The organism is uncultured Arthrobacter sp., from assembly GCF_964021775.1.
Classification (GTDB): Bacteria; Actinomycetota; Actinomycetes; order Actinomycetales; family Micrococcaceae; genus Arthrobacter.
Genome location: NZ_CAXHZI010000001.1, coordinates 1 through 400,987, shown reverse-complemented (window position 1 = coordinate 400,987; position 400,987 = coordinate 1). Strand labels below are relative to the sequence as shown.

Annotated in this window: 375 protein-coding genes, 1 tRNA gene and 5 pseudogenes; 216 read left to right on the top strand and 165 right to left on the bottom strand. The window is 68.0% G+C overall.

What is annotated here, in order from left to right:
* Nucleotides 1-25: 25 nt before the first annotated feature.
* Entirely contained in the window at nt 26-805 is a 780-nt protein-coding gene (locus ABIN76_RS01905) for a VOC family protein (RefSeq protein WP_346958039.1), read from the top strand.
* A 76-nt stretch (nt 806-881) separates the two neighbouring features.
* Here the strand turns inward: ABIN76_RS01905 and purM are convergent, their stop codons facing one another.
* The 3 genes from purM to ABIN76_RS01890 form a co-directional block, all read right to left on the bottom strand.
* Entirely contained in the window at nt 882-2,051 is a 1,170-nt protein-coding gene (gene purM, locus ABIN76_RS01900; protein ID WP_346958023.1) for a phosphoribosylformylglycinamidine cyclo-ligase, read from the bottom strand.
* The gene (purF, locus tag ABIN76_RS01895) at nt 2,048-3,781 is read right to left on the bottom strand and encodes an amidophosphoribosyltransferase (protein ID WP_346958022.1); all 1,734 of its coding nucleotides are present in this window, start codon (nt 3,779-3,781) and stop codon (nt 2,048-2,050) included. Before purF ends, purM begins: the two co-directional genes overlap by 4 nt.
* A 77-nt stretch (nt 3,782-3,858) precedes the next feature.
* Nucleotides 3,859-4,185, bottom strand: a complete 327-nt coding sequence (locus tag ABIN76_RS01890; protein ID WP_346958021.1) for a hypothetical protein — start codon at nt 4,183-4,185, stop codon at nt 3,859-3,861.
* Between the two features lie 195 nt (nt 4,186-4,380).
* Between ABIN76_RS01890 and ABIN76_RS01885 the strand changes: the two genes are divergently transcribed.
* On the top strand, nt 4,381-5,229 hold the full coding sequence (locus tag ABIN76_RS01885) for a methyltransferase domain-containing protein (protein WP_346958020.1): 849 nt from the start codon (nt 4,381-4,383) through the stop codon (nt 5,227-5,229).
* A 91-nt stretch (nt 5,230-5,320) separates the two neighbouring features.
* Here ABIN76_RS01885 and ABIN76_RS01880 read toward each other — a convergent pair whose 3' ends face one another.
* From ABIN76_RS01880 to ABIN76_RS01860, 5 genes are all read right to left on the bottom strand, one after another.
* On the bottom strand, nt 5,321-6,268 hold the full coding sequence (locus ABIN76_RS01880; RefSeq protein WP_346958019.1) for a hypothetical protein: 948 nt from the start codon (nt 6,266-6,268) through the stop codon (nt 5,321-5,323).
* A gap of 165 nt (nt 6,269-6,433) precedes the next feature.
* Nucleotides 6,434-6,910: a thioredoxin-dependent thiol peroxidase gene (bcp, locus tag ABIN76_RS01875; protein WP_346958018.1), complete on the bottom strand. Its 477-nt coding sequence runs from the start codon at nt 6,908-6,910 to the stop codon at nt 6,434-6,436.
* A gap of 105 nt (nt 6,911-7,015) precedes the next feature.
* Nucleotides 7,016-8,224: an MFS transporter gene (locus ABIN76_RS01870; RefSeq protein WP_346958017.1), complete on the bottom strand. Its 1,209-nt coding sequence runs from the start codon at nt 8,222-8,224 to the stop codon at nt 7,016-7,018.
* Nucleotides 8,221-9,057 carry a TIM barrel protein gene (locus tag ABIN76_RS01865; RefSeq protein ID WP_346958016.1) on the bottom strand — a complete coding sequence of 279 codons (837 nt, stop codon included), beginning with the start codon at nt 9,055-9,057 and terminating at the stop codon, nt 8,221-8,223. The genes ABIN76_RS01870 and ABIN76_RS01865 overlap by 4 nt, the downstream gene beginning before the upstream one ends.
* 30 nt (nt 9,058-9,087) lie before the next feature.
* The gene (locus ABIN76_RS01860) at nt 9,088-9,249 is read right to left on the bottom strand and encodes a hypothetical protein (protein WP_346958015.1); all 162 of its coding nucleotides are present in this window, start codon (nt 9,247-9,249) and stop codon (nt 9,088-9,090) included.
* 38 nt (nt 9,250-9,287) lie between these two features.
* Here ABIN76_RS01860 and ABIN76_RS01855 point away from each other — a divergent pair, with 38 nt between their 5' ends.
* On the top strand, nt 9,288-10,271 hold the full coding sequence (locus tag ABIN76_RS01855; protein ID WP_346958014.1) for an aldo/keto reductase: 984 nt from the start codon (nt 9,288-9,290) through the stop codon (nt 10,269-10,271).
* 25 nt (nt 10,272-10,296) lie between these two features.
* Here ABIN76_RS01855 and ABIN76_RS01850 read toward each other — a convergent pair whose 3' ends face one another.
* Nucleotides 10,297-10,821: a DUF488 domain-containing protein gene (locus ABIN76_RS01850; RefSeq protein ID WP_346958013.1), complete on the bottom strand. Its 525-nt coding sequence runs from the start codon at nt 10,819-10,821 to the stop codon at nt 10,297-10,299.
* Nucleotides 10,822-10,983: 162 nt separating this feature from the next.
* On the opposite strand from ABIN76_RS01850, the gene ABIN76_RS01845 reads away from it, so the two are divergent.
* The gene (locus tag ABIN76_RS01845) at nt 10,984-11,634 is read left to right on the top strand and encodes a uracil-DNA glycosylase (protein ID WP_346958012.1); all 651 of its coding nucleotides are present in this window, start codon (nt 10,984-10,986) and stop codon (nt 11,632-11,634) included.
* 62 nt (nt 11,635-11,696) lie between these two features.
* Nucleotides 11,697-12,017, top strand: coding sequence for a hypothetical protein (locus ABIN76_RS01840; RefSeq protein ID WP_346958011.1), 321 nt, complete (start codon nt 11,697-11,699; stop codon nt 12,015-12,017).
* 119 nt (nt 12,018-12,136) lie between these two features.
* Here the strand turns inward: ABIN76_RS01840 and ABIN76_RS01835 are convergent, their stop codons facing one another.
* Together ABIN76_RS01835 and ABIN76_RS01830 are read right to left on the bottom strand one after the other, a co-directional pair.
* Complete coding sequence (locus ABIN76_RS01835) at nt 12,137-12,613, bottom strand: hypothetical protein (protein ID WP_346958010.1); 477 nt, start codon at nt 12,611-12,613, stop codon at nt 12,137-12,139.
* 313 nt (nt 12,614-12,926) lie between these two features.
* Entirely contained in the window at nt 12,927-13,763 is an 837-nt protein-coding gene (locus tag ABIN76_RS01830) for an alpha/beta hydrolase (protein WP_346958009.1), read from the bottom strand.
* A gap of 178 nt (nt 13,764-13,941) precedes the next feature.
* Between ABIN76_RS01830 and ABIN76_RS01825 the strand changes: the two genes are divergently transcribed.
* On the top strand, nt 13,942-14,103 hold the full coding sequence (locus ABIN76_RS01825) for a hypothetical protein (protein WP_175322402.1): 162 nt from the start codon (nt 13,942-13,944) through the stop codon (nt 14,101-14,103).
* Between the two features lie 126 nt (nt 14,104-14,229).
* Nucleotides 14,230-15,150: a 2-hydroxyacid dehydrogenase gene (locus ABIN76_RS01820; RefSeq protein WP_346958008.1), complete on the top strand. Its 921-nt coding sequence runs from the start codon at nt 14,230-14,232 to the stop codon at nt 15,148-15,150.
* Between the two features lie 19 nt (nt 15,151-15,169).
* Here the strand turns inward: ABIN76_RS01820 and ABIN76_RS01815 are convergent, their stop codons facing one another.
* Complete coding sequence (locus ABIN76_RS01815) at nt 15,170-15,982, bottom strand: MBL fold metallo-hydrolase (protein ID WP_346958007.1); 813 nt, start codon at nt 15,980-15,982, stop codon at nt 15,170-15,172.
* Nucleotides 15,983-16,104: 122 nt separating this feature from the next.
* On the opposite strand from ABIN76_RS01815, the gene ABIN76_RS01810 reads away from it, so the two are divergent.
* On the top strand, nt 16,105-16,392 hold the full coding sequence (locus ABIN76_RS01810; RefSeq protein WP_346958006.1) for an antibiotic biosynthesis monooxygenase: 288 nt from the start codon (nt 16,105-16,107) through the stop codon (nt 16,390-16,392).
* 40 nt (nt 16,393-16,432) lie between these two features.
* Here the strand turns inward: ABIN76_RS01810 and ABIN76_RS01805 are convergent, their stop codons facing one another.
* Nucleotides 16,433-16,870, bottom strand: a complete 438-nt coding sequence (locus ABIN76_RS01805) for a VOC family protein (protein WP_346958005.1) — start codon at nt 16,868-16,870, stop codon at nt 16,433-16,435.
* A gap of 143 nt (nt 16,871-17,013) precedes the next feature.
* Between ABIN76_RS01805 and ABIN76_RS01800 the strand changes: the two genes are divergently transcribed.
* Nucleotides 17,014-18,051: a DUF808 domain-containing protein gene (locus tag ABIN76_RS01800; RefSeq protein ID WP_346958004.1), complete on the top strand. Its 1,038-nt coding sequence runs from the start codon at nt 17,014-17,016 to the stop codon at nt 18,049-18,051.
* A gap of 143 nt (nt 18,052-18,194) precedes the next feature.
* On the opposite strand, the gene ABIN76_RS01795 is transcribed toward ABIN76_RS01800, so the two are convergent.
* Nucleotides 18,195-18,866: a hypothetical protein gene (locus tag ABIN76_RS01795; RefSeq protein WP_346958003.1), complete on the bottom strand. Its 672-nt coding sequence runs from the start codon at nt 18,864-18,866 to the stop codon at nt 18,195-18,197.
* Between the two features lie 295 nt (nt 18,867-19,161).
* On the opposite strand from ABIN76_RS01795, the gene ABIN76_RS01790 reads away from it, so the two are divergent.
* Both ABIN76_RS01790 and ABIN76_RS01785 read left to right on the top strand, forming a co-directional pair.
* Entirely contained in the window at nt 19,162-20,901 is a 1,740-nt protein-coding gene (locus tag ABIN76_RS01790; protein WP_346958002.1) for an ABC transporter ATP-binding protein, read from the top strand.
* On the top strand, nt 20,898-22,937 hold the full coding sequence (locus ABIN76_RS01785; RefSeq protein ID WP_346958001.1) for an ABC transporter ATP-binding protein: 2,040 nt from the start codon (nt 20,898-20,900) through the stop codon (nt 22,935-22,937). The genes ABIN76_RS01790 and ABIN76_RS01785 overlap by 4 nt, the downstream gene beginning before the upstream one ends.
* Nucleotides 22,938-22,942: 5 nt before the next feature.
* Here the strand turns inward: ABIN76_RS01785 and ABIN76_RS01780 are convergent, their stop codons facing one another.
* The gene (locus ABIN76_RS01780) at nt 22,943-23,947 is read right to left on the bottom strand and encodes an IS481 family transposase (RefSeq protein WP_346958000.1); all 1,005 of its coding nucleotides are present in this window, start codon (nt 23,945-23,947) and stop codon (nt 22,943-22,945) included.
* Between the two features lie 468 nt (nt 23,948-24,415).
* On the opposite strand from ABIN76_RS01780, the gene ABIN76_RS01775 reads away from it, so the two are divergent.
* The gene (locus tag ABIN76_RS01775) at nt 24,416-24,691 is read left to right on the top strand and encodes a hypothetical protein (RefSeq protein WP_346957999.1); all 276 of its coding nucleotides are present in this window, start codon (nt 24,416-24,418) and stop codon (nt 24,689-24,691) included.
* Between the two features lie 15 nt (nt 24,692-24,706).
* On the opposite strand, the gene ABIN76_RS01770 is transcribed toward ABIN76_RS01775, so the two are convergent.
* Nucleotides 24,707-25,999: an ISL3 family transposase gene (locus ABIN76_RS01770; RefSeq protein WP_346957998.1), complete on the bottom strand. Its 1,293-nt coding sequence runs from the start codon at nt 25,997-25,999 to the stop codon at nt 24,707-24,709.
* A 604-nt stretch (nt 26,000-26,603) separates the two neighbouring features.
* Here ABIN76_RS01770 and ABIN76_RS01765 point away from each other — a divergent pair.
* Nucleotides 26,604-27,488, top strand: a complete 885-nt coding sequence (locus ABIN76_RS01765; RefSeq protein ID WP_346957997.1) for a DUF3037 domain-containing protein — start codon at nt 26,604-26,606, stop codon at nt 27,486-27,488.
* A gap of 565 nt (nt 27,489-28,053) precedes the next feature.
* Here ABIN76_RS01765 and ABIN76_RS01760 read toward each other — a convergent pair.
* The 4 genes and pseudogenes from ABIN76_RS01760 to ABIN76_RS01745 all read right to left on the bottom strand — a co-directional run bounded on the left by ABIN76_RS01760 (nt 28,054) and on the right by ABIN76_RS01745 (nt 32,434).
* Nucleotides 28,054-28,464, bottom strand: a complete 411-nt coding sequence (locus tag ABIN76_RS01760) for a nucleoside triphosphate pyrophosphohydrolase family protein (protein WP_346957996.1) — start codon at nt 28,462-28,464, stop codon at nt 28,054-28,056.
* Complete coding sequence (locus ABIN76_RS01755; protein WP_346957995.1) at nt 28,457-30,898, bottom strand: protein kinase; 2,442 nt, start codon at nt 30,896-30,898, stop codon at nt 28,457-28,459. The genes ABIN76_RS01760 and ABIN76_RS01755 overlap by 8 nt, the downstream gene beginning before the upstream one ends.
* Nucleotides 30,899-31,114: 216 nt before the next feature.
* A pseudogene (locus ABIN76_RS01750) lies at nt 31,115-31,743 on the bottom strand (phosphatidylinositol kinase).
* Between the two features lie 25 nt (nt 31,744-31,768).
* Nucleotides 31,769-32,434 carry an MSMEG_4193 family putative phosphomutase gene (locus ABIN76_RS01745; RefSeq protein ID WP_346957994.1) on the bottom strand — a complete coding sequence of 222 codons (666 nt, stop codon included), beginning with the start codon at nt 32,432-32,434 and terminating at the stop codon, nt 31,769-31,771.
* Nucleotides 32,435-32,526: 92 nt separating this feature from the next.
* On the opposite strand from ABIN76_RS01745, the gene ABIN76_RS01740 reads away from it, so the two are divergent.
* From ABIN76_RS01740 to ABIN76_RS01700, 9 genes and pseudogenes are all read left to right on the top strand, one after another.
* A complete protein-coding gene (locus tag ABIN76_RS01740; RefSeq protein ID WP_346957993.1) occupies nt 32,527-33,915 on the top strand; it encodes a sigma 54-interacting transcriptional regulator in 1,389 nt (462 codons plus the stop codon).
* A gap of 18 nt (nt 33,916-33,933) precedes the next feature.
* The gene (locus ABIN76_RS01735; RefSeq protein ID WP_346957992.1) at nt 33,934-35,937 is read left to right on the top strand and encodes a VWA domain-containing protein; all 2,004 of its coding nucleotides are present in this window, start codon (nt 33,934-33,936) and stop codon (nt 35,935-35,937) included.
* A 35-nt stretch (nt 35,938-35,972) separates the two neighbouring features.
* Nucleotides 35,973-36,098 (top strand): MerR family transcriptional regulator, encoded by a 126-nt coding sequence (locus ABIN76_RS01730; protein ID WP_346957991.1) that lies wholly within the window; start codon nt 35,973-35,975, stop codon nt 36,096-36,098.
* 8 nt (nt 36,099-36,106) lie between these two features.
* Entirely contained in the window at nt 36,107-36,457 is a 351-nt protein-coding gene (locus ABIN76_RS01725) for a hypothetical protein (protein ID WP_346957990.1), read from the top strand.
* A gap of 81 nt (nt 36,458-36,538) precedes the next feature.
* Nucleotides 36,539-37,017, top strand: a pseudogene (locus ABIN76_RS01720) (GNAT family N-acetyltransferase).
* 40 nt (nt 37,018-37,057) lie between these two features.
* Nucleotides 37,058-37,942, top strand: a complete 885-nt coding sequence (locus ABIN76_RS01715; RefSeq protein WP_346957989.1) for an aminoglycoside phosphotransferase family protein — start codon at nt 37,058-37,060, stop codon at nt 37,940-37,942.
* A gap of 180 nt (nt 37,943-38,122) precedes the next feature.
* Complete coding sequence (locus ABIN76_RS01710) at nt 38,123-38,980, top strand: phosphatidylinositol-specific phospholipase C/glycerophosphodiester phosphodiesterase family protein (protein ID WP_346957988.1); 858 nt, start codon at nt 38,123-38,125, stop codon at nt 38,978-38,980.
* A 37-nt stretch (nt 38,981-39,017) separates the two neighbouring features.
* A complete protein-coding gene (locus ABIN76_RS01705; protein WP_346957987.1) occupies nt 39,018-40,082 on the top strand; it encodes a hypothetical protein in 1,065 nt (354 codons plus the stop codon).
* A 775-nt stretch (nt 40,083-40,857) separates the two neighbouring features.
* Nucleotides 40,858-41,385: a hypothetical protein gene (locus ABIN76_RS01700; protein ID WP_346957986.1), complete on the top strand. Its 528-nt coding sequence runs from the start codon at nt 40,858-40,860 to the stop codon at nt 41,383-41,385.
* Here ABIN76_RS01700 and ABIN76_RS01695 read toward each other — a convergent pair.
* Nucleotides 41,382-42,275 carry an alpha/beta hydrolase gene (locus tag ABIN76_RS01695; protein ID WP_346957985.1) on the bottom strand — a complete coding sequence of 298 codons (894 nt, stop codon included), beginning with the start codon at nt 42,273-42,275 and terminating at the stop codon, nt 41,382-41,384. The genes ABIN76_RS01700 and ABIN76_RS01695 overlap by 4 nt on opposite strands.
* Nucleotides 42,276-42,471: 196 nt before the next feature.
* On the opposite strand from ABIN76_RS01695, the gene ABIN76_RS01690 reads away from it, so the two are divergent.
* Genes ABIN76_RS01690 through ABIN76_RS01680 form a run of 3 tightly spaced genes read left to right on the top strand, consistent with a single transcriptional unit; the run spans nt 42,472 to nt 44,418 of the window.
* Nucleotides 42,472-42,795 (top strand): YciI family protein, encoded by a 324-nt coding sequence (locus ABIN76_RS01690; RefSeq protein ID WP_346957984.1) that lies wholly within the window; start codon nt 42,472-42,474, stop codon nt 42,793-42,795.
* Nucleotides 42,792-44,027: a sigma-70 family RNA polymerase sigma factor gene (locus tag ABIN76_RS01685; protein WP_346957983.1), complete on the top strand. Its 1,236-nt coding sequence runs from the start codon at nt 42,792-42,794 to the stop codon at nt 44,025-44,027. The genes ABIN76_RS01690 and ABIN76_RS01685 overlap by 4 nt, the downstream gene beginning before the upstream one ends.
* Before the next feature lie 52 nt (nt 44,028-44,079).
* Nucleotides 44,080-44,418 (top strand): hypothetical protein, encoded by a 339-nt coding sequence (locus ABIN76_RS01680; RefSeq protein ID WP_346958038.1) that lies wholly within the window; start codon nt 44,080-44,082, stop codon nt 44,416-44,418.
* A gap of 19 nt (nt 44,419-44,437) precedes the next feature.
* Here the strand turns inward: ABIN76_RS01680 and ABIN76_RS01675 are convergent, their stop codons facing one another.
* From ABIN76_RS01675 to ABIN76_RS01650, 6 genes are all read right to left on the bottom strand, one after another.
* A complete protein-coding gene (locus tag ABIN76_RS01675; protein WP_346957982.1) occupies nt 44,438-45,841 on the bottom strand; it encodes an MFS transporter in 1,404 nt (467 codons plus the stop codon).
* A gap of 79 nt (nt 45,842-45,920) precedes the next feature.
* Nucleotides 45,921-46,865, bottom strand: a complete 945-nt coding sequence (locus ABIN76_RS01670; protein WP_346957981.1) for a hypothetical protein — start codon at nt 46,863-46,865, stop codon at nt 45,921-45,923.
* A gap of 109 nt (nt 46,866-46,974) precedes the next feature.
* Complete coding sequence (locus ABIN76_RS01665) at nt 46,975-47,787, bottom strand: alpha/beta hydrolase (RefSeq protein WP_346957980.1); 813 nt, start codon at nt 47,785-47,787, stop codon at nt 46,975-46,977.
* 98 nt (nt 47,788-47,885) lie between these two features.
* Nucleotides 47,886-49,397: a cytochrome b/b6 domain-containing protein gene (locus ABIN76_RS01660; protein WP_346957979.1), complete on the bottom strand. Its 1,512-nt coding sequence runs from the start codon at nt 49,395-49,397 to the stop codon at nt 47,886-47,888.
* 182 nt (nt 49,398-49,579) lie between these two features.
* A complete protein-coding gene (locus ABIN76_RS01655) occupies nt 49,580-50,563 on the bottom strand; it encodes an electron transfer flavoprotein subunit alpha/FixB family protein (protein ID WP_346957978.1) in 984 nt (327 codons plus the stop codon).
* A gap of 10 nt (nt 50,564-50,573) precedes the next feature.
* Nucleotides 50,574-51,350, bottom strand: a complete 777-nt coding sequence (locus tag ABIN76_RS01650) for an electron transfer flavoprotein subunit beta/FixA family protein (protein WP_346957977.1) — start codon at nt 51,348-51,350, stop codon at nt 50,574-50,576.
* 197 nt (nt 51,351-51,547) lie between these two features.
* On the opposite strand from ABIN76_RS01650, the gene ABIN76_RS01645 reads away from it, so the two are divergent.
* Nucleotides 51,548-52,903, top strand: a complete 1,356-nt coding sequence (locus tag ABIN76_RS01645; protein ID WP_346957976.1) for an MFS transporter — start codon at nt 51,548-51,550, stop codon at nt 52,901-52,903.
* A 76-nt stretch (nt 52,904-52,979) separates the two neighbouring features.
* Nucleotides 52,980-53,108, top strand: a complete 129-nt coding sequence (locus tag ABIN76_RS01640) for a hypothetical protein (protein ID WP_346957975.1) — start codon at nt 52,980-52,982, stop codon at nt 53,106-53,108.
* Nucleotides 53,109-53,125: 17 nt separating this feature from the next.
* Here ABIN76_RS01640 and ABIN76_RS01635 read toward each other — a convergent pair whose 3' ends face one another.
* Entirely contained in the window at nt 53,126-53,698 is a 573-nt protein-coding gene (locus ABIN76_RS01635) for an MOSC domain-containing protein (RefSeq protein WP_346957974.1), read from the bottom strand.
* Nucleotides 53,699-53,841: 143 nt separating this feature from the next.
* On the opposite strand from ABIN76_RS01635, the gene ABIN76_RS01630 reads away from it, so the two are divergent.
* The 3 genes from ABIN76_RS01630 (at nt 53,842) to ABIN76_RS01620 (ending at nt 57,128) form a co-directional block, all read left to right on the top strand.
* Nucleotides 53,842-54,408: an XRE family transcriptional regulator gene (locus tag ABIN76_RS01630; RefSeq protein WP_346957973.1), complete on the top strand. Its 567-nt coding sequence runs from the start codon at nt 53,842-53,844 to the stop codon at nt 54,406-54,408.
* Nucleotides 54,409-54,579: 171 nt separating this feature from the next.
* Nucleotides 54,580-55,809: an acetylornithine deacetylase gene (argE, locus tag ABIN76_RS01625; protein ID WP_346957972.1), complete on the top strand. Its 1,230-nt coding sequence runs from the start codon at nt 54,580-54,582 to the stop codon at nt 55,807-55,809.
* Nucleotides 55,806-57,128, top strand: a complete 1,323-nt coding sequence (locus ABIN76_RS01620; protein WP_346957971.1) for an MFS transporter — start codon at nt 55,806-55,808, stop codon at nt 57,126-57,128. The genes argE and ABIN76_RS01620 overlap by 4 nt, the downstream gene beginning before the upstream one ends.
* Nucleotides 57,129-57,293: 165 nt before the next feature.
* Here ABIN76_RS01620 and ABIN76_RS01615 read toward each other — a convergent pair whose 3' ends face one another.
* The gene (locus ABIN76_RS01615) at nt 57,294-57,596 is read right to left on the bottom strand and encodes a hypothetical protein (RefSeq protein ID WP_346957970.1); all 303 of its coding nucleotides are present in this window, start codon (nt 57,594-57,596) and stop codon (nt 57,294-57,296) included.
* A gap of 212 nt (nt 57,597-57,808) precedes the next feature.
* Between ABIN76_RS01615 and ABIN76_RS01610 the strand changes: the two genes are divergently transcribed.
* The 12 genes from ABIN76_RS01610 to ABIN76_RS01555 are packed head-to-tail and all read left to right on the top strand — an operon-like array spanning nt 57,809 to nt 71,652.
* On the top strand, nt 57,809-60,718 hold the full coding sequence (locus ABIN76_RS01610) for an FAD-binding and (Fe-S)-binding domain-containing protein (RefSeq protein WP_346957969.1): 2,910 nt from the start codon (nt 57,809-57,811) through the stop codon (nt 60,716-60,718).
* A gap of 31 nt (nt 60,719-60,749) precedes the next feature.
* Nucleotides 60,750-61,430 (top strand): GntR family transcriptional regulator, encoded by a 681-nt coding sequence (locus tag ABIN76_RS01605; protein WP_346957968.1) that lies wholly within the window; start codon nt 60,750-60,752, stop codon nt 61,428-61,430.
* Nucleotides 61,431-61,487: 57 nt separating this feature from the next.
* Complete coding sequence (locus ABIN76_RS01600) at nt 61,488-62,300, top strand: SDR family oxidoreductase (protein WP_346957967.1); 813 nt, start codon at nt 61,488-61,490, stop codon at nt 62,298-62,300.
* Nucleotides 62,293-62,904, top strand: coding sequence for a carboxymuconolactone decarboxylase family protein (locus ABIN76_RS01595; RefSeq protein WP_346957966.1), 612 nt, complete (start codon nt 62,293-62,295; stop codon nt 62,902-62,904). The genes ABIN76_RS01600 and ABIN76_RS01595 overlap by 8 nt, the downstream gene beginning before the upstream one ends.
* Before the next feature lie 49 nt (nt 62,905-62,953).
* Complete coding sequence (locus ABIN76_RS01590; RefSeq protein WP_346957965.1) at nt 62,954-63,967, top strand: TAXI family TRAP transporter solute-binding subunit; 1,014 nt, start codon at nt 62,954-62,956, stop codon at nt 63,965-63,967.
* A gap of 6 nt (nt 63,968-63,973) precedes the next feature.
* Nucleotides 63,974-64,489 (top strand): hypothetical protein, encoded by a 516-nt coding sequence (locus ABIN76_RS01585; protein WP_346957964.1) that lies wholly within the window; start codon nt 63,974-63,976, stop codon nt 64,487-64,489.
* Nucleotides 64,486-66,648, top strand: coding sequence for a TRAP transporter fused permease subunit (locus tag ABIN76_RS01580; RefSeq protein ID WP_346957963.1), 2,163 nt, complete (start codon nt 64,486-64,488; stop codon nt 66,646-66,648). Before ABIN76_RS01585 ends, ABIN76_RS01580 begins: the two co-directional genes overlap by 4 nt.
* Entirely contained in the window at nt 66,645-67,550 is a 906-nt protein-coding gene (locus ABIN76_RS01575; RefSeq protein WP_346957962.1) for a dihydrodipicolinate synthase family protein, read from the top strand. The genes ABIN76_RS01580 and ABIN76_RS01575 overlap by 4 nt, the downstream gene beginning before the upstream one ends.
* An 11-nt stretch (nt 67,551-67,561) precedes the next feature.
* Nucleotides 67,562-68,323: an SDR family oxidoreductase gene (locus tag ABIN76_RS01570; RefSeq protein WP_346957961.1), complete on the top strand. Its 762-nt coding sequence runs from the start codon at nt 67,562-67,564 to the stop codon at nt 68,321-68,323.
* 16 nt (nt 68,324-68,339) lie between these two features.
* Nucleotides 68,340-69,236 (top strand): fumarylacetoacetate hydrolase family protein, encoded by an 897-nt coding sequence (locus tag ABIN76_RS01565; protein WP_346957960.1) that lies wholly within the window; start codon nt 68,340-68,342, stop codon nt 69,234-69,236.
* 36 nt (nt 69,237-69,272) lie between these two features.
* On the top strand, nt 69,273-70,487 hold the full coding sequence (locus ABIN76_RS01560; protein WP_346957959.1) for a CoA transferase: 1,215 nt from the start codon (nt 69,273-69,275) through the stop codon (nt 70,485-70,487).
* 4 nt (nt 70,488-70,491) lie between these two features.
* Nucleotides 70,492-71,652 carry an acyl-CoA dehydrogenase family protein gene (locus ABIN76_RS01555; protein ID WP_346957958.1) on the top strand — a complete coding sequence of 387 codons (1,161 nt, stop codon included), beginning with the start codon at nt 70,492-70,494 and terminating at the stop codon, nt 71,650-71,652.
* Nucleotides 71,653-71,755: 103 nt separating this feature from the next.
* Here the strand turns inward: ABIN76_RS01555 and lhgO are convergent, their stop codons facing one another.
* Complete coding sequence (gene lhgO / locus ABIN76_RS01550) at nt 71,756-72,988, bottom strand: L-2-hydroxyglutarate oxidase (protein ID WP_346957957.1); 1,233 nt, start codon at nt 72,986-72,988, stop codon at nt 71,756-71,758.
* Between the two features lie 48 nt (nt 72,989-73,036).
* Between lhgO and ABIN76_RS01545 the strand changes: the two genes are divergently transcribed.
* Nucleotides 73,037-73,738 carry a GntR family transcriptional regulator gene (locus tag ABIN76_RS01545; protein WP_346957956.1) on the top strand — a complete coding sequence of 234 codons (702 nt, stop codon included), beginning with the start codon at nt 73,037-73,039 and terminating at the stop codon, nt 73,736-73,738.
* A 143-nt stretch (nt 73,739-73,881) separates the two neighbouring features.
* Here the strand turns inward: ABIN76_RS01545 and ABIN76_RS01540 are convergent, their stop codons facing one another.
* The gene (locus tag ABIN76_RS01540; RefSeq protein ID WP_346957955.1) at nt 73,882-74,496 is read right to left on the bottom strand and encodes an ANTAR domain-containing protein; all 615 of its coding nucleotides are present in this window, start codon (nt 74,494-74,496) and stop codon (nt 73,882-73,884) included.
* Between the two features lie 150 nt (nt 74,497-74,646).
* On the opposite strand from ABIN76_RS01540, the gene ABIN76_RS01535 reads away from it, so the two are divergent.
* Complete coding sequence (locus tag ABIN76_RS01535) at nt 74,647-75,087, top strand: hypothetical protein (protein ID WP_346957954.1); 441 nt, start codon at nt 74,647-74,649, stop codon at nt 75,085-75,087.
* A 58-nt stretch (nt 75,088-75,145) separates the two neighbouring features.
* Here ABIN76_RS01535 and ABIN76_RS01530 read toward each other — a convergent pair whose 3' ends face one another.
* Nucleotides 75,146-75,793, bottom strand: coding sequence for a M15 family metallopeptidase (locus ABIN76_RS01530; RefSeq protein WP_346957953.1), 648 nt, complete (start codon nt 75,791-75,793; stop codon nt 75,146-75,148).
* 158 nt (nt 75,794-75,951) lie between these two features.
* Here ABIN76_RS01530 and ABIN76_RS01525 point away from each other — a divergent pair, with 158 nt between their 5' ends.
* Entirely contained in the window at nt 75,952-76,797 is an 846-nt protein-coding gene (locus ABIN76_RS01525; RefSeq protein WP_346957952.1) for a GPP34 family phosphoprotein, read from the top strand.
* A 96-nt stretch (nt 76,798-76,893) separates the two neighbouring features.
* On the opposite strand, the gene ABIN76_RS01520 is transcribed toward ABIN76_RS01525, so the two are convergent.
* The 12 genes from ABIN76_RS01520 to pxpA form a co-directional block, all read right to left on the bottom strand.
* A complete protein-coding gene (locus ABIN76_RS01520) occupies nt 76,894-78,090 on the bottom strand; it encodes an FAD/NAD(P)-binding oxidoreductase (protein WP_346957951.1) in 1,197 nt (398 codons plus the stop codon).
* 197 nt (nt 78,091-78,287) lie between these two features.
* Nucleotides 78,288-78,632, bottom strand: coding sequence for a cupin domain-containing protein (locus tag ABIN76_RS01515; protein ID WP_346957950.1), 345 nt, complete (start codon nt 78,630-78,632; stop codon nt 78,288-78,290).
* Between the two features lie 149 nt (nt 78,633-78,781).
* A complete protein-coding gene (locus tag ABIN76_RS01510; RefSeq protein ID WP_346957949.1) occupies nt 78,782-79,810 on the bottom strand; it encodes a DUF6454 family protein in 1,029 nt (342 codons plus the stop codon).
* Nucleotides 79,811-79,920: 110 nt separating this feature from the next.
* Nucleotides 79,921-80,580, bottom strand: a complete 660-nt coding sequence (locus ABIN76_RS01505; RefSeq protein WP_346957948.1) for a Type 1 glutamine amidotransferase-like domain-containing protein — start codon at nt 80,578-80,580, stop codon at nt 79,921-79,923.
* A gap of 259 nt (nt 80,581-80,839) precedes the next feature.
* On the bottom strand, nt 80,840-81,769 hold the full coding sequence (locus ABIN76_RS01500) for a serine/threonine-protein kinase (protein WP_346957947.1): 930 nt from the start codon (nt 81,767-81,769) through the stop codon (nt 80,840-80,842).
* Entirely contained in the window at nt 81,766-82,161 is a 396-nt protein-coding gene (locus ABIN76_RS01495; RefSeq protein ID WP_346957946.1) for a hypothetical protein, read from the bottom strand. The genes ABIN76_RS01500 and ABIN76_RS01495 overlap by 4 nt, the downstream gene beginning before the upstream one ends.
* Before the next feature lie 79 nt (nt 82,162-82,240).
* On the bottom strand, nt 82,241-82,747 hold the full coding sequence (locus ABIN76_RS01490) for a MarR family transcriptional regulator (protein ID WP_346957945.1): 507 nt from the start codon (nt 82,745-82,747) through the stop codon (nt 82,241-82,243).
* Nucleotides 82,748-82,860: 113 nt separating this feature from the next.
* A complete protein-coding gene (locus ABIN76_RS01485) occupies nt 82,861-83,847 on the bottom strand; it encodes a biotin-dependent carboxyltransferase family protein (RefSeq protein ID WP_346957944.1) in 987 nt (328 codons plus the stop codon).
* Complete coding sequence (locus tag ABIN76_RS01480; protein WP_346957943.1) at nt 83,837-84,742, bottom strand: allophanate hydrolase subunit 1; 906 nt, start codon at nt 84,740-84,742, stop codon at nt 83,837-83,839. The genes ABIN76_RS01485 and ABIN76_RS01480 overlap by 11 nt, the downstream gene beginning before the upstream one ends.
* Complete coding sequence (locus tag ABIN76_RS01475; RefSeq protein ID WP_346957942.1) at nt 84,739-86,094, bottom strand: acetyl-CoA carboxylase biotin carboxylase subunit; 1,356 nt, start codon at nt 86,092-86,094, stop codon at nt 84,739-84,741. Before ABIN76_RS01475 ends, ABIN76_RS01480 begins: the two co-directional genes overlap by 4 nt.
* Nucleotides 86,094-86,333, bottom strand: a complete 240-nt coding sequence (locus ABIN76_RS01470) for an acetyl-CoA carboxylase (protein ID WP_346957941.1) — start codon at nt 86,331-86,333, stop codon at nt 86,094-86,096. The genes ABIN76_RS01475 and ABIN76_RS01470 overlap by 1 nt, the downstream gene beginning before the upstream one ends.
* A 36-nt stretch (nt 86,334-86,369) precedes the next feature.
* A complete protein-coding gene (gene pxpA, locus ABIN76_RS01465) occupies nt 86,370-87,125 on the bottom strand; it encodes a 5-oxoprolinase subunit PxpA (protein ID WP_346957940.1) in 756 nt (251 codons plus the stop codon).
* 120 nt (nt 87,126-87,245) lie between these two features.
* Here pxpA and ABIN76_RS01460 point away from each other — a divergent pair, with 120 nt between their 5' ends.
* Nucleotides 87,246-88,691: a PucR family transcriptional regulator ligand-binding domain-containing protein gene (locus ABIN76_RS01460; RefSeq protein ID WP_346957939.1), complete on the top strand. Its 1,446-nt coding sequence runs from the start codon at nt 87,246-87,248 to the stop codon at nt 88,689-88,691.
* 6 nt (nt 88,692-88,697) lie between these two features.
* Here ABIN76_RS01460 and ABIN76_RS01455 read toward each other — a convergent pair whose 3' ends face one another.
* Nucleotides 88,698-89,738: a LacI family DNA-binding transcriptional regulator gene (locus ABIN76_RS01455; protein WP_346957938.1), complete on the bottom strand. Its 1,041-nt coding sequence runs from the start codon at nt 89,736-89,738 to the stop codon at nt 88,698-88,700.
* 287 nt (nt 89,739-90,025) lie between these two features.
* On the opposite strand from ABIN76_RS01455, the gene ABIN76_RS01450 reads away from it, so the two are divergent.
* The 8 genes from ABIN76_RS01450 (at nt 90,026) to ABIN76_RS01415 (ending at nt 98,302) form a co-directional block, all read left to right on the top strand.
* Nucleotides 90,026-91,111 (top strand): asparaginase, encoded by a 1,086-nt coding sequence (locus ABIN76_RS01450; RefSeq protein ID WP_346957937.1) that lies wholly within the window; start codon nt 90,026-90,028, stop codon nt 91,109-91,111.
* The gene (locus ABIN76_RS01445; RefSeq protein ID WP_146336574.1) at nt 91,108-91,998 is read left to right on the top strand and encodes a polysaccharide deacetylase; all 891 of its coding nucleotides are present in this window, start codon (nt 91,108-91,110) and stop codon (nt 91,996-91,998) included. Before ABIN76_RS01450 ends, ABIN76_RS01445 begins: the two co-directional genes overlap by 4 nt.
* The gene (locus tag ABIN76_RS01440) at nt 91,995-93,389 is read left to right on the top strand and encodes an MFS transporter (protein WP_346957936.1); all 1,395 of its coding nucleotides are present in this window, start codon (nt 91,995-91,997) and stop codon (nt 93,387-93,389) included. Before ABIN76_RS01445 ends, ABIN76_RS01440 begins: the two co-directional genes overlap by 4 nt.
* Entirely contained in the window at nt 93,386-94,153 is a 768-nt protein-coding gene (locus ABIN76_RS01435) for an SDR family oxidoreductase (protein ID WP_346957935.1), read from the top strand. The genes ABIN76_RS01440 and ABIN76_RS01435 overlap by 4 nt, the downstream gene beginning before the upstream one ends.
* A gap of 19 nt (nt 94,154-94,172) precedes the next feature.
* Nucleotides 94,173-94,895: an SDR family NAD(P)-dependent oxidoreductase gene (locus ABIN76_RS01430; protein ID WP_346957934.1), complete on the top strand. Its 723-nt coding sequence runs from the start codon at nt 94,173-94,175 to the stop codon at nt 94,893-94,895.
* A gap of 369 nt (nt 94,896-95,264) precedes the next feature.
* On the top strand, nt 95,265-96,368 hold the full coding sequence (locus tag ABIN76_RS01425; protein WP_346957933.1) for an NADH:flavin oxidoreductase: 1,104 nt from the start codon (nt 95,265-95,267) through the stop codon (nt 96,366-96,368).
* A gap of 141 nt (nt 96,369-96,509) precedes the next feature.
* Entirely contained in the window at nt 96,510-97,325 is an 816-nt protein-coding gene (locus ABIN76_RS01420) for an alpha/beta hydrolase (RefSeq protein ID WP_346957932.1), read from the top strand.
* Nucleotides 97,322-98,302, top strand: coding sequence for a GGDEF domain-containing protein (locus tag ABIN76_RS01415; protein ID WP_346957931.1), 981 nt, complete (start codon nt 97,322-97,324; stop codon nt 98,300-98,302). The genes ABIN76_RS01420 and ABIN76_RS01415 overlap by 4 nt, the downstream gene beginning before the upstream one ends.
* Here the strand turns inward: ABIN76_RS01415 and ABIN76_RS01410 are convergent.
* Nucleotides 98,299-99,369 carry a LacI family DNA-binding transcriptional regulator gene (locus tag ABIN76_RS01410; protein WP_346957930.1) on the bottom strand — a complete coding sequence of 357 codons (1,071 nt, stop codon included), beginning with the start codon at nt 99,367-99,369 and terminating at the stop codon, nt 98,299-98,301. The genes ABIN76_RS01415 and ABIN76_RS01410 overlap by 4 nt on opposite strands.
* A gap of 204 nt (nt 99,370-99,573) precedes the next feature.
* On the opposite strand from ABIN76_RS01410, the gene ABIN76_RS01405 reads away from it, so the two are divergent.
* From ABIN76_RS01405 to ABIN76_RS01385, 5 genes are all read left to right on the top strand, one after another.
* Nucleotides 99,574-100,431, top strand: a complete 858-nt coding sequence (locus ABIN76_RS01405; RefSeq protein WP_346958037.1) for an ABC transporter substrate-binding protein — start codon at nt 99,574-99,576, stop codon at nt 100,429-100,431.
* Between the two features lie 107 nt (nt 100,432-100,538).
* Nucleotides 100,539-101,327 (top strand): amino acid ABC transporter permease, encoded by a 789-nt coding sequence (locus tag ABIN76_RS01400; RefSeq protein ID WP_346957929.1) that lies wholly within the window; start codon nt 100,539-100,541, stop codon nt 101,325-101,327.
* Nucleotides 101,324-102,103 (top strand): amino acid ABC transporter ATP-binding protein, encoded by a 780-nt coding sequence (locus ABIN76_RS01395; protein ID WP_346957928.1) that lies wholly within the window; start codon nt 101,324-101,326, stop codon nt 102,101-102,103. The genes ABIN76_RS01400 and ABIN76_RS01395 overlap by 4 nt, the downstream gene beginning before the upstream one ends.
* Nucleotides 102,103-103,143 carry a Gfo/Idh/MocA family oxidoreductase gene (locus ABIN76_RS01390; protein WP_346957927.1) on the top strand — a complete coding sequence of 347 codons (1,041 nt, stop codon included), beginning with the start codon at nt 102,103-102,105 and terminating at the stop codon, nt 103,141-103,143. The genes ABIN76_RS01395 and ABIN76_RS01390 overlap by 1 nt, the downstream gene beginning before the upstream one ends.
* Nucleotides 103,144-103,215: 72 nt before the next feature.
* Nucleotides 103,216-104,337 carry an FAD-binding oxidoreductase gene (locus tag ABIN76_RS01385; RefSeq protein WP_346957926.1) on the top strand — a complete coding sequence of 374 codons (1,122 nt, stop codon included), beginning with the start codon at nt 103,216-103,218 and terminating at the stop codon, nt 104,335-104,337.
* 100 nt (nt 104,338-104,437) lie between these two features.
* Here ABIN76_RS01385 and ABIN76_RS01380 read toward each other — a convergent pair whose 3' ends face one another.
* The 4 genes from ABIN76_RS01380 to ABIN76_RS01365 all read right to left on the bottom strand — a co-directional run bounded on the left by ABIN76_RS01380 (nt 104,438) and on the right by ABIN76_RS01365 (nt 107,776).
* Nucleotides 104,438-104,638, bottom strand: a complete 201-nt coding sequence (locus ABIN76_RS01380; protein WP_346957925.1) for a hypothetical protein — start codon at nt 104,636-104,638, stop codon at nt 104,438-104,440.
* Between the two features lie 315 nt (nt 104,639-104,953).
* The gene (locus ABIN76_RS01375) at nt 104,954-105,958 is read right to left on the bottom strand and encodes a PDR/VanB family oxidoreductase (RefSeq protein ID WP_346957924.1); all 1,005 of its coding nucleotides are present in this window, start codon (nt 105,956-105,958) and stop codon (nt 104,954-104,956) included.
* A 59-nt stretch (nt 105,959-106,017) separates the two neighbouring features.
* Nucleotides 106,018-107,106: an aromatic ring-hydroxylating dioxygenase subunit alpha gene (locus ABIN76_RS01370; RefSeq protein WP_346958036.1), complete on the bottom strand. Its 1,089-nt coding sequence runs from the start codon at nt 107,104-107,106 to the stop codon at nt 106,018-106,020.
* A gap of 88 nt (nt 107,107-107,194) precedes the next feature.
* Entirely contained in the window at nt 107,195-107,776 is a 582-nt protein-coding gene (locus tag ABIN76_RS01365; protein ID WP_346957923.1) for a PadR family transcriptional regulator, read from the bottom strand.
* 268 nt (nt 107,777-108,044) lie between these two features.
* Here ABIN76_RS01365 and ABIN76_RS01360 point away from each other — a divergent pair, with 268 nt between their 5' ends.
* Both ABIN76_RS01360 and ABIN76_RS01355 read left to right on the top strand, forming a co-directional pair.
* Nucleotides 108,045-109,388: an MFS transporter gene (locus tag ABIN76_RS01360; protein WP_346957922.1), complete on the top strand. Its 1,344-nt coding sequence runs from the start codon at nt 108,045-108,047 to the stop codon at nt 109,386-109,388.
* 141 nt (nt 109,389-109,529) lie between these two features.
* Nucleotides 109,530-109,880, top strand: coding sequence for a DUF3846 domain-containing protein (locus ABIN76_RS01355; protein ID WP_346957921.1), 351 nt, complete (start codon nt 109,530-109,532; stop codon nt 109,878-109,880).
* Nucleotides 109,881-110,013: 133 nt separating this feature from the next.
* On the opposite strand, the gene ABIN76_RS01350 is transcribed toward ABIN76_RS01355, so the two are convergent.
* From ABIN76_RS01350 to ABIN76_RS01340, 3 genes are read right to left on the bottom strand one after another with little or no spacing between them, the layout of a single operon-like run.
* Nucleotides 110,014-110,952, bottom strand: a complete 939-nt coding sequence (locus ABIN76_RS01350) for an acetamidase/formamidase family protein (RefSeq protein ID WP_346957920.1) — start codon at nt 110,950-110,952, stop codon at nt 110,014-110,016.
* Nucleotides 110,949-112,382, bottom strand: a complete 1,434-nt coding sequence (locus ABIN76_RS01345; protein ID WP_346957919.1) for an APC family permease — start codon at nt 112,380-112,382, stop codon at nt 110,949-110,951. Before ABIN76_RS01345 ends, ABIN76_RS01350 begins: the two co-directional genes overlap by 4 nt.
* Before the next feature lie 37 nt (nt 112,383-112,419).
* Nucleotides 112,420-113,331: a proline iminopeptidase-family hydrolase gene (locus tag ABIN76_RS01340; protein ID WP_346957918.1), complete on the bottom strand. Its 912-nt coding sequence runs from the start codon at nt 113,329-113,331 to the stop codon at nt 112,420-112,422.
* Between the two features lie 89 nt (nt 113,332-113,420).
* On the opposite strand from ABIN76_RS01340, the gene ABIN76_RS01335 reads away from it, so the two are divergent.
* On the top strand, nt 113,421-114,182 hold the full coding sequence (locus ABIN76_RS01335; RefSeq protein WP_346957917.1) for a GntR family transcriptional regulator: 762 nt from the start codon (nt 113,421-113,423) through the stop codon (nt 114,180-114,182).
* Nucleotides 114,183-114,381: 199 nt separating this feature from the next.
* Here ABIN76_RS01335 and ABIN76_RS01330 read toward each other — a convergent pair whose 3' ends face one another.
* Entirely contained in the window at nt 114,382-115,920 is a 1,539-nt protein-coding gene (locus ABIN76_RS01330) for a chitinase (protein WP_346957916.1), read from the bottom strand.
* Nucleotides 115,921-116,190: 270 nt separating this feature from the next.
* Between ABIN76_RS01330 and ABIN76_RS01325 the strand changes: the two genes are divergently transcribed.
* From ABIN76_RS01325 to ABIN76_RS01305, 5 genes are all read left to right on the top strand, one after another.
* A complete protein-coding gene (locus ABIN76_RS01325) occupies nt 116,191-118,512 on the top strand; it encodes a glycosyltransferase family 2 protein (RefSeq protein WP_346957915.1) in 2,322 nt (773 codons plus the stop codon).
* Between the two features lie 71 nt (nt 118,513-118,583).
* Nucleotides 118,584-119,003, top strand: a complete 420-nt coding sequence (locus ABIN76_RS01320) for an STAS/SEC14 domain-containing protein (RefSeq protein WP_346957914.1) — start codon at nt 118,584-118,586, stop codon at nt 119,001-119,003.
* An 81-nt stretch (nt 119,004-119,084) separates the two neighbouring features.
* Nucleotides 119,085-121,025, top strand: coding sequence for an ATP-binding protein (locus ABIN76_RS01315; RefSeq protein ID WP_346957913.1), 1,941 nt, complete (start codon nt 119,085-119,087; stop codon nt 121,023-121,025).
* Between the two features lie 52 nt (nt 121,026-121,077).
* Nucleotides 121,078-121,428, top strand: coding sequence for a metalloregulator ArsR/SmtB family transcription factor (locus tag ABIN76_RS01310; RefSeq protein WP_346957912.1), 351 nt, complete (start codon nt 121,078-121,080; stop codon nt 121,426-121,428).
* A gap of 51 nt (nt 121,429-121,479) precedes the next feature.
* Entirely contained in the window at nt 121,480-121,977 is a 498-nt protein-coding gene (locus tag ABIN76_RS01305) for an SRPBCC domain-containing protein (RefSeq protein WP_346957911.1), read from the top strand.
* 108 nt (nt 121,978-122,085) lie between these two features.
* Here ABIN76_RS01305 and ABIN76_RS01300 read toward each other — a convergent pair whose 3' ends face one another.
* Nucleotides 122,086-122,625 carry a TspO/MBR family protein gene (locus ABIN76_RS01300; protein WP_346957910.1) on the bottom strand — a complete coding sequence of 180 codons (540 nt, stop codon included), beginning with the start codon at nt 122,623-122,625 and terminating at the stop codon, nt 122,086-122,088.
* 133 nt (nt 122,626-122,758) lie between these two features.
* Between ABIN76_RS01300 and ABIN76_RS01295 the strand changes: the two genes are divergently transcribed.
* The 3 genes from ABIN76_RS01295 (at nt 122,759) to ABIN76_RS01285 (ending at nt 126,465) form a co-directional block, all read left to right on the top strand.
* Entirely contained in the window at nt 122,759-123,538 is a 780-nt protein-coding gene (locus tag ABIN76_RS01295) for an SDR family NAD(P)-dependent oxidoreductase (protein WP_346957909.1), read from the top strand.
* 288 nt (nt 123,539-123,826) lie between these two features.
* A complete protein-coding gene (locus ABIN76_RS01290; protein WP_346957908.1) occupies nt 123,827-125,515 on the top strand; it encodes a long-chain-fatty-acid--CoA ligase in 1,689 nt (562 codons plus the stop codon).
* Nucleotides 125,516-125,517: 2 nt separating this feature from the next.
* Nucleotides 125,518-126,465, top strand: a complete 948-nt coding sequence (locus tag ABIN76_RS01285; RefSeq protein ID WP_346957907.1) for an MBL fold metallo-hydrolase — start codon at nt 125,518-125,520, stop codon at nt 126,463-126,465.
* 97 nt (nt 126,466-126,562) lie between these two features.
* Here the strand turns inward: ABIN76_RS01285 and ABIN76_RS01280 are convergent, their stop codons facing one another.
* A complete protein-coding gene (locus ABIN76_RS01280) occupies nt 126,563-128,620 on the bottom strand; it encodes a glycosyltransferase family 2 protein (RefSeq protein WP_346957906.1) in 2,058 nt (685 codons plus the stop codon).
* A gap of 220 nt (nt 128,621-128,840) precedes the next feature.
* Nucleotides 128,841-129,074 (bottom strand): hypothetical protein, encoded by a 234-nt coding sequence (locus tag ABIN76_RS01275; RefSeq protein WP_346957905.1) that lies wholly within the window; start codon nt 129,072-129,074, stop codon nt 128,841-128,843.
* A gap of 201 nt (nt 129,075-129,275) precedes the next feature.
* Here ABIN76_RS01275 and ABIN76_RS01270 point away from each other — a divergent pair, with 201 nt between their 5' ends.
* Complete coding sequence (locus ABIN76_RS01270) at nt 129,276-129,881, top strand: DUF1992 domain-containing protein (RefSeq protein WP_346957904.1); 606 nt, start codon at nt 129,276-129,278, stop codon at nt 129,879-129,881.
* Between the two features lie 125 nt (nt 129,882-130,006).
* Here the strand turns inward: ABIN76_RS01270 and ABIN76_RS01265 are convergent, their stop codons facing one another.
* The 4 genes from ABIN76_RS01265 to ABIN76_RS01250 all read right to left on the bottom strand — a co-directional run bounded on the left by ABIN76_RS01265 (nt 130,007) and on the right by ABIN76_RS01250 (nt 134,395).
* Entirely contained in the window at nt 130,007-130,648 is a 642-nt protein-coding gene (locus tag ABIN76_RS01265) for an NAD(P)-binding domain-containing protein (RefSeq protein ID WP_346957903.1), read from the bottom strand.
* Nucleotides 130,649-130,712: 64 nt separating this feature from the next.
* On the bottom strand, nt 130,713-131,030 hold the full coding sequence (locus tag ABIN76_RS01260; RefSeq protein ID WP_346957902.1) for a DUF6221 family protein: 318 nt from the start codon (nt 131,028-131,030) through the stop codon (nt 130,713-130,715).
* A gap of 52 nt (nt 131,031-131,082) precedes the next feature.
* Nucleotides 131,083-132,957 carry a Na+/H+ antiporter gene (locus ABIN76_RS01255; RefSeq protein ID WP_346957901.1) on the bottom strand — a complete coding sequence of 625 codons (1,875 nt, stop codon included), beginning with the start codon at nt 132,955-132,957 and terminating at the stop codon, nt 131,083-131,085.
* A 49-nt stretch (nt 132,958-133,006) separates the two neighbouring features.
* Nucleotides 133,007-134,395, bottom strand: a complete 1,389-nt coding sequence (locus ABIN76_RS01250) for an ammonium transporter (protein ID WP_346957900.1) — start codon at nt 134,393-134,395, stop codon at nt 133,007-133,009.
* A 369-nt stretch (nt 134,396-134,764) separates the two neighbouring features.
* Here ABIN76_RS01250 and ABIN76_RS01245 point away from each other — a divergent pair, with 369 nt between their 5' ends.
* On the top strand, nt 134,765-136,258 hold the full coding sequence (locus tag ABIN76_RS01245; RefSeq protein WP_346957899.1) for a cytosine permease: 1,494 nt from the start codon (nt 134,765-134,767) through the stop codon (nt 136,256-136,258).
* Between the two features lie 113 nt (nt 136,259-136,371).
* Here ABIN76_RS01245 and ABIN76_RS01240 read toward each other — a convergent pair whose 3' ends face one another.
* The 5 genes from ABIN76_RS01240 to ABIN76_RS01220 form a co-directional block, all read right to left on the bottom strand.
* On the bottom strand, nt 136,372-137,823 hold the full coding sequence (locus ABIN76_RS01240) for a S8 family serine peptidase (protein WP_346957898.1): 1,452 nt from the start codon (nt 137,821-137,823) through the stop codon (nt 136,372-136,374).
* 119 nt (nt 137,824-137,942) lie between these two features.
* Nucleotides 137,943-138,914 carry a CapA family protein gene (locus ABIN76_RS01235; RefSeq protein ID WP_346957897.1) on the bottom strand — a complete coding sequence of 324 codons (972 nt, stop codon included), beginning with the start codon at nt 138,912-138,914 and terminating at the stop codon, nt 137,943-137,945.
* Between the two features lie 79 nt (nt 138,915-138,993).
* Nucleotides 138,994-140,511, bottom strand: coding sequence for a carboxyl transferase domain-containing protein (locus ABIN76_RS01230; protein ID WP_346957896.1), 1,518 nt, complete (start codon nt 140,509-140,511; stop codon nt 138,994-138,996).
* 1 nt (nt 140,512) lies between these two features.
* Nucleotides 140,513-141,754 carry a CoA transferase gene (locus tag ABIN76_RS01225; RefSeq protein ID WP_346957895.1) on the bottom strand — a complete coding sequence of 414 codons (1,242 nt, stop codon included), beginning with the start codon at nt 141,752-141,754 and terminating at the stop codon, nt 140,513-140,515.
* Nucleotides 141,755-141,819: 65 nt separating this feature from the next.
* Nucleotides 141,820-143,223 carry an SLC13 family permease gene (locus ABIN76_RS01220; protein WP_346957894.1) on the bottom strand — a complete coding sequence of 468 codons (1,404 nt, stop codon included), beginning with the start codon at nt 143,221-143,223 and terminating at the stop codon, nt 141,820-141,822.
* Between the two features lie 131 nt (nt 143,224-143,354).
* On the opposite strand from ABIN76_RS01220, the gene ABIN76_RS01215 reads away from it, so the two are divergent.
* Nucleotides 143,355-144,056: an FCD domain-containing protein gene (locus tag ABIN76_RS01215; protein ID WP_346957893.1), complete on the top strand. Its 702-nt coding sequence runs from the start codon at nt 143,355-143,357 to the stop codon at nt 144,054-144,056.
* Between the two features lie 30 nt (nt 144,057-144,086).
* Here ABIN76_RS01215 and ABIN76_RS01210 read toward each other — a convergent pair whose 3' ends face one another.
* Entirely contained in the window at nt 144,087-144,338 is a 252-nt protein-coding gene (locus ABIN76_RS01210) for a DUF2630 family protein (protein WP_346957892.1), read from the bottom strand.
* Between the two features lie 229 nt (nt 144,339-144,567).
* Between ABIN76_RS01210 and ABIN76_RS01205 the strand changes: the two genes are divergently transcribed.
* Nucleotides 144,568-145,134, top strand: a complete 567-nt coding sequence (locus ABIN76_RS01205) for a type 1 glutamine amidotransferase domain-containing protein (RefSeq protein WP_346957891.1) — start codon at nt 144,568-144,570, stop codon at nt 145,132-145,134.
* A gap of 157 nt (nt 145,135-145,291) precedes the next feature.
* Nucleotides 145,292-145,705: a VOC family protein gene (locus ABIN76_RS01200; RefSeq protein ID WP_346957890.1), complete on the top strand. Its 414-nt coding sequence runs from the start codon at nt 145,292-145,294 to the stop codon at nt 145,703-145,705.
* Between the two features lie 18 nt (nt 145,706-145,723).
* Here ABIN76_RS01200 and ABIN76_RS01195 read toward each other — a convergent pair whose 3' ends face one another.
* Nucleotides 145,724-145,960, bottom strand: a complete 237-nt coding sequence (locus ABIN76_RS01195) for a hypothetical protein (RefSeq protein WP_346957889.1) — start codon at nt 145,958-145,960, stop codon at nt 145,724-145,726.
* Nucleotides 145,961-146,095: 135 nt separating this feature from the next.
* On the opposite strand from ABIN76_RS01195, the gene ABIN76_RS01190 reads away from it, so the two are divergent.
* The 3 genes from ABIN76_RS01190 (at nt 146,096) to ABIN76_RS01180 (ending at nt 148,012) form a co-directional block, all read left to right on the top strand.
* A complete protein-coding gene (locus ABIN76_RS01190) occupies nt 146,096-146,443 on the top strand; it encodes a cytoplasmic protein (RefSeq protein WP_346957888.1) in 348 nt (115 codons plus the stop codon).
* A gap of 88 nt (nt 146,444-146,531) precedes the next feature.
* Nucleotides 146,532-147,332 carry an alpha/beta hydrolase gene (locus ABIN76_RS01185; RefSeq protein ID WP_346957887.1) on the top strand — a complete coding sequence of 267 codons (801 nt, stop codon included), beginning with the start codon at nt 146,532-146,534 and terminating at the stop codon, nt 147,330-147,332.
* The gene (locus tag ABIN76_RS01180; protein ID WP_346957886.1) at nt 147,329-148,012 is read left to right on the top strand and encodes an alpha/beta hydrolase; all 684 of its coding nucleotides are present in this window, start codon (nt 147,329-147,331) and stop codon (nt 148,010-148,012) included. The genes ABIN76_RS01185 and ABIN76_RS01180 overlap by 4 nt, the downstream gene beginning before the upstream one ends.
* A 2-nt stretch (nt 148,013-148,014) precedes the next feature.
* Here ABIN76_RS01180 and ABIN76_RS01175 read toward each other — a convergent pair whose 3' ends face one another.
* The gene (locus tag ABIN76_RS01175) at nt 148,015-148,749 is read right to left on the bottom strand and encodes a GAF and ANTAR domain-containing protein (protein WP_346957885.1); all 735 of its coding nucleotides are present in this window, start codon (nt 148,747-148,749) and stop codon (nt 148,015-148,017) included.
* 309 nt (nt 148,750-149,058) lie between these two features.
* On the opposite strand from ABIN76_RS01175, the gene mgtA reads away from it, so the two are divergent.
* The 3 genes from mgtA (at nt 149,059) to ABIN76_RS01160 (ending at nt 153,675) form a co-directional block, all read left to right on the top strand.
* Entirely contained in the window at nt 149,059-151,806 is a 2,748-nt protein-coding gene (gene mgtA / locus ABIN76_RS01170) for a magnesium-translocating P-type ATPase (RefSeq protein WP_346957884.1), read from the top strand.
* Nucleotides 151,807-151,905: 99 nt separating this feature from the next.
* Nucleotides 151,906-153,258 (top strand): phosphoribosyltransferase, encoded by a 1,353-nt coding sequence (locus tag ABIN76_RS01165; RefSeq protein ID WP_346957883.1) that lies wholly within the window; start codon nt 151,906-151,908, stop codon nt 153,256-153,258.
* A gap of 3 nt (nt 153,259-153,261) precedes the next feature.
* Nucleotides 153,262-153,675, top strand: coding sequence for a DUF302 domain-containing protein (locus ABIN76_RS01160; RefSeq protein WP_346957882.1), 414 nt, complete (start codon nt 153,262-153,264; stop codon nt 153,673-153,675).
* 223 nt (nt 153,676-153,898) lie between these two features.
* On the opposite strand, the gene ABIN76_RS01155 is transcribed toward ABIN76_RS01160, so the two are convergent.
* From ABIN76_RS01155 to ABIN76_RS01140, 4 genes are all read right to left on the bottom strand, one after another.
* Nucleotides 153,899-154,159, bottom strand: coding sequence for a DUF6480 family protein (locus tag ABIN76_RS01155; protein ID WP_346957881.1), 261 nt, complete (start codon nt 154,157-154,159; stop codon nt 153,899-153,901).
* A 116-nt stretch (nt 154,160-154,275) separates the two neighbouring features.
* Nucleotides 154,276-154,953 carry a hypothetical protein gene (locus ABIN76_RS01150; protein WP_346957880.1) on the bottom strand — a complete coding sequence of 226 codons (678 nt, stop codon included), beginning with the start codon at nt 154,951-154,953 and terminating at the stop codon, nt 154,276-154,278.
* Nucleotides 154,950-155,735, bottom strand: coding sequence for a hypothetical protein (locus tag ABIN76_RS01145; RefSeq protein ID WP_346957879.1), 786 nt, complete (start codon nt 155,733-155,735; stop codon nt 154,950-154,952). The genes ABIN76_RS01150 and ABIN76_RS01145 overlap by 4 nt, the downstream gene beginning before the upstream one ends.
* Nucleotides 155,732-156,196 carry a universal stress protein gene (locus ABIN76_RS01140; RefSeq protein WP_346957878.1) on the bottom strand — a complete coding sequence of 155 codons (465 nt, stop codon included), beginning with the start codon at nt 156,194-156,196 and terminating at the stop codon, nt 155,732-155,734. Before ABIN76_RS01140 ends, ABIN76_RS01145 begins: the two co-directional genes overlap by 4 nt.
* 148 nt (nt 156,197-156,344) lie before the next feature.
* On the opposite strand from ABIN76_RS01140, the gene ABIN76_RS01135 reads away from it, so the two are divergent.
* Both ABIN76_RS01135 and ABIN76_RS01130 read left to right on the top strand, forming a co-directional pair.
* The gene (locus tag ABIN76_RS01135; protein WP_346957877.1) at nt 156,345-157,217 is read left to right on the top strand and encodes an NAD(P)-dependent oxidoreductase; all 873 of its coding nucleotides are present in this window, start codon (nt 156,345-156,347) and stop codon (nt 157,215-157,217) included.
* Between the two features lie 11 nt (nt 157,218-157,228).
* Nucleotides 157,229-158,260 (top strand): aldo/keto reductase, encoded by a 1,032-nt coding sequence (locus ABIN76_RS01130; RefSeq protein ID WP_346957876.1) that lies wholly within the window; start codon nt 157,229-157,231, stop codon nt 158,258-158,260.
* On the opposite strand, the gene ABIN76_RS01125 is transcribed toward ABIN76_RS01130, so the two are convergent.
* Complete coding sequence (locus ABIN76_RS01125; RefSeq protein WP_346957875.1) at nt 158,257-158,985, bottom strand: FCD domain-containing protein; 729 nt, start codon at nt 158,983-158,985, stop codon at nt 158,257-158,259. The genes ABIN76_RS01130 and ABIN76_RS01125 overlap by 4 nt on opposite strands.
* Before the next feature lie 133 nt (nt 158,986-159,118).
* On the opposite strand from ABIN76_RS01125, the gene ABIN76_RS01120 reads away from it, so the two are divergent.
* The 7 genes from ABIN76_RS01120 to manD all read left to right on the top strand — a co-directional run bounded on the left by ABIN76_RS01120 (nt 159,119) and on the right by manD (nt 166,515).
* Entirely contained in the window at nt 159,119-160,408 is a 1,290-nt protein-coding gene (locus ABIN76_RS01120; RefSeq protein ID WP_346957874.1) for a sugar ABC transporter substrate-binding protein, read from the top strand.
* 128 nt (nt 160,409-160,536) lie between these two features.
* Entirely contained in the window at nt 160,537-161,502 is a 966-nt protein-coding gene (locus ABIN76_RS01115) for a sugar ABC transporter permease (protein WP_346957873.1), read from the top strand.
* Nucleotides 161,499-162,389, top strand: coding sequence for a carbohydrate ABC transporter permease (locus tag ABIN76_RS01110; protein ID WP_346957872.1), 891 nt, complete (start codon nt 161,499-161,501; stop codon nt 162,387-162,389). The genes ABIN76_RS01115 and ABIN76_RS01110 overlap by 4 nt, the downstream gene beginning before the upstream one ends.
* Before the next feature lie 7 nt (nt 162,390-162,396).
* On the top strand, nt 162,397-163,545 hold the full coding sequence (gene dgoD / locus ABIN76_RS01105; RefSeq protein WP_346957871.1) for a galactonate dehydratase: 1,149 nt from the start codon (nt 162,397-162,399) through the stop codon (nt 163,543-163,545).
* Nucleotides 163,546-163,550: 5 nt separating this feature from the next.
* Nucleotides 163,551-164,225 carry a bifunctional 4-hydroxy-2-oxoglutarate aldolase/2-dehydro-3-deoxy-phosphogluconate aldolase gene (locus ABIN76_RS01100; protein WP_346957870.1) on the top strand — a complete coding sequence of 225 codons (675 nt, stop codon included), beginning with the start codon at nt 163,551-163,553 and terminating at the stop codon, nt 164,223-164,225.
* Nucleotides 164,222-165,214: a sugar kinase gene (locus ABIN76_RS01095; RefSeq protein WP_346957869.1), complete on the top strand. Its 993-nt coding sequence runs from the start codon at nt 164,222-164,224 to the stop codon at nt 165,212-165,214. The genes ABIN76_RS01100 and ABIN76_RS01095 overlap by 4 nt, the downstream gene beginning before the upstream one ends.
* A gap of 71 nt (nt 165,215-165,285) precedes the next feature.
* Nucleotides 165,286-166,515: a D-mannonate dehydratase ManD gene (gene manD, locus ABIN76_RS01090; protein WP_346957868.1), complete on the top strand. Its 1,230-nt coding sequence runs from the start codon at nt 165,286-165,288 to the stop codon at nt 166,513-166,515.
* A 111-nt stretch (nt 166,516-166,626) separates the two neighbouring features.
* Here manD and ABIN76_RS01085 read toward each other — a convergent pair whose 3' ends face one another.
* Both ABIN76_RS01085 and ABIN76_RS01080 read right to left on the bottom strand, forming a co-directional pair.
* Nucleotides 166,627-166,836 carry a hypothetical protein gene (locus ABIN76_RS01085; protein WP_346957867.1) on the bottom strand — a complete coding sequence of 70 codons (210 nt, stop codon included), beginning with the start codon at nt 166,834-166,836 and terminating at the stop codon, nt 166,627-166,629.
* 117 nt (nt 166,837-166,953) lie between these two features.
* The gene (locus ABIN76_RS01080) at nt 166,954-168,051 is read right to left on the bottom strand and encodes a DNA alkylation repair protein (protein WP_346957866.1); all 1,098 of its coding nucleotides are present in this window, start codon (nt 168,049-168,051) and stop codon (nt 166,954-166,956) included.
* Nucleotides 168,052-168,174: 123 nt separating this feature from the next.
* On the opposite strand from ABIN76_RS01080, the gene ABIN76_RS01075 reads away from it, so the two are divergent.
* Nucleotides 168,175-168,954, top strand: coding sequence for a phosphatase PAP2 family protein (locus tag ABIN76_RS01075; RefSeq protein ID WP_346957865.1), 780 nt, complete (start codon nt 168,175-168,177; stop codon nt 168,952-168,954).
* Between the two features lie 29 nt (nt 168,955-168,983).
* Here ABIN76_RS01075 and ABIN76_RS01070 read toward each other — a convergent pair whose 3' ends face one another.
* Nucleotides 168,984-169,271, bottom strand: coding sequence for a MerR family transcriptional regulator (locus tag ABIN76_RS01070; protein WP_346957864.1), 288 nt, complete (start codon nt 169,269-169,271; stop codon nt 168,984-168,986).
* A gap of 148 nt (nt 169,272-169,419) precedes the next feature.
* Between ABIN76_RS01070 and ABIN76_RS01065 the strand changes: the two genes are divergently transcribed.
* The 4 genes from ABIN76_RS01065 to ABIN76_RS01050 all read left to right on the top strand — a co-directional run bounded on the left by ABIN76_RS01065 (nt 169,420) and on the right by ABIN76_RS01050 (nt 172,490).
* Nucleotides 169,420-169,845, top strand: coding sequence for an Hsp20 family protein (locus tag ABIN76_RS01065; RefSeq protein ID WP_346958035.1), 426 nt, complete (start codon nt 169,420-169,422; stop codon nt 169,843-169,845).
* A gap of 122 nt (nt 169,846-169,967) precedes the next feature.
* A complete protein-coding gene (locus ABIN76_RS01060) occupies nt 169,968-170,342 on the top strand; it encodes a J domain-containing protein (protein ID WP_346957863.1) in 375 nt (124 codons plus the stop codon).
* 66 nt (nt 170,343-170,408) lie between these two features.
* Nucleotides 170,409-170,798, top strand: a complete 390-nt coding sequence (locus ABIN76_RS01055; protein ID WP_346957862.1) for a hypothetical protein — start codon at nt 170,409-170,411, stop codon at nt 170,796-170,798.
* A gap of 126 nt (nt 170,799-170,924) precedes the next feature.
* Entirely contained in the window at nt 170,925-172,490 is a 1,566-nt protein-coding gene (locus ABIN76_RS01050) for a family 1 glycosylhydrolase (protein WP_346957861.1), read from the top strand.
* Nucleotides 172,491-172,510: 20 nt separating this feature from the next.
* Here the strand turns inward: ABIN76_RS01050 and ABIN76_RS01045 are convergent, their stop codons facing one another.
* Nucleotides 172,511-173,593 (bottom strand): phosphatase domain-containing protein, encoded by a 1,083-nt coding sequence (locus ABIN76_RS01045; protein WP_346957860.1) that lies wholly within the window; start codon nt 173,591-173,593, stop codon nt 172,511-172,513.
* Between the two features lie 50 nt (nt 173,594-173,643).
* Nucleotides 173,644-174,426, bottom strand: a complete 783-nt coding sequence (locus ABIN76_RS01040; RefSeq protein ID WP_346957859.1) for a DUF72 domain-containing protein — start codon at nt 174,424-174,426, stop codon at nt 173,644-173,646.
* A gap of 100 nt (nt 174,427-174,526) precedes the next feature.
* Here ABIN76_RS01040 and ABIN76_RS01035 point away from each other — a divergent pair, with 100 nt between their 5' ends.
* The 4 genes from ABIN76_RS01035 (at nt 174,527) to ABIN76_RS01020 (ending at nt 178,712) form a co-directional block, all read left to right on the top strand.
* Nucleotides 174,527-176,290, top strand: a complete 1,764-nt coding sequence (locus tag ABIN76_RS01035; protein ID WP_346957858.1) for a glycoside hydrolase family 15 protein — start codon at nt 174,527-174,529, stop codon at nt 176,288-176,290.
* 144 nt (nt 176,291-176,434) lie between these two features.
* Nucleotides 176,435-176,737, top strand: coding sequence for a hypothetical protein (locus tag ABIN76_RS01030; protein WP_346957857.1), 303 nt, complete (start codon nt 176,435-176,437; stop codon nt 176,735-176,737).
* Nucleotides 176,730-177,458, top strand: coding sequence for an HAD family hydrolase (locus tag ABIN76_RS01025; protein WP_346958034.1), 729 nt, complete (start codon nt 176,730-176,732; stop codon nt 177,456-177,458). Before ABIN76_RS01030 ends, ABIN76_RS01025 begins: the two co-directional genes overlap by 8 nt.
* 78 nt (nt 177,459-177,536) lie before the next feature.
* Nucleotides 177,537-178,712, top strand: coding sequence for a zinc-dependent alcohol dehydrogenase (locus tag ABIN76_RS01020; RefSeq protein ID WP_346957856.1), 1,176 nt, complete (start codon nt 177,537-177,539; stop codon nt 178,710-178,712).
* 62 nt (nt 178,713-178,774) lie between these two features.
* Here ABIN76_RS01020 and ABIN76_RS01015 read toward each other — a convergent pair whose 3' ends face one another.
* A complete protein-coding gene (locus tag ABIN76_RS01015; RefSeq protein WP_346957855.1) occupies nt 178,775-179,719 on the bottom strand; it encodes a CHAD domain-containing protein in 945 nt (314 codons plus the stop codon).
* Between the two features lie 150 nt (nt 179,720-179,869).
* Here ABIN76_RS01015 and ABIN76_RS01010 point away from each other — a divergent pair, with 150 nt between their 5' ends.
* A complete protein-coding gene (locus ABIN76_RS01010) occupies nt 179,870-180,631 on the top strand; it encodes an SDR family oxidoreductase (RefSeq protein ID WP_346957854.1) in 762 nt (253 codons plus the stop codon).
* Between the two features lie 31 nt (nt 180,632-180,662).
* On the opposite strand, the gene ABIN76_RS01005 is transcribed toward ABIN76_RS01010, so the two are convergent.
* Genes ABIN76_RS01005 through ABIN76_RS00995 form a run of 3 tightly spaced genes read right to left on the bottom strand, consistent with a single transcriptional unit; the run spans nt 180,663 to nt 183,722 of the window.
* On the bottom strand, nt 180,663-181,046 hold the full coding sequence (locus ABIN76_RS01005; RefSeq protein ID WP_346957853.1) for a sterol carrier family protein: 384 nt from the start codon (nt 181,044-181,046) through the stop codon (nt 180,663-180,665).
* Between the two features lie 3 nt (nt 181,047-181,049).
* Nucleotides 181,050-182,066: an asparaginase gene (locus tag ABIN76_RS01000; RefSeq protein WP_346957852.1), complete on the bottom strand. Its 1,017-nt coding sequence runs from the start codon at nt 182,064-182,066 to the stop codon at nt 181,050-181,052.
* Between the two features lie 36 nt (nt 182,067-182,102).
* The gene (locus tag ABIN76_RS00995) at nt 182,103-183,722 is read right to left on the bottom strand and encodes a molybdopterin-dependent oxidoreductase (protein WP_346957851.1); all 1,620 of its coding nucleotides are present in this window, start codon (nt 183,720-183,722) and stop codon (nt 182,103-182,105) included.
* 321 nt (nt 183,723-184,043) lie between these two features.
* Here ABIN76_RS00995 and purD point away from each other — a divergent pair, with 321 nt between their 5' ends.
* Both purD and ABIN76_RS00985 read left to right on the top strand, forming a co-directional pair.
* A complete protein-coding gene (gene purD / locus ABIN76_RS00990) occupies nt 184,044-185,369 on the top strand; it encodes a phosphoribosylamine--glycine ligase (protein ID WP_346957850.1) in 1,326 nt (441 codons plus the stop codon).
* A 2-nt stretch (nt 185,370-185,371) separates the two neighbouring features.
* Nucleotides 185,372-186,319, top strand: coding sequence for a phosphoribosylaminoimidazolesuccinocarboxamide synthase (locus ABIN76_RS00985; protein ID WP_346957849.1), 948 nt, complete (start codon nt 185,372-185,374; stop codon nt 186,317-186,319).
* Between the two features lie 57 nt (nt 186,320-186,376).
* On the opposite strand, the gene ABIN76_RS00980 is transcribed toward ABIN76_RS00985, so the two are convergent.
* A complete protein-coding gene (locus tag ABIN76_RS00980; RefSeq protein WP_346957848.1) occupies nt 186,377-187,642 on the bottom strand; it encodes a helix-turn-helix transcriptional regulator in 1,266 nt (421 codons plus the stop codon).
* Nucleotides 187,643-187,771: 129 nt separating this feature from the next.
* Here ABIN76_RS00980 and ABIN76_RS00975 point away from each other — a divergent pair, with 129 nt between their 5' ends.
* On the top strand, nt 187,772-187,990 hold the full coding sequence (locus ABIN76_RS00975; RefSeq protein WP_346957847.1) for a hypothetical protein: 219 nt from the start codon (nt 187,772-187,774) through the stop codon (nt 187,988-187,990).
* A 134-nt stretch (nt 187,991-188,124) separates the two neighbouring features.
* Here the strand turns inward: ABIN76_RS00975 and ABIN76_RS00970 are convergent.
* The 5 genes from ABIN76_RS00970 to ABIN76_RS00950 all read right to left on the bottom strand — a co-directional run bounded on the left by ABIN76_RS00970 (nt 188,125) and on the right by ABIN76_RS00950 (nt 195,626).
* A tRNA-Pro gene (locus tag ABIN76_RS00970) sits at nt 188,125-188,201 on the bottom strand.
* Nucleotides 188,202-188,306: 105 nt separating this feature from the next.
* Complete coding sequence (locus ABIN76_RS00965; protein WP_346957846.1) at nt 188,307-190,139, bottom strand: ABC transporter ATP-binding protein; 1,833 nt, start codon at nt 190,137-190,139, stop codon at nt 188,307-188,309.
* Entirely contained in the window at nt 190,136-191,953 is a 1,818-nt protein-coding gene (locus ABIN76_RS00960) for an ABC transporter ATP-binding protein (RefSeq protein ID WP_346957845.1), read from the bottom strand. The genes ABIN76_RS00965 and ABIN76_RS00960 overlap by 4 nt, the downstream gene beginning before the upstream one ends.
* 413 nt (nt 191,954-192,366) lie before the next feature.
* Complete coding sequence (locus ABIN76_RS00955) at nt 192,367-193,314, bottom strand: metallophosphoesterase (RefSeq protein ID WP_346957844.1); 948 nt, start codon at nt 193,312-193,314, stop codon at nt 192,367-192,369.
* Nucleotides 193,315-193,316: 2 nt separating this feature from the next.
* Nucleotides 193,317-195,626, bottom strand: coding sequence for a transglycosylase domain-containing protein (locus tag ABIN76_RS00950; protein WP_346957843.1), 2,310 nt, complete (start codon nt 195,624-195,626; stop codon nt 193,317-193,319).
* A gap of 37 nt (nt 195,627-195,663) precedes the next feature.
* Here ABIN76_RS00950 and ABIN76_RS00945 point away from each other — a divergent pair, with 37 nt between their 5' ends.
* Genes ABIN76_RS00945 through ABIN76_RS00935 form a run of 3 tightly spaced genes read left to right on the top strand, consistent with a single transcriptional unit; the run spans nt 195,664 to nt 197,320 of the window.
* A complete protein-coding gene (locus tag ABIN76_RS00945) occupies nt 195,664-195,819 on the top strand; it encodes a DUF4177 domain-containing protein (protein ID WP_175321496.1) in 156 nt (51 codons plus the stop codon).
* 2 nt (nt 195,820-195,821) lie between these two features.
* Nucleotides 195,822-196,391, top strand: coding sequence for a RidA family protein (locus ABIN76_RS00940; RefSeq protein ID WP_346957842.1), 570 nt, complete (start codon nt 195,822-195,824; stop codon nt 196,389-196,391).
* Between the two features lie 17 nt (nt 196,392-196,408).
* Nucleotides 196,409-197,320, top strand: a complete 912-nt coding sequence (locus ABIN76_RS00935; RefSeq protein WP_346957841.1) for an NUDIX hydrolase — start codon at nt 196,409-196,411, stop codon at nt 197,318-197,320.
* Between the two features lie 416 nt (nt 197,321-197,736).
* On the opposite strand, the gene ABIN76_RS00930 is transcribed toward ABIN76_RS00935, so the two are convergent.
* Nucleotides 197,737-198,414: a Crp/Fnr family transcriptional regulator gene (locus ABIN76_RS00930; RefSeq protein ID WP_011693220.1), complete on the bottom strand. Its 678-nt coding sequence runs from the start codon at nt 198,412-198,414 to the stop codon at nt 197,737-197,739.
* A 194-nt stretch (nt 198,415-198,608) separates the two neighbouring features.
* Here ABIN76_RS00930 and ABIN76_RS00925 point away from each other — a divergent pair, with 194 nt between their 5' ends.
* Nucleotides 198,609-199,793: a MarP family serine protease gene (locus ABIN76_RS00925; RefSeq protein ID WP_346957840.1), complete on the top strand. Its 1,185-nt coding sequence runs from the start codon at nt 198,609-198,611 to the stop codon at nt 199,791-199,793.
* A 20-nt stretch (nt 199,794-199,813) separates the two neighbouring features.
* On the opposite strand, the gene ABIN76_RS00920 is transcribed toward ABIN76_RS00925, so the two are convergent.
* From ABIN76_RS00920 to acs, 5 genes are read right to left on the bottom strand one after another with little or no spacing between them, the layout of a single operon-like run.
* Nucleotides 199,814-200,860, bottom strand: coding sequence for a DUF2332 domain-containing protein (locus ABIN76_RS00920; protein WP_346957839.1), 1,047 nt, complete (start codon nt 200,858-200,860; stop codon nt 199,814-199,816).
* A gap of 2 nt (nt 200,861-200,862) precedes the next feature.
* The gene (gene aroQ / locus ABIN76_RS00915; protein WP_346957838.1) at nt 200,863-201,336 is read right to left on the bottom strand and encodes a type II 3-dehydroquinate dehydratase; all 474 of its coding nucleotides are present in this window, start codon (nt 201,334-201,336) and stop codon (nt 200,863-200,865) included.
* 57 nt (nt 201,337-201,393) lie between these two features.
* Nucleotides 201,394-201,816 (bottom strand): SRPBCC family protein, encoded by a 423-nt coding sequence (locus tag ABIN76_RS00910; protein ID WP_346957837.1) that lies wholly within the window; start codon nt 201,814-201,816, stop codon nt 201,394-201,396.
* On the bottom strand, nt 201,813-203,069 hold the full coding sequence (locus ABIN76_RS00905; protein ID WP_346957836.1) for an NAD(P)/FAD-dependent oxidoreductase: 1,257 nt from the start codon (nt 203,067-203,069) through the stop codon (nt 201,813-201,815). The genes ABIN76_RS00910 and ABIN76_RS00905 overlap by 4 nt, the downstream gene beginning before the upstream one ends.
* 40 nt (nt 203,070-203,109) lie before the next feature.
* Nucleotides 203,110-205,146, bottom strand: a complete 2,037-nt coding sequence (gene acs, locus ABIN76_RS00900) for an acetate--CoA ligase (protein ID WP_346958033.1) — start codon at nt 205,144-205,146, stop codon at nt 203,110-203,112.
* A 445-nt stretch (nt 205,147-205,591) separates the two neighbouring features.
* Between acs and ABIN76_RS00895 the strand changes: the two genes are divergently transcribed.
* From ABIN76_RS00895 to ABIN76_RS00885, 3 genes are all read left to right on the top strand, one after another.
* Nucleotides 205,592-206,953, top strand: coding sequence for a hypothetical protein (locus tag ABIN76_RS00895; RefSeq protein WP_346957835.1), 1,362 nt, complete (start codon nt 205,592-205,594; stop codon nt 206,951-206,953).
* Between the two features lie 91 nt (nt 206,954-207,044).
* Entirely contained in the window at nt 207,045-207,815 is a 771-nt protein-coding gene (gene nth, locus ABIN76_RS00890; protein WP_346958032.1) for an endonuclease III, read from the top strand.
* Nucleotides 207,812-208,492 carry a CoA pyrophosphatase gene (locus tag ABIN76_RS00885; RefSeq protein WP_346957834.1) on the top strand — a complete coding sequence of 227 codons (681 nt, stop codon included), beginning with the start codon at nt 207,812-207,814 and terminating at the stop codon, nt 208,490-208,492. The genes nth and ABIN76_RS00885 overlap by 4 nt, the downstream gene beginning before the upstream one ends.
* Before the next feature lie 65 nt (nt 208,493-208,557).
* Here ABIN76_RS00885 and ABIN76_RS00880 read toward each other — a convergent pair whose 3' ends face one another.
* Complete coding sequence (locus ABIN76_RS00880; protein WP_346957833.1) at nt 208,558-208,818, bottom strand: YegP family protein; 261 nt, start codon at nt 208,816-208,818, stop codon at nt 208,558-208,560.
* Nucleotides 208,819-208,985: 167 nt separating this feature from the next.
* On the bottom strand, nt 208,986-210,695 hold the full coding sequence (locus ABIN76_RS00875) for a bifunctional 3'-5' exonuclease/DNA polymerase (protein WP_346957832.1): 1,710 nt from the start codon (nt 210,693-210,695) through the stop codon (nt 208,986-208,988).
* Between the two features lie 135 nt (nt 210,696-210,830).
* Here ABIN76_RS00875 and ssd point away from each other — a divergent pair, with 135 nt between their 5' ends.
* The 7 genes from ssd to ABIN76_RS00840 all read left to right on the top strand — a co-directional run bounded on the left by ssd (nt 210,831) and on the right by ABIN76_RS00840 (nt 216,108).
* A complete protein-coding gene (ssd, locus tag ABIN76_RS00870; RefSeq protein ID WP_346957831.1) occupies nt 210,831-211,988 on the top strand; it encodes a septum site-determining protein Ssd in 1,158 nt (385 codons plus the stop codon).
* A 56-nt stretch (nt 211,989-212,044) separates the two neighbouring features.
* Nucleotides 212,045-213,265, top strand: a complete 1,221-nt coding sequence (locus ABIN76_RS00865) for a TadA family conjugal transfer-associated ATPase (protein ID WP_346958031.1) — start codon at nt 212,045-212,047, stop codon at nt 213,263-213,265.
* Nucleotides 213,266-213,468: 203 nt separating this feature from the next.
* Nucleotides 213,469-214,113 carry a hypothetical protein gene (locus ABIN76_RS00860; protein ID WP_346957830.1) on the top strand — a complete coding sequence of 215 codons (645 nt, stop codon included), beginning with the start codon at nt 213,469-213,471 and terminating at the stop codon, nt 214,111-214,113.
* Nucleotides 214,114-214,120: 7 nt separating this feature from the next.
* Entirely contained in the window at nt 214,121-214,732 is a 612-nt protein-coding gene (locus ABIN76_RS00855; RefSeq protein ID WP_346957829.1) for a type II secretion system F family protein, read from the top strand.
* Nucleotides 214,733-214,871: 139 nt separating this feature from the next.
* Nucleotides 214,872-215,171 carry a DUF4244 domain-containing protein gene (locus tag ABIN76_RS00850; RefSeq protein ID WP_346957828.1) on the top strand — a complete coding sequence of 100 codons (300 nt, stop codon included), beginning with the start codon at nt 214,872-214,874 and terminating at the stop codon, nt 215,169-215,171.
* A 167-nt stretch (nt 215,172-215,338) separates the two neighbouring features.
* A complete protein-coding gene (locus ABIN76_RS00845; protein WP_346957827.1) occupies nt 215,339-215,716 on the top strand; it encodes a TadE family type IV pilus minor pilin in 378 nt (125 codons plus the stop codon).
* A complete protein-coding gene (locus ABIN76_RS00840; protein WP_346957826.1) occupies nt 215,716-216,108 on the top strand; it encodes an Rv3654c family TadE-like protein in 393 nt (130 codons plus the stop codon). The genes ABIN76_RS00845 and ABIN76_RS00840 overlap by 1 nt, the downstream gene beginning before the upstream one ends.
* 12 nt (nt 216,109-216,120) lie before the next feature.
* On the opposite strand, the gene ABIN76_RS00835 is transcribed toward ABIN76_RS00840, so the two are convergent.
* Together ABIN76_RS00835 and ABIN76_RS00830 are read right to left on the bottom strand one after the other, a co-directional pair.
* Nucleotides 216,121-218,532: a DEAD/DEAH box helicase gene (locus ABIN76_RS00835; RefSeq protein WP_346957825.1), complete on the bottom strand. Its 2,412-nt coding sequence runs from the start codon at nt 218,530-218,532 to the stop codon at nt 216,121-216,123.
* A 71-nt stretch (nt 218,533-218,603) separates the two neighbouring features.
* Nucleotides 218,604-219,296, bottom strand: a complete 693-nt coding sequence (locus ABIN76_RS00830; RefSeq protein ID WP_346957824.1) for a GNAT family N-acetyltransferase — start codon at nt 219,294-219,296, stop codon at nt 218,604-218,606.
* Between the two features lie 143 nt (nt 219,297-219,439).
* Here ABIN76_RS00830 and ABIN76_RS00825 point away from each other — a divergent pair.
* Nucleotides 219,440-220,327: pseudogene (locus ABIN76_RS00825) on the top strand (rhodanese-related sulfurtransferase); the annotation flags it as partial.
* 21 nt (nt 220,328-220,348) lie between these two features.
* Here the strand turns inward: ABIN76_RS00825 and ABIN76_RS00820 are convergent.
* The 4 genes from ABIN76_RS00820 to ABIN76_RS00805 all read right to left on the bottom strand — a co-directional run bounded on the left by ABIN76_RS00820 (nt 220,349) and on the right by ABIN76_RS00805 (nt 222,549).
* On the bottom strand, nt 220,349-220,888 hold the full coding sequence (locus tag ABIN76_RS00820) for a DUF6023 family protein (protein WP_346957823.1): 540 nt from the start codon (nt 220,886-220,888) through the stop codon (nt 220,349-220,351).
* A 62-nt stretch (nt 220,889-220,950) separates the two neighbouring features.
* Nucleotides 220,951-221,496, bottom strand: coding sequence for a hypothetical protein (locus ABIN76_RS00815; RefSeq protein WP_346957822.1), 546 nt, complete (start codon nt 221,494-221,496; stop codon nt 220,951-220,953).
* A 40-nt stretch (nt 221,497-221,536) separates the two neighbouring features.
* Nucleotides 221,537-221,992, bottom strand: a complete 456-nt coding sequence (locus tag ABIN76_RS00810) for a hypothetical protein (protein WP_346957821.1) — start codon at nt 221,990-221,992, stop codon at nt 221,537-221,539.
* A 104-nt stretch (nt 221,993-222,096) separates the two neighbouring features.
* Nucleotides 222,097-222,549, bottom strand: a complete 453-nt coding sequence (locus tag ABIN76_RS00805) for a hypothetical protein (RefSeq protein WP_346957820.1) — start codon at nt 222,547-222,549, stop codon at nt 222,097-222,099.
* A 74-nt stretch (nt 222,550-222,623) separates the two neighbouring features.
* Here ABIN76_RS00805 and ABIN76_RS00800 point away from each other — a divergent pair, with 74 nt between their 5' ends.
* Entirely contained in the window at nt 222,624-224,273 is a 1,650-nt protein-coding gene (locus tag ABIN76_RS00800; RefSeq protein WP_346957819.1) for a methyltransferase, read from the top strand.
* A gap of 45 nt (nt 224,274-224,318) precedes the next feature.
* On the opposite strand, the pseudogene ABIN76_RS00795 reads toward ABIN76_RS00800, so the two are convergent.
* Nucleotides 224,319-225,488, bottom strand: a pseudogene (locus ABIN76_RS00795) (MFS transporter); the annotation flags it as partial.
* A gap of 186 nt (nt 225,489-225,674) precedes the next feature.
* Between ABIN76_RS00795 and ABIN76_RS00790 the strand changes: the two are divergent.
* Nucleotides 225,675-226,334 carry a winged helix-turn-helix domain-containing protein gene (locus ABIN76_RS00790; protein WP_346957818.1) on the top strand — a complete coding sequence of 220 codons (660 nt, stop codon included), beginning with the start codon at nt 225,675-225,677 and terminating at the stop codon, nt 226,332-226,334.
* A 144-nt stretch (nt 226,335-226,478) separates the two neighbouring features.
* On the opposite strand, the gene ABIN76_RS00785 is transcribed toward ABIN76_RS00790, so the two are convergent.
* From ABIN76_RS00785 to ABIN76_RS00770, 4 genes are all read right to left on the bottom strand, one after another.
* A complete protein-coding gene (locus ABIN76_RS00785; protein WP_346957817.1) occupies nt 226,479-227,273 on the bottom strand; it encodes a PRC and DUF2382 domain-containing protein in 795 nt (264 codons plus the stop codon).
* Nucleotides 227,274-227,588: 315 nt separating this feature from the next.
* Nucleotides 227,589-228,539 (bottom strand): SRPBCC family protein, encoded by a 951-nt coding sequence (locus ABIN76_RS00780; RefSeq protein WP_346957816.1) that lies wholly within the window; start codon nt 228,537-228,539, stop codon nt 227,589-227,591.
* 252 nt (nt 228,540-228,791) lie between these two features.
* On the bottom strand, nt 228,792-229,745 hold the full coding sequence (locus ABIN76_RS00775) for a carbohydrate ABC transporter permease (protein WP_346958030.1): 954 nt from the start codon (nt 229,743-229,745) through the stop codon (nt 228,792-228,794).
* On the bottom strand, nt 229,742-230,689 hold the full coding sequence (locus tag ABIN76_RS00770; RefSeq protein ID WP_346958029.1) for a sugar ABC transporter permease: 948 nt from the start codon (nt 230,687-230,689) through the stop codon (nt 229,742-229,744). The genes ABIN76_RS00775 and ABIN76_RS00770 overlap by 4 nt, the downstream gene beginning before the upstream one ends.
* A 234-nt stretch (nt 230,690-230,923) precedes the next feature.
* Between ABIN76_RS00770 and ABIN76_RS00765 the strand changes: the two genes are divergently transcribed.
* Nucleotides 230,924-232,282 (top strand): extracellular solute-binding protein, encoded by a 1,359-nt coding sequence (locus ABIN76_RS00765; protein ID WP_346957815.1) that lies wholly within the window; start codon nt 230,924-230,926, stop codon nt 232,280-232,282.
* 87 nt (nt 232,283-232,369) lie between these two features.
* On the opposite strand, the gene ABIN76_RS00760 is transcribed toward ABIN76_RS00765, so the two are convergent.
* From ABIN76_RS00760 to ABIN76_RS00745, 4 genes are all read right to left on the bottom strand, one after another.
* Complete coding sequence (locus ABIN76_RS00760; RefSeq protein ID WP_346957814.1) at nt 232,370-232,909, bottom strand: HPP family protein; 540 nt, start codon at nt 232,907-232,909, stop codon at nt 232,370-232,372.
* A 26-nt stretch (nt 232,910-232,935) separates the two neighbouring features.
* Nucleotides 232,936-233,397, bottom strand: coding sequence for a hypothetical protein (locus tag ABIN76_RS00755; RefSeq protein ID WP_346957813.1), 462 nt, complete (start codon nt 233,395-233,397; stop codon nt 232,936-232,938).
* Nucleotides 233,394-235,916, bottom strand: coding sequence for a nitrate reductase (locus ABIN76_RS00750; protein ID WP_346957812.1), 2,523 nt, complete (start codon nt 235,914-235,916; stop codon nt 233,394-233,396). Before ABIN76_RS00750 ends, ABIN76_RS00755 begins: the two co-directional genes overlap by 4 nt.
* 396 nt (nt 235,917-236,312) lie before the next feature.
* A complete protein-coding gene (locus tag ABIN76_RS00745; RefSeq protein WP_346957811.1) occupies nt 236,313-236,567 on the bottom strand; it encodes a hypothetical protein in 255 nt (84 codons plus the stop codon).
* Nucleotides 236,568-236,903: 336 nt separating this feature from the next.
* On the opposite strand from ABIN76_RS00745, the gene topA reads away from it, so the two are divergent.
* The 6 genes from topA to ABIN76_RS00715 all read left to right on the top strand — a co-directional run bounded on the left by topA (nt 236,904) and on the right by ABIN76_RS00715 (nt 243,495).
* A complete protein-coding gene (gene topA, locus ABIN76_RS00740) occupies nt 236,904-239,642 on the top strand; it encodes a type I DNA topoisomerase (protein WP_346957810.1) in 2,739 nt (912 codons plus the stop codon).
* A 141-nt stretch (nt 239,643-239,783) separates the two neighbouring features.
* The gene (locus ABIN76_RS00735) at nt 239,784-240,233 is read left to right on the top strand and encodes an SseB family protein (protein ID WP_346957809.1); all 450 of its coding nucleotides are present in this window, start codon (nt 239,784-239,786) and stop codon (nt 240,231-240,233) included.
* A 63-nt stretch (nt 240,234-240,296) separates the two neighbouring features.
* Nucleotides 240,297-241,316 (top strand): Ppx/GppA family phosphatase, encoded by a 1,020-nt coding sequence (locus tag ABIN76_RS00730; RefSeq protein WP_346957808.1) that lies wholly within the window; start codon nt 240,297-240,299, stop codon nt 241,314-241,316.
* Between the two features lie 136 nt (nt 241,317-241,452).
* Nucleotides 241,453-241,794, top strand: coding sequence for a YciI family protein (locus ABIN76_RS00725; RefSeq protein ID WP_346957807.1), 342 nt, complete (start codon nt 241,453-241,455; stop codon nt 241,792-241,794).
* Nucleotides 241,795-242,021: 227 nt separating this feature from the next.
* Entirely contained in the window at nt 242,022-242,855 is an 834-nt protein-coding gene (gene proC / locus ABIN76_RS00720) for a pyrroline-5-carboxylate reductase (protein WP_346957806.1), read from the top strand.
* Between the two features lie 55 nt (nt 242,856-242,910).
* On the top strand, nt 242,911-243,495 hold the full coding sequence (locus tag ABIN76_RS00715; protein ID WP_346957805.1) for an HhH-GPD-type base excision DNA repair protein: 585 nt from the start codon (nt 242,911-242,913) through the stop codon (nt 243,493-243,495).
* A gap of 1 nt (nt 243,496) precedes the next feature.
* On the opposite strand, the gene ABIN76_RS00710 is transcribed toward ABIN76_RS00715, so the two are convergent.
* Both ABIN76_RS00710 and ABIN76_RS00705 read right to left on the bottom strand, forming a co-directional pair.
* On the bottom strand, nt 243,497-244,183 hold the full coding sequence (locus ABIN76_RS00710) for a TrkA family potassium uptake protein (RefSeq protein WP_043423362.1): 687 nt from the start codon (nt 244,181-244,183) through the stop codon (nt 243,497-243,499).
* On the bottom strand, nt 244,176-245,609 hold the full coding sequence (locus ABIN76_RS00705) for a potassium transporter TrkG (RefSeq protein ID WP_346957804.1): 1,434 nt from the start codon (nt 245,607-245,609) through the stop codon (nt 244,176-244,178). The genes ABIN76_RS00710 and ABIN76_RS00705 overlap by 8 nt, the downstream gene beginning before the upstream one ends.
* Before the next feature lie 103 nt (nt 245,610-245,712).
* Here ABIN76_RS00705 and ABIN76_RS00700 point away from each other — a divergent pair, with 103 nt between their 5' ends.
* Entirely contained in the window at nt 245,713-246,936 is a 1,224-nt protein-coding gene (locus tag ABIN76_RS00700) for an acetoin utilization protein AcuC (RefSeq protein ID WP_346957803.1), read from the top strand.
* An 88-nt stretch (nt 246,937-247,024) separates the two neighbouring features.
* Nucleotides 247,025-247,585: a metalloregulator ArsR/SmtB family transcription factor gene (locus ABIN76_RS00695; protein ID WP_346957802.1), complete on the top strand. Its 561-nt coding sequence runs from the start codon at nt 247,025-247,027 to the stop codon at nt 247,583-247,585.
* Between the two features lie 99 nt (nt 247,586-247,684).
* Here ABIN76_RS00695 and ABIN76_RS00690 read toward each other — a convergent pair whose 3' ends face one another.
* The gene (locus ABIN76_RS00690) at nt 247,685-249,082 is read right to left on the bottom strand and encodes an alpha-hydroxy acid oxidase (RefSeq protein ID WP_346957801.1); all 1,398 of its coding nucleotides are present in this window, start codon (nt 249,080-249,082) and stop codon (nt 247,685-247,687) included.
* 293 nt (nt 249,083-249,375) lie between these two features.
* Between ABIN76_RS00690 and ABIN76_RS00685 the strand changes: the two genes are divergently transcribed.
* The 3 genes from ABIN76_RS00685 (at nt 249,376) to ABIN76_RS00675 (ending at nt 251,197) form a co-directional block, all read left to right on the top strand.
* Entirely contained in the window at nt 249,376-250,488 is a 1,113-nt protein-coding gene (locus ABIN76_RS00685; RefSeq protein WP_346957800.1) for a 3-deoxy-7-phosphoheptulonate synthase, read from the top strand.
* A 204-nt stretch (nt 250,489-250,692) separates the two neighbouring features.
* Nucleotides 250,693-250,905, top strand: coding sequence for a helix-turn-helix domain-containing protein (locus tag ABIN76_RS00680; RefSeq protein ID WP_346957799.1), 213 nt, complete (start codon nt 250,693-250,695; stop codon nt 250,903-250,905).
* Between the two features lie 193 nt (nt 250,906-251,098).
* A complete protein-coding gene (locus ABIN76_RS00675; RefSeq protein WP_003792170.1) occupies nt 251,099-251,197 on the top strand; it encodes a 30S ribosomal protein bS22 in 99 nt (32 codons plus the stop codon).
* 184 nt (nt 251,198-251,381) lie between these two features.
* On the opposite strand, the gene ABIN76_RS00670 is transcribed toward ABIN76_RS00675, so the two are convergent.
* Entirely contained in the window at nt 251,382-252,200 is an 819-nt protein-coding gene (locus ABIN76_RS00670; protein WP_346957798.1) for an HAD-IB family hydrolase, read from the bottom strand.
* A 119-nt stretch (nt 252,201-252,319) separates the two neighbouring features.
* Between ABIN76_RS00670 and ABIN76_RS00665 the strand changes: the two genes are divergently transcribed.
* Both ABIN76_RS00665 and ABIN76_RS00660 read left to right on the top strand, forming a co-directional pair.
* On the top strand, nt 252,320-252,592 hold the full coding sequence (locus ABIN76_RS00665; RefSeq protein WP_346957797.1) for a glutaredoxin family protein: 273 nt from the start codon (nt 252,320-252,322) through the stop codon (nt 252,590-252,592).
* A 124-nt stretch (nt 252,593-252,716) separates the two neighbouring features.
* Nucleotides 252,717-253,412: a redox-sensing transcriptional repressor Rex gene (locus tag ABIN76_RS00660; protein ID WP_346957796.1), complete on the top strand. Its 696-nt coding sequence runs from the start codon at nt 252,717-252,719 to the stop codon at nt 253,410-253,412.
* A gap of 77 nt (nt 253,413-253,489) precedes the next feature.
* Here the strand turns inward: ABIN76_RS00660 and ABIN76_RS00655 are convergent, their stop codons facing one another.
* From ABIN76_RS00655 to ABIN76_RS00645, 3 genes are all read right to left on the bottom strand, one after another.
* Nucleotides 253,490-254,281, bottom strand: a complete 792-nt coding sequence (locus tag ABIN76_RS00655; protein ID WP_346957795.1) for a hypothetical protein — start codon at nt 254,279-254,281, stop codon at nt 253,490-253,492.
* 215 nt (nt 254,282-254,496) lie between these two features.
* Entirely contained in the window at nt 254,497-255,081 is a 585-nt protein-coding gene (locus ABIN76_RS00650) for a hypothetical protein (protein ID WP_346957794.1), read from the bottom strand.
* A 129-nt stretch (nt 255,082-255,210) separates the two neighbouring features.
* A complete protein-coding gene (locus ABIN76_RS00645) occupies nt 255,211-255,759 on the bottom strand; it encodes a YceI family protein (RefSeq protein ID WP_175321455.1) in 549 nt (182 codons plus the stop codon).
* A 214-nt stretch (nt 255,760-255,973) separates the two neighbouring features.
* On the opposite strand from ABIN76_RS00645, the gene ABIN76_RS00640 reads away from it, so the two are divergent.
* From ABIN76_RS00640 to ccsB, 5 genes are read left to right on the top strand one after another with little or no spacing between them, the layout of a single operon-like run.
* Nucleotides 255,974-256,639, top strand: a complete 666-nt coding sequence (locus tag ABIN76_RS00640; protein ID WP_346957793.1) for a histidine phosphatase family protein — start codon at nt 255,974-255,976, stop codon at nt 256,637-256,639.
* Nucleotides 256,636-257,253 (top strand): TlpA disulfide reductase family protein, encoded by a 618-nt coding sequence (locus ABIN76_RS00635; protein WP_346957792.1) that lies wholly within the window; start codon nt 256,636-256,638, stop codon nt 257,251-257,253. Before ABIN76_RS00640 ends, ABIN76_RS00635 begins: the two co-directional genes overlap by 4 nt.
* A 16-nt stretch (nt 257,254-257,269) precedes the next feature.
* The gene (locus ABIN76_RS00630) at nt 257,270-258,025 is read left to right on the top strand and encodes a cytochrome c biogenesis protein CcdA (protein WP_346957791.1); all 756 of its coding nucleotides are present in this window, start codon (nt 257,270-257,272) and stop codon (nt 258,023-258,025) included.
* On the top strand, nt 258,025-259,860 hold the full coding sequence (locus ABIN76_RS00625) for a cytochrome c biogenesis protein ResB (RefSeq protein WP_346957790.1): 1,836 nt from the start codon (nt 258,025-258,027) through the stop codon (nt 259,858-259,860). Before ABIN76_RS00630 ends, ABIN76_RS00625 begins: the two co-directional genes overlap by 1 nt.
* A complete protein-coding gene (ccsB, locus tag ABIN76_RS00620) occupies nt 259,860-260,963 on the top strand; it encodes a c-type cytochrome biogenesis protein CcsB (protein WP_346957789.1) in 1,104 nt (367 codons plus the stop codon). The genes ABIN76_RS00625 and ccsB overlap by 1 nt, the downstream gene beginning before the upstream one ends.
* A 460-nt stretch (nt 260,964-261,423) precedes the next feature.
* Here ccsB and ABIN76_RS00615 read toward each other — a convergent pair whose 3' ends face one another.
* Nucleotides 261,424-261,849, bottom strand: coding sequence for a PLD nuclease N-terminal domain-containing protein (locus ABIN76_RS00615; RefSeq protein ID WP_346957788.1), 426 nt, complete (start codon nt 261,847-261,849; stop codon nt 261,424-261,426).
* Between the two features lie 80 nt (nt 261,850-261,929).
* Here ABIN76_RS00615 and ABIN76_RS00610 point away from each other — a divergent pair, with 80 nt between their 5' ends.
* Nucleotides 261,930-262,238, top strand: a complete 309-nt coding sequence (locus tag ABIN76_RS00610) for a DUF4229 domain-containing protein (RefSeq protein WP_346957787.1) — start codon at nt 261,930-261,932, stop codon at nt 262,236-262,238.
* A 70-nt stretch (nt 262,239-262,308) separates the two neighbouring features.
* Here the strand turns inward: ABIN76_RS00610 and ABIN76_RS00605 are convergent, their stop codons facing one another.
* From ABIN76_RS00605 to ABIN76_RS00575, 7 genes are all read right to left on the bottom strand, one after another.
* On the bottom strand, nt 262,309-263,190 hold the full coding sequence (locus ABIN76_RS00605; RefSeq protein WP_346957786.1) for a 1,4-dihydroxy-2-naphthoate polyprenyltransferase: 882 nt from the start codon (nt 263,188-263,190) through the stop codon (nt 262,309-262,311).
* Between the two features lie 57 nt (nt 263,191-263,247).
* The gene (locus ABIN76_RS00600; RefSeq protein ID WP_346957785.1) at nt 263,248-264,411 is read right to left on the bottom strand and encodes an AMP-binding protein; all 1,164 of its coding nucleotides are present in this window, start codon (nt 264,409-264,411) and stop codon (nt 263,248-263,250) included.
* Between the two features lie 10 nt (nt 264,412-264,421).
* Nucleotides 264,422-265,375 (bottom strand): 1,4-dihydroxy-2-naphthoyl-CoA synthase, encoded by a 954-nt coding sequence (locus tag ABIN76_RS00595; protein WP_346957784.1) that lies wholly within the window; start codon nt 265,373-265,375, stop codon nt 264,422-264,424.
* A 21-nt stretch (nt 265,376-265,396) separates the two neighbouring features.
* Complete coding sequence (locus ABIN76_RS00590) at nt 265,397-265,837, bottom strand: VOC family protein (protein WP_346957783.1); 441 nt, start codon at nt 265,835-265,837, stop codon at nt 265,397-265,399.
* A gap of 84 nt (nt 265,838-265,921) precedes the next feature.
* On the bottom strand, nt 265,922-266,671 hold the full coding sequence (locus ABIN76_RS00585; RefSeq protein ID WP_346957782.1) for a CPBP family intramembrane glutamic endopeptidase: 750 nt from the start codon (nt 266,669-266,671) through the stop codon (nt 265,922-265,924).
* Between the two features lie 135 nt (nt 266,672-266,806).
* Nucleotides 266,807-268,705 (bottom strand): hypothetical protein, encoded by a 1,899-nt coding sequence (locus ABIN76_RS00580; protein WP_346957781.1) that lies wholly within the window; start codon nt 268,703-268,705, stop codon nt 266,807-266,809.
* Nucleotides 268,702-269,175, bottom strand: a complete 474-nt coding sequence (locus tag ABIN76_RS00575) for a hypothetical protein (RefSeq protein ID WP_346957780.1) — start codon at nt 269,173-269,175, stop codon at nt 268,702-268,704. The genes ABIN76_RS00580 and ABIN76_RS00575 overlap by 4 nt, the downstream gene beginning before the upstream one ends.
* Nucleotides 269,176-269,561: 386 nt before the next feature.
* Between ABIN76_RS00575 and ABIN76_RS00570 the strand changes: the two genes are divergently transcribed.
* The gene (locus tag ABIN76_RS00570; RefSeq protein WP_346957779.1) at nt 269,562-271,022 is read left to right on the top strand and encodes an amino acid permease; all 1,461 of its coding nucleotides are present in this window, start codon (nt 269,562-269,564) and stop codon (nt 271,020-271,022) included.
* Between the two features lie 197 nt (nt 271,023-271,219).
* Here ABIN76_RS00570 and ABIN76_RS00565 read toward each other — a convergent pair whose 3' ends face one another.
* Both ABIN76_RS00565 and ABIN76_RS00560 read right to left on the bottom strand, forming a co-directional pair.
* Entirely contained in the window at nt 271,220-271,990 is a 771-nt protein-coding gene (locus ABIN76_RS00565; RefSeq protein WP_346957778.1) for a dienelactone hydrolase family protein, read from the bottom strand.
* Between the two features lie 114 nt (nt 271,991-272,104).
* Nucleotides 272,105-272,281 carry a CsbD family protein gene (locus tag ABIN76_RS00560; protein ID WP_346957777.1) on the bottom strand — a complete coding sequence of 59 codons (177 nt, stop codon included), beginning with the start codon at nt 272,279-272,281 and terminating at the stop codon, nt 272,105-272,107.
* Between the two features lie 143 nt (nt 272,282-272,424).
* On the opposite strand from ABIN76_RS00560, the gene ABIN76_RS00555 reads away from it, so the two are divergent.
* The 4 genes from ABIN76_RS00555 (at nt 272,425) to ABIN76_RS00540 (ending at nt 276,107) form a co-directional block, all read left to right on the top strand.
* Nucleotides 272,425-273,081, top strand: a complete 657-nt coding sequence (locus ABIN76_RS00555; protein ID WP_346957776.1) for a pentapeptide repeat-containing protein — start codon at nt 272,425-272,427, stop codon at nt 273,079-273,081.
* A gap of 124 nt (nt 273,082-273,205) precedes the next feature.
* Nucleotides 273,206-274,417, top strand: a complete 1,212-nt coding sequence (locus tag ABIN76_RS00550; protein ID WP_346957775.1) for an acetyl-CoA C-acyltransferase — start codon at nt 273,206-273,208, stop codon at nt 274,415-274,417.
* Nucleotides 274,417-275,232 carry an enoyl-CoA hydratase/isomerase family protein gene (locus ABIN76_RS00545; protein WP_346957774.1) on the top strand — a complete coding sequence of 272 codons (816 nt, stop codon included), beginning with the start codon at nt 274,417-274,419 and terminating at the stop codon, nt 275,230-275,232. The genes ABIN76_RS00550 and ABIN76_RS00545 overlap by 1 nt, the downstream gene beginning before the upstream one ends.
* Before the next feature lie 2 nt (nt 275,233-275,234).
* The gene (locus tag ABIN76_RS00540; RefSeq protein ID WP_346957773.1) at nt 275,235-276,107 is read left to right on the top strand and encodes a 3-hydroxyacyl-CoA dehydrogenase family protein; all 873 of its coding nucleotides are present in this window, start codon (nt 275,235-275,237) and stop codon (nt 276,105-276,107) included.
* A gap of 13 nt (nt 276,108-276,120) precedes the next feature.
* On the opposite strand, the gene ABIN76_RS00535 is transcribed toward ABIN76_RS00540, so the two are convergent.
* Nucleotides 276,121-276,561 (bottom strand): SRPBCC family protein, encoded by a 441-nt coding sequence (locus tag ABIN76_RS00535; protein WP_346957772.1) that lies wholly within the window; start codon nt 276,559-276,561, stop codon nt 276,121-276,123.
* Between the two features lie 131 nt (nt 276,562-276,692).
* On the opposite strand from ABIN76_RS00535, the gene ABIN76_RS00530 reads away from it, so the two are divergent.
* The gene (locus ABIN76_RS00530) at nt 276,693-277,301 is read left to right on the top strand and encodes a GNAT family protein (RefSeq protein ID WP_346958028.1); all 609 of its coding nucleotides are present in this window, start codon (nt 276,693-276,695) and stop codon (nt 277,299-277,301) included.
* On the opposite strand, the gene ABIN76_RS00525 is transcribed toward ABIN76_RS00530, so the two are convergent.
* The gene (locus ABIN76_RS00525; RefSeq protein WP_346957771.1) at nt 277,298-278,143 is read right to left on the bottom strand and encodes an SGNH/GDSL hydrolase family protein; all 846 of its coding nucleotides are present in this window, start codon (nt 278,141-278,143) and stop codon (nt 277,298-277,300) included. The genes ABIN76_RS00530 and ABIN76_RS00525 overlap by 4 nt on opposite strands.
* A gap of 211 nt (nt 278,144-278,354) precedes the next feature.
* Here ABIN76_RS00525 and ABIN76_RS00520 point away from each other — a divergent pair, with 211 nt between their 5' ends.
* Both ABIN76_RS00520 and ABIN76_RS00515 read left to right on the top strand, forming a co-directional pair.
* The gene (locus tag ABIN76_RS00520) at nt 278,355-279,092 is read left to right on the top strand and encodes a tyrosine-protein phosphatase (RefSeq protein WP_346957770.1); all 738 of its coding nucleotides are present in this window, start codon (nt 278,355-278,357) and stop codon (nt 279,090-279,092) included.
* Between the two features lie 9 nt (nt 279,093-279,101).
* Nucleotides 279,102-281,822 carry a hypothetical protein gene (locus ABIN76_RS00515; protein WP_346957769.1) on the top strand — a complete coding sequence of 907 codons (2,721 nt, stop codon included), beginning with the start codon at nt 279,102-279,104 and terminating at the stop codon, nt 281,820-281,822.
* A 76-nt stretch (nt 281,823-281,898) separates the two neighbouring features.
* Here ABIN76_RS00515 and ABIN76_RS00510 read toward each other — a convergent pair whose 3' ends face one another.
* Nucleotides 281,899-283,107, bottom strand: coding sequence for a globin domain-containing protein (locus tag ABIN76_RS00510; RefSeq protein WP_346957768.1), 1,209 nt, complete (start codon nt 283,105-283,107; stop codon nt 281,899-281,901).
* A 221-nt stretch (nt 283,108-283,328) separates the two neighbouring features.
* Complete coding sequence (locus ABIN76_RS00505) at nt 283,329-285,236, bottom strand: adenylyl cyclase (protein WP_346957767.1); 1,908 nt, start codon at nt 285,234-285,236, stop codon at nt 283,329-283,331.
* Between the two features lie 286 nt (nt 285,237-285,522).
* Here ABIN76_RS00505 and ABIN76_RS00500 point away from each other — a divergent pair, with 286 nt between their 5' ends.
* Genes ABIN76_RS00500 through ABIN76_RS00480 form a run of 5 tightly spaced genes read left to right on the top strand, consistent with a single transcriptional unit; the run spans nt 285,523 to nt 291,281 of the window.
* Nucleotides 285,523-286,815: an extracellular solute-binding protein gene (locus tag ABIN76_RS00500; RefSeq protein ID WP_346957766.1), complete on the top strand. Its 1,293-nt coding sequence runs from the start codon at nt 285,523-285,525 to the stop codon at nt 286,813-286,815.
* A gap of 3 nt (nt 286,816-286,818) precedes the next feature.
* The gene (locus tag ABIN76_RS00495) at nt 286,819-287,808 is read left to right on the top strand and encodes a sugar ABC transporter permease (protein WP_346957765.1); all 990 of its coding nucleotides are present in this window, start codon (nt 286,819-286,821) and stop codon (nt 287,806-287,808) included.
* Complete coding sequence (locus tag ABIN76_RS00490; RefSeq protein WP_346957764.1) at nt 287,805-288,731, top strand: carbohydrate ABC transporter permease; 927 nt, start codon at nt 287,805-287,807, stop codon at nt 288,729-288,731. The genes ABIN76_RS00495 and ABIN76_RS00490 overlap by 4 nt, the downstream gene beginning before the upstream one ends.
* On the top strand, nt 288,728-290,179 hold the full coding sequence (locus ABIN76_RS00485) for a family 1 glycosylhydrolase (RefSeq protein WP_346957763.1): 1,452 nt from the start codon (nt 288,728-288,730) through the stop codon (nt 290,177-290,179). Before ABIN76_RS00490 ends, ABIN76_RS00485 begins: the two co-directional genes overlap by 4 nt.
* A 43-nt stretch (nt 290,180-290,222) precedes the next feature.
* On the top strand, nt 290,223-291,281 hold the full coding sequence (locus ABIN76_RS00480; protein WP_346957762.1) for a LacI family DNA-binding transcriptional regulator: 1,059 nt from the start codon (nt 290,223-290,225) through the stop codon (nt 291,279-291,281).
* An 80-nt stretch (nt 291,282-291,361) separates the two neighbouring features.
* Here ABIN76_RS00480 and ABIN76_RS00475 read toward each other — a convergent pair whose 3' ends face one another.
* Both ABIN76_RS00475 and ABIN76_RS00470 read right to left on the bottom strand, forming a co-directional pair.
* Nucleotides 291,362-292,087, bottom strand: coding sequence for a DUF4397 domain-containing protein (locus ABIN76_RS00475; protein ID WP_346957761.1), 726 nt, complete (start codon nt 292,085-292,087; stop codon nt 291,362-291,364).
* A 113-nt stretch (nt 292,088-292,200) separates the two neighbouring features.
* Complete coding sequence (locus ABIN76_RS00470) at nt 292,201-292,629, bottom strand: hotdog fold thioesterase (RefSeq protein ID WP_346957760.1); 429 nt, start codon at nt 292,627-292,629, stop codon at nt 292,201-292,203.
* A gap of 161 nt (nt 292,630-292,790) precedes the next feature.
* Between ABIN76_RS00470 and paaZ the strand changes: the two genes are divergently transcribed.
* From paaZ to ABIN76_RS00455, 3 genes are all read left to right on the top strand, one after another.
* On the top strand, nt 292,791-294,902 hold the full coding sequence (gene paaZ, locus ABIN76_RS00465) for a phenylacetic acid degradation bifunctional protein PaaZ (protein WP_346957759.1): 2,112 nt from the start codon (nt 292,791-292,793) through the stop codon (nt 294,900-294,902).
* A 272-nt stretch (nt 294,903-295,174) separates the two neighbouring features.
* A complete protein-coding gene (locus tag ABIN76_RS00460) occupies nt 295,175-295,582 on the top strand; it encodes a VOC family protein (RefSeq protein ID WP_346957758.1) in 408 nt (135 codons plus the stop codon).
* Nucleotides 295,583-295,751: 169 nt separating this feature from the next.
* A complete protein-coding gene (locus ABIN76_RS00455) occupies nt 295,752-296,132 on the top strand; it encodes a hypothetical protein (protein ID WP_346957757.1) in 381 nt (126 codons plus the stop codon).
* Between the two features lie 133 nt (nt 296,133-296,265).
* Here the strand turns inward: ABIN76_RS00455 and ABIN76_RS00450 are convergent, their stop codons facing one another.
* The 3 genes from ABIN76_RS00450 to ABIN76_RS00440 form a co-directional block, all read right to left on the bottom strand.
* Nucleotides 296,266-296,877 carry a TetR/AcrR family transcriptional regulator gene (locus tag ABIN76_RS00450; protein WP_346957756.1) on the bottom strand — a complete coding sequence of 204 codons (612 nt, stop codon included), beginning with the start codon at nt 296,875-296,877 and terminating at the stop codon, nt 296,266-296,268.
* Nucleotides 296,878-296,976: 99 nt separating this feature from the next.
* Nucleotides 296,977-298,314 (bottom strand): phenylacetate--CoA ligase PaaK, encoded by a 1,338-nt coding sequence (gene paaK / locus ABIN76_RS00445; protein WP_346957755.1) that lies wholly within the window; start codon nt 298,312-298,314, stop codon nt 296,977-296,979.
* A gap of 14 nt (nt 298,315-298,328) precedes the next feature.
* Nucleotides 298,329-298,850 carry a hotdog fold thioesterase gene (locus tag ABIN76_RS00440; RefSeq protein WP_346957754.1) on the bottom strand — a complete coding sequence of 174 codons (522 nt, stop codon included), beginning with the start codon at nt 298,848-298,850 and terminating at the stop codon, nt 298,329-298,331.
* A 91-nt stretch (nt 298,851-298,941) separates the two neighbouring features.
* Between ABIN76_RS00440 and pta the strand changes: the two genes are divergently transcribed.
* The 3 genes from pta to ABIN76_RS00425 all read left to right on the top strand — a co-directional run bounded on the left by pta (nt 298,942) and on the right by ABIN76_RS00425 (nt 302,938).
* The gene (gene pta / locus ABIN76_RS00435) at nt 298,942-301,071 is read left to right on the top strand and encodes a phosphate acetyltransferase (protein WP_346957753.1); all 2,130 of its coding nucleotides are present in this window, start codon (nt 298,942-298,944) and stop codon (nt 301,069-301,071) included.
* Nucleotides 301,072-301,079: 8 nt separating this feature from the next.
* Entirely contained in the window at nt 301,080-302,249 is a 1,170-nt protein-coding gene (locus ABIN76_RS00430; RefSeq protein ID WP_346957752.1) for an acetate kinase, read from the top strand.
* A gap of 125 nt (nt 302,250-302,374) precedes the next feature.
* Nucleotides 302,375-302,938, top strand: coding sequence for a GNAT family protein (locus tag ABIN76_RS00425; RefSeq protein WP_346957751.1), 564 nt, complete (start codon nt 302,375-302,377; stop codon nt 302,936-302,938).
* Between the two features lie 234 nt (nt 302,939-303,172).
* On the opposite strand, the gene ABIN76_RS00420 is transcribed toward ABIN76_RS00425, so the two are convergent.
* Both ABIN76_RS00420 and ABIN76_RS00415 read right to left on the bottom strand, forming a co-directional pair.
* A complete protein-coding gene (locus ABIN76_RS00420) occupies nt 303,173-305,551 on the bottom strand; it encodes a hypothetical protein (protein WP_346957750.1) in 2,379 nt (792 codons plus the stop codon).
* Nucleotides 305,552-305,558: 7 nt separating this feature from the next.
* Nucleotides 305,559-306,344, bottom strand: a complete 786-nt coding sequence (locus tag ABIN76_RS00415) for a peptidoglycan-binding protein (RefSeq protein WP_346957749.1) — start codon at nt 306,342-306,344, stop codon at nt 305,559-305,561.
* Between the two features lie 482 nt (nt 306,345-306,826).
* Between ABIN76_RS00415 and ABIN76_RS00410 the strand changes: the two genes are divergently transcribed.
* Nucleotides 306,827-308,011, top strand: coding sequence for a metallophosphoesterase family protein (locus ABIN76_RS00410; protein WP_346957748.1), 1,185 nt, complete (start codon nt 306,827-306,829; stop codon nt 308,009-308,011).
* 132 nt (nt 308,012-308,143) lie between these two features.
* On the opposite strand, the gene ABIN76_RS00405 is transcribed toward ABIN76_RS00410, so the two are convergent.
* From ABIN76_RS00405 to ABIN76_RS00395, 3 genes are all read right to left on the bottom strand, one after another.
* A complete protein-coding gene (locus ABIN76_RS00405; RefSeq protein ID WP_346957747.1) occupies nt 308,144-310,345 on the bottom strand; it encodes a S9 family peptidase in 2,202 nt (733 codons plus the stop codon).
* A gap of 39 nt (nt 310,346-310,384) precedes the next feature.
* On the bottom strand, nt 310,385-311,434 hold the full coding sequence (locus tag ABIN76_RS00400; protein ID WP_346957746.1) for an LCP family protein: 1,050 nt from the start codon (nt 311,432-311,434) through the stop codon (nt 310,385-310,387).
* 63 nt (nt 311,435-311,497) lie between these two features.
* Complete coding sequence (locus tag ABIN76_RS00395) at nt 311,498-312,196, bottom strand: low molecular weight phosphatase family protein (protein WP_346957745.1); 699 nt, start codon at nt 312,194-312,196, stop codon at nt 311,498-311,500.
* Between the two features lie 194 nt (nt 312,197-312,390).
* Here ABIN76_RS00395 and paaA point away from each other — a divergent pair, with 194 nt between their 5' ends.
* The 7 genes from paaA to galU all read left to right on the top strand — a co-directional run bounded on the left by paaA (nt 312,391) and on the right by galU (nt 318,402).
* On the top strand, nt 312,391-313,434 hold the full coding sequence (gene paaA, locus ABIN76_RS00390; protein ID WP_346957744.1) for a 1,2-phenylacetyl-CoA epoxidase subunit PaaA: 1,044 nt from the start codon (nt 312,391-312,393) through the stop codon (nt 313,432-313,434).
* Nucleotides 313,431-313,850: a 1,2-phenylacetyl-CoA epoxidase subunit PaaB gene (gene paaB, locus ABIN76_RS00385; RefSeq protein WP_346957743.1), complete on the top strand. Its 420-nt coding sequence runs from the start codon at nt 313,431-313,433 to the stop codon at nt 313,848-313,850. Before paaA ends, paaB begins: the two co-directional genes overlap by 4 nt.
* On the top strand, nt 313,847-314,776 hold the full coding sequence (paaC, locus tag ABIN76_RS00380) for a 1,2-phenylacetyl-CoA epoxidase subunit PaaC (protein ID WP_346957742.1): 930 nt from the start codon (nt 313,847-313,849) through the stop codon (nt 314,774-314,776). Before paaB ends, paaC begins: the two co-directional genes overlap by 4 nt.
* 2 nt (nt 314,777-314,778) lie before the next feature.
* Nucleotides 314,779-315,372, top strand: a complete 594-nt coding sequence (gene paaD, locus ABIN76_RS00375; RefSeq protein WP_346957741.1) for a 1,2-phenylacetyl-CoA epoxidase subunit PaaD — start codon at nt 314,779-314,781, stop codon at nt 315,370-315,372.
* Between the two features lie 15 nt (nt 315,373-315,387).
* Nucleotides 315,388-316,614: a 1,2-phenylacetyl-CoA epoxidase subunit PaaE gene (gene paaE, locus ABIN76_RS00370; RefSeq protein ID WP_346957740.1), complete on the top strand. Its 1,227-nt coding sequence runs from the start codon at nt 315,388-315,390 to the stop codon at nt 316,612-316,614.
* Between the two features lie 24 nt (nt 316,615-316,638).
* Entirely contained in the window at nt 316,639-317,418 is a 780-nt protein-coding gene (locus ABIN76_RS00365) for an enoyl-CoA hydratase/isomerase family protein (RefSeq protein ID WP_346957739.1), read from the top strand.
* A 93-nt stretch (nt 317,419-317,511) separates the two neighbouring features.
* Nucleotides 317,512-318,402, top strand: coding sequence for a UTP--glucose-1-phosphate uridylyltransferase GalU (galU, locus tag ABIN76_RS00360; RefSeq protein ID WP_346957738.1), 891 nt, complete (start codon nt 317,512-317,514; stop codon nt 318,400-318,402).
* Nucleotides 318,403-318,750: 348 nt separating this feature from the next.
* Here the strand turns inward: galU and ABIN76_RS00355 are convergent, their stop codons facing one another.
* The 4 genes from ABIN76_RS00355 to ABIN76_RS00340 form a co-directional block, all read right to left on the bottom strand.
* Nucleotides 318,751-319,737 (bottom strand): GDP-L-fucose synthase, encoded by a 987-nt coding sequence (locus ABIN76_RS00355; protein ID WP_346957737.1) that lies wholly within the window; start codon nt 319,735-319,737, stop codon nt 318,751-318,753.
* Nucleotides 319,734-320,765 (bottom strand): GDP-mannose 4,6-dehydratase, encoded by a 1,032-nt coding sequence (gene gmd / locus ABIN76_RS00350; protein ID WP_346957736.1) that lies wholly within the window; start codon nt 320,763-320,765, stop codon nt 319,734-319,736. The genes ABIN76_RS00355 and gmd overlap by 4 nt, the downstream gene beginning before the upstream one ends.
* A complete protein-coding gene (locus tag ABIN76_RS00345) occupies nt 320,762-322,036 on the bottom strand; it encodes a glycosyltransferase family 4 protein (protein ID WP_346957735.1) in 1,275 nt (424 codons plus the stop codon). The genes gmd and ABIN76_RS00345 overlap by 4 nt, the downstream gene beginning before the upstream one ends.
* A 513-nt stretch (nt 322,037-322,549) precedes the next feature.
* Nucleotides 322,550-323,011, bottom strand: a complete 462-nt coding sequence (locus tag ABIN76_RS00340; RefSeq protein ID WP_175321412.1) for an Lrp/AsnC family transcriptional regulator — start codon at nt 323,009-323,011, stop codon at nt 322,550-322,552.
* 159 nt (nt 323,012-323,170) lie between these two features.
* Between ABIN76_RS00340 and pdhA the strand changes: the two genes are divergently transcribed.
* Genes pdhA through ABIN76_RS00325 form a run of 3 tightly spaced genes read left to right on the top strand, consistent with a single transcriptional unit; the run spans nt 323,171 to nt 327,195 of the window.
* On the top strand, nt 323,171-324,445 hold the full coding sequence (gene pdhA / locus ABIN76_RS00335; protein WP_346957734.1) for a pyruvate dehydrogenase (acetyl-transferring) E1 component subunit alpha: 1,275 nt from the start codon (nt 323,171-323,173) through the stop codon (nt 324,443-324,445).
* Nucleotides 324,442-325,554, top strand: coding sequence for an alpha-ketoacid dehydrogenase subunit beta (locus tag ABIN76_RS00330; protein ID WP_346957733.1), 1,113 nt, complete (start codon nt 324,442-324,444; stop codon nt 325,552-325,554). Before pdhA ends, ABIN76_RS00330 begins: the two co-directional genes overlap by 4 nt.
* Nucleotides 325,555-325,560: 6 nt before the next feature.
* On the top strand, nt 325,561-327,195 hold the full coding sequence (locus tag ABIN76_RS00325; RefSeq protein ID WP_346957732.1) for a dihydrolipoamide acetyltransferase family protein: 1,635 nt from the start codon (nt 325,561-325,563) through the stop codon (nt 327,193-327,195).
* A gap of 9 nt (nt 327,196-327,204) precedes the next feature.
* On the opposite strand, the gene ABIN76_RS00320 is transcribed toward ABIN76_RS00325, so the two are convergent.
* On the bottom strand, nt 327,205-328,137 hold the full coding sequence (locus ABIN76_RS00320) for a LysR family transcriptional regulator (protein ID WP_346957731.1): 933 nt from the start codon (nt 328,135-328,137) through the stop codon (nt 327,205-327,207).
* A 173-nt stretch (nt 328,138-328,310) separates the two neighbouring features.
* Here ABIN76_RS00320 and hisD point away from each other — a divergent pair, with 173 nt between their 5' ends.
* From hisD to ABIN76_RS00280, 8 genes are all read left to right on the top strand, one after another.
* Nucleotides 328,311-329,630: a histidinol dehydrogenase gene (hisD, locus tag ABIN76_RS00315; RefSeq protein ID WP_346957730.1), complete on the top strand. Its 1,320-nt coding sequence runs from the start codon at nt 328,311-328,313 to the stop codon at nt 329,628-329,630.
* A 27-nt stretch (nt 329,631-329,657) separates the two neighbouring features.
* A complete protein-coding gene (locus ABIN76_RS00310) occupies nt 329,658-330,473 on the top strand; it encodes an ABC transporter substrate-binding protein (protein WP_346957729.1) in 816 nt (271 codons plus the stop codon).
* Between the two features lie 81 nt (nt 330,474-330,554).
* Complete coding sequence (locus ABIN76_RS00305; protein WP_346957728.1) at nt 330,555-331,208, top strand: amino acid ABC transporter permease; 654 nt, start codon at nt 330,555-330,557, stop codon at nt 331,206-331,208.
* Complete coding sequence (locus ABIN76_RS00300) at nt 331,201-332,037, top strand: amino acid ABC transporter ATP-binding protein (RefSeq protein ID WP_346957727.1); 837 nt, start codon at nt 331,201-331,203, stop codon at nt 332,035-332,037. Before ABIN76_RS00305 ends, ABIN76_RS00300 begins: the two co-directional genes overlap by 8 nt.
* A gap of 137 nt (nt 332,038-332,174) precedes the next feature.
* Complete coding sequence (locus tag ABIN76_RS00295; RefSeq protein ID WP_346957726.1) at nt 332,175-332,990, top strand: MBL fold metallo-hydrolase; 816 nt, start codon at nt 332,175-332,177, stop codon at nt 332,988-332,990.
* A 289-nt stretch (nt 332,991-333,279) separates the two neighbouring features.
* Entirely contained in the window at nt 333,280-334,590 is a 1,311-nt protein-coding gene (locus ABIN76_RS00290; protein WP_346957725.1) for a MinD/ParA family protein, read from the top strand.
* 16 nt (nt 334,591-334,606) lie between these two features.
* A complete protein-coding gene (locus ABIN76_RS00285) occupies nt 334,607-335,341 on the top strand; it encodes a GAF and ANTAR domain-containing protein (protein WP_346957724.1) in 735 nt (244 codons plus the stop codon).
* A 58-nt stretch (nt 335,342-335,399) separates the two neighbouring features.
* On the top strand, nt 335,400-336,614 hold the full coding sequence (locus ABIN76_RS00280; RefSeq protein WP_346957723.1) for an MFS transporter: 1,215 nt from the start codon (nt 335,400-335,402) through the stop codon (nt 336,612-336,614).
* Here ABIN76_RS00280 and ABIN76_RS00275 read toward each other — a convergent pair.
* Nucleotides 336,516-337,682, bottom strand: a complete 1,167-nt coding sequence (locus tag ABIN76_RS00275) for an NAD(P)/FAD-dependent oxidoreductase (protein WP_346957722.1) — start codon at nt 337,680-337,682, stop codon at nt 336,516-336,518. The genes ABIN76_RS00280 and ABIN76_RS00275 overlap by 99 nt on opposite strands.
* An 82-nt stretch (nt 337,683-337,764) precedes the next feature.
* On the opposite strand from ABIN76_RS00275, the gene ABIN76_RS00270 reads away from it, so the two are divergent.
* Nucleotides 337,765-338,379 carry a TetR/AcrR family transcriptional regulator gene (locus tag ABIN76_RS00270; RefSeq protein WP_346957721.1) on the top strand — a complete coding sequence of 205 codons (615 nt, stop codon included), beginning with the start codon at nt 337,765-337,767 and terminating at the stop codon, nt 338,377-338,379.
* A 26-nt stretch (nt 338,380-338,405) separates the two neighbouring features.
* Here the strand turns inward: ABIN76_RS00270 and ABIN76_RS00265 are convergent, their stop codons facing one another.
* Entirely contained in the window at nt 338,406-339,389 is a 984-nt protein-coding gene (locus ABIN76_RS00265) for a phosphatase PAP2 family protein (RefSeq protein WP_346957720.1), read from the bottom strand.
* 77 nt (nt 339,390-339,466) lie between these two features.
* On the opposite strand from ABIN76_RS00265, the gene ABIN76_RS00260 reads away from it, so the two are divergent.
* The 5 genes from ABIN76_RS00260 to menD all read left to right on the top strand — a co-directional run bounded on the left by ABIN76_RS00260 (nt 339,467) and on the right by menD (nt 348,119).
* Entirely contained in the window at nt 339,467-340,807 is a 1,341-nt protein-coding gene (locus tag ABIN76_RS00260) for a glycoside hydrolase family 32 protein (protein WP_346957719.1), read from the top strand.
* Nucleotides 340,808-340,833: 26 nt separating this feature from the next.
* Complete coding sequence (locus ABIN76_RS00255; RefSeq protein WP_346957718.1) at nt 340,834-341,868, top strand: o-succinylbenzoate synthase; 1,035 nt, start codon at nt 340,834-340,836, stop codon at nt 341,866-341,868.
* Between the two features lie 170 nt (nt 341,869-342,038).
* Nucleotides 342,039-344,129, top strand: coding sequence for a PhoX family phosphatase (locus ABIN76_RS00250; RefSeq protein WP_346957717.1), 2,091 nt, complete (start codon nt 342,039-342,041; stop codon nt 344,127-344,129).
* 439 nt (nt 344,130-344,568) lie between these two features.
* Nucleotides 344,569-346,344: an arginine--tRNA ligase gene (gene argS / locus ABIN76_RS00245; RefSeq protein WP_346957716.1), complete on the top strand. Its 1,776-nt coding sequence runs from the start codon at nt 344,569-344,571 to the stop codon at nt 346,342-346,344.
* The gene (gene menD, locus ABIN76_RS00240; RefSeq protein WP_346957715.1) at nt 346,341-348,119 is read left to right on the top strand and encodes a 2-succinyl-5-enolpyruvyl-6-hydroxy-3-cyclohexene-1-carboxylic-acid synthase; all 1,779 of its coding nucleotides are present in this window, start codon (nt 346,341-346,343) and stop codon (nt 348,117-348,119) included. Before argS ends, menD begins: the two co-directional genes overlap by 4 nt.
* A 98-nt stretch (nt 348,120-348,217) precedes the next feature.
* Here menD and ABIN76_RS00235 read toward each other — a convergent pair whose 3' ends face one another.
* The 4 genes from ABIN76_RS00235 to ABIN76_RS00220 form a co-directional block, all read right to left on the bottom strand.
* Entirely contained in the window at nt 348,218-349,015 is a 798-nt protein-coding gene (locus ABIN76_RS00235) for an amino acid ABC transporter ATP-binding protein (RefSeq protein ID WP_346957714.1), read from the bottom strand.
* A gap of 8 nt (nt 349,016-349,023) precedes the next feature.
* Nucleotides 349,024-349,815 (bottom strand): amino acid ABC transporter permease, encoded by a 792-nt coding sequence (locus tag ABIN76_RS00230; protein WP_346957713.1) that lies wholly within the window; start codon nt 349,813-349,815, stop codon nt 349,024-349,026.
* Between the two features lie 104 nt (nt 349,816-349,919).
* On the bottom strand, nt 349,920-350,726 hold the full coding sequence (locus tag ABIN76_RS00225) for an ABC transporter substrate-binding protein (RefSeq protein ID WP_346957712.1): 807 nt from the start codon (nt 350,724-350,726) through the stop codon (nt 349,920-349,922).
* 292 nt (nt 350,727-351,018) lie between these two features.
* Entirely contained in the window at nt 351,019-352,398 is a 1,380-nt protein-coding gene (locus tag ABIN76_RS00220; RefSeq protein ID WP_346957711.1) for an isochorismate synthase, read from the bottom strand.
* An 87-nt stretch (nt 352,399-352,485) separates the two neighbouring features.
* On the opposite strand from ABIN76_RS00220, the gene ABIN76_RS00215 reads away from it, so the two are divergent.
* The 5 genes and pseudogenes from ABIN76_RS00215 (at nt 352,486) to ABIN76_RS00195 (ending at nt 356,943) form a co-directional block, all read left to right on the top strand.
* Entirely contained in the window at nt 352,486-353,277 is a 792-nt protein-coding gene (locus ABIN76_RS00215; RefSeq protein ID WP_346957710.1) for a demethylmenaquinone methyltransferase, read from the top strand.
* Between the two features lie 12 nt (nt 353,278-353,289).
* A complete protein-coding gene (locus ABIN76_RS00210) occupies nt 353,290-354,630 on the top strand; it encodes a geranylgeranyl reductase family protein (protein ID WP_346957709.1) in 1,341 nt (446 codons plus the stop codon).
* Nucleotides 354,627-355,727, top strand: a complete 1,101-nt coding sequence (locus tag ABIN76_RS00205) for a polyprenyl synthetase family protein (protein WP_346957708.1) — start codon at nt 354,627-354,629, stop codon at nt 355,725-355,727. The genes ABIN76_RS00210 and ABIN76_RS00205 overlap by 4 nt, the downstream gene beginning before the upstream one ends.
* 383 nt (nt 355,728-356,110) lie before the next feature.
* Nucleotides 356,111-356,197 (top strand): annotated as a pseudogene (locus tag ABIN76_RS00200) (hypothetical protein); the annotation flags it as partial.
* Nucleotides 356,198-356,820: 623 nt separating this feature from the next.
* Entirely contained in the window at nt 356,821-356,943 is a 123-nt protein-coding gene (locus ABIN76_RS00195; RefSeq protein WP_346957707.1) for a hypothetical protein, read from the top strand.
* Nucleotides 356,944-357,235: 292 nt separating this feature from the next.
* On the opposite strand, the gene ABIN76_RS00190 is transcribed toward ABIN76_RS00195, so the two are convergent.
* Both ABIN76_RS00190 and ABIN76_RS00185 read right to left on the bottom strand, forming a co-directional pair.
* Nucleotides 357,236-357,664 carry a hypothetical protein gene (locus tag ABIN76_RS00190; protein ID WP_346957706.1) on the bottom strand — a complete coding sequence of 143 codons (429 nt, stop codon included), beginning with the start codon at nt 357,662-357,664 and terminating at the stop codon, nt 357,236-357,238.
* A 14-nt stretch (nt 357,665-357,678) separates the two neighbouring features.
* The gene (locus ABIN76_RS00185) at nt 357,679-358,350 is read right to left on the bottom strand and encodes a trimeric intracellular cation channel family protein (RefSeq protein ID WP_346957705.1); all 672 of its coding nucleotides are present in this window, start codon (nt 358,348-358,350) and stop codon (nt 357,679-357,681) included.
* A 60-nt stretch (nt 358,351-358,410) separates the two neighbouring features.
* Between ABIN76_RS00185 and ABIN76_RS00180 the strand changes: the two genes are divergently transcribed.
* From ABIN76_RS00180 to ABIN76_RS00155, 6 genes are all read left to right on the top strand, one after another.
* Nucleotides 358,411-359,148, top strand: a complete 738-nt coding sequence (locus tag ABIN76_RS00180; protein ID WP_346957704.1) for a CbiX/SirB N-terminal domain-containing protein — start codon at nt 358,411-358,413, stop codon at nt 359,146-359,148.
* A 74-nt stretch (nt 359,149-359,222) separates the two neighbouring features.
* Complete coding sequence (locus tag ABIN76_RS00175) at nt 359,223-360,968, top strand: nitrite/sulfite reductase (protein ID WP_346957703.1); 1,746 nt, start codon at nt 359,223-359,225, stop codon at nt 360,966-360,968.
* Nucleotides 360,965-361,714, top strand: coding sequence for a phosphoadenylyl-sulfate reductase (locus tag ABIN76_RS00170; RefSeq protein ID WP_346957702.1), 750 nt, complete (start codon nt 360,965-360,967; stop codon nt 361,712-361,714). Before ABIN76_RS00175 ends, ABIN76_RS00170 begins: the two co-directional genes overlap by 4 nt.
* A 149-nt stretch (nt 361,715-361,863) precedes the next feature.
* Nucleotides 361,864-362,793 carry a sulfate adenylyltransferase subunit CysD gene (gene cysD / locus ABIN76_RS00165; protein WP_346958027.1) on the top strand — a complete coding sequence of 310 codons (930 nt, stop codon included), beginning with the start codon at nt 361,864-361,866 and terminating at the stop codon, nt 362,791-362,793.
* The gene (locus ABIN76_RS00160; protein ID WP_346957701.1) at nt 362,793-364,217 is read left to right on the top strand and encodes a GTP-binding protein; all 1,425 of its coding nucleotides are present in this window, start codon (nt 362,793-362,795) and stop codon (nt 364,215-364,217) included. The genes cysD and ABIN76_RS00160 overlap by 1 nt, the downstream gene beginning before the upstream one ends.
* Before the next feature lie 108 nt (nt 364,218-364,325).
* Nucleotides 364,326-365,333: a hypothetical protein gene (locus ABIN76_RS00155; protein WP_346957700.1), complete on the top strand. Its 1,008-nt coding sequence runs from the start codon at nt 364,326-364,328 to the stop codon at nt 365,331-365,333.
* A 47-nt stretch (nt 365,334-365,380) separates the two neighbouring features.
* Here the strand turns inward: ABIN76_RS00155 and ABIN76_RS00150 are convergent, their stop codons facing one another.
* Nucleotides 365,381-365,707: a GYD domain-containing protein gene (locus ABIN76_RS00150; RefSeq protein ID WP_346957699.1), complete on the bottom strand. Its 327-nt coding sequence runs from the start codon at nt 365,705-365,707 to the stop codon at nt 365,381-365,383.
* Between the two features lie 191 nt (nt 365,708-365,898).
* Between ABIN76_RS00150 and ABIN76_RS00145 the strand changes: the two genes are divergently transcribed.
* The 8 genes from ABIN76_RS00145 to ABIN76_RS00110 all read left to right on the top strand — a co-directional run bounded on the left by ABIN76_RS00145 (nt 365,899) and on the right by ABIN76_RS00110 (nt 374,781).
* Nucleotides 365,899-367,065: an RtcB family protein gene (locus ABIN76_RS00145; protein WP_346957698.1), complete on the top strand. Its 1,167-nt coding sequence runs from the start codon at nt 365,899-365,901 to the stop codon at nt 367,063-367,065.
* 224 nt (nt 367,066-367,289) lie between these two features.
* Complete coding sequence (locus tag ABIN76_RS00140) at nt 367,290-368,456, top strand: ABC transporter substrate-binding protein (protein WP_346957697.1); 1,167 nt, start codon at nt 367,290-367,292, stop codon at nt 368,454-368,456.
* 46 nt (nt 368,457-368,502) lie between these two features.
* Nucleotides 368,503-369,228 carry an ABC transporter ATP-binding protein gene (locus ABIN76_RS00135; protein ID WP_346958026.1) on the top strand — a complete coding sequence of 242 codons (726 nt, stop codon included), beginning with the start codon at nt 368,503-368,505 and terminating at the stop codon, nt 369,226-369,228.
* Nucleotides 369,218-370,156: an ABC transporter permease gene (locus ABIN76_RS00130; protein WP_346957696.1), complete on the top strand. Its 939-nt coding sequence runs from the start codon at nt 369,218-369,220 to the stop codon at nt 370,154-370,156. Before ABIN76_RS00135 ends, ABIN76_RS00130 begins: the two co-directional genes overlap by 11 nt.
* A 99-nt stretch (nt 370,157-370,255) precedes the next feature.
* Nucleotides 370,256-370,552 (top strand): antibiotic biosynthesis monooxygenase, encoded by a 297-nt coding sequence (locus tag ABIN76_RS00125; RefSeq protein ID WP_346957695.1) that lies wholly within the window; start codon nt 370,256-370,258, stop codon nt 370,550-370,552.
* Between the two features lie 239 nt (nt 370,553-370,791).
* On the top strand, nt 370,792-372,093 hold the full coding sequence (cobA, locus tag ABIN76_RS00120; RefSeq protein WP_346957694.1) for a uroporphyrinogen-III C-methyltransferase: 1,302 nt from the start codon (nt 370,792-370,794) through the stop codon (nt 372,091-372,093).
* An 88-nt stretch (nt 372,094-372,181) separates the two neighbouring features.
* Nucleotides 372,182-373,636, top strand: coding sequence for an FAD-dependent oxidoreductase (locus ABIN76_RS00115; RefSeq protein ID WP_346957693.1), 1,455 nt, complete (start codon nt 372,182-372,184; stop codon nt 373,634-373,636).
* A gap of 155 nt (nt 373,637-373,791) precedes the next feature.
* On the top strand, nt 373,792-374,781 hold the full coding sequence (locus ABIN76_RS00110) for a DNA topoisomerase IB (protein WP_346957692.1): 990 nt from the start codon (nt 373,792-373,794) through the stop codon (nt 374,779-374,781).
* 5 nt (nt 374,782-374,786) lie between these two features.
* On the opposite strand, the gene ABIN76_RS00105 is transcribed toward ABIN76_RS00110, so the two are convergent.
* Nucleotides 374,787-375,614: a DUF1206 domain-containing protein gene (locus ABIN76_RS00105; protein WP_346958025.1), complete on the bottom strand. Its 828-nt coding sequence runs from the start codon at nt 375,612-375,614 to the stop codon at nt 374,787-374,789.
* A 212-nt stretch (nt 375,615-375,826) separates the two neighbouring features.
* On the opposite strand from ABIN76_RS00105, the gene ABIN76_RS00100 reads away from it, so the two are divergent.
* Nucleotides 375,827-376,363: a hypothetical protein gene (locus ABIN76_RS00100; protein WP_346957691.1), complete on the top strand. Its 537-nt coding sequence runs from the start codon at nt 375,827-375,829 to the stop codon at nt 376,361-376,363.
* 101 nt (nt 376,364-376,464) lie between these two features.
* On the opposite strand, the gene ABIN76_RS00095 is transcribed toward ABIN76_RS00100, so the two are convergent.
* Nucleotides 376,465-377,907: a PucR family transcriptional regulator ligand-binding domain-containing protein gene (locus tag ABIN76_RS00095; RefSeq protein WP_346957690.1), complete on the bottom strand. Its 1,443-nt coding sequence runs from the start codon at nt 377,905-377,907 to the stop codon at nt 376,465-376,467.
* A 159-nt stretch (nt 377,908-378,066) separates the two neighbouring features.
* On the opposite strand from ABIN76_RS00095, the gene ABIN76_RS00090 reads away from it, so the two are divergent.
* Both ABIN76_RS00090 and gabT read left to right on the top strand, forming a co-directional pair.
* Entirely contained in the window at nt 378,067-379,497 is a 1,431-nt protein-coding gene (locus ABIN76_RS00090; RefSeq protein ID WP_346957689.1) for a gamma-aminobutyraldehyde dehydrogenase, read from the top strand.
* Between the two features lie 95 nt (nt 379,498-379,592).
* A complete protein-coding gene (gene gabT / locus ABIN76_RS00085) occupies nt 379,593-380,948 on the top strand; it encodes a 4-aminobutyrate--2-oxoglutarate transaminase (protein WP_346957688.1) in 1,356 nt (451 codons plus the stop codon).
* Between the two features lie 115 nt (nt 380,949-381,063).
* On the opposite strand, the gene ABIN76_RS00080 is transcribed toward gabT, so the two are convergent.
* Nucleotides 381,064-381,906 (bottom strand): hypothetical protein, encoded by an 843-nt coding sequence (locus tag ABIN76_RS00080; protein ID WP_346957687.1) that lies wholly within the window; start codon nt 381,904-381,906, stop codon nt 381,064-381,066.
* A 189-nt stretch (nt 381,907-382,095) separates the two neighbouring features.
* Here ABIN76_RS00080 and ABIN76_RS00075 point away from each other — a divergent pair, with 189 nt between their 5' ends.
* Nucleotides 382,096-382,968 carry a universal stress protein gene (locus tag ABIN76_RS00075; protein WP_346957686.1) on the top strand — a complete coding sequence of 291 codons (873 nt, stop codon included), beginning with the start codon at nt 382,096-382,098 and terminating at the stop codon, nt 382,966-382,968.
* 144 nt (nt 382,969-383,112) lie between these two features.
* On the opposite strand, the gene rarD is transcribed toward ABIN76_RS00075, so the two are convergent.
* Entirely contained in the window at nt 383,113-384,168 is a 1,056-nt protein-coding gene (gene rarD / locus ABIN76_RS00070; protein ID WP_346957685.1) for an EamA family transporter RarD, read from the bottom strand.
* Between the two features lie 216 nt (nt 384,169-384,384).
* On the opposite strand from rarD, the gene ABIN76_RS00065 reads away from it, so the two are divergent.
* The 9 genes from ABIN76_RS00065 (at nt 384,385) to ABIN76_RS00025 (ending at nt 395,165) form a co-directional block, all read left to right on the top strand.
* Nucleotides 384,385-385,833 (top strand): FAD-dependent oxidoreductase, encoded by a 1,449-nt coding sequence (locus ABIN76_RS00065; protein WP_346957684.1) that lies wholly within the window; start codon nt 384,385-384,387, stop codon nt 385,831-385,833.
* A 115-nt stretch (nt 385,834-385,948) separates the two neighbouring features.
* The gene (locus ABIN76_RS00060) at nt 385,949-387,385 is read left to right on the top strand and encodes a GAF domain-containing protein (protein ID WP_346957683.1); all 1,437 of its coding nucleotides are present in this window, start codon (nt 385,949-385,951) and stop codon (nt 387,383-387,385) included.
* Between the two features lie 165 nt (nt 387,386-387,550).
* Entirely contained in the window at nt 387,551-389,074 is a 1,524-nt protein-coding gene (locus tag ABIN76_RS00055; protein WP_346957682.1) for an aldehyde dehydrogenase family protein, read from the top strand.
* 103 nt (nt 389,075-389,177) lie between these two features.
* Nucleotides 389,178-389,585 (top strand): DUF779 domain-containing protein, encoded by a 408-nt coding sequence (locus ABIN76_RS00050; RefSeq protein WP_346957681.1) that lies wholly within the window; start codon nt 389,178-389,180, stop codon nt 389,583-389,585.
* A gap of 209 nt (nt 389,586-389,794) precedes the next feature.
* Nucleotides 389,795-391,369 (top strand): amino acid permease, encoded by a 1,575-nt coding sequence (locus tag ABIN76_RS00045; protein ID WP_346957680.1) that lies wholly within the window; start codon nt 389,795-389,797, stop codon nt 391,367-391,369.
* A gap of 278 nt (nt 391,370-391,647) precedes the next feature.
* The gene (locus ABIN76_RS00040; RefSeq protein ID WP_346957679.1) at nt 391,648-392,637 is read left to right on the top strand and encodes an ABC transporter substrate-binding protein; all 990 of its coding nucleotides are present in this window, start codon (nt 391,648-391,650) and stop codon (nt 392,635-392,637) included.
* A 92-nt stretch (nt 392,638-392,729) separates the two neighbouring features.
* Nucleotides 392,730-393,494 carry an ABC transporter permease gene (locus ABIN76_RS00035; protein WP_346958024.1) on the top strand — a complete coding sequence of 255 codons (765 nt, stop codon included), beginning with the start codon at nt 392,730-392,732 and terminating at the stop codon, nt 393,492-393,494.
* Nucleotides 393,491-394,264, top strand: coding sequence for an ABC transporter permease (locus ABIN76_RS00030; RefSeq protein ID WP_346957678.1), 774 nt, complete (start codon nt 393,491-393,493; stop codon nt 394,262-394,264). The genes ABIN76_RS00035 and ABIN76_RS00030 overlap by 4 nt, the downstream gene beginning before the upstream one ends.
* A complete protein-coding gene (locus tag ABIN76_RS00025; RefSeq protein WP_346957677.1) occupies nt 394,254-395,165 on the top strand; it encodes an ABC transporter ATP-binding protein in 912 nt (303 codons plus the stop codon). The genes ABIN76_RS00030 and ABIN76_RS00025 overlap by 11 nt, the downstream gene beginning before the upstream one ends.
* A gap of 183 nt (nt 395,166-395,348) precedes the next feature.
* Here ABIN76_RS00025 and ABIN76_RS00020 read toward each other — a convergent pair whose 3' ends face one another.
* From ABIN76_RS00020 to ABIN76_RS00005, 4 genes are all read right to left on the bottom strand, one after another.
* On the bottom strand, nt 395,349-397,379 hold the full coding sequence (locus tag ABIN76_RS00020) for a DUF6541 family protein (protein WP_346957676.1): 2,031 nt from the start codon (nt 397,377-397,379) through the stop codon (nt 395,349-395,351).
* 7 nt (nt 397,380-397,386) lie between these two features.
* Complete coding sequence (locus ABIN76_RS00015; protein ID WP_346957675.1) at nt 397,387-398,592, bottom strand: polysaccharide pyruvyl transferase family protein; 1,206 nt, start codon at nt 398,590-398,592, stop codon at nt 397,387-397,389.
* Nucleotides 398,593-398,684: 92 nt separating this feature from the next.
* Nucleotides 398,685-400,193 carry a catalase gene (locus ABIN76_RS00010; protein WP_346957674.1) on the bottom strand — a complete coding sequence of 503 codons (1,509 nt, stop codon included), beginning with the start codon at nt 400,191-400,193 and terminating at the stop codon, nt 398,685-398,687.
* A 24-nt stretch (nt 400,194-400,217) separates the two neighbouring features.
* Nucleotides 400,218-400,685 (bottom strand): Fur family transcriptional regulator, encoded by a 468-nt coding sequence (locus ABIN76_RS00005; protein WP_346957673.1) that lies wholly within the window; start codon nt 400,683-400,685, stop codon nt 400,218-400,220.
* Nucleotides 400,686-400,987 lie beyond the last annotated feature (302 nt).

Below are 400,987 nucleotides of genomic sequence, written 5' to 3'. Positions count from 1 at the left end.
GTGCCGTCACTGGGAAGCAGGCCCAATCCATACACACGTTTTGTCCTATAACCCCGAGGTCTGCTGGGCCGACCTCCAGACGTCGGATGTGGCAGCCGCCAAGGAGTTCTACGCGGAAATCTTCGGCTGGCGGTACGAGGACCTGCCCACCCCGGACGGTCGCAGCTACGCTAAGGCGTTCCTGGGCGAGGAGCTGGTGACGGTCATTGCGCCGCAGAACCCGCACCAGCTTCAGGCTGCTGCGGCGGGCCAGTGGAACGTCTATTTCGCCGCCGACGACGCCTCCGGGCTCGCCGCCGAACTGCCGCACGCCGGAGGGACGCTGGAGTTCGGCCCGGAGGCCGTGGCGGACACCGGCGTGATGGTCTTTTTCGCCCCGCCCGGCGGAGGCACCACGGGCGTGTGGCAGGCGGGCACCCACTTCGGCGCGGCACGGAGCGAGGAGCCTGGGGCTTTGGCCTGGGTCGAGCTGCTCACTCCCGAGCCGCAGGCCGCCGTCGGGCTCTTCCAGCAGCTGTTCCGCCACGAGGTGACCGAATACCCGCAGGACGACGGCGGAACCTACACGACCCTGATGGTGGGCGGCGCCGAGGTGGCCGGGATCGCCACGGTTCCCGCGGCTGAGCGCAACCTCGAACCGGGTTGGCAGGTGTATTTCGGCGTCTCAAGCGTGGCTAAGGCCGTGGCCGCCGCGCGCGCGGCCGGCGGCGTCGTCCTGGTAGAACCGGAAGAGGACGACGAGGCCGGTGCCATTGCCACGCTCCGGGACCCGCAGGGCGGCGTGTTCAGCGTTCTGGAGGTTTAAACAGATCGAGTGCTCTATAACTGCCGTTCTCAGGTCGCAAGACGGCAGTTATGGAGCACTCGAGGAGGTCTCAGGCTCAGGCGTAGGCGTTGACCATCCGCACGGCGCCGCCGTCGACGCCCTTGGCACCCTGGACGTAATCCGGTCCGGTCTTCACGACCGAGTCGGAGTTCTCCCCGACCGTGCCCATGATCCACGAGGGCAGGCCGCGGGCATTCAAGTGGTTCACCGCGGCATCGGCGGCCTCCGGCGAGACGATCGCCACCATGCCCACGCCGACGTTGAGGGTGCGCTCAAGGTCGGCCAGCGGGACGTTGCCCAGCTGGGAGACGAGCTTGAAGATGGCCGGCAGTTCCCAGGTGGCGCGGTCGACGGTGGCCAGCAGGCCCTGCGGCAGGACGCGGGCCAGGTTGGCAGCTAGCCCGCCGCCGGTCACGTGGCTGAAGCCGTGGACGGCCTGGCCGGCGGCGGAGCCGTCCACCGGGAAGGTGCGGGCCAGGTCCAGGCAGTCCGCGGCGTACACGCGGGTCGGCTCCAGAAGCTCCTCGCCCAGGGTGCGCTCGAATTCGGAGACGTGGCGGTCCAGCGCCCAGCCGGCGTGGTTGACGACGCGGCGGACCAGCGAGTAGCCGTTGGAGTGCAGGCCGGAGGAGGCCATGCCGATCACTACGTCGCCTGCCCGGACGCGGTCCGGGCCCAGCAGCGACTCGGCTTCGACCACGCCGGTGGCGGCGCCGGCGACGTCATACTCGTGCTCACCCAGCAGACCCGGGTGCTCGGCGGTCTCGCCGCCCACCAGGGCGGTGCCGGCGACCGAGCAGGCGGCCGCGATGCCGCGGACGATGTCCGCGATGCGTTCCGGGACCACCTTGCCGCAGGCAATGTAGTCGGTCATATAGAGCGGCTCGGCGCCCACCACCACGATGTCGTCCACCACCATGCCCACCAGGTCGAAGCCGATGGTGTCGTGGATGTCCATGGCCTGGGCGATGGCAACCTTGGTGCCCACGCCGTCGGTGGAGGTGGCCAGGAGGGGCCGCTTGTAGGTGAGCAGCTTCGACACGTCGTACAGGCCGGCAAAGCCGCCGACGCCGCCGATCACCGAGGAGTTGTGGGTGGCCTTGACGGCGTCTTTCATGAGTTCGACGGCGCGGTCGCCCGCTTCGACGTCGACGCCGGCGGAGGCGTAGGTGATGCCGGTGTTGGCGGCGTCGTTGGTGTCAGCGGCCGGGGAGGCGGAAGTCATACTGGCTCTTTCTTGTCGGCATCAAGCTTGTCGGCGGGTACGCGGTCGGCGTCGGTGAGCAGCTCTTCGAATTCGGCATCCGGTCCGGGATCGCAGCCGGTCGCACCGGCCTTCTCGGCCGGGTCCTGATCGGCGGGGATGGCGGCGTCGGACGCAGCGTTGGCGGCGGCGTCGGCCGCGGAGGAACCGGCGGAGGGGTTCCCTGCGGCGGAAGCAGCCGTCGCGGAAGCCCCGGCGGAGGCCCCGGTTCCGGGCAGACCGCCGAGGTCGGTGCGTTCCAGCAGGTTCTTGCCGAGCTTGCCGGCGCCCGGCAGCTCGATCGGATACTGCCCGGTGAAGCAGGCGGTGCAGAGGCGTTCGCGCGGCTGCCGGGTGGCGCCGATCATGCCGTCCTCGGAGATGTACGCGAGCGAGTCCGCGCCGATGGCCTGCGAGATTTCCTCGATCGTGGCGCCGTTGGCGATCAGCTCCGCGCGGGAGGCGAAGTCGATCCCGTAGAAGCAGGGCCACTTCACCGGCGGGGAGGAGATCTTCACGTGCACGGCGGCGGCGCCGGCCTCCCGGAGCATCCGCACGATGGCGCGTTGGGTGTTGCCGCGGACGATCGAGTCGTCGACCACCACCACGCGCTTGCCGCGGATCACGGACTCGAGTGCGTTGAGCTTGAGCCGGATGCCGAGCTGGCGCAGGGTCTGCGAGGGCTGGATGAAGGTGCGGCCTACGTAGGCGTTCTTGACGAAGCCGTGCGCGAACGGGATGCCGGATTCCTCGGCGTAGCCCACGGCGGCCGGGGTTCCGGATTCCGGCACGGGGATGACGATGTCCGCTTCCTGGGTGTTCTCGCGGGCCAGCTGGCGGCCCATTTCCACGCGGGACTCGTACACGGAGCGGCCGGCGATCGCGGCGTCCGGGCGGGCGAGGTACACGTATTCGAAGACGCAGCCGGCCGGCGTCGGCTCGGCGAAGCGCTGGGAACGGACGCCCTGCTCGTCGATGGCGATGAATTCGCCAGGTTCGATCTCGCGGATGAAGCTTGCGCCGACGGTGGCGAGGGCGGACTGCTCGGAGGCCACCACCCAGCCGCGTTCCAGCCGGCCCAGGACCAGCGGGCGGATGCCGTAGGTGTCGCGGGCGGCGTACAGGGTGCCTTCATCCATAAAGACGAAGCAGAAGCCGCCCTTGATCTGGGGCAGCAGCTCCAGGGCGGTCTGTTCGAGGGACTTGCCCTCCTCGCCCTCCAGCAGGGCGGTGACCAGGGCGGTGTCCGAGGTGTTGCCCTGCTTCATTTCGCCGGTGAGCTGGCCGCCGTTGCGGTCCACGATCATGGCCTTGAGCTCGGCGGTGTTGGTCAGGTTGCCGTTGTGCGCCAGGGCGACCGTGCCGGTGGCCGTCGCGCCCAGGGTGGGCTGGGCGTTGGCCCAGTGGCTCGCCCCGGTGGTGGAGTAGCGACAGTGGCCAACGGCCAGGTGCCCGGTCAGGGTGTTCAGCGTGGTCTCGACGAAGACCTGGGACACGAGGCCCATGTCCTTGTAGACGTTGATCCGCTTGCCGTCGCTGGTGGCAATACCAGCCGACTCCTGACCGCGGTGCTGCAGCGCGTACAGCCCGTAGTAAGTGAGTTTTGCTACCTCTTCGCCGGGAGCCCAGACCCCGAAGACGCCACATGCGTCCTGCGGGCCTTTTTCGCCAGAGAGAAGATCATGAGAAAGTTTTCCATCGCCGCGTGCCACTGGTCGATTATCTCACGTTGTGCGCTAGGACTTTTCCGGGGGCCGGTTTATGACCTACCGGTTGCTGGCCGAACCGCTCAGGCGCGGTCCTCGCCGTCGGTGTCCGGCACCGAGTCCGGGACGGACTCGACGACGGCGCGCTCGGCGCGGCGGACGCTCAGCCGGTCCAGCACCAGCGCGACGGCGGCGCCCAGAATCGCGCCGCCGGCGATGCAGAAGGTCAGGAAGAAGCCGAAGACGGAGTTGGCGTCGTAGCCCTCGTCGCCGGGCAGCCCGTAGGCGATGATGGCCGCCACCACGACGCCCAGCAGGCCGCCCAGGATCAGGAACGGCACGTACTTCGGAGCGCGGCGGACGGTGACGGCGCGGCGTTCGGGCGCAACAGGGGTGTCTTCAGGAGCCATGCCATTAAGCCTACTGCCCGCGCGGCCCCGCGGTTTCGCCGGCATTTCCGCGGCGGTTCCGGACCGCTGCTACGCGGATCCGCGGGGCACATGTCCGTATCTGTGGCGGAAATCCGGGGCCCTAGCGGGAACGCCGACGGCGGCGCACACTAAGGGGTGGGGGAGGGTGCGGTCCGGACCGGTAAAGGACGCACCATGTCAGTAGCAGCGGACAGTATCCCTGACCGGCAGCGCATCATCTGGGACCAGTTCGCGGCGGGCTGGAAGAAGTGGGACGCCGAACTGCTCGACTGGCGGGCCCCCTTTGGCGACGCCGTCATCCAGGATGCCCGGCTGCATCCGGACTCCATTGTGCTCGACGTCGCGTCAGGGACCGGGGAGCCCGGGCTCACGGCGGCCGCGCTGGTGCCGGACGGCGAGGTGGTGCTGACGGACATCTCGGCCGGCATGCTGCACGTCGCGGAGGAGAAGGCATCCACCCGCGGGCTGGCGAACGTGAGCTTCACCGCCTGCGACGCCGCGGAGCTGCCCTTTGACGACGCCACGTTCGACGCCGTGCTGTGCCGTTTCGGCTTCAATTACTTTCCCGACATCCGGTCCGCCGTGCGGGAGATGGTGCGGACGGCCAAGCCGGGGGCGAGGATCAGCGCGGCCGTCTGGGGCCGGACCGCGGAAAATCCCTGGGCCACCCTGGTCCTTGGCACTCTCGCGCAGCACACGGAGCTGCCGCATCCGCCCGGTGTGATGCCGGGACTGTTCCGCTGCTCCACCCCGGGCTTCATGACCCGGCTGTTCCGGGACGCCGGCCTGGTGGACGTGGCCGAGCGCAAGGTCAGCACGGACCTGGTGCACGACTCCCCGGAAAGCTACTGGGAGTTCATCACTGACATTGCCATCACGGTGGCCACGGGCCTGGCTAAGGCGGACAAGGAGGCCCGGTCGCTGATCCGCTCCGACGTGTTCCAGCTGCTGGGCCGCTACGAGCACCAGGGCGCGCTCAGGCTCCGGTCAACGGCGACGATTGTGGCGGGCACCCGTGCCTAGGCTCTGGTCCGCACCGGTTTCCGCACCGGTTTCGGACCGATGCACGCCGGATCCGGGCCGCGGTTTTCCGAGCCGGCGCGGGACACAGGGATCACCGGCGGCAGGCCGGCCGGACCAGCCGCGGGACCCGATGGGCGGTGAGAAAAGCCTCGAATCTCGCCGGCCGGGAGATCTCTGTCCAGGTCCAGCGGATGACCCGCCGCCCGGTCGCCCGGATCCGGTCCTCGCGGGCCTTCTCGTCGACGACCACCTCGGAGGGGGTCCGTCCCTGCAGGTACTCGGCCTTCTGGTACTTGACCCGGCCGTCGAATTCCCCGCACAGCCGCTCCTCAGGCCACTCGAAATCCGTGTAGGCGGCCAATCCGCGGGCGTCGCGGATGGGGGTCTGCAACCGAGGGGGCTCGAACCCCAGCCGGTGCATCAGGGCGCGGCTCACCGACTCCCCGGGGGATCCCGACTCCGGGTCTGCGAACTCGATCGCGGCGCGGATTCTGCGTCCCGCGGCCGCGCTGTAGTTGGACCCGATGCCACCGTAGAGCTCCTGCTTGCCCAGTGCGGGCAGCCCGGGCTGAGGCCGCAAAACGTGGTCGAGCGCCGCGACGGCCTGTTCGAATGACTCGAACGCCGCCAGGTCCAGGACGGTCCGGAGCCGCCCTGTGACCAGCAGCCCCCGGCGTTCTTCGATCTGCAGGGTCAGCGGATCGGTGTAATGCCGCCGCACGCCCGCCAGCGAGCGGCCGCCGTCGTCGTCGGACGTGCAGGCATGCACCAGGGTGGGGCGGCCCAGCACGGGAAGGTCCCACAGTGCGGCCGAGGACTTCCGGCAGAACACGGTGCGGCTTTGCAGCGTCGAGGCGGCCGCCTGAATCAGGAGCGGGTACCGGTCCCAGCCCGGCAGCGCGTCCCAGGCCGCCGACTGGACGTAGACGCCCCGCCTGATGCGGCGCAGCTCGCCTGCCGCAGCCCGGCGGCACAGTTCGCGCGCGTCCCGGCCGAGCCGTGCCGGGTCGCTGCTGAGGATGAGCGCGGGAAGTTCCATAAGCCGATGCTGGCGTTCCGGACGGTCGCCGGCAACGGGCCGGACGGCGGATGTGGACAAGTCCCGCTGCGGTCGCGGATTTCCGCTGCGCTTTCGGACGGAGGCAGACCGGATACGGGGCGCGCCGGTCCGGAGCCGGCGCGAGAATCCGGAACTGGCGTGGTCCTAGATGCCCAGCTCAGCCTTCAGCGCGGCGACGTGGCCCTCGGCCTTGACCTGGTACTTGGCCAGCTTCACCTTGCCCTCGGGATCAAGGACGACGGTGGAGCGGACGATGCCCTCCCTGACCTCGCCGCGGACCAGTTTTTCGCCCCAGGCGCCGTAAGCGAGGGCCACGGCGTGGTCCTCATCGGCCAGCAGCGGGAAGGTCAGGGCGTAGTCGCCGGTGAAGTGCGCAAGCGCCTCGGGGCCGTCGGGGGAGATGCCCAGCACCTCGTAGCCCGAACCCTCCAGAGAGGCCAGGTTGTCGCGGAAGTCGCAGGCCTCGGTGGTGCAGCCCGGGGTGGCGGCCTGCGGGTAGAAGTACACAATGACGTTCTTACCTCGGTAGTCGGCCAGCGCGACCGGTTTGCCCTCGGCGTCGGGCAAGGTGAAATCGGGTGCGGGGGTTCCGGGCTGGAGCTTGACGGGGTTCTGGCTCATAGGAAGTCCTTCGGGGAGGGCTGGAATGGAATCTGTGGTGCACAACACCGGTGGCGGAATCACTATTCCGCCTGCCTGCCTAAGGCCCGCAGGCTGGGCAGACCCTCAGGCCGGGCCGCTGATGACCCGGGCCCGTCCGGCCAGCAGCCCCACCAGCGAGAGGACCGCCATGATGCCCGCGGTCACGAGGAGCGGCAGCGTCCAGCCGTCGGTGAGGTCGTGCAGGGCGCCGAACAGGACCGGCCCCACCGCGCTGAGCCCGTAGCCGACCGACTGTGCCATGCCGGACAAGGCCGCCGCCTGCGGGTGGTTCACGGTCCGCAGGCTGAACAGGGACAGGGCGACGACGATCAGGCTCCCGCAGCCCATGGCCCCCAGGACGATCCACAGCAGCACGAGCTCCGGCGCCAGGGTCAGCCCCAGGAACGTCGCCACCGTGAGCGCGCCGCTGGTGAAGGCCACCAGCCGCTGGTCGCGTCCGCGGTGCAGGATCCCGCCGGCGGCAAGGCTGGCGAACACGCTGATCAGCAGGAAGACGGACAGGTGGATCCCGGCGGTCGTGGCCGGGACGCCGCGGCTTTGCTCGATGGTGGGCAGCCACGCCATCAGGACATAAAAAGCGATCGACTGCAGCCCCATGAAGATCGTCACCTGCCAGCCCAGAGCGGAGGTCCAGGGTGAGCGGTAGGCAATCTTCGGCGCGGCAGCGTGGGCAGCACCGGACCGGTGACGCCGCAGCCACGGCAGGAGCACCGCCATGGCGACCAGCGCCAGCCCCGCCCAGATTCCGAGGGCCAGCCGCCAGCCCGCGGGCGATGTCTGCGCAACGGGAACGACGACGGCGGCGCCCACCGCTGCGAATGCGGCCTGGGCGGCGGTATAGCCCCCGGTGACCTGGCTGACCCGCAAGGGAAAGTCGCGCTTCACCAGCGAGGGAACCAAGACGTTGAGGAAGGCGATGGCGAGCCCGATCAGCGCGGTGCCGGCCCAGATGACACCGGCCAGCGGCAGGGAGCGCAGCACGATGCCCGCGGCCAGGATCAGCAGGGACGTCCAGAGCGCCCGGTCCAGGCCAACCCTGGCCGCGAAACCGGGTGCCAGCGGTGAGAACACGGCGAATGCGATGAGCGGAAGGCCGGTGAGGAACCCGGCTGCGGCGCTGGAAAGCCCGAGGTCGCTGCTGATGTTTCCCAGCACGGGTCCGACGCTGACAAAGGACACCCGGAGGTTGACCGCAATGAGCAGCACGCCGATGAAGGCGATGCCGATCCTGGTGGTGCGGTCGGCCGCGTTCCGGGTGACGGTCGGCGTCACGGCCTGTCCTTCCGGCCGGACGCGGGCTGCTGGGACGCCGGGCCGGACACTGCGCGGGCCCACTCGAAGGCCGTTTCAGCCGGCGCTTGGTATTCCAGGCCGATGCGGCCGTCGTAGCCGAACTCGCGGCTGCGCGCGATCCAGTCCGCCAGCGGGAGCTGGCCCGTTCCGGGGGCTCCGCGGCCGGGGGCGTCCGCGATCTGGACGTGGCCGAAGTCCTTGGCGTGCTGCTCGATGACGGCCCCGACGTCGTCGCCGTTGACCGAGAGGTGGTAGAAATCGGCGAGCAGCCTGATGTTGGCCGCGCCGGTCTCCTCCTTCACCCGGGCGATCACGCGCAGGGCGTCGTCGGCGGTGCGGAGCGGGTAGTCCGGGGCGCCGCTGACCGGTTCGAGCAGCACGGTGCCGCCGATGCGGGCCACGGCGGCGGCCGCGGCGGTCAGGTTTTGCACGGCGAGGTCGTCCTGGGCCTCGGGGGCGTGCCCGGGCAGCCGGTTGCCGTAGAGGGCGTTGAAGGAGGTGCAGCCGAGCCGTCCGCCGATCCCGGCCACGACGTCGATATTGTCCCGGAACTCCGAGGAGCGGCCCGGCCAGGACACCAGCCCGCGGTCGCCGGCGGGCATGTCGCCGGCGTTGAAGTTCAGGCCGACCAGCTGGACCCCGGCGTCCGTGATCGCGCGCTCGAAGCGGCTGAGTTCGGCGTCGCCCGGGACGGAGCGTGCGAACGGCCACCAGAACTCGACGGCGTCAAAACCGGCAGCCTTCACCGCGGCCGGCCGCTCCAGCAGCGGCAGTTCGGCCAGCATGATGGAGCAATTCACGGAAAAGGTCATGAGGGGTTCCTTCAGATGCAGGCGGTGGCCTTACCGCTTCGTGGGGTCCTTGCGGGCAGCCAGGCCGATCAGCGCCCCGACGGCCACCCCGATCAGCAGCCCGGTGAATGGCTTGTCCGCCGTGGCCACGCCGGCGGCAAAGCCGAGGGCGGCGCCAACCAGCATTCCGATCCACAGCCTCTCGTACTTCACTGCCTCAGGCTAGCAAGGCAACACCCTATAGTCGGATCATGGAACAAAGAATCTTGGGCAAGACCGGTCGGAACGTCTCCATTGTCGGGCTGGGCACGTGGCAGCTCGGCGCGGACTGGGGCAACGTGGACCCGGCGCAGGCGCAGGCCATCCTGGCCGCCTCCGCGGAAGCCGGCGTCACGTTCTTCGACACCGCGGACGTGTACGGGGACGGCCGCAGCGAGCAGGCCATCGGCGGTTTCCTGGCGGACAACCCCGGCCTGGACATCACGGTGGCCACCAAGATGGGGCGCCGGATGGAGCAGCAGCCGGAAAACTACAACCTCGCCAACTTCCGCGAATGGACGGACCGGTCCCGGCGGAACCTCGGCGTCGAGCAGCTCGACCTGGTCCAGCTGCACTGCCCGCCCACCGCCGTCTACAGCAACGCCGAGGTGTACGACGCGCTGGACACCCTGGTGGCCGAGGGCGTCATCCGGAACTACGGCGTCAGTGTGGAGCGGACCGACGAGGCGCTCGAAGCCATGCGGCACGACGGCACGGCCACCGTGCAGATCATCCTCAACGCCTTCCGGCTCAAGCCGCTGGACGAGGTGCTGCCCGCGGCGGCGGCCGCCGGCGTTGGCATCATCGCCCGTGTGCCGCTCGCCTCGGGGTTGCTGTCCGGCAAGTACACGGCGGACACCTCCTTCGCGGCGGACGACCACCGGAACTACAACCGCAGCGGCTCGGCGTTCGACGTCGGGGAGACCTTCTCCGGCGTCGACTTCGAAGAGGGCCTCAAGGCGGTGGCCGAGTTCCAGGAACTGGTGCCCGACGGCGTCAGCACCGCCCAGGCGGCCATCGCTTGGATCGCGGCGCAGGAGGGCGTCAGCACGGTGATTCCGGGGGCACGGAACGTCGAGCAGGCGCGCGCGAATGCCGAGGCGGCGTCGGTCAGCGGCATTGACGCAACGTTCGACGTCGGCGTCCACGAAATCTACGACCGGTACTTCCGCGCGTCGATCCACCCTCGCTGGTAGCCGGCGCTCTGGTAGCGGGCCGGCGCTACTCCGCCGGGTACCAGATCCGCTGGCCGTCGACGCGGGCGAACGAGGTCAGGGTGTGGGGTTTGGCGGACTTTTCGCTCATGATGTCCAGGACCTCGACGTTCCGGACCAGCAGCGCGTCACCGATCAGCGACCGGTGGCACCGCCAGGGGACGGCCTCCGCGCACATGATGGCCGCATCGTTGGTTCGCCCGCGTTCCAGCAGCTGGCCGACGGCGGTGGAGAACTCGTCGGTCTGCATGTAGTCCGCGTAGCCCCGGAACGATGCGTTGCGCCACGCACCGTTGGGGCTGTCCTTGGTGGCGTGCCGCAAACCGCCGAGCGATTCCATCCGCCGGTAGGTGATGCCGTTGGCCCGCACGCTCGCCGCGAGTTCATCCGCGTTGAACTGCGGGTTGTGCCGCGACTTGGGGACGGTGCGCACGTCGATGAGCTTCTTGATGCCGTGGGCCTTGAGGATGCCGATGAATTCGTCGATGGGATGAGTGGAGTGCCCCACCGTATAGATGGTCGTGTCCGTCATGTCCCCATGCTAGGGCGGTACGGGCTGTGCGTGCGCGGGCGCGGCGCCGCGGGCGCGGCGCCGCGGGCGCGGCGCTTGCGGGCCGTGCGTGGGCGGGCAGGGCGCGGATAGTCTGGTGGACCGAGAAGCTGCCAAGGGAACGGGCCCGGAGATGACTGAGAGATGACTGCACCCTCGATCGATGAATTTGTCGGACGGCTCGCGTCCGTGCGGACCGGGCCGGGGTGCGCCAACTTCTTCGACCACTCCGAGCCCGCGAACGAGCAGCGCCGGCGGAACGTGGCGATCTACCTGCAGGAAATGCGGGACCGTTCACCGAAGGTGCTGCTGGTGGGCGAGGCCCCGGGCTTCAGGGGCATGCGGCTCACCGGCGTCCCGTTCACCAACCGCACCATCCTCGCGGGGCCTGCCAACGCCTTTGGCCTGTTCGGGCCGGGCAAGGGTTACGTGCTGCCGCCGGACGCTGCCGGTATTGCCGCGGAGCCGACGGCGACCGTGATGTGGGAGGTGCTGGCGGAGTTGGAGTTCCTCCCGCTGCTCTGGAGCGCCTGCCCCTGGCATACGCATGTCCCGGGGCGGCCGCTGTCCAACCGCACTCCCACGGCATCGGAAGCTGCGCTGGGGACCCCGTTTTGGCAGGCGCTCGCCGCGGAGTTCGGGATTGAGGCGGTGGTGGCTGTGGGTAACGTGGCGCACCGCAGCCTGCAGCGCAGCGGCCTGGAGGTGCCGAAAATCAGGCACCCGGCCCACGGCGGGCGGGCCGGGTTCAAACGCGGGCTGGAGGAACTGATCGCGGCCGGCGTCGGCCGCTGAGTCCGGGGCGTGCCTGCCCGCTAGTGTGGGGAGACGTGTATCCGCGGATGAAAGGCAGTGCCATGAGTGATCCGAACCAGCCAGCCAACGACCCCGCCGGACTGCGGGGTCCGGGCGACCCCGAGGCCGCCAAGGAGCGCCAGCAGCAGTCCCAGCCCGACGCTGCGGAAGCCCGCCCGGAGCAGACCGAGCCCGCGCCCGAGCCCGCGAAAATCCCCGGGGAACAGGCCGACTCCGGCAGCGCCGGCAACATCCGCGAGGAACAGCTGACCCAGGCCGCCGGCACGGTCCCGGCCGCGTACGTGGGGTCCGGAGACCCGACGTCGGGCGACAAACCGGAAGACGCCGTCGACTCCGCCGGCGGCTGGGACGACGAAACGTAGCCGTCCCTCCTCGCCGCAAAGGGCACAGAAAAGCCAGGGGGATCGCTCCTGGCATTTCGGTATGGCAAGCAACGACCGGGCATCAGGGTAGGGCGCCGGCCGGGACCTGGGTTACGGCGTCAGCGCCAGAGAGTTGCCACCTGGCTCTTCTCCCAGCGGGTCCAATCGGACCAGTGGTTGCCGACACGGACGCGGAACGACACGAGCTGGTAGACCTTCTCGGGGCCGCGGCGGTCCTGGACACGGTCGTAGCTATGGACGGTGGACGAGTCGTGGCGGTGGTTGAAGGACTCCCGGAACGTTGAGCCGCCCAGGAAATCGTCGTGCCGGCGGCCGCGCTCGTCTTCATAGCGCAGCTGCCTGATCTGGACGGTCTTGTTGTCCCGGCAGTCCACCTTGATGCGGAAATCGACCCAGTGGCTGCGGTCGGTGGGCTTCAGCGGGTCCACGGTGCAACCACGCAGGTGTGTCGAGGCATCGGCCGGTGCGGCCAGGGCGACAGGGCCGCCGATCAGCCCCAGGGCGACGGCCGAGACTAGAGTGAACTTGGCCGTCCGGGGGCGGGTTTTGCTTGGTGATGGGGTAGTGATGGACATTTCTTTGGTGCTCCTACACAGAGGATGCGGTTCTACGGGTCGGGCAGCGAGTGCCGGCTGCGGCCACGGCGGTGATGTCGTGCACGTGGCGGCACGCGTGTCCGGTGTTGATTAGCACGCCCGTGTTAAATCCGGGCTACAGCCGGGCACTGCTCTTGGAGTTCCCGGTAAGTTAATCGTCCGCCCATGGACGCGTCTGCGCCAGACCCCCGCGGCGCTATTCGAAAAACCGCTGCGGAAACGGACGGACGCACCCCGGGCCCGGGGTGCGTCCGTCCGGAATCGGCGCGGAAAGTGCGACGGCGGCGGGAGGCTACTTAGCCAGGAAGCCGAGCAGCGCCTCGTTGACCTCGGCGGCGTGGGTCCAGAGCATGCCGTGCGGGGCGCCGTCGATCTCCACGTACTCGGCCTCCGGCAGGGCCTTGGCGAAACGGCGGCCGGTGACATCGATCGGCAGGATCTGGTCCGCGGTGCCGTGGACAATCAGGGCCGGGACATCAATCTTGGGGATGTCGCCGCGGAAGTCGGTGAGCCAGGTGGGCTGTGCGGCCGCGGACGCCGTCGGGCCGCCCGCGGTGGCGAGGTTCCAGCCGGCCCGCATGACTTCCTCGCTGAGCCGCGGCGTGCCCAGGAAGGTCTCGCTGTTGTAGAAGTTCTTGAAGAAGTCGGTGAAGAAGGCGTAGCGGTCGGCCGTGACCGCCTCCATCAGGCCGTCGAACACGGACTGCGGGACGCCGTCGGGGTTGTCCTCCGTCTGCAGCAAGTACGGCTCCAGCGAACCCAGGAACACCGCCTTCGCCACCCGCTCCGAGCCGTAGCTGCCCAGGTAGCGGCCCACCTCGCCGGTGCCCATCGAGAAGCCCACCAGCACGGCGTCGTTCAGGTCCAGGCTGGTCATCAGGGTGTTCAGGTCGGCGGCGAAAGTGTCGTAGTCGTAACCGTCGGTGGGCTTGCTGGACTGGCCGAAGCCGCGCCGGTCGTAGGTAATCACGCGGTAGCCGGCGTCCAGGAGCGCCGCGGTCTGCTTCTCCCAGGACGAGCCGTCCAGCGGGTAGCCGTGGATCAGGACCACCGGCTGTCCCGTCCCGTGGTCTTCGTAGTAGAGCTCGACGTCGGTGCTGTTCTCGGTTCCAACCTTGATGTATGCCATGAAGCGATCCTCTCGGTACGGTGTGAAGTCAGTGCGTGCGTCCCGTCGACGGGCCCCACTGTAGGGAACTAACGCGTCCGGGCGGCAGGGTGTTCCATGGAGTTGCACAAAATACCCCCGGGGGTATACTGGAGCTACAGACCACCGAGGTCGCAGACCTACAAAAGGGAGACACCAGATGTGCCGTCAGGTTGCATGCAAGAAGTGCGGTAAGACCACTTGGGCCGGTTGCGGCCAGCACGTTGACCAGGTTATGCGCGGCGTCAAGAGCGCCGACCGCTGCAAGGGCCACGCCGACGAGCCCAAGACCGGCTTCTTCGCCAAGCTCTTCGGCCGCTAGGCACTGCCGGGCCCGGACGGTGGGAAAACTCCCCTCCGTCCGGGCTTCCTCTTTGCCGGGCCGCCGACGACGACGGCGGCCGTCACCTTCCGCCGTCGGCCGCGCCGGCCTACTAGGCTGGCAGCTATGCCGAAGAAGATTACTGTCAGCCTGCCGGACGCAACCCTGCGCGACTACCTGAAGCCCCACCCGGATGTCACCATCCTCGAATGGGACCTGACCGGGGAGCCGCCGCGGCCGGAGATCGACATTGTCGTCCCGCCGTACATGGGCGGTTCGGCGGCCCTGGGCGCACTGGAGGCCGTGAAAACCGGTCTGGTGCAGAGCCAGTCGATCGGCTACGACGGCGTTCGCGACGTCCTGCCCGCCGGCCACGTTTTTGCCAACGCCGCGGGCGTCCACGAGGCGTCCACTGCCGAACTGGCCCTGGCGCTGATCCTGGCCAGCCAGCGCGAATTCCCCCGGATGCTGCAGAACCAGCAGGAGGGCCGCTGGGAGACCCGTCCCACCGCCAGCCTCGCGGACCGGCGCGTGCTGATCGTCGGCTACGGCGGCGTCGGCAAAGCGATCGAGGACCGGCTGCTGGCCTTCGAAACCACCGTGACCCGGGTGGCCAGCAAGGCCCGCTCCGACGCTCGCGGCCAGATCCACGGCATCGACGAGCTGCACAGCCTGCTGCCGGAGCACGACATCGTGGTGGTGGTGGTCCCGCTCAGCGACTCCACCCGCCACCTGATCGACGACGCGTTCCTTGCTGCCATGCCCGACGGCGCGTTGCTGGTCAACGTCGCCCGCGGCCCGGTTGCGGACACCGAGGCTCTGGTGAAGCACACTTCCTCCGGCCGGATCCGCGCCGCCCTGGACGTCACCGACCCCGAACCGCTGCCCGAAGGCCACCCGCTGTGGGGCACCCCCGGCGTCATCATCAGCCCGCACATCGGCGGCGCATCCTCGGCCATGCGCCCGCGGATGGGGAAGCTGCTGCAGCGGCAGATCGAGCTGATGCTGGCGGACGAACCGCCGGCGAACGTGGTGATCGGCGGGTAAACGGATGCCCCGGGGGGCGCTACTTCGGCGTCCCTCTGTGGGCGAGCTGCTGTACCTGCCCTTGATGCACGTCCGCCAGCCATTCCAAGGGGGCGGAGGGGCCTAACCGCGGGTCGTCCGGCTCAGCGCCGTCGCGCACGGCCTCCACATACGCGCGGTCCTGGTTGAGCCGCGCCCGCAGCTGCTCGGCTCCGCCGACTGAGCCGTGACCGGGGACGACGGCGATGACCTCGCCGGCCACGCCCTCCAAGAGCTGCAGCGCGGCGAGGTAGTCAGCGACCGGATCCGCAGCCTTCAGATCGAGGAAAGGAATCAGGGTGTCGGAAAGCATGTCGCCGGCAACGAGGACGCCGTTCTCCTCGATCAGGAGCGCCGCGTGGCCCGCGGCATGGGCCTGGTGCTCGATGATCCGGACGTTGGGGCCGTCCCAGGGAATCTGCGCGGCTCCGGCAGGCAGGCCGGTGATGAGGCCCAGGAGTTCCATCGGGATCTCTCCGGCGAAGTCCGGCGGCAGCACTCCGGCCACGCGGGCCTTCCAGTCCGGCTGCGCCAGCAGGTCCTGGATCGGTGCCGCGCAGCGGGCAGTGGCGTAACGGGGCGCGTCGCCGAAGTCCGGGTGCCAGAGCACGTGGTCCCAATGCGGATGCGTTGAAAAGCCTGCCACGACGGGCTGGCCCAAGTCGCGAAGGTCGTTCGCGAGGTCGGCCATTTCGGAGCTCGTGATACCGGGGTCGATGAGCAGCACGCCGGCCCGGCCCTGCACGATGACGGAGTTGCTCTGCAGGAACTCGCTCTGGTGAACCCAAACTCCTTCAGCGACATGCTTCAGCACGGCATGCCTTCCCCTTGTGGTTTGCACTGGTGTTCGAGACGGTATTCCGGGCGGTCGTCGATCGCAAGCACTATAGGCAAGGCTGATGGGTGGCGCGGTACCCGGCAATGTAAGGATGACTTATGAGCAACGTCTTCCTCACTGGGCAACTTGTTTGCAGTGACCACGAGCAGGCCACGATGGTGGCGCAGCACCTGCCCCTGCACATCAAGCTGACGCGCGCCGAGCAAGGATGCCTTTCCTTCGAAGTGAAACCCACTCAGAACCCGCTGATCTGGCAGGTCGATGAGCAATTCCAGGACGCCGCGTCGTTCCGTGCACACCAGAAGCGGGTCGCCGAGAGCGAATGGGGCAGGGCAACTGCAGGCATCGCCCGACATTACGAGATTGAGGGCATGGAGCCCGTCTGATTCATGGCGGGGGTTCCGCGACGCTTCGGGGGCCCGGCCCTCAGGTTTTCTTCAGCTCCTCGGCGAGCATCACGAGGATGCCGCTCGGCCCGCGGAGGTACGTGAGCTTGTAGGCATCCTTGTAGGTGGCCACGCCGCGCAGCGGATAACAGCCGTGCCGCGCGGCAATTGCCAGGGCTTCGTCAATGTCGGGGACCGAGAACGCGACCCGGTGCATGCCGATCTCGTTGGGCCGGGTGGGCGCCGTCTCGATCGCCTCGGGGTGGATGTATTCAAAGAGCTCGAGGCGGCCGTGACCGTCCGGCGTTTGGAGCATGGCAATGTTGGCGTGATTGCCGTCAAGCCCGACGGCGGTGTCGGCCCAGTCGCCGCTGACGGTGTCGCGGCCGACGACCGCCAGGCCGAGGTCGGTGAAGAACGCGATCGCCTCCTCGAGGTCGCGCACGGCGATGCCGACGTTCTCAAGTCTGATGTTCATGCTCTGCACGCTACCCAGCCGGCCCGGTCCAGATCCAGAGTCGACGGGCTGCCCGCCACATATAATTCGAGCATGCCGATCACGCGCCCTGACCAAGGCAACCCCGTCCAGCCGTCCGCCCCCAAGCAGTCGGGAAGTGAGCTGTGAGCGGCGGTCTCGTCGCCCTGCTGGACGACATCGCAGCCCTGGCCCGCATCGCGGCCGCCTCGGTGGACGACGTCGCTGCCGGAGCGGCCAAGGCGGGCGCCAAGGCCGCGGGCGTCGTCATTGACGACGCCGCCGTCACCCCGCAGTACGTGTCCGGCGCGGACCCGTCCCGCGAACTGCCGATGATCAAGAAGATCTTCTGGGGCTCGCTGCGGAACAAGCTGTTGATCATCCTGCCGGCCCTGCTGCTCATCAGCGCCTTCATCCCGGGCGTCATTCCGTTCATCCTCATGGCGGGCGGCACCTACCTTTGCTACGAGGGTGCCGAGAAGGTCTGGCACAAGCTGCGCGGACAGCACGATGCCGAAGAAGGCACTCCGGCGGTGGACCGGGGGCCGGAGGCGGAGGCCAAGGTCACCAAGGGCGCCATCACCACGGACTTCATCCTCTCCTGCGAGATCATGGTCATCGCCATGAACGAGGTGGCGGCCGAATCCCTGTGGGTTCGGGCCTCCATCCTGGTCGCAGTGGCGATCGCCATCACGGCGGCCGTGTACGGCGCCGTCGCACTCATCGTCAAGATGGACGACATCGGCCTGCACCTGACCACGAAAGACTCCGCGGGCTCCCAGCGCTTCGGCGAGCTGCTCGTCCGGGGGATGCCCGCCGTGCTGACCACAATCACCGTCGTCGGGACCGTCGCCATGCTGTGGGTGGGCGGCCACATCATGCTGCAGGGGGCCCACGACCTCGGCTGGCACGCGCCCTACGACCTGGTCCACGCCCTCGAGCACCCTGTCGCCGGGATCGCCGTGGTGGGCGGTTCCCTGGCCTGGCTCGTGAACACCCTGTGCTCGGCCGTCCTCGGGCTCGCCTGGGGCCTGGTCGTCATGGCCATCCTGAAGCCGCTGCTCAAGGCGCTGCCGTTCGGCAAGAAGAAGGGCGGCCACAAAGACGGGCACCAAGAGGGCGACGTCCGCGCCGCCGTCGACGGCCATCAGCCGGCGAAGCACGACGCCGATCCCTCCTCCTAGCTCGAATCCACCGGCAAGAACGGCCCGCCGCCGCTCTGGGCGCGCCACGCCGGGACGCAAGCAGGGACGGGCCTAAGCCCGTCCCTGCTCGGCGGAAGTTGTTGGGCGGGCGTTGGGCGCCTTCCCGGAGATGGTCGTTCCTGTTACGACAGCTCGGCGCAGAGGTCGCGCTGTGTTCCGGAAGCGCTGATCAGCGTCGTGAAGCCGGTGTCCAGGTCAAAGGTGTAGACGATGCGCCCCGTGTACTGGATTGCTGACGGCTTTGTTACGCCAGGAACGTTGGACACATCGTTTGAGAACAGGATCAAGCCGTTGCTTCCCCTCGCCGTGATGGTCACGACGTTGTCAGCGTTGGGGGCCGACGTGTGCTCAGACGTTCCGTTGGTTTCGAAGGTCACGGAATTCCCGGTGGCCACGTTCGTGTAAGTCAGGAGGTAACCCTTGCCCGAGATGATCTGGCTGCCGTTGGCGAATGTCTTGATGCGCGCCTTGGCGCCGGTCCCGGCAACCCCCAGCGCAAAATTGCAGCCCTCTCCGGCCGGGACCACCACGTCAGAGGGAAAGTCCGGCCGGGTTGGCGGAGGTGCGGCGACAGCTGCCGATGATCCGGCGAGCAGCGCGGCGGTAAGCAGGGCACAGGGGGCAAATCTTTTCATGAGTATCTCCGGTGTTCGGAGGGCCGTCTGGGGCCCCAGATATGAAAGGCAGAGGTGCGCAGATGGATGCGCTTCTTGGATGCGATACTCCGTGTGCTTCTTCACGGCGGTGAGGGGCTCCCCGGCTTCGCCCGGCCTTCTCGACAGCTTGAGATCCACAATGGTCCGGCGAATGGAGGAGCCGTTAACTCAGTCACATGCTTATCTCAGAGACCTTGAGAATACCTTTGGGGCGTAGAGCGCCACACACACTCTTCACCCAGGTGGGGGAGGTCCCGGAATAGGAGATGACCCGGTTCGGCGCGCCGACACCTTGCCGCTGTCCGTCGATTTCTTCGACTTGTTTGGCGACTTCCGGCCAATTCGCCCTGAGAGGAACCCGTTCCGCTCCCAGCAACCGGACGTAAACTGGCGTTCGAATCACCGTGCGTGAACTAGAGACCGTGGAGACCGGATGCTCTGGAAACTGCTCGTCGAATACCTGCGGCCGCAGCGCCGGCGGCTGCTCGCCGTCGTCGTCTTCCAGCTGGCCGCGTCCATCGCCTCGCTGTACCTGCCCACCCTGAACGCGGACATCATCGACCAGGGCGTGGCGCGCGGGGACACGGACTACATCCTGCGCGTCGGCGGCGTGATGCTGATGGTCACCCTGCTGCAGATCGCCTGCACCATCGCCGCCGTCTACTTCGGCGCGAAGGCCGCGATGGCGCTCGGCCGGGACGTACGCGGGGCGATCTTCACCCGGGTGGCGGAGTTCTCCGAGCAGGAAGTGACCCGCTTCGGAGCGCCGAGTCTGATCACCCGCTCCACCAACGACGTCCAGCAGGTCCAGCAGCTGGTGCTGATGTCCGCCACGCTGATGGTCACCGCGCCGATGCTGAGCATCGGCGGCGTCATCATGGCGGTACGGCAGGACGTGCAGCTGTCCTGGCTGATCGCGGTCAGCGTGCCCGTGCTCCTCATCGCCGTCGGCCTGATCGTGACCCGGATGGTGCCGCTGTTCCGGCTCATGCAGACCCGGATCGACACGGTCAACCGGGTGCTGCGTGAACAGCTCACCGGCATCCGCGTGGTGCGCGCCTTCGTCCGCGAGGACATCGAGACCGCCCGCTTTGGCCGCGCCAACGAGGACGTCACGGACACCGCGCTGCGCGCCGGCCGGCTGATGGCGCTCGCGTTCCCCACCGTGATGCTGGTGCTCAACGTCTCCTCCGTGGCCGTGATCTGGTTCGGTGCGTTCCGGATCGAGGACGGCTCCATGCAGGTGGGCACCATGATCGCGTTCCTGAGCTACCTGATGCAGATCCTGATGTCCGTCATGATGGCCACCTTCATGGCGATCATGATCCCGCGCGCCGCCGTCTCCGCGGACCGGATCGGCGCGGTGCTGGGCACCGAATCCAGCGTCCGGCCGCCGGAGCACCCGGTCAGCCTGGCCGGCCGTACCGCCCGCGGCGAGCTCGAGATGCGCGACGTCGGATTCGCCTACCCGGGTGCCGAGGTGCCGGTCCTCTCCGACGTGAGTTTCACGGCCCGCGCGGGGCAGACGACAGCCATCATCGGGTCCACCGGCTCTGGCAAGACCACGCTGGTGAATCTGATGCCCCGGCTCTTCGACGCCACCTCCGGCTCGGTCCGGATCGACGGCGTGGACGTCCGCGAGCTGCACCCGGACCTGCTCTGGGGGCACATCGGCCTGGTCCCGCAGAAGCCCTACCTGTTCTCCGGCACGGTCCGCAGCAACCTGCTCTACGGCAAGCCCGACGCCACCGAGGACGAGCTCTGGCGCGCACTGTCCATCGCGCAGGCCGAGGACTTTGTCCGCGAGATGGAGGGCGGGCTGGACGCGCCCATCTCGCAGGGCGGCACCAACGTCTCCGGCGGGCAGCGGCAGCGCATCGCGATTGCCCGGGCGCTGGTGAAACGGCCCGAGCTCTACATCTTTGACGACTCGTTCTCCTCGCTGGACACCGCGACGGATGCCCGGCTGCGGCAGGCGCTCCGGCAGCACACGGCCGGCGCGACGCTGGTGATCATCGCCCAGCGGGTGTCCAGCATTGTGGACGCGGACCAGATCCTGGTGCTCGACGACGGCCGGATCGTCGCACACGGCACGCACGAGGAGCTGCTGGAGACCTCGCCGACGTACAACGAGATTGTGAACTCCCAGCTGGCGGCGGAGGAGGCGGTATGAGCGGACACGTGAGCAGCGGCGAGTCCCAGACGCCCGCCGGGGGATCCGGCGACGGCGGGAAGCCGGCCGCCGCCGGCACGGAAGCTCCGCTGCGGATACCGCGGCCGCGGGGCGGGCCCGGCCATGGCGGCCCGTTCGCCGGGATGAACATCCCTGCGGAGAAGGCGATGAACTTCGGCCCGTCTGCGAAGCGGCTGCTGGGCGAACTCCGCCCCGAGCGGATCTGGCTGACGCTGGTACTCCTGCTCGCCGTCGTAAGCGTGACGCTTTCCGTGATCGGGCCGCGGCTGCTGGGCGAAGGCACCAACCTGATCTTCGCCGGCGTCGTGTCCAAACAGCTGCCCGCCGGGGTGAGCAAGGCGCAGCTGATCGCGCAGCTGCGGGCCGCGGGGGAGAACCAAAAAGCGGACATGCTCAGCGCCATGGCGCTGACGCCCGGGACCGGGATCGACTTTGCCGCGCTGTCCTCCGTGCTGCTGTGGGCGCTGGTGCTGTACGTGCTGGCGTCGGCGTTCATGTGGATGCAGGCATATATCCTCAACGGCGTGGTGCAGCGGACCGTGTACCGGCTGCGCCAGCGGATCGAGGCGAAGATCAACCGCCTGCCGCTGCGCTACTTCGATACCGTGCAGCGCGGCGAGCTGCTCAGCCGGGTGACCAACGACGTGGACAACATCTCCCAGAGCCTGCAGCAGTCCATCAGCCAGGCGGTAACCTCGGTGCTGACCGTGGCAGGGGTGCTGGTGATGATGGTGATCCTCTCGCCGACGCTGGCCATCATCGCCCTGGTGACCATTCCGCTGACCCTGGTGACGACGGCGGTGATCGCCAAGCGCTCGCAGAAGCTGTTCGTGGCGCAGTGGAAGAACACCGGCGAGCTGAATGGTCAGATCGAGGAGACCTACACGGGACATGCGCTGGTGAAGGTGTTCGGCCGGCAGCGCGAGGTGGAGGAGACGTTCCGGCAGAAGAACGTGGAGCTGTATCAGGCCAGCTTCGGCGCGCAGTTCATTTCCGGGCTGATCATGCCGGCCATGACGTTCATTGGGAACCTGGTCTATGTGGGGATCGCCGTGGTGGGCGGGCTGCAGGTGGCGTCCGGGGCGATGCAGCTGGGCGACGTGCAGGCGTTCATCCAGTACTCGCGGCAGTTCACCCAGCCGCTGGCCCAGCTGGGCTCGATGGCGAACCTGCTGCAGTCCGGGGTGGCGTCGGCGGAGCGGGTGTTCGAGCTGCTGGACACCGAGGAGCAGTCGGCTGATCCCGTGCCGGCTCAGGCTCCTTCCGGGGGCCGGGGGCGGCTGGTGTTCGAGGACGTGTCGTTCGCGTATTCGCCGGACAAGCCGCTGATCTCCAAGCTGAGCCTGGTCGCGGAGCCGGGGCAGACCGTGGCGATCGTGGGCCCGACCGGGGCGGGGAAAACCACGCTGGTGAACCTGATGATGCGCTTCTACGAGCTCGACGCCGGGCGGATCACCCTGGACGGCGTGGACGTGGCCCTGATGTCCCGGCACGAGCTGCGCTCGCGGATGGGTATGGTGCTGCAGGACACCTGGCTGTTCGGCGGGACCATCCGGGACAACATCGCCTACGGCCGGCCCTCGGCCACCGAAGCGGAGATCCTGGAGGCGGCGAAGGCGACCTACGTGGACCGGTTCGTGAAGTCCCTGCCCCAGGGCTACGACACGGTGCTCGACGACGAGGGCGCCAACGTCTCCGCGGGGGAGAAGCAGCTGCTGACCATCGCCCGGGCCTTTCTGGCCCGGCCGTCGGTGCTGATCCTGGACGAGGCGACATCGTCCGTGGATACCCGCACGGAGGTGCTGGTGCAGAAGGCCATGAGCGCGCTGCGCTCGGACCGGACGTCGTTTGTCATTGCGCACCGGCTCTCCACCATCCGCGACGCCGACCTCATCCTGGTGATGGAGGCCGGCCAGATCGTGGAGCAGGGCACACATGCCTCACTGCTGGAGGCGGGCGGGGCGTACGCGGCGCTGTACGAGGCCCAGTTCGCGGCTCCTGTGGCGGAGGTCTAGGTGTACTAACCCGGGACGTTAGTGACGCGGCTGGCGGGTGAGGCGCCTTTGAGGGCGGTGTGTGGCCTGTGGTGATTGTAGTAGTCGATGAAGTCCTGGTAACAGGCTTGGCGTTCTGTTTCTGACCGGTAAGGGCGCGCGTAGGCCCATTCTTCCTGGAGGATCCGGTTGAAGCGTTCGACCTTGCCGTTGGTTTGTGGCCGGTAGGGCCGGGTGCGTTTGTGTTTGATGCCTGCGTCGGCAAGAACTGCGGCGAACGCACGGGACCGGTAGCAGGAGCCGTTGTCGGTGAGTACCCGCTGAATTCTGACGTCGTGGGCAGCAAAAGCGGCGATGGCGTTGCGCATGAACGCGGACGCTGTGGCCTGGGTTTCGTCGGGAAGGATCTCGGAATAGACGAACCGGGAATGGTCATCGACTGCATGGTGAATGAAGGAATAACCCCGGACCTGCCCGCGGTCCGTGCGGCGGCCCTCGGAGAGGTTCCGGGCCCGGGAATTCGCCTCACCTCTGACGCGCCCATGGATCCGGTGTCCACCGCCGTTCGGGATCCGGCCCACCTTCTTTACGTCCACATGGACCATCTCGCCGGGCTGGGCGTATTCATAGCGGCGGGCATGGTCCCGGCCACGGACCCGGGCCCCGGTGGCCGGATCGGTGAACCGCAACGGCGGACAGAGGTACCGCGTCAGGATCCGGTGAACCGTCGAGATGTTCAGGTGCAGGTGATACGCGATCCGGGCCGGACCCCAGCGCCTGTTCACCCGCAGTCCCAGCACCCGCCGCTCCGTGCGTACGCCGGTACGGTGAGGGCAGGAACGCGGCCGGCTCCGGCGGTCTTCCAAGCCCGCTTCGCCGTAGTCCCGGTACCGATGGGACCAACGAGCTGCGGTCGGCACGGAGACATTGAACCGTTCAGCCGCCCTGCGCAAACTCCAACCATCATCAACGATGCATCGAGCCAGCCGAAGACGGCCCGAATGGGCCAGAAACGCGTTACGGTGGGACACGAGGACCTCCTGGATTGTGTTCGCTCTCGACAAGCACCACACAACACCCGGAGGTCCTCTTATTGCGTCAAATCAAACCACGTGTCATCAACGTGCCGGGACAATACATCTAGGGGGCGCTCCGATGGACCGGCATGGGACCCGCGAGCAGAGCGGCGGAACTTCTTGAGGCGGCGTCTGGTAATCCAGGGGATCGATTCATGCGGCGCCGCAGCGGACCTATTGGACCAATTGGCTTCCGCTGAGTACGAGTTGGTGTCGCGCAGCCGGAGAGCCCTGGCTGGGCCGGTTAGACTACGTCATGGCAACGGCTTGGTCCGCTGATGGACCGGGTACGCATATGTTGAAACGAACAGTTGGAGATGGGAACTAGCCTTGTTAGGCACTGGGGGAGTGGACTGGTTATCTCGAGACTCTTGGATTGGCCTATTGGCCAGTAGGCCTCGGCCCGAACCTGACGGGTTCGTTGTGGCAGCTTTTCAGGTCGCCGATTCAGGGTGCAAGCCATTTCTTGGTCTAGCCGACGATGGCAACCAGTACTGGATCAAGCATGTTGGCAATGACCACGGCATTCAGTCCTTGGTCGTTGAGCGGGTGGTGGCAGCCGTAGGCGACATGATTCTCGCCCCTGTCAGACCGATCGCATTGCTGGAAATTCACCCTAAAATGGCCTTGGACGAGACGCTCCGTGCGGCCTTCGTCCGCCCGGGGTTAGCGGCTCTTCACGGTTCATGGGGAAAGTGATTCCCCGGATGAGTGTCATGCCGCCGTCCGGACGGCACTTCTCATGAGGATAATCGATTTATAGTTCCCGGCGTTTCGGTAGCCGCGCGCGGTTCGTTTGATGTGCTTGATGCTGGTGTTGTTGGCCTCGACCCTGCCGGTGGTTGCGCCGGTGACGATGAGGACTTCGATCTCGTTCCACCATCGGCAAACGGTGCGGTAGAGCTTGTTCGTTTCCGGCCGTCCGGCCGCGTCCACGAGCACTTTGAGTTCCTCTTTCGCGGCGGCCGCGTCGGCCAGGGAATCGGTGCGCAGCAGCGCCCTGAGCTGTTCTTTGACCTTCCACACCGCTTGCAGCCTGCCGGTCGCGTCGTCGGCGGCGAAGACCTCCTCCAGCCGGTGGGCTGCCTTCTCGGTGAGTGTGTCGCGGGCGCGCAGGAGCAGCATGCGGTGGGCCCAGGCCTTGTCCACGCCGCGTCCGCGGCGGCCCTTGACCTGCTGGGAGAGGTTCTGCCGGGCCTCTGTCACCGCCTGGTTGGCCAGGGACACCAGATGGAAGTGATCGACGGCAACAGCGGTGCGGGGCAGCCACATCCTCAACGCCTTGCGGAACGCAGCTGACGGGTCGATCGCGACCACCTGCACGCCCAGCCGCCAGGCCAGCGGGCGGGCGAAGAGCCAGTCCCCGACGCCCCTGTGGTCCCGGCCGTCGACCACGCCCAGGACCTGCCCTGTGTCCAGGTCAACGATGGTTGTCATCCACGGCTCATGCCGGATCCACGTGCTCGACCCGGGGTCGCGGAAGAATCTCACGGACCGGAACCGGTGTTCATCGATGCCCAGCATCCGCGGCCTGAGCTCATCCACATCCGGCAGGGTAAGAAGACAGGCTTCGGTCAGCGCGGCGCGGACCATCCACCAGGACACCGCGAACGCAGCGGCGGTCTCGGACACGGCCCGGCCGGAGCTGATGACCGCGTCAACGACGTGGTCCCGGAGCCTGCCGGTGGACCGGGCCCGGCGCGGGACTTGGGCAGTGGATTCGAAGAATGAGAGCCGGGAACACTTGGGTTCCTCGCAGTACCAGCGGTACTTGGACCAGAGCACTTCGAGGGCGCCGGCGACGGGGATGTCCCGGATGCGCTGGAAGCGCCGTTCCTTCCGCCGCGTCGCCACGACACCGCAGCTCGGGCAGCCCGGTGGCTGATCCGTTTCGACAATGACCCGGCGCCTGCCGTCGTCCAGAACGGTCGCGGAGATGACACGGTAGTCAGGCAGGTTGAAGATGCTGGTGGCAGCGTCGGACGCCACAACGATAGGCTCAGTCAAGGCTCGTGGTCCTGTTCCTGGTTTGAATGCTAGACACACTCATCCCAGCAGGGCCACGGGCCCCTTCTTTATCTACGACACGGAGTCATTTCCCCACGAACCACGAAGAGCCGGGTTAGCCCACGCTTCGCTCCACCTGGATGACGCAATTGAGAAGGAAGAGCTCACAAATACAAGGGATGACGGTAACCGCTACCGTCAACCCAGGTTCATCGCGCTATGGGAGCTATTCGCAGGGGAGGATCCCCAGTGGTTGTACTGCAAAGACGATGACTTCTCAGTTTGGACTTTCGACCATGGGTTCTGGGTAACTGGGGGCGAGTTAGGGAACTGGTCCGGAGACGATCTCGCGGGCATGGCGGCCGTCACCTCCCCATGGGAACACTCCGTTGCCGCTATGGATGCAGCCACTTTCCACGATGTCGCCAACTCCATTGAAAGCTTGACCGTGGACGATCTCATCGGAGCGGTCGCGACAGTTCCGATAGTATGGGGCGTCCCGGACCGAGACCTAGAGACTCTCGCATGGTGGGTCTATTGTCGGAGACAACAGACGGCTCAGAGCATGCGAGTTCTAAGCAAGTCGGCGTCTAGGAGGTGAGAGATGTTCTACAACTATTGGATTATCCGTTACCTACCCAACGTGGTCAGGGGCGAGTTTGTTAACATTGGTCTCCTCGTCGGAAGCGACGACGCTGACTGGGGTTTTCGTGAGGTAACACACCTGCGTCGGGCCAGCCGGCTGGGTGGTGATCCGAGCATTGCTCGATATTGGCTCAGTGAGCTGAAGCGAATGGTCGACAGCGCGTCGGAGGGTGCAGAGCGAACTCAGCGGAAAACGCTGTGGACGCCCGCATCACACCGCTCCGAGACGATTTCCGAAGCAACTGTCCAGCGCCTGCGCGGACGACTAAATAACGCTGTTCAGATATCCTCCGGCCGGACCGTGATGTCTGATTCAGCGGACGATGCCCTGGATCTCTTGTTCGACGTACTAATCGAGGATCCGATGGTGACCCGCCGGGCTCAATTTAGGTCTCACATATCCCGGGAAATCGAAGAGTCTTTCTACCGATCCGTAGGAACCCGTAGTTCCGCCCGTGTCGCTCGCGGTCCGTCAATATCAGTTGGGAAATCGGCGAAGAAAGCGGATCTAGCAATTGCGGACGATCGCGTAGAGCAATTAACAAAAGCATGGTCCTTCAACCTTACTGACGTTGAGAAGGTGGAGACAGAGATCCAAGCCTGGGCATACTTCATGGAGCACATCCAGGATCACGGGGGCATGATGACCACTGTGGATGGGCGTAAAGTGTCCGTGCCGGAGGACGTCAATTTTCGTGTGATCTACGAGTCACCAACCGACGTGCAGCGCAGGCGGCATGTAGATGCCGCACTCGACATCTGGCAGCGGATACCGCATTTGAAGGTTTTTTCTGAAGACCAAACTCAAGAATTTGTGCGGGACACAGTGCTGCTACTTTCGTAGCCGGATCGTTCCCTCTATGACCGGTGAGAGTATTTAGGACTCGTTCCGCTGTGCCTGCCTGTAATGGAACCTTCTCATGGTCTACTCGACCAGCGGCCCGGAGTCGCGAGGACTTGCCCCGCGGCTCCAGCAGCCCGTTCTGGTCCAGCCGCACATGCGGGATATCGAGATGTGCGAGGATGAGTCTGCGTTGGATAGAGCCAACACCAGGCGCGGCCCCCGAGTATTCCTGCACCCGTTGGCCGCGCCTCCGTTCCGGGCCTTCAAGTCCCATGCGGCGACCTACCTCGGCACCACGGGGCTGCTGAGCATGAGCCCGGGGTAATCCCCGTGCTTACTTGGCGCAGAAGGAACCGGGGCCACCGTGGCGTCTCGTATGGAATCGGCGTGGTTCCGAACTCATCCTTCTTATGGAGAGCAAAATGTAGAGCAGTGGGCTCAGTCGGAGGTGTTGGGGGCGCGAGAGCGTACGCGCTTCTACTGGGCGCAGTTTCTCCGCCGCGCTGGCAGACATCATGGGTTGTCGCTGTGGTGGTTTAAGTAGGACACCTGCAGGATGAAGTAACTACTCGTCGGGGTGGAGATCGAGAGCTTCCCGAATCGCTGGGGGGACGTAGCGATCACCCCTGAGTACAGCCCCATCTTTCCCCAACCGAACAGAGCCATCAAGGTTCGATTTGGACATGTTAGCCTCGTGGATTGCGGTAAATACCCGATCAAAATCGATGCCAAGCTGAAGTGCTGCACCTAGCGCGACATACACCACGTCAGCAATCCCATCCGCGACCTTTACTATGTCCCGTTCTTCAATACCGACGAGGAACTCATCGACCTCCTCCAGTAGTTTCGCCCGAATTAACTCGATCTCTTGGTGGTCGACATCGATAGTGGGTGCGGTCCGGATAGGACGCCCCACCATGTTCAGGAAATCGCGAACTTGATCTATTTGTGACATGCTGGTTTCCTTCTTAATCACGAGCATATTCGTCGCGCAAAACGGCGAGTGCAGCAGAATAAGCCCGGTCCAAATTCCCGGCCTCACTCAGGGTCTGATGGAGTCGCGGATGTATAAAGACGCGCATTCTCTTTACGTGCAGCTCAAACGACTCGCGTTGTTTCTCGAGGAATGGAGAAATCTTGAACAGATCTCCAATTGCTTCTCGACCATCATCCGTATATACCAAGATTTGACCTCCAGCTTCCTCGCGGTTCGGTCTTGGTATATCTAATAAAACCTCACCAGGGCGAACGTTCAATCCAGGATGGACCTGTTGTAGCGCGTCCCTGATCAGATCGGTCACGGTTGAGTCGTCAAAGGCAGACATTCTCCGCAGCTGCTGAAACACGCGCCGGTCAGGGGATCGGGATTGCAGGCGAGAGTCACCCGAAATCGTCACGAGGCGCTTGTAGATAGCGCGTTGTGACTGATGAATTGCAGCCATTGGATTGACAGAGCGGTCCGAAGATGCCTTGCCAATCTGCATCTTCTCAAAGCGAGCGTTGATCCAGGACAGAGCTTCTTGGCCGCTCAGATGAAACGTGTCGGTTAAGTAGTCATCGAAGGGGAGCTCTTCAGCCTTGAGGAGCTCGCCGATCTGATACTTTAGCATTGCCTGAAGTGCCCGGTTTGTACGATGCCAGTATGCCGTCTGAATGCTCCAGTAGCGAGTCAGAACACCCATTTCGAGATAGGAAATAGCCTTTTCCTTTACTCCCACCAATATGGAGGAACCGAACGTCGTCCAGTCGTCGTGGTGTGGAAGTACCAAGGACTCGAAAATGGCGGCAGGCTCGATGGCACGTCCAAAGGGGAGGCCTGTTGCGACGCTGTCGCCAGAAAGATAGGCCAGTTTGTCGACGTCAACTGGGCCAGCATGAAGTCCGCTGAGAAGTCCCTCGAGAGGAGTCCTGGGCTTTGATTGTCTCTCTCGTATCTCAGCCCAAGATGCGGGTACGGTCGATTCGAAGATCTCCTTTAGCGTTGCGCCGCTTCCGTCTTTCATTCCAGCAATTCGCGAGCCTGTTGAAATGTCGGACAAGCCCATTATCCGATCCAGCAATGCCCCATCGTTAACCAGGCCGGCCGACTTGATTAACGCATTATGCTTTTCGTCAATTATAAAGTCTTCGAACATGTGAAGGAAATGGTAGTGACCCAATGAGCTAACAGCAGACGAGAAAAGGGCAACTTCAATGTCTTTCGGTGAGGCCGCAATGCGAAAACGCCAGTCGGAAAGAAGGTTAGTTAGCGCAGACCTCGTGAGCTCGTAGCCGTGCAGTGCGTGTACGAATCGTGTATTGCTGGCGCCAGGCAGGACATAGTGCAAAAGATCAAGTTGGGGAAGGTGATGCAAGCGCTGAAAAACCGGATGAGAAGTTATCCTATCAACTCGGCTGGTTGTCGCCACCCTGGTGTTTCGAAATGGTATAACGACTCCACTCGGAAGAATGGGCGAAAGCTCCGGAACTCCCAAAGGTGCCATTTTCGAATCAATAAGCTGCCTGAATGCCTGCAGTACTTGACTGGCGCTGCGGTACTTACCCGAAGACTGCGCTCCATGCAGATTGTCGGAAATATACTTCAATCCCATTATTTGAGGCGCATCGATGGACTCCGCGAGCTTCTCTACAATTGCGGAGTTACTGAGTAGCTTTGAGATTATTACCGATAGGGAGTGCAAGTCTTGATAAGGAAAGTGCCGACGTAGCTCACTCTTGAATATTACGTTGTTCGTCCAATTTGCCACTACCAGTTTTAGGGCGGGGTGCACATAGTCGGTCGTGGTGTAGAAGTAGATTTTTTCTCTATTTTCGGCAGAAGGGGGCTCCGCAGGAAAGTACTTACTTGAGCCGAGATCAACAATTGTTGTGATGATCTGACGTTCGTTTCCAAAAATTCTTTCGGTAACTAAGACGTTCTCAGGCTTGATGTCAGCATGCATGACCCCGCGGCTATGCATGTAGGAGAGTGCTTCTAGCAGTTGAGTGACAGATTCCAAAATGTCGGATCCTGACGTATCCTCGCCTGTTGCAAACTCAAGCAGGTCTCGACCGACTACGAATTCGGTTGCCATGTACGGGTACGTTTTGCCGTCTTCTAACGTGATATCGGCAAAATCGGATATGCTCACAATGTTTTCATGCCGCAGTTGTGACAGTTGAATGACCTCATTGCGGAAGCTCGCGATGAATTTATCGTGGTCTACGGAACTAGACAAGTCATCTCGCGGCACTATGAACTTGATGGCGCGCGTTAAGGTCCCGCGATATTTGGACTTGAAAACCATACTTGACCCCCCCTCGCCGACAGGTTCCCAGATCGAATTCGAACCGGAAACTTTCTTCTCGATGGAGTACTCAGGAGGCAACGCGGTGATCAGTTGATCTATCAAGTCGGCGCGAGAAGTCATGCACTTATCCATCCAATTTGAGGGGCGGCCGGCGTCGCTTCGATTCCGGATTACGCAGTCGCTGTAAACGCTACCCCATGGTGACGACCGCCTGACCCGAGCTGGCACCATTCGGATGCCTCCGGCGCACTTTCGACATCTACGTCACCGAGGATCTTCGGGTTCCCGCAACGTGGGCCCGGACGCTAAAGCCGACGACCCCACTGAGCGGGCCGTTTACACCAGCGGCCAGGGATACCGCATGCCCGTCCGGTCTACCGGCAGCGCTCCCGCGACCAGCATCCGCTGGACACGGCGCTGCAGGGCGGTGACCTCGTCGTCGTCGAGCAGTGCCGCCAATTCGGCGGGGACGGCCTCGGCCAGCGGGGCGATGTCTTCAAGAGCCCGTGGTCGATGCCCCACACCCGGCCGTCAAAGCCGCGCAGTACATGGCCGCTTTTGCGGTCCGTGTTATTGGCGATGTAGTCGAACAGGGCGATCCGGGCCAGTTCGCTGTGGGTCTCGGGTGCGTCCTCGAACAGGGTGAAGTAGTGCTCCTGGAAATCGCAGTCGATGAACCACTGCAGCGACCCCGCGCCCAAGGGAGCGTCTTCCCGGATCACCGTGGGCGGGACGAAGCCCCAGCCCAGCGATTCGCTCAGCAGGTAGGCGGCGCGTTCACGTTTGTAGAGCCCGGGTTCGAAATCGGAGAGCGGACGTTCGCCGGCCTCCGGCTTGTAGACCGCGTACCCTTCGTCCTCGCCGCAGGTGACCTGGACCAGGAACGTCTGGTTGCTGCTGCGCGGGATGAGGCCGAGCAGCTCGATGCTGCCCTCGGTCAACAGGGTCAGTTCCCGGCCAGACACGGTCCCTCCCGCCTCGGAAGCCAAGTCATGACGCCCGGAGCCCACTCAACGGTTCCGAGGACGAATTCACCATCAGCACCGCGGGATCCTGGCCCTCCACGAATGAAACAGCAGACACCGAGCCCGGGCTGATCACAATCCGCTGGAACAAGTCCAGCGGCGTGCCCAGGGCATGGGCCACCGCGGCCTTGATGGGATCGGCGTGCGAGAAGCACACCACCACGCCCCCGGCGTGGGCCGCGGACAGCGTCTCCATCGCCCCGACGATCCGGGCCTGCATCTCCGGGAAGCTCTCGCCGTCCGGGAAGCGGAACTGGGACGGGCTGTGCTGCACGGTCTGCCACTCCGGCAGCGCCGCCAGGTCCGCGATCGCGGAACCGGTCCAGCCGCCGAAATCGCACTCCAGCAGCCCGTCGTCGTGTTTCACTGCCAAACCCGTGCGCGCCGCCGTCGGCTCGGCCGTCTCGCACGCGCGCTCCAGCGGAGAGGAATAAAGGGCATCCACCGGTAGGCCGGAGAGGCGCTCCGCGACCCGGTCGGCCTGGGCCCGGCCACGGTCGGACAGATGCAGTCCCGGCGCCCTGCCCGGCAGCACCATGCCCGTCGTCGGCGTCTCCCCGTGGCGAACCAGAAGCAGGAGCGTGCCCTGCCGTGGGGGTTCCGCCGAAGGTCCAGGCGTTGGTGCAGTCATCAAGATTCAGCCTAAGCCGGGCAACAGCCCAAAGCGCAGGAATCTCAGGAAATTCCTCGATTACTCGCCGGGTTCAGGTCTACGGTGGAGGAGTGAGTGATCGCCCCGAAATCTTCACTGTTGGTGAACTGCGCGCCTCCGGCCACGTCCACAAGGACCTGCGCCGCGAGATCCGCGACAACCTGCTGGCCGCGCTCGCCGCCGGCCGCGACCCCTGGCCCGGGATGTACGGCTTCAGCCGCACCGTCCTGCCCCAGCTCGAACGCGCCCTGCTGGCCGGGCACGACGTCGTCCTGCTCGGCGAACGCGGGCAGGGCAAAACCCGGCTGCTGCGCACCCTGGCCGGGCTGCTGGACGAGTGGTCGCCCGTGATCGAGGACTCGGAACTGAACGAACACCCGTACGAGCCCATCACCGAGCACTCCCGCGCCCGTGCCCTCACCGAGGGGGACCGGCTGCGGGTGGCGTGGCGCCACCGCTCGGAACGGTACGTCGAGAAGCTCGCGACGCCGGACACCTCCGTGGCGGACCTGATCGGCGACGTCGACCCCATGCGGGTGGCCGAGGGCCGCCGCCTGGGCGACCCGGAAACCATCCACTACGGGCTGGTCCCGCGCTCCAACCGCGGCATCATCGCCATCAACGAACTCCCCGACCTGGCCGAGCGGATCCAGGTCTCCATGCTCAACGTGATGGAGGAACGCGACATCCAGATCCGCGGCTACGTGCTGCGGCTGCCGCTGGACGTCCTGGTGGTCGCGTCCGCCAACCCGGAGGACTACACCAACCGGGGCAGGATCATCACGCCGCTGCGGGACCGCTTCGGCGCCGAGATCCGCACCCATTACCCGATCGAGCTCGACGACGAGGTGGCCGTCATCCGGCAGGAGGGCCACCTGATGGCCGGCGTTCCGCCCGTCATCCTCGAAATCCTGGCCCGCTACACCCGGGCGCTGCGGCAGTCCCCGGCGATCAACCAGACCTCCGGGGTGTCCGCGCGGTTCGCGATCGCCGGCGCCGAAACCGTCGCCGCGGCCGCCCTGCGCCGCGCCAGCGTCCGCGGCGAGGACCAGGCCGTCGCCCGGATCATCGACCTCGACGCCGCCGTGGAGGTCCTCGCCGGGAAAATCGAGTTCGAATCCGGCGAAGAAGGCCGGGAACAGGACATCCTGGACCACCTACTGCGCATGGCCACCGCCGAAGCCGTCCGGGCGCACTTCCACGGCCTCGACATGGGCGACCTCGTCGCCGCCCTCGACGGCCACACCACGGTCACCACCGGGGAGCTGGTCACCGCGCGGGAGTTCCTCGACAACCTCCCGTCACTCAACGGATCAAGCCTCTACGACGACATCGGGGAGCGCCTCGGCGCGGAAAACGACGGGCAGCGCGCCGCCGCCGTCGAACTGGCCCTCGAAGGCCTCTACCTCGCCCGGCGGATCTCCAAGGACTCCGACGACGAGGCGACCGTCTACGGGTAACGCAGCTAAGGAGGGCCCATGACCGCTCACCACCGGTCCCGGTACAGCCGCTACGCGGGCGGGCCCGATCCGCTCGCCCCGCCGGTGGACCTGGCGGAGGCGCTAGACGCCGTCGCCGAGGACGTCATGGCCGGCTACTCGCCCCGGCACGCCCTGCAGGAATACCTGCGCCGCGGCGGCCGCAACCGGGAAGGGCTCGACGAGCTCGCCGGCCGCGTCCAGCAGCGGCGCAAGGACCTGCTGGGCCGGCACAAGCTGGACGGTACCCTCAACGAGGTCCAGAAACTGCTGGACACGGCGGTGCTGGAGGAGCGCAAACAGCTGGCCCGCGACGTCCGGATGGACGACACGGACCGCGCCTTCCGCGAGATGCAGCTGCAGAACCTGCCCACCTCCACGGCGGCAGCAGTCAACGAACTCGCCTCCTACGACTGGCAGTCCAGCACCGCCCGGGAGGCCTACGAGCAGATCAAGGACCTGCTGGGCCGGGAGATCCTGGACCAGCGCTTCGCCGGCATGAAGCAGGCGCTCGAAGGCGCCACCGAGGAGGACCGCGCCGCCGTCTCGGAGATGCTGGGCGACCTCAACGAGTTGCTCGACAAACACCGCCGCGGCGAGGACACGAACGAGGACTTCCAGGATTTCATGGCCAAGCACGGCCAGTTCTTCCCGGAGAACCCGCAGTCCGTCGAGGAGCTGGTGGACGCCCTGGCCCAGCGCGCGGCCGCCGCCCAGCGGATGCTGCGCTCCATGTCCGCCGAGCAGCGCGAGGAACTAATGCGGCTTTCCGCCCAGGCGTTCGGCTCGCCGGAGCTTATGGCACAGCTGGGCCAACTCGATGCCAACCTGCAGGCGCTGCGCCCTGGGGAGAACTGGTCCGGCTCGGAACGCTTTGAGGGCGAGGAGGGGCTGGGCCTCGGCGACGGCACCGGCGTGCTGCAGGACCTCGCCGAACTGGACGAGCTCGCCGAACAGCTATCCCAGTCCTACAACGGCTCCCGCCTGGACGACCTGGACCTGGACGCCCTCGCCCGCCAGCTCGGACAGGACGCGGCGGTGTCCGCCCGCACTTTGGCGGAGATCGAGCGGGCCATGCACGACGGCGGTTTCCTCCAGCGCGGCGCCGACGGCGACCTGAAGCTCTCCCCACAGGCCATGCGCCGGCTGGGCCGGTCGCTGCTGCGCGACACCGCCAAGCAACTCTCCGGCCGGCAGGGCCGCCGCGACACCCGCGCCGCCGGGGCAGCGGGGGAGCAGACCGGCTCCAGCCGGCCGTGGGAGTTCGGCGACGCCGAACCCTGGGACGTCACCCGGACCATCACCAACGCGATGCGCCGCACCATCGCCGACGGCGGGGACCCGCGCCACGGCCTGCGCCTGGCCGTGGACGACATCGAGGTGACCGAGACGGAGGCGCGCACGCAGGCCGCCGTCGCCCTGCTGGTGGATGTGTCCTTTTCGATGGCGGCCGAGGGGCGCTGGGTGCCGATGAAACGGACCGCGCTCGCCCTGCACCACCTTGTGTCCACCAAGTTCCGCGGCGACCGGCTGCAGCTGATCAGCTTTGGCCGTTACGCGCAGACCATGGACATCGGCGAGCTCACCGCCCTTCCGGCCTTCCGGGAACAGGGCACCAACCTGCACCACGGGCTGTTGCTGGCCGGCCGGTTCTTCCGCCAGCACCCGTCCATGCAGCCGGTCCTGCTGGTGGTGACCGACGGCGAACCCACCGCGCACCTGGAGGCCGACGGCGAGTCGTGGTTCAACTGGCCGCCCGACGCCGAGACCATCCGCGTGACGGTGGCCGAGCTGGACCGCCTCGGCCGGGCCGGCACCCAGGCGACGTTCTTCCGGCTGGGCCACGACCCGGGCTTGGAGCGGTTCGTCGCGCGGATGGCCCGCCGGGTCGACGGCCGGGTGGTGGCGCCGGACACCGGAGACCTGGGCGCCGCCGTCGTCGGGGAGTACCTCCGTGCGCACTTCCGCGGCCGGGCGTACGGCGACGAGGACTGGGCCGGATAGGGACTCAGGACTGTGGAAGGCACGAGAACTGAGTCATGTTGTCCATTGGAGCGTTCGCGCAGATCGGCCAGGTCACCCACCGAATGCTGCGGCACTGGGACAACTCAGGCCTGTTGGTTCCCGGGGTCGGTCTCTTCCATAAACCGGATCCTGGTTGTTAATCTTGGCCATGGTCGATGTATTCATTTGGTTTTTCGCGATCCTCATGGTCCTTGGCCTGCTCTGGCTGATCCGGGTGATCGTCCGCTGGACGCCGCCTAGCGCACGCCCGGCGACTGTGCGGCTGCCGCCGCCCGTGATGCAGCCGCCGCCCGTGATGCAGCCGGCGCCTCCGGCCGCTGCGCCGGGCTACCTGCCCAAGTGGGACGGCACGCGCCGGTGGGCGGTCCATGAGGACAAGGCAGCGTGGGACGGGGCCTTCGAGGCTCTTGTGAGCCCGCCGGTGCCGCCCAAGCCGACCCCGACCCCGGACGAGGCCGCCGTCTTCGCCCGGCTGCGGGACAGGCTGGACCATCTGTAGGGTCAACCGGCGACCTTGCCTCGCCGAGCCGGAGGTCTGCGTGGGAGTAGCAGCTCAAAGGCTGCTCCTCATGATGAAGCCATGACTTCCGACGATTCTGCAGGCAGCCGGAGGCCGAGGAGGGCGACACCGGACGACGCCGCCGTCGTTGCCGGGTTGCTCCATGATTTCAACACTGAATTCTCGACGCCGACGCCCGGCGCTCAGGAGCTCGAATCACGATTGACGCAACTCCTGGCGGGCGATGACGTGGTGGTCCTGCTGACCGGCGAGCCAGCGAGCGGGGTTGCGGTACTGAGTTTCCGGGCCAACGTCTGGTACCGGGGGCCGGTCGCGATCCTCGACGAACTCTACGTCCGCCCGGAGCTCCGCGGTCATCGCCTGGGAAGCGCTCTCCTGGACGCGGCCCTCGAGTTGGTGCGCGACCGTGGCGGCGCACTCCTTGAGATCAACGTGGACGGCGAGGACGCCGATGCACGCCGTTTCTATGAAGCTCGCGGGTTCACCAATACCGAACCCAACCAGACAGACCAATGCTTTACTACTATCGCGAGCTCTGAAACGGGGCCCGTCGTTAACCACGGAAGAAGGGTCTCCTGAATGGCCGGAATGCCACCAGCCACGCTGGAAGTGAATGACGCCGTCGTCCAGTGCCTCGTCCGGGACCAGCGGCCCGACCTCGCCGATCGTCCCCTGGTGCGGGTCGCGAACGGCTGGGACAACGCGACCTTCCGGCTCGGCGACGACCTGGCCGTCCGGCTGCCGCGCAGAGCGGAGGCCGTGCCGCTGATCCTTCATGAGCAGCGCTACCTTCCGGACATAGCCCTCCGCTCCCCGGTGGCGGTTCCCGTCCCCGTCCATGCCGGCCGGCCGACGTCGGACTTTCCCTGGCCGTGGAGCATCGTGCGGTGGGTACCCGGAGCCGCCGCGACGGACGTCGGCCCCGCAGGCCGCGGGCCGGCCGCTGAAGGCCTAGCGGATTTCCTCCTCGCCCTTCACGTGCCCGCCGAACCCGGCGTGCCGGTGAATCCTGTCCGCGGCGTGCCGCTGCTGGAGCGTGACACTGTGGTGGTGGAACGGCTCCGGGACGGCGAACGCTACCCGCAGGCGGCTGCGCTGAGAGCGGTGTGGGCGCAGGCCTGTGCAGCCAAGGTCTGGGACAGTCCGCCGATGATGCTCCACGGGGACCTCCACCCGGGCAATGTCCTGCTGGCTGAGGGCGGCTCGCTCGCCGGCGTAATCGATTTCGGCGACGTAGGGGCCGGGGACCCGGCTGTCGATCTTGCGGTGGGATGGCTGATGTTCGACGCCGGCGCCCGCCACCGCTTTATGGACGCCTTTGGCCCCGCAGTGGACGGGGACACCTGGACCCGGGCCCGGGGCTGGGCTCTCGCCCTGTCCACCGCCCTGCTGAGCAACTCCGACGACAATCCGCGGATGTTCTCCGTGGGGGAGTTCGGGATCCGGCAGATCCTGGAAGGCTGACCCCGGGAACCAAAAGGCCTCCCTCGGCCCCACACGCCAATGGTCCTTCCCCGTTCACCCGCCAGCCACCAGTACGCCCTCCGGCGTTCTCCCGAGGCCAGCAGTCTTTTCACGCCCCCCTTTTGCCCGGCGCGTCCCATGTGCCCGGGCGGAGAATGCCCTGCCTTCAAGGAGTACTCCGTGTTCGTGAAAAGCACCCTCGCCGCCGTCGCCGTCCTTGCCTCCCTGGCCGGGACAGCAGCGGCCCCTGCCCAGGCAGAGGCGACCAAGCCGGCTCCCGTCGTCGTCGGCCAGCCGCTCGCCCAGGCGCACGCGCACAACGACTACGAGCAGGACCGCCCCCTGTTCGATGCGCTGGAGCATGGCTTCACCAGCGTGGAAGCGGACGTGTGGCTGGTGGACGGCGAGCTGCGGGTGGCCCACGACCGGGAGGACGTCCGGCCCGGCGTTACCCTCGAGAGCCTCTACCTCGATCCGCTCCAGGACCTGGTCCGCGGCCAAGGCCACAGCGTCTACCCGAAATGGGGCGGCAGCCTGCAGCTTCTGATCGACATCAAGAGCGACGGCGAATCCACCTACGCCGCAATCGAGCAGGAACTGGCCAAGCACCGCGACATCATGAGCCGCTACAGCCACGGCAGCACCAAGACCGGCCCGGTCGCCGCGGTCATCAGCGGAAACCGCCCGCTGGCCACCATGCAGGCACAGGAGACGCGGTTCAGCTTCTACGATGGCCGCTCCGCGGACCTCACCTCCGGAATTCCTGCCGGCCTGATGCCGCTGGTCAGCGACAACTGGACCAAGCTCTTCACCTGGCAGGGCGTGGGCCCCATGCCGGAGGCCGAGCGTGCCAAACTGCGGGCCTACGTGGCCGATGCGCACGCCAACGGCTACCGCGTCCGCTTCTGGGCCACCCCGGACATGCCCGGCGCCGCACGCGACGCCGTCTGGAACGAACTCTTCGACGCCGGCGTGGACCACATCAACACCGACGACCTCGCCGCGCTGCAGCAGTTCCTGACCGCCCGCGGGGCCTGAGCCGCGCACCCCGACCCCGCAAAAGAGGAACACCGCCATGCCTTCAAAGACCATCACAACGACGACGGCGGCAGCCGTCCTGGCGCTCGGCCTCCTTGCGTCCCAGCCCGCCACCGCCGCCGACAGCACCGCCGACGGCACCGCCACCGGCACCGCCGACAGCCGGGCGTTCTCGTTCGGCGTGATCGGCGACATCCCCTACGGCGAGGCCGAAATCGCGAAGTTCCCCGCCCGCATCCAGGACATCAACAACGACGGCGCGCTGAAGTTCGTCACCCACGTGGGCGACATCAAGAACGGCTCCTCGGTCTGCTCGGACGAGTACTTCGCGAACATCCGCACGCAGTTCGACTCCTTTGAGCACCCGCTGGTCTATACCCCGGGCGACAACGAATGGGTGGACTGCCACCGCGCCAACAACGGCGCCTACAACCCGCTGGAACGGCTGGACAAGCTGCGGGAGGTCTTCTTCGACGAGCCCGGCAAGACCCTGGGCGCCACCATGCCGGTCAAGACCCAGGCGGACCTCGGGCTACCGGAAAACGTCCGCTTCACCCAGAACCGCGTGGCGTTTTCCGTGCTGAATATCCAGGGCAGCAACAACTCGCTGCAGCCGTGGACCGGTCTCGGCGAAACCGCCGCCACGCCCGGGCAGGTGGCCGAAGTAGAGCACCGGACGGACGCCGTCGTGGCCCAGATCCACGACACGTTCGCTGACGCCGAACGCCGCAACGACCGCGCCGTCGTCCTGATGACCCAGGCCGACATGTTCGACCCCTCCCAGCTCGCCGCCGCGACCGCCAACCCGGACACCGTGTCCGGCTTCCGCGAAATCGTGCAGGCCATCATCGACGAAACCAACAGCTTCGACGCCCCGGTTTACCTCATCAACGGCGACAGCCACGTCTTCGCCGAGAACCGGCCGCTCGCGGAGGGCTCACCCTGGCTGGACATCTACGGCCAGCCCGCCGCCGACGACCTGCAGCGCATCACCGTGGACGGATCCGCCAACGCCACCAACTACGTCAGGTTCACTGTCGCCGGCAACGACGCCGATGGCGCGGGCGTTCTGGCCTGGGAAAGGGTCCCCTTCAGCCGATAGGCGCCGACGCAGGCGGACGACGGCGGGCGGTCCCGCCGTCGTCCGCTTAGGTGACTTCTTCTCAACTCACCGGGCGGGTTGATCGGGCCTGCTTGCTGCCGCGATGATGCCGTTTGCAGAACGGGAGACTTTCGTCCAGCTTGAACCGGCCCCATGCACCGCCCCCGACCTCGACGGGTACGGTCCCGGCGCCGATCGACCAGTCACCTTAGCCGGGCAGGTAGCGTCACTGCGCGCGCACGTCGAGAACGAACACGGGGGCGGACCCGTCCACCTCGTCGGACACTCGATAGGAAGCGTGCACGCCTTCACCTTGGCGGATCGATCGCCTTGGCTGGTCGCCTCCGTCACCTCCGTCGAGGGCAACTTTTCCCTCGCCGATGCGTTCTGGTCAAAGTCCATCTCCGCCCTGTCCGAGGACCAAGCCCGGTTGTCGATCGAATCTCGGCTCTCTGATCCACGCGGATCCTGACCGGTGACAATATCCCGGTCGCCGAGGGAGACCTGGCACGGGCCCGCGAAGCCCTTGCCTATCAGCCGTGGCGAACGGTTTGGGAGTCGGCGAAGGCGATCGTCGGCGCCACTTCGGGACCGGACTATGAGCAGCTGCTCCGAAGCGTCTTCGCGTCCAGGCCGGTTCATCTGCTCGCCGGACAGAGGTCGGCGGAAGACTGGCACACGGCCCCCCGGGGACTGGGATAAGCTCGCTTGCGATCGGAACAAGCATCGATTTCAACTCTGAGCGGCGGACAATTCCTTGGATCTACTGGGCGGCATGAGCCTCGACAACCTGCGCCTCTTCCCCTGGGTTGCGGCCATCGTCTTCGTGCTCGCGGCAGGCCTATGGCGTCCGCGCCGGTTCCATTGGACCGCGCTTGGATCCGTCCTGCTCTTCGCCGCCCTCAAAGCAGGCGCCGGGATCTACGTCCTGAACCACTTCGATGATCCGCGCTGGTCCGGGGGAGAGCAGCGGCTGAGCGCGCCGTCGTTTGCCGGGACGCCTGTCGTGGGCCAGTTTCTGGGTCCCTTGGATTCCGCCCTGAACGGTGTGGTCGGCGGCGTGAACGAGTTCCTGGCATTCAAGCAGGCCCTTCCTGTCGCCTTGGACTTCCTGGCCGTGTCCGGCTGGGCGCTGCTGGTGTCGTTCCCGCTGGCCGTTCTCGCCGCCGGCATCAGTTTCGCCATGGCCAGGCGCCGGGCGGCGGAGTTCGCAAGGTACCGCGCCACCGTCGACCGGCTCGAGGAGGAGCTTGAGCAGGTCAAACGGCAGGTCGCGTTGATGAATCCGGTCAATACGTCCTAATCGAGCAGGCTCACCACGGCCTGTGCGAACGCGCCCGGGTCCTCCTGCGGGACGTTGTGTCCAATGCGCGGCAGCAGGATTTCCCTGTAGGGGCCGGTGAAACGGTCCCGGCCGGCGCTCGCCGCCGGGCCGCCGACGCCGTCGTCCCCGCTCTCCAGCACCACCGTGGGAACGGTGATGCTCGGCTCCTGGGCGATCAAGTCCTCGAGCCGCTGGTACTGAGGGTCGCCGTCGGCCAGTCCGTAACGGTGGCGGTAGGAGTGGATGACGACGTCGGTGAAGTCGGGGTTGTGCAGGCTCGGGGCGCTGGCGGGAAACTCCCCGCGCGCCCCGGCCCAGGAGGGCGACCAGGTGCGCCACAGCAGCTCGCACAGTTCGTCCCGGTTCCGTTCCAGCCCGCGGCGGCCGCGCTCAGAGTGGAAGTAGTACTGATACCAATAGCTCCGCTCCCATTCCGGGTTCATGGGATCGCCGGACCGGGCCAGGTTGTGCATGTTGTACCCGTTGACGGTGACGAGGCCGGCGACGCGGTCGGGTTCCAGCGCCGCCACGATGCACGCGGCCCGGCCGCCCCAGTCGTAGCCGGCAACGACTGCCTTCTCGATGCTGAGGGCATCCAGAAAGTCGATCAGATCCTGTGCGAGGGCCGCCTGCTGTCCTGAGCGCATGGTCGCGGGGTCGAGGAAACGGGTCGGGCCGAAGCCGCGGAGGTATGGCGCCAGCACAAAGGCGCCCTCCCCGGCGAGGATCGCGGCGACGTCGTCGTAGGCCCGGACGTCGTAGGGGAATCCGTGCAGCAGGACGACCGGCGTTCCGCGCGGATCGCCGGTGGACTCGTAGCCGACGTCCAGGACGGGGGTTTGGGCGCGGCCCGAGGAGGTAAAGCTCATAATGCCGGGTCCTTCCACTTCGAGTGGGTGGGTCCTAGGCTACGGCATCCGGGCCGTGGGGTTCAGGGCCGAGCCTGGGTAGGCCAAACTGCGGTGGGGCTGCTGCCATTTCCTGTCGGATCGGGGCAGAGTTGTTCGTAGTAAGGGTGAACGGCTGCCCAGGAGGGGCGCCCCAAACCGCAGGAGATGATCCGAGATGCAGTATTTGCTGTCCGTGATTCACGACAAGCTTGAACTCGCCCCGTCCGACGAGATGGCAGCCATCGACGTGTTCAACGATCGTCTCCAGGCCGACGGCCACTGGATCTTCGCCGGCGGTCTCGGATTCCCGGACACGGCCACCGTCATCGATAACCGTGGCGGGGTTCCCGTGATGACCGACGGGCCCTTCGTGGAGTCGAAGGAGTACCTCGCCGGGTTCTGGATCATCGAGGCACCCGACCTCGACGTCGCGCTCCAACTCGCCGCCGAGGGGTCGAAAGCCTGCAACCGGAAGGTCGAGGTGCGGCCGTTCCTGTGAACGGTCCCGACGTCGGCGGCGCCGTCACCCGGGCCTACCGCGAGAACTGGGCCCGGCTGGTCGCCGCCCTGACCCGCCGTTTCGATGACCTCAACCTCGCAGAGGAGGCGGCAGCCGAGGCGTTCGCGGTTGCCGTCGAGCGGTGGCCGTCCGACGGCGTGCCCGTCAACCCCGGCGCGTGGCTGACCACCACGGCCAAGCGCAAGGCCATCGACCGGATCCGGCGCGAGAACAAACGCGACGGCAAACACCTGGAGGCCCAGTTGGTGTTCGACGACGACCCGCCAGCGCCGCTCGGCGCTATCGACGACGACCGGCTCCGGCTGATGTTCACCTGCTGCCACCCGGCGCTCTCGGTGCCGGCCCGCGTGGCGCTGACCTTGCGCATGGTGGGCGGGCTGACCGTGCCGGAGATCGCCCGGGCCTTCCTGGTGCAGGAGAGCACCATGGCGCAACGGATCACCCGCGCGAAGGCCAAGATTAAGGCTGCCCGCATCCCGTATCGGGTGCCGTCCGCGGAGGACCTGCCGGGACGTGTCTCCGGCGTCCTGGCCGTGCTCTACCTGGTCTTCAACGAGGGGTACCTGGCGACGGGCCCGGACACGGATCCGGTGCGCGCCGACCTGACTGCCGAGGCGATCCGGCTCACCCGCCTGCTCCGCACGCTCCTGCCTGAGGACGGCGAGGTGGCCGGTCTGCTGGCCTTGATGCTCCTGACCGAGGCCCGCCGCCCCGCCCGGATCTCGGCCGGCGGCGAACTGGTCACCCTGGACGAGCAGGACCGGGGAGCCTGGGATGCGGCGGTGATCGCGGAGGGCCACCGTCTGGTGCGGGAGAGGCTGGCCTCGGGGGCGGCGCCGGGCCCGTATCAACTCCTCGCGGCGATCAACGCCGTGCATACCTCGGCCCGCGACTTCCGCGACACCGACTGGTCCCAGATCGTCGCGCTCTATGACCAGCTGGCAGCCCTCGACCCGTCGCCGATCGTCGCGCTGAACCGGGCTATCGCGGTGGCCGAGTTGGATGGCCCGGACGTGGCGCTGGCCGCCGTCGACCGGCTTGACCGCGACCTGGCCGGCTACCACGCCTACCACGCCGCCCGCGCCGAGCTGCTGCGGAGGCTTGGCCGCACCCAGGAGTCACGGCTGGCGTATAACAAAGCCATCGAACGGGCGGGTAACTCGGCCGAGGTTGCGGCGCTACAGCGCCGCCGGAACGCGCTGCCTGACTGATCCAGGGCTGCTGCCGCGGCGGCTCCGTGCCAGACTTTCAGCCATGGAACCCATGGATTGCCTGGTCATCTACGTCCCCACCGACGCTGCGCACACCGTCCGGCAGGCCATTGGCGATGCCGGCGCGGGCCGGCTGGGCAACTACTCGCACTGCTCGTTCAGCCTGGAAGGGACCGGGCGCTTTACGCCGCTGCCGTGCGCGACCCCGGCCATCGGCGCCGTCGGTTCCCCCGAGGAAGTCCCGGAAACCCGGATCGAGGCCATTTACCCGCGGTCCCGGCGCAGCGCCGTCGTCAGTGCCGCGCTGTCCGCGCACCCGTACGAGACGCCGGCGTTCATGACCTTCCCGGTCGATGCCAGCCTGCCGGACGGAACGGGTCCCGCCCGATAGCGGCCGCTCGCCCGCGCCGTCACACTGTGCCGGCGTCGGTCTGGGCGTCCGTCCCCGCATACGACGCCGAGACCCGGCGGTAGACCGGGGCCAGGAAGGCCAGCAGTGCAGCCGCGATCAGTATGACGCCTGAGATGAGGAACACCAGGGCGATGCCGCGGGATGTGCCGACGCCCAGCAGCGGGGCCAGTTGGGCGGCACCGTCGGCTGACCGCGCGTATGGGATGATCCAGACCTGGGCGATCGGCGCGATGAGGAACGCTGTGAGCGGCGCTGCCGCGGATTCGAACGCCATGGCAAATCCGAACACCCGCCCCTGCCGGTGCAGGGGCACCACCCGCTGGATGACTGTCTGCTCGGCGGCCTCGACGACAGGGACCAGGACGAGGTACAGCCAGATGCCGGCAACGTACAGCCACGCCCACTCCCGGAGCGTGAAAACCGCACCGAGGAGGCCCATCAGGACCACCGCGAGGAGCATCGTGCGCAGCGGGTTGGATCCCAGTCCGAATTTGTTGACCAGCGCCCCGCCCACAATGAAGCCGGTGGCGCCGAGCGCCAGATAGGTCCCCCACAGTTCTACCGGAAACATCTCCAGGCCGTAGGGGTCCATCAACGCCATGTAGACGCCGCCGATGAAATTGTTGAACGTGGAGAACAGAATCAGCGCGAACAGTCCGGCAACGGCCGCGATGGCGGCGAGGGAGCCCCGCAGGTCAAAGCCGCCCTGCGCGTCCGTGGCGGCCGCGCGGACCTCCTCGGGCATGCGCAGGGTGAGCACGTGTGCGAACGCCAGCGCGGTGAGCACCACGGCCACGACGATTGTCCAGCCCATGCCCAGTAGCCCGACCGACACCCCGGAAAACACCGAGGTGACGATGAACATCAGCCCCTGCACCATGCCGACCAGCCCGTTGGCGTTGGCCCGCCGGTCCGGGTCGATCAGGATGGTCACCGTGGCGGCGAGCGCGATGTTGCGCATGTTCTCCACCACGGCGCCGAGCAGGACGATCAGCATGAAGGCCCAGAACCACAGCTGCGTTAGGTCCAGCAAGGAGTCGGCGGGCGTCAGCAGGAACATCACCCCCGAAAGCGCAAACATCGCCAGGGTGAAGGCGGCGGCGAAACGCATCACAGCCAGCTTGCGGTAGCGGTCGACGTAGGTGCCGAAGCTGATGCTGGACAGGGCGATCAGCAGCATGTACGCGCCGCCGACCACCCCGGTGGCGATCACGTTGCGCGTCTCCAGGTACACCCAGAACGTCAGGGCAAACCACAGGTAACTGGTGGTGATATTGGCCAGGCCGGTGTTGAGCAGGATCCCGTGGAAGGTGCGGGACCGCTGCTGGGGACTTCGCATGGGGGTGTCGACGGCATCGGGTGCCACAGCGGTGTGCGGCGGGACCGGTTCGTGCTCGGTCATGCGTCCCAGTGTAATGACGACCGGCCGGTAGGAACACGGCCGCGACCCGGCGGAAGCCGGCTACGCTGCGGCGGCGGTGTCAGTCCGTGGGCACGGCCGTACGACGGCGAACTGCAACGGAGCGGGCACCCAGCCCTGCCAGGGCGACGGCGAGGGCCAGCAGGACTGTGGGCAGTGCTCCGCCGGCAGGTCCAAGGGTGGCCGCCAGGATCTGCCGGCTCATCAACAGCATCTCCTGCAGATCGCCGGCTGCCACCCGCGTTCCGAGGACGTAATTGACGGAGATAAACAGGGCGGGAACCACCCACAACAGGACCAGGTCCACCAGCCACACCACGGCATGCCGCGCAGGACGAAGGCCGCACCACGCCAGGGCGCAGCCCACCAGGATAGCGGGGATCCAGCGAGCCGCCGTCGGCACCGCTGCCGGGATGTTGAGGGGCCCGACGACGCCGGCAACCCACTCCACCGGCCACGACGCAAACGACACCGCCACGAGTCCGACGCCCAGTGCCACCAGGGCCCGCGACCGGGAAGAGACCAGCAGGAGGGCGACGAGGGCGGCAGCGAGGGATAAGACCACGCCCGCCAGCAGCCCGGCGAAGTAGAGGCGGCCCATCGTGCCGCCCGCCAGTCCGCCGTCGAGCACGGTGAAGGACTGGACGGTCGCCGTGAACTGGACACCGAGAACTCCGGCTGCCGCGCACCACGACGCCAGCCGGCGTCGGGCGGGGGACCAGAGACGCACCGCGAGTCCGGCTGCCGCGCCGCCCACGGTGAGCAGGGCCACGATGGTGGTGAGTTCGTACTGGCTGAGCGGCAGAAGCGACAACGGCATCTGGTTTGGGGCGGCCTCGGAGGCCCACAGGTTCTGCAGAGGCAGTTGCGCCCCGGTGATCAACCAGGGTCCCAAGCCGAGCAGCCCTGCCAGGATGCCGATCAGCCCGCCCCGCACTGCGTCGCGGGCGGGGCCGTGGCCTGGCCGGTTGTCGGAGACCGTCAGGTCCGTCGCTTGCTGGCCCACGGAGGCTCCTTGGTATGAGGGTCAGGGGAACCAGCGCAAGAGACGCGGGTCCGTCCGAATACTATATCGAATGGATTAACCGACTCCGGGTAACCGCTAAGCGCCCGTTTCAAACTGCGGAGTGCTCACGCACCCGCGCGAGCCATTCAACGATCAGGGCTTGAGCCAGGGCGGGCTGCTCATGCAACAGGGCATGGCCGGCGCGATCGAGGGCGGCAAGGGTGCAGCGGGGGTACTGCCCGGCGACGTCGGCCGGGGCCGCGTACCCCGCGGTGGAATCCTGCCGTCCGGCCAGAACCAGGACCGGATGAGGATAGGTCTTCGACGTATCTGAGCGATCACCCAGCTCCCAGCGCGAAAAGATCCGCATCAGCGCGGACTCGTCAACGAGCGGCGCTGACGGGGCAACGGCTTCCCGGAACCGGCGCAGCGTTTCAGCCGTCTGGACCACGAAGTAGTCACGGTAGGAGGCCTCGAGCTCCGGGCTGAGCGCGACATCAAGGCCTGCCGATGACACAAGGACCGTGTGTTCAGGCACGCTGCCGGTGCGGGCGCCCACCGGGCAGACCAGCGCGAGCCCGATGACCTGCTCCGGTCTCTGCTGGGCAATGGCACGGGCCAAGTACCCGCCATAGGAGTGGCCCAGGACAAGGAGAGGCCCGTTGCCGATGGTGGTGTCGATGAAGCCGAGCAACAGGTCCAGGACATCATCGTTGCTGGCGATGGTGGCGGGCGCCGGGGTGAGGCCCATCCCCGGCAGGTCCGGGTACAGGCGCCGAAACCCGGGTGCAGCAGTGAAGACCGGTTCAAGGGCGTGGGCGACTTCACGGTGGTCCACACCGGCGCCGTGCAAAGCGAGAACCGGCGTCCCGCTGCCGGACTCGACGTAATGCACAGGAACCCCGCGGACCGTAGCCTCCATCCAGCCAGTGTAGAACGGACGCCCCAGCGCGGCCCGGCCCGGAGCCCGACGGAAGCGGCACCGTGGAGGGTCCGGCGCCGTCGGGACTCCCGCCTGACCTACCGGCTGCTCACCTGGCCGAACAGCTTCGCAAGCGGCGCGAGCACCAGCGGACGCGCGGCATACCACCCGGAGGCGGTGACGGCGATGGCGGTCGCGAAGAGCCAGAAGCCGGTCCAGTTCACCACGTCGGTGCCGCCGAACATGTGGTTCAGATTGCGCAGCGCACCGGTGGCGAAGACCAGGAACACGTGGACGATGATGAACAACACGAAAAACAGCATCGTGGGGAAGTGCACCGCGCGCGCGGCTTCCACCGGGTAGATCCTGTTCAGCCTGGTCGCGTTCTTCGGCCAGAACTCGCTCATGCGCACCCCCGTGATCGCCGCGAGCGGGGCCGCGATAAACACCACCAAGAAGTACATCAGCTGCTGCAGGCTGTTGTAATTCACCCAGCCGTTCTCCACGGGCCAGTCCAGGGTCATGTACTGCAGCAGCGCAGAGAGCGCGTTCGGGAACACCTCCCAGCTGCTCGGGACAATCCGCAGCCAGCGCCCGGAGGCGAACAGCAGCACCGCGAAGATAAGGCCGTTGGCCAGCCACAGGATATCCAGCATCTGGTGCAGCCACAGGTTGATGCTGATCTTCTTGCCGCCGCCCTTCGGCGTCCAGAACGCTGGCGGCTTCTGCTGGGTCCGCACCTGGTAGCCGGAGCGGATGATGAGGACCATCAGGAACAGGTTCAGGAAGTGCGTCCACTGTGCCCACCACGGGAAGCCGGACTCGGCGGCCTCGGGCAGGGGGTATTCGCCGGGGTATCTCCGGAGGAACTCCGGCACGCCGGGCAGGGTGGTCACCCCGCGCGCGGCGAGGATAAGGATCGCGGCGGCGGCCACGGAGCCGACGGCGAGGAGTACCACGCGCTTGATCCACTGGCCCAGGGTGCGGGAGCCGTAGAGCCTTGCTGCGGCCCGGGGCCGCACGGGCTTTTCGGCGAGGACGGGCGGTGCCGCCGCGGTCGGGACGGCTGCGACCGCGGGGGATTCGGCGATGACCGGTTCATTCGGCGTCGCCGGCGGCTCTGCTTCGGCAACGGTCTCAGCGACGACGACGGCGGCTGCTGCGGTGGCCGGACCGGGAGCCGTGGCAACAGGCGCGGGAACCTTCTGGGCCTCAGGAGCGGGAACCGGGACGGCAGCGGCTGCCGGAGCCAGTCCGGCCGGAGGCCATGGATCCCCACCGGGAACGCGAGGGAGCCCGCGGCGAAGCTGAATGTGTCCCGCCGTCGGGACCGCCGGTGCAGCGGAGGGAGAAGGCGCAGGCGGCGCTGCGGCCGGGACTGCTTTCTCAACGGCAGGAGCAGGTGCAGGTGCAGAAGGCGCGGACGCGGGCTCGGCTACTGGGGCGGGAGCCTCGGGCTCGGGCATCACCGATGCCGGCGCCTTGCCGGCCGGCGGCCAGGGCTCGCCGCCCGGCACGCGCGGCAGTCCGCGGCGAAGCTGCCGCGCACCGGCGCCCGCGCTCACCGTAGGAACGGTTGCCGCAACGGCGTTGGTTGCAGGAACGTCCACCGTAGGAACGTCCACTAGCAGCGGAGTGGACACCGCTGTCGTATTTGATGCTGCTTCCGGGCCGGCAGCAACCGGTGGGGCGGCAACCAGGTGTGCGGGCGCCTTGCTCGCCGGCGGCCAGGGCTCGCCGCCCGGCACGCGCGGCAGTCCCCGTCGAATGGATCCGGACTGGGTCGCCATCGCTACTTCTTCCGGGCCTCGAGGGCGCTGATCAGCTGGGGCACAACCTTGAAGACGTCGCCCACCACACCAAAGTCGGCGATCTCGAAGATCGGCGCGTCCGCATCCTTGTTGATGGCGACGATCGTCTTCGCGGTCTGCATGCCGGCCCGGTGCTGGATCGCGCCGGAAATGCCCAGTGCGATGTACAGCTGGGAGGACACGGACACCCCGGTCTGGCCCACCTGCTGCGTTTGCGGAACGTAGCCGGCGTCCACCGCGGCCCGCGACGCGCCAACGGCGGCGCCGAGCGTGTCCGCGAGCTGATCGACCAGGGCGAACTGTTCCGCCGAGCCGAGGCCGCGGCCACCCGCGACCACTTTCGCGGCGCCGCGCAGCTCCGGCCGTGTGGTGGCCGCAACGGCCTCCTCGAACGAGTCGATCCTCGCGGCCGGCTTCCCGGAGGGCGTCACCGCCAAGGTCTCCGACGCCGGCGGCTGGGCCGTGGCCCGCGCCTCGATGGAGCCTTGGCGCACGGTGATGACCGGCGCGCCGAACGTGGCCGTTGCCGTGACGTTGTAAGCCCCGCCGTACACGGAGTGGTGCGCCACCACGCCCTCGTCATCACGGGACACGCCGACGGCGTCAACGCACACCGCTGCCCGCGCACGGACGGCGTACCGGCCGGCCAGGTCGCGCCCGTTCAGCGAATGCGAGACCAGGATGGCGTCCGGCTGAACCTGCTCCGCCGCGGCGGCCAGCGCGTCGACGCCCGGCACCCCGAGCACGGACGGGTCCGGTGTCTCGGCGATCAGCACACGCGCGGCACCCAGATCCGCGGCCTCCGCGGCGGCGGCGCTCCCGGCGCCCGGTGCGGCGAGGACCAGGGCGACCGGTGTGCCGGCGCCGGCGGCAGCGCCGAAGAGTCCGGCCGCAGCTTTTTCGAGTTCACCGGACGCCCGGGTTTCCACGACGACGAGGATGGCGTCACGAGGGAAGTCAGTCATGTCGTTTCTCCTACGCCAGTCGGTTTTCGATCAGGAATTCGGCGAGCTTCTCGCCGGCGTCACCCTGGTCAACGAGCTTCACGCCCGCCGCGCGCGGGGGCTTCTCCGCCACGGTCAGCATGATCGACCGCGCCGCGTCCGGGTCCTCGGCGCTGACCCCCAGGTCTGCGAGGCTCAGCACGTCCAGCGGCTTCTTCTTTGCCGCCATAATGCCCTTGAAGTTCGGGAAACGCGGCCCGGGGAGTGCCTCGGTAATCGAGATGACCGCGGGCAGGTCCGCCGATACCTGCTGCACGCCGGATTCAACGCCCCGGGTGCCGGAGACGGTGCCGTCGCTGATGTGAACGGCGCTAAGGCCGGTGGCAAGCGGCACCTCAAGCAGTTCTGCCAGCATTGCGGGGACCATGCCGCCGGAGCCGTCGGTGGAAACGTTGCCGGTGATCACCAAGTCAAACCCCATCCGGCGGACCGCCGCGGCGAGGGTCTCGGCGGTCAGCACGAGGTCTGCGCCGCGGAGCGCCTCGTCACAGATGTGGGTGGCGCTGCCCGCGCCCATCGCCAGCGCCTTGCGGATCGTTGCCGTGGCGCCCTCGGGAGCCAGGGACAGGACCGCGACCTCGGTGCCCTCGTGCGCGTCGGCGTAGGTCAGCGCCAGTTCCAGGGCCCGCTCGCCGATCTCATCAATGACTGTTTCGCTGGCTTGGCGGTCGGCAAGGCCGGTTTCAAGGTTCAGTTTTCGGTCCCCGTAGGTGTCGGGGACTTCCTTGACTAGGACGACAATCTTCATCGATGGCTCTTCCTGTGGCGGGCACGTCCCTGCAGGAGAGACGTGTCGGATCTCCCTAGAGTCTACGAAAGGGGGTACCTTTTTGCCCGACCGGGCCCGTGTCGTCAGCGGACGACGGCGGGGCTCCCGCCGTCGTCCGCTTGAGAGTGCGCCGAAGCGGGCCCGCCGCCGTCGCTATGCTGTAAGCCAACGCGACGATGGGGGGACAGGTGGGAGCATCTGCCGGGAGCTCGTCTGCCGCGGAATCAAAGCTCCGTCGCTATCCGCCCTTCGTGCGGTTCTGGCTGGCCTCAACGGTGTCCGATTTCGGCACCTATATAACGTCCGTGGCACTGTCTGTCCTGATCCTGGTGACGATGGACGGGACAGCCCTTGACCAGGGCCTGGTGAATGCTGCGCGCTGGGCGCCGTATCTGCTGTTCGGCCTGGTGGCGGGGGTGTGGATCGACCGGCTTCCGCGCCGCACAGTGCTTATTGGCGGAGACCTCGGCCGCGGCCTCATCCTGGCGGGCGTGGCCCTGGCGGCGGCAGCCGGATTGCTTTCCGTTCCGGCCTTGATAGTCCTGATATTCGCCTTTGGAGTACTGGCGCTGACAAGTGACGCCGCGTATCAGAGCTTCCTCCCGCAACTGGTCCCCAGGCCCCTGCTGACCAAGGCCAATGCCCGGCTGCAGCAAAGCGATACCGTGGCACAAACCACCGGTGGTGCGGTAGCCGGCGGTCTGGTCGCCCTGGTGACAGCGCCCTTCGCCTTGTTGCTGGATGCTGTCTCCTATTTCCTCTCCGCCGCCGTCCTCCTGACCCTGGAGCGGCCATCGCGGGCCCCGGTTCGAAGCACACAGCGGCTCCACCGGAAGGTCGCGGAGGGTCTTCGCTGGGTCTACGGGCATCCATACCTGACGCCCCTGGCGTGCAGCACCCACATCTGGTTCATCGGCTCATCCATCCTCGGGACGGTGCTGCCGGCGGTGGTTCTGAACGACCTTGGATTGGGCGCCGCCGGGCTGGGCCTGATCATGGGGTGCGCCGGGATTGGGGCGGTCATCGGCACCACAGTTTCCACCCGGGCGGGCCACCGCTTGGGTACGGGCAAAACCATGGTTATGGCACGGATTGCCCAGCCGATGGCGATCGCGGTGGTGGCCCTCGCGCCCATCGTCGCCGGCGGGACACACTCGGGCGAGTCATATGGCTCCCCGCTGCAGTGGACCGGGGACATGTGGGCAGCCTTCGCTCTTATGGGCGCCGGGCAACTGCTCTTTGGGGGGGCGATGGGCGTCGAAGGGCCACTGGAAATGGGATTTTGCCAGGCTGTCACCCCGGACAGCCTGCTCGCCCGGATGAGTGCCACGATGCGTTCAGTGAACCGCGGAATGATCGTCATCGGTGCCCCGCTGGGCGGGCTGATCGCGACCATGGCGGGTGCCGGTACCGCGCTCTGGGTTTCCGTCGCGGTTCTTCTGCTGGCCTCGCTGGTGCTCCTTGGCTCCAGGTTCCGGAGCGCACGGACCGAGGACCAGCAACTCTCCGACGAGGAAGCACTCACGCACTGAACAGAGGCCGGGCCCACGGCGCCGGCTGGGATGACAAGCGTCCCGTTCCCGGGGCCCTTTTCGCCGACGGCGCCCGGTGGATGTGCTGGGATTCAGCGCCGGCGGGCACACCGCCGTCGCGCTGGACCAGCTCACTGTGGACGGCGGGGACCTGCGCGCCATGCACGCCACCGTCCCACAGCTGCTGCGGTTCCTCAAGGATTAGCGCCAACGGCGGTCGAGCTACGGCAGCCGCGACGGGCGCAGAACGGTGGCGTCGCCGGCGCGGTCAGGATCCAGCGGCACCGGGCTGATCAGCACTGCCGGGCCGCGGTACAGGACGCCGTCGGACAGCACCTGGCACCGCACACCGCCGCGCCCGCGCATGGCCTTGTGCGCGCCCGAGGCGAGCATCTCATCCATCCACGCGCACGGGTGGGCCGGCCGCCCGGCCTTGAGCCGCACCAGACCTCCGCCGGATTCCAGCGCAAACTCGTGGCCGAGCAGCGGCGCCAGATGCGCTCCCCGGACGACGACGTTGCGGCGCGTCAGCAACGGGTCAAGGGGCGCCGTCCCGAGCTCGGCGGCGATGGCTTCGAGGGCCTCGACGGCAAAAACAGTGACGGCGGCATCCATGTGGGCGGCCTTGCCGAAGAACCGGTCGCCGACGATTCCCTTGCCGGCCACAAGCGTCGCCTGGTCGGCGTCCGTGGTGGGGACGTCGGCTGCGCCCTCGCGCGCCCGCCCGAAGTACGCGTGCGCCGGCGACACGAGCAGATGCAGAATCTCGACCTCGTACCGGTAGCTGGCGGTCATGGCACCAAACTATCGCCTCGGGGGTTCAGCCCGGTACCGGCAACCCGCTTCCTCTTCATTATCTTGACGATATCTTCACTATGACGGACGATCGGGGAATGGAACATCACGGCCTCGGCCCAGCAGCAATGGAGCTCCCTGGCGTGGAGGATCAGGCGGAGCGCGCGATGACCGCCGTCGGGGCACTGGTCCTCCAGCTGAGGCGGGACGCCGGGTACAGCATCGGCAGCCTGGCGGCAGCAGCCGGCCTCAGCCCGGGCCTGCTCAGCCAGATCGAGCGCGGCCAGGGCAACCCGTCGCTGACCACGCTGATCAAGTTGTCCCAGGCCCTGAAAGTGCCGGTGGGCCGCTTCTTTGACACCAAGGACCAGGGCGGGGCACTGGTCCGGCGCGCTGACCGGCGGCGCCTCGAAGTCGCCGAGGACAACCTCATCTATGAACTCCTGACCCCCCACATGAGCGGCCAGCTCGGCATGCTGCGCGCGCAGATCGCCGCCGGGTGGGACAACGAGGACGCCCCCTTCAAGCATGCCGGCGAGGAGTGCGTGACCATGGTGCAGGGCAAGCTCCATGTCTGCGTCAACGGCGTGGGGTACGACCTGGAGGAGGGCGATTCGCTGACCTACGACTCCTCGCTGCCGCACTGGTACCGCAACTCGACGTCGGAGGACGCCGTGCTGATCGGCGCCATGACACCGCCGTCATTCTAGGGAAGCCTGTCGCGGCTGTTCAATTTAATGAACAAATCGCGTCTTAAGTGTTGACAGGGGTGGCGGACCGCCCAAATACTGAGGTGAGCGCGCGGTGCCAGCTGGCGGCCGACGCCAGCCGCAGCCGGCCGATAAGGCCAGGCCCGTCCACCACTCCAAGGGAACCTGCCCATGACGTCAACCACCGCTACGGCAACCGCCGTCCCGTCCACCGCAGCGCCGAGTGCAGCCGCGCTCGCCTGGACCGAGAAGCTTGTCTCCTTCGATACGACCAGCCGCAATTCCAACCTAGAGCTGATCCACGGCATGGCGGACGAGCTCACCGCCCACGGCATCACGCCGCTGATCGTCCCCAGCCCGGACGGCAACAAGGCCAACCTTTTCGCCACCATTCCGGCCCACGACGGCACCGTCACCGGCGGCATCATGCTCGCCGGCCATACCGACGTGGTCCCCGTGGACGGCCAGGCGTGGGATAGTGACCCGTTCGCCCCCGAGGTCCGTGAGGGGCGGCTCTACGGCCGCGGCACTACCGACATGAAGGCCTTCAGCGGCGTGATCCTGGGCTTCCTGCCCGAATTCCTGTCCCGTCCGCTGGCGGAACCGCTGCACTTTGCCTGGACCTATGACGAAGAGGTGGGGTGCCACGGCGCCGTCGTCCTCCTTGCCGAGCTCGCGGCCCGCGGGATTCATCCCCGGGTCGGTTTCGTCGGGGAGCCGACCAGCATGCGCCCGGTCTCGGCGCACAAGAGCAGCCAGCTCTACCGCGTCACTGTCAGCGGGATCGCTGCCCATTCGTCCATGACCTCCACCGGCGTCAACGCCATCGAATACGCGGCCAGGTCTATCGCCTTCATCCGCTCCCTCGCCGACGAACACCGGCTGTCCGGCCCGTTCGACGAGAGCTTCGTGGTCCCGTACACCACCGCCAATGTCGGCGTCGTCAGCGGCGGCGCCGCCGTCAATACGGTGGCCGAAAAATGCGACTTCGAGTTTGAGTTCCGGACCATTCCGGGCGTCGACCCGGCGGCCGTGATATCCCGCATCGAGGACAACCTGGCCGGCCTCCGGGCCGAAATCCAGCAGGAAAACCCCGCCGCGGACATCCGCATGGCCCCGCTGGGCACGGTTCCCGGACTCAGCCCCGAGGGCCCGCGCATCGCGCTGGGACTGGCCCAGGAGCTCACCGGCCACGCGGTCGAAGAATCCGTGGTCTACGCCACCGAGGCCGGCCTTTTCCAGCAAGCCGGAATCGACACCGTGGTGTGCGGCCCCGGCAACATGGACCAGGGCCACACCGCCAACGAATACATCGAGCTGACCCAGATCGCCGCCTGCGAGGACTTCCTGCAGGCCCTCGCCACCCACCTCTCTACTACTGAACGGACCGCCAAGCCATGAGCCACCAGACCGCCACCGGTGCGGGATCGAGTCAAGAGGTCCTGGAGCCCCGTTCGCCGGCCGACCTTGCCCTGCAGCAAAGTAACGCCCGCAAAGCCGTCGTTGCAGCCTCCATCGGCAACGGCCTCGAGTGGTTCGACCTGATCGTCTACGGCACGTTTGCCGTCACCATTTCCAAGCTGTTCTTCCCGACCACCAGCGAAGCCGCGTCGCTGCTGTTGACCTTCGCCTCGTTCGGCGTTTCCTTCATCATGCGGCCGCTCGGCGGCATCATCATCGGCCGCTACGCGGACCGGGCTGGCCGCAAAGCAGGCATGCTGGTTTCCATCCTCGTCATGTTTGTCGGCACCCTGCTGATTGTTGTCGCACCGACGGCCGCCGCGATCGGCGTCGCGGCCAGCATCCTGGTGCTGATCGCCAGGCTGCTGCAGGGTTTCGCCACCGGCGGGGAATTCGGCACGGCAACGGCCTACCTGATTGAGTACGCGCCCAGCCGGAAGGCGTTCTACGGCAGCTGGCAGGTGGCCACCCAGGGCGGCGGCATCCTGCTGGCCGGCATCTTCGGCTTCGTCCTGAACACCTACCTCAGCACCCAGTCGCTGGACTCCTGGGGCTGGCGGCTGCCGTTCATCTTCGCGCTGGCGATCGGACCCGTGGGCTGGTACATCCGCTCCAAGATGGAGGAAACGCCGGAATTCCTAGCCACGGAACGTTCCGCCGCGCCCCTGCGGGAGACGTTCATCGGCAACGGCGGCCGGCTCTGGGCCATCGTGGGCGTCGTCTCGCTCGGATCCGTGGGCGTCTACATCGCCCTGTTTATGCCCACCTACGCGATCGTGAACCTCGGGATGCCCAAAGCCGTGGCCTTCCTCTCCACCCTGATCTTCGGTGTGGTCATGAGCCTTGGTTCCCCGTTCATCGGCATGCTCGCGGACAAAGTCGGGCCCGCCCGGGTCATGACCTGGGCCGCCGGGGGAACCATCGTCGTCGGCATCCCGGCGTTCCTGGGGCTCATCGCCGCGCCGGAGCTGCCCACCATGATCGTGGTGGAACTCGTCCTGTCCGTGCTGGCCACCGCCTACTTCGCGCCGCTGCCGGCCATTATGTCCTCGATGTTCCCGGCCCGCATCCGGTCCACGGGGCTCTCCCTGGGCTACAACATCGGCGTCACCGTCTTTGGCGGGTTCGCCCCCTTCATCCTCACCTGGCTGATCGGCAGCACCGGCTCCCTGCTGGTGCCGGGTTACTACCTCGTCGCCATTGCCGTCATCGCCGCGGTGAGCCTGACTATTTCCCGGAAGGTGTACCGCCAGGCCTGACCGAAGTGTCCCCTCGAGCGGCTCCTGGCCGCGATTTCGGGCGCAGAATGTATATATGGAACGTCCCCGGCAGCTGCCGGGGGCGTTCCTGGCTTCGAGGTAATCCGGGGCCGGATTCAGGCCGAAGTATTCTCAAGAGTCCGGTCCCGGCGCTACGGCAGAGGATTATGTTGGTCCCTCGGACCCAGCAGTGGTGCGTTCGATGATCTCGTGGCAATGGCGTGGACCTTGCGGTTCGAATCCTGACTCAGCTTGTTCATGAGTTGACAAGCCTGGGTCAACGATCACGCCCCAGACACCGACAGGCGTGGTTCGTTCGAGGATGTAGTCCGCAGAGAAAAGCAACTTATGCTGCCGGCCCTTGCGGTCACGGATGGACACGTAGATGGGCAACGGGCCGCCGACGGCAGCCACCCGTTCCCAGTAGGCCTGGACTTTTGGCCGGTCTTCAGGCTCGATGTGTCGCATGGCCATCTCCATGGAGGGGACCACTTCACCCTGTAGTTCGGACCGCCTCGGCGACGATCGCCACGGAGCAGGTTTTCCCCGCGGTGTTCCGCACGCTGCGCACCAACCCGGCTACAGTGCTGACGGAAGCCGCACGAATGAACGGTACCCCCCAGGTGCCTGTCCCGTCGGTAGCACAAGTCCGTACCGGCCCAATGAGGAGCCTTTTCGCCGTGACACTGGAAACACCGATCCCGCTGCCCACGCACGCCGTTGTTGCTGAGCTCCGCGCCGTGCTCGAAGGAACCGTCGATGACTCCTCGCTGGCGCGGGCACAATACGCCACCGACGCCTCCAACTACCGGGTCGTTCCCGAGCTGGTAGTGCTGCCCAAGAGCCGCCGGGACATCGAGGAAGCGGTGGCCATCGCGCGGAAACACCGCATGCCTGTGACGGTGCGCGGCGGCGGAACCTCCTGCGCCGGTAACGCGATCGGCCCTGGCATGGTGCTGGACGTCTCCTGCTACCTGAACCGCGTCCTGAGCATCGACCCCGAAGCGGCCACCGCGGTGGTGGAGCCCGGGGTGGTGCTCAGCGACCTCCAGAATGCAGCCGCCCCGTTCGGGTTGCGGTTCGGCCCGGACCCGTCGACGGCCACGCGCTGCACTCTCGGCGGCATGATCGGAAATAACGCCTGCGGGCCGCACGGACTGTCCTACGGCCGCACTGCGGACAACGTTGTGTCCATGACCTGGCTGACGGGCTCGGGTGACATTGTCACCGCCAGCTCTGGCCCGAAGGCCCTCGAGGCCGTGCCGGGGCTGGCCGCCTTCGTGTCGGAAAACTTGGCCGTCCTGCGGACCGAGTTCGGGCGGTTCGGCCGACAGATCTCCGGTTACTCCCTGGAGCACCTGCTGCCCGAGCAGGGCCAAAACCTCGCGGCCACCCTGACCGGTACCGAGGGAAGCTGCGGGGTGCTTCTCGAAGCAGTGCTCAGGCTCGTTCCGAAGGCGGTGGCCCCCGCCCTGGCCGTGCTGGGCTACACGGACATGGCCACCGCAGCCGATGATGTTCCGGCACTGCTTCCCTTCAGCCCGCTGGCCCTGGAAGGGCTGGACGCGACGCTCGTCGACGTCGTGCGCCGGGCGCACGGCCCGGCCAGCGTTCCGGCACTTCCCGCCGGCGGCGGCTGGCTGATGGCCGAGATCGGCGGCGCCACGGCCGAAGAAGCCCTGGCATCCGCCGAACTTCTGGTCGCCGCCTCCAAGGCGGATGCTGCGGTAGTGCTGCCGGCCGGCCCCGAAGCCACCCGCCTCTGGCAGATCCGGGCGGACGGCGCGGGACTGGCCGGACGCACCGCTTCCGGGCAGCAGGCCTGGCCCGGATGGGAAGATTCCGCCGTCCCGCCGGAGAGGCTGGGCAACTACCTTCGCGGCTTGGAACGGCTGATGGATGAAGAAGGGCTTTCCGGCCTGGCTTACGGCCACTTCGGAGACGGGTGCGTTCACGTCCGCCTCGACTTCCCGCTGGACAACGACGGGGTGCTGATGCGCCGCTTCCTCGAGCGTGCCGCGCTCCTGGCAGTCGAGCACGGCGGATCGCTCTCAGGTGAGCACGGCGACGGCAGGGCGCGCTCCGAACTGCTCTCCACCATGTACAGCCCGGCAGCACTCCGGGCTATGAGTGACTTCAAGGCCCTTTTGGATCCGGAAGACATGTTTAACCCCGGGGTCGTGGTCCGGCCGTCGCCCCTCGACGCCGACTTGCGCCGGCCCCAGGCGCTGTCCCTGCGCGCCAGCGACGGATTCGCCTTCTCACACGACGGCGGGGACATCACCAAAGCCGTGCACCGTTGCGTCGGGGTCGGAAAGTGCCGTGCGGACCTGGGCCCGCAGGGCGGTTTCATGTGCCCGTCCTACACCGCGACCCGCGAGGAGCAAGACTCCACCCGCGGCAGGGCCCGGGTGCTCCAAGAGATGCTGAACGGCGGCGTCGTGACCCTCGGCTGGTCCTCACCGGAAGTGCATGACGCGCTGGACCTGTGCCTGAGCTGCAAAGCCTGCGCCAACGACTGCCCCACCGGCATCGACATGGCCATGTTCAAGTCCGAGACCCTGCACCAGACCTACAAGGGACGGATACGTCCGCTGAGCCACTACACGCTGGGCCGCCTTCCCCAATGGCTGCGGCTCTCCGCGCCCGCGGCGCCCCTGGTCAACCTCGTCGGCCGCCTTCCGCTGCTGCGCAGGACCATGATGGCGCTGATGGGAGCCGACAGCCGCCGGTCCCTACCGCCGCTGCCCCGTGCTCCGTTTCGAAAAACGCAGGAAGGCCGGAACCGGAACCATGGCCCGAGGGGCGGGCACAAGGTCCTGCTCTGGGTCGATTCGTTCTCCGACGCGCTGGCACCCGAGGTCGCGCGCGACGCCGTCGACGTCCTCGTGGCCGCCGGCTGCGACGTCGAACTCGCCGCCCCCGGGGCGTGCTGCGGACTGACGCTCATCTCCACAGGCCAGCTGACGGCCGCGAAGGCGAAGCTGCGCGCCACGGTGGACCTCCTGCTGCCGCACGTCCGGGACGGCCGGACGGTAGTGGGCCTGGAGCCCAGCTGCACGGCGACGCTGCGCTCGGACCTGGTGGAACTCCTCGCCGACGATCCCGGCGCCGCGGAGCTGTCGGCCGCCGTGAAAACGGTCGCGGAACTCCTGCTCGCAATCGACTGGACTCCGCCGGCCGCCGTGGAAAAACTCCTCGTTCAGCCGCACTGCCACCACTATTCCGTGATGGGCTACGGGGCCGATGAGGCCCTGCTGGCAGCCATGGGATGTGACATCGAAACGTCGGCCGGCTGCTGTGGGCTGGCCGGCAACTTCGGCATGGAAAAGGGGCACTACGAGGTGTCTGAGAACATCGCCCGGAGGGGGATTCTCGCCAAGGCAGAGGCCCTGCCGGATCACAGCATCATGGCGGACGGTTTCTCGTGCCGCACCCAGATCCGTGACCTGGCCGGGTTGGAAAGCCGGCACCTGGTCCAAGTCATCGCGGACGCTCTGCGCGCCGAGCGGCATCGCGCTTCTGCCTTAAGCGGATGCGCGTCAGACGGGCATGAAAACGGCGACGGAAGGCCGCCAGCTAGAATTTAGGTGTGAAAGCAGATGCGTTTGCGGCGGCCGCATGAGCAAGGACGCCGCGAAAGAGTTTAGGCGCCCTCCCACCGCTCAGGCTTTCGTCCTTGCCGAGCTTCGGCGCGCAATCATCGCAGGGGAATTCCTGCCCGGACAGCCGCTTCGTCAAAACACGCTGGCCGAGCGATTCGGCGTCAGCAGGGTGCCGGTCCGCGAAGCATTCAAGGTCCTCGAAAGCGAGGGCCAGGTGGTTTACGAACCCCACCGCGGCCACAAGGTCGCCAGCCTCTCGCTCACGGACCTCCTTGAGGTCTACCGACTCAGGCAGCTGTTGGAATCAGAGGCCGCCCGGGTTGCCGTCAAAAAGCGGAGCGACGGTGTGCTCGCCGCGATGAGGGCGACCGCCAGTGAGGTGGAAACGGCCAGCGCGGCCGGCGATCTGCTCAAGATGACCGACGCCAACCGGCGGTTTCACTTCGAATTGCTGGCAGCGGCTCGCATGCCGCGTCTGGAGCGAATCGTCCAAGTCTTGTGGGACGCGACTGAGGCTTACCGGTTCGTCTACTACGGGGCGGAACATAACCGGGCCAGGGTGGAACGCGAGCACGCCCGCATTATCCAGGCCTACGCTGACGGTGACGCGGAGCTGCTAGTCGCGCTGCTGGACGAGCACCGCGAACACGCTGTCGATGCCCTCCGGACTTTCCTGGACGCCCCGAGCCGCCCCTAATGTAACGATTCTGTGACACGGGTTACACCGCTTCACTATATTGGATACATTATCCAAATGGTCTTCCCAGTACCCCGCAATGATGCGGACAGCGCAGGCGTGCCAGCCGTCCAGCCAGACGTCACGGCGTCCGCGAACGACTGGCTCGGGTTGAACGGTGCCCGCGTGCTCGTGGCGGGCGCCGGCGGGATAGGGGCAGCCTGCGTTGCGGCATTCGTGGCCGCGGGGGCGAGTGTGCTCGCGGTTGACCGCGATGAGTCCCGGCTGGCCGCTCTTGATCCGGCCGCGGCCACGGATCGGGTCGACCTCACTTCCACCGAGGGTTGCGAGAACGCCGTTGCGGCTGCCCGGGAACGTCTCGGCGGACTGGATGTGCTGGTGCACTGCGTCGGCGTCAACCACCGGGTGCCGATTCTCGAAACTGCGGACGCGGACTGGAGCCGCATCCTCGAGCTCAACCTCACCAGCGCCTTCCGGCTCGGCCGCGCGGCGGGCCGCGTCATGGTCGAGGCCGGCTTCGGCCGCCAGATCTACTGCTCGTCGGTCTCCAGCCTCCTGGCACATCCCGATCACGGTCCCTACGCCGCCAGCAAGGGCGGCATCAACCAGCTGGTCCGGGTCATGGCCCGCGAATGGGCCTCCCACGGGGTCACGGTCAACGCCATCGCCCCCGGCTACGTGGACACGGAACTGACCAGGGCGCATCTGGACCGCCCCGGGGTGCGCGAGCACTACACCTCGATGGTCCCCGCCGGCCGGCTCGGTACGGTCGACGACCTTACCGGTCCTGTTCTCTACCTGGCTTCCCGCCAGGCGGAGTTTGTCACCGGCCATGTCCTGTACGTGGACGGGGGCAGGACCCTTGTCTGAACCCAGCCGGGGCGGCCGCTTTCCGCTCCTCGCCCCGCATGAACTCTCGGTTCAGCAGCGCGATCTGTATGACGCCATCGCCGGCCCGCCGAGGGGAAACGGGCCGTTTGCCCTTGCCGACGACGCCGGACGCCTCACCGGGCCCTTTAACGCGCTGCTGCACTCGCCTGCGATCGGAAACGCCGTACAGGCACTGGGCGCCGTCCTGCGTTTTGGCGGGTCGCTGCCGGCCCGCACGCGGGAACTGGTCATCTGCGCCGTCGCCGCGGAACTGGAGTCCGCCTACGAATGGTACGCGCACAGCCGGGTTGCCACGGGCGTCGGCATCACCGGCACCGAGCTGAAGCAGCTGCATGACGGCGGAGTCCCGGACACGCTGAGCACGGACGAAAGAGCGGCGCTGGGCCTGACGCGGGCGCTGCTGCGCGGCACCGCCGTTGGCGAGGACATCCACGCGGCCGCCCTCGAACACTTCGGACACGGCGGCATCACGGAGCTCTCCGTGCTGGTGGGCTACTACCGCCTGCTGGCAGGCATCCTCGCCGCCGGAGACGTTCCCGCCCCGCCGGCCGCCACCGGAGAACCCGTACGCCAGACCAATTAACACCCACCAACCCAGTCATCATCATGATCAAAAATAGGGAGAAACAACCATGACCGCTATGACCATCACTGCCCGGAGGCGTATGCAGCGCCTATGCGCAGCAGCAGTTCTTGTACCGGCAGTTTTCCTTTCCGCGTGTGGCAGCCCAGCTCCCAGCGGCGGTGGCGGCGGCGGTGCAGGCGGCCAGGGCGGCACGTTGTCCATCGCCACGGGCGGCACCGGCGGGGTCTACTATCCGCTGGGTGGTGGTTTTGCCACGGTGATCCGGGGCCACGTCAAGGGCTATGACGCCACCGTCCAGGAGACGAACGCATCCGTGGACAACATGCTGCTGCTCGGTAACGGCTCGGCACAACTCGCCTTCGCTGTGGGCGACGTGGTCTCCGATGCCGTCAAGGGCGAGGGTGAATTCAAGGGAAAGCCCCAGGAGATCTGCTCTCTAGGCAACATCTACAACAACTTCATGCAGGCCGTCACCGTCAACGACAAAGGGATCAAGAGCGTAAAGGACATGGCGGGCAAAGTCATCTCGGTCGGCGCCCCCAGCTCCGCCACCGAGGTAGGGGCCCTGCGCATCCTTGAGGCCGCCGGAATTGACCCGAAGTCGGGCATCCAGCGCCGCCAGCTTGGCGCGGCGGAGACCATCGCCGCGCTGCGCGACGGAACAATCGATGCAGGATTCTGGTCCGGCGGACTGCCCACCGGGGCGTTGATCGACCTTGCCGGCGACGGCGACATGAAGCTGCTTCCGATCGGGGAGTACGCGGAGCCGCTCGCGAAGAAGTACGGCGCGTACTACGAGAAGAAGGACATCCCGGCCAACACCTACGAAGGGCAGACCGAGGCCGTTCCGGCGATCGCTTCGCCGAATATCCTGGCCGCCAGCACAAAGATGGACAAGCAGCTTCAGCAGGACATCACCGCCGCACTCTTTGACAACAAGGAGGCCTTGATCAAAGTCCATCCCGCAGCGCGCGAGATGGATAAGACCACCGCGGGGAAGGTTGCCTTCGTGGAGACCTGCCCGGGTTCGAAGGCTTACTTCGACAAGTCCGGAAGCTAGCACCGCATGCGTAAGCCAGCCGCCGTCGTCGTCGGCCTCGTTTGCCTCGGGATGCTGGGAATGGGCGGCATTGCTGCGGCCGACGGGCCGCCCGAGCCCCAGCGTGCACGCGCCATGGTGATCAGCAACGACGGCGGCGTGCTGGCCAGCGTGCCCCTTGCCGGAGACACCTTCTCGGTGAGTTACCGCAACTCCATCTACGGCACCCTTGCGGAGGAGCGATACACCGTCCAGCACGACGGAAGCTACCGCCTGGTGCAGTTGGCCGCCGACCAGCTGGCAGTGCTTGAAGAGTACTACGCCGTCCCCGGACCACCGTCCGCGGCCGCGGACTCGGACCGTAGGAAATGGGTGACCAACCCTGATCCCGGACACCCCGCGAAATTCAGCCGATTGTCGCTGGCTGCAACAGATCTCGGACGCCGCACCGTCTACATCCCCGGTGCCCCGCCGCTTGAACTATGGAAGTTAGTTGAAGACAGCGACCCGTTCGTTGTGCTATCCATCAAGGAGACCCCATGACTGAGACCCCCAACGGCAACGGAGCCGTTGACGCCCGCACCTCGCCTGAACACCCGGGGAGCACCACGCGGACGGGGAGCACCGTGCGGACGGCCTCGGACACCGCCGACGCCGCCAACCCCCTGAACCTCGCGGAAGATGGGGTGATTGACGAAGAGGCGTTGATCGCGGAGTTTGAGGCAGAGAAACCCGCCCGTCACCTGAGCGGGATGCCTGGCACCGCGGTGAAGATCATCGGTGTGGCTCTGTCCCTGTTCTCTTTGTACTGGGTCTTCAACCCAATGCCCACCCAGTTCTACCTGCCCGCGTTCCTGATGATCGCGCTGCCCATGACGTTCCTGGTGTATCGCGGATGGGGCCGCTCCGCCCTGGCTAAGGATTCAGGACGCAAAGACAACCCGCCCATCCTCGACTGGCTGCTCGCCGCGCTTGCCGTGGTTCCGTTCGCCTACATCATCTCCGATTGGGACGGCTTCTTCCGGCGCGCGATCACGCCGACCTACCTGGACCTGGCCATGGGCGTCATCGCCATTCTGGTCACCTTGGAAGCATCCCGCCGGACGGTCGGCATTCTCGTCCCGCTGGTTGTGCTGGCCTTCTTCGCCTACGCGGCGTTCGGGTCCTTCATCCCTGCACCGTTCAACACATCGTCCTTTAACTGGATTCGGCTGGTTGGACACAACGTCATGGGCACACAAGGACTTTTCGGAGTTCCGACGGAGGTCGCGGCCTCATACATCATCTTGTTCACCATCTACGGGGCCGTCCTTGGCGCCTCGGGTGCAACCAAATTCTTTATCGACCTCTCGTTCTCCGCCTTCGGACAGTCAAAGTCGGGCCCCGGCCGGACCGTGACCCTGGCGGGCTTCCTGCTGGGCACCGTCTCGGGTTCCGGCGTCGCCACCACCGTGACCCTCGGCGGTATCTCCTGGCCCCTGCTGCGCAAGGCTGGCTACCCGAAGGAACACGGCGGCGCCATCCTGGCGGCTGCCGGCATCGGCGCCATCATGTCCCCGCCCACGCTCGGTGCCGCAGCCTTCATCATCGCCGCACTGTTGAACGTCTCATACCTGCAGGTGCTCATCTGGGCCACCATTCCCACCGTCCTCTACTACTTCGGCATCATCCTCGCCATCGAAATGGACGCCCGGCGGTTCAAGACCAGGGCGGTGGATTTCGACGTCAAACCGGTCGGCAAACTGCTGCTGCGGTTTGGGTACCACTTCAGTTCCCTCATCGCGATCGTGGTGTTCATGTCCATGGGCATGACACCGTTCCGGGCCGTGGTGTACGCCACCGGACTTGCGTTTGTGCTTAGTTTCCTGGACCGCCAGTCCTGGCTGACGCCCAAGCGCATCTGGGACGCGCTCGCCGTCGGAGCCATGGGGGCCCTGTCCGTGATCCCCGTCATGGCAGCCGCCGGCTTGATCGTCGGAATCATGACCCTCACCGGCCTGGGTCTGAAGCTTGCGAACATCATCGTGGATTTCGCCGGCGGCAACCTGCTCCTGACAGCCATCTTCTCCGCCATTTCCGTCACCCTCCTGGGACTTGCCGTGCCGGTAACGGCAAGCTTCATCATTTCGTGGGTGATCATCGGACCCGCATTGCAGGACGTCGGCGTTCCGGCATTCGCCGCCGCGATGTTCATCTTCTACTACTCGGTGCTCAGCGAGGTGTCGCCGCCGACGGCACTGTCGCCGTTCGCGGCGTCGGCCATCACCGGCGGCAAACCCATCAAGACGATGTGGCTGACCTGGCGGTACACGCTCTCGGCGTTCCTGGTGCCGTTCATCTTTGTGCTGTCCGAGGGCGGCGTCGGGCTGCTCCTGCAGGGCGACCCAGGGTCGATTGCTCTGGCATTCACCGTCTCCCTCCTGGCTGTTGCCGCCCTGGCCGTGGCTACCGGGGCCTGGCTCATCGGCCCGGCCCGCTGGCCCGAACGGATTCTTCTCGGCGTCGGGTCACTGCCCATGCTGGTCATGGATCCCCTCTACATCGGCATCGGGGCAGCGATCATCGCCGTAGGCGTCCTGGTACATATCCTCGGGCTACGCCGGCATCGCCCGGACGCGGCGGGTGCAGCCGCGGCCGGATCCCCAACCGGGAAGAACAAGGCTTCCAAGGCTCTTGACCGAAAGGACAACGCACCACTATGACGACACAGATCCCGCACCTCGCCCCCGGGCTCTGGGGAGTCCTGGCCACACCGTTCAGCGGACCGCATTTTGCCGTGGACACCGACTCGCTGCGCCGCGAAGTGCAGCTCTACACGGCAATACCGGCCACCGGAATGGTGGTGCTCGGCGTCTTCGGCGAGGGCGCATCCCTGGATGCCGCGGAGCAGGCCCTCGTTGTGCGCACCGTCGCCGAGGCGGGAAAGGGCGCGCCCCTTGTGGTGGGCCTTTCGGCCCGGTCAACGGCCGTGGCGCTGGAGCAAGCCGGGACCGCGGTTAAGGCGGCGGGCAGCACCCTCGCAGCCCTCATGGTGCAGGCCAACAGCTCCGATCCGGAGGTGCTCGCCGCCCATCTGACCGCCGTGCACCGGGCCACCGGAGCGGGCATCGTGCTGCAGGACTACCCCGTGGCTTCCGGCGTGAACATCACTGCGGCGCAAATCCTCGAAGTCCTGGCGCAGTGCCCGTTCATCGTGGCCGTCAAATCGGAGGCCCCCCCGACGGCCTCCGCCATTGCCCGACTGACGCGCGCCACTTCCGTGCCCGTCTACGGCGGACTTGGGGGAGTGGGGCTGCTGGATGAGCTGGCCGCCGGCGCGGCCGGCGCCATGACCGGATTCTCGCACCCCGAAGGACTCCAGGCCGCGTTGACCGCATGGGCCGACGGCGGCTTCCCCGCCGCCCGCGAGGCCTTCGCCCCGTGGCTGCCGCTGGTGAACTTCGAGGCCCAGCCCGGCGTCGGACTGGCCCTGCGCAAGGAAGTACTGCGCCGGCGCGGCATCATCGCCGAATCCATCGTGCGGCCCCCCGCGCCGAAGCTGCCGCAGGAACTGGCTGACCTGATCGATGCCCACCTCGACGCCGTCCGGGTGGTGACTTCCTGATGGAGACCGGTTTGAAAGGAAAAAACGTCCTGGTTCCGGGCGCAAGCTCGGGCATCGGCCTCGCCGTCGCCCGGGCATTGGCCGCGGAAGGCGCCAACGTCGTGTTGGCGGCGCGGCGCGGGGACCTGGTCCGGGCGGAAGCTGCCCGGCTGGCTTCCGCCGTCGGTGTCGGCATTGACCTGACGGACGACGGCGCCCCCTCAGCCCTGGTGGAGGCCGCGGTGGAGGCCTTTGGCCCCATCGATGTGCTCATCCTCAACAGCGGTGGACCGCCTCCCGGCGGTGCTGCGGACGTCTCCGCTGAACAGGCCCTTGAGGCTGTGCACCAGTTGCTTCTGCAACACATTCAACTCACCACCCTGGTGCTTCCGGGCATGCGGGAGCGCGGGTGGGGGCGCGTGGTGGCAGTCGGTTCGAGCGGGGTGCAGCAGCCCCTACCCAACCTTGCGTTGTCCAACATCGGGCGGGCCGGGCTCGCCGGGTACCTGAAGACCCTGGCGGCGGAGGTGGCAAAGGACGGCGTGACCGTCAACATGGTGCTCCCCGGCCGCATCGACACCGACCGCGTCGGCTCACTGGACGCAGCGGCGGCCAAACGCACCGGCCGCTCGCCGGAGGAAGCGAGGGCGGCCTCGGAGGCAACGATCCCCGCCGGCCGGTACGGCACGCCCGAAGAGTTTGCCGCTGTCGTCACCTTCCTCGCGAGCGGACCGGCCTCCTACGTGACCGGGGAGCAGATCCGCTGCGACGGCGGACTCGTCCGTTCCTACTAACCGAAAGAACAATTCCATGACTTCCCGCATCCTCCATCTCTGCACCATCCGCGACGGATCCACCCCTGATGGGGCCGACCCCGGGCAGGCCCGCGAAGAGGCGGCCGTCGTCCACCCGCGACGCGGAGCCGCGTTGGTCCGCGAACTGCTCCCGGGCTTTACCGGCGACATCCTCGATGTCCTGACCGGGGACCTGCTCGGGGAACTCGAAACGGCCGCAGCCAACGCCGATGACGCCGTCTTCCGCGACCCGGAGCACCTCAGCTACGGGGCCCCGTACCGCCGTCCCCGCATGCTGTGGGGGATCGGCCTGAACTACGTGGAGCACGCCTCCGACCTGACCGAAGCCGTGCCCGACGAGCCTGCGTCGTTCATCAAGGGGGACCATACCGTTATCGGCCCGGACGAGAACATTCCGATCCCGGAGCAGAGCCAGCGCACCACCACCGAAGCGGAGATCGCCGTCGTGATTGGTCGATACTGCCGCAATGTCGAGCCCGAGGAGGCGCTGTCCTATCTCGCCGGCGTCGTACCGGTCCTGGACCAGACCGCGGAAGATATCCTGCAGCGCAATCCGCGGTTCCTCACCCGCTCCAAGAACTTTCCGGGGTTCTTCTCCTTCGGCCCCCGGATCGTGCCCCTCGCCGAGGTGGAGGAGGCCGCCGGTTCCCTGGCCGAGGTCACGGTATCCACCGTGGTCAACGGGGAGGTGCGTCGCAGCAACACAGTGTCGCACATGCGCTACGACCCGGCCTACCTGATCAGTTTCCACAGCAAGGTCATGCCACTCTTCCCCGGTGACATCATCTCCACCGGAACCCCCGGAGCCGTGCATATCGAACCCGGGGACGTCGCCGAATGCCGCGTGACGGGGCTCGGAACCCTCAGCAATCCCGTGACCGCCTCCAACTGAACCTGCACGACCACAACATAAGGAGGCTGACGCTCGTTGAGCAGCACCCAATCTTTCCCCCACGCCCCTCCCGCCGCCGCACCCCTGAACGGGATCAAGGTGGCGGACTTCTCCCGAGTCCTCGCCGGACCCTTTGCCACCATGATGCTCGCTGACTTTGGCGCCGATGTGATCAAGGTGGAGAGCCCGGGCGGTGACGACACCCGGGCCTGGGTGCCCCCCGTGGACGAACACGGCGCGGGCACGTACTTCTCCAGCGTCAACCGGAACAAACGCTCGGTGGTGTGCGACCTGCGCACCCAGGAAGGACTCGCGCAGGCGCGCGACATAGCGCTCGCGGCAGACGTCGTTGTTGAGAACTTCCGGCCCGGCGTCATGCAGCGCTTCGGCCTGGACTATGACACCCTCCGTGCGGAGCGCCCGGACCTGGTCTACTGCTCCATCACCGGATTCGGCAGCAAGGCCGGCGCGCACCTGCCCGGATACGACCTCCTGGTCCAGGCCGTGGGGGGATTAATGAGCGTCACCGGGTCCCCGGAGTCGGAACCGAGCAAGGTAGGGGTGGCGCTGGTGGATGTGGTGACTGGCCAAAACGCGGTGGTGGGCATCCTGGCCGCGCTGCGGAGCCGCGACCAGACCGGCAGGGGACAGCGGGTGGACGTCAACCTTCTCTCCTCGCTGCTTGCCGGCCTCGTCAACCAGGCCTCCAGCACCCTGGCCACCGGCGAATCCCCGCAGCGAATGGGCAACGCCCACCCCAGCATTGCGCCGTACGAGACGCTGCAGACCGCGGACGGGCCGCTCGCCCTGGCGGTCGGAACGGACAAGCAGTTTGCCGCCCTGGCGCGGGTGCTCGGCGTTCCCGAACTGGCCGACGACAGCAGATTCCGCGGGAACTCGAACAGGGTGGCCCACCGGGTCGCGCTGAAGGCGCTGCTTGAGGAGCAGCTCCGGAAAAAGCCAGCGGTTGAATGGTCAGGCCTGCTCAGCGCGGCGGGCGTACCCGCCGGCAAGGTCAACTCGATCGTGGAAGCGATCCAGCTGGCCGCCGACCTGGGGCTGGAACCCGTGGTGGAAATTGCGGACGGGTCCAGCCCTCGCACCTCCCGCCAGGTGGCCAACCCGATCCAGCTTTCGGAAACACCCGCCACCTACCGGCGGCTGCCGCCGCTGCTCGGCGAACACAGCGGTGCGAGCTTCCCGGAGCGGAACCGCCGGGCAGCCCTCCAAACCCACCCCACCGGAAAGTAGAACCATGACTGACACTTCAGACCTCATCGGCATCGACACACTGCTCACGGCGGAGGAAGTCGCCGTGCGGGAGAAAGTCCGCGGATTCGTGGACACGGCCATCAAACCCAATATCGCCGACTGGTACGAGCGCGCGGAGTTTCCGCTGGACATAGTCCCGCAGATGGCGGAACTCGGCCTGCTCGGCATGCACATCAAGGGCTACGGGTGCCCGGGCCGGACCTCGGTGGAGTACGGCCTGGCCGCCATGGAACTGGAGGCCGGCGACTCGGGTCTGCGGACGTTTGTCAGCGTCCAGGGTTCGCTGGCCATGAGCGCCATTGCCAAGCACGGATCGGAAGAGCAGAAGCAGGAGTGGCTTCCGCGGATGGCCGCCGGAACCGCCATTGGCTGCTTCGGACTCACCGAGCCTTCCGCCGGATCCGACCCCGGAAACATGCTGACCTTCGCCAAGCGCGACGGCGACGACTGGATCCTCAACGGCTCCAAGCGCTGGATCGGGCTGGCCTCGGTGGCGCAGGTGGCCATCATCTGGGCCATGACCGACGACGGCGTCCGCGGTTTCGTCGTCCCCACCGACACCCCCGGCTTCAAGGCCACCCCCATCCAGCAGAAACTCTCCATGCGCGCGTCCATCCAGTGCGACATCGAACTGACGGACATTCGGCTGCCAGCCAGCGCCATGCTGCCCAACGCCAAGGGCCTCCGCGGCCCGTTCGAGTGCCTCAACGAGGCCCGCTACGGCATCATCTGGGGCGCCATGGGGGCGGCGCGTGACAGCTACCTCACGGCCCGGGACTACTCGCAGCAGCGCATGCAGTTCGGCAAGCCGCTCGCTGGCTACCAGCTGACCCAGGAGAAACTCGTTAACATGGCACTGGAGATCAACAAGGGCACGCTCCTTGCCCTGCAGCTGGGCCGGCTGAAGGACGCCGGAGTGCTCCAGCCGCACCAGATCTCCGTGGGCAAGCTGAACAATTGCCGCGAGGCGATCCAGATCTGCCGCGATGCCCGGGCCATGCTCGGCGGGAACGGCATCACCCTGGACTATTCCCCGCTGCGCCACGCCAACAACCTGGAAAGCGTGCGCACCTACGAGGGTACGGACGAGGTGCACACGCTGATTCTGGGCAACCACATCACCGGTATCGCGGCCTTCCGCTGAGAAGGTCGTGACCCCGGGACCACCCGCGTGTGATCTCCTTTGACCAGGAAGTCCGTGCCTCCTTTTCGGAAAGCACGGACTTCCTGTCGTTGGGCGCCGTCGGTTACCGGGCCCCGGCCCGGCCGGGGACGGAGCGCCCGTCGAGCGCCTGGTTGACAATGTATTCGGCGATGGCCAGGGAGGAAGTGGCTCCCGGGGAGGGCGCGTTGCGGACAAGGACCAGATCCTGGCGGCGGGCAATCACAAAGTCATCCACGAGCGACCCGTCACCGTTCATTGCCTGGGCGCGGACACCCCGCGTGCCGGGAACGATGGACGCACCCTCGAGCGAGGGGACGAAACGCATTGCCTCGGCGATGAACTTGCGTTTGCTGACGACCGTGTGGAACTCCCGCGCCGCCGACGGCACGTTCTTGCGGGCGAAGTTCCAGAAACCCGGGAACAGCGCGTAGTCCAGGACGTCGCGCACATTGACGTCCTTCCAGGAGTACGATTCCCGGCCGAAGGAGATGAATGCGTTTGGTCCCAGCATCATTTCGCCGTCGATTCGCTTGGTGAGGTGCACACCAAGAAAAGGATGCTGCGGATCGGGAACCGGATAAATCAGTCCCTTGACCTGATTGCGTGCCTCCGGGCCGAGCAGAAAGTACTGCCCGAAGAACGGCACGATGCGCGGGGTGGACGGTTCCCCCGTCGACGCGGCCAGCCGGTCGGATTGGAGCCCGGTACAGGCGACCGCGAGGTCGTAATGTTCACTTCCGTCCTTGGTGTGGACCACAACGCCCTGCCCCTGCTGCGCAAGGGAGCTGACTTCCTGTCCCAGCCTGATCTGCCCGCCTGCGTGGCGGACGTCGTCGGCGAGGGCGTTGGTGACAGCGGCGTAGTCAACGATGGCCGTTTCAGGCGAGTGCAGTGCCGAGACCCCGACGGCGTTCGGCTCTACGTCCTTGATCTGCTCTGCGCTCAGCATCCTGGCACCGGGCACACCGTTAGCTTGTGCCCGGACGAAGATGTCTTCAAGCCGCCGGTTTTCTTCGGCAGTCTGAGCGATGACCAGCTTTCCGCACTGATCGTAGGGGAGGTTCTTGGCGGCGCAGTATTCCTTCAGCAAGTCGACTCCACGGCGGCACAGGGTGGCCTTGAGTCCGCCTGGCTCGTAGTAGAGACCGGCATGCACCACTCCGGAGTTGTGGCCCGTCTGGTGGTAGGCCAGTTTCTCCTCCTTCTCGTAGACCGTAACCGACGCGCCGTCGAGCTGGTTAATGAGCTCACGTGCAACGGCGACACCGATGATGCCACCGCCGATGACGGCACAGCGCAATGGCTTCGCGACCATGTAAATCCTCATAACTGGGAGGGAAGTTGTCCATGCGAGAATGTGCTCGTGGACAACCTCGAACGTGCAGACAATCTGACAGATCAGGCCATCACGAGGCTCAGAACTGCGATATTGGGCGGTGAGTTGAAGCCGGGCGAGCTGTACTCCGCCACCCAGCTGGGCGAATGGCTTGGAGTGTCCAGAACGCCAATACGGGAGGCGCTGCAACAGCTGGCGACGACCGGCCTCGTTGTGGTCGAGCGCAATAAAGGGATGAGGGTTCGCTCCACAACTCTCGAAGACCTCGTCGAGGTGTTCCAGGTCCGACTGATGCTCGAGGTACCAGTGGCCCGGCGAGCTGCCGCGGTCCGCACCGCCGCCGATATCTGCAGGGTCACAGAGGCGTTCGACGCTTTTCAGCAGAGCTCCGAAACCGGTGATGCCGCCGCCACCTTGCGAACCGACCGCGACTTCCACCTCGCGTTGCTCAGTACGTCAGGCAATCACAGGGTGGTGAAAATGCTGGAAGACCTCCGTAACGTCGTCCTGCTCACCGGAGTGGAAACAGTTCCCAGGTCGCGGTCCTCCCGTGAAGCCTTTGAAGACCACCGGGACGTCTATGAGGCCTTCGTGGCGGGGGAACCTGAGAAAGCCGGACAGGCCATGCGGCGCCATATTGTCAATACCGCCCGGTTGCTTGTCCCGCGCGAAGCGCAGGAACGCGGCATTTCCGCGGTCGACGTTGAGGCGCTTCTCAACTGGACCTGACTCGCCAAGTCAACGCTAGGAGGAGGGGGCCTGGGATCAGCTACTCTGCAGATCTTCATCAGCACAAGCTACTCCTGTTGCATGTTGCATGCAACAGGGGTCGGTTCCGGTCCGAGGCAAGGTCCCGGTGCTACAGCAGGGGCTTAGGTTGGTCCGTCGGACCCAGCAGTGGTGCGTTCGATGATCTCGTGGGCAATGGCGTGGACCTTGCGGTTTGTGTCCTGGCTCATCTTGTTCATCAGCTCGTACGCCCGGTCGGCGTCGATTCCGGTGCGTCCCATGAGGATGCCCTTGGCCTGCTCGATGGCCGCCCGATTGAGCGCTGACGCGGCGACCGCCTCGGTGGCGAGCTGGTGGCGGTCGGTATGGATGGACTGGGTGAGGTCCACGATCACGCCCCAGACGCCGACGGGCGTGGACCCGTCGAGGATGTAGTCCGCGGAGAAGAGCAACTTATGCTGCTGGTCCTTGCGGTCGCGGATGGACACGTAGATGGACAACGGGCCGCCGACGGCAGCCACCCGCTCCCAGTAAGCCTGGACCTTGGGCCGGTCTTCAGGCTCGATATGGGGCAGGGCCATCTCCATGGACGGGACAACGTCGCCCCGTTCATACCCGTAAATGCGGTACAGCCCATCCGACCAGCGGAATGTCTCGTCTGCGAAGTAGTACTCGACCAGTCCGGTGGGGCAGTCGAGGAATTCGTCATGGGGAATTCCTCGCGCCACGGATCCGGGATATTTGTTGTTGGATGTCATTGACGGGGCCGTTCGACGCGCTATTGCCCCGGCAACCCCCTGCCTGAGCATGAAAAGACCAGAATATAGCAGGGAGTGGCCGGATGTGGACGTCCGGGATTGTCTGCCGTGAGGATGAATGTAGAGACGAAGAAGGGTGGAGGCGCCGGCATGTACGACCGTGAGCGCGACAGGCGGGATGATGCGGCCTACGCCGAACATAAGAAAGCCGTCGCGGAGGGTGAGAAGCGTGTCCTCCGACGGACAAGGTCCGGAGAGTTGCACAGCTACCCCGTGGAGGAGATCGGGTTCAGCCCGGGCAGGGGGCAGGCGCAGGTAAGCACCTGGCAGGGAATGGCATTGCTTGCCGCGTTTGCCGCTGGCGCAGTTGTCTTCTCGGGGGTGCTCTTTCTGGGGCCGCTCGGACACGGGGAAGCTCCGCTGTGGGGCGCCCTGGTTCTCACTCTTCTGGCAGGTGGTTTTACCTTCTACGCGTTCGGCCTGGCGCGGGACGAATTCAACGCGGCGAGGCTGCGGAAGCTTCGCGGCTCGCCAGCGCCTGGCAGCGGCACGGTCGACACCAGTCTGCTGGAACTGGGCCAGAAAGACTGAACCCCGGGAAACGGATCACCTCGGGATCATGAGGCTGGCTGTTAGTCCCGTTCCGGCCCTAGAGGTAATCCGGGGCCGGCTCCAGGCCGAAATATTGCTCAAGGGTGGGGAAGTCGTTCATCTCCTGGGCGACGACCTTGCCCACATAGCGCAGGTGCCACGGCTCGTAGGTGTAGCCGGTAACCTCCTCGGCGCCCGCGGGGTAGCGGATGATGAATCCGTACGTCATGGCGTGCTCCGCCGCCCACTTGCCGGCCGGGGTGGTGGCGAAGCAGGCCTGCAGGGCACAGACTCCGCTGGCGTTGCCGATGTCCATCGCCAGGCCGGTCTGGTGCTCGCTGAAGCCGGGCCGGGCGGCCAACGTGTCCGCCGTCGCCTGTCCGTACTGTCGCACGTAGCTGTCATAAAGGCTGGCCTGCTGGCTGTAGGAACGGTAACCGCTGACCGGAATGATGTTCACACCGGCACCCTTGGCGGCTTTGGCTAACAGCTTGTAGGCGTCCGCGGCTTCTGACCGCAGCCGTTCCCCCTGGACCCTGACCAGCCGCGCCGGCACGTACGTGGCCGGGTCCAGCGGCCGGTGCTTGTTGACCACCACCTGAAGGCTGGAGGCGGAGTCAATGTCGTAGCCCGACGCCGACAATGCCGTCACGGGCGGTGCGATCATGCCGAGCGCGAGCATCAGCCCCGCCACCGCAGCTGTCATCCTGCTGATTCTTTTGAGCACCGTTGCCTCCCAGAAATGTCCGGAACAGATGCGGGGAACCCTACAGGTCTGTCCGGCCGACGTCGAGGGTGTTTGGCTTGGAGGATCCGGGACGAAATCCTCATGTGGTGGCTGCCCAACAGGCCCACCATGATCGTATGAACCCTGAAACCCCGAAGACGCCGGAGCTGAACCTTCCCCAGGCTTTCCTCCTGCTGGCAACGAACGACCAAAACGGCAAACCCGAAGTGCCGGTGTTCGCCCTCAGAACCACGTTGGCCGGGGCAATCCTGGCCGAGCTGGAGCTAACCGGTGCCATCGGGCTGCAGGGAAAGAATGTCCGGGCCACCGCCGCCGCCCCGCCCACCGAGTTCCAGCACGAGCTGGGCCTGATCCGCGGCAAATCGCGGCCCCACACGCCCAAGCGCTGGGTGGCCATGCTGGAGGGCCGCGCCGAAGTGCAGCGTGTCTACGAGGGGATGGCGTCTTTAGGCATCGTGGAACCCGTCGGCGAGAAACACCTTGGCCTGTTCAAGTCCACGCGGTACCCGGAGAAAGACCACGGCCCGGAAGCTGCGCTGCTGAAAAAGATCGAAGCCGCGCTCAGTGGCGCCCCGGCCGATGCCGGCGGGGCGGCCTCCACGGCAGCGCACGACGCCGGGACTCCCGGTTCCGCGTCGGCCCCCACCGCGGCAGCGCCCGAGGCCGCGGCCGCCCCCGAGGCGGCGGCCCCCGCAGCCGGAAACCCGGAAGCTGGCGCCCCCGACGCCGGCACACCTGCGGCGAAGGCCCCCGAGGCCGGGAAACGCGTCGCCGCAGCGCCGTATCCCCGAACCACGGCACTGATCGCCCTGCTGCAGGCGGCCGGCCTGTTCGGCAAGCTCTTCCCGGCAGCAGATCGAAGCTACGCCGACGAGCTGGCAAAGGACTACTGGCCAGCCCGGGCCGTGGAGGACGAACTTCGGATGATCAGGCTGGCGCAGGAAGAAGCCGCCACCCTCTGATGCTGATTGGCTCCCGGGTAGCGACGGTACGGGACAGCACGACGACGGCGGGGGACTCCCGCCGTCGTCGTGCTGCCTGCTGAACTCAGCCCGCCCTCAGGCGCGGCCCTTCAGGATCAGGTTCCAGTACATAAACGGCAACCCGTAGCGCTTCAGCAGCCACATATCGGTGCGTTCCTTGGTGGTGTCGATGAACGGGATGCTGGGTGCGGGCTGGAGGCTGTAATCGAACTCCGCCAGCAGCATCTTCCCCCGCGCCGTCGTCAGCGGGCAGGAGGCGTAGCCTCCGTACTGGGCCGCCGGCACTGCGCCTTCGAGGGCGGCCAGCAGGTTCTTCACCAGCACCGGGGCCTGCTTGCGGATCGCCGCTCCGGTCTTCGAGTTCGGCGTGGACCCGGCGTCGCCCAGGGCGAAAATTTCCGGGTACCGCTTGTGCTGCATGGTGTGTTTGTCCACGTCCACGTAGCCTGCGGGGTTGGCCGGATCGGCCAGCGGGGTGCGCTTGAGCCAGTCCGGTGCCGACTGCGGCGGCACCACGTGGAGCAGGTCGTAGTGCAGTGACTCCTTGGTCCCCGCCGCGTTGTCCGTAATCTCTGCCATCCCGGCAGCGGGGTCCACCGAGGTCAGCTCGCTGTTGAAGCGGACTTCGATGCCGTACTTGGCCACCACCCGCTCAAGCTCGTCGGCGAACACCTTGACCCCGAACATGCCGGGCGTGGGCAGGACCATCACCACCCGGATCTTGTCCAGGACGCCCTGCTTCTGCCAGTAGTCGGCTGCCAGGTACGCGATCTTCTGCGGAGCTCCGGCACACTTGATGGGCCCCGAGGGCTGGGTGAAGATGGCCGTCCCGGACTTCAGGTTCCGGATCAGGTCCCAGGTCTTCGGCGCCAGGTCGAACCGGTAGTTGCTGGATGCCGTCGGGGAGTCCATGGCTTCTGCCATGCCGGGGATCTTGTCCCAGTCCAGCTGGATGCCGGGGCTGACCACCAGATAGTCGTACGTGACGGTCCCGCCGGAGGCGAGCTCGACGCTGCGCCGGTCCGGGTCAATGTCGGCCGCGGCGTCCTTGATCCAGGCCACCCCCTGGGGCATGACGGAGGCCTGCGGCCGGACCGTTTCCGCCTGGCTGGCGGAACCTCCGCCGACCAGGGTCCACAAGGGCTGGTAGTAGTGCCGGTCGCTCGGCTCGATCACCCCGATGTCGGTCCGCCCCGCGCGGCGGAGCCGGGCTGCAACGCTCAGCCCCGCGTTGCCGCCTCCGATGATCAGGATCTCGTGGTGCATGCTCATGGATAAGACGCCTCTCTAGGAGCCTGGCGTCGCGTCGCCGCCGACGCCGGGTATATCGGGGGATTGAGCGGGCCGCGGAGGCCGGCGGGGCGGGGCCGGCAGCATCTTCGCCTGCGCGTCCGGACTCCGGGGCCTCCGTGCTTTTCAATCACTGTGATATCACTCACTATATACCCCCGGGGGTATTTCCGCACACCCTACTCGTTCTTCACGATGTCGACCGAGATTTCCACCGCCGGAACGGTTCCCCTGTTCTCCAGCCAGTGGGTGGTCTCCCGGTCCTCGGGCCAGCCTGCACCCGGACCGTAGTCGGTAGCGACCCCGTTCCGGTGGTCGGTGATGGTTCCCTGCAGGATGTAAACCAGGCCCGGCCGGTCCCGGTGGTCGTGGAGCGGGCCGAAGACGCCTCCCGGCTCGATGGTCACCATCCGCATCCGGAGCTGGCGCCCCGCCATGCCCTCGATCTCGGCGCCAAGGTCGAGCGTTGCAAGTAGCTCCGCAGTCACACCTTTGGTCTGCTGTTTTCCCTGTTCTTCGCTCACCGTGCGCTCCTCTCCGTCGCTGTACCGCTTTCAGCCCGGTTTACTCCGCAGGCGGCTGCGGCATCAAGACCATGCCCGTGCAGGGGCCAGAAACGCCCCCGGCGGATGCCGGGGGCGCTTTCGTGGCTCAGCCGAGCTACTTCGGTGGGCTACTTCGCTGCGGTAACGGTGGCCTCGTAGGTGAGGATTTCGGTGCCATTGCCCTCCTCGCCGTTGTCGGGGGCCACCTTCAGGGTGACGTGGCCGCCGTCGGCGGTCATTTTGAAGGGGTTGCGGGTGGCCACGTGCCCGGCGGTGGACCACTGCTGGAAGGGGACGTCGCGGATCACGCTGCGGGACTTGAGATCGATCATTGCCATACCGCCGAGTTCATAGGTGGCGCCGGTTCCGCCGGCGGCCGGCGTCTGCGGGAGGTTGGTGACCCCGCCGCACAGCATCTTCGAGTTGGGCACGTACTGGCAGTCCTGGTAATCGATGAAGTAGTTCGGGTTCTGCCAGGTGGAGAGCTGCTTGCCGCGCAGGTCCCATTCGGCAAAGCGCCGCGAGCCCCAGGTGTTGCCGACCAGATGGCCGGTCTGCTTGTCCATCACGATGCCGCCAAAGTGGTCCTTCACCTCGAACTGCTTGTGCACGTCGAGGGTGGTCGCGTCGACCCGGTAGATGATCGCGCTGCTGTCGGGCCGGTACTGGGCAACCGGGACCCAGACGTTGGTGCCGTCGAAGTCGATGCCGCCGGGGTGGTACGTGTCGCCCTCGCCCAGGATGATGTCCTTCTGCAGTTTCCCGGCCTTGTCCATAACGAACAGGTGCCCGACTCCCTTGCCCGGCGTGCGGTCGAAACCGCCCTGCGGGGAGGGGAACTTGGTGGTCGGTTCGATGATCTGGACGGCTGAGAGGAAGATGTGGTCCCGGCTGAAGGCGATTCCTTCGGTGTGGTAAGTGGGGAAATCCAGCTTCAGTTTGCCGGTCTGCTGCCAGTTCGTGGCCCGGTCGACGCCGCCGAACGCCGCGGCCAAGGCGGTGTTCGTTTCGCGGTGGGCGCCGGAGCCGGCGTCGCTCCCGCCGTGCCGGGTGCTGGGGCCGGCGGCCTGGGCGGCGGCCGTTCCGCCGATTGCGGACGCTGCCAGGACGATGGCGGCGGCGGCCGTGAGGATGCCTCGGGTGCGAGTAGCGCTCATGGGGGAGCCTCTCAAAAGTTGGATCTCAACAGGACCCCGCCACCGTACTGACCGGTAATGAACCGTTCGTGGAGTGCCGGTGAACGGCAAGAGGCATCACCGGCTCCTGCCTACCCGAATTTCCTCCATTGACCTTCCGAAACCACCTCGACGGAGCCGTCGACGACCTTGATAGCTGTCTGTTCGTCGATCGCATAGGACGGAACTCCGAGGTCGGCGGCCCACCGCTCTGCCTGCGCCAGGGTGTTGGTCGGGAAAGCGTCCAGATGCGGGAAGATCGAAAAGTCCACCGCCCCCAGGGTGCGATCGCCTTGCGCGGCCGGCCACGCTACGAAGGACTGCCCGATCCGGGGCGTCATCACCATGCTTCCGGCGCTCACCCCCACCCAAACCGTGTCAGTCAGCGACGGCAATAGGTCGGCCAGCCCGGACTCCCGCATCCAGTGGCAGAGGTACGTCGCGTCTCCGCCGTCGACCAGAAGCGCGTCGGCCTCCCGGAGCCAGGGGACCCAGCGCTCCGCCCCGATGGTGGGCAGCGCCGTGAGCTCGAGGACGCCGAGCGATGCCCAGCCCAGGCCGGACAAATGGCGGGAGCCGGGCCCGGCGGCCAAGAGGCCCCGCACGGATGCCGGTCCGCACATCGGGTGACCCCACTGCGCTGTCGGGACCACCAGGGCGTGGCTCTGGTCGATCGGCTTGCCGAGAAGCTGCACGAGCGCCGAGCGGATGCTCGGGTTCGTCACGCCGCCGGAGGTAAGTAAGAGCTTCACGCGTGCCCCCTGGGGTCGCGGGTGTGGATGCCGGGCCTGCCGGACTTCCGAAGAGATGCGGTCATCGGCCCAGTTTGCCAGCGGGGCGAGGCGGGGGCCAGATGCGGGCGCCGCGAGATTCCCGCACCGTTCGATGACCAGTGTGCAGCTCGCCCAAGTCTGGCCGTGAGGTATGCGCTCTAGGCCCCGTCTTACTTACGACGGCGCTTCGGTGCGCCCGGCGCCCGAGCGGTGGAGGTCGTGCTGGCCCGGCTAGGTTCTAGCGGCTGATTCTTTTCAGCGCCCGGTGGGCTTCAGCAGCGGTCGGCCGGTTGGCGGGGTCCGCGTCGGTCATGGAGTGCAGCAGCATGGACCAGCGGCGGCGGACCGTGTCCGGCAGCCGGGGTGCGCGGAGGGTGCGGGCCACCATGGACTCCAGTGCGGGCCCGGGGAAGGCCTTGATGCCGGTGAGGCACTCGAAAGTGACCAGCCCCAGGGCATAAATGTCGCTGGCGCTGGTGGTGGTTGTTCCATGCACCGCCTCAGGGCTCAGGTAGTGCGGGGTGCCGGAGCCGGCATGGTTCGGCCGGTGCCTCGAGCTGGTGGCAATACCGAAATCCGTCAGTTTCGCCCGTCCGGTGGGGTCTGTGCCGGCGGAACGGTCCACCAGGATGTTGGCGGGCTTGACGTCGTTGTGGACCACTCCCTTGCGGTGGACGTGGGCCAGCGCGCTCGCGACGTCGCTCATCCAGGCAGCCACGTGGGGCGTCCCCAGATGCCCATCCTGCAGGACAGACCGCAGGTCAGGTCCGCGCACCAGCTCGGCAACAAGGTAGTCCCGGCCGGAGCCGGGGCCACCGTCTGCCGGCACCCTGCCATGGTCCTTGATCCGGACGATGTTTCGATGGTGCAACGGCGTGTGGAGGGCCTGCTCCCGGCTGAACGGCGACGCTGCGTCGCCGGATTCGGCCCGGAAAATCTTGATGGCCACGTCGGTGCCGAGGGTGGCGTCGGTTGCCTGGTAGACATTGGCTTCGGAGCCCCTGCCCACCAAGGCGCCCAGCCGGTAGCGCCGGCCCAACAGACGGTCGTCCCGGACGGTTTCGTAGTGGGTGTCTCGGCCGGCTGGGTTGGCGGCGAAGCCGGACGCACGAGCGGGGCTGGCCCGGGCCAGGGCAGGCCGTCGGGGGATGATGGCAGTGAGTGTCACCGTAAGAGATCTTGCAGTTCAGCCGGGGTCAGCCCGGCTGCCAGGCCCAGGGCCGCGTGCTCTGCCCCGAGGTCCGACGCTGTCTTGAGCGCGGTCTCGAAGTGCTCATGGGCCGCGTCCAGCTCCCATTGCAGGCTCTCGACCCGAGCCGAGGCCAGGCGCACGGCGGCCAGCGGATCGGCGGCAACGTCGGCGTCGAGGCGGTAGCCGCACCGGCAGGTCCACTCGGCGAAGCCTGACTGCAGCTGCGCCCACGGCAGGGACAAATCCTCTGCCGCCGCCATGTTCATGGCCGTGCCGCAGTGGACGGGAGTCCGGGGTGCGGGGGTGGTGGCTTCCGGGCCGGCGGGCAGAATGTGCTCCGATGTCTTACGTTCAACTACGGCCGTCATCAAATCCACCATTCTAGTAACTAGTTCACAATGTAGCTAGTCTAACTAGTATTCAGTGGTTGTCCAGTTCCGCCCGGAATCAGTCTCCAGCGACGTCGATGGCGTCCACGGCTTCGCGCATCCGCACCAGGAACTGCAGGACCGCCGTCGTCTCTTCCGGGCTTAGGGATTCGGCAATCTCGATCATCCGCCCGTGCATATTGCCCAGGGTATGGCGGACTTCCTCGTCAGCCCCGCGGGTCGGCCGCAGAATGATGGCGCGGCGGTCGGAAGGGTGCGGCTCGCGCGTGATGTAGCCGCTGGAGGCCATCCGATCGACCAGTGCGGTCATGGAGGCTGAGGTCATGCCCAGCCGGGCGGCGAGCTCTTTGGGCCGGACTTCCTGGCCGGCGGTCTCAGCCTCAAGCAGGTAGCGGAGCGCCAAGAGGTCTGTTTCCCCCATCGCCATGGACGTGCGGGTGCGCCGCCTCATGGCGGTCTCCGACGCCCGGTACTCCCGCAGCGCGTTCAGGACGTCGACGGCGGAGGGCTGCTCGTTTCGCCTGGGCGGGTACCAATAGCCTTCGCTTTCACCAAGGGGAGTCACGCGAATTCCTTCGATAGCCTAGTTGTAAGGTTTTCTAACCAACAGATACTAGCGCAGAATTCCATGCGATTGGGCGACGATGCTCCGGTTTCAGTTTTAGCCTGTGCCAGGCATCAACCGCCGAGGCCCAGGGCTGCGCGCGCGTTGTTCTTGCGTTCAGCGAGTTCCTTGCGCGCGGCCAAGGCCTCGTCCATGCTGACGGCGACGAACCTGGTGGACGTGCCGGGGGCGGCGCGGGCCACCAAATCCATGTCGGCGCTGATGACTGTTCCCACCATGGCGTAGCCGCCGCCGGAGACGGCATCACGGTGCAGGATGATCGGCTGGGTGCCGCCCGGAATCTGGATGGACCCGACGGCGTAGCCGGCATCCACGATGTTGGACGGGTCGGAACCGGCCCCGAAAGGCTGTTCCCGTTCCTTCCACTTAACGCCGGGACCGGAGTACCGCAGCCCCATCCGGTCGGCCACCGGAGTCACCTTCCACTCGCCGTTCAGTAGGTTGTCCAGTCCCTCGTCGGTGAGGCGGTGGTCGTAGAGCCCCAGCACAATCCGGACGGTCTGCTCCTTGCCGAAGGCGGGCCGGAACTCTTCCGGAACGGTATCGGCGTCGGGCACGGCTCCGTTGTTGAGCGGGCTGCCGACGGGAATCCGGTCGCCGGCCTCCAGCTTGCGGCCGTGGAATCCGCCGATTGCGCCCAGGCTGTAGGTGGACCGGCTACCGAGCACCTCGGGCACGTCGATGCCGCCCTGGACCGCGATGTAATACCGGGTGCCGCCCTGGATGACGCCGAAGCTGAGTTCGTCGCCGGCCTTCAGTTGCAGCCGGGTCCACTGCGGCCGGGGTTCGCCGTTGACCTTGACCTCGACCGGTGCCCCGGTGACGGCAAGAACAACATCCTGGTCGGTGGTGAGTGCCGGGCCCAAGTAGGTGCATTCCAGGACCGCTTCCTTGGCGGTGTTGCCCACCAGCGCATTGCCCAGTTCGGCGGAGTACTGGTCCAGTGAACCGCTCTGGGGGATGCCAACGTTGTAGTGGCCGGTGCGTCCCTGGTCCTGGACCGTGGTGGCAAGCCCGGGGCTCTTGATATCAAATGCCATTGAGGGCCTCCATGAGTTCCTTGTTGTAGCCTTCGGGATTCGCCAGCGCTTTGGACAGATCGAACGTCACGGGCGCCTGCCGGTAGCGGAACGTCCCCGCCGCGATCTCGGCCTGGATGCTGTTGTACTCGGCCTCGGTCACGGGCTTGAACTTCACAATGTCGCCCGGCCGGAAGAACACCATAAAGTCCTTGAAATCGGCCAGGGCCTGCGCCGGATCGAAGATCGGAGCGGCAGCGACGCCGAACATCTGGTACCCGCCCGCGCCCCGCACCGAGTAGATGCAGCCGAAGCAGCCGCCGTGGCCCACGGTCAGGGCGGGAGTATCCGTTCGGGGGCTCAGGTATTTGGGGACTTCCAGCTGCTTCTCGCGCTCAACCAGCTGGAAGAGGAACGGCAGGCCGGCGACGAAGCCGACCATGGACACAAGCCAGGGCTGCTCGTGGTGCCGTTTGATGAACTCCGCGGCGTCCTTGAGGTTGTTGACTCTGGCGGCGTAGTCAATGTCGCTGCCGCCCGGCTCCTGGTGGAATCCTTCGCGGAAGCGCTCTGCCACTTCGGTCGTGAAGGGATCGTCGTACCAGACTGGCACCTCGATGATCCGGGTTTCGAGGGCCTGCTGCTGGTGGTGCACCAGGTCTCCTTCAATGGCCCGGACGGTCTCTTCAAGGGTCGACGGCGGCAGGACGTCGGGATCGAATCTCACCAGCAGCGAGGCGTTGGCAGGGCAGACATCCACGATGCCGGGCAGCTCCAGCTCTGTAAGCTTCTCGGCGATCGACATGACCCTGAAATTGGCGGCCAGGCTCATGGACTCGGAGACCTCGACGAACAGGAACTCGTCTCCGCCCCAGGTGTAGCGGGCCTCCAGCTCGGCGGGTGCGGGGCTGCTCATGGTGCCTCCATCAGATTGTCGACGGTTTCTATGAACTTTGAGTGGTGCTTGACGGCGGCGAATTCGAGCCGGTCCAGCAGCTTCTTGAGCACGGGAATGGTTGTTTTGACCCCTTCGATCCGGGTCCCGTACAGGGCCTCCAGCGCCCCTTCGATGGCGGCTTCGCGGGTGTCCTTGTGGACAATGAGCTTCGCGAGCATGGAATCGTAGTACGGGCTGACCGTGGACCCTGCCTCCACTCCGGCATCGACGCGGATCCCGTCGCCTGCAGGCCATTCCAGGGCCGTGATCAGGCCTGGGCTGGGGAAGAAGTTGTTGTGCGGGTCCTCGGCGTTGATGCGGCACTCGATGGCGTGGCCGCTGAATTTTATGTCCTCCTGCCGGACCGACATGGCGCCGGTGGAGGCGATGAGCAGCTGTTCACGGACCAGGTCGACGCCGGTGATTTCCTCGGTGATGGGATGCTCCACCTGGATCCGGGTGTTCATTTCGATAAACGCGGCCTCGTGGCCCGCCGGGTCGTAGAGGAACTCGACCGTTCCGGCGCCGCTGTAGCCGCACTCCCGGGCGAGTTCCACCGAGGATTCGCGGATGGTCCGGCGGACGGCGTCGGGAAGATCCGGGGCCGGGGCTTCCTCAATGACTTTCTGGGAGCGCCGCTGCATGGAGCAGTCGCGGTCTCCGAGATGGATGAAGTTGGTACCGTCGCCAAGGACCTGTACCTCCACATGCCGGGCGTGCTTCACGAAGCGCTCCAGGTAGACGGTCGGATCTCCAAAGACCGATGCCGCTTCGCCGCGGGCCATCTCGATGGTCTCCAGCAGTTCGCCTTCGTTGTGCACAAAACGGATGCCGCGGCCCCCGCCGCCGGCGGAGGCCTTGACCACGAGCGGGTAACCGATGCCGCGGGCCTCTTCCACGGCGTCGGCGTCGGGGTCGAGCGGCCCGTCGGAGCCGCGGAGGATCGGGACTCCTGCCTTGCGGGCAGATTCGCGGGCCAGGGACTTGTTGCCCATCATCTCGATCGCGCCGGCGTCGGGCCCCACCCAGGTGAGGCCCGCTGCTGCGACCTTCCGCGCAAACTCGGCGTTCTCGGAGAGGAATCCGTAGCCGGGGTGGACGGCGTCGCAGCCGTTGTCCACGGCCGCGGCGATCACGGCGTCCTGGTTCAGGTAGCTGGCGGGTGCAGGGGCCGGCCCCACCACAACAAAGTTGTCCGCCGTGCGCGCGGCCAGGGAATCGGCGTCGGGCTCACTGACCACCAGGAGCGTCTCGATGCCCATTTCGCGGGCTGTACGGGCGATCCGCACGGCGATTTCACCGCGGTTGGCGATGAGCAGCTTCTTCATCATTAGCCTTCTCGGATGACGATAATGGTGTCGCCCGGATTGACCATGTCGCCCTCGTTGACCTGGAAGGATTCGAGGGTTCCGGCCACATCGGACTGGATTTCGGTGAACTGCTTCATGATTTCGATGATGCCGACGGTCTGGCCGACTTCGATGGTGTCGCCCTCGTTGGCGAAAGGCGGCTTGCCCGGGCCGGGCTTGCGGTAAAAGACTCCGGGGAGGGGGGAAACAATGTTTGCCATGGGGTGCTCGCTTTCAGATGGTTGGATAATTTGGCTCTAGCCCAGGACCGCACGCACGGCGCTGGCCACGGCAGTGGAATTGGGTGCGTCGGAGTGAACGCAGACGCTCCGGAAGGGGATGTCCAGTTCGGTGCCGTCCACGGCCAGTACCGGCTCGCCGGCCAGGGCACGGCTGACGCGCTCGGCGGCGGCTGCGGGATCGGTGGGAACCGGGCGGCGCTGGATCAGCAGCTCGCCTGCCGGACCGTAGTTGAGGTCGACATAGAGTTCCGGCACGAATTCCACGCCCATCGCCCGGCACACTTTTTCGTGGGCCGTGCCGGCGAGTCCGTAAAACGGAACTCCGTACTGCAGCGCCGCTCCGGCAGCGGCCTGCATCAGTTCCTCGTCGCCGGCCAGCATTCCGTACAGGGCGCCGTGCGGTTTGATGTGGTTCAGCGTGAGCCCGTGCTTGCCGAGGAACGCTGTCAAAGCCCCGGTCTGGTACAGGATCATCGACTCGACCTCGTCGGGGCTGAGTACCATCCGGCGGCGGCCGAAACCTACGACGTCGGGGAGGCCGGGGTGCGAACCGACAGCCACCCCGTGCTCGGCCGCGAGCGCCACCGTGCGGTTCATCACGTCGGGATCGCCCGCGTGGAACCCGCAGGCGACGTTGGCAACGTCGATGATGCGCATGAGTTCTTCGTCGTTGCCGAACTCGTGGAGGCCCAGGCCTTCACCCATGTCGGAGTTCAACAGCACGCGCCCTTGAGCGCGGGGAGCGGTGTCGGGGGTCTCATTTGTTTGCATGGTGCAACGCTACTCAGCATCCGGGGCCGCCGATATTGTGCAGTGCGACGAATCGGACGGGCCGACTTATGATGACTGCACTATCTGAAGGGTTTTGCCCGCCGCTTATGGGAGGCTGCCGTGCGCATCTCGGACCTGATCGGCGACGCCGATCTCAACATCCGCCTTCGTGTTCCGGGCGCCGAAGGCCGCCTGAACCGGCCGATCACCTGGTGTGCTCCGACGGAACATATGGACCCCACGCCCTTCCTCAGTGTCAATGCCCTCGTGCTGACCAACGGCATGGGCCTGAACGTCAGGGACTTCAGGATCTGGGACGCCTATGTGGAACGGCTGGTCTCCGTGCCCGTCTCGGGACTCGCGTTTGGCCTGGGCGCCGCGCACCGCGAGCTGCCGGAGGGCCTGTTACGGGCCTGCGAGGCGCACGGCCTGCCACTGCTGGAGCTCCCTCCGGAGGTGCCCTTCGTGCTGGTCATGCGCCACGTGGAGCGGATCATTGCCACCGAGCGTTATGAGGAACTGCGCAAGGGTTGGGAGCTGGCAGACGAGTGCACCCGTCTGGCGGCCGACGGACGGTCCCTGGCGGAGGTGCTTGAGCGGGTGGCGGGCGCCGTCAACGCAAGGGTGGCCGTCATCGATCAGAATGCCTTCGAACTCGTTGCCGCAGGCACGGCCCACGGGGATACGGCGCGGACCACTTTGCGCCTGCCAAGCGGGGCCGCGGAGCAATTCAGGCTTGCCATCGAGGGGATTGGCAGTGACATCGTGCTGCAGCCCGTCCTGGGTCCCGTCGCCGCCGTGATCGGCCTGCAGCTGAGCTACACCCTAGGCTCCCGCTCGCCCCTGCATTCCCGGGAGGCGGCGCGCTTCATGGAGGCCCTCTACGCGGGCCACGGCGAGCCCTCCCGGCCGCTGCGACGCTATGCCCTCGAGTCCGGTTTCGATCCCGACGGAGACTGGAGCGGGGTACTCATCGCCAGTTCGGGGGAGATCGCGCCCGCCAAGCTGCGTGCCATAGCGTGGCGCGCGCGGGTGGGGCTGCAGGGCTCTTTCAGCACCGTGCGGTTCATGGAGGAAACCGGGCTCACCACCTTGTTGCTGCAGCGCCCGCACGGCACGGCCGACCTGCTTGACGCCGTCAGGGACTTCTTTCTGGATGCCCCGGAACTGTCCGTGATTGTCACCGAGACCGCGAACCTCGGCGAACTGCCGCTGGCGCTTCGGCTTGCACGGCGCCAGGTGGGGCGGCCCGGCGTGCACAAAGCGCCGCTGGCCGACCTCGCCGGCATTGTGCAGGGGCTGCCCAGCCCTGGTCTGGTGGCTATGTGCCAGCGCCTCCTGGCACCCTTGTCTTCCGACGGCGGCACTGCGCTGCGGGAGACGTTCGACGCGTACCTGCGGCACAGCGGGAATTCGGCGAAAATCTGCGACGAGCTCTTCATCCACCGCAACACCCTCAGCTACAGGCTGAGGAAGATCCAGGAGCTCCTGCAGCTGGACCTTACCGACGGCGAAGTCCGCGCCACCTACATGCTGGCGCTGGGCATCGTCGCAGCAGCGCATTGAGCAAGGTCAGCCTGCGTTATCCCAGGCGCTGCTTTCCCGCACACACAAGGTGGGTGTAAGCCGCACGGGTTCGACGTCTTCGCCGTCGAGCACACGCTTCAGCAGTTCCATCGCCGTCCGGCCGATATCCAGCATGGGGGAGCGGACAGAGGAGAGCGGGATGGGAAGCTCCGCGGCGACGGACGTGTCGTTGAAGCCCACGACCGCGACGTCACTGCCCACGGTGAGGCCGTGGGAGCGCAGCACGCCCATGGCGCCGATGGCCGCGAAGTCGTTGACCGCGAAGATGGCAGTGGGGTGCGGCTTTCTGCGCGCCAGGATCGTTTCGGTGGCTTCGCGGCCGCCCGCCGTGTCGAAGCGGGACCAGACGACGGCTTCCTCGGGAAGCGCGCCGCCCAGGGACTTCCACCGGTGCGCGAACCCGGCTGTCCGGTCCACAGCCGTGCTGGCGTATGGTTCGCCTGCAATGACGGCGACGTTCCGGTGGCCTTTACTCCACAGGTGGTCGGCCACGAGCTGGCCGCCCAGGACATCGTCGCAGGTGGCCGAAGGGTAGCCGGTAACCCGCCGGTTCATAAGCACGAAGGGAATGTTGCGGGCGCTGAGCTCCCGGAGTTGGCTGCCGTCCAAGTGGGCATCGCCGATGATCAGCCCATCCACGCGGCGGGCCAGCATGGTGTCCGTCTTCCGGCGCTGCTCCTCCGGGTCATCGCGGGAATTCATGACGAAGGTGGAGTAGCCGAGCTCGGCCGCGGCCTCCTCAATCCCCTCGTACATGATGGCCAGCACAAGGTCCGAGAGCCGGGGGACAATCACGCCCATCAGGCGGGTCCGCCGCGTCCGCAGGCCGGCGGCCTGGGGATTGGGGGAGTAGCCCCGCTTCCGCGCCAACTCGCGAACCCGTTCAGCCGTCGCCACGGAGGCGGCGCCGCGGGCAACGTCGGATCCCGAATGCAGGATCCTGGACACAGTGGACGGGTGGATGCCGAGCTCGTTGGCGAGGTCCTTCAGCGTGACCGTGCGGCCATCGGCCGTGATTTCTTCCATTTGTTCCCCTGCCGCAGCTCAAGAAGGCGTCCTACAAGACTGCCCGATGCGGTGCGGATCTTCAGCCATAGGGCCCTTGACGTGTCCCAAGTCACATTCTATAGTCACTTTAACCTCTTACCCAATCGATTGGGTAGCCCGGCGGGGCGGATTCGACACTAAAAGTGTTTACACCTGAAACGCCGGGCAGCACGTGGGGGAAACATCGCGAAGATACTTTTTAGCCAAGAACCCAAACGATTGGGTAGGCATTCGCTGCGGCGGATGCAAGGAGCAACGGAGTCAACATGACCGTCACAGATTCGGGGAGCGCGCACGTGGTGCTGCTGGCCACAGGAGGCACCATCTCCTCCCGCGGCTCCGAGACCGGCGGAGCGGTGGCGTCGGACACGGGAGAGCAGGTTTTCGCCAGCGTGGGCGGCCGGGCCGCCCACCCGGTTCGCGTGGTGGACATCTTCCGGAAGGGTTCGTACCTGCTGACCATCGACGACATGATCGCCATCTGCGCCAAGATCCGCGAGGCCCTGGCGGACCCGCAGGTTCTCGGGGTGGTCGTCACGCACGGCACGGACACGATGGAGGAAACGGCCTACCTGGCGGAACTCACGCACAATGATGCCCGACCGGTCGTCTTCACCGGCGCCCAGCAGGCGGCCGACTCCAGCACCCCTGACGGCCCGGGAAACCTCGCCCGGGCGATCGCCGTCGCCGGCTCTCCCGCAGCCCGTGGGAAGGGGGTGCTCCTGGCCTTTGCCGGGACCATCTTCCCTGCAGCCGGGGTGCGGAAGTGCCACACCACCAGAGCTGAAGCCTTCGCCAACCCGGACTTTGGAACGGCCGGAACGGTCAGCGAAGCGGGTGACGTCAGCCTCACGACGGTGCGGCCCACGGTTGATGCGCTGCCGCTGCCTGGTGCCGGGGCCGGTTCGCCCCGCGTGGACCTGATTGCCGCCTACCCCGGGGCGGACGCCACCCTGTTGCGAAGTTCCCGCCAGGCCGGGGCGGCGGGGATTGTCCTCCAGGGAACGGGTACGGGCAACGCCAACCGCGAGATCTGCCGGGAGGTCGCCGCGGCCACCGCGGCCGGCGTCGTGGTGGTGACCAGCACCCGGGTGGAAGCCGGCGCCGTCGTGCCGATCTACGGCGACGGCGGCGGCGACGATCTGCGCGCGGCGGGCGCCGTATCCTCCGGGCTGCTCCGGCCATCCCAGTCGCTGGTCCTGCTCAGCCTGCTGCTCCGCCTCGGCACCTCCGCCGACCACATCGCGGAAACCTTCGCCCTGCGTGGCAGGGTCCCGGACTCAAACCACCCCGAAGCCAGTACCCAACAACCCAACTCCAACAAAAAGCCCAGTGAAAGGTTGATCTCATGACTAAGGACATCCAAGTCGCGTTCGGCGTCGACGTGGACGCCGTGGCCGGAATGCTCGGCTCCTACGGAGGCGAAGACTCTCCGTGTGACATCTCCCGCGGTCTGTTCAGCGGCGAAGTAGGCGGCCCCCGCCTCATCCGCCTCTTCGAGAAGTACGGGCTGCCGGCAACCTGGTTCGTCCCGGGCCACTCGATCGAGACATTCCCGGACCTGACCCGGATGATCGTGGACGCCGGGCATGAAATCGGCGTGCACGGGTACTCGCACGAGAACCCCATCGCCATGACCCGGGAGCAGGAGACGGCCATACTTGACCGGTCGATCGAACTCATCGAGAAAGTCTCCGGCCGCCGCCCCACGGGCTACGTCGCCCCCTGGTGGGAATTCTCGCAGGTGACCAACGAGATCCTCCTCGAACGCGGGATCAAGTACGACCACTCCCTGATGCACCGCGACTTCGAGCCTTACTACGTCCGGGTCGGTGACAGCTGGAAGAAGATCGACTACACCAAGGACGCCGAAACCTGGATGGAGCCGCTGGTCCGGGGCAAGGAGACCGATCTGGTCGAGATTCCGGCCAACTGGTACCTCGATGACCTGCCTCCGATGATGTTCATCAAGGCGTCCCCGAACTCGCACGGCTTTGTCAGCCCCCGCGACATCGAGCAGATGTGGCGCGACCAGTTCGACTGGGTTTACCGGGAAATGGACCAGGCCGTCTTCACCATGACCATCCACCCGGACGTCTCGGGCCGGCCCCAGGTCCTGCTCATGCTCGAACGCCTGATCGAACACATCAACTCCCACGAAGGCGTCAGCTGGCTCAAGTTCGACCAGATCGCCGACTCCTTCCTCGCCCGCAGCCCCCGAAAGGAAAACCAGTCATGACCATCCAGCAGCCCGCCGTCGACCTGACGAACCCGGCACCCGACGAGAAACGCCGTTTCCCGGTCTTCTCCAAGCGCAATACGACCACCGCCACGGTGCTGGCCCTGCTGGCTTGGACCATTGCCGTTTTCGACTACGGACTTTTCGGTACCCTCCTGCCGGCCATGCAGGAAGAGTTCGGCTGGACCGCAACCGAGGCCTACGCCATCAACACCTGGATCGCCGTCGGTACCGCGATCGTCTGCTTCGGCATCGGCCCTGTCATTGACCGGCTCGGCCGGCGCAAGGGCATGATGACCACCATCGGCGGCACCGCAATCGTCTCCGGCCTGACGGCGCTGATTCCGACCGGAATCCCGTTCCTGAGCAACGGCCTGCTCGTGCTGGTCCGTTCCTTCGGCGGGCTCGGATTCTCGGAGCAGGCAGTCAACGCGACCTACATGAACGAGGTCTACCAGGTCACCGAGGTCGCCGATAAGCGCAAGCGCCCCGGTTTCCACTACTCCTTCATCCAGGGCGGCTGGCCGCTGGGCTTCCTGCTCGCCAGTGCCCTCGCCCTCGCGTTCCTGCCCTCCCTCGGCTGGCGCGCCCTGTACCTGATGGCCACCATCCCGGCAGCGATCATCGTGTGGGTCATTGCCAAGAAGCTCAAGGAGACTCCCCAGTTCGAACTGCACCACAAGCTGACCGAACTTGAGAAGAGCGGCCAGTCCGGGGACGCCCACGCCCTGGCCCACGCGTACGGCGTCGAACACTCGTCCGCAGCCCCGCTGAAGCGCATCTGGGAACCGCACCTGCGCCGGAACACGATCGTCTTCTCGCTGGCCTGGATCTTCAACTTCTTCGGGATCATGATCTTCAGCATCCTCGGCAGCTCGGTGCTCAAGAACGCCAAGGGTGTGGAGCTTTCGGATGCGTTCTGGATGCTCATCGTCATCAACATGCTGGCGTACTTCGGCTACGTCTTCCACGGATGGCTCGGGGACAAGATCGGCCGCAAACGGACCATCATCGGCGGCTGGATTCTCTCCGGCCTTTCCTTCACCGTCATGCTCAGCCCCATCGCCACGAGTCCCGTCATGATCATCGTGACCTACGGCGCCGGCCTGTTCTTCCTGGTTGGGCCGTATGCCGCAATCCAGTACTTCATGGCTGAGTGCTACCCCGTCAGCTGCCGTGCCACCGGCACCGCGTTCATCGGTGCCATGAGCCAGCCCGGCACCATCCTGGGCGGCGCACTGTTCACCGCGGCGGCAGCCAGTGGGGGTACCGGCGCAGCAGCCCTGTGGGTCGGTGCGGCCGGAACGCTGTTCTCCGGCCTCTTGATGATCGCTGCGAAGCCCCCGGCAGAGGCACTGCTCGAGGACCACCCGCACGAGGTCGACGCATGACCCGGGATATGAAGGTGGCCGTCATCACCGGGGCCGCCAGCGGGATTGGCCGCGCGCTCGCCGTGCACTACGCCAAGAATGGTGTGCGGTCGGTGATCGGCACCTTCCCCGGCGATCCCCACGACCCGGAGGAAACCCTGCGCCTGGTGAAGGACGCCGGGGGCCAAGCGGTGATCCATGAAGTGGATGTCCGCAGCACCCCGTCGGTTGACGCTTTTGCCGAACGCGCCGTCCAGGAGTACGGCCGCCTGGATTACGCCGTGGCAAACGCCGGGGTCCTGCGCAACTCGCCCCTGGGCGAGCTGACCGACGAACGCTGGGACGACATGCTCGACGTCGACCTCACCGGGGTGCTGCGGACCCTGCGCGCGGGGTCCGCGCGGATGACCGAGGGCGGTGCGATGGTTGCGGTGTCTTCAATTGCCGGCGGTGTCTACGGGTGGGAGGAGCATGCCCACTACGCGGCCGCCAAGGCCGGTGTGCTTGGGCTGATCCGCAGCGTGGCCGCCGAGCTGGGACCGCGTGGCATCCGTGCCAACGCTGTCATCCCCGGGCTCATTGAGACGCCGCAGTCCCTGGACCCGGTGAACTCGCTGGGGCCCGAGGGCCTGCAGCGCGCCGGGCGGGACATTCCATGGGGCCGGGTCGGCCGGCCCGAGGAGGTTGCCAGCGTGATCGGCTTCCTGACCTCCGATGACGCCGCTTACGTCACCGGCCAGTCGCTGATAGTCGACGGCGGCCTCACCATCAAGATGCGTGCCTGAAAAGCCCTGGAAGGAACGAATGAACAACACTGACACCTCCCCTCACCGATCGGGCCGGGCTGTGGTGGTCACGGGCGGCGCCAGCGGCATCGGCAAGGCCATCGCCGACGCCTTCACCGCCAACGGCGACAGAGTGGCAGTCCTGGACCGGTCCGGCGCGGCGGGAACCATCGCCGTCGACGTCTCGGATGAAGCGAGCGTGAAAACCGCCTTCGCCGCCGCCCGCGAACAGCTGGGCGGGATCGACATCCTCGTCAACAGCGCGGGCCTGCTGACCGAGTCGCGGCTGGAGGACATGACCCTGGCAATGTGGAACGAGACCGTCTCCGTCGACCTGACCGGCGTTTTCCTCTGCTGCCGGGAGGTGGTGGGGGAGATGCGGCAACAGAAGTGGGGCCGCATCATCAACATTGCCTCCCAACTGGCGATCAAGGGCGGCACCGGGCTCAGCCACTACAGTGCCGCCAAGGCCGGCGTGGTGGGGCTGACCAAGGCCCTGGCCCTGGAAACCGCCGGCGACAATGTGCTCGTCAACAGCATCGCCCCGGGTCCGATAGAAACTCCGCTGGTGGACGGGATCTCGGAGGACTGGAAAGCGGCCAAGCGGGCGGGGCTTCCGCTGGGGCGCTTCGGAAAACCGGCGGAGGTGGCACCCACGGCTCTCCTGCTGGCCAGCGACCCCGGAGGCAACCTCTTTGTGGGGCAAACCCTCGGACCCAACTCCGGCGACGTAATGCCCTAAGAAGGGAGGGCCACATGTGCGGCGCCTGCGGACGAACCGTTGTGCCCGATCCCGTCCTGGGACCGGTCAGAACCCTGCGGCAACACCTGATTGTCGCGGCCACGATCAACAGTGTCTGCCAAGGTCTGCCGGGAGCCCCCAAGGTGACCGCGCTCAAGGAGGGCTGGATGATGACCGGCGCTTCCGGGGGCTCAAGGCAATGCCAGACCCTTGAAGAACTCTGGGCTGCTGTCCTCGACTGTTTTACTGACGCCTCGGTTCTTGGACGCCTGCGCAGGCGCCGGGAAGACTACGCGGCCGACCCGTCCAACGCAGGGCTGCCCGCGCGTGCGGCCGCCCTGCTCGAAGCATCTAGCCTAGGAGCTCTTCATGACTGACTTCACCCCGCTATGGTCGCCACTTCAGATCGGTTCCACCCACCTCGACAACCGGGTGGCGCTGGCTCCGATGACAAGGATCAGTGCCACCGAAGACGGGCACGCCACGGAACGAATGGCGTCCTATTACCGGAAGTTTGCCCGCGGCGGTTTTGGGCTGTTGATTACGGAAGGGATTTACCCGGACACCGCGCACAGCCAGGGCTATCACTTCCAGCCCGGCATCGCGACCGAGGAACAGGCCAGGTCCTGGGCCACCGTCGTCGACGGCGTCCACTCGGCCGGCGCGCGGATGTTCGCCCAGCTCATGCATGCGGGGGCGCAAAGCCAGGGAAACCGGTTTGTCACGTCCTCGATCGGACCATCGGCAGTGGCCCCCAAGGGGGAGCAACTGCCGTTTTACCGCGGTGAGGGCCCGTATCCCGTTCCGTCGGAAATCACTCCGGCGCAAATGGCCGATGTCCGGAAAGGCTTCGTCACGGCGGCGCTGAACGCCCAGCGGGCCGGTTTTGACGGTGTCGAAATCCACGGGGCCAACGGGTACCTGCTGGATCAATTCCTCACGGACTACCTGAACCAGCGCACGGACAGCTACGGTGGATCACCGGAGAACCGGGTGCGGTTCGCTGCGGAGATCTGCCGCGACGTCCGGGACGCCGTCGGCCCCGACATGACCGTGGGCATCCGGATCTCCCAGTCCAAAGTCAGCGACCATGACCACCGGTGGGGCGGAACCGCGGACGAAGCGAACGTTATCTTCTCCACGCTGGGGGCCACCGGCGTCGACTTTATCCACACCACGGAATACGAGGCGAGCGAGCCCGCCTTTGAGGATTCGGAGGAAACGTTGGCCGCGCTGGCCAAGGCGTATTCGGGAGTGACAGTGATCGCCAACGGCAAACTCGACGATCCGGAAACGGCCGTGTCCATGTTGCGTGACGGTTCCGCCGACGTCGTCGCGCTCGGCAAGGCCGCCCTGGCCAACCGGAACTGGCCGCACCTGGTCCGGAACAACCTCGAATTCGACGAACTGGACCCCAGCGTGTTCGCTCCCCTCGCCGACGTCAAAGACTGGGAGCTGGAGGGGCCGGCCTAATCCTGCGCTTTCCGCCCCGTTGCACTGCATGACGTGCGGCGATGCGGCATCGGCCCGGTACCCCGCCGGGCTACGATGGGAGCCGACCAGTCGAAGAGCCGTGCCAGGCTAGCGGCTGAAGTGAAAAGGTTGGGTTGGCAGATGGCGTCTGGGGCAACAGCACGGAACAACGTGCACGTGTACGGGCCGGAAGCCGGCCCGGTCCTGGTGTTCGTCCATGGTTTCGGCACCGACCAGGGTATGTGGGGCAGGATCCTGCCCTGGTTCACCGACCGGTACCGGGTGGTCCTGCTGGACCACGTGGGGTCCGGGGGATCTGACCAGTCCGCCTACGATTCGGACACCTACTCCGGGCTCCACGCGTATGTCGATGACCTGATGGAAGTCTGCGCGGAACTCGGGGTGGAGGACGCCACCCTGGTTGGCCACAGCGTCGGGTCCATGATGGCGGTCAGTGCCGCCGCCCGGGACCAGGGCAGCCGCTTTCGCCGGCTCGTCCTGCTCACGGCATCGCCCAGCTACCTCAACCACCCCGAGGACGGCTACGTCGGAGGGTTCACCCGGGAGGACCTCGACGACGTCTTCGAATCCCTGGACGCCAATTACCTCGTCTGGGCCGAACAGATGGCACCGGTCTACATGAACGCGCCCCACGCCCCGGAACTGGACCGCGAAATCCAGGGCAGCTTCGGCCGGATCAGCCCGCGGATCGCACGTGATTTCGCCCGGGTGGCGTTCCTCTCCGACGTCCGGCACCTGCTGTCCGGCGTCACCATTCCCGTGCTGGTCCTGCAAAGCACCGACGACGTCGTCACGCCGGACCACGTGGGCACCTACCTGCACCGGGAACTGCCCGCCAGCACGCTGGTGCGGCTGGCCGCCACCGGCCACTTCCCACAAAGCAGCGCGCCGGAGGAAACCGCCACCGCCATCCTCGAGTACCTGAAGCAGCCATGAGCCAGACGACCACCCGGGCCGTCGACTACAGGCAACTCTTCCACCAGGCACCCGCCGGCTACGTCGTGGCCGGCCCTGACGGGACCATCCTTGCGGCGAACGCCACCATGTGCGCCTGGACCGGCATCGACGTGCTCGACGGCACGCGGCTGCTGGACCTGCTGCCGGCCGGCGACCGGCTGATGTACCGCACGCATGCCGGGCCGAAGCTGGAACGCGACGGCCACCTGGCCGAGCTGTCGATCGAACTGCTGGGGCCGGACGGGCAGCGCAAGCCGGTGCTGCTCTCGGTCACCCGGACATCTGACGGCGGCGAGCCGCGGGACCTGATGATCTTCTTCGCCGCGCCCGAGCGGCGGCGGTACGAGCGCGAACTGGCCGGCGCCCACCGGCAACTCGAGGACGCCGCGGCGGAGCGCGCCAAGCTCCTGAAGGAAGCGCGCCACCGGGCCCTGCACGACCCGCTAACCGGCCTTTCGAACCGGCGGCGGCTGCAGGAAAGCCTGCTGGCGGCCCTGGCCCGCGCCGGCGAGCAGCAGCACCGCGTAGGCCTGCTGTTCTGCGACATCGACAACTTCAAGCAGGTGAACGACACCCAGGGCCATCCGGCCGGGGACCAGGTCCTGGAACACGTCGCCCGGATGCTGACCGGGGCCGTGGGCGGCGCTGATACCGTGACGCGCTACAGCGGTGACGAGTTCGTGGTGCTGGTTCCCGGGCTGGAGCATCCGGGGGAGCTGGAGACGGTGGCCGGCCGGGTCCGGGACTGTCTGGCGGCGCCCGTCACCATTGAGGGGACCGTACTCCGGCTGGGCATGTCCGTCGGCTTGGCGGAAACGGCCGTGCCGGCGGACGCCGACTCGGCCGGGCACCGGGACCTGGCCAAAGCACTGCTCTCCGGTGCCGACCAGGATATGTATCGGGTCAAGACCGCAATGCGCGTGGGCCGGCGGGAAGCTCCCGCCGTCGTCGTTTAACCCCTCGCCGGTGCCGCGACGGATCCCCGGCGGATCAGCTCGGCCGTAAACACCGGCGCGGCGGCGGGCGCCTTCCGGCCCTCCATCTGCCGGATCAGGGCTGCGGCTGCGGCTGCGCCCATGTCATACACGGGCTGCGCGATGACCGTGAGCGGCGGCGTGGTGAGCCGGGTCCAGGCGAAGTCGTCATACATGAGGAAGGAGACATCCTCCGGAATCGACAGGCCGAGCTCCTGGATAGCCTCGACGACGCTCAGCCCGATCAACCCGTCGGAGGCGATGATCGCGGTCGCCGGGTCCGGGCGCTGCAGCAGCTCGCGGGTGATCTTCCGGATCGACTCGTCATCGCCGGCGTTGAGGCGGATCAGATCCTCCGGCGGTTGCAGGCCGGCGTCAGCGAACGCACGTTGCAGCCCGGCGCGACGGTCCGAGATCTGGGACGAGTCCAGCGGCATGCCTTCACGGTACGGTTCGTCCGTCCGGAGCGTGGAGATGAAGGCGATTCTGCGGTGGCCGGCATGGATGAGGTAACTCGTGGACTCATGGGAGATGTCCTCCATGTCGACGGCGACGGTGTCGACGTCGAGCCCGGGCGCCTTGCGGTCCAGCAGGACCAGCGGGCGGCCGGACTCGTGAACGCGCCGTAGATGTTGCGTCTCGACCGAAGACGCCGGTGCCACGATCAACCCGTCCACACGCTTGTCCAGCAGCACCCTGACGGCATCGATTTCCGCGGCCGTGTCCTCGTCCGTGTTGATCAGGATGACGTTGTAGCCACTGCGCTTGGCGGTGTCCGTGATGCCCCGGGTGGCCAGCCCGAAATGGGGGTTTTCGATGTCGCCCACCACCACCCCGATGGTGTGCGATTTTCCCGTGTTCATGCTGCGGGCGAGCTCATTGGGCCGGTAGTCCAGCTCCCCGGCGGCGGCTAGCACCCGCTCGCGCACATCCTCGCTCACAGCGCCGTAGTTGCCCAGGGCGCGGGCGGCCTGGGCTTTGGAGACCTGGGCGGCGCGTGCGACGTCGGCGACGGTGACGTCGCGGCGCCGGGAAACATCACTCTTCATGACGGCCTTTCGTAGCGGACCCTTGACGCCCCATGTGGCTTCGATTACGTTTCTAGCAATCGATGTGAGTCCGGTCTCAATCCTAGGGAGTGAGACCGGACTCAGCAAGACCCGCATCGACCCTCACCCACTAAGGGGCGGACCGCCCACCTCCTCCGCTCCTCACCCCACGATTGGAAAAACGCTGTGAACACAGGAAACAAGTTGCGCCCCGGGGCGCTCATTGCCGCTGCTGTTGCCGCGGTTCTCGCACTGTCCGGCTGCGGCGGAACCTCTTCCGCCTCGTCGTCGCCGGCGGACAACCCCTACGGCCTGATCGAGCCCGGCACCATCCGCGTGGCCAGCCTGGGTGACTCCAAGCCCTACACCTTCGCCGACGCCCAAGGGAACTTCACCGGCTTCGACGTCGAACTCTTCAAGGATGTCGCCCACCGGGCAGGCATCGACAAGGTCGTCTTTACCGGTCAGGACTTCTCCGGGCTGCTCGCCGCCGTCTCCAACGGCCAGTTCGACGCCGGCGTCGCGGCGATCGGCATCACGGACAAGCGAAAGCAAACCGTCGACTTCTCCGACGGCTACCTGGCCGGCTACCTGACCGTCATCACCACCAAGAACTCGGGCATCGCCAACGCCGACGCGCTCGCCGGAAAACGCCTGGGCGTGGTGCAGGGAACGCTTCAGGAGGCCTACGCCGTCAAGAACTTCACCTCGGCCAGCCTGGTGCGCTTCCCGGACAACAACACCGCTATCTCCGCCGTGAACAGCGGATCCGTGGACGCGCACTTCCTGGACTACGAGGCCGCCAAGGCCTACGAGGAGAAGTACGGACTGGTCAGCGCCGCGGACATCCCGTCCTTCGACGCCCCCGCCGGGTTCGCCGTGGCCAAGGGCAAGACGGCCTTCAAGGACGCCCTAAACAAGGGACTGGCCGCCGCCATGGAAGACGGCACCTGGAAGAAGCTGTACCAGAAGTGGTTCCCGGGATCGCCGATGCCCAAGCAGTACCTGCCGAAGGCCGAGCAGGCGGCAAGCCCCTCGCCCAGCCCCACGTCCAGCAAGTAAGCCACCAGGCGGACACCTCCGGCAGCCACCGCGCTGCCACCTGACCGGGCGGGCCGCACGGCGCGGCCCGCCCGGGATCCACAAGCTACCTACGTCTGAGAGACACCATGGACTGGTTAAGCACCATCACCCGCACCTTCTTTGACTTCGGCGCAATGGCCGAAGTCCTGCCCCAGCTTCTGGGAGTCGGACTCCTCAATACCCTCATCATCTCCATTGCCGCCACCATCCTCGGCGTCGCCCTCGGCATGGTCGTCGCCGTGATGGGGATATCCCCGTCCGCCTGGCTCCGCGTTCCGGCCCGGATCTACACGGACCTGTTCCGCGGGCTTCCGGCCATCCTGACCATCCTGCTGATCGGCCAGGGATTTGCCCGCTTGAGCCAGTCGATCTTCGGTCCGTCCCCCTACCCCCTGGGGATCATCGCCCTGAGCCTAATTGCCAGTGCCTACATCGGCGAGATCTTCCGCGCCGGCATCCAGAGCGTGGACAGGGGCCAGGGCGAAGCCTGCAGGGCGCTGGGCATGAGCTACGCGAAATCGATGGCCCTGGTGGTTGTCCCGCAGGGTGTCCGCCGGGTCCTGCCCGCGCTGGTCAACCAGTTCATCGCCATCGTGAAGGACTCCTCGCTGGTCTACTTCCTAGGCATGCTGGTCTCCGAACGGGAACTGTTCCGCGTCGGCCAGGATGCCGCCGTCCTCTCCGGCAACCTCTCCCCGCTGGTCCTGGCCGGGATTTTCTACCTGGTGGTCACGGTGCCCCTGACCCACCTGGTCAATTACTTCGACAACCGCTTCCGCACCGGCCGACGCCGCCCCGCCGCCCCCAGCAGCGGCCTCAAGGAAGTCAACGAACTCGCCGCGGCTTCACCGCTGACCACCGGGAGCAACACATGAGCCTCGCAAGCAATACCGCCAGCAACACCGCGCCGGACATCGAGACCTTCCACGGGTCCAGCCTGGAACTGAGAAACCTGACCATGGCCTACGGGGATATCGAGGTGCTCCGGAATGTCAGCCTCAACGTCGCGCCGGGCACCACCACCTGCATCATCGGGCCCTCCGGCTCCGGCAAGTCCACCCTGCTCCGCGGGGTCAACCGGCTGCACGAACCCAAAAGCGGGGACGTGCTCCTGGCCGGCGAGAGTGCCCTGCAGGTTAAACCGGATCTGTTGCGGGCCCGCATCGGCATGGTCTTCCAGCACTTCAACCTCTTTCCGGACCACACCGCCCTTGAGAACGTCGCCCTGGCGCTGTGGAGCGTCAAGGGAATGCCGAAGGCCGAAGCGCGGGAACGTGCCCGCCGCCGTCTCGCCGAGGTGGGCCTCGCCGAGCGCGCCGACCACCGTCCCCGGGACCTATCAGGCGGACAACAGCAGCGTGTCGCAATTGCCCGCGCCCTGGCCATGGAACCGGAGGTCATGCTCTTCGACGAGGCCACCAGCGCGCTGGACCCGGAACTGGTCAAGGGCGTGCTGAACCTCATGGCAGGCCTGGGCCGCCGCGGCATGACCATGCTGGTGGTCACGCACGAGATGGGGTTCGCCCGCAAAGTCGCCGATCAGGTCGTCTTTATGGACGAGGGCGAAGTCGTCGAATCCGGCACCCCCGCCCAGCTCTTCGACAACCCCCAAAGCGAACGGCTCCAGCGGTTCCTCTCGGAGGTGCTCTGATGGGGAGCGGCGCAGCGGAGCCCATCCGCACCGCCGTCGTCGGCTTCGGAGTCTCCGGCAAGGTCTTTCACGCCCCCCTGATCGCGGCGCATCCCGGCTATTCGCTGGACGCCATTGTCACGGCGGATCCGGCCCGCGCCGCGGAGGCCGCCCGGCTCTACCCGCACGCCCGGATCGTCCCGACGCCGGAGGCACTGTTCGCGCTCGCCGGAAGCCTGGACCTGGTTGTTCTCGGGACGCCCCCGCAAACCCACTACGACCTCGCCGCAACGGCAATGGACCGCGGACTTCACCTCGTGGTGGACAAACCATTCGTCACCAGCCCGGCCCAGGGCGATGCTCTCATCTCCCGGGCTGCCCACGCCGGCGTGCAGCTCACGGTCTTTCAGAACCGGCGCTGGGACGCCGACTTCCTGACACTCCGGGAACTAATTCGGGAAGGCGCGCTGGGCGAGGTCCGCAGCTTCGAGTCGCGCTTTGAGTGGTGGCGGCCGGACGGTTTCGGGAACTGGCGGGACACTGCCGCGGCTTCCGACGGTGGCGGCATCCTCAACGACCTGGGCGCCCACCTGATCGACCAGGCTGTCCAGCTGTTCGGTCCCGTAGCGGAGAGCTACGGGGAAACCGCCAACCACGGGCACCCGGACGGCGCCGACACCGAGGCCTTCGTGTCCCTGCTGCACGAATCCGGAGTCCGGTCACGGCTCTGGATGAACGGCATGGCGGCCCGGGTTGGCCCGCGCTTCCACGTCTTGGGCTCGGGGGCCGGGTACACCAAGTGGGGTCTGGACAGCCAGGAACCCGCGCTGGCGGGCGGCATGTCGCCGTCGGACCCGGCCTACGGCGTCGAGCCCGAGGACTCTTGGGGGGTCCTCGGCGTCGACGGAACCGCCGAGGCGGTTCCTGCCCGGCGCGGCGCCTACCCCGAGTTCTATACCCGGCTGGCCGCGGCGCTCCGGGGGGACGGCCGGCTGCCGGTCGACGCCAGGGAGTCACTCGAGGTCCTGAGGGTTATCGAAAACCTCCGCGCTTTCGCCTAGCCATACCTCGCGCCGCCCCGACAGGGTCCGCGCGAAATTTCAAGCACCCCTTATGCATAGAAAGGAAGACCCATGTCCTCCACGCCCTCAACTAAACGCGTCGCTATCATTGGCGGCGGCATCCTCGGTGTCTCCACCGCCGTCCACCTGCTCCGCGAAGGCGCCTCGGTGATCCTCCTGAGCGAACGCGGCCTGGCCAGCGAGGCCACCGGCCGCTCGCTGTCCTGGCTGAACTCCGCGGGAGAACGTTCCACCCCGTACCACCAGCTCCGGGTCGCCGGCGTGGACCGCTACCGGACCCTCTTCGCCGCGGATCCGGACCGGGACTGGCTGCAGTTCGGAGGCGGCCTCATGTGGCACGCCGCGGGACAACAGGCCGCCACCGACGCCCGCCATGACTACGAGACGTCCATCGGCTACAACTCCAAACTCCTGGCGCCCGAGCAGCTCCCTTCCGCCGTTCCCGGCGTCGACCCGGCTGCCGTGCCCGAGAGTGCCATCTTCAACCCCGGCGAGGGGTGGGTCAGCCTGCCCGATCTGGTGGAGTTCCTGATGGAGGACTTCCACGCCCTCGGCGGGGAACTTGTGCTCAATGCCGGCAAGGTCTCCGTCACGGTCGATGCCGGGCGGGCAAGCGGCGTGGAGACGGCCGCCGGCGACACCTACCCTGCGGACGCCGTCCTGGTGGCGTGCGGCGCCGCGACGCCCGCCGTCGTCGCACCCCTGGGCGTTGACATCCCCAACGGTTCCCCGGTCTCCATGCTGGTGCTGACCAAGCCCGTGGACCACGGACTGAAGGCCGTGCTGAACACCCCGCGGGCAGCCGTCCGGCCGAACCCCGGAAACGCCCTGGCCCTGGACCACGACTGGTACGAAGAACACATCACCGAACACGCCGACGGATCCTTCAGCATCCCCGACGACGTGGTCCAGGAACTTGCTGATGAAGCGTCCAAGCTGATCGCCGGCCATCCCGAGCTGAAGCCGGCCTCGTGGAAGATCGGGTACAAGCCCATCCCTGGCGACGGCGAACCGGTCCTAGGTGAACTCGGCCAGGTGCCCGGCTGCTTCGTGGCCTTTACCCACTCGGGCGCTACGCTGGGCCTTATTGCCGGCGAACTCCTCGCGGGCGAGATCGTGACCGGGAAGAAGCACCCCATGCTGGCCAGCTTCCGGCCGGGCCGGTTCTCCTGACCGGTGGCCGGCTGAGCCGCCAGCACTGACCGCGAAGACGCGACGACGACGGCGGGAAAGCTCCCGCCGTCGTCGTCATTCCTGCGTTGTAAGGGTGCTGCTAGGCGGAGGCCGAATCCAGGTTGGCCGCGCCGTTCAGGCTGAGGGTGAAGGTGTTGGGGCCGCTGGCGTGGACCGCGATGTTGGACTTCGCGGTGTTGTGCCGGACCGAGAGGTCGTGGACCAGGGCGTCCAGCTCGTGGTGCATCGTGGAGCGGTCCCAGAGCTTGTGGGTGACAGCGTTGGCAGTTTCAAACGTCATTGTTCAGTGCTTCCATTTCTGAATCCGGGTGTCCGGCTGCCGCACCGATGCGGAGCCGCCGTAGGCCAACCCAGGAACACCTGAGACCGTGGGCAGCTCTGCGAGCTCACCGGTTTGGCCTCATTGCGTCCACCAGGATGGTGCCCCTGCCCCGCTTCGGACGCGCGGCGTCAAAGCGGGGATCGGGGCTGTGCCGGCGGGGGAGTTGACGCCCCTGCCTGCCTTTTTATGATGCACAGCGCCGGGCGGCCCGCTCAAGCCAGACGGCGATTATTGCAGGTGAGACTCATCACAGAAGGGCGGGCGCCCCCGCAATCACACGTCGATGGTGACGACGGCGCGTTCGCCGGTGGTGTCCGCCCGCGCTCCGGTGGCGGAGCTGACGGCCCGGGACACGCAGCAGCACATCTTCGCCGCGGCGTGCTGCTGCCGCTCGCTGTAGAACACATCGCGGTGGTCGACGCTGCCCTGCAGGCCCAGCAGCCGGACTTCGCAGAGGCCGCATTCGCCCTTGCGGCAATCGAACATCATGTCCACGCCTGCGCCCTCGAGCGCTTCCAGCATGGACTCGCCGGGACCGACGGTCGTCTCCACGCCCAGCCGGGGCACGCGCACGACGAATTCCTCCGGGTCGAACCAGCCGCTGTTGCCGAACGTCTCGTACCGCAGGTTCGGCAGGCTCAGCCCGCGTGCGACCCAGCCGCGCTTCACCGCGTCCATCAGCCGGATGGGCCCGCACATGTAGAGTTCGGTCTCCGGGCCCACCCCGTCCAGCAACGCGTCGACCTTCAGCGCCGTGCCTTCGTCATCCACGTGCACCCGGAGCGCGTCGCCGTGCAGCGCTTCCAGCTGGGGCAGGTACGCCATGGCGGACCGGCTGCGGCCGGCGTAGACGAGGGTGTAGTCCGCCTTGATGTTGCGCAGCACCCGGGCCATATTGACCATCGCGGTGATGCCGATGCCGCCGGCGAGGAGCACGTAGCGCGGGGCCCCCACCCGGAGCGGGAAGTTCTGCAGCGGCTGGGTGATCTCCAGCTGGTCTCCGACCTCCAGGCTCTGCATAAAGACCGAACCGCCCCGGGACTGCGGTGCCCGGTAGACGCTGATGGCCACGAGCCGGCCGTCCTCGCTGCAGTCCACGACGGAGTAGGAACGCTTGTGCCGTTCGCCGTCGATGGTGACCATAACGTCGATGTGCGAGCCGGGCTCGGCCTTCTTTGGGAGCGACTGGGACAGGACCAGCCGGCGGGTTTCCGCGGTGACCGCCTCCGCCTCGACGACGGTGCCGGTCTGCCAGACCTCTGTGTTGCTTGCTGCCATGACTTTCTTCTAACTTCTCGCTGGGGCTTGGTGGCTCCGGGCTGGCCGCCCGGGGGCGGTCAGACGGTGGGGATGAGCCGGCCCTCGGCGGCGAGCTGGCGCTCGATCAGCCTCCGGACCCACATGCCGCCGGCGTCGATGTTGAGGTTGTAGAACTCGTAGTCCGGGTTGGCGTCGATCGCCTCCTGCTGGGCCTTGAGCATGGCCTCGTCCTCGCCGAAGACGCCGTTGACGCCGTTGCGGAGCTGGGTTGTGATCAGCTGGCTGTCCAGCCGGTAGTTCCGCATGAAGGCCCAGAAGTAGTGGCAGGTCTTGGCGGTTTCGGGGGAGATGGTGTTCATGACGAAGCCGTTGACGCCCTGGCTGCGGTCACCTTCCGGCGCCCCCGTGCCTGCCTTGGCGACGCCGACGTCGATGTTGATGGTCGACGGCGACTGGAAGGTGATGATCTGCCAGCGGTCCACCTTGCCCTCGAAGCCCGGGAACTTGTCGCGCATGTTCTTGAGCCAGAACGGCGGCGCATCGATGTCCAGCATCCAGCGGGACACGGTGACGGTGTTGCCCTCCTGGGTGACCTTGAAATCGGACTCGCTCAGCTCGTCCTGCCCGATCGAGGAGGAGTGGACGAACTCCTCGTGGGTGAGGTCCATCAGGTTGTCCAGCACCAACTGGTAGTTGCAAGGGGCAAAAATGGTCTCGCCGTCACCGGCCCATTCCTCCGAGCTCATCTGGTGCATGTCCGGGACGAGGGTGGGGTCGGCCTGGGTGGGATCGCCCAGCCAGACCCAGACGTACCGGTACCGTTCGATCACCGGGAAAGATGGCACGGTGGCGCTCGGGTTGATGGTTTCCTGCGCCGGCATGGAGACGCAGCGGCCGGCGGAGTTGTAGACGATGCCGTGGTACGGGCACTGGATCGTATCGCCGGCGAGCGTCTTCCCCATGGAGAGCGGGGCCAGCCGGTGCCAGCAGGCGTCCGCGAGTGCCACCGCCTTGCCGTCCTCGGTGCGGTAAAGGGCGAGCGGCCGGTCCGCGATCCGCCGGGACATCGGCTTCCGGGTCACCTCATGGTCCCAGGCGGCCACGTACCAGGAGTTCAGCGGATACCCCAGCACCTTGTTCGTGGTCGAACTAACGGACTGCATCATCGCGGTCATGTCATTCCTTCGCTATATCTATCTACATAGGTAGTGGTCTGCGTCACAGCATAACTATGTTGATAGATAGTGGCAAGGCCTAGGGGTTGAGCCTGTCGATCAGCTCCAGGCCGCGCTCGGCCCAGTGGACCTCGGCGTTGGCGCGCTCGATCATGCCCTCATAGGTGAAGATCTTGTAGCCGGCGATCTTGGCCCGGTCGGCATCCGGGGCCGTTTCGAGGCGGGCGGCCAGGATGGGATTCGTCCGGTCCTGCAGTGCGGCAATCATCTCCTGCCATTGCTGCGCGCGGGACGAGTGGTACGCAATGTGGGCGTGCAGCTGCGCCCGGGCCGCGTCCGGTTCGGCCCACTCGAGGTAGGCCGCCTTGAGGTGGATCGGGTCGCGCTCGCGGGTGTAGTCCAGCGTGGTGTTGATCCAGGCGCGGAACGCCTCAACCCCCTCCGGGGTGATGTGGTAGCGCTTCTTTTTACCCTTCTTGCCCCAGGGCTCCTCGACGCCGCGCAGCAGGCCGTCCTTTTCCATCCGGCGCAGCTCGGGGTAAATCTGCGAGTCCGGGGCGTGCCACACGTAGCCGACGGATTGTTCGAAGTGCTTGAAGACGTCGTAGCCCGTCAGGGGCTGGGACGTCAGCAGTGCCAGCAGGGCGTAGCGCAGGCTCACCTGCCACCGTTCCTCTCGGGTAGGGTCCGCCGGCCGCGGCGCGGCCACCGGGGTGCAGCTTTCTTAACACTCTTGTCAACTAACTATGTTCATAGTTACGCTGTGTCTCACGCCACATCTAGCTATCAGTATAGATAGTTGTCCGGACGCCGGCCCTTCGACGACGAGGTCCGGCAGCGGGCATCGGCCCCCCGAGCGGCGCACCCTGCCTCTCGGCACGCAACTTTGTACCCGCCCGGACTGTCCGCGGCCTCCAGAAAGTAGTCCCATGCAACTGCAAGAACGCATCGACGCGTCCCGCATGTCCCTGTACCAATGGCTGATCGTCGGACTGTGCATCATCCTCAACGCCCTCGACGGCTTCGACGTCCTGGCCATGGCCTTCACGGCCAACAGCGTCACCCGCGAGTTCGGCCTCAGCGGCGCCGAGCTGGGGGTCCTGCTCAGTTCCGGCCTGGTCGGCATGGCCATCGGATCCCTGGGCCTGGCGCCCTTCGCCGACGTGATCGGCCGCCGGCCGATGGTCTTGGTCTCGGTGGGCCTGGCGACCGCCGGCATGCTGCTCGCCTCCCTGGCGCACTCGGCGATGGAGCTGGGCATCTGGCGTGTTGTCACGGGCCTGGGCATCGGCGGCATCCTCGCCTGCACCAACGTGATTGCCAGCGAATACTCCTCCAAGCGGTGGCGCGGCCTGGCCATCAGCATCTACACGGCCGGCTACGGCATCGGCGCGACCCTGGGCGGCGCCGCCGCGGTGTCCCTGCAGGCAAACTTCGGCTGGCGCGCGGTCTTCGTTTTCGGCGGCATCTGCACCGGCGTCGTCCTGCTCCTGCTGGCGGTCCTGCTGCCGGAGTCGGTGGACTTCCTGACCAGCCGCCGCCCCCGCAACGTCCTCGAGCGCCTCAACAAGATCGCCCGCAAGATCGGGCAGCCCGAGGTGACGGAGATCCCCGCCCCCGCTGCGGTTGCGCAGCGCAGGAACAAACTCTCCGAGCTCTTCACCGCCGGCAACCGCCGCTCCACCTGGCTCGTCTGGCTGGCCTTCTTCGCCACCATGTTCGGGTTCTACTTCGTGAACAGCTGGACGCCGCGGCTGCTCGTCACCGCCGGCATGACCGAGAGCCAGGGCGTCATCGGTGGACTCATGCTCACCCTCGGCGGCACCTTCGGGTCCCTGCTCTACGGCCTGCTCACCATCCGCTGGAACAGCCGCAAGGTGATGATCGTGTTCGCCGTCCTCTCGGCCGCCACCATGGTGATGTTCATTTCTACCGCCGGCATCCTTGCCCTGGCGTTCGTCGCGGGCGGCATCGTGGGCATGCTGATCAACGGCTGCATCGCCGGCATGTACACCATCACTCCGGCCCTCTACGGCGCGTCCGTCCGGAGCACCGGCGTCGGCTGGGCGATCGGAATCGGCCGCGTCGGCGCGATCGTTGCCCCGCTCATCACCGGCGCCCTGCTGGACGCCCACTGGACGGCGTCCATGCTCTACATGGGTGTGGGGGTTGTGGTCCTCGTGGCCGGCGGCGCCGTCGCGGCGATGCGCCCGGCCACGCCGGAGCCTGCCGCGCACGACGACGCGGCGGAGGAAGTGCCGCTTTCCGTCTGACGCGGCGGCCGGGCCGGCCGGCAACCGGCACCAAAACATGAGAGGACGACGGCGGGAAGCTCCCGCCGTCGTCCTCTTGCGTTCTACCCGGTCTTAGGGAACACGGCGAAAGACACCGGTGTTATTAACAACGGACCCAAAATGACTACGAAATACACAGCACTGATAATCCCGGCCCGGATCAGCGAACCTGTCCGGCTGGACGCCATCGAGACCGACCAGCGCACCCTACAGGGCCTGGTAGGCGGAGACCTTGAAACAGTCACCCGCGGGAACTGGCACGTCTACCTCAACGCTGAAGGCGTGACGGCCAACCTCCCGGCGAACCTGCGCGCCGCACAGTTGATGTACGACTGCGGGCTGGACTTGTCCGGCGTTGCGCGAGGCACCGCCGTCATCCTCGGCCACGGCGACCACGGCCAGGACGCCGACGTCCCGCAGCACCTGATCCGGCTGGCGGAGGAGTTCTTCGATACGCCGCTGGTCGCCTGACCGGTTGGGCTGTTCAGTAACAGCGGACTTCCCGTGACCGGACCTGCTGCGCGAAAGAGAATGTGCCTTCAACGAGGCTGAGCCTGCCGCGGGATCGCGACAGGCTCAGCCGTTCGAGGGTTGCAGTTCAGTACTACGGCTGCAGCACGCTCTTGGGCAGCCGGTGAACCGTGACTGCCCCCACCGGGGTGAACGGGTGAAGAGGATCCGGCGTCGAAGATCCGGTTGGGCCTCCGAGCCGGGAGTCGCCGACGGCACTCAGCACTGCGTAGGCGTCGTCCGGCTGCCAGCCGTGGTTCGTGAGGAGGAAGTGGAACATGTCCTCGTAGCCGCGGGTGATGCTTTCCTGCACCGGGTCGCCCAGGCCGACGAAGAACCAGTCTTCGCGAGTTTCAATCCTGGGGGCGCGAAGATTCATCTCTTTGACAAGTTCGATGCTGATGACGGCTGTACCCTCGGCCTCGATGGCCACGAAGGATGATTCCCCCTCCGCCATGAGGGCATGGATGTCTCCGATCGAAAGGTAGGCGCCCTCCACCATGACGGGAAGGTAGACCTTCGAACCCGGCCGGCACCCAGTGAGGTCCATGTTGCCGCCCCCGGCGAAGCTGGGCATGACCGTCGAGTTCTCCCCCTCGGCCGGGGCAGTGCCGATGCAGCCGATCATGGGCTGGGCGTCGAAGACGTGGCGATCGGTCACGTGCACGCCGGCTGCATCTATCGGGATTCGGCGGGTGAACATCTTTTCGCCCATCACGTGCCGCAGCGCTCCCGTTCCCGGCAGGCTAACGGACCAGCCGAAGTCTTTGAGCAAGATCTCGTGAATGGTGACGATCAGGGCGTCTCCCGGCTCGGCTCCGTCCACGAACACCGGTCCGGTGACCGGATTGATGCCGACGGTGAGCCGGTCCAGGTCGTGGTGTTCGTGCAGCTCCGCGTAGACGGCGTCGCTCGTCTCGAAAGCGATCCGCTCTCCAGTTCCGGGTGCGATCCGAAGCGCGGGCTCCTCCTTCGCGGAGAAGGAGAATTTCCCGTGGGATTTGTCGAGGAAATGATCGGCGATGACGCTCACAGCTGGGACTCCGTTCCGCTCATTGCAGGCTCGGGATTGGTGCCGTTGTTCTCTGCCAGGTCCGGGGTTCGGCCGGTGAATTTGTAATATGCGAAGACTGCAGCGCCCACGACCAGCCAGATGGCGCCGCCAATTTTCGCCTCGGGCGCCGCATTCAGCAATACGTAGCCAATGATCAGGAAGCCCAGGATCGGAACCACGAGATGCAGCAGGTAGTTCTTCGATTTCTTGCGAACGACGTAGTGGACGATTACCGAAAGGTGCAGAAGCAGGAACCCGAACAGTGCGCCGAAGTTCACGAGAGCGGAAATGACGTCGATTTGCCCCACGAAGAACAGGACGAGAATCGCCGAGATGGCGGACACCAGGATGATGGCGTTCCGGGGCACCTGGCGGGTGTCGATCCGGGACAGGAACTTCGGCAGCTGACGGTCCCGGCTCATTGAATACAGCAGCCGCGAGGTAGCGGCCTGCGCTGCCATTGCGTTTGCAACACCGATAGCGAGCACGTTCACTACAAAGAATGCCGTCATCCAGCCACTGTTGGAGGCGGCCTCAACGACCGTGAAGAATGCATTGCCCACCTCGTCGTCGCTGAACGAGTCCCGGCCCGCGGCCAGTGCGCTGGCCAACCACGTCTGCAGGATGAACAGGAAAGCCACGAGGAACAGGGCCAGGATCATGGCCCGGCCAGCGGCGTTGCGGCCGCCCGTGGCCTCCTCTGCCATGGTGGAGATGCCGTCAAATCCCAGGAAACTCAACACGGCGATGGACAGCGCGGAGGCGATCAGCGGCCCCGTGACTTTGCTCGCGTCCCAGATCGGGTTCATTGTCAGCTCGGCGCCGGGGACGGTGTGACCGGCCAATGCATTGACGGCGATGACGACGAAGATCACGACAAAAATCAGTTCAATTGCAAGGAAGATGCGGTTCATCCGTTTGATCGAGCTGATCCCGAGCAGGTTGACGACGGTGTTGACCGCGACAAAGATCAGCGCCCAGAGCCAGCGCGGTGAATCGGGGAAGATCCCCACCATCGACTCGGCAGCGAACACGTACAGCAGTGTAGGGACGAGAAGGTAGTCCAGCAGTATTGCCCAGCCGGCGAAGAACCCGGCCGTGGGATGGATTCCGCGTCCCACGTAGGAAAAAACGGAGCCGGCGAGGGGGATGGACTTTGCCATCTGCTGATAGGCGAGGGCGGTAAAGATCATGGCGACCAGGCCGATCACGTAAACGAGCGGGACCATGCCTCCCGCCGCGTTGTAGACGACGCCGAAGATTGCCCACGGTGCGATCGGCACCATAAAGACGAGCCCGTAGACGAGGAGGTCCGTGGTGGATACCGACCGCTTTAGTTCCTGCTTGTAGCCGAAGGCCTCGAGTTGCTGTTGGGCGCTGAGTTCAGGGGGGCTGGATGAGTTTGCCATCGAAATCTTTCTGGGAGTGAGGGAGTAGTAGTTGGCGCTAAGAGGGGACTTGGTGGTCGTGGCGGGCCAGGTGCGCGGCAATGACGCTCCGAAATGCCTCGGGCTGCTCGAGGTGCGAGCAGTGGCTCGCTCCGGGGAAGACGTGACTGGCGGCATCCGGAATATTGGCGATGAACGGCGCCCAGGTAGCGGGGGTTGCCTCGTCAAATTCGCCGGCTACTACCAACGTCGGGGCGGTTACCCGGTGGAGCCGGTCGATGATGCTCCAGTCGCGAAGCGTTCCGATGACGTGGAACTCGTTAGGGCCGTTCATCGTGTGGTAGACCGTCGGTTCGGCCTCCATTTGGGCCACGCTCTCCTCGAAATCTGCTGGAAAGGGCGTGATGCGGCAAACATGCCGCTCGTAGAACGCGGAAGCCGCAGCAAAGTATTCGGGTGTCGTCACCGTGCCCGCGTCCTCGTGGAACGTCAGCGCGTCCTGGACTTCCCGGGGCAGCTGCTCCCTGAGCTCCGTGGCGGCCTCAGCCCAGAGTCCCATCGAGGCGGGCGAGTTGCAGATGGAAAGGCTTGCCAGCCCCGGTGGCTGGCGCACGGCGATTTCCGCGCCCAGCATCCCACCCCAGGACTGCCCGAGAAGATGAAAGTCGCCGAGACGGAAGTGCGCGAGGAGGTTGAGGAACTCGTCGACAAACAACTGCGGGACCCAGAAGTCCGCCGGAGCGTCGGGCAGATGCGAGCTGTTTCCACAGCCCAGCTGGTCGTACAGGATGACGGTGCGCCCGGTGGACGTCAATTCCTCAAGGTTTTTCAGGTAATTGTGGGCCATGCCCGGGCCGCCGTGAAGCACAACGAGGGGGAGCGCGCCCGGCACCGGGATGTCTGGGGTGAAGCACGCGGCCCAGGTCTCCCATTGGCGGAACGGAATTCGGTGGGTTGTGAGGGTTGTCACTCTGGATCCTTTGGTCGGACGTGAGGATCATCTTCGCGCACTAATGGTCTAATTCCAAGACCTTTTAGGAATATGTATAAGTTGGTGCCATGGGCAAGAGCAAAGACGACAGTCCCGAGGGGGCGCTGGACATGCCTCTGGCCGCTGTTAGCAGGGCCGATGAAATCACCGACCGCCTAATCACAGCGATCGCTGTGGGCGAGTACTTGCCCGGCGCGCGCTTGCCATCGGAGCGGGATCTGGCCAAATCCTTGCACGTTGGAAGAATGACGGTTCGAGCCGCCATCGGCCGGTTGGTTGATCAGGGACTGCTGTCTACCCAACGCGGCCGTGCCGGCGGGTCGTTCGTCCGGGAACAATGGACGGCGGTGTCCAACGCCTCCGTGCAGAGAACACTCTCGTCCCGCTGGGAATCATTGCGCGACACCTGCGAGGCCATGGGCCATCTACATGGCGCGATCGCCCGAGCAGCAGCGGAGAACCGAACCGATGCTGATACCGCTGTTCTGCGGGAACGGCTGGAATCCTACCGGGTGGCCGAATCGGGCAGCGCCTCGCAGAAGGCCGACGCGCGCCTCCACATGGCTATTGCAGAGGCCGCCCACAACGTGACCCTGACGCGGATTCTCTTGGAACTCGAGGCCCAGATCGGGCTCGCTGCGCCAGCCCATCTCTGGGGTTTCGCTGAGGGAATGCGTGAGATGGAGCTCCGCGCGCTGGCTGATCATGAGCGGCTCGTTGATGCCATCTGTGCGCAGCGCCAGGCGGAGGCGGGAACGATAGGTGTTACGCATGCACGGATCGATATCGAGCTGCTGGAAGCTGCGCTGACCCGGGCCGGCTCCAACTAGGGGACCCAAATCGTGGCTGTCGACTGTCCGACCGGGGAAACGTCCCTACGCTTGGTGCGCAGCGTACTGCCCAACGTTGCGTCCAAGAGCAGGCACGAACAGCCTGTCATGGCCCCGGTGTCCCTCGTCCTGGCCGTACTGGCGTTCAGTATCGCCCTGGGCTAGCGGCGCCTTCCACCCTGGCGCTCCCGCGCAGCGCCTACTTGCCCGTCGCCGTCGCCGTCGGCTTGGCCGTCGGCGTCGCGGACGCCGTCGCCGGCGGTGACTGGAGCTGGGTGGCGGTGAGTTTCATCCAGGGGGAATCCGGGGCGCCCTCAAGCATGGCCTGCGGGCTGTCGGACTGTGTCCACCACTTGGCCTCGAAGGCGTAGCCGTCGAACAGGATCCGCGAGCCGCGCTGGTAGACCGTTTTGGCGGACCAATCCGGGTAGGTGCCGGCCGGAATGGTCGTCCGCGGACTGGGCCGGTCTCCCGGCAGTACCGGGCCGATCAGCTTCCACGGGGCGGCGGCGCCCTGCACCACGGGGTTGTCCGGGCTGTCGCCCTGCGTCCACCATTTGGCTTCGTAGACGTTGGCGTGCCACACCGTACGGTCGCCGACGACGTAGCGCGCGGTCTCGTTCCAGACCGGGTAGGGGCTGGTCGAGGGGTCGTCCGTGGCTGTGGCCGTCGGGGTGGCGGAGGCGGACGGCGCCTGAGCCGCGGCCGAACCCGTGGGAATGACGTCGGCGCCCAGGACGGTGGCGAAGGAAGCGTCGCCCTGCTTGACGCCGCTGCAGCTGTCGGAAACCTTGGTGACGTCCGGGTAGTTGCTGCCGCAGGTCCGGTCGCGGTTGAGCGACCACATGGAGACCCGGCCCACGCCCTTGGATTTGGCATAGGCGTTGAGGGCAGCGGCGTCGTCCAGGGTAAAGATCTCCCCGGCGATGTCGTTCTGCCCGATCATCGGGGTGATGCCGAGCTTGCGCCAGGCCGTGTCCGTACCGAGGTCCTCGCCGTTTTTGCGGAAGAGCGACTGCAGTTGCGTGTGCGCTGCGTCGGCCGCGGAGGCGGACGCCTGGTACATGGTCTGGCCGGCGGCCTTGCTGCCGCCGAAGTCCATTGTCATGATGTTCACGCCGGCCAGTTCGACGCCGGCGCCCAGCGTGCGGGAGACGAGGTCCCGCCCCGCCTGCGTCAGTCCTGCCGGGTCAGCGGGGAGGGTCAGCCACACCTCGAGGCTCTTCCCGCTGCTCTTGCGGTCCTGTTGGAGGGCGGCCACGGCCTTGGCGCGCCGGTCGATGGACGCCGTGTCAGAGAGTGCTGCTCCCTCCACATCAAGGTCGATCGAGCGCAGGTCGTAGCGTTCGACGACTTCGCGGTAGGCACTGGTGAGCTTGTCGGCGTCGGTGCACCCGACGGCTAGTTCGTCGTTGCTCAGGCCGCCGAATGACACGGAGACGGTGCCGCCCACCTGGCGCAGCCTGGCGATCCGCCGGTCCAGGTCCAGATCCGTTTCGGCCTGGGCAAGGCTGTAGAAGGCTCCCCACGACGGCGCGCAGGGATCCTGCTTGTCCGAAACAATGAAGGACAAGACGGCACCCCTGGCCTCGGGGCTGGTCGGCGATTCGAACGCAAACCTGGGCGTGGCCGTCACATCGACGTAGCCGGAGAACACCGAGGGGATCGAGGACGCTGCATTGGCGTCCTGGAAGGAGCGGAGCCCCAGATACGACCCGCCCGTGAGGGCCACCAGCACCAATACGAGAATTCCGAGCCGCAGTTTAGAGAGACGGCGCCCGGGAAAGCGGTTCGACACAGATATACCCCAATGCTTGTCAAAGTGTGGTGCTCCAACCCCTCCACGCGGATTCGCGGCCAAATATTCTGCCGCTGGCCAGGTGATAAAGCCGGGGGACAAGTTATTTGGGGTCGTGCGCTTAGTATAAGGGCAGGCCGCACCCCGAATTGACGGGAAGGCGGCCTGACGTGTGTCCGCTGGGGGTGCACATGATGTGGATGGGGATGCATGTCTGACCTCTTGACCGTTCCGCGGCCTGACGACACTACGGCCGACGAGCAGGCAACGAAGAGCCGCAAGCGCCAATGGGGCGCGGAGCGCCGCTCGGAACCGCTGGCGATCGTGCACCCGGAGCCCTCGCGCCGCAAAATCATTTGGGGCCGCATCGGCATCGTGGTGACGGTGCTGGCCTGGGCCGCCTACGTGGTGACCACGGTGCTCAGGGCGCTGATCAACGATCCGACGGCGGGCTTCCGGTTCCGGGCGGAGGCAGTTTCTTACGTCGTCGTCGTAACATTCCTGACTTTTTCGGCGCTGATGTACCTGCTGGCCCGGCAGGGCGCCCTGAACCGCTTCCGTGAGCACCGCCGGGTTCCCCGCGGGGAACTGGACCGCCACTTCGCCGATTACGAGGACGCGGTCACGGTCCTCGTCCCTTCCTATGCCGAAGAGCCGCAGGTGGTCCGGGCCACGCTCTGGTCCGCTGCGCTGCAGGAATTCCCCGATCTGTCCGTCGTCCTGCTGCTCGACGACCCGCCGTCCCCCACGGACCCGGACGACCAGGAACGGCTCCAAGCCACGCGGGACCTCGCGGCCAGCATCACCCGGACGCTCAAGGAGCCGTCCGAGCGCTTGAACGCCGCGAGCGACGCCTTCAACCGCCGGAGCGGCGAAGGGAAGGCCGGCGGGGAGCTGCCGGCGCTGATCGAGGAGTACGAGTACGCCGCCGGCTGGCTGGAGGGCATGGCCGAGGCGGAGCGGGTTGAAGACCACGTCGATGAATTCTTCGTGGATCTGGTGCTGATGGGCCTGGCCCGCGAGCTGCGGCTGGTCCTGACGGCCCTGTATGCGGCCAAGGCACAGGGCGCCGAGCCCGAGCCGGCACGCATGCGGGAGCTCTACGCGCGGCTGACCTGGATCTTCAACGCCCGCGTGTCGACTTTCGAGCGCAAGAAGTATGCGAGCCTGTCGCACGAGGCGAACAAGGCCATGAACCTGAACTCCTACCTGAGCCTCATGGGGCACCGGTGGCAGAAAGAACAGACGGCCGACGGGACGGTGCTGCGGCCGGCGGTTAAATCCGCCGCTGACGACCTCGTGATCGAGGACAGCACCTACGTCCTGACCCTCGACGCCGATTCGCTGCTACTGCGGGACTACTGCCTGCGCCTGGTCCACTTCCTGGAATCGCCCGGCAACGAACGGGTCGCCGTCACGCAGACGCCGTACTCCTCGTTCCGCGGCGCGCCGACGCGCATCGAACGGGTCGCCGGAGCCACCACCGATCTGCAGCACATCCAGCACCAGGGGATGACCCGGTACGGCGCCACCTTCTGGGTGGGCGCCAACGCCGTGATTCGCAAAATCGCGCTTGAGGACATTGTGGAAGTCTCCTCCGAGGGCGGATTCGAGGTGCGGACCTACATCCAGGACCGGACCGTCATTGAAGACACCGAATCCAGTGTGGACCTGGGCCGCGAAGGCTGGGACCTGGTGAACTATCCCGAGCGGCTGAGCTACAGCGCCACACCCCCGGACTTCGGCTCCCTGGTGGTGCAGCGCCGCCGCTGGGCCAACGGCGGGCTGCTGATCCTGCCGAAGCTGTGGGACACCATCCGGCACCGCCGCGGCCTCGACAAGGATGTCCGGGCGCGTGAAATCATGCTGCGCGTCAACTACATGGCGTCCCTCACCTGGGCCAGCTTCGGCCTGCTTTTCCTGCTGGCCTACCCCTACGACAGCCGGCTCCTCAGCCCGCTGGTGTTCGCCGCGGCGCTGCCGTACTTCCTGGCCATGGGCAGCGACCTGCGCGAATGCGGCCACCGGTTCAGCGACATCTTCCGGATCTACGGGTTCAACCTGGTGCTGATGCCGGTGAACCTGGCCGGCGTGTTGAAATCGCTGCAGCAGGCGCTGACCGGGGACAAGATCCCGTTCGCGCGCACCCCGAAGGTCAAGGACCGCACGGCCGCCCCGGCGCTCTTCGTGATCGCGCCGTATGCGATCGTGGCGTTCTCCCTGTTCACCGTGTACCGCGATTTCATGCAGCAAAACTGGACCAACGCGGCCTTTGCGGCGTTCAATGCGGTCATGGCCGCGTACGCGATCCGCGCCTACATGGGGATCAGGAACTCGATCGTGGACATCTTCCTCGGGGTGCTGAACTGGCTCTACGTCAAGCCGAAGCGGGCCGCGCCGGCACCGCCGCAGATCATTCCGAAGTCCCCGGAGGAGGTCGACTGGGCGTCGATCCTGTACCACGGCGACCGCCGCCTCAACCGCGACCTGCGCGGCAAAAAGGACCGGCGCAAGCGGGCCGGTGTCCGCTGACTGCCGGTTTTCTGCCCGGGCCGTGCCGTGTTGCCGCCGTTCACGGCACGGCCGCGCCTAGACTTGGCCAGATGATGCCAGAACCAATGCTCGCTGCCGACGGGAAGAACTCCCTGCGCATCAGCGACGGCATCCTTGAGTCCGTCTGGACCCCCGGTTCGTTCGTGGACGTCGACGACGCCCGCGATGCCATGAGCGCCACCGAACGGATCAGCCAGGGCAGGCGGCTGCCGATGCTGTCCGTCATGACCGACGTGGAGATCAGCGCCGCCGCCCGGTACGAGTTCGCCAAGTCGGTCGACGTGGTTGCGATCGCGGTGCTGGGATCGAGCGCGGTGGACCGCGTGGTGGCCGCGGCGACCAGCCGGGACACCCGGTACCCGCACGAATTCTTCACCTCGCGGGTAGAGGCCGTGGCCTGGCTGAACAGCTTCGTGAACACCCCTGACGCAGAGGTGCTTCCGGAACAGCCCGCGACCATAACTCCCTAGGCCGACCCTTGCCGGGACTGCTACTGTCCGGGTAAGAGCGGCATCACAGCAACAGCTTCAGTTGTGAGCGAGGGAATCAGCATGACGGTTGCCGAAATCCAGGTCGACCAGCGCGTGATCGGCATCGACTCGCGGCGCTTCGCCTCGGTGGAGAAGGCGCTGGTGGAGCTGATCACCAACAGCGACGACAGTTACGCCCGGCTCGAAAAGACCGCCGCCCACGTGAGCGGCCGGATCCTGGTGCGGTACGAGCGGCACCTTACCGGGGCCGTGCTGATGGTCAGCGACCAGGCCGAGGGCATGACCTTTTCGCAGGCCGGCCGGATCGTCAGCTACGGCGGCGCGCACAGCCCGCTCGCGCGCGGCGAGGGCGACGGCCGCGGCTACTTCGGCCGCGGCCTCAAACAGGCGATCTTCGGCCTGGGCCACGGCTGGATCGAGACCATCCAGGCCGGGCGCTTCACCCGGATCGACGTCTTCCGCGGGCAGAACGGCGGCTACCTTTACGACGACGGCGGGGAGGACCGCCGCGCGTTCCCGGCCGACTACGCCCGGCTGGGCCTCGACGAAGCACCGGCCGCCAGCGGCACCCGGGTAAGCATCGTCGTCGACAATCCCCGCGTCCGCATCACCCAGTACAGCACCCTGCTGCAGTCCCTGTCCGACAACTTCTACCTACGCGCGGTGCTGGACCGGCGGAACGTGGAGCTGGAGCACGGGCAGCCGGGCTCCGGCGAGAACCGCCGCGACCCGGTCCGGTTCCAGGGACCTCCGGCGGACCTGCTGCTGGGGCCGGACCAGCCGGGAAGCGTCAGTTTCGAGGGTCAGGCGTACCCGTTCTCCCTCACGCTCAAACGCGCCACGGACACCGAGCTGACACTCAAAGGCGACGAACGCACCAACGGACTGGTGGTGCTCTCCGGGAAGGCGGCCCTGGATTGCCAGCTGTTCGCTTTCGAAAACCAGGTGGGCACCGAGTACCTTTTCGGCTCCGTCACCTGTGACGCCCTGACCGGGATGCTGGGCCGCGGCCGGGCGATCATCAGTGACGAGCGTGAGGGCCTGAACCCCCGGGACCCCTTTGTGGCCGCGTTCTCCCAGGCCGTCAGCCGGATGATCGCCGGGGCCGTGCAGGCCGAGAAGGAAAAGCTGACACACCTGGAGCGGGCCACCACCTCCGGCCGCACCGCCGAGATGATCGAGCAGCTGCTGCAGCACATGAGCGAGGCGGCCGTCGTCGACCTGGGGCTGGAAACGGCACCGGCGCCGAGCAGCGGCGACGGCCGGCCGGCGGGGGAGCAGCCCGCGGCGCTGCGCTTCACCACCCCCTTCTACTACCGCCCGCCGGGGCACCCGTTCCACATCGCACTGCTCGTGGACCCGGCGCAGTTGCCCGACGGCGGGACGCTCACCTTCGAGCTGGAGCTGCCCGGCTCGCTGCGGATCGACCCGGCCCCGGCCCCGGTCGCCGTCGGCGCGCTGGGGGACACGGGGCGGCTGGAATGGACCGTGACCGGGGAGCAGCCCGGCGACCGGGGCGAGCTCACCGTCCGGGCGGGCGACTACTGGGCGCTGTGTGAAATCGTCATCGCCGACCACGCGTCGCAGCATGTAGCCGACCAGCCGCCGCACCCCGCGGTAGCCGCCGTCGAGGCCGCGCCGGCGCCGCACCGGGAAGCCCACCGCCCAAGCCGGGACCACGGCGTCGACCTCTTCACCGGCTACGAATTCCGCAGCCTGCATAACAGCCCGGACCGCGCCGTGTACAGTGCCGCGGACCGCAAGGTCATCATCAACACCGCCGCGCCGACCGTGCAGCTGTACGTCGATGGCCGCGGACGGTTCCGCGATTCGGCCCGGCTGCTGCTGGCCGAACTCTTCCTGGACGTGATCGCGGACGAGCTCGCCCGGCGCCGGGCCGAACAGCACGGCCACGCCGGAGACCTTGAGGCGTTCAAGAGCGCCAAGCGGGACATCATCCGCCGTTACGGCAGCGACATCCACCGGACGTTCCTGGGGTGAGCTGCCGGTGCGCCATTGACACCCCCGAACGGCCGGCCTATCCTACAACCAAATGGTTGTAGATCAGTTGAACGATGAAGCGGTGGACCGCCTGTTTCAGGCTCTTGCCGACGCCACCCGCCGGGACATTGTGCGGCGGGTGACCGCGGGGGAGTACTCCGTCTCCGGGCTCGCCGCGCTCTACGCCATGAGTTTCGCCGCCGTCCAAAAGCATGTGGCGGTGCTGGAACGCGCCTCCCTGGTGACCAAGGAGAAGCGCGGAAGGGAGCAGATTGTGCGGGCCAACCGCGACGGGCTGCAGCAGGCCCGCGGCCTGCTCGACGAGTACGAGGTCATCTGGCGGCAACGGACCGAACGGATCGCCGACCTGCTGGCCGAAACGGATCCGCAGGCGGGCCAGTGAGTGGCAGGTAAGGCAGAAACCAGCGAAACAGAAGGATAGGAAGGGTTGATCATGACAGTCATTAGTTCAGTCAAGAATCTTGAAGCACTCAGCCTCAGCGTCGTCGCGGAGTTCGATGCCGGCGTCGAGCGTGTCTGGCAGATCTGGGAAGACCCGCGCCAGCTCGAGCGCTGGTGGGGCCCGCCCACCTGGCCGGCCACCTTCGAGAAGCATGACTTCGTCCCGGGCGGGGCGGCCAGCTACTACATGACCGGACCAGGCGGGGAGAAAGCCCGCGGCTGGTGGCGGTTCGTCGCCATCGACGCCCCGCACAGCCTGGAGTTCGACGACGGATTCTCGGACGACAACGGCGACCCGGTCGCGGAGATGGGCGCGATCCACGGGACCGTGACGCTGGAACCGATCGGCGACCGGACCCGGATGACCGTGCTGTCCACCTTCGAGACGGAGGAGCAAATGGAGAAGATCGTCGCCATGGGTATGGAGGAAGGCATGAAGGGGGCCTTGGGCCAGGTCGACGCGATCCTCGCCGAGCACGCCAACGCCTGACCGATGGGCCATCGCGGCACAGCGTTAAGGCGGGAGGACGGGGCAGGAGGACGACACCGGGGTGGGCCCCGCCGTCGTCCTCCCGACTGTGGCGGGCCGGCTGCCTGCTTAGTTGTTGACGGCCGCGTACAGGTTCAGGCTGGCCGAGAACACCAGCCACGAGACGTATGGCAGCATCAGCACCCCCGCGGTCGTGCTGATCGGTCCGAAGTGCAGCACGGCCACGGTCGCAAACACGGCATGGGCGGCGATCAGCAGCAGAGCCAGCCACAGGGCCGCGGTGCCCATCATCGGGTACAGGCCGAAGAACATCAGCGGCCACGCCAGGTTCAGCAGCAGCAGGGCGCCGTAAACCTTGAGCGCATCCCGGCGCGGGAAGAGCCGCTGCCGCCACACCAGCCACGCCGCCACCGCCATGGCCGCGTACAGCACCAGCCAGGCCGAACCGAACATCCACCCGGGCGGGGTCCACGGTGCCGTGTCCGCGGACGCGTACCAGGCGCCGTTCATTCTGATCGGCAGGGAGCCCAGCAGCGATACGGCCCAGGAGGCCGCCAGAAAGCCGATCAGGGCCGCAATCTGGCGCCGCCGCGGGCCGGTGCCGGGGGCAAGGGTGCCCGGGGCGCTTTGTTCAACGTTCAAGAGCACTGAATCACTGTGGACAACCGCGGACCCTTCCGTCAAACTGCGACGTCGGAACCGTCCCCCGCCGCCCTGTCCGGAGGGCGCTGCCCCGGTTAGGCTGGCGCTGTCAGGATCGTTTTACGTCTGGAAGGACATCATGGGCAACGAAGCTTCATGGCAGGAAACCATCACTCCGGGGCGTTTCGCCGGTAAGACCGTCATCGTCACCGGCGCCGGCTCCGGCATCGGCCTGGCCACTGCGCTGCGCGTCGCGAAAGAGGGCGGCAGGGTCATCGCGGCGGACATCAGCAAGCAGCGGTTGGATGACCTGGTGGCCGAGAACGCCGGCCTGGACATTGTGCCGGTGGCGGGCGACATCTCCACCGAGGAAACCGTCGCCGCAGTCGTCTCCGCAGCGGGCGGCCGCGTGGACGCCCTCGCAAACGTCGCCGGCATCATGGACAACTTCGCCCCGATCCACGAGGTGGACGACGCCGTCTGGGAGCGGGTCTTCCGGATCAACGTCACCGCACTGATGCGCCTGACCCGGGCCGTGGTCCCGCTGATGCTCCAGGCGGGCACCGGGTCCGTGGTCAACGTCGCCTCCGAGGCCGGGCTGCGTGGATCCGCAGCCGGCGCTGCATACACCGCGTCCAAGCACGCCGTCGTCGGGCTGACCAAAAACTCCACGGTCATGTACGGGCCGAAGGGCCTTCGCTTCAACGCGGTGGCCCCCGGCGCCACGCTCACTAACATCGTGGCCGACTGGGGCTCCCAGCTCGCCGCCGAGCGCCTTGGCCCGCTGATGGGCGCCAACATCCCCACGCCCGCCACCGCGGCGCAGCTGGCAGCCTCGATCACCTTCCTGCTCAGCGACGACGGCACCAACGTCAACGGCGCCATCCTCGCGTCCGACGGCGGTTGGTCCGCGCTGTAGGTGTCGCCCCGCCGAACTTGGGGGGGGCGCTCCCTCAGGTCCTGCGGAAATCTGGGGGACGCTCCTCAGGTCCTGCGGAAATCTGGGGGGACGCTCCCTCAGGTCCTGCGGAAAACTGTCGGACGCTCCCTCACGTCAGCTGAGGGAGCGTTTGTCGATGCGGCGCCTCAGCTGAGGGAGCGTTTGTTGATCCGGCGCCTCAGCTGAGGGAGCGTTTGTTGTTTGGCTGCCGGAGCTGAGGGAGCGTCGTGATTCGCTCCCGCCCGAAGTTCGCGAAATGATGTGGGCATGGAGCACACTGACCAGCAGCCCTGGGTGAAGAACTACCAGCCGGGGGTCCCGGCCGAGATCGAACTGCCCACGGAGTCGCTCGTCGCGATGTTGGAGCGGTCCGTGGCCGAGGCCGGCAGCGCCCCCGCCCTGGAATTCTTCGGCCGCCGGACCAGCTACACGGAGCTCGGCGAGCAGGTGGACCGGGCCGCCGAGGGCCTGCGCCGGCTCGGTGTCCGCGCCGGGGACCGGGTGGCCCTGATCCTGCCGAACTGCCCGCAGCACGTCGTTGCCTACTACGCGGTGCTGCGTCTGGGCGCCGTCGTCGTCGAACACAACCCGCTGTACACCTCCCGCGAACTCCGCCACCAGTTCGAGGACCACCAGGCCCGCGTGGTGATCGCCTGGGACAAGGCTGCGGCCGCCATCCGCGAGTTCCCCGCGGACATCGAAATCGACCACGTGGTCTCCGTGAACCTGCTTGACGCGTTCCCCGCCATCAAGCGGCTCGCCCTGTCCCTGCCGTTCGGGAAGCTGCGCGAAACGCGGGCCTCGCTGACCGCCCCCGCACCGGGCACCATGCCGTGGAAGCACCTCCTGGGCCACGGCCGGATCGACCCCGCCCACCCGCGCCCGGCGGTGCAGGACCTCGCCGCGATCCAGTACACCTCCGGGACCACCGGCCGGCCCAAGGGGGCGATGCTCACGCATTTCAACCTGTACTCCAACGCGCTGCAGGGCGAGGCCTGGATGGCCGGCGCGGAGTACCGCAAGGAAATCTTCTACGCGATTCTGCCGATGTTCCACGCCTTCGGCATGACCCTGTACCTGACCTATGGCATCCGCAAGCAGGGCCTGCTGGTCCTGTTCCCGAAGTTCGACCCGGACCTGGTGCTGGACGCGATGAAGAAGTCGCCCGCCACCGTGTACTGCGCGGTCCCGCCGATCTACGAGCGCACCGCGATGGCCGCGAAGGAGAAGGGCGTCTCGCTGCGGTCCTGCAAGTACTGCATCTCCGGCGCCATGAACCTGCCGGACCACGTGGTGGAGCTCTGGGAATCTGTCTCCGGCGGCCTGCTGGTGGAGGGCTACGGCATGACCGAATCCTCCCCGGTGGCGCTCGGCAACCCGTTCCACCCCACCCGCCGCACCGGCACCATCGGCGTGCCGTTCCCGTCGACCCTGATGAAGGTGGTCGACCTCGACGACCCGACCGTAGAGGTCCCGCAGGGCCAGCCGGGCGAGCTGTTGATCAAGGGCCCGCAGGTCTTCCAGGGCTACTGGAACAACCCGGAGGAAACCGCGAAAACCCTGACCGCCGACGGCTGGCTGCGCACGGGCGACGTGGTGACCGTGGACCCGGACGGCTTCACCACGGTGGTGGACCGGGCCAAGGAACTCATCATCACCGGCGGTTTCAACGTTTCGCCCACCGAGGTGGAGGCCGTGCTGCGACTGCACCCGGACGTCCGGGACGCCGCCGTCGTCGGCAAACCGCTGGAGCGCGGCGGCGAACTGGTGGTGGCCGCCGTCGAACTTGAACCCGGCACCGCCCTGGACGAGGACGCCCTGCGCGCCTACTGCCGCGAGCACCTCGCCGGCTACAAGGTCCCCCGTCGGATCGTCCCGGTCCCGGACCTGCCGCGCTCCATGCTCGGCAAGATCCTGCGCAAGCAGGTCCGCGAACAGGTCCTGCCGGGGCTGTAGTGATGGGCAACCCTACAGCGATCGACTTCGCCGCCGGGGCGCCGCGGCCCGGTGACCTCAACGTGTCCTGGATCCACGGCTCGGAGTCGGCCAAGCACAACACGGACCCGGAGATCCAGGTCCACGCCTACGACGAGCACACCTTCGTGCTGCGCCAGAACATGGCCGTCAATTACGAGGCACCGTTCATGTTCCTGCTCTTCGGCAATACCCGGGCCGTGCTGATCGACACCGGCGCCACGGCCTCCACGGAGTTCTTCCCGCTGCGCCGAGTGGTCGACGCCCTGGTGGACGAGTGGTTGGCGGCGCACCCGCGCGAGGGCTACGGGCTGCTGGTCCTGCACACGCATCCGCACGGCGACCACGTGGCCGGGGACGTCCAGTTTGCGGGCCGGCCGGACACCCTCGTGGTGGACGCGGGGCAGCGGTCCGCGCGGGAATTTTTCGGATTTGAGGACGACGGCGGCGCTCACGCACGCGCCGGTGTCGCCGACGCCGACGCCGTCGCCGGCAGCGGTGCCGATGACGCCGACGGCCAGCTTGCGCGGGTGGACTTGGGCGGCCGGGTCCTGCTGTGCTGGCCCAGCCCGGGCCACCACAGCGCGGCCGTCACGTTCTACGACCTCTATACCGGCGTCCTGCTCACCGGGGACACCGTCTACCCCGGCCGTCTCTACATCCACGACTGGCCGGCGTTTGTGGACACCGTGGACCGGCTCCTCGCATTCTGTGCCGCGCATCCCGTCAGCCACGTCCTGGGCTGCCACATCGAGATGTCACGGGAGCGCAGCGTCGACTACCCGATCTACACCACCTACCAGCCGGACGAACCGCCGCTGCAGCTGACGGTGGAGCAGCTGCGGGAACTGCGCCGGGCCATCGACGTCGTGGGCGGACGCCCGGGCCGCCACGTCTTCCCCGGCTTCATACTCTGCCTCGACGACGCGTGAAGTGCCCGCGCGAGATGACAGTTCGCGGCAATGTTTGCGCACAACACTGCCGCGACCTGCCATCTCGCGCGAAGGCTGAGGGCACGGACGCCTGCGGTCAGCGGCCCCGCAACGACGCGGCCGCGGGAACCCCGGGCGGGAACTCAGGCAGCGCCCCGGCGGGAGTGTGGAAGATCCACAGCGACAGCGCCCGGTAGGCGGCCCAGTCGCCGTCGGCCGCCCGCAGCGACGCGATCTGGGAGCCGTCTGCCTGCTCGGTGGTCCGGATGATCCGCAGCGGGACCGGTGCGGCCGCCGGCAACCGGAGCGCTACCGTCCCGGAGGCCGGAAGCGTGCCGTGCGGGAACCGGACGGCGGCGCCACCGACAGAGATGTCCAGCAGCTCGCCGCGGACGCCCCCGGCCTCCACCGGGGCCGTCACTTCCACCCGGTAGGCGTTACGGCGCGAAGTAGCGAATTCGACCGCCCGGATCCGGCGCGTGCCCAGGATCAGCACCGCACCGGCAAGCACCAGCCAGGCTCCCGAGGCCACCGTTGAGCCCGGGCTGGTGCGCCACGGCACCAGCCCGGCCAGCCCCGCCGCGGCGTAAAGCAGGACCGCGGTGATGAGGACCACCATCACGATCAGGATGCGTGGCGTCCTGCCGCGGAGGCGCAGGTCGGTGGCGCCCTTGGGCGTGACCTGGAACTCCAGGACGTTCCGGGACAACAGCCACCAGAGGCAGGCCAGCCCCACCGGGACGCGGAAGATCCGCAGGGCAAAGGCGGTCGGCCAGTGGATTTCGTTACGCATCAGCTGCTTGGAACCCCACAGCCGCACGGTGAACATGACCAGGAAGACGCCTAGGAACAGGACCGGGCCGGCGGTGGAGGTCTGGGCTCCGGAGAGCATGATCAGCACCGGAATCAGGAAGGCCACCAGGGTGGCGATGCCCTCCAGCCACCACAGCGTGCCGTTTAGATACTCGTGGTAGTTCCGCCACGACATCCAGCCCTTCGCGGCCCACAGTTTCTCGTGGACCAGGATCTGCATCGCCCCCATGCCCCAGCGCCGGCGCTGCAGCAGGTACTGGTCCGGTGTTGCCGGCGCCAGCCCGACGGCGAGGGTCTGGTGGTGGTAGACCGTCCGCCAGCCACGCCGGATGAGTTTCAACGTGGTGTGCATGTCCTCGGTAATGGTCTCGGTCGCCACGCCGCCCACCTCTTCCAGCGCGCTCACCCGCAACAACGACGTCGACCCGCACCAGAACGGTCCGGCGCCGGGGACGTTGCGGGACGGCATGAGGACGTTGAAGAAGGTGCCCTGCTCGCCGGTGATCCCGTCGTCGTCGAACGCGCCGCCGTTGTAGAAGGACTGCGGGCCCTGGATCAGGGCGATCTCCGGGTCCTCGAACCAGCCAAGGGTGGCGGTGAGGAAGGTGGGAAGCGGAACGTGGTCGCAGTCCAGCACGGCAATGATGTCGATGCCTGCGCCGCCCGCGGACTTTTCCGCGGCCATCAGGCCCAGGGCGTGGTTCATGTTGCCGGCCTTGGCGTGGTCGTGGACGTCGCGGCGGACGTACCGGGCGCCGTATGCGGCGCACAGTTCCTCCACCCAGGGCCGGTCGCCGTCGTCGAGAACCCACGTTTCATGTGCCGGAGCCAGCTCACACGCCGCCGCCACCGTGGGAGTGAGGACCTCGATCGGCTCGTTGTAGGTGGGAATCAGGACGGCCACGCGCATGCCGTTCGGGGCCTCGGTCACGGGCGCCGGGGGGTGGCTGTCAATGTTCCAGACGGACCACGCCTTGAGGACGAGCCCGGCCAGCGGCAGCGCCTCGAACGTCAGCAGAATCCAGGCGATGGTCAGGTTCCACTCGCCGGAGGGCAAGGTGAACAGGACGCGCCAGGTCAGGTACAGGACCAGGGCGGCGATGGCCGCGACGCCGCCCACTCGGGCCAGCCGCCGGGACCTGGGCGCTTCCGGGCCGGGCGGTCCCAGCCGGGCAGCCCAGCCGGCAATGCCCGCGCGGGTCAGCGACGTGGCGTCCCGCGGCGCGGGGCGTACCGGCGCGGCGTTTGGCTGCGCGGCGTTTGGCGGGGCGGTGGTCCCGCCGCCGGGCGGTGCTTCAAACGGCGCGCTCTCGTCGCGCAACCCTAGGGCCTCACGGGGCACCTGATCTCCCTCAGCTGGATCGGTAGCTCAAATCCGATCATAACCACGGGCGCGGGCACCCAGCCGGGGGCGCCGGAATCCTTGCAGAATACTGCGCCCGCGCTGTGGGTCCGGCCGCGGCGGGCTCCGGAGAATCCGCGCGAGATGGCACGTCGCGGCAATGTTTGCGCACAACACTGCCGCCACCTGCCATCTCGCGCGACGCTGAGGGCCCGCTGCCCTAATGGACCGCGATGGTTTCGGCCTCCTCGGGCCTGACAAAATCGCAGGCACCCTGGTGGCGCACGGGCAGGGTGCAGGTGCGGCCGGTCGGGAGGTGGACGTTGGCGCAGCAACCGGCCATGGCCACGTCCTCCCGGACATGCGTGACGTGGGTGCTGCTCAGGTCTGGGGGCGGTGCCGCGCCGGTGGCGGGCAGGGGGCTTTCGGACGGATGGGGCTCATGGCTGTTCACGGCGGCGACTCCTTGGGATCTGCTGGGCAGGAAGGATGCTGTGTTTATCCGACGGCTCCAGCCTTGCACGGGCGGGTTAACACCGCGTTACGGCGGTGTTAGGTTCCCGTCTCGCCCGGGCCGCGCCTTTTGCCGCCGCCCGGATGTGCGCATACTTGAAGGCAGATCCGCGACTCCGGGCAGCGGGAAGGATGGTGGCTTATGGGCGACGTGGGACGCTCGGCGTTCCGGCGCCGGGTGGAACGGGCCGCCGAGTTGCGCTCCATCCGGGCCAGCGGCAGCACGGTCCAGGAGAACGACGAGCTCAGCGCCGCCGAGGAGGAACTCCGGCAGAAGCGCGCGAAAGTAGACGACGCCGCGAAGGCCGAGTACCTGATCCGTGATGCCATGGCGCAGGGGAAGTTCGACAACCTGAAGTACGCCGGTAAGCCCATCCCCGGGCTCGGCGAGGTGTACGACCCGGACTGGTGGGTGAAGGGCCTGCTCCAGCGGGAAAACATCACCGGCCTGGGCCCGACGGCGATCCTGCTCCGCACCGAGGACGCCGGACTTGAGGCTCGCCTCGACGCCCAGTTCACCGAGAAGCAGGTCCGGGACATCCTGATGGACTTCAACGCCCGGGTGGTCGACGCCCGCCGCCAGCTCCAGGGCGGACCGCCGGTCATCACCAAGACCCGCGACGTCGACGCCGAGGTGGCCGCCTGGCGCGACCGGCGCGCCAGGGCAGCCGCCGCCGCTGCGGTACCGCCCGCGCCGGAACCCGCGCGGCCCTGGTGGCGCAGGTTCTGGAGGCGCCGGCTCCGGTGAACTGACGCCGGCACAGGCCCGCGGCTGGAAGATGTGCGCGAGGTGGCACTTCGCGGCAGTGTGCGGCGCGGATACTGCCGCGAGCTGTCACCTCGGCGCGACGGTAGGGCGCCTCAGCCCGGCCCTTAGATGGTGCGGGGAGCCTTCGCGAGATTCTCCCGCAGTTCGGCCGCGTTTTGGCGGGCAACATAGGCCGGGCGGTCCCGTTCCACCCGCCAGCTTTCCGAGAGCGGGCCGACGTTGACGGTGTCGAAGCCGAATTCGTCGTAGAGCCGGGTGACAAGCTCGGCCGCCTCCGGGAAGTCGCTCGCCGTGGCCAGGGCGCGGCGGTTTTCCGTGCCGGCGGGCGTTCCGTCGGTGGTGATGTCTGTGTACATGATGTGGTTGAAGCCCTTGGCCACCTTCGAGTCGGGCAGGTGCTCCTGTAGCAGCCCCGAGGTGGTGGCCTCACCGTTGTCCAGCGCCGGGAACCGGCCGTCGCGCTCCCAGTAGTAGTTGTTGGTGTCGACCACGATCTTGCCCGCCAACGGCTCCGCCGGGATGTCCTTGATGTTCTTCAGCGGGACGGTGACGACGGCGAAGTCGGCCGCCGCGGCTGCGTCTGCCGCGGTCGCCGCGCGGGCATGCGGCCCGAGTTCAGCGACGAGGTTCGCGAGTGTTTCGGGCCCGCGGGAGTTGCTGATCACGACGTCGTAGCCGAGCTGCACTGCCTTCCGGGCGACCTGGCTGCCAATGTGTCCTGCACCGATGATTCCGATTGTTGTCATATCCGGACCAACGGCATTGCTGCCCCAGTTATTTCAACGTTCGACGGCGGTGTCGGACCGCAGCTCAGGGCCGCAGCCAGCCCTGCTCGAAGTCGGGGTGGTCGTAATAGGGCAGCGCCAGGGCCTGCAGGGAGCGTTCCATCCAGTCCAGCGACCGCGGCGCCCAGTGCGCCTCCTGGAGCGAGTCGCTGACCATCGCGGCCAGTGCCGACTGCCGTGCCGCCTCGACGACGCCAATCAGCCTCCGTTTTGCCTCGCATTCGAGCAGCAGCCGTTGTTCGTACCATTCGCCGGATTTGGAGACGGTCCGGTCGCTGAGCAGTGTCCGGGCCGCGGTTTCGTCCTCGGAAATGCGCTCGGACAGGAACTCAACTATGTCCACAAACCGAGGGTACGCGCGGCGGACCGGCTTGGCATCACCCAGCGGCTTGGCGTCACCCCAGCAGGTCGTCCTCGTAGCACCAGCGCCAGTCCTCGCCCGGTTCGACGCTCCGCATCACGGGATGGCCGGTCGCCTCGAAGTGCCGGCTGGCGTGCGTCCCGGGGGAGGAATCGCAGCAGCCCACGTTCCCGCACGCCAGGCACATCCTGAGGTGCACCGGCGTCGTGCCTTCCCGGCGGCAGTCCGCGCAGAAGGGGTCCGGCGGAACCTCCGGATCCGGCGCGGACTCGAGGTGCCCGCATACCCCGCCGGGCCTCGCGATCCCTTCGCCGCCGCCCTCGCCGGCCGTGTCCAGCTCGTCGAGCGAGACGTCCAGCATGGACTCCTCGACGTCCAGCCGCTCCAGAACCTCGCTGAGGACCTCATGGGCGTACTCGCCGCCGCGCCGCAGTTCCAGAACCTTGGCCCGTTCCGCGTCCAGCATGGCCAGCCGCAGCTGGGCGTAGCGCTGGCTGGGGGTCGCCGCCTCCGACGTCGGCCGGCCCAGCCGCTCCCAGGCCGCCAGCCCGCGCTCCTGGGTCCGCCGCTTCAGCATGGCCACGACTTCCGGCGGGTCGTTGTCGGTGCGCAGTTCCTGCAGCCGCTCCACCCCGGCCGCGGTGGCCAGCTGCATCAGGGAAGCCTGGTTCAGGGCATCCTCACGCTGGTCCGGGCCCTGCACGCCGAGGAACCGGACCAGCGCCGGCAGGGTGAAGCCCTGCAGCGCCAGGGTCCCGCCCACCACCACCATGGCCGCCAGGATCAGCACGGAGCGGTGCTCCAGGTCCGCGGGCAGCACCAGCACCGCGGCCAGCGTCACCACCCCGCGCATCCCGGCCCATGACACGATCGCGGCGAATTGCCACGGCGGCGCCGGGTCCGCCCGCCGGATGGACGGGATCAGCCGGGGCAGGTAGGTTGCCGGGAACACCCAGACCGGCCGGAGCAGCAGCACCGCCAGCAAAATCACTGCGCAGCCGGCCCAGATCCGGCCGGCGCCCAGCGAGTCGTCCTGGATACCCTCGATGATGGTTCGGACCTGCAACCCGATCAGCAGGAACACGGAGTTCTCCAGCAGGAACTGCACCGTGTTCCAGTTGCTGCGCTGGCTCAGCCGGGCCGCGCCGTTGGGCATCGACGGCGCCTTCATCCCCATGACGAGCCCGGTGACGACGACGGCGAGGACGCCGGAGGCGTGGATCGCCTCGGCCGGGAGGTACGCGACGAAGGGGGCCATCAGCGAGGTCGAGGTGTTGATCGCGACGTTGCGGATCCGCTTCCGGAGCTCGGTCAGCACATAGGCGGCGGCCAGGCCCACCACCAGTCCGCCGCCGGCCGCGAGCAGGAATCCGCCGGCGATTCCGGCTGCGGACACGGACCCGGCGATCGCCGCGATGGCGGCGCGGAGGCAGACCAGCGCGGTGGCGTCGTTGACTAAGGATTCGCCCTCGAGGATGGTGACGATCCGGCGGGGCATGCCCACCTTCCGGGCGATCGCGGTCGCGGCGACGGCGTCGGGCGGGGCGACGACGGCGCCGAGGGCTATCGCGGCGGCCAGCGGGATTTCCGGGAACAGCCACCAGACGACAAAGCCGACGGCGATGGTGCCGAAGATGACGTAGCCCACCGAGAGCAGCCCGATGGCGCGGCGGTTGGAGCCGAAGTCGAACAGCGAGGTCCGCAGTGCCGCAGCGTAGAGCAGCGGGGGCAGCAGCCCGACGAGGACCAGCTCCGGATTGAGCTCAATATCCGGGACAAAGGGGAGGAAGGACCCCGCGACGCCGGCCAGCACCAGCAGCAGGGGAACGGAAACGTTGAGCTTCCGGCCCAGTGCGCTGCCGGCGCAGACGACGGCCACGAGAACCAGCAGTCCGAGGGCGAGTTCCATGAGGCCATTCTGTCAGGCGGTGCGGCCGGGCTTCGTGCCGGCCGGGGCGTTACACGAAGCTGTCTGCCTTGGCGCGCTCCGGCTGTCCGTGCGGCGCAGCAGCCGCCTGCGCAGTAACGGCGGCAGGCGCGGCAGCGGCAGCGTGCCCGGCGGCGTCGTGGGCATGATGGTGGGCCTGGACGTGGTGGCCGAACGGGTTGAAGCGGCTGTGCGCCAGGCCGTCGAATTCGTAGGCGGTCTCGGCGTGCTCCGAGCGGTCCACGCCCGCCACCTCGGCCTCGTGGCTGACGCGGAAGCCCATGGTCTTGTGGATTGCGAGTCCGATCACCGCCGTGGCCAGGCCGGACAGCGTGACCGTGATCAGCACGGCAACCGTCTGGGCGATCAGCTGGTGCAGACCGCCACCGTAGAAGAGGCCGCCGCCCTGTCCGTCGGCCGGCAGGGCAATGAAACCGAGCGCCAGCGTGCCGATCAGGCCGCCGCCCAGGTGGACGCCGACGACGTCGAGCGAGTCATCGAAGCCGAACTTGTATTTCAGGTCCACAAAGATGCAGCAGGCGGCGCCGGCCACCAGGCCGAGGCCGAGGGCGCCGAGCGGGCTGACGTTGGCGCAGGACGGCGTGATCGCAACCAGGCCGGCCACCACGCCGGACGCTGCGCCGAGCGAGGTGGGGTGGCCGTGGCGGAGCTTTTCGACCGCGAGCCAGCTCAGCATGGCGGCCGCGGGGGCTGCGAGCGTGTTGATCCAGATCAGGCCGGCCTGCTCCACCGTCGTCGCGGCGCCGGCGTTGAAGCCGAACCAGCCGAACCAGAGGATGCCCGCGCCGAGCATGACGAAGGGGATGTTGTGCGGGCGGTGTGCCGGATCCTTGCCGAAGCCGTGGCGGTTGCCCAGGATCAGGACCAGGACCAGGGCGGCGGTGCCGGAGCTGATTTCGACGACGGTGCCGCCGGCGAAGTCGATCACCTGGCCGAAGACGGAACTCACGGCACCGCCGGCGCTCATCAGGCCGCCGCCCCAGACCATGAAGGCCAGCGGGCAGTAAACCAAGGTGATCCAGACCGGGACGAAGAGCGACCAGGCGGCGAATTTGGCGCGGTCCGCGATGGCGCCGCTGATCAGCGCGACGGTGATGATCGCGAAGGTGGCGCTGAAGCCGGCCTTGATCAGATCGGGGGAGCCCATCAGCCGGGCCAGGCCGACGTCGGCAAAGGGGTTGCCGAAAATGCCCAGGACACCCGAGCCGGTGGTCATTGAGTAGCCCCAGAGCACCCAGACCACACCGACGATGCCGGCCGAGACAAAGCTCATCATGATCATGTTCAGCGAGGCCTTGGCCCTGGTCATGCCGCCGTAAAAGAGGCCGAGGGCCGGGGTCATCAGCAGCACGAGGGCCGCTGAGACCATGATCCAGACGTTTGCCGCGGTGAGTTCCACCTGCGTGTCCCTTCTCAACAATTCGCCGTACCGGGACACCTCGCCGCCGGTCCCCAACCGGGTTTAATCCTCGCGTCGCTGTGTTTCAGGCAGTCGGGAACTACGTTGCGGGGACGTTACAGGAATTGCGGTTTCGTGAAGCTCGCGTGTCAGCTGTGTTTCCGGCATGTAAACGACGGCTATCCGGCACGATCCAGTCGGGGCCGGGAGTGGGCCCGGCTGCTGAAGAACCGGGCGGGAACGTCCGGGGCCCTCAATCCACGACTGTCCGGAATCCCGGACAGAACCGTCGCCTGCCCCAGTGATGCAGGTCACGGGACGTGCTCAGATGGACGGACAATCCCAACCTGATCTTTAGTGAGGACCAGCATGCAAGCTTCGACACGAACGGATACCGCCGGGGAGCGCGTCGAGCGCCGCTCCATCGACTTCGTTCCGGAAAATGAACGGCACGGCTCTCCCGGGCAGCAGTTCACGCTGTGGTTCGGGGCGAACATGCAGATCACCGCAATCGTCGACGGCGCCCTGGCCGTGCTCTTCGGCGCCGACGCGCTCTGGGCAATCCTGGGGCTCCTGGTCGGCAACCTCCTTGGCGGCACGGTGATGGCATTGCACGCGGCACAAGGGCCCAAGCTCGGCCTGCCCCAGATGATCTCCAGCCGCGCCCAGTTCGGCGTCTTCGGGGCGGTGATTCCGCTGGTGCTGGTCATCATCATGTACCTCGGCTTCGCGGCGACCGGGACCGTCCTCGCCGGCCAGGCCATCGACCAGATCACCCGCACCGGCACCCCGGCCGTGGGCATGGTGATCTTCGGCGCCCTCACGGTCCTCGTGGCGACCCTCGGCTACAAGTACATCCACCTGCTGGGCCGCATCTCCACCGTCGTCGGCGTCCTGGGCTTCACCTACCTGGGGATCCGGCTGTTCGCGAGCCAGGACGTGGGTGCGCTGCTGGCCTCGGGCACGTTCGAGTTCCCCACCTTCCTGCTCGCCATTTCGCTGGGCGCCGGCTGGCAGTTGACCTACGGCCCCTACGTCGCGGACTACTCGCGCTACCTGCCCTCAAAGACCCCGGCACGTAAGACCTTCCTGGCCGCGTTCCTCGGGACCGTGCTCGGCTCGCAGTGGTCCATGACGCTCGGTGCCCTGTTCGCGTCGCTGGCTCTGCCCAAGGGCCAGCGGTTCCTCGACGGACAGGTAGCCTTCCTGGGCAACCTCAGCGGCGGCGGACTGGTCGCCGTCGTCATCTACCTGGTGATCGTGACCGGGAAGCTGACGGTCAACACGCTGAACGCCTATGGCGGTTACATGACCATGCTGACGTCCGTCTCGGCCTTCACCCGCAGGTCCGCCGCCGCGTCGCGCACCCGGTTCGTCTATGTGATCGGCTTCATCGGACTCACCGTGCTGATCGCCATGCTGGCCTCCCCGGACTTCCTCGCCAACTTCAAGAACTTCGTGCTGCTGCTGCTGATGGTCTTCATCCCTTGGAGTTCCATCAACCTGGTGGACTACTACCTGATCTCCAAGGAGAAGGTGGACATCCCGGCCCTGTACGACCCGAACGGCCGCTACGGGCGGTGGAACAAGACGGCGCTGCTGTCCTACGCCGTTGGCATCGTCGCCCAGATCCCGTTCCTGGCACAGACGCTGTACACCGGCCCGATGACCGAGGTGCTGGGCGGATCGGACATCTCCTGGCTGGTGGGGCTGGTGGTCACCGCCCTGGTGTTCTACCCCCTCGCCAAGCGCAACTCCAACGCCCCGGCAGCAATGATCTACCCGCACGACGGCGGCCCGCTCACCGCGGAGCCGGAGCGGACACCGGAGGCCGGCCGGCTCACCGGCACCCCCACGGCCTGACCCGGCGCCCGCCGAGCACCGGCCGGGCACACCGGCCGCAGCGTGGACCCGCCGCAAAAGGGAGGTCCCGGCCGCACCCGCGGCCGGGACCTCCGTCATACCGGTAGACCGGGTCAGAGCCGGTTGATCTGGGTCAGGTAGCCGTAATACTTCGGACCGGACGGCCGGAGCGGATCTCCAACGAATCCGAAATCCTCATGCCGGTTGTTGTACGCCGCGGCGATATCCAGGAACTGCTCTCTGACTTCCGCGCCCGACCCCTGGCAGGCACCGTTGTTGATGCACAGTGCCACCGCACCTGCCACCGCGGGACTGGCGAAGCTGGTGCCGTTGTTGATGCCGTATCCGCCGGGCACGGTGGACAGGATGCACACCCCTGGTGCCGCGATCGTGTGCCGCTTGTCCTTGGCGTTGACCGCGAAGTTCGAGAAGAACGCCGGCCGGTCGTCCAGCTGGCCAAGTCGCCGCCAGTCGTCCTTGCCGCAAAGGCTGGGAGCCAGGCCCTTCGGTTTTCCGTCGAAGTCCGCCATGGCGGTCGCCGTCAGCACCTCGTGGTACGCCGCCGGCACGGTGCCGGCGAGGTCCGCGGCGGAGTTTCCGGCCGCCACCGCGTAGGTGACGCCGGCCCTGACCGAGCGGCAGATCGCGTAGTGCATCGGGTCCGTGCCCTTGCCGCAGTTGGCCGTGTCGGACCCCGAGCCGCCGATGCTGATGTTGGCGACGTCGATATCGTTGTCCTCGTTGTCGTCCTTATGGGTCGAGGTGACCCAGTCGATGGCGCAGATCAGGCTCTCTTCGGTGATGGAGCCGGTGTTGGACACGACGCGGACGGACCAGAGCGGGGTGCCGGGCGCCGTGCCGATGATGCCGGAGCCGTTATTGCGGGCTCCAATGACGCCGGCAACCGACGTGCCGTGGCCCATCACGTCAACAGGTGTCACTTCAACGGGTTTCCCGGACGTGCAGTCGATCCCGCCGACGACGTTGAGGTCCGGATGGCTGCCGTCGATGCCGCTGTCGATGACCGCGACGTTGACGCCGGAGCCGTGGTCATTGCCGGCGCCGGCGCGGACGGCGTCCCTGGCTTCCTCCGGATCGCCGCCGATCCGCTGCCACCACAAGGGAGCCACCTCGGTATTGGGCGTCTCGGGCTCCTCCGGCTCGTCGAAGTGCCGGCCGAGCGTCACGAAATCGACGCTCGGATCGGCCGCGAGCTTCCGGGCCTGGGTTGCCGTCATGGCGCCGGAGTAGCCGAGCACGGCGCTCCGGTAGACGTTGGCGGCCTTGAATCCGAACTTGCCCTGCTGCGCGGCGGCCAGCGCGCCGGCATCCCCGGCACCGTCCTTGAGCACGACGATGTAGCTTTGAACCGGTTCGGCGGCGGCCGAGGGCGCGGCGGCGGCGATGCCCCCGCCGGTAGCCAGCGCGAGCGCGGCCAGTCCGCCCACCCAGCTCCGTCTCCGCCTGCGGAGCGGCGGGGGAGCGGCGGCGCCGGGCCGGGGCCGGCCGGGATCCACGAATGTTTTCTGCACGGGCGGAAAGAGTTTGCGGACAGTGGTAAACATCGTGGCCTCCCAGTAAGCATGGTGCTTTTCGAGTGCCCCCCGTCCATATGGTAGGCCCTGTGGCGCGGAAAGATCAGGGGCAATCGGACCCCGGCGCCGGCAGCGGGCCCCAGCGGCGGCTAGTCCAGCGGGATTTCCAGGCCCTTTACGCCGGCGTTCCAGGTGCTGCCGGTGCCCAGGTCCGTGCACAGCCGGGACATCCGGGCCGCGATGTCCCGGGCGTCCCGGCCCGCCATCCGGGCCTGGAAATCGGCGATGACGGTGGGAAACAGGCGCAGCCGCCGCGGTGCCCCGCCGTCGGTCTCCAGCAGAAAGATAAAGGAATGGTCGTTGCGCTCCTGGGGGTCCACGGCGTAGTCGTCGATGAAATCCCCGGCGCCGTAAATCACCGGACGGTTCCGGTACACCTCCACGCCGCGGAAGATGTGCGGCGAATGCCCGAATATGACGTCGGCGCCCGCATCGATCAGGCGCTGCGCCATGGCCCGGTGTTCCGGCGGGGCGTCGGAGCCCCAGTTGCCGCCCCAGTGCGCCGACACGATGAGCAGCTGAACGCGGGACTTGGTCCGCCGCAGCAGCTCCAGCAGCTCCTCGACGCGCTCGCCGTGCTCCGCCGCGGGGACGTAGTAGACGCCGGGGGAACCGGGCGCCGCCTCCCAGTCCGGCTGGTTGTCCGTGAATGCCACAAAGCCGACGGCGGTGCCGCCCACCCGCCGGACTGCGGGCCGCAGCGCCGCAAGCCGGTCCGTACCCGCGCCCGCGTGCAGGATCCCGTGCCGGTCCAGCGCGCCGAGCATCTCCCGGAGCGCGTCCGGCCCGTAATCGAGCACGTGGTTGTTGGCCAGGGACACCAGCCCGAGCTGCGCTTCGACCAGGCTGCGCACGTTGGCCAGGTCGGTCCGGAACGTGAAGACCTTCCCGGGTTCGGGCGCTCCGCCGTCGGCAATGACGCATTCCAGGTTGGCGATCCGCAGGTCCGCCCGCTGCAGGACCGGCAGGGTGTCGCCCCACGGATACGCCGGCCCGGCGGTCTTCAGCTGCTCGTTCACCAGCCGGCCGAGCATGACATCGCCCAGGAATGCGATCTGCATGGCACCAGCATGGACCGCCCGGCCGGGCAACGGAAGGACGACGGCGGTCCGCTCCGCCGTCGTCCTCTGCCGTGCTGCCCTAACCCCGGAGCCGGCCGCCCAGGTTCCGGAACTTCTCCAGCCGGCGGGGCAACAGATCGCCGATCCCGGCGGCCGAAACCAGCGACAGCTCGTATTCGATGGCCTGTCCCATCCGCTGGCAAAATGCCCGGGCCTCCAGGGCCGCATCGTCGCGTTCGTCAACGATGTGGTCGATCAGCCCGTTGGCGTGCAGCGCCGCCACGTTGACGCCCTGGGCGTCCGACATGGCCGGAGCGAAGTCGGTGGTCCGGTGCACGATAGCGCTGGCGCCCTCGGGCGGCAACGGCGACAGCCAGGCGTGCTGGGCGGCCACGGTCCGGTCGGCCGGCAGCAGCGCCAGCGCCCCGCCGCCGGCGCCCTGGCCCAGCAGCACCGAGACGGACGGCGACTGCAATCCGATCAAGTCGTGCAGGGACCGGGCGATTTCACCGGCCAGGCCGCCTTCTTCGGCCTCCTTGGACAACGCGGCGCCACCGGTGTCGATCACTGTCAGCAGCGGCAGGCCCAGCTCTTCGGCCAGCCGCATGCCGCGCCGCGCCTCGCGGAGCGAGGCTGGCCCCATGGCGGTCTGCTGCGACGGCCGCGGCCGGGTGTGGCCGAGCACGACGCAGGATTTCCCGCCGAAACGGGCCAGTGCCAGCAGCAGCCCGGGATCCTTTTCGCCCTGGCCGGTGCCGTTGAGGGGCAGCACGTCCCGGGCGCCGTGGACCAGGAGCTGGCGGAGGTCCGGCCGCCGGGGATTCCGCGAGATCTCGATCGAGGCCCACGCACTGGCGTCCGACGGTGCCACGGCCAGGGACGGCGGGGGACCCACCGGTGCCGGTGCGCCGGCGCTGAGGATATCCAATGCCCGGCTGACGATATCGGGCAGCTGCCCGGGCGGGACCACCGCGTCCACGAGCCCCTTGTCGAAGAGGTTCTCCGCGACCTGGACGTTCTCCGGGAAGGGTGTACCGTGCAGCGCCTCGTAGACCCGCGGGCCCAGGAATCCCAGGAGCGCGGCCGGTTCGGCGACGGTGATGTGGCCCAGGGAGCCCCAGGACGCCATCACCCCGCCTGTGGTGGGATGGCGCAGATACACGAGGTAAGGAAGTCCGGCCTGCCGGTGCGCCCGGACCGCGGCGGTGATCTTGACCATCGATAGGAACGCCAGCGTCCCCTCCTGCATCCGGGTACCGCCCGACGCCGGCCCCGCCAGCAGGGGCAGGCCTTCCGCGGTGGCCCGTTCGACGGCGCTGACGATCCGTTCGGCGGCGGCGGCCCCGATGGAGCCCGCCAGGAACCGGAATTCGCTGACAATCACCGCCACCCGGCGCCCGCGGATCAGCCCCTCGCCGGTCAGGACGGACTCGTCCACGCCGGATTTCCCGCGCGCCGCCGCCAGCTCGGCCTGGTACGCCGGGCTGGGGTCCGGGTCCGTCACCGGCCGGTCCCAGCTCCGGTAGGAGCCCGCGTCCAGCACCGTGGCTACGAGCTCGGTGGCATCGAGGTGCCGGACCTTTTGCTCCGCCAGCATGTCAGCGGCCGCCCTGGGCCGCAGCGCCGGCCGACGACGGAACGCCGGTGGCGCTGTCCAGCCAGCGGCGGATCTGTTCCCCGTCCTGGTCCAGCAGCGGCGGTGCGGTGTGCGAGGTCAGGGTGGTCTCCTGCGCGTCGCCCTGGTCGAAGAACCGCAGCGGGGGACCAGGCAGGCTGATCTTTCCCAGCACCTTGTGCTCGACGTCGACCACTAGGCCCTGGGAGTGGACCTGCTCCCACTGGTAGACCTCGTCCAGGGTCCGGACCTTGCCGGCCGGGATGCCCGCCTCGTTGAGCTTGGCCAGCAGCGGTTCGGCTTCGTACCCGGCGAAGGCGTCCTCCACCGCCTCGATGACTTTTTCGCGGTTCCGTACCCGGTCCGCGTTGGTGGCGAACTCGGGCCGGGCCGTGTCGATGCCGAACGTGGTGGCGAAGGTATTCCACAGCTTCTCGCTGCCGACGCTGATCTGGACCCTGCCCTGCCGGCAGTGGAACAGCCCGTACGGGGCGATCGAGGGATGGTGGTTGCCCTGGGCGCGCGGCACCTCGCCTGCCACGGTCTGCCGGGTGCCCTGGAAAGCGTGCACCCCGATCAGGGCCGAGAGCAGGGAAGTCCGGACGATCTGGCCCTTGCCGGTCCGTTCGCGCTGCAGCAGCGCGGCGAGAGTGCCGAACGCGCCGTACATCCCGGAGAGCAGGTCAGCGATCGGCACCCCCACCCGCTGCGGGTCGTCCGGGCCGGAGCCGGTGAGTGACATCAGCCCGGCTTCCCCCTGCAGGATCTGGTCGTAGCCGCTGCGCGATGCTTCCGGACCGTCGTGTCCGAACCCGGTGATGGACAGGATCACGAGCTGCGGGTTTACCGCATGCATGTCCGCCGTCGAGAACCCGAGGCGGTCCAGCACGCCGGGGCGGAAGTTTTCCACCACGACGTCGGCCCTGCCGATCAGTTCGCGCAGGACCTGCCGCCCGTCGTCGCTCTTCAGGTCCAGTGCGATGGACTCCTTGTTGCGGTTGCAGGACAGGAAGTACGTGGCCTGCAGGTCGTCCTCGGGGCCCACGAAGGGCGGTCCCCAGCCGCGGGTGTCATCCCCGGTCCCGGGGTTCTCTACCTTGATCACGCGGGCCCCCAGGTCGGCCAGCATCATGCCGGCGTGCGGCCCGGCGAGGGCTCGGCTGAGGTCCACCACGAGGTAGCCGGACAGCGGTCCCTCGGCGGGGTGGTCGGATTCCATGCTCATAATCGGTCCTTTGTTTTGCAGTTCCAGCTGGGCAGTGTCGGCGCCGGCGGCCGGTCGGGGGACGGCTACATCCAGCCCGGGACGACCATCACCAGCCACGCGATGGCGGGCCCGGCGACGACGACGATGCCGCTGTAGGCGAGGATCTGCTTGTAGAACTTGTCCTTGTCCACGTCCTCCGGTGCGTTGGCCAGCACCAGGGCGCCGTTGGTGGAGAACGGCGAGACGTCCACGATGGTGGAGGAAACGGCGAGTGCGGCGATGACACCGATGGCGCCGATTTCACCGCTGGCCAGGAACGGCACCGCCAGCGGGATGAGGGCGGCAAGGATGGCAGTGGAGGAAGCGAAGGCGGAGACGATGCCGCCGACGTAGCAGATCAGCAGTGCGGCCAGCAGGGGCATGCCGAGCTGGGCGACGCCGTTGGAGACGAACTTGATGGTGCCGGCCTCTTCAAGGACGCCGACGAAGGTCAGCATGCCGCAGATGAGCAGCACGGTGGACCAGCTGATCTTGTTGACGGCACCCTTCTGGGCCTCGGGGGAGACCAGGGCCAGGATGATGGCGATGGTGATGGAGACGAATCCGATGTCGATCCCGAAGCCGAGCGAGATGACGGCCAGGGCGATCAGGCCGGCGACGGTGACGAGCTGCGGGAGGGTCGCCCGGGCGCCGGCGGAGGCGCCGGCGGAGGTGGCGGCGGTACTGTCGGCGGACGAATCCGCGCTGCTGCCCTTGGCGGAGACGCTGGCGGGGGAGATGTCAGAACCGGAGCCCTGCAGGGTGACGCCGGCCGCGCGGGCGCCGACGCTGACCTTCATGCGGGTCTCGGCCGCCTGCTCGATGAGCTGGCCGGTCTTGGAGGAGAGCAGCTTGTTGCCGCCAAGGACAATGAACAGCACGAGCGCGATGACGAGGTTGAAGAAGAAGCTGGCCAGGAAGATGGCCATCGGGCTCGCCGCGAGGTCCGTCTTGGCGATGATGCCGTTGACCGTGACGCCGTAGACGGCGATCGGGGAGAAGCCGCCTGCCTGGGCGCCGTGGATCACCATCATGCCCATCATCAGCGGGTTGATCTTGTGCTTTGCGGCGAAGCTCAGCGCGATCGGCGCGATGATGGCGACGGCGGCCGGGGAGAGTGCGCCCACGGCGGTGATCAGCGCGGTGATGGCGAACATGACCCACGGAATGAGGGCGACCTTGCTGCCCACCATCCGCACGGCGCCCCTGACCAGAAGATCAATGGTGCCGTTGTTCTGCGCGATGGCGAAGAGGTAGGTCACCCCCACGATCGTCAGGAACAGCCCGCCGGGGAAATTGGACAGGATCTCGCTGGTGGACATGCCGAGGAAAACCGAGCCAAGCAGGAAGGCGCCGACGAAGGCCAGCGCACCCATGTTGAGGGGCAGCACCGTGGCCAGCAGGAACATCACCGCCAGAATGATGATGGAAAGCACGGGAGCGGACATCTTTGTTCCTCCGGGGACTAGTGTGATGTGGATTACAGGACTACTGGCCTAGCCTCTTAGACAGTAGGTGAGTTTGTCAATACGCCTCCGGGATAGAATGGTCATGTCGCTATGACGGGAGGATGTTGAAGATGGCAAAGAAGTCTGAGGTCCCGGAGATTTCCCGTGTGTCCAGGCCGCGTCTCTACGAACAGCTCGTGGCCCAGCTCCTGGACTTTATTGAATCGGCCCAGCTTGGCCCCGGCGACCTCCTGCCGGCCGAGCGGGATCTGGCGGAACGGCTTGGCGTCTCCCGGGCAACGCTGGCGCAGGCGCTCGTGGCGCTGGAGGTGCTTGGCGTGATTGACGTCCAGCACGGCACCGGTGCCGTGCTGGTCTACCGCCCTAATGTGCCCGCGGTGATCAAAGGTCTGCGTGAGCACCGCAGCAGGCTTCCGGATATCGTCGAGGCCCGCAGCACCCTGGAGGTCAAGCTCGCTGAACTCGCGGCCGCGCGGCGGACGGACCAGGACATGCAGGCGATTGACGCGGCGATCGACGCGATGGCCGAGGAGGTGGCCGCCGGCTCAAAGGGGGCGCGCGGCGATGAGCTGTTCCATCAGGCCGTCACGGCCGCCGCGCACTCCGCAGTGCTGGGCCAGTTGATGGCCTTCATCGCGGAAATGATCCTTGAAACGCGGCTCGAATCCCTGGGGCAGCCGGGGCGCCCCGAGCAGTCCATCGCCTCGCACCGGAAAATTGCCGACGCGATCCGGGCGCAGGATGCCGCCGGCGCTGCCGCGGCCATGATGGCCCACATCGACATGGTGTCCGACGTCGACCTGCTCAAATAGTTTGCCGCCTAGGTCCGGGCGGCTACGGGCTTAGCCGTTGTAGCCCTCGACCTGCGTCACGGGACGCGCCTCCGCGTCGTCCGGGTTCTCGCCGTACTGCCGCTTGGCCCGGCGCTGCCGCAGCAGGTCCCAGCACTGGTCCAGGTCCTCCTCAAGCTGCCGGAGCCGCAGCCGGTCCGGGACGTGGTCATGGTCGGGGGTCGCGGATTCGGCCCGCTCCCGGAGCTCGCGCTCCTCGTCCACCAGGGAGGTGATGCGCTGGAGGATGTCACGTTCGTCCATGGTGTCCTACTTCCTGCGGTCCTGAGCTGTGCGTACCCGCCAGCGTAATCACGGGCGGTCGCCGTGACCAGAGGGCGGCGGTGCGCGGACGCATGCATCCCACGACATAGTCAGCTTGCTTATTATTTTCCGGCTTCCTAGAGTTGAGCTTGTAAGGCACCAATCTCTCCGCGTGGGACATGAGCGGCCGCACGGCCGCCGGACCCTCGCGCTGGCCAGAGGAGGACACATGTCGGAACACAACATTGCAGGCAAGAAGGTCGCGTTTCTGCTGACGGATGGCGTCGAGCAGATTGAGTTGACCAGCCCGTGGAACGCGGTCAAGGACGCCGGCGGCGAACCCACCCTCGTGGCGCCCAAGAGCGGAAAGCTGCAGGGCTATGACGGGACGGACAAGGGCGAGACGTTCGACGTCGACCTGACCGTCGACCAGGCCAACGCCTCCGACTTCCACGCGCTGGTGATTCCCGGCGGCGTCGTGAACGCGGACCACCTGCGTGCGGACAAGGACGCCCAGGCCTTCGCCCGCGGCTTCTTTGAGCAGCACAAGCCGGTGGCCTCGATCTGCCACGGCCCGTGGCTGCTGATCGACGCCGGCGTGGTGAACGGGCGGAACCTGACCTCCTACTACACGCTGGAGACCGACCTTAAAAACGCGGGCGCCAACTGGACCGACGAGGAAGTGGTGGTCGATCAGGGCCTCGTCACCAGCCGGAACCCGGACGATCTGCCGGCCTTCAACAACAAGCTGCTGGAGGAGATCGCCGAGGGCGAGCACGCCGGCCAGACCGCGTAGGGGCCGCCGCAGCCCGCCGTCCGGGTCAGCTGCCCTGGCGGCGGGAAAGCCCTATGAAGCGGGCCCGCTTTCGGGCAGGATATGCCTGTAAGCTGCGCCGGTTCGGGCGTTGCCGTTCGTCAGTCCCGCCGCCACCCGCTACCAAGGAGTCCCGGATATGACCACGCTCAACCCCTACCTTGGCTTCCGCGACAACGCGAGGGAGGCCATGACCTTCTACCAGTCCGTGTTCGGCGGAGAGCTGAACATGAGCACTTTCGCCGAGTTCCAGGCCAGTGAAGACCCCGCCGAGCAGGACAAGATCATGCACGCCATGCTGACCGGTGAAAAGGGGCTGGTGCTGATGGGGGCCGACACTCCCAACAGCATGGACTACACGCCCGGCAACAACTTTTCGGTATCCCTCAGCGGAGCCGACGAGGCTGAACTCCGCGGCTATTGGGACAAGCTGTCCGACGGCGGCACTGTGACCGTGCCGTTGGAGCGGGCACCGTGGGGCGATACCTTCGGCATGTGCAAGGACAAGTTCGGGGTGGACTGGCTGGTCAACATCGCCCCGGCGGCCGGCTAAGGCCGCCGGGGCGGCGGCTCAGTCCGGCGTGGTGTCGGTGGTGAGGCCGCGGTCGTCGGCTGTCTTTTCGTCGTCTTCTTCAGCGGGCCCGGGCACCTTCTGCGCGTCGCCCTCGCCGGGGGCGTGACCTTCCGATGTGCCGGGCGGGGGCGCCGCCCCTTCTCCCGGGCCGCCAGCTTCGCGCGGGACGGGCTTCGCGCCTTCTTCCACCCCGTCGCTGACGATGTCTTCGGGATCGATTGGCTTGTTGCTCATGCATTCCTCCGATGTTGGCCTGCGGGGACTTCGACCCGCGATGTCTCCTCCAAGCTACAGCGGGCGCCGCACCCGAGTACAGGCCGCGGTCGGTGGGCTCTGGCGCCCCGCGCCGGCCGGGTCTAGAGTCACGCCATGGACCAGGATCCCGTGGCGACAAACCCCGAGCTGTACCGGGTGCTCTTCGAAAACGAACGCGTTCGCGTGCTTGAGTACAGGGACCGCCCGGGGGAAAAGACGGTGGCCCATTCGCACCCGGACAGCGTGATGGTGACTCTGAGCAGTTTCCGCCGCCGGCTCTCGTCCCACGGCCGGGAGGTCGACGTCGAACTCCCCTCCGGGCTGGCGCGCTGGCTGCCCGCGCAGTCCCACTCGGGTGAGAACACCGGCGACACCGAGACGCACACCATCTTCGTTGAGCTGAAGGAGCCTGCCCCGGAGCCGAAAGCCGGGGACGAGCCTCTCGGTCCCGCGCCAAGCTAGCACCGCCAGCCTGCCCGGCCAGCACCCAGCGTCTGTCAGTATGCTTACTAGGTACTGACCAGAGGCGTTGACAGAAACGAGATCCACCATGAGCAGGCCCGCGCGCATTGAGGTCGAGGCCGCAGGCCACCTGGGCCACGTCTTTGCCTCCCGGCGGCCCGCCGGGGCGGCCGTGGGGGCGCCGGCCGTCGTGCTGATCCACGGGATCGGGGTCTCGCACCGCTACCTGCAACGGCTGCACGGGCAGTTGTCCGAGTCGGTCGACACTTACTCGATCGATCTGCCGGGATTCGGGGCCACCCCCACGCCGGAGCACACACTCACCGCTGCGGAACAGGCTACCTACATCCTCGGCGCACTGGAACAGCTGGGAGTCCTGGAGTTCGTCGCCGTGGGGCACTCGATGGGCGTGCAGTTCGCCGTCGAAGCCCAACGGCAGCAACCCTCGCGGATTCCATACCTGGTGCTGATGGGCCCGGTGGTCAATGACCAGCGGCGCACCTTGGCGCAACAGGCCCTGGCCTTGGGCCGCGACTGCCTGTTCTTCGAGAGCCCGTCCTCCAACGCCCTGGTGCTGACCGACTATTTCCGCTGCGGGCTGAGCTGGTACCTGAAGAATCTGCGGATCATGATGGACTACCGCCTCGAGGAGCGGATCCGCGGCGTGGATGCCCCGGTCCTCGTGCTGCGCGGCGCGAACGACCCCATTGCGCCGGCGGACTGGTGCCGGCGCCTCGTGGACCGGGGAGCCAGGTCACAGTTCCTGGAGATCGACGGTACCGGGCACGTGGTCCAGCACAACCGCGCCGCCGAGGTGGCCGCCTCCATCCTCGCCTTCGCCGGCATTGCAGCCGACGAAAGCGAAGCGCCCCAAGGGTTCACCGCGTGAGCACGCTGGCGCAGATCGCCGGCTGGTGGGTCCGGGACTATGCCTATGCCGCCGGCCGGCAGCTGCGCAGTGCGGTGTCCCGGGTCAGCCCGGACGAGTTCCTCAGCGGCACCGGACGGCCCGTCGTCGTCATCCCCGGCATCTACGAGGACTGGCGTTTTATGCTGCCGCTGATCCGGGAGATGCACGCCGCGGGCCATCCCGTGCATGTGGTGACCGTGCTGCAGCGCAACCGGCTGGCCGTGCCGGACGCTGCGGCGCTGATCGCCGACTACCTCCACGAGAGGGACCTGAGGGACACGATGATTGTGGCGCACAGCAAGGGCGGGCTGATCGGCAAGTACACCATGATGTTGCTGGACCAGACGCGGCGCATCACCCGGATGGTGGCGGTGTGCTCCCCGTTCCTGGGTTCCCGGTACGCCAGCTACATGCTGCTGCCGAGCCTGCGGGCGTTGTCGCCGCGCAACGCGGTGACCGTCCAGTTGTCCCGCGAGCAGAGCGTCAACGAACGCATCACCTCTGTCTACGGACTGTTCGATCCGCACATCCCGGAGGGCAGCGTGCTTCCCGGGGCGCGGAACGTCCAGCTGGATACCGGCGGCCATTTCCGGATTCTCGCCGACGAGGACACCATCCGCACCGTGCTGGAAGAAGCGGCCGCGCCGGCCGCGGTGTGAGGCTAGTCCTCGAAGTGGGTCCGCGCCGGGCCCCGGCCCAGGCCGTCCACGATCGCGGAGGCGACCGCGTGCAGCTTGACGTTGCGGGTGCTGGAGGCGGCCCTGAGCAGATCGAAGGCCTCCGCCTGGCTGCAACGGTTCTGCGCCATGATGATGCCCACCGCGACGTCGATCGCGGTGCGGGTCTCCAGGGTCGCCTTGAGGTTCTCCGCCGTGTCGCTGAAATTGGCGAAACGCACGGCCAGTCCGAGCGCCATGGTCGTCTGGCTTACGAAAATACTGGCCAGCTCCTGGGCACGTTCGTCGAAGCGGTGTGGCCGGTGTGAATAGAGGTTCAGCGCGGCACGGGTTTCGCCGTCGAGCAGGAACGGCACGGCGAGAATAGAGCGCATACCGTGCTCGCGGACCCGCGCAGCGCACTGGGGCCAGCGCGTGTCATCGTCCAGGTCGGCAATGTGCACCGTCTCCTGTTCCCGGGAAGCCGTCACGCAGGGGCCGTCGTTGAAGCCGTACTGGATTTCGTCCATGGCCTGCGCGGCCGGGCTGCTGCTGGCCACGGTGGCAGCCTTGCGCTGCCGGAGCAAGGTGATCCCGCATAGGATTTCGTCGCCCGGTTCGGAAAGGATGCGCGCCGAAACCCGGGCCAATTCGCCGAGGAATTCCTCCACATCGGCGCTATTCAACACCAGCTGCTGCAGGTGCTGGTTGATCGATGTTGCCGTTGACTCGCTTACCACTATTCCTTGATGCCGTTTCGCTCGGGTCGAATCGACCCGGCGGGGCGGCGCTCCACAGCACGGAATATGGCGGTGGTAGCGGCAGCAAAGCCGGATCGAAGAACTATCCAACGGCCTTCTGCTAAACCGTACCGAAAAAAATTATATACAGGACTTTGCCCGCCTTTTGCCGCGGGATTCGCCAGCCCGCCGGCCGGGTTTTCCGGCCGGCGGACCGGCACCGTGCGCCGGCAGGCCGAGCCCCCAATGACTCGCCACGGCTCCCGACGTAGTGTTAGCCGTATCGCGAGGTAATCGGACGGATTCTGTATGCCACAGCTCGAAACGCGGGAGTCCGCCTCCCCGCCGCTGACCATTGCCGACGCCGCCCGTGCCGACGGTGCCACGGTGCTCGGCCGGCTGGGTTCGGGCCCCGGCGGCCTGGCTGACGCGGCGGCCGGCGAACGGCTCGCAGTGCTGGGGCCGAACGCGGTCCGGACGCACGCGGCAAGCGGCTGGTCCGTGCTGGGCCGGCAGTTCCGCAGCCCCATCCTGATCCTGCTGCTCGTCACCGCGGGGCTCTCGCTCTCCCTCGGGGACGCCACCAACTCGATCGTGATCGGCGTGATCCTGCTCGTCAGCGTGGGCCTGGGGTTCAGCAACGAATTCCGGGCCGAACGCGCGGCCGAGGCACTGCATTCGCGCGTCACGCACACCGCCGTCGTGCTCCGCGACGGGACCGCCCGCGAGGTGGACGTCACCGCCCTGGTGCCCGGCGACGTCGTCCAGCTGGGACTCGGCGCGATCGTCCCGGCCGACCTGCGCCTGCTGGCGGTCAAGGACCTGCTCTGCGACGAAAGCATCCTGACCGGGGAGTCGCTGCCGGTCGGCAAGGATCCCGCGCCCGTGGCCGGCGGCGCGGCGCTGGGGGACCTGACGTCCTGCCTGTTCATGGGCACCGTGATCCAGTCCGGCAGCTGCACCGGGGTGGTGGTGGCGACCGGCGGCCGGGCGGAATTCGGCCGGATCGCCCTTGGCCTGGGCGAACGTCAGCCGCAGACCGAATTCCAGCTCGGTCTCAAGCGCTTCTCCTTCCTGCTGCTGCAGGTGGCGGTCGTCCTGACCTCGCTCATCTTCATCGCCAACCTGCTGCTCCAGCGCCCGGTCATCGATTCGCTGCTCTTCTCCCTGGCCATCGCCGTCGGAATCACCCCGCAGCTGCTGCCCGCCGTCGTCAGCACCAGCCTGGCCACGGGCACCCGGCAGCTGGCCAAGCGCAAGGTGCTGGTCAAACGGCTGGTCTGCATCGAGGACCTCGGCGACATGGACATCCTGGTCACGGACAAGACCGGCACGCTCACGGAGGGCCGGATCAGCTTCACGGCCGCCCTTCCCGTGGCCGCCGGCCTGTCTGCGGATCAGTTGTTCACCCTGGGGCTGCTCGCCACCGAGGCGGACTACGCGGAGGCGAAGCGCTCCGTCGTCGGGCAGAACCCGCTGGACGCCGCGCTCTGGGAGTCGCCGGGCGCCGCGGCGTTCGAGCCGTCGCGCTTCGAGCGGCTCGACGTGATCGATTTTGACCACCAGCGACGGCGGACCAGCGTGCTGGTCCGCGACGCCGGCGGCCCCGCCCGGATCATCACCAAGGGCTCGCCGGAGGACGTCCTGGCGCTGTGCGGCGCCACGCCGGCCAGCGTGCAGGCCCTGCTGGATGAACAGTTCGACGCCGGCTCCCGCGTGGTGGCGGTGGCCACCCGGGCCGCCGCCGGCATGGAGGACATGGCGCCGGCCGACGAGAAGGACCTGGTCCTGGCCGGGTTTCTGGTCTTTCTCGACCGGCCCAAGGCCAACGCGCGCGAGTCCCTGGACCGGCTGGAGGCACTCGGCATCACGGTCAAGATCGCCACCGGGGACAACGCCAAGGTGGCCGAGAAGGTCTGCGACGAACTCGGCGTGCTCTCCGGCGGGACCATCACCGGCGCCGAGGCGGAGGCCATGTCCGACCCGGAACTGAGCGCCGCCGCCCGCGAGGCCAGCATCTTCGCCCGCGTCTCGCCGGAGCAGAAGGCCCGGATCATCCGGCTGCTGCGGCAGAGCGGCGGAGCGGTCGGGTTCATGGGCGACGGCGTCAACGATGCGCTCGCGCTGCACCAGGCCGACATCGGCGTCTCCGTCGACAGCGCCACCGACGTCGCCAAGGACGCCGCCGACGTCGTGCTGCTGGACAAGGACCTGGGCGTGCTGGCCGACGGTGTCATGGAAGGCCGCCGGATCTTCGCCAACACCATCAAGTACGTCCTGATGGGCACCTCCAGCAACTTCGGCAACATGTTCAGCGCCGCAACGGCGTCCGTGGTGCTGAGCTTCCTGCCGATGCTGCCGGGGCAAATCCTGCTCAACAACCTGCTGTACGACACCGGCCAGCTGGCCATCCCCGGTGACCGGGTGGACAAGGAGCAGCTGCTGGCACCGGCCCACTGGAACATCGCCTTCATCCGGCGCTTTATGTTCCTCTTCGGCCCGATCAGCTCGGTCTTCGACTTCGCGACGTTTGCCCTGATGCTGTTTGTCTTCGACGCCGTGCCGGGGGAGTTCCGGGCCGGGTGGTTCATCGAGTCGATCGCGACGCAGACGCTGATCATCTTTGCGATCCGGACCCGCCGGGTGCCCTTCCTGCGCAGCCGCCCGTCCCTGGGACTGCTGGGGGCCTCGCTGGGGGTAGTCGCCCTGGGTGTGTACCTTCCGCTGTCCCCGCTCGCGGCAGTGCTGGGCTTCGACCCGCTGCCGGTCCCCTTCTTCCTGGCCCTGCTGGGCATGACCGTGGTGTACCTGGTGCTGGTGGAACTGGCGAAGCAATGGTTCTTCTCCCGGGCGGCCCAGCAGCCCGCCGCGCCCGTGCTGCCCAGGGTCCGGCGCCGGGGCAAGGACCACCACGTTGCCCGCCGCGCCGCGCGCTTCAGCACCACGGCGGCGGCCACCCGGCACGCCCGCCGGTCCCCGCTGGCGCCCCGGCGGGGCAGGCCCGTCCGGCGCAAACGAAACCGGGTACAAGGGCCCTCACATCCCCGGAACTCCTGACGGATAGTGAAGGAAGCGGGCCACCTGGTCCGATGCCCGGCTTGGGGGCGCATCACAGGACGAGTCCGACTGCCGGCGCCCGATTGGAAAGCCAAGACAATGAGCATTTTTGAAGACCGGGTCGACGCCGGGCGGCAACTGGGGCGGCGCCTGTCGGACCTGCGCGGCCAGGACATTGTGGTCCTCGGCCTTCCCCGCGGCGGCGTCCCGGTCGCGTTCGAGGTTGCCGCCGCCCTGGACGCGCCGCTGGATGTGATTGTGGTGCGGAAACTGGGGCTGCCGTACCAGCCTGAACTGGCCATGGGGGCGATCGGCGAGGGCGGGGCCAGGGTGCTGGAAGAGCACGTGCTGGCTCAGTCGCGGATCAGCGAGCGGGAGCTGCAGGCCGTCGAGGAGCGCGAGCGGGCCGTGCTCGAGGACCGGGTGGCGCGGTTCCGGAAAGGCCGCGGCCGCCAGGACCTGACCGGCCGCATCGCGGTGATCGTCGACGACGGCATCGCCACCGGGTCCACCGCCCGGGTTGCCTGCCGGATCGCCCGGAAGCTTGGCGCCGCGCGCGTGATCTTGGCTGTGCCGGTGGCGCCGGCCGACACCCTCGCCAGTCTGAGCGAACCCGACGAGGTGGTCTGCCTGGCCACGCCCCGGCACTTCTCCGCCGTCGGCTACCACTACCGTGATTTCTCGCCCACCGAGGACGACGAGGTGGTCCAATTGCTCGACGCCGCCGCCCGGCGGCTGCAGGATTCCCCCCGGTCGGCTGCCGGGACGGCGAATGGTTCCGATGAGCCTGTGGAATTCGACGAAGAAGTGGAAATCCCGTCCCGGGGCGTCCGGCTCCAGGGCCAGCTGCACCTTCCCGTGCCGGCCCGCGGTGTGGTGGTTTTCGCGCACGGCAGCGGCAGCAGCCGGCACAGCCCGCGCAACCGCTTTGTGGCCAGCGTGCTCCAGCGCGCCGGCCTGGGCACCCTGCTGCTGGACCTGTTGACTCCGGCGGAGGAACGCAACCGCGCCAACGTTTTCGACATCGAGCTGCTGGCGCGCAGGCTGTCCTCGGCGACGGACTGGCTGGGCACCCGCGAGGACACCGCTTCCTGCGCCATCGGGTATTTCGGCGCAAGCACCGGGGCAGGAGCTGCGCTGTGGTCCGCGTCCGAACCCTCCGCGCGGATCGCCGCCGTCGTTTCCCGCGGCGGACGCCCCGACCTGGCCGGACCGCGGCTTTCCGCCGTCCGCGCGCCCACGCTGCTGATTGTGGGCAGTTTCGACTACGAGGTGCTGGAGCTCAACCGCAAGGCCAAAGCCATGATGCGGTGCCCCAACCAGCTGGCCGTGGTGCAGGGCGCGACCCACCTGTTCGAGGAACCCGGTACGCTGGCCGCGGCAGCCATCCTCGCCAGGGACTGGTTCGCCAAGTACCTGCTGACCGTGACCGAACCGACAAGCCAGGAGTGATCCATGAGCTACACCTACACCACCGTCGTCCCGCTGGGCTGGGCAGACGCCGTCGAGAAGACCCGCGCCGCCCTGGCGGAGCAGGGTTTCGGCATCCTCTCCGAAATCAACGTCCGCGACACGTTCGCGGCCAAACTCGGAGACGACGCCGCGCAGGCTCTGGGCGACTACGTGATCCTGGGCGCCTGCAACCCGCATCTGGCGAGCCGCGCCCTTGCCGCCGAGCCGGAAATGGGTGCCCTGCTGCCGTGCAACGTGGTGGTCCGCCGCGGCCCGGGTGCGGCCGAAACGACGGTGCACGCGATCGATCCGCAGACCATGGTGCAACTCAGCGACAGCCCGGCGGTCCGCGAGGTGGCGGACGACGCCGGCACCCGGCTCCGCGCGGCCATGGCCCAGTTGGCTGCAGACTCCTAGGGCCGGTGCCCATCCAGGCCACAGTTGTTGGCGTTTTCGGGGCCCAGAACGGCCACAACTGTTAGCTAGTCCGGTGCGGTCCGGCGTTCCTGGGACCGCCGGAACGTTCCCGCCCAGTTCTTCCGCTCCGGCGCCGCGGACAGCCGCGGCCCCGCGCCGCAACCGAGGCGCCCGTGGGCCCCGGCCGCCAACAACTGGGCGGGAACGTTCGGGGCGGGGGGTGTTACTCGCTGTGCCCCTGATCGCGGCTCATCTGGCCCTCGGCCGGCGGCGTCTCGCCCGGCGGGACACCACCGCCGGGCTCCAGCCCGGTAATTTTGCCGCTGAGCGGATCCGGATTGGGCGAAGCTCCCTGGTCCGCAGGCTGGGAGTCCTGATCGCCACACTGGGTGGCACCCGGCACGCTCTGCGGACGCGCGGAGCCGCCGCCGGGCTTGGGCGGATCCGGGTTGGCCGGGTCATTTTCCGGATGGTACGTGCTCATGGTGATGCCTTCCCTAGTTTCGGTAACTCTGGACGCTTAATAAGCATGCTGATTATCCTAGCCGTCCGGCACGGATCCGGCCATGAACGTGAGACAGAGGCAGCAGATGGGAGTTCCTAGGCGCCGTGCGCCTTGTGCTGCCCATCGTGGCGGGCGCGGTAGGCGTACACCAGCAACGCAATCCCGGCCAGGATCATGACGGCGGGGACAGCGAACTCGGCAGCAAAGAGCAGCGCCGTGGCCTGGAGCGCAAAGATTGCCCCCAGCACGGCAAGGACCGCGGCCGGGATCAGCGGCCACTTCATCCGGACCGGATGACCGCCCGTCCGGACCGGGACGAGCGAAATGAGCGCGAAGGTGGCCGCCAGGCCCAGGAACAGGACAGCGGCGACGGGTGTGCCCTGCAACTCTTGCGGGAGCGCAACAATGGCTGCCAGCGTGAGCATCACCCCGGCGGGGATCAACGCCCACCAGTTGGCCCGTTCACGCAGGTAGACCGCGGCGAATCCGGCCGCCATAAACAGGAACAGGAAGGCTGCGCCCGCACCTCCGTCCAGAAACTGCGTGGCGGTGATGACCGCGGCCAGGCCGAGGAACACCGAGCCGGGGATCGCCGCCCACCAGTTCTCCCGGCCGCGGATGAAGAGGGACAGGAACACCACCCCGACCGCCGCAAAGATCAGGGCCGGCAGGTAGACGGCGCTCCCGACTATGCCGAGCAGGTCCAGCAGCAACAGCAGTCCGACCGCCATCAGGACAACGCCGGCGATGATGCTCGCCTGTGCCGATTTCACCGGGCGCCTCCCGGCCGGTGGCGGCGCCTGCCGCGGGGGTGCCGGCGTTCCACCCGGGAACGGATGCCCAGCAACATGCGGCGCTCCATCAGAAACTGCAGCGGTTCTAGCACCACGCGCAGCGCAACGCCCAGCGGCAGCGGTGCATAGTCGTAGCGGGTCCGGGACAGCAGCCGGGTGCTGCGGGCACCCAGCGGCTGCAGCACAAAGGTCCAGCCCACTTCCAGCCGCGGCCCGGCCGCCCGCGCACCGTCGCCCGCGCCGGTGATCCGCCCGGTGCGGGGGTCCATGGTGCCGCCCAGCGCCAGCACCGCCGGCGGCTCGAGCCGCCGGACCGGGATGCCGCCGCCGGGGGACAACGGAATGGTGTCACCGACGGCGAGGTGCTGGAATTCGGGCAGGATCCGGTCGGCGCTGTGCATGCCGAGACCGGCGGCATTCTCCAAAGCGTCGTAGCTGTACATGCCGCCGCGGCCCGCCCCGAGCTGCACGAGCCACGGCCATACAACGGCCGGCGGGGCGGCGATGCTGACGGCCCGGGTGCTTTGCAGCCGCGGGGTCGGCACGAGTTCGTCGCCCGGCAGGGGACCGGCGGCCTCCTGCGTCGTGGCGCCCCAGCGCAGCAGGCGCGGCCGGACGGCGATGACGTAGCCTGCCGCCGCGGCGGCGGCAGCCAGCGCCGCGAGCGGCCCTTTCAGCCCGGCCGCAAACGGCGGGCGGGCCGCGGTCTGCGCCGTTCGCCCGCTTATTCGCGCCGCGGCCTGCGCCGATCGCCCGCTCATTCGCCGGGCTTGCCTTCGCCGGCCTCCTGGCCGACCACCAGCACCGGGCAGTGGGCGTGCGCCGCGCAGGCGCTGCTGACCGAACCCATCACCTGGGCAAGGAAGCCGCCCTGGCCGCGCCGTCCGACGACGAGCAGCTGCGCGTCCCGGCTCTCGTCCACCAACACCTTGGCTGGCGGCCCGAACTTGACCTGCCGCGTGAGCCGTTCGGGGCGGGCATCACCGAAAGCCCGCTCCAGTGACTGCTCCACCAGGCGTTTGGCGGTCTCCTCAAGTTCGCCGGTGGAGGCGGTGCGCTCCTCCGGCAGGTGGGACGCGAGGAAGAAATCCGAGGTCCCAAGGCACGTGATCACCTCCAGCGGGGCGTTCAGGCTGGTGGCCATCCGCCCGGCGAGCCGGAGTGCCGTCGTTGAAAACTCGGAGCCGTCCACGCCCACGACTATCCGCTGATCTCCGCTCATGGCCCCCACCCTGCCCCCTCCTTCCGGCAGTGCCTAGGGCCAAAGGTCACCGCGCCGGCGCGGCCCCGGCGGGCGCGGGGGTGCACCCGGGCGCGGTCCGTTCTAGGGTGGGGGGACGGCAGCCGCCCCCAGCACCGAGGAGAGCCTGATGAGAATTGCAGTTACCGGAGGAAGCGGAAAGCTCGGCAGGAACGTGGTCCGCAGGCTTACCGACGACGGCCACCAGGTCACCAACCTGGACCAGGCCGGCGAGCGCGAGCACGGATTCACCCGGGTGGATCTGCGGAACTACGGGCAGGTGGTCGACGTCATCCTCGGCCTGGATGACCGGCATGAGGGCTTCGACGCGATTGTGCACCTGGCGGCCATCCCGGCCCCCGGTCTCGCCCCGGACGCCGCAACCTTCGAGAACAACATGCAGTCGACCTACAACGTGTTCCAGGCCGCGCGCCGCGCCGGCATTAAAAAGATCGTCTACGCCTCCAGCGAGACGGTGCTGGGACTGCCGTTCGACGTCGACCCTCCCTACATCCCGGTGGACGAGGAATATCCGGCCCGCCCGGAAAGCACCTATTCGCTGGTCAAGCACCTCGAAGAGCAGATGGCGATCCAGCTGACCCGCTGGGACCCCACGCTGAGCATCACCGGGCTGCGGTTCTCCAACGTGATGGACCCGGAGGACTACGAGGAGTTCCCGTCGTTCGACGCCGATGCCCGGCTGCGGAAGTGGAACCTCTGGGGCTACATTGACGGCCGCGACGGCGCCCAGGCTGTGGCACGCGCGCTGGAGCACGGCAAACCGGGCTTCGAGGCCTTCATCATCGCCAACGAGGACACCGTGATGAGCCGTCCCAGCAGCGAACTGGCCGCCGAGGTGTTCCCGAACGTCAGGGTGGTCAAGGACCTCGGCGAGCACGAGACGATGCTCTCGATCGACAAGGCCAAACGGCTGCTGGGCTACGCCCCGGAACACAGCTGGCGGAACTACCACTCGCTGCGCACCACGCCCACCGAAGACTGAACGGGAGTTCCATGGAATACCGCACCCTGGGCGCCAGCGGCGCCGTCGTCTCCAACTATGCCCTGGGCACCATGACCTTCGGCGCCGAGGCCACCGAGGAACAGTCCCACGCGATCCTGGACGGCTACCTCGACGCCGGCGGCAACTTCATCGACACCGCCGATGTCTACAGCTCCGGGGTTTCCGAGGAAATCATCGGCCGCTGGCTGGCCGCGCGGGCAGAGGCCCGGGACCGGGTGGTGCTCGCCACCAAGGGCCGCTTCCCGATGGGACAGTCCCCGAACGACGTCGGCACCTCCCGCCGGCACCTGAACCGCGCGCTGGACGATTCGCTCCGGCGCCTCGGGGTGGAGCAGATCGACCTCTACCAGCTGCATGCCTGGGACCCCATCACGCCCCTGGAAGAGTCCCTGCGCTTCCTGCACGACGCCGTCAGCAGCGGGAAAATCGCGTACTACGGCTTCTCCAACTTCCTGGGCTGGCAGCTGACCAAGGCCGTCCACCTGGCCAGGGCCCACGGCTGGAGCGCACCGGTGACGCTGCAGCCGCAGTACAGCCTGCTGGTCCGCGAGATCGAGTCGGAGATCGTTCCGGCATCGCTCGACGCCGGCATCGGCCTGCTGCCTTGGTCGCCGCTGGGCGGCGGCTGGCTCTCCGGCAAATACACCCGGGACCAGCCGCCCACCGGAGCCACCCGGCTGGGCGAGAATCCCGAGCGCGGCATGGAGGCCTGGGAGGCCAGGAACGCGGACCCGCGCACGTGGGAGATCGTCGACGCGGTGCATGAGATCGCCGGCCGGCACGGGGCGAGCGATGCCCAGGTGGCCCTGGCCTGGCTGGCGGAGCAGCCGGCGGTGACCTCGGTGATCCTGGGGGTCCGCAGCCCGGAGCAACTGGCCGACAACCTCGCCGCCGCGGACCTGGCGCTGACCGGGGCGGAGCTGAGCCGGCTGAGCGAGGTGAGCCGTCCGCGCGTCGGGGTCTACCCCTACGGCCCGATGGCCCAGGAGCAGCGGAGCCGGAAGATCGCCGGCGGCCGCTAAAAGCCCTGGTGGCTGGACCAGATGTCGCCGATTTCCTCGGTGGACTGCTCCACGATCCGGCGCATGGACGCGTGGGCGGCGTCCGTCTCGCCGCGCTGGATGGCGCTGGCCACGTCCACGTGCAGCTGCAGCGCCTCGTGCTGCGGCAGGTGCGGCATCAGGCCGTGCTCGGTGCGGCCGGTGAGGACCTCGGCGACCAGGTTGTGCAGCTGGGAAAACATCGGGTTGCCGGAGGCCTGCAGCACGGCGGCATGGAACTCGATGTCCAGCCGCAGGAACTCGTCCTGGTTGCCCCGCTGGCCGGCGGCCCAGAGCCGTGCGGCCTGGGCGACGAGATCGCTGCCGGTGTCCCATGAGGCCCGCTCGGCGGCGAGCCGGGCGGCCTGCGGCTCGATCGCGCCGCGGAGTTCGTTCAGGGCGCGCAGCTGGTCCACCCGCCGGGACGACGCCAGCCGCCAGCGGATCACCTGCGGATCGTAGAGGTTCCACGATTCCTCGGGTTGCACCACGGTCCCCAGCCGGCGCCGTGATGCCAGCATGCCCATGGAGGAGAGCACCCGGGTGGCTTCGCGCACGACGGAACGCGACACGCCGTGCTGCGCCTCTAGCTCATCCAGCCGCAGGATCGAGTGCGGCGCCAGGCTCCCCTCGGCAATGGCGAGCCCCAGCGTCTGGACGAGCACGGAGTGCAGGTCAGCTGAAGACTCCGCCTTTGGGGTTTGCATGAATAAATCATACGGGTGGACGCAAGGGGTTGTTTAAGTCTGCTTTATTTCTCTAAGATCGCTCCAGAGCAGATGTAAAGATGCATCCGCGGATGGCTGGAACTGATCCGGCCCTGAAGACAAGGGAGTCGTAATGAAGCGACGTTCAATTGTGAAGTACGCGGCCGTTGCCGCGGCGCTGTCGCTCGGGCTGACCGCCTGCGGCGGCGGTGGTGGCGATGCCAAGGCCGGCGGCACGGTCCGGGTCACGCTGGCCAACCACGTGTGGACCGAGGGCATCAAGGCAGCCATTCCGGAGTTCGAAAAGTCCACCGGCCTCAAGGTCGAACTCACCCAGCTCGGCGAGGACCAGCTGTCGGACCAGTACAACGTCAAGCTCAACGCCGGCAGCGATGAAATCGACGTCATGATGTACCGCCCCCTCCAGGAGGGCAAGGCGTTCGCCAAGAACGGCTACCTCGCCGACCTGACCAGCAAGGTCTCCGGCGACGCGAACTGGGACTGGAAGGACTACCAGGAGGGCCCTGTCAAGGCCAGCACCGTCGACGGCAAGGTCGTCGGCGTGCCGATCATCACCGAACGCGAAGTCCTTTACTACCGCAAGGACCTGCTGCAGGCCGCCGGCGTCGAGGTTCCCAAGACCATGGACGAGCTCCAGGCCGCCGCGAAGAAGATCGCCGCAGCCAACCCCGACACTGCCGGCTTCGTGGCACGCACCGCCAAGTCCGCCGCCGTCACCCAGTTCTCCAGCTTCCTCTACAGCTTCGGCGGCGACTTCACCGACGGAAACGGCAAGTCCACCGTCGGCAGCGAGGAGGCCAAGAAGGCCTACTCCTTCTACGGCGGCCTGATCAAGAACTACGGCCCCAAGAACGTCAGCACCGACATGAGCTGGCCCGAAGCGATGGCCATCTTCACCCAGGGCAAGGCGGCCTTCTACACCGAGGCCGATTCGCTCTACAAGAACGCCACCGATCCGGCCAAGTCCAAGGTCGCGGACAAGGTCGGCTTCGCCGCACTGCCTGCCGGTCCGGCCGGTTCCAAGCCGTACAACATCCCGTCCTGGGGCCTCGCCATCAACCAGGCCTCCGGCAACCAGGACAACGCGTGGAAGTTCATCCAGTGGGCCACCAGCAAGGAACGCACCCTCGCGGCGCAGAAGGCCGGCGTCCCCGGTCCCCGCGCCTCGGTCTGGGCTGACCCGGCCGGAACCTCCACCTACCCGAAGGACCTGGCCGAGGCCATCGCCACGAGCGCCAAGAACGGTGTGGGCCACGACCGGCCCGAGGTCATCACGGTGGGCAAGGCCCGCGAAATCGTCGGCGCCCCGATCGTGGCCTCGATCACCGGAGCCGACGCCTCGGCTGCGGCCGACGCGGCCAACGAGGACTTCCAGAAGTTCCTCGACAGCGAAAAGAAGTAGCGCCCCGGCGCCCGGCGCCCACTGCTACACGCGCACTGTTTGACGCATCAAGCCCGGCGGGACGGCTGCCCAGCCGCCGTCCCGCCGGGCCACGCTCTTCACTTCACCCCCAACTCCTTAGGTGAACCATGTCTGTACTGAACACCTCCCGCGGCGACACCACCCGCGCCGGCGGCCGCGCCGCGGCCCGCACGCCCGGCCCGCGGCAAAACTTCTCCGCCTGGGCCAACCGGCACCGCAAGTGGCTCTTCGCCGCGCCGGCCATGATCTTCGTGGGCGTCCTGATCGTCTTCCCGCTGGCCTGGACCCTGTACCTGAGCCTCACCGACTCGCAGGGCTCGGTCCGCGCCGCCTCCGAATTCGTCGGCCTGGAGAACTACCTGACGGTGCTCTCCGACGTCGACCGCTTCTGGCCCGCCGTCGGCCGCACCATGTCGTTCACCGGTGTCGCCCTGGTCTGCGAGGTTGTTCTGGGCATGGGCATCGCGCTGCTGTTGTGGCGCCCCTTCCGCGGCGAAAAGTGGGTGCGGGTCGCCATCCTGCTGCCGCTCGTCGCCACCCCCGTGGCCGTCGGCATGATGTGGCGGCTGATCTTCGACCCCAACATCGGCTTCGTCAACCAGTTGCTCAGCATGGTCGGCATCCCGGCGCAGCCGTGGCTGGCCGGACAGGACACCGCGCTGGGCACCACCATCTTCATCGACGTCTGGCAGTGGACCCCGATGGTCGTGCTGATCCTGCTCGCCGGCCTGACCTCGCTCTCCGAAGAGCCCGACGAGGCCGCCCGGATGGACGGCGCCAACGCGTTCCAGCGCTTCTTCTTCATCACCCTGCCGCTCATGATGCCGACCGTGATCGTCGCCATCCTGCTGCGTGGCATCGACGCCCTGAAGACCTTCGACATCCTTTACGCCACCAAGGGCAAGGGTGGCGGCTCCTTCCACGAGGTGGAGACCCTCAATGTTTACGCCTACGGCCTGAGCTTCGACTACAACCAGTACGGGCTCTCCTCCGCGGTGCTGATCCTGTTCTTCATGATCATCATCGGCACCATGTGGCTGCTGACCATGCGCAAGAAAGCGGTAAGCAAATGACCGTCCAGACCCAAAACACCCCCTCCCAGACCGCCGCCGCGGCGACGGCGACGGCCCCGCGCCGCCGCAAGCCGCTGGCCACCCGCGCCTACAAGGTCTTCCGGGTCGTCGCGCTGGTCGCGGTGGTGCTGTTCCTGATCGCCCCGCTGTTCTGGATGCTGCTGGCCTCCTTCAAGACCAACGTGGACATCTACGACACGGCCAAGTCGTTCCTCTTCACCCCCACCGGCGAGAACTACGCCAACGTGCTGCAGCGGAACAACTACTTCATCTTCATCTTCAACAGCTTCTGGGTGGCGTTCGTCTCCACCGCCCTGTCGCTGGTCCTCGGCGTCCCCGCGGCCTACGCGATGAGCCGCTTCACCATGCACCGCTCGGCCCTGGTGGTCCTGATGGCCCGCGTCATCCCTGGTGTCTCCCTGCTGGTGCCCTGGTACTACGTCTTCTCCAACCTGAAGATGGTGGGCGGCTTCGAGGTGCTGATCCTCAGCCACATGTTCGTCGCGCTGCCGTTGATCGTCTACATCATGATGAGCTACTTCGACTCGCTGCCGCTGGAGCTGGAGGAATCGGCCCAGGTGGACGGCCTCACCCCGATCGGCGCGTTCCGCCGCATCACGCTGCCGCTGTCCGTCTCCGGCATCGCCACCGCCGGGATCCTGTCCTTCATCTTCTCGTGGAACAACTTCATGTTCGCCCTGGTGCTCTCCGGCTCCAAGACCAAGACGCTGCCGGTGGCGATCTTCGACTTCGTCTCCTATGCCAGCATCGACTGGGGCGGGCTGATGGCGGCCGCGACCGTGGTCACCATCCCGATCATGATCATTGCGCTCTTCACGCAGAAGTACATCGTGTCCGGCCTGACCGCCGGCGCGACCAAGGGCTAGGCAGCAGATGACACGCATCAGCAGGATTGAAACCTTCCTCGTCGCGCCGCGCTGGCTCTTCGTCCGGATCGAAACCGACAGCGGGATTGTCGGCTGGGGCGAGGCCAGCTGCGAGGGCCGCAGCGAGACGGTGCGCACCGCCGTCGACCAGCTCTCCGAGCTGCTGATCGGCAACGACGCACTCCGGATTGAGGACCACTGGCAGGTCATGACCAAGGGCTCCTTCTACCGCGGCGGGCCCATCCTCGCCAGCGCCGTCTCCGGCCTGGACCAGGCCCTGTGGGACATCGCGGGCAAGCACTTCAACACCCCTGTGCACCAGCTCCTGGGCGGCCACGTCCGGGACCGGATCCGGATGTACGGCTGGGTGGGCGGGGACGAACCCAACGAGGTGGCTGACCAGATCAGCGCGCAGCTGGAGGTCGGACTCACCGCGGTGAAGATGAACGCCAGCGGCCGGATGAGCCCCGTCGCCTCGGTGGCGGAACTCGACGGCGTCGTCCGCCGGGTCGCCGCCGCCCGCGAGGTGCTCGGCGACCACCGCGACGTCGCCGTCGACTTCCACGGCCGCTTCAGCCTGGCCAACGCCCGGCGGGTGGCGCCGCTGCTGGAACCGTACCGGCCGTTCTTCCTCGAAGAACCCGTGGTTCCGGAAAACACCCACCTGCTCCGGGAGTTCACCTCCTCCACCACGACGCCGGTCTCCACCGGTGAACGGCTCTACAGCCGGCAGGAATTCCTGCCCGCGCTGCAGGCCGGCATCGCCGTGGCCCAGCCCGACCTCTCACACGCCGGCGGCATCACCGAGGTCCGCAAGATCGCCTCGCTCGCCGAAATCTACGAGGTCCAGCTGGCCCCGCACTGCCCGCTGGGTCCGCTGGCGCTCGCAGCCTGCCTGCAGGTGGGCTTCGCCACGCCCAACTTCCTGATCCAGGAACAAAGCATCGGCATCCACTACAACCAGGGCGCCGAAGTCCTGGACTATGTGGTGGACAAGTCCCCGCTGAAGTTCGTGGACGGCCACATCGAACGGCTGACCGGCCCGGGCCTGGGCCTCGAGATCGACGAGGCCGTAGTCCGTGCCGCGGACAAGCGCGGCCACGCCTGGCGCGGACCGGTCTGGCGCCACCCCGACGGCGCCTTCGCAGAATGGTGAACGATATGACCTCCTCCCTGACCCCCGGAGACCTGCTGGCCGGCATCCGCGAGACCCGCCTGGTGGCGATCGTGCGCGGCACCGACGGCGGGGCCGCCGCCCGGGCCGCCCTCGCGGCCATGGAGGAAGGTTTCCGCTACGTCGAAATCGCCCTCACCACGCCGGACGCACTGGCGGCCATCCGCTCGGTTCGCGCCGCGGCACCCGCCGGCTGCTTTGTCGGGGCCGGCACCGTCCTCACCGCCGCGGATGTCGACGAGGTCGCCGACGCCGGCGGCCAGTTCATGGTGACACCCTTACTGGCCACCTCCATCGATGAGTCCGCCCGCCTGGGGATCCCCGTCCTCGCCGGGGCACTGACCCCCAGCGAGGCCTATGAGGCGATGAACCGCGGCGCCACCGCGGTGAAGCTTTTCCCCGCCTCCATCGGCGGCCCGCGCTACCTGAAGGCGCTCCGCGACCCCTTCCCCGGCATCCCCTTCATCGCCGTGGGCGGCGTCGGGCTGGACGAGGCCGCCGGGTACTGGGACGCCGGGGCGATCGCCGTCGGACTCGGCGGACCGCTGTTCGGCGACGCCGGCTCGGGCGGGAACCTTGCCCCGGTGCGCGAGCGGGCCCGCGCCTTCGTCGGCCTCGCATCCGGTTATGGCCGCCGGACGGCGGCGGAGTCCGCGCGGTGACCGTCGACCTGCTCACCCTGGGTGAATCGATGGTCTCGCTGCGGTCGGCGGGGCCGCTGTCCGCCGGCGGCAGCCTGGGCATGCACGTGGCCGGGGCGGAGTCCAACGTCGCCGTCGGCGTCGCCCGGCTGGGCCACAGCGTCGCCTGGGCCGGCGTCATCGGCGCGGACCCGCACGGTGAATTCATCCTGCGGCAGCTGCGCAGCGAGGGCATTGCGGTGCAGCACCGGGTGGATGCCACCCGGTCCACCGGGGTGATGTTCCTCGAGCGGCGCACCGCGGACATCAGCCGGGCCTACTATTACCGTGCCGGTTCCGCCGGCTCCACGATCAGCCGCGAGGACGTGGACCGGGCCTTCGCGGCCGGTCCCCGTGTCCTGCACCTGACCGGCATCACCGCTGCCCTCGGCCCGGAGGCCCGGCGTGCGGTCGAGTACGCGGCCGCCCGCGGTGCCGCCGAAGGCCTGGTGGTTTCGCTCGACGTCAACTACCGCAGCAAACTGTGGTCCCGCGACGAGGCCCGCGCCGTCCTTACCCCGCTCGCCCGGCACGCCAGTGTCCTGGTGGCCTCCGACGACGAACTCGGACTCGTCGCGGACGGCGGAGCCTTCGGCAGCGGCGCGTTGGGCGGCAGCCCCGGCGACCGTGAGGCCGCCGAACTGGCCATGGCCGCCGAGCTGCTGGACCGCGGCATCCGGGAAGTTGTGGTCAAGCGCGGTGCCGCCGGCGCCGGGGTCCACACCGCAGGCGGCCGCTGGGAAGCCCCCGCCGTCCCGGTGACCAGCATCGACACCGTGGGCGCCGGAGACGCCTTCACCGCCGGCTATCTCTCAGCCCTGCTCGACGGCGGCGACGTCGCCGCCCGGCTCAAGCGCGGGACCCTCGCCGGGGCCTTCGCGGTCAGCACCGCCGGCGACTGCGACGGCCTGCCCAGCGCCGCGGAACTGGCGCTGCTGGGCGCCGCCCCGGACGGAAGCACCCAGCGCTGAGACACCCCTGCACCTCCCGGACCCTATCCCCGGACATCCTCCCGACCGACACCGAAAGCCTGGATCAGACCGTGAAAATCATTGCCGCCGAAGTTTTTGTCACCAGCCCCTCCCGCAATTTCGTGACGCTGCGGATCACCACCGAGGACGGGGTGACCGGGATCGGCGATGCGACCCTCAACGGCCGCGAACTGGCCGTCGCGGCGTACTTGAAGGAACACGTCGCGCAGTTGCTGATCGGCAAGGACCCGCACCGGATCGAGGACACCTGGCAGTTCCTCTACCGGTCCTCGTACTGGCGCCGCGGTCCGGTCACGATGGCCGCGATTGCCGCGGTGGATATGGCGCTCTGGGATATCAAGGGCAAGCTGGCCGGCATGCCGGTCTACCAGTTGCTGGGCGGGGCGTCCCGGAACGGCCTGCGCGCGTACGGCCACGCCTCCGGCTCTGACCTGGAATCGCTGTTCGACTCGGTCCGGGAGCACCTGGAGCTCGGCTACAAGTCGATCCGGATCCAGACCGCCGTGCCCGGCATCAAGGCCGTGTACGGGGTCGCGGCACAGGCGCAGGCCTCGGGGGAGCGGTACGACTACGAACCGGCCGGCCGCGGCGCGTTCCCGCAGGAAGAGGACTGGGACACCCGCGCCTACCTGCGGCACCTGCCGACGGTGTTCGAAGCGGTCCGGAACGAGTTCGGCCCGGAAATCCCGCTGCTGCACGACGGACACCACCGGATGACGCCGATCCAGGCCGCGAAGCTGGGCAAGGCGCTGGAACCCTACGACCTGTTCTGGCTGGAGGACTGCACCCCGGCGGAGAACCAGGAGGCGCTGCGCCTGGTCCGGCAGCACACCACCACACCGCTGGCCATCGGTGAAATCTTCAACACCGTGTACGACTACCAGACGATTATCAAGGAACAGCTGATCGACTATGTCCGGGCCGCGTCCACGCACTTTGGCGGGATCTCGCCGCTGAAAAAGGTGATGGACTTCGCCGCGCAGTACCAGATCAAGTCCGGCTTCCACGGCCCCACGGACATCTCCCCGGTCGGGTTTGCCGCGCAGCTGCACGTGGGCCTGGCCATCCACAACTACGGGATCCAGGAGTACATGCAGCACTCGGATGCAACCAACGAGGTCTTCGAACAGTCCATGACGTTCGTGGACGGCTACCTGCACCCGGGGGAGACGCCCGGCATCGGCGTTGAATTCAACGAGGAGGCTGCCGCGGCCTACCCGTACCAGCAGGCTTACCTGCCCTACAACCGCCTCGTCGACGGCACCGTCCACGACTGGTGAGCCGCCGCTGATGCCAAAAAGGTCCCGGGCGGCGATTCGCAGCTCAGCCGCCCGGGACCTGGTCTGGTAAGCGGCCGGGGCGCGTCGTCCCCGGCCTGCCGCGCCCTCGGCCTAGCGGACGACTTCCCGGGTCATCCCGAAGGGGACCTGGTCCGAAAGTGCCGCCGTGTAGTGCCCCGGCTTGTGCCGGGTCAGCAGGATGCCGTGGGTGCCGGTGAGCATGGCGAGCCGCTGCAGCCCCTGGACGGCGTCGTTGAGCCGGTCGTCCAAGAGTTGGCGGTTGTCGACCTGGATCTCGATGCATTCGCTTGCTGTCGTCATCGCACTGTCTTTCCTGGAAGTGGTTGCCGCGGCGTCCGACGGCTGAAGCGAGGATAACGTCTGATTTAAATGTGAGTCAAATCACCACGCGGGTGCGCCGCCTGCAGCTTCCGTACCTTAAGTCAGCACCGTGAAACCGGCCGCCGGATAACGCACCCCGTTGACCTGCGGCTGCAGCGCGTGATCGCCGGGGTGGTGGACCCGGGTGGTCATCTGGCGGAAGGCATGGCGCTTTGAAAATGTCCTGGATTCACCCGGCCCGAGGACGGCTATGCCGAGCTTGAACACTTTGTCCGCGAGGACGCCGTTGGCTTTGGCGTAGTGCACCACGTAGTCGACGGCGATGCGGGCCTCCGCCGGGCCGGTATTGGCGACGTCGAAATCGAAGCCCAGGTCCCCCGGCAGTTCAACGACGGTGCGGTCGAGCCGGGGAGCCGTCACGGCGAGCGACGCCGGCGCGAACCCGAGCAGCTCCAGCGCGCCGGGATGGGCATTCTTGACCAAGGTCCGCAGGCCGTGCCGGACCACCCTGGCGGTGTTCGCGTCCGGCTCCGCCAGCCAGCGCGCTGCGGTGGCGACCACTTGGTCGGGGGCATGCCGGGCCAGGTCGTTCAGGTGGTTGGCCACCGATCGCCGGACGTCCTCGACCGGGTCGCGGTACAGGGCGTCGAGGATCGGCAGGGTTGCCGCCGGCCGGGCCGTGAGCCCGGGAACACGGATTGCCCACGGCAGGTACGCCCGGGTGCCCTCGCTGGCGAGCCGGCGGACCTGCCAGTCCGGGTGGGTGGTCCAGCGCTGGATGACCGCCAGGGCCCGGTCCAGGTCCGCGGCCAGGAGCCGCCGGATGGCGAACTCTCCCGTGAGCCGAGGAGTCAGCTCGGCGAGCAGCGACAGGCAGTCCTCGAAGTCGCCGGGAACCCTCCGGGCAAGGGCGAGGGTGGCGGCCGACTCGCTGACCGGCCAGATCATCCAACCGGTGAAGTCCGGGTCCTTCAGCGCCCGGCGGAAGACCGCCGCCGCAGCGGGGTAGTCGCCGGGAAGGTCAGTAAGCATGGCGGCGCTGAGCAGGTCGGTGCGTCCGCGCAGGCCCAGTCCGTCCAGCTGTCCGGCCGTGCCGGCCAGGTGCGGGAAGCGGCGGCCGGGGGAAGCGGCGGCAAGGATCCGTTCCAGCGAGCCGACCACCCCGGGGTTGATCAGTTCATTCATGACACCCATGGCTTCAGGCTACCGGCGGGCGCGGCGCGGGACCGGCTGCCGGTCCGACGCGCCCGCGGCGCCGGAACCGGGATATTCTTCACGTTGGGAATGTCCACACACGGCGCAGAGGCGGCTACGGGAATGGCAGAGCAGAAAACCGGAAAATCCGGCTGGTGGCAGGTCTTCCACGACAAGTTCGTGGTGGAGGAGCGCTACATGAGCGTGGATGCGCGGCGGAATCTGTACCGTATCGCCGTCGTTCTTATGGTCGTCGGCGTCGTGGCGTTCACCACTATCCTGGTCAGCGTGCTGCAGCACGGCGGTATCACCGCCGTTGACGAGCCGGTGCGCTCCGGGCTGGTGGCGCTGCGCGGGGAGCCGGCCACGACCATCATGATCATCCTGGCCATTGTCTTCGGCCCCATCGGCCTGCCGATCATCATCCTGGTGTTCACGGTGGCCTGGGGGCTGCTGGCCAAGCACGCCTGGCGGCCGATGGTGCTGGCCGGTGGCATGCTGACCGGAGTCATCCTGGCCCAGATCATCGGCCGGTCCGTCGGCCGGCAGCGCCCGCCGGTGGACCTCATGCTCTTCGGGGCGGACTCCACCTTCTCGTTCCCGTCAGGCCACGTGCTGGGCGCCTGTGACTTCCTGCTGATCACCACGTTCCTGGTCTTCTCCCGCCGCAAGAACCCGAAAGCCGCCGTCGCGGGCTTCACCGTGGCCGGCATCGGGATCTTCTTCGCCGCGCTCAGCCGGCTTTACCTGGGCTACCACTGGACCACCGACGCCCTCGCCTCGCTGTCCATCTCGTTCGTGATTCTGGGCGCCGTGATCCTGCTGGACACCTGGCGGACCGCCAGGATCCCCGGGGAGCGGATCACCGGTGAGCTTTCCAAGCAGGAGACCGGCGCGGAGTAAGCGCCGGCGGATACGGGGCGCGCTGCCGGTCAGCGCGCCCCGCGTCGTTTAAGCTCCGCACGGAGCTTGGCATTAGCCGCTTCCAGTTCCAGCACCTTGGCGACGCCGGCGAGGTTCAGGCCTTCGTCCAGCAGCTCACTGATCCGGCGCAGCACCACCAAATCCGTCTCGCTGTACTGCCGCGTTCCGCCCGCCGTGCGGTCCGGCGTCAGGAGGCCCCTGCGCTCGTACAGCCGGATGCTTTGCGGTCCGGTCCCAACCAGCTGAGCCACCACGGAGATGGCGTAAACCCCGACGTCGGCTTCACGTTCCGCCATGGCTCACGTCCTTATCGTTTGGTCCAAGAATTTCCTGTTGCATCAGTTTGGCACTGGTGCTATAAAAAATCTATATCCATCACCACAGATAATGGGTGGCTGGATAGGCAGGAAATTTCAAGCCTCTTGTATGAAGGAGTGGGAAATGATGTTGATGCGTACGGACCCGTTCCGTGAATTGGACCGGCTGACCCAGCAAGTCTTCGGAACGGCGGCGCGGCCCGCCGCCATGCCGATGGATGCGTGGCAGGAGGAGGGCGAATTCGTCGTCGCGTTCGACCTTCCCGGCGTCAATGTCGACTCGGTTGATCTCGACATCGAACGCAACGTCCTGACCGTCAGGGCCGAACGGCGCGAACCGGCGCAGCCCAACGTTGAGTTGATCGCCTCGGAACGGCCGCGCGGGGTCTTCAGCCGCCAACTGATCCTGGGCGACACGCTGGACACCGACAAGGTCAAGGCGAGCTACGCCGACGGCGTCCTGACGCTCCGGATTCCGGTGTTGGAGCAGGCCAAGCCGCGGAAGATTGAAATCACGCACACGCAGGACAAGATGCAGGAAATCGGGAAGTAACAGCGCCGCGGCGGAGGCTCCGGACCGCTGACGGTGCGGGGAACAGCCCGGCCGCAACCTGCGGCCGGCTGATCCCCGGCGGATCAGCCCGAACCCCGCCCGGCCAGCCAGGAGGTGAGCCGATGAACCGCGACCCGCGCGGCTTCTATGCCGCGTTGCACGTCGCGCCGGATGCGACCCCGGCCGAGATCCAGCGCTCCTTCCGCGCACTGATGCGCCGCCGCCATCCCGACGTCGAAGCGTCCGCCGGTGCGGGGGCCGACGGCGGGGAGGAGGTGCGCCGCATCCTCGAGTCATTTGCGGTGCTGCGGAATCCGGACGCACGGGCCGCCTACGACGCCGCCGGTTCCGCGGCTCGGCAGGCCGGGCCGGCAGACGCCGGGGGCACCGCCGCCGGCACTTCCGCCGTCGGCCGGGACATACCGGTGCGGCACCACCGAGGCCGGCAGCCGGTGCTGCGCGTGACCCCGGTGCGGTGGGAGCGGGGTCCGGAGTAACGCGGGAACCGGACGCTGTGCCGGCGCCGCACAACAGGCAGGAACACAAGAAAAAGGAGTACAGCCATGAGCGCATGGCGGCGTTACGACTCGCACCTCATTCCGGCCTTCCACGAACGGTTTGAGGAGCGCTGGGGCGAGGGCACGGCACCGTTCCTGGACCCGGAGGCCCATGAACTGCCCATGCCACGTGCGCAATGGATCAACGTGGACACCGGTGCGGCCCTGGCGGTGGTGCCCATCTGGGCCGCCGAGGACCGCCAGCACCGCTCGTTCGGGGTGTTCTATTTGCCGCCCGCTGGGGACATCTGGGTACTCCGACCAGGGTTCACCGGCTACTTGGAACCCGCGGCAGACGACGCGGAACAGCTGCTAAGCCTGCGGAACGACGCGTTCAAGAAAGCCGTCGCACACGCGAAGGAGTTCCTCTTCGGGCCGGAGGCCGGCAGCTACTGAGCAGCTACTGACTTGGGCCGGGCGGGGGCGCCCCGGCGGGTGGATGGCCGCGCCGGTTATGGCGCGGGCCCCCACCGGGGCCTAAAATCAATCAACCACCAGCGCAACTGCATAGGGGATCCGCCAATGAATGCTTCCGCCCACGATCTGGCCGCCCTGCTGCCGCCCGGATTCACCATGGGCGTGGCAACCGCCGCCTTCCAGATCGAAGGGGCGCTGGACGAGGACGGGCGGGGACCCTCCGGCTGGGATGTCTTTGCGGCCACCCCGGGCTCGATTGTCAACGACCACAGCCCCGCAATCGCCTGCGACCACTACCACCGGATGCCCGAAGACGTGGCGCTGATGAAGGAACTGGGGATCGATTCGTACCGGTTCTCGCTGTCCTGGCCCCGGATCCAGCCCGGCGGCAGCGGCCCGGTCAATCCCAAGGGATTGGACTTCTATGACCGGCTGATCGACCTGCTGCTGGCCAACGGCATCACGCCGATGGCCACGCTGTACCACTGGGACACCCCGCTGGAACTGGACGAGGTCGGCGGCTGGATGAACCGGGACACCGCCTACCGGCTGGGGGAATTCGCCGCCATCGCCGCGGCGGCGTACGGGGACCGGGTGGCCCGCTGGGTGACCATCAACGAACCGGCCACGGTGAGTGCCAACGGCTACATGCTGGGCGTCCACTCCCCGGGGGAAGCCCACATGCTCAAGGCGCTGCCGAGTGTCCACCACCAGCTGCTCGGCCACGGGCTGGCGATGCAGGCGCTGCGGGCCGCGAAAGTACCCGGCGAGATCGGCCTCACCAACGTCTATTCGCCAATGGTCCCGGCCTCCGGCAACCCGCTGGACAAGGTCAGCGCAGGGCTGATGGACATGGCCCAGAACCGCTTGTACGCGGATCCGGTGCTGCTGGGCAAGTACCCGGACGCCATCAGGGCCGCCACCTTCTTCTCCTCCTTCAGCCCGTCCAGCGAGGACATGGAGCTGATCTCGCAGCCCCTGGACTTCTACGGGCTGAACTACTACATGCCCACCCGCGTGGCCGCCGGGCCCGGCGAGGGCACCGTGCCCAAGGGTATGGCCGAGGCCATGGGCAACGACCTGAACGGCGGCGGCTCCGGCACGCCGTTCCACATCCAGAGCTTCCCGGACACCGAGATCACCGCCTACGGCTGGCCGATCAAGCCGGATTACATGGCGGTCGCGCTGGTGGAAATGGCGGAACGCTACCCGGACCTGCCGCCGGTCTACATCACCGAGGGCGGCGCCAGCTTCGAGGACCTGGAAATCCACGACGCCGAAGGCCGGCTGATCGTCCCGGATGAGCGGCGCGTGCGCTACCTCGCCGAGCACATCGGGGCGGCCATCGAGGCGACCTCGCCCGGCGGCCCCGCCGAGTCGATCGAGCTGCGCGGCTACTATGTGTGGTCGCTGCTGGACAACTTTGAATGGTCCGCCGGCTACAAGCAGCAGTTCGGCCTGCTGCACGTGGACCGGGACACCATGGTGCGCACGCCGAAGGCCTCCTACTACTGGATCCGGGAGCTGATGGCAGCCCGGAACCGGTCCACCGCCGGGGACGCGGCGGAAGGCGCCGGGGCCGGCGAAGTGGCGGAAGGTGCCGGTGCTCCGGGCGCGGCGGAAGCTGCCGGCGTCGACGTCGAAACTCCCGCAGCCGGCGCAGGAGCCTGAGCGGGGAGCGCGGCGGCCGGCTAGAGGATCTCCAGCTCCTGCAGGCGCTTGGCCATGCCGGCGCCGTCGGGCGAGTAGACCCACGGGACACTGGAACCCGTGTGGTCGCCGTTCTCGGAATGTCCGCCGGCCAGTACGGCCTCGCCGGTGGAGAGCTGGCGGATGCCGATCGCGGCCACCTTGTCGCCGTGGTCCCGGGCGAACTGTGAATAGATGGCCTCGTCGTGCTGGCCGTTGTCGCCGAACAGGAGCCAGCGCATGTTGGGGAACTCCTTGGCCAGCAGTTCCAGGTTCCGGCGCTTGTGGTCCTGGCCGCTGCGGAACCAGCGGTCGTGGGTGAGGCCCCAGTCGGTCAGCAGCAGCGTGCCGGAGGGGTACATGTTGCGGGTGATGAAGCGTGCCAGCGTGGGCGCGGCGTTCCACGGCCCGGTGGAGAGGTAGATCACCGGCGCCTCGGGGTGTTCGACCAGTAGCCGGTCCATCAGCACGGCCATGCCCGGAGTGGCCATCCGGGCCCGCTCGTTGAGCACAAAGGTGTTCCACAGAGCCAGGAACGGCCGGGGGAGTGCTGTGACCATGATGGTGTCGTCAATGTCGGAGACGATGCCCAGGGTGGTGTCCGGGGAGATGACATAAATCATCGCCTCCGCCGGCTCGGTGCCCTCGGCCCGCAGTACGGCGCGATGCCAGCCGGGCGTGAGCGAAACCTGGACCACGGTGTCCACGAGGCCGCCACGGTCAGCGTGCACGGTAGTGGTGGTCCCGCCGATCTCGATGTCCACCTCAATAAACTGGATCGGCACGGACGTAAAGGCCCGCCAGCCGCGGACATTCTGGTTGCCGTTTTCCGCCGCCTGCGCCGCCCGGCTGCCCGGGGCGGGCTTGCTGGTGAGCAGCACGCGGCCGAGGACCCGGACCCACTCGGTGGAACCGTAGCCCTGGTACGCGATGGTTTGCGGGGTGAACTTCCAGCGCCTGGCCGCCTTCAGGCGGAGATGGTTGACCGTGTCCGAGACCAGGTGGGCCAGCCGGAAGGCCTGGCTGCCCGAGACCTTGTTCTTCCGCGGTGGTTCCTGCGCTGACTGCTGAGACGCCAATTCCATGCCTCCACTCTCCCACAGAGGCGGCCTGCTCCGGCGATTGCGTCAGCGGCTCAGGCGCCCAGCAGTTCGCGCAGCCGGGTGGCGTTGCGCACCGCGTTGCCGCCGCCGTCGTTGTTGAAATACGCGTAGACCTCCTTGCCCGCCGCATGCCATTCGCGGATCCGGTCCGCCCACCAGCCCAGCTCCTGGTCCGAGTAGGAGCCAGCGTAGAGGTGGTCCCGGTCCGGACCGTGCAGCCGAACGTACACGAACGGGGCGGTGGCCCGCAGGATGCAGGGCAGCTGCGCCCCGCTCATGACGCAGTAGGCGGCGCCGTGCCGTTCCAGCAGCTCATACACCGCCGGGTGGTCCCAGCTGGCGTGGCGGAACTCCACGCTGACCCGGATCCAGCCCGGCAGCGCGGCCAGGAAGTAGTCCAGCCGGGCGTCGTCGCGGGCGAAATCCGGCGGCAGCTGCACCAGCAGCACGGCACGCTTGTCCCCCAGTTCGTGCCAGCACCGGGTGATCCGCTCCACCCAGGCCTCCGGGCCGTAGAGTTTCTTGCCGTGCGTCAGTCCCCGCGGGGCCTTGACGGACATGGTAAAGCCCTCGGGCAGCCGGCGCCGCCAACTTGCAAAGGACACCTCCCGCGGCCAGCGGTAGAAACTCGCGTTCAGCTCCACCGTAGTGAAACGGGAGGCATAGGTGGCCAGCCGGTCCCGGGCCGGCAGCCCGGGCGGGTAGAGCACGTTCTCCCAGTGGTCGTAGCTCCATCCGCTGGTCCCGATCTGCGGCACCCCGGCGGAGAGGTGCGGGCCGCCGTCGTGATGCGCCCAGGATTCCTGTTCCGGCATGCTGGGATCGTAACCGGAGCAGCGCCGCCCGGCCCAGCCCCGCACGCTGAGCACGCCCGGCTCCTCGTCCGGCCGTGGGTCCTGTGGCAGGGTAAGAGCCATGGCACGCATCGAGGATTACGCAATGGTCGGCGATCTGCACACCGCCGCATTGATCAGCACCGAAGGCTCCATCGACTGGCTGTGCCTTCCCCGCTTCGACTCGCCGGCCTGCTTCAACGCCCTGCTGGACAGCCCCAAAGCCGGTCGCTGGCTGCTCGCGCCGGCCGCCGGCGGCGAATGCACCCGGCGGCGCTACCGCAAGAACACCCTCGTCTTGGAAACCGAATGGGAAACCCCGGAGGGCAAGGTCAAAGTCATCGACTTCATGTCGCCCCGGGACGGCGCGGCGGACATTGTGCGGATCGTGGTGGGGGTCCGCGGGACCGTCCGGATGCGCGGGGAGCTGGCCCTGCGGTTCGACTACGGCCACATTGTCCCCTGGGTCCGCCGCGATGAGCACGGCATCCACGCCGTCGCCGGCCCCGACGCCGCCTACCTGGTCACCGACGCGCCGCTGCGCGGCGAGCACATGCAGACCGCCAGCGACTTCACCGTCAAGGCCGGGGAACGTGTTCCGTTCGTGCTGACCTGGGCGCCCAGCCACCTCGGCCGGCCGCGGAGGGTGGATCCGGAAGCCGTCCTGGCAGCCACCGAATCGTTCTGGCGCCAGTGGACGGAAAAATGCAGCGCCACCGGCCCGTACCGCGACGCCGTGCTGCGCTCGCTGATCACGCTCAAGGCCCTGACCTTCGCCCCGACCGGCGGCATCGTGGCGGCCGTGACTACGTCCCTGCCGGAGGAACTCGGCGGGGAACGCAACTGGGACTACCGCTACTGCTGGCTGCGCGATGCGACCCTGACCCTGCAGGCCCTGCTCGCCTCGGGCTACTCCGAGGAGGCCGCCGCCTGGCGGAACTGGCTGCTGCGCGCGGTGGCCGGCGACCCTGCGGACCTGCAGATCATGTACGGCCTGCACGGCGAGCGCAGGCTTCCGGAAATGACGCTGGACTGGCTGGCCGGCTACGAGGGGTCGGTGCCTGTGCGGATCGGCAACGGCGCGGCCGGCCAACTGCAGCTTGACGTCTGGGGCGAGGTGCTGGACTGCCTGGCCCTGACCCGGACCTCCCTGCTGCTGGACGGCGACGATTCGTGGGACGTCCAGGTGGCGCTGATGGAGCACCTGGAGACCGCGTGGGACCGGCCGGACAACGGCCTCTGGGAAATGCGCGGGCCGCGCCGCCATTTCACCCACTCCAAGGTGATGGCCTGGGTGGCGGCGGACCGCATGGTCAAGGGCGTCCGGGATGCCGGCTTGCCCGGACCGGCGGACCGCTGGGAAGAACTCCGGGACCGCATCCACGCCGACGTTATGGCCAACGGTTTCGACGTCGAACGCAACACCTTCGTGCAGTCCTACGGCCGTCCGGAACTGGACGCCGCCCTGCTGCTCATCCCGCGGGTGGGGTTCCTGCCGCCGGACGACCCGAGGGTGGTAGGCACCATCGAGGCCGTGCAACGGGAGCTCACGCACGACGGCTTCGTGCTGCGCTACCGGCAGGAGCAAAGCGACGACGGGCTCGCGGGCGGCGAGGGGGTCTTCCTCGCGTGTTCCTTTTGGCTGGTGGACGCGCTGATCGGCGCGGGCCGGCGGCGCGAGGCCCGGGAGCTGTTCGAACGTCTGCTCGCGCTGCGCAATGACGTCGGGCTGCTGAGCGAGGAATGGGGCGTCGAGGAGGCCCGGCAGCTGGGAAACACACCCCAGGCGTTCAGCCACTTCGCGCTGGTGCGCAGCGCCCTGCACCTCCAGGGGGACGGCCTCTGACGGCGGGCTCTTCAACGGGCTCCGGCACCGCTGACGGCGGCGCTATCCGCCGGATCGGATCCCGTCCGCGGACTTTCCTCCAGAGCTTAGATAAGTATACTTACTAATATCCCCGCACGGGGTGCAGGATTGAAGGAGTATGCAATGGCTGGATATTTCGAGCTCGTGGATGCGCCCGACGGCGGCTACCGGATTCGAATGATGGACGCTACCGGCGGCCTGATGGCCGTCTCGGTCACCTTCCCCACCAAACGGGCGGCCGTGGCCGGCATCGCCCAGGCGCGGGAGATCGCCGGCACCGGCCTGATCCGTGACCGCAGCGGCGACGGCCAGTCGGCAGTGATGGCCTCCATGGCCAAGCGGCGCACCGGCGGCGGCGCAGGACGCGGCTCGTCCCTCTCTGGCGGCACCCTGGCGGCCACGAAGCGCACCCGTGCCCATCACTGATACCCCGCCCGCCGCCCCGCACCAGCCCGCCGGGACGCACCAGGCCGCCGTCCTGTTCGACGTCGACGGGACGCTGGTCGACTCCTCCTACATCCACGCGCTGGCCTGGTGGCAGGCGTTCCGGCAGGCCGGCTATGACGTCCCGATGGCCAGTATTCACCGCTCGGTGGGGATGGGCGGGGACCGGATCCTGGACCGCCTGCTGCCCGAGCACCGCGACAAGGGCGGCGATGCCGACATCATGACTTCCCACGCAGCCGTGTTCTCCACGTTCTGGCCCTCGCTGCGCCGGCTCGACGGTGCGCGGGAGCTGCTGGCGCAGTGCTTCGACTCCGGCCTCGCCGTCGCACTGGCCTCCTCGGCCCGGGACCGCGACCTGGAGATGCTGCGCGCCACCATCGACGCCGATGCCTACATCCACGCCGCCACCAGCTCGGCCGACGCAAAGGAAAGCAAGCCCGCGCCGGACATCCTCGTCGCGGCGCTCCACGCCGTCGGCGTCCCCGCCGCGAACGCGGTGTACGTTGGCGACGCCGTCTGGGACATTTACGCCGCCGGCAAGCTGGACATCCCTGCGATCGGCCTCACCTGCGGCGGCACCAGCGAAGCCGAACTCCGCGAAGCCGGCGCCGTGGAGGTCTACGAAAGCCCGCGGGCCCTGCTGGAGAACCTCGCCGGCAGCGCCATCGGCCGGCTCGCCGCGCGGGTCCACGGCGGCTGACGCCTGGCGGCCGTAACCGGCCGCCCCGATTCTTCCTTCCAAATTTTCCCCTCCAGACCGCGACCGAAAGGCAAGCACATGAAGGCACTCACTTGGCAGGGCAAACGTTCCGTGAGCGTTGAAGAAGTTCCCGATCCGGTGATCCAGGAGCCCACCGACGCGATCGTGCGGATCACGTCGACGGCGATCTGCGGCTCCGACCTGCACCTCTACGAGGTCCTCGGCCCCTACATGCACAAGGGCGACATCATCGGCCACGAGCCGATGGGCGTCGTGGTGGAGGTGGGCAGCGCCGTCACCAACCTGGCCAAGGGCGACCGCGTGGTCATCCCGTTCAACATCTCCTGCGGTCACTGCTTTATGTGCAGCCAGGGACTGCAGTCCCAGTGCGAAACGACCCAGGTCAAGGAAAAAGGCTCCGGAGCCTCGCTCTTCGGCTTCTCCGAGCTGTACGGCTCCGTGCCAGGCGGTCAGGCGGAATACCTGCGGGTCCCGCACGCCGACTACGGACCCATCAAGGTGGGCTCGGAACTCCCGGACGAACGCTACCTCTTCCTCTCCGACATCCTGCCCACCGCCTGGCAGGGTGTGAAGTACGCGGACGTGGCCGAGGGCGGCACCCTCGCCGTTATGGGCCTGGGCCCGGTGGGACAGTTTGCCTCACGGATCGGCAAGCACTTCGGCCTGCGCGTCATCGGCGTCGATCCCGTGCCGGAGCGCCGGGCGATGGCGGAACGGCACGGCGTCGAGACCCTGGACTTCTCCAAGGGCGTCGCCGACGAACTCCGCTCCATGACCCAGGGCAGGGGCGCCGACTCCGTGGTGGACGCCGTCGGGATGGAAGCCCATGATTCGCCCGTGGCCTCGTTCGCCCAGCACGCGGCCGGGCTGCTGCCGGACAAGCTGGCCCAGAAAGCCTTCGAGACCGTGGGAGTGGACCGGCTGTCCGCCCTCCACACCGCCCTGGACGCGGTCCGGCGCGGCGGCACCGTCTCGCTGAGCGGCGTGTACGGCGGCACGGCCTCCCCGATGCCGCTGATGCACATGTTCGACAAGCAGATCCAGCTGCGGATGGGCCAGTGCAACGTCCGCCGCTGGACCGAGGACCTGCTGCCGCTGGTGGAAGCCGACGCCGACCCGCTGGGCGTTATGGACCTCGTGACCCACCAGGCCAGCCTGGACGAGGCCCCCGCGATGTACGAGAAGTTCCAGAAGAAGCAGGACGGCTGCATCAAGGTGGTGCTGAAGCCCTGACGGGTTGCCGGCGGCGCCCGGGAACGCTCCCCGTGGGGGGCGTTTCCGCGGCTGCGGCCGCCTCAGCGGGCGGGATACTTCCTTTTCCAGAGTTTCAGGAAGGCCCGCTCCGAGGCGGCCGCCAGGCTCTCCTCGTTGGCGTGCAGCCGGCCGTAGCTGAAGCCGTTCTCCCCGCTGCGCAGCGCCCGGCCGCCCAGCTCGGCCAGCCGCTCCCGCGCCACGACGCTGTCCTGGTGCAGGCCCAGGAGCTGCTGGATTTTCCGCGCAGATTTCGCGAGCCGCTTTAAGCGCCGGTGCCGCTTTTTCCCGGCCGTCAGGGTGGCGGCCAGTTCGGCGGAGTACCGCAGCCGCTTGGCCGCCTTCCGGACCTCGTGCAGGCCGGCATCCCGGGTGGGGCCGCCGTCGCCGGGGGCGCCGTCCTCGTCTGGGGCGCTGCCGCCGCCGCGGGTCCCGCCGTCGTCGTCAGCCGGGGGGAGGGACGCGACAGCGCGCGCCAACCGGCGCTGGTCCTTGGCAACCAGCCTGCCGATCCCCGCCCCCGGAGCTCCGGTCGCCTTCGGTGCCGCCGGCGCGTCGCTGAGGAAGTCCTCGAGGGCCGCCAGCAGGCGGGTGTACCGCTCGCTCCGGAGCCCGTCGAGTGCCGCGTCGAATCCGGCGGCGGCCAGGGAGTCGAGTTCCTCGTCGATCCTGAGCGCCGCCGGGCCGAAACGCAGCGCCTCCGGCTCCTGGGCGAGCAGGGCGGTCAGCCTGGCATGGACGACGCCCGGGTCCCGGGCAGCCCCGAGGAGGCCCGAGAGCCAGCGCAGCTCGTCCCGGAGCGGCTCCACGGCCCCGGCTTCGAACAGCGGCCGGCCCGAAGCGAGCAGCGAGCGGAGGCGGCGCGCGGCGACACGCATCTGGTGGACGTCGTCGGGCTGCCTGGCGAGAACTCCGGGAGCGCGCCGGCGCAGCTCAGCGAACTGCTGCCCGAGATAGGCCAGCAGGACCTCGCCCGCGGTGGTTGCCACGCTTTACTCTACTTCCTGCGCGCAAGGCCCCGCGCGGCCCCGCGAGGTGGCAGATCGCGGCAATGTTTCCGCCGGACACTGCCGCGACGTGCCATCTCGGCATAGGCTGTCCGGGACCGGATTCCAGCACGCCACCCCAGGGAGCCCCCAATGACACGCCAGCACCACCCAGGCCGGGTCGCCGTCGTCACCGGAGCAGGCTCGGGGATCGGCAGGGCGGTGGCACGGCTCATGCTCGCGGACGGCTACCGGGTGGTGCTGGCCGGCAGGCGTGAGGAACCGCTGCTGGAGACCGGCGCCGGCCACGCGCAGGCGCTGGCCGTCCCCTGCGACGTCACCCGGCCCGACGACGTCGAGCGGCTTTTCGCCGCGGCGCTGGAGCAGTGGGGGCGGGTGGACGTGCTGTTCAACAACGCCGGCGTGTTCGGCCCCGCCGCCTCGGTGGACGAGATCAGCGTCGAGGACTGGGAAGCCACGGCCGCGGTGAACCTGACCGGTTCCCTGTTGTGCGCGGCCGCCGCGGTGCGGGCGATGAAGGCGCAGTCGCCGCAGGGCGGCCGGATCATCAACAACGGTTCCATCGCCGCGCACTCTCCGAGGCCGCGGACCGTGGCCTACACGGTCACCAAGCACGCGATCACCGGCCTGACCAAGAGCATCGAGCTCGACGGCCGCGGGTTCGGCATCAGCTGCGGGCAGATCGACATCGGCAACGCGGCCACGGAGCTGATGGACCAGATTGGCGTCGGCGACGGCGCGCTCCAGGCCGACGGCAGCCGCCGGACGGAGCCGACGTTCCCGGTGGAGGACGCGGCCCGGGCCGTGCTGCTGATGGCTGGCATGCCGGCCACCGCCAGCGTCGGCTCGCTGGTGATCACCGCCGCGGGGATGCCCTTCATCGGGCGGGGCTGAGCCGTGTCGGCGGCAGCCGGCCGCTGACCGTCTAGAGCGGCAGCAGGCCGGACAGGTCGGCGCGCAGTCCTGAGGCGGCCACCTTGCCGGCCTCGACCGCGTCCGCCCAGCTGAGCCGGCCGCTGACCATAGCGAGCCAGGTGGCGGCGTCGCACTCGATGACGTTCGGGGGAGTGCCGCGGGTGTGCCGGGGGCCCTCCACGCACTGGGTGACGCCGAACGGCGGGACGCGGACCTCCACCGAGTTCCCGGGGGCCCGCGCGGTGACCTCCTCGAGGGAGTATCGCACCGCCGTCGCAAGCGTGGTGCGCGGAACCGCCGGGGCGGTGTCCTGTGCCGGGGCGGTGGCTTCCCGCCAGGCGGCCAGCGCCGCACGGCCCTCGTCCACCGGAATCCGGCGCCGCTGTACAGCCACGGCCTAGTCCAGCAGCGCCGAGACGGCGTGGCCGAGGCGGATCTTGCCGACCGGCCGGCCGCCTCCGAGCACCGGGTCGACGACCTTGTCCAAAACGCTTGAGACCTCCGGGATCTCCACGGCGCCCGCGGCGGCAAGTAAGGTCAGGCCCACCAGGGTGGTGGCGCGGACATTGCCGTCGAGGACCTTGATCGCCACCGAAACGCCCTGCGGGGTGGCCATGACCAGCACGCCCTCGGCGCCGACCTTGGCGATGATGCCGAGCTCGTCCATCACGATCGTGTTGGCCTGGCCCCGGCCCTGCACCGCCCACGGGTAGTCCAGCATGGAGGTGGCAATGGTGGCGGCGCGGGCGTTGGAGTTCTTGTCCCCGGGCGCCTTGGCCAGGCGGGAGAAGGCGCGGGCCAGCCCGGTGAGCGAGACCGCGGCCACCGGGGCGCCGCAACCGTCAATGCCGAGGTGGGCGATCTTCTCGCCGCAGTATTCCTCGATCACGGAGCGGATGCGCTGCTGCAGGGGATGGTTCGGCTCCAAGTAGCTGTGCGTGTCCCAGCCGTTTTCGGTGCAGGCCCAGAGGAACGCGGCGTGCTTCCCCGAGCAGTTGAACGCCAGCCGCGATTTCCCTCGTTCGGTCTGGACCAGCCACGTCCGGGCGGTCTCGTCCTCGGGCCAGGCGGCGGGGCACTGGAGCTGGTCCTCTTTGGCGCCGGCGGCCTTGAGCATGCCTTCCACCACGTCCATGTGGTCGAGGGACCCGACGTGGCTGCCGCAGGCTATCGCCACCTGCGCGCCGCGCAGCGGAACGCCGGACTGCATGGACGCCAGCGCCTGCAGGGGCTTGAGCGTGGAACGGGCGTAAATCGGGGTGGTGATGTCCCCGAGCTCGGTGACGACGTTGCCGTCCGCGGCCATCACGACGGCGGAGCCGATGTGGCGGGACTCGATGAAACCGCTGCGTTCCACGACTGCCAATTCGACGGCGGACTCAACAGTGAAGGTGGCATGCGGGTTCAGGGGCATGCTGCCAGTCTATGGTGCGTTGGCGGCCCAGCCCGGTTACTCCACGGTGACCATGACGGACTGCCAGCCGGAGGCGCCGTCGGGCACGGGATCGGCGCGCTTGTCCGTCTGGACCTCGCCGGTACCGTCGGTGGCGCGGGCCTTGATGTAGTGCGGTCCCGGGGTGGCCTCCCATTCGAGGGACCACTGCCGCCAGGTCACCAGGGAGGCCTCCGTGGACAGCACGGCCTCGGTCCAGGGGCCGTTGTCAATCTGCACCTCGACCTTGGTGATGCCGCGGGTCTGCGCCCAGGCGGTGCCGCCGATCACGATCTTTCCGGCGGCGACCTTGGCGAAGGACTTGGGGACCTCCACCCGGGCCATGGTCTTGATCGGGCCGCGCTCGGACCAGCCGCGCTGCGTCCAGTAGGCCTTGTTGTCCGCGAACTTCGTCACTTCCAGGTCCACCACCCACTTGGTGGCCGAGACGAAGCCGTACAGCCCGGGAACCACCATCCGCACGGGGTAACCGTGCTCCAGCGGGAGGGCCTCGCCGTTCATACCGATGGCCAGCATCGCGTCGCGGTCATCCTGCAACACCTCCAGCGGCGTGGAGGCGCTGAAGCCGTCAACGGAGGTGGAGAGCACCATGTCCGCGCCGTCCTTGGGCCGGGCCATCTTCAGTACGTCGCGGATGGGCATGCCCAGCCACTTGGCGTTCCCGGCCAGGTTCCCGCCGACCGGGTTGGACACGCAGGTCAGCGAGACATGCGATTCGATCAGCTGCGCGTCCAGCAGGTCTTGGAAGCTGAGCCGGACCTCCTGTTCGACCAGGCCATGGATCCGCAGCTCCCAGGACTGGGCGTCGATTTCCGGCACGCTGAGCGCGGTGTCGATCCGGTAGAAGTCCTTGTTAGGCGTCAGCCACGGCGTGACGCCCGGGGCTTTGGACTGGACTCCGGCGGGCACAGGTGCTGCAGCCTTGGCCGGGGCAGGCAGTTTCAGGGCTTCGCGGGCTTGGGCCACGTTGCTGCGCGCGGCGCTGAGCAGCCGTCCGCCGGTCGCGGCCGCGGCGGCAGCGACGGCGGTGATCCCGCTGGCGGTGAAGAAGGCGCGGCGGCTGGTGGCGGGACGGTCAGGCTCTTCGGCGCCGAGGTCTGAGGCCACCTCCGGCCACTGGCGCATCCGCCACAGCTTGCTGATCAGGAACCGGAGCACCACCAGGCCGGCCACGGTGCCGATCAGCGAAGGAATGGCATCCAGCGGTTTCACGCTGGCCCGGGTCACCACGCTGGCCACTATCACCGCTCCGAGCAGCAGCACTCCGGCCACGCCCAGGATCCACTTGCGGAACGCGACGATGCCCAGCACGCAGGCCAGCAGCAGGATCGTTAGTCCCATGCCCACGAACAGGGCAGCCTTGTCATTGGTGCCGAACGTGGCGATGGCGAAATCCTTCATCCACGGAGGGGTGAAGTCGATGAAGGTCGAGCCCAGGGCGATCAGCGGCGTCGCTCGGGCCGTAAAGAAGGCGCCGATCAGTTCCGCGACGGCCAGCACGACGCCGGCCGAGACCACCCCGGCCAGCGCGGCCAAGGCGGTGGGGCCGGAGAGCAGGGCTGGCCGCTTCTTGCGCTGCGTGGTGGTGCCGGGCTTCAGGTTGCTGGGCGTCTTCATACAGGATGTTCGGAGCGGTGGGCCCCGCGGATTGTCCGCGGCCGGCACTGGGCATGTCGAGTGGGTGCGGCGGGGATTGGGCATGTCCCGTGGCCGGCCTGGGCACAAGTGGCGGGGACGAGGCGCGTGGACTGGACATGCCCTCCCTGCGGCGTGAGCACTGGACATATGCGCATTATGTGCAGTGGGTGCGGCGGGGACTGGGCATGTCCTGTGGCCGGCCTGGGCATAAGTGGCCGGGACGAGGCGCCGGGACTGGGCATGTCCCGTGGCGGTCACAGCTTAGGAGCCTGCACGGTCCACAAAGTACCCTTGGGAACTGTGAAGGTACTTGTCATCGGCCCCGGCGGCCGCGAACACGCCATTGTCCGATCCTTGCTCGCCGACCCCAATGTTTCCGAGGTCCATGCGGCCCCGGGCAACGCCGGTATCAGCAAGCTGGTCCCCACACACGCCATCGACGCGAACGATCCCGACGCCGTCGCCGCGCTGGCGACCAAACTCGCCGTCGACCTCGTGGTGGTCGGCCCCGAAGCCCCGCTGGCCGCCGGCGTCTCCGACGCGGTCCGCGACGCCGGGATCCCCGTCTTCGGTCCCAGCAAAGCCGCCGCCCAGCTCGAGGCCTCCAAGGCGTTCGCCAAGGAAGTCATGGCCGAGGCCGGGGTGCCCACCGCGATGGCCCGGGTGGCGTCTAACGCCGAGGAAGCCGCCGACGCACTCGACACCTTCGGCGCCCCCTACGTCGTGAAGGATGACGGACTCGCCGCCGGCAAGGGCGTCGTCGTCACCCGAGACCGGGACGAGGCGCTGGCCCATGCGCAGAGCTGCTTCGACGCCGGCGGCACCGTGGTGATCGAGGAATTCCTCGACGGCCCCGAGGTCTCCGTGTTTGTCCTCTGCGACGGCAGCACCACGGTGGCGCTCTCCCCGGCACAGGATTTCAAGCGCATCTACGACAACGACGAGGGCCCCAACACCGGCGGCATGGGCGCCTACACCCCGCTGGACTGGGCCCCCGAAGGGCTCGTCCAGGAAGTCATCGACCGGGTCGCGCAGCCCACCGTCAACCAGATGGCCCACCGCGGCACCCCGTTCGTCGGCGTGCTGTTCGTCGGCCTCGCCCTGACCTCCCGCGGCACCCGAGTCATCGAGTTCAACGTCCGCTTCGGCGACCCCGAAACCCAGGCCGTCCTCGCCCGGCTCAAGACGCCCCTCGGCGGCCTGCTGATGGCCGCGGCGAAGGGCGAACTGGACAAAGTCCAGCCGCTGCGCTGGTCCCGGGAGTCGGCGGTCGCCGTCGTCGTCGCCGCCGAAAACTATCCCGGCACGCCGCGGACCGGGGACCGGATCCGCGGCCTCAAGAAGGTCGAGGCGATCGAGGGCGTGCACGTCATCCACGCCGGCACCAAACTCGACGACGAGGGCAAGGTGGTCTCCGCCGGCGGCCGCGTCCTCGCCGTGGTGGCGCTCGGGACGGACCTCGTTGAGGCCCGCGAACGGGCGTACGACGGCGTCGAGCTGGTCCAGCTCGACGGCGGCCAGTTCCGCACCGACATCGGCGGCAAGGCCGCCCGCGGCGAAATCAAGGTGACGGCGCCCGGCACAGCCTCTGCTGTCGCTGCCGCCGCCGCGAAAGCGAAGGGCTGAGCATGAACGCCACGGAATCCGTCGGGCCCGCCGGCGGCCTGCAGACCGAGACGCTGGACCTGCCCGGTTGGAAGCATGTCTATTCCGGCAAGGTCCGCGACCTGTATGTGCCGGCGGACGCGTCCATTACCGAGCGAGTCGGCCACGAGTGCGTCCTGGTGGTGGCCAGTGACCGGATCAGCGCCTACGACCACGTGCTCGCCAGCGAGATCCCGGACAAGGGCCGCATCCTCACCCAGCTGAGCCTGTGGTGGTTCGAGCAGCTGGGCGTGGAGCACCACGTGCTCGCGTCCACGGTCGACGGCGGCGTACCCGCCGCGGTCGAGGGCCGCGCCATGATCTGCAAAAAGCTCGACATGTTCCCGGTGGAATGCATCGCCCGCGGCTACCTGACCGGCTCCGGGCTGGCCGAATACCGGCAGTCCGGCACCGTGTGCAGCATTCCGCTGCCGGCGGGCCTGGTGGACGGCTCCCGGCTCGCCGAGGCCATCTTCACCCCCTCCGCGAAGGCCGAGGTGGGCGAGCACGACGAGAACATCACCTATGACGCCGTCGTCGGCCTGGTGGGCGAGGACACCGCGGGGCGGCTCCGGGAGCTGACCCTGCAGATCTACACCAAGGCCGAGGAGATCGCCCGCGGCCGCGGCATCATCCTGGCCGACACCAAGGTGGAGTTCGGCATCGACGCCGCGACCGGCGTGATCACGCTCGGCGACGAGGTCCTGACCCCGGACTCCTCGCGTTTCTGGGACGCCGCGACCTACCAGCCGGGCCAGGCGCAGCCGTCGTATGACAAGCAGTATGTCCGCGACTGGCTGACCTCGGCCGCGTCGGGCTGGGACAAGTCCTCCGACACGCCTCCGCCGGCACTGCCGGCCGACGTCGTCGACCGCACCCGCAGCCGCTACGTGGAGGCCTACGAGTTGCTCACCGGCCGGACCTTCGCCTAGCGTCCTTCGGATAGCTGACGCCGGCTGGCCGGCGTCGTCTTGCCGGGGCCGGGGGAGCTAGCTTCCCGCGGCCGCGGCTTCGGCGCGGCGCTGGGCGAGCCGGATTTCCAGCACGGCGTCCATGGCCTGCTGCACCCGGTCTGAGGCGCCGGCGGCGCTGAACTCCTTCTGGGCTTCATCCAGGTAAACGAGGGCCTCCTCGGATTCGCCGGCGGCCTTGAGCGCCTTGCCGAGCAAAAGCGACACCTCGCCGGCTGTGTGCTTCGCGAGGACGTTGCGTTCCTGGTGGATCTCCCGGAGTTTTTGGACCGCTCCCACGATGTCCCCGGTGAGGTAGAGCCAGCGTGCCCGGATGAAGGCCACCTCCAGCTGGTCGGTCTTGTTGCCGCCGACGATGGAGAGGGCCAGTTCGGCGCGTTCGATCGAGGACAGGGTTTCCGGTTCGACGATCCCCGACGACAGGCGGACGGCGGCGGAGGCTTTGTTGAACCTGGCCCAGAGGTCGATGTCGTTCGCGGGGGAGAGCAGCTTGGCGGCCTTCTCGTGGTACTTGATGCCCTCGGCGTAGTCATGCCGCATAAAGGCCACGTTTCCCACCACCCAGGCGACTTCGCCGGCGAGCTGGGACATGGATTGGTCGTCCATTTGTTCGTTCATGTCCTGGCAGTATTTCCAGGCCTCATCGAGCCGGCCGCTTTCGGCGAGGGCACCGATGAGTGCCCGCAGCGCCCCGATGATCAGGGTGGAGCCCTTAGGCAGCTGGGCGCAGAGCCGCACCGCTTCCTGGGCGTTCTCCACCGCAGCGGTCAGCTGGCCCTGGCCCTGGGCGGCTGCGGCCAGCATCTGCCGGGCCCGTACGCCCAGGCCGGCCGATTCGGCAGCCATCGGGTGGTCCAGCAACCGCTGGACGATCGCCTTGCATTCGGCCCACATGCCCTGCTTGATTAGGCATTCGGCCTGCATGTAGGTCATGTTCCACCAGGCGCTGGTGTTTTTTGCCTCCAGCGCGATTTGGGCGGCTGATGCAGCATGGACTGCCGCGAGCGGGTAGTCCCGCAGATCCCAAGCCTGCCGGGCATACAGTCCTGCCAGCACGTATTCGGCGTCGCTGACGGAGACAGGCTGGCTCCAGGCTTCCAGGGCTTTCGGCGCGAGCTCAAGCCGGCGGGCGAGCTCCTCGATGACCTCCGCGGTAGGTTCCCGGCGCCCGGTTTCGAGCAGCGAGATGTAGCTGGGCGAGAACAGATCCTTCCCCAGTTCCGCCTGCGTGAGCCCACGCTCCAGCCGTTCCGCGCGGAGTTTTTCTCCGAATCCGTTCCCCACGGATACCACCTCATTCCGGACACTTCATATACTAAATGCTTGACAGTCTCTGTGGAAAACATTTTACAATGTGTGTCAACAAGGGCAGTGCTGACTTGGTAACGACTCCGACTCAAAATGAGGAACTCTATGTTGAAGAAGATTGCAGCCGGCGCGGTTCTCGCAGGCGCCCTGGCTTTCTCCGCAGCGGCTCCGGCCGTTCTGTCCGCAGGTTCCATCGCCGATACCACCAACATCACCGCCGTTGGCAACTGGCCGGACCCCATGCGTACGGCATCGGCCGTCGGCAACTGGCCGGACCCGATGACCTACTCCACCAACGTCGGCAACTGGCCCGACCCGATGTAACCAACGCTCCGACAGCCCCGGGACGCCCGCCAAGGACGTCCCGGGGCTGTTTTTTGCCCTGAACCCCGCGTCGATTGCCGCACCCCGGTTGAAAGCACAAAAGAGGGCCCTCCATTGGAAGGCCCTCTTTTGACTGGTCGGGATGACAGGATTTGAACCTGCGACCTCGTCGTCCCGAACGACGCGCGCTACCAAGCTGCGCCACATCCCGATCCGTTACTTCAAAAGCAACTTCACAAGAGTATCCGATTCCTGCCCCGGATGCGAAATCGGGCCCGGGAGCGGTGACATCGGAGGCGCGCTCGGGGTAGTCGGCTCAGACCAGCGAGTCCTTCCAGGCGCCGTGCAGCTTGGCGAATCGCCCGCCGCCGCCGATCAGCTCCGCGGGGGTGCCGTCCTCCACCACGCGGCCGTCATGGACCACCAGCACGCGGTCGGCGGTCTCCACAGTGGAGAGCCGGTGCGCAATGATCAGCGCGGTGCGGCCTGCCTCGCCGGAACTGACGCCCTGCAGCAGGCTGGCCAGCCCGGCCTGGACCATCCGTTCCGAGGGGATGTCCAGCGAGGACGTGGCCTCATCCAGGATCAGGACGGCGGGCCGGGCCAGGAAGGCCCGGGCGAAGCTGATCAGCTGGCGCTGCCCGGCTGAAACCCGGCCGCCGCGTTTGTTGACGTCGGTGTCGTAGCCCTCGGGCAGCGCCGTGATGAACTCGTGGGCGCCCACGGCCTTCGCGGCGTCCTCGATTTCCTGCCGGGAGGCCTCGGGCCGGCCCAGCGCGATGTTGTCCGCCACGGAGCCGCTGAACAGGAATGCCTCCTGGGTGACCATCACGACGTTCCGGCGCAGGTCCGCCGTCGTCAGCTGCCGCAGATCCACGCCGTCGAGCGTGAGTGAGCCGGAGGAGACGTCGTAGAACCGCGCGATCAGCTTGGCCAGCGTCGACTTCCCCGCGCCAGTCTCGCCCACCAGGGCGACCGTCTGGCCGGCGGGGATGTGCAGGTCCATCGCGGGGATAATGACCGGGCCGTCGCCGTAGCGGAACTCGACGTTCTCGAAATCAATTCTGCCCTTCGCCGCGGGCAAAGCTACCGGGTTCTGCGGCGGCCGGACGGTGGGCACTTCCTCCAACAGCCCGGAGACCTTCTCCAGCGCGGCCTGCGCGCTCTGGAACGAGTTGTAGAACATCGCCATCTGGTCCACCGGCTGGAAGAAGCGCTTGGCGGAGAGGATCAGCGCCAGCAGCACGCCCACGGCGAGCTCGCCGGTGAGGACCCGGAAGCCGCCGGTGAGCAGCACGACGGCGACGCAGACGTTCCCGATCAGCACCAGGCCGGGCTGGAAGACGCCGTTGAGGTTGATGGAGCGGACGGTCACTTTCCGGTAGTCCTCGGAGAGCTCCGCGTAGCGCTCAGCGTTCTGGCGCTCCTTGCGGAAGGCCTTGACGGCGCGGATGCCGGTCATGGTCTCGACGAAGTGCACGATCAGCCGGGCCGAGACGACGCGGGATTCCCGGAACGCGATCTGCGAGTGCTTCTGGTACCAGCGGGCCAGGAAGTACATCGGCACGCCGGCGGCGAGCACCAGCAGCCCACTGCGCCAGTCCAGGGCGAACACGGTGATGGCGGTGAAGACCATAAACAGCATCCCGGAGGCGAGCGAGCTGACCCCGGAATCAAGGAGTTCACGCAGGGCCTCAAGGTCCGAGGTCTGCCGGGCGATGATGCGGCCCGAGGTGTACTTCTCGTGGAATTCCAGGCTCAGCCGCTGGGTCTGCCGGAAAACCCGGACGCGCAAGTCCAGCAGCATCGCCTGGCTCAGCCGCGCCGTCGAGGTGACGTACAGTGCTGTCAGCCCGGCCGTCGCCACGGCCGCGGCGAGGTAGGCGGCGCCGGCCCACACCAGCGGGACGTTGTCCCCGGCGCGCAGGGCGGGCAGGGCATGGTCGATCCCGAAGGCGATCAGCGCCGGCCCGGCCACGCGGGCGGCCTGGGACAGCACGACGGCGGCGATGGTCAGCCAGAAGCGCCGGCGGACCGGGCGGATCAGCGAGCCGAGCAGGGCCAGCGAGCGGCGGCGGACGGCCCTGCTGTCGGACTTGGACAGGTGCGCATTGTCCTCGTTGGCGGTGCCGAAGGTGGCAGTGCTCATCGGGACACCTCCTCGGCCTCGAGCGCGGACAATTCGGAGTCGAGGTCCCGCGGTTCCGGGTCCAGGCTGGCGATGACGTAGCGGTAGTGGCTGTTCTCCGCGAGCAGTTCGGTGTGGGTTCCGACGGCGGCAATCCGGCCGTCCTCCAGCAGCGCCACCCGGTCGGCCAGGGCGACGGTGGAGGGCCGGTGGGCGACGATGAGGGTGGTGGTGTCCGCCAGCACCTCGCGCAGCCGGGCCTCGACGAGCTCCTCGGTGTTGACGTCCAGCGCGGAGAGCGGGTCGTCCAGGACCAGCACCTTCGGCTGGGCCGCGACGGCCCTCGCCAGGGCGATGCGCTGCCGTTGTCCGCCGGACAGGCTCAGGCCCTCCTCGCCGATCAGCGTGTCAAGGCCCTCCGGCAGGGAGTGCGCGAAGTGGGCCTGGGCGGTGTCCAGCGCCTCGGCCAGGATCTGCTCGCGGCGCTCCGCGGACTCGTGGCCCGGGACCCCAAGCAGCACATTGTCACGGACGGAACTGGAAAACAGGGTGGTGTCCTCGAACGCGACGGCGACGACGCTGCGCAGCTCCTCCACGCTGAAGTCCCGCAGGTCCACGCCGTCGATCGTGACCGAGCCCGCCGTCACCTCGAACAGGCGCGGCACCAGCTGCAGCAGGGCGCTCTTGCCGCTGCCGGTGATGCCCACCAGGGCCATGGTCTCGCCGGGCCGTATGTCCAGGCAGATGTCCTTGAGGATCGGCTTGTCCGGCGCGTCTTCGAAGGCGAAGGTGGCGTTGTGGAAGCCCAGGGCGCCTTTGAGGTCTGTGGGGCGGCGCGGCTGCGGCGGGCTGGTGATGGTGTTGACCGAGTCCATCACCTCGAAGTGCCGGTCCACCGCGGTCTTGGCGGTGAGCGCCATGGCCAGCAGCATGCCGCAGAACTCCACCGGGGCGGCGATCACGGCGGCGGTGGCGAAAAACGCCACGAGCGCGCCGATGCTCAGCTGCCCGTCCGCCGCCAGCATGATGCCGACCACCAGCCCGGCGCCGAGGGCCAGCTCGGGCAGCAGGGTGACGACGAGGCTGAAGGCTGCCAGGTGCTTGGCCTTGGCGATCTCCGTCTGGCGGAGCTCCTCGGCCTGTTCGTTGAAGTTTTCCAGCGCCTCGCGGCTGCGCCCGAAGGCCTTGAGCACGCGGATGCCGTGGACGGACTCCTCGACCGTGGTGGCGAGGTCACCCGCCTGGTCCTGGCTGCGGCGGGCCACCTTGCTGAAGCGGGTCCGGAAGCGGAAGCCGTAGATCATGATCGGCACGGCGGCGGCCAGGAAGATCAGGGCGAGCTGCCAGCTCATCGAGAACATCACGACGGCGCCGATCACCACGGTCAGCGTGGTGACCACGAGCATGATCGCACCGAACGCCATCCAGCGCCGGAGGAAGTTCAGGTCCGTCATGGCGCGCGAGAGCAGCTGCCCGGAGCCCCAGCGGTCATGGAAGGAGACGGTCAGGTCCTGCAGGTGGTCGTACAGCGAGACCCGCATCCGGGTTTCCACTGTGGTGGCCGGGTTGATGACGAACTGGCGGCGCAGCGCCACGAGCCCGGCCTCGGCGATACCGAGCAGCAGGATCACCGCGGAGGCTATCCAGACGGCCTCGCTGCTGCCGCCGGGCCGCAACCAGTCGTTGACGAGCACGCGCAGCACCTGCGGGATGGCCAGGGCGACCAGGCTGGCCAGCAAGGCGCAGAGCAGCCCCAAAACCAGCCGCGGCATGATCGGTCTGACGTGCGGATAGAGACGGCTGATGGATGAGAAAAACGGAGTCTGCTTGGCCATGCCTGCTTCTTAGGGGCAACTGCGAAGTGGATTACGCAACTGGATGTAGTTTCCTGTAGCAACTACCCTAGGCCATCCCGTGACCCGGTTCACAGGATATCGCGCCGTTCGCACATCTGGCCCAGTAATTATGTTCCGCAATGCTGCCTGTCCGCACGCGCGGGTCCCGCGGCCAGGTCCTGCTGAACGCGCTTGGGGACATGCCCATACTTGGACGCCGAGAGTGGGCATGGTGCCGTTATGTCCGTCGCCGGTCGTGAAGACTGGGCATGTCCCCTGGAAAGCCCGCTCCGGGAGGGGACATGTCCATCCGGAGCACGTGTCCGGAACAGGCGCGCCCGGAGCCAGGCGCTTAGGGATGCCCGGCGAAGGCGCCCGGCGCCGGCGAAGGCGCGCAGGGACGCCCGGCGGGCTCAGGGGCGGGCGGTCAGGGTGAGCAGGACAGCTTCGGGCTTGCAGGCGATCCGGACCGGGGCGAAGCGCGAGGTGCCGATGCCACCCGAGACGTTCACCGGCGTCGTACGTCCCTTGCTTTCCCAGTCGTGCAGGCCCTTGGCCCGCCAAGTGGGCAGGTCGCAGTTGGCAACAAGCGCCCCGTAGCCCGGAACGCAGATCTGGCCGCCGTGGGTGTGGCCGGCCAGCAGCAGGTCCGCGCCGTCCTCGGTGAAGTGGTCCAGCACGCGCTGGTAGGGTGCGTGGGCGACGGCGACGCGCAGGTGCGGTTTGGCGTCCTGGCCCCTGGTGCCCCGGGGCCAGCCGGCGTACCGTTCCAGGCGCAGGTGCGGATCGTCCACGCCGGAAAAATCCACCCGCAGGCCGTTGATCACCAGCGACTGGCAGCGGTTTGTCAGGTCCACCCAGCCGCCCATGCCGAAGCCGGAGCGAAGCCGCGGCCAGTCCAGCGCTATGGGATCCGGCCGGGACTTGGACGGTCCCAGCAGGTAGGAGGCGGGGTTCTTCAGCTGCGGCGCGAAGTAGTCGTTGGACCCGGGGACGAAGACGCCTGGGAAATCCATCAGGGGCCGCAGGGCCTCCAGCACGGGGTCGACGGCTTTGACGTGGCTGAGGTTGTCGCCGGTGTTCACCACCAGGTCCGGTTTCAGCCCGGCGAGGGATTGCAGCCACGCGGCCTTGCGGTGCTGGCCGGGCACAAAGTGGATGTCGCTCAGGTGCAGCACACGCATCGGTCCGAACCCCGGCGGCAGGATGGGGAGGCTCTCCTCCCGGAGCACAAACTGGTTCTTCTCCCACAGCCCGTAGCCGGTCGCGGCGGCCCCCGCGGCGGCTCCAAGGGCGGTGGTGACGGCAAAGCCGCGCCCGATGCTTCGGGCGCGGCTTGCCAGGGCAGATCCGCCGGCCATGGCTACTTGTTCTTTCCGGGCTTCGTCGGGCCCGAGGTTGCCGGCGGTTCGGACGGCGCGGGGTTCTGCGTCGCCGGAGCCGGGTTGTTGTTGGTGTTGCCGTTATTGTTCGTGTTGCCGGACTCCGTGTTGGGCTGCTGGTACGACGGTGTGTCGCCATAGAGCAGGTTCGACGGCGGCTCCGGGAACGGCTCGGTTCCGTGCGACGGGGCGATCTGGGCCATGAACTTGGAGAACATCGGGCCGGCGATCATGTAGCCGTCGATGCCCTGGTAGAACTGGCCGTTCACCGTGATGTTCTGCCCGGCGCGCCCCTGGCTGCCGAGCGGGTCGCCGAACCAGGCGGCCGTCGCGAGCCCGGTGGTGTGGCCGACCACCCAGGTGGAGCCGTTGTTGTTTGAGGTACCGGTCTTGGCAGCGATCGGGAAGTTGGTGACGGTGGAAATGCGCGGCTGGATCAGCGAACCCGACCCGCGGTTCAGGACCTCCTGCAGCGCATAGTTCACGCCCTTGGCAACCTCCGGCTTGATGGCGTCCCGGCAGTTCGGTGCCTGGGCTGGCAGCTTGGCGCCGGACGCATCCGTCACCGAGGTGATCGCCATCGGCGCGCAGTACCGGCCGTCGTTCGCGAAGGTGGCAAACGCGCTGGCCATGGTCAGCGGGGCCGTCTGGGTGGAACCCAGCAGGTTGGGGAGCCGTGACATGTCGACCGGATTGTTGTCCAGGCCGTTGTGGATGCCGACCGCGTCCACAATCCGCTGGATCCCGCAGAAGTCGAGCTGCGCGGCGGCAGCGAAGGTGATCGTGTTGATCGAGTTGTAGAGGCCCTTCAGGACCGTCATGGGCCGGTAGTACCCCTCTTCGGCGTTCTGCAGGTCGTCCGCGGCGTTCCCGCCGGCGTCCTTCTCGGCTGTGCTGTAGGCGCCCACGGTGTTGCCGCACGAGTTCCGCCAAGGGAAACCGGTCCGGTACTCGCGCACCGAGCCATCCACAATGGTGTTCATCGACTTGCCCTCGTCCAGCCATTCGGCGAAGGTGAAGGGCTTCATAGTGGATCCGGGTTGTGCGCCGCCGAGGCCGCCGAGGTCCTGGCCCTTCTCATCGTACTTATCGACGTTGAAGTTGATCTGGGTGTCGAACTTCCCCTTGGCCGGCAGCCACCTGGTGTTCTGCGCCATGTTGGTGATCTTGCCGGTGCCCGGTTCAACGGAGACCAGCGCGGCGCCCCACTTGTCCGGGTTCGCGCCAGCGGCGGCATCCACCTGCGCCTGGGCTGCCTTCTGGGCCGCCGGTTCCAGCGTGGTCTTGATGGTCAGGCCGCCGCGGAAGACTTTCCGCTCGCGTTCCTTGGCGTCTGCGCCGTAGGCCGGGTTGTTGAGCAGCAGGTGCAGCACGTAGTCGCAGAAATATGGGGCGGTGGGGGAGTAGGCGCAGCCCTGGCGCGGCTGGGTCACCTTGGTCTTGACCGGGGTGGCGACGGCGGCGTCGTATTGCGCCTGCTTGATCTTCCCTTGGGTGAGCATGGCCTTGAGCACAAGGTCGCGGCGGACCTTGGCGTTGTCCGGGTTGGAGATCGGGTCGTAGAAGGACGGACTGTTCACCACGCCGGCCAGGAGCGCCGCCTGCGGCAACGTCAGGTTCTTGGCGGACGTGCTGAAGAACAGCCGGGACGCGGCTTCGATGCCGTAGGCATCGCGGTTGAAGAACACGATGTTCAGGTAGCCCTCAAGGATTTGCTCCTTGGTGAACTTCTTCTCCAGGGCGATCGCCAGCTTCATCTCGCGAAGCTTGTCCCCGACGCCTTTGTTAACGCCGTTGAGCAGGACCTGGTCGCCCTTGCCCTCGGACTCCAGGGAAGAGTTGATGACGTTGTTCACGTACTGCTGGGTGATGGTCGAGGCACCCTGCTTGTTGCCGCGTGCGGTGGCGACCAATGCACGCAGAATACCGGTGGTGTCCACGCCGCCGTGTTCGTAGAAGCGGCTGTCCTCAATGGCGATTACCGCGTCCTTGATGAACGGCGACATCTGGTCCAGCGAGACGCGGGTGCGGTTCTCTTTATAGATCGTGGCGATGACGCTGCCGTCCGAGGCCAGGATCTTGGTCGACTGGCTGGGCGGCTCAACCTTCAGTTCGGCCGGCAGGGCCTCGAAAAATTTGATCGAACCGCTCGCGGTGTTGCCGGAGACGGCTGCCGCGGGGACCAGGAGTCCCGCCACCAGGACGCCACAGATAGCGCTCACGCCCAGGAAAAGGACCAGCTTTCCGAGGGTGGTGGCCGTGTCGAATAAAGGGTTCTTACCAGTCGCCATGTTTTCCACTTTACCGGCAAGGACTAGGCTTTACTTCATGACCAAATGGGAGTACGCCACGATTCCGCTCATTATCCACGCCACCAAGCAGATCCTGGATCAGTGGGGCGACGACGGCTGGGAGCTGGTGCAGGTTGTTCCGGGCCCCGATGGAAACGGCCTGGTTGCCTACCTGAAGCGGGAGAAGAACTAGCCATGAGCACCCCCGAAACGGCGGCCCCGGCCAAGGGTTCGAGCCCCGCCGGCGCGGCGGAAAGCGCCGGCCGCACCGGCGCGTCGTCCGCCGTCGAACAGCGCCTCGCCGAGCTTGGACTGGAGCTCCCGGAGGTCGCCGCCCCGGTGGCCGCCTACGTCCCGGCCGTGATCTCCGGCAACCACGTTTACACTTCCGGCCAGCTGCCGTTCATTAACGGCAAGCTCGAGGCCACCGGCAAGGTCTCCTCCGGGACCGAGGCCACCTCGGACGAGCCGACCGTGTCGCCGGAAGCAGCCAAGCGCTACGCCGAGGTCTGCGTTGTCAACGCCCTGGCCGCCGTCAAGAGCGTGATCGGTGATCTGGACCGCATCACCCGGATCGTCAAGGTGGTCGGTTTCGTCTCCTCCGATCCCTCCTTCACCGGCCAGCCCGGTGTCATCAACGGCGCCTCCGAGCTCCTGGGCAAGGTCCTTGGCGACGCCGGCCAGCACGCACGTTCCGCCGTCGGCGTTTCAGTTCTGCCGCTCGACTCTCCGGTCGAGGTCGAACTGATCGCTGAATTCGCCTAGAGGGCCGGTCGTTTCCCTTGCCGCACTTAGCTCGACGCCTGTTTGTCCTCCCCCCGGACCTGGAGGGGGCTGCCCGCAGCTGGATTGAACACGGCGAGCGGACCCCCCGCGCCCCCCGTTTCGCCTCCTCCGTGGTCCTGCTGCGGGATTCGCCCACCGGCCTGGAGGCCTGGCTGGGCTACCGGCCCGGGTCCTCGCCGCTGGGCGTGCTCGCTTTTCCGGGCGGCTCGCTTGAAGCGTCCGACGACGACGCGGTGGGCTGGCTAGGGCCGCCGCCGCAGTGGTGGGCCGAGCAGATGGGGACGCCCGACGTCGGGCTGGCGCGACGCCACGTGGTGGGCGCCATCCGCGAGCTGTTCGAGGAGACCGGGGTCCTGCTGGCCGGTCCGGATTTGTCCACCACGGTGGAGGGAACCTCCACGCCCGAGTGGATGCGCGCCCGGGAGGCCGTGGCAGAGCAGGAAAAGTCGTTCACCGATGTGCTCGCCAAGCGCGGGCTCTCGGTGCGGACGGACCTGCTCAAGCCGCTGGTGAACTGGCTGAGCCCCGACTTCGCCCACCGCCGCTTCAACACCCGGTACTTCGCCGCGACGGTCCCGATGAACCAGCAGCCCTCGCTGCTGGCCAGCAAGGGGGTGTGGGGCCGGTGGGTGTGTGTCCGCAAGGTCGTTGCCGGGCGTGACACCACAGCCCTGGGCGACGAGGTGGGCCAGCCGAACACGGTGGGACTGACGCTCGGTCAGCTCCTGGTCCCGGGCTCGGAGATCATGCTGGAGAAAATGGCCGCCGCGAACGGCTGCATCGCCTACCTCAGCTACAAACGCAAGGCCCACGCCTACCAGCCGACCCTGGTGGAGGAAGACGGCAGGCTCATGCTGGAGGTCGAGGCGGCCAAGACCGTCGCCGGGGAACCGCAGCGCGAACGCTGACCGGCCCGGCCGATATGGGCCCGGGGCATGTCCGCCGGAGCCTCGGCTCGACCACCGGACATGACCCCCGCGCGGCTTGAGCGTTGGACATAGTGGGTTTATGTCCACGCCCGACGTCCAAGGATGAGCATGTCCCTCGGTGCTTCGGTGCTTCGGTGCTTCGGTGCTTCGGTGTGACCACGGGACATGCCCCCCGCGCGGCATGAGCGTTGGACATAGTGGGTTTATGTCCACGCCCGACGTCCAAGGATGAGCATGTCCCTCGGTGCTTCGGTTCAAAGGATGAGCATGTCCCTCCGGAGGGGGCCCGGAGAACACCTGCCACCTGCACCCACCCTAGCCCGGCTTAAACACCGAAGGCCGGCCCGTTTCGACGGGCCGGCCTTCGGCATGCACTGTAGAGCTGCGAGGAACCTTTAGCGGGAGCGCTGCCGGAGGCGCTGCATGTCGAGGATGACGACGGCGCGGGCTTCCAGGCGCAGCCAGCCGCGCTGGACGAACTCGGCGAGGGCCTTGTTGACGGTCTCGCGGGAAGCGCCGACCAGCTGGGCCAGTTCTTCCTGGGTGAGTTCGTGGGCCACGAGGACGCCGTCCGTGGCGGGGCGGCCGAAGCGGTCGGCCAGGTCCAGCAGCGCCTTGGCCACGCGGCCGGGGACATCCGAGAAGACGAGGTCGGAGAGCGAGTCGTTGGTGCGGCGCAGGCGGCGGGCGAGGGCCTGCAGCAGCTGGGCCGAGACCTCCGGGCGGGTGCGCAGCAGGGCGTTGAGGCTCTCGTTCTTCAGCCCGGCCAGTCGGGTTTCGGAGACGGCGGTGGCCGTGGCGGTGCGGGGACTCGGGTCGAACAGCGCCATTTCGCCGAAGAGTTCGCCCGGGCCGAGGATGGCGAGCAGGGATTCGCGGCCGTCGGGGGAGGTGCGGCCGAGCTTCACCTTGCCGGAGACGATGAAGTAGAGCTGGTCACCCTGGTCGCCTTCCCGGAAAACCGAGGCTCCGCGTGAGAGGTCCACCTCGGTGAGCTCGTCCGTCAGCAGACGGAACGCCTCGTCGTCGAGCGTGGCGAAAAGGGGTGCGCGGCGCAATACCTCGATATCCATGAAATCTCCTGACTTACTGTGTCGGCTGGGGCGCTTCCGCCATTGTTTCAGAATTTTGCGGCTTCTGTGACGTAGTTGGCACCGAAACGCGCGAAACGGCGGGCGCGTGACGGGCGGCCCCTGCCGCGGGCGCCCGCCAAACTGTCAGCCTGCGCCGGTAGAATGGGGGTCTTACCAGTCATTAAGGAGCCCCGGTGTTCGGCTTGACCATCTTGGACCTGGCGTTGATCCTGACGCTCTTGTCCTACCTGATCTACGGGCTGCGCAACGGCTTCCTGGTGACACTTGGCGGCATCGCGGGATTTGCGGCAGGCGCCGTGGCCGCCTTCGTATCCGTGCCGATCGTCAGCGACCTCGTCGGCGACCCGGGCTGGCGGCTCACCGCGATCATCGCCGCCGCTGTCCTGCTGATGATGGTGGGGCACGGGCTGGGCACCATGATCGGTCGGCGCCTCCGCAGCGTGGTCAGGATCAGCCCGCTCCGGCTGGCCGACCGCGTCGTCGGCGGCGGCGTCAACCTCGCCGTGTCGGCGCTCGTGATGTCCATGCTGGCGTTCAGCATCAGCGCCCTCGGTGTCCCCTTTGTTTCCCAGCAACTGGCCGATTCCAAGGTGATCGGGTTCATCGACGGCGTCACTCCGACGCCGCTGAAGACGTCCATGGCCCAATTGCGCTCCGCCGTCATCGGTGACGGGATTCCTACCCTGTTCGAAGGCGACGTCGGAGGCCGGCCCGTGCCGGTCCCGGACGCCAGCACGGACACCCCGGCGCTGAACAAGGCCGCCGCGTCCGTCCTGAAGATCGCCGGAACCGCCTACCAGTGCGGCCAGAACCAGACCGGAACCGGCTTTGTGGTCTCGCCCGGCCGGGTTGTGACGAACGCCCACGTGGTGGCCGGCGTACCGGAGCCCGTGGTGGAGGTTCCGGGCGGCGGGGCGCTCCCCGGCCGGGTCGTCTACTTCGACAGCCAGCATGACCTCGCGGTGCTGGCCGTGGACGGGCTGCGCTCCGCGCCGCTGCCCCTAAGCCGGAACCTGCCCTCCGGCAGCCCGGCGGCTTTTGCCGGCTACCCGCACGGCGGTCCGTTCCAGTCCAAGCCGGCTACGGTGCGGGACATCACCACCGTCCTGGTCCCGGACATCTACGGCAACAATGCCGCCGCCGAGGACGTGTACCGGCTGGCCGGCGACGTGCAGCCGGGGAACTCCGGCGGCCCGCTGCTGACCATGGACGGCAAGGTGGCCGGCGTCGTGTTCGCGAAATCCACCTCCGAAGCCTCGCTCGGTTTCGCCATCACCATGAACGACCTTGACCCCGTGGCCGCGCGGGCGCCCGGGCTGGGCAGCGCTGTCTCGCCCGGCCAGTGCATCAAGAAATAAGCGGTAAGTAAGGGGCCGCGTCAGGTACTGGCCGCTTCGATCCACTCCAGGCTCTGGCCGTGTGGGCCGGCAATGGCCACCGGCAGTCCGTCCTCCAGCAGCAGGAATCGGCCGCGGAGGCGTGAGTCGTCCATTTCCGGGACCACGCTGGACCCGTCTTGTTGCAGGATGACGGTGTGGCCCTCGTTAGAGATCCAGTGGCAGCCCCGGCCCGCGGCCAGCAGGGCGATGGTGTCGCGGAAACGTTCGCGGCCGGCGGCATCGAGATAGGCCATGACCGCACTGTGGAAGACCACCAGAGCGGCGTCCGGCGGGGCCTGCGCCGCCAGCGACACCAGTCGTTCATTGAGGTCCCCGGCGACCAGCAGCGGCGGATCGGCCCGCGCGACGGCGATCGCCTGGCACAGCCGCTCGCGGCGGAAGTCCTGCTCCGGCCAGATCAGCGCCTCCAGCCAGGCGACGTCGTCGGGGTTGCGGATGTCCAACGGGTTCAGGTCGATGCCGGCCCGCCACACCACCGCGGGCAGCGCGGCGGGCAACGGCACCGGCCCGGTCGTGGCGCAGCGCAGCACGGGGTAGCTTCCGGGCGGCGAGGCGGCGGGCGCCAGCCGGGTCACGGCCCCGGCTCCGCCGTCGAATTCGTAGCCGTAGCGGTCAGGGAACAGCGCCAGTCCCGCCGAGGCGCCGACCTCGATGAGGGCCAGCGGACGTCGCTCCGCGGCGGCGATCCGGGCCAGGGAGGGCAGCAGTGCGGCGCAGCGGCCGGTCTCGTTGGTCTGCGTGGACCGGGACAGGACGATCCGCGAGACGTCGTCCCAGCGGCTGTCCAGGAAGCGCCGGAATTCGGGGTAGGGGCTGATCCGGGCGCCAAGGAAGCGGGCGGCAGCGAGCATCAGCAGCGGCTGGCGCTTGGTGTGCGGCCAGCCGTCGATGCGCCGGATCAGTTCCGGATCATCCGCGATGCCCAGCGACCATTCGGCGTAGCAGGCGGAGTTGCCCGGCGCATCAATGGTGCCGAAGTGCCGGTACCAGTCCGCGGTCCCCGAGGGCTCCGGCGCGGGGGACATGCTTAGACCCGGCCTGCGTCCAGCTCGGCGAGGTATTCGACGGCGAAGCGGTACCCGAGGATGCCCGCGCCGGCGATCACGGCCTTGCTGATGTCCGACAGGTAGGAGTGGTGCCGGAACGTCTCCCGGGCGTGCACGTTGGTGATGTGGACCTCGACGGCGGGCAGCTGCACGGCCGTGATCGCGTCGCGGATGGCCACCGAGGTGTGCGTGTAGGCGCCGGCGTTCAGCACGATGCCCACTGCCTTCCCGCGGGCGGCATGGATGGCGTCCACCAGCGCGCCCTCATGGTTGGACTGGAAGCACTCGACGTCGAAGCCGTGCGCGGCACCGGCGTCCTTGGCGAGCTGTTCGACGTCGGCCAGGGTGGCGGTGCCGTACTTTTCGGGCTCACGGGTGCCCAGCAGGTTCAGGTTGGGTCCGTTCAGGACCAGGATGGTGCCGCGGCGCGCGTCGGCGGGGGTGGCTTCGCTCATGCCTGCCAATGTATCGCGTTGTCCCGGACCGCATGCCGATGTTTCCTGCGGCGTTCATCAATCATCGGTCGGCCGGCGCCGGCCAGGCGCCCGTGAACCGGCTGCGAGCTGCCCTATCCGGCGCAGCGCCAGGGCGCAGACCGGCAGGTAGGCAGGCGCCCACCAGGGGACGGTGAAGGTGACCAGGCAGCTGCCGGACTCCGGGACCACCCGGTGGCCGGTGGCGGGGATTCCGGCGACGGACCAGGACCAGTACCGGCCGGCCTCGAACGCCGTCACCGTGTACGGCAGCGACAGTCCGAGGACGGTGCGGACCCTGCCGCGGCTGCCGGGCGCGAGTCCCGCGGGGGCGGCGCCCGCCGGGTCCGGTTCGACGCCGCTGATGGACGGCCCCCACGCCGGCCACTGCGCGGTGTCCGTGAGCAGCCGCCACACCACTTCCGCGGGTGCGGCAACCCGGCGGGTGACGGAGAACGTCACGCCGGCCGGCCGAGGACCGCCAGCGCGGCGCGGTGGCCGCTGACCAGGGCGCCCTGAATGGAGGCCGTTTCCCGGTGGACGCCGCAGACAGTGATCCTGTCCGGCCCCTCCACGGGCTGCCGGGGCTTCAGCGGCGGCGGCTGGGCGGGCAGCGCCTGTGGGACTTCGTGCCTCGCCACCAGCTCCCAGTCGGCCGTGGAAGAACCGAAAAGTTCCCCGGCGTGGCGAAGGACCTCAGCATCGGTGGGTACCGGCCTGCCCGGGCCGAACAGCGCGGACGTCTGGATCAGGTGCCGGCCGGCAGGCGCGTAGCTCGGTGCCGCGTTGGAAATGACGGCAGCGTTGACCAGTGGTCCGCCGGGGCGGGCGCGGCCGTCAAGATAGAGCATGTTGGCGTCGCTGGGGGCCGAGTCGGCGGCGAACCAGTGTGTGAGCGCCCCCTTCATGGCCGGCGCATCGGTCCCGGCGAGCCGGGCGGCGTCGACCGGATCGGCGGCGAGCACCACGTGGCGGGCCCGGATCACCGCATCCGCTGCGGTGACCAGGGCCGTATCTCCGTCCAGGGTGATTGACTCCACCCGGGTCGAGGTGCGGACCGGCGCGGTGAGGGCGTCCGCCAGCTGCTGCGGGAGCGCCTGCATGCCCTCGCGCGGCAGCCCGGGAACACCGGTGGCAAAGACGCGCGCCAGTTGCAGGGCGAAGTCGTTGGAGGTGGTGCCCTCGTCCTCCAGCAGCACCCCGGCGAAGAACCGGTCCACCACTGTGCGGATTCCGCCCGAACAGCCGGCCCGGTCCAGGCCGTCGCGCAAGGCAACATCCGGGCGGCCGGGCCGCCGGCCGCTCCGCCGGAGGGGCCCGGGAACGGCCGGCGCGGCCCAGCGCAGCAGCCCCGCGACGGAGTTCGGGCCCAGGAGACCGCTGCGCAGCGTCTGCAGGATCAGGCCCGGCTCGCGCAGGGGGTGGGCCAGCACCGCCAGGGAGTCCTGCCGCCGGACCCGGACGCCGGCACCGAAGGCCTGCAGCCCCAGCGCGTCGACGTCGACCCAGCGGCGGACCGCCGGGTACGCGGGGTTCAGCACCTGGAAGCCGCGGTCCACCAGGAAGCCGTCGACCCGGTCGGTGCGGATTCTGCCCCCGACGGCGTCGGAGGCTTCCCACACCTGCACCTCGCGCCCGGCGGCCTGCAGCTCCCGGGCGCACTGCAGGCCGGCGAGGCCCGCACCGACAATGAGGACCTCGCACGATTCCGTCATCGCAGCCTGCCTTCCGTGCAGCCCCGGACCGGGTCCCGGCTCACTTCTTGAGTGAGTGCGCGATCTGTGCCATCACGGTGTTGTCGGCCAGGGTGGTGGCATCTCCCACTTCGCGGCCTTCCGCGACGTCCTTGAGCAGGCGGCGCATGATCTTGCCGGAGCGGGTCTTGGGCAGTTCCGGGACGATCAGGATGGTCTTGGGCTTGGCGATCGGCCCGATCTCCTTGCCCACGTGGTTGCGGAGCTCCTGGACCATGGCGTCACCGGAGTCCACCGCGTCCCCGCGCAGGATCACGAACGCCACAACGGCCTGGCCGGTGGTCTCGTCCGCTGCGCCCACGACGGCGGCTTCCGCCACGGCCGGGTGGGACACAAGGGCGGACTCAATCTCCGCGGTGGAAAGCCGGTGGCCGGAGATGTTCATGACGTCGTCCACCCGGCCAAGCAGCCAGATGTCACCGTCGTCGTCCTTCTTGGCGCCGTCGCCGGCGAAATACATCGTGTCGAAGCGGGACCAGTAGGTCTCCTTGAAGCGTTCCGGGTCGCCCCAGATGCCGCGCAGCATGGCCGGCCAGGGTTCGCGGATGACGAGGTACCCGCCGGCGCCGTTGGGCACGGACTCTCCGGCTTCGTCGACGACGTCCACGGCGATGCCGGGCAGCGGGACCTGGGCGGAGCCCGGCTTGGTGGCGGTCACGCCGGGCAGCGGGGCAATCATCTGTGCGCCGGTTTCGGTCTGCCACCAGGTGTCCACGATCGGGGCGGGGTGTTCCTTCTTTTCCCCGTTCTTGCCGGCGTTGGCGCCGATGACCTCGCGGTACCACATCCACGCCTCGGGGTTGATGGGCTCACCCACCGATCCCAGGACGCGGATGGAGGACAGGTCTGACTTCGCCGGGATTTCCTTGCCCCACTTCATGAAGGTCCGGATGGCGGTGGGGGCGGTGTAGAGGATCGAGACCTTGTACTTCTCCACGATTTCCCACCAGCGGCCCTGGTGCGGGGAGTCGGGGGTGCCCTCGTACATGACCTGGGTGGCGCCGTTGATGAGCGGGGCGTAGGCGACGTAGGAGTGGCCGGTGATCCAGCCGACGTCGGCGGTGCACCAGTAGACGTCCGTTTCCGGGTGCAGGTCGAAGACCGCCCGGTGCGTGTACGCCGTCTGGGTCAGGTAGCCGCCGGTGGTGTGCAGGATGCCCTTGGGCTTCCCGGTGGTTCCGGAGGTGTACAGAATAAAGAGGGGGTGCTCGGCGTCGTGGCCGACGGCGGTGTGCTCGGCGGACGCGGTGCCGACCGTGTCGGACCACCAGTGGTCCCGGCCCTCGTGCCAGTCGACGTCCTGGCCGTTGCGCTTGACCACAACAACGTTCTGCACGGTGTGCCCGGAACCGTCGCCCTCATGGGCGAGCGCCTCGTCGACGGCGGGCTTGAGCGCACTGGGCTTGCCGCGGCGGTAGGTGCCGTCGGCTGTGACGACCAGTTTCGCCTCGGCGTCGTCGATCCGGGAGCGGAGCGCCTCGGCGGAGAAGCCGCCGAAGACGACGGAGTGGATGGCGCCGATCCGGGCGCAGGCCAGCAGCGTGATGACGGCCTCGGGGATCATCGGCAGGTACACGGCTACGCGGTCGCCCTTGGCTACGCCGAGGGATTCGAACGCGTTGGCTGCCTTCTTGACCTCTTGGGTGAGCTGCGCGTAGGTGTAGCTGCGGGTGTCGCCGGGCTCGCCCTCGAAGTAGATGGCAACCCGGTCCCCGTTGCCGGCCTCGACGTGCCGGTCCAGCGCGTTGTACGCGGCGTTGATCTCGCCGCCGACGAACCATTTGGCGAACGGCGGGGTGGTCCAGTCCAGCGTCTGGGTGAAGTCCTTGCTCCAGCTCAGCAGCCCGCGGGCCTGCTTGGCCCAGAAAGCCGGCCGGTCGGCGTCGGCCTCCGCGTACTCGGCGGCGGTGACCACGGCGTTGGCGGCGAACTCAGCGGAGGGGGCGAACTTCCGGTTCTCCTGCGACAGGTTTTCGAACGCATCGCCCTGCCGGGGCGCCTGGGTTGCGGTGGTGGTGCCGGGGGTCTGCTGGGACATGGTGAACCTCATCATTCATCGATCCGTGCTGCACGGAACGTCCGTTACACCGCGGCGCCGTGCCGTCTGCGCGGCGTCGGGCATCGGCTGGTCACGGACGTGCCGCAAGAGCTGTTCCGAAATACACACTAACGCGTCGCCCGGACAGAACGTGTGCCCCGTCACAAAGGGAGCCGTGAGCGGTGTTTGTTAAGCGCCAAGTGGTGCAAGGGCCGGGCCGCGGGCACGGTTTAGCCGCGCTTTCACCGGGGCTTTACGCGCAGGGCGAAAGGGCCCGCACGCTGGTGCCGGAGTGGCGGCAGCCCAGCTAGTGATCGGACCTCCACTTGGCTAGGCTGAGATGAAGTTGTGACATCCGATGGGGGCAACAGGACCGCTGGCGGTCCTGTTTTTGCCTGCCGTTAGGCGGCACTGTCCAGGGTGCGGCCACGCTAAGGAGAACAGAATGAACGAGCAAAGCAACGGGCGGCTCCACGCGCCCTCCCGCAACGAGGAGCAGGCCGGTCCGGCGCAGGCCAGCGGGCAAGGGGACCAGCCGCGCTTCACGGTGGACAAGCCGAACTCGAAGAACAACGAGGCGGTCGCGGGGCCCTTCACGGTCCGCGACCTCACCGTCTTCGGCTCCACGCTGGTGCTGTTCATCGCCTCGCTGATCCCGATGTTCGCCGCCCGGTACAACCTGTGGAACCTGGGCAGCCTGTTCTTCCTCGGCCTGGGCGTGCTGCTGCCGGTGATTGTCGCCGCGCTTTTTGTGGCGCGCAGGGTCAGCCCGGGTACGAAAATCCGGATCGGCTCCCTCTCGATCGACCAGTTCGCCTCCGTCGTGGCGTCTTTCAGCCTGGCGTTCTTCTTCCTGGCGACCGCCGGTGCGTTTGTACCCAGCCTGCTGCTGGGCCTCGTGGGTGCGCTGGGACTCTTTACCGCCACCGTGCTCGCGCGGCTGATCCCCAGCCTTGGCGGTGATTTCCTGCACCGCGCCGAAGCCCCTGCCCACGTCGTGGCCCGGGAAGCGGCGGTGCCGGTCCGCAAGCCGCGCGCCCCCAAGCCTGCCAAGCCCGCCGGCGAGGCGAAGAGCTCCAAGGACGGCAGCAGCCCCCTGGCTGGCTGGGCCAAACGGATGGCACCCGGCAAGCAGTCCGGCGGTGCCCAGACCGCGCCGCAGGAGCACGGAGCCCACGGGGCATCAGTAGGTACGGCATCCGGTGCCGCCGGTGCGGCTGGCACTGGCGCCACCGCAGCCTACGCCCGTCCGGCGGCTGCCGAGCAGGCCACCCAGGCGCACAGCGTCCTTCCTTCTGCGTCCCCGACGCCGACGGCCGCCCCCGCCCCGGCAGCCGAAGCCGCCCCGGTAGCCGCTGAGCAGACCCAGGCGGCTGCCGCGCCGGCGGCGTCCGCTCCGGCCGAATCCGCGGTCACCTCTCCGGCGCCTGCCGCGCAGGCCGCCGGCCCGGAAGCAGCCCAGGGCGTGGCGGCCCCGGCCGCCACCGCAGCGGCACCCGCATCCGCAAGCCACGAGGCCCCCACCGCGCTCACCCCGCAGGTCCGTTCACAGGAGCCGATCGGCGCGACCGTGGACCCGGCGACCCGGCCCGAGACCGAGTCGGCCCAACCGGCCTACGAGGCATTCTGGTTCGCCGTCGCCCAGCCCCGCACCGCGGTGGACGAGCGCAGCGGCGCCCCGGCGTTCGTCGTCGAACCCGGCGGCTGGGTCCTCGCCCTTGAGGACCGCGGCCACGAGTTCCTGGTCCAGCACACGGACGGCCGCGTCGGTGTACTGCGGGACCTCAGCAACATCGAACGCGGCTAGCCGGACCGTGGCTACGGCACCCGGCAGCGCACCCGGCAGCGCGGCGACGCCCGGCAACGGCAAGCCCCGGCCGCGGGCGGCAGGGGAGACGCTGCTGGGGCTCAAACGCCGCGCCCGCCGGATCAACAGGGCGCTGGCCGAGCAGTATCCCTACGCCCACGCGGAACTGGATTTCCGCAGCCCGTTTGAACTGGTGGTCGCGACTGTGCTCTCGGCACAGACCACGGACGTGCTGGTCAACCAGATCACCCCGCTGCTGTTTGCCCGGTACCCGGACGCGCGCAGCATGGCCGAGGCGGAGCCTGCGGAACTGGAAGCGATCATCAAGCCCACCGGGTTTTTCCGGGCGAAATCGCGGAACCTGATGGCGCTGTGCACCAAGCTCGTTGACGACTACGACGGCGAGGTGCCCGGGCGGCTGGAAGACTTGGTCAAGCTGCCCGGCGTCGGCCGGAAGACCGCGAACGTCGTCCTCGGAAATGCCTTCGGCATCCCGGGGATCACGGTGGACACCCACTTTGGCAGGCTGGCCCGCCGCTTCGGCTGGACGGATTCGGAGGACCCGGTCCGGATCGAGTCCGACGTCGCCGAACTGTTTGAACCGAAGGACTGGACCATGCTCTCGCACCGGGTGGTGTTCCACGGACGGCGCGTCTGCCATTCCCGCAAACCGGCGTGCGGCGCCTGCGCGGTGGCGAACTGGTGCCCCAGCTACGGGGCGGGCGAGACGGATCCGGAGAAGGCAAGGAAGCTGCTGAAGTACGAGCTGGCCCCGGGGCAGGAAGAGCTGCTCGCGAAGCTGCTGGCCGAGACGCACCGCGCCGCCGAAATCCGGATGGAATCGCAGCGGAGGCCGCGATGACCGCCCGCCAGGACCTGATTGACCTGGTGGCCGCGGTGCAGGCCGGCACCGCGCCGGCGGCGGATCCGCGCTGGCGCGAACTGGTGGTCGAGCCGGGACAACGCGTGCGCCGGGCCGCCGTGCTGATGCTGTTCGGCTCGCTGGATGACGTCCCCGCGACGTCCGTGAAGCTGCTGGCACCGGCGGATCTGGATGTGCTGCTGCTCCAGCGCGCGCAGACCCTCGATGACCATCCCGGCCAGGTCGCTTTCCCCGGCGGCGGCATCGACCCCGGCGAATCCGTCATCGAAGCCGCCCTGCGCGAGGCCGAGGAGGAGACCGGGCTGGACCCGGAAGGGGTGGAGGTCCTGGGCGCCATGCCCGAGCTGGCCCTGCCCCGCGGAAATTTCCTGGTCACGCCGGTGCTTGGCTGGTGGGCTTCCCAGTCGCCCGTCCGGGTGGTGGACTACGGCGAGTCCTCCCAGGTCTTCCGGGTGCCCGTCCGGGACCTGCTCGACCCGGACAACCGGGTCATGGCGACCGTGAGCCGGGCCGGCCAGACGTTCCAGAGCCCGGCCTTCACCGTCAACGGAGTGGTGGTGTGGGGCTTTACCGGGATGATCCTCAACCAGCTGTTCGACCAGCTGGGCTGGGCGGTCCCGTGGGACCGCACCCGGCTCCACGGCATCGACGCATAGCCCCTCTTCCGGTGGTTCGGGGCCGGTGCGCGGGGATCGGGTAACGGCGCCGGCACCGGGTCCCGCTAGCGGACGGCCCGCCGGTTGTCCGGCCGCTGGTAGTCGGGTTTCGCCGCCCCGGCGGCGGAGTTGCCGGCTGCCTTCCCGGCGGAGCGGTCCACGACCAGTCCGGTGGCCGCGTTCTCGCGGACCGCGGTGATGCCGGCGGCCGCCCCCTTGATGGTGTTAAAAAGCGGTGAAACAGCAACTACTGTCCCGTCCGGTGCCGTCAGCCTGAAGAAATACGACTCGTCTCCGGCCGCTGCAATCTCGAATACGCCAGCCACTCTGCTGCCTTCCCGGATCCCTGCCTCGTTGCATGTGCGCCGGCGGAACAATCGGGATTACCACCGGCTTTTTCGAGCGTAACGGGGCCCGCAGAGCGGGCGCAACGCTACTGGCGGGTACGTTACCCCGGGCGTCCTGGCCGCCGTCGGGGTCCGGTTTCGCGGCGCTATTTGGCGTTGTCGTAAGAGTCGACGACGGCGACGCTCACCGGAAATTCCACCGGGATCCGGCCGAACAGCAGCTCCTTGGCGGCGGCCGCTGATTCCTCGATCGCCCGGATACAGGCCTCGACGGCGTCAGCCGGGCAATGGACCATCACCTCGTCATGCAGGAAGAAGACCAGCTCCCCGGCCGGGGCTCCGTCCGCGCGCAGGGTCCGCAGCCGCCGTCGCAGTTCCGCCAGCCAGCAGGCCGCCCAGTCAGCAGCGGAGCCCTGCACCACGAAGTTCCTGGTGAACCTCCCGCGCGAGCGGGCCAGCGCCTCGGCCCGGCGCTGCTCCTCCGCGGTGGCGGACTGCTGGGCGCGCAGCCAGCGTTCCGACGGCGGCGGGCTGCTCCGGCCCAGCCGGGACGTGACGGTCTTCCCCGCCTCGCCCTCGCGGGCGGCCTGCTCCACGTAACCGACGGCGCGCGGGTAGGTGCGGGTCAACTGCGGCATGAGCCGTCCGGATTCGCCTGTAGTGGCGCCGTAGATCGCGCCGAGCAGCGCAACCTTGGCCTTGGCCCGGTCGCCGCCGAAGCCCTGCGCGGCGATGCCGGCGTAGAGGTCCTTGTCGCGGGCGGCCTCCGCCATTTTGGAATCCTGGGCCAGCGCCACCAGCACACGCGGCTCCAGCTGCGAGGCGTCGGCGACGATCAGCTTGTGGCCGGGGTCCGCATGGACGGCGCCACGGATCTGGCGGGGGATCTGCAGGGCTCCGCCGCCGCGCGATGCCCAGCGCCCGGACACCACCCCGCCCACCACGTACTCCGGCTGGAAGCGCCCATCCTTGACCCAGGCGTCCAGCCACGCCCAGCCGTTGGCGGCGTGCAGCCTGGCGAGTTTTTTGTAGGCCAGCAGCGGTTCGATCGCCGGGTGGTTGGATTCCTTCAGCTCCCACTGGCGGGTGCTCTTCACCTCGATGCCGTTCCGGTGCAGGGCCCGCATCAGTTCCTGCGGGGAATCCGGGTTCAGCGCCGGCGACTGCAGCAGGCGGCGGAGTTCGCTGTTCAGGGCCTCCAGTTTGGCCGGCCGGTGCCCCTGGGGCGGACGCGGGCCGAGGTAGTCCGCGAGGATCTGCTCGTGCAGCTCCTCGCGCCAGGGCACGCCGGTGTGCTGCATCTCGGCGGCGATCATGGCGCCGGCGGATTCGGCGGCGAGCAGCAGTTGGAGCCGCTGTTTGCGGCGGTCACCGTCCGGCGCGACGCCGGCCAACGCGTCCTGCTGCGCGGCGTATTCGGCGCGCAGCTGTTCGGGCGTGTGCCTGGGCGCCGAGCGCAGGCCGGGGTCCTCGAACAGGGCCCCCTGGTCCGCTGGCGGGGGAGGCGGCTGCAGCGACCGCGGCGGCTGCTGCACGTCGTCGTCCTGGGTCAGCTTCTCCGCGGTCCGGGCATAGTCGGTGTGCGCGGTGAACGCCGAGTGGGCAAGGATGGCGCCGCACAGGGTGAGGTCATAGCAGCGTTCCAGCTCGACGCCCGCCGCCAGCAGGGCCGGGTACCAGTCCTGCGTGCGGTGCCAGATCCAGCGCGGGCGCTGCAGTTCCAGCTGATGCACGACGCCGGGCAGTTCGGCCGCGCTGACCAGGCGCGGTTCCGGGGCGGCGGGGTCGGGGGCTCCTGCCGGGGTGAGGCGTTGCAGGGCTGAGCCGTCGGCGTGGGCGGCGAGCAGCAGATGCATAGGCTCAATTCTGCCCTGTCCCTCTGTCAGCGGAGGACCGGCTAGCATGGGTCTGCCCGGGGGAATTGGCCGCGGTTTTCCACATAGCCGTCGGCGGCAGGTCCCTGCGGCGTCCGATGCGCCCAAGGTGGTGGCATGAGCCGACACCAGCTATCCGAGCCCGTGAACGTCCAACCCGTAACCCGGGCCGAGCAACCCGGGCCCCAATCCGGGCCCGAGACCCGGGCCCAAGCCGACGCGTGGCTTCCCGAAGAAGCGGCGGAGACGCTGCTGGTCACCGGATCCGAGGTCCTGCGCGGCGAGGTGGAGGCGATCGTGGCAGCGGCCGGGCGGCGGCTGACACTGGCGCGGGACGCCGCCGAAGCGGCCCCGTTTTGGGACTCCGCGGTCGCGGTCCTCGTCGGCAGCGACGTGCCGGAACTGCCGCTTCGACGCCGGGCACCGGCGGTCCTGGTGGGATTGAGCGGCGAGGGGGACAGCCTCTGGCAACTGGCCGCGGCCATGGGGGCCGAGCGGGTTGCTGTCCTGCCCGAAGGCGGTTCCTGGCTGGCCGAGTACCTCAGCCGATCGCACGCCCCGGACCCAGGCGGGCACGTCCTCGGAGTCATTGGCGGCTGCGGCGGAGCCGGGGCCTCCACCGCCGCGATCTGGCTGGCCCAGGCCGCCGCGGGGATGGGCGCCCGCGTCCTCCTGGTCGACGGGGACCCCTGGGGCGGCGGCCTTGAACTGGCCCTCGCCGCCGAAGAAGAACCCGGGCTCCGCTGGCCGGATCTCGCAGAGGCCAGCGGCAGCATCGACCCGGACCAGCTCCACGAGGCGCTGCCCGAAGCGGGCGGCTTCTCCTTCCTGTCCTGGCCGGGCAACCGGGAACGGCCCCAGGCCATCGACCCGGCCGCGGTCGCCGGTGTGCTCGACGCCGCGCGGCGCTGCTACGAGCTGGTGGTGCTGGACATCGGCCGCGGACGCGAGGCACTGCGGACCTTTGCCTGGGAGTGCGACCGGGTCGTCGTGGTGCTGCCCGCCCAGCTCCGGGCCGCGGTGGCATCCGCCCGGTTGGTGCCGGAGCTTCCGCCGGTGGAGACCGCCCTGGTGGTCCGGGCGAAACCCGGGGCCGCCTTCGACTACCAGCTGATTTCACAAGCCGTGGGGCTCCCGGTGCAGGGCGTTATGCCCGAGCTCCGGGGGACGGCCGCCGCCACGGAGCTCGGGCGTCTGCTGGACACCGGCGGTCGGCGCAGCGTGCAGCGCTTCACCGAAGCGGTCCTGGCCTTCAGCGGGGCCGGGTTCGCGTGAGCTCCTATCTGCCGGCGGAGCCGCCGGACCCGGCAAGCCCGCCGTTCCGCGCGCAGCTGCGCCCGCCTCAACGGCGGGTGGATGCGCGGCTGCTCGAGGCGGTCCGCGAATCGGTCATGGCCGACGCCGGCCCGGTCACCCCGTCACGGGTTGCCGCGGCCGTGCAGGCCAGCGGCAAGCTCCTCGGCACCGCCGGCGCCCTGGCCGCCGTCGAAAGCATCAGCGCCGAACTGAACGGGTTGGGACCGCTGCAGCTGCTGACGCGCGACCCGCTCGTGACGGACATCTTCGTCAACAGCCCCGGCTCCGTGTGGCTGGACCGGGGCCGCGGCCTGGAACGCGCTCCAGTCGCCTTTGCCAACGAGGCCCAGGTCCGTGCGCTGGCCGCCCGGCTGGTAGCCGCAGGCGGCCGGCGGCTGGATGACAGCTCGCCCTGCGTGGATGTCAGGCTCGACGGCGGCTATCGCGTCCACGCTGTCCTGCCGCCCATCTCCACGTCGGGAACACTGCTGAGCGTGCGGATTCGCCGCGAATCCGTCTTCTCCCTGGACGAGCTCGGCCGGGCCGGCATGTTCGGCCCGTTCCTTCAGGACGTCCTCACCCGGATGGTGGAGCGCCGCCTGAGCTTCCTGCTGAGCGGGGCCACGGGTTCCGGGAAAACGACGCTGCTCGCCACGCTGCTCGGGCTCTGCGAACCGGGGGAGCGGCTCGTCCTGATTGAGGACGCCTCCGAGCTGAATCCGGTCCACCCGCACGTAGTTTCCCTTGAATCGCGCCACAGCAACCTTGAAGGCGGCGGCACGGTTGATCTCGGCGAGCTGGTGCGGCAGGCCCTGCGGATGCGGCCCGACAGGCTCATCGTCGGGGAGTGCCGCGGCGCCGAGGTCCGCGAGCTGCTCGCCGCGATGAACACCGGGCATACCGGCGCCGGCGGCACCATCCACGCCAACACCGCGGCCGCGGTCCCGGCCCGGTTGACGGCGCTGGGCGCGCTCGCGGGGATGGGGCCGGACGCCGTCCGCCTGCAGGCCGCCAGCGCGCTCGACGCCGTCGTCCACCTGGAACGCACGCGGTTCGGGCGTCAGGTGGCGTCCGTGGGGCTGGTCGGGGAAAACAGGTCAGGCCTGGCCGTCGACGTGGCGCTGGAGACCGTCGGCGGCGAGGTCCGTGCCGCTCCCGCCTGGCCGGAGCTGGCAGCCCGCCTGGGCCTGGACCCGGCCACGGCAACCGGAACCGGCGGGGCCACAGCGGTGCCCGGAAAAAGCGGGACACCGTGACCGCCGCCCTGGCCGGGATACTGGCCTTGGCGCTGTGGCTAGCGTTCGCGCCGCGGGGCGTGGCCCGACGGCGGATGCGGCGGGCCCTCCCCGAGGCCTTCGCGGGGACCGCCCGGCGGCCGTCGCCCGGGCATCCCGGCCGCACCCGGCGTGGGCATCTGGCGGCTGGGCGCAAAAACACCGGAGCCGCGCCGGGGGTCCCCATGACCGTGCTGGTCCAGCAGCTGGCCGCACTGCTGAAGGGCGGCCGGACGCCCGCCCGGCTGTGGGAGGAACTCTGGCTGCTCTACGGTGACGAGCACCCGCCGGACGGCGGCCCGGGCGCCGCCGTCAGCCGCCACCGGGGCTCGGGCCGGACCGGCGCCCTGGCTGCTTCGTCGCGGGAAATCCGGGCCGCTGCCCGCGTCGCGGCCCGGACGGGATCCCCGGTCTCCGCGGCAATCCGCGCGGCGGCCGCCCGGGAGGCCGGGAGTGCTGCCCGCCGCGGCGCCGGCCGGACGGAGCAGGCGGTCTGGGTGGAACTGGCGGCCTGCTTCGACGTGGCCGAGGCCAGCGGTTGTCCGCTCGCCGACGTCCTGACACGGTTCGCCGCCCATCTGGAGGCCGAGGACGACGCCGAAGCCGCCCGGCAGACGGCACTGGCCGGGCCCAAGACCACCGTCCGGATCCTGACTTGGCTGCCCTTCCTGGGACTCGGGCTCGGCCTCCTGCTCGGCGTGGAGCCCCTAGCCATCCTGTTCGGGACACCCCTTGGCCTGGCGGCGCTCGGCGCGGGGCTCGCCCTCACCGCCGCGGGCCGGATCTGGTCCGCCCGCCTCGTCCGGTCCGCGGCCGGGGCGCAGTGGTAACCCCGCGGTGATCCCCAACCTCGGCGGTCTCACGGTCACCGCCCTGCTGGCTGCCGCCGTGGTCGTGGCGCTCGCGGACCACCATCGCTCCGCTTTGCGCTGGAAACGGCTGGGCCTGCGTGCGCCCGGCAAGGCGGTCGCCGGAGTCAAAACCGGCGCCGAGGACACTGCGGCCACCGACGCAGGACTCCGGGACCCGGCCATGATGCTGGAACTGATCGGCGCCATGCTGGATGCCGGAGCCGGCCTGGGCCGATCGCTTGAGCTTGTTGCCGCCCACGCCGCCCCCGGTCTTGGCCGGCCGCTGGGTCCGGTCGTCTCCGCCCTGGCGATCGGCGCGGACTGGGAGACGGCCTGGCGGAGCTCCCACAGCTTCCCCGCGCAACTGCTGGCGCTGCGTGATGCCCTCGGATTCGCTGCGCTGACCGGGGTGCCGTCCTCGGCGATTCTGTACACCCAGGCCGCCCGGCTGCGGCGCGAGCATTTCCGCGCTGCCGAGCGGCGGGCCGCCGCGTTGGGCGTGCAGCTGGTCATACCGCTGGGCCTGTGTTCGCTGCCGGCCTTCGTGTGCCTGGGAATTGTTCCGGTCCTGCTCGCCATGCTCCCCAACTCCTCCTGACCGCTGCCCGGTCGTTGCGACTGTTCCTCCACAGCCGGACTTTTCCACTTGGCCGCCCCGCGGCCTTACCGGCGCCGCGCCTGGACGCGAGATTGGAATCAGCCGGTCTGTGCGCCGGAATCTCCCGAGAGGAAAGCCCATGACATTCCACCGAAATGCTCCCGCCGGCCCTGACCGCGAGCCCGCCGACACTGGGACCGCTGAGGTGCGGGAAATCTACCCCGGCGCCCGGCAGGACCCGCCGGTGCAGGTCCCCTCCCGGAGACCGTGGAGACGGAAGATGTTCCCCGGTTCCGAGACGGGGATGGCCACCGCCGAATACGCCATCGCCACCCTCGCTGCCGTGAGTTTTGCGGGTCTGCTCGTATTGATCATGCGCAGCGACGAGGTCCGGGGGTTCCTGCTGAACCTCATCCGCACCGCCCTGGCGCTGCCGTGACCCGGCCGCCGCGGGGTGCCGCCACCTGCAGCCGGGCTGCCCGCGTCGGCGGGCGCCCGGGCGCCCGCCGGCCGGACCCGCCGCCGCGGCCGGTACGGCCGGAGAAACCCGACGCGCCGTGGCCAGGCTGGCGTCCCGGCCGGGGCGCGGCACAGTCCCGGGGTGCGGTGACCGCGGAGTTTGCCGTCACGCTTCCTGCGGTTGTGCTGCTCCTGGGTCTGTTGCTGGCGGGGTCCGCGGCGGGACTGACGCAACTACGCCTGGAAGAAGCCGCCCGGGCCGGCGCAAGGGCGCTGGCGCGCGGTGAAAACGCCGCCGCTGTCGGGGGCATCGTCCGGCAACTCGCGGGGGATTCGGTCCTGACGGCAGTTGCCTCCGATGGCGTCTGGCTCAGTGTGAAGGTGTCCGGAACCGTCAGCGGGGCGGTGGGAACGCTGGTCCCGTGGACCCTCACCGCGACGGCCTGGGCGCGGAGTGAATCCCCGGGCGCGGCGGAGGCCTCCGTTCCGGGGACGGCGCCGTACGTCCTGGGCCGGGGCGCGTAATGCCGGCCCTGGCCCGGGAGCCGGAGCTGGGTGCGGGCAGCGTGCTCGCGCTCGGCCTGGGGATGGTGCTGCTGCTGGCGATGACCGCCGTCGTCCTGCTCGGCCAGGCGGCCGTGTCGGCGTCGAAGGCCGCCACGGCCGCGGATCTGGCGGCACTTGCGGCCGCGGACGCGGCCCGTGGACTCTCCGCCGGCGAGCCGTGCGCCGTCGCCGCCGAGGTTGCCGGCCGGCACGGTGCGGGGCTCCTGGCATGTTCGGTCGAATCCGGCAACACCGTCCAGGTCCGCACCGAACTTCACTTCCGCACGGTGTTCGGTCCGGCCACCGGACTCGCCAGGGCCGGGCCGCCCCCGGTGGAGGGCGGCGGAACGGCAGAACCGGGCACGGGGTAGGCGGTTGCCGGCCTAAACCGGTTGGCCGGCGGGTTGCTCCGCGGGCGGAGCGCCCTGCTCCCCGGCCGGGCCGCCCATGAGATCGGTGGCGTCGGTCAGCAGCATCTCAAGCAACGTGACGGCGGCGTCCTTGTCCAGCGGGTTGTTCTTGTTGCCGCACTTGGGGGACTGCACGCAGGACGGGCAGCCGGACTCGCATTCGCAGGCCTTGATGGCGTCGCGCGTCGCGGAGAGCCACACCCTGGCTTTGTCGTAGCCGCGCTCGGCGAAGCCGGCGCCGCCGGGGTGGCCGTCGTACACGAAAATGGTGGGCACCCCGGTGTCCGCGTGGATGGCCGTCGACACCCCGCCGATGTCCCACCGGTCGCTGGACGCCACCAGCGGCAGCAATCCGATCGCTGCGTGCTCGGCCGCGTGCAGCGCCCCCGGGAACTGCGCCTCGATCAGCCCGGCCCCCGTCAGGGACCGGTTGTCCATCACGAACCACACCGCCTTGGTGAACAGGTCCCGGGCGCCCAGCTGCAGCGGTTCCTCGCCGAGGATCTCGTTCGAGATGAGCGCCTTGCGTTGGAAGGAGACCACCTGTGTCGTTACTTTCACATCGCCGAAATGCACCGCCACGTCGCCCCATTGGGTGGTGCGGAGCGTCTCCAGGACCTCGATCTGGGTCACGTCGCGCGCAGTCGTGTAGTAGTCGGGGTTGGCCCGCCGCACCACGACGCAGTGATCGTCTTCGTTCAGGTCCTCGACGACGTAGCTTTCGCCCTGGTGGACGTAGACGGCGCCGGTGTGCGCCTGGTAGTGAGTCTGGGGTGAATCCATGGTGCCGAGCAGGGACCCCGTGTCGGCATCCACGATGCTGACCGGTCCGCCGCCGTCGGCGCGCAGGTTCACCATGGCCGCGGCGCTCTGGGGGTGGGTCCAGAACCAGCCGGCCGGACGTTTACGCAGGTAGCCCTGGGCGACCAGCTGGTCCAGCAGTTTTTCGGCGGTCGGGCCGAAGAGTCCGAGCTCCGCGTAGCCCAGCGGCAGTTCCGCCGCGGCAGCGCAGAGGTGGGGTCCGAGGACATAAGGATTGGAGGGGTCGAAGACCGTGGCCTCCACTGAGACGTCGAAAATTGCCTCGGGGTGGTTCACCAGGTAGGTGTCGAGCGGATCGTCACTCGCGACGAAGGCGGCAATGGCGTCCTGTCCGGCGCGGCCGGCCCGGCCGATCTGCTGGAACAGCGACGCCCGGGTTCCCGGCCAGCCGGCCACCAGGACGGCGTCGAGGCCCGAGATGTCGATGCCGAGTTCAAGCGCGGAGGTGCTCGAAACGCCCAGCAGCTCACCGGAACGCAGCGCCTTTTCCAGGGCACGCCGTTCCTCCGGCAGGTACCCGGAGCGGTACGCCGCGACCCGCTGGGGCAGGCTGGGATCCACCTCGTCGAGGAGCCGTTTGGTGATTGAGGCGATGGTCTCGGCCCCGCGGCGCGACTTGATGAACGCGATGGTCCGGATCCGGGAGGAGACGAGGTTGGCCAGCAGGTCCGAGGTTTCGGCCACGGCGGTCCGGCGTTCCTTAGCGCCATTTTCGCCGCGCAACTCGGTCAGGGCGGGTTCCCAGAACGCCACGGTGGTGGCGCCGTGCGGCGAGCAGTCTTCGGAGACCGCCCGGACCGGAGCGCCGATAAGCCGGCCGAAGGAGGTCCCGGGGTCGGACGCGGTCGCCGAGGCGGCGATGAACACAGGGCCGGGATGGGAGGCGCCGGGACTGTAATAAGCACAGATCCGCCGCAGCCGGCGCATCAGGTTGGCCACATGCGAACCAAACACACCACGGTAGCTGTGCGCCTCGTCGATAATCACGTAGCGCAGCCGCCGGAAGAAACGGGCCCACCAGGCATGGTTGGGCAGGATGCCGAAGTGCAGCATGTCCGGATTGGCGAGGATGACGTTGGCGTGGTCCCGGATCCACCGGCGGGACGCGGGGTCGGTATCGCCGTCATAGGTCTCGGCCCGGACGGTGGGGAGCCTCAGTGAGCGGATGGCGGCCAGCTGGTCGGCGGCCAAAGCCTTGGTGGGGGAGAGGTAGAGGGTAACGGCGCCGTCGTCGTGGATCTTGCCGGGATCGGCGAGGACGCGCAGCTCGGAGCGGTGGACCGCGTCCAGCGCCGGCAGCTGATAGGCCAGGGATTTGCCGGAAGCGGTCCCGGTGGCGATCACAACGTGTTCGCCACCGTGGGCGAGTCCGGCGGCCTGCACCTGGTGGCGGTAGGGCTCGTGGATGCCCAGCGAACCGTAGGCCTGCACCAGATCCGGGTGGACCCACGCCGGCCACGGCTCATTGACGGCCTGACGGGCCGGAATCGTGCGCACATGCCGCAGCTGCTCCGGGTCCGGGCCGCGGCCCAGCAACGGGATCAGGGACTCGTGTGGATTCACTCCAACATTGTTTCACCCGGGCTCAAATCGCCCGCCGGCGCCCGCTCCAAAGCCGGAACAAGGGGCCGGAGTCACCCCACCGACAGGTCGGCGCCCTCGTCCGAGGAGGAGAGCATCAGCACATGGCACACCGTGGTCCAGCCGAGATGGGAGTACAGCTGCTGGCCATCCAGAGAGGCCAGCAGGAGGCCCCCTTCGACGTCGTGCTCGAACGCCTGCGCTGCCAGCGCCCGCATGATGAAGCTGCCGAGCCCCCGCCGTTGGAACCCGGGCTCGGTGACAATCTTGTCGAAGACGGCGGTGTGGTCGGCGACGAACACCCGTCCGCTGGCGGCGACCTCCTCGCCGGCGTACACGACGGCGTGATGGACCCCGTCCTCGGTCGACGGCACCCAGCGGAGATCGTCGTCCGGAAGCCAGGGATCCTCTGAGTCCTGGGTCTCCATGTCCACGACCATCATGGTCTGCGACGCCGACGTGACGTTCAGCCCGTTTTGTTCCGCGAGAGCGGTGTAGCGCGGCACGTCGTTGGTGAGGATGGTGAGGATCCGGGCCGGGACCTCGGCGGTTTTAGCGGCCAGATCGGCGAACTCGGCGTCCGAGGGATCGTGGGCGAAATACTCCCATTCGTGGGTCGTGTCCGCCCGCAGCGCCGCAGGAAAGCGGCCCTCCCTGCGCGTCTCATAACCCCGGCAACCGGCCCACCCGGCAACCCAGACCTCCAGGAGGTGGGTGGTGTCTTCAACCATGGCGTCAAGACTCATGAGATGAGCGTATTCCAGCCCTGCCGCAAGCAACAGGGGCCGGGTTCGGTGGGGCCGCTTGCTTACCCAATTGTGACCGTGGCGAGCTCGCACCGCGAGGCAGCGCTGCCCGGGGTTTTGCCCCGACCAGTACGCTTAAATACGTGGCTTTGAATCGAATTGTGCTCTTTTACGGCTTTACCCCGATCGCCGACCCGGACGCCGTGCGGCTTTGGCAGCGTGCCCTCTGCGAAAAACTCGGGTTGACCGGCCGGATCATCATCTCCAAGGACGGCATCAACGCGACCGTCGGCGGCGAGATCGGCGCCGTTAAGCAGTACGTCAAGACGACCCGCGAATACAAGGGCTTCCGCGGCATCGACGTGAAGTGGTCCGACGGCGGTGCCGCTGACTTCCCCCGGCTCAGCGTCAAGGTGCGCGACGAGATCGTCTCCTTCGGCGCGCCGGGTGAGCTCAAGGTGGACGAACACGGCGTCGTCGGCGGCGGGACGCACCTTGCGCCCGAGGAACTGCACCGGCTTGTGGAAGCGAAGAAGCAGGCCGGGGAAGATGTTGTGTTCTTCGACGGACGCAACGGCTTCGAAGCCCAGATCGGAAAATTCAAGGACGCCGTCGTCCCCGACGTCGCAACGACCCACGATTTCATCAAGGAGCTCGACTCCGGCAAGTACGACGCCCTCAAGGACAAGCCGGTCGTCACCTACTGCACCGGCGGCATCCGCTGCGAGGTACTCTCCAGCCTGATGGTCAACCGCGGCTTCAAAGAGGTCTACCAGCTCGACGGCGGGATCGTCCGCTACGGCGAGGCGTTCAAGGACCAAGGGCTCTGGGAGGGCTCACTCTATGTCTTCGACAAGCGGATGCACCTGGAGTTCAGCGAGGACGCTAAGACCATCGGCCAGTGCGTCCGCTGCGCGGCGCCCACGAGCAAGTTCGAGAACTGCTCCAACCCCAGCTGCCGCACCCTGACTCTGTACTGTGCAGACTGCGCCTCGGACCCGGCGACGCTGCGTTGCCCGGACGGCTGCGCCCCGGCTCCGCAAGGATCGGGCTCAGATCCGGCTCACGCGGTAGGCGAAATTCGCCGGGGCCAGTGACTCTATCCGGACCCGCAGCACCGCGTCGGCGGCGAGCTGGACCACGTTGACCCGCGGACTGCCGCAGCGCAGGCTGAGATCCACCAGGACACTTTCCTTGTCCCGGATGGTGAACGAAACCCGGCGCGTACTCCGGCAAACCAGGGTCAGCGCATACGTTCCGCTCGGCAATTGCGTGGTGGTCTCGTGCCGGATCTCGCCTGCGTCCAACAGGCCGGAAGCGGTGTGGAAGACCTGTCCCTGGGTTTCCGGCAACACCTCTACCAGCCATTGGTCCAGCTCCGCCCCGATTACCGGCCGGTTCCTCCCGGGGTCCTGCGGGAGCGCGGCGTCCGTGAACGTTGCCGCCTGGGACGGCGAAGGACGGGAGAACCCGTCGTCGTACTCATACTCGCAGGCGGCCAGCCCCGAAGCGCAGGCAAGGACAGCGGCCAGCGCGACGGCGGCCGCGGCGCCGCGGCACCGCCGCAGCGCGGGTGCCTGCGCGGTGGGCATACTCCGACTCTAGGCCCGGCCGCGGCGCCGGACCAGAGTGACGTAGCCGGGCGGTCGCGGCTCTAAGGCGGCGGTTCGCGGATGACTCGGAATCCGACCGCGGCGCCGAGACCGGGGTCAGTGGAGTTCTTGACGATCTGCACCGTGGCCGGCCCGGATTTCAGTGCTACGGAAGCCTCGACAGCGCGTCCGCAGGGGACGTTGAGCTCCAGTCTGCCGCCGTCGCGGCGGCCATCCTGCGAGATCGTCAGGAGCGCGCTGGGCGTGCCGGTGCAGGCCGCCGTCACGTAGTACGTGCCCTCGGCGAGGCCCTTGAAGGAGCCGCGGAAGCCGAACCCCGCCGAGGCGCCCATCACCATCGCAGCGGGGGACGTCCCGAGGATATGCTCAACCGCAGCCTGGTTCCGGACCGCCCTGGCGGCAAGTTCCGGGTCCTGGGTCGGCAGAGGCGGTCCAGGCACCGTTGAGCGGGCCGAAGACGCGGTTTCAGAAGACGGACTCCCGACGTCGTCCGCCACCTCACAGCCGGACAGCGCCGCCACCGACAACGCGAGCACGATCAGCGGCGTCGCGGCACGGGCCGTTTGCCTACCCCCAGTAGCAACCATGCCCCGAGCCTAGTGGCAGCCGGGGACGGGGCCAGTCACATCAGGCCGCAGGCACCACGTGGTAGGCAAAAATGAGCGGGGCGTCCACGCTGGAGGCGCTGACCTTCAGTTTTCCGGCTGCCGGCACCTTGATCCTGGCGGTCTCCCGGCTCCCGTTGCAGGCGGCCCCGGCCTCCGTCAGCCGTTGGCCGTCGAGGGAGACCTCGAAGAATTCTTTGCCGCCGCCCTCGCAGGTCATGGTCAGGGTGTAGCTGCCGGCCGTGACGGTGGCATCCTTGGCGACCGGATTCCGGTCCCGGATCTTGCCCGCATCAGCCAGGACGGCCCCGCTGGCCGACGGCAGGGCCGTGGCCTGCCACGAGTTCACGTCGGCCGATTCAATGGACCCGGCCGGGGAGCACGCCGAGGCGCTGAGCACGACGGCGGCGCCGGCCGCGGCGGCCAGGGTGCGGCGGAGAACGCGGGGGCGGGACGGCAGCGGTGGAACGGAAAGCATGACTCCAACTTACCCGCTGGGGTGCCCCGCCCCCGCCCCGCCGTCCCCGGCTCCCTTGGGGGCAGCCGGGTCGACGAGTCCCGCCCCGCCGTCATCCGGGGGTGCTAGCCGGCACTCAGCTCCAGCACGCGTCCGCGGTGCAGGGCCAGGTACACCCGGTCACGCAGCTTGTTGGCAGCCTGGTCCGTCAGGGGCCGGTCCAGCGGCTGCAGGACCATCCGGAGGAGCACGTTTACCTGGTCCTGGGTCAGCCGGAGGCGTTCGACGGCCCTCGTCGGCAGCTCGGCTGCCGGTGTCACGGCCAGGATCTCGAGTGCTGCCAGGATCTCGGCATCGGCGCCCAGGGCCGTGCGGGCAAAATCGCCGAGCAGTTCGACGTCGGCGTCCGCCGCGGTGCCGAGCACGAGGGATAGATCGCTCCGGACCTCCGGCATGGCCGACATCGGCCGGTACGGCGCCAAGTCCTGCAGCTGCGCCTTATCCTCCGGATGCGTGGAACGCAGAAGCCGGATGTCCCGGATCCCCTTGCGCAGCATAACGGCCCGGTCCAGCCGCATGCCCAAGGCGAGCCCGGCCCAGCGGCGGGGCACCGCCCGCCGCGCGGAAGCCGCGCCACGCCTAAACTTGTCCGGTGACCCCATCATCGTTCTTCACCGCCGGTAACACCCCCGACGCGCCCCGCAGCGACCTCCCGGACCTGCTCGAGAGCCTGGCCGAGGACCTGCGCCGCATCGGCTACACCGTTGACGGCGTCGCGGGCCTGCTGGGCCCGGCCGCGCACAGCGCACTCAGCCGCGACCAGCTCATCCCGGCGCTGATCGCCACCGAGGCCGCAGCCCACGCGGAACGGACGACGGCGGCGCTCGCCGCCGTCGTCCGCTTCTGGCTGCTGGCCGAACCGCAGCGCGCCGCAACCCTGGACGCTGCCCTCCCCGCCACCGGCACGGAGGGCCTGCTGGAACTGGGACTCGCCGAGCCGGCCGCCGGGGGACTGGTCCAGGCGAAGGTGGACCTGCGCCCGTACGGCTGGGAGGGGGCCCCGGGGGAAGGCGCCCAGGGGGAAGAAACGCTCAGCAGCGGCGGGGCAGAGCTCTGGGTGGCCAGCGACCTCGCCGCCCACCAGCGCGCGGGCGTGCTGCGCCACGACCACGTGCTGGGGATCGGGCAGGCGTCCACCACCCTGGTGCAGGTCACTGCCCGCCGGCACGTGGCCCGCGCCCTGGACCTTGGTACCGGCTGCGGCATCCAGACCTTCCACCTTCTGCACCACTCCGAACACGTCACCGCCACCGACATCTCCCTACGGGCCCTGGCCTTCACGCGCTTCAACCTGATGCTCAACGCGGCGGCGCTGCAGCTGGACCCCGCCCATCTGGAGGCCCGGGTGAGCCTGCGCCAGGGCTCGATGCTCGATCCGGTGGCGGGGCAGGAGTTCGACCTGGTGGTCTCCAACCCGCCGTTCGTCATCACCCCGCGCAGCGTCGGGGAGGCCTCCGCGGACCAGTTCACCTACCGCGACGGCGGCCTGCCGGGCGATGACATCGTCGCCGCGCTGGTCCGGGACCTCCCGGCCGTCCTCGCCCCCGGCGGTACCGCCCAGCTGCTGGGTAACTGGGAGATCCCGGCGGGCGCCGACTGGGCCCAACGGCCGCAGTCCTGGGCCAGCCCGGACGCGGACGTCTGGTTCATCCAGCGCGAGCAGGTCGGCCCGGAACAGTACGCCGAAACCTGGCTGCAGGACGCCTCCGAAGCCCGCGACCGGCGGCTCTACCAGGAGTCCTACGCCGCCTACCTGGGCGACTTCGCGTCGCGGAACGTCGGGGCCATCGGCTTCGGGATGATCTGGCTGCGGCGCCCCGCGGCCGGCTCCCCGGTGCTGAGGCGCTTTGAGGAGATCACCTACCCGATCGAGCAGCCCGTCGGTCCCCACCTGGGCGAAGCCGTCGGGCGCGCCGACTGGCTGGCTGCCCACGACCTGCCGGCCGCGCACCTGCTGGTGGCCGAGGATGTTACCGAGGAACGGCACCAGCGCCCGGGCGCCGAACACCCCGGCGTCATCCTGCTGCGCCAAGGCGCCGGGCTGCGCCGCACCAACCTGCTGAGCACCGAGCTGGCCGGCTTTGTCTCAGCGTGCGACGGCGAGCTCTCCGTCGGGCAGATCATCGGTGCCCTTGACGCCCTGCTGGGCGGGTATGAGGGATACGACAGCGGTGTGTTCCGCCAGGGGCTCCTCGACGAGGTGGGCAACCTGGTCCGCGACGGCTTCCTGCTTCCCGCCTGAGCCTGACGGCGCCGGAACCGACGCGGGGGCCGGCGCCGCGGCCTCCGCGACCGGGGCGGGCGCGCCTTCGCGGCCGAAACGGGGCAGCACGTAGGCGGCGACAGCCAGGGCCACCAGGACGCCGGCCACCCCTGTGACCAGGAAGCTCTGCCGGACCGGCAACAGCGCACCCAGCAGGCCACCGATCGCCAGCGCGGCAATGGAGACGGCGCGGGTCATGCCGCCGATGATCGCCATCGCCTGGCCCCGCCCGCTTTCCGGAATCCGCAGGATCGCGATAGCGCCAAAGCACGCGTTCAAGGCTCCGCAGGCCGAACCCATCGCCGTGTACGCCACGAAGAGCAGCCCCACCGTGGGCACCAAAGCCATCACCCCCAGGAACGCGGAGGTCAGCGCCATTGAAACGAGCAGTACCCGCAGCCGGGCCGGCGGCGTCTTGATCCGGCCCGCCAGCGCGGCGCCTGCCGCCATGCCGAGGCCAAAAGCCGCTGCGAGCAACCCGTACTGCGTCTCGGTGGCACCGAGTTCGCCGCGGGCCAGGAAGACCTCCAGCACGTTCGTAGCCTCGCCGACGACGATGAAGAACAGTGCCCCGAGGACCAGGGCCCACACCAAGCTGTCCCGCCGGATCAGCCGCAGACCGTCCAGCAGGGCCGGAGCCTCCCGCCCGGCCAATTCGGCCGCGGTGCCGCGCCGGGTCCGGATCAACAGAGCGCCGACGCCCATGGCCAGATAGCACGCGCTCGCCACGGCAAACACCATTCCCGAGCCGCCCCAGCCGCTGAGCAGTCCGCCCGCGGCAGGCCCGGCCATGCCGGCGATCATGATGGTGGCCTGCATGGTGCCCATCGCGCGCGGGGTGCGCTCCTCGCCAACGATCCGGGGCAGCAGCGCCTGCCAGGTCGGGCCCGCCACAGCCTGCGCGGCGTCCAGCAGGAACGTCATGGCGAACAGCACGGGGATCTGGTTGTCCAGGTATTGCAGGCCGAGGCCCATGCCGGCTACGGCGGCGGCACTGAGCGCGGAGGCGGCCGTCGCGAGCGTGCGGGAATCCCTGGTGTCGGCGAGCCGGCCCGCCCACGGTGCCAGCAGCACCAGCGGCAGCGCCGAGCACAACAGGTAGCCCGCCACGAGCCACGGCCCGGCCGCCGCCGTCGGGCCAGCCGCCGCGACGTTCTGCAGGTGCAGCATCACACTGACGACGACGGCGCCCATGCCGGCGGTGGCCAGGAAGCGGGAGCTGCTGGCGAGCAGGAAGTCGCGGTTGCGCCAGAGCGAGGGCCCGCCGGCCGGGCCCGACCCTGTATGAAGTATATGTTTCATAACGGCAAAGTATCCCGTGTAGGGAATCAGTGTCAAGCATTCCTTTCATAGTTTGGCGGGCCTCGGTAGACTGGGAAGGTGAATGCAGAAACCCCGAAGGCGGAGCTGTCCGCTGACACCGCCGCGCCGCCAGCCAAGCGCAGGCCGCGCCCGGAAAAGAAGGTCGAGATAACCGACCCGAAGGCGATCCGGGCCCTGGCCCACGCCGCGCGGCTGGAGGTCATTTCGGAGCTGTATTCCACCCAGGTCAGCCGGACGGCCACCGAACTCGCCGCCCAGACGGGCCTGACGCCGAGCGCGATGAGCTACCACCTGCGCGCCCTGCAGAAATGGGGCATAGTGGTGCCGGCCGCCACCGCCGGTGATGCCCGGGAGCGCCGCTGGAAAGCAGCCGGGACCGACTTCACGATCAATTCGGGCGGCGGCGTGGCGAGCCCGGAATTCGCCGTGCTCGATCTTGAGCTGGACGCCTACCGCCGGCGCGTCAACGCCTACGCCAGGACCCGCGACGAGCAGCGGCAACGCGGCGAAGCCGTGGACGGGACCTCGTCCGTGGTGCTGGCCAGCAACCTGCTGTACCTGACCCCGGTGCAGCGTGCGGAGCTGAACGAGCGGCTCTTCGACCTGCTCCGGGACTATGAGCTCGAGGACCCGGACCAGGTGCCCGAGGGAGCGGAGCGGATGGCCACCATGTGGTCGATGATTCCGGATGACCGGGGCAAGGCCGCCCGTGACTGACCGCCCGTGACTGACCGGCCGCGACTGACCGCCCGTGACTGACCGGCCGCGACTGATTGGCCAAAGGCGTTAAAAGGCCGGGGCGGGGACACTTAGTCCCCGCCCCGGCCTTGCTATGAAGTTGTCCCGGATCTGACGGCCCCTTTAGCGGCGGGTGTCGTCGACGCCGTCGGTATCGATGCGTTCCTTGCGGACTTCCTCGTCGACCCTGACCTCATCGGTCACGGTGTCCTTATCGAGACGGACGCGTTCCACCGGGACGGTTTCCTTGTCCACGACGGGGCGTTCCTCGTGGAGGATGACTTCGTGCTCCTCCTCGCTGATGTCCGGACCGGACAGGGCCTCGCCCCGGTTGGCGTCCGTGATCGGTTCGCGTTCGAGCCGGACTTCCTCACGCTGGACGGGGACGGTCCGGGTGACGTTCTCGGTGGTGACGTACTTGCGGAGCCGAACCCGGCCGGTTTCCTGCTTCTCGGTACCGACATGGAGGCGTTCCTCGGAGCGGGTCATGGCATCGTCCGTCGTCGGACCGGAGGTGTCGTGGCCGACGGTGCCGGAGGTGTCCTGCCCGGCGAAGCGGTTCTCCTGATTCGTGGTGGCGTCCGTGTACGTCCGGCCGTCGCCGCTGAGCTGGTAGTGCTGGTAGAGACGCTCTTCCTCGGTGGGTTCGAGGTGTCCGTCGACGTCCACGCGGGGTGCGTCCCTGACCACGTCCTTGGTGTAGGGGACGACCACGTCATCGCCCCTTACCTGGGCTCCTTCCAGCGGGACGAAGGTCTCCGAGGAGCCAAACAGGCCTGTCTTGGCTGTGACCCAGGTGGGCTGGCCGTTCTCGTCGTCGGTGTACACCTGGCCGATGGAGCCAATCTTGTCTCCGTCGGTGGAAAGGATGTTGCCATTGCGGTTCAGCAGGTCGTCGATGTGTTCCTTGGCGATCATGGTGTCTCCTTGGGTTGTCGATCATTTACTGCGGTTGGTGGCCCGGCCGGGAGCCTGGGTGGCATGCCGGCCGGCGGGGTGTGACCGGAATCGTTGCGGCTGCCCTGCGGGATTTTCCCTGCGGTGGCGACCCTTCTGTCCGGCTTCGACAGGACTACCATAAGCATGCTTACTACCTGGTTGGCAAGCATGCTTACTAATTTTTTTTGCGTGCTCAACTCTCGAACCACAGCAAAAAGCCTCCGGCCGGGTCCAAGACCCCGGGCGCGAAGGCTTCCTGCCTGTCAGGCTGCGCCGGCGTCCGCCGGCGCCTGGTCAGTGCTGGCCGAGGCTGCCGCCGGCAGGCGGAAGCGTGCCGGGGCCACCCTCGGTCCGTGCCCTGCGTTCCGCCTCGCTCGCGGTGTCGCTGAGGGCGGTCTCGTCAGAGTCGCCCTCAACATCGACCAGGCCGTTCGTCTGGTCGAAGGGTTTGGCGGTGGAACGGGTGCCCACGTCGCTGGCGGTCCCGGTCCCATCCTGGGTCAGCCCGGCACCCTGTCCGAGTCCCTCGTCCGGGAAAACGCTTCCCGCGGTGCCGGTCGGCGGCACCGCGGCGGCCGCCCCCGGGCGCGGCGCGGCCGGCGGCACGACGGGCGCATCGGTCGGCGCCGCGTCGCCCTCGGAGCCCTTGTCTCCGGAAGCAGCGGCCACGCCCGCGGCCGCCGCGGCTGCGAGGCCTACGCCGGCAATCACTTTGCCGGAGACGCCGGCTTTGCCGCTGTCGCCGCGTGAGGCGGCTGCGTCGTCGACGCCGGGGGTTCCCGCCGGTACGCCTTCGCCAACTGTTCCGCGCCAAGCGCCGGTGGCATACCCCTCGTCCTCGATGAATGCCTTGAAGCGCTCGAGGTCGCTCTCGGCCTGTTTCTCCACGACGTTGAGCTTGTCACCGATCTTCTCCACCACGCCCTCGGGCTCGTAGTCGAGGGAGAGCCGCACCGATGTCTGGCCGCCGCCGAGATCTTCAAACGTGACGGACCCTGCGTTGGTCGCTCCATCCGTGGCCGCCCAGGCAACTTTCTGGTCCGGCACTTGTTCCAGGATCCGGGCCTGCCACTGCCTGCGGACCCCGGCGATCTCTGCAGTCCACTCCAGCCGCTCATCGCTGAGCTGCTTGACACTCTTCACTCCGCCCATGAAGTGCGGGAATTCCTCGAACTGGGTCCACTGGTTATAAGCCACGCTCACCGGGACGTTAACCAGGATGCGCTTTTCAACTTTGGTGCTCATGGTGTCTCCTTCGATTGGATCGGGATCGACAGTGATGAACTGGTCATCAGTAGGCTTACTATATCCGCGGATCCGCGAACCGGCCAGAGGTTTTCCGTCGCCAGGGAGGGCCGGGCGTCCCGTGGGTTCCCCGGGGCGGTGGAGAGGCCGCGCGCCCCGGATGGCCCGACGGCGGCGCGCGCGGCTCCGTCCCTGCCCACCTAACGCTCTTGCCACAACGAGATCGGGGGTATCGGGCGTGACGCCCCTGGTCTAGCCTTTCCGGCCCTCCGTGGCGACGCCTTCGATGAAGTGGCGCTGTCCGAAGGCGAAAAGAGTCAACATGGGCAACGTGATCAGGAGGGTGGCGACCATAACGTACTGGTAGTCTCCCTGGCCCCCGTTGGTGGGGCTGTATTTGGTCATCGCGTAGGCGATTCCCAGCGGGGCGGTGAAACCTTCCACCGACCCGGCGTTGAGGTAAATTAGCGCCGACTGCAGGTTGTTCCAACTCGCCTGGAACTCGAAGATGAAGATCACCACCAGCGACGGAATGGACAACGGCAGCGCTATCCGCCGGAAGAGTCCGAAGTAGCTGGCGCCGTCAATTCGTGCAGCCTCGAAGAGCTCCCGGGGGAGACCAAGGAAAAACTGCCGCTGCAGGAAGATATAGAACGCCGAGCCAAAGAGGTTCATGCCGAAGAGCGGGATCCAGGTGCCGAGGACGCCGAGGTTTTTCCAGATCAAATACTGCGGGACCATCGTCACCGCACCCGGGAGCATCATGGTGGCCAGAACGAGGCCGAAGAGGAAATTGCGGGCAGGGAAGCGGAAATAGGCGAAACCGAAGGCGACCATGGCGCTGGAAATGGTGACCAGGGTGGCGGCCAGGACGGCGATCAGGAAACTGTTGGCCACCCAGTGGACCAGTGGCAGTTGGTCCCATACCTGGACGTAGTTCTGCGGCGAGAAAGTGCGGGGGACCAGGGCATTGTCGAATACCTCGGCGCGGGGTTTCAGGCTCGCGGCAATGAGCCACACCAGCGGGTATAGAAAGGCCCCGCTGATGAGGATTAGAACCGTCCAGAGCAGCAAGCGGGCCACGGTGGTCCGCGGGCCGCGCGTCGTTCGGCGCGTCCGCCGCCCGGCGGTCCGCTCCATTTCATCCTGCGGAGGGGCAGCGCCCGGTGACTTTGCAGCCGGCTGGGTCCGTGTCGTTGCCATCAGCGTTTCTCCCCTTCGTAGTAGACGAACTTGTTCCCGATTTTCACTTGGACGAGGCTAATCAGGAGGATCAAAACGAACAGCACCCACGCCATGGCTGCGGCGAACCCAAAGTTGAATTCCCGGAACGCCTGCTGGAAAAGGTAGATCCCGTAAAAAAGCGACGCCTCCGGGGAGGAGCTGGTCTGGTCCCTCCAGAAAAGAAGGTAGGCCTGATCGAAAACTTGCAGCGCCGCGATCGTCAGGACAATCACGTTGAAGAAGATGGCACCCGAGATCATCGGCACCGTGATGTAGAAGAACTTCCGGACCGGACCGGCGCCGTCCAAAGCCGCCACCTCGTAAAGATCCTTCGGTACGCTCTTGAGCGCCGCCAGGAAGATGACCATGGTGCCGCTGACCCCCCATAAGGTCATCAGCACGATCGACGGCTTCACCCAGGCCGGATCGATCAGCCACTGCGGGCCGGTAATTCCGAAGAATCCGAGGGCCTGGTTGATGGCCCCCGTATTTCCGTTCAGCAGGAGCAGGAACACAGCCGCGGTGGCCACGGAGGGCGTCATCTTCGGAAGGTAGTAGACGGTCCGGAAAAACCCGGCCCCGCGCCCCACCCGGTTCAGCAAAAGCGCGAGCCCCAGCGCGACGCAAATTTCCAACGGCACCGCCAGGACGGCGTAAAACAGGGTATTGGCCAGTGACAGGGCCACTTTCGGATCGTCAAAGAGAAGGGCGTAATTAGTGACCCCGGCCGGCCGCGCCACGTTCGTGGCGAGGTTGTAGCGGCTGAAAGAGATCACCAGGCTGTAGACCATGGCGCCGAGCATGAACACCACAAAGCCGACGATCCACGGCGAGATGAATAAGTAACCAGCGATCGCTTCACGACGGTTGTATTTGTTCCGTGCCGGACGCCCTCCGCGCGACGTTTGGCGCGACGCGACTCGCACCGATGCCTTAGCTCCCACCAATGACCCCCGTTCTCGATTTCTCCAGCGCGAAGTCGAGGTCCGGCGACCTTGTGATGCCGGTGGCGCGCCCCTTGCGTCGTCCTGCAGCTTCGGCTAGCTTTCGATTTAGCAAGCTTACTTACAGTTTGGCAGTTAAAGGGCGTTTGGCCGAAAGTTTTCCGGTGGCGAAAAGATGCCGCGAAGACCTTGAAATTGACACTGGGGAGGATTCAGATGCGGGTTCGGGAAAAGAGCGTAGCGGTGCTGGCTCTGGCCGTTTTGGGGTTGACTGCATGCGGCGGGGGCGGTGCGTCCACTGCGGAGACGGCTGATTTCAAGAAGGAAGCGTCAGGGTCGCTGACGGCCTGGGCCTTCGACAACGCTGACGACGTCGGTAAGGCCCGGATGAAGTTCGCAGGGGAGCAGCTTCCTGACGTCAAGATCACCATGGACCAGACACCCTTTGACGCCCAGAAGTTCACCACCCGCGCCGCCAGCGGCACCGTCCCCGACGTCGTCCAAATGGACCGGGCCTTCGTCGCCACCTACGCCGCCCAGGGTCTCATTAAGCCGCTGGACGGGTGCTTCAAAGCGCACGGCATGGACCCGGCCAAGCAGTTCTATCCAGCGGTCACGCAGCAGGTCACGTACCAGGACAAGGTGTGGGCGGTTCCGCAGTTCTACCAGCCGGCTGCCATCATCCTCAATCAGGACGTCCTGCAACCCGCCGGCGTGGCCCCGGAAGACATCGACACCTCGGACAAGGCGAAGCTCCTCAGCGCCGTTTCCAAGGCCTACAAGTCGAGCGGAAGCAACCCCGCAACGCTTGGCTTCGATCCGGTGGCCGGCGGCCAGGCCGAGCTCTGGATACTGGGCCAGGGCGGAAAGCTCATGGACGACAAGGGTGCCCCTGCCCTGGACGATCCTGCGAACATCGAGGCATTGACCTTCCTGAAGGGGATATACGACGCCCAGGGCGGCTACGCGAAGGCGAAAAGCTTCAGTGACTCGTTCGACACCTTCGGCAAGGACAACCAGTTCGTCAAGAACCAGGTCGGCGCGCAGGTCGACGCCCAGTGGTACGTCAACGTCCTGGCGCCGTACTCGAAGTCGCTCAACATCTCCGCCGTGCCCTTCAAGGGCAAGGACGGCAAGCCCTTCACGGTGGCGGGCGGAACATCGTTTGTCATCCCTGCCGGCGCCAAGAACGCCGATGCCGCGTGCGCCTGGATGACCTCGTTGGTCACGGATGACGCCTGGTCCGCGGCAGGTGCTGCCAGGGCGGAGAAGATCGCATCAACGCCCGGGGGCATGAACACGGGACTCTTCACCGGCTCGCCGTCCGCGGACAAGCTGATCCGGGACAAGTTCGTCAAGGCCAGCGGCAATGCAGGATTCGATCAGACCATCGCAACCTATTACGAGGTCCTCCCGGCCGGAAAGTCGCTCGGAGCTTCGCCGGCCGGCCAAACCATCAAGACGGAAGTCAACAACGCTATCGCCTCCGCCCTGCTGGGCACGAAGACACCCGACAAGGCCCTCGCCGACGCACAAGCCGCCGCGAAGCGGGCGTTTGACCAGGCCGGTTCCTAGGGGCGCAAAGGCTGCCGACGCGACAATGTGAGGGGCGCTCCCATCCGGGGGCGCCCCTCACTGCGCCGGTCCTCCCGGCGCGGGGCCTCAGTGCGGGGCGGCCGGTTTCGTGCCAAGGAGGAGGTTAAGTCCCCAGCCCGCAGCGGTGGTCAGAAGGATGGCTCCTGCCATGGAAAGAAGCTGCGGCGGCGAGGAGAGGATTCCGAGGCTGACGATGAGTGTGGTCGCCCCGGCCGGCGGATGCGGCTTCCGAAGCCACGTGAGCACCAAGGTGGTGAGCGCAACGGAGAGCGCCCCGGCCGCCACAAACGGGGCGGTGAGTCCGCCGACCGGGGCGGGCGGGGCGTCCTGCAGGCCGAAGGCGTACAGGCAGGCGGCGCCCGTGATCAGACCGGTGAGGTGTCCGGCCAGCGTGTTGGATGGCCGGGCGGAGGGCTGCTCGGGGGATTCGAAAAACAGCATCACCGTCGGGCCCAGACTGGGGAAGAGCCATGGCAGGTGCAACCCGAGGCCCACCAACCCGGCGAGGGCAAGAACCACGAGCGAAAGCACCGCTGCGTAGACTGCCGGCCCCACGGCGCTCCGGCGTGCTTCGAGCCGCTTCAACAGCGGCGGCCTCATGGTCATTTACGGCTACCTTCCACTCTCGGCCCTCAGCGCGCCACGATCAGCGCCTGGGGTGCTGCCTGCTTCATGCGGGTCTGCAGCCAGCGCAGCTGTACGGAGGTCTCCCCGTCGCACCGGGCGACGATGTCGAGCAGTTCGCGGTCGCGGAGAGCGGAGCCAGCTTGTTTCACCATGGTCCAGGTCACGTCAACAAGGCTGGCCAGCAGGTAAAGGTCCTGAAGGTCCCGCAACAGCCCCACCGGGCCGCTGCGTGTTGTGGAAAGCCCCTCGGCATGGAGGCGCTCCGGCTCGTCGTCGGACACGGACTCGCCGTACCGCTGCACTGCCGGGAGCAGCAGGCGGCTGTGCTCCTCGCACTGCTGCGCCAGGGTGTGGCAGAGGAAATGCACATCCGGTTCGGCACCATGGCCCGTCGCCACCTGGCGGAAGGACTCCGCGAGCGTGGTTTCGGCCTGGTGAAGCATGCCCAGGTAGATGTTCAGGTTCACGGCTTTCCGTCCTTCCCGCTGGGCTTGGTGGCGCCCGGCCCGATCGCGGCGGGGAAGCTGGGCGGCGGTGCAGCGCCGACCAACTCGGAGGCCTGGGCCTCGCTGCCGCCGGCCGTCAGCCGCGCCGGCCGCTGTCCCGCCGCCGCCGCGGCGGGACGGGACGCCGTCGTGGTCGGCGCCGGCGCGGGGCCGGTGCCGTCGCCGATCTTTTCCACCTTCACGGCCGCGTTCTTGAAGACCGGCTGTTTCGAGACTGGATCCCATTCGGTGAGGGTGAGTTCGTTCGCAGCCGTCGGGTGTTCCCCGGGCGAGCCGCCCTGGTCCCAGTAGCCGTAGTGGAACGGGGCAAAGACGGTGCCGCGTCGGATGTCGCTGACGCGGACCGGGACTTCGATCCGGCCGCGCCGCGAGGTCACGCGGACGAGGTCGCCTTCGACGATCCCCAGCCGCTCGGCGTCGTCCGGGCCCAGTTCCACCCAGGCACTGGGGGCGGCCTTCGTCAGGGGGCGCGAGCGTCCGGTCTTGGTCCGGGTGTGGAAATGGTAGGCGGTCCGGCCGGTGGTGTACCGCAGCGGGTACTGGCCGTCGGGTTCCTCATGCGGAGGGGAGTAGTCGGCGGTTTTAAGGATGGCCCGGCCGGCCGGGACGCCGGCGCGGAACGATTCGGCGCCTACGGTGGCGCCGGTCAAGAGGTCATGCCCGTAGCTTTCGCAGTAGTCCGGGTCGGTGGGGAAGACGCCGTCCGCGTAGAGCCGCTCCCGGCCGTCCGGATTCTCATCGTTGCAGGGCCACGGGATGCCGCTGCTGCCACGGAGCCGGTCATAGCTGATGCCGCTGTAGTCGCAGGGCCGGCCACGGGAGCATTCCTTCCACGCCTCAAAGCCGTCCTCCGGCCCGGTCCACGGAAGGAGCGGTTCGCCCTGCAGGGTGGTGAATTCCATCCGGCGGGAGTAGTCGAGGAAGATGTCCAGGTCGCTCCGCGCCTCGCCGGGCGGTTCGACGGCCTTGTCGGAGAGGTGGACGATGCGGTTGACGTTGGTGAAGGTTCCCGTCTTCTCACCCCAGGCGGCGGCGGGCAGGACGACGTCGGCGGCCTGGGCTGTCTCGGTCAGGTAGAGGTCCTGCACCACCAGGAACAGCTCGGGCATGGCCAGGATGTCCCGGATCCTGGGCAGGTCCGGCATGGAGACCGCCGGGTTCGTCGCCGAAATCCAGAGGAACTCGATGGAGCCTTGTTCGGCGTAGCGGAAGATCTGCATCGCGTGCGTCGGCGGCGCCCAGTGCGGGATGACCAAGGGGTCCACGTCCCAGAGCTCGGCAAGTTCCCGGATGTGCTCCGGATTCTCCCAGTTCCGGAAGCCGGGGAGGTCCCCGTCCGCCCCGCATTCGCGGTTATTCTGCGCGGTCGGCTGGCCGTTCATTTGCAGGATGCCGCATCCGGGCCGCCCGAGCAGCCCGCGAAGCAGGTGCAGGTTGTTGACCTGGCAAGAGGCGGCGGTGGCCTGGGCGGACTGGTAGAAGCCCTGCAGGACCGTGGACAGCACGCGGGCCGAGGTGCCGAAGATTCGGGCGGCCTCCCTGATGTCCGCGGCGCTCACGTCGCAGACCCCCGCCGCTGCCTCCGCCGTCCAGGGTTCCACGGTGGCCTTGAGCTGCTCCAACCCGACCGTGTGCTCGTTCACGTACTCCTCATCGAGCCAGCCGTTCGCCAGGAGCTCGTGGACCAGGGCGTTCATGAGGGCGAGGTTGGTGCCGGGCCGGACGGCCAGGTGGACGTCCGCCTGGCGCGCCACCTCCGTTTCGCGCGGATCAACGCAGACGACCTTGGGCCGGTCCGGTCCCGCGATGCGGTCCAGCACCCGCGACCACAGCACGGTCTGCGTCTCGGCCATATTGTGTCCGTAGAGGAAGATCGCGTCGCAGCTGTCGATGTCCGTGTAGCTGCCGGGCTGTCCGTCCGCTCCGAAGGACTCCTTCAGCGCTGCCGCCGCCGTCGCGGTGCACAGCCGGGTGTTGCCGTCCATATGCGGGGTTCCGATGCCGGCCTTCCCGATCACGGCCAGGGCGTAATACTCCTCAAGGAACAGCTGGCCGCTGGTATAGAAACCGTGGCTGAGGGGTCCGCGTTCCCGCAGCAGCTCCCGGCTCCGCTCGGTGATGCGGTTCATCGCCGTGTTCCAGTCGCATTCGACCAGCCGGCCGTTTTCTCGGATCAGGGGCCGTGTGAGCCGGTCGCGGTGGGCCACGCCCTGCCAGCTGGCGAACAGGCCTTTGGGTCCGAGGCGGCCGTGGTTGACGAGGTCTCCGGCGCGGCCGCGGATGCCGACCATGGCGCCGTCCTTGACGGCGATGTCGCAGGCGCAGCCGTTGCTGCACAGCACGCACGCGGACTGGACCCAGCGGTCGACGTCGTCCTCGGTGACACCTTCGCTAAGCGTCTGGTCCACCCGCACCGGCCACAGCCCGTCGCGGGGATACGGGGTCCTCGTGCCCCAGATGTCGGCAATCCGGTCAACCATAATTGTCCTCCCATTGCTGCGCCCCGGGCTGCGACCAGGGCCGGATAGTTGCCCCGATCAAGCTTTATCAGCATGTGGCCGCCGCGTACAGGGGCCGGATCCAAAAGGGTCCGAAGTCCGCAGCGCAGGTGCCGGGGTCAGAGGGGCGGCGTGACCCTGCCCGCTAGGATGCTGGCGATCTCCGCAGTTGTCAGGACCCGTTGTCGGTACTCCCGGCAAAGGACGTCCTGGACGGCGGCTGCTGCCTCAGGATTCTCCGGGGCGGCCCCCGCCGTGTGGATGACGCGGATGATGTGGCCGAACGCAGGCCGGACGCATCAGGTGCTCCTGGATAGCAGCTGTTGAGGATGGCCCCCAAGGGAGGGTCCATGGGATTCTTCGACATCACATCGTGAGTCAGGCCGTGTCGGGGTAGCTGGCCAGCAGGTAGTCCGCGGCGGTAGCTCCGGCCATCCGACGTCGGCTGCTGTTGGGGTCAACCCCGCACCGCTGCATGGCCGACCGGAACACCCGGTCCTCCACGGGCGTGATGCGGTGAAGCAGGCACCAGCTCGTATAGAGGCCGTAGAGACAGTCCGGCCCCAGGGGGCTGTGGGTTTCATCGGGGACCGTTGCGTCCAGCAGGAACCGTTCAAAGTGCGAACTGGCCATTGGAAGCTCTCTTTCGCGAGCGCATCAATGTGCCGCCGGTCTGCTTCAGCGGCTCCCTTTGCGGCCGCGCAAGCGCCGGCAAAAGGATCCGCCCCTTTCGGGGACTGGATTCCTTCGAATCTACGACCCACCCCGCTCCGCTGTCCAGAGTTTGTCGCCTCCGCCGGTTCGCGTCCAAGGCGCGCGTACCCAGGGCCAAGCGTGCGTCCCGGCAGGCCCTGGGTACCCGCGCGTCCGAGGCCGTTTCGGGCCCGGATGCGCGGGAATCTGCAAAATATGGTGAACTAGGCGGGTATGGGCGCATCTGCCCGAGCAACCTTTTTCTGTAGGAGCACCGTGCCAAGCAAGGCCCCCACCGGCAAGAAACTCGTGATTGTGGAGTCTCCCGCCAAGAGCAAGACCATCGCCAAGTACCTGGGCGAAGGTTTCATCGTTGAGGCCTCTATCGGTCACATCCGCGACCTTCCGCAGCCTTCGGAGCTCCCTGCGGAACTGAAGAAAACCCCGCTGGGCAAGTTCGCGGTCGACATTGAACACGACTTCAAGCCGTATTACGTGGTGTCTCCGGACAAGAAGAAAAAGGTCGCCGAACTCAAGGCCCAGCTCAAGGGCGCCGACGCGCTCTACCTCGCAACCGATGGGGACCGCGAGGGCGAGGCCATCGCGTGGCACCTGCTGGAAGTCCTTAAGCCCAAGGTTCCGGTGTACCGGATGACCTTCGGTGAAATCACCAAGGAAGCCATCCATCGCGCCATGGACAACCTGCGTGACGTGGACCAGGACCTCGTCGACGCGCAGGAAACCCGCCGTGTCCTGGACCGCCTCTACGGCTACGAGATCTCCCCGGTGCTGTGGCGCAAGGTGGCCCGCGGCCTGTCCGCCGGCCGCGTGCAGTCCGTCGTCACCCGCATGGTGGTGGACCGGGAACGCGAGCGGATGGCGTTCAAGTCGGCGTCCTACTGGGACCTGACCGGCCAGTTCGGCGCGGAGTCCGGTTCCTTCAAGGCGAAGCTGGCCGCCGTCGACGGCTCCAAGGTCGCCAGCGGCCGGGACTTCAACGACGACGGCGAGCTCACCTCGCGCGGCGTCGTGCACCTGAACGAGGAACTCGCCGGAGCCCTGGCCGCCGGCCTGCAGGACGCGGACTTCCGCGTCCGCTCCGTCGACACCAAGCCCTACACCCGCCGCCCCGCGGCGCCGTTCACCACCTCCACGCTGCAGCAGGAGGCCGGCCGCAAGCTGCGTTTCTCCTCTAAGAGCACCATGCAGGTGGCCCAGCGGCTCTACGAAAACGGCTACATCACCTATATGCGTACGGACTCGAACGCCCTGAGCAACGAGGCCATCACCGCCGCGCGGCGGCAGGCCTCCGAGCTGTACGGCCCCGAATACGTCCCGGCGTCGCCCCGCGTCTACAGCGGCAAGGCGGCCAACGCGCAGGAAGCGCACGAGGCCATCCGCCCCGCCGGCGACTCCTTCCGCACCCCGGCACAGGTGGCCAAGCAGCTCTCCGGCGACGAGTTCCGCCTCTACGAGCTGATCTGGAAGCGCACCGTCGCCTCCCAGATGGCCGACGCCAAGGGCTCCACCGCCACCATCCGGCTCGGCGCCGTCACCGTGGGCGGCGCGGCCGCCGGCCGGGACGCCGAATTCTCCGCCTCCGGCACCGTCATCACCTTCCCGGGCTTCCTCGCAGCCTACGAAGAAGGCAAGGATGAGAGCCGCGGCGACGAGGACTCCGAGGAAGCACGCCGGCTGCCCAACGTGGCCAAGGACGACGCGCTGACCGCCTCGGAGATCGTCGCCGTCGGGCACGAAACGTCGCCGCCGCCGCGCTACACCGAAGCGTCCCTGACCGCGGAGCTGGAAAAGAAGGGCATCGGCCGCCCGTCGACCTACGCCTCCACGATTTCCACCATCCAGGACCGCGGCTACGTCCGGAAGCAGGGCTCCGCGCTGGTGCCGAGCTGGATCGCGTTCTCCGTGATCCGGCTGCTCGAACAGCACTTCCACGACTACGTGGACTACGACTTCACGGCGGACATGGAAGCCGACCTGGACAAGATCGCCAACGGCCAGGAAGCCGGGCCCGCGTGGCTGAAGCACTTCTACTTCGGGGAGGATTCCGAGCCCGGCCTGCTGAGCATCGTCAACAACCTCGGCGAGATCGACGCCCGCGAAATCAACTCCATCCCGATCACCGAGGGCATTACCCTGCGCGTCGGCAAGTTCGGGCCGTACCTGGAAAGCTCTGTCCCCACCGTGGACCCGAAGACCGGCGAAGTCATCGAATCCGCCCGCGCCAACGTCCCCGAGGACTTGGCCCCGGACGAGCTCACCGCCGCCAAGGCGGTCGAGCTGATGGAGACCGCCGCCCCGGAGGAGCGCGTACTCGGCGCAGACCCGCACACCGGACACACGATCGTGGCCAAGAACGGCCGCTACGGCGCCTACGTCACCGAAGTCATTCCGGAGATGACCGAGGAGCAGCTCGCCAACCAGCCGGTCGAGTACTACAAGAACGGCAAGCCGAAGCCGCCGAAGAAGCCGGTCAAGGCCAAGCCGCGCACCGGTTCGCTGTTCGCCTCCATGAGCGTGGACACGGTGACCCTGGATGAGGCCCTGCAGCTGATGAGCCTGCCGCGGGTGCTCGGCCAGGATGCCGACGGCAACCCGATCACGGTGCAGAACGGCCGTTTCGGCCCGTACCTGAAGAAGGGCACGGACTCCCGTTCCATCGGCTCGGAGGAGGAAATCTTCACCATCACGCTGGAACAGGCGCTGGAGATCTACTCGCAGCCCAAGCAGCGCGGTGCCCGCGCCGCCGTCCCGCCGCTGGCGGAGTTCGGCCCGGACCCGGTGTCGGAGAAGAACATCGTGGTGAAGGAAGGCCGCTTCGGCCCGTACATCACCGACGGCGTCACCAACATCACCGTGCCGCGCAGCACTGCGATCGAGGAACTGACGCGGGAACGCGCCGTCGAACTCCTCGCCGAAAAGCGCGCCAAGGGCCCGGTCAAGCGCACGACGACGGCCCGCAAGGCCCCCGCCCGCAAGGCCGCCGCCAAGAAGTAGAAGGTGCTGCCCGAACCGGTGCAATCCTCTGCGTGCTCGCTCGTTCCTCGCTTAGACGCACGCTGCCGGATCACTCCGGTTTGGGCAATAGGGGTTCGGGTAGGAATTGCGGACCGGGGCGTGACGTGATCGAGTAGGACCATGACTGAACAGCCAGAACCCATGGATCTCCAGCCGCTCAACGACCTCGAAGAGAAGCTCGCCCGGGGGGAGCAGCCGGACGCCAACCCGGTGGACGTCATCCTGTCCTTCCTCAACAACGAGGTCTACATCGTCAGTTCCGACACGATCGAGGGCCCGGACTCCCAGGTGGAGCCGCTGGTGCTCGCCAACGCCTCCGGCGAGCCCGTGCTGGCCGTCTTCTCGCACCCGAGCCGGGTGGCGGAGCAGTACCTCGCTGCGGCGCCGAACGTGCTCGGCACCCAGGGTTCGGCGATCATCGGCAACCTCGGTGACCAGCTGGGCATGGTGATCAACCCCGGCGCTGTCTACGGTTTCGAAATCGACCCTGAGGGCGTGGCGAACATCCGCCGGGACTTCAAGCCGTCCGAGGAGGAGCCGGAAGCGGCCCAGGGCGACGGCCAGGCCTAGTCCGCGGAACGGGGCCGGCCCGGTCCGTTAGGCGGGCCGGGTTCCCGGGGGAATAATGGCAGCATGCGGCTAGGCGTCCTCGATATCGGGTCCAACACTGTCCACCTCCTCTTGGTGGACGCCCACCCCGGCGCGCGCCCGGTTCCGTTCGCGTCGCATAAGCGGCCGCTCTCCCTCGTGCAATTCCTGGAGAGCGACGGGAGCATCAACGACGCCGGCCAGCATGAACTGATCGAATTCGTCCTCGAAGCGTGGGAGTTCGCAGCCAAGCACAAGGCCGAAGATCTTCTGGCGTTCTGCACCTCGGCCATCCGCGAGGCCACCAACGGGCCCGCCGTCCTGGCCCGGGTCAAACATGAGACCACCGTGACGCTGCGGGAACTGACCGGCAGCGAGGAGGCCTCGATGACGTTTTTCGCCGTCCGCCGCTGGTACGGCTGGGGCGCGGGTCCCGTGCTGAACCTGGACATCGGCGGCGGTTCCTTCGAAATGGCCTACGGGGAGGACGAGCTCCCCGAACTTGCGACGTCGGTGCCGCTCGGCGCGAGCCGGCTCACCCGGGACTGGCTCGCCGAGGACCCGCCGTCGGCCAAGAGCGTCAAGGAGCTTCGCCGCTACATCAGGGCCACCCTCAAGCCCGCGGTGCGCGACTTCGCAAAGCTTGGCAAGGCCAACCATGTCGCCGGAACCTCCAAGACCTTCCGTTCGCTGGCGCGCATCGCCGGAGCGGCGCCCAGCGGCGCCGGACCCTACGTCAAGCGGGAACTGTTCGCCACGGACCTCGGCCTGTGGGCGCAACGCATCTCTGCCATGGAGGTGGAGGACCGGCTGAACCTTCCCGGTGTTTCCGAAGCGCGCGCCTCCCAGCTTCTGGCCGGTGCCCTGGTAGCGGAAGCGGCCCTGGAAATGTTTGAGTTCCCGAGCCTGGAAATCTGCCCGTGGGCCCTCCGCGAGGGACTGATCCTGCGCCGCCTCGATCAGCTCATCTTCGAAGGTCCCCTGCAGCCGGCGCCCCACGTGACCCGGGCCGACGAGGCCGCCGAGCCGCAGGCACCCGACGTCGAGGCGCTGGAAGCGCCCTGACGAGGGCCGGCTCCGGCCGGCATTGTCCGCCCGGCACCGAAAGCGGGCCCCGGCGTGTCGTTCCGGACGCACCCCGTTCGTTGACAAGGTGAAGGGCCGGCAAGGGACCGGCCCCATCGTCCAGGAGGACAGCACCATGGCACAGTACCTGCTCAGCGTCTACCAGCCCGCCGGCCCGGCCCCGGCCGCGGACGTCCTGGCGCCCATCATGCGGGACCTTGAAGCCTTGAACCGGGAAATGAAGGCCGCCGGCGCCTGGGTCTTCGCCGCGGGGCTGCACCCCACAGCGACCGCCACAGTCGTGCGGCAGCAGGGGGCCGAGACACTCATGACGGACGGCCCGTTCGCCGAAACAAAGGAACACCTCGGCGGATTCACGGTCATCGAGGCGCCGGACCTCGACGCCGCCCTCGGCTGGGCCGGGAAGCTGGCCCGCGCCACCACCCTGCCCGTGGAAGTGCGGCCCATCCAGCACTAGCCGGACGGGCGGGAGGCCGGAAACGTGAAAGGCACCGGCGGTCCGCTGCGGGAAAATGGGGGAAACCCGCTGCAGACCACCGGTGCCGGGCAGACATCCGCATGACTGCCATATCATCACTCGCACCCTCAATGAGGCAGTTCCTACGTTAGGCGCCGAGTTTGGGAACAAGCTGCGCTGAGGATGTGAGCTGGCTGTGAATCGGGGCGGACTGCAATGATGGGTCAATGAGCAACCGAATCGCATTCCTGGGCTGTGGGTCAATGAACGAGGCAATCCTGGGCGGCATGATCGCGGGCGGAACGGACCCCGCGGACATCGTCGCCACCGTCCGGCGCGCCGAACGGGCCGCCGAGCTGGCCGAGCGGCACCACGGGATCACGGCCATCGCCGGCGAGGAAGAACCGGAGAACAACAGCCAGGCCGCCACCGGCGCCGCCGTGGTGGTGCTGGGCGTCAAGCCCGTGGGAGTTACGGACCTTGCCCGCGAGATCAGCGGCTCGCTCTCGCCGGAGACCATCGTCGTCAGCGTTGCCGCTGCAGTCTCCCTGGCGCAGCTGGAAGCGGCGCTCCCGGCCGGGCAGCCCGTCATCCGTTCGATGCCGAATACGCCGGCCAAGCTGGGCCGCGGCGTCGTGTCGGTCTCGGCCGGAACCCACTGCTCGGGCGAGCAGCTGCAGCGCGCGAAGGGCATCTTCGCCGCCGTCGGCACCGTCGTCGAGATCCCCGAGGAGCAGGTGGACGCCCTGTCCGCGATCAGCGGCTCGGGCCCGGCGTACGCCTTCTACCTGGCCGAGGCGATGGCGGCCGCCGGCGTCGAACTTGGCCTTGACGCCGAGCTCTCGCTGCTGCTGGCGCGCGAAACCGTCGCCGGTGCCGGGCTGATGCTCGCCGAGCCGGGCGCCGATCCGACGGCGCTGCGCAAGGCCGTGACCAGCCCGAACGGCACCACCGAACGGGCAATTGCCACCTTTGACGAGCGCGGCCTCCCGGCGATCATCGCGGACGGCGCCCGGGCCGCCGCCGAGCGGGCCGCGGAGATCACCCGGCAGCTTGGCTAGTCCGAACGCAGGCGCCGCCATGACGCCGGCCGGGCCGGGTGGCAGGATAGGACCCATGGAACTGCACATCACAGGGGACCCCGCGGCGGACCAACTCCTCAGCGAGGACGCGTTTGCGCTGCTGACCGGCATGCTGCTTGACCAGCAGGTGACGATGGAGTCGGCTTTTGCCGGTCCGGAAAAGATCCGGACGCGCATCGGGTCCATGCAGCCGGCCGCGATCGCGGGGTACGATCCGCAGGAATTCGTCGAGATGTTCAAAGAGCGCCCGGCCGTGCACCGGTTTCCCGGCTCCATGGCCGGCCGCGTCCAGGCGCTTGCGGAGACGGTGCACAGCGATTGGAACGGCGACGCTACCGCCATCTGGACGCAGGGCGACCCCGACGGGCCGGAGGTGCTGCGCCGGCTCAAGGCGTTGCCGGGGTTCGGCGAGCAGAAGGCGAAGATCTTCCTGGCGCTGCTGGGAAAGCAGTGCGGGCTCCGGGCGGAAGGCTGGCGCGAGGCCGCCGGCCACTACGGCCAGGAGAACGCTTTCCTGTCCGTCGCGGACATTGTGGACCCCGAGTCGCTGAGCAAGGTGCGGGCCAGCAAGCAGGCAGCCAAAGCCGCCGCGAAGGCTGCAAAGACCGCCGCGTCCTGAGTTACGGGCGCGCGGCGAACCGTTCCAGCAGGTCCACGTGGCCGGAGACAATGAGCATGTCCCGGGAGGAAACCTTGGTCTCCGGCCGGGCATAGGTGAAGTCCTCCCCCGGGGATTTGACGCCCACGATCGTCACGCCGTACTTGGAGCGGACCTTGGACTCATCCAGGGTGAAGCCCACCGTTTCCCGCGGCGGGTACATTTTCACGATCGCGAAGTCGTCGTCGAACTCGATGAAGTCCAGCATCCGGCCGGAGACGAGGTGCGCGGCGCGGACGCCGGCGTCTGCCTCCGGGTAGATCACGTGGTTGGCGCCGATCCGGGTCAGGATCTTGCCGTGCGAGGGCGTGATCGCCTTGACCCAGAGGTGCTCGATGCCGAGGTCCACGAGGTTCACGGTGATCAGCACCGAGGATTCGATCGAGGTGCCCACTCCGACGACGGCGGAACTGAACTCCTGGGCGCCGAGCTGGCGGAGGGCGTCGATGTTGGTCGCGTCGGCCTCCACCACGTGGGTCAGGACGCTGGCCCACTTCTGCACCAGGTTGCGGTCGCGTTCGATCGCCAGCACTTCGCGGCCTTGTTTGACCAGCTGCTCTGCGGTGGACGCGCCGAAGCGGCCCAGCCCGATCACCAGCACGGGCGCGTTGTGGGCGGGACGGTTGACGGCGCCTGAGGAACTAGCCAATGATCGGTCTCTCTTCCGGGTAGTGGTACAACTGGCTGCGCTGGCGCAGGGCCAGCCCAGCGGCGAGGGTGACGGTGCCGACGCGGCCGGCAAACATCAGGGCGGTGAGGACGTAGACCCCCGCCGGGGGCAGCTCGGCACTGAGGTTGGTGCTCAAGCCCACCGTGGCGAACGCGGAGATCGTCTCGAACAGCACCCGGTCCAGCGAGGCGCCGCTGATCTGCAGCAGCAGCAGGGCCGAGACGGCCACCAGGGTGGCGCCGGCGACAATGACCGAGATGGCCACCCGCATGGTGCCCTCCGGGATGGTGCGGCCGTAGATCTTCACATCCGCGTCACCGCGGGCCTCTGCGACGATGGCCAGGAACATCACCGCGATGGTGGTGACTTTGATGCCGCCGGCGGTCGACGCCGAGCCGCCGCCGGCGAACATCAGCGCGTCGGTCAGCAGCATGGTGGTCGAGTCCATCTGGTTCTGGTCCACCAGGTTGAAGCCACCGGAGCGCGTCATCACCGAGGCGAAGAGCGAGTGCGTGATCTTGTCGGCCAGGTTCATGCCGCCGATGGTGCGCATGTTCTCCCACTCCATCAGCCCCCAGAGCACGGTGCCGGCAGCGAGCAGGATCAGCGAGACCTGGATGGTTAGCTTGGTGTGCAGGTTCCACTTCTTCCAGTTCAGGCCGTTCTGCTGCAGCACCATCACGACCGGGAAGCCGAGGCTGCCCAGGAACACGCCGATCATCAGCGGGATCAGGATCCACAGGTCCGTCTCGTAGGGCACAATGCCGTCCGAGTGCGGCGTGAAGCCGGCGTTGTTGAACGCGGAAATGGCGTAGAACACGCCGTGCCAGACGGACTGTCCGAAGCTCTCGCCCAGCGCGAGGAACCGCGGAATCAGTGCCACGGCCAGGGCGGCTTCAATCACCACGGAGGTGACGATGACGATCCGCAGCAGGGTGCCCACCTCGCCGAGGCGGCCGGCGTTGTTCATGGCCTCCTGCGCGATCAGCTTGCCGCGGACGCCGAGTTTCTTGCTGACCATCAGCGCCAGCAGCGACGCGAGGGTTAGGGTGCCGAGGCCGCCGACGAAGATGCCGAGCAGGATCACGAGCTGGCCGAAGAAGGACCAGTGCACGGCCGTGGACACCACCGTCAGCCCGGTCACGCAGACGGCCGAGACGGCGGTGAAGAGGGCCTGGTGCAGCGGCGTCGCCTGCCCGGTGGCGGAGGACACCGGCAGGGAGAGCAGGGTGGTGAAGACGAGGATGACGACGGCGAAGGCCGAGACGGCCAGGCGCGCCGGGGAGGTGTTGGCGATGTCGTCGACGAAGTCGCGCAGCCGGGTGAAGATCCACAGGCCCTCGCGCTCCGGCTGGCCGGGGTGCCAGCTGGCCGGGCTCGGTGACCTCGACTGGCTTTGCGTCATGTGCGGCTTGTCCTCGGTTGAAACGGCGTCCTTCAGTAGTAAACCACTATATTCCGCGCAACGACGGGGGATCGGGGCTGTGCGCTCGGGTAGCCTGTGATTGATGACATTCCTCCCCGGACTCGCTCAGACCGCCCTGCCGACGACGGTGGTGTGGGACTCTGCCATGACGGCCTACAACTTTGGCCACAGCCACCCGATGGCGCCGGAGCGGATGGAACTCACCGCGCGGCTGGCCCGCAGCCTGGGGCTGCTGGACCTGGACCACGTCAGCGTGGCCGCGCCCTGGGTGGCCACCGACGAGGAACTCGGTACCGTGCACAGCGCGGACTATGTCGCCGCCGTCCGCCGCGTCAGCGCCAATCCTGACACGCCGGACCTGGACCGCGGGCTCGGGACCGAGGACGACCCGGCCTTCGCCGGCATGCACGAGGCCAGTGCCAGGCTCGCCGGCGGGTCGCTGCTCGCGGCCGCGGCCATCCTGGACGGCAGCGCGGTCCGGGCCGTGAACTTCGGCGGCGGCATGCACCATGCCTCCCGTGAACGGGCCAGCGGCTTCTGCATCTACAACGACGCCGCCCTGGCCATCCAGCGGCTGCTCGACGGCGGCGTGCAGCGGGTCGTGTACGTCGACGTCGACGCGCACCACGGCGACGGGACACAGAGCATCTTCTGGGACGACCCGCGGGTGCTGACGATCTCGCTGCATGAGACCGGGCTGACGCTGTTTCCGGGCACCGGCTTCGCCAACGAGATCGGCGGCCCGAATGCCCAGGGCAGCGCGGTCAACGTGGCGCTGCCGGCCGGGACCGGGGACGCGGGCTGGCTGCGGGCCTTCCACGCGGTCGTTCCGCAACTCATCGGCGCCTTCGAACCGGAGGTTATCGTCAGCCAGCACGGTTGCGACTCGCACCGCCTGGATCCGCTCACGCACCTGAACATCAGCGTCGACGGTCAGCGCGAGGCGGCCACCGCCATCGGCAACCTCGCGGCCCGCTACTGCGAGAACCGCTGGATTTCCACCGGCGGCGGCGGCTACAACGTGATCACGGTGGTCCCGCGCTCCTGGAGCCACCTGATCGCGATTGCGGCGGGCCGCCCGGTCCCGCTGCGGACGCCCGTGCCGGAGGACTGGCGGCAGTACGTGCAGGAGAAGTACGGGGCCAAATACGGCGTCGCACCGCCAGCGGTCATGGGCGACGACGTGGACCTCTGGTGGCGCTCCTGGGAGGTCGGCTTCGACCCCAACGACGAGGTGGACCGCACCGTCATGGCCACCCGCAAGGAAGTCTTCCCGCTTTACGGCCTGGATCCCTGGTTCGACTGACCGGCAGGTCCGGGCCGCCGGGCCGGTCCCCGCGGGCACCCGCAATTAGTGGATGCCTTCCGGCGTATATGTCGCTAGTGTGGAGGGCATGGTGACAGACGACGTATTTGCCGTCATTGCTGAGGCAACCCGGCGGGACATTCTGATGTCCCTCCGCGAGGGGGACAAAGCGGTGGGGGAGCTGGTCCAGGAGCTCGAGGCGAGCCAGCCCACCATTTCCAAGCACCTTAAGGTCCTGCGCGAGGCGGACCTGGTCAGCATGCGCGCCCAGGGCCAAAAACGCTACTACGCCCTGAACCCCAAGCCGCTGGCCGGCGTCGCCAGCTGGCTGGAGACGTTCGACGTCGGGCGTCCCGCCGCTGCCGAACCGGCGGCACCGGCCCCGGCGGCAGTCCTGCCCGCCGGCACCCCGGAACCGGGCCCGGTGCCTGAGAGCCTTGCCGCCGCCGTGACCACGCCGCCGGCGGCAACGGAACCGGCGCTGCCGGACGTGCCCGCAGGGAGTGCGCTGAGCCCCGCCGTCGCCATTCCGGCGGGCACCGCGGGGGAGGACAAGCGGCCGCAGCAGATCGGCCGGACGGTGGGCCGTGCCGCCACCCGCGCCGCGGACCTGCTGGCCAACCTGCCCAAGTTCGGCCGCAAGAAGTAGCCCACCTGCCGTCTGCGTGTGGCTTCCGCGCCGAGATGGCAGGTGGCGGCAATGTTCGGGACAAACACTGCCGCGACCTGCCATCTCGCGGGACTGTGGCTACCTGGCGAGCAGCCGGACGTGGTCCGGGGTGAGGTCCGCGATCCGGCTGACACCCAGCAGCGCCATGGTGCGGCGCATGTCCGTCTCCAGGATTTCGATGGCCCGGTCCACCCCGGCCCGGCCGCCGGCCATCAGGCCGTAAAGGTAGGCGCGGCCGATCAGGGTGAAGTCCGCCCCCAGCGCCAGCGCCGCGATGATGTCCGCACCGCTCATAATGCCCGTGTCCAGGATTACGGCCGCCTTGCTGTTGTCCGCCCTGAGCGCCGCAGATACCTCCGGAAGCAGGTGGAACGGGATGGGGGCGCGGTCCAGCTGGCGGCCGCCGTGGTTGGAGAGTACGACGCCGTCCGCCCCGTGGTCGACGACCTTGCGGGCGTCGTCGACGGTCTGGATGCCCTTGACCACCAGCTTGCCCTTCCACGTGTCGCGCAGCCAGTCCAGATCCTCGAAGGTCAGGGTGGGGTCGAACATGGAGTTGATCAGGTCCGCCACGGTGCCGGTGTAGCGTGACAGCGACGCGAAGGTCAGCGGCTCGTGCGTGAGGAAGTTGAACCACCACGCCGGCCGGTAGGAAGCGTCCAGCACGGTCTTCAGGGTCAGCGCCGGAGGGATGGTCATGCCGTTGCGGACATCGCGGAGCCTGGCACCCGCGACGGCGGTGTCCACCGTGACCATCAGCGTGTCGTTGCCCGCCGCGGCCGCGCGTTCGATCAGCTCCAGCGAGCGGTCCCGGTCCGTCCACAGGTACAGCTGGAACCAGTTGCGGCCGTCCGGGGCGGCGGCGGCCACGTCCTCGATGGACGCGGTGCCCATGGTCGAAAGCGTGTAGGGGATGCCGGCGGCCGCGGCGGCCCGGGAGCCGGCGTACTCGCCTTCGGACTGCATCATCCGGGTGAAACCCGTGGGCGCGATGCCAACGGGCAGCCGGGCGCTCTGGCCCAGGATCTCGGTGCTGAGGTCCACGCTGGAGACGTCGCGCAGGACGCCCGGGCGGAATTCGATGTCCAGGAAGGCCTCACGGGCCCGGCGCAGGGTGATCTCGGCCTCGGCCGCCCCGTCGGTGTAATCGAACGGCGCCTTGGGGGTGCGCCGCTTGGCCAGATCCCGCAATTCCCAGATGGTGCTGGCCCGGCGCAGCTTCGCCTCGCGGCTGAAATCCGGCTTCTTGAACTGCATCAGCGGCGCGAGGTCTGCGTACTTCGGCACGCGGCGCCGGAGGGCGTCGGGCAGCAGGCCGCCCTCCCGGTCACCGGTAGCGGCACCAGCCGCCCCGGCCGCCCCAGCGGCGCCAGCGGCGCCTGGCTTCGCGCCGGGCTGGCCGGGCTGGCCGGGGGTGGCCGTGTCGTCCGGCGTCGTCGGGGCCTCGGGGTTGCCGATGATAGTGGGTTGCGTCATTGCTGCCTCCAGTGAGTCTCGTCACAGTCTGTGGTCCAACCACACTCTAAAGGACGGGGCCGGAATGTTACGCCGCCGCTTTGCCCTTCGGCCGTGGCCGGGGCTATGGTCGATGCCATGACTAACCGTTGGTATGCGTATTTTTCGTTGGCTCTGGAGGGGCCCGCGTCTAACTGACACGCATCCACACACCTTCAGAGCCAACAGGGCAGAGATCATTCTCTGCCCTTCGCCATTTCTCCGGCGGGTTCTGACCAGGGCCCGCTCCGCACCCCCGGAACAGGACCCAAACCATGAGCATCGAAGCAGCCCCCGAAAGCCAGCAGTCCACTTCTAACCTGCGGGTCAGCGAATTCACCGCGCTGCCCACCCCGCAGGAGATGATCGCAGAACTCCCGCTGGACGCCCGGGGCTCCGACGTCGTCGGCCGCGGCCGGGACGAGGTCCGCGCGATCATGGACGGCGTGGACGACCGGCTCCTCGTGATTGTCGGCCCGTGCTCCATCCACGATCCCAAGGCCGGACTGGAATACGCCCGCCGGCTGGTCAGCCAGGCCGAGAAGCACCGCGAAGACCTGCTGATCGTCATGCGCACCTACTTCGAAAAGCCGCGCACCACCGTGGGCTGGAAGGGCCTGATCAACGATCCGCGGCTCGACGGCAGCCACGACATCGCCGCCGGCCTGCGCGCCGCCCGCCGGTTCCTGAGCCAGGTCACCGCGCTGGGGCTGCCCACCGCCACGGAATTCCTCGAGCCCATCAGCCCGCAGTACATGGCGGACCTCGTCGCCTGGGGTGCCATCGGAGCGCGCACCACGGAGAGCCAGATCCACCGCCAGCTGGCCTCCGGGCTGTCCATGCCGATCGGCTTCAAGAATGGGACCGACGGCGGCCTGCAGGTGGCGCTCGACGCCTGCAGCGCCGCGGGCGCCGCCCAGGCGTTCCTGGGAATCGACGGCGACGGGCGGGCCGCTCTGGTCAGCACCGCGGGCAACCCCGACACCCACATCATCCTGCGCGGCGGCAGCGACGGACCCAACTTCTCCGCCGCCGACGTCGAAGCCGCCTCCGCGCGGCTCGCCGTCAGGCAGCTGAATCCGCGGCTGATCGTGGACGCGAGCCACGCCAACAGCGGCAAAAACCATCACCGGCAGGCCGAAGTTGCCCTCGAGATCGGAGCCCAGTTGGAGGATGGCGGAGCCTCCGCCTCGGCGATCGCCGGGATCATGCTGGAGAGCTTCCTGGTGGGCGGTGCGCAGGCCCTTGACGTGGCCGAACACGCCGCCGGGACCGACGAACTGGTGTACGGGCAGAGCGTCACGGATGCCTGCATGGACTGGGACGTCACCGCCTCGCTCCTGGACCAGCTGGCGGCCTCGGCGCGCACCCGGCGGACCAAGGGCTAACTGGCCATCGCGGGCACGGCCCAAGGACGGCCCAGGTGGGGCAATCCTGCGGAAATCCTTCACAGATTCCTGCGGAAACCTTTCACATTGGCACCATGAACCCCTAGAGTATCTAGCACATGGTTGTTTGATGGCTCAGCATCGGCACACCGCCATGTCGTTCAGACGGGGCAGCCGTTCGCTTGAGCAAAAGGAATAAGGGAAATGTCTTCGGAGGCCAACTTCTCCAACGCGCGCTTTCTCACCGTGGCCGAGGTCGCGGATGTTATGCGGGTATCGAAAATGACCGTGTATCGCCTGGTGCACTCGGGCGAAATGCCGGCGGTGCGCTTTGGCCGCTCATACCGGGTTCCGGAAAACGCCGTCGAACAGTACCTCAAGGGTGCTGTCGTCGACGGACGCACCGAGACGGCCTGAGTCTTCTGCTGTCGCACCGGACCGCGGCAGACCCCGTTGCGGGGCCTGCGGTCGTGGTGTGCCCCGGATAGGCGGTACCCTGTTAAGGAACGTTTAACGTCATTGTAAGAACCTGTCAGTTGTTCAGTCTGCTGCTTAGCGCGCGGACCCTTCCCAACGGGCAGGTATTGCATCTAGCCGGTAAGGATCTTTCGTGGGTTCAGTTATTAAGAAGCGTCGCAAGCGTATGGCCAAGAAGAAGCACCGCAAGCTGCTTCGCAAGACGCGCCACCAGCGTCGCAACAAGAAGTAGAGATACTTCGTACAGCGTCAATGCCCGTTGCCTTTCCGGCGGCGGGCATTTTCTTTTGCCAACGTCGGGGAAAACGCGGCGGTTTCGGGAAAGCGCAGCGGTTTCGGACGAGCGCACCCCGGATCCGGGCCGCGCGGGTCCGAAAGCGCAGCGGAAAGCCCGGACAGGCCCCGGGGGAGTGAGCTTAGACCGTGGGGCCGCGGAAGCGGGAGAAGCCCCGCCAGAGGCCGTAGATGGCTCCGCCGACGGTGGCGGCTTTCAGGCCCAGGGTGGCCGCCCGGCGTCCGGAGCGGAAGTCGTAGACCGGCCAGTTGTGTTCGCGGGCGTGGCGGCGCAGCCGGGCATCGGGGTTGATGGCCACCGGGTGCCCCACCATGCTGAGCAGCGGAATGTCATTGTGCGAGTCGCTGTAGGCCCAGCAGCGGTTCAGGTCCAGGCCCTGCGCTTCGGCGATGCCGCGGACGGCGACTGCCTTGGCCGGCCCATGCAGGATATCGCCGACCAGCCGCCCGGTGTACGACCCGTCGTGGATCTCACCGACCGTGCCCAGGGCTCCGGTGAGGCCTAACCTGGTGGAGATAACCGTGGCCACCTCGATCGGCGTCGCGGTGACCAGCCAGACCCGGCGGCCCACGCGGAGGTGCTGTTCGGCCAGCGCCTTGGTGCCCGGCCAGATCCGGGACTCGATCATCTCGTCGTAGACTTCCTCGCCGAGGGCTTCGATGTCCTGCACGGTGAAACCCGAGGCCAGGCTCAGGGCGGTGTCACGGACTGCATGGACGTCGTCGATGTTTTCGCCGCGGAACACAAACATCAGTTGCTTCCAGGCGAAGCCCGCAGCCTGCGGAATGGTGAACGCCCCGCGCTGGTACATTTTCCGCGCCACATGGAACAGGCTGGCGCCGCGCATGAGGGTGTTGTCGACGTCGAAAAAGGCGGCCTCGCCGTCCTGCGATGATGCAGCCGGCCGCGTAGCCACCGCGACGTACTTCTCCTCGGGCATGCCACGAGTCTAGTCAATGCCGGCGGATCCCACGCGCAGTTCGTCCGCCGCCGCACCGCCGTCGGGGCCGGAACGCTGCCGCATCGACGCCGGGCCCGGCGCCGGGCTACCGTGGAACCATGGCCAAACCCGCGCTCCGCCCCGAGGTAGTTCTGATCATCAAGGCTGATTGCCATCTGTGCGCCGACGCGCGCGACGTGGTTGGACGCGTCACCGCCGGGCTGGGACTCGAATGGTCCGAGCTGTCCATTGACGACGACGCCGGCCTGCGCGAGCGCTACGCCGAGGAGATCCCGGTGCTGCTGGTGGACGGTGTGCAGCGGGATTTCTGGCGGATCGACGAGGCCCGGCTGCTCCGTACCCTGCGGCGTGCGCTCGACCAGCCTGTCTGAGTGCCCCCGGGCCCGTCGGGTTGGCCTGATGCCCCCGGCCCGTTCGGCCGGCCGGTCGCTGCTTTGTGGCCCGAACAGCCGGGGCTCTAGAGTGGAGGCACAACGCGACGCAATGGAGCAGATAGTGACTTCGCTGGATTCCTCACCCGACGCCCTGCCCGGGGGAGCCGGACCTGCCGCCAAGCAGATCCCGCCCGCGGCCGTGGCCCGGCTGACGATATACCTGCGCGCGCTGACGACTCTGCTGGCCGAGGGAGTGGACCGGGTTTCCTCCGAGTCGCTGGCCGAAGCCTCGGGGGTCAGCTCCTCCACGCTGCGCAAGGACCTCTCCTACGTGGGCTCCTATGGAACCCGCGGCGTGGGCTATGAGGTGCAGTACCTCAACCGCCACATCGCCGCGGCCCTTGGCCTGACCCACGACTGGAAAGTTGCCATCGTCGGCGCGGGCAACCTCGGCAAGGCCCTCGCCCGGTACGGGGGCTTCGAGTCGCGGGGCTTTGACATTGTGGCGATTTTCGACGCCGACCAGATGGTGGTGGGCAGCGAAGTGGGCTGGCTGCGGGTCAGTGACGCCGCGGACCTTGAACCCGTGCTGCACCGCACCGGGGCCAACATGGTGGTTCTTGCCCTGCCGGCCGCGGTGGCGCAGAGTGTGTGCGACCGGGTCGTGGCAGCAGGAGTGCGCAGCATCCTGAGTTTTGCCCCGGTCATGCTGCAGGTGCCGCCCGGAGTCAATCTCCGCAAGGTGGACATGGCCACCGAACTGCAGATCCTCGCCTACCACGCACAAAGGGCGCAGGACCCGGAGGACGCCGACTGATCTCAGCCGGCGTCCTCCGGTTCCCGCGTCCTCCGGTTCCCGCGCCCTGCGTTAGCGCCCTCGGCTAGCGGCCTGCGTTAGCGGCCGTAAGGGTTCTGCGCGTACGGGTTGGTGAACGGCTGCTGCTTCTGGAAGTAGGGGGAGACCGTCGGCAGGTACAGGATCACGATGCCGGCGACGCCCAGCACAACCGCCAGGGTGCCCAGGCTCAGCGGGAAGAGGCTGAGAAGGGACAATGCGGCAAAGACCGTGCCCAGGATCCGTGCCCAGTTCTTGCCTTTGCGCACGTTCAACGCGACAAGGGCGTAAAGCCCGGCGCTGATAATCGCGAACACCACCACGGTCGTCACAATGACGCCCTTGATGTCTTCGAACCGGACGTCGGCGCCGCTTGCGGACATCTGCTGTTCGAACATGTCCCGCATGGCGGGGGAGTCGAGGGTTCCAATCGCCAGCAGCAGGGACAGAACCCATACGACGCCGGATGCCACCAGCAGCCAGAAGGCAAGGTCGAGCCGCGGCGGCCGGGTCCCGGCGCCACCGGTGGGGAGTTCCGAGGGGTACTGCGCGTAGGGGGACTGTCCGTACGGGCTCTGGCTGAACTGGCCCGGGGTCTGTCCGTAGCCCGGCGCCTGCTGGCCGAACTGCGGAGCATTTTGGCCGTACTGCGGGGCCGGCGGCTGCTGGCCGTAGCCGGGAGCGTTCTGGCCGTAGCCCGGCGCCTGCTGGCCGTACTGCGGAGCGTTTTGGCCGTACTGCGGGGCCGGCGGCTGCTGGCCGTAGCCGGGGGCATTCTGGCCGTACTGCGGAGCCGGCTTGCCCGACTCGGGTCCGTCAGGGCTGGAAGGCTCGACTGGCGGGTTACTCATGGCGGTCCTTTTCATGTTGATGACGGGATGGGCTACCGGGACCAGTGTCTCAACCCCCTGCCCCCAGCATGGTTTAACTACACCGTACCCCGGGCCTGTGGCTGTGCGGGCCATTCCAGAAAGGTATTCTCGGCGCCACTTCCCGGACCCCACAGCCCCCGCAGCCCGCTCCTCGGGGCCGGGCCGTCGCGGGAGCTCCATTTTGCGGCGAGGGCTCAGAAACGGCTCTTAAAGGCGTCGAACCAGGCCTGCGACTTGGGCAGCCACATCAGCACGGTCGCCACCAGGCTGATGAGGAATCCCGGCCAGCTTCCGCCGCCGGCGACGCCGATGCTCAGCAATGCGAGGACCAGGCTGACGCCGGCGGCGATGGTCAGGGCAAACCGGGCCCATTCCCAGCCCTCTTTCATCTTCATCGCCAGTGTGACCTGAGCCCAGGCCAGCGCGAGGGCCACCAGCACCAACAGGAGCAGCAGGATGCCCGCCGGCGGTGACACCACAAAAAGGACGAGGGTGCCGAAGAGCCCGATCACGCCGGCGAGCACACCCAGCAGGCCGCCGATCACCCAGACCCAGTAGGAGACCTTCAGCTCGGTGGGCATGGCAGGGAGGTTGAGGATCGCGGAATAGCCGCCCACCGGCAGGGCATCCTTGAAGGTCTGCGGCCGGTCCGCGGGCCACTGGATGCGGAATCCCCCGGGGCGTCCCGGCCGCCCCGGTTTGCCCGGCGGGACGTTGCCCGGTTCCGGCGGGGTGGCACCTGGCTGTGGTGGCTCGGGGACGTCACCGGTATTGCTCATGGATTTCACTTTAGACCCAAACACCCCGCGCCATCCGGGGACGGCGCGGGGTGTCGAGGTGCTTCGGCGCCGGGCCGGGCCGGCTGGGCCGGCCCAGCCAGGACGGGACGCCCTGAGCGGCGGCAGGGCCTAGGCTGCGGGGGCGATGAAGGCCAGTTCGAGGTTGATGGCAACCTTGTCGCTGACCAGCACCCCGCCGGCTTCGAGGACTGCGTTCCAGGTCAGGCCGAAGTCCTTGCGGCTGATGGTGGTTTCGGCGGTCAGGCCGGCGCGGGTGTTGCCGAACGGGTCAACGGCCACGCCGTTGAGCTCGGTTTCCAGCGCCACCGGGCGGGTGACACCCTTGATGGTCAGGTCACCCTGGAGCTCGTAAGCGTCGCCCTTGGGAACGATGGCGTTGGAGACGAAGGAGATCTCCGGGAACTTCTCGACGTCGAAGAAATCTTCGCCGCGGACGTGGCCGTCGCGGTTGACGTCGCCGGAGTCGAAGCTGGCGGTCTTGATGGTGGCGTTCACCTTGGAGTCGGCGACGTTTTCTGCGAGGTCCAGGGTTGCGTCGGCTTCCTTGAACTGGCCGCGGACCTTGCTGATGCCCGCGTGGCGGACGGTGAAACCGATTTCGCTGTGCGAGGAGTCGAGGGTCCAGGTGCCGGTGGTGAGGTTTGCGGGAAGTGCCATGGTGGTTCTCCTTGAGTCGGGTGGGCGGTACGGAAGTTCATCTGATCGTCGGTTGACGCTTCATTGGTTGAAGTCTCAACTAACCGCTTCACCCAGTATAAACATGCATTTGCATCTTTTATTCCGGTCCGGGGGAACATTTCCCAAAAAGTTTGAGTTCTACCTCCTGTAGAAGATTTCGTCATTGCCCCTGCCCTTTGAGAAACTGGTACACATGCCACAAGCGACTGTTCATTTGCTCCGCCACGGCGAGGTCCATAACCCCGACGGCGTCCTGTACGGCAGGCTGCCGGAGTTCCACCTCTCCGAGCTGGGCCGGCAGATGGCCGGGATGCTGGCCGAGCACTTCAGCGAACGCGCCGCACAGGGGGCGAAGATCGTGCACCTCGCGGCCTCCCCGCTGACCCGCGCCCAGGAGACGGCGCAGCCGATTTCCCAGGCCCTCAACCTCGAGATCGCCACCGAGGAGCGGATCATCGAGGCCGCCAACTACTTCCAGGGCCTACAGGTGTCCAAGTGCGAAATCTTCAAACCAAAGCACTGGCCGATGCTGCGCAACCCGCTTCGTCCGTCCTGGGGCGAACCGTACAAGGAGCAGGCCGCGCGGGTGACTTCGGCGGTGCAGGACGCGCGACGGCGGGCCGTCGAGCTCGGCGGCGACGGCGCAGAGGCGATCCTGGTCAGCCACCAGCTGCCCATCTGGGCCACCCGGCTCAGCGCCGAGGGCAGGCCGCTGTGGCATGACCCGCGTAAGCGCGAATGCACGCTCACCTCCGTAACCTCCCTGGTCTTCGCCGACGACGGGACGCTGCTGCGCGTTGACTACAGCGAGCCGGCCGCCGTTCTGCTGCCCGGTGCCTCCCGCACTCCGGGGGCATGACCATGGCCGCCAACGACCCGCGGCTCTCCCGCCGCAGCATCCTCACCGCCGGCGGCGCGGCGCTGGCCGCAGCGCTCGGACTCTCCGGCTGTGCCCAGGAAGACGACCTCGCCAAGCAGGCCAGGGCCGGGGATAACAAGAACTACGTCGCCGGCGACGGCTCGGTGACCGAATTCGCCGTCGGTGACCGGAAAAAGCCGGTGGACATCAAGGGGACCTTGTTCGACGGCACCGCCGTGACGGCGTCAGAGTTTCAGGGCAAAGTGACGGTGCTCAACTTCTGGTTCGCCGCCTGCGCCCCGTGCCGGGTGGAGGCGCCGTCGCTGGAGGCCCTGCACCAGGAGTTCAAGAGCCAGGGCGTGCAGTTCTTCGGCGTCAACCTGCGCGATGAGAAGGCCACGGCCGAGGCGTTCGACAAGACCTTCAACCTGACCTATCCCAGCTTCAACGACAAGGACGGCGCCGTGCTGCTGGCCGTCTCCGGCTTGGTCCCGCCCGGCGCGGTTCCCACTACGCTGGTGCTCGACAAGCAGGGCCGGGTCGCCTCCCGGGTGCTCGGCGAAATCCAGAAGGGCACCCTCAAGTCCCTCATCGCCGCCGCCGTGGCCGAGTAGCCAGGAAGGTGACGCCGTGAACAGCCCCTTCGCCGAAGCCATCCTGAGCGGTTCGCTGCTGCTCGCCATCCCGGTGGCGCTGCTGGCAGGACTCGTCTCCTTCCTCTCACCCTGCGTACTGCCGCTGGTGCCCGGCTACCTTGGCTACGTGACGGGGCTGACCGGCGTCGACCTGCAGAAGCAGAAGCGGGGCCGGATGCTGGCCGGGATCGGGTTGTTCGTCCTGGGCTTCTCGGTGATCTTCGTGCTCCTCGGCGGGGCCTTCGGCCAGCTGGGGACGCTGATCACCGGCTCGCAAAACGCCTGGATTACGCAGCTGCTGGGCGTGCTGGTGATCGTGATGGGTGTCGTGTTCATGGGCGGCTTCGGTTGGCTGCAGCGCGACGCGAAGATCCACGCCAAGCCGCCGGCCGGGCTCTGGGGCGCGCCGCTGCTGGGCATCACCTTCGGCCTGGGCTGGGCGCCGTGCATCGGCCCCACCTACTCGGCCGTCCAGCTGCTGAGCCTGTCCGGCGGCTCCTCCGCGGCCAAGGGTGCGCTCCTGGCCTTCGTGTATAGCCTTGGGCTGGGCATTCCCTTCCTCCTGATCGCCCTGGCCGTGCGCCGCGGCGTCGGGGTCCTCTCCTTCTTCCGCCGGCACCGGGTGGCCATCCAGCGCACCGGCGGCGGCATCCTGATCGTGCTGGGCCTGCTGATGGCCAGCGGCGTCTGGGGGGCCTGGGTGTCCGGGCTGCAGTACTGGTTCCAAACCGATGTGAAATTGCCGATCTGATGAGCGAGCGCGTGAACGTAGAGAAGAAAACCCCGGCCGCCGGCACCCCCGGCAGCGGCCCCGCCGAGACCGGTGTTTCCGCCGCCAAGGCTGATGCTGTCATGCCCTCGCTCGGACCGGTGGGCATGCTCCGCTGGGCGTGGACGCAGCTGACCAGCATGCGCACCGCGCTGTTCCTACTGCTGCTGCTCGCCGTCGCCGCCGTGCCCGGGTCGCTGTTCCCGCAGCGGCCCGCGAACCCCGCGGTGGTCACCCAGTACATCAAGGACCACCCGGACTACGGCAAGATCCTGGACTCCCTGCAGCTCTACGACGTGTACTCCTCGGCGTGGTTCTCCGCCATCTACATCCTGCTGTTCATCTCGCTGATCGGCTGCGTGGTGCCGCGCGCCATTGTGCACTACAAGGCCATGCGATCGCAGCCCCCGCGCACCCCTGCCCGGCTGTCCCGGCTGCCCGAATACGGCACCCTGGTGATCCCCGCCGACGCCGGGATCCCGGCGTCGCACGCCATTGACGACGCCGCCGCGCTGCTGAAGAAGCGCGGCTACCGCGTCGATATCAGGGACCGCGACGGCGACCGGCCCTCGGTAGGCGCGGAACGCGGCTTCCTCCGGGAGGTCGGCAACCTGGTCTTCCACACCGCGCTGATCGGCGTGCTGGTGTCCGTCGCGGCCGGCGGCCTGTTCGGCTACAGCGGGCAGCGGATCCTGGTCGAGGGGGACACCTTCGTGAACACCCTGGTGGGCTATGACCAGTTCACCCCGGGCACCAACTTCCAGAGCAGCCAGCTGGAGCCGTACTCCATTCAGCTGGACAAGTTCCAGATCACCTTTGACCGTGAATCGAAGGGCAAGTTCGGCCAGCCCATCGACTTCAAGGCCGATGTGACCACCAAGGAGAACCCCGGTGCGCCCGCCAAGCAGGAGGTGCTGAAGGTCAACGACCCGCTCAGCCTCGGCGGCACCAGCATCTACCTGACCGGCAACGGTTACGCCCCGGTGGTCACGGTGCGCGACGGCGCCGGCAACATCGCCATGCAGGGCCCCGTGGTGGCCAAGCTGCAGGGCGACAACTACTACTCCTCCGTGGTCATCAAGGTTCCCGATGCCAAGCCCGAGCAGCTCGCCTTCGCCGGTTTCTTCCTGCCGACCGCCTTCATCACCAAGGACGGCGTTTCCTTCAGCGGCGATCCGGAACTCTTCAACCCGCAGCTGACGCTGAACTCCTACTACGGAGACCTCGGGCTGGACAGCGGCTCGCCGCAGAACGTCTTTGAACTCGATGTGAAGAAGCTGACGCCGCTCAACGCCCGCAACCTGCCGACCAAGGGCATCGTGCTGACCCCCGGCACCACCCACACCCTGCCGGACGGCAAGGGCACCATCAGCTTCGACGGCGTGAAGCGCTACGTCGGCGTGGACATCCACCACAACCCGGGCCAGGGCTACGCGCTGTTCTTCGCGCTGCTCGCCGTCGCGGGCCTGGTCACGTCGCTGTACGTCAACCGCCGCCGTGTCTGGGTCCGCACCGGCACCCACGAGGACGGCCGGACCATGGTGGAATACGGCCTCCTGGCGCGCGGCGAGGACCACCGGCTGGCCGGGGAGGCCACCGCCATCCGCGCCCTGCTGTCGGCCGCGTGGCCGCTCGACGACGGGCCGGCGGACGATTCCGCCGCAGGTTCCCAGCCTGCTCCCAGCGCGGCGGCGGATAATGACCGGGCGGACCACGGCGCAAGCGCCAACGCCGGTACCCGGACCTCCTCGGAACACCCCGCAACAGGCTTCATTCAGTCCACAGCAGGCTCTCCTGAGTCAAAGAAGGATCAGTAATGCCGTACTCGATCAACGAAACCATGGGCCAGTACAGCGAGCTCTTTATGCTGCTCGCCGCCGGCACCTACACGGTGGCCTTCATCGCCTTCGCCTGGGATCTGGCCAAGAGCAGCAAAACCCTGCGCGCGGTGGATCTGAAGGCAGCAGAATTGTCCGGCGCCGCTCCGGCCCGCGTCCCGGTGGGCGCCGGCGTCGGGGCCTCCGCTGCCGGCGTTGACCGCGCCGACGCGGACGTGGCCGGCCCGGTAGGCCGGGCCGAGCGGCCGACGTCGTCGGTCTCCGGCAGCCAGGCAAACGGAGCCGGCGTGACCGCCGACGGCGGCATGCGCTACGGCGCCGAGCGCCGCGTTCCTGCGCGGGTCGCCGTCGCACTGGCGGTGCTGGGCGCCGCCATCCACGCGGCCGGCGTCATCACGCGGGCGATCGGCGCGGGCCGGGTTCCGTGGGGCAATATGTACGAGTTCCTGACCACCGGCGCGTTCGTGGCCGTGGCGGTCTTCCTGCTGGTGCTGATCCGCCGCGACCTGCGCTTCCTCGGCACGTTCGTGATCGGCCTCGCCATCATCATGCTGGTCGCGGCGTCAATCGCATTCTGGACGCCCGTGGGCCACCTCGTGCCCGCGCTGCAGAGCTACTGGCTGATCATCCACGTCTCCATCGCGGTGCTGTCCTCGGCCCTGTTCACCCTGACCTTTGCGATGTCCGCGCTGCAGCTGGTCCAGTCGCACCGGCAAAAGACGATTGCTGCCGGCGGGGCCGACAAGCTCGGCTTCATGCGCCTGGTGCCGAACGCGCTGAGCCTGGAGAACCTGTCCTACCGGATCAACGCGATCGCGTTCGTCGGCTGGACGTTCACCCTGATGTTCGGCGCGATCTGGGCGGAGAAGGCCTGGGGCCGCTTCTGGGGCTGGGACACCAAGGAAGTCTGGACCTTCGTGATCTGGGTTGTCTACGCCGGCTACCTGCACGCCCGCGCCACCCGCGGCTGGACCGGCACCCGCGCGGCCTGGCTCTCGATCGTGGGCTACCTGTGCGTGGTCTTCAACTTCACCATCGTCAACCAGTTCTTCAACGGCCTGCACTCCTACTCGGGGCTGTAAACGCCCGGGAAGCACCACCCGGCACTACTTGGAGGGCCGCTGCGCAACCTGCGTGGCGGCCCTCCCGCGTTTCCGCCGCGGGAACGGAGCCGCGCACGCCTTGTACAGGTCCGCTACGTGTCTACAAATCCGCGACGTTTTCGGACCGGCGCGCCCCGGATCCGCGGAGCGCTGGTCCGAAAACGTAGCGGAAACGGCGCGGAGCAGGCGACGGGGCCGGGGAGGCTGCGGGAACGGAGCGGCGCGCACCTTCTACAAATCCGCTACTTGTCTACAAATCCGCTACGTTTTCGGACCGGTGCCCACCTGATCCGCGGAGCGCTGGTCCGAAAACGTAGCGGAAACGGCGCGGAGCAGGCGACGGGGCCTAGGAGGCTGCTTGATCTCGTCGGCGACCGTGGGGCCGCCGCTGGTGGGGCTATGTCACCCCGTCTGTGCCGGTGGGTCCGCCGCTGTGGGGCTACTTGACCTCGTCGGTGCCCGGCGTCGGGTCGCCGCTGCCGTGGGCCTCGCCCGACTCCGTGCCCCGCGCTTCTCCGGAGCCGTTGCCGAGCCTGCGCTCTTTCGCGTCCAGCTCGTCCTTCAGCTTCTTGAGCCGGTCCGCCTCTGCCTGGTTGCGCCGGCGCAGCTCCAGGTTGCGGAGGAAGTCGGGATCGTCGTCCGGGGCGGTCGGGTGGCGGTAGCTGGCGGGGGCGGCCGTGGCCTCACCGCGGGGCCGGCCGATGAGGAACCACAGGACTGCGCCGACCACGGGGAGGAGGATCTGCACCACGATCCAGGCCGGCTTGGAAATGCCCTTGGTCAGGCGGGCGTCAGTCCGGATGAGGTCGATCAGTCCGTAGACAAAGACGACCAGTACAACGATTGGTACCACGACACGGAGCATAGCTTCAGTTTAGCCTCCGCGCGAGCTTCCGGCGCCGCGCAAGCATCCCCGGGGCCTGACGGGACGGCTAAACTGAAGGTGTGGCTTTCCTGAAATACTCCCTGATCCGTCTGGCTCTCTTTGCGCCGTTGTTCGCGTTGTTTGTGTACCTGCAGCTCGGTTGGTTGCTGGCCGCTCTCTGCGCCGGAATGATGGCTTTTGCTATCAGTTTCCTGTTCTTCCAGAAGCAGCGGGATGCGGCCACCGCGTCGATCCACGACCGGTTCTCCGGCAGGGCCAAGCCGCTGCGCACTGCCGGGGAAGTCGACGACGCCGACGCGGAGGACCGCCTGGTGGACGAGCACCCGGACGTCACCGTGCGCACCGACAGCCGGCCCAAGGACTCCTAGGGCTCCCTGAAGGGCACCCCGAGCGGGCCCGGGACCCGGCGGAGCCATACTCAGCCGGAGCTAGACCCGCCTAGAACCCGCGGCTCAGCACCAGGCCGAGCGAGAACAGCACGGCGTAACCGAGGTTGATCAGCCCGGTCTGCTTCAGCACCGGGATCAGGCTCTTGCGGCGCCGCCCCGCGATCATCAGCCAGGACGGCATCAGGATGGCCGGGATGAGCAGCAGCACAATGAGCATCCACGGCCGCCCCGGGGCGAGCACGATCACCAGCAGGATCGCAACGGCGAGCATCAGGACGTAGCTTTCCCGGGCGTGCTTGTCGCCGAGCCGGACGGCCAGGGTCTTCTTCCCCGCGACGCGGTCGGTGGGGATGTCCCGCACGTTGTTGGCCATCAGCAGGGCGCAGGCGATGAGTCCCGTGCCGATCGCACCGATGACGGCGGCCAGGCTGAGCCGGCCGGCCTGCGTGTAGGTGGTGCCCAGCGTGGCCACCAGCCCAAAGAACACAAAGACGAACAGGTCGCCCAGGCCAAGGTAGCCGTAAGGGTTCTTGCCCCCGGTGTAGCCCCACGCGGCGAGGACGCAGCCCACGCCCACCAGGATCAGCCACCATGCCTGCGTGATGATGACCAGGATCAGCCCGAACAGCATCGCCAGGCCGAACGCGGCAAACGCGGCCCGCTTCACGTGCCCAGGCTCCGCCACCCCCGAACCGACCAGCCGGAGCGGGCCCACCCGGTCCTCGTCGGTGCCGCGGATGCCGTCGGAGTAGTCGTTGGCGAAGTTCACGCCGATCTGCAGCAGGAGCGCCACCATGGCGGCCAGCAGGGCGTTGACGGGACGGAACGTACCCATCTCATAGGCGGCTGCGGATCCGATCAGGACCGGCGCGATCGCCGCCGGCAGGGTGCGCAGACGGGCGCCTTGGATCCATTGTGCGGCTGTGGCCACGTTCAGTACCTCGTTGTTGTGGGGGCGAGCTGGTGGAAAGTCCGGGGTGAAGCTTTTCTATTTTCCCCGATGACGGGCATCCAGCCGAAACGTCATGCCCAGCCGGTCCGGTTTGCCGTTCGGAAGCATCAACAGTTCTTCGGCCGTGAGCACCGTTTTCGGGACCAGGGCACCCGCCAGCGGACCCGCGTTGCCGGAGGCCAACCGCGCGGTGAACGCGTCGGCCGCCTCGGGGGAGCGGTCCGCAAGCACCACATAGGCCGCCAGCGCCTGGCCCCACTCGGCGGACGGGACGCCGGCAACGAACGCCGCGCGCACGCCGTCGAGCCTCTCCAGCTCGGTCTGCACGTGCGCGGCGGACACTTTCACGCCGCCGGTGATCACGACGTCGTCGGCCCGGCCCAGGACGGTCAGCGTGCCGTCCGCGGACAGCTCCCCGAGGTCGTTGGTGCGGTACCAGCGGACGCCGTCGTCCTCCGCAAAGGCGGCGGCCGTGAGATCCGTCCCGCCGAGGTAGCCGGCGGCAATGGTGGCACCGCCGAGCATGATCCGGCCCTCGGCCGAGATCTTCACCTCAACGCCGTCCAGCGGCACGCCGTCGTACACGCAGCCGCCGCAGGTTTCGGCGGCGCCGTAGGTGGCCACCACCCGGACGCCGGCGTCCCGGGCTGCGGCGAGCAGCTTCGCGGACGCGGGGGCACCGCCGAGCAGGATGGCGTTGAAGCGCCGGAGCGCTGCCAGCGTTTCCACCGTCGGGGCCTCCAGCAGCCGCTGCAGCTGTGTGGGCACGAGGGAGGTGAAGCGGATCTTGTCGGTCAGCTCCAGCGCCGCGGCGGTGAAGGCCTCGGGGGTGAACCCGCCGGAGAGGTCCATCGCCCAGGGCCGGGTGCCGGCGAAGAGCGACCGGACCAGTACCTGCACGCCGGCCACGTACTGCACCGGCAAGGCCAGCAGCCACTGGCCTTCACCCTCGAGCGCCATGGCGGTGGCCATCGAGGAAGCCGCGAGGGCGTCCACCGTGAGGACCGTGGCCTTGGGTGCCCCGGTGGAGCCGGAGGTCCGGACCACGACGGCCCCGTCCTCGAAGCCGGGGGTTTCCACCAGCTCGACGACGGGGGAGCCGTCAGGCCCGGCGGACAGCTCGACGGCGGGTCCCTCACCGCGGAGGGCGGCCGCGAGGGCTGCGAGGGCGGGCTCGATATTCACCGTGGCTGTTGTCATAGCGGCAGCCTTAGAAGTAGTACGGGAACTGGGACCAGTCCGGATCGCGCTTCTCCAGGAAGGCCTCCTTGCCCTCCACCGCCTCGTCCGTCATGTACGCCAGCCGCGTCGCCTCACCGGCGAACACCTGCTGGCCGGCCAGCCCGTCGTCGGCCAGGTTGAAGGCGAACTTGAGCATCCGGATGGCCTGCGGGGATTGCCGGGCGATGTCCGCGGCGTATTCCAGCGCCACTTCCTCAAGCCGTTCGTGGTCCACGGCCTCGTTCACGGCACCCATCCGGACCATGTCCTCTGCGGAATATTCACGGGCCAGGAAGAAGATCTCGCGGGCGGCTTTTTGCCCGATCTGGCGGGCCAGCAGCGCCGAGCCGTAGCCGGCGTCGAAACTGCCCACCGTCGCGTCGGTCTGCTTGAATTTGCCGTGCTGCCGGGAGGCGATGGTCAGGTCGGAGACTACGTGCAGCGAGTGCCCGCCCCCGGCCGCCCACCCGTTCACGACGGCGATGACCACCTTGGGCATGGTCCGCATCAGCCGCTGGACCTCGAGGATGTGCAGCCGGCCGGCGCGGGCCGGGTCGATGCTTTCCTGGGTCTCACCCTCCGCGTACCGGTACCCGTCCCGGCCGCGGATCCGCTGGTCACCGCCGGAGCAGAAGGAGTGACCGCCGTCCTTGGCGGAGGGCCCGTTGCCGGTGAGCAGGACGGTGGCGACGTCCGGGGTCATCCGGGCATGGTCCATGGCCCGGTACAGCTCGTCCACGGTGCCGGGGCGGAACGCGTTGCGCACCTCCGGCCGGTTGAACGCGATCCGGACGGTGGGGAGGTCCCGGACGATGGTGCCGTCGTCGGACCGCTCCACCTGCCGGTGGTAGGTCATGTCCTGGAAGTCGTCGAAGCCGGACACGGTGCGCCAGCGGCTGGGGTCAAAGACGTCGGATACCTTGGCGGGGATTTCGTTGCTCACAGTCCGAGTCTAGTAATCGGCTCAGCTGATGCAGAACTCGTTGCCTTCCGGGTCCGCCATGGTGTGCCAGGAATGCGGGCCCTCGTTGGCGGTCCACAGGTACGTCGCGCCGCGCGCCTCGAGGGCGGCGCGTACCTCGTCCTTGTCCGCGCCGGCCAGGTTCACATCCCAGTGGACCCGGTTTTTGACGGTCTTCGCCTCCGGCGCGGTCTGGAACAGAATCCGCCGGGTAGCCGGCTTGGCGCCCAGGTCCTCGGGCGGCCGGATGGCGGCGCCGTCCCGCCAGACCAGTTTTCCTTGGTGCAGCTTGGTCTCCGCGTCCGTCGCGAAGCCCTGCTCGATCATGGAGCGGATAAAGCCCTCGTCCTGCGGCTCCACGGCCCAGTCCAGGGTTTCCGCCCACCAGTCGGCGAGGCCGTGCGGATCGATGCAGTCGACAGCGATCTGGATGTTCAGTGCCATGGGAAAAACCTACGACGCCGGCGCCCTCGGCGCTAGGTGCCGCGGGGACGAATCCTGCCGGACCCCGCTTCAGCCCGGTCCCGCTTACTGCAGCTGTTCGAGGACTTCCGGCGGGATGGCGTAGATGAAGATGACGGCCAGCAGGTTCTTCGCGGCATGGACGAAGTAGGAGAACATCAGGTTGTTTCCGGTCCACACGTAGACGAACACCAGGGTGGCGCCGAGAGCGAGATAGGGCATCAGGACCGGGAGCGTCAGCGCTTCCTGGCCGACGATGTGCAGGGCAGCGAACAGCACCACCGAGAGGGCGGAGCAGATCCAGATGTTCAGTTTCCGGCTCAGCTTGCCGATCAGCAGGTGCCGGAAAATGTACTCCTCCACGAAGGGACCCACGATCACCAGCAGCGGCACCATCAGCCAGGCCGGGACCTGCTGCATCAGGGCCTGCAGCCCGGCCTGGTTGGCGGAAGTCTGTGGCGGCCCGGTGAGGGCCACCAGGACGGCGGTCAGGATCATCGCGGCCACCACCGCCAGCGGCACCATCAGCAGCGTGAACCAGGGTCTCGTCGCCAGGACACGGAGGTCGCGGCCCGCGATGTGGCGTGCCGCGGCCAGGGCGAGCGCGCCGATGGCCCCGTAGAAGATGAGGTTCACCGCGTAGGACGCCACCGCGGGATTGGGCGAGAGCTGCAGCAGGAGCGGGCCCAGCAGCCCGGAAGCGGTGGCAAAGAGACCGGCCACTGCCACGTAGATCCCCGCCGTGATGAAGTCGAGCCGGGAAAAGGCGTACAGTTCCGGGCGCGGCGCGGGTGGTTGACGGAGAGCGGTGCCCATGCCACCAGCCTAGCCCGGCCGCGGCCCCGGGGACGCCTGACGCCCGGGCCGAGGGGCGCCGGGCGTCAGATGCGGGTGTTGCCTGCCGGAGTCATACCGGAGTGGCTGCCGGCCGGAGTCCTGCCGGAGGGGCGGCTAGCGGAACAGCGACCCGTAGGTCCCCATCAGGATCCGGTCGCCCGGAGTGGACTTGCGGAGATAATCCACCACTGCCCAGTCGTCGAGCGAGATGCAGCCCGCCGTCGGGATCTTCTTCATGTGCAGGAAGATCGCGAACCCGGCGTTCTGGACGATGTTGGGCCGGTTGTAGTTGATGACCACGCCCTGGCGGTAGTAGCCCAGGCTGGCGAACCACCACATGTTCTCGTCATAGCCAACCCAGGAGGACGACTCGTGGTACTTGTTGTACGTGGCCGTCCAGGGGTTGCCGCCCCAGCGCGAGCGGGGGTTGAGCGTGCGGTAGGGGAGCTTGGTGCCGGGGTTGCCCAGGCCGAAAGCCTCCGTCACGGAATACGAGCCGGTGGGGGAGTACAGGTTCCGGGTGGGACCGGACGGCACTCCCGGCGGCTTGAACCCTGAAGCGCCGACATAGCCGTCGGTCCGCCAGTCCTGCACGTAGATTCCGGCGACGCTCCTGCAGTACATGTTGGTCGCATGGGATTGCCCGTAGGTCTGGGTCCAGGTGATCAGGACCCGGTTGGCGCCGTAGGTGGAGTACTTGGACTGGCCGTTGTTGAGCTTGTGGCATTCGGACATCGGGTACACCCGGGTTCCGCTGGAACCGGACCAGGTGATGTCCCCGCGCTGGTAAGACTGTGCGCAGGAGCCGCCGGCGCAGCGTTCGTTGCCGATCGGGTAGCCCAGCGAGCCGCCCGGGCCGCCGGAGGCGATGTATTTGCTGACGATGCCCCGGCCGGAGAACCACGCGCCGGTGGTGGGGGACCAGTAGATGCTGCCGCCTTGGAAACGCTGCACGCAGCCGCGGCCGGACAGTCCGCACTGCTCATCGGTGAGCGGGAATCCGAGCATGCTGCGCGACGCTCCGGCGGCCGTCCAGCGGCTGCCGATGCCGCCGCGGATCACGTGCGCGCCGGTGGGGCTGGACCAGTAGATGCTGCCGCCCTGGAAACGCTGCATGCAGCCCCCGCCGGGCAGGCCGCAGGCTTCCTCGCCGGACGGGTAGCCGAGCACGCCGTTCTGAGCCTTGACGGCGTCCCAGCTGCCGCGGATGCCGCCCCAGACCACGTGGCCGCCGACGCCGGGCGCCCAGTAGATGGCGCCCCTGCCGAACTGTTGGACGCACCCGGACGCCGTCAGCCCGCAGCTTTCGGCCGTCACGGGCAGGCCCAGGACCGTTTCGCCGCCGGCGGCCACCCACCGGCTGCCGATGCCGCTCCGGGTGGTGAACTCGATCAGCCGCGTCCCTGACCAGGCCACGATACGGCCGGTGGAGAACTTCTGGATTGTTCCGCCGGACACCGTGGTTTCGTCGGTGACGGGGTAGCCGTAGAGGGCCAGGCCGCCCTTGGCAAACCACCGGGGGCCGGTGTGCCCGGTCTTGCTCAGGACAGGGTGCGCGCCCGTGGCCTTGGTCCAGAAGATGGACCCGCCCTCGAAGGCCTGGCTGCAGACGCCGCCTGAGCAGGTCTGGTCGGCGGTCGGCGCCCCGAGGACTCCGGCCGCGCCCTTCAGCGCGGTCCACTTCTCACCGATCGGCCCCGGCACGACGGCGGCCGGCAACGTCGGGTCCTCAGTCGGCGTCGGCTCTCGGGTCGGCGTCGGTGCGGCGGTTGGCGTCGCCGTCGCCTCGCTGGTCGACCGCGCCGCCGTTGTTGTCGGAGCCGAGGTGACGTCCGGGGTGGGAGCGATGGTAGTGGGCGTAGTGAGGGCCGGCGTCGCCGCGTCGGTGGGCGCCGCCGTCGGGCTTTCTGCCGGCGCCGGCGGGTTGGCGGTCTCAGCGAAGGCGGGGCCGGCTGCCAGCGGCCCGGCCGTGAGCCCGAGGACCACCGCGGCGACAAGTACGAGCTTTTTCATGGGGCATCCTCTACGGAGACAACCGGATTGCAGGTCCCGCTGCTGTCTTTGGTCTTGGCGAAGTTCGGTGCTGAGATCTGGGCCGACTTGCCGGCGGCAACGGTTTCGGTGATCAGGGTGTGCCCTGCGACCGCCGGGCCCACGGTGACGGCGACGGCCACGGTGAAAACCCTGGTTTTGTCGCTGCCGTTGACGAGGGTCCCCGTGAAGGACCACGACCCGTCGGCTGCGGCCGTGCAGGTGTGCTGCCGCAAGGCGTCGGGTGCGTTGAGCGAACTGGAGACATCGGCGGGTTCGGATGATGCCGGTGCCGTGGACGTCGCCGGCGGTGCCGTGGTCGGTGCTGTGGACGTGGAGGTGGCCGTGGCCGTGACGCGGGTTTCGCTGGGTTGGTTCGGTGCGGGTCCGCCGCTCGAGCATCCGGCCAGCGCGACGAGCAGCACCGCTGGCAGTAGCGCTCTGTGTTTCATAGTTCCCCCAAACTCACGGCGTCCCTGCCATGGCCTGCAGTGACGTCGCAGGCGTACCGGCCGGGAAGTCCCGGCGGTGTGCTTAGAGTAATGGACGCAGGGTGGAAATAGGACCCCTGACCAGCGGTTTTGCGTTAAAACGTAGTTTTTGTTGCGGTTTTGTGGCCGCCCGAGGGCCAGCGACGGGGGCTCCCGGGTGTAGCCCGCGTCACGGTGGGGCCCCAAAAGCTAGTAGTATGGACTCGCCGCGCGACGCTGCGACCCATTGTGAGTTTCGGCCCATACCCCCTGCCCGCCGCCCTGGGCCGGGAGTGTTTAGGCCCGTACTTGTGCTCCCGGATCCGCCCCTCCCGTCCCGGCGATACCCCGACCTACAAGGAACAGTTGTGCCACAAAGTACTTCCACCGAAGCTAAGAGCGCGCCGGCGCAAACCGCCGTCGTCGACTCGACCCTCAGCGCCGAGGGCTATAAGAAGTCCCTGAACGGCCGCCAGGTCACCATGATCGCCATGGGCGGCGCCATCGGCGTCGGCCTCTTCATGGGTGCCGGCGGGCGCCTGGCCTCGACCGGCCCCGCCCTGATTTTCTCCTACGCCATCGCCGGCGTGATCGCGTACCTGCTGATGCGCGCCCTGGGCGAACTCATCATGTACCGGCAGACCTCCGGCTCGTTTGTCAGCTACGCCGGCGAGATGTTCGGCCGGAAAGGCGCCTACCTGTCCGGCTGGATGTACTTCATCAACTGGGCCATGACGGGCATCGCTGAGCTGATCGCGATCGGGCTGTACTTCCAGTTCTTCTTCCCCAACGTGCCGGTCGAACTGACCGCCATCGCGGCGCTGCTGCTCCTCGTCGGCGTGAATCTGCTCAGCGTCAAGGCGTTCGGTGAATTCGAGTTCTGGGCCTCGGTCCTCAAGGTCGCGGCCATCCTGATCTTCCTGGCCGTCGGCACCTTCATGGTGGTCACCAACGCGAAGGTCGGCGACGGTCACGCCTCGGTGAGCAACCTCTTTGCGGCCGACGGCGGCATGTTCCCCAAGGGCGCCCTGGTGATGATCCTGGTGCTGAACGCCGTGATCTTCGCCTACAACGCCATCGAGCTCGTCGGCATCACCGCCGGTGAGATGGAGGACCCGGCGAAGGAGGTCCCCAAGGCCATCCGCGCCGTCGTGATCCGCATCGTGGTGTTCTACGTCGGGTCCGTGACCCTGCTGGCGATGCTGCTGCCCTCGGACCAGTACAAGGCCGGCACATCACCGTTTGTCACCGTCTTTGGCCAGATGGGCCTGCCGTGGATGGGCGACGTCATGAACATGATCGTCATCACCGCCGCGCTGTCATCCTGCAACTCCGGCCTGTACTCGATCGGCCGGATCTTCCGCACCATGGCCAACAACGGGCACGCCCCGCAGTGGCTGACCCGGATGTCCAAGAGCCACGTGCCCTACGCCGCGATCCTGGCGATCGGCGCGGTGTACCTGGTTGGCATCCTGTTGAACATCTGGCTGGGCGGTTCGCACGCCTTCGACCTGGCGCTGAACACCGCCTCGATCGGCGTCATCTTCACCTGGGGCTCGATCTTCGCCAGCCAGATCGCGCTGCGCAAGACCAAGGGCAACGCCTCGTCCCTGCCCATGCCGGGGTCACCGTGGACCAGCTGGGCCGGGCTGGTGGCCCTGCTGGCCATCACGGTGCTGATCGGGTTCGACACCATGACCAGCAAGTCCGGCGAGGTCTTCCCGCTGGGCCTGTGGACCCTGGCCACCATCCCGTTCTTCGCGGTGGTGCTCTGGCTCGGCTGGCAGAAGGTCAAGAACAACGCTCCCAAGAGCGAGCTGTTCAGCTAACACCACGGTCCTGAACCATCAGGGTCGGCTTCCCGGCCCCCTCTGATGGCGCGAACGTACACTTGAGGCCCCGAATCCGCGACGATTCGGGGCCTCAAGTGTACGTTCGCGCGAAACGCGGGGCCTCAAGTGTACGTTCGCGCGAAAGGCGGGGCCTCAAGTGTACGTTCGCGCGAAACCGCCGGGCAGGGGTGCGGCTAGCCCTTCAGATGCCGGGCGAAATGGTCTTCGATCCGGCGCCAGGCCTCGGGTGCCGCCTGCGGATCCGGACCGACGCCGAGCACGCGCATCAACGGACGCAACGGCCTGGGCCCGGCTTCGGCGTCGTTGAGGAACGCGTGGCCCGCCGTCTCGAATTCCTTGACATCGTTCTCGACGCCGAGTGAGTCGAGCACGGAGCCCAGCCGGGCCGCCGCGCCGCGAAGGCTGCGGTCCTTCGCGCCGAAGTTGGCAACGATCGGACAGGCCCCCGCGAGCGCCGTTTCCGGATCCCTGGGCAACCGGCCGTAGTTCACCGCCGCGGCGTCGAATCCGTCATTGGCCAGCAGCAGGGCGAACCCGCCGCCCATGCAGAAACCGATGACGCCGATTTTTCCGGTCGTGCGGCCGGAAGCCAACAACCACTGGCGGGCCGCCGCCAGGTCCGCGAAGGCCCGGCCCTCGCCGGCCGCCAGGGCGCGCATCGTCGACACCAGGCAGCGGCGCGCCCCGCCGTCGCTGAACAGGTCCACGGCCAGGGTCAGATAACCGGCGGCCGCCAGCCGCTCCGCGTGCCGGACCGTGTTGCCATCCAGGCCAAAGGCTTCGTGGATCATCAGCACGGCCGGGAAAGGTCCGTCCCCTTCCGGCTCGGCCAGGTAGCCGCGGAGCCGGGGCGATCCGCCGGCGCCGGTGCCGGCCCCGTTGAGGTCGACGTTGCTCAGATCCGTGTCCTGGGCTTTAGCCCGGTTCGCGGGATTCCTGGCCATGCGGGCTCCTGTGTCGGGTCATGTTGGGTCGTGTTCGGACAGTCTTGCACCCGGACACAAAAAACGGCGCCGGACATCCCCCAAAGGAATGTCCGACGCCGTCGATTGTTAGGACTAGTCGCGCTTGGCTGCGTCCTTGACGTTTTCGCCGACCTTCTTCGCGTCGGCGACGACCTGGTCCTTCTGGCCTTCGGCCTTCAGGCGGTCGTTGTCCGTGGCATTTCCGGTAGCTTCCTTGGCCTTGCCGCCGAGGTGCTCCGCTTCGTTCTGAATCTTGTCTCCGATACCCATGGTGTACTCCACCTTTCGTTTCCGGTTGAAATTCAACGCAGTTTCACCATAACACGAAGCATGCTTACTAATTCAAGTACTTCCGCAAGATGATTCATTTCGCCGGGGCGAATGGTTTGGGGCGCCCGGTTAGGCTCAAGGCTATGGAGCCCAAGAAAGTCACCGCCCCGCGCCTCACCCCGATCCGGTTGGCAGACCTCACGGAGGACGCAACCCCGGACTTCCGGCGCGGGGAGCGCTACGACGGCGTCCGGTACAGCCGCGCGACGGCGGACGGGCTGGAGCTCAGCGGCACCGATTTCGTCGAGTGCGAGTTCGACGGCGCCTCCTTCAATGAGACGCAGCTGCGCGGGGCGGGCTTCCGCGACTGCGTCCTGGCCGAGGTTTACGCCCCGGTGCTCAGGGCGTCGCGCTCAAGCCTGCGCGACGTCGAGATCCGCAACCCCCGCTGGGGGTCGGCGGAACTGTATGAGAGCGGCTGGCAGTCGGTGCGGCTCGACGGCGGCAAGCTGGACTACGTCAACCTCCGCGGCGCGAAACTCGTCGACGTCCAGATCAGCGACTGCATCATCGGCGAACTGGACCTCGGCTCCTGCACGGCCACCCGGCTGGCATTGAGCAACTGCACCATCGGCAGCCTGGACTTCAGCGGCGCCCGGCTCAAGGACGTGGACCTGCGCGGCACAGGATTCCGCTCGGTCAGCGGCCTCGGGAGCCTCACGGGTCTGGTGATCGACGACGACCAGCTCACCCTGCTGGCACCGCTGCTGGCGGCCCATCTGGGCATCACCGTCGCCTGAGGGCCCGCCGCGTCATCCAAGGCCGTCCGGTTGACCCGCTTGACCCGCCGTGTAATCTTTATAGAACGAACGGTCGGTAATTTGTTTTGCTGCCGGCCCTGCTCCCTTGGTGAAGGATGTTCTCATGGTCGAGGCTTTTCTTGTTGGCGGTGCCCGCACTCCCGTGGGGCGGTATGGCGGTGCCCTCTCCGCGGTCCGTCCCGATGACCTGGCGGCGCTGGTGGTCCGCGAAGCCGTGGCCCGCGCCGGAGTCGACCCGGACGCCATCGACGAGGTCATCCTCGGCAACGCCAACGGTGCCGGCGAGGAAAACCGCAACGTCGCACGGATGGCCACTCTCTTGGCCGGACTTCCGCTCCACATCCCCGGCATCACCGTCAACCGGCTGTGCGCCTCCGGCCTGAGCGCCATCATCATGGCCAGCCAGATGATCAAATCCGGCGCCGCGGACATCGTGATCGCCGGCGGCGTCGAATCCATGAGCCGCGCGCCGTGGGTGCAGGAGAAACCGCAGACCGCCTTCGCCAAGCCGGGACAGATCTTCGACACCTCGATCGGCTGGCGCTTCGCCAACCCGCTCTTCCAGAAGGGCGAACTCTCCCGCGACGGCAAGATGACCTACTCCATGCCGGAGACGGCCGAGGAAGTCGCCCGCGTGGACGGCATTTCCCGCGAGGACGCCGACGCCTTCGCGGTCCGCTCGCACGAGCGTTCCCTCGCCGCGATCGCGGCCGGCCGCTTTGCCGACGAGATCGTTCCGGTGACCGTCAAGACCCGTAAGGGCGAGACGGTTGTTGACAACGACGAAGGGCCCCGGGCCGGCACCAGCATGGACGTCCTCGCCGGGCTGCGCCCCGTCGTCGCCGGCGGCTCCGTGGTCACCGCGGGCAACTCTTCCACCCTTAACGACGGCGCCTCCGCGATCATCGTCGCGTCCGAGGCTGCGATCCAGAAGCTCGGCCTCACCCCGCGGGCCCGCATCATCGACGGCGCCTCGGCCGGCTGCGAGCCGGAGATCATGGGCATCGGCCCGGTTCCGGCCACCCGGAAGGTGCTCGCCCGGGCCGGGCTCGACGTCGGCGACCTCGGCGCGGTGGAACTCAACGAGGCCTTCGCCACCCAGTCGCTGGCGTCCATGCGCCGGCTCGGCCTCGACCCGGAGATTGTGAACCGCGACGGCGGCGCGATCTCCCTGGGGCATCCGCTTGGCTCGTCCGGGTCCAGGATCGCCATCACCCTGCTGGGCCGGATGGAACGCGAGGACGCTAAAATCGGCCTCGCCACCATGTGCATCGGCGTTGGCCAGGGCACGGCCATGCTGCTGGAGCGCGTCTAATGGCGGCGCATCCCGGCGGGCTGGACACCGCGGGCTTTGTCACACTCCTCGTCGAGGAGCGCGCGGACCGGGTGGTGGTGCTGCTCAACCGTCCCGAGGTCCGCAACGCGATCGACCAGCAGATGGTCGATGAGCTCCACCGCGTCTGCGCGTACCTGGAGCAAGTGCCCAAGGTGCTGGTCCTGGCCGGCACGGAAGGCGTGTTCGCGTCCGGCGCCGACATCGCGCAGCTGCGCGAACGACGGCGCGACGACGCGTTGCAGGGCATCAACTCCACCATCTTCGTCCGGATCGCCAAACTGCCGATGCCGGTCATCGCGGCCCTCGACGGGTTCTGCCTGGGCGGCGGCGCCGAACTGGCCTACGCGGCCGACTTCCGGATCGGCACCCCCGGGGTGCGGATCGGCAACCCCGAAACGGGACTCGGCATTCTTGCCGCCGCCGGGGCCAGCTGGCGGCTCAAGGAACTGGTGGGGGAGCCGGTGGCCAAGGATATCCTGCTGGCCGGCGCCGTGCTCCGCGCCGACCGGGCGCTCGCCGTCGGGCTTATCACCGAGATCCACGAACCCGAGCAGCTGATGGACGCCGCCCACGCGCTGGCGGACCGGATCGCGCAGCAGGACCCGCTCGCGGTGCGGATCACCAAGTCCGTGTTCCATGCCCCGGCCGAGGCGCACCCGCTGATCGACCAGCTGGCACAGGGCATCCTCTTCGAATCCCAGGCGAAGTTCGACCGCATGCAGGCCTTCCTCGATAAAAAGTCCAAGAAATCAGCCACGAAGTTCGACCAGAATTCAGACCGGAAGAAGAACTGACGATGAGCAACTCGGTACTCCCCGCTAACCTGCCCGCAACTGTCGGGGTGCTCGGCGGCGGCCGGATGGGCGCAGGCATCGCCCACGCCTTCCTGATCAACGGCGCCAACGTGCTCGTCGTCGAGCGTGACGAGGAGTCTGCCGAGGCCGCCCGCGAGCGCGTGGAGTCCGCGGCGGCCAAAAGCATCGAGCGCGGCGCCACTGACGGGAACCTCGACGAGATGGTCTCCCGGCTCGCCGTGACCGTGGATTATGACGACTTCAAGGATTGCCGGCTCGTCGTGGAGGCCGTCCCCGAGGACTGGGACCTGAAGGTCGCGTCGCTGCGCGGAATCGAGGAACGGCTCGCCGCGGACGCCTATCTCGCCTCCAACACTTCGTCGCTCTCGGTCAACGGCCTGGCCCGCGAGCTGAAGCGCCCGCAGAACTTCCTGGGCCTGCACTTCTTCAACCCGGTCCCGGCGTCCACCCTGATCGAGGTTGTCCTGGGGGAGCAGACCTCGGAAACCCTCGCCCTGGCAGCCCGCGGCTGGGTGGAGGCGCTCGGCAAGACTGCCGTCGTCGTCAATGACGCCCCGGGGTTCGCTTCCTCGCGGCTGGGCGTCGCGATCGCCCTTGAGGCGATGCGCATGGTGGAGGAGGGCGTCGCCTCCGCCGAGGACATCGACAACGCCATGGTGCTGGGCTACAAGCACCCCACCGGCCCGCTGCGCACCACCGACATCGTCGGCCTCGACGTCCGGCTGGGCATTGCCGAATACCTGGCCTCCACGCTGGGCGAGCGCTTCGCGCCGCCGCAGATCCTCCGGGACAAGGTGGCCCGCGGCGAACTTGGCCGCAAGACCGGCAAGGGCTTCTTCGACTGGGCCGACTGACGCCGCCTGCGGGCTAGCCTGCTGCCAGCGCGTCGAGCCTCTTTTTCATGCCGTCCATGGCGGGACCGGCCAGTGACTGGAAGGCCGGCTTCGCGAACGGTTCGGCGAGCTTGCGCCATCCCTTAAGCCGGAATTCCGCCGTGTACCGGACCTCTGAGCCCGCGCCCGAGGGCTTGACGTCGATGGTGTCCACGGAGATGACTGTCTTGTTTTCGCCGCGCAGCTTGATGACCGTTCCGGTGAGCTCCACCACCTCGTAGATCAGCGTTTGGCGTTTGCCGCGGAACTCCGCTTCGGCGTGGTAGCGGTGTCCCACCGCCACCGGGCCCTCCGAAAGCTTCCTGACCACCGGCGTGCCGGGGTCCCACTCCGGCGTGTGCTCGAAAGCCGAGAGATACGCGAAGGCTTTGCCGGCCTCCAGTGCGGAGCGGACCGTGCCGGTGACTGTGATCATGGGCCCAGCCTACCCAGAACGCCAGGCATTGCCAGCCCGCCCGGGCAGGTGGCCCGCCCAGGTGACCTTCAGCCGCAAGCCTGCCCGCGGCGTAGCCACGCCTTTAGGATGGTGCCGTGACTACCCCGGCGCTGCCCCGCATTGAACCGATCACCCTCACCGGCCAGTACGTGGTGCTGGAGCCGCTCAACCGCGCCCACCACGACGGCCTGGTGGACGCGGTCCGGGACGGTGCGCTCTGGAAGCTCTGGTACACCTCCGTCCCCGCCCCCGAGGACATGGCTGCCGAAATCGACCGGCGCCTGGCCCTGCAGCAGGCCGGGTCGATGCTGCCGTTCACCACCCGGCTGCTGGACCCGGCCACCGGCAAGCCCGGAAAGGTGATCGGCATGACCACCTACATGAACATCGACCCGGCGACGCCCCGGGTGGAGATCGGGTCCACCTGGAACGCCGCCTCCGCGCACGGCAGCGGCAGCAACGCGGACTCCAAACTGCTGCTGCTCCGGCACGCCTTCGAAACGCTCGGCTGCCCCGCCGTCGAATTCCGCACCCATTGGCTCAACCACCAGTCCCGTGAGGCGATCGCCCGGCTGGGCGCCAAACAGGACGGCGTGTTGCGCAGCCACACCCGGACGGCGGACGGCGTGCTGCGCGACACCGTGGTGTTCTCCATCCTCGAGCACGAGTGGCCGATGGTCCGCGCCGGCCTCGAGTTCCGGCTGGCCAAGCGGCGCTAGGGAGCGGAATAGGCTCCGGCGCTGCTCAGAGCCGTGAAGTACGCTACGTAGCCCTTGGCGTTCGGGTGGAAGCCATCCGGGCTGTCCGGGACCGCGCCGTTGATCCATGGGTCGTTCGAGAGGATGCCGTGGCCAGCGAAAGCGGTCCGGACGTCGACGTAGTTGACCCGGAGGGCAGTGGGGTCGATGGCCGCGGCGGCCACCGCGATTGAGTCGTTGAGGCCGCGGGCCAGGTCAGTGGCCCGGTAGATGAACTGGGACATCGAATCGGTCCGGCCGGCGGGGATCGGATCGAAGAGGTAGGGGTAGCCGGTCACCACGATCTTGGCGTTGGGAGCGGCAGCCTGCACGCTCTGGATCATGGAAGCCACATCCCCGGCCAGCTGTCCGCTGAGTAGCTTGGCCTTCGCCGTTGCGCTGGCATCGGCGCACGCCGCAGCAAAGGCGGAATCGAAGATTGCCGTGCCGCAGTTGGTGACGATCTCCCCGAATCCGAGGTTGTTACCGCCGGCCGTGATGGTCACGAGCTCCGTGCTCCTGTTCAACTGGCGCAGCTGGGTGGCCACCACTTCCTGGGTCGTCTTGCCGCTGCAGGCTGCGTTCGTGACCAGTTTGATGGCCTTGTCGTCCGCGGCGAGCTCGGAATAGGTGTTATCGCTGCGGTAGCAACTGTCCAGGTAGGGCCCCGCTCCCTGTCCGGCGGCGTAAGAGTCGCCGAGCGCGATGTACTTGGTCTTCTCCGCGGCCTGCGCGGGAACCACCGCCAGACCCACCGCCATCGCCAGGGTTGCGAGACCGGCCGCCAGAGCCGTTCGCCGTCGCCGGAGTTTCAGATTTCCCATGGTGTTCCCCTTAGTAGCACGCAGGCACAGCACCCGTGCCCTACTGGGGTGCCAGTCCCGGCGGCAGGGGCTGAAATGGGCCCGGCGGCTGCCGGGTCCACCGCCACCCTACGCGGCGGCCCGGTTCCGTGCCCATGCCAATAGTCCCGAGGTGTCCGTGTTTCGCGAATCGGCCCCGCGCAGCGGGGCCGGAATGTGCTTGACTTTCCAGATGACAAATCCTGCCCCGCGCAGCGTCCACGCCCCCGGCCTGACGGAGCCCGGTGCGGTGGACTGGGACGGGGCCGTCAACGCGTGGCACATCTGCGGCAGCGTGTACCGGATGGGGCGCCGGGAATGGCTCACCGAGGCGGGCTGGCAGCAGGCGTACGACGGCGGCGTGCGGACCGTGATCGACCTCCGTAATCCGGACGAGATCCGCCGCCGCGACACCGATCCGCCGGTGGACGAGGCGGTCCTGGCCGCGTTCGACGTCGTACATGCCCCCACCGAGGATCCCGGCAACAGCGAGTTCCGGGCGCTGTGTGTTCCCTACCTGAACGACCCGGCGGCGTATGCGGACAACGCCAGGATCTTCCCCGGGAACCTCGCGGCTGTCTTCAAGGCCGTGGCGGCAGCGCCCGGCGGCGTCGTCATCCATTGCTCGGCCGGCCGCGACCGCAGCGGCATGGTGGCGGCGATGCTCCAGGACCTGGGCGGCGCGGGGGAGGCTGAAATCGCCCTGGCGTACGAGCGCGCCGTACGGGGCATCAACGACTACCACCGCGTCTCCGGGGTTGCGCATCCGTATGAGAGGTACCTGCCCGAGGAGGTCCTCGTGCCCCTGATCGAACGGCGCCAGCAAAGCCTGCTGGGCTTTGTGCGGCAGGTGCGGACCGTGGAGTTTTTGGGCCACAATGGCGTAACGGTCCCGGAGGTGACTGCCATTCTGCGCAAACTGGGGCGCTAGAGTAACCGGGTGAAGACTCCCAGGTACCAGTCGGTGATGCGCGCCGTGGCGGCCGTCGCCGTCGCGCTCGCGGGGTCGTCGCTGGCCGCCCCCGCCCTTGCGGAAGCCGGGCCGTCCGAGCCCGCATCGCCGGCTGCCTCCCCGCCGGCCGCGCCGTCACCGCCGGCCGGCATCAGCGACGCCGGACTCGCCGAAGCGGTCCGCCGGGACCTGGGCATGACCCTTGAGGAATTCAACGCCGCCGGTGCGCAGGCCAAGCGGGCCGCCGACGCCGTGCCCGGCCTCCGCGGGATTCCGGGCTACGTCGGAATCCGGCTGAAGGACGGGAAAATCGTCGTGGAAGGCTCCGGCGCGGAGCTCCAGACCCGGATCGGCGAACTCAACTCCGCCGGGCCGGCCGAATTCACGCTGCGCGCCCCCACGCTGGACGCGCCGGCGCCGAAGGCCCCGGCCCCGGACGCAACCGCCCCGACGGCCGTGGCCCGGACCGCCCCGGAACTGGTCGCCGGCAGCACGGAACAGCTCTTCCAGGCCTACGTCCGTGAGGTGGGACCGGCCGGGCTGCAAGCTGTGGCGTACGCCGACGGCCACTTCATCATCCGCACCGGCGGCACCAACACCCCGGAAGCGCAGGACCCGGAAGCGCAGGCGGCCGGGAGCCTGAACCGGGCCGCGGAACCGGCGGACGGGAAAATCTCGCCCGCCGACTTCGTGTCGCGGTACGCCAACGTGCTGCTGGAAAAGGGCACGGCCATCAAGACCGAGGATGACCTGTTCGGCGGCCAGGGCTATGTGATCGACAATATGACTATTTGCTCGACCGGCTTCGGAGCGTTCGACCCGAGCGGCCTGCCCCTGGTGCTGACGGCCGGGCACTGCGCCGAAGACGGAACGGCGGTCAACGCCGACGTCGAGCCGCCTACCGCGGCGCCCGCGGGAGGCTCGACGACGGCCCTCCCGGCTGTGCTCAAACCCCTGGGGACGTTCGGGTTCAGCCAGTTCGGCGGCCCGAAGAACTCGCCCATCACGGGCTCGGAGGCGAGCCCCGGCAACATCGGCACGGACATCGCCGTCCTCAAGGGCCTGCGTCCGGGACTCAACGTCCAGCCCTCCGCCACCACATGGGAAAACCCGGCCAGCCCGGCACAGACCGCCGTGAAGATCGTCGGCACTGCGGCCCCGTACCAGGGCCAGGCAGTCTGCCGCTCGGGCCGCACCGACGGCTGGTCCTGCGGCACCGTGGCCGAGACCGGTATCTACGTCGCCGCCGGCAATCCCACCGCCGGCACCACCTGTGCCGACGCCAACGGCATGCCGGTCACCCCCTGCGATCTGCGCGCCTTCAAGGGTTTCCTCTCCTACGACGTCACCTCCAGCGGCGGAGACTCCGGAGGGCCCTGGATCAGCGGCAACTACGCGGTCGGCACGCACTCGGCCGGGGAACCCCAGGGTGCCCCCAACTTCGCCGTCGCGACCTCCCTGGAGGACGCCCTGTCCCACATCCCGGGCGGCGTCCAGCTCCAGCTCTTCCTCAACACCCCCGAGCTGACCGGCAACCCGGGCGGCGCCGAGGCGGTGGCCGGCGAACCGATCACGGGCACCGTCCGCGCCGAGCCCAACACCGCGCTGCCGGCGGGCACCACAGTGCACATCACGGTTGCGGGCCCGCACCCCCTGGCCGGGCAGACCCTTGAGGTCCCGGTGGGGCGCTCGGGAGCCTGGCAGTTCCCCGCTCCGGCGCCGGCTGGGCCGCTCACCTTCACGGCCACAACGCTCAACGGCTTCAGCCGGTCGGTGCCGGCGTCGCTCACGGTGACAGTGGCGCCGGCCACCCCTGCCGCGCCCACGCTGACGACGCCGACCAGCGGCCCGCTCGATTCGCTCACCCGGATCGAGGGCACCGGGACGCCCGGCGCCGCGGTGACGTTGTCCGGCGACGTGGCCGGCACCGGAACGGTGTCACTCGACGGCCACTGGACGGTTCGCCTGGACCGCCCGGCGCCCTACGGCAAGGTGGACGTGCTGGCCGTGCTCTCGACAGCGGGGGCACCGGACAGCCCCGCCGCGGCGGCAACCTTCACGGTCCGCCCGCCTGCCCCAGCCGTCTCCGTTATCAGCGACGGCGCACAGATCCGCAGCGACTCGCGTCCCCGGACCATACAGGGGACCGGCGTCGACGGCGCCGAGGTGAAGGTGCTAATTGACGGAGCACCCGTGGCTGCTCAGGCCGGCGGGGGAGCGGCGGCCGGTTCCCGGACCGTGACCCTGGCGCTGCCGCAACTGGTGGTGGCCGAAGGGCGCTGGAGTGTTCCCTTCCCGGCCCGCCTGGATCCCGGCCGCCATACCCTGTCCGTGACCCAGTCGGTCGACGGGGTCGCCTCGGCCCCGCGGAAGGTGGCGTTCACGATTCTGGCAGCACCGGCGGCAGCCCCGGTGGAGCCCGGAACCCCGGCTGAGCCGCCCGCCCCTGCGGCTGACGCCGCGGCCCCGGCGGCCGCGGACCCGGCTGCCCCGGCCACCCCGGCTGCCCCGGCCACCCCGGCCACCCCGGCCGCTGAAACCAACGCCGACAGGCCGGTGGTGGTGACAGCCGGATCCGGCCAACTCGCGGACACCGGGGCCGGGACGATCCTGACGACAGTCGGCCTTGCGGCCGGCGCGCTGCTCCTGGGCGCCGTCGTCCTGGTCGGGGTCCAGGTGGCGGGGGTGCGGCGGCGCATCCTCCGCTAAGGGCTGGCCGGCCCGCCTGGTCGGCAGGGACAGCAGCCTGCCGCGGCCGGGGTAGGGAGACCGGCGGCTGCCGCTGCTACTGGAAGTCTGCCAGCCAGAGATCGGGTCCGAAAACCTCGTACTGGATGTCCTTGGCCGGCACTCCGCCCGCGATCAGTGCGCTGCGGACGGATTTCAGGAACGGCAACGGGCCGCAAAGGTAATACTCGGCGTCGTCGGGAAGTTCCGCCTGGCTGACATCCATGAAACCGGAGAACTCCGCACCGGACGCCGCGCCGCCGTCGGAGGGATTCAGGAACCACGTCGTCAGGGAGCCGTCCGGCAGTGCCGCGAGATCTTCCCGGACCTGCGCCCTGAGCGGGAACGACGTCTCGCTGTCATCGGCATGCAGGAGCATCACCCGGCGCTGGGATCCGGACTTGACCAGGTGGGACAGCATGCCGGCCATCGGAGTGATCCCAGTTCCTGCGCTCGCCATAACCAGGGGCCGGTCCGTGTATTCCAGCACCACGTCGCCAAACGGCGCCGAAAGCACCACCTCGTCGCCGACCTGCACGTTGTAGTGGAGCAGCGTAGACATCTCGCCGTCGGGAGTCGCGAGCCCATGGACCCGTTTTACGGCGAACTGCCGGTGGTGCCCGTCATCGGCCCTGGTGAGGCTGTACTGCCGGGGTTGGTGCACGCCGTCCGGCATCATCATCTTGATCGTCACGTATTGCCCCGGCAGGGACGGTTTGACGTCCCGCTCGTCGGTGCGTTCGACGACGAAAGAGAGGACGTCGTCCGTCTCCTGGATCCGTTGCACCACCCGCCATGTCCGCCAAATGGTATCGGGGGAGAGGTGCACAGCGTTGTACAGCCCGCGCTCCTTGTTGATGAGCAGGTTTCCCATCAGCCAGTAGACCTCGTCCCAGGCGGCGGCGACCTCTTCAGTGACGGCATCACCGAGCACATCCACGATCGCCCACATGAGGTGGTCGTGGACAATCTGGTACTGGCCCGGGCTGAGCGCCAGCGAGACGTGTTTGTGGGCCACCCTGGACAGCAGGTGGTCCGGCACCTGGTCCGGATGCTCCACCAGCATGCCGGCAAAGGCTGCGATGGAACCGGCGAGCGCCTGTTGTTGTCGTCCGTCCGCCTGGTTCCCCCGGTTGAAGAGGCCGTCCAGAAGGTCCGGTCGCGCGTCGAACATGTGTTTGTAGAAGCGTTTGGCGATTTCCTCGATGTGCTCGCCGACCACGGGCAGCGTTGCCTGGATGACGGGAAGTGAAGTGTCTGAGAGCATGGTGGGCCCCTTCCGGTGCAACCGGTACTGCCCGGCGGTGCCGGGCGACTCAGCACTTCCACGCTAACAGCCCGGGCCGGAGGTGTTCCGGGCCGGTCGGCCCTACATCTCGGTGGCCGTGCCGTGTAGGCGGGCGGGCCTTCTCAGCCCTTGCGTTCCGGCAAGCCGGTGGGTGCTCAGCACGGGGCGGGCGGGGCCAACCGGCCGCGCCCGCCGTCGTCCTAGCCGAAATCAGCGACGTAGCTGGGCACTCCGACTGCGTCTGTCGAGACCGCTGCGCCGGTGTCATTGACGACGTGGTCCAGGGTCCCGGCGCCGAGGTTGACCGTCAGCAGCCCGTGGAGCTTCACGCCTGGCGTGACCGGAACTTCGAAGCCCCGGGTGGCGTGGATAGTGGGGTCAACGTTGTTGTAGACATAGCTGCCGCCGCCCCAGAGTTCGTGCATGCGCACTGAGTCGGCGACCTTGTAGCCAGCCCAGCCCAGGACACCGTCGTGCTGCCACGCGGCCTGGTTGGGGGCGTCGTACGGCAGTTCGTTCTGGAAGAAGACTGTTCTGCCATGCTCACCGTTCCACGTGACGTTGTACTTCTGGTAGTGCTCCACGAACAGGCCGGTGGCAGTGACATGGTCACCGTTGACAATGACGCCAAAGTCAGCGGTGTTGGAGGTCCAGCCCACGCCCTTGCCGTGGTCCGCGCGCCAGGCCCAGATGTGGTCCAGGAGCACGTTGTCGCTGTTGACTTCGAGGCTGAGGGTGGCCTTGCCGACGTGCGGTCCGCCGATGCGGAAGAACACATCGTGAAGCGAGGTGGGGTTGGCAGGGTCGCTGTGCCGGCCGGCGTTGCCGGGGTTGGGCGCCTTCCCGACCCGCATCAGCGCCGGTGAGTTCACCGTTCCGGCATCAATGGTGATCCCGGCGATTTCGGCGCCGGGGACGTCCGCTACGGTCAGCGGCACGGCGCCGCCGACGGCGGTGAGGGTGGCCATGCCGAGCCCGAGCACGACGGTGTTGGCGCGCTTGACCTCGATGCTGCTGTCAATGTCGTAAACGCCCGGGGTGAACAGCAGGTTCTTGCCCCGGGCCAGCTGGGAGTTGATGGTCTTGGCCGAGTCGGATGGGCGGGCGACGAAGAAGTCGGACAGCGGGATGCTGCGGCCCGCCGTCGGGCCGTTTTCCCACGTGGTGCCGGTGGAGTCTGTCCGGATGCCGGGAACGAAGACGCTGTACCGGCCCGCGGCGTCGATGGTCAGGTACGGCTTCTCGCGGCTGACCGGGGTGCTGGGCAGAGTGGTGTAGGGCGGGTTCGGGAAGGACTGGGCCGGTGCGCCGTTGACTCCGGAGAACACCTGGTTCCACACGCCGTTGGACCAGCCGCCGATGCTGCTGTCACGGACGTAGTACTGCTGCTGCGAACCGTTGATGACGGTACCGGTCTTCGAATCGGAAATGTATCCGCCGCTGGCGTACTGCGGCCCGGCCGTGCAGTAGTCCATCAGGGAGAGATTCCCGCCGGTGACATTGACCCGCCGCATCGGGGAGGCCTGCGACGCGGCCCAGAAGTTCGCCGAACCGCGGCAGCCGTCGAGCCCGGTGACGTTGATGGTGAGGTTGGAGACCGAGCGCCAGAAGTTGTTCAGGGCGATGCAATTGTCCGCGGTCAGGCACCGGTTGTACGCGTCGACGTGGCCGTTAATGGTGACGTCGGTGGGCGATGCTCCAAGGCCTGCCACTTCCGTTGAATAGCCGACCTGAACGATCAGGGGATTTTCAGCGCTGCCATAAGTGCCGGGTTTGAACAGCAGGGAGTAGCGGTTGGTTCCCATTTCGTCGTCAACCTGTGCGGCCGCGATGGCATCCACCGCGGCCTGGATGTCCGCCACGGGCATGCTGGGGTCGAAAATCCGGACGTTGGGGCCCAGGTCGGCAGCTGCCGCGGGCCTTGCCTGGGCCGGAGCCGGTTTGCCTGGCAGGACGGCGCCTGAAGCGGAGGCGGCGCCGGCGCCGGTGGCCAGCAGGCCCAGCACGACGGCGGCGGTCCCCGCGAGCAGCTTGCCGCGGAGGCGCGCGGGCTTCCTGGGGTGGCTGGGTATGGCCGTCGGGCGGCGGCGGAAGGGGGCTAGCGGCATTGCTGGTCCTGCTCTCTGTGGGGTGCGGGGCTCTGCGCGGAGGGATAGGGAATGCCGCGCCGGCGGGGTGTGGGAGCGCTCCCGCCGGGAAGCGTAACACCCGCCTCCGACGCCGGGCAAGGGGTCCGGGTGCGCTGGGCGGCGGCGCTTGACAAGCCGAAGTGATCTGCGACACCATGCTCGTGAGAGCGCTCCCACGCCGAGGCCGAGGCCCTCTCTGCCAGCGATCCGGGGCGTCCGCCCCCGCACCGCTCCGGTGCACCCACCCTGACAAAGGAGTCCCCGCGTGAAATTTCCCCGCAAGCTCGTCGCCCTGTCGGCGTCAGTTGCCTGCCTTACCCTCGCCCTGAGCGGCTGCGGAGCGGATGCGCCCAAGGCCGCCGCCCCATCAGCTGAAACCGGCAAGGAGCCGGTGACCCTGACCCTCGCCACCTTCAACGAGTTCGGTTACGAGGGATTGCTCAAGGAATACGAGGCCCTCAACCCCAACGTCAAGATCCAGCACAAGAAAGCCGCCACCACCAACGAGGCGCGCGACAACCTCACCACCCGCCTGGCCGCAGGATCCGGCCTCTCGGACGTCGAGGCCATCGAGGTCGACTGGCTCTCCGAACTCAAGCAGTATCCCGACCAGTTCGTGGACCTGAAGGATCCCGCCGTCGAGGGCCGCTGGCTGGACTGGAAGACCGAGGCCGCAACCACCCAGGACGGCCACCTCATTGGCTACGGCACCGACTCCGGTCCCGAAGCTGTCTGCTACAACTCGGCACTGTTCAAAGCCGCGGGTCTCCCCACGGACCGCGAAGCAGTTGCCCAGATGCTCGGCACCACCTGGGACAGCTACTTCGATGCCGGCAAGAAGTTCGTTGCCGCGAAGACCGGCGCGGCCTGGTTCGACTCCGCCGGAGCCATCTACCAGGGCATGAGCAACCAGCTGGAAAAGGCCTACGAAAACGAGGACGGCACCGTCATCGCCGCCGAAAACCCGGCCGTGAAGGACGTCTATACCAAGGTCCTTGATGCCTCGACGAAGGACAACCTCTCGGCACACCTGGCCCAGTGGAGCAACGACTGGGTGGCCGGTTTCCAGTCCCAGAAGTTCGCAACCACCCTCTGCCCGGGCTGGATGCTCGGCGTGATCGAAGGCAACGCCACCGGCGTCAAGGGCTGGGACGTGGCCAACGTCTTCCCCGGCGGCGGCGGAAACTGGGGCGGGTCGTACCTGACCGTTCCGGCACAGGGCAAGCACCAGGCCGAAGCCAAGAAGCTCGCGGCCTGGCTGACCGCCCCGGAACAGCAGATCAAGGCCTTCACCGCCAAGGGCACGTTCCCGAGTCAGGTCAAGGCGCTGGACAGCGAGGCGCTGCTGGGTCAGACGAACAAGTTCTTCAATAACGCCCCCACCGGCAAGATCTTCGCAGAGCGGGCCAAGGCCGTCGGTGCCACCCCGTTCAAGGGCCCGAAGTTCTTCGCCATCAACGACGCCATGCAGCAGGCCCTCACCCGCGTGGACGTGGACAAGAAGGACGACGCCGAGTCCTCCTGGGCGAAGTTCCTCACCGCTGTGAAGTCCCTGTAAGTCATGTCAGTAACGGACCGGGTCAGGCCTCACGGCCAAGTGGTTGACGACGAAGAGTCCAGCAGCAAGAACGTCCGGCGGCTCGCGTTTTCGCAGCGGCTGTCACGGTGGGACGTCAAGGTGTCGCCCTACCTGTACATCTCGCCGTTCTTCCTGCTGTTTGCCCTCACGGGCTTGTTCCCGCTGCTCTATACCGGCTGGGTTTCCCTGCACAACTGGAACCTGATCGGCGGCCAGGGCAAGTTCATCGGACTCGAGAACTTCGGCTTTGTCCTTGGACAGCCGTATTTCTGGAACGCCGTGGGCAACACGCTGAGCATCTTCCTGCTCTCCTCCGTGCCGCAGGTGGTGCTGGCGCTGTTGATCGCAGCCGTGCTGGACGCGAACCTGCGCGCCAAGACGTTCTGGCGGATGGGTGTTTTGGTGCCCTTCGTCGTCGCTCCGGTGGCAGTTGGACTCATCTTCAACAATTTGTTTGCGGACCAGTTTGGTCTCGTCAACGAAACGTTGGACCTCGTCGGCCTTGACCCGGTCCGCTGGCATTCCGACCAGCTGGCCAGCCACCTCGCGATCGCCACCATGGTGAACTTTCGCTGGATCGGCTACAACGCACTGATCTTCCTTGCAGCGATGCAGGCCATCCCGCGCGAGGTCTTCGAAGCCGCCACCATCGACGGCGCCGGCCGGGTCAGGCAGTTCCTGTCGGTGACGGTCCCGATGCTCCGGCCCACGGTCATCTTCGTGGCCATCACCTCCACGATCGGCGGCCTGCAGATCTTCGACGAGCCGCGCGTGTTCGACCAGTCCGGGCTCGGCGGCGCCGACCGGCAGTGGCAGACGCTCACCATGTACATCTGGGAGCTCGGCTGGGGCCAGCGCAACTTCGGCAGGGCATCGGCGGTGGCGTGGCTGCTGTTCCTGATGATTGTGCTCATTGCGCTGCTGAACTTTCTACTCACACGGCGTATCGCCGGCCAGGGAGGCCGCAAATGAGCTCCATTCCCATGATCCGGCAGACCGCCGGCAAAGGCGCCGCGAGGGCTGCGGCCAGCCGGCCGAACCGCCCAGCCGGCGGGCCGCGCAATCGGCGCGGCGCAGGCGGCGGACGCCGGCCCGGGGTCCTGACCTATGGCTTCCTCGGCGCGGTCCTGCTGGCGTCGCTGTTCCCGCTGTACTGGTCCTTCCTGGTGGGCAGCCATGACAGCACGGTGCTCAGCCGGGGTGTCCCGGTCCTGCCGGGCGGAAACTTCCTGGCCAACGCGGCAAAGGTCTTTGACAGCATCCCCTTCTGGAAAGCCATGGGCAACAGCGTCCTGGTTTCCACCGTCACGGCCGCCTCGGTGGTGGCCTTCTCCACTCTCGCGGGCTTCGCCTTCGCCAAACTGCGCTTCCGCGGCAGCAAGGGGCTTCTGGTTTTTGTGATCGCCACAATGGCGGTACCCACCCAGCTGGGCGTGGTTCCGCTGTTCATCGTGATGGCGAAGCTGGGCTGGACCGGATCCCTCTGGGCCGTCATCATCCCCGGGGTCGTCACCGCCTTCGGCGTGTTCTGGATGACCCAGTACCTGCGCGATGCCCTTCCGGACGAGCTCATCGAAGCCGTCCGGATGGACGGAGCGTCCATGATCCAGGCGTTCTGGTACGTCGGGTTCCCCGCGGCCCGGCCGGCCGCGGCGATGCTGGCTCTCTTCACCTTCGTCGCCACCTGGACCAACTTTTTCTGGCCCTTCATTGTGCTGGACCCGTCCAACCCGACCCTGCCGGTGGCGCTGCAGTTGCTGCAGGCTGCGCACTTCGTGGATTACTCAGTGGTGTTGGCCGGGGCTGTGCTCGCCACCATCCCGCTTTTGCTGCTCTTCATTGCGGCAGGTCGCCAACTCGTTTCAGGAATCATGCAAGGAGCAGTCAAAGGATGAGCACCACCCCAATTACATTCCCCGACGGTTTTCTGTGGGGCGCGGCCACCGCGGCTTACCAGATCGAAGGGGCTGCCCATGAGGGCGGACGGAAGGACTCGATCTGGGACACCTTCGCCCGGGTCCCCGGTGCCGTCGCGGACGCCCACAACGGCGACGTGGCGTGCGACCACTACCACCGCTCGGGCCAGGACGTCGAGCTGATGAAATCGCTGAACCTCAAGGCGTACCGCTTCTCGACGTCGTGGGCCCGCTGCATGCCCGATGGCAGGACGCCGAACCCCGAGGGGATCGCGTTCTACTCCCGGCTCGTTGACGCCCTCCTCGCCGCAGGCATCACTCCCTGGCTGACGCTCTACCACTGGGACCTGCCGCAGGCGCTGGAGGACGAAGGGGGCTGGGCAAACCGCGAAACCGCCGAGCTCTTCGCCGCCTACGCCGTGCTCATGCACGACGCCCTGGGCGACCGGGTCCGCATCTGGACCACGCTCAATGAGCCGTGGTGTTCGGCGTTTCTCGGCTACGCCGCTGGTGTCCACGCCCCGGGCCGGCAGGAACCGGCGGCCGCCCTCGCGGCTGCACACCACCTCCTGCTCGGGCACGGGCTCGCGGCCGCGGAACTGCGCCGGCGCGACCCGGAGGCCAGCCTCGGCATCACCCTGAACCTCACTGTCGCCGACCCTGCCGACCCCGGCTCCGCCGGCGACAGGGATGCAGCCCGCCGGATCGACGGCCTGCACAACCGGATCTTCCTCGACCCGCTCTTCCACGGCGAGTACCCCGCGGACGTGCTGGACGACGTCGCCGGTCTCGGGTTCGACACGGTGGTGCAGGACGGTGACCTGGCCGTCATCGCGGCGCCCCTGGATTTGCTCGGGGTCAACTACTACCAGGGCGAGGCGCTGACCCAGGGGGCGGCAGCCGAGGAAGGGGACCGGCCGGACCCCGTGACGACGACGGCGCAGGCCGCCCCGGCGTCGGCCGACAGACGTGAGGCAACGCCGTTTGTCTCGGCCGAGGGTGTGCACTCCGTCCCGCGCGGTCTTCCGGTGACCGGGATGGGCTGGGAGGTGCAGCCCGAGGGCCTGTACCGGTTGCTGACCCGGCTCCAGCAGGAGTACACCGGCCCGGCCGGCATCCCGCTCTACATGACCGAAAACGGCGCGGCCTACCCGGACGCTCCCGACGCCAACGGCTTCGTCGACGACCAGGACCGGCTGGCCTTCTTCGACGCGCACCTGCGCGCCGTGCACGCCGCGATCGACGCCGGCGCGGACGTCCGCGGCTACCTCGCCTGGTCGCTGCTGGACAACTTCGAGTGGGCGTACGGCTACCACCAGCGCTTCGGCCTGGTCCGGGTGGACTACGAAACCCAGCAGCGGATCCCCAAGGCCAGCGGCCTCTGGTACTCGGCAGTGGCGGCGGCGAACGCCCTGCCGGCGGGGTAGGGCCCGTCCCTGGGCAGGCCGGGCATGTCGTATTCTCAAAGTGATGAGCGAACAGAAGCACGCGGGTCTCCGGTCCGGACCGGCGAGACCGACCCCCACGCTGGAAGACCTCGCGACGGCGGCGGGAGTGTCACGCTCCACCGCCTCGCGGGCTATCAACGGAGGCTCCCGTGTCAGCCCGGAAGCCCAGGCTGCGGTTAATGCCGCGGTGATATCCCTGGGGTACACGCCCAACCGGGCCGCACGCAGCCTCGTCACGCGCCGGACCTCGTCGATCGCCCTGGTGATCAACGAACCCGATGCCCGGGTCATGATGGACCCGTTCTTCGCCGCCGTCATCACGGGGGTGACGGAGGCGCTGCGGGAGACGGAAATGCAGCTGGTCCTGCTGATGTCCCGGGCCGGCGGCGATCCCTCCCGGACGCTCCGGTACCTGCGGGGTGGCCACGTGGACGGCGCCATTGTCGTCTCACACCACAAGGCAGACGGCTGGACCGAAGAGCTTGCCGCCGCGGGGCTGCCCACCGTCTTCATCGGACGGCCATGGGATACCGGGCTGGGGATCCACTACGTGGATGTGGACAGTTTCGAAGGCGGCCGCCTGGCGGCGCTGCACCTGGCGGCCGCCGGACGCACCCGGCTGGCAACCATCACCGGCCCGCTCGACATGACCGCAGCCGCGGACCGGCTCGAGGGATGGCAGGCCGGCCTCAGGGAAGCCGGGCTGCCGCCGGGGCCGGTCGCACACGGAGATTTCACCCCTGCCGGGGGCACCGAAGCGGCCGAACGGCTCCTGGCCGAGGACAGCAGCGTCGACGGCATTTTCGCCGCGTCCGACCTCATGGCGCGCGGTGCCATTACGGCCCTGCTGGCGGCCGGGCGCACGGTGCCCGGGGACGTCGCCGTCGTCGGCTTCGACGACCATCTCGCGGCGCCGGGCGAGCTGCCCTTGACCACGGTCAACCAGCCCACGGTAGAAATGGCGGCCCAGGCGGGCCGCCTCCTGCTCGCGGACATCGAAGACCCTGGGACCAGCCGGGACCCGCTGATTTTCCCGGCCCGCCTCGTTATCAGGGACAGCACCCTGCCGCAGCCGGGGTAGGCGGACCGGCGGCTGCCGGCAGGGGCGTTCCAGAGGACCGGCCTTATCGGGCCGGCCCTACCGGACCGGTCGACGGCGGCTTAGCGGCCGTGCCGGCCGTGGCCGTGCCATCCGGCCGAGTCGACCACCTGGACCGCGACGCCGAGGGTGCCCTTCTTGAGGCTGCCCCAGGCGTACACAATCGTGTTCTTGCCCGCGGTGACCCGAATGTCCGCCGGGCCGATCAGCGGCTTGGTGGTCCCGGCGGCCGCGACCGAGGCGGACACCTTCCCGGCCTTCAGCGTCAGCACTTCCTGGTCCGGGTTCGTCAGGTCCTCGATGACGGCGGTCTTCCCCGCAAGAACGTCCACGGCGGGCGCCGCCGCCACGTGCCTGACTGTCAGCTTGCCCTGGCCCCGGGGGCTGGGCGAGGTGTCGTTCTTGAACAGGGTGGCGGTGGGATCCCCGTCCTCATCCAGGTGGGCCACGGCGGTGTAGTTCCGGCCCTCCCTGAGCTTCACCTCGACCGGGCCGATCACCGCGTCGTCAGCGCTCTTGGCGTTGGCGGCCGTGACAGCAATCTTGTAATTGCCGCTCTCGAGCTTCAGCGGGCCCGCAAGCTTGCCGGGCTTGAAGTCGTCCAAGGTGAGCTTGCCATTCACCCATACGTCCACGGTCAGGCCGGGGACGCCGTGCAAAACGGACAGGACGGCGTCGTCGCCGTGGTGCCTGCCGCCGTCGTGCTTCCCGCCGGCCTGGGCCGGGGCGGCAAACGCGAGGGCGGCCGCCATCGACACGGCACCGGCGGCATAAACGGTTTTACGCATTTCAAACTCCTCATTGAGTTGCCCGGATCCGGGCGGTGATTTGCTTACACCGTTACTACCGGCCGGGCACCTGCTTTGGATGCAGCCGGTTGGACCTTTTTGCCCCGCCCGGCTCAGCCCTTGCGGTCCAGCAGCAGGTTGGTGATCCGCAACGTGCAGAGCCGGTCGCCGGCCTCGTTGGTGATCAGCACCTCGTGGGTCGTCACCGTGCTGCCGAGGTGGATCGGGGTGGCCGTAATCGTGACCAGCCCCTCTCGGGCGGACTTGTGGTGCGTGGCTGAAACGTCCACACCCACCGCGGTCTTGCCCAGTGTGCTGGCGTGGATCACCGAAGCCCAGGAACCCACGGCCTCGCCCACGGCCAGCGAGGCGCCGCCGTGCAGCAGGCCGAAGGACTGGCGGTTTCCTTCCACCGGCATGGTCGCCACGACGCGTTCCACCGACTCCTCGACGATTTTGACCCCCATCTTCTCGTCCAGTTCGCCGAGGGTGATCTTCCACAGCTCGGTACCGCTTTGAAGGTCGCGGGGCTCGGGCGTCATAGCGTCTCCTCTGGTGCTCTGGCCTGTCACGGGCCGTCCGGTCCTGCCGCTACTAGTGTGCCGCAGGGCTCATTCATGTACTGTAGACATATTACCGAACGGACGGTCAGTAATGCGCTGGCCGTGTTGATCTTGCCCCGCGTTGGAAGGACCCGTCAACGATGACCACCACTGCAACAGCTCCGGAACCCTCAGTAGGCACCGTCGAGATCGTCCCCAGCTTCATCCGGAACTCGTGGTGGACCCCCGACGCCGCCTCCGCAACCGGCGCCGCCCCCGTGCTGGACGCAAGCACCGGTGAACTCCTGGCCAGGGTGAGCACCGAGGGCCTGGACCTCGCCGCCGTCGTCGACTACGGCCGCACCACCGGGCAGGCCGAACTGGGCAAGCTGACCTTCCACCAGCGTGCCCTCAAGCTCAAGGAACTGGCCCAGTACCTCAACGGCCGCCGCGAGGAGTTCTACGCGCTGTCCGCGCAGACGGGCGCCACCAAGATCGATTCGATGATCGACATCGACGGCGGCATCGGCGTGCTGTTCACCTTCGGCTCCAAGGGCCGGCGCGAGCTGCCCAACGCCCAAGTGGTGGTGGACGGCCCCATGGAGGTGCTCTCGAAGGACGGGTCCTTCGCCGGCGAGCACATCTACACCCGGATCCCGGGCGTCGCCGTGCAGATCAACGCCTTCAACTTCCCGGTCTGGGGCATGCTCGAGAAGCTCGCCCCGGCCTTCATCGCCGGCGTCCCCACCATCGTCAAACCCGCCACCCCCACCGGCTACGTTGCCGCGGCGGTGGTGAAGGCGATCGACGAATCCGGCATCCTGCCCCAGGGCTCGCTGCAGCTCGTCTCCGGCTCGGTCCGCACCCTGCTGGACCACCTGGACTACCGTGACCTCGTGGCCTTCACCGGCTCCGCGTCCACCGCCAACACGCTCAAGTCCCACCCCAACGTGGTCAAGGGCGGGGTGCGCTTCACCTCCGAAACCGACTCGCTCAACGCCGCCATCCTGGGCCCGGACGCCGTGAAGGGCACGCCGGAATTCGACGCGTTCATCAAGTCCCTGGTCACCGAGATGACCGCCAAGGCCGGCCAGAAATGCACCTCCATCCGCCGCGCGATCGTGCCGCAGGAACTGGTGTCCGACGTCGTCGCCGCCGTGGGGGAGCGGATCACCGAACGCGTCGTGCTCGGCGACCCGCGCGCCGAGGGCGTCACGATGGGCGCCCTCGCCTCCCGTGAGCAGCTCGCCGACGTGCGCGCCGCCGTCCAGTCGATGCTCGACGCCGGCGGCGAGCTCGCCTACGGCACCCTCGACTCGCCCAAGGTCACCAGCGCGGACGGGAGCGTCGGCGTCGTCGAGGACGGCGCGTTCATGTCCCCGGTGCTGCTGAGCTGGGCCGACCCGGAAGCCGAAGAGGTCCACTCACTCGAAGCCTTCGGCCCGGTCTCCTCGGTGATCGGCTACACCGACCTCGCCGACGCCGTCCGCCTCGCCGCCCGCGGCGGCGGCTCGCTGGTCGCCTCGGTCTGCACCAACGACCCGGCCGTGGCCCGCGAACTCGTCACCGGCATCGCAGCCCACCACGGCCGCGTCCTGATGCTCAACCGCGAGGACGCCCGCAGCTCCACCGGCCACGGCTCCCCGGTCCCGCACCTGGTCCACGGCGGCCCCGGCCGCGCCGGCGGCGGCGAGGAACTGGGCGGCATCCGCTCGGTCATGCACCACATGCAGCGCACCGCCATCCAGGGCTCGCCCAACATGCTGACGGCCGTCACGGGCGTCTGGCACACCGGCGCGGACCGCAACTTCACGCTCGAGACCGAGGGCCAGCACCCGTTCCGGAAGCACCTGAGCACGCTGCACATCGGCGACGCCATCCGCTCGGAACTGCGCGAGGTCTCGCTGGAGGAGATCACCAAGTTCGCGAACTCCACCGGCGACACGTTCTACGCCCACACCAACCAGGAAGCGGCGGAAGCGAACCCGTTCTTCCCCGGCATCGTGGCGCACGGCTACCTGCTTTTGGCTTGGGGTGCCGGGCTGTTCGTGGAGCCTGCGCCGGGCCCGGTCCTGGCCAACTACGGTCTGGAAAACTTGCGCTTCATCACCCCGGTCGCGGCCGGCGACTCCATCCGGGTCACCCTGACGGCCAAGAAGATCACCCCGCGCGAGACCGACGAATACGGCGAGGTGGCCTGGGACGCGGTCCTGACCAACCAGCACGATGAAATTGTGGCCACCTACGACGTGCTCACCCTCGTGGAGAAATAGCCCCTTCCGACGCTCCCTCACATAATGCGGTTCCGTTGCGGACGCTCCCTCAGGTCCGGTCACTTCCTGCCTGACGCTCCCTCAGGTCCGGTCACTTCCTGCCTGACGCTCCCTCAGGTGATGAGGGAGCGTCGGCCGTGGGGCTGCCGGATGTGAGGGAGCGTCGGCCGTGGGGCTGCCGGACGTGAGGGAGCGTCGGGTGCTAGGTGCGGAATTGCCGGGTTCTTTCAGCCCGGCTGCGGCGTAAAATCGTGCTCGTAGGAGGTGGCGAAATGTCCCTAGTACTGAGTAAAGCCACAACAGTCCTGCCAGTCGATGACGCAGCACGTGCCCGGCATTTCTATGCGGACACCCTGGGGCTCCCGCACCGTGGCGTGGCAGAGGACGGAAGCGAACTATTCGGCTCAGAAGGCGGCCCCATGCTGCAGCTGATGCCCGTCAAGGATGGAAAGCATTCAGAGCACACCACCCTGAGTTTCGAAGTCAGCGAGATCGAACGCACCGTCAAAGAGATGGAAGCCAAGGGCGTCACGTTCCAGGACTACGATCTCCCCGATCTCAAGACCGAGAACCACATCTGTACGACGGATTCGGAGAAGTGCGCCTGGTTCATGGACTCGGAGCACAACGTTCTCTGCGTGCACGAGAACATCACCACGGCAGCCGACTACCAGCTCTGAGCGGCGGCGCCCGGCCTTCCGGCCGCGGAACGGAATTGCAGAACAGCGTCCCGGCCTTCCGGGGCGCTGTTCCATGTCCGCGCTAGGGCCGCGGGGGCCTGTCCCCGTGCTGCACCCCGGGTGTAGCTTGAAACCGGATTCCCGGTTAGCGGAGGCGAGGCGCGCAGACATGGCTGATTCGTCTTCCCGGCCGGCATCCGAAACCAGGAACCGTCGCGTCGCCTGGCTGCCGCGCACCCGCATGGGCACCGTGGCTCTGGTCCTGGACCTCGCCATGGTCGCCTTCCCGGTGTGGGTCCTGCCGTCCTGGTACCTCGTGACCTTATTGGTGGGTGCCGGCGGCATGTTCGAGTCGCCCCGGGTGCTGGCCGCGAACAGTGTTTTCCAGGGCCTCGTGGTGACCGGCACGCTGGCGGTCAACCTGGCCGCGTTGCTCCGCGCTAAGGACTACTCGATCCTGCTCGGGCTGGCCGTGCTCCCGCTGTCCGCCGTGGTGCTGTACCTGGGCTGGCTCGTGGCCGTGAACGGGTTTCACGGCCTTCCGGGGTGACATTGACACGGACACGCCGACGGGTGGCGGTGGAGAAGGCGCAGCAACCGTCAAAGTCCCCCGGACCGTCGGCCCGTAAGCGGAGTTCCGGCCCGTCAGCGTTAACCGCAGCGCGATCCCGCGGTAGGCGGCGTCAGGCCTTGGCGGGGACGTGGAGGCCGTGGAAGGCCATGGTGATGACGTCGTCGGCCAGCTTCGCAGGGGAGAGTGAACCGCCCGGCTTGTACCACTCGACGATCGAGTTGATGGTGCCGAACAGCAGCCGGGTCACAGTGCGGGGATCAATGTCCTGGCGCAGCGAGCCTTCGTCGCGGGCCTCGGAAATCAGGGCCGCCACCTTGTGGTCGAAGGTGCGCCGGCGCTCCAGCGCGTCACGCTCAATTTCGGTGTTGCCGCGCAACCGCAGCAGCAGGGTGACGAACGGCAGCCGTTCCACCAAGACAGAGATGGTCTCGCGGACCACGAACTCCAGCCGGGCCTCGGCGGTCCCGGTCCTCGCCTCGGGCCGGTCCAGGATGGCCTCGAGGCCGCCCAAGGCATGGTCGAGGGCGAGTTTGAGGAGATCGCCCTTGGACGGCACGTGGTGGTAGATCGCGGACTTCGAGATGCCCAGGTTCTCGGCAAGGATGCCCATCGAGGTGGCGTCGTAGCCGTGGCGGTTGAAGACGTCGACGGCGATCAGCAGCACCGACTGCTGGTCATAGCCGGGGCGGCCGCGCTTGGTGCTGGTTCCTGTGCTGGGCATACTCGCTAGTTTCTCATGAACGGTCGGTCGGCCCGGCAGCCGTGGCCTGGGAGGTCGTGGCTGCCGGGCGGGCCCGGTGGCTGAACAAACCCGAGGAGGTCAGGCCTTCGGGCGCAGGTCGTAGATCCGGCGCAGCTTGCCGTTGGAGCGCTCCAGCGAACCGGGATCGACGACGTCGACCGTGCAGGAGGAGCCGACGTGGATCTTGATCTGCTGCTGCAGCACCTTCGCCGCCGCCGCGCTGCCCTCGATCGTGACGGCCTCGCGGCGCTCGATCTTGACCGTCAGCTGGTCCATCCGCTGGCCTTCCGGGCGGGTGAGTTCCAGCTGGAAGTGCGGGCTGAGCTCCGGGATGCGCAGTGCGATTTCCTCGATCTGGGAGGGGAACAGGTTCACGCCGCGCAGGATGATCATGTCGTCGCTGCGGCCGGTGATGCGGCCCATCCGGCGGTGCGCCGGGCGGGCGGTGCCGGGCAGCAGCCGGGTGAGGTCCTTGGTGCGGTAACGGATGATCGGCAGGGCTTCCTTGGTGAGCGAGGTGAAGACCAGCTCGCCGGGTTCGCCGTCGCCCAAGACCACGGACGGGTCGAAGGCGTCGATGATCTCGGGGCGGAAGTGGTCCTCCCAGATGTGGCTGCCGTCCTGGGTCTCCACGGCCTCGCCGGCGACGCCCGGGCCCATGACCTCGGAGAGGCCGTAGATGTCGCAGGCCTTGATGTTCATCATCACTTCGAGCTCGTGGCGCATTTCCTCGGTCCACGGCTCGGCGCCGAGCACGGCGTACTTGAGCGAGGTGGAGGCCGGGTCGATACCCTGCTTCATCATCGCGTCCGCGATGGTCAGCAGGTACGTCGGCGTGGCCAGGATGGCGTCGGGCTTGAAGTCCTGGATCAGCGTAATCTGGCGTTCAGTCTGGCCGCCGGAGATCGGTATGACGGTGCAGCCCAGGGCTTCGGCCCCGGCGTGGGCGCCCATGCCGCCGGTGAACAGGCCGTAGCCGTAAGCGTTGTGGACCTTCATGCCGGGGCGGACGCCGGAGGCACGCAGCGAACGGGCCACGAGCTTGGCCCAGTCGGCGAGGTCCTTCTTGGTGTAACCGACCACGGTGGCGCGGCCGGTGGTGCCGGAGCTGGCGTGGATCCGGGCCACCTCGTGCTGCGGCACGGCGAACATGCCGAAGGGGTACTCCAGCCGGAGGTCCTCCTTGGTGGTGAAGGGGAACTTCCCCAGGTCCGAGAGCTCGCGGAGGTCCGTCGGGTGCACGCCCGCCTCGTCGAACTTGCGCTTGTACAGGGGGACGCGGTCGTAGGCGTACGCCAAGGTGTGCTGCAGGCGGCTGAGCTGCAAGGCCTCCAGCTCGTCGCGGGAGATGGTTTCTTCGCGGTCCAGGACGGCGTCGCTGGGGGCGAGGGCAGATTCGGCGGTGGGGGTGGTCATCTGGGTCCCTATTTCTATTTCTTGGAGATGGTGCGGCTGCGGCCGCGGAACTCGGCGATGAGTTCGCCCGGAGCGATGTCGGTGGGGAGTCCGCCCGGGAGTGTGGTGGTCGGGGTGGAGCTGGCTGGAGACTCTGCCGGGCCGGGGGTCGCGTCGGGGTCGGCGGCGTAGATCTGGACGTCGTAGAGGCCGCTGCGGCCGGTGCTGGCGCGGTGGTTGGCGACGGCGGTGAGGATCTGCCCGCGGAAGGCCGGTTTGATGAAGTTGATGTCGACGCCGGAGGCCACCGTGATGGACCCCGCGTCGGCCGGGCCCGGCTTCACCGGATTGCAGGCGAGGGCGAACGCGGTGTCGCCGAAGGCGAAGATCATTCCGCCGTGGGCCATGCCGAAACCGTTGAGCATTTCCTGCCGGAGCGGCATCCGGATGGTGGCGTGGCCGTCGTCGAGCGCCAGGACCTTAATGCCCATCCATTCGGAGGCGTAGTCGTCTTTCAGGACGGGGTGGGTGTCACCGGAAATCGTCAGTTCAGCCATGCGTCGTTGCCTCCAGCTTTATTTACCGAATGTTCATTAGGTAATCCCATCCGGGTGCCCGCTGTCAAGGGGTGTAAGTATGCTGGGACACATGGCCAAAGGAATATATGTCAGCGCGACGACCCCGGGATCCGGAAAGTCGCTCATCGCCCTGGGCCTGGCGGACACGCTCCACCGGCACGCGGACCGCATCGGCTTCTTCAAACCCGTCGTGCACGGCCGCGCCGACGCCGACCCGATGGTCGCGCTGATGAAATCCCGGTTCGACCTCGACGACGACCGCTGCCGGGCCGGCCTGACCTTCGCCGAGGTCCGCGGCCTCCTCGCGGAAGGAAAACGCGAGGAGATCGACTCCCGCTGCGTGGAGATCTTCGCGGAAATGTCCCGGCACTGCGACGTGGTGATTATTGAGGGCACAGACCTGACCGGCCAGGACGCCGCCGTCGAGTTCGACCTCAATGCCCGGCTCGCCAACAACCTCGCGGCGCCGATGGTCGCCGTCGTCGGGGCAAGGGGCCGCACCGTGGCCGAAACCGCGGACGCCGTCGAGGTGGCCCGCAAGGAGCTCCTCGCCGAGCGGTGCGCCCTGCTCGCGATCATGGTCAACCGTGCCGATCCCGAGGACGTGGAGGCGATCGCCGCGGCGGTCCGCCCGGGTGCCTCCGGCCGCCCCGTGTACGTCTTCCCCGAACTGGAGGACATCGCGCGGCCCACCACCGGCGAGGTCGCGTCCGCGCTGGGCATCGGCCAGGTGGCCGGCCTGCCGGACCTGGAGCGCGACGTGCACTCGGTCAAGGTGGCGGCCATGAACGTGGCCAACTTCCTGCACGTGCTCGACGACGGCGCGCTGGTGATCGTCCCCGGCGACCGGGCGGACGTACTGGTGGCCTGCCTCGCGTCCTCGTTCTCGCCGGAGTTCCCGGTGCCGTCGGCGCTCATCCTGACCGGCGGGCTGGCCCCGGACCCCACCATCTACTCGCTGCTGGCGCAGGCCCCGTTCCCGATCTTCGCCGCCCCGGACGACACCTACGTGACCGCCAAACGCGTCTCCGAGGTGCGCAGCGAAATCTGGTCCGGCCACCGCCGCAAGGTCGCGTCCGCGCTGGGCCTGTGGGCCAAACGGGTGGACGAGGCGGAACTGCTGGAACGCCTGCACCTGCCGCGGCCGGAGCGGATGACGCCGCTGCGGTTCCTGCACGACCTGATCGAACGGGCCCGTTCGCAGCGCCGCCACATCGTCCTGCCGGAGGGCACGGACGTCCGGATCCTGCGGGCCGCGGAGATCCTGCACCGCCGCGACGTCTGCGAGCTCACCGTGCTGGGCCGCGAGTCCGTGGTCCGCGAGCTCGCCGCCACGCAGGGAATCGACCTGACCGGGATCAACATCGTGGACCCGGCCACCTCGGAGCTGCGGCAGGGCTTCGCGCAGAAGTACGCGGAACTGCGCGCGCACAAGGGCGTGGACCTGGCGAAAGCGCTCGAGGTGATGCAGGACGAAAGCTACTTCGGCACCATGATGGTCCAGCTCGGTGTGGTGGACGGCATGGTCTCCGGGGCCGCGCACACCACGGCGCACACCATCCGGCCGGCGCTGGAGTTCGTCAAGACCCGCGAGGGCGTCAAGATCGTCTCCTCGGTGTTCCTCATGCTGATGCCGGACCGGGTCCTGGTCTACGGCGACTGCGCCGTCAACCCCGAACCCAACGTGGAACAGCTCGCGGACATCGCGCTGGCCTCGGCGGAAACCGCGGCCCAGTTCGGCGTCGAGCCTCGGGTGGCGATGCTCTCCTACTCCACCGGCGGCTCCGGGTCCGGCGAAGCGGTTGACGCGGTCCGCCAGGCCACCGAGCTGGTGCGCCAGCGGCGCCCGGACCTCGCGGTGGAGGGCCCCATCCAGTACGACGCCGCCGTCGACGCCGCCATCGGCGAGTCCAAGATGCCCGGCTCGTCCGTGGCCGGGCAGGCGACGGTCTTCATCTTCCCGGACCTGAACACCGGCAACAACACCTACAAGGCGGTCCAGCAGTCCTCCGGTGCGGTCGCCGTCGGGCCCGTGCTGCAGGGGCTCCGCAAGCCGGTCAACGATCTGTCCCGCGGCTGCACCGTGGACGACATCCTGAACACGGTCGCCATCACGGCGATCCAGGCCCAGTCGGTGCAGCCGGCCGCCGAACCGCCCGCAGGGCAGCCCACCGCACTGCCCGTTGACGCCAAGGCTTAGGAGGCCCCATGCTCGTGCTCGTCATCAACTCAGGCTCGTCCTCGCTCAAGTACCAGGTCCGCGACGTCGAAGCGGGCAGTGTCCTCGCGGAGGGGCTGGTCGAGAAGATCGGGATGGGTAACGGCGGCGACGGCGACGGCGAGATCGAGGGCCCCCGCGACCACGCCGAGGCGCTGGAACAGGTGGACGCGGCGATCCACGAGGCGCTGGGCGACCGGCCGCTGGACGCCGTGGGCCACCGCGTGGTGCACGGCGGCGAACGCTTTTCCGAACCCGTGCTGGTCAACAATGAGATCACCCGCGCCATTGAGCGGCTGAACCCGCTGGCGCCGCTGCACAACCCGGCCAATGTGCTCGGCATCCGGGCGATCGCGAAGAAATGGCCGGACCTGCCGCAGGTGGCCGTCTTTGATACCGCCTTCCACCGCACCCTGCCCGAGCACGCGTGGCGCTACGCCGTGCCGGACGAGCTCTACACCAACCACGGCATCCGGCGCTACGGCTTCCACGGCACCTCGCACGAGTACGTGGCGCACCGGGCCGCGGCGCTGCTGGACCTGCCGGTGGAGGAGTTCGACGCCGTGATCGCCCACCTCGGCAACGGCGCCTCGGTCACCGCCATCCGCGGCGGCAAATCCATTGACACCTCGATGGGCTTCACCCCGCTGGAGGGCCTGGTGATGGGCACCCGTTCCGGCGACCTGGACCCCTCCATCCTGGTCTTCCTGGGCCGGGCCGGCTGGTCCGCCGAGGACATTGATTCGATGCTCAACCGCCAGTCCGGGCTGAAGGGCCTCGCCGGGAACAACGACATGCGCTCGGTCGTCGAGGCGGCGGAGGCCGGCGACGCGAGGTCCGCGATGGCGCTTGCCGTGGCTTCCTACCGGCTGGCGAAGTACATCGGCGGCTACCACGTGGCCGTCGGCGGCGCGAAGGCGCTGGTCTTCACGGCCGGAATCGGCGAGAACTCGCACCAGTTCCGCGGCCTTGTCACGGAACGGCTGGGGGCGCTGGGCGTGGAGCTCGACGCCGGACTGAACCGCGAGCGGTCGAAGGAACCTCGGGTGATTTCGACGCCGGGTTCGGCGCTGCCGGTGCTGGTGGTGCCGACCGACGAGGAACGCGCGATCGCGGAGGCGACGGCCGCCGTCGTCGCCCACTCATCGGTTGCTCCGTAACCGCCCTTTTGGCCGCGCATAACGGCACTGCCGGGCCCACGCCGGCAGGGTTCCCTGACCGAGCTTGCGAGGGGAGGGGGCCGGCGGGGAGCAGCCGACGGGGTTACGGGTCCTAGGCTGGGGAGATGACCGAACTGAACCTGCCCCTGCGCACCCGGCGGCTGGTGCTGCGCCGTTTCGAGGCCGGGGACCTCGACGCGTTCTACGCCTACCATTCGCTGCCCGAGACGGCCCGGTTCCTGCCCGGGGAGGCGAAGAGCTACACCAAGTCCATGGAGTCCGTGGGCAAGTACGCCAACTTCGTCTTCGAGAAGGAGGGCGACTGGATCTGCCTGGCCATCGAAGCAGCGGACGCGCCCGGGCTGCTGGGGGAGGTAGTGCTCAAGTGGCTGCCCGGCTGCGGCCAGGCCGAGATCGGCTGGAGCCTCGCCCCGGCGGCCCGCGGGAAGGGGTACGCGGCCGAGGCCGCCGCGGCGCTGCTGAAGCTGGGCTTCGAGGACCTCGGCTTCCACCGGATCGACGCCAAGCTGGACGCCCTCAATACCGCCTCCGCCGCCCTGTGCGAGCGGCTCGGCATGCGGCTGGAATCGACCCAGGTGGACAAGTGGCATTACAAGGGCCAGTGGGCCACCGAGGTGGTTTACGCGATCCTCGCCGACGAGTGGAGGGCCCGGCAGACGTCCGGCTGAGCTTGTCCAGCCCGGAGTTCTGCACCGGCGGCCAGTCGGGTTGTCTGGACCGTGGTGGACGTTGACGGAGAGGACACGAGGTTGGTGACTTGCCAAAGATGGCCGCTTGGAGAGTTCCATAGCGGCCATCTTCGGCAAACGAACCTGTGCGTAGCGCTTCGGCGTAGCCTGCCGTGCCGGGAACGCCCCCGCTCCCGGTTTACGGCCCCGCCTCCAGTTCGGCTCCCACCCCCCCTACGGTGCGGGCGGGGCTGTGTCCGTGGGGGCAGCCGACGTCGTGACCGGGGCCGGTTCGACGGCGCCACCCGCAGTGTCGCCGCCGGCAGGCTGGCTGGGATCGGGCGCCAGCGTGGAGTCCGGCGCGGGCGGCACGGTTTCGCCCGGCGGGGGCGGTTCCGTGACGCCGGTCGACGGCGATGGGGAGGACGACGGCGTGGCCGACGGGGAAGCCGTTGCCGGCGGTGTCGGCGTGGCAGCCCCGGCCGGCGCCGCGCTGGGATCCGTTCGGACGATCTCCATGATCTGTTCCTTGAATCCACTCAACGTGCCCTGGATCTCAGCGAGCGGGACGTTCTGCAGGTTGCGCCCGTACTCGGCGATCTGCTGCCACAACGCGTTGAGCCGGGACGTGCCCTCCGGGCTTAGCGGCCCGTCCAGGGTGAGGACCAGCTGGCTGGCCAGGGCGTAGGTGAGGCAGCGGAGGCAGTTGTTGTTGGCCGCCGCGGAGAGGTTCTCCGGAACGATCACATCCGCCTGCCCCACGATCAGCACAACCTGGAATCCCACGGCGACAGCGGCGCAGTCCTTGCAACTGGCGAAGGCGTAGGCCTCGTTCCGGTTGCGCACGTCCTCCCCGTCCTCGGCCCAGACCAGCGCGAAGGCGACGTCATAGACCACAGAGCTATCCGTGGTGTTGACTGCCAGTGACTGGTTGCCGCCTTCCGCGGGAGCCGCCGGTTTGTCGAAGGGGAACACCCAGGAGGGGGCCTCCGCCGTGGTGCCGGATCCGCCGGTCGGGACAGACCCCTCGCGGGGCACCAGGACCATGCTCAACTGGGGGTCCTCGCGGGTCGGTTTAGGGGCGCCCTGGGGCCAGAGCGCCACTGTCCGTCCGGCCTGGCCTTCCTTCATCCGGTTGGCCGAGGCGGCGGGGAAAACAGCTGTGGTGATGTCGCCCAGGGTGCCCCGTTCATAGGGCTGAACCGGGCGGTAGCTTTCGGCGCCGGGCCACCAGGCCCACGCGAGGCCCGCGGCGACAGCGACGACGGCGGCCATCGCCACGCCGCGCTGCAGCGCCTTGCCCTGCGTCTTTTGCCAGAGGCTGCTGATCAGTTGACGCCCCATGCGCAGCAGGATGTAGAAGATGCCCAGGATGGGCAGTCCGATGCAGATGATCGCCAGCACACGCACGGCCGCGTCGGCGAAGTCGCCGTTGGCTGCGCTGTGGGTGAGCATGGCCTGCTGCTTCCAGCCGTTGTCCCAGGCCGTGCCGAGGATCCTCGGCAGGGCAATGACCATGGTGACCAGGCTGAACACCAGCAGGGGAACAGTGACCAGCACCCAGACGGTGACGACGGCGCGGGCCCAGGGCTTGAGCAGTTGGGCCTCGGGATCGGTCTTGCGCCAGGGGACCAGGGCCAACAGGGTCGGTTTGATCCGCTGGAACAGGTCCGGGACCCCAGTGGCGTCGGCGAGGATGTGGTAGCCGTCAAAGCGGACCATGGGCATCAACTGCCGGACCATTTGCAGGATCTGGGTGACCACCACCAGCAGGAGCGCATCGAAGCCGGTGGCCCACCAGACGCCCATGATGGCCACGGCCACGATGGCGTTGAAGTACAGGCCGCCCACATCGGTGCGGAGGCGTCCGGCGCGGCCCAGCCGGTAGGAGTCGGTGACGTCGGTGTAGAAGGCGGGCCACATCAGGTACAGGCCGGTGCCCATGGCGCCCGGCGTGGCGCCCCCGCGTCGGGCGGCCGCAGCGTGACCGAATTCGTGGAAGCCGGCCGAGAGTACGGTGACCAGCAGGATCAGCAGCACCAGCCCGGGATTTGCGAAGGCCTCGTGCGTGGCCGAGGCAAGTCCCTTGACCATCAGCACCCACCAGCAGGTGGCGAGGAAGGCGGCAGTCACGGCGACGACGATCAGCGGGTTGAACAGCGTTGCGAACGGTGCGGTGAGCTTCCGGGTGCGTTCCGGATCCGTGACGGAGTACCGGAACCGCATGCCCAGGAGCGGGTTGGATTTCTTGACCGCCGGCTGGGAGCCGTCGGCCAACCGCAGCAGGCCCAAGGGCAGCAGCTGGGACTCGATCAGGGTCTGGACGTTCCCGGCACTGACCTGCTTCCCGTAGGCGCTGCCGGCGTGCTGTGCAATCTCCTCCAAACTGCGGCGGCCGTCCACGGCTTCCAGCACCAGGTAGAGCAGCCGCGTCAACTGCAGTGTCTGTCCGTCGGCGCGCCGAACCAGGGACGGCGCCTGCTTGTAGCCGGAGCCCTTCGTCTCGCCGAGTAGTTGGACGCCGTCGGCCCGGGCCGGGGGCGGCAGGGTGACGGCGGCAGCAGAGACCGGCGGGCCGTCCTGCGCGGACGGCCCGCCGTGCAAAGTAGTCACTGAGCGGCTACTGCTGGATGTTCGACTGCTGATCGGCCGAGGCCGCAGCCTCGCCCTCGATGTTCTGGTTGATGATCGCGTCCTGCTGCGAGACCGCGTAGGAATCGCTGTCGATTGAACCGATGTTGGCCGCGACCGCGGCGTCGATCGGGGCCGCAACGTTGGCATTGGCGGCCACCGCGCCGTTGATCGGCGCGGTGATGCCGGCGTTGGCATCGAGGTTGACGTCGACGTTGAGTAGGTTGCCGTTGAGGGCGCCGGCAGCGTCGGTCGGCAGCGCGCCAAGGTCGGAAGCAGTACCGTCCGGCAGGACATCCGTGGCGCCGTCCAGCGTCCCGTCCACGGCGCCGTCGAGGGTGCCGCCGTCCAACGTGCCGCCGTCGAGGGTGCCGCCGGCGTCGACGGTGGGGGAGGCGGCGCCGTCGGCCGTCCCGGCATCGCCGGTGGTGGCGGGCGCGTCGGAACCGGAGGCCTGGTCGATGCCGCTGTCCTGGACGGAGGTGGCGTTGGCGTCGGCGACGATGCCCTGGTTGATGATGACGCCCTGGTCGGAGAGGGCCTGCGACTCCGAGCCGGCGGAGAGGATGTTCGCCGATGCGGCGGCGTCGATGGGTGCGGCGACATTGGCGTTGGCCGCGACGGCAAGGTCGATCGGCGCGGCGGCTTCGATGCCCAGGTTCAGGTCGGCATTTAAGTCCAGGACCGAGGCCACTTCCTTGTCCGGCAGCGCGGTGGCAGCCTCGGACATCAGTTCCTCGTCGGACAGGGCGTTCATAGCGGGTTCAGTACTCACGATTGACTCCAGTTCCGGCACGGCTGCTGCTGCCCCCAATGAGCAGTCTCTCCACCGATGTGCCTAGTGCAGGTCAATAGTAAGCATGATGATCAAATTTGGGTATGCGGCGGACCGGGAGTCCGCGGGATCGCAGGTGGATATGTGCCACCTTCGAGCGCCGGCGCGCCGCCGAAGCCAGCCTCGCGGACGAAAAACTGAGTGCGGCACCAGGCCCAGGGCCGGACCGGGGTCCCGACGCTCCCGCCCCATTGTTCCCGTCTGCTCGGCTTCCGGCCGCGGCAGGTTCCGGGAAACCTGCGGCGGCCCGGGGCCAACCCGGGTTGCGGTGGCGAACAACTGGGCTGGAGCGCCGCCGACCGGTCATGGCTGCGGCCCTGCACTTCGCGTTCACCGGGTGTTCCGGGGTCGGATGCCTGGCTCTCCTAGTCTCGCCGCAGGAGCGGCACGTTTGAGTTGCCGTCCAGCGACGAGAGGGAACGATGATTTCGAACATCAGCGAACATAAACTGAGCAGGCGGGCGGCCCTGGCTGCCGCCGGGACGATCGGGGCGCTGGGCGTCGCGATGTCCGCAGCGGCGGGGAGCCAAGCGGCCCCGGGGGCCAAGGCCCCCAAGCCCACCCTGGTATTCCGCCCGGACGGCACGTTCAAAGTGGTCCAGTTCAACGACACGCAGGACGATGAGCAGACCGACCGCCGCACGATCGAACTGATGGACCGCACCCTCGATGCCGAAAAGCCTGATTTCGTGGTCATCAACGGCGATGTGATCAATGGGGGATGCGACACGGCCCTGGACGTCAAGCAGGCACTCAACCAGGTGGTCCGGCCGATGGAGAGCCGGAAGATTCCGTGGGCGGTGACGTTCGGCAACCATGACGAGGATTCGGCGAACAGGACGGGCATGACCGAAGCAAAGATGCTCCGGTTCCTGCAGACCTACCAGTACAACCTGAACGCGGACTCGGTGCCCGGCCTGACCGGAACCTCCAACTCTCAACTGCTGGTCCAGTCCTCCCGGTCACGGGATGCGGCTTTCGGCCTGTGGCTCATCGACACGGGCCGGTACGCCCCGGACGCCATCAACGGCCAGGACTTCGCGGGCTATCCGGACTGGGACTGGGTACGCATGGATCAGGTCACCTGGTACCGGAACCAGTCCCTTGCTACGGAGCGGAAGTATGGGAAGAAGATTCCCTCCCTCATGTGGGGCCATATCGCCCTGCACGAGCACCGCAATATGTGGTTCGCCAGCATCGACTCGCGGACGGACGCGGACCACGCACGGGCCGTGGCCAAACACGGCATCGTCGGCGAGCGCAACGAGGCCGAATGCCCGGGGCCCTTCAACTCCGGGCTGTTCAGCGCGTTCCTCGAGCGCGGAGATGTGCGCGGCTACTTTGTGGGCCACGACCATGTCAACACCTACGTCGGCAACTACTACGGTGTTCAGCTCGGCTACGGGCCCGGGACCGGCTTCGGAGCCTACGGGCTGGCCGGCGCGGATCGGAACAGGCTGCGCGGCGCACGTGTTTTTGAGCTCGACGAGAACCACCCGGGAATCTATAAGGACACCCGGCTGGTCTTCGCCAAGGACTTTGGCATCGATCTGACGGCAAATGACCAGCCGATCGTTCCGCTCCCGCTGGACCCGGCCCAACGTTAAGGCGCAACGCAAAGGCGCAAAGCTAACGGGTCCGGCGCGGCAGTCTGCGCCGCCAGGACCGCCGGTTGCTCCGTAACCGCCCTTTTGAGGGCTCAAAACGGCGGCTACGGAGCAGTCGGTCGAAGGAGGCGGCTACTTCAACCCGGCGCCGGGCAGCAGGTCGGTGGCGCCGAGCGAGTCCGCGACGAAGGCGTAGTCCCAGGCGCGTTCCTTCCACTGCACGTACCGGCCGGAGGCGCCGCCGTGGCCGCCGTCCATTTCAATCTTCATCACGATCGGCTCGCCGCCGGTGTTCACCTCGCGCAACCGCTGCACCCATTTGGCTGGCTCCACGTACAGCACGCGCGTGTCATTAAACGAGGTGACCGCGGCGATTTTGGGATACGCCGCGGACCGGACGTTCTCATACGGCGTGTACGACTTCATGTACCTGTACACCTCCGGGTCCGTGATCGGGTTGCCCCATTCCTCCCATTCCAGGGCGGAGAGCGGCAGTTCCGGATCCAGGATGGTGGTCAGCGCGTCGACGAACGGCACGGCCGCGACAATCGCCGCGTACTTTTCCGGTGCCAGGTTGGCCACCGCGCCCATCAGCAGGCCGCCGGCGGAGCCGCCCATGGCCGCGATCCGGGCCGGGTCCACCCAGCCGGAGCCCGCGAGCCAGTCGGTGGCTGCGATGAAGTCGGTGAAGGTGTTCTTCTTGTGCAGCTTTTTGCCGTCGTCGTACCAGTGCCGGCCCAGTTCGCCGCCGCCGCGGATGTGCGCGATCACAAATACGATGCCGCGGTCCAGCAGCGAGAGCCGGGGAATGCCGAAGCCCGGGTCCATGCTCAGCTCGTAGGAGCCGTAGCCGTACACCAGCCCGGCCGCCGTCGAATCCTGCGCCACGGACGCGTGCCGGAGCACCGAGAGCGGGATGCGGGTCCCGTCGGAAGCGACCGCCCATTCCCGGGTGGCGACATAGTCGGCGGACGAGTAGCCGCCCAGCACCGGGCTTTCCTTGCGAAGCAGCAGCTCGCCGGCGGGCAGCTCCGGCGTCGGGAGCACAAAGTCGTAGACCCGCGACGGCGTGAAGTAGGAGGTGTAGCCCATCCGGATCACCGGGGCGTCATAGTCGGAGCCGGCCACCCCGGCGGTGTACAGCTCTTCGTCGAAGGCCGGTTCCACGGGCGCGCCCTGCGCCGGGGTCCCCAGTCCCGCCAGCGGCAGGACCTGCACCCGTTCGATCGTGTCCTTGCGGATGGACAGCACCAGGTGGGTGGAAGTCACGCCGGCGCCGTTGACGCGCACCCGGTCCGAATGTTCGACGACGGTCCGCCACTGCTGCTCGGCGGCCGGCTTCGCGAGTTCGGCCGGGTCCACGAGCGAGACCATCGAGTTGATGGCGTCCTTGTTGTGGGTCAGCAGGATGGTCTCGCGGCCCTCCAGCAGGAACGGTTCCGCCTCGTACAGGATGCGCTCGTCGCGGGAGATCACGGTCATCAGCCCGGAGTCCGGCGCGTCGAAGCGCAGCAGGCGGGTTTCGCTGAACTCGGAGCAGCCGATGCCCAGGACCAGGTGGCGCCGGTCGGCGGAGAGCTCGAAGCCGAGCCACATTGCGACGTCGTCCTCCTGGTAAATCAGCTCGTCGTCGCTGACGGGCGTGCCCAGCACGTGGGCCTTCACCTGGTAGGGGCGCCAGGAGGCGTCCACGACGGTGTAGAAGATCCGGTTGCCGTCGGGGGAGAAGGACACGCCGTAAAACACGTTCTCGATCACATCCGGCAGCAGCTCGCCGGTACGCAGGTCCTTGATGCGGAGGGTGAACCGCTCGTCGCCGGCGTTGTCCACGGCGTAGGCATACAGGTTCCCGTCAATGGTCACCGCGGAGCCGCCGACGGCGAAGAACGGTTTGCCTTCCGCCTCCACGTTGCCGTCCAGCAGCACCTCCTCGCCGGGGATCGCGACGCCGACCTCGACGGCGGGCGGAGTCCAGTCCGCCACGCGGTCGCCGCTGTCCTGGGCACGGACGCGGCACTGGATGCCGTATTCCTTGCCCTCGACTGAGCGGGTGTAGTACCACCAGCCGTCCTTGCGGTTGGGGACAGAGAGGTCGGTCTCCTGGGTGCGTCCCTTGATTTCCTGGAAGATGGCCTCGCGCAACGGTTCCTGGTGGGCGGTCACCGCTTCCTGGTAAGCGTTTTCGGCCTTCAACAGTTCCACGACCTCGGCGGATTCCTTGTCCCGCAGCCACTCGTAGTTGTCCTCGAAAACATCACCATGGTGGGTGCGGCGGGCGGGCACTTTCTTGGCCACGGGGGGCTGCGGGGAAGGCTGCACGGGAGTCTGCGTCATGGACCCAATCTACCGAACATCTCTCCGGCGGCTGGGCGGTCAATTGCCGTTTTGCAGTTTGTGGGCGGCTACGTAAGTGTCGAGTTTGTTGGCCCGCAGCGCGGCCACAAGCTCGGCGGTTTTTGCGGGGTCCTGGACCACAATGGATTGCCCGTCGTCGCTGGTCCCGTCGCCCGCCGTCGGCAGGGTGAAGAACGCCCCGCCGGCGGGGGTGTTCCGGAAGCTGAACGTGAGGCGCGCCAGCGCGTCGAGGGTCAGGCCCGGGACAACGGTGACACGCGGCAGCACGGTGGCGGCCAGGTTGCGGGCGGCGGCGCGGTCGGCCACGCTTTGCTTGACGGCCGTGGCCAGGACCGCTTTGAGGAAGGTCTGCTGGTTCCGGACGCGCTGGTAGTCGCCGTCGACGAACGCTTTGCGCTCGCGGACAAAATCCAGGGCCCGCGCGCCGTTGAGCCGGTTCACGCCGGCCGAAAACGCTACCCCGGGGTCGATGGTCGAGGTGAACGGCAGCTTCACGTTGACATCGACACCGCCTACCGCGTCGGTCAGGGCGGCGAAGGTCTGGAAGTCGACCATCACCGTGTGGTTGATCCGCTGGCCGAGCAGGGATTCGACGGTTCGCGTTGCGAGCGGAATGCCGCCTAGTTCGAGGCTCGCGTTGATTTTCGCCTCGCCGTGGCCGGGAATGCTGACCCACAGGTCACGCATCAGCGAGATGCCGTAGACCTGCTGCCGGTTCGCGGGGAGGTGGAGGAAAACGAGGGTGTCCGCCCGCTGATCGGAGGCTTTGCCCGCGGCGGCCGCGCCCCGCTGGTTGACCCGACTGTCGCTGCCGATCAGCAGGATGTTCAGCGCGGTGGGCGGCGGCTCCGGCGGCGGCGTGGGGCTCGGCGTCACCGCCGCGCTTGGCGCGGGGGATTGCGCCGGACCGGCGTCCGGCGTCCGCGGCGGGGACAGCAGGAAAGCGGCGGCGGCGACGCCGGCAGCCAGCAACGCGCCCAGGACGGCGAACAGGATCCGACGGCGCCGCCGTCCGGCCGGCGCAGAGGGCTGCCCCGCCGGCGGTTCTGCTGGTTCGGGCGTGACCATGAGCGGACGATACCACCGGCCGGCGGGGGTGGGGCAGGGCCACACGGCGCTAAGCGGGCAGGGCTACGCCGGCCAGGTCAGGCGGGCGAAACGCAGGACGGCCAGAACGGCCGGTGCCAGCTGGTCCTCCATGGCGTCGTAGACGTCCTGGCCGCGCCCGTACGGGTCAACGACGTCGTTATCCGCCGGATCCGAGGGCAGCGCCAGATGCCGCACGGACGCGGCGCGGGCGGGAAGGCTCCGCCAGTTTTCCGTCCCCCCGACGTCGGCCGCCCCGGTGTCTGCCGCCCGGCTGTCGGCCGCACCGCTGTCGGCCCCGCCGGCGTCGGCCACCCCCCGTCCAGACAGTCCCTGTCCGGCCGCCCCGTGTCCGGACAGTCCGTGGCGCAGCTCCAGCTGGGACAACAACCGGGCGAATTCGCGGATCGTGAATGTTCGCCTCAGCAACGAGGCATCCAACTGCAGGACCTCGCCGCGGTGCGTGGACGTCATGGTGAGGACCAGGTCCGCTTCCCGGAGGAGCTGGCCGGTGAGCTGCCGCGCGGAGAATCCCTCCGGGCTGCCGCCATAGGTTCGAATAATGTCGGCCGACGGCGGCTGGATCGGATGGCCCACCATGGCCCGGGTGCCGGCGCTCCGGACCACGAAGGCGCCTGCCTGTACCTGGTCCAGGCCGGCCTGGAGCAGGCGTTCGGCCACGGGCGACCGGCAGATGTTTCCGGTGCAGACGGTCAGGATGCGAACGGGCGGGGGCGTTTCCACAGACAACCCTTTCGGAGCTCGGTGCTGGACCGGCGTGATCCGCGCCCCCAACTTAACACGGGGATTTCGGCCGGAGGCAGAGGGGTTCGCCGGAAGCTGCGCCGCGGGCGCCGGGTGCTTGACTCGCTTCCCGCCTTCCGCATATCCTGAACGAACGGTCGGTAATTATTTATCGGAAATGCATAGGAGCAACCATGGCATCGCAGACCCTGCAGTCAGTGCCCGCCGAGCCATCGCCGGCGCGGCACAAAACTCGGCACGAAATGAGCCCCGAGGACGCGGCCCGCCGTGATGCCGAGGGACAGGCCTACTTTGACAAGGTCATGGCGGAGGATTCCCGGATCGAACCCCGTGACTGGATGCCCCCGGCCTATCGCAAGACCCTGCTGCGCCAGATCTCGCAGCATGCGCACTCGGAGATCATCGGCATGCAGCCGGAGGCCAACTGGATCTCCCGCGCCCCGAGCCTGAAGCGCAAGGCCATCCTGATGGCCAAGGTCCAGGACGAGGCCGGCCACGGCCTCTACCTGTACTCCGCCGCCGAGACCCTCGGCCAGCCGCGCGATGCGATGATGCAGGACCTGATGGACGGCAAGGCGAAGTATTCCTCCATCTTCAACTACCCTGCCCGCACCTGGGCGGACATGGGTGCTATCGGCTGGATGGTCGACGGCGCCGCGATCGCCAACCAGGTGCCGCTTTGCCGGGCCTCCTTCGGCCCCTACGGCCGCGCGATGGTCCGTGTCTGCAAGGAAGAGTCTTTCCACCAGCGGCAGGGCTTCGAAATTCTGCTGGAACTCTCGCACGGCACCCCGGAGCAGAAGCAGATGGCCCAGGATGCCGTGAACCGCTGGTACGCGCCGGCCCTGATGATGTTCGGCCCGCCGGACGACGCTTCGCCCAACTCCAAGCAGTCCATGGCCTGGAACATCAAGCGCTTCAGCAATGACGAGCTCCGCAACCGCTTTGTCGGCATGATGATGGAGCAGGTCAAGGTCCTGGGGCTCACGCTGCCGGACAAGGACATCCGCTTTAACGAGGAAACCCGCAAGTGGGAGCACGGTCCGCTGGACTGGGATGAGTTCCACGAAGTCCTGGCCGGCCGTGGCCCGTGCAACGCCCAGCGCCTGGAACGGCGCCGCGAAGCGCACCAGAACGGTGCGTGGGTGCGCGAAGCAGCAGCGGCCTATGCAGCGAAGCAGGCCAAGAAGCACGCAGAGAAGGAATTTGCAGCATGATCCCCAACGACTCCCCAACCTCGCAAGTCCCCAGCCGCACCCTAGACTCGCAAGCTCGTCCAGGGAACCCCGCGGCCGGGGGCCCCCGGCCGGGGACCCCTGTCGTCGTGGCCCCAACCCCCGAACCCCACGCAGGCAACGTCTGGCCCATCTGGGAAGTCTTCGTCCGCTCCAGCCGCGGCCTCTCCCACGTCCACGCCGGGTCCCTGCACGCCCCGGACGCCGCGATGGCGCTGCGCAACGCACGCGACCTGTACACCCGCCGCAACGAGGGCGTGTCCATCTGGGTGGTTCCCGCGGACGCCATCGCCTCGTCCGACCCGGATTCCAAGGGCGCCTTCTTCGAGTCGCCGCAGGGCAAGGACTACCGGCACGCGACGTATTACACCAAGAGCGAGGGCGTGAAGCACCTGTGAGCACCCCCGAAGCAACCACTGAAACCAGCAGCCACGACGGCGGCCACGGAGACATCTCCGTCGGCGTCCAGGGATCCAGCGGCAGCGGCGAGGCCACGGCCAGCGCCACGCGCATCACGCCGGGAAATGCCCTCCGCCCCGAGGACATCGCCCTGGCCGTCAGCCGCGGCACCGCGAAGCCGAGCGAAGACGTCGCCGAACTGGCCCTGCGCCTGGGCGACGACGCCCTGGTCCTCGCCCAGCGCCTGGGCCACTGGATCTCCCGTGCCCCCGAGCTCGAAGAGGACATCGCGTTGGGCAACATCGCGCTGGACCAGCTGGGCCACGCCCGGTCCTTCCTGAGCTACGCCGGGGGCCTGGACGGCAGGAGCGAGGACGACCTCGCCTACTTCCGCCGCGAGCACGAATTCCGCTCGGTGGAGCTGTTCGAGCAGCCCAACGGCGACTTCGCGGTCACCATCGCCCGGCAGTTTGTCGTGAGCTATTACCAGTTCGAGCTATACCGCCGGCTGGCCGACTCCACCGACGCCACCCTGGCCGGCATCGCGGCGAAGGCCGTCAAGGAAGTGGACTACCACCGCGACCACAGCGCCCAGTGGGTGCTGCGCCTGGCGCTCGGCACGGACGAGTCCCACGCGAAGATGATCCACGGCTTCAAGGTCATCTGGCCCTACGTGGACGAGCTGTTCCGCGACGACGAACTGACCGGACGGCTCAGCGAGTCCGGCGCCGCCGTCCAGCCCTCCAGCCTGCGGGCCGAGTTCGACCGCCTCACCGGCGAGGTGCTGGCCGAGGCGGAGCTCGACGTTCCGCAGGTCCAGCCCGCCCCGGGCGGCGGGCGCCGCGGGCTCCACTCCGAGCACCTGGGCTATCTCCTCGCCGAGATGCAGGTCCTGGCACGCGAATTCCCCGGAGCGAGCTGGTAGCCATGCCGGAGATGTACGTCAGCCACCCCACGGCCGATGCCACGGCACCCGGGGAACAGAAGTCAGCCGCACAGCGGACTGCGGACCAGAAAGCGTGGCAGATCGCCGCGACGGTCTGCGACCCGGAAATCCCCGTCCTCACCATTGAGGACCTGGGGATCCTGCGCGGCGTCCGGGTCGCCAAGGAACCCAACGCGGACGACGGCGGCTTGGTCCCCGCCGTGCAGGTCACCATCACGCCGACCTACTCGGGCTGCCCCGCCATGGACGCCATCCGCGATGACCTCACGGCCGCCTTCCACCGGGAGGGCTACCCCAGTGTCAACGTCGAACTGGTGCTCTCCCCGGCGTGGACCACGGACTGGATGAGCGAGGCCGGCAAGGCCAAGCTGGAGCAATACGGCATCGCCCCGCCCTCCGGCCACTCCAACGCCGTCCGCCACGCCGGGCCGGTCCGGCTGTCCCTCGCCGTCAAATGCCCCCAGTGTTCGTCGCTGAACACCAAGGAACTCACCCGCTTCGGATCCACCTCCTGCAAGGCGCTCTACGTCTGCCAGGACTGCAAGGAACCGTTCGACTACTTCAAAGTTTTGTAAGGAACAGGTGCCCCCATGACCGTTGTCCGCCAGACCGCCGCCGAAGCGGCCACCGCGACCGGCCGCCGTCGTGCGTCCTTCCACACCCTGGCGGTGGACGAAGTCCGCCGGCTCACCGACGACGCGATCGAGGTCACTTTCGGTGTTCCGCCCGAGCTGGCCGGACAGTTCGACTACCTTCCGGGACAGTACGTCGCCCTGCGGACCACCCTGCCGGACGAAAAGGGCGAACCGCACGAGGTGCGCCGCAGCTACTCGATCTGCGCGGAGCCGCGCAGCTTTGCCGACGGCAGCAGTGAGATCCGCGTCGCCATCAAGAAGGACCTCGGCGGCTTGTTTTCCACCTGGGCCAATGCCGAACTCAAGGCCGGCGACGTCCTGGACGTCATGAGCCCGATGGGTGCGTTCGTGTCCAAGCACGGCCGCGACGGCAAGCCCGTGGAACAGAACGTCATGAACTCCATGAACCATCCCGAGGACTTGGCAGGGGAACCCGGCTCGTTCGTCGCAATCGCCGCCGGTTCCGGGATCACGCCCGTCATTGCGATCGCCCGGACGCTGCTCGCGGCCCACCCGGAGACCCGTTTCGACCTCATCTACGCCAACAAGGCCGCGATGGACGTGATGTTCCTCGAGGAACTCGCCGACCTGAAGGACAAGTACCCGTCACGGCTCGCCCTGCACCACGTGCTCTCGCGCGAACAGCGGATCGCCCCGCTGCTCAGCGGCCGGATCGACGCCGAGAAGCTGCAGGCGCTGCTGGGCACCGCGATCCACGCGGACGACGTCGACGAATGGTTCCTCTGCGGACCGTTCGAACTTGTCCAGCTGTGCCGCGACACCCTCGCGGCCCGCGGCGTGAAGCCGGAACATGTCCGGTTCGAGCTGTTCACCTCCGGCAAGCCGGACCGCCCCGAAGGAAACATCGGCCGGCCGGTCGTCGCAGACGAGTCCAAAGCGACCTACAAGATCACCTTCAAGCTCGACGGCTTGCAGGGCGAGGTCGCCAGCCCGACGCACGCCCGCGAATCGATCCTCAACGCGGCCCTGCGGGTCCGCCCGGACGTCCCGTTCGCCTGCGCGGGCGGCGTCTGCGGCACCTGCCGCGCCAAGGTGGTCGCCGGGTCCGTCACGATGGACGAGAACTACGCGCTGGAGCAGGACGAACTGGACAAGGGCTACGTCCTGACCTGCCAATCCCACCCCACCACGCCCGAAGTCACCGTCGACTTCGACGTCTAAGTCTTCCCGATTCCTAGGAGCCGCATGATTTCCCTGACCATCGCCGACGGCATCGCCGAGGTTGTCCTGGATGCACCGCAGAAGCTGAACTCGCTGGACGAGCAGGCCCTGCAGGATTTGGCACAGGCGTACGACGACGCCGCCGACGCCGCCGCGCGCGGGGAGGTCCGGGCGCTGCTGCTCCGCGGCGAGGGCCGCGCGTTCTGCGCGGGCAGGGACATCGCCGGCGTGACCCCGGAGAGCGACGACGCCCAGGCCTACCTGGGCGGGCTGGTCCAGCCGCTGCTGAAAAAGATGAGTTCCTTCCCGGCGCCCACCTTTGCCGCGGCGCAGGGCGCCTGCCTCGGCGTGGGGCTCGGGCTGCTGCTGGCGACCGACGTCGTGTACGTCGCGGACACTGCCAAGTTCGGTTCCCCGTTCGCCAAGCTCGGGGCCACCTTGGACTCGGGCGGGCACTGGTACTTCACCGAACGGCTGGGGATGCACCGCACCCTGGACCTGATCTACACCGCCGAGCTCATGAGCGGCGCAGAGGCGGTGGCCCAGGGGCTGTTCAGCCGCGCGATGCCGGCGGATGAGCTGCTGGAGAACACGCGCGGCATCGTCGCCAAGGTTGCCACCGGCGCCACAGGGGCGTTCAACGCCAGCAAGGAGCTGGTGGCTCAAATCCGGGACCAGCGGCTGGGGCTCTGGGAAGCCATGGAGGAGGAGAACGCGGAGCAGGCCCGCCTCTGCAAGAGCGAGGACTACGCCGAGGGGTTCCGTGCCTTCCAGGAAAAACGGACGCCCGTTTTCAAGGGCTAGGCGGTCCAGAAAGAGGAACCTGCGGACCCGTGCTGGCACCCCATTTCGTTAGAGCCATTCTCATTTGAAGGGTGCACTTGTAGGGTTTCGTCTATGACCTTGGGGAAACCACTAACAAAAGCCGTTATTCCTGCCGCAGGACTGGGAACACGTTTCCTTCCCGCCACTAAAGCGATGCCGAAAGAAATGCTGCCCGTGGTGGACCAGCCGGCCATCCAATATGTGGTGGAAGAAGCCGTCAACGCGGGCCTATCTGACCTCCTAATGATCACTGGACGGCAGAAGCGGGCGCTCGAAGACCACTTCGACCGCGAGCCGAACCTCGAGCGCGCACTAGAGGCCAAAGGCGATTTCGACCGTCTGGAGGCCGTCCAGCACGCCTCCGGCCTCGGACCGTTGCACTTCGTCCGTCAGGGCGACCCCAAGGGCCTGGGACACGCCGTGCTGTGTGCCCGCCAGCATGTGGGCGACGAGCCCTTCGCCGTCCTGTTGGGCGATGACCTGATTGATGAGCGGGATCAGCTCCTGAGGAGCATGATTGAGGTTCAGGCCCGCACCGGCGGTTCCGTCGTCGCCCTGATTGAGGTGGACCCCGCGCAGATCAGCGCCTACGGCTGCGCTGACGTCTCCGCTGTCGACGGCGAAGACCATGTGCGCGTCAACGGTCTGGTGGAAAAGCCCTCGGTCGCGGACGCACCCTCAAATCTTGCCGTCATCGGCCGCTACGTGCTGCACCCTGCGGTTTTCGACGTGCTGGAAGATACGCCGCCCGGGCGGGGTGGAGAAATCAAGCTCACTGACGCCCTGCAGACGCTGGCGACGTCCGACGGTGAGGGCGGAGGCGTATACGGCGTAATCTTCAAGGGCCGCCGCTACGACACCGGCGACAAGCTCAGCTACCTGAAGGCAGTCATCTCGATTGCCTCCGAGCGGGTGGATTTTGGCGAGGACCTCAAGACCTGGATGAAGGCGTTCGTCAGCTGATCCGCGCCCGGTGTGGATTACGAGGAGGAATCTGGTGAGCTGGCTCTGCACGGGCTGATCCACGGGGCTGGGCCAGAAACCCACCAACTTTAGGAAAATCAGGAAACCGGCCAGGACGCCGCGCCACAGACGCGGCGTGGTGCCCGGCTTCATGCGGCCCTGAGGATGCCGTAAGGAGTGCGACTGATGCGGATAACTTCGCCACAGCACATCCTAACCAGCCCCGGCCCTGTGCCAGCGCCGGGGCTACGACACCGGAGATCAACTCAGCGACATCAAGACGGTCACTTCGCTCGCGTATGAGCCAGGTCCTGGGTTTTGACCTCAGAACCTGGCTCAAGGCTTTCATCAACTGACGGGCAAGCCGCGAATATGATCGGGGTTCTCCCGATACCATGCGACGGTGCTCTTGATTCCGTCAGGCAAACTGATGCGTGCCGACCAGCCGGTCGTGGCGAGCCTGGAGACATCCAAGAGCTTCCGGGGGGTGCCGTCGGGTTTGCTGGCGTCCCAGTGGCTCTGTCCGTCGTAGCCCACGGCTTCTGCCACAATTGACGCCAGCTCCCTGATCGTGACGTCGCTTCCGGTCCCCACATTGATCTGCGCGGCGCCATCGTAGTTCTCGAGCAGGTGCAGGCAAGCCGAGGCCATATCGTCCACGTGCAGGAATTCGCGCCGTGGAGAGCCGGTTCCCCAGTTGGTGACGCTGCCGGCCCCGGTTCTGGCCGCCTCGTCATATCTTCGGATGAGGGACGGCAGAACGTGGGAGCCGGCAGCGGAGAAGTTGTCGCCCGGGCCGTACAGGTTGGTCGGCATGGCCGAGATCCATGGGAGTGAATACTGGCGCCGAATCGCTTGAACGTGCATGATCCCGGCAATCTTCGCTATCGCGTAGGCATCGTTGGTGGGTTCCAGAAGGCCGGTCAGCAACGACTCCTCCCGGATTGGCTGCTCGGCGAACTTGGGGTAAATGCATGACGAGCCGAGAAAGAGAAGCCGCTCCACCCCGTATTCGCGTGCCGCGTCAAGGACGTTGACCTGGATGCGCAGGTTGTCGCTGAGAAATTCCACCGGGTAGGTGCTGTTGGCCAGGATGCCGCCCACTTTGGCTGCGGCGAGAACCACGTAGCGTGGCTGGGTGGCGGCGAAGAAGTCGAAAACGTCGGCTCGGTTCCTTAGATCAAGCTCCCTTGACGTGCGACCGATGAGATTGCTGAACCCCTCGCCCTCGAGATTCCGCCAGATCGCCGAGCCGACCAGCCCCCGGTGGCCGGCTATATAGAAAGGTGCTGAACGGTCGAGGCGGCCGGCCTGGAAGTCGACATGGGGATTCACAGGTTGTTCCAGCTCTCAAGGTCAACGCTGTCGATCCAGCTTTCGCCAGCGTGCTGCAATGCTTCGATATCGGCGTCCACCATGATGCGCGCCAGCTCAGGGGCGTGGACCGAGGCCTTCCAGCCGAGCTTTTCCTGTGCCTTTGAGGCGTCGCCAATTAGGGCATCCACTTCGGTGGGCCGGAGGTACCGCTCGTCGAACCGGACATGATCCTCCCATTTCAGGCCGGCGTGGTCGAAGGAGATTTGCAGGAAGTCCCGGACGGTGTAGCTGCCGCCGGTCGCCAGCACAAAGTCTTCCGGTTCGTCGGCCTGGAGCATCCTCCACATGCCCTCAACATACTCGGCGGCATAACCCCAGTCGCGGACGGCGTCAAGGTTTCCCATGTAAAGCAACTCCTGCTTACCGGCTTTGATCGCAGCCACGGCCCGGGTGATTTTGCGGGTGACGAATGTTTCGCCGCGCCGGGGGGACTCGTGGTTGAAGAGGATGCCGTTCACGGCGAACATACCGTAGGCCTCGCGGTAGTTCTTCGTAATCCAGTAACTGTAGACCTTGGCCGCGCCGTAGGGTGAGCGAGGGTAAAAGCCAGTCTCCTCGTTCTGCGGTGGGGGTGTGGCGCCGAACATCTCAGACGAGGACGCCTGGTAAAACCTCGTCTTGATACCGGACATCCGCACGGCTTCCAGGAGACGGATCGTCCCCACGCCGGTTGTGTCCGCCGTGTGCTCGGGTTCATCGAAGGAAACGCGGACGTGGGACTGGGCCGCCAAGTTATAGACCTCGTCGGGACGGATGTCACCCAGCAGCGTGACTAGCCGGGCACCGTCGCTCAGGTCGCCGTAATGCAGGAAGAGCGTGGCCTCGGGATCATGCGGATCGAGGTACAGGTGATCGACCCTCGCGGTGTTGAACGTGGACGCTCGGCGAATGAGGCCATGCACCTCATACCCCTTGTTTAAGAGCAATTCTGCAAGATACGAGCCGTCTTGGCCTGTGATGCCCGTGATGAATGCGCGCTTTTTCATTTGGTCCCCCATTGATGTGATACAACGATTTCCTCCGGCCTCGGCAGGCCCGCAGAGATATAGCTCTGGAACAAGTCATCGAATTTTGCAACGGCCGTCGCCTCAGAAAGAGTCGATTGCCGGAAGCTTAATCCGTTTTGACCGAGTCTCTTTGCAAGTGTTTTGTCGGATCCGAGTGTTTCTGCAGCCTCGAGCAACGCCGCCGGATCGTCTGCATCCACCCGCACGCCGGCGCCCGCGGCTGCTAGCTCCTCGGCGGTAACGCTGCCGGCGTCAGTCGCCGCGAGGACCGGCACGCCCGCATTGAAATAGGAGGTGAGCTTGCTTGGCACCGACATATCCTTGACGCCGGCGAGTTCATTCACGAGAAGCACGTCAGCGGCTGTCAGTGCGATTTGGAACTCCGCGTCGGGCAGCGGGTCAACGAATGAAATATTGCGCAGTCCCCTGGCAGCCATTTCCAGGTCGTCCCGCTGGTTGCCGTCTCCCATCAGGACAAATTGCACCCTGCTGCTGGTTTTTTCGGCTACGCGGGCGGCCGCAATGACGTTCTCGAGGCCCTGCTTCTTCCCCATGTTCCCTGCGTGGAGGACAATGATTCCATCTGTTTTCCAGCCGAGCCTTTCCCGAAGGTCGCGCTGCCCGGCCGAAGGGGCGGGCGGGAGATGTGTCCAGTTTCGTATGACACTGACATGCTGGCGGGAAAGCCGCAGGGTGTCAGTGAGATACTGGCGGAACCGTTCGTGAATGGCCACGATGCCGTCCGCATGACCCAGGATGGCCGCTTCCAGCCGTATGGCCAGGCGTGCAAAGGGTCCCGTCGCCAGATCTGTTTCCACGACCCCCCGGCTGTACAGGTCCTGCACCCAGATGAGGCAGGGCGGCCTCTTGACGGAAAACCGGGCCCTGATTGTTGCGATGCCAGTGGAGATGAGAGCCGGGCTCACCAGAAGGATGACGTCGGGAGTGTCCCAGTCGGCGGCCAAGGCCCGCGCCCCGAACGTGAATTCCATGATAATCCTGCGCAGGGCCGTGGGCTTGTGTGGGGTGTAGTGACGGAGCCTGGTTATCGCTACTCCGTCGAGAGTCTCGCTTTTCTTCCAGCCGCCATATCCCTTATGGCGGCGCCATTCAGGGTAATGCGGAAAACCCGTCACGACCCTGACCGTGTGACCGTGCGCGGCGAGGTTTTTGGCCAGGCTTGTGGTGTAGGGGGCAATGCCGGATCTCTCCGGGCCATAGTTAAGCCCGATGATAGTGATTCTTGTCATTGAGACCGCCAAATACTGGTAGAAATCTGTGAGCTGATTTGAACGCACCGGGTGCTGGTGATGATCTTATGAACGGCCCATCAACTCCGGCACGAGTATCGACTACTTGTCTTCCCCCCGGACGTCCTCTTAGGCAATGCCCGTGCGGGGCCACATACTCATGCCACTAATGCCGGCCACACGACCATTTCGTTTTCAAATGCAAGAATGGTGCTCGGTTGAAATGGGCAGCTCTTTTGATGGGCTCGGCGTCTGCTCCATGTCGGGAGCAGGCTCGGGATGGGGAGGGCAGGAACATTCCTCAACAGGGTGACTCAAAGCCGCAGAACTGACAGACGGCACGCCGGAGCGCTTGGCCGACGCCGTCGAGCGCATATTATCCGGACAAGCGTTGCGGGACACCCTGGTGTCCAATGGGTACAAGGGACTCGCGACGACGTTCAGTATTGCGGTCGGCGCGCAACTGTCAGCGATTTACGGCTCACAGGCCTAACGGCAGTCGGGCCGGAAGCGCTACCTCGTGTCAAGGTCTTCGAAGACCAGGAACGTCTGCGTGTCCAAGACCCCGGGCATGGACTGCAGCTGGTCGAAGATCACCCGGCGCAGGTCCACGTTGTCCACGGCGCGGACCAGCAGGATCACGTCGAAGTCGCCGCCCACGAGTGCGATGTGGTGCACCTCGGGAATCGCCCGGAGCAGCTCCCGCAGCTCCCGCCAGGAATGCTGGCGCACCTTGAGGGTCACGTAGGCGGAGGACTTCAGCCCGGCCTTGATCGGATCCACCAGTGCCGTGAACTTGGTGAGCACCCCTTCGCCGGTCAGCCGGGCAATCCGGGTGTACGCGTGGGCGCGGGAAATATGGACATTCTCGGCCACCTGGGTCACGGACATCCGACCGTCCCGGGTCAACTCCGCGATGATGTTCCGGTCGACGTCGTCCAGCGGAACAGCCTGGTCCGCCTCCGTCTCTGCCATTTGTCTACAACCCCCGCCGGTAATCTAGCTCACACTTACAGTTCGTCTTTCAGAATAGGGCAATCTCGGGTAGGTCTCCACAGTTTTAGCTAGAGGTGGATACGAATCTGCGGCTGGGACCATACTGGGAGCGAATAGTGGCTACAGAAGGACAGACCAATGACGATCTCCGCAGACCACACTGCGCAGCAGCCGGCCCCCGGGCAGGCGTCCTCCGCCGCGGCGGACGACGCCGCCGCCGCGGACAACCCTGCCGCGTCGGAAAATGCCGCCAGCGAGGCCGTTCGCAAGTTCGGCATCACGGTCGAGGACTACATGCTGCCTGCCCGGCACCCGATCCAGATCGTGGGCCCCGACGGCGCGGTGAACGCCCACACGGAGCAGGGCGCGCAGCCCGGCCACGAATACAGCCTGCCCGGGGACGCGGAACTGATGGCCGCCTACGAGCAGCTCGTCGTCGGACGCCGCGTCAACGACCAGAACTCGGCCTTGGTCCGGCAGGGCCGGATGGCCGTCTACCCTTCCAGCCACGGCCAGGAGGCCTGCCAGGTCGCGGCCGCGCTCTGCCTCTCCGACGGCGACTGGATGTTCCCCACCTACCGTGACTCCGTGGCCGTGATGGCCCGCGGCGTGGACCCGGTCCAGACCATGACGCTGTTCCGCGGCGACTGGCACGGCGGCTACGACCCGGCGAAGCACAAGGTCGGCATTCAGTGCACCCCGCTGACCACCCAGCTGCTGCACGCCGTCGGCGTCGCCCACGCGGCCAAACTCCGCGGCGAGGACACCGTCGTCCTGGCCATGTGCGGCGACGGCGCCACCAGCGAGGGCGATTTCCACGAGGCGCTGAACTTCGCCGCCGTGTTCCACCTCCCGGTGGTCTTCTTCGTCCAGAACAACCAGTACGCCATCTCCGTGCCGCTCGCGCACCAGTCGGTCGCGCCGTCGCTCGCGCACAAGGCCGTCGGCTACGGCATGGCCGGCGAACGCGTGGACGGCAACGACATTGTCGCGCTCCTGGCCGTGCTGGGCCGGGCCGTGAAACTGGCCCGCGACGGTTCCGGCCCGCTCCTGGTGGAAGCGCATACCTACCGGATGCAGGCCCACACCAACGCCGACGACGCCACGCGCTACCGGCAGGACAGCGAAGTCGCCGAATGGGTGGCCAAGGATCCGCTAAGCCGGATGAAAACCTACCTGACGGAGCGCGGACTGCTCGACGACGACGGCGCCGCCCGGATCGCCGAAAAGGCCGAAACCGTAGCCTCGCAGCTGCGCGACGGCCTGGGCGAGGACGTCCCCGTGGATCCCCAGGACCTCTTCAAGTACGTCTTCTCCACCCCGACCCCGCAATTGCAGGAACAGTCCGCCATGCTCGCCGACGAACTGGTACGCGACGCCGCCGCCCCAACTTCCGAGGAGTCCGCACGATGAGCCCCGCCATCACCACCTCCTCCGAGGCGAACGGCAACGTCAGCGCCGCCACGGCCCGTGCCGCAGCCAAGGCCGCTGTTGAAGCCGAAAAGACAGGCCCGCAGACCGTCACTCTGGCCAAGGCGCTCAACACCGCCATGGCCGACGCCATGCACGCCGATGACTCCGTCCTGGTCTTCGGCGAGGACGTCGGCATGCTCGGCGGCGTTTTCCGGATCACCGACGGCCTGACCAAGACCTTCGGCCAGGGCCGCTGCTTCGACACCCCGCTGGCCGAATCCGGCATTGTGGGCATGGCCGTTGGCATGGCCATGAACGGCATGCGCCCGGTCATCGAGATGCAGTTCGACGCCTTCGCCTACCCGGCGTTCGAACAGATCGTCAGCCACGTCGCCAAGATGCACAACCGCACCAAGGGCACCGTGAAGCTGCCCATCGTCATCCGCGTCCCCTACGCCGGCGGCATCGGGGGAGTGGAGCACCACTGCGACTCCTCCGAGGCTTATTACGCCCACACCGCCGGGCTGAAGGTTTTCACCCCTGCCACCGTGGCCGACGGCTACCGGATGCTCCGCGAAGCCATCGACTCGGACGACCCCGTCATGTTCATGGAGCCCAAGAAGCTGTACTGGTCCAAGGACCAGGTGGACCTGGGCGCGCTCCGCGCCGAGCACGCCGCGAACACCGAACGCGGGACCTCCTCCGAGGGCCGCGCCGCCGTCGCCCGCCCGGGCACCGACGCCACGCTGATCGCCTACGGACCCTCCGTCCCGACGGCGCTCGCCGCCGCTGCCGCTGCTGCCGAGGAGGGCCGCTCGCTTGAGGTAATCGACGTCCGCTCGATCGTGCCGTTCGACGACGAGACGGTTTGCGCTTCGGTGCGCAAGACCGGCCGTGCCGTGGTGATCGCCGAGGCGCACGGCTTCGCCTCGGTGGCCTCCGAAATCGTGGCCCGGGTCCAGGAACGCTGCTTCCACCACCTCGCCGCCCCGATCCGCCGCGTCACCGGCTTCGACGTGCCGTACCCGGCGCCGAAACTCGAGCACTATTACCTGCCCGGCGTGGACCGTATCCTCGACGCCGTTGACGACCTCCAGTGGGAAGACTGACTGACCATGACCGAACCGAAAGTATTCCTCCTGCCGGACCTCGGCGAGGGCCTCACCGAAGCCGAGCTCGTCAGCTGGCTCGTAGCCGTGGGTGACGAGATCCGCGTCGACCAGCCGATCGCCGAGGTTGAGACCGCCAAGTCCATGGTCGAAGTTCCTTCGCCGTATGCCGGCACCGTCGCCGTGCTGCACGGCGAGCCCGGCCAGACGCTCGACGTCGGCAAGCCGCTGATTTCCGTGACGCCTGTTGGCGCCTCCGGTGCTTCCAGTGCGGGTGGCGCCGCCACAGGCAATGCCGCCCCCGCCCCTTCGCCGGACAGCATTCGTCCTTCGGACGATGCTGCCGGCTCAGTCAGGCCCGATGCCACTCCCGGGGCGGCATTGCCTGCGTCGGCGGCGTCGGTGGGCACGTCACCTGCCGATATTGGCGACTCGCCTTCCGATGTTGGCGGGTCCCCTGATGCTGCTTCGTCGGCTTCGGCGGACTCATCGTCGTCCTCCTCCGCTGCCGCCGAGGTTTATCGCGAGGAGGAGAAGGCTGGGTCGGGGAATGTGCTGATTGGGTATGGGACTCCGGGCGGGCATGGGGTTGCTCGGCGGATGCGGGCTCCCAAGCGGGCTGTCCTGGCCGGGCCGGTGGCTCAGGTGTCGGAGGCGGAGAAGGCTGCCGATGACCTTCTTTTGATGCGGACCCGGGTTCCGGGGAAGCTGGGGGCTGTTATTTCTCCGCTGGTCCGGCGGATGGCTCGGGACCATGGGGTTGATTTGGGGGAACTCCAAGGCTCGGGGACCAGCGGGCTGATCATGCGCCGCGATGTCGAGGCCGTCATCAAGCCAGCTCCGGCAGCTGAGCGGCCCGCGGCACAGCCTGCCGAAACGCCGGTGCCGGCGAGCGAGGGGGGCACCGATGCTCGGACCGGTCTTGGCATCACCGGGCGCACCCCGGTCCGCGGTGTGCGCAAGGCCGTGGCCGCGAACATGAGCCGCAGCCGGTCCGAGATTCCCGAGGCCACCGTGTGGGTGGACGTGGACGCCACGGCGCTCGTGGAACTGCGTGCCGCGCTGAAGAAGGCCGATCCGCACCACACCCCGGGCCTGCTGGCGTTCATCGCCCGCTTCGTCACCGCGGGGCTGAAGAAGTTCCCGGAACTGAACACCCGGATCGTCACCACCGAGGACACCGCCGGCGGCGCCAGCCAGGAAATCGTCGCCTTCGACGGCGTTAACCTCGGCTTCGCCGCCCAGACCGACCGGGGACTGATGGTCCCCTCCGTGCGCAACGCGGACAAACTCAGCGCCCGCGAACTGGACGCGGAGATCCGGCGGCTCACCGCCGTCGTCCGCGACGGCAAGGCGACACCGGCGGAACTGGGCAGCGGCACCTTCACGCTGAACAACTACGGCGTCTTTGGCGTGGACGGCTCCGCGGCGATCATCAACCACCCCGAGGTGGGCATCCTCGGCGTCGGCCGCATCATCGACAAGCCGTGGGTGGTTAACGGGGAGCTCGCCGTCCGCAAGGTCACCGAGCTGACGCTCACCTTTGACCACCGCGTGTGCGACGGCGGCACCGCCGGCGGCTTCCTGCGCTACGTAGCCGACGCGATCGAAAACCCGGGGTCCGTGCTGGCCGATCTGTAAGCCCGGAAGCTAGGGCACGGGTGCGCGGCCGGGGACCTGCCCCGGCGGCACCTTGGACAGCAGCGTCCGCGCTGCCATCTGGGCCATCTTCCGGGTCGCCGGCGACAAGAAGGCGCCCTCCCGCTGGATCAGTGCGATGGTGTCGAACAAGGGCTCCGCGAAAGGGACGGCATGGACGTTTTTCGGAAAACCGGGCCCGCTGACGATCGCCTGGGGAACAAAAGAGTCAGCCGCCCCTGTGGCGACCAGCCCCAGCGCCGTGTCGACATGTTCCACCTCGATGGCCGGATCGATTTTCAGGCCCTTAAGATGGGCGCGTTCCAGAATCTGCCGGCGGGTGGGGTCCCGCCAGCCGGCGAAGGCGTCATAAAGCACCAGCTTGGACCCGGCGAGCTCCTCAATGGTGACCGGGCCGCGTGAAGGATGCCGGGTGGCCGACACGAAAAACACTTCATCGCGGAAGAGCGGCCGCACCTGCAGGCCGGCTTCCGCCACCGGCAGCACAATCAGCCCCGCCTCAATCTCGCCCGACGCCACTGACTCGGCCACGGTCACCGAATTCAATCCGACAAGGCGCACCCTGACTTTCGGGTACCGGCGGTGGAAACGCTGCACCAGGTCGGCGAGGTCGTAGTGGGCTCCGTAGCGCAGCACTCCAAAGGTGCAGACGCCTCCCTCCAGCGCCGACATGGACCTCAGTGCCTCCACGCCGTTGTCGAACGAGGTGACCGACTGCAGCGCGTGGACCTGCAGTTCCACCGCCGCCGTGGTGGGAATGAGCCGCCGCCCGCCGCGGGTGAACAGGCTGTGCTGCAGCTCGTGCTCGAGTCTGCTGATGAGCTCGGAGACGGAGGCCTGGCTTGTTTCCAGTTTTCGTGCCGCCGCGGTGAAGGAACCAAGCTCGTAGGCCGCTAGGAAGGCCCGGAGTTGCGCGAGTGTCATGGCTAAACCCTGGCTCTCAGTAAGGCATTCGGCAGGTTTGCAGACAACGTTGCGGGGTGGACCGCTCGGGTGGCGCGGGCAAAAAACAGCTGTCTCAAGCATAGGACAACCCTGTATGAGGCACATGTTGGGGTCCCGTTGTGCGATGGCGCAGGCGTCAGTAGCTTTAGGCCATGCACATCACCCAGCGTGACCGGGCTCACATCCCGGGGAAGTTCACTACCCTCAAGGCCCCCGCCATCGAGGACGTGCCGGCGCAACGGCTTCCCGAAGTGGTGGACACGGTATCCGCAATGCTGGGTGACATCGAGGCCCGGGGCATGGACGCGGTCATCAAGTACGCCCGGGAGCTGGACGGGTGGCAGGGTACGAACCTGGAGATCAGCCAGAACGAGCTCGCAAAGACCGGCGAGTCACTCTCCCCGGAGCTTCGGGAGGCCCTGCTGGCCAGCGCGGAACGGACCAGGCTGTTCGCGGTAGAACAACGCGAACACCTCACCGATTTCGAAGTCGAGCTCATCCCCGGCGTCTTCACCGGACAAAAATACGTGCCCGTGGCACGCGTCGGAGCCTACCTTCCGGCGGGACGGTTCCCCATCCTTGCCAGCGCCTTCATGACAGTGGGGGTCGCCAAGGCCGCCGGCGTCCCCAACGTCCTGGCCTGCACGCCGCCAACCGCCCAGGGCGGAGGCAACCCCGCGGTGCTGTACGCCGCATACCTGGCCGGCGTGGACAGAGCGTTTGCCCTCGGCGGGGTCCAGGCCCTGGCCGCCATGGCCTTCGGACTCCTGGGGGAGCAACCGGTCGACATCCTGGTCGGCGCCGGCAACGCCTATGTCACCGAGGCCAAACGGCAGCTGTTCGGCCGCGTCGGCATCGACCTGCTGGCCGGCCCGTCCGAGGTCGCCGTGATTGCCGACGAATCTGCCGACGCTGAGCTGGTGGCCGCTGACCTCCTCGGCCAGGCCGAACACGGGCCGCAGTCGCCGGCCTCCCTCGTGACCACCTCCCAGGAGCTGGGAGAAGAGGTCATCAGGCACATCAACAAGCAGCTGCGGACGCTGGCCACCCGGGACATTGCGGGGCCGGCCTGGCGGGACTACGGCACCGTATATGTGGCCGAGGACCGGGAAACGGCGGTGCGGATCATGGATCTGCTGGCACCGGAACACCTGGAGATCCAGACCTCGGACGACGTTTACTACCACCACAACCTGCAGAACTACGGCTCCATCTTCCTGGGTCCCTGGTCGACGGTGGCCTACTCGGACAAGGGCTCCTCCGGCACGAACCACGTGCTCCCGACCGGAGGGGGCGCCCGGTCCTCGGCCGGGCTCTCCGTGTCCCGGTTCCTCAAACCCCTCACCTTCCAGCGCGTCGAAAAAAGTGCAACCCCGCGGCTGGCCAATTACGTCACCACGATCTCCGACACCGAAGGAATGGCAGCCCATAAGGCCACCGCCACTCTGCGGCTCGACCGCTTCAACCGGTAGAAATCCATCTCTAGCAAAAGGCACCTCATGATGAATACAAAAATCCTCCGCAAGCGTTTCGCTGCATTGGTGCCCATGGGCGTTGCTGTGGCCCTCGCCATGACCGCCTGTGGCTCCGGAGGCGGCGGGGGCGGGGCCAGCGGCGGCGGTGACCAGAAGACCATCACCATCGCCACGTCCAATGACGCCCCCTTCTCCTTTACCGACCAGGCCTCCGGCGAGCTCAAGGGCATCGACGGGGAAATGATCAACGCGATCGCCCAGGCCAAGGGCTGGAAGATCAAAGTCTTCACCTCCGAATACGCGACCCTGATCGCCGCGCTCAACGCCAAGAAAGCCGACGTGATCGTGGACGCCATGTACATCACCGACGAGCGGAAGAAGCAGATCAACTTCACCGACCCCTGGTATACGGAAGGTGAAGCGATGGTGGTCCCGGCGGATTCAACGCTGGCCTCGCGCGACGACGTGAAGGGCAAGGTTCTTGGCGCCCAGACCGGCACCGTGTTCAAGGACCTCGTCGACAGCCTTGGCGGCAGCCAGGTCAAGCTGTTCGACTCGCAGGCGTCCCTGCTGGCGGCGGTGGAAAACAAGCAGGTTGATGCGGTCTTCACCGACAGCGCCGTGATCGGTTACAGCCTGGTCCAGAAGCCGAATCCCAAGCTGAAGCTCGTCTCACCGTACAAGCCCTTCTACCCGGGCATCATCGGCGCCGGCGTCCGCAAAGAGGATTCGCAGCTGCTGCAGGACCTGAACTCCGGGCTGGCGGACCTCAAAAAGACCCCCAAGTACCTGGAGATCCTCAAGAAGTACGGGCTGACCGAAGCTAACGCCGTCAAATAAGTTCCAGCTTCCTGCCGGGCCGGCGTGATCCGCCACCGCGGAGCACGCCGGCCCCGCCCGACCCTAACCTAGGGATTTTCAGTGGACTTTATTACCAACACCATGGCCGTGTTCCCGGCGCTGCTGCAGGCCGTTCCCGTCGTCGTGCAACTGGCGCTTGGCGCCATGGCCCTGGCCCTCGTCCTGGGCCTCCTGATTGCCCTGGCCCGGATTTCCTCGATCAAAATCCTCCGCGGCATCGCCACGTTCTACCTGGAAGTGATCCGGGGAACTCCGTTGCTGGTGCAGCTGGTTTACATCTTCTTCGTCCTTCCCAGCATCGGCGTGAGCATCGAACCGGTTCCGGCCGGCATCCTGGGCCTGGGCCTGAACTACGCGGCCTACCTGTCCGAGGTCTTCCGCTCCGCGATCCTGTCCGTGGAGCACGGCCAGACCGAGGCCGCACTGTCCCTGGGCTACACGCCCACCAAGACGCTGTGGAAGGTGGTTATCCCGCAGTCTTTCGTGGTCTCGATGGGGCCGATCGGCAACTACTTCATTGCGATGATCAAGGACACTGCACTGACGTCGGTGATCGCCGTGACGGAGATCCTGAAGACGGCCAACATCCTCAACAGCCAGACATTCCAGACCACGGCCATCTACACCGCCGCGGCCATTCTTTATCTGATCATCAGCCTCCCACTCTCCCGCGTCGTGGTGGTGCTTGAACGAAAGGCACGGGCCAATGGCTGACGAGACCATTATTGACGTCCGCGACGTCCACAAGACGTTCGTCTCCGAGACGAAACCGACACTGTGGAAAAGGCTTTCCGGCAAGCCGCACGTGCAGAAGCGGGTGGAGGTCCTCAAGGGCGTGGACCTGGTGGTGCACCGCGGCGAAACCATCGCCATCCTGGGCTCCAGCGGATCCGGCAAAAGCACCCTGCTGCGCTGCATCAACAAGCTTGAGACCATCGACGCGGGCCGCATCTACGTCAACGGCCACCTGATCGGCTACGAGGAGCGCGGCGGCGAACTGATCGCCGAGAAAGCGTCCATCACGGCGCAGAAACGGACGGACATCGGCTTCGTTTTCCAGCACTTCAACCTCTTCCTGAACAAGACGGCGCTGGGGAATGTTATGGCGCCGCTGCGCGACGTCAAGAAGCTCTCCGCGGCGGAGGCCAGGAAAGTAGCCGTCCCCAACCTTGAAATGGTGGGCCTGGGCGACAAGATGGACAACTACCCCAGCAAGCTCTCCGGCGGCCAGAAGCAGCGGGTGGCCATTGCCCGGGCCCTGGCCATGGAACCCAGCGTCATGCTCTTCGATGAGCCGACCTCCGCGCTGGACCCGGAGCTGGTGGGCGAGGTGCTGTCCGTCATCAAGAAAATCGCCCAGCAGGGCACCACCATGGTGATCGTCACCCACGAGATGCAGTTCGCCCGGGACATCGCAGACCGGATCGTTGTCATGGATCAGGGCGTCATCGTGGAGGAGGGGCCGCCCAGCCGAATCTTCACCGCCCCGCAGCATCCAAAAACACGGGCGCTGCTGAGCCGCTCGGGCATCCTGCCGGCGTAGGCGGCAGGATTTAGGCGGGCACGTCCGGGGGGCGCGGACAGGCGCCGCTTCCGGGCATTCCCGCACGCCCGCGGGTAGAATCGTGGCCAGAACATCGCACCAACCACGCCGGCGCAGCGCCGGACTACGGAGATTTCATGTCACGATGGCTCGAGGTCGGCCAGGGCAACTATGTGCTGACCACCCAGGGATCCCTGCTCAACACCGGCCTGGTGGTGGGCACCGAACGCGCCATGGTGATCGACACCGGCGGCGGGCCCCGGCAGGGCCGCGAGATCCTGGACGCCGTGCGGGAAAAGACGCAACTGCCGCTGGTGGTCGTGAACACGCACGCCCACTACGACCACTTCTTCGGCAACGCCGTGTTCGCCGACGACGGCGTGACCGAGTTCTGGGGGCACGAAAACTGCGCCGCGGACATCGAGGAGAACGGGGACGCCCAGCGGGACCGCGTGGCGGCGGCGGAACCGGAAATGTCTGCCGGCGAGGGCGGCTCGGTGGAGCTGGTGGTTCCGAACGCCATCGTCAAGGACCAGCCAGTCCTGGTGGACCTGGGCGGCCAGACCGCAACGCTGTTCTACCTGGGACGCGGGCACACCGACGGCGACCTCCTGGTGGGCACGGGCACCACCCTCTACGCCGGCGACCTCGTGGAGCAAGGCGCGCACCCGTCCTTCGAGGACTCTTTCCCGGAGGAATGGGCCGATGCCCTCCGGCATATTTCCGCGCTCCGGCACCGCTACGAATTCCTGATCCCGGGCCACGGCGAACCCTGCAGCGACCAGTTCGTCAAGACCATGGCCAACACCATGAGCACGGCGGTGCGGCAGGCCACCCAAGCCACCCGCGAGACGCCGAACGACGCCACCAAAGCCATCCCCATCCTGCCCTACGGACCCGAGCAATCCCGGTGGTTCATCAAGCGCCTGCAGGAAACCCGGGCCCACCACTAAGGCGGTCCCACGCCCGGCTCCGCCCGGGCCGCGCCCGGCCGGGAAGTGGCCGGGTCGCGGCCGAAACTAAGGGTGCTCACGACTGCGCCTAGACTTGCACATTGAAAGAAGTCACAACAAGCGCCGCAGCGTGCTCCGCGGTGAGTCCTGGGGGAGAAACCAAAAGATGCCCGAATCGGTGGAAGACAACTCAGCTGCCACTGCTGAAAACTCAGGCCAGCCTGAACTTCGCCGCCGCCGCGACCTGCGTCGTGCCGACGGCGGGGATCCAGCTGTCCGGACAGGAACCATGCCGGTCGTCAACCCCCGCAGCATCCCCGCGGAAACCCCCGCCCGCCCGGCCCCGCCGCGCAGCAGCTCCTGGGCTGCGGCCGCCGAGGCCGCCGATGAGCGCTTTGGTCCCGCCACGGGCACCACTCCGGTGATCAGCCAGGTCCCTGCCGCGCCAAAGCCGCCGGCGGCCCCGCCGACGTCGGCCGCCCAGACGGTTGCCGCCCCGCCGGCGGCAGGGCCGACGACGGAGCCGGCCGCAGCGAAGACCGCGGCGCAGACAGCAGACCCCGCGGACGCTCCTGCCGCGGCGTCGGACCCGGCAACCGCCGCCGTTCCCCCGCAGCCCACCCGAGCCACCCGGTCCGCGGGCCGGGCCGCGGCCCTGGCCAACGCGCCGGTGCCGGACTTCATCAGCTCGCCCGGCCTCTTTGTCCGGGAACAGAAGCCCCGGCCGGTCGGCGGCTTCCGCGGCGCGCTCTACAAGATGACCGGCGGCAGCCTGAACCTGGGCCCAAGCGCCCGGCAACGCGAAGAGGACGAACTCGCGCGCCGGATTTCCCGCCAGCTCCAGGGCAGCTACAACACCGCGGTGCTGAGCCTCAAGGGCGGCATCGGCAAGACCTCCACCACCGTCGGCGTCGGGCTGACCCTGGCCGAATACCGCGGCGACCCGCCGTGCGCCATCGACGCCAACCCGGACTCGGGCGACCTCGTGGAGCGTGCCCTCGGCGAGGGGATCTATCAGCAGCAGGCGCCGCGGACCATCAGCGACCTGCTCCGCAACGTCGACTCGATCGATTCGCTGACCGCCCTGGCTCGCTACATGCACCACGCGGGCCGTCTGCACCTGATCGCAGGGGAACAGGATCCGGAGGTGTCCGACTCGCTCACCGCCGAGGAGTACCTGCGCATCCGCAAGCTCATCTCCGGCTACTACTCGGTGGCCCTCACCGACTGCGGCACCGGCGTCACCCACAACGCCATGAGCGGGATCCTGCAGTCCGCGGACAACCTGATCATCGCCGCGGGCTACGCCGTCAGCGGTGCCAAGCGGGCCCGGAGCACCCTGCACTGGCTTGCGGGCCACGGCTACGAGGACCTGGCCCGGAACGCCGTTGTCGTCATCACGGACAAGGACGAAGTCTCTTCCCGGGTGGACAAGGACGCCATCGAGGACCACCTCGCCGGTATTTGCCGCCAGCTGATCGCCGTCCCGCACGACCGCGGAGTGGCCGACGGCGACCTTGTCACCCTCGACTCGCTCCGGCCGGAGACCCGGCGGGCCTACCGGGAGATTGCGGCCGCAATCGTCGACGGCTACGTTTAGCGGCTACATTTAGGCCATGAGCAAGTATGCCGGGAACGACGCTGCCGTCCAGTTGCAGGACCTCATTGTGGGGACCGAGAACGTCGAGGACTTCCTGGAACGCCTCGCGGAGTTTGCCGCCTCCACCCTGAGCCACTCGCTGGGCACGGACATCGAATGCGGCGTGACCCTGCAGCGCCGGAAGAAGACCATGACCGTGGCCGGCAGCAGCAGCAACGCCGTCATGCTGGACCGGATCGAGCAAAGCCTGGGCGACGGGCCCTGCATCGAGGCGCTGCGGACCAAGGGCACCGTGTTGCTGGCAGACGTTGACACCGACCCGCGCTGGCCCGAATACCAGCAGCAGCTCAAGGCACACGGCTGCCTCAGCACCCTCGGGGTGCCCCTGGAGATCGGGGAGGACTCTGCGGCTGCGCTGAACTTCTTCGCCTCCACCACCGGCGTCTTCACCGCCGCAATCGTGGCCGAAGCCTCCGGATTCGCCGACCTCGCCGGCCGTGCGCTGCGCCTGGCCGTGCGGATCGGCACTGCCCAGGCCCGCGCCGAGGACCTGCAGGCGGCCATGGAACACCGCACCTCGATCGATCTGGCCTGCGGCGTCGTGATGGCGCAGAACCGGTGCTCGCAGGACGAAGCGATGGCCATCCTCACCCGGGTCTCCAGCAACCGGAACCAGAAACTGCGCGATGTCGCGGCAGATGTGCTCAAGAACGTCACAGGTGAGGAAATCCACACCCACTTCGACGGCTGAACCTTCGGGCGGCCGAACCTCCGGCCGGCTGGGTACAGCCGGGCCTAGGATGAAAGCGATGACCACAACAAGCCCCGCCGCCTTCAGCCTCCGCAGCATCGCCGTCCCGGCCTTCGGCCCGGCCCTGCTGTTCAGCATCGGCGAGGGGGCGATCCTGCCGGTGGTGGCACTGTCCGCGCGGGACCTGGGCGCCTCGGTCGCCGTCGCGGCCCTGGTGGTGACACTGATCGGGCTTGGCTCCTGGTTCTTCAACCTGCCGGCGTCGCTGATCACGCTGAAGTTCGGCGAGCGCTGGGCGATCGTCGGGGCCGCGGCCGCAAGCGCCGTAGCCCTCGCGGCGGCCGCCGTCGCCCCGCTGGTGCCGGAGGGCCTCTGGCTGCTGGCCGCGGCGATGGTGGTGGTGGGCATGGCCGCCAGCGTGTTCAGCCTGGCCCGGCAGAAATACCTGACCGAGGCCGTGCCCGTCGTTCTGCGTGCCAGGGCCCTCTCCACCTTGGGCGGGGTCAACCGGATCGGCATCTTCATCGGCCCGTTTATCGGCGCGGCGGTGATGCAGTTCGGCGGCATCACCGCCGCCTACTGGGCAGGCGTGGTGGCCATGGCCGCAGCCGCAGCCCTGTCGGTGACCATCCCGGATCTGGCCGCCGTGCCCGGCCCGGCCGACGGTACACCGGCCCCGCAGCCGACGCTGCGCAGCGTCGCCGCCTCCCACGCCGGAGTGTTCCTGAGCGTGGGCCTGGGGGTGCTGCTGCTCAGCGCGCTGCGCGCCTCCCGCCAGGTGGTCATTCCGCTGTGGGCCGAGCACCTGGGCATGGACGCCACCCAGGCGTCGCTGATCTACGGCATCTCCGGGGCCATCGACATGCTGGTTTTCTATCCGGCCGGGAAGCTGATGGACCGCAAGGGCCGCCAGTGGGTCGCGGTGCCCTCCACGCTCATCATGGGCACGGCCATGCTGCTGATCCCGCTCAGCACCGGCTTCGTGGGCCTGCTGCTCGCCGCACTCCTGATCGGATTCGGCAACGGCATCAGCTCCGGGCTGAACATGACGCTCGGAGCCGACTTCTCGCCGGATAACGGCCGCGGCCAGTTCCTCGGCATCTGGCGGTTCATGGCCGACGCCGGCGCCACCGGCGGCCCGGTGCTGCTCTCCGGCGTCACCGCCGCGGCGTCGCTAGGGGCCGGCGTGGGCGCCACCGGCGTGCTCGGCTTCGCCGCTGCCGCCGTCTTCGCGATCACCATTCCGCGGCTCAGGCACCGCCGCAACTACTGAGGGCGGCGGCACCCGCTGCGCCAGCTGCCGCACCACATACTCCGCATCCCGGCCGACGCCGCCGATCAGGCCCGAGGTGAGCGCGTACTGGAAGGGCAGGCCGACGAAGTACAGCCCCGGCACGCCGGGGACGACGCCCCGCCTCGTTTGCGGCCAGCCCGACGGCGCCCGCTCCGGCCCGCGGACCCAAGCCAGGTCCGGGCGGTACCCGGTGGCCCAGATGACCGTCCGCACGCGGGCCGAAGCGCCGCCGTCGAACACGGGACGGCCGTCCGCGGTGCCGGTGAACCGTGGCATCCGGACCACTCCGGCGCGGTCAAGGTCCTTCGATGAGATCCGGATCAAGGGGGCGCCGCGCTGGTGGAAGGTGGCCGCGACCTTGCGCCCTGCCGGTGTGCGCAACGTCAGCACCGAGTGGATGAACCGCCAGTACGCCCCGCCGGCGTAGCGGAGCAGGGGGTCGGGGATGTGCGGGGTGGGCCGGCCGGCGAGCAGCACCCGGTGCCCGGCCGAGAGTTCCAGGGCGATTTCCGCGCCCGAGGTTCCGGCGCCCACCACCAGCACCTCGCCGTCCGGGATATCGGCCGGACCGCGGTATTGCGAACTGTGGAGTTGACCGATGCCGGGATCCAGCCCGGCGGCGGCGTCCGGAATGCGGGGGAGCACGTTCGCGCCGGCCGCCACGATGACGTTGCGCGCCCGCACCGTCCCGCCCGCGGTGTCGACGGTGAACCCCGAACCCGCTGCGGTGATGCCGTCCACGCGGACACCCGTCCGCACCGGCAGGCCGAAGTGGGATGCATAGTTTTCGAGGTAGGCGGCGAACTCGTCCTTGCCCGGATAGGTGTTCCGTGCCGCCGGGAACGGCAGGCCGGGAAGGCCGTCGTGCTGGGCCGGGGTGAACAGGCGCAGCGAATCCCAGCGGCGCCGCCACGCCTCGCCCACCCGCGGGGCTTCCTCCAGGATCTCGAACCGCAGTTTCGCGCGGGCGAGGTGATAGCCGGCGGCCAGTCCCGCCTGGCCCGCCCCGATAACGACTGCATCAAGTTGCTGACTGTCCTGGTTCATGGCCGCCGCCTCCTTGCTGGGGCACCCCTATTGGCTTATAACTAGAATACCGTTCCAGTGAGTGGAGCGGTAGTCTAATGCCATGCAAAAAGTGACGCGCCGGGCGATCCAGGCGGCCGGCACGCGGGACGTCATTGTCGAAGCGGCCGGCCGGTTGTTTGCCGCCGACGGCTACGTCCAGACCACCATCGACGGGATTGCGGCAGCGAGCGGGGTGGCCGTCCAGACGGTCTACAACTCGGTGGGCAACAAGGCGGCGCTGCTCTCCGCCGTCCTGGACAGCGCGGCGGCGGGGCCCGGGGCGCAGGCGGGCGTACTGGACCTCATGCGGGAGCGGACCCGGCAGGCTGCCGACTTCGACGCCCTGATCGCCGTACTGGCGGACTGGTTTGTTGAGGTCCACCCTCGCACCGCCGGAATCAACGCCGTCATCGCCCGGGCCGCGGCCGTGGACGACACCGCCGCGCAGCTGGAACGGGACCGCGGGCAGCAGCGGCTCCGCCGCTATGCGGAAGCCGCCGCGGCAGCCCGGGCGCGCGGCGGACTCAGCTCCGGAATGTCCGACGCCGAGGCGGCCGCAGCCATCTGGTCGCTGGGACATCCCCAGGTGTACCGCGCCATGGTGCAGGATGCCGGCTGGCCGGTACCGGCCTACCGGGAGTGGATAGCCAAGGCGCTGGCCGCGGCGCTCCGCTAGGGCACCGGACGCAGGCGCCGGAGGTTTCAGACGCTTCCGGCGGCCCGCCGTCGTCGTGCGGCGTGGCCGAACAGCCACACGCCGGCAATGGTGGCGAGGTACCCGGTGATGACGATCAGCGAGGTGCCCGCCCAGAAGTAGTTTGTGGTGCTGCCCTCCTGGCCCGGTCCCGGGGCGATCTTCAGCAGTGAATAGGCGGCCACCGCCGCGGAGGCCAGCCCCGCCAGCACCGGGACGGCGACCCACAGCCGGGCCGAGGCCCAGTGGGCGTTGTAGCCGTTCCACACGTTCCAGCCGGGCCCGCTGCGCATGATCAGCCAGCCCGCCGGCAGCATGAAGGCTCCGACCACCAGGAAGGCTGCCACCACATCGGCGGGCCGGTGCCACTGGTTGATGAGTGTGGACACCCCGGTGGCGACGGCGAAGCTGCCGCCCAGGAATCCGACCAGCGGCCGCCAGCGCGGCGAAACCATCAGGAAGACCGCGGCCGCAGCCGAGGCCGCCAGGGTGGTGTGGCCGGACGGGAGGGAGTTGAATTCCAGGGTTTCGATCCCGCGGAACGGCCGCACCGGGACCAGGTCCTTCAGGATCTGGGTGGCGACGTTGGCCCCCGCGGCAGCCGCGACGGCGATGCCGGCGGCTGCCCAGCGGCGGCGGGCCACGGTCACGAAGATCACCACCACCGACGCGATCAGCACGGAGAGGGCGGGCAGCCAGTCGAGGAGCTTGTTGCTCGCCTTGCCGGCCGCGCCGTGGATTTCCACCGCTTCGACCAGCGCGGACTCGTCAATGAACTGTCCGGTGGTGGTGCGTACGAAGAAGTAGTAGGTGGCGGCCAGCGCGGCGGCGCAGCCCACGGTGGCCAGCAGGAAGAGCAACCCGGTGGCCCGGCCCGGGCCGCGGGGCGCCGGTGCTGGTTCCGGGCGCACCGCGGAGCGGACCGGGGCGCGGACCGGCCGGGGGCCGTCCACTACCGTGGGCTCGTTGGTGCGTTCCTGCCGAAAACTCATGCTTTACAGGTTCCCATAGAACACTGCGAATTTTCCGGGGGCATCCCGCCAGCATCCTGCGCGAGTAGTGTTTTGCCATGGACACCGTGGACCGGAACCCGGACCCTGCCTTCCCGCTGGTCCATCCACGGCCCGCGCAGGGCTGGACCGGCGCTCCGGCCGGGCTGAGTTACCTGGAGGGCCGGTACCACGTCTTCTTCCAGTACCGCCCCGGGCCGGCGCGGCAGGGCCCGAGCTGCTGGGGACACCTGAGCTCCCCGGACCTGCTCCGCTGGGACGAGCATCCCGTGGCGCTCCGGCCCCAGCCGGCGGGGCCGGACCACCTGGGCTGCTGGAGCGGCGTCGTGACAGACGACGCCGGGGTCCCCACCGCCGTGTATTCAGCCGCCGCCGGGGACGGGCGTGCCCCGGTGGTCCTGGCCCGGGGTTCCGCCGGGCTGACGGACTGGCGGCAGGAGGGACAGGCCGCGGCGCTGGCGCCCGCGGACCCCCGCGTCATCGCGGTGCGTGATCCGTTCCTGTTCCACTTCCAGGGCCGGCGCTTCGCCCTGCAGGGGGCGGGCCTGGCGTCGGGACACGCCGCCGTGCTGCTCTACCGGGCGGACGAGCTGCGCCATTGGCGGTACGAGGGCATCTGGTTCGGCACCGGGAACGCCCTGGCCGCCAGGCACCTGCCGGCCAGCAGCTGGGAGTCTCCGCAGCTGGTCCGGGTGCCCGATTCCTCCGGGGCCGAGACCTGGCTCCTGATGGCATCCCTCCGGCACGGCCCGGACCTGCAGCACCACCCCGGCCGCGTGGGCTACCTGCTGGGATCCCTCGTGACGGACCCGGCCACGGGGCTGCCGCTCTTCACCCCGGAGACGGGCGGACAAGCGGACCTCGGGCCGGACTTCTACGCCCCGCAAATCCTGTCCCTGCCCGGCCGGTCCCTGCTGTGGGGCTGGGCCGACGAGGTGCCGGACCCGGACGGGCGCGCCGGCCGCGGCCCGGCGGAAACGGATGCCGCGGGCTGGTCCGGCCTGCTGACCTTCCCGCGCCAGCTGGCGGTGCACGGGGACGCGCTCGCCGTCGAGCCGGCACCCGAGCTGCACGGCTACCGGGGCCGGCAGCGCGCCAGAGGCGTTGCGGGCACCCTGCGCCTGCCCGCCCGGGCCGAAGCCGCCGTCACCGGCGGCGAAGGCCGGATCCGGCTGGTCCTGGCCACGGCCGCGCAGGCCCGGGCAGTCTTTGCGGACACCGTGGCCGGCGGGGATGAGCTGCGGATCTTCGTGGACGGTTCGATCGTGGAGGTCTACCGGCACGGTTCCGTGCCGGCCACGGTGCGCGCCTACCCCGCGCCGGGCGAGGAGTGGCACCTGGAACTACCACACGGTGCCGCGGCCGACGTCTGGGACCTGGAGCAGCCCCGGGCCAGCTAGCGCGGCGCCGCGGGTAGAGTACATCCATGCCCACCCCTGCCGACCGCCCGATGCCCTCCGGCCTGAACCCCGGCGGCGTGGAGGAACTCCTGGACCTCGCCCGCGTGGTCACCCTGCCCATGCGGGTGAAGTTCCGCGGCATCACGCAGCGTGAGGCCCTGCTGCTCCCGGGGCCGCTGGGCTGGGGTGAGTTAAGCCCCTTTCCCGAGTACGGTGACGCCGAAGCCTCCCGTTGGCTCGCCGCCGCCATCGAAGCCGGCTGGCACGGTTTCCCGGCACCCCGCCGGGCCAGCATTCCGGTCAACGCCACTGTGCCCGCGGTCGCCGCGGAGCGGGTGCCGGAGATCCTGGCCCGCTTCGGCCGGGTGGACGCCGTCAAGGTCAAGGTGGCGGAGCGCGGACAGACGCTCGACGACGACGCCGCCCGGGTGGCCGCCGTCCGTGCCGCGCTGCCGGACGCCATGATCCGGGTGGACGCGAACGGGGGCTGGGATGTCCGCCAGGCCGTCGCGTCACTGACCCGGCTGGCCGACGTCGGACTGGAATATGCCGAACAGCCGGTGCCGGACATCGAAGGCCTCGCCGAGGTGCGCCGCCGGCTCCGGGCCGCGGGCACGCCGGTGCTGATCGCCGCGGACGAGAGCGTGCGCAAGGAAGAGGACCCGCTCAAAGTGGCGCGCGCCGGCGCCGCGGACCTGGTGGTGGTCAAGGTCGCGCCCCTGGGGGGAGTGCGGCGCGCCCTGGACATCGTGGCGCAGGCCGGGCTGCCCGCCGTCGTCAGTTCCGCGCTGGACACCTCCGTAGGGATCCGCGCCGGGCTCGCGCTCGCCGCCGCCCTGCCCGAACTGCCCTACGCCTGCGGGCTCGGCACTGTGTCGCTGCTCGCCGCCGACGTCACCGGCCACTCCCTGGTCCCCGACGACGGCGCCATCCGGCTCCGCGACGTCGCCGTCGATTCCGGCCTCCTGGACGAATACGCCGCGCCGCCGGAGCGGAGGGATTGGTGGCTGGACCGGCTCCGCCGCGTCCACGCCGTCCTGGCAGCATCGACTGCACCGTAGCGGCCCTGAAGAACGCCCTAATGAACGCCGAAAAGGGCGTTTACGGTGCAGCGGACGGTCGGGCCGGAACTGAGAGCGTTCACCCGATTTTCACCTTGAGGACGGCTCCGCGACGTCCGCCACTGGCAGGGTGGCGGGGACGCATCCCTCTGCTTTGGAAGGTCCCCTCCATGTCTGTCTCCTCCGGACGCAAGTTCTCCCTGCTGCCCATGCTGGGCCACACCAAGGGCAAGCGCAGCCCCGTAACCTGTGCACTCAAGTGCGACAACGCCTGCTCCGGCGAGGTCTGCAACAGCAGCTCCAACGACTACTTCCGCGACATTGCCTCCGCCACGATGTCCCGCCGCTCCGCCCTCGGCTTCGGCGCCGCCGGCGCGCTCGCCGTCGTCTTCGGCAACGCCGTGACCTCCGCGGAGCCGGCAGCCGCCGGCGGCCAGGGCCTCGCCGCTGCCGCGAAGACCGGCTTCGGCAAGTCCAAGCTGCAGTTCACCGCCATTGCCCCGGTGGACGCTGCCGTCGACGCGTTCACCGTCCCGGCAGGCTTCAGCTGGCAGCCGATCATCCGCTGGGGCGACCCGCTCTTCAACGACTCGCCCGCCTTCGACGTGGACCGCCAGAGCGCCGCGGCGCAGGCCCGCCAGTTCGGCTACAACAACGACTACACGGACATCCTGCCGCTGGACGCCAAGGACCGCCGTGCCGTGCTCTTCACCAACCACGAGTACACCAACGAGAGCATCATGCTCCCGGCCGGCTTCGACGCCGCGGAAACCCGGGCCATCGGCCGCGCCGCCCACGGCCTCACCGTCGTCGAGCTGGAGCGCAAGAACAAGAACCAGCCGTGGCGCTACGTCCAGGGCGCCCCGCTGAACCGCCGCTTCCTTAGCGACACCAGCTACGAACTCACGGGCCCGGCTGCCGGCTCCGCCCTCGTCACCACCGTTGCCGACCCGGCCGGGCGGACCATCAAGGGCACGCTGGGCAACTGCTCCGGCGGCACCACCCCGTGGGGCACCATCCTTTCCGGCGAGGAGAACTTCAACGGTTACTTCGTCTCCGCCGGGACGTCCGCCGCGGACAAGCGCTACGGCCTGACCAGCAAGCCCACGGCCCGGCAGTGGGAGCTCGACGATCCCCGTTTCGACACCCGCAACCCCGGCTACGCCAACGAAAGCAACCGCTTCGGCTGGATCGTGGAGGTGGACCCGCAGGACCCGACGTCGACGCCGAAGAAGCACTCCGCGATGGGCCGCTTCAAGCACGAGGGCGCCAACGTCATCGTGGCCGCCTCCGGGCACGTCGTCGCCTACATGGGGGACGATGAGCGTTTCGATTACCTCTACAAGTTCGTTTCCAGGGACAAGTACCGTCCCGGGACGACGGCGGCCGACCGCCGGCACAACATGACGCTGCTTTCCGAAGGCGACCTCTACGTCGCCAAGTTCAGCGGCGACTCCCCGGCAGCCGAGATCGACGGCTCCGGCAAGCTCCCCGCCGACGGCGCCTTCGACGGCGCCGGCGTTTGGCTCCCGCTGGTGGTGGGCGGCAAGTCCATGGTGTCCGGAATGTCGGTCGAGGAAGTCCTGGTCTACACCCGCCTCGCCGCGGACAAGGTGGGTCCCACCAAGATGGACCGCTGCGAGGACGTCCAGCCGAGCCTGCACACCGGCAAGGTCTACGTGGCCTGCACCAACAACACGGACCGCGGCAAGACCGGCAAGGAGGGCGCCACCGAGGTCAACCCGCGCACCCTGAACCGCGACGGCCACATCGTGGAAATCACCGAGACCGGGGACCAGACCTCCACCAAGTTCAACTGGAACCTGCTGATGGTCTGCGGCGACCCGGCCAAGAACACCTCCGCGTACTTTGCCGGTTTCCCGGCCGACAAGGTCTCGCCGATCTCCTGCCCGGACAACCTGGCCTTCGACTCGGTCGGCAACCTGTGGATTTCGACCGACGGCGCGCCCTCCAGCACGGGCTACGCCGACGGGCTCTTCAAGGTCACCCTCGCCGGGGTCGAGCGCGGCCGCGTGGAGCAGTTCCTTGCCGTGCCGCGCGACGCCGAGACCTGCGGACCCATCATCCACGATGAGGAGCGGCACGTCTTCGTCGCCGTGCAGCACCCGGGCGAGGACGGCAGCTTCGAGGCGCAGAACTCCCGCTTCCCGGACTACGTCGGGGCCGGTGCCACGCCGAAGCCGGGCCAGGCACGGGTTCCGCGCCCGTCCGTGGTCCAGGTCTTCCGCACCCACGACTGACCTCCTGCCGCCGGCCCCCGGACCCTCCCTCACGTTTGGCGGCTTTCGGGCCGACCCTCCCTCACGTTTGGCGGGTTTCGGGTTGACGCTCCCTCACGTTTGGCGGGTTTCGGGTTGACGCTCCCTCACGTTTGGCGGGTTTCGGGTGGACGCTCCCTCACGTTTGGCGGGTTTCGGGTGGACGCTCCCTCACGTTTGGCGGGTTTCAGGTTGACGCTCCCTCACTTATCGCAGTTCGACAGCGAAAGGTGAGGGAGCGTTGGTTGGTATGCGGCGTGATGTGAGGGAGCGTTGGTCGGTGGGCGGCCGGATGTGAGGGAGCGTTGGTTGGTGTGCGGCCGGATGTGAGGGAGCGTTGGTCGGTGGGCGGCGTTATCTGAGGGAGCGTCCGGGGTGCGGTGGAACTGATAATTTGAACAGTGTGAATAATCCGGCCGAGATGGTTGTCCCCAGAGTCCAGGCAGCTATTGCCCACGCGTTCGGCGAGGAGTACCGCCAGACGGACCCGGTGATCCGGCCCTCGCAGTTCGCGGACATCCAGATCAACGCCGCCATGGCCCTCGCCAAGAAGGTCGGGCTGCCGCCGCGCGACGCCGCCGCCCGGATCGTGGAGTCGCTGGACCTCGACGGCGTCTGCAGCCTGGTGGAGATCTCCGGGCCCGGCTTCATCAACCTCACCTTCGACGGCACCTGGATCGAGGAACTGCTTAACGCGCCGGAACCCGCCGGCACGGGCGCGCAGCCGGCGCCGTTGCACCGCGTCGTCGTCGACTATTCCTCCCCGAACGTGGCCAAGGAAATGCACGTCGGACACCTGCGGACCACGGTGGTGGGGGACAGCATCGTGCGCGTGCTCGAGGCGCTGGGCCACACCGTGATCCGGCAAAACCACATCGGCGACTGGGGCACCCCGTTCGGCATGCTGATCGAACACTGGCTCGAGGTGGGGGAGGACTCGCCCGAGGCAGCCCTGCTGGTCGACGACCCGAGCGCGTTCTACCAGGCCGCTCGGGCCAAGTTCGACGCCTCTGCCACGGACCCGGAAGGCTTCGCAACCCGCGCCCGCCTCCGCGTGGTGGCGCTGCAGGGCGGCGATCCGGAAACGTTCGCCGTCTGGCAGCGGCTCGTGGCGCAGTCCAAGCGCTATTTCAACGCGATCTACGCCATGCTCGGCATCAGCCTCACCGACGACCACATCGCCGGCGAAAGCTCCTACGACGCGCACCTCGCACAGCTGTGCCAGGAACTCGAGGAGCGCGGCATCGCCCGAATCAGCGAGGGCGCGCTCTGCACCTTCCCGGCCGGCTTCACCGGCCGGGACGGCGAGCCCTTGCCGCTCATCATCCGCAAATCCGACGGCGGCTACGGCTACGGCACCACCGACCTCGCCACCATCCGGTACCGGGTCCGCGAGCTTGAAGCGGACCGCGTGCTGTACGTCGTCGGCGCACCGCAAAACGTGCACTTGCGGATGGTCATGGCCACGGCCCGCGACGCCGGCTGGCTGCCGGAGACGGTGGAGGCCACCCACGTCCAGATCGGCAACGTGCTCGGCGAGGACGGCAAGATCCTCAAGTCCCGCGCCGGGAATCCGGTCAAGCTGATGGCGCTGCTGCAGGAAGCCGTCGACCGCGCCCGGGCCGTCATCGACGCCAGCCGGCCCGAGCTCAGCGACGCCGAACGTGCGGTCACGGCCCGGCAGGTCGGCATCGGCGCCGTCAAGTACGCCGACCTCTCCACCGGCCATGACACCGAATACGTCTTTGACTTCGACCGGATGCTGGCCCTGACCGGCAACACCGGGCCGTACGTCCAGTACGCCGCCGCCCGGATCCGTTCCATCCTGCGCAAGGCGGGGGCGCTGGAACAGCACCTCGACGGCGCCGCTTCCGCCGCCTCCGGGACCGCCACGGTCAACGGCGCGGCCCCCGCGGCAGCGATCGCCGTCGTCGAACCCGCCGAACGCGCGCTGGCACTGCACCTGCTCGAATACGGCGCCACCCTGCAGAAAGTCGGCGAACTGCTCGAACCGCACCGCCTCTGCGCCTACCTGTTCGAACTCGCGCAGCTCTTCACCTCCTTCTATGACCAGTGCCCCGTGCTCAAGGCGGAGGAATCCGTCCGTGAATCGCGGCTGGCCCTCTGCGGCCTGGTGCTGCGGCGCCTCTCCAGCGGCCTGGACCTGCTGGGCATCGAGACGCCGGAGAACATGTGAGCCCGGACGGGCAGCCGGCCGTGCCTGCCCCGGGCGGCCAGCTGGGCGCGGTCGAAGCCGCGCGGGTGGCAGTCGCAGCCCTGATCGGGGCCGGGGTGCGCTACGTCGTGGTGGCCCCGGGGTCCCGCTCAGCGCCGATGGCCTACGCCCTCGCCGAGGCCGACGCCGCCGGCCGGGTCGAGCTGCTGGTCCGGATCGACGAACGGGACGCCGGCTTCACTGCGCTGGGCCTGGCCCTGGCCACCGGAGCCCCCGCGGCCGTGCTGACCACCTCCGGCACCGCCGTAGGGAACCTGCTGCCCGCCGTGATGGAGGCTAACCACGCCGCCGTGCCGCTGGTGGTCCTCTCAGCCGACCGGCCCGAGGAACTCCGCGGCACCGGCGCCAACCAGACCACCGTGCAGCCGGACCTCTTCGGCGAACATGTCCGCTTTGCCGCCGACGTGCCCGCGGGCGACAATCCGCTCCGCGCCGTCGAGACCGCGCTCAGCGCCGCCACCGGGGCCTTCGAGGACATCCCGCCCGGGCCGGTGCAGCTGAACCTCGCCTTCCGCGACCCGCTGGTCCCGGCGGCGGGCGACCGCCTGGACGACGCCTCCGCCCGCCGGGTCCACCAGGCGCCGCGGCACCCGCTCGCGCTGGACTTCCCGGCGGCCTCCGCGGCGCTGCCCGAGCGGCGCACCGTGGTCCTCGCCGGGCACGACGCCGGCCCGGTCGCCGAGGCGTTCGCCCGCGCCCACGGCCTGCCGCTGCTCGCCGAACCCTCCTCCAACGCCCGGTTCGGCCCCAACGCGGTAGGCCCATACCGGCTGCTGCTGGAGCACTTCGGCCCGGAGTCCGCCCAGCCGATCGAACGGGTGGTGCTGTTTGGCCGCCCCACCCTGTCCCGGCCGGTCTCCGCGCTGCTTGCCCGCGCCGACGTCCCCTCCGCCCTTTACCAGCCGGTTCCGGTGGCCTGGTACGAGCCGGGCCGCCGCACCGAACTGCCGCTGCAGACCCTGGCGGACCTGGCCGACTTCGCTGGCCGTGGGAGCGCGGCGTGGCTCGATGCGTGGCTGCTGGCCGGTGCCGCCGCGCAGCACGCCCTGGACCTGCTGCTCTCCGGCACCGCCGCGGGCAGTGCCGCGGGCAGTGCCGCGGCCGCCGCCGCGGACGTCCCAGCCTCCGGCCCTGGTGTGGGCGCGCTGGTCTGGGAGCACACCCGCGGGCAGCTCGTACTGGGCTCCTCCAACGGGATCCGCGACGTCGACCTCGCAGGTGCCCCTCCGCAGGAACCCCAAGCCACCGTCTTCGCCAACCGGGGACTGGCCGGAATTGACGGGACCCTCGCCACGGCCACCGGCATCGCCGTCGGCGGCCGGCAGGAAACCACCGTGCTGCTGGGTGATGTGACCTTCCTGCACGACGCCGGCGGGCTGCTGCTGGGCGCGGGAGAGACCGTGCCGGCGCTGCGGATTGTGGTCCTGAACGACGCCGGCGGGGCCATCTTCGGACTGCTGGAGCACGGCGCCGTCGAGCAGTCCGGCCGCTACGGCACCGCCGTCGAACGCCTCTTCGGCACCCCGCACACGGTGGACCTGTCCGCCCTCGCCGCCGCGTACGGCGTTGCGCACCGCGCGGTCAGCACGACGGCGGACCTCGCCGCGGCACTGGCGGAACCCGTGCAAGGCCGCAGCATCATCGAAGTGCGGACCGACCGGCACGGCCTGCGCGAACTGCACGGCCACATCCGCGCCGCCGCCGCCGCCGCCGTGACCGGGGTCCTGGGCCGGTAGCAACGTGGTTTCCGCTACGCAACCGCGTTTCCGCTACGCAAAAGGACAGCCGCTACGTGGATCCACGTAGCGGCTGTCCGAAATCGAGGCGGAAAGGGTTACTCCGCGATATCGATGTGCGTCGGGTCCAGGACGCGGCGGAGGAATTCCTTGGTGCGCGGCTGGGTGGGGGCGCCGATGACCTGCTCGGCCGGGCCTTCCTCCACCACCACGCCGCCGTCCATGAAGACCACGCGGTCGGCGACTTCGCGGGCGAAGCCCATCTCGTGGGTCACCACCAGCATGGTCATGCCCTCCTTGGCCAGGTTCCGCATGACGGCGAGCACATCGCCCACCGTCTCCGGGTCCAGGGCCGAGGTGGGCTCGTCGAAGAGCATCAGTTCGGGGTCCATGCTCAGCGCCCGGGCAATGGCCACACGCTGCTGCTGGCCGCCGGAGAGCTGGTCCGGGAACCGGTCCGCGAGGTGGTCCAGGCCCACGCGGGCCAGGTTCTTTCGGGCCACCGCCGAGGCGTCGGCCTGGCTGCGCTTGAGCACCTTGGTCTGCGCGATCGTGCAGTTCTGCAGCGCGCTCAGGTGCGGGAAGAGGTTGAACTGCTGGAACACCATGCCGACCTTGCGGCGCATCTTGTCGATGTCCACGTCCGGGTCGGTCGATTCGAAGCCGCCGACGTGGATGGTGCCCACGTTGGGCTGCTCGAGCAGGTTCACGCAGCGCAGCAGGGTCGACTTGCCGGAACCGGAGGGCCCGATCAGGCACACCACTTCGCCGGGAGCGACCTCGAGGTCGATGCCTTTGAGGACCTCGTTGGAGCCGTACGACTTGCGGAGCTCCTTAATGGACACCCCGGCGGCCTGGATCTGCTTCGCAGCTGCCGATGACGTTGATTCAGTCATGGTGAGCCCTAGCCCTTCGTCTTGGCGGTTCGGGATTCAAAGCGGCGGGCCAGAATTCCGAGCGGAACGGTGATGATCAGGTAGCAGGCGCCGGCGATCACCAGCGGCGTCAGGCCGGCGTTGGGCTGCGTGATGCCGTCACGGCCGAACTTGGTGAGCTCGTACTGCGACGCCGCCAAGCCCAGCAGGTAGACCAGGGACGAGTCCTTGGTCAGCAGGATGACCTCGTTGGTCAGCGGCGGCAGGACGATCTTGAACGCCTGCGGAATGACAATCGAGACCATGGCCCGCCAGTGCGGCATGCCCAGCGAGCGGGCCGCCTCGAGCTGCCCCTTCGGCACGGCCTGCAGGCCGGCGCGCAGGGTTTCGGCGATGTACGCCGCAGCCACCATGCCCAGCGCCAGCATGACCGTGACGTAGATGTCGAAGCGGACGCCGAACGCCGTCGGGATGCCGAAGCCGAAGGCAATGAAGACCAGCAGGGCCGGGACGCCGCGGAAGAACTCGATGTACAGCGTGGCGATCCAGCGCCACACGGCCACCGAGGAGAGCTTCATCAGCGCCAGCAGCAGGCCGCCGGAGAGGCCCACCACAAAGCTCAGCGCCGTGTAGATCAGGGTGTTCTTCAGCGCCAGGGTGATGATCTCCGGGAACTGCTTGACCGCGGAGTCCCAGTTGAAGAACGCCTTGCCGATGGAGGCCCAGTCGGCGAAGAGGATAAACAGGACGACGGCGAGTGCCAGCAGTCCGTACTGAACGGACCGGCTCACGCGGGCCCGTTGGCGAACAGTCAGTGCCATGTGATTTGCCTTTTACATGTTGCTGGGCGGTTCCGGGTCAGGAACTGGCCGGAGCCAATGACTGATCCGGAACCGCCCCGCTGTGGTCGGTCCGGGCTGGTGGGTTACTTGGCGGCTTCGCCGAACCAGGTGGTCTTGAGCTTGGTGATGGTGCCGTCGTCCGCAAGGCGCTTGAGGGTCTTGTTGACCGAGTCGGTCATAGCCTTGTTGTCCTTCTTGACCGCGACGCCGAGCTGCTCGCCGGTCTTGTAGGTCTCGGCGAACACCAGGGAGTCGTCGCCCTTGGCCGCGAAGCCGAGTACCGACTGGTTGTTGATCGCCGCGTCGACGCCGCCGGTCTTGATCGCCTGGATCAGCAGGCCGGTGTTCTCGTACTGGATCGTCTCCAGGCCCTTGGACTTGGCGTATTCCTCGCCGGTGGTGCCCTGCTGGACGCCGACCTTCTTGCCCTTGAGGTCGGCCAGGTTCTTCAGCCCGGACGCCTTGGTCACGAGCAGCGACAGGTCGTCGTCGAGGTACGGGGTGGAGAAGTCCATCACGGTCTTGCGCGCATCGGTGATGGAGATGCCGGAGACGGCAACATCGCACTGATTGGTGTTCAGGGCCTGGCCGGACTGGATGCCCTCGAAGGCAACGGTGAGGACGTTCGGCTCGACCTTGAGGTCCTTGGCGATCTCGGAGGCCAGATCCATGTCGAAGCCGACGTTCTTGCCGTCCTTGACGAATTCGAACGGCTCGTAGGGGATGTCCGAGCAGACCGTGAGCTTGCCTGATTCGATCAGCTTGACGCCGGAATCGGTGGTGGTCGAGCCGCCGGAGGTGCTGCAGCCGGTCAGGGCGAGGGCGCCGACAGCGACGAGGGCTGCCGCTTTGGCCGCGGAGCCGGCCAGAAGGGAACGGGAGATCAGCATTTCTTTACCTTTTGTTGCAGGGGCATGCGTGACAAAACGGCTTTTAGTCTATCGCCGAATAAGAGATGTGCATCACAGGAAACTTAGTTTCACTATTGGATAACTATAGGCAGGCAAAATTCAAGAGGGCGCGCCCGGCGGCTGTCTGTAATTCCGGATTCGTTTCGCCGGCAGAAACGGGCGGGGCACTCCGGGCCCCGCCCCGCGGACGCCCCCGCCCCGCGGAGGCCCCGGGCCCGGCCCCGACGCTCCGGGCCCCGCGGACGCTACGGACGCCCGGCCGGTAGGGGAGTCAGCTGCTGATGCCGAGGGACTCCAGCATCGGCCGGAACTTCGCCCAGGTCTCGGCCAGTTCGGCTTCGGGCACGGACCCCTCCACCACGCCGCAGCCGGCGTAGAGCCGGACCGTGTCCGGACCCTCGATGACCGCGCCGCGCAGCGCGATGCCCCACTCGCCGTTGCCGGCGGCGTCGAGCCAGCCGACCGGGCCGGCGTACGGGCCGCGGTCCAGGTGTTCAAGTTTGCGGATCAGGGCGCCGGCTACGGTGGTGGGCGTACCGCAAACCGCGGCGGTCGGGTGCAGCGCGTTGATCAGGGCCAGGCAGGTGGGCACGTGGCCTTCCACCTCGGTCAGTTCGGCCTTCACGTCCGAGGCCAGGTGCCAGACGTTCGGCAGTTCCAGGATGAACGGCTCGCTGTGCGCGTTCATGGCCTCGGAGAACGGCGCCAGCTGGGTGGTGAGCGACTGGATGGCGATGTCATGCTCATGCCGCTGCTTCTCGGACCCGGCGAGCACCCGTTCGGCGAACTCCAGCGGCGAGCCGGCCATGCCGTCGGCGTCGCGGCGGTCCAGGGTGCCGGCCAGGACGCGTGCCTGCGCCGTGCGGCCCTCCACCTGGATCAGCATCTCGGGGGTGGAACCCACCAGGCCGTCCACGCCGTAGGTCCAGCACTCCCGGTAGCGGACCGCGAGTTCCCGCAGGATCTCGGCGGCATCCACGCCGTCGGGCACGGTGGCCACGATGTCCCGGGCCAGCACCAGCTTTTCCAGCGCGCCGGTGCGGATCTCGGCGACGCCCTCGGCGACGGCGGCCATCCAGTCCGCCTCGCTGAGCGAGCCGGTGCTGAGTTTCGCGTCCCGCCCGGCTTGGTCCGCGGCCGACGACGCCACGGCCGACGACGCCGACGCCGCCGCGTTGTCCGACGCCGGGGTTGGACCGGCGCCGTCCACGTCGAGCCAGCGGCGCAGGGCGGCGCGGGCGCCCGCCTCGGTGAGCTCGCCGTCGTCGAACGTGAGCTGGGTGAGCCAGGCGTTGCCGTCACGCAGGCCCACCACGATTTCGGGGACGATCAGCCGGGAAGCGTGCGCGGAAACCTTGGAGAAGGCGAACGAGCCAAAGGCCACCGGGCCGGTACCGGGGCCGCCGACGAGGTCGGTGATCTCCGCCTCGAGGACCAGGTGCCGCCACCAGATGTCCGCTTCGAGGAACCGCTCGGGCCCGGTGACGCTGAACCGGGCCACCTCACCGAAGCCCACCAGGCCGGCCTCGCGGCGCGTCCAGCAAAGCACGTCGTCGCGGACCAGGAACGACGGCAGCCCCCCGGGGAACGAATCGGCATCGAGGGGGACTGTCAGTGTCCTGATAATTCGGGTACGGAACGCGCTGGTCATGATGAGACAACACTACTCCCGCAGCGCGCCGCGCCCCGGCCGGCCCGGTGGTTAGGGGGTGCGTCGAAGATTTGAGACAATAACGGGGTGAACCGAGCATCCTTGGATAAGCGTCCGGACGAAGTAGCCACGATGTTTGACGACGTCGCCCCCAAATACGACGTCGTCAATGACGTCCTGTCGATGGGACAGACGCGCCGCTGGCGCCGGATCGTCGTCGAAGCCATGGATGTGAAGGCGGGCCAGCGTGTGCTGGACCTGGCCGCGGGAACCGGCACGTCCAGCGAGCCGTACGCGGATGCCGGCATCGACGTGATCGCCTGCGATTTCTCCCTGGGCATGCTCAAGGTCGGCAAGCGCCGCCGCCCGGACATCGATTTCATCGCCGGCGACGCCACCCGCCTGCCCTTCGCGGACAACACCTTCGACGCCAGCACCATCTCCTTCGGCCTGCGCAACGTCAACGAGCCCAAGAAGGCCCTCGCCGAGATGCTCCGGGTCACCAAGCCCGGCGGCCGGCTGGTCATCGCCGAGTTCTCCCAGCCGGTGGTGCCGCTGTGGCGGACCATGTACACCGAGTACCTGATGCGCGCGCTGCCCGCGATTGCCGTCAAGGTCTCCTCCAACCCGGACGCTTACGTCTACCTCGCCGAGTCCATCCGCGCCTGGCCGGACCAGGACCACCTCGCGGCCTGGCTGCAGGAAGCTGGCTGGGAGTCCGTCACGTACCGCAACCTCAGCGGCGGAATCGTCGCTGTCCACCGTGCGCAGAAGCAGGCCGGCCCGGCAGCCGGCCCCGCCGCGGGCGCCGCGGCACTGGCCAACCACACCGGCCCCGTGGCCAAGCTGCGGCGCAACATCACCCGGCCCGAACGTTAGCCGACAGCCGCTGTGAAAGTACTGATCGTCGGGGCAGGTCCGGCCGGATCGACCGCCGCGTTCTATCTTGCCCAGGCCGGCCTCGACGTCACGGTCCTCGAAAAAACGAGCTTCCCGCGCGAGAAAGTCTGCGGTGACGGGCTGACCCCGCGCGCCGTCCGGGAAATACAGAAGCTCGGCCTGCCGCACCCCGAAAGCGAGGGCTGGCGGCGGAACAAAGGGCTGCGGCTGATCGCCGGCGGCCGCACCATCGAACTTCCCTGGCCCGAGGTCTCCGACTTTCCGCAGTACGGCCTGATCCGCACCCGCCTGGGCTTCGATGAGGAACTGGCGCGGCACGCCCAGTCCGCCGGCGCCGTCGTCCTGGAACGCCACAGCGTCACCGAGGCGCTGCGCTCCGCGGACGGCCGGGTCACCGGCGTCCGCGCCGCCCTGCTCGATGAGGCCGGCCGCAAGACCGGCGAAACGCGGGACTTCAGCGCCGACGTCGTCCTCGCCGCGGACGGGAACTCCTCCCGCACCGCCGTCTCGCTCGGCATCCAAAAGCGTGACGACCGGCCGCTGGGGGTGGCCGTGCGCACCTACTTCACCAGCCCGCGGCACGACGACGACTGGATGGAAGGCTGGCTGGAGCTTCCCGGCCGCGACGGCAAGCTGCTGCCGGGCTACGGCTGGGTGTTCGGCGTCGGCGACGGCACTTCCAACGTGGGACTGGGGATCCTCAACTCCTCCAAGGAATTCGGCAAGCTGGACTACAAGCAGGTGCTGCGCGAGTGGACGGCCGCGATGCCCGGGGACTGGGGCTTCACGCCGGAGAACCAGGTGGGCGAGATCCGCGGCGCCGCGCTGCCGATGGGCTTCAACCGCACCCCGCACTACTCGCCGGGCCTGCTGCTGCTGGGCGACGCCGGCGGGATGGTCTCTCCGTTCAACGGCGAGGGGATCTCCTACGCCATGGAGTCCGCCCGCTTCGCGGCGGAGTACATCATCGACACCGCGGCGCGTTCCGCCTCGGCGGGCTGGAGCACGGCCGACGCCGATGCGCGCCTTGCCGGCTACGCCGGCTATGTTCGGCAGCAGTGGGGTTCCCACTTCACCCTGGGCCGGGCCTTTGCCGCAGTGATCGGCAAGCCGGCCGTGATGAAACTGGCGCTGCGGACGGGCATGCCCCTGCCGGTGCTGATGAAGTTCGTGGTCCGGCTGCTGGCCAACCTGACCGACCCCTCGGCCAAGGGGCTCGAGGACCGGATGATCCGGGTCCTCGAAGCCCTGGTCCCGGCCACCTCCAACACCCGGCCCGTTCCAAGCTCAAATCCGCGGATTCCGCAACAAAAAGTTAGGGTTAACCCGTGACCAACTCTGCAGACCAAAGCTGGACGCATGCCGGACACGGCCTGCCGGGCGCCGAACCCAGCCTGAACACCACCGCCATCGCCACCGGGCTCCAGCTGCCGGCGGGTTTCGCGGCGATCGCCGGGGACCCGGAACTGGGCCCGGCCATCACCACGAACCTCGCACGGGTGGAGAAGAAGCTGCGCGAGGCTATCGCGAACTCGGATCCGCTGGCCGACGCGACGTCGCGCCACCTGGTGGAAGCCGGCGGCAAGCGCATCCGGCCGCTGCTGACGCTGCTCTGCGCGCACTTGGGCGACGCCTCGCTGCCCGCCGTGGTGCAGGCCGCCGTCGTCGTCGAACTGACGCACCTGGCCACGCTGTACCACGACGACGTGATGGACTCCGCGCCGTTCCGCCGCGGCGCCCCCACGGCGCACGAGGTCTGGGGCAACTCCGTGGCTGTGCTGACCGGCGACCTCATCTTCGCGCGGGCATCGATCCTGGTCTCCGAGCTCGGTTCCCGGGCGCTCGGCATCCAGGCCCGCACCTTTGAGCGGCTGTGCCTGGGCCAACTGCACGAGACCGTGGGCCCGCGGCCGGACGAGGATCCGGTGGAGCACTACCTCTCCGTGATCGCGGACAAGACCGGCTCGCTGGTGGCTGCCTCCGGCCAGCTCGGTGCAATCTTCTCCGGAGCGGATGAATCCTACGAGGCACTGCTGGTCGAGTACGGCGAGAAGGTCGGCGTCGCCTTCCAGCTCGCCGACGACGTCATCGACGTCACCGGCGTCAAGGTCAAGTCCGGCAAATCGCCGGGCACCGACCTGCGCGAAGGTGTGCCAACGCTGCCGGTGCTGCTGCTGCGCAAAGCCGCGGCCGACGGCGACCAGTCCGCCGTCGACCTGCTGAAGCTGATCGACGGCGACCTCAGCTCGGACGAGGCCCTCGCGGCCGCCGTCGCCGGGCTGCGCGAACACCCCGTCACCGCCGAGTCGTGGACCGTGGCGCGTGCCTGGGCCACCGAAGCTATCGCGGCCCTCGACCCGCTGCCCGAGGGCGTGGTCAAGGATTCGCTGACCAGCTTCGCGCACGCCGTGGTGGACCGCAGCAGCTAGCGGGTTCCGGCGGGACATTCCCGCCCAGGGTGCCGAGACGTTAAACGGAATGGCCCCGGTTCTTCACAACGTTACGAGTCGTCCGTTGTGCGGAACCGGGGCCATTTCTCCGTTCGCATCAGATTCACCGGAGGCATTTGGTGAACCCATGAATGAGCTTATGACAGTTGTGTCATATTGTCTAGGGGTTCTGTAAATCGCCTGTCACGGACTTGCGGGCGCCGGGTGCGCGGCGCTGCAGGGGCACTTTGGACCTCGAAAGCGTGCGCGGGCCCTGATTCAGCGGCGTGTCCGTGTCAAAGTGCCCCTCGGCTGCAGCGGGGTTGTCCACATATCGCAGTCGGAGCGGACTCCGCTGTCTGCTGAGCGGGCACAGTGGGTGGATGGAGCTAGCCACTTTCCTGGCCTCACGGGGCGGAACGGCCACCGCGGGTGACCTTATCCGGGCAGGATTCAGCCGCCATCGAGTCAGCCAGGCTGTGGCCGGTGGTGCCATGGTGAGGATCCGCCGCGGGCACTACGGACTGCCGCGGGATTCCAGCACCTACCGGACCGCCTGCGAGTTGAAGGGCCTGCTGACGTGCTTGTCGGCTGCCCCTGGCTACGGCTTATGGACCTTGGCACCCGCCCGAAGCTTACATCTGTGTCTCGGCCATCGGTCGGCGCCGCCCGGCTCTGTGGCACACGGGCCCTTGCTGCATCCACGGCACCCCAGACTCCCGATGGCAGGACTGGCCGACGTCTTAATTCATGCCCTGCGCTGCCTGCCCGAATTGGAGGCCCTTGTTATGGTCCAGTGTGCCGCGGGCCGTGGGGACATCACGCTGTCTTTCCTCCGAAGAAAACTTCCGGGAAACCGCAATGCTCGCGCCAGGTCAGTGCTGGACCTGGTTATTCCCCGGGCGGACTCGCTACTGGAGGTACTCGCCAACACGGCTTTCTCCCGGGGCGGGCTCCAGGTGCGCAGGCATGTTGAGATCCCCGGCGTCGGGGAGGTCGACTTCCTGGTGGAAGACGGCATCGTCGTGGAGACCGACGGCGCGCCGCACCTGGAGCCGCGGCAGGTGCGGCGCGCCGCCGCAACAATGCGGCCGTGGTCAGTGGTTACCTGGTGCTCAGGTTCGGCTACGACGACGTCGTCCATCACCCGCAGCGGATGGTCGCAGAGGTCCTCGCGGTACTGGACTTATGGCGAGCGGGCGCTTTCCGGCCGTGACGGTCGGCGTCAGCGGCATTCCGGGGCTACTTTGGAGCCGCGAACGGAGAATCCCGGACCGGGCGGCGGCATTCCGGGGCTACTTTGGAGCCGCGAACGGAGAATCCCGGACCGGGCGGCGGCATTCCGGGGCTACTTTGGAGCCGCAGCCGGTGAATCCTGGACCGGGAGACGGCGTGTCCGTGCCAAAGTTCCCCCGGAAGGACGGCGGAGGCAACGGACACCGAGCCGTACTCCGCCGTACTCCGCGGCCGGGCAGCCGGGAAAGCCGGGGAAGGCCGGCCGGCGGGTCTTAGTCCTCGTCCTCGTCGTTGAAGGCCCACTCGAACATGTCGAAGACGAACTCGGAGAAGGTGCCTTCCTCGCTCTTCCACTGGCCGCGGGCGTTGTTGCGGCGGTATACGATCGGGTCCGGGACGCTGAGGTCGCCCACGCGGAAGCCCCAGGTGAACTGCTCCTCCTCGTCCTCGAGGAACATCAGGAAGCCCTCGTCGTCGACCTCGAGCTCCTCGGGGTCCCAGAAGTAGTGGTAGGCCTCCATGAGGTCCTCGCAGCCGCCGAGGGCCAGGTAGAACTCCCGCAGGACCAGCGGGACCTGGAACTGGTGCTCGGCGAGGGCCGCGTCCAGCTCGTCTGCCGGCAGCCCGTCCTCTTCCTGCCATTCGTCTTCGAGATACTTCGGAACAAGCGCGCGGAACTTCTCGAGGAACATGTCAGTCATGGTTCTTATCCTAGCTAATCCTTGTGGCCGCTTTCGGCCGCATCCAGCCCCAGCCGGTGCCAGCCGCGGACTGCCAGCGGCACGTACCAGTGGCGCCGCCAGGCCGTGACGCGGAAGGCGAAAACCACGGCCGCCACCGCGCTGGCTGCCACCGCGGTGAACGTCCCGGTGACGGACAGCGCCACGGTCAGCGCGGCCCCGGCAAACGCCGGCAGGGCGTAGATGTCCTTGGGGTCGAAGAGCTGCGGCACCTCGTTGGCGGTGATGTCCCGCAGCAGGCCGCCGCCCACCGCCGTCGTGACCCCCAGGAGCACCGCGGCCACCGGATGCATGCCCGCGGCGAGGGCCTTCAGGGTTCCGGTGATGCAGAACAGGGCCAGGCCGCCGGCATCGAACAGGACCAGCAGCGACGTGAAGCGCTGGACGCTGGAAAAGAGGAAATACACCAGCACCGTCGCCAGCAGCGGGGGAGCGAGGTACGCCGGGTTGGTGAAGGCTGCCGGCGGCCCGGAATTGATGATGATGTCCCGGATGACGCCGCCGCCCAGGCTCACCACGGAGGCCAGCAGTAGGGAACCGACAATGTCGAACTGCTTCCGCGCCGCGAGCAGCGAACCGGAGACGGCGAAGAAGAAGACGCCGGCCAGGTCCAGCCAGACCATAACGAGGCTAAAGGAGAAGGTCATGCGGCGTCCCGGTCGGTTGCAGGGGGCGGATGGGGCGGGTCCAAGGTTACGCTAACGGCTATGAATAGCCCCATCATGATCGCTTGCGCCCACGGCACCTCCAGCCCGCAGGGCGCGGCGGAGGTCAATGCCCTGCGGGCCGGGATCGCCGCGCTGCGTCCCGGGCTCGACGTCCGCGAGGCCTACGTTGACGTGCAGGACCCTGAACTGCCTGCCGTCGTGGCGGGGCTCCCGGCGGGGAAAACCGCCGTCGTCGTCCCCCTGCTGCTGAGCGTCGGTTACCACGTCAAGGTGGACATCGCCCGGGCGGTCAAGAGCCGGCCGGGCACCCTCGCCGCGGCGCCGCTGGGTCCGGACCCGCGGCTCGCGGCGTTGCTGGACCAGCGGCTGCGCGAGGCCGGCGTGACCGACAACGACGCCGTAATCCTCGCCGCCGCGGGCTCCTCCGACGCCACCGCCGCGGAAAACGTCGAGGAACTCGCGGTCCAGCTGCGAGCCCTCCGCTCCAACCGGATCGTGGCCGCGTACGGCGCCTCGGCCAAGCCGTCGGTGCCGGAGGCCGTCGCGATGCTCCGCGAGGAGGCCGCGGGAGGCGCGGGCGCGGGGCGTTCGGCCGGGGCGGTGGACCTGGGCGGACGCGTGGTCATCGCCTCCTACCTCCTGGCCCCGGGCTTCTTCCACGACCAGCTCGCCAAGGCCGGCGCGGACCTGGTCACCGCGCCGCTGCTGCCCTCCCCGGTCCTCGCCGAGATCGCCCTCGCGCGCTACGACGCGGCGGTCGCCGCCAGCGCTACATGACGAAATGTTGCCCTAGGTGACCCCGCGTTTCTGACCCTTTGTGACGCCATTACGGCCGCCCCTACAGTCGATCCATGACTGATACAGCTCTAGCCGGAGCGTCCCCGGACCAGGCTGCCGCAGGCCGCCCCAACCGCCCCGCCCGCACCGCGGCCAAGCCGCACGGGCAGTGGAAAGTGGACGGCACCGCCCCGCTGAACGCCAACGAAACCTGGAAACAGGAAGACAACGGCCTGAACGTGCGCGAGCGTATCGAATCGGTCTACGCCAAGCACGGCTTCGACTCGATCGACGGCACCGACCTGCACGGCCGCTTCCGCTGGTGGGGCCTCTACACCCAGCGCAAGCCCGGGATCGACGGCGGCAAGACCGCCACGCTCGAGCCGCACGAACTCGAAGACAAGTACTTCATGCTCCGGGTCAGGATCGACGGCGGAGCCCTCAGCACCGAACAGCTGCGCGTCATCGGGCAGATCTCCGTCGACTTCGCCCGCGGCTCGGCCGACCTCACCGACCGGCAGAACATCCAGCTGCACTGGATCCGGGTCGAAGACGTGCCGGAGATCTGGCGCCGGCTCGAGTCCGTGGGCCTGTCCACTACCGAGGCCTGCGGCGACGTGCCCCGCGTCATCCTGGGCTCCCCGGTTGCGGGCATCGCCAAGGACGAGATCATCGATCCGACGCCGCTGATCCAGGAGCTCGCCGAACGCTTTATCGGCGACCCGGAACTGGCCAACCTGCCCCGCAAATTCAAGACCGCCATCACCGGCCACCCCAGCCAGGACGTGGTCCACGAGATCAACGACGTCGCACTGGTGGGCCTGGTCCACCCGGAACTCGGCGCCGGCTACGACCTCTGGGTGGGCGGTGCGCTCTCCACCAACCCGATGCTGGGCAAGCGGCTCGGCGCGTTCGTCCGCCCGGACCAGGCCGCCGACGTCTGGCTCGGCGTCACCAGCATCTTCCGCGACTACGGTTACCGCCGGATGCGCACCAAGGCCCGGCTGAAGTTCCTGCTGGCCGACTGGGGGCCGGAGAAGTTCCGCCGGATCCTCGAGGACGAGTACCTCGGCTACACACTCGACGACGGGCCCGCCGCCCCCAAACCGGCCACCCCGGGCGACCACATCGGCGTGCACGAACAAAAGGACGGCCGGTTCTTCATCGGCGCCACCCCGGTGGCCGGCCGGCTCTCCGGCAGCCAGCTCGTGGCCCTGGCGGACACCCTCGAGGCCCGCGGCTCGCAGCGGCTGCGCACCACCCCGCACCAGAAGCTCGTGGTCCTGGACGTGCCCAAGGACCAGGTGGAACCGCTCGTCGCCGAACTCGACGCGCTGGGCCTGTCCGCCCGGCCGTCGGTCTTCCGCCGCGGCACCATCGCCTGCACCGGCATCGAATTCTGCAAGCTGGCCATCGTGGAAACGAAGGTCACGGCCGCCACCGCGGTCGCCGAACTGGAACGCCGCCTTGCCGACCTCGCCGAATCCAAACAGCTCCCGCAAGCGCTCTCGCTGCACATCAACGGCTGCCCCAACTCCTGCGCCCGCATCCAGACCGCGGACATCGGCCTCAAGGGCATGATGCTTCCCACGCCCGACGGCGACCCCACCCCGGGTTTCCAGGTCCACCTCGGCGGCGGGCTGGCCTCGGACAGCCGCGAGGAAGCAGGCCTGGGACGCACCGTGCGGGGCCTCAAAGTCACGGCCGAGGACCTTCCGGATTACGTCGAGCGCGTCGTCCGCAAGTTCGCCGCCGACCGCACCGGTGACCAGACCTTCGCCGAATGGGCCTTCGCCGCCGACGAGGGGGACCTGCAATGAGCAACGTTCAGCCGTTGGGGGCGGCATGGCCTGCCACCGGCCCGGTTCTCCGCACGCACGACGAGCTCAAGGCCCTCGCCGAGGCCGGCGCCGCCGAACTCGGCTGGGACGCACCGGCCCGCGAGGTGATCGCCTGGGTGGCGCGCCACTTCGAGCTGCCCACCGTCGCCGTCGCCTGCTCCATGGCCGACGCCGTGCTGCCCGCCCTCGTCGCGGACCAGCTGCCCGGCGTCGACGTGCTGTTCCTGGAGACCGGTTACCACTTCCCGGAAACCCACGCCACGCGCGACGAAGTGGCGGCGAACCTGCGCGTCAACGTCGTCGACGTGTTGCCGGAAACCACCGTGGAGCAGCAGGACCGGCTGCTCGGCAAGGACCTCTTCGCCCGCGACCCCGCCCAGTGCTGCGCGCTGCGCAAGGTGGCCCCGCTGCGCCGCACCCTGGCCGGCTACGAACTCTGGTTCACCGGGGTCCGCCGCGACGAGGCCCCCACCCGCACCAACACCCCGCTGGTGACCTGGGACGACGCCAACGGCCTGGTCAAGGTCAACCCGGTGGCGGCCTGGAGCTTCGACCAGCTGGTGCAGTACTCCGACGCCAATCTTCTCCCCGTCAACCCGCTGCTTTCACAGGGCTACCCGTCCATTGGCTGCCAGCCCTGCACGCGCAGGGTGGCGCCCGGCGACGACCCCCGGGCCGGACGCTGGGCAGGAACCGACAAGACAGAATGCGGACTACACGTATGAGCAACTTGAGCACGACGACGGCCGGCTACGCCTCCGCAGCAGATGCCGCCCCCGCCCCTGCGCCGCGCGGCATCCGTCCTTCGGACGATGCGCGCGGCTCCGACAGGCCCGATGCCACTCCCGGGGCGGCATCTGCTGCTCCGGCTCTGCTGTCGGGTCACCTGAGTTCTGCGGCTCCGCGCGCGGCCCGCCTGTCGTCTTTGGATACTTTGGAATCTGAGGCGATTCACATCATCCGCGAAGTTGTTGCCGAGTTTGAGAAGCCGGCGTTGCTTTTCTCTGGCGGCAAGGATTCTGTGGTGATGCTGCATCTGGCTACGAAGGCGTTTTGGCCGGGGAAGGTGCCGTTCCCGGTGCTGCATGTGGACACCGGGCACAACTTTCCCGAGGTCATCGAGTTCCGGGACCGGACCGTGGAACGGTTGGGGCTCAAGCTCGTCGTCGGCAGCGTCCAGGAGTTCATCGATTCCGGTGAGCTGGCCGAGCGTGCCGACGGCACGCGCAACCCGCTGCAGACCGTGCCGCTGCTGGACGCAATCCAGCGCAACAAGTTCGACGCCGTCTTCGGCGGCGGCCGCCGGGACGAGGACAAGGCCCGGGCCAAGGAACGCATCCTGAGCCTGCGCGACGAATTCGGCCAGTGGGACCCGCGCAACCAGCGGCCCGAACTGTGGAACCTGTACAACGGCCGGCACACTGTGGGCCAGCACGTCCGGGCGTTCCCGATCAGCAACTGGACCGAGCTGGACGTGTGGCGTTACATCGAGCGCGAAAACATCGAGCTGCCGGGCCTGTACTACGCCCACGAGCGGCAGGTCTTCGCCCGCGACGGCATGTGGCGGGCGGTCGGCGAGGTCTCCCAGCCGCGCGACGACGAGGAAGTCATCACCAAGACCGTCCGCTACCGGACCGTCGGCGACATGTCCTGCACCGGCGCGGTCGAATCCGCCGCCGCCACCGTGCGCGACGTCGTGATTGAGGTCGCCGCCTCCACCATCACCGAACGTGGCGCCACCCGGGCCGATGACCGCATCTCCGAGGCCGCCATGGAAGACCGCAAGAAGGACGGCTATTTCTAATGAGCACCACCGCAACTGTGCCTGGCGACGCCGCAAGCCTCGGCCTTGCTTCAGCCTCCCTGTTCAGGTTCGCTACCGCCGGTTCGGTCGACGACGGCAAGTCCACCCTGGTGGGCCGGCTGCTGCACGACTCGAAGGCGATCCTCGCGGACCAGCTCGACGCCGTCGCCCGCACCTCCGCGGACCGCGGCTTCGGCGGCGCCGGTGCAGCCGGTGTCCAGGCGATCGACCTCGCGCTGCTCACCGACGGCCTGCGGGCCGAGCGGGAGCAGGGCATCACCATCGACGTCGCCTACCGCTACTTCGCCACGGACCGCCGCAGCTTCATCCTCGCGGACTGCCCCGGGCACGTGCAGTACACCAAGAACACGGTCACCGGCGCGTCCACCGCGGACGCCGTCGTCGTGCTGATCGACGCCCGCAAGGGTGTGCTGGAACAGACCCGGCGGCACCTGTCCGTGCTGCAGCTGCTGCGCGTGGCGCACGTCGTCGTCGCCGTGAACAAGATCGACCTCGTGGACTTCAGCGAGGACGTGTTCCGCGCGATCGAAGCCGACGTGCAGCAGGTGGGCCGCGAGCTGGGGCTCGGCGCCGATGGCATCACCGACCTGCTGGTCATTCCGGTGTCCGCCCTCGACGGCGACAACGTCGTGGACCGCTCGGCCCGCACCCCCTGGTACCAGGGCCCGGCGCTGCTGGAGGTCCTCGAAACGCTACCCGCCGCGGACGAACTCGAAAGCCACCTGGAGAGTTTCCGCTTCCCGGTCCAGCTGGTCGTCCGGCCGCAGGGTGCGCTGGCGCCCGACGCCGTCGCCGGCGGCCTCGACGTCGAGGGCTACCGGGACTACCGCGCCTACGCCGGGCAGATCACCGAAGGGTCCGTGAAAGTGGGGGACCAGGTCAGTGTCCTGACCCCGGGCCAGGCGCCGCGCACCACCACCGTCACCGGGATCGACTTCGCGGGCCGCGAACTTACCGAGGCTGTGGCGCCCCAATCCGTCGCGCTGCGGCTCGCGGACGAGTTCGACGTCGCCCGCGGCGACACGATCGCTGCGGCGGGAACCTTCTCCGGGTCCACCGCCGACCTGTACGCGGCGCTGTGCTGGCTCTCGCCGAAGCCGCTGCGGGAGGGCGCCAAGGTGCTGGTGAAGCACGGCACCCGAACCGTCCAGGCGCTGGTCAGGAACGTGAGCGGCAAACTGGACCTTGCCACGTTCAAGCTGGAAGGCGCGTCCACGCTGGAGCTCAACGACATCGGCCACGCCCAGCTGCGGCTGGCGGCCCCGCTGCCGCTGGAAAACTACCTGCACCACCGGCGGACCGGCGCGTTCCTGGTCATCGACCCGCAGGACGGCAACACGCTGGCCGCCGGGCTTGTCAGGGACCATCCGGGCGACCACGAGGATGAGCGCTACTCGATCTGATGCTGATCCTCCGCCGGGAAGCGCCTGCCGGTGTGCCGATAGCTGAAACCGGCAGCCTTGGATACCCTGCTGATGAGAGGCGCTGCGCGATGATCCGAGGGGGAGCGGTTGGAAGATCATGATTCCGTTGTTGCCAGGTCCCTGGAGCACTACAGCGTCCTGCTGCCCCGGCTCACTGCGGCTTCGGAAGCGATCGGGGACGCCATCCGCGCCCGGCTCCGCGACGACGGACTCAACCACCACACCGTGCAGGCACGGGTCAAGGATCCCGGCTCGGTCAAGGAGAAGCTGGACCGCCTCACCGCCGACGGCAGATTCAAGTACGAACGCGGCCTCGAGCAGCTGGACGACCTCATCGGCGTCCGGATCATTATGTTCCTGGAGCCTGACATTGCGGACGTCGCCACGGCCCTGAAGGGGCAGTTCAGCTGCCGCGAGGACGACGACAAGACGAGCTCCCAGCGGCGGAACGGCCAGATCGGCTACGCCGGCCGGCACCTCATCCTCGAAGTCCCTGCCGGGAACGTTCCGGTGGGCTGCCAGACGTTCGTCGGCGAGCGCTTCGAAGTCCAGATCCGGACCGTGCTGCAGCACGCGTGGGCGGCATTCGAGCATGACATCCGCTACAAGGGGCTCGCGGAGGCCAACGCGGAAGTGGACCGCGCGTTCACTATGGCCTCAACCCTGATCGAACTTGCGGACGCCCAGTTCTCCGCCATCAACGACATCGTCAAACGCCGGCAGGCCGAAAGCACGGCCGAGTTCGCCGCAAACCCCGCGACAGAGCTGACGGGGGACATTCTGCACGACATGCTGGCCCGGCTGCTGCCCGACCACCCCAGGAGCCAGGCGCGGCAGTATGGCTGGCTGGGTGACGTGCTGGCAGCCAACGGTGTACGGACCGTCGCAGACGCCGAGCAGCTGTTCGGCGCCGCCGACTGGTCCTCGGTGGCGAAGGGAATGGACTACAAATTCCCCGCCGGCCACGTCCGGATCGCCGACGACTTCCTGCTGAAGACCTGGGGCGCTGACTACATTGCGCGGACCAAGGCCCTGGGCGGCGACCCGAAACGGGAGGCGAAGCTGACGCACCGGCTGGAGCGCATGCAGGACTGAGCCTGCCGCCCGCGGAAGCCCTGCCGCTGAAGCCCGCCGCGCCGCTGTCAGGTACCCGGTGGCCGGTACTTGATCTGCTCGGCTTTGGCGAGGGCTTCCATGGTTTCGTCGACCGAGAGGAGCACCGTCGTCTCGAAGGAGCTGAGCGCGCCGCCGCCGCTGATCGCGAGAGCCACCGCGGCCATGGACACGTTATCGGGCGCCTCCCACAGGTTGTAGCCGTCGTGGGAGCCGAAGGCGTACCAGAAGCCGTGGAGTTTCCCGCCCACCGATTCGATATAGGCCTGGGCGGCTTTCCTTCGGTCCTCCGGTTTGCTGATCAGTCTCGCCCACGTCTCGGGTGTGTAGCTGAACTTCGACAGATAGAGGGGCATCGACTTGTCCTTTCCTGCGGGTGCCGGTCCAGTAAGGATGGCAGTCGGCCGCCGGCCCAGCAATGGCCGCGGGGCTCGTCGAAACCACCCGTCAAGGTCACCCGTCAACGCCACTCGGCGAACCACCGCTGAAGCTCGTCCCTTGCCACCCGGCCATCAGCCGACGATCATCGTCCTGGGAGGGCAGATCCTTGGAAGTCATCAACAGCCGCCTCATCAGCTGGGCCTCCATTCTGGATGACCAAACCCGCAGGCAGGCCCTCGCCACCGCCCAGCTGCCCATCATCTACCCGCACCTGGCGCTGATGCCGGACGCCCACCTGGGGAAGGGGGCCACCGTGGGGTCGGTCATCCCGACTGTGGGCGCCATCATCCCGGCCGCCGTGGGTGTGGACATCGGCTGCGGCATGATCGCTGTCCGCACCCAATATGCAGTCAAGGATCTGCCACGGGACCTGAGGCGGCTGCGCGAAGCAATCGAACGTGCCATACCGTTATCGGCCGGCCACTTCAACCGCAGGATCTCCGCCACCGCCGCGCCGCGGCTCGCCGAGTTGCGCAGAATGGCAGCAAAGGCCGGATTTGACCCGGCCGCGTACGCGGTGAACTGGGAACTTCAGCTCGGCTCGCTCGGCTCGGGCAACCACTTCATCGAGGTGTGCGCGGACGAGGACGCGGCGGTCTGGCTGTTCCTCCATTCGGGCTCCCGCGGGGTGGGCAACAAGATCGCGCAGCGCCACATCGCCGAGGCTCGCAGCGTGGACTTGCGCCGGCATCTCGCCCTGCCGGACCGCGACCTGGCCTACCTCGAGGAGGGCACCCCCGAATTCCTCCGCTACATCCGCGAACTGCGGTGGGCGCAGCACTTTGCCCTGCTCAACCGCGAGGAAATGATGGACCGGGTGGTCCAGCAGTTTGAACTCTGGATCGGCGGGCCCGTCCGGGAGCTCGAACGGATCAACTGCCACCACAATTTCACCGCGCAGGAAACGCATTACGGCCGGTCCGTCTGGGTCTCGCGCAAGGGTGCCATCCGCGCCGAGGCCGGCGACGCGGGCCTGATCCCCGGGTCCATGGGTACGGCGTCCTACGTCGTCGTCGGGCTCGGAAACCCTGTCACGCTGAACTCCTCGCCGCACGGCGCCGGCAGGGAGTACTCCCGTACCGCCGCCCGGAAGATGTTTTCGCTCGCCCAGCTGAAGACCGCCATGCAGGGCATCGAATTCCGGCCCCGGGAGGCGTTCATCGACGAGATCCCGGCCGCCTACAAGCCCATCGACCTGGTGATGCGCGACTCAGCGGACCTCGTCAGGGTGCGGCACAAGCTCCGGCAACTCGTCAACGTCAAAGGTGACTGAGCCGCGGCGCAGTGCCGATTCAGGCTCCCCATGTGACGCTGGATGAACAACCGTGACCCCGGGTTTCCGCACCATTGAACCCTGTTCTCCACTCTCCCTAGGGTGAAGCCATGACCACTCCGGAACGATCCAACAGCCCCTCCGCCAGGGCGCTGCAGGGGCGATGTCGCCGGCGCTGACCACCCGCCCGGCCCACCCGCCCCCTCCGCGAACAGGATCCTTCCATGTCATCCACCCCCGAAGACCCAACTCCCGGCACCACCCGCATCGTCGCCGGCGAACCGGCCAGACCGAGGCGCCGGCGCGCCGTCGAAATCGGCGCCGCCGTCGGACTGGCCCTGCTGATCGGTGCCGGCGCCGCCGTCGCCTCGACGGTGTCCCGCAACAACGACGCCGGGACGGCGCCGGCCGCGGGTACCTCGCCGGCCGCGGAACTCAAGCTCGGCTACTTCGGCAACATCACCCACGCCCCCGCCCTGATCGGCGTCAGCAAGGGGTTCATCGCCAAGGAACTGGGCCAGACCAAACTCAGCACCGAAGTGTTCAACGCCGGCCCCGCCGCGATCGAAGCGCTCAACGCCGGCGCCATCGACGCCACCTACATCGGCCCCAACCCGGCAATCAATTCCTACGTCAAGAGCAAAGGCGCGTCCGTCAGCATCATCGCCGGGGCAGCTTCCGGTGGGGCGCAGCTCGTGGTCAAGCCGGGCATCACTTCGCCCGCGGATCTCCGGGGCAGGACGCTCGCGACGCCGCAGCTCGGCGGGACCCAGGACGTGGCGCTGCGCGCCTGGCTCGGAACACAGGGCTATAAGACCAGCACCGGCGGCGGCGGCGACGTCACGATCAACCCCACCGAGAACGCCCAGACCCTGAAGTTGTTCCAGGACGGCAAGCTCGACGGCGCGTGGTTGCCGGAGCCGTGGGCCTCCCGGCTGGTGCTGCAGGCCGGGGCGAAAGTCCTGGTCGATGAAAAGGACCTCTGGGACGGCTCACTCTCCGGCAAGCCCGGCGAATTCCCCACCACCGTGCTGATCGTCAACAAGACGTTCGCCGCCGGGCACCCGGACACCGTAAAGGCGTTGCTGAAGGGCCACGTTGAGTCCGTGGACTGGCTGAACGCGGCGCCTTCCGCCGAGAAGGCCAGCGTCCTCAACGCCGCCCTCAAGGCAGCCGCCGGCAAGGCGCTCCCGGCCGACGTGATCGACCGTTCGCTCCAGAACATCGTCTTCACCGTCGATCCGCTCGCCGGAACGTACCAGAAACTACTCCGGGATGGCGTCGACGCCGGCACCACCAAGGAGGCGGACATTAACGGCATCTTCGACCTCAGCACGCTCGACGCGGTGTCCGGGACCAAGACCTCCGCGCGGGGCCTCGGCAAGGACTAGCTCCTTAGCCCCCAGCCCGCCCCGCCACAACAGTTAGGACGTGACCATGCCAGTCGTACTGGAAAACCTGGGCAAGCGCTTCGGCGACGGCGCCCCGGTGCTGGACGGCGTCAACGCCAGCATTGGCCGGGGCGAGTTCGTTGCGCTGCTCGGTGCGTCCGGGTGCGGCAAGTCCACCCTGCTGAACATAATCGCCGGACTGGAGGCCCCGACGTCGGGCGCCCTCGAGGTGCCCAGCGACGGCGCGGCCTTTATGTTCCAGGACGCGGCACTGTTCCCCTGGCTGACCGCCCGCGAAAACGTGGAGCTTGCGCTGAAACTGCGCGGCGTCGGCAAGGCCGAACGCCGGGCGCAGGCCAACGGGCTACTGGACCTGGTGCACCTGGGCGGGGCGGGGGACAAGCGCCCGCACGAGCTGTCCGGCGGCATGCGCCAGCGGGTGGCGCTGGCGCGCTCGCTGGCGCAGGACCGGCAGCTGCTCCTGATGGACGAGCCGTTTGCCGCCCTGGATGCGATCACCCGGGACCTGTTGCACGACGAGCTGGAACGGATCTGGAAGGAAACCGGCCGCACCATCGTGTTTGTGACGCACAACGTCCGGGAAGCCGTCCGGCTGGGCCAACGCGTGCTGCTGCTCTCCTCCCGGCCGGGGCGCGTGGTCCAGGAATGGCGCGTCTCCGAGGACCACCGCACCGACGCCGGCCTGGCCGGACACCTGACCGGCGTCATCACCGCCCGGCTACGCGAGGAGATCCGCCGCCATGCCAAGTAGCCCCCTTCCCGTGACGGAAGCCCCGGCCGAGACCCACAAGGTGCACGCCGCCCTGACCCGGTCCTCGACGAGCCCCGCAGACCTGCGCGAACTGGAAGCCGGACTCGATTCGCTCCAGTCGGATGCCGTCCGTCGGGCCCGCATCGACTGGACCCGGATCCTGCTGCCGGTGGCCGCGCTCGCCGTCCTCATCGTCGCCTGGCAGCTGTACGTCTGGCTCGGCATCAAACGCCGGGACCTGGTCCCCGGCCCGCTGGATGTCATCGGCCAGCTCGGCACACTAGGGGCCGAGGGCAAACTGCAGGAGGCCGTTTGGACGTCGCTGCAGCGCGGCGTCACGGGCTTCCTGATCAGCGTCGTCATTGCGACGCCGGTGGGCCTGCTGCTGGCCCAGGTCGCCCCGCTCCGCCGCGCCTTCGGACCGCTGATCTCGGGGCTGCAGGTCCTGCCCTCAGTGGCCTGGGTGCCGGCCGCCATCATCTGGTTCGGCCTAAGCGATGCCACCGTGTACTTCGTAGTGCTGATGGGCGCCATCCCCTCGATCATCAACGGGCTGATCTCCGGCGTCGACCAGATCCCGCCGCAGTACCGCCGCGTCGGCGCGGTCCTGGGTGCCTCGCGGTTGCAGCTGGCGCTGCAGATTGTCCTTCCGGCCGCGCTGCCGGGCTACCTGAGCGGGCTCAAGCAGGGCTGGGCCTTCTCCTGGCGCTCGCTGATGGCCGCGGAAATCATCACTGTGGGCGGCAGCATGGGCTTCGGCCTTGGCTCCATGCTGAATCAGGGACGCGACCTCGCGGACATGACCATCGTGCTGGCGGCCATTCTGCTAATCCTCGCCGTCGGCATCCTGGTGGAACTGCTGGTCTTCGCCCCGATCGAAAAGCGCCTGCTGCGCCGCCGCGGCCTCCTCGCCGGCAGCACCCGGTAGGACCGCCTTCCGCAGGCGTTGTCTGCGGCGACGGGCAGGCCTACACTCACGGCTACAGGCCGTTATCCGGCCGTCCATCCCGATTCCAAGGAGACAGCCGTGGCACCAAAATTTGGAGTGCTGGCATTGGTCGAAGCCAAAGCGGGGAAGGAACAGGACGTCTGGGACTTCCTCAACGGCGGCCGCGAGATCGTGCTCGGCGAACCCGGCACCCGGACCTGGTACGCCTTCCGGGTCAGTGAGAACACCTTCGGCATTTTCGACACCTTCGACACCGAGGAGGACCGGCAGGCCCACCTCAACGGCGCCATTCCTGCCGCCCTCGGCCAACACGGCCCGGCGCTGCTCGCCAAGGACCCGGACATCAAACTGGTCGAAGTCATCGCGGTGAAGTAGGGGCCAGGGCTCTTTCAGGACTCGGTGCCGTCCGTCCCGGGCGGCTTTGACACGGACCCGCCGTCGTTTGAGGCTGGTGCGGCTGCCGCAGCCCTCAAAGTTCCCCCGGAGCGCCGGCGACCCACCCAAACATCGGCAGCGCCACTGGGGGCGGACCCCAGGTTACGCCCGGTTACCCTGCGTGAACTGGTGTTTCCGCACCGTTGTTCCGCTTTCGGACGCCGCCCTATCGTCGATGCATGGCAATTCAGGACATTTACCCCACGGCGCTGCGCCTGCTCGGCCGCCCCGTGCTGGTGGTCGGCGGCGGACCCGTCGCCGCACGCCGCGCCAAAGGACTGCTCGACGCCGGCGCCCGCGTCACGGTCGTGGCGCCCCTTGCCTGCCCGGCCCTGAACGAACTGGCCGACGCCGGGCTGCTCAGCTGGCAGCCCCGCCCGTACCGCGGATCCGACGTCGACGCCGCCTGGTTCGTCCAGACCGCCACGGGCGACGCGGCGGTGGATGCGCAGGTCGCCGCCGACGCCGAGGCGCAGCGCATCTGGTGCGTCAACGCCTCCGACCACGAGGCGTCCGCCGCCTGGACGCCCGCCGTCGCCGTCGTCGACGACGTCAAAATCGCCGTCAACGCCGGGGGAGACCCGCGCCGCGCGATGGCCCTGCGCGACGCCGTCGCCACCGCCCTGGACACCGGGGACCTGCCGCTGCGCCGCCACCGCGCTTCGGGCACAGGCTCAGCCGACGGTCCCGGCAGCGTCGCGCTCGTCGGCGGCGGACCCGGGGACACCGGCCTCATCACCGTCCGCGGCCGGCGGCTTCTGGGCCAGGCCGACGTCGTCGTCGCCGACCGGCTCGGCCCGCGTGAACTCCTGGCCGAACTCGCCCCGGACGTCCGCGTGATCGAGGTAGGCAAGACCCCGGGCCACCACCCGGTCCCGCAGTCCGGGATCAACCGGATCCTGGTGGACGAAGCCCTCGCCGGCCACCGGGTGGTCCGGCTCAAGGGCGGCGACCCCTACGTGCTGGGCCGCGGCGGCGAGGAAGCCGAATTCTGCCGGCAGCACGGCGTCGAGGTGGAAGTCGTCCCCGGCGTCACCTCGGCGGTCTCCGTCCCCGCCGCCGCGGGAATCCCGGTCACGCACCGCGGCCTGGCCAAAGGCTTCAGTGTGGTCACCGGCCACGAAGAGCTCTCCGAAGTCCCCGCCCGCGCCGACCACACCGTGGTGTTGCTCATGGGCGTGGGACAACTGCGCGACTCCGCGGCCTCGCTGGGCCGCGCCGGTTTGCCAGCCGGGACACCTGTTGGCATCGTAGAGAATGGATACCTGCCCAACCAGCGGGTGACCATCGGAACGCTCGAGACCATCGCGGACCAGGCGGAGGCCGCAGGCGTCGCGAATCCCGCCGTGATCGTGATCGGTGACGTGGTCCGCGTCAGCCCGTTCGCGCCGTCGCACTTCAAGACCGCGGACTACAGCACCACGTCCCCGAACGCACCCCGAAGCACACGCACCACCCAGACCCGCGTCATGACCCCGTAAAGACCGTCGATTGCTCCACAACTGCCGTTATCAAGCCTCAAAAGGGCTTTTATGGAGCAACGGAAGCAGAAGAATAAGGAACACAGCCGTGTCAACGAACACCCCTGTAGGAACGCCCGCCCGCCCGCTGCGCGTCGCCGTCGTCGGTTCCGGCCCCGCCGGCGTCTACGCCGCGGACATCCTGACCAAGAGCGAGGCCGTCAAAAGCGGCGAGCTCACCGTCAGCATCGACCTCTTCGACCGGTACCCGTCACCCTACGGCCTGATCCGCTACGGCGTGGCCCCGGACCACCCGCGCATCAAGGGCATCGTCAACGCCCTGCACAAGGTCCTGGACCGCGGCGACATCCGGTTCTTCGGCAACGTGGACTACGGCACGGACCTCACCCTCGAGGACCTCCGCACCCACTACGACGCCGTCATCTTCGCCACCGGCGCCATCAAGGACGCAGACCTGAACATCCCTGGCATCGAACTCGACGGTTCCTACGGCGGCGCCGACTTCGTCTCCTGGTACGACGGGCACCCGGACGTTCCCCGCGACTGGCCGCTGGAGGCCAAGGAAATCGCCGTGATCGGCAACGGCAACGTCGCGCTGGACGTCGCCCGGATGCTCTCCAAGCACGCCGATGACCTCCTGGTCTCCGAAATCCCGGACAACGTCTACCGCGCACTCAAGGACTCCCCGGTCACGGACGTGCACGTCTTCGGCCGCCGCGGCCCCGCGCAGGTGAAGTTCACCCCGCTGGAACTGCGCGAACTGTCCCACTCCAAGGACGTCGACATCATCCTTTACCCCGAGGACTTCGAGTTCGATGCCGAATCGGACCGCCAGATCCAAAGCAACAACCAGACCAAGACCATGGTGGGCACGCTGACCAACTGGATCGCCGAACAGCCCGAGGACCTCGCCGAACTCACCGCGTCCCGCCGCCTGCACCTGCACTTCCTGCACAGCCCGGTGGAGGTGTACGACGACGCGGCGACGCCCGGCCGCGTCGCCGGGATTAAGTTCGAGCGCACCGAACTGGACGGCACGGGCAACGCCCGCGGCACCGGCGAGTTCGTCGACTACCCGATCCAGGCCGTCTACCGCGCCATCGGCTACTTCGGCTCCGCGCTGCCCGAGGTGGACTTCGACCACAGCAAGGGCGTGGTCCCGAACGACGGCGGCCGCGTCCTGGATGCCGCGGGCACCCACGTGCCGGGCATCTACGCCACCGGCTGGATTAAGCGCGGCCCGGTCGGCCTGATCGGCCACACCAAGGGCGACGCCCTGGAAACCGTGACCTACCTGCTGGAGGACCGCGACAGCCTGCCGCCGGCCGCGGCGCCCGCGCCGGAGGCGATCGTCGGACTGCTGGAGAGCCGCGGCGTGCAGTACACCAGCTGGGAGGGCTGGTTGGCGCTGGACGCGCATGAACGGTCCCTCGGCGAGAAGGCAAGCGCCGGGGCGGACAGCATCCAGCGCGAGCGCATCAAGGTGGTCCCGCGCGAGGACATGGTGGAAATCTCCCGCGGCGGTGTCGCTGCGGAGGTCTGACCGCCTGACCAGTGCAACGCGGGGTCATTTCGCGCCCGTCCCGGAGGGAATCACGGGCCCGAGGAGACCCCGCGTTGTTTGATATGTGGGAGATCCCGGCGGGTAGTCAGTAGGCTTACCGTCATGGACACCGCAAGGCACCCAGGATCCGGCCGATGAGGCTCCGTCACAGCAACGCGTCCGGCCGCGGGTACCGCCGGGTTCCCGCCGGGACCGGCTTCAGTTACAAGGACCTGGACGGTTCCACCCTGCCGGCCGGCCCGGTGCGGGACCGGCTGGAAAGCATCGGGATCCCGCCGGCCTGGACCGACGTCTGGATCGCGCCCTACGACAACGGGCACATCCAGGCCACCGGAGTCGACGCCGTCGGCCGGCGCCAGTACATCTACCACCCCAGCTGGCGGGAGCGGAAGGACCGGCTCAAGTTTGACCGGTCGCTGCAGCTCGCGGAGACCCTGCCGTCCGCGCGCCGGCTGGTGACCCTGGACCTGCGCTCCGAAGGACTCACCCGGGAGCGTGTCCTCGCCGCCGCCTTCCGGATGCTGGACAGCGGGTCGCTGCGCGTTGGCTCGGAGCGGTACACCAACGAGAACGGCAGCCATGGCCTGGCCACCCTGCTCTGCGCGCACGTGAAAGTGCGCAAGGATGAGCTGCGGCTCAGCTTCCCGGCCAAGAGCGGCAAGACATGGGAGTCCAGGATCGACGACGCCGACCTCGCCGCCGTCGTCCGCTCACTCAAGCGCCGCGGCGGCAACGCCCGCCTGTTGGCCTACAAGAACGGGCGCAGCTGGCATCCTGTCACCAGCGCCGAGATCAACGATTACGTGAAGGAACGCACCGGCGCGGACTTCACCGCGAAGGACTTCCGCACCTTGCGCGGAACCGTCGCGGCGGCCGTCAGCCTGGCCAGGAGCGGCCCGCAGCCGAAGGTTTCGGCGCGGAAACGCGCCGTGAGCCGCGCCATGGTCGACGCTGCGGCGGTGCTGGGCAACACGCCGTCGATCGCCCGCAAGAGCTACGTGGATCCGCGCCTGCTGGACCACTTCGCGGCGGGGGAGACCATCGACCCGAAGCGGCTGGATTCGGCCGAATCGGAGATCCGGGCGCTGCTGTACCAGGAGGGCGCGGTCGTCCCGCTGCGCTGACCTGGCTACATCCGCCCGAACCGCGCGCGGATCAGGGCGAACACGCCGTACGCGATGAACCCGGCGCCGATGGCCAGCAGCAGGAACGGGCCGAAGGGGTGGTGTTGCAACGCCTTGAGACTGCCGTCCAGCCCGGTGGATGAGCCGGGGTCATCAGTGGCCGCGGCCATCACAAACAGCAGCCCGGTGAGAACCAATGCCAATCCCTTGGCGACGTGGCCGGCCACGCCCAGGCCGCTGATGAGGTGGCCCCGGTGCGTGCCCTCAAAATGCCGCAGTTCCGCCTTGAATTTCTTGCCCAGGCCTTTCACCACGAAGTAGACGCCGATCCCGCTGACCGTCAGGCCCAGCCCGATCAGCAGCGGCGCACCCAGCGGCCGGTTCAGCAGGGCTTGGCTGAACGCCGCGGTGGACTCGCCCGAGTCGCTGCGGACGCCGACGGCGAAGCTGGCGAAGGTGAACCCGACACTGCCGTAGGCGACTGCCAGGAAGCCTGAGGACACCAGTTTGCCCAGCCGTTCCCCGCGCGGCAGATGCCGGGCCCGCAGCGTCGCCTCGCTTAGTTGCCACAGGGCGAGCCCGGCGCAGCCGATGGCGCCGGACCACATCACGGCCGGGCCCCAGGGGTTGGCGGCGAGCTGCTCAATGGCGCCGGTGGGCTCGGCCTGGCCCGGAGCGCCGAGCACCAGCGCGACGGCGATTGCTCCGATCACAACGTGGAGCAGGGCCATCACGGCGAATCCCCAGCGGGCGAGGACGTCGAGCACCCTGCTGTTGGAGGCGGCCTCCGCGGCATCGGCGGCTTCGCCGATGGCAGCCTCGTGGGCCGGCACCGCCTCCCCGCCCGGCAGTTCCCGGCTCACACGTTCTCCTCCATGGCCACGAGCTTACGCGTAACGGCGCCGCCTTCCCGCCGCCTTCCCGGTGTGCGCCCGGCGGAAACCGGGGACTATCAACTTGGTGCTAAGTGTGCTTACTATGTCAGGGGTGCGGTCCCTGGGGCCGCGCCGCTCCGGATTCGATTTCACACGATAGGAAGCTCACCATGGCAGGTAATCTTGTTGCCCGATCCATCCACGACCTGACCGCCGGCGCGTGGTTCGGCGGTTCGCTGATGGGCGCCATCGGGCTGAACGGCGCAACGGCGGAGGCCAAGGACCCGGCCGAGCGGACCCGTCTGTCCAGCCTCGGCTGGAAGAAGTGGGCCCCGTACCAGACCGCGGCCTTCGGTGCGCACTTCCTCTCCGGCCTCGCCATCATGTGGGAAAACAAGGGCCGGATGGCCAAGCAGGACGGTGTCACCCAGTTGAGCATCTACAAGTCCGTCGTCACCCTGGCCGGCGCCGCGGTGACCCTGTACGCCGGTCTGCAGGGTGCGAAGGTGGACAAGCTCGCCGCCGAGGGTGCCGAAGGCGCCACCGAGCCCAAGCCGGGCGCCTCCGAGGAACTCCGCTCCGCCCAGCAGCAGCTGAAGATCCTGCAGTGGGCCATCCCGGTCTTCGCCGGCTCGGTGATCGTCCTGGGCGCCAAGCACGGCGAAATGCAGCGGCCGAAGAACGTCTTCAAGGGCCTCTCCCGCTAGACGCCGCTGGTTCCACTCCGACGCGGGGTCAGAACGCTCCCACGGCAATTGCCGGATGGGCGCGGTCTGACCCCGCGTTGTTGGTGGCGGGGACGCGTGCGTCAGCGCGGGTGGCGGGCGCTGAGCCGCTGCACAGCCAGCGCCAGCCAGAGCTGCACCCGGTCCGCGGTCTGGGCCGGGTCGTAGCCGGTCAGTTCGGTGATCTGCGCCAGCCGGTACCGGACCGTGTTGCGGTGCAGGGTGAGCTCCTCCGCGACGGCCGCGACCGAGCCGTTGTTGCTCAGGTAGCTCTCCAGCGTGGTCATCAGTTCGGCGCCGTGGGCCGCGTCGAAGTGGCGGAGCGGATTCAGCGACTCGTTCGCCATGTCCGCCAGCGGAACGTCCTCGCTGGCCAGCAGCAGCGAGGTTAGGCTCAGCCGCTCCGGCTCGTTGACCGGCAGGCCGTGGCTTGCCGCGTCGCGGGCCTCGAAGTAGCTCCAACGCAGACCGTTGGGCTTGGTATAGGCCCCGCCGATGCCGATCGTGGCATGGATTCCGGCCTCGGCGAGGTGGTCGCTGAGGCTCCTGGCCAGTGCGCCGGCGCCGGTACCGTCGTCGTGGACCAGCACCACCAGGTCCTTGCCGACGACGGCGGTCACCGCCGCCGCCAGCGGCCGCGGCAGCGAGGAGCTCCCCAGCTGCTTGGCGTGGGCCGCCGATTCCGCCAGCAGCACCACGTTCTTGCGGGTGCTGTTGACACCGATGCCGGCGAGCCGCCGAGTGGCTTCGGTGGCCTCGAGCGTCCCGTGGATGACGTCCTCGAGCACCTGCCCGGCCAGGGCGCGCTGCGACTGGCGCTGCTTGACCATGTTGTTGAGTTCAACGCTGATCAGGTTCTGCGCGTAGCCGACGATTCCCGAGTCCTCGAACGGGTGCCGGACCCAGAGCGTGCAGGCGTCGCGGCGGCCGGTGGGAATCGGGTACGAGGCCCAGCCGTCCGCGGTGGGGGAGGGGCTGCCCGCGGCGCTGTTGTACAGCTGCGCCGTGAACTGCGTCAGGACGATGTCGGTGCGCAGCATGGAGCCGAGGTGCTTGAGGAGTTCAGCGAGTCCGCCGCCGGTCAGCAGGGCGCGGGCCAGGACCTGGTGCCCTGCAATCAGCCGCTCCAGCTTGGCGTAGTGGTCCGCGGACTGGGCATCGGCCACCAGCTTGCCGATCGCGATGAAGGGTGTCTCGTAGGGCACTTCCACCACCGGCAGGCCCCACCGGTTGGCCTCGGCGATCAGCGCCGGCGGCACCGCCTCGTGCGTCAGGCCGATCCCGAAGCCGATTCCCACGGCGCCGGCCCGCTGGACCTGGCGGACGAAGCGTCGCTGCTCAGGCGCGGATTTGAGCCGCATCCCGGTGGTGAGGACCAGTTCCCCGCCGTTAAGGAAGCGCTGCGGGTCCTCCTGTTCGGTCACCGCGACCCAGTGGATGTCCTGGTGCCAGGTTGTTTCCGCGAGGCCGGATTTCGTCAGCTTCAGGGACGGGACCCCCAGCAGCGCCGCGAGTGAAATTGCCATGGAATCAGGATAGCCGGGTGCTGGTCAACCGCACTAAAGCCCCGTGGCTTCGGTGTGCAGCTGCCTATTCCCCGGCTTGCGTGCCTGGCATAGGCTCGGAGCAGTCGCAGATCCCTCCTACCTGTCTTCCCCAGGCCAGCACGAAAGAGGTTGTACACCGTGGTTCAAACCTTGCAGAACTTCATCAACGGCGAGTTCGTCACCCCCGCCGGCACCGCCATGCTGGACATCGTCAATCCCACCAACGGCGAGGTGGTGGCCAAGTCACCGGTCTCGGTGCAGGCCGACGTCGACGCCGCCATGACCGCGGCGAAGAACGCCTTCGCCAGCTGGAAGCACGTCACCCCCGGCCAGCGCCAGCTCATGCTGCTCAAGCTCGCCGACGCCGTCGAGGCCAACAGCGACGAACTTGTCGAGGCGCAGCACCGCAACACCGGCCAGGTCCGCTCCCTGATCGCCGCCGAGGAAGTTGCCGCCGGCGCGGACCAGCTGCGGTTCTTCGCCGGCGCCGCCCGCCTCCTGGAAGGCAAGTCCGCCGGCGAATACCTCGAGGGCCACACCTCCTACGTGCGCCGCGAACCGATCGGCGTCGTCGCGCAGGTCGCCCCCTGGAACTACCCGTTCCTGATGGCGGTCTGGAAGATCGGCCCCGCCCTCGCGGCCGGCAACACCGTGGTCCTCAAGCCCTCCGACACCACGCCGGAATCCACCTTGGTCCTGGCCCGACTCGCCGGCGAGATCCTCCCGGCCGGCGTGCTCAACGTCGTCCTCGGCACCGGCGAGACCGGCGCCCTGATGGTGGAGCACAAGGTCCCGGGCCTGGTCTCCATCACCGGCTCCGTCCGGGCCGGCATCGCCGTAGCCTCCGGCGCGGCCAAGGGCCTCAAGCGCGCGCACCTTGAGCTTGGCGGCAAGGCCCCCGCCATCGTGTTCAAGGACGCGGACATCAAGAAGAGCGCCGCCGCGATCGCCGAGTTCGCCTTCTTCAACGCCGGGCAGGACTGCACGGCAATTACCCGCGTCCTGGTCGAGGATTCCGTGCACGACGACGTCGTGGCCGCCATGGTGGAGCACACCAAGACCCTGCGCACGGGCTCGCAGAACGACGAGGACAACTACTTCGGTCCGCTGAACAACGTCAACCACTTCAACGCGGTCACCTCCGTTGTGGAGCACCTGCCGGCGAACTGCAAGATCGAGACCGGCGGCCACCGTGCGGGGGAGAAGGGCTTCTTCTTCGAGCCCACCATTGTCACCGGCGCCAAGCAGACCGATGACATTGTCCAGAAAGAAACGTTCGGCCCGGTCATCACGGTTCAGAAGTTCAGCACCGAGGCCGAGGCCATCGAGTTGGCCAACGACGTCGACTACGCCCTCGCCTCCAGCGTCTGGACCACGGACCACGGCACCGCCATGCGGGTCAGCCGCGACCTGGACTTCGGCGCCGTCTGGATCAACACGCACATCCTGCTCACCGCCGAGATGCCGCACGGCGGCTTCAAGCAGTCCGGCTACGGCAAGGACCTCTCGATGTACGGCGTCGAGGACTACACCCGCATCAAGCACGTCATGAGCGCGCTCGACGCATAACGCAGATGCATAACGCCGCCGCATAACGCAGACGCCCCACTGCCCCCGCCAGACCCGGCCCCGCCGACCCTTCCACGCTTAGAAAGGCCTTCCCCATGACCACCACAGCAAACGACATCACGTACCGTCTGGAGCAGAAGCGCCGCGTCCAGGCCGACTTTCCGGGCCCCAAGTCCGTCGCCCTGACCGAACGCCGCAAGGCGGTCGTCGCGTCCGGCGTCGCCTCCAGCGTCCCGGTCTACGTCGCCGACGCCGACGGCGGCATCATCCAGGACGTCGACGGCAACTCCTTCATCGACCTGGGGTCGGGCATCGCCGTGACGAGCGTCGGCGCCTCTGACCCCGCCGTCGTCGGCGCCGTGAAGGAAGCCGCGGAGCACTTCACCCACACCTGCTTTATGGTCACTCCCTACGAGGGCTATGTCGCCGTCGCCGAGCAGCTGAACCGGCTTACCCCGGGTGACCACGAGAAGCGCACCGTGCTGTTCAACTCCGGTGCCGAGGCCGTGGAGAACGCCGTCAAGGTGGCCCGCCTCGCCACCGGCCGGGACGCCGTCGTCGCTTTTGACCACGCCTATCACGGCCGGACCAACCTCACCATGGCGCTGACCGCCAAAGCCATGCCGTACAAGACCAACTTCGGCCCGTTCGCGCCCGAGGTGTACCGGATGCCGATGAGCTACCCGTACCGCGAGGAAAACCCGGAGATTACCGGCGCCGAGGCCGCCAAGCGTGCCATCACCATGATCGAGAAGCAGATCGGCGGCGAGTCGGTGGCCGCGATCATCATCGAACCCATCCAGGGCGAGGGCGGCTTTATCGTCCCGGCCGAAGGTTTCCTGCCGGCCCTGGCGGCCTGGGCCAAGGACAAGGGCATCGTCTTCATTGCCGACGAGGTCCAGTCCGGCTTCTGCCGCACCGGCGAATGGTTCGCCGTGAACCACGAGGGCGTGATCCCGGACATCGTCACCATGGCCAAGGGAATCGCCGGCGGCATGCCGCTCTCCGCCATCACCGGCCGCGCCGACCTGCTCGACGCCGTGCACCCCGGCGGCCTCGGCGGCACCTACGGCGGTAACCCGGTGGCCTGCGCCGCGGCACTGGCCGCTATCGGTTCGATGGAGCAGTACGACCTCAACGCCCGGGCCCGCCACATTGAGGAAGTCGCCCTGGGCAAGCTGCGCGAACTCGCCTCCGAGCTGTCCGTGGTCGGGGACATCCGCGGCCGTGGCGCCATGCTCGCGATCGAACTGGTCCAGGCCGGCTCGAAGGAACCGAACCCGGAGCTGACCAAGGCCGTTGCCGCCGCCTGCCTCAAGGAGGGCGTCATCATCCTCACCTGCGGCACCTACGGCAACGTGATCCGGCTGCTGCCGCCGCTGGTGATCAGCGACGAGCTCCTGTTGGACGGTCTCGAAGTCCTGGCCGCGGCGGTCCGCGCCAACGCCTGACCGGCAACGCTGACCGGCGGGGCCTGACCGGCGGGCTGGACAAGCCCCGCAGCAACGTGGACGAGCCGCGGACTGAAAAGTCCGCGGCTCGTCCACGTTAGGGGTCTTTCGCCGCCTATTTCCAGGAGCTGGCGTCGAGCTGGATGGCCACTACATAGAGACGCCGACCCTGCTCGATCTTCTCCACCTCGTAGACCCGCACCTTTGTCGGCGGCACCGTGGTGCCCGGGCGGCCGACGCCGATTCCGTAGCTGAGCACCCCTTCGAAGTCACCGGCCGGGGCGTAGCTGGTGAGCGCCCGGTAGCCGATCGAGGGTGCGGGGCTGCTCGTGATGGTGCTGGCCTTGCCGTCCGCTGTGTGCGCCTGCGCGCCGCGGAAAACCACTTTGACGATCGCCCCAGTCCCGGGCATCGGCACGGGCAGGCCGCTGCCGTCGGCGAGGAGCTCTGGCACGAAGGAGATGTCGTAGCTCGGGAAGGCCCCGTTGAACCGGAAGCTCAGCTGGTCATACGGCGGAGTGTCCGAGGGGTGCTGCCCGGCGCCGATCGTGGAGAGCGTGGGAAGCGGCTCGGCGGGCGGCGGAGCCAGCGGCACAGGGTTCCGGTGCGTGGTCGTGAACGGTGCCGCGGCCGACGGCGAGGCCCAGTCATGCGTGATGGTCGAGGAGATCACGCGGTCGCCGTCCTTGGGGGCGGCGGTCTCGTCGGCGTCCGGCGGCGGCGTCGCGGAGGCCGACGGCGTCGTCGAGCCGGTGGGTGACGTCGTCGCCGTCGTCGCGGAGGCCGTGGCCGTCGTCGTAGCGGACGCTGTGGCCGATTCTGTGGCCGTTGCCGGGGCCGTGCTGCTGCCGGAGGGCTGCGGCGGGGAAGGGGTGCAGCCGCTCAGCGCGAGCAGGAGGGCCAACAAACCCAGCCCGGTCGTTTTAGCCGTCAACCCGTGGTTCCCGATCACGCTCATGGTGAGCTCCCCTCCACAACTTCAGCGTAGCTGCGGACGGTGGCGCGCCGCAGGGCCAAAAGTCACCCACTATTGGGCGCATCGCTGGGCTAGAGTCGTTCCTACCACTGCAGAAACGCAGACCGGCCGCCGTTGCCCGGAACCCCGGGCCAGGCTGGATTCTGCCCCAGACCCATAAGGGGTTCTTCGATGCGATACGTAGTTGGCTACACACCCAACGACCGCGGCGCCGACGCCGTCGCGCTGGCCTCGGCCATGGCCCGCGCCCAGGGCGCCCACCTGGACCTGGTCCACGTCGTGGACCGGCACACCCCCTACGTCGCGCTGAACCCGCAGGGAAATCGCGTCAGCGCCGCCGAGCAGTCCGTGCTCACGGCCGAGCGGCAGGGCCTTTCCGCGGTCCCGGAAGGGCTTGAGGCCAGGTTCCACGTGCGCCAGGCGGATTCCTTCGCCGCGGGCCTGATCGACGCCGCTAAGGAGTACCGCGCCGGCCTGATCGTGGTGGGCGCGGCGAGCAGCGGGCTGTTCAAGCGCCACACAGTCGGCAGCGTAGCCAACGCCCTGCTGCATGCCTCCCCGGTGCCGGTGGCGCTGGCCCCGCGCGGCTATCGCAACACCGAACCGATCACCCGGCTGACGCTCGCCGTCGGGCAGCGCACCGGCGCGGAGGCCGCGATCGACGTCGCGATCGAATCGGCCGGGCGCCGCGGCGTGCCGCTGCGGCTGGTCTCCCTCGTGGAGCTCGACGTCGAGGGCGACGGCGGCGAGAACGTCAACGCCGCGCACGTCCACGCGAACACCGTGCTGAAGGCAGCGGCAGAGCGGCTCCCGGCAGGGCACTCGGTCAGTGTGGAAGTGGCGCACGGCCGCACCATCGAGGAAGCGATCGACGACCTCGAATGGGATGACCGGGAGATCATGATCGTCGGCTCGTCCCGGCTGGCGGAAAAGAACAAGCTCTTCATCGGCAGCACGGCCAACAAGGTGCTCCGCGCCCTGCCGGTCCCCATGGTCGTGGTGCCGCGCGACTACGTGCGCATCGACACCACCCCGGAGGACTAACCCCCCTGGGCGCGAACGTACACTTGCGGCCCGTTCCCTGGGCGCGAACGTACATTTGCGGCCCCTTGTCGTGCGCCGACGGGGCCCTAAGTGTACGTTCGCGCGGTGCCGCGGGGCCCTAAGTGTACGTTCGCGCGGTGCGGGCTAGGCGGCGGCGCGGGCCAGCCTGCGGGTGACGGAGTTCTTGCGCGCGGTCCGCAACATGTCCGCCGTGAGCAGGAGCAGGGCCAGCCAGACGACGCCGAAGCCGACCCAGCGCTCCGGGGTCATGGCCTCCTTGAAAACCACCAGCGCCACGATGAACTGCAGCACCGGGGCGAAGTACTGCAGCAGCCCGATCGTCGTCATCGGCAGCCGCCGGGCGGACGCGCCGAAGAACAGCAGCGGGACGGCGGTGATGACGCCGGACGCTGCCAGCAGCCAGAAGTGCCCGGCACCGTTGCTAGTCAGGGTGGCGGCGCCGGTGAGGGCCAGTACGATCATGGTGGCCCCGGCGATGGGTGCCAGCACGATCGTCTCCACGGAGAGGCTGGTGATCGCGTCGGCCCGGGGACCCACGCGCTTCTTGACGAAGCCGTAGAGGCCAAAACTGAACGCCAGGGTCAGGGCGATCCACGGGAGCTTGCCATAGGAATACGTCAGCACACCCACGGCGACGAATCCGACTCCGACGGCGGCCCACTGCAGCGGCCGCAGTTTCTCCTTCAGGACAAATACGCCCAGCAACACCGACACGAGCGGATTGATGAAGTAGCCCAGGGATGTTTCGACCGCCTGGCCGGTGGTCACGCCGTAGGTGTAAGTCAGCCAGTTGACTGCGATCAGGCCGGCCGCGAGGGCGAGCGGGCCGATTACGGTGCGGTTCCGGAATGCGGCGCCGATCACCCGCCAGGAGCGGGTGACAGTGATCAGGAGGACGCAGAAGAGCAGGGACCAGACAACACGGTTGGCCACGATTTCGATGGCACCGGCCGGGTGCAGCACGAAGAAGTACAGCGGCAGCAGGCCCCACAGGCCGTAGGCGCCGATGCCGAACAGGATCCCCGCTGTCGTGTCCTTGTCCACTGCCTTCAGTCCCGGTGCCCCGCCGGGTGCGGGGGCGGCGGCGGCCCCGGGTGCGGGGGCTGCGGGGGCCCCGGGTGCGGGCGCCGCCGGGGGAGTCAGGGCAGCGGGGGCAGGGGTTCCGTCGGAGATAGGCACAAGACCAATAACACCACCCCCGGTGCCCCTATTCCTGCCGGGGACCTTGGTGGTGCGGCCCGGACGCAGTGTTTTCCCCGAGGTTCCCCCTCGACAGCGTTTCCCCCAGCAGTGTTTTCCCTCACCGGGCGGCACATGCCACCGCGGGGACATTTAGAATGGGGGACTGTGCGCTGTATCTTCCGGCGCCCCCTCCAAGACTCAGAAGGGCTTCCGGTGTCCAACTCGGCCGCAACTCCGTCCAAACGTCCCCTCCGCGTTGCGATCGTCGGCGCCGGACCGGCCGGTGTCTACGCCGCGGACATCCTGACCAAATCCAACGAGGTCAAGGGCGGCGACTTCGAGGTCAGCATCGACCTGTTTGAGGCTTACCCGGCACCCTACGGCCTGATCCGCTACGGCGTCGCCCCGGACCACCCGCGCATCAAGGGCATCGTCAACGCCCTGCACAAGGTCCTGGACCGGGGCGACATCCGTTTCCTCGGCAACGTCAGCTACGGCCGGGACCTGACCCTGCACGACTTCCGCGCCTTCTACGACGCGGTGATCTTCTCCACCGGCGCCATCAAGGACGCGGACCTGGACATCCCCGGCGTCGAACTGGAGGGCTCGTTCGGCGGGGCGGACTTCGTCTCCTGGTACGACGGCCACCCGGACGTTCCCCGCGACTGGCCGCTGGACGCGAAGGAAATCGCCGTGATCGGCAACGGCAACGTCGCCCTGGACGTCGCCCGGATGCTCTCCAAGCACGCCGATGACCTGCTCGTCACGGAGATCCCGGACAACGTCTACCGGGCCCTGAAGGATTCCCCGGTCACGGACGTGCACGTCTTCGGCCGCCGCGGTCCGGCGCAGGTGAAGTTCACCCCGCTGGAGCTGCGCGAGCTGAGCCACGCCAACGACGTGGACATCGTCCTGTACCCGGAGGACTTCGAGTTCGACGAGGCCTCCGACGAAGCCATCCGCACCAACAACCAGATCAAAACCATGGTGAACACCCTCGGAAACTGGCTCGTCGAGGAGCACGCCGAGGCCGAGCAGCCGTCCTCCCGCCGGCTGCACCTGCACTTCCTGCACAACCCGGTCGAAATCCTCGGAGAAGACACAGGCGACGCCGCGCACCCGGGCAAGGTGGTGGGCATCAAGTTCGAGCGCATGCGGCTGGACGGCACGGGCAACGTCAAAGGCACCGGGGAGTTCGTGGACTACCCGGTCCAGGCGGTCTACCGCGCCATCGGGTACCACGGCTCCCCGCTGGCCGAGCTGGAGTACGACGCCCGGCGCGGTGTCATCCCGAATGAGGGCGGCCGCGTCCTTGGCGCGGACGGCAAACCCGTGCCCGGCATCTACGCCACCGGCTGGATCAAGCGCGGCCCGGTCGGCCTGATCGGCCACACCAAGGGCGACGCGCTGGAGACCATCGGCTTCCTGCTGGAGGACCGGCTGACCCTCCCGCCGGCGCAGAACCCGGATCCGCAGGCGATCATCGACCTGCTGGACGAGCGCGGCGTCGAATACACCACCTGGGAAGGCTGGAACAAGCTGGATGCCCACGAACTGGCGCTCGGCGCCGCGTGGTCGGCCGCCCACCCGGACGACGGCGTGGTGCGCGAACGCATCAAGGTTGTGCCGCGGGACGAAATGATCCGGATCTCCCGGGACTGACCCGCCGCCGCCGCGCTCTGGCGGCCGCTGCCGGGAGCCCACTAGACTGGGCCGGACGACGCTGCCGTCGGCATGCAGTCGCGCCCTGAAAAGGTGCCCGTCAGGTGGGAGTTCAATGAGGAATCCGGTCGAGCAGGCAGCCCCGCGCAGTTCCGGCCACGGCCACGGCTTCGGCCAGAGCCAGAGCCCGGAGCTGCGCCAGCAGCATGCCCGCGCGGGGCATGAGCAGCTGGACTCCCTTGGCCTGGCCGGGGCGCCACTGCCCGGGCTGCGCAGCCTGATCCGGGAATCCTGGCAGCGCTCCGCCGAGTTGCACGCCAACCCTGACAACCCCGAAGCCCCGCTGGCCATGGACCGCGAGGAACTCGAGGAATACCGCCGGCAGCACCCGCTGGCCGCGATCATGCCCGTGATCCACAAACTCCTGGTCCGGCCCAGCCACGACAGCGGCATGCTGGTGGCCGTTGGCGATGAGGTGGGCCGGTTGCTCTGGGTGGAGGGCGACCCCGCCATGCAGCGCCGCGCCGAAGGGATGATGTTCGTCCCCGGCGCCGATTGGTCCGAGGCCACCGTCGGCACCAGCGCGCCCGGCACCGCGCTGGCCCTGGGCCGCGGCATCCAGATCGCCGGCGCCGAACACTACAAACGCTCCGTTCATCCGTGGAGCTGCACAGCCGTGCCGTTCCACGACCCGGATTCCGGCGCCCTGCTGGGCGTCGTGGACATCACCGGGACCGAATCCGCCGTCGCGCCGCACGCCCTGTCCCTGGTCGAGGCGACCGTCGCCGCCGCTCAGGCCCACCTGCGGGTGGAGCGGCTCCAGCTCGCCGCCGCCCGGCACGCCGCCCCGGTCCGACGCCGGCCGACCGCCGCCGCGTCCGGCGCCGCGTCCGGCGCCGCGTCGGGCGCCGGCACAAAGGCCGCCGGGATGGGCTCCCGGGCGCCCGGCAGCCTGTACCGCAACAGCCTGCAGCTGCTCGGCCGCGACCAGGCCGTGCTGAGCATCGACGGCAGCACCGTCACGCTGTCCGCCCGGCACAGCGAAATCCTTGCCCTGCTCAGCATGCATCCGGAAGGACTCAACGCGGAGGAGCTGAGCGCCCTGCTCTACCCGCGCGATGGCTCCACCATGACCCTGCGGGCCGAGATGGTGCGGCTGCGCAAGGTCCTGCAGCAGCTCAACCCGGATGCCGTCCCGGAGTCCCGGCCCTACCGGCTCCCGGTGGACCTGGTGCCGGACTCCGGCCAGGTCCTCAGCTGCCTGCAGCGCGGCGCGCACCGGATCGCGCTGGAAATCTACCGCGGCGCGGTGCTGCCGCGTTCCGAGGCGCCCGGCATCGCCGAGCTGCGCAGCCGCGTCTCGGCCCTGCTGCGCGAGGCGGTGCTGACCGACGGCAGCGCCGAATCGCTGCTGAAGTACGCCGAGCTGCCGGAGGCACGGGACGACGTCGGGGTCCGCACCGCCGCGCTGAAGCTGCTGCCGCCGCGCTCGCCCAAGCGGGCCGCCGTCGTCGCGGACCTGGAGCGGCTCGACGCTGAGCTGAGCGCCTGAGCCAGCCGCCGCCCGCACCGCGGACGGCCCCACGCGAACCGGCGTGATTCGGCTCACATGGTTGCAACCTGCTCGCAACCTCCCCGCTCCTAGGCTGGTGCCAGCGGCGGCCGCAGTAATCCCGGCCGCTTCCGCCACCCATCTTGCACAGCAAAGGAGCTAGCAATGACTGTCTACGCACAGCCCGGTACCGAGGGCTCGAAGGTCACCTTCAAGGACCGCTACGAGAACTGGATCGGCGGCGAATGGGTTTCCCCGGTCAAGGGCCAGTACTTCGAAAACATCACCCCGGTAACGGGCAAGGCGTTCTGCGAGGTCGCCCGCGGCACCGCCGAGGACATCGAACTGGCCCTGGACGCCGCGCACAAGGTCGCCCCGTCCTGGGGCAAAACCTCGGTCGCCGAGCGCGCCGCCATCCTGAACAAGATCGCCGACCGGATCGACGAGAACACCGAGATGCTCGCCGTCGCCGAATCCTGGGACAACGGCAAGCCGATCCGCGAAACCCTCAACGCCGACATCCCGCTCGCCGCGGACCACTTCCGCTACTTCGCCTCCGCGGTCCGCGCCCAGGAGGGCCGGCTGTCCCAGCTCGACGACGACACCACCGCCTACCACTACCACGAGCCGCTCGGCGTCGTCGGCCAGATCATCCCGTGGAACTTCCCCATCCTGATGGCCGTCTGGAAGCTGGCCCCCGCGCTGGCCGCCGGAAACGCCGTCGTCCTCAAGCCGGCCGAGCAGACCCCGTCCTCGATCCTGGTGCTGATGGAACTCATCAGCGACCTGCTGCCCGCGGGCGTCATCAACGTCGTCAACGGCTTCGGCGTCGAGGCCGGAAAGCCGCTCGCCTCCAGCCCGCGGATCCGCAAGATCGCGTTCACCGGCGAAACCACCACCGGCCGCCTGATCAGCCAGTACGCATCCCAGAACCTGATCCCGGTCACCCTGGAACTGGGCGGCAAGAGCCCCAACATCTTCTTCAACGACGTCGCGGACACCAACGACGCGTTCTACGACAAGGCCCTTGAAGGCTTTACCCTGTTCGCGTTCAACCAAGGCGAAGTCTGCACTTGCCCGTCCCGCGCCCTGGTCCAGGACGGCATCTACGACTCGTTCATGGCCGACGCGCTGGCCCGGACCCAGAAGATCATCCAGGGCAACCCGCTGGACACCGATACCCAGCTCGGCGCCCAGGCCTCCAACGACCAGCTTGAGAAGATCCTGTCCTACATCGACATCGGAAAGCAGGAGGGCGCCAAGGCGCTCACCGGCGGTGCCCGCGCCGAGCTGTCCGGCGACCTCGCCGGCGGCTACTACGTCCAGCCCACCATCTTCGAGGGCCACAACAAGATGCGGATCTTCCAGGAGGAAATCTTCGGCCCGGTGGTCTCCGTGACCCGCTTCAGCGACTACAACGACGCCATGGGCATCGCCAACGACACCCTCTATGGCCTCGGCGCCGGCGTCTGGTCCCGCAACGGCAACGTCGCCTACCGCGCCGGCCGGGAGATCCAGGCGGGCCGTGTGTGGGTCAACAACTACCACGCCTACCCGGCCGGTGCCGCGTTCGGCGGGTACAAGTCCTCCGGCATCGGCCGCGAGAACCATGCCATGATGCTGGACCACTACCAGCAGACCAAGAACCTGCTGGTCAGCTACAACGAGAACAAGCTCGGCTTCTTCTAAGCCGACGACGGCGGGGCGGACCGGGCTGGTCCGCCCCGCCTCGCCGTTCCCCGCCTCGCCGTTCCGCGGTGACTTCAGTTCCCACCTACAGGAAGTAGATCCGATGACCGAGACCAGGCTCGACGCCGCCGTGACGCTGGCCGGCGAGGACTTTTCCCGCGTGGCCCTCACCCCCGAGGCCGTGCAGCTGCTGCGCAAGCTCTGGCTCCAGCACGGCCCGCTGATGTTCCACCAGTCCGGCGGCTGCTGCGACGGCTCCTCGCCCATGTGCTACCCGGCGGGGGAGTTCCTCACCGGCGACTCGGACGTGCTGCTGGGCCTGTTCGACATCTCGGACGGCGTGCAGCCCCAGCCGCTGGAATTCTGGATGTCCAAGGAGCAGTTCAACTACTGGAGCCACACCCACCTGACGGTCGACGTCGTGCCCGGCCGCGGCAGCGGTTTCTCGGTCGAGGCACCCGAGGGTAAGCGATTCCTCATCCGCTCGACGCTGATGGACTGGCCCGCCTGAACTGGCCCGCCTGAACCCCTGAGCGCGCACGCCTGAGCGCTGAACCTCTGAGCGCGAACGTACACTTGGGGCCCTTCCGAAGAGGGCCCCAAGTGTACGTTCGCGCTTTCCTGTGTCTCAGAATGTGGGATTAAAGCGGCCGTCCAGTGGATGGACACTACTATTAATAGGTCTGTTTCCAACCAGCTACCGAGATTTTGGACTTTCCTATGAACCTTTTCCGGACCAAATCCATCGAGCAGTCGATCGCCGACGCCGATGAGCCCGGACGCAAGCTGAAACGCTCGCTCAGCACCTGGGACCTGATGATCATGGGCGTCGCCGTTGCCGTCGGCGCCGGAATCTTCTCGGTCGGGGCCAAGGCTGCCGCCAACTTTGCCGGCCCTGCCGTGACCATCTCCTTCGCGATCGCCGCCGTCACCTGCGCCCTGGCGATCATGTGCTACGCCGAGTTCGCCACTGCGATCCCCGTGGCCGGCTCCGCCTACGTGTTCACCTACGCCACCATGGGCGAGGTGCTCGCCTGGATCATCGGCTGGAACCTCATCCTCGAACTCTTCACCGCCGCCGCCGTGATTGCCAAGTACTGGGGCATCTACCTCAGCAAGGTGTTCGCGCTGATGGGCCTGGACGTCCCGCCGTCGATCTCCGTGGCCGGCGTCGACCTCTTTTGGGGCGCCTTCCTGATCGTCGCCGTGTTCACCGTCCTGCTGGTCCTGGGGACCAAGCTGTCCGCCCGCGTCGGCAACGTGTTCACCCTGATCAAAATCGCCGTCGTGCTCTTCGTGATCGTGGTCGGCTTCAGCTACGTGAAGTTCGAGAACTATGCCCCGTTCGTCCCGGCCTCCGAGCCCACCGGCGGCACCGGCGCCACGGACGTGCTCAAGCAGTCCTTCTTCGGCTTCCTCACCGGAGCGGCCCCGGCCCAGTACGGCACGCTGGGCATCTTCGCCGGCGCTGCCCTCGTCTTCTTCGCCTTCATCGGCTTCGACGTCGTCGCTACCTCCGCTGAAGAGGTCAAGAACCCGCAGAAGACGCTACCGCGCGGTATCTTCGGCGGTCTCGCGATCGTCACCGTGCTCTACATCCTCGTGTCGCTCGCGCTGACCGGCATGGTGTCCTACACCAAGCTCGCCGAGGCGAAGAACCCGACGCTGACCACCGCCTTCGAAGCCGTGGGCAACACCGACGCCGCCAAGGTCATCGCCTTCGGCTCGCTCGTGGGCCTCACCACCGTGATTATGGTGCTGCTGATGGGCCTCTCCCGCGTGGTGCTGGCCATGAGCCGCGACGGCCTGCTGCCGCGCTCGCTGTCCAAGACCTCCACCATCCGGGCGACGCCGGCACGCCTGCAGATCATCTGCGGCACCGCCGTGGCGGTCGTGGCCGGACTGACCAACGTGGACCTGCTCGAGGAAATGATCAACATCGGCACGCTCTCCGCGTTCGTGATGGTCAGCCTGGGCATCCTGGTGCTGCGCCGCAAGCGCCCGGACCTCAAGCCGGCCTTCCGCGTTCCGTTCGGGAAGGTCCTCCCGGTCGTTTCGGCCGTCCTGTGCCTGTACCTGATGACGAACCTGGCGGTGGAAACCTGGATCTTCTTCGCCATCTGGCTGGTCCTCGGCATCGCGATCTACTTCGCCTACGGGCAGCGCCACTCCCGGCTGAATGAGAAGTTCGCCGAGGCACGGGCCGCCGTCAACGGCCCCGCCGCCGGACCGGATACGCAGCCGTCCGCCCAGCCCGCCGCCGTCGAGGACGAGGACGCAGTCACGCGCTCCTAGCCTCGCCCCGAACCCCAACGCGGGGCCACTAATGGTCCGTCCGGCCTGCCCGGACCGGCCGTAAGTGGCCCCGCGTTGCTGTGTGCGCGGCATCGTTGCGGCCGATTTCCCTGCGAGTGCTCAGGACCTCGGATATCACTTATCCGTAACAATGGTCTCCATGTGGCCGGCATCACAGTATGGTGGAGATAGTCGTGATTTTGAACGTTTGTTCGAGGAGCGAACACTCGGGCTGGGGGCTTGTCATTCCCGCGGCCAATGCGCACATAGGAGTGAACATGAAACGTCGTATTATCAGCGTGCTGGCGGCCGCCTCGGTCCTTGCACTGTCGGCCTGCGGCAGCGGATCGCCGAGTTCCACCGGCGGGGGCAGCGCATCCGGCGGCGCCACCGGCGGCGGCGGGGACCTTACCAAGGTCAGCGTCGGCGTGATCCCGATCGTGGACTGCGCCCCCATCTATCTGGGCAGCAAGCAGGGCTTCTTCAAGGATGAAGGAATCCAGCTGGATATCCAGACCGCCACCGGGGGCGCGGCGATCGTCCCCGGCGTGGTGAGCGGCAGCTTCGACTTCGCCTTCTCCAACCTGATCTCGGTCATGGTGGCGAAGGACAAGGGCCTTGACCTGAAATTCGTGGCCAACGGCGCCTCGACCACGGGCGAGAAGGGCAAGGACATTGGCGGCGTCGTCGTCCCGGCCGGCTCCAGCATCCAGTCCCCGAAGGACCTCGCGGGCAAGACCGTGTCGGTGAACAACCTCTCCAACATCGGCGACACGACCATCAAGTCGGTCGTCGAAAAGGCCGGCGGCGACCCCGCAAGCGTGAAGTTCGTGGAGGTGGCCTTCCCGGACGCCCCCGCCGCGCTGACCAACAAGCAGGTGGACGCGGCCTGGATCCTGGAACCCTTCCTGTCCAAGGCCGTTGCCGAGGGCGGCAAGATCATTTCCTCCAACTTTGTGGACATGAGCCCGGAGCTGGACATCGCCGGCTACTTCACCAAGGCGGACACCATCAAGGACAAGGCGGAGCTGACCCAGAAGTTCACCCGGGCCATGAACAAGTCCCTCGAATACGCCCAGGCCCACCCGCAGGAAGTCCGCGACATCGTGGGCACCTACACCAAGATTGACGAAGCCACCCGGGCCAAAATGATCCTGCCCCGCTACCGGGTGGAGTTCAACAAGGACGCGTTCAAGACCCTCGGCGACGCCGCCGCCAAGTACGGGACGCTGTCCAAGGCTCCGAACGCAGGCGACCTCCTCCCGTGAGTTCCGTGAGTTCCGTCAGTTCCGACGGCGTGGTGTCCGGCGGTGCCGTCCCCGGCGGGGGACGGGGCCGCCGGTCCGGCCGCAAGCTTCCCGTGAAGCAGTTGCTCGGCGTGGTCGGGATTCTTGGGTTCCTGGCCACCTGGGAACTCATTCCCCGGCTGGGCATAATCGACGAGCGCTACCTCCCGCCGGCCAGCGAAGTCATCGCCGCGCTGGCCCTCGACTTCAGCCTGACCGCGTTCTGGGTGTCGGTCGGTGAAACCATGATGGCCTGGTTCCTGGGCCTGGTCATCGCGGTTGCCCTCGCCGTGCTGCTGGGTTTCATCATCGGCTCCAGCAGCTTCCTGCGGAAGGCAACCAACTCCACCGTGGAGTTCCTGCGCCCTATTCCGTCCGTGGCCCTCATCCCGCTGGCGGTGCTGCTCTTCGGCGTAAAGATCGAGTCGTCGCTCATGCTGATCACGTATGCCGCCTTCTGGCAGGTCCTCATCCAGGTCCTGTACGGGGTGGCCGACGTCGACATGGTCGCCAGCAACACCGCCAGGACCTATGGGCTGGGGTGGATGGCGCGGATCCGCTATGTCGTGTTCCCCACGGCGCTGCCCTACCTGATGACCGGTGTGCGGCTGGCTGCCACGGTGGCGCTGGTCCTGGCGATCACGGCGGAACTCGTGATCGGCTCGCCGGGGCTGGGCCGTGAGATCGCCCTCGCGCAATCCGGCGGCGCCATCTCCGGCATGTACGCCCTGGTGCTCGCCACCGGCCTGATTGGTGTGCTGATCAACGTCCTGATGCGGTTCATCGAAAAGAAGACCCTGTCCTGGCATTCCTCTGTCCGTTCCGAGGTGATCGTATGAAAGCACTGAAAACGGCGGCCTACGTCCTCGCGCTGCCGGTACTGCTGGTCCTGGCCTGGTGGGTCTCGACCCTCGGAACGGTCAATTTCTTCGTTCCCACCCCGGCCGCCCTGGTCAACAAGTTCGGCGAGGTCTGGTTCGGTCCGCGCTTCTTCTCGGATGTGCTGCCCAGCGTCGCCCGGCTCCTGATCGGCGTCGTCGCGGCGATCGTGATCGGCGTCGTGGGCGGGGTGCTGATCGGCTCGGTCACATGGCTCCGCGCGTTGCTCGAACCCACGCTCGAATTCTTCCGCGCCATCCCGCCGCCCGTGCTGGTCCCGGTCCTGATCCTGCTGATGGGCATCACCGACTCCATGAAGATTGCGGTCATCATCTCCGGCTGCGTCTGGCCGGTGCTGCTGAACACCATTGAAGGCGTCCGTGCCGTGGACGGGGTCCTCTCGGATTCGGCCCACACCTACGGCATCGACGGCTGGGCCCGGGTGCGTTACCTGGTGCTGCCCTCGGCCAGCCCGCAGATCCTCGCCGGCGTCCGCCAGTCCCTGTCGCTCGGGTTGATCCTGATGGTCATTTCCGAAATGTTTGCCTCGTCTTCGGGGCTTGGCTTCACCATCGTCCAGTTCCAGCGCTCGTTCGCGATCCCGGAAATGTGGTCCGGCATTGTGGTGCTCGGCCTGCTGGGCGTGGCGATGTCGTTCATCTTCCAGTGGGCCGAGCGGAACATCCTGCGCTGGTACCACGGCCAGAAAGAGGTAGAAAATGCAGCCTGACCCCACTCCGGCCCCGTCCGGGAAGACCCTGCCGGAGGCGATGCTCTCCGTCCGCGGCCTGAAGAAGGTCTACCAGACCGACGGCGGCGACATCGAGGCGGTCCGCAACCTCACCTTCGACCTTCGAGCCGGCGAACTCGCCTGCCTCGTCGGACCCTCCGGCTCCGGCAAGACCACACTGCTGAAGTGCATCTCTGGCCTGATGGCGCCCACCGAGGGCGAAGTACTGCTGGACGGCAAGCGGGTGTCCGGGCCGCCGAAGAAGATGGCCGTGGTGTTCCAGGAATACGGCCGCTCGCTGTTCCCCTGGATGCGGGTCCGGGACAACGTGGAGCTGCCGCTGAAGAACCAGGGCGTGCCCAAGGCTGACCGCGACCGGCTGGTCGACGAGGCCCTCGAGGCGGTGGGCCTGGCGCACGTGCCGCGCTCCTACCCCTGGCAGCTCTCCGGCGGCATGCAGCAGCGCGTGGCGATCGCCCGCGCCATCGCCTACCAGCCCGAGGTCCTGCTGATGGACGAACCGTTCGCGGCCGTGGACGCCCAGACCCGCGCGGACCTGGAGGACCTGATCCGGACGGTGTGGAAAAAGCTGGGCGTGACCGTGCTTTTCGTGACCCACGACATCGACGAGTCCGTCTACCTCGGCGAACGGGTCATCATCCTCTCCAGCTCCCCGACGGTGGTGCAGGAGGACATCGTGATCGACCTTCCGGCCGAACGGGACCAGCTGAACACCCGTTCGCTGCCGCGCTTCACCGAGCTCCGCCACCACGTCTACGAGCAGATCCAACTGGCCAAGAAGGGGCACCGGCCCGCGGCGGCCGGCACGCCGTCGTCGGCTCCCGCAGCAACGCCGACGCCGGCCAGCCCGACGGCGGCCTCCGGCACCGGCGGCGCCTAGCCGCCCGGCCGGCCCGGGACTTCCGCTACAGAACCCGATTTCCGCTACGGAAGCGGACCAGTGCACCCCGGATCCGGGGTGCACCGGTCCGCAAGGGGCGCGGGTGTCCGGAAGCGCCGCGGAAGTTTAGCCGCGGCGGCTGCCTGGAAAGGCTGCGACTGCCTGGAAAGCGGGGGGTCCCGGCTAGCCGCAGGCCGTGATCCTGTACAGGGTGCGGCCATCCGCCGAGGCCACTTTCTCGAAGCCGCGGCCGGTGGGCACGTTGTAGAAGCCGGGCCACCGCTTCAGGCTTACCGTGCCGTGGGATCCACCCGGGGCGTCCTCGTAGAAGTGCGTGGCACCGACCTTGCGCAAGGCCGCGCAGACCGACGGGTCCGTGGCCAGCCGGTTGAACCCGGTCCGGAGCAGTTCCTTGGCAGCACTCCCGGCCGTCGGGGCACCGAGCTGCGTGTACACCACATGCCGCCCGGTGAGGGCGTAGAAGTACGTCTCGCCGTTGAAAGGGTCCCCGATCACCACCGCGTCGGCCGGAAGCATCGCACCGGCCCGCTGGATAAAGGCCTGTTCACCCCTCGAAAGGACACCGGTGCCGGCCCGCGCGGATACCTCGTAGTTCTGCGCGGCCACCGCCACCCGGTCCACTGACCGAAAGCCGCCCGAGGCCGTGTACATGCCGTACATCACGACGGCGACGGACAGCGCGACGAGCACCCCCGGGACAGGCCACCTGCCGTACCTGCCGCCGAGGCGGGCGGCAGGCAGCCGCGCCGCCACTGCACGGTGCGCTGCCCTCGCCAGCACCGCGACGGCCAGGGCCGCCAGCAGGCTGCCTGTCATCGCGATGAACGGCGCGATCCGCTGCGTGTCCTTGTACCAGAACCCGGTCAGCCACCGCAGCGCGTTCTCCGGTCCGGCGGCAAGAACATAGAGCGCGGCAAAGGCCAGCCAGGCGACGGTGAGCGGCCTCGCGCCCCTGATGAAGACAGCCACGGCACCGCCGAGGATCACCAGAAGCCCCACCGCGAGGTTGAAATCGTCCGGCGCGGGCGGGGACAGCGCGGGAAATCTCGGAAGGTCGAAGAACGCCAGCAGCAGTGAATCCGGGACTTGGGCCCGCACCGCGCGCGGGTAGGCCATCACACCGGCAAGCAACTGGGAATGGGCCAGCACGGCGTAGGCCGCTGCGGCGGCAGCAACCGCCGCCGCGCCCACCGCGACCGCCATCCCGGGGCGGCGTCGTGCGCCCCGCAGCAGCGGCGGCAGGACGTGCGCCGCCACGAAAGGCAGCGCGGCAATCACGGTGGCAAAAACGGCACTCGGGTGCGCGGCCGCACAGCCGCCCAAGACCGCGGCCAGGAGCGCGTCCAGGAGCGCATACTCCCTGGCCGGCGTGCCGGCCCGCTCGGCGGAGGCCAGACGCCGCAGCAGCAGGACACCCAGGGCCAGGGCAGCCGGGACCAGGGCGGTGGCGAGCCCGTTGGGCCATTGGCCGCTGCGGAGGAGTTGGGAGTAGGGAAAGCTGACAAAGGACGCCGCGAAAAGCGGCGTCAGCGCCCACGCCAGCGGATGCCGCGGCAGGACCGCCGAGGCCAGAAACGTCAGGCCGATCGGCCAGATCAGGCCACCGATGACGATCGAGGACAGGTTGGCTGTTTCCGCCACGCTGCCCGGGACCAGCGACACCACGCTGTGCCAGCCCGCGGGGTAATAAGTGCCGGAACCGAAGACCGGAGCCACGCCCCACGGTGTGGCGCTGCCGGACTCCTGGATCCAGCGCAGCACGTTCAGGTGGAAGATGGGATCCCAGCCCTGCGACGCGGCGGCCGGATTGCCGATCCCCCGAAGCAGCGCCAGGCAGGTCACCGCCGAACCGGTCAGCACGCCCGCGCCGACTGCCAGGTTCACCGGCCAGCGGAGACGGGCAGGCCACAGGCTTGAGGTCAGGCTGAGCCGCCTCCCAACCAGCCAGGCGGCCACCACCGGCGGCACGGCGCTCAGGGCGGCCGTGGCAGCATTCCACGGCACGCCCACGGCGTCAGCCGCCAGGCTTCCGGCCAGGAAAACCAGCAAGGTCACGGCCGGGCTGAGGGCAACTGCCGCAGGCCAGCCCGGTTTTAGCGGCAGGAGCACCAGCACCCCCGGGAGGAAAAACGCGCCGACCAGAAGAACCACGGTCAGGGCGTGCGGGAGCAGCCCGGGAAGCCAAGTCAGCATAGGGGTGTCAGCGCGCTCCGGACCGGATCTTGTTCTTCAGGGAAACAGCCAGCGTCTTGTTGAGCAGCTTGGCGGCTCCGGCGGTCAGAGCCCCGCCCTGGCCGGACAGTGCCGGGTAAAGTGTCTGGGCTTCGGTGCGTTTCTGTTCGAGGAGGGCGGGGAGGTTGGCTGCCAGCGCGCCGGGCTGCTCGGGCATGGCGGGGGACTCGTCGCCGAGGGCTAAAGTCCAGCCACTGCCCAGGGCCGCGACGGACTCGTGTTTGACGTCGTAGTAGTCCTTTTTCACGCCGACGGCGATGCCGCGGGCACCCGCGGCGGCGGCCAGCAGGTGCAGGTGGAAGCGGCTGGTGACCCAGGTCTGCTGTGCGGAGAGCGGCAGGCCGTTGGTCCAGACGCGGCTGAACGGGATGAACCGGCTCTCCGGGATGCGGTCGGCGAGGCGCTCGTAGGCGGCGTGGTCGACGCCGGGGATCGCCTCGACGTAATAGGCCTTGACTCCCCGGCGGCCGGCGAGATCCACCTGGGTGCGTGCGATGTCGACGGCGGCCTGGAAGCGTCCGGGGTCGGCCAGGTCGCTTTGGATGCAGACGTAAAGCCCGGCCGGGGCGTTATTGCGGCCAATTTCCCCGGCAATGCCAAGGAACGCGTCGTCCAGGCCACGTTCCAGACCGTGGGCCGCAGCGCTGGGCTCGTCCCGGGCTCTAACGTAGTGGAAACCCCCGAAAAGGGGTGGTTGGGTGTCGGCCGCCGGGAGTGCCGGCATCAGGCCCTGGCCGGTGGCGTAGAGCCGGGCGCCGGTGGCTTCGCTGACGGCGCGCATGCCCTCGACCAGTCCGGCGTGGTGCGGCCAGGTGCCGTTGACATAGCCGCCGCCGATCAGGTGCAGCGACTCGGCTTCGCGGAGTTTGAGGATGCCCAGGTCGTAGGCGGGGGTGCCGAAGTTGGTGATGCGTTCGCGGATGGTTTTGGCTGCCGCATCCGCGGGGAGGTCGGCGGTGTCGTGCACCAGGCGCCAGAGCGTATTGGTGATCCGGAGCCGGGGGTGCAGGCCCTCGAAGAGGACCTGGGCCATGCCCGGTTGGGGGCAGTCGAGCCAGACGTCGGCGTCGGGCCGGGCCGCGGCCAGGTGCTTGAGCCAGGCGGCGGCGATAAACTCGTCGCCGAAGTTGGGGTGGCCGGAAGTGCCGACCAGATAAATGATTCCCGAATTCACTCAACAGACTATAGCGGCGTGCCCGCGCTGTGAGCGAAAGAACACCCCGCCGCGGAGAACCGCGGCGGGGCGTTCTTTGGTGCAGGCTGAAATTAGCCGATCTTGTTGGCAGCCTCGGCGTCCGAGGTGGCAGCGCCGGCGGCGGCACCCAGGTTGGCGCGCAGCTTCGCGCCGAGCTCGGCGTCGACGTTGGTCCAGTACTGGATGGCGCGTTCCTTGATGGCCGCGCTCTTGACGCCGCCCACCGCACCGGTGAGGGTGTCCAGCAGGCGGGCCTTGGCGCCGTCGTCGAACACTTCGCGGTACAGCGTGCCGGCCTGGCCGAAGTCGCCGTCCTCAGCGTGCAGGGAGTGCGCGGAGAGCGTCAGCTCGCCGTCGTTCTCCCAGCCGCCGGCCGGGTTCTGCGGTTCCACGGCAGCCGGGCCGCCGAAGGAGTTCGGCGCGTACACCGGCACCGAGGGGGCGTTGAAGTGGTACCGCGCCGCGCCGTCCTGGCTGTAGTTGTTGACCTGGCTCTTGGGCAGGTTGACCGGAAGCTGGGCGTGGTTGGTGCCCACGCGGTAGCGGTGCGCGTCGGCGTAGGAGAAGATGCGGGCCTGCAGCATCTTGTCCGGCGAGGCGGCGATGCCCGGCACGAAGTTCGACGGCGCGAAGGTGGCCTGCTCGATCTGCGCGAAGTAGTTCTCCGGGTTCCTGTTCAGCTCCATGGTGCCGACCTTGACCAGCGGGTAGTCGCCGTGCGGCCATACCTTGGTGACGTCGAACGGGTTGAAGCGGTAGGTCTTGGCGTCTTCGTAGGGCATCACCTGGACGTGCAGGTCCCAGGAGGGGAAGTTGCCCGCGTCGATGTTTTCCTGCAGGTCGCGGATGTAGAAGTCCGCGTCCGCGCCGGCCAGCTCTTCTGCCTCGTCGCCGGTCAGGGACTTGACGCCCTGGTTGGACTTGAAGTGGTACTTGACCCAGAAGCGCTCGACCGCGGCGTTGATCCACTGGTAGGTGTGCGAGCCGTAGCCCTGCATTTCACGCCAGGAGGCCGGCAGGCCGCGGTCGCCCATGAGCCAGGTGACCTGGTGGGCGGACTCGGGGGAGAGGGTCCAGAAATCCCACTGCATGTCGGCGTCGCGCAGGTGGGTGCCGGGGAGGCGCTTCTGCGAGTGGATGAAGTCCGGGAACTTGATGCCGTCGCGGATGAAGAACACCGGGGTGTTGTTGCCGACCAGGTCGTAGTTGCCCTCGGAGGTGTAGAACTTCACGGCGAAGCCGCGCGGGTCGCGGAGGGTGTCGGCGGAGCCTGCCTCGCCGGCGACGGAGGAGAAGCGGATGAGCATGTCCGTTTCGGTGCCCGGCTGGAACAGCGCGGCCTTGGTGTACTGGGAGACATCCCCCGTGGTCGTGAACGTGCCGAAGGCGCCGCCGCCCTTGGCATGCACCACACGCTCCGGCACGCGCTCGCGGTTGAACTGGGCGAGCTTCTCCACCAGGTAGTGGTCGGTCAGGACGATCGCGCCGTCAGCACCGACGGACTTCGAGTGGGCGTCGGAAGTGACGGGGGCACCGGACTGTGTCGTGGACACTGCGGGCGCAGAGATGTTCTGAGTCATCATTCTCCTATTTCTGTTTCTAACTTAGTTACGGTCGGCGGGGAGTTTTTGGGTGCGCTGGCATTCCTCGCAGATGCCCTGGTATAGGACGTCCGCGATCTGGATGGTCATGGGCTTGGAGCCCGAGTCCCAGTGGGGGGTGAGGCACGGCGCGTGGCCGACGGCGCATTCGACGTCCTCAACCCGGCCGCAGCTGATGCAGACGGCGTGGTGGTGGTTGTCGCCCACCCTCGTCTCATACAGCGCAGGCGAGTGGGGAGGTTCGAAGCGCCGGAGCATGTGCAGTGCGGTCAGGTCGCCAAGGACCACATAGACGGACTGGGCGGTGAGTTCGGGCAGGTCTTCGCGGGCGGCGGCAAGGATGCTTTCCGCCGGCGAATGCGGATGGCGCTCGACGGCGGCCAGCACGGCCAGCCGCTGCTTCGTCACCCGGCGGCCGTGGGCGCGCAGGGCCGCGGCCCACGCCTCGCTGCCGTCCACCAAATCCGTCATGGCCCCATTCAAGCACTTATTTTTAGCAGTTCACAATAAGGTTCTGCTTATTTCGAACGCTCCCTCAGGTTTGGCGGTAAACGGGGACACGCTCCCTCAGGTTTGGCGGTGAGTGGGGACACGCTCCCTCAGGTTTGGCGGTAAACGGGGGCACGCTCCCTCAGGTTTGGCAGGGAACGGGGACACGCTCCCTCAGGTTTGGCGGAAACTTTCCGAACGCCACCTCACCTCTTGTGAGGGAGCGTTCGGGTTTGGAGCGCCGGTTGTGAGGGAGCGTTCGGGTTTGGAGCGCCGGTTGTGAG

Coding starts and splice junctions, on each gene's coding strand:
- purM (WP_346958023.1), bottom strand. CDS start 2,051: ATGACTTCCGCCTCCCCGGCCGCTGACACCAACGACGCCGCCAACACC.
- ABIN76_RS01890 (WP_346958021.1), bottom strand. CDS start 4,185: ATGGCTCCTGAAGACACCCCTGTTGCGCCCGAACGCCGCGCCGTCACC.
- ABIN76_RS01885 (WP_346958020.1), top strand. CDS start 4,381: ATGTCAGTAGCAGCGGACAGTATCCCTGACCGGCAGCGCATCATCTGG.
- ABIN76_RS01880 (WP_346958019.1), bottom strand. CDS start 6,268: ATGGAACTTCCCGCGCTCATCCTCAGCAGCGACCCGGCACGGCTCGGC.
- bcp (WP_346958018.1), bottom strand. CDS start 6,910: ATGAGCCAGAACCCCGTCAAGCTCCAGCCCGGAACCCCCGCACCCGAT.
- ABIN76_RS01865 (WP_346958016.1), bottom strand. CDS start 9,057: ATGACCTTTTCCGTGAATTGCTCCATCATGCTGGCCGAACTGCCGCTG.
- ABIN76_RS01855 (WP_346958014.1), top strand. CDS start 9,288: ATGGAACAAAGAATCTTGGGCAAGACCGGTCGGAACGTCTCCATTGTC.
- ABIN76_RS01850 (WP_346958013.1), bottom strand. CDS start 10,821: ATGACGGACACGACCATCTATACGGTGGGGCACTCCACTCATCCCATC.
- ABIN76_RS01845 (WP_346958012.1), top strand. CDS start 10,984: ATGACTGCACCCTCGATCGATGAATTTGTCGGACGGCTCGCGTCCGTG.
- ABIN76_RS01840 (WP_346958011.1), top strand. CDS start 11,697: ATGAGTGATCCGAACCAGCCAGCCAACGACCCCGCCGGACTGCGGGGT.
- ABIN76_RS01835 (WP_346958010.1), bottom strand. CDS start 12,613: ATGTCCATCACTACCCCATCACCAAGCAAAACCCGCCCCCGGACGGCC.
- ABIN76_RS01830 (WP_346958009.1), bottom strand. CDS start 13,763: ATGGCATACATCAAGGTTGGAACCGAGAACAGCACCGACGTCGAGCTC.
- ABIN76_RS01825 (WP_175322402.1), top strand. CDS start 13,942: ATGTGCCGTCAGGTTGCATGCAAGAAGTGCGGTAAGACCACTTGGGCC.
- ABIN76_RS01820 (WP_346958008.1), top strand. CDS start 14,230: ATGCCGAAGAAGATTACTGTCAGCCTGCCGGACGCAACCCTGCGCGAC.
- ABIN76_RS01810 (WP_346958006.1), top strand. CDS start 16,105: ATGAGCAACGTCTTCCTCACTGGGCAACTTGTTTGCAGTGACCACGAG.
- ABIN76_RS01805 (WP_346958005.1), bottom strand. CDS start 16,870: ATGAACATCAGACTTGAGAACGTCGGCATCGCCGTGCGCGACCTCGAG.
- ABIN76_RS01790 (WP_346958002.1), top strand. CDS start 19,162: ATGCTCTGGAAACTGCTCGTCGAATACCTGCGGCCGCAGCGCCGGCGG.
- ABIN76_RS01785 (WP_346958001.1), top strand. CDS start 20,898: ATGAGCGGACACGTGAGCAGCGGCGAGTCCCAGACGCCCGCCGGGGGA.
- ABIN76_RS01765 (WP_346957997.1), top strand. CDS start 26,604: ATGTTCTACAACTATTGGATTATCCGTTACCTACCCAACGTGGTCAGG.
- ABIN76_RS01755 (WP_346957995.1), bottom strand. CDS start 30,898: ATGACTTCTCGCGCCGACTTGATAGATCAACTGATCACCGCGTTGCCT.
- ABIN76_RS01745 (WP_346957994.1), bottom strand. CDS start 32,434: ATGACTGCACCAACGCCTGGACCTTCGGCGGAACCCCCACGGCAGGGC.
- ABIN76_RS01735 (WP_346957992.1), top strand. CDS start 33,934: ATGACCGCTCACCACCGGTCCCGGTACAGCCGCTACGCGGGCGGGCCC.
- ABIN76_RS01730 (WP_346957991.1), top strand. CDS start 35,973: ATGTTGTCCATTGGAGCGTTCGCGCAGATCGGCCAGGTCACCCACCGA.
- ABIN76_RS01725 (WP_346957990.1), top strand. CDS start 36,107: ATGGTCGATGTATTCATTTGGTTTTTCGCGATCCTCATGGTCCTTGGC.
- ABIN76_RS01715 (WP_346957989.1), top strand. CDS start 37,058: ATGGCCGGAATGCCACCAGCCACGCTGGAAGTGAATGACGCCGTCGTC.
- ABIN76_RS01705 (WP_346957987.1), top strand. CDS start 39,018: ATGCCTTCAAAGACCATCACAACGACGACGGCGGCAGCCGTCCTGGCG.
- ABIN76_RS01700 (WP_346957986.1), top strand. CDS start 40,858: ATGAGCCTCGACAACCTGCGCCTCTTCCCCTGGGTTGCGGCCATCGTC.
- ABIN76_RS01695 (WP_346957985.1), bottom strand. CDS start 42,275: ATGAGCTTTACCTCCTCGGGCCGCGCCCAAACCCCCGTCCTGGACGTC.
- ABIN76_RS01690 (WP_346957984.1), top strand. CDS start 42,472: ATGCAGTATTTGCTGTCCGTGATTCACGACAAGCTTGAACTCGCCCCG.
- ABIN76_RS01680 (WP_346958038.1), top strand. CDS start 44,080: ATGGATTGCCTGGTCATCTACGTCCCCACCGACGCTGCGCACACCGTC.
- ABIN76_RS01675 (WP_346957982.1), bottom strand. CDS start 45,841: ATGACCGAGCACGAACCGGTCCCGCCGCACACCGCTGTGGCACCCGAT.
- ABIN76_RS01665 (WP_346957980.1), bottom strand. CDS start 47,787: ATGGAGGCTACGGTCCGCGGGGTTCCTGTGCATTACGTCGAGTCCGGC.
- ABIN76_RS01655 (WP_346957978.1), bottom strand. CDS start 50,563: ATGACTGACTTCCCTCGTGACGCCATCCTCGTCGTCGTGGAAACCCGG.
- ABIN76_RS01650 (WP_346957977.1), bottom strand. CDS start 51,350: ATGAAGATTGTCGTCCTAGTCAAGGAAGTCCCCGACACCTACGGGGAC.
- ABIN76_RS01645 (WP_346957976.1), top strand. CDS start 51,548: ATGGGGGGACAGGTGGGAGCATCTGCCGGGAGCTCGTCTGCCGCGGAA.
- ABIN76_RS01635 (WP_346957974.1), bottom strand. CDS start 53,698: ATGACCGCCAGCTACCGGTACGAGGTCGAGATTCTGCATCTGCTCGTG.
- argE (WP_346957972.1), top strand. CDS start 54,580: ATGACGTCAACCACCGCTACGGCAACCGCCGTCCCGTCCACCGCAGCG.
- ABIN76_RS01620 (WP_346957971.1), top strand. CDS start 55,806: ATGAGCCACCAGACCGCCACCGGTGCGGGATCGAGTCAAGAGGTCCTG.
- ABIN76_RS01615 (WP_346957970.1), bottom strand. CDS start 57,596: ATGCGACACATCGAGCCTGAAGACCGGCCAAAAGTCCAGGCCTACTGG.
- ABIN76_RS01605 (WP_346957968.1), top strand. CDS start 60,750: ATGAGCAAGGACGCCGCGAAAGAGTTTAGGCGCCCTCCCACCGCTCAG.
- ABIN76_RS01600 (WP_346957967.1), top strand. CDS start 61,488: ATGGTCTTCCCAGTACCCCGCAATGATGCGGACAGCGCAGGCGTGCCA.
- ABIN76_RS01590 (WP_346957965.1), top strand. CDS start 62,954: ATGACCGCTATGACCATCACTGCCCGGAGGCGTATGCAGCGCCTATGC.
- ABIN76_RS01585 (WP_346957964.1), top strand. CDS start 63,974: ATGCGTAAGCCAGCCGCCGTCGTCGTCGGCCTCGTTTGCCTCGGGATG.
- ABIN76_RS01580 (WP_346957963.1), top strand. CDS start 64,486: ATGACTGAGACCCCCAACGGCAACGGAGCCGTTGACGCCCGCACCTCG.
- ABIN76_RS01575 (WP_346957962.1), top strand. CDS start 66,645: ATGACGACACAGATCCCGCACCTCGCCCCCGGGCTCTGGGGAGTCCTG.
- ABIN76_RS01565 (WP_346957960.1), top strand. CDS start 68,340: ATGACTTCCCGCATCCTCCATCTCTGCACCATCCGCGACGGATCCACC.
- ABIN76_RS01555 (WP_346957958.1), top strand. CDS start 70,492: ATGACTGACACTTCAGACCTCATCGGCATCGACACACTGCTCACGGCG.
- lhgO (WP_346957957.1), bottom strand. CDS start 72,988: ATGGTCGCGAAGCCATTGCGCTGTGCCGTCATCGGCGGTGGCATCATC.
- ABIN76_RS01540 (WP_346957955.1), bottom strand. CDS start 74,496: ATGACATCCAACAACAAATATCCCGGATCCGTGGCGCGAGGAATTCCC.
- ABIN76_RS01535 (WP_346957954.1), top strand. CDS start 74,647: ATGTACGACCGTGAGCGCGACAGGCGGGATGATGCGGCCTACGCCGAA.
- ABIN76_RS01530 (WP_346957953.1), bottom strand. CDS start 75,793: ATGACAGCTGCGGTGGCGGGGCTGATGCTCGCGCTCGGCATGATCGCA.
- ABIN76_RS01525 (WP_346957952.1), top strand. CDS start 75,952: ATGAACCCTGAAACCCCGAAGACGCCGGAGCTGAACCTTCCCCAGGCT.
- ABIN76_RS01520 (WP_346957951.1), bottom strand. CDS start 78,090: ATGAGCATGCACCACGAGATCCTGATCATCGGAGGCGGCAACGCGGGG.
- ABIN76_RS01510 (WP_346957949.1), bottom strand. CDS start 79,810: ATGAGCGCTACTCGCACCCGAGGCATCCTCACGGCCGCCGCCGCCATC.
- ABIN76_RS01495 (WP_346957946.1), bottom strand. CDS start 82,161: ATGACGGCCGTAGTTGAACGTAAGACATCGGAGCACATTCTGCCCGCC.
- ABIN76_RS01485 (WP_346957944.1), bottom strand. CDS start 83,847: ATGGCATTTGATATCAAGAGCCCCGGGCTTGCCACCACGGTCCAGGAC.
- ABIN76_RS01480 (WP_346957943.1), bottom strand. CDS start 84,742: ATGAGCAGCCCCGCACCCGCCGAGCTGGAGGCCCGCTACACCTGGGGC.
- ABIN76_RS01475 (WP_346957942.1), bottom strand. CDS start 86,094: ATGATGAAGAAGCTGCTCATCGCCAACCGCGGTGAAATCGCCGTGCGG.
- ABIN76_RS01470 (WP_346957941.1), bottom strand. CDS start 86,333: ATGGCAAACATTGTTTCCCCCCTCCCCGGAGTCTTTTACCGCAAGCCC.
- pxpA (WP_346957940.1), bottom strand. CDS start 87,125: ATGCAAACAAATGAGACCCCCGACACCGCTCCCCGCGCTCAAGGGCGC.
- ABIN76_RS01455 (WP_346957938.1), bottom strand. CDS start 89,738: ATGGAAGAAATCACGGCCGATGGCCGCACGGTCACGCTGAAGGACCTC.
- ABIN76_RS01450 (WP_346957937.1), top strand. CDS start 90,026: ATGACCGTCACAGATTCGGGGAGCGCGCACGTGGTGCTGCTGGCCACA.
- ABIN76_RS01445 (WP_146336574.1), top strand. CDS start 91,108: ATGACTAAGGACATCCAAGTCGCGTTCGGCGTCGACGTGGACGCCGTG.
- ABIN76_RS01440 (WP_346957936.1), top strand. CDS start 91,995: ATGACCATCCAGCAGCCCGCCGTCGACCTGACGAACCCGGCACCCGAC.
- ABIN76_RS01435 (WP_346957935.1), top strand. CDS start 93,386: ATGACCCGGGATATGAAGGTGGCCGTCATCACCGGGGCCGCCAGCGGG.
- ABIN76_RS01430 (WP_346957934.1), top strand. CDS start 94,173: ATGAACAACACTGACACCTCCCCTCACCGATCGGGCCGGGCTGTGGTG.
- ABIN76_RS01425 (WP_346957933.1), top strand. CDS start 95,265: ATGACTGACTTCACCCCGCTATGGTCGCCACTTCAGATCGGTTCCACC.
- ABIN76_RS01420 (WP_346957932.1), top strand. CDS start 96,510: ATGGCGTCTGGGGCAACAGCACGGAACAACGTGCACGTGTACGGGCCG.
- ABIN76_RS01415 (WP_346957931.1), top strand. CDS start 97,322: ATGAGCCAGACGACCACCCGGGCCGTCGACTACAGGCAACTCTTCCAC.
- ABIN76_RS01410 (WP_346957930.1), bottom strand. CDS start 99,369: ATGAAGAGTGATGTTTCCCGGCGCCGCGACGTCACCGTCGCCGACGTC.
- ABIN76_RS01400 (WP_346957929.1), top strand. CDS start 100,539: ATGGACTGGTTAAGCACCATCACCCGCACCTTCTTTGACTTCGGCGCA.
- ABIN76_RS01395 (WP_346957928.1), top strand. CDS start 101,324: ATGAGCCTCGCAAGCAATACCGCCAGCAACACCGCGCCGGACATCGAG.
- ABIN76_RS01390 (WP_346957927.1), top strand. CDS start 102,103: ATGGGGAGCGGCGCAGCGGAGCCCATCCGCACCGCCGTCGTCGGCTTC.
- ABIN76_RS01385 (WP_346957926.1), top strand. CDS start 103,216: ATGTCCTCCACGCCCTCAACTAAACGCGTCGCTATCATTGGCGGCGGC.
- ABIN76_RS01380 (WP_346957925.1), bottom strand. CDS start 104,638: ATGACGTTTGAAACTGCCAACGCTGTCACCCACAAGCTCTGGGACCGC.
- ABIN76_RS01375 (WP_346957924.1), bottom strand. CDS start 105,958: ATGGCAGCAAGCAACACAGAGGTCTGGCAGACCGGCACCGTCGTCGAG.
- ABIN76_RS01370 (WP_346958036.1), bottom strand. CDS start 107,106: ATGATGCAGTCCGTTAGTTCGACCACGAACAAGGTGCTGGGGTATCCG.
- ABIN76_RS01360 (WP_346957922.1), top strand. CDS start 108,045: ATGCAACTGCAAGAACGCATCGACGCGTCCCGCATGTCCCTGTACCAA.
- ABIN76_RS01355 (WP_346957921.1), top strand. CDS start 109,530: ATGACTACGAAATACACAGCACTGATAATCCCGGCCCGGATCAGCGAA.
- ABIN76_RS01345 (WP_346957919.1), bottom strand. CDS start 112,382: ATGGCAAACTCATCCAGCCCCCCTGAACTCAGCGCCCAACAGCAACTC.
- ABIN76_RS01335 (WP_346957917.1), top strand. CDS start 113,421: ATGGGCAAGAGCAAAGACGACAGTCCCGAGGGGGCGCTGGACATGCCT.
- ABIN76_RS01325 (WP_346957915.1), top strand. CDS start 116,191: ATGTCTGACCTCTTGACCGTTCCGCGGCCTGACGACACTACGGCCGAC.
- ABIN76_RS01320 (WP_346957914.1), top strand. CDS start 118,584: ATGATGCCAGAACCAATGCTCGCTGCCGACGGGAAGAACTCCCTGCGC.
- ABIN76_RS01315 (WP_346957913.1), top strand. CDS start 119,085: ATGACGGTTGCCGAAATCCAGGTCGACCAGCGCGTGATCGGCATCGAC.
- ABIN76_RS01310 (WP_346957912.1), top strand. CDS start 121,078: ATGGTTGTAGATCAGTTGAACGATGAAGCGGTGGACCGCCTGTTTCAG.
- ABIN76_RS01305 (WP_346957911.1), top strand. CDS start 121,480: ATGACAGTCATTAGTTCAGTCAAGAATCTTGAAGCACTCAGCCTCAGC.
- ABIN76_RS01295 (WP_346957909.1), top strand. CDS start 122,759: ATGGGCAACGAAGCTTCATGGCAGGAAACCATCACTCCGGGGCGTTTC.
- ABIN76_RS01290 (WP_346957908.1), top strand. CDS start 123,827: ATGGAGCACACTGACCAGCAGCCCTGGGTGAAGAACTACCAGCCGGGG.
- ABIN76_RS01285 (WP_346957907.1), top strand. CDS start 125,518: ATGGGCAACCCTACAGCGATCGACTTCGCCGCCGGGGCGCCGCGGCCC.
- ABIN76_RS01270 (WP_346957904.1), top strand. CDS start 129,276: ATGGGCGACGTGGGACGCTCGGCGTTCCGGCGCCGGGTGGAACGGGCC.
- ABIN76_RS01265 (WP_346957903.1), bottom strand. CDS start 130,648: ATGACAACAATCGGAATCATCGGTGCAGGACACATTGGCAGCCAGGTC.
- ABIN76_RS01255 (WP_346957901.1), bottom strand. CDS start 132,957: ATGGAACTCGCCCTCGGACTGCTGGTTCTCGTGGCCGTCGTCTGCGCC.
- ABIN76_RS01245 (WP_346957899.1), top strand. CDS start 134,765: ATGCAAGCTTCGACACGAACGGATACCGCCGGGGAGCGCGTCGAGCGC.
- ABIN76_RS01240 (WP_346957898.1), bottom strand. CDS start 137,823: ATGTTTACCACTGTCCGCAAACTCTTTCCGCCCGTGCAGAAAACATTC.
- ABIN76_RS01235 (WP_346957897.1), bottom strand. CDS start 138,914: ATGCAGATCGCATTCCTGGGCGATGTCATGCTCGGCCGGCTGGTGAAC.
- ABIN76_RS01230 (WP_346957896.1), bottom strand. CDS start 140,511: ATGCTGGCGGAGCAAAAGGTCCGGCACCTCGATGCCACCGAGCTCGTA.
- ABIN76_RS01225 (WP_346957895.1), bottom strand. CDS start 141,754: ATGAGCATGGAATCCGACCACCCCGCCGAGGGACCGCTGTCCGGCTAC.
- ABIN76_RS01220 (WP_346957894.1), bottom strand. CDS start 143,223: ATGTCCGCTCCCGTGCTTTCCATCATCATTCTGGCGGTGATGTTCCTG.
- ABIN76_RS01215 (WP_346957893.1), top strand. CDS start 143,355: ATGGCAAAGAAGTCTGAGGTCCCGGAGATTTCCCGTGTGTCCAGGCCG.
- ABIN76_RS01210 (WP_346957892.1), bottom strand. CDS start 144,338: ATGGACGAACGTGACATCCTCCAGCGCATCACCTCCCTGGTGGACGAG.
- ABIN76_RS01205 (WP_346957891.1), top strand. CDS start 144,568: ATGTCGGAACACAACATTGCAGGCAAGAAGGTCGCGTTTCTGCTGACG.
- ABIN76_RS01200 (WP_346957890.1), top strand. CDS start 145,292: ATGACCACGCTCAACCCCTACCTTGGCTTCCGCGACAACGCGAGGGAG.
- ABIN76_RS01195 (WP_346957889.1), bottom strand. CDS start 145,960: ATGAGCAACAAGCCAATCGATCCCGAAGACATCGTCAGCGACGGGGTG.
- ABIN76_RS01190 (WP_346957888.1), top strand. CDS start 146,096: ATGGACCAGGATCCCGTGGCGACAAACCCCGAGCTGTACCGGGTGCTC.
- ABIN76_RS01185 (WP_346957887.1), top strand. CDS start 146,532: ATGAGCAGGCCCGCGCGCATTGAGGTCGAGGCCGCAGGCCACCTGGGC.
- mgtA (WP_346957884.1), top strand. CDS start 149,059: ATGCCACAGCTCGAAACGCGGGAGTCCGCCTCCCCGCCGCTGACCATT.
- ABIN76_RS01165 (WP_346957883.1), top strand. CDS start 151,906: ATGAGCATTTTTGAAGACCGGGTCGACGCCGGGCGGCAACTGGGGCGG.
- ABIN76_RS01160 (WP_346957882.1), top strand. CDS start 153,262: ATGAGCTACACCTACACCACCGTCGTCCCGCTGGGCTGGGCAGACGCC.
- ABIN76_RS01155 (WP_346957881.1), bottom strand. CDS start 154,159: ATGAGCACGTACCATCCGGAAAATGACCCGGCCAACCCGGATCCGCCC.
- ABIN76_RS01145 (WP_346957879.1), bottom strand. CDS start 155,735: ATGAGCGGGCGATCGGCGCAGGCCGCGGCGCGAATAAGCGGGCGAACG.
- ABIN76_RS01140 (WP_346957878.1), bottom strand. CDS start 156,196: ATGAGCGGAGATCAGCGGATAGTCGTGGGCGTGGACGGCTCCGAGTTT.
- ABIN76_RS01135 (WP_346957877.1), top strand. CDS start 156,345: ATGAGAATTGCAGTTACCGGAGGAAGCGGAAAGCTCGGCAGGAACGTG.
- ABIN76_RS01130 (WP_346957876.1), top strand. CDS start 157,229: ATGGAATACCGCACCCTGGGCGCCAGCGGCGCCGTCGTCTCCAACTAT.
- ABIN76_RS01125 (WP_346957875.1), bottom strand. CDS start 158,985: ATGCAAACCCCAAAGGCGGAGTCTTCAGCTGACCTGCACTCCGTGCTC.
- ABIN76_RS01120 (WP_346957874.1), top strand. CDS start 159,119: ATGAAGCGACGTTCAATTGTGAAGTACGCGGCCGTTGCCGCGGCGCTG.
- ABIN76_RS01115 (WP_346957873.1), top strand. CDS start 160,537: ATGTCTGTACTGAACACCTCCCGCGGCGACACCACCCGCGCCGGCGGC.
- ABIN76_RS01110 (WP_346957872.1), top strand. CDS start 161,499: ATGACCGTCCAGACCCAAAACACCCCCTCCCAGACCGCCGCCGCGGCG.
- dgoD (WP_346957871.1), top strand. CDS start 162,397: ATGACACGCATCAGCAGGATTGAAACCTTCCTCGTCGCGCCGCGCTGG.
- ABIN76_RS01100 (WP_346957870.1), top strand. CDS start 163,551: ATGACCTCCTCCCTGACCCCCGGAGACCTGCTGGCCGGCATCCGCGAG.
- ABIN76_RS01085 (WP_346957867.1), bottom strand. CDS start 166,836: ATGACGACAGCAAGCGAATGCATCGAGATCCAGGTCGACAACCGCCAA.
- ABIN76_RS01080 (WP_346957866.1), bottom strand. CDS start 168,051: ATGGGTGTCATGAATGAACTGATCAACCCCGGGGTGGTCGGCTCGCTG.
- ABIN76_RS01075 (WP_346957865.1), top strand. CDS start 168,175: ATGGCAGAGCAGAAAACCGGAAAATCCGGCTGGTGGCAGGTCTTCCAC.
- ABIN76_RS01070 (WP_346957864.1), bottom strand. CDS start 169,271: ATGGCGGAACGTGAAGCCGACGTCGGGGTTTACGCCATCTCCGTGGTG.
- ABIN76_RS01065 (WP_346958035.1), top strand. CDS start 169,420: ATGTTGATGCGTACGGACCCGTTCCGTGAATTGGACCGGCTGACCCAG.
- ABIN76_RS01060 (WP_346957863.1), top strand. CDS start 169,968: ATGAACCGCGACCCGCGCGGCTTCTATGCCGCGTTGCACGTCGCGCCG.
- ABIN76_RS01055 (WP_346957862.1), top strand. CDS start 170,409: ATGAGCGCATGGCGGCGTTACGACTCGCACCTCATTCCGGCCTTCCAC.
- ABIN76_RS01050 (WP_346957861.1), top strand. CDS start 170,925: ATGAATGCTTCCGCCCACGATCTGGCCGCCCTGCTGCCGCCCGGATTC.
- ABIN76_RS01045 (WP_346957860.1), bottom strand. CDS start 173,593: ATGGAATTGGCGTCTCAGCAGTCAGCGCAGGAACCACCGCGGAAGAAC.
- ABIN76_RS01040 (WP_346957859.1), bottom strand. CDS start 174,426: ATGCCGGAACAGGAATCCTGGGCGCATCACGACGGCGGCCCGCACCTC.
- ABIN76_RS01035 (WP_346957858.1), top strand. CDS start 174,527: ATGGCACGCATCGAGGATTACGCAATGGTCGGCGATCTGCACACCGCC.
- ABIN76_RS01030 (WP_346957857.1), top strand. CDS start 176,435: ATGGCTGGATATTTCGAGCTCGTGGATGCGCCCGACGGCGGCTACCGG.
- ABIN76_RS01020 (WP_346957856.1), top strand. CDS start 177,537: ATGAAGGCACTCACTTGGCAGGGCAAACGTTCCGTGAGCGTTGAAGAA.
- ABIN76_RS01010 (WP_346957854.1), top strand. CDS start 179,870: ATGACACGCCAGCACCACCCAGGCCGGGTCGCCGTCGTCACCGGAGCA.
- ABIN76_RS01000 (WP_346957852.1), bottom strand. CDS start 182,066: ATGCCCCTGAACCCGCATGCCACCTTCACTGTTGAGTCCGCCGTCGAA.
- ABIN76_RS00995 (WP_346957851.1), bottom strand. CDS start 183,722: ATGAAGACGCCCAGCAACCTGAAGCCCGGCACCACCACGCAGCGCAAG.
- ABIN76_RS00985 (WP_346957849.1), top strand. CDS start 185,372: ATGAACGCCACGGAATCCGTCGGGCCCGCCGGCGGCCTGCAGACCGAG.
- ABIN76_RS00975 (WP_346957847.1), top strand. CDS start 187,772: ATGTTGAAGAAGATTGCAGCCGGCGCGGTTCTCGCAGGCGCCCTGGCT.
- ABIN76_RS00965 (WP_346957846.1), bottom strand. CDS start 190,139: ATGAGCACTGCCACCTTCGGCACCGCCAACGAGGACAATGCGCACCTG.
- ABIN76_RS00960 (WP_346957845.1), bottom strand. CDS start 191,953: ATGGCCAAGCAGACTCCGTTTTTCTCATCCATCAGCCGTCTCTATCCG.
- ABIN76_RS00955 (WP_346957844.1), bottom strand. CDS start 193,314: ATGGCCGGCGGATCTGCCCTGGCAAGCCGCGCCCGAAGCATCGGGCGC.
- ABIN76_RS00950 (WP_346957843.1), bottom strand. CDS start 195,626: ATGGCGACTGGTAAGAACCCTTTATTCGACACGGCCACCACCCTCGGA.
- ABIN76_RS00945 (WP_175321496.1), top strand. CDS start 195,664: ATGACCAAATGGGAGTACGCCACGATTCCGCTCATTATCCACGCCACC.
- ABIN76_RS00940 (WP_346957842.1), top strand. CDS start 195,822: ATGAGCACCCCCGAAACGGCGGCCCCGGCCAAGGGTTCGAGCCCCGCC.
- ABIN76_RS00930 (WP_011693220.1), bottom strand. CDS start 198,414: ATGGATATCGAGGTATTGCGCCGCGCACCCCTTTTCGCCACGCTCGAC.
- ABIN76_RS00920 (WP_346957839.1), bottom strand. CDS start 200,860: ATGTCCCCCGCGCCGGAGCCCTCGGGGACCGCGGACTGGTACCGGCAC.
- aroQ (WP_346957838.1), bottom strand. CDS start 201,336: ATGAGCGAAGCCACCCCCGCCGACGCGCGCCGCGGCACCATCCTGGTC.
- ABIN76_RS00905 (WP_346957836.1), bottom strand. CDS start 203,069: ATGACGGAATCGTGCGAGGTCCTCATTGTCGGTGCGGGCCTCGCCGGC.
- acs (WP_346958033.1), bottom strand. CDS start 205,146: ATGTCCCAGCAGACCCCCGGCACCACCACCGCAACCCAGGCGCCCCGG.
- ABIN76_RS00895 (WP_346957835.1), top strand. CDS start 205,592: ATGAACGAGCAAAGCAACGGGCGGCTCCACGCGCCCTCCCGCAACGAG.
- ABIN76_RS00885 (WP_346957834.1), top strand. CDS start 207,812: ATGACCGCCCGCCAGGACCTGATTGACCTGGTGGCCGCGGTGCAGGCC.
- ABIN76_RS00875 (WP_346957832.1), bottom strand. CDS start 210,695: ATGCATCTGCTGCTCGCCGCCCACGCCGACGGCTCAGCCCTGCAACGC.
- ssd (WP_346957831.1), top strand. CDS start 210,831: ATGAGCCGACACCAGCTATCCGAGCCCGTGAACGTCCAACCCGTAACC.
- ABIN76_RS00860 (WP_346957830.1), top strand. CDS start 213,469: ATGACCGTGCTGGTCCAGCAGCTGGCCGCACTGCTGAAGGGCGGCCGG.
- ABIN76_RS00850 (WP_346957828.1), top strand. CDS start 214,872: ATGACATTCCACCGAAATGCTCCCGCCGGCCCTGACCGCGAGCCCGCC.
- ABIN76_RS00840 (WP_346957826.1), top strand. CDS start 215,716: ATGCCGGCCCTGGCCCGGGAGCCGGAGCTGGGTGCGGGCAGCGTGCTC.
- ABIN76_RS00830 (WP_346957824.1), bottom strand. CDS start 219,296: ATGAGTCTTGACGCCATGGTTGAAGACACCACCCACCTCCTGGAGGTC.
- ABIN76_RS00820 (WP_346957823.1), bottom strand. CDS start 220,888: ATGCCCACCGCGCAGGCACCCGCGCTGCGGCGGTGCCGCGGCGCCGCG.
- ABIN76_RS00815 (WP_346957822.1), bottom strand. CDS start 221,496: ATGGTTGCTACTGGGGGTAGGCAAACGGCCCGTGCCGCGACGCCGCTG.
- ABIN76_RS00810 (WP_346957821.1), bottom strand. CDS start 221,992: ATGCTTTCCGTTCCACCGCTGCCGTCCCGCCCCCGCGTTCTCCGCCGC.
- ABIN76_RS00805 (WP_346957820.1), bottom strand. CDS start 222,549: ATGCGGCTGGACCGGGCCGTTATGCTGCGCAAGGGGATCCGGGACATC.
- ABIN76_RS00785 (WP_346957817.1), bottom strand. CDS start 227,273: ATGATCGCCAAGGAACACATCGACGACCTGCTGAACCGCAATGGCAAC.
- ABIN76_RS00780 (WP_346957816.1), bottom strand. CDS start 228,539: ATGAGCACCAAAGTTGAAAAGCGCATCCTGGTTAACGTCCCGGTGAGC.
- ABIN76_RS00765 (WP_346957815.1), top strand. CDS start 230,924: ATGCGGGTTCGGGAAAAGAGCGTAGCGGTGCTGGCTCTGGCCGTTTTG.
- ABIN76_RS00760 (WP_346957814.1), bottom strand. CDS start 232,909: ATGACCATGAGGCCGCCGCTGTTGAAGCGGCTCGAAGCACGCCGGAGC.
- ABIN76_RS00750 (WP_346957812.1), bottom strand. CDS start 235,916: ATGGTTGACCGGATTGCCGACATCTGGGGCACGAGGACCCCGTATCCC.
- ABIN76_RS00745 (WP_346957811.1), bottom strand. CDS start 236,567: ATGGCCAGTTCGCACTTTGAACGGTTCCTGCTGGACGCAACGGTCCCC.
- ABIN76_RS00735 (WP_346957809.1), top strand. CDS start 239,784: ATGACTGAACAGCCAGAACCCATGGATCTCCAGCCGCTCAACGACCTC.
- ABIN76_RS00730 (WP_346957808.1), top strand. CDS start 240,297: ATGCGGCTAGGCGTCCTCGATATCGGGTCCAACACTGTCCACCTCCTC.
- ABIN76_RS00725 (WP_346957807.1), top strand. CDS start 241,453: ATGGCACAGTACCTGCTCAGCGTCTACCAGCCCGCCGGCCCGGCCCCG.
- proC (WP_346957806.1), top strand. CDS start 242,022: ATGAGCAACCGAATCGCATTCCTGGGCTGTGGGTCAATGAACGAGGCA.
- ABIN76_RS00715 (WP_346957805.1), top strand. CDS start 242,911: ATGGAACTGCACATCACAGGGGACCCCGCGGCGGACCAACTCCTCAGC.
- ABIN76_RS00705 (WP_346957804.1), bottom strand. CDS start 245,609: ATGACGCAAAGCCAGTCGAGGTCACCGAGCCCGGCCAGCTGGCACCCC.
- ABIN76_RS00700 (WP_346957803.1), top strand. CDS start 245,713: ATGACATTCCTCCCCGGACTCGCTCAGACCGCCCTGCCGACGACGGTG.
- ABIN76_RS00695 (WP_346957802.1), top strand. CDS start 247,025: ATGGTGACAGACGACGTATTTGCCGTCATTGCTGAGGCAACCCGGCGG.
- ABIN76_RS00690 (WP_346957801.1), bottom strand. CDS start 249,082: ATGACGCAACCCACTATCATCGGCAACCCCGAGGCCCCGACGACGCCG.
- ABIN76_RS00685 (WP_346957800.1), top strand. CDS start 249,376: ATGAGCATCGAAGCAGCCCCCGAAAGCCAGCAGTCCACTTCTAACCTG.
- ABIN76_RS00680 (WP_346957799.1), top strand. CDS start 250,693: ATGTCTTCGGAGGCCAACTTCTCCAACGCGCGCTTTCTCACCGTGGCC.
- ABIN76_RS00670 (WP_346957798.1), bottom strand. CDS start 252,200: ATGCCCGAGGAGAAGTACGTCGCGGTGGCTACGCGGCCGGCTGCATCA.
- ABIN76_RS00665 (WP_346957797.1), top strand. CDS start 252,320: ATGGCCAAACCCGCGCTCCGCCCCGAGGTAGTTCTGATCATCAAGGCT.
- ABIN76_RS00655 (WP_346957795.1), bottom strand. CDS start 254,281: ATGAGTAACCCGCCAGTCGAGCCTTCCAGCCCTGACGGACCCGAGTCG.
- ABIN76_RS00650 (WP_346957794.1), bottom strand. CDS start 255,081: ATGAGCAATACCGGTGACGTCCCCGAGCCACCACAGCCAGGTGCCACC.
- ABIN76_RS00645 (WP_175321455.1), bottom strand. CDS start 255,759: ATGGCACTTCCCGCAAACCTCACCACCGGCACCTGGACCCTCGACTCC.
- ABIN76_RS00640 (WP_346957793.1), top strand. CDS start 255,974: ATGCCACAAGCGACTGTTCATTTGCTCCGCCACGGCGAGGTCCATAAC.
- ABIN76_RS00635 (WP_346957792.1), top strand. CDS start 256,636: ATGACCATGGCCGCCAACGACCCGCGGCTCTCCCGCCGCAGCATCCTC.
- ABIN76_RS00625 (WP_346957790.1), top strand. CDS start 258,025: ATGAGCGAGCGCGTGAACGTAGAGAAGAAAACCCCGGCCGCCGGCACC.
- ccsB (WP_346957789.1), top strand. CDS start 259,860: ATGCCGTACTCGATCAACGAAACCATGGGCCAGTACAGCGAGCTCTTT.
- ABIN76_RS00615 (WP_346957788.1), bottom strand. CDS start 261,849: ATGCTCCGTGTCGTGGTACCAATCGTTGTACTGGTCGTCTTTGTCTAC.
- ABIN76_RS00600 (WP_346957785.1), bottom strand. CDS start 264,411: ATGACAACAGCCACGGTGAATATCGAGCCCGCCCTCGCAGCCCTCGCG.
- ABIN76_RS00590 (WP_346957783.1), bottom strand. CDS start 265,837: ATGGCACTGAACATCCAGATCGCTGTCGACTGCATCGATCCGCACGGC.
- ABIN76_RS00585 (WP_346957782.1), bottom strand. CDS start 266,671: ATGGGCACCGCTCTCCGTCAACCACCCGCGCCGCGCCCGGAACTGTAC.
- ABIN76_RS00580 (WP_346957781.1), bottom strand. CDS start 268,705: ATGAAAAAGCTCGTACTTGTCGCCGCGGTGGTCCTCGGGCTCACGGCC.
- ABIN76_RS00575 (WP_346957780.1), bottom strand. CDS start 269,175: ATGAAACACAGAGCGCTACTGCCAGCGGTGCTGCTCGTCGCGCTGGCC.
- ABIN76_RS00565 (WP_346957778.1), bottom strand. CDS start 271,990: ATGGCCAGGAATCCCGCGAACCGGGCTAAAGCCCAGGACACGGATCTG.
- ABIN76_RS00560 (WP_346957777.1), bottom strand. CDS start 272,281: ATGGGTATCGGAGACAAGATTCAGAACGAAGCGGAGCACCTCGGCGGC.
- ABIN76_RS00555 (WP_346957776.1), top strand. CDS start 272,425: ATGGAGCCCAAGAAAGTCACCGCCCCGCGCCTCACCCCGATCCGGTTG.
- ABIN76_RS00550 (WP_346957775.1), top strand. CDS start 273,206: ATGGTCGAGGCTTTTCTTGTTGGCGGTGCCCGCACTCCCGTGGGGCGG.
- ABIN76_RS00545 (WP_346957774.1), top strand. CDS start 274,417: ATGGCGGCGCATCCCGGCGGGCTGGACACCGCGGGCTTTGTCACACTC.
- ABIN76_RS00540 (WP_346957773.1), top strand. CDS start 275,235: ATGAGCAACTCGGTACTCCCCGCTAACCTGCCCGCAACTGTCGGGGTG.
- ABIN76_RS00535 (WP_346957772.1), bottom strand. CDS start 276,561: ATGATCACAGTCACCGGCACGGTCCGCTCCGCACTGGAGGCCGGCAAA.
- ABIN76_RS00525 (WP_346957771.1), bottom strand. CDS start 278,143: ATGGGAAATCTGAAACTCCGGCGACGGCGAACGGCTCTGGCGGCCGGT.
- ABIN76_RS00520 (WP_346957770.1), top strand. CDS start 278,355: ATGACAAATCCTGCCCCGCGCAGCGTCCACGCCCCCGGCCTGACGGAG.
- ABIN76_RS00510 (WP_346957768.1), bottom strand. CDS start 283,107: ATGCTCTCAGACACTTCACTTCCCGTCATCCAGGCAACGCTGCCCGTG.
- ABIN76_RS00505 (WP_346957767.1), bottom strand. CDS start 285,236: ATGCCGCTAGCCCCCTTCCGCCGCCGCCCGACGGCCATACCCAGCCAC.
- ABIN76_RS00495 (WP_346957765.1), top strand. CDS start 286,819: ATGTCAGTAACGGACCGGGTCAGGCCTCACGGCCAAGTGGTTGACGAC.
- ABIN76_RS00490 (WP_346957764.1), top strand. CDS start 287,805: ATGAGCTCCATTCCCATGATCCGGCAGACCGCCGGCAAAGGCGCCGCG.
- ABIN76_RS00485 (WP_346957763.1), top strand. CDS start 288,728: ATGAGCACCACCCCAATTACATTCCCCGACGGTTTTCTGTGGGGCGCG.
- ABIN76_RS00480 (WP_346957762.1), top strand. CDS start 290,223: ATGAGCGAACAGAAGCACGCGGGTCTCCGGTCCGGACCGGCGAGACCG.
- ABIN76_RS00475 (WP_346957761.1), bottom strand. CDS start 292,087: ATGCGTAAAACCGTTTATGCCGCCGGTGCCGTGTCGATGGCGGCCGCC.
- ABIN76_RS00470 (WP_346957760.1), bottom strand. CDS start 292,629: ATGACGCCCGAGCCCCGCGACCTTCAAAGCGGTACCGAGCTGTGGAAG.
- paaZ (WP_346957759.1), top strand. CDS start 292,791: ATGACCACCACTGCAACAGCTCCGGAACCCTCAGTAGGCACCGTCGAG.
- ABIN76_RS00460 (WP_346957758.1), top strand. CDS start 295,175: ATGTCCCTAGTACTGAGTAAAGCCACAACAGTCCTGCCAGTCGATGAC.
- ABIN76_RS00455 (WP_346957757.1), top strand. CDS start 295,752: ATGGCTGATTCGTCTTCCCGGCCGGCATCCGAAACCAGGAACCGTCGC.
- ABIN76_RS00450 (WP_346957756.1), bottom strand. CDS start 296,877: ATGCCCAGCACAGGAACCAGCACCAAGCGCGGCCGCCCCGGCTATGAC.
- paaK (WP_346957755.1), bottom strand. CDS start 298,314: ATGACCACCCCCACCGCCGAATCTGCCCTCGCCCCCAGCGACGCCGTC.
- ABIN76_RS00440 (WP_346957754.1), bottom strand. CDS start 298,850: ATGGCTGAACTGACGATTTCCGGTGACACCCACCCCGTCCTGAAAGAC.
- pta (WP_346957753.1), top strand. CDS start 298,942: ATGGCCAAAGGAATATATGTCAGCGCGACGACCCCGGGATCCGGAAAG.
- ABIN76_RS00430 (WP_346957752.1), top strand. CDS start 301,080: ATGCTCGTGCTCGTCATCAACTCAGGCTCGTCCTCGCTCAAGTACCAG.
- ABIN76_RS00425 (WP_346957751.1), top strand. CDS start 302,375: ATGACCGAACTGAACCTGCCCCTGCGCACCCGGCGGCTGGTGCTGCGC.
- ABIN76_RS00410 (WP_346957748.1), top strand. CDS start 306,827: ATGATTTCGAACATCAGCGAACATAAACTGAGCAGGCGGGCGGCCCTG.
- ABIN76_RS00405 (WP_346957747.1), bottom strand. CDS start 310,345: ATGACGCAGACTCCCGTGCAGCCTTCCCCGCAGCCCCCCGTGGCCAAG.
- ABIN76_RS00400 (WP_346957746.1), bottom strand. CDS start 311,434: ATGGTCACGCCCGAACCAGCAGAACCGCCGGCGGGGCAGCCCTCTGCG.
- paaA (WP_346957744.1), top strand. CDS start 312,391: ATGGCATCGCAGACCCTGCAGTCAGTGCCCGCCGAGCCATCGCCGGCG.
- paaB (WP_346957743.1), top strand. CDS start 313,431: ATGATCCCCAACGACTCCCCAACCTCGCAAGTCCCCAGCCGCACCCTA.
- paaD (WP_346957741.1), top strand. CDS start 314,779: ATGCCGGAGATGTACGTCAGCCACCCCACGGCCGATGCCACGGCACCC.
- paaE (WP_346957740.1), top strand. CDS start 315,388: ATGACCGTTGTCCGCCAGACCGCCGCCGAAGCGGCCACCGCGACCGGC.
- ABIN76_RS00365 (WP_346957739.1), top strand. CDS start 316,639: ATGATTTCCCTGACCATCGCCGACGGCATCGCCGAGGTTGTCCTGGAT.
- galU (WP_346957738.1), top strand. CDS start 317,512: ATGACCTTGGGGAAACCACTAACAAAAGCCGTTATTCCTGCCGCAGGA.
- gmd (WP_346957736.1), bottom strand. CDS start 320,765: ATGAAAAAGCGCGCATTCATCACGGGCATCACAGGCCAAGACGGCTCG.
- ABIN76_RS00345 (WP_346957735.1), bottom strand. CDS start 322,036: ATGACAAGAATCACTATCATCGGGCTTAACTATGGCCCGGAGAGATCC.
- ABIN76_RS00340 (WP_175321412.1), bottom strand. CDS start 323,011: ATGGCAGAGACGGAGGCGGACCAGGCTGTTCCGCTGGACGACGTCGAC.
- pdhA (WP_346957734.1), top strand. CDS start 323,171: ATGACGATCTCCGCAGACCACACTGCGCAGCAGCCGGCCCCCGGGCAG.
- ABIN76_RS00330 (WP_346957733.1), top strand. CDS start 324,442: ATGAGCCCCGCCATCACCACCTCCTCCGAGGCGAACGGCAACGTCAGC.
- ABIN76_RS00325 (WP_346957732.1), top strand. CDS start 325,561: ATGACCGAACCGAAAGTATTCCTCCTGCCGGACCTCGGCGAGGGCCTC.
- ABIN76_RS00320 (WP_346957731.1), bottom strand. CDS start 328,137: ATGACACTCGCGCAACTCCGGGCCTTCCTAGCGGCCTACGAGCTTGGT.
- hisD (WP_346957730.1), top strand. CDS start 328,311: ATGCACATCACCCAGCGTGACCGGGCTCACATCCCGGGGAAGTTCACT.
- ABIN76_RS00310 (WP_346957729.1), top strand. CDS start 329,658: ATGATGAATACAAAAATCCTCCGCAAGCGTTTCGCTGCATTGGTGCCC.
- ABIN76_RS00300 (WP_346957727.1), top strand. CDS start 331,201: ATGGCTGACGAGACCATTATTGACGTCCGCGACGTCCACAAGACGTTC.
- ABIN76_RS00295 (WP_346957726.1), top strand. CDS start 332,175: ATGTCACGATGGCTCGAGGTCGGCCAGGGCAACTATGTGCTGACCACC.
- ABIN76_RS00290 (WP_346957725.1), top strand. CDS start 333,280: ATGCCGGTCGTCAACCCCCGCAGCATCCCCGCGGAAACCCCCGCCCGC.
- ABIN76_RS00285 (WP_346957724.1), top strand. CDS start 334,607: ATGAGCAAGTATGCCGGGAACGACGCTGCCGTCCAGTTGCAGGACCTC.
- ABIN76_RS00280 (WP_346957723.1), top strand. CDS start 335,400: ATGACCACAACAAGCCCCGCCGCCTTCAGCCTCCGCAGCATCGCCGTC.
- ABIN76_RS00275 (WP_346957722.1), bottom strand. CDS start 337,682: ATGAACCAGGACAGTCAGCAACTTGATGCAGTCGTTATCGGGGCGGGC.
- ABIN76_RS00270 (WP_346957721.1), top strand. CDS start 337,765: ATGCAAAAAGTGACGCGCCGGGCGATCCAGGCGGCCGGCACGCGGGAC.
- ABIN76_RS00265 (WP_346957720.1), bottom strand. CDS start 339,389: ATGAGTTTTCGGCAGGAACGCACCAACGAGCCCACGGTAGTGGACGGC.
- ABIN76_RS00260 (WP_346957719.1), top strand. CDS start 339,467: ATGGACACCGTGGACCGGAACCCGGACCCTGCCTTCCCGCTGGTCCAT.
- ABIN76_RS00255 (WP_346957718.1), top strand. CDS start 340,834: ATGCCCACCCCTGCCGACCGCCCGATGCCCTCCGGCCTGAACCCCGGC.
- ABIN76_RS00250 (WP_346957717.1), top strand. CDS start 342,039: ATGTCTGTCTCCTCCGGACGCAAGTTCTCCCTGCTGCCCATGCTGGGC.
- argS (WP_346957716.1), top strand. CDS start 344,569: ATGGTTGTCCCCAGAGTCCAGGCAGCTATTGCCCACGCGTTCGGCGAG.
- ABIN76_RS00235 (WP_346957714.1), bottom strand. CDS start 349,015: ATGACTGAATCAACGTCATCGGCAGCTGCGAAGCAGATCCAGGCCGCC.
- ABIN76_RS00230 (WP_346957713.1), bottom strand. CDS start 349,815: ATGGCACTGACTGTTCGCCAACGGGCCCGCGTGAGCCGGTCCGTTCAG.
- ABIN76_RS00225 (WP_346957712.1), bottom strand. CDS start 350,726: ATGCTGATCTCCCGTTCCCTTCTGGCCGGCTCCGCGGCCAAAGCGGCA.
- ABIN76_RS00220 (WP_346957711.1), bottom strand. CDS start 352,398: ATGACCAGCGCGTTCCGTACCCGAATTATCAGGACACTGACAGTCCCC.
- ABIN76_RS00190 (WP_346957706.1), bottom strand. CDS start 357,664: ATGACTGACATGTTCCTCGAGAAGTTCCGCGCGCTTGTTCCGAAGTAT.
- ABIN76_RS00185 (WP_346957705.1), bottom strand. CDS start 358,350: ATGACCTTCTCCTTTAGCCTCGTTATGGTCTGGCTGGACCTGGCCGGC.
- ABIN76_RS00180 (WP_346957704.1), top strand. CDS start 358,411: ATGAATAGCCCCATCATGATCGCTTGCGCCCACGGCACCTCCAGCCCG.
- ABIN76_RS00175 (WP_346957703.1), top strand. CDS start 359,223: ATGACTGATACAGCTCTAGCCGGAGCGTCCCCGGACCAGGCTGCCGCA.
- ABIN76_RS00170 (WP_346957702.1), top strand. CDS start 360,965: ATGAGCAACGTTCAGCCGTTGGGGGCGGCATGGCCTGCCACCGGCCCG.
- ABIN76_RS00160 (WP_346957701.1), top strand. CDS start 362,793: ATGAGCACCACCGCAACTGTGCCTGGCGACGCCGCAAGCCTCGGCCTT.
- ABIN76_RS00150 (WP_346957699.1), bottom strand. CDS start 365,707: ATGCCCCTCTATCTGTCGAAGTTCAGCTACACACCCGAGACGTGGGCG.
- ABIN76_RS00140 (WP_346957697.1), top strand. CDS start 367,290: ATGTCATCCACCCCCGAAGACCCAACTCCCGGCACCACCCGCATCGTC.
- ABIN76_RS00135 (WP_346958026.1), top strand. CDS start 368,503: ATGCCAGTCGTACTGGAAAACCTGGGCAAGCGCTTCGGCGACGGCGCC.
- ABIN76_RS00130 (WP_346957696.1), top strand. CDS start 369,218: ATGCCAAGTAGCCCCCTTCCCGTGACGGAAGCCCCGGCCGAGACCCAC.
- cobA (WP_346957694.1), top strand. CDS start 370,792: ATGGCAATTCAGGACATTTACCCCACGGCGCTGCGCCTGCTCGGCCGC.
- ABIN76_RS00110 (WP_346957692.1), top strand. CDS start 373,792: ATGAGGCTCCGTCACAGCAACGCGTCCGGCCGCGGGTACCGCCGGGTT.
- ABIN76_RS00100 (WP_346957691.1), top strand. CDS start 375,827: ATGGCAGGTAATCTTGTTGCCCGATCCATCCACGACCTGACCGCCGGC.
- ABIN76_RS00095 (WP_346957690.1), bottom strand. CDS start 377,907: ATGGCAATTTCACTCGCGGCGCTGCTGGGGGTCCCGTCCCTGAAGCTG.
- gabT (WP_346957688.1), top strand. CDS start 379,593: ATGACCACCACAGCAAACGACATCACGTACCGTCTGGAGCAGAAGCGC.
- ABIN76_RS00080 (WP_346957687.1), bottom strand. CDS start 381,906: ATGAGCGTGATCGGGAACCACGGGTTGACGGCTAAAACGACCGGGCTG.
- ABIN76_RS00075 (WP_346957686.1), top strand. CDS start 382,096: ATGCGATACGTAGTTGGCTACACACCCAACGACCGCGGCGCCGACGCC.
- ABIN76_RS00060 (WP_346957683.1), top strand. CDS start 385,949: ATGAGGAATCCGGTCGAGCAGGCAGCCCCGCGCAGTTCCGGCCACGGC.
- ABIN76_RS00055 (WP_346957682.1), top strand. CDS start 387,551: ATGACTGTCTACGCACAGCCCGGTACCGAGGGCTCGAAGGTCACCTTC.
- ABIN76_RS00050 (WP_346957681.1), top strand. CDS start 389,178: ATGACCGAGACCAGGCTCGACGCCGCCGTGACGCTGGCCGGCGAGGAC.
- ABIN76_RS00045 (WP_346957680.1), top strand. CDS start 389,795: ATGAACCTTTTCCGGACCAAATCCATCGAGCAGTCGATCGCCGACGCC.
- ABIN76_RS00040 (WP_346957679.1), top strand. CDS start 391,648: ATGAAACGTCGTATTATCAGCGTGCTGGCGGCCGCCTCGGTCCTTGCA.
- ABIN76_RS00030 (WP_346957678.1), top strand. CDS start 393,491: ATGAAAGCACTGAAAACGGCGGCCTACGTCCTCGCGCTGCCGGTACTG.
- ABIN76_RS00025 (WP_346957677.1), top strand. CDS start 394,254: ATGCAGCCTGACCCCACTCCGGCCCCGTCCGGGAAGACCCTGCCGGAG.
- ABIN76_RS00020 (WP_346957676.1), bottom strand. CDS start 397,379: ATGCTGACTTGGCTTCCCGGGCTGCTCCCGCACGCCCTGACCGTGGTT.
- ABIN76_RS00010 (WP_346957674.1), bottom strand. CDS start 400,193: ATGACTCAGAACATCTCTGCGCCCGCAGTGTCCACGACACAGTCCGGT.
- ABIN76_RS00005 (WP_346957673.1), bottom strand. CDS start 400,685: ATGACGGATTTGGTGGACGGCAGCGAGGCGTGGGCCGCGGCCCTGCGC.